This window comes from Bradyrhizobium sp. WU425 (assembly GCF_021052305.1).
Taxonomy (GTDB): Bacteria; Pseudomonadota; Alphaproteobacteria; order Rhizobiales; family Xanthobacteraceae; genus Bradyrhizobium; species Bradyrhizobium canariense_D.
Genome location: NZ_CP088089.1, coordinates 1,230,001 through 1,676,211, shown reverse-complemented (window position 1 = coordinate 1,676,211; position 446,211 = coordinate 1,230,001). Strand labels below are relative to the sequence as shown.

Annotated in this window: 432 protein-coding genes, 3 tRNA genes, 6 pseudogenes and 1 riboswitch (2 of these 442 cut by a window edge); of the genes and pseudogenes, 214 read left to right on the top strand and 227 right to left on the bottom strand. The window is 64.3% G+C overall.

Annotated features, from left to right (window positions below; genetic code table 11):
• Positions 1 to 183, top strand: partial view of a cytochrome P450 gene (locus BcanWU425_RS08060; protein ID WP_018453687.1) — the 3' end only. Its footprint begins 1,092 nt before the window's first position; only the last 183 of its 1,275 coding nucleotides appear in the window; the start codon falls outside the window, past its left edge; its stop codon occupies positions 181 to 183.
• Positions 184 to 411: 228 nt separating this feature from the next.
• Here BcanWU425_RS08060 and BcanWU425_RS08055 read toward each other — a convergent pair whose 3' ends face one another.
• Positions 412 to 1,332 (bottom strand): LysR substrate-binding domain-containing protein, encoded by a 921-nt coding sequence (locus BcanWU425_RS08055; protein ID WP_085349559.1) that lies wholly within the window; start codon positions 1,330 to 1,332, stop codon positions 412 to 414.
• A 124-nt stretch (positions 1,333 to 1,456) separates the two neighbouring features.
• On the opposite strand from BcanWU425_RS08055, the gene BcanWU425_RS08050 reads away from it, so the two are divergent.
• From BcanWU425_RS08050 to mdlC, 4 genes are all read left to right on the top strand, one after another.
• The gene (locus BcanWU425_RS08050; protein WP_204512286.1) at positions 1,457 to 2,626 is read left to right on the top strand and encodes an acyl-CoA dehydrogenase family protein; all 1,170 of its coding nucleotides are present in this window, start codon (positions 1,457 to 1,459) and stop codon (positions 2,624 to 2,626) included.
• Between the two features lie 10 nt (positions 2,627 to 2,636).
• A complete protein-coding gene (locus BcanWU425_RS08045) occupies positions 2,637 to 3,740 on the top strand; it encodes a CaiB/BaiF CoA transferase family protein (RefSeq protein WP_204512287.1) in 1,104 nt (367 codons plus the stop codon).
• A gap of 18 nt (positions 3,741 to 3,758) precedes the next feature.
• Entirely contained in the window at positions 3,759 to 4,607 is an 849-nt protein-coding gene (locus tag BcanWU425_RS08040) for an FAS1-like dehydratase domain-containing protein (RefSeq protein WP_204512288.1), read from the top strand.
• A gap of 139 nt (positions 4,608 to 4,746) precedes the next feature.
• Positions 4,747 to 6,369, top strand: a complete 1,623-nt coding sequence (mdlC, locus tag BcanWU425_RS08035) for a benzoylformate decarboxylase (protein ID WP_204512289.1) — start codon at positions 4,747 to 4,749, stop codon at positions 6,367 to 6,369.
• Positions 6,370 to 6,429: 60 nt separating this feature from the next.
• Here the strand turns inward: mdlC and BcanWU425_RS08030 are convergent, their stop codons facing one another.
• Both BcanWU425_RS08030 and trhA read right to left on the bottom strand, forming a co-directional pair.
• The gene (locus BcanWU425_RS08030; protein WP_204512290.1) at positions 6,430 to 7,224 is read right to left on the bottom strand and encodes an SDR family oxidoreductase; all 795 of its coding nucleotides are present in this window, start codon (positions 7,222 to 7,224) and stop codon (positions 6,430 to 6,432) included.
• A 56-nt stretch (positions 7,225 to 7,280) separates the two neighbouring features.
• Positions 7,281 to 7,976 (bottom strand): PAQR family membrane homeostasis protein TrhA, encoded by a 696-nt coding sequence (gene trhA / locus BcanWU425_RS08025; RefSeq protein WP_018453680.1) that lies wholly within the window; start codon positions 7,974 to 7,976, stop codon positions 7,281 to 7,283.
• Between the two features lie 184 nt (positions 7,977 to 8,160).
• Between trhA and BcanWU425_RS08020 the strand changes: the two genes are divergently transcribed.
• Together BcanWU425_RS08020 and BcanWU425_RS08015 are read left to right on the top strand one after the other, a co-directional pair.
• Positions 8,161 to 9,630, top strand: a complete 1,470-nt coding sequence (locus tag BcanWU425_RS08020) for a YcjX family GTP-binding protein (protein ID WP_204512291.1) — start codon at positions 8,161 to 8,163, stop codon at positions 9,628 to 9,630.
• Positions 9,627 to 10,655: a YcjF family protein gene (locus BcanWU425_RS08015; protein ID WP_018453678.1), complete on the top strand. Its 1,029-nt coding sequence runs from the start codon at positions 9,627 to 9,629 to the stop codon at positions 10,653 to 10,655. The genes BcanWU425_RS08020 and BcanWU425_RS08015 overlap by 4 nt, the downstream gene beginning before the upstream one ends.
• Positions 10,656 to 10,848: 193 nt before the next feature.
• Here BcanWU425_RS08015 and BcanWU425_RS08010 read toward each other — a convergent pair whose 3' ends face one another.
• Complete coding sequence (locus BcanWU425_RS08010) at positions 10,849 to 12,414, bottom strand: glycosyltransferase family 39 protein (RefSeq protein ID WP_204514002.1); 1,566 nt, start codon at positions 12,412 to 12,414, stop codon at positions 10,849 to 10,851.
• A 225-nt stretch (positions 12,415 to 12,639) separates the two neighbouring features.
• Here BcanWU425_RS08010 and BcanWU425_RS08005 point away from each other — a divergent pair, with 225 nt between their 5' ends.
• The 4 genes from BcanWU425_RS08005 (at position 12,640) to BcanWU425_RS07990 (ending at position 16,437) form a co-directional block, all read left to right on the top strand.
• Positions 12,640 to 14,373 (top strand): adenylate/guanylate cyclase domain-containing protein, encoded by a 1,734-nt coding sequence (locus BcanWU425_RS08005; protein WP_018453676.1) that lies wholly within the window; start codon positions 12,640 to 12,642, stop codon positions 14,371 to 14,373.
• Between the two features lie 135 nt (positions 14,374 to 14,508).
• Positions 14,509 to 15,708 carry a SorA family sulfite dehydrogenase catalytic subunit gene (gene sorA / locus BcanWU425_RS08000; protein ID WP_018453675.1) on the top strand — a complete coding sequence of 400 codons (1,200 nt, stop codon included), beginning with the start codon at positions 14,509 to 14,511 and terminating at the stop codon, positions 15,706 to 15,708.
• An 11-nt stretch (positions 15,709 to 15,719) separates the two neighbouring features.
• Positions 15,720 to 16,028 carry a SorB family sulfite dehydrogenase c-type cytochrome subunit gene (gene sorB / locus BcanWU425_RS07995; protein WP_026232570.1) on the top strand — a complete coding sequence of 103 codons (309 nt, stop codon included), beginning with the start codon at positions 15,720 to 15,722 and terminating at the stop codon, positions 16,026 to 16,028.
• Positions 16,029 to 16,236: 208 nt separating this feature from the next.
• Entirely contained in the window at positions 16,237 to 16,437 is a 201-nt protein-coding gene (locus BcanWU425_RS07990; protein WP_007596519.1) for a cold-shock protein, read from the top strand.
• Between the two features lie 168 nt (positions 16,438 to 16,605).
• On the opposite strand, the gene BcanWU425_RS07985 is transcribed toward BcanWU425_RS07990, so the two are convergent.
• A complete protein-coding gene (locus BcanWU425_RS07985; RefSeq protein WP_231190284.1) occupies positions 16,606 to 17,067 on the bottom strand; it encodes an Lrp/AsnC ligand binding domain-containing protein in 462 nt (153 codons plus the stop codon).
• Between the two features lie 114 nt (positions 17,068 to 17,181).
• Between BcanWU425_RS07985 and putA the strand changes: the two genes are divergently transcribed.
• The 3 genes from putA (at position 17,182) to BcanWU425_RS07970 (ending at position 22,340) form a co-directional block, all read left to right on the top strand.
• Positions 17,182 to 20,181, top strand: coding sequence for a bifunctional proline dehydrogenase/L-glutamate gamma-semialdehyde dehydrogenase PutA (gene putA, locus BcanWU425_RS07980; protein ID WP_018453672.1), 3,000 nt, complete (start codon positions 17,182 to 17,184; stop codon positions 20,179 to 20,181).
• A 113-nt stretch (positions 20,182 to 20,294) separates the two neighbouring features.
• Positions 20,295 to 21,500 (top strand): CaiB/BaiF CoA transferase family protein, encoded by a 1,206-nt coding sequence (locus tag BcanWU425_RS07975; RefSeq protein WP_018453671.1) that lies wholly within the window; start codon positions 20,295 to 20,297, stop codon positions 21,498 to 21,500.
• Between the two features lie 192 nt (positions 21,501 to 21,692).
• Positions 21,693 to 22,340: a glutathione S-transferase family protein gene (locus BcanWU425_RS07970; protein ID WP_204512292.1), complete on the top strand. Its 648-nt coding sequence runs from the start codon at positions 21,693 to 21,695 to the stop codon at positions 22,338 to 22,340.
• 9 nt (positions 22,341 to 22,349) lie between these two features.
• Here the strand turns inward: BcanWU425_RS07970 and BcanWU425_RS07965 are convergent, their stop codons facing one another.
• From BcanWU425_RS07965 to BcanWU425_RS07940, 6 genes are all read right to left on the bottom strand, one after another.
• The gene (locus tag BcanWU425_RS07965; protein WP_204512293.1) at positions 22,350 to 22,514 is read right to left on the bottom strand and encodes a hypothetical protein; all 165 of its coding nucleotides are present in this window, start codon (positions 22,512 to 22,514) and stop codon (positions 22,350 to 22,352) included.
• 27 nt (positions 22,515 to 22,541) lie between these two features.
• Positions 22,542 to 24,089 (bottom strand): hypothetical protein, encoded by a 1,548-nt coding sequence (locus BcanWU425_RS07960; protein WP_204512294.1) that lies wholly within the window; start codon positions 24,087 to 24,089, stop codon positions 22,542 to 22,544.
• 93 nt (positions 24,090 to 24,182) lie between these two features.
• Complete coding sequence (locus tag BcanWU425_RS07955; protein WP_204512295.1) at positions 24,183 to 25,157, bottom strand: hypothetical protein; 975 nt, start codon at positions 25,155 to 25,157, stop codon at positions 24,183 to 24,185.
• A 269-nt stretch (positions 25,158 to 25,426) separates the two neighbouring features.
• Positions 25,427 to 25,924: a TPM domain-containing protein gene (locus BcanWU425_RS07950; RefSeq protein WP_085349574.1), complete on the bottom strand. Its 498-nt coding sequence runs from the start codon at positions 25,922 to 25,924 to the stop codon at positions 25,427 to 25,429.
• Positions 25,925 to 25,927: 3 nt separating this feature from the next.
• Positions 25,928 to 26,815 (bottom strand): TPM domain-containing protein, encoded by an 888-nt coding sequence (locus BcanWU425_RS07945; RefSeq protein WP_204512296.1) that lies wholly within the window; start codon positions 26,813 to 26,815, stop codon positions 25,928 to 25,930.
• Between the two features lie 132 nt (positions 26,816 to 26,947).
• Positions 26,948 to 27,556, bottom strand: a complete 609-nt coding sequence (locus BcanWU425_RS07940; protein ID WP_018453665.1) for a LemA family protein — start codon at positions 27,554 to 27,556, stop codon at positions 26,948 to 26,950.
• 184 nt (positions 27,557 to 27,740) lie between these two features.
• On the opposite strand from BcanWU425_RS07940, the gene BcanWU425_RS07935 reads away from it, so the two are divergent.
• From BcanWU425_RS07935 to BcanWU425_RS07925, 3 genes are read left to right on the top strand one after another with little or no spacing between them, the layout of a single operon-like run.
• Positions 27,741 to 28,595 carry an enoyl-CoA hydratase gene (locus BcanWU425_RS07935; protein WP_204512297.1) on the top strand — a complete coding sequence of 285 codons (855 nt, stop codon included), beginning with the start codon at positions 27,741 to 27,743 and terminating at the stop codon, positions 28,593 to 28,595.
• A gap of 4 nt (positions 28,596 to 28,599) precedes the next feature.
• On the top strand, positions 28,600 to 29,748 hold the full coding sequence (locus BcanWU425_RS07930; RefSeq protein WP_085360485.1) for an acyl-CoA dehydrogenase family protein: 1,149 nt from the start codon (positions 28,600 to 28,602) through the stop codon (positions 29,746 to 29,748).
• Between the two features lie 15 nt (positions 29,749 to 29,763).
• Positions 29,764 to 30,960 (top strand): acyl-CoA dehydrogenase family protein, encoded by a 1,197-nt coding sequence (locus tag BcanWU425_RS07925; protein ID WP_204512298.1) that lies wholly within the window; start codon positions 29,764 to 29,766, stop codon positions 30,958 to 30,960.
• 107 nt (positions 30,961 to 31,067) lie between these two features.
• Here the strand turns inward: BcanWU425_RS07925 and BcanWU425_RS07920 are convergent, their stop codons facing one another.
• The 4 genes from BcanWU425_RS07920 to BcanWU425_RS07905 form a co-directional block, all read right to left on the bottom strand.
• Complete coding sequence (locus BcanWU425_RS07920; RefSeq protein WP_204512299.1) at positions 31,068 to 33,392, bottom strand: xanthine dehydrogenase family protein molybdopterin-binding subunit; 2,325 nt, start codon at positions 33,390 to 33,392, stop codon at positions 31,068 to 31,070.
• Between the two features lie 124 nt (positions 33,393 to 33,516).
• Entirely contained in the window at positions 33,517 to 34,602 is a 1,086-nt protein-coding gene (locus BcanWU425_RS07915; protein WP_018453660.1) for a S1C family serine protease, read from the bottom strand.
• A gap of 168 nt (positions 34,603 to 34,770) precedes the next feature.
• A complete protein-coding gene (locus BcanWU425_RS07910; RefSeq protein WP_018453659.1) occupies positions 34,771 to 35,646 on the bottom strand; it encodes a dihydrodipicolinate synthase family protein in 876 nt (291 codons plus the stop codon).
• 63 nt (positions 35,647 to 35,709) lie between these two features.
• Positions 35,710 to 36,675, bottom strand: a complete 966-nt coding sequence (locus BcanWU425_RS07905; protein ID WP_204512300.1) for a VOC family protein — start codon at positions 36,673 to 36,675, stop codon at positions 35,710 to 35,712.
• A gap of 202 nt (positions 36,676 to 36,877) precedes the next feature.
• Here BcanWU425_RS07905 and BcanWU425_RS07900 point away from each other — a divergent pair, with 202 nt between their 5' ends.
• Positions 36,878 to 37,744, top strand: coding sequence for a S1C family serine protease (locus BcanWU425_RS07900; RefSeq protein ID WP_018453657.1), 867 nt, complete (start codon positions 36,878 to 36,880; stop codon positions 37,742 to 37,744).
• Complete coding sequence (locus BcanWU425_RS07895; protein ID WP_007614569.1) at positions 37,741 to 38,112, top strand: response regulator transcription factor; 372 nt, start codon at positions 37,741 to 37,743, stop codon at positions 38,110 to 38,112. Before BcanWU425_RS07900 ends, BcanWU425_RS07895 begins: the two co-directional genes overlap by 4 nt.
• Here the strand turns inward: BcanWU425_RS07895 and BcanWU425_RS07890 are convergent.
• The 4 genes from BcanWU425_RS07890 to BcanWU425_RS07875 all read right to left on the bottom strand — a co-directional run bounded on the left by BcanWU425_RS07890 (position 38,109) and on the right by BcanWU425_RS07875 (position 42,953).
• Positions 38,109 to 39,182 carry a sensor histidine kinase gene (locus BcanWU425_RS07890; protein WP_018453655.1) on the bottom strand — a complete coding sequence of 358 codons (1,074 nt, stop codon included), beginning with the start codon at positions 39,180 to 39,182 and terminating at the stop codon, positions 38,109 to 38,111. The genes BcanWU425_RS07895 and BcanWU425_RS07890 overlap by 4 nt on opposite strands.
• Positions 39,169 to 39,861, bottom strand: a complete 693-nt coding sequence (locus tag BcanWU425_RS07885) for a response regulator transcription factor (RefSeq protein ID WP_018453654.1) — start codon at positions 39,859 to 39,861, stop codon at positions 39,169 to 39,171. Before BcanWU425_RS07885 ends, BcanWU425_RS07890 begins: the two co-directional genes overlap by 14 nt.
• Positions 39,862 to 39,958: 97 nt before the next feature.
• Positions 39,959 to 40,426, bottom strand: a complete 468-nt coding sequence (locus BcanWU425_RS07880) for a hypothetical protein (RefSeq protein WP_204512301.1) — start codon at positions 40,424 to 40,426, stop codon at positions 39,959 to 39,961.
• 190 nt (positions 40,427 to 40,616) lie between these two features.
• Positions 40,617 to 42,953 carry a Tex family protein gene (locus BcanWU425_RS07875; RefSeq protein WP_204512302.1) on the bottom strand — a complete coding sequence of 779 codons (2,337 nt, stop codon included), beginning with the start codon at positions 42,951 to 42,953 and terminating at the stop codon, positions 40,617 to 40,619.
• A gap of 298 nt (positions 42,954 to 43,251) precedes the next feature.
• On the opposite strand from BcanWU425_RS07875, the gene BcanWU425_RS07870 reads away from it, so the two are divergent.
• Positions 43,252 to 44,364, top strand: a complete 1,113-nt coding sequence (locus BcanWU425_RS07870; RefSeq protein ID WP_085349583.1) for a ring-opening amidohydrolase — start codon at positions 43,252 to 43,254, stop codon at positions 44,362 to 44,364.
• Between the two features lie 124 nt (positions 44,365 to 44,488).
• Positions 44,489 to 45,958 carry an amidase gene (locus BcanWU425_RS07865; RefSeq protein WP_085384401.1) on the top strand — a complete coding sequence of 490 codons (1,470 nt, stop codon included), beginning with the start codon at positions 44,489 to 44,491 and terminating at the stop codon, positions 45,956 to 45,958.
• 38 nt (positions 45,959 to 45,996) lie between these two features.
• On the opposite strand, the gene BcanWU425_RS07860 is transcribed toward BcanWU425_RS07865, so the two are convergent.
• Positions 45,997 to 46,317, bottom strand: coding sequence for a hypothetical protein (locus BcanWU425_RS07860; RefSeq protein WP_204512303.1), 321 nt, complete (start codon positions 46,315 to 46,317; stop codon positions 45,997 to 45,999).
• 148 nt (positions 46,318 to 46,465) lie between these two features.
• Between BcanWU425_RS07860 and BcanWU425_RS07855 the strand changes: the two genes are divergently transcribed.
• Complete coding sequence (locus BcanWU425_RS07855) at positions 46,466 to 47,374, top strand: PaaI family thioesterase (protein ID WP_204512304.1); 909 nt, start codon at positions 46,466 to 46,468, stop codon at positions 47,372 to 47,374.
• A gap of 69 nt (positions 47,375 to 47,443) precedes the next feature.
• Positions 47,444 to 47,809, top strand: coding sequence for a hypothetical protein (locus BcanWU425_RS07850; protein WP_166517536.1), 366 nt, complete (start codon positions 47,444 to 47,446; stop codon positions 47,807 to 47,809).
• Here the strand turns inward: BcanWU425_RS07850 and poxB are convergent.
• The 3 genes from poxB to BcanWU425_RS07835 all read right to left on the bottom strand — a co-directional run bounded on the left by poxB (position 47,806) and on the right by BcanWU425_RS07835 (position 51,183).
• Positions 47,806 to 49,542: a ubiquinone-dependent pyruvate dehydrogenase gene (poxB, locus tag BcanWU425_RS07845; protein ID WP_204512305.1), complete on the bottom strand. Its 1,737-nt coding sequence runs from the start codon at positions 49,540 to 49,542 to the stop codon at positions 47,806 to 47,808. The two genes, BcanWU425_RS07850 and poxB, sit on opposite strands and share 4 nt — an antisense overlap.
• 80 nt (positions 49,543 to 49,622) lie before the next feature.
• Positions 49,623 to 50,255, bottom strand: a complete 633-nt coding sequence (locus tag BcanWU425_RS07840) for a 2-dehydro-3-deoxy-6-phosphogalactonate aldolase (RefSeq protein WP_204512306.1) — start codon at positions 50,253 to 50,255, stop codon at positions 49,623 to 49,625.
• A 13-nt stretch (positions 50,256 to 50,268) separates the two neighbouring features.
• Positions 50,269 to 51,183: a 2-dehydro-3-deoxygalactonokinase gene (locus tag BcanWU425_RS07835; protein ID WP_204512307.1), complete on the bottom strand. Its 915-nt coding sequence runs from the start codon at positions 51,181 to 51,183 to the stop codon at positions 50,269 to 50,271.
• A gap of 239 nt (positions 51,184 to 51,422) precedes the next feature.
• On the opposite strand from BcanWU425_RS07835, the gene BcanWU425_RS07830 reads away from it, so the two are divergent.
• Positions 51,423 to 52,520, top strand: a complete 1,098-nt coding sequence (locus BcanWU425_RS07830) for an LLM class flavin-dependent oxidoreductase (RefSeq protein ID WP_018453642.1) — start codon at positions 51,423 to 51,425, stop codon at positions 52,518 to 52,520.
• 57 nt (positions 52,521 to 52,577) lie between these two features.
• Positions 52,578 to 53,147 (top strand): flavin reductase family protein, encoded by a 570-nt coding sequence (locus BcanWU425_RS07825; protein WP_204512308.1) that lies wholly within the window; start codon positions 52,578 to 52,580, stop codon positions 53,145 to 53,147.
• Between the two features lie 64 nt (positions 53,148 to 53,211).
• Here BcanWU425_RS07825 and BcanWU425_RS07820 read toward each other — a convergent pair whose 3' ends face one another.
• From BcanWU425_RS07820 to BcanWU425_RS07805, 4 genes are all read right to left on the bottom strand, one after another.
• Positions 53,212 to 55,092, bottom strand: a complete 1,881-nt coding sequence (locus BcanWU425_RS07820; RefSeq protein ID WP_204512309.1) for a sigma-54-dependent Fis family transcriptional regulator — start codon at positions 55,090 to 55,092, stop codon at positions 53,212 to 53,214.
• Positions 55,093 to 55,201: 109 nt separating this feature from the next.
• A complete protein-coding gene (locus BcanWU425_RS07815) occupies positions 55,202 to 58,501 on the bottom strand; it encodes an acetyl-CoA carboxylase family protein (protein ID WP_204512310.1) in 3,300 nt (1,099 codons plus the stop codon).
• 122 nt (positions 58,502 to 58,623) lie between these two features.
• On the bottom strand, positions 58,624 to 59,289 hold the full coding sequence (locus BcanWU425_RS07810; RefSeq protein WP_204512311.1) for an aspartate/glutamate racemase family protein: 666 nt from the start codon (positions 59,287 to 59,289) through the stop codon (positions 58,624 to 58,626).
• 12 nt (positions 59,290 to 59,301) lie between these two features.
• On the bottom strand, positions 59,302 to 60,984 hold the full coding sequence (locus BcanWU425_RS07805) for a methyl-accepting chemotaxis protein (RefSeq protein WP_204512312.1): 1,683 nt from the start codon (positions 60,982 to 60,984) through the stop codon (positions 59,302 to 59,304).
• A 441-nt stretch (positions 60,985 to 61,425) separates the two neighbouring features.
• Here BcanWU425_RS07805 and BcanWU425_RS07800 point away from each other — a divergent pair, with 441 nt between their 5' ends.
• Together BcanWU425_RS07800 and BcanWU425_RS07795 are read left to right on the top strand one after the other, a co-directional pair.
• Positions 61,426 to 61,776 carry a hypothetical protein gene (locus tag BcanWU425_RS07800; protein WP_231190281.1) on the top strand — a complete coding sequence of 117 codons (351 nt, stop codon included), beginning with the start codon at positions 61,426 to 61,428 and terminating at the stop codon, positions 61,774 to 61,776.
• A 12-nt stretch (positions 61,777 to 61,788) separates the two neighbouring features.
• Positions 61,789 to 62,262, top strand: coding sequence for a hypothetical protein (locus tag BcanWU425_RS07795; RefSeq protein ID WP_204512314.1), 474 nt, complete (start codon positions 61,789 to 61,791; stop codon positions 62,260 to 62,262).
• Between the two features lie 3 nt (positions 62,263 to 62,265).
• Here BcanWU425_RS07795 and BcanWU425_RS07790 read toward each other — a convergent pair whose 3' ends face one another.
• On the bottom strand, positions 62,266 to 62,865 hold the full coding sequence (locus BcanWU425_RS07790; RefSeq protein ID WP_094183489.1) for a TetR/AcrR family transcriptional regulator: 600 nt from the start codon (positions 62,863 to 62,865) through the stop codon (positions 62,266 to 62,268).
• A 110-nt stretch (positions 62,866 to 62,975) separates the two neighbouring features.
• Here BcanWU425_RS07790 and BcanWU425_RS07785 point away from each other — a divergent pair, with 110 nt between their 5' ends.
• Positions 62,976 to 63,353: a tautomerase family protein gene (locus BcanWU425_RS07785; protein ID WP_026232569.1), complete on the top strand. Its 378-nt coding sequence runs from the start codon at positions 62,976 to 62,978 to the stop codon at positions 63,351 to 63,353.
• A 10-nt stretch (positions 63,354 to 63,363) separates the two neighbouring features.
• Here BcanWU425_RS07785 and BcanWU425_RS07780 read toward each other — a convergent pair whose 3' ends face one another.
• Together BcanWU425_RS07780 and BcanWU425_RS07775 are read right to left on the bottom strand one after the other, a co-directional pair.
• A complete protein-coding gene (locus tag BcanWU425_RS07780) occupies positions 63,364 to 64,293 on the bottom strand; it encodes a CobW family GTP-binding protein (protein WP_026232568.1) in 930 nt (309 codons plus the stop codon).
• Between the two features lie 3 nt (positions 64,294 to 64,296).
• Positions 64,297 to 65,787 (bottom strand): amidohydrolase family protein, encoded by a 1,491-nt coding sequence (locus tag BcanWU425_RS07775; protein ID WP_231190278.1) that lies wholly within the window; start codon positions 65,785 to 65,787, stop codon positions 64,297 to 64,299.
• A 997-nt stretch (positions 65,788 to 66,784) separates the two neighbouring features.
• Between BcanWU425_RS07775 and BcanWU425_RS07770 the strand changes: the two genes are divergently transcribed.
• Positions 66,785 to 67,738 (top strand): alpha/beta hydrolase, encoded by a 954-nt coding sequence (locus BcanWU425_RS07770; protein WP_210350914.1) that lies wholly within the window; start codon positions 66,785 to 66,787, stop codon positions 67,736 to 67,738.
• Here the strand turns inward: BcanWU425_RS07770 and BcanWU425_RS07765 are convergent.
• The 3 genes from BcanWU425_RS07765 to BcanWU425_RS07755 all read right to left on the bottom strand — a co-directional run bounded on the left by BcanWU425_RS07765 (position 67,735) and on the right by BcanWU425_RS07755 (position 69,311).
• Positions 67,735 to 68,160, bottom strand: a complete 426-nt coding sequence (locus tag BcanWU425_RS07765) for a hypothetical protein (RefSeq protein WP_204512317.1) — start codon at positions 68,158 to 68,160, stop codon at positions 67,735 to 67,737. The two genes, BcanWU425_RS07770 and BcanWU425_RS07765, sit on opposite strands and share 4 nt — an antisense overlap.
• Positions 68,161 to 68,664: 504 nt before the next feature.
• Positions 68,665 to 68,739 (bottom strand) — tRNA-Glu (locus BcanWU425_RS07760).
• Positions 68,740 to 68,966: 227 nt separating this feature from the next.
• Positions 68,967 to 69,311, bottom strand: a complete 345-nt coding sequence (locus BcanWU425_RS07755) for a hypothetical protein (protein WP_018453628.1) — start codon at positions 69,309 to 69,311, stop codon at positions 68,967 to 68,969.
• Here BcanWU425_RS07755 and BcanWU425_RS07750 point away from each other — a divergent pair.
• The 3 genes from BcanWU425_RS07750 (at position 69,310) to BcanWU425_RS07740 (ending at position 71,965) form a co-directional block, all read left to right on the top strand.
• Positions 69,310 to 70,317, top strand: coding sequence for an RluA family pseudouridine synthase (locus tag BcanWU425_RS07750; protein ID WP_026232566.1), 1,008 nt, complete (start codon positions 69,310 to 69,312; stop codon positions 70,315 to 70,317). The genes BcanWU425_RS07755 and BcanWU425_RS07750 overlap by 2 nt on opposite strands.
• Positions 70,318 to 70,534: 217 nt before the next feature.
• On the top strand, positions 70,535 to 71,434 hold the full coding sequence (gene rpoH, locus BcanWU425_RS07745) for an RNA polymerase sigma factor RpoH (protein WP_007596598.1): 900 nt from the start codon (positions 70,535 to 70,537) through the stop codon (positions 71,432 to 71,434).
• A 189-nt stretch (positions 71,435 to 71,623) separates the two neighbouring features.
• Positions 71,624 to 71,965, top strand: a complete 342-nt coding sequence (locus BcanWU425_RS07740; RefSeq protein WP_018453625.1) for a hypothetical protein — start codon at positions 71,624 to 71,626, stop codon at positions 71,963 to 71,965.
• A 184-nt stretch (positions 71,966 to 72,149) separates the two neighbouring features.
• On the opposite strand, the gene BcanWU425_RS07735 is transcribed toward BcanWU425_RS07740, so the two are convergent.
• From BcanWU425_RS07735 to BcanWU425_RS07720, 4 genes are all read right to left on the bottom strand, one after another.
• Entirely contained in the window at positions 72,150 to 72,776 is a 627-nt protein-coding gene (locus tag BcanWU425_RS07735; RefSeq protein ID WP_085349601.1) for a peptidoglycan recognition protein family protein, read from the bottom strand.
• Positions 72,777 to 72,810: 34 nt separating this feature from the next.
• Positions 72,811 to 74,022 carry a GGDEF domain-containing protein gene (locus BcanWU425_RS07730; protein WP_204512319.1) on the bottom strand — a complete coding sequence of 404 codons (1,212 nt, stop codon included), beginning with the start codon at positions 74,020 to 74,022 and terminating at the stop codon, positions 72,811 to 72,813.
• Between the two features lie 565 nt (positions 74,023 to 74,587).
• The gene (locus BcanWU425_RS07725) at positions 74,588 to 75,199 is read right to left on the bottom strand and encodes a LysE family translocator (protein ID WP_204512320.1); all 612 of its coding nucleotides are present in this window, start codon (positions 75,197 to 75,199) and stop codon (positions 74,588 to 74,590) included.
• A gap of 56 nt (positions 75,200 to 75,255) precedes the next feature.
• The gene (locus BcanWU425_RS07720; RefSeq protein WP_018453620.1) at positions 75,256 to 75,630 is read right to left on the bottom strand and encodes a response regulator; all 375 of its coding nucleotides are present in this window, start codon (positions 75,628 to 75,630) and stop codon (positions 75,256 to 75,258) included.
• 130 nt (positions 75,631 to 75,760) lie between these two features.
• Here BcanWU425_RS07720 and BcanWU425_RS07715 point away from each other — a divergent pair, with 130 nt between their 5' ends.
• Positions 75,761 to 76,594 carry an SDR family NAD(P)-dependent oxidoreductase gene (locus BcanWU425_RS07715; protein WP_204512321.1) on the top strand — a complete coding sequence of 278 codons (834 nt, stop codon included), beginning with the start codon at positions 75,761 to 75,763 and terminating at the stop codon, positions 76,592 to 76,594.
• Between the two features lie 195 nt (positions 76,595 to 76,789).
• Here the strand turns inward: BcanWU425_RS07715 and BcanWU425_RS07710 are convergent, their stop codons facing one another.
• Positions 76,790 to 77,596 carry a lytic murein transglycosylase gene (locus tag BcanWU425_RS07710; protein ID WP_085360517.1) on the bottom strand — a complete coding sequence of 269 codons (807 nt, stop codon included), beginning with the start codon at positions 77,594 to 77,596 and terminating at the stop codon, positions 76,790 to 76,792.
• Positions 77,597 to 78,099: 503 nt separating this feature from the next.
• On the opposite strand from BcanWU425_RS07710, the gene BcanWU425_RS07705 reads away from it, so the two are divergent.
• Complete coding sequence (locus BcanWU425_RS07705) at positions 78,100 to 78,336, top strand: hypothetical protein (protein ID WP_007614643.1); 237 nt, start codon at positions 78,100 to 78,102, stop codon at positions 78,334 to 78,336.
• Positions 78,337 to 78,354: 18 nt separating this feature from the next.
• Here the strand turns inward: BcanWU425_RS07705 and BcanWU425_RS07700 are convergent, their stop codons facing one another.
• From BcanWU425_RS07700 to dnaG, 3 genes are all read right to left on the bottom strand, one after another.
• Complete coding sequence (locus BcanWU425_RS07700) at positions 78,355 to 78,735, bottom strand: thiol-disulfide oxidoreductase DCC family protein (RefSeq protein ID WP_377792036.1); 381 nt, start codon at positions 78,733 to 78,735, stop codon at positions 78,355 to 78,357.
• A 211-nt stretch (positions 78,736 to 78,946) separates the two neighbouring features.
• A complete protein-coding gene (rpoD, locus tag BcanWU425_RS07695) occupies positions 78,947 to 81,097 on the bottom strand; it encodes an RNA polymerase sigma factor RpoD (RefSeq protein ID WP_204512322.1) in 2,151 nt (716 codons plus the stop codon).
• 377 nt (positions 81,098 to 81,474) lie between these two features.
• Positions 81,475 to 83,487: a DNA primase gene (gene dnaG / locus BcanWU425_RS07690; RefSeq protein ID WP_204512323.1), complete on the bottom strand. Its 2,013-nt coding sequence runs from the start codon at positions 83,485 to 83,487 to the stop codon at positions 81,475 to 81,477.
• A gap of 161 nt (positions 83,488 to 83,648) precedes the next feature.
• On the opposite strand from dnaG, the gene BcanWU425_RS07685 reads away from it, so the two are divergent.
• Entirely contained in the window at positions 83,649 to 84,212 is a 564-nt protein-coding gene (locus tag BcanWU425_RS07685) for a chlorite dismutase family protein (protein WP_204512324.1), read from the top strand.
• On the opposite strand, the gene BcanWU425_RS07680 is transcribed toward BcanWU425_RS07685, so the two are convergent.
• Together BcanWU425_RS07680 and BcanWU425_RS07675 are read right to left on the bottom strand one after the other, a co-directional pair.
• Complete coding sequence (locus tag BcanWU425_RS07680) at positions 84,209 to 84,607, bottom strand: gamma-glutamylcyclotransferase family protein (RefSeq protein WP_018453612.1); 399 nt, start codon at positions 84,605 to 84,607, stop codon at positions 84,209 to 84,211. The two genes, BcanWU425_RS07685 and BcanWU425_RS07680, sit on opposite strands and share 4 nt — an antisense overlap.
• 45 nt (positions 84,608 to 84,652) lie before the next feature.
• A complete protein-coding gene (locus BcanWU425_RS07675) occupies positions 84,653 to 85,564 on the bottom strand; it encodes a transglutaminase family protein (RefSeq protein WP_204512325.1) in 912 nt (303 codons plus the stop codon).
• 91 nt (positions 85,565 to 85,655) lie between these two features.
• Between BcanWU425_RS07675 and BcanWU425_RS07670 the strand changes: the two genes are divergently transcribed.
• Entirely contained in the window at positions 85,656 to 86,462 is an 807-nt protein-coding gene (locus BcanWU425_RS07670; RefSeq protein WP_204512326.1) for an N-formylglutamate amidohydrolase, read from the top strand.
• 11 nt (positions 86,463 to 86,473) lie between these two features.
• Here the strand turns inward: BcanWU425_RS07670 and BcanWU425_RS07665 are convergent, their stop codons facing one another.
• Positions 86,474 to 87,094, bottom strand: coding sequence for a LysE family translocator (locus BcanWU425_RS07665; RefSeq protein WP_085384410.1), 621 nt, complete (start codon positions 87,092 to 87,094; stop codon positions 86,474 to 86,476).
• A gap of 111 nt (positions 87,095 to 87,205) precedes the next feature.
• Between BcanWU425_RS07665 and BcanWU425_RS07660 the strand changes: the two genes are divergently transcribed.
• The 3 genes from BcanWU425_RS07660 to BcanWU425_RS07650 are packed head-to-tail and all read left to right on the top strand — an operon-like array spanning position 87,206 to position 88,492.
• On the top strand, positions 87,206 to 87,520 hold the full coding sequence (locus tag BcanWU425_RS07660) for an ArsR/SmtB family transcription factor (RefSeq protein WP_007614659.1): 315 nt from the start codon (positions 87,206 to 87,208) through the stop codon (positions 87,518 to 87,520).
• On the top strand, positions 87,513 to 87,983 hold the full coding sequence (locus BcanWU425_RS07655; protein WP_204512327.1) for an SRPBCC family protein: 471 nt from the start codon (positions 87,513 to 87,515) through the stop codon (positions 87,981 to 87,983). The genes BcanWU425_RS07660 and BcanWU425_RS07655 overlap by 8 nt, the downstream gene beginning before the upstream one ends.
• A complete protein-coding gene (locus tag BcanWU425_RS07650) occupies positions 87,980 to 88,492 on the top strand; it encodes an SRPBCC family protein (protein ID WP_204512328.1) in 513 nt (170 codons plus the stop codon). The genes BcanWU425_RS07655 and BcanWU425_RS07650 overlap by 4 nt, the downstream gene beginning before the upstream one ends.
• Before the next feature lie 18 nt (positions 88,493 to 88,510).
• Here BcanWU425_RS07650 and BcanWU425_RS07645 read toward each other — a convergent pair whose 3' ends face one another.
• Positions 88,511 to 88,735 carry a hypothetical protein gene (locus BcanWU425_RS07645; protein WP_007614662.1) on the bottom strand — a complete coding sequence of 75 codons (225 nt, stop codon included), beginning with the start codon at positions 88,733 to 88,735 and terminating at the stop codon, positions 88,511 to 88,513.
• Between the two features lie 360 nt (positions 88,736 to 89,095).
• Between BcanWU425_RS07645 and BcanWU425_RS07640 the strand changes: the two genes are divergently transcribed.
• Together BcanWU425_RS07640 and BcanWU425_RS07635 are read left to right on the top strand one after the other, a co-directional pair.
• Complete coding sequence (locus BcanWU425_RS07640) at positions 89,096 to 89,902, top strand: transglutaminase-like domain-containing protein (protein ID WP_018453605.1); 807 nt, start codon at positions 89,096 to 89,098, stop codon at positions 89,900 to 89,902.
• Positions 89,902 to 90,093, top strand: a complete 192-nt coding sequence (locus BcanWU425_RS07635; protein ID WP_018453604.1) for a hypothetical protein — start codon at positions 89,902 to 89,904, stop codon at positions 90,091 to 90,093. The genes BcanWU425_RS07640 and BcanWU425_RS07635 overlap by 1 nt, the downstream gene beginning before the upstream one ends.
• Before the next feature lie 27 nt (positions 90,094 to 90,120).
• Here BcanWU425_RS07635 and BcanWU425_RS07630 read toward each other — a convergent pair whose 3' ends face one another.
• The gene (locus tag BcanWU425_RS07630) at positions 90,121 to 90,894 is read right to left on the bottom strand and encodes a DUF2189 domain-containing protein (RefSeq protein WP_018453603.1); all 774 of its coding nucleotides are present in this window, start codon (positions 90,892 to 90,894) and stop codon (positions 90,121 to 90,123) included.
• A 310-nt stretch (positions 90,895 to 91,204) separates the two neighbouring features.
• On the opposite strand from BcanWU425_RS07630, the gene BcanWU425_RS07625 reads away from it, so the two are divergent.
• On the top strand, positions 91,205 to 93,433 hold the full coding sequence (locus tag BcanWU425_RS07625; protein ID WP_204512329.1) for an ATP-binding protein: 2,229 nt from the start codon (positions 91,205 to 91,207) through the stop codon (positions 93,431 to 93,433).
• Here the strand turns inward: BcanWU425_RS07625 and BcanWU425_RS07620 are convergent, their stop codons facing one another.
• From BcanWU425_RS07620 to BcanWU425_RS07595, 6 genes are all read right to left on the bottom strand, one after another.
• A complete protein-coding gene (locus BcanWU425_RS07620) occupies positions 93,434 to 93,877 on the bottom strand; it encodes a hypothetical protein (protein WP_018453601.1) in 444 nt (147 codons plus the stop codon). It lies immediately after the preceding gene.
• Positions 93,878 to 93,958: 81 nt separating this feature from the next.
• Positions 93,959 to 94,426 carry a MarR family winged helix-turn-helix transcriptional regulator gene (locus BcanWU425_RS07615; protein WP_018453600.1) on the bottom strand — a complete coding sequence of 156 codons (468 nt, stop codon included), beginning with the start codon at positions 94,424 to 94,426 and terminating at the stop codon, positions 93,959 to 93,961.
• Positions 94,427 to 94,435: 9 nt separating this feature from the next.
• Complete coding sequence (locus BcanWU425_RS07610; protein ID WP_204512330.1) at positions 94,436 to 96,046, bottom strand: acyl-CoA synthetase; 1,611 nt, start codon at positions 96,044 to 96,046, stop codon at positions 94,436 to 94,438.
• A 118-nt stretch (positions 96,047 to 96,164) separates the two neighbouring features.
• Positions 96,165 to 97,301 carry an epoxide hydrolase family protein gene (locus tag BcanWU425_RS07605; RefSeq protein WP_204514003.1) on the bottom strand — a complete coding sequence of 379 codons (1,137 nt, stop codon included), beginning with the start codon at positions 97,299 to 97,301 and terminating at the stop codon, positions 96,165 to 96,167.
• A 160-nt stretch (positions 97,302 to 97,461) separates the two neighbouring features.
• The gene (locus BcanWU425_RS07600) at positions 97,462 to 97,917 is read right to left on the bottom strand and encodes a GatB/YqeY domain-containing protein (RefSeq protein WP_018453597.1); all 456 of its coding nucleotides are present in this window, start codon (positions 97,915 to 97,917) and stop codon (positions 97,462 to 97,464) included.
• A 33-nt stretch (positions 97,918 to 97,950) separates the two neighbouring features.
• On the bottom strand, positions 97,951 to 98,679 hold the full coding sequence (locus tag BcanWU425_RS07595) for an alpha/beta fold hydrolase (RefSeq protein WP_204512331.1): 729 nt from the start codon (positions 98,677 to 98,679) through the stop codon (positions 97,951 to 97,953).
• Between the two features lie 146 nt (positions 98,680 to 98,825).
• On the opposite strand from BcanWU425_RS07595, the gene carA reads away from it, so the two are divergent.
• On the top strand, positions 98,826 to 100,016 hold the full coding sequence (carA, locus tag BcanWU425_RS07590; RefSeq protein WP_026232561.1) for a glutamine-hydrolyzing carbamoyl-phosphate synthase small subunit: 1,191 nt from the start codon (positions 98,826 to 98,828) through the stop codon (positions 100,014 to 100,016).
• A gap of 165 nt (positions 100,017 to 100,181) precedes the next feature.
• Positions 100,182 to 100,703, top strand: coding sequence for a hypothetical protein (locus BcanWU425_RS07585; protein ID WP_085349617.1), 522 nt, complete (start codon positions 100,182 to 100,184; stop codon positions 100,701 to 100,703).
• 123 nt (positions 100,704 to 100,826) lie between these two features.
• On the opposite strand, the gene BcanWU425_RS07580 is transcribed toward BcanWU425_RS07585, so the two are convergent.
• Positions 100,827 to 101,351: a Dps family protein gene (locus BcanWU425_RS07580; RefSeq protein WP_007596666.1), complete on the bottom strand. Its 525-nt coding sequence runs from the start codon at positions 101,349 to 101,351 to the stop codon at positions 100,827 to 100,829.
• A gap of 113 nt (positions 101,352 to 101,464) precedes the next feature.
• Here BcanWU425_RS07580 and BcanWU425_RS07575 point away from each other — a divergent pair, with 113 nt between their 5' ends.
• Positions 101,465 to 102,166, top strand: a complete 702-nt coding sequence (locus tag BcanWU425_RS07575; RefSeq protein WP_085360537.1) for a class I SAM-dependent methyltransferase — start codon at positions 101,465 to 101,467, stop codon at positions 102,164 to 102,166.
• A gap of 263 nt (positions 102,167 to 102,429) precedes the next feature.
• Here the strand turns inward: BcanWU425_RS07575 and BcanWU425_RS07570 are convergent, their stop codons facing one another.
• On the bottom strand, positions 102,430 to 102,801 hold the full coding sequence (locus BcanWU425_RS07570; RefSeq protein ID WP_018453591.1) for an ArsR/SmtB family transcription factor: 372 nt from the start codon (positions 102,799 to 102,801) through the stop codon (positions 102,430 to 102,432).
• A 113-nt stretch (positions 102,802 to 102,914) separates the two neighbouring features.
• On the opposite strand from BcanWU425_RS07570, the gene BcanWU425_RS07565 reads away from it, so the two are divergent.
• From BcanWU425_RS07565 to greA, 3 genes are all read left to right on the top strand, one after another.
• Positions 102,915 to 104,084 carry an MFS transporter gene (locus tag BcanWU425_RS07565; protein ID WP_204512332.1) on the top strand — a complete coding sequence of 390 codons (1,170 nt, stop codon included), beginning with the start codon at positions 102,915 to 102,917 and terminating at the stop codon, positions 104,082 to 104,084.
• A gap of 145 nt (positions 104,085 to 104,229) precedes the next feature.
• Positions 104,230 to 107,694 carry a carbamoyl-phosphate synthase large subunit gene (gene carB / locus BcanWU425_RS07560; protein ID WP_204512333.1) on the top strand — a complete coding sequence of 1,155 codons (3,465 nt, stop codon included), beginning with the start codon at positions 104,230 to 104,232 and terminating at the stop codon, positions 107,692 to 107,694.
• A gap of 212 nt (positions 107,695 to 107,906) precedes the next feature.
• A complete protein-coding gene (greA, locus tag BcanWU425_RS07555) occupies positions 107,907 to 108,380 on the top strand; it encodes a transcription elongation factor GreA (protein WP_007596674.1) in 474 nt (157 codons plus the stop codon).
• A 116-nt stretch (positions 108,381 to 108,496) separates the two neighbouring features.
• On the opposite strand, the gene BcanWU425_RS07550 is transcribed toward greA, so the two are convergent.
• Entirely contained in the window at positions 108,497 to 108,976 is a 480-nt protein-coding gene (locus BcanWU425_RS07550) for an Lrp/AsnC family transcriptional regulator (protein WP_007596676.1), read from the bottom strand.
• A 264-nt stretch (positions 108,977 to 109,240) separates the two neighbouring features.
• Between BcanWU425_RS07550 and trxB the strand changes: the two genes are divergently transcribed.
• From trxB to BcanWU425_RS07525, 5 genes are all read left to right on the top strand, one after another.
• Entirely contained in the window at positions 109,241 to 110,206 is a 966-nt protein-coding gene (gene trxB / locus BcanWU425_RS07545; RefSeq protein ID WP_018453588.1) for a thioredoxin-disulfide reductase, read from the top strand.
• 5 nt (positions 110,207 to 110,211) lie between these two features.
• Positions 110,212 to 111,135 (top strand): LysR family transcriptional regulator, encoded by a 924-nt coding sequence (locus BcanWU425_RS07540; RefSeq protein WP_007614700.1) that lies wholly within the window; start codon positions 110,212 to 110,214, stop codon positions 111,133 to 111,135.
• Between the two features lie 462 nt (positions 111,136 to 111,597).
• Entirely contained in the window at positions 111,598 to 112,506 is a 909-nt protein-coding gene (locus tag BcanWU425_RS07535) for a 4-hydroxy-tetrahydrodipicolinate synthase family protein (RefSeq protein WP_204512334.1), read from the top strand.
• Positions 112,507 to 112,684: 178 nt separating this feature from the next.
• The gene (locus tag BcanWU425_RS07530) at positions 112,685 to 112,831 is read left to right on the top strand and encodes a hypothetical protein (protein WP_166517545.1); all 147 of its coding nucleotides are present in this window, start codon (positions 112,685 to 112,687) and stop codon (positions 112,829 to 112,831) included.
• A gap of 96 nt (positions 112,832 to 112,927) precedes the next feature.
• Positions 112,928 to 113,107 carry a hypothetical protein gene (locus tag BcanWU425_RS07525; RefSeq protein WP_204512335.1) on the top strand — a complete coding sequence of 60 codons (180 nt, stop codon included), beginning with the start codon at positions 112,928 to 112,930 and terminating at the stop codon, positions 113,105 to 113,107.
• Between the two features lie 129 nt (positions 113,108 to 113,236).
• On the opposite strand, the gene BcanWU425_RS07520 is transcribed toward BcanWU425_RS07525, so the two are convergent.
• Positions 113,237 to 113,914, bottom strand: coding sequence for a ParA family protein (locus BcanWU425_RS07520; protein WP_007596685.1), 678 nt, complete (start codon positions 113,912 to 113,914; stop codon positions 113,237 to 113,239).
• A gap of 437 nt (positions 113,915 to 114,351) precedes the next feature.
• Positions 114,352 to 114,714: a hypothetical protein gene (locus tag BcanWU425_RS07515; RefSeq protein ID WP_018453584.1), complete on the bottom strand. Its 363-nt coding sequence runs from the start codon at positions 114,712 to 114,714 to the stop codon at positions 114,352 to 114,354.
• A gap of 323 nt (positions 114,715 to 115,037) precedes the next feature.
• Here BcanWU425_RS07515 and BcanWU425_RS07510 point away from each other — a divergent pair, with 323 nt between their 5' ends.
• From BcanWU425_RS07510 to BcanWU425_RS07490, 5 genes are all read left to right on the top strand, one after another.
• On the top strand, positions 115,038 to 116,204 hold the full coding sequence (locus BcanWU425_RS07510) for a CaiB/BaiF CoA transferase family protein (protein ID WP_204512336.1): 1,167 nt from the start codon (positions 115,038 to 115,040) through the stop codon (positions 116,202 to 116,204).
• A gap of 2 nt (positions 116,205 to 116,206) precedes the next feature.
• The gene (locus tag BcanWU425_RS07505; RefSeq protein ID WP_204514004.1) at positions 116,207 to 117,130 is read left to right on the top strand and encodes an HpcH/HpaI aldolase/citrate lyase family protein; all 924 of its coding nucleotides are present in this window, start codon (positions 116,207 to 116,209) and stop codon (positions 117,128 to 117,130) included.
• Positions 117,131 to 117,136: 6 nt separating this feature from the next.
• Positions 117,137 to 118,075 carry an AEC family transporter gene (locus BcanWU425_RS07500; protein WP_204512337.1) on the top strand — a complete coding sequence of 313 codons (939 nt, stop codon included), beginning with the start codon at positions 117,137 to 117,139 and terminating at the stop codon, positions 118,073 to 118,075.
• Positions 118,076 to 118,315: 240 nt separating this feature from the next.
• Positions 118,316 to 119,386 carry a hypothetical protein gene (locus BcanWU425_RS07495; RefSeq protein ID WP_204512338.1) on the top strand — a complete coding sequence of 357 codons (1,071 nt, stop codon included), beginning with the start codon at positions 118,316 to 118,318 and terminating at the stop codon, positions 119,384 to 119,386.
• Between the two features lie 577 nt (positions 119,387 to 119,963).
• Positions 119,964 to 120,368, top strand: a complete 405-nt coding sequence (locus BcanWU425_RS07490; RefSeq protein WP_204512339.1) for a nuclear transport factor 2 family protein — start codon at positions 119,964 to 119,966, stop codon at positions 120,366 to 120,368.
• Between the two features lie 108 nt (positions 120,369 to 120,476).
• On the opposite strand, the gene tenA is transcribed toward BcanWU425_RS07490, so the two are convergent.
• Positions 120,477 to 121,151: a thiaminase II gene (gene tenA, locus BcanWU425_RS07485; RefSeq protein WP_204512340.1), complete on the bottom strand. Its 675-nt coding sequence runs from the start codon at positions 121,149 to 121,151 to the stop codon at positions 120,477 to 120,479.
• Between the two features lie 206 nt (positions 121,152 to 121,357).
• Entirely contained in the window at positions 121,358 to 122,320 is a 963-nt protein-coding gene (locus BcanWU425_RS07480; RefSeq protein WP_204512341.1) for a DUF4238 domain-containing protein, read from the bottom strand.
• Positions 122,321 to 122,830: 510 nt separating this feature from the next.
• Between BcanWU425_RS07480 and BcanWU425_RS07475 the strand changes: the two genes are divergently transcribed.
• Complete coding sequence (locus tag BcanWU425_RS07475) at positions 122,831 to 123,994, top strand: Shedu immune nuclease family protein (protein ID WP_204512342.1); 1,164 nt, start codon at positions 122,831 to 122,833, stop codon at positions 123,992 to 123,994.
• A 282-nt stretch (positions 123,995 to 124,276) separates the two neighbouring features.
• On the opposite strand, the gene BcanWU425_RS07470 is transcribed toward BcanWU425_RS07475, so the two are convergent.
• A tRNA-His gene (locus tag BcanWU425_RS07470) sits at positions 124,277 to 124,353 on the bottom strand.
• A 193-nt stretch (positions 124,354 to 124,546) separates the two neighbouring features.
• Positions 124,547 to 124,978 (bottom strand): phasin, encoded by a 432-nt coding sequence (locus tag BcanWU425_RS07465; protein WP_018453573.1) that lies wholly within the window; start codon positions 124,976 to 124,978, stop codon positions 124,547 to 124,549.
• A gap of 528 nt (positions 124,979 to 125,506) precedes the next feature.
• Between BcanWU425_RS07465 and BcanWU425_RS07460 the strand changes: the two genes are divergently transcribed.
• Positions 125,507 to 128,911, top strand: coding sequence for a PAS domain-containing sensor histidine kinase (locus tag BcanWU425_RS07460; RefSeq protein WP_231190274.1), 3,405 nt, complete (start codon positions 125,507 to 125,509; stop codon positions 128,909 to 128,911).
• A gap of 316 nt (positions 128,912 to 129,227) precedes the next feature.
• Complete coding sequence (locus BcanWU425_RS07455; protein ID WP_231190271.1) at positions 129,228 to 130,271, top strand: AI-2E family transporter; 1,044 nt, start codon at positions 129,228 to 129,230, stop codon at positions 130,269 to 130,271.
• Between the two features lie 90 nt (positions 130,272 to 130,361).
• Here the strand turns inward: BcanWU425_RS07455 and BcanWU425_RS07450 are convergent.
• Positions 130,362 to 130,508: pseudogene (locus BcanWU425_RS07450) on the bottom strand (acetyl-CoA C-acyltransferase); the annotation flags it as partial.
• 221 nt (positions 130,509 to 130,729) lie between these two features.
• On the opposite strand from BcanWU425_RS07450, the gene BcanWU425_RS07445 reads away from it, so the two are divergent.
• The gene (locus BcanWU425_RS07445) at positions 130,730 to 131,092 is read left to right on the top strand and encodes an MAPEG family protein (RefSeq protein WP_231190268.1); all 363 of its coding nucleotides are present in this window, start codon (positions 130,730 to 130,732) and stop codon (positions 131,090 to 131,092) included.
• A gap of 46 nt (positions 131,093 to 131,138) precedes the next feature.
• On the opposite strand, the gene BcanWU425_RS07440 is transcribed toward BcanWU425_RS07445, so the two are convergent.
• Entirely contained in the window at positions 131,139 to 133,100 is a 1,962-nt protein-coding gene (locus tag BcanWU425_RS07440; RefSeq protein ID WP_231190266.1) for a BTAD domain-containing putative transcriptional regulator, read from the bottom strand.
• Between the two features lie 151 nt (positions 133,101 to 133,251).
• Here BcanWU425_RS07440 and BcanWU425_RS07435 point away from each other — a divergent pair, with 151 nt between their 5' ends.
• The 3 genes from BcanWU425_RS07435 (at position 133,252) to BcanWU425_RS07425 (ending at position 135,186) form a co-directional block, all read left to right on the top strand.
• Positions 133,252 to 133,440, top strand: coding sequence for a hypothetical protein (locus BcanWU425_RS07435; RefSeq protein ID WP_018453567.1), 189 nt, complete (start codon positions 133,252 to 133,254; stop codon positions 133,438 to 133,440).
• A 42-nt stretch (positions 133,441 to 133,482) separates the two neighbouring features.
• A complete protein-coding gene (locus BcanWU425_RS07430; RefSeq protein ID WP_085348786.1) occupies positions 133,483 to 133,710 on the top strand; it encodes a hypothetical protein in 228 nt (75 codons plus the stop codon).
• 570 nt (positions 133,711 to 134,280) lie between these two features.
• Positions 134,281 to 135,186, top strand: coding sequence for a hypothetical protein (locus BcanWU425_RS07425; protein ID WP_018453563.1), 906 nt, complete (start codon positions 134,281 to 134,283; stop codon positions 135,184 to 135,186).
• A gap of 87 nt (positions 135,187 to 135,273) precedes the next feature.
• On the opposite strand, the gene BcanWU425_RS07420 is transcribed toward BcanWU425_RS07425, so the two are convergent.
• The 11 genes from BcanWU425_RS07420 to BcanWU425_RS07370 form a co-directional block, all read right to left on the bottom strand.
• The gene (locus BcanWU425_RS07420; protein ID WP_007596708.1) at positions 135,274 to 136,446 is read right to left on the bottom strand and encodes a thiolase family protein; all 1,173 of its coding nucleotides are present in this window, start codon (positions 136,444 to 136,446) and stop codon (positions 135,274 to 135,276) included.
• Positions 136,447 to 136,597: 151 nt separating this feature from the next.
• A complete protein-coding gene (gene serA / locus BcanWU425_RS07415) occupies positions 136,598 to 138,187 on the bottom strand; it encodes a phosphoglycerate dehydrogenase (protein WP_204512347.1) in 1,590 nt (529 codons plus the stop codon).
• 212 nt (positions 138,188 to 138,399) lie between these two features.
• Positions 138,400 to 139,572, bottom strand: a complete 1,173-nt coding sequence (locus BcanWU425_RS07410) for a phosphoserine transaminase (protein WP_085348790.1) — start codon at positions 139,570 to 139,572, stop codon at positions 138,400 to 138,402.
• Between the two features lie 79 nt (positions 139,573 to 139,651).
• Positions 139,652 to 139,843: a hypothetical protein gene (locus tag BcanWU425_RS07405; protein ID WP_231190264.1), complete on the bottom strand. Its 192-nt coding sequence runs from the start codon at positions 139,841 to 139,843 to the stop codon at positions 139,652 to 139,654.
• A 171-nt stretch (positions 139,844 to 140,014) separates the two neighbouring features.
• Positions 140,015 to 140,479 carry a GNAT family N-acetyltransferase gene (locus BcanWU425_RS07400; protein WP_204512348.1) on the bottom strand — a complete coding sequence of 155 codons (465 nt, stop codon included), beginning with the start codon at positions 140,477 to 140,479 and terminating at the stop codon, positions 140,015 to 140,017.
• A gap of 25 nt (positions 140,480 to 140,504) precedes the next feature.
• Positions 140,505 to 141,095 (bottom strand): glutathione S-transferase family protein, encoded by a 591-nt coding sequence (locus tag BcanWU425_RS07395; protein WP_231190261.1) that lies wholly within the window; start codon positions 141,093 to 141,095, stop codon positions 140,505 to 140,507.
• A 68-nt stretch (positions 141,096 to 141,163) separates the two neighbouring features.
• Positions 141,164 to 142,042, bottom strand: coding sequence for an outer membrane protein (locus BcanWU425_RS07390; RefSeq protein ID WP_231190258.1), 879 nt, complete (start codon positions 142,040 to 142,042; stop codon positions 141,164 to 141,166).
• 167 nt (positions 142,043 to 142,209) lie between these two features.
• Complete coding sequence (locus BcanWU425_RS07385; protein ID WP_204512350.1) at positions 142,210 to 143,049, bottom strand: outer membrane protein; 840 nt, start codon at positions 143,047 to 143,049, stop codon at positions 142,210 to 142,212.
• A gap of 235 nt (positions 143,050 to 143,284) precedes the next feature.
• Positions 143,285 to 144,535: an MFS transporter gene (locus tag BcanWU425_RS07380; protein WP_204512351.1), complete on the bottom strand. Its 1,251-nt coding sequence runs from the start codon at positions 144,533 to 144,535 to the stop codon at positions 143,285 to 143,287.
• Positions 144,536 to 144,784: 249 nt separating this feature from the next.
• Positions 144,785 to 146,128 (bottom strand): phosphoglucosamine mutase, encoded by a 1,344-nt coding sequence (glmM, locus tag BcanWU425_RS07375; protein ID WP_018453554.1) that lies wholly within the window; start codon positions 146,126 to 146,128, stop codon positions 144,785 to 144,787.
• A 220-nt stretch (positions 146,129 to 146,348) separates the two neighbouring features.
• Positions 146,349 to 146,516 (bottom strand): hypothetical protein, encoded by a 168-nt coding sequence (locus BcanWU425_RS07370; RefSeq protein WP_231190255.1) that lies wholly within the window; start codon positions 146,514 to 146,516, stop codon positions 146,349 to 146,351.
• 134 nt (positions 146,517 to 146,650) lie between these two features.
• Between BcanWU425_RS07370 and BcanWU425_RS07365 the strand changes: the two genes are divergently transcribed.
• Positions 146,651 to 147,787 (top strand): alpha-hydroxy acid oxidase, encoded by a 1,137-nt coding sequence (locus BcanWU425_RS07365; protein ID WP_204512352.1) that lies wholly within the window; start codon positions 146,651 to 146,653, stop codon positions 147,785 to 147,787.
• 116 nt (positions 147,788 to 147,903) lie between these two features.
• On the opposite strand, the gene BcanWU425_RS07360 is transcribed toward BcanWU425_RS07365, so the two are convergent.
• From BcanWU425_RS07360 to BcanWU425_RS07325, 8 genes are all read right to left on the bottom strand, one after another.
• Positions 147,904 to 148,527, bottom strand: a complete 624-nt coding sequence (locus BcanWU425_RS07360; protein ID WP_204512353.1) for a hypothetical protein — start codon at positions 148,525 to 148,527, stop codon at positions 147,904 to 147,906.
• Between the two features lie 15 nt (positions 148,528 to 148,542).
• A complete protein-coding gene (locus BcanWU425_RS07355) occupies positions 148,543 to 149,169 on the bottom strand; it encodes a hypothetical protein (RefSeq protein ID WP_018453550.1) in 627 nt (208 codons plus the stop codon).
• 66 nt (positions 149,170 to 149,235) lie between these two features.
• Positions 149,236 to 150,069 (bottom strand): shikimate dehydrogenase, encoded by an 834-nt coding sequence (locus BcanWU425_RS07350; protein WP_204512354.1) that lies wholly within the window; start codon positions 150,067 to 150,069, stop codon positions 149,236 to 149,238.
• Between the two features lie 93 nt (positions 150,070 to 150,162).
• Positions 150,163 to 151,917, bottom strand: coding sequence for a SulP family inorganic anion transporter (locus tag BcanWU425_RS07345; RefSeq protein WP_018453548.1), 1,755 nt, complete (start codon positions 151,915 to 151,917; stop codon positions 150,163 to 150,165).
• A 108-nt stretch (positions 151,918 to 152,025) separates the two neighbouring features.
• Positions 152,026 to 152,298 carry a helix-turn-helix domain-containing protein gene (locus BcanWU425_RS07340; RefSeq protein WP_007614761.1) on the bottom strand — a complete coding sequence of 91 codons (273 nt, stop codon included), beginning with the start codon at positions 152,296 to 152,298 and terminating at the stop codon, positions 152,026 to 152,028.
• Positions 152,299 to 152,656: 358 nt separating this feature from the next.
• Positions 152,657 to 154,705: an elongation factor G gene (locus BcanWU425_RS07335; protein WP_204512355.1), complete on the bottom strand. Its 2,049-nt coding sequence runs from the start codon at positions 154,703 to 154,705 to the stop codon at positions 152,657 to 152,659.
• Between the two features lie 168 nt (positions 154,706 to 154,873).
• On the bottom strand, positions 154,874 to 155,353 hold the full coding sequence (locus BcanWU425_RS07330) for a DUF992 domain-containing protein (RefSeq protein ID WP_026232551.1): 480 nt from the start codon (positions 155,351 to 155,353) through the stop codon (positions 154,874 to 154,876).
• A 160-nt stretch (positions 155,354 to 155,513) separates the two neighbouring features.
• Positions 155,514 to 156,716 carry a pyridoxal phosphate-dependent aminotransferase gene (locus BcanWU425_RS07325; protein ID WP_007596745.1) on the bottom strand — a complete coding sequence of 401 codons (1,203 nt, stop codon included), beginning with the start codon at positions 156,714 to 156,716 and terminating at the stop codon, positions 155,514 to 155,516.
• Positions 156,717 to 157,351: 635 nt separating this feature from the next.
• Between BcanWU425_RS07325 and BcanWU425_RS07320 the strand changes: the two genes are divergently transcribed.
• From BcanWU425_RS07320 to BcanWU425_RS07295, 6 genes are all read left to right on the top strand, one after another.
• On the top strand, positions 157,352 to 158,002 hold the full coding sequence (locus tag BcanWU425_RS07320) for a glutathione S-transferase family protein (RefSeq protein ID WP_018453545.1): 651 nt from the start codon (positions 157,352 to 157,354) through the stop codon (positions 158,000 to 158,002).
• A gap of 155 nt (positions 158,003 to 158,157) precedes the next feature.
• Positions 158,158 to 158,334, top strand: a complete 177-nt coding sequence (locus tag BcanWU425_RS07315) for a hypothetical protein (RefSeq protein ID WP_007614766.1) — start codon at positions 158,158 to 158,160, stop codon at positions 158,332 to 158,334.
• Between the two features lie 37 nt (positions 158,335 to 158,371).
• Positions 158,372 to 158,566: a hypothetical protein gene (locus BcanWU425_RS07310; protein ID WP_018453544.1), complete on the top strand. Its 195-nt coding sequence runs from the start codon at positions 158,372 to 158,374 to the stop codon at positions 158,564 to 158,566.
• 128 nt (positions 158,567 to 158,694) lie between these two features.
• A complete protein-coding gene (locus BcanWU425_RS07305) occupies positions 158,695 to 159,507 on the top strand; it encodes a PAS-domain containing protein (protein WP_085360574.1) in 813 nt (270 codons plus the stop codon).
• A gap of 66 nt (positions 159,508 to 159,573) precedes the next feature.
• Entirely contained in the window at positions 159,574 to 160,029 is a 456-nt protein-coding gene (locus BcanWU425_RS07300; RefSeq protein WP_018453542.1) for a GNAT family N-acetyltransferase, read from the top strand.
• 274 nt (positions 160,030 to 160,303) lie between these two features.
• Positions 160,304 to 161,245 (top strand): aldo/keto reductase, encoded by a 942-nt coding sequence (locus tag BcanWU425_RS07295; protein ID WP_018453541.1) that lies wholly within the window; start codon positions 160,304 to 160,306, stop codon positions 161,243 to 161,245.
• An 18-nt stretch (positions 161,246 to 161,263) separates the two neighbouring features.
• Here BcanWU425_RS07295 and BcanWU425_RS07290 read toward each other — a convergent pair whose 3' ends face one another.
• From BcanWU425_RS07290 to BcanWU425_RS07280, 3 genes are all read right to left on the bottom strand, one after another.
• Positions 161,264 to 161,587: an antibiotic biosynthesis monooxygenase family protein gene (locus BcanWU425_RS07290; protein ID WP_007596764.1), complete on the bottom strand. Its 324-nt coding sequence runs from the start codon at positions 161,585 to 161,587 to the stop codon at positions 161,264 to 161,266.
• Positions 161,588 to 161,667: 80 nt separating this feature from the next.
• A complete protein-coding gene (locus tag BcanWU425_RS07285) occupies positions 161,668 to 162,885 on the bottom strand; it encodes a DUF1501 domain-containing protein (RefSeq protein ID WP_026232550.1) in 1,218 nt (405 codons plus the stop codon).
• A gap of 2 nt (positions 162,886 to 162,887) precedes the next feature.
• Positions 162,888 to 164,477: a DUF1800 domain-containing protein gene (locus BcanWU425_RS07280; RefSeq protein ID WP_231190252.1), complete on the bottom strand. Its 1,590-nt coding sequence runs from the start codon at positions 164,475 to 164,477 to the stop codon at positions 162,888 to 162,890.
• Between the two features lie 114 nt (positions 164,478 to 164,591).
• Between BcanWU425_RS07280 and BcanWU425_RS07275 the strand changes: the two genes are divergently transcribed.
• Positions 164,592 to 164,783, top strand: a complete 192-nt coding sequence (locus BcanWU425_RS07275) for a cysteine-rich CWC family protein (protein ID WP_083926324.1) — start codon at positions 164,592 to 164,594, stop codon at positions 164,781 to 164,783.
• A 69-nt stretch (positions 164,784 to 164,852) separates the two neighbouring features.
• On the opposite strand, the gene BcanWU425_RS07270 is transcribed toward BcanWU425_RS07275, so the two are convergent.
• The 3 genes from BcanWU425_RS07270 to BcanWU425_RS07260 form a co-directional block, all read right to left on the bottom strand.
• Positions 164,853 to 165,551, bottom strand: coding sequence for a glutathione S-transferase family protein (locus BcanWU425_RS07270; protein WP_018453538.1), 699 nt, complete (start codon positions 165,549 to 165,551; stop codon positions 164,853 to 164,855).
• Positions 165,552 to 165,664: 113 nt separating this feature from the next.
• Complete coding sequence (locus tag BcanWU425_RS07265) at positions 165,665 to 165,895, bottom strand: hypothetical protein (protein ID WP_018453537.1); 231 nt, start codon at positions 165,893 to 165,895, stop codon at positions 165,665 to 165,667.
• Positions 165,892 to 166,671: a sulfite exporter TauE/SafE family protein gene (locus BcanWU425_RS07260; RefSeq protein WP_204512358.1), complete on the bottom strand. Its 780-nt coding sequence runs from the start codon at positions 166,669 to 166,671 to the stop codon at positions 165,892 to 165,894. Before BcanWU425_RS07260 ends, BcanWU425_RS07265 begins: the two co-directional genes overlap by 4 nt.
• Positions 166,672 to 166,797: 126 nt before the next feature.
• Here BcanWU425_RS07260 and BcanWU425_RS07255 point away from each other — a divergent pair, with 126 nt between their 5' ends.
• From BcanWU425_RS07255 to uvrB, 4 genes are all read left to right on the top strand, one after another.
• Positions 166,798 to 167,715, top strand: a complete 918-nt coding sequence (locus BcanWU425_RS07255) for a LysR substrate-binding domain-containing protein (RefSeq protein ID WP_018453535.1) — start codon at positions 166,798 to 166,800, stop codon at positions 167,713 to 167,715.
• Between the two features lie 123 nt (positions 167,716 to 167,838).
• The gene (locus tag BcanWU425_RS07250) at positions 167,839 to 168,066 is read left to right on the top strand and encodes a hypothetical protein (protein WP_007596778.1); all 228 of its coding nucleotides are present in this window, start codon (positions 167,839 to 167,841) and stop codon (positions 168,064 to 168,066) included.
• A 58-nt stretch (positions 168,067 to 168,124) separates the two neighbouring features.
• Entirely contained in the window at positions 168,125 to 168,355 is a 231-nt protein-coding gene (locus BcanWU425_RS07245; protein WP_018453534.1) for a hypothetical protein, read from the top strand.
• Positions 168,356 to 168,456: 101 nt separating this feature from the next.
• Positions 168,457 to 171,429 carry an excinuclease ABC subunit UvrB gene (uvrB, locus tag BcanWU425_RS07240; RefSeq protein ID WP_204512359.1) on the top strand — a complete coding sequence of 991 codons (2,973 nt, stop codon included), beginning with the start codon at positions 168,457 to 168,459 and terminating at the stop codon, positions 171,427 to 171,429.
• 250 nt (positions 171,430 to 171,679) lie between these two features.
• Here the strand turns inward: uvrB and BcanWU425_RS07235 are convergent, their stop codons facing one another.
• Complete coding sequence (locus BcanWU425_RS07235) at positions 171,680 to 171,883, bottom strand: hypothetical protein (RefSeq protein ID WP_231190249.1); 204 nt, start codon at positions 171,881 to 171,883, stop codon at positions 171,680 to 171,682.
• A 120-nt stretch (positions 171,884 to 172,003) separates the two neighbouring features.
• Positions 172,004 to 172,243: a hypothetical protein gene (locus BcanWU425_RS07230; protein WP_018453532.1), complete on the bottom strand. Its 240-nt coding sequence runs from the start codon at positions 172,241 to 172,243 to the stop codon at positions 172,004 to 172,006.
• A 266-nt stretch (positions 172,244 to 172,509) separates the two neighbouring features.
• Here BcanWU425_RS07230 and BcanWU425_RS07225 point away from each other — a divergent pair, with 266 nt between their 5' ends.
• From BcanWU425_RS07225 to BcanWU425_RS07205, 5 genes are all read left to right on the top strand, one after another.
• Positions 172,510 to 172,962, top strand: coding sequence for a nuclear transport factor 2 family protein (locus BcanWU425_RS07225; RefSeq protein WP_204512360.1), 453 nt, complete (start codon positions 172,510 to 172,512; stop codon positions 172,960 to 172,962).
• A 214-nt stretch (positions 172,963 to 173,176) separates the two neighbouring features.
• The gene (locus BcanWU425_RS07220; protein WP_018453530.1) at positions 173,177 to 173,617 is read left to right on the top strand and encodes a nuclear transport factor 2 family protein; all 441 of its coding nucleotides are present in this window, start codon (positions 173,177 to 173,179) and stop codon (positions 173,615 to 173,617) included.
• 213 nt (positions 173,618 to 173,830) lie between these two features.
• A complete protein-coding gene (locus BcanWU425_RS07215) occupies positions 173,831 to 174,748 on the top strand; it encodes a hypothetical protein (RefSeq protein WP_026232548.1) in 918 nt (305 codons plus the stop codon).
• A gap of 239 nt (positions 174,749 to 174,987) precedes the next feature.
• Positions 174,988 to 175,410, top strand: coding sequence for a hypothetical protein (locus BcanWU425_RS07210; RefSeq protein ID WP_018453528.1), 423 nt, complete (start codon positions 174,988 to 174,990; stop codon positions 175,408 to 175,410).
• Between the two features lie 282 nt (positions 175,411 to 175,692).
• Positions 175,693 to 175,830: a hypothetical protein gene (locus tag BcanWU425_RS07205; RefSeq protein ID WP_007614812.1), complete on the top strand. Its 138-nt coding sequence runs from the start codon at positions 175,693 to 175,695 to the stop codon at positions 175,828 to 175,830.
• A 27-nt stretch (positions 175,831 to 175,857) separates the two neighbouring features.
• Here the strand turns inward: BcanWU425_RS07205 and BcanWU425_RS07200 are convergent, their stop codons facing one another.
• From BcanWU425_RS07200 to BcanWU425_RS07190, 3 genes are all read right to left on the bottom strand, one after another.
• Positions 175,858 to 176,004 carry a hypothetical protein gene (locus BcanWU425_RS07200; protein ID WP_007596790.1) on the bottom strand — a complete coding sequence of 49 codons (147 nt, stop codon included), beginning with the start codon at positions 176,002 to 176,004 and terminating at the stop codon, positions 175,858 to 175,860.
• A gap of 198 nt (positions 176,005 to 176,202) precedes the next feature.
• On the bottom strand, positions 176,203 to 176,685 hold the full coding sequence (locus BcanWU425_RS07195) for a MaoC family dehydratase (protein WP_018453526.1): 483 nt from the start codon (positions 176,683 to 176,685) through the stop codon (positions 176,203 to 176,205).
• Positions 176,685 to 177,137, bottom strand: a complete 453-nt coding sequence (locus BcanWU425_RS07190; protein ID WP_018453525.1) for a MaoC family dehydratase — start codon at positions 177,135 to 177,137, stop codon at positions 176,685 to 176,687. Before BcanWU425_RS07190 ends, BcanWU425_RS07195 begins: the two co-directional genes overlap by 1 nt.
• Before the next feature lie 178 nt (positions 177,138 to 177,315).
• On the opposite strand from BcanWU425_RS07190, the gene BcanWU425_RS07185 reads away from it, so the two are divergent.
• Positions 177,316 to 177,612, top strand: coding sequence for a DUF4282 domain-containing protein (locus BcanWU425_RS07185; RefSeq protein ID WP_018453524.1), 297 nt, complete (start codon positions 177,316 to 177,318; stop codon positions 177,610 to 177,612).
• A gap of 29 nt (positions 177,613 to 177,641) precedes the next feature.
• Here BcanWU425_RS07185 and ychF read toward each other — a convergent pair whose 3' ends face one another.
• The 4 genes from ychF to BcanWU425_RS07165 form a co-directional block, all read right to left on the bottom strand.
• A complete protein-coding gene (gene ychF, locus BcanWU425_RS07180) occupies positions 177,642 to 178,739 on the bottom strand; it encodes a redox-regulated ATPase YchF (protein ID WP_204512361.1) in 1,098 nt (365 codons plus the stop codon).
• Between the two features lie 5 nt (positions 178,740 to 178,744).
• A complete protein-coding gene (gene pth, locus BcanWU425_RS07175; RefSeq protein WP_204512362.1) occupies positions 178,745 to 179,350 on the bottom strand; it encodes an aminoacyl-tRNA hydrolase in 606 nt (201 codons plus the stop codon).
• A 58-nt stretch (positions 179,351 to 179,408) separates the two neighbouring features.
• The gene (locus tag BcanWU425_RS07170; protein WP_085358102.1) at positions 179,409 to 180,128 is read right to left on the bottom strand and encodes a 50S ribosomal protein L25/general stress protein Ctc; all 720 of its coding nucleotides are present in this window, start codon (positions 180,126 to 180,128) and stop codon (positions 179,409 to 179,411) included.
• A 183-nt stretch (positions 180,129 to 180,311) separates the two neighbouring features.
• Complete coding sequence (locus BcanWU425_RS07165; protein ID WP_007596812.1) at positions 180,312 to 180,563, bottom strand: accessory factor UbiK family protein; 252 nt, start codon at positions 180,561 to 180,563, stop codon at positions 180,312 to 180,314.
• A 169-nt stretch (positions 180,564 to 180,732) separates the two neighbouring features.
• On the opposite strand from BcanWU425_RS07165, the gene BcanWU425_RS07160 reads away from it, so the two are divergent.
• The 8 genes from BcanWU425_RS07160 (at position 180,733) to BcanWU425_RS07125 (ending at position 188,402) form a co-directional block, all read left to right on the top strand.
• Positions 180,733 to 181,470: a dienelactone hydrolase family protein gene (locus tag BcanWU425_RS07160; protein WP_204512363.1), complete on the top strand. Its 738-nt coding sequence runs from the start codon at positions 180,733 to 180,735 to the stop codon at positions 181,468 to 181,470.
• Between the two features lie 8 nt (positions 181,471 to 181,478).
• Positions 181,479 to 182,324 carry a prolipoprotein diacylglyceryl transferase gene (lgt, locus tag BcanWU425_RS07155; protein ID WP_204512364.1) on the top strand — a complete coding sequence of 282 codons (846 nt, stop codon included), beginning with the start codon at positions 181,479 to 181,481 and terminating at the stop codon, positions 182,322 to 182,324.
• Between the two features lie 21 nt (positions 182,325 to 182,345).
• On the top strand, positions 182,346 to 183,464 hold the full coding sequence (locus BcanWU425_RS07150) for a class I SAM-dependent methyltransferase (RefSeq protein WP_018453517.1): 1,119 nt from the start codon (positions 182,346 to 182,348) through the stop codon (positions 183,462 to 183,464).
• Positions 183,461 to 184,228 carry a peptidoglycan editing factor PgeF gene (gene pgeF, locus BcanWU425_RS07145; RefSeq protein WP_018453516.1) on the top strand — a complete coding sequence of 256 codons (768 nt, stop codon included), beginning with the start codon at positions 183,461 to 183,463 and terminating at the stop codon, positions 184,226 to 184,228. The genes BcanWU425_RS07150 and pgeF overlap by 4 nt, the downstream gene beginning before the upstream one ends.
• A gap of 113 nt (positions 184,229 to 184,341) precedes the next feature.
• Positions 184,342 to 184,956, top strand: a complete 615-nt coding sequence (locus BcanWU425_RS07140) for a hypothetical protein (protein ID WP_085358098.1) — start codon at positions 184,342 to 184,344, stop codon at positions 184,954 to 184,956.
• Between the two features lie 193 nt (positions 184,957 to 185,149).
• Positions 185,150 to 186,103, top strand: coding sequence for a ribose-phosphate pyrophosphokinase (locus tag BcanWU425_RS07135; protein ID WP_007614838.1), 954 nt, complete (start codon positions 185,150 to 185,152; stop codon positions 186,101 to 186,103).
• A 239-nt stretch (positions 186,104 to 186,342) separates the two neighbouring features.
• Positions 186,343 to 187,371: a putative zinc-binding metallopeptidase gene (locus BcanWU425_RS07130; RefSeq protein ID WP_204512365.1), complete on the top strand. Its 1,029-nt coding sequence runs from the start codon at positions 186,343 to 186,345 to the stop codon at positions 187,369 to 187,371.
• Positions 187,368 to 188,402, top strand: coding sequence for a D-alanine--D-alanine ligase family protein (locus BcanWU425_RS07125; protein ID WP_007596826.1), 1,035 nt, complete (start codon positions 187,368 to 187,370; stop codon positions 188,400 to 188,402). Before BcanWU425_RS07130 ends, BcanWU425_RS07125 begins: the two co-directional genes overlap by 4 nt.
• An 81-nt stretch (positions 188,403 to 188,483) precedes the next feature.
• Here the strand turns inward: BcanWU425_RS07125 and BcanWU425_RS07120 are convergent, their stop codons facing one another.
• Entirely contained in the window at positions 188,484 to 189,047 is a 564-nt protein-coding gene (locus tag BcanWU425_RS07120; protein WP_026232546.1) for a 6,7-dimethyl-8-ribityllumazine synthase, read from the bottom strand.
• Positions 189,048 to 189,123: 76 nt separating this feature from the next.
• A riboswitch (FMN riboswitch) is annotated at positions 189,124 to 189,283 on the bottom strand.
• 387 nt (positions 189,284 to 189,670) lie between these two features.
• Between BcanWU425_RS07120 and BcanWU425_RS07115 the strand changes: the two genes are divergently transcribed.
• Positions 189,671 to 190,171 carry a type III secretion system chaperone family protein gene (locus BcanWU425_RS07115; RefSeq protein ID WP_204512366.1) on the top strand — a complete coding sequence of 167 codons (501 nt, stop codon included), beginning with the start codon at positions 189,671 to 189,673 and terminating at the stop codon, positions 190,169 to 190,171.
• Positions 190,172 to 190,372: 201 nt separating this feature from the next.
• Positions 190,373 to 191,197 (top strand): pyrroline-5-carboxylate reductase, encoded by an 825-nt coding sequence (gene proC / locus BcanWU425_RS07110; protein ID WP_204512367.1) that lies wholly within the window; start codon positions 190,373 to 190,375, stop codon positions 191,195 to 191,197.
• 122 nt (positions 191,198 to 191,319) lie between these two features.
• Here the strand turns inward: proC and BcanWU425_RS07105 are convergent, their stop codons facing one another.
• The 5 genes and pseudogenes from BcanWU425_RS07105 to BcanWU425_RS07085 form a co-directional block, all read right to left on the bottom strand.
• Positions 191,320 to 191,715, bottom strand: coding sequence for a thioesterase family protein (locus BcanWU425_RS07105; protein ID WP_204512368.1), 396 nt, complete (start codon positions 191,713 to 191,715; stop codon positions 191,320 to 191,322).
• A gap of 182 nt (positions 191,716 to 191,897) precedes the next feature.
• Entirely contained in the window at positions 191,898 to 192,101 is a 204-nt protein-coding gene (locus BcanWU425_RS07100) for a tautomerase family protein (protein ID WP_008144861.1), read from the bottom strand.
• A 253-nt stretch (positions 192,102 to 192,354) separates the two neighbouring features.
• Positions 192,355 to 193,774 (bottom strand): annotated as a pseudogene (gene hisS / locus BcanWU425_RS07095) (histidine--tRNA ligase); the annotation flags it as partial.
• 50 nt (positions 193,775 to 193,824) lie between these two features.
• Positions 193,825 to 194,349 carry a YegJ family protein gene (locus BcanWU425_RS07090; protein WP_204512370.1) on the bottom strand — a complete coding sequence of 175 codons (525 nt, stop codon included), beginning with the start codon at positions 194,347 to 194,349 and terminating at the stop codon, positions 193,825 to 193,827.
• Positions 194,350 to 194,617: 268 nt separating this feature from the next.
• Positions 194,618 to 195,700 (bottom strand): branched-chain amino acid aminotransferase, encoded by a 1,083-nt coding sequence (locus BcanWU425_RS07085; RefSeq protein ID WP_204512371.1) that lies wholly within the window; start codon positions 195,698 to 195,700, stop codon positions 194,618 to 194,620.
• A 340-nt stretch (positions 195,701 to 196,040) separates the two neighbouring features.
• Between BcanWU425_RS07085 and BcanWU425_RS07080 the strand changes: the two genes are divergently transcribed.
• The 3 genes from BcanWU425_RS07080 to BcanWU425_RS07070 are packed head-to-tail and all read left to right on the top strand — an operon-like array spanning position 196,041 to position 198,714.
• Complete coding sequence (locus BcanWU425_RS07080; RefSeq protein ID WP_007596846.1) at positions 196,041 to 196,580, top strand: MarR family winged helix-turn-helix transcriptional regulator; 540 nt, start codon at positions 196,041 to 196,043, stop codon at positions 196,578 to 196,580.
• Positions 196,577 to 197,308 carry a response regulator gene (locus tag BcanWU425_RS07075; RefSeq protein ID WP_204512372.1) on the top strand — a complete coding sequence of 244 codons (732 nt, stop codon included), beginning with the start codon at positions 196,577 to 196,579 and terminating at the stop codon, positions 197,306 to 197,308. The genes BcanWU425_RS07080 and BcanWU425_RS07075 overlap by 4 nt, the downstream gene beginning before the upstream one ends.
• A gap of 17 nt (positions 197,309 to 197,325) precedes the next feature.
• The gene (locus BcanWU425_RS07070) at positions 197,326 to 198,714 is read left to right on the top strand and encodes an ATP-binding protein (protein WP_018453501.1); all 1,389 of its coding nucleotides are present in this window, start codon (positions 197,326 to 197,328) and stop codon (positions 198,712 to 198,714) included.
• 169 nt (positions 198,715 to 198,883) lie between these two features.
• Here the strand turns inward: BcanWU425_RS07070 and BcanWU425_RS07065 are convergent, their stop codons facing one another.
• A complete protein-coding gene (locus BcanWU425_RS07065; RefSeq protein ID WP_018453500.1) occupies positions 198,884 to 199,414 on the bottom strand; it encodes a DUF3617 domain-containing protein in 531 nt (176 codons plus the stop codon).
• 43 nt (positions 199,415 to 199,457) lie between these two features.
• Entirely contained in the window at positions 199,458 to 199,751 is a 294-nt protein-coding gene (locus BcanWU425_RS07060) for a hypothetical protein (protein ID WP_026232542.1), read from the bottom strand.
• A gap of 182 nt (positions 199,752 to 199,933) precedes the next feature.
• On the opposite strand from BcanWU425_RS07060, the gene BcanWU425_RS07055 reads away from it, so the two are divergent.
• The 4 genes from BcanWU425_RS07055 (at position 199,934) to BcanWU425_RS07040 (ending at position 202,589) form a co-directional block, all read left to right on the top strand.
• Complete coding sequence (locus tag BcanWU425_RS07055) at positions 199,934 to 200,398, top strand: hypothetical protein (RefSeq protein ID WP_018453498.1); 465 nt, start codon at positions 199,934 to 199,936, stop codon at positions 200,396 to 200,398.
• A gap of 119 nt (positions 200,399 to 200,517) precedes the next feature.
• Positions 200,518 to 201,210 carry a ribonuclease T2 family protein gene (locus tag BcanWU425_RS07050; RefSeq protein ID WP_085350075.1) on the top strand — a complete coding sequence of 231 codons (693 nt, stop codon included), beginning with the start codon at positions 200,518 to 200,520 and terminating at the stop codon, positions 201,208 to 201,210.
• A 52-nt stretch (positions 201,211 to 201,262) separates the two neighbouring features.
• A complete protein-coding gene (locus BcanWU425_RS07045) occupies positions 201,263 to 202,123 on the top strand; it encodes a 23S rRNA (adenine(2030)-N(6))-methyltransferase RlmJ (RefSeq protein ID WP_204512373.1) in 861 nt (286 codons plus the stop codon).
• A 250-nt stretch (positions 202,124 to 202,373) separates the two neighbouring features.
• On the top strand, positions 202,374 to 202,589 hold the full coding sequence (locus BcanWU425_RS07040) for a cold-shock protein (RefSeq protein ID WP_007614865.1): 216 nt from the start codon (positions 202,374 to 202,376) through the stop codon (positions 202,587 to 202,589).
• 71 nt (positions 202,590 to 202,660) lie between these two features.
• Here the strand turns inward: BcanWU425_RS07040 and BcanWU425_RS07035 are convergent, their stop codons facing one another.
• Complete coding sequence (locus tag BcanWU425_RS07035) at positions 202,661 to 203,284, bottom strand: outer membrane protein (RefSeq protein ID WP_085383808.1); 624 nt, start codon at positions 203,282 to 203,284, stop codon at positions 202,661 to 202,663.
• Positions 203,285 to 203,533: 249 nt separating this feature from the next.
• Between BcanWU425_RS07035 and uvrC the strand changes: the two genes are divergently transcribed.
• From uvrC to BcanWU425_RS06990, 9 genes are all read left to right on the top strand, one after another.
• Positions 203,534 to 205,603: an excinuclease ABC subunit UvrC gene (uvrC, locus tag BcanWU425_RS07030; RefSeq protein WP_204512374.1), complete on the top strand. Its 2,070-nt coding sequence runs from the start codon at positions 203,534 to 203,536 to the stop codon at positions 205,601 to 205,603.
• A 99-nt stretch (positions 205,604 to 205,702) separates the two neighbouring features.
• A complete protein-coding gene (pgsA, locus tag BcanWU425_RS07025) occupies positions 205,703 to 206,320 on the top strand; it encodes a CDP-diacylglycerol--glycerol-3-phosphate 3-phosphatidyltransferase (protein WP_007596859.1) in 618 nt (205 codons plus the stop codon).
• The gene (moaD, locus tag BcanWU425_RS07020) at positions 206,317 to 206,568 is read left to right on the top strand and encodes a molybdopterin converting factor subunit 1 (protein WP_018453492.1); all 252 of its coding nucleotides are present in this window, start codon (positions 206,317 to 206,319) and stop codon (positions 206,566 to 206,568) included. Before pgsA ends, moaD begins: the two co-directional genes overlap by 4 nt.
• Before the next feature lie 3 nt (positions 206,569 to 206,571).
• Positions 206,572 to 207,048, top strand: coding sequence for a molybdenum cofactor biosynthesis protein MoaE (locus tag BcanWU425_RS07015; protein WP_204512375.1), 477 nt, complete (start codon positions 206,572 to 206,574; stop codon positions 207,046 to 207,048).
• Positions 207,048 to 208,007 (top strand): 50S ribosomal protein L3 N(5)-glutamine methyltransferase, encoded by a 960-nt coding sequence (prmB, locus tag BcanWU425_RS07010; protein ID WP_204512376.1) that lies wholly within the window; start codon positions 207,048 to 207,050, stop codon positions 208,005 to 208,007. The genes BcanWU425_RS07015 and prmB overlap by 1 nt, the downstream gene beginning before the upstream one ends.
• 90 nt (positions 208,008 to 208,097) lie before the next feature.
• Positions 208,098 to 208,697: a hypothetical protein gene (locus BcanWU425_RS07005; protein ID WP_018453489.1), complete on the top strand. Its 600-nt coding sequence runs from the start codon at positions 208,098 to 208,100 to the stop codon at positions 208,695 to 208,697.
• A gap of 2 nt (positions 208,698 to 208,699) precedes the next feature.
• Complete coding sequence (locus BcanWU425_RS07000; RefSeq protein ID WP_204512378.1) at positions 208,700 to 209,830, top strand: YihY/virulence factor BrkB family protein; 1,131 nt, start codon at positions 208,700 to 208,702, stop codon at positions 209,828 to 209,830.
• A gap of 142 nt (positions 209,831 to 209,972) precedes the next feature.
• On the top strand, positions 209,973 to 211,445 hold the full coding sequence (locus BcanWU425_RS06995) for an EAL domain-containing protein (RefSeq protein WP_018453487.1): 1,473 nt from the start codon (positions 209,973 to 209,975) through the stop codon (positions 211,443 to 211,445).
• 15 nt (positions 211,446 to 211,460) lie between these two features.
• Positions 211,461 to 212,315 carry a TIGR01459 family HAD-type hydrolase gene (locus BcanWU425_RS06990; RefSeq protein ID WP_018453486.1) on the top strand — a complete coding sequence of 285 codons (855 nt, stop codon included), beginning with the start codon at positions 211,461 to 211,463 and terminating at the stop codon, positions 212,313 to 212,315.
• Positions 212,316 to 212,435: 120 nt separating this feature from the next.
• On the opposite strand, the gene BcanWU425_RS06985 is transcribed toward BcanWU425_RS06990, so the two are convergent.
• The gene (locus BcanWU425_RS06985; RefSeq protein ID WP_007596883.1) at positions 212,436 to 212,831 is read right to left on the bottom strand and encodes a response regulator; all 396 of its coding nucleotides are present in this window, start codon (positions 212,829 to 212,831) and stop codon (positions 212,436 to 212,438) included.
• Between the two features lie 228 nt (positions 212,832 to 213,059).
• Between BcanWU425_RS06985 and BcanWU425_RS06980 the strand changes: the two genes are divergently transcribed.
• The 7 genes from BcanWU425_RS06980 (at position 213,060) to arfB (ending at position 222,203) form a co-directional block, all read left to right on the top strand.
• Positions 213,060 to 214,031: a bifunctional riboflavin kinase/FAD synthetase gene (locus tag BcanWU425_RS06980; RefSeq protein WP_204512379.1), complete on the top strand. Its 972-nt coding sequence runs from the start codon at positions 213,060 to 213,062 to the stop codon at positions 214,029 to 214,031.
• A gap of 202 nt (positions 214,032 to 214,233) precedes the next feature.
• Positions 214,234 to 217,242: an isoleucine--tRNA ligase gene (gene ileS, locus BcanWU425_RS06975; RefSeq protein ID WP_085350081.1), complete on the top strand. Its 3,009-nt coding sequence runs from the start codon at positions 214,234 to 214,236 to the stop codon at positions 217,240 to 217,242.
• 156 nt (positions 217,243 to 217,398) lie between these two features.
• Positions 217,399 to 217,893 carry a signal peptidase II gene (gene lspA / locus BcanWU425_RS06970; protein WP_204512380.1) on the top strand — a complete coding sequence of 165 codons (495 nt, stop codon included), beginning with the start codon at positions 217,399 to 217,401 and terminating at the stop codon, positions 217,891 to 217,893.
• 97 nt (positions 217,894 to 217,990) lie between these two features.
• On the top strand, positions 217,991 to 218,716 hold the full coding sequence (locus BcanWU425_RS06965; RefSeq protein ID WP_085383811.1) for a hypothetical protein: 726 nt from the start codon (positions 217,991 to 217,993) through the stop codon (positions 218,714 to 218,716).
• A 198-nt stretch (positions 218,717 to 218,914) separates the two neighbouring features.
• On the top strand, positions 218,915 to 220,309 hold the full coding sequence (locus tag BcanWU425_RS06960; RefSeq protein WP_198957602.1) for a M16 family metallopeptidase: 1,395 nt from the start codon (positions 218,915 to 218,917) through the stop codon (positions 220,307 to 220,309).
• On the top strand, positions 220,306 to 221,673 hold the full coding sequence (locus BcanWU425_RS06955; RefSeq protein ID WP_085383812.1) for a M16 family metallopeptidase: 1,368 nt from the start codon (positions 220,306 to 220,308) through the stop codon (positions 221,671 to 221,673). Before BcanWU425_RS06960 ends, BcanWU425_RS06955 begins: the two co-directional genes overlap by 4 nt.
• 113 nt (positions 221,674 to 221,786) lie before the next feature.
• Positions 221,787 to 222,203, top strand: coding sequence for an alternative ribosome rescue aminoacyl-tRNA hydrolase ArfB (gene arfB / locus BcanWU425_RS06950; RefSeq protein WP_018453479.1), 417 nt, complete (start codon positions 221,787 to 221,789; stop codon positions 222,201 to 222,203).
• A 62-nt stretch (positions 222,204 to 222,265) separates the two neighbouring features.
• Here arfB and BcanWU425_RS06945 read toward each other — a convergent pair whose 3' ends face one another.
• Positions 222,266 to 222,574: a hypothetical protein gene (locus BcanWU425_RS06945; RefSeq protein WP_085358069.1), complete on the bottom strand. Its 309-nt coding sequence runs from the start codon at positions 222,572 to 222,574 to the stop codon at positions 222,266 to 222,268.
• 305 nt (positions 222,575 to 222,879) lie between these two features.
• Here BcanWU425_RS06945 and BcanWU425_RS06940 point away from each other — a divergent pair, with 305 nt between their 5' ends.
• The 4 genes from BcanWU425_RS06940 to BcanWU425_RS06925 are packed head-to-tail and all read left to right on the top strand — an operon-like array spanning position 222,880 to position 225,853.
• Positions 222,880 to 223,266, top strand: coding sequence for a c-type cytochrome (locus BcanWU425_RS06940; protein ID WP_018453476.1), 387 nt, complete (start codon positions 222,880 to 222,882; stop codon positions 223,264 to 223,266).
• Entirely contained in the window at positions 223,267 to 223,662 is a 396-nt protein-coding gene (locus BcanWU425_RS06935; RefSeq protein ID WP_018453475.1) for a VOC family protein, read from the top strand.
• A 44-nt stretch (positions 223,663 to 223,706) separates the two neighbouring features.
• A complete protein-coding gene (locus BcanWU425_RS06930) occupies positions 223,707 to 224,255 on the top strand; it encodes a gluconate 2-dehydrogenase subunit 3 family protein (protein ID WP_204512381.1) in 549 nt (182 codons plus the stop codon).
• A gap of 29 nt (positions 224,256 to 224,284) precedes the next feature.
• Entirely contained in the window at positions 224,285 to 225,853 is a 1,569-nt protein-coding gene (locus BcanWU425_RS06925) for a GMC family oxidoreductase (RefSeq protein WP_085350087.1), read from the top strand.
• 147 nt (positions 225,854 to 226,000) lie between these two features.
• Here BcanWU425_RS06925 and BcanWU425_RS06920 read toward each other — a convergent pair whose 3' ends face one another.
• Entirely contained in the window at positions 226,001 to 226,318 is a 318-nt protein-coding gene (locus tag BcanWU425_RS06920) for a ribbon-helix-helix domain-containing protein (RefSeq protein WP_018453472.1), read from the bottom strand.
• A 264-nt stretch (positions 226,319 to 226,582) separates the two neighbouring features.
• Between BcanWU425_RS06920 and mutL the strand changes: the two genes are divergently transcribed.
• Positions 226,583 to 228,394 (top strand): DNA mismatch repair endonuclease MutL, encoded by a 1,812-nt coding sequence (gene mutL / locus BcanWU425_RS06915; RefSeq protein ID WP_204512382.1) that lies wholly within the window; start codon positions 226,583 to 226,585, stop codon positions 228,392 to 228,394.
• Between the two features lie 9 nt (positions 228,395 to 228,403).
• Here the strand turns inward: mutL and rsmD are convergent, their stop codons facing one another.
• Together rsmD and BcanWU425_RS06905 are read right to left on the bottom strand one after the other, a co-directional pair.
• Complete coding sequence (gene rsmD / locus BcanWU425_RS06910; protein ID WP_018453470.1) at positions 228,404 to 228,958, bottom strand: 16S rRNA (guanine(966)-N(2))-methyltransferase RsmD; 555 nt, start codon at positions 228,956 to 228,958, stop codon at positions 228,404 to 228,406.
• A 2-nt stretch (positions 228,959 to 228,960) separates the two neighbouring features.
• Positions 228,961 to 231,120, bottom strand: coding sequence for a pseudouridine synthase (locus BcanWU425_RS06905; RefSeq protein WP_204512383.1), 2,160 nt, complete (start codon positions 231,118 to 231,120; stop codon positions 228,961 to 228,963).
• A gap of 120 nt (positions 231,121 to 231,240) precedes the next feature.
• Here BcanWU425_RS06905 and BcanWU425_RS06900 point away from each other — a divergent pair, with 120 nt between their 5' ends.
• Complete coding sequence (locus tag BcanWU425_RS06900) at positions 231,241 to 231,699, top strand: nucleoside deaminase (RefSeq protein WP_204512384.1); 459 nt, start codon at positions 231,241 to 231,243, stop codon at positions 231,697 to 231,699.
• Here the strand turns inward: BcanWU425_RS06900 and BcanWU425_RS06895 are convergent.
• Together BcanWU425_RS06895 and purD are read right to left on the bottom strand one after the other, a co-directional pair.
• Positions 231,696 to 232,601 (bottom strand): alpha/beta fold hydrolase, encoded by a 906-nt coding sequence (locus tag BcanWU425_RS06895; protein WP_085350169.1) that lies wholly within the window; start codon positions 232,599 to 232,601, stop codon positions 231,696 to 231,698. The two genes, BcanWU425_RS06900 and BcanWU425_RS06895, sit on opposite strands and share 4 nt — an antisense overlap.
• A gap of 171 nt (positions 232,602 to 232,772) precedes the next feature.
• A complete protein-coding gene (gene purD, locus BcanWU425_RS06890) occupies positions 232,773 to 234,056 on the bottom strand; it encodes a phosphoribosylamine--glycine ligase (RefSeq protein ID WP_204512385.1) in 1,284 nt (427 codons plus the stop codon).
• Positions 234,057 to 234,208: 152 nt separating this feature from the next.
• Here purD and BcanWU425_RS06885 point away from each other — a divergent pair, with 152 nt between their 5' ends.
• Both BcanWU425_RS06885 and BcanWU425_RS06880 read left to right on the top strand, forming a co-directional pair.
• On the top strand, positions 234,209 to 234,805 hold the full coding sequence (locus BcanWU425_RS06885) for a hypothetical protein (RefSeq protein ID WP_204512386.1): 597 nt from the start codon (positions 234,209 to 234,211) through the stop codon (positions 234,803 to 234,805).
• A 98-nt stretch (positions 234,806 to 234,903) separates the two neighbouring features.
• Positions 234,904 to 235,440 carry an REP-associated tyrosine transposase gene (locus BcanWU425_RS06880; protein ID WP_204512387.1) on the top strand — a complete coding sequence of 179 codons (537 nt, stop codon included), beginning with the start codon at positions 234,904 to 234,906 and terminating at the stop codon, positions 235,438 to 235,440.
• 167 nt (positions 235,441 to 235,607) lie between these two features.
• On the opposite strand, the gene BcanWU425_RS06875 is transcribed toward BcanWU425_RS06880, so the two are convergent.
• The 6 genes from BcanWU425_RS06875 to BcanWU425_RS06850 all read right to left on the bottom strand — a co-directional run bounded on the left by BcanWU425_RS06875 (position 235,608) and on the right by BcanWU425_RS06850 (position 240,762).
• Complete coding sequence (locus tag BcanWU425_RS06875; protein WP_018453464.1) at positions 235,608 to 235,973, bottom strand: response regulator; 366 nt, start codon at positions 235,971 to 235,973, stop codon at positions 235,608 to 235,610.
• On the bottom strand, positions 235,966 to 238,146 hold the full coding sequence (locus BcanWU425_RS06870; protein WP_018453463.1) for a PAS domain-containing sensor histidine kinase: 2,181 nt from the start codon (positions 238,144 to 238,146) through the stop codon (positions 235,966 to 235,968). Before BcanWU425_RS06870 ends, BcanWU425_RS06875 begins: the two co-directional genes overlap by 8 nt.
• A gap of 257 nt (positions 238,147 to 238,403) precedes the next feature.
• Complete coding sequence (locus BcanWU425_RS06865) at positions 238,404 to 238,583, bottom strand: hypothetical protein (protein ID WP_018453462.1); 180 nt, start codon at positions 238,581 to 238,583, stop codon at positions 238,404 to 238,406.
• 318 nt (positions 238,584 to 238,901) lie between these two features.
• On the bottom strand, positions 238,902 to 239,201 hold the full coding sequence (locus BcanWU425_RS06860) for a winged helix-turn-helix domain-containing protein (RefSeq protein WP_204512389.1): 300 nt from the start codon (positions 239,199 to 239,201) through the stop codon (positions 238,902 to 238,904).
• Positions 239,201 to 239,755, bottom strand: coding sequence for a hypothetical protein (locus tag BcanWU425_RS06855; RefSeq protein ID WP_204512390.1), 555 nt, complete (start codon positions 239,753 to 239,755; stop codon positions 239,201 to 239,203). Before BcanWU425_RS06855 ends, BcanWU425_RS06860 begins: the two co-directional genes overlap by 1 nt.
• Entirely contained in the window at positions 239,752 to 240,762 is a 1,011-nt protein-coding gene (locus BcanWU425_RS06850) for an alpha/beta hydrolase (protein ID WP_204512391.1), read from the bottom strand. The genes BcanWU425_RS06855 and BcanWU425_RS06850 overlap by 4 nt, the downstream gene beginning before the upstream one ends.
• Positions 240,763 to 240,881: 119 nt before the next feature.
• On the opposite strand from BcanWU425_RS06850, the gene xseA reads away from it, so the two are divergent.
• Positions 240,882 to 242,522, top strand: a complete 1,641-nt coding sequence (gene xseA / locus BcanWU425_RS06845; RefSeq protein WP_204512392.1) for an exodeoxyribonuclease VII large subunit — start codon at positions 240,882 to 240,884, stop codon at positions 242,520 to 242,522.
• A 264-nt stretch (positions 242,523 to 242,786) separates the two neighbouring features.
• On the opposite strand, the gene BcanWU425_RS06840 is transcribed toward xseA, so the two are convergent.
• On the bottom strand, positions 242,787 to 242,957 hold the full coding sequence (locus BcanWU425_RS06840; protein ID WP_166517608.1) for a hypothetical protein: 171 nt from the start codon (positions 242,955 to 242,957) through the stop codon (positions 242,787 to 242,789).
• 259 nt (positions 242,958 to 243,216) lie between these two features.
• A complete protein-coding gene (locus BcanWU425_RS06835; protein ID WP_204512393.1) occupies positions 243,217 to 244,041 on the bottom strand; it encodes a dienelactone hydrolase family protein in 825 nt (274 codons plus the stop codon).
• 175 nt (positions 244,042 to 244,216) lie between these two features.
• Between BcanWU425_RS06835 and BcanWU425_RS06830 the strand changes: the two genes are divergently transcribed.
• The gene (locus tag BcanWU425_RS06830) at positions 244,217 to 244,444 is read left to right on the top strand and encodes a DUF2093 domain-containing protein (protein ID WP_007596922.1); all 228 of its coding nucleotides are present in this window, start codon (positions 244,217 to 244,219) and stop codon (positions 244,442 to 244,444) included.
• Between the two features lie 16 nt (positions 244,445 to 244,460).
• Here BcanWU425_RS06830 and BcanWU425_RS06825 read toward each other — a convergent pair whose 3' ends face one another.
• On the bottom strand, positions 244,461 to 244,766 hold the full coding sequence (locus tag BcanWU425_RS06825) for a hypothetical protein (protein ID WP_204512394.1): 306 nt from the start codon (positions 244,764 to 244,766) through the stop codon (positions 244,461 to 244,463).
• Between the two features lie 405 nt (positions 244,767 to 245,171).
• On the opposite strand from BcanWU425_RS06825, the gene BcanWU425_RS06820 reads away from it, so the two are divergent.
• Positions 245,172 to 245,453 carry a hypothetical protein gene (locus BcanWU425_RS06820; RefSeq protein WP_231190246.1) on the top strand — a complete coding sequence of 94 codons (282 nt, stop codon included), beginning with the start codon at positions 245,172 to 245,174 and terminating at the stop codon, positions 245,451 to 245,453.
• A gap of 327 nt (positions 245,454 to 245,780) precedes the next feature.
• On the opposite strand, the gene BcanWU425_RS06815 is transcribed toward BcanWU425_RS06820, so the two are convergent.
• The 7 genes from BcanWU425_RS06815 to BcanWU425_RS06785 form a co-directional block, all read right to left on the bottom strand.
• Positions 245,781 to 246,122 carry a GYD domain-containing protein gene (locus BcanWU425_RS06815; protein ID WP_231190242.1) on the bottom strand — a complete coding sequence of 114 codons (342 nt, stop codon included), beginning with the start codon at positions 246,120 to 246,122 and terminating at the stop codon, positions 245,781 to 245,783.
• Between the two features lie 241 nt (positions 246,123 to 246,363).
• On the bottom strand, positions 246,364 to 247,380 hold the full coding sequence (gene lpxK, locus BcanWU425_RS06810) for a tetraacyldisaccharide 4'-kinase (protein WP_204512395.1): 1,017 nt from the start codon (positions 247,378 to 247,380) through the stop codon (positions 246,364 to 246,366).
• Positions 247,373 to 248,719, bottom strand: coding sequence for a 3-deoxy-D-manno-octulosonic acid transferase (locus BcanWU425_RS06805; protein WP_018453450.1), 1,347 nt, complete (start codon positions 248,717 to 248,719; stop codon positions 247,373 to 247,375). Before BcanWU425_RS06805 ends, lpxK begins: the two co-directional genes overlap by 8 nt.
• On the bottom strand, positions 248,682 to 249,395 hold the full coding sequence (locus BcanWU425_RS06800; RefSeq protein ID WP_018453449.1) for a lysophospholipid acyltransferase family protein: 714 nt from the start codon (positions 249,393 to 249,395) through the stop codon (positions 248,682 to 248,684). The genes BcanWU425_RS06805 and BcanWU425_RS06800 overlap by 38 nt, the downstream gene beginning before the upstream one ends.
• Entirely contained in the window at positions 249,392 to 249,634 is a 243-nt protein-coding gene (locus BcanWU425_RS06795) for a DUF4170 domain-containing protein (RefSeq protein ID WP_007596929.1), read from the bottom strand. The genes BcanWU425_RS06800 and BcanWU425_RS06795 overlap by 4 nt, the downstream gene beginning before the upstream one ends.
• A 60-nt stretch (positions 249,635 to 249,694) precedes the next feature.
• A complete protein-coding gene (locus BcanWU425_RS06790; RefSeq protein ID WP_018453448.1) occupies positions 249,695 to 250,513 on the bottom strand; it encodes an inositol monophosphatase family protein in 819 nt (272 codons plus the stop codon).
• On the bottom strand, positions 250,500 to 251,903 hold the full coding sequence (locus BcanWU425_RS06785; RefSeq protein ID WP_018453447.1) for a TldD/PmbA family protein: 1,404 nt from the start codon (positions 251,901 to 251,903) through the stop codon (positions 250,500 to 250,502). The genes BcanWU425_RS06790 and BcanWU425_RS06785 overlap by 14 nt, the downstream gene beginning before the upstream one ends.
• 264 nt (positions 251,904 to 252,167) lie before the next feature.
• On the opposite strand from BcanWU425_RS06785, the gene BcanWU425_RS06780 reads away from it, so the two are divergent.
• The gene (locus BcanWU425_RS06780) at positions 252,168 to 252,686 is read left to right on the top strand and encodes a DUF6101 family protein (RefSeq protein ID WP_018453446.1); all 519 of its coding nucleotides are present in this window, start codon (positions 252,168 to 252,170) and stop codon (positions 252,684 to 252,686) included.
• On the opposite strand, the gene ubiA is transcribed toward BcanWU425_RS06780, so the two are convergent.
• Together ubiA and BcanWU425_RS06770 are read right to left on the bottom strand one after the other, a co-directional pair.
• The gene (gene ubiA, locus BcanWU425_RS06775; protein WP_018453445.1) at positions 252,683 to 253,615 is read right to left on the bottom strand and encodes a 4-hydroxybenzoate octaprenyltransferase; all 933 of its coding nucleotides are present in this window, start codon (positions 253,613 to 253,615) and stop codon (positions 252,683 to 252,685) included. The genes BcanWU425_RS06780 and ubiA overlap by 4 nt on opposite strands.
• Entirely contained in the window at positions 253,612 to 254,271 is a 660-nt protein-coding gene (locus BcanWU425_RS06770; protein WP_204512396.1) for a hypothetical protein, read from the bottom strand. The genes ubiA and BcanWU425_RS06770 overlap by 4 nt, the downstream gene beginning before the upstream one ends.
• Before the next feature lie 209 nt (positions 254,272 to 254,480).
• On the opposite strand from BcanWU425_RS06770, the gene BcanWU425_RS06765 reads away from it, so the two are divergent.
• Positions 254,481 to 255,230 (top strand): 16S rRNA (uracil(1498)-N(3))-methyltransferase, encoded by a 750-nt coding sequence (locus tag BcanWU425_RS06765; RefSeq protein WP_204512397.1) that lies wholly within the window; start codon positions 254,481 to 254,483, stop codon positions 255,228 to 255,230.
• A gap of 9 nt (positions 255,231 to 255,239) precedes the next feature.
• On the opposite strand, the gene BcanWU425_RS06760 is transcribed toward BcanWU425_RS06765, so the two are convergent.
• Positions 255,240 to 256,184, bottom strand: coding sequence for a helix-turn-helix domain-containing protein (locus BcanWU425_RS06760; protein ID WP_231190239.1), 945 nt, complete (start codon positions 256,182 to 256,184; stop codon positions 255,240 to 255,242).
• A gap of 738 nt (positions 256,185 to 256,922) precedes the next feature.
• Between BcanWU425_RS06760 and BcanWU425_RS06755 the strand changes: the two genes are divergently transcribed.
• The 5 genes from BcanWU425_RS06755 (at position 256,923) to BcanWU425_RS06735 (ending at position 262,006) form a co-directional block, all read left to right on the top strand.
• Positions 256,923 to 258,074: an ATP phosphoribosyltransferase regulatory subunit gene (locus BcanWU425_RS06755; protein WP_204512398.1), complete on the top strand. Its 1,152-nt coding sequence runs from the start codon at positions 256,923 to 256,925 to the stop codon at positions 258,072 to 258,074.
• A 3-nt stretch (positions 258,075 to 258,077) separates the two neighbouring features.
• Complete coding sequence (hisG, locus tag BcanWU425_RS06750; RefSeq protein ID WP_018453440.1) at positions 258,078 to 259,055, top strand: ATP phosphoribosyltransferase; 978 nt, start codon at positions 258,078 to 258,080, stop codon at positions 259,053 to 259,055.
• A gap of 100 nt (positions 259,056 to 259,155) precedes the next feature.
• Entirely contained in the window at positions 259,156 to 260,217 is a 1,062-nt protein-coding gene (locus BcanWU425_RS06745; protein WP_204512399.1) for a glycosyltransferase family 2 protein, read from the top strand.
• Complete coding sequence (locus BcanWU425_RS06740) at positions 260,214 to 261,059, top strand: ChbG/HpnK family deacetylase (RefSeq protein WP_204512400.1); 846 nt, start codon at positions 260,214 to 260,216, stop codon at positions 261,057 to 261,059. Before BcanWU425_RS06745 ends, BcanWU425_RS06740 begins: the two co-directional genes overlap by 4 nt.
• Positions 261,060 to 261,193: 134 nt before the next feature.
• Positions 261,194 to 262,006 carry a DUF2076 domain-containing protein gene (locus BcanWU425_RS06735; RefSeq protein WP_204512401.1) on the top strand — a complete coding sequence of 271 codons (813 nt, stop codon included), beginning with the start codon at positions 261,194 to 261,196 and terminating at the stop codon, positions 262,004 to 262,006.
• 73 nt (positions 262,007 to 262,079) lie between these two features.
• On the opposite strand, the gene BcanWU425_RS06730 is transcribed toward BcanWU425_RS06735, so the two are convergent.
• Complete coding sequence (locus tag BcanWU425_RS06730) at positions 262,080 to 262,874, bottom strand: L,D-transpeptidase (RefSeq protein ID WP_085385433.1); 795 nt, start codon at positions 262,872 to 262,874, stop codon at positions 262,080 to 262,082.
• A 314-nt stretch (positions 262,875 to 263,188) separates the two neighbouring features.
• On the opposite strand from BcanWU425_RS06730, the gene BcanWU425_RS06725 reads away from it, so the two are divergent.
• The gene (locus tag BcanWU425_RS06725; RefSeq protein ID WP_018453435.1) at positions 263,189 to 263,968 is read left to right on the top strand and encodes a protein phosphatase CheZ; all 780 of its coding nucleotides are present in this window, start codon (positions 263,189 to 263,191) and stop codon (positions 263,966 to 263,968) included.
• A 249-nt stretch (positions 263,969 to 264,217) separates the two neighbouring features.
• On the opposite strand, the gene BcanWU425_RS06720 is transcribed toward BcanWU425_RS06725, so the two are convergent.
• On the bottom strand, positions 264,218 to 264,739 hold the full coding sequence (locus BcanWU425_RS06720) for a hypothetical protein (RefSeq protein WP_007596953.1): 522 nt from the start codon (positions 264,737 to 264,739) through the stop codon (positions 264,218 to 264,220).
• Between the two features lie 313 nt (positions 264,740 to 265,052).
• Between BcanWU425_RS06720 and BcanWU425_RS06715 the strand changes: the two genes are divergently transcribed.
• From BcanWU425_RS06715 to BcanWU425_RS06705, 3 genes are all read left to right on the top strand, one after another.
• Positions 265,053 to 265,349, top strand: coding sequence for a co-chaperone GroES (locus BcanWU425_RS06715; protein WP_007596954.1), 297 nt, complete (start codon positions 265,053 to 265,055; stop codon positions 265,347 to 265,349).
• Between the two features lie 142 nt (positions 265,350 to 265,491).
• Positions 265,492 to 267,123 (top strand): chaperonin GroEL, encoded by a 1,632-nt coding sequence (gene groL, locus BcanWU425_RS06710; protein WP_085350111.1) that lies wholly within the window; start codon positions 265,492 to 265,494, stop codon positions 267,121 to 267,123.
• A 199-nt stretch (positions 267,124 to 267,322) separates the two neighbouring features.
• Positions 267,323 to 268,534, top strand: coding sequence for a hypothetical protein (locus BcanWU425_RS06705; RefSeq protein WP_204512402.1), 1,212 nt, complete (start codon positions 267,323 to 267,325; stop codon positions 268,532 to 268,534).
• 178 nt (positions 268,535 to 268,712) lie between these two features.
• Here the strand turns inward: BcanWU425_RS06705 and BcanWU425_RS06700 are convergent, their stop codons facing one another.
• On the bottom strand, positions 268,713 to 269,111 hold the full coding sequence (locus tag BcanWU425_RS06700; RefSeq protein ID WP_204512403.1) for an META domain-containing protein: 399 nt from the start codon (positions 269,109 to 269,111) through the stop codon (positions 268,713 to 268,715).
• A gap of 138 nt (positions 269,112 to 269,249) precedes the next feature.
• Positions 269,250 to 270,914 (bottom strand): L-lactate permease, encoded by a 1,665-nt coding sequence (locus tag BcanWU425_RS06695; RefSeq protein WP_026232530.1) that lies wholly within the window; start codon positions 270,912 to 270,914, stop codon positions 269,250 to 269,252.
• Positions 270,915 to 271,226: 312 nt separating this feature from the next.
• Here BcanWU425_RS06695 and BcanWU425_RS06690 point away from each other — a divergent pair, with 312 nt between their 5' ends.
• A complete protein-coding gene (locus BcanWU425_RS06690) occupies positions 271,227 to 272,990 on the top strand; it encodes an ABC transporter ATP-binding protein/permease (RefSeq protein ID WP_204512404.1) in 1,764 nt (587 codons plus the stop codon).
• A gap of 245 nt (positions 272,991 to 273,235) precedes the next feature.
• On the opposite strand, the gene BcanWU425_RS06685 is transcribed toward BcanWU425_RS06690, so the two are convergent.
• The 4 genes from BcanWU425_RS06685 to BcanWU425_RS06670 all read right to left on the bottom strand — a co-directional run bounded on the left by BcanWU425_RS06685 (position 273,236) and on the right by BcanWU425_RS06670 (position 277,666).
• Positions 273,236 to 274,240, bottom strand: a complete 1,005-nt coding sequence (locus BcanWU425_RS06685) for a TorF family putative porin (RefSeq protein WP_026232529.1) — start codon at positions 274,238 to 274,240, stop codon at positions 273,236 to 273,238.
• 415 nt (positions 274,241 to 274,655) lie between these two features.
• Entirely contained in the window at positions 274,656 to 275,009 is a 354-nt protein-coding gene (locus BcanWU425_RS06680; protein ID WP_083926345.1) for a histone, read from the bottom strand.
• A gap of 99 nt (positions 275,010 to 275,108) precedes the next feature.
• The gene (gene glcF / locus BcanWU425_RS06675) at positions 275,109 to 276,431 is read right to left on the bottom strand and encodes a glycolate oxidase subunit GlcF (RefSeq protein ID WP_018453426.1); all 1,323 of its coding nucleotides are present in this window, start codon (positions 276,429 to 276,431) and stop codon (positions 275,109 to 275,111) included.
• A complete protein-coding gene (locus BcanWU425_RS06670) occupies positions 276,428 to 277,666 on the bottom strand; it encodes an FAD-binding protein (protein WP_204512405.1) in 1,239 nt (412 codons plus the stop codon). The genes glcF and BcanWU425_RS06670 overlap by 4 nt, the downstream gene beginning before the upstream one ends.
• 214 nt (positions 277,667 to 277,880) lie before the next feature.
• On the opposite strand from BcanWU425_RS06670, the gene BcanWU425_RS06665 reads away from it, so the two are divergent.
• A complete protein-coding gene (locus BcanWU425_RS06665) occupies positions 277,881 to 278,216 on the top strand; it encodes a putative quinol monooxygenase (protein WP_026232528.1) in 336 nt (111 codons plus the stop codon).
• Positions 278,217 to 278,269: 53 nt separating this feature from the next.
• Here the strand turns inward: BcanWU425_RS06665 and BcanWU425_RS06660 are convergent, their stop codons facing one another.
• On the bottom strand, positions 278,270 to 279,763 hold the full coding sequence (locus BcanWU425_RS06660; RefSeq protein WP_204512406.1) for an FAD-linked oxidase C-terminal domain-containing protein: 1,494 nt from the start codon (positions 279,761 to 279,763) through the stop codon (positions 278,270 to 278,272).
• 273 nt (positions 279,764 to 280,036) lie between these two features.
• On the opposite strand from BcanWU425_RS06660, the gene cycA reads away from it, so the two are divergent.
• Positions 280,037 to 280,432 (top strand): cytochrome c-550 CycA, encoded by a 396-nt coding sequence (gene cycA / locus BcanWU425_RS06655; protein WP_018453422.1) that lies wholly within the window; start codon positions 280,037 to 280,039, stop codon positions 280,430 to 280,432.
• 108 nt (positions 280,433 to 280,540) lie between these two features.
• Here cycA and BcanWU425_RS06650 read toward each other — a convergent pair whose 3' ends face one another.
• A complete protein-coding gene (locus BcanWU425_RS06650; protein ID WP_018453421.1) occupies positions 280,541 to 281,497 on the bottom strand; it encodes an alpha/beta fold hydrolase in 957 nt (318 codons plus the stop codon).
• A gap of 325 nt (positions 281,498 to 281,822) precedes the next feature.
• On the opposite strand from BcanWU425_RS06650, the gene BcanWU425_RS06645 reads away from it, so the two are divergent.
• On the top strand, positions 281,823 to 282,005 hold the full coding sequence (locus BcanWU425_RS06645; RefSeq protein ID WP_007596968.1) for a hypothetical protein: 183 nt from the start codon (positions 281,823 to 281,825) through the stop codon (positions 282,003 to 282,005).
• Positions 282,006 to 282,017: 12 nt separating this feature from the next.
• Here the strand turns inward: BcanWU425_RS06645 and BcanWU425_RS06640 are convergent, their stop codons facing one another.
• From BcanWU425_RS06640 to ykgO, 3 genes are all read right to left on the bottom strand, one after another.
• On the bottom strand, positions 282,018 to 282,278 hold the full coding sequence (locus BcanWU425_RS06640; RefSeq protein ID WP_007596971.1) for a hypothetical protein: 261 nt from the start codon (positions 282,276 to 282,278) through the stop codon (positions 282,018 to 282,020).
• Positions 282,279 to 282,402: 124 nt separating this feature from the next.
• Positions 282,403 to 283,041, bottom strand: a complete 639-nt coding sequence (locus BcanWU425_RS06635) for a tetratricopeptide repeat protein (RefSeq protein WP_026232527.1) — start codon at positions 283,039 to 283,041, stop codon at positions 282,403 to 282,405.
• A gap of 117 nt (positions 283,042 to 283,158) precedes the next feature.
• Positions 283,159 to 283,284 carry a type B 50S ribosomal protein L36 gene (gene ykgO / locus BcanWU425_RS06630; protein WP_006611362.1) on the bottom strand — a complete coding sequence of 42 codons (126 nt, stop codon included), beginning with the start codon at positions 283,282 to 283,284 and terminating at the stop codon, positions 283,159 to 283,161.
• Between the two features lie 323 nt (positions 283,285 to 283,607).
• Between ykgO and BcanWU425_RS06625 the strand changes: the two genes are divergently transcribed.
• The gene (locus BcanWU425_RS06625) at positions 283,608 to 284,492 is read left to right on the top strand and encodes an amidohydrolase family protein (RefSeq protein ID WP_204512407.1); all 885 of its coding nucleotides are present in this window, start codon (positions 283,608 to 283,610) and stop codon (positions 284,490 to 284,492) included.
• Positions 284,493 to 284,604: 112 nt separating this feature from the next.
• On the opposite strand, the gene BcanWU425_RS06620 is transcribed toward BcanWU425_RS06625, so the two are convergent.
• Complete coding sequence (locus tag BcanWU425_RS06620) at positions 284,605 to 284,952, bottom strand: MerR family transcriptional regulator (protein ID WP_204512408.1); 348 nt, start codon at positions 284,950 to 284,952, stop codon at positions 284,605 to 284,607.
• Positions 284,953 to 285,036: 84 nt separating this feature from the next.
• Here BcanWU425_RS06620 and BcanWU425_RS06615 point away from each other — a divergent pair, with 84 nt between their 5' ends.
• The 4 genes from BcanWU425_RS06615 (at position 285,037) to BcanWU425_RS06600 (ending at position 288,275) form a co-directional block, all read left to right on the top strand.
• Positions 285,037 to 286,047, top strand: a complete 1,011-nt coding sequence (locus BcanWU425_RS06615) for a zinc-dependent alcohol dehydrogenase family protein (protein WP_204512409.1) — start codon at positions 285,037 to 285,039, stop codon at positions 286,045 to 286,047.
• A 94-nt stretch (positions 286,048 to 286,141) separates the two neighbouring features.
• Positions 286,142 to 286,891, top strand: coding sequence for a haloacid dehalogenase type II (locus BcanWU425_RS06610; RefSeq protein WP_204512410.1), 750 nt, complete (start codon positions 286,142 to 286,144; stop codon positions 286,889 to 286,891).
• A gap of 21 nt (positions 286,892 to 286,912) precedes the next feature.
• Entirely contained in the window at positions 286,913 to 287,380 is a 468-nt protein-coding gene (locus BcanWU425_RS06605) for a YbaK/EbsC family protein (RefSeq protein ID WP_204512411.1), read from the top strand.
• A gap of 55 nt (positions 287,381 to 287,435) precedes the next feature.
• Positions 287,436 to 288,275: an adenylate/guanylate cyclase domain-containing protein gene (locus BcanWU425_RS06600; protein WP_204512412.1), complete on the top strand. Its 840-nt coding sequence runs from the start codon at positions 287,436 to 287,438 to the stop codon at positions 288,273 to 288,275.
• Positions 288,276 to 288,343: 68 nt separating this feature from the next.
• Here the strand turns inward: BcanWU425_RS06600 and BcanWU425_RS06595 are convergent, their stop codons facing one another.
• Both BcanWU425_RS06595 and BcanWU425_RS06590 read right to left on the bottom strand, forming a co-directional pair.
• Positions 288,344 to 288,700, bottom strand: coding sequence for a hypothetical protein (locus BcanWU425_RS06595; RefSeq protein WP_085361258.1), 357 nt, complete (start codon positions 288,698 to 288,700; stop codon positions 288,344 to 288,346).
• Positions 288,701 to 288,795: 95 nt separating this feature from the next.
• A complete protein-coding gene (locus BcanWU425_RS06590; protein WP_085361257.1) occupies positions 288,796 to 289,779 on the bottom strand; it encodes a tripartite tricarboxylate transporter substrate binding protein in 984 nt (327 codons plus the stop codon).
• 154 nt (positions 289,780 to 289,933) lie between these two features.
• On the opposite strand from BcanWU425_RS06590, the gene BcanWU425_RS06585 reads away from it, so the two are divergent.
• Positions 289,934 to 290,191 carry a hypothetical protein gene (locus BcanWU425_RS06585; RefSeq protein WP_026232525.1) on the top strand — a complete coding sequence of 86 codons (258 nt, stop codon included), beginning with the start codon at positions 289,934 to 289,936 and terminating at the stop codon, positions 290,189 to 290,191.
• Positions 290,192 to 290,320: 129 nt separating this feature from the next.
• Here BcanWU425_RS06585 and BcanWU425_RS06580 read toward each other — a convergent pair whose 3' ends face one another.
• A complete protein-coding gene (locus BcanWU425_RS06580) occupies positions 290,321 to 291,256 on the bottom strand; it encodes a LysR family transcriptional regulator (protein WP_085350126.1) in 936 nt (311 codons plus the stop codon).
• A 117-nt stretch (positions 291,257 to 291,373) separates the two neighbouring features.
• Between BcanWU425_RS06580 and BcanWU425_RS06575 the strand changes: the two genes are divergently transcribed.
• The 4 genes from BcanWU425_RS06575 to BcanWU425_RS06560 all read left to right on the top strand — a co-directional run bounded on the left by BcanWU425_RS06575 (position 291,374) and on the right by BcanWU425_RS06560 (position 293,855).
• Positions 291,374 to 292,126: an SDR family NAD(P)-dependent oxidoreductase gene (locus BcanWU425_RS06575; RefSeq protein WP_204512413.1), complete on the top strand. Its 753-nt coding sequence runs from the start codon at positions 291,374 to 291,376 to the stop codon at positions 292,124 to 292,126.
• Between the two features lie 36 nt (positions 292,127 to 292,162).
• Positions 292,163 to 292,861: a pirin family protein gene (locus BcanWU425_RS06570; protein WP_018453407.1), complete on the top strand. Its 699-nt coding sequence runs from the start codon at positions 292,163 to 292,165 to the stop codon at positions 292,859 to 292,861.
• 135 nt (positions 292,862 to 292,996) lie between these two features.
• Positions 292,997 to 293,596 (top strand): NAD(P)H:quinone oxidoreductase, encoded by a 600-nt coding sequence (gene wrbA / locus BcanWU425_RS06565; RefSeq protein WP_204512414.1) that lies wholly within the window; start codon positions 292,997 to 292,999, stop codon positions 293,594 to 293,596.
• 31 nt (positions 293,597 to 293,627) lie between these two features.
• Positions 293,628 to 293,855: a hypothetical protein gene (locus BcanWU425_RS06560; RefSeq protein WP_157642889.1), complete on the top strand. Its 228-nt coding sequence runs from the start codon at positions 293,628 to 293,630 to the stop codon at positions 293,853 to 293,855.
• A gap of 3 nt (positions 293,856 to 293,858) precedes the next feature.
• Here BcanWU425_RS06560 and BcanWU425_RS06555 read toward each other — a convergent pair.
• From BcanWU425_RS06555 to BcanWU425_RS06540, 4 genes and pseudogenes are all read right to left on the bottom strand, one after another.
• Positions 293,859 to 294,742: pseudogene (locus BcanWU425_RS06555) on the bottom strand (protein-L-isoaspartate O-methyltransferase family protein).
• A gap of 74 nt (positions 294,743 to 294,816) precedes the next feature.
• Positions 294,817 to 295,962: a GNAT family N-acetyltransferase gene (locus tag BcanWU425_RS06550; RefSeq protein WP_204512415.1), complete on the bottom strand. Its 1,146-nt coding sequence runs from the start codon at positions 295,960 to 295,962 to the stop codon at positions 294,817 to 294,819.
• Positions 295,963 to 296,026: 64 nt separating this feature from the next.
• A complete protein-coding gene (locus BcanWU425_RS06545) occupies positions 296,027 to 297,433 on the bottom strand; it encodes an O-antigen ligase family protein (protein WP_204512416.1) in 1,407 nt (468 codons plus the stop codon).
• Positions 297,434 to 297,474: 41 nt separating this feature from the next.
• A complete protein-coding gene (locus BcanWU425_RS06540; RefSeq protein WP_018453402.1) occupies positions 297,475 to 298,542 on the bottom strand; it encodes a glycosyltransferase in 1,068 nt (355 codons plus the stop codon).
• Positions 298,543 to 298,788: 246 nt separating this feature from the next.
• Between BcanWU425_RS06540 and BcanWU425_RS06535 the strand changes: the two genes are divergently transcribed.
• A complete protein-coding gene (locus BcanWU425_RS06535) occupies positions 298,789 to 299,775 on the top strand; it encodes a glycosyltransferase (RefSeq protein WP_018453401.1) in 987 nt (328 codons plus the stop codon).
• A gap of 15 nt (positions 299,776 to 299,790) precedes the next feature.
• On the opposite strand, the gene BcanWU425_RS06530 is transcribed toward BcanWU425_RS06535, so the two are convergent.
• A complete protein-coding gene (locus BcanWU425_RS06530) occupies positions 299,791 to 300,819 on the bottom strand; it encodes a glycosyltransferase family 2 protein (protein WP_018453400.1) in 1,029 nt (342 codons plus the stop codon).
• A 394-nt stretch (positions 300,820 to 301,213) separates the two neighbouring features.
• Between BcanWU425_RS06530 and BcanWU425_RS06525 the strand changes: the two genes are divergently transcribed.
• The 4 genes from BcanWU425_RS06525 to BcanWU425_RS06510 all read left to right on the top strand — a co-directional run bounded on the left by BcanWU425_RS06525 (position 301,214) and on the right by BcanWU425_RS06510 (position 306,108).
• Complete coding sequence (locus BcanWU425_RS06525) at positions 301,214 to 302,014, top strand: class I SAM-dependent methyltransferase (RefSeq protein ID WP_204512417.1); 801 nt, start codon at positions 301,214 to 301,216, stop codon at positions 302,012 to 302,014.
• A 291-nt stretch (positions 302,015 to 302,305) separates the two neighbouring features.
• Positions 302,306 to 304,681, top strand: a complete 2,376-nt coding sequence (locus BcanWU425_RS06520) for an exopolysaccharide transport family protein (protein WP_204512418.1) — start codon at positions 302,306 to 302,308, stop codon at positions 304,679 to 304,681.
• Entirely contained in the window at positions 304,674 to 305,483 is an 810-nt protein-coding gene (locus BcanWU425_RS06515; protein ID WP_085361247.1) for a WecB/TagA/CpsF family glycosyltransferase, read from the top strand. Before BcanWU425_RS06520 ends, BcanWU425_RS06515 begins: the two co-directional genes overlap by 8 nt.
• Positions 305,484 to 305,766: 283 nt before the next feature.
• Entirely contained in the window at positions 305,767 to 306,108 is a 342-nt protein-coding gene (locus BcanWU425_RS06510; protein ID WP_085361246.1) for a hypothetical protein, read from the top strand.
• Here the strand turns inward: BcanWU425_RS06510 and BcanWU425_RS06505 are convergent.
• Positions 306,082 to 310,197, bottom strand: coding sequence for a sensor domain-containing phosphodiesterase (locus tag BcanWU425_RS06505; protein ID WP_204512419.1), 4,116 nt, complete (start codon positions 310,195 to 310,197; stop codon positions 306,082 to 306,084). The genes BcanWU425_RS06510 and BcanWU425_RS06505 overlap by 27 nt on opposite strands.
• Before the next feature lie 46 nt (positions 310,198 to 310,243).
• Between BcanWU425_RS06505 and BcanWU425_RS06500 the strand changes: the two genes are divergently transcribed.
• The 4 genes from BcanWU425_RS06500 to BcanWU425_RS06485 all read left to right on the top strand — a co-directional run bounded on the left by BcanWU425_RS06500 (position 310,244) and on the right by BcanWU425_RS06485 (position 313,750).
• Complete coding sequence (locus BcanWU425_RS06500; protein WP_158091731.1) at positions 310,244 to 310,420, top strand: hypothetical protein; 177 nt, start codon at positions 310,244 to 310,246, stop codon at positions 310,418 to 310,420.
• A 72-nt stretch (positions 310,421 to 310,492) separates the two neighbouring features.
• Complete coding sequence (locus BcanWU425_RS06495; RefSeq protein ID WP_204512420.1) at positions 310,493 to 311,545, top strand: Ldh family oxidoreductase; 1,053 nt, start codon at positions 310,493 to 310,495, stop codon at positions 311,543 to 311,545.
• 36 nt (positions 311,546 to 311,581) lie between these two features.
• Positions 311,582 to 312,949, top strand: coding sequence for an LLM class flavin-dependent oxidoreductase (locus BcanWU425_RS06490; RefSeq protein ID WP_085361243.1), 1,368 nt, complete (start codon positions 311,582 to 311,584; stop codon positions 312,947 to 312,949).
• Between the two features lie 15 nt (positions 312,950 to 312,964).
• Positions 312,965 to 313,750 (top strand): fumarylacetoacetate hydrolase family protein, encoded by a 786-nt coding sequence (locus tag BcanWU425_RS06485; RefSeq protein ID WP_204512421.1) that lies wholly within the window; start codon positions 312,965 to 312,967, stop codon positions 313,748 to 313,750.
• 105 nt (positions 313,751 to 313,855) lie between these two features.
• Here the strand turns inward: BcanWU425_RS06485 and BcanWU425_RS06480 are convergent, their stop codons facing one another.
• Complete coding sequence (locus BcanWU425_RS06480; protein WP_018453391.1) at positions 313,856 to 314,311, bottom strand: Lrp/AsnC family transcriptional regulator; 456 nt, start codon at positions 314,309 to 314,311, stop codon at positions 313,856 to 313,858.
• A gap of 153 nt (positions 314,312 to 314,464) precedes the next feature.
• Between BcanWU425_RS06480 and BcanWU425_RS06475 the strand changes: the two genes are divergently transcribed.
• Positions 314,465 to 317,914 carry an indolepyruvate ferredoxin oxidoreductase family protein gene (locus BcanWU425_RS06475; protein ID WP_204512422.1) on the top strand — a complete coding sequence of 1,150 codons (3,450 nt, stop codon included), beginning with the start codon at positions 314,465 to 314,467 and terminating at the stop codon, positions 317,912 to 317,914.
• Positions 317,915 to 317,989: 75 nt separating this feature from the next.
• Positions 317,990 to 319,414, top strand: a complete 1,425-nt coding sequence (gene iaaH / locus BcanWU425_RS06470; protein ID WP_231190236.1) for an indoleacetamide hydrolase — start codon at positions 317,990 to 317,992, stop codon at positions 319,412 to 319,414.
• Here iaaH and BcanWU425_RS06465 read toward each other — a convergent pair.
• Complete coding sequence (locus BcanWU425_RS06465) at positions 319,409 to 320,320, bottom strand: LysR family transcriptional regulator (protein WP_204512424.1); 912 nt, start codon at positions 320,318 to 320,320, stop codon at positions 319,409 to 319,411. The genes iaaH and BcanWU425_RS06465 overlap by 6 nt on opposite strands.
• Before the next feature lie 275 nt (positions 320,321 to 320,595).
• Between BcanWU425_RS06465 and BcanWU425_RS06460 the strand changes: the two genes are divergently transcribed.
• The 3 genes from BcanWU425_RS06460 (at position 320,596) to BcanWU425_RS06450 (ending at position 323,999) form a co-directional block, all read left to right on the top strand.
• Positions 320,596 to 321,777, top strand: a complete 1,182-nt coding sequence (locus BcanWU425_RS06460) for an HlyD family secretion protein (RefSeq protein WP_204512425.1) — start codon at positions 320,596 to 320,598, stop codon at positions 321,775 to 321,777.
• Positions 321,778 to 321,894: 117 nt separating this feature from the next.
• The gene (locus BcanWU425_RS06455) at positions 321,895 to 323,508 is read left to right on the top strand and encodes an MDR family MFS transporter (protein WP_204512426.1); all 1,614 of its coding nucleotides are present in this window, start codon (positions 321,895 to 321,897) and stop codon (positions 323,506 to 323,508) included.
• A 29-nt stretch (positions 323,509 to 323,537) separates the two neighbouring features.
• On the top strand, positions 323,538 to 323,999 hold the full coding sequence (locus BcanWU425_RS06450; protein WP_231190233.1) for a carboxymuconolactone decarboxylase family protein: 462 nt from the start codon (positions 323,538 to 323,540) through the stop codon (positions 323,997 to 323,999).
• Positions 324,000 to 324,156: 157 nt separating this feature from the next.
• Here the strand turns inward: BcanWU425_RS06450 and BcanWU425_RS06445 are convergent, their stop codons facing one another.
• The 6 genes from BcanWU425_RS06445 to BcanWU425_RS06420 form a co-directional block, all read right to left on the bottom strand.
• The gene (locus BcanWU425_RS06445) at positions 324,157 to 325,017 is read right to left on the bottom strand and encodes a D-amino-acid transaminase (protein ID WP_018453384.1); all 861 of its coding nucleotides are present in this window, start codon (positions 325,015 to 325,017) and stop codon (positions 324,157 to 324,159) included.
• A 122-nt stretch (positions 325,018 to 325,139) separates the two neighbouring features.
• Entirely contained in the window at positions 325,140 to 325,871 is a 732-nt protein-coding gene (locus BcanWU425_RS06440; RefSeq protein WP_018453383.1) for an amino acid ABC transporter ATP-binding protein, read from the bottom strand.
• 8 nt (positions 325,872 to 325,879) lie between these two features.
• The gene (locus BcanWU425_RS06435) at positions 325,880 to 326,572 is read right to left on the bottom strand and encodes an amino acid ABC transporter permease (protein ID WP_018453382.1); all 693 of its coding nucleotides are present in this window, start codon (positions 326,570 to 326,572) and stop codon (positions 325,880 to 325,882) included.
• Between the two features lie 4 nt (positions 326,573 to 326,576).
• Positions 326,577 to 327,308: an amino acid ABC transporter permease gene (locus tag BcanWU425_RS06430; protein ID WP_204512428.1), complete on the bottom strand. Its 732-nt coding sequence runs from the start codon at positions 327,306 to 327,308 to the stop codon at positions 326,577 to 326,579.
• Between the two features lie 115 nt (positions 327,309 to 327,423).
• Entirely contained in the window at positions 327,424 to 328,335 is a 912-nt protein-coding gene (locus BcanWU425_RS06425) for an amino acid ABC transporter substrate-binding protein (RefSeq protein WP_026232521.1), read from the bottom strand.
• 91 nt (positions 328,336 to 328,426) lie between these two features.
• Positions 328,427 to 329,848, bottom strand: a complete 1,422-nt coding sequence (locus BcanWU425_RS06420; protein ID WP_085350151.1) for a M20 family metallopeptidase — start codon at positions 329,846 to 329,848, stop codon at positions 328,427 to 328,429.
• 241 nt (positions 329,849 to 330,089) lie between these two features.
• Between BcanWU425_RS06420 and BcanWU425_RS06415 the strand changes: the two genes are divergently transcribed.
• Complete coding sequence (locus BcanWU425_RS06415; protein WP_204512429.1) at positions 330,090 to 331,469, top strand: LLM class flavin-dependent oxidoreductase; 1,380 nt, start codon at positions 330,090 to 330,092, stop codon at positions 331,467 to 331,469.
• Between the two features lie 160 nt (positions 331,470 to 331,629).
• On the opposite strand, the gene BcanWU425_RS06410 is transcribed toward BcanWU425_RS06415, so the two are convergent.
• The 4 genes from BcanWU425_RS06410 to BcanWU425_RS06395 all read right to left on the bottom strand — a co-directional run bounded on the left by BcanWU425_RS06410 (position 331,630) and on the right by BcanWU425_RS06395 (position 336,861).
• A complete protein-coding gene (locus BcanWU425_RS06410; protein ID WP_018453377.1) occupies positions 331,630 to 333,291 on the bottom strand; it encodes a thiamine pyrophosphate-binding protein in 1,662 nt (553 codons plus the stop codon).
• Between the two features lie 105 nt (positions 333,292 to 333,396).
• Positions 333,397 to 333,900, bottom strand: a complete 504-nt coding sequence (locus BcanWU425_RS06405) for a GFA family protein (RefSeq protein WP_018453376.1) — start codon at positions 333,898 to 333,900, stop codon at positions 333,397 to 333,399.
• 217 nt (positions 333,901 to 334,117) lie between these two features.
• Complete coding sequence (locus BcanWU425_RS06400) at positions 334,118 to 335,245, bottom strand: alkene reductase (protein WP_204512430.1); 1,128 nt, start codon at positions 335,243 to 335,245, stop codon at positions 334,118 to 334,120.
• Between the two features lie 119 nt (positions 335,246 to 335,364).
• Positions 335,365 to 336,861 (bottom strand): aldehyde dehydrogenase family protein, encoded by a 1,497-nt coding sequence (locus BcanWU425_RS06395; protein ID WP_085361236.1) that lies wholly within the window; start codon positions 336,859 to 336,861, stop codon positions 335,365 to 335,367.
• 194 nt (positions 336,862 to 337,055) lie between these two features.
• Between BcanWU425_RS06395 and BcanWU425_RS06390 the strand changes: the two genes are divergently transcribed.
• Positions 337,056 to 337,901, top strand: a complete 846-nt coding sequence (locus BcanWU425_RS06390) for an SDR family NAD(P)-dependent oxidoreductase (RefSeq protein ID WP_204512431.1) — start codon at positions 337,056 to 337,058, stop codon at positions 337,899 to 337,901.
• 164 nt (positions 337,902 to 338,065) lie between these two features.
• Here the strand turns inward: BcanWU425_RS06390 and BcanWU425_RS06385 are convergent, their stop codons facing one another.
• The 6 genes from BcanWU425_RS06385 to BcanWU425_RS06360 all read right to left on the bottom strand — a co-directional run bounded on the left by BcanWU425_RS06385 (position 338,066) and on the right by BcanWU425_RS06360 (position 342,195).
• Entirely contained in the window at positions 338,066 to 338,272 is a 207-nt protein-coding gene (locus BcanWU425_RS06385) for a hypothetical protein (protein WP_007615092.1), read from the bottom strand.
• A 71-nt stretch (positions 338,273 to 338,343) separates the two neighbouring features.
• Entirely contained in the window at positions 338,344 to 338,757 is a 414-nt protein-coding gene (locus BcanWU425_RS06380) for a Rieske (2Fe-2S) protein (RefSeq protein WP_027565497.1), read from the bottom strand.
• A 14-nt stretch (positions 338,758 to 338,771) separates the two neighbouring features.
• Positions 338,772 to 339,884 (bottom strand): amidohydrolase family protein, encoded by a 1,113-nt coding sequence (locus BcanWU425_RS06375; protein ID WP_204512432.1) that lies wholly within the window; start codon positions 339,882 to 339,884, stop codon positions 338,772 to 338,774.
• Positions 339,885 to 339,897: 13 nt separating this feature from the next.
• Positions 339,898 to 340,962 (bottom strand): amidohydrolase family protein, encoded by a 1,065-nt coding sequence (locus BcanWU425_RS06370; RefSeq protein WP_204512433.1) that lies wholly within the window; start codon positions 340,960 to 340,962, stop codon positions 339,898 to 339,900.
• A gap of 225 nt (positions 340,963 to 341,187) precedes the next feature.
• Complete coding sequence (locus tag BcanWU425_RS06365; protein WP_085361234.1) at positions 341,188 to 341,463, bottom strand: YiaA/YiaB family inner membrane protein; 276 nt, start codon at positions 341,461 to 341,463, stop codon at positions 341,188 to 341,190.
• A gap of 36 nt (positions 341,464 to 341,499) precedes the next feature.
• Complete coding sequence (locus BcanWU425_RS06360) at positions 341,500 to 342,195, bottom strand: PspA/IM30 family protein (protein ID WP_204512434.1); 696 nt, start codon at positions 342,193 to 342,195, stop codon at positions 341,500 to 341,502.
• Between the two features lie 104 nt (positions 342,196 to 342,299).
• Here BcanWU425_RS06360 and BcanWU425_RS06355 point away from each other — a divergent pair, with 104 nt between their 5' ends.
• The 3 genes and pseudogenes from BcanWU425_RS06355 to BcanWU425_RS06345 form a co-directional block, all read left to right on the top strand.
• Entirely contained in the window at positions 342,300 to 342,908 is a 609-nt protein-coding gene (locus BcanWU425_RS06355; protein WP_204514005.1) for a TetR/AcrR family transcriptional regulator, read from the top strand.
• 112 nt (positions 342,909 to 343,020) lie between these two features.
• Positions 343,021 to 344,475, top strand: a complete 1,455-nt coding sequence (hydA, locus tag BcanWU425_RS06350; RefSeq protein ID WP_204512435.1) for a dihydropyrimidinase — start codon at positions 343,021 to 343,023, stop codon at positions 344,473 to 344,475.
• Positions 344,476 to 344,566: 91 nt separating this feature from the next.
• Positions 344,567 to 345,121 (top strand): annotated as a pseudogene (locus BcanWU425_RS06345) (sensor histidine kinase); the annotation flags it as partial.
• On the opposite strand, the gene BcanWU425_RS06340 reads toward BcanWU425_RS06345, so the two are convergent.
• A complete protein-coding gene (locus tag BcanWU425_RS06340) occupies positions 345,118 to 345,258 on the bottom strand; it encodes a hypothetical protein (RefSeq protein WP_007597071.1) in 141 nt (46 codons plus the stop codon). The pseudogene BcanWU425_RS06345 and the gene BcanWU425_RS06340 sit on opposite strands and share 4 nt — an antisense overlap.
• A gap of 79 nt (positions 345,259 to 345,337) precedes the next feature.
• Here BcanWU425_RS06340 and BcanWU425_RS06335 point away from each other — a divergent pair, with 79 nt between their 5' ends.
• From BcanWU425_RS06335 to BcanWU425_RS06300, 8 genes are all read left to right on the top strand, one after another.
• On the top strand, positions 345,338 to 345,907 hold the full coding sequence (locus BcanWU425_RS06335; protein WP_204512436.1) for an alpha-ketoglutarate-dependent dioxygenase AlkB: 570 nt from the start codon (positions 345,338 to 345,340) through the stop codon (positions 345,905 to 345,907).
• A gap of 230 nt (positions 345,908 to 346,137) precedes the next feature.
• Complete coding sequence (locus BcanWU425_RS06330) at positions 346,138 to 346,632, top strand: hypothetical protein (protein ID WP_018453364.1); 495 nt, start codon at positions 346,138 to 346,140, stop codon at positions 346,630 to 346,632.
• 134 nt (positions 346,633 to 346,766) lie between these two features.
• Positions 346,767 to 347,696 (top strand): alpha/beta hydrolase, encoded by a 930-nt coding sequence (locus BcanWU425_RS06325; protein ID WP_085350161.1) that lies wholly within the window; start codon positions 346,767 to 346,769, stop codon positions 347,694 to 347,696.
• Between the two features lie 247 nt (positions 347,697 to 347,943).
• Entirely contained in the window at positions 347,944 to 348,948 is a 1,005-nt protein-coding gene (locus BcanWU425_RS06320) for a TRAP transporter substrate-binding protein (protein WP_231190230.1), read from the top strand.
• A 5-nt stretch (positions 348,949 to 348,953) separates the two neighbouring features.
• On the top strand, positions 348,954 to 350,945 hold the full coding sequence (locus BcanWU425_RS06315) for a putative bifunctional diguanylate cyclase/phosphodiesterase (protein ID WP_204512438.1): 1,992 nt from the start codon (positions 348,954 to 348,956) through the stop codon (positions 350,943 to 350,945).
• Positions 350,946 to 351,102: 157 nt separating this feature from the next.
• The gene (locus BcanWU425_RS06310) at positions 351,103 to 352,485 is read left to right on the top strand and encodes an HlyD family efflux transporter periplasmic adaptor subunit (RefSeq protein WP_445818653.1); all 1,383 of its coding nucleotides are present in this window, start codon (positions 351,103 to 351,105) and stop codon (positions 352,483 to 352,485) included.
• Positions 352,482 to 354,425: a glycosyltransferase gene (locus tag BcanWU425_RS06305; protein ID WP_204512439.1), complete on the top strand. Its 1,944-nt coding sequence runs from the start codon at positions 352,482 to 352,484 to the stop codon at positions 354,423 to 354,425. The genes BcanWU425_RS06310 and BcanWU425_RS06305 overlap by 4 nt, the downstream gene beginning before the upstream one ends.
• 777 nt (positions 354,426 to 355,202) lie before the next feature.
• Positions 355,203 to 356,426, top strand: a complete 1,224-nt coding sequence (locus BcanWU425_RS06300) for an ABC transporter substrate-binding protein (protein WP_085354376.1) — start codon at positions 355,203 to 355,205, stop codon at positions 356,424 to 356,426.
• A 231-nt stretch (positions 356,427 to 356,657) separates the two neighbouring features.
• Here BcanWU425_RS06300 and BcanWU425_RS06295 read toward each other — a convergent pair whose 3' ends face one another.
• The gene (locus BcanWU425_RS06295; protein WP_085350683.1) at positions 356,658 to 358,220 is read right to left on the bottom strand and encodes an adenylate/guanylate cyclase domain-containing protein; all 1,563 of its coding nucleotides are present in this window, start codon (positions 358,218 to 358,220) and stop codon (positions 356,658 to 356,660) included.
• A 178-nt stretch (positions 358,221 to 358,398) separates the two neighbouring features.
• Here BcanWU425_RS06295 and BcanWU425_RS06290 point away from each other — a divergent pair, with 178 nt between their 5' ends.
• On the top strand, positions 358,399 to 359,490 hold the full coding sequence (locus tag BcanWU425_RS06290; protein ID WP_085350815.1) for an enolase C-terminal domain-like protein: 1,092 nt from the start codon (positions 358,399 to 358,401) through the stop codon (positions 359,488 to 359,490).
• A 68-nt stretch (positions 359,491 to 359,558) separates the two neighbouring features.
• On the opposite strand, the gene BcanWU425_RS06285 is transcribed toward BcanWU425_RS06290, so the two are convergent.
• The 4 genes from BcanWU425_RS06285 to BcanWU425_RS06270 form a co-directional block, all read right to left on the bottom strand.
• Complete coding sequence (locus BcanWU425_RS06285) at positions 359,559 to 359,981, bottom strand: RidA family protein (protein ID WP_085361225.1); 423 nt, start codon at positions 359,979 to 359,981, stop codon at positions 359,559 to 359,561.
• 67 nt (positions 359,982 to 360,048) lie between these two features.
• On the bottom strand, positions 360,049 to 360,282 hold the full coding sequence (locus tag BcanWU425_RS06280) for a hypothetical protein (protein WP_162496402.1): 234 nt from the start codon (positions 360,280 to 360,282) through the stop codon (positions 360,049 to 360,051).
• A 94-nt stretch (positions 360,283 to 360,376) separates the two neighbouring features.
• Positions 360,377 to 360,637, bottom strand: a complete 261-nt coding sequence (locus BcanWU425_RS06275; protein WP_018453352.1) for a hypothetical protein — start codon at positions 360,635 to 360,637, stop codon at positions 360,377 to 360,379.
• Positions 360,634 to 361,119 (bottom strand): L-2-amino-thiazoline-4-carboxylic acid hydrolase, encoded by a 486-nt coding sequence (locus tag BcanWU425_RS06270; protein ID WP_018453351.1) that lies wholly within the window; start codon positions 361,117 to 361,119, stop codon positions 360,634 to 360,636. The genes BcanWU425_RS06275 and BcanWU425_RS06270 overlap by 4 nt, the downstream gene beginning before the upstream one ends.
• Before the next feature lie 216 nt (positions 361,120 to 361,335).
• On the opposite strand from BcanWU425_RS06270, the gene BcanWU425_RS06265 reads away from it, so the two are divergent.
• Positions 361,336 to 361,860: a nuclear transport factor 2 family protein gene (locus BcanWU425_RS06265; RefSeq protein ID WP_204512440.1), complete on the top strand. Its 525-nt coding sequence runs from the start codon at positions 361,336 to 361,338 to the stop codon at positions 361,858 to 361,860.
• A 188-nt stretch (positions 361,861 to 362,048) separates the two neighbouring features.
• Here BcanWU425_RS06265 and BcanWU425_RS06260 read toward each other — a convergent pair.
• Together BcanWU425_RS06260 and cpdR are read right to left on the bottom strand one after the other, a co-directional pair.
• Positions 362,049 to 362,123: transfer RNA gene (locus tag BcanWU425_RS06260), tRNA-Val, on the bottom strand.
• Positions 362,124 to 362,197: 74 nt separating this feature from the next.
• A complete protein-coding gene (gene cpdR / locus BcanWU425_RS06255; protein WP_007597092.1) occupies positions 362,198 to 362,557 on the bottom strand; it encodes a cell cycle two-component system response regulator CpdR in 360 nt (119 codons plus the stop codon).
• 363 nt (positions 362,558 to 362,920) lie between these two features.
• On the opposite strand from cpdR, the gene BcanWU425_RS06250 reads away from it, so the two are divergent.
• The 3 genes from BcanWU425_RS06250 to BcanWU425_RS06240 all read left to right on the top strand — a co-directional run bounded on the left by BcanWU425_RS06250 (position 362,921) and on the right by BcanWU425_RS06240 (position 366,116).
• Positions 362,921 to 363,811, top strand: coding sequence for an N-formylglutamate amidohydrolase (locus BcanWU425_RS06250; protein WP_018453348.1), 891 nt, complete (start codon positions 362,921 to 362,923; stop codon positions 363,809 to 363,811).
• Between the two features lie 539 nt (positions 363,812 to 364,350).
• The gene (hisN, locus tag BcanWU425_RS06245; RefSeq protein WP_018453346.1) at positions 364,351 to 365,133 is read left to right on the top strand and encodes a histidinol-phosphatase; all 783 of its coding nucleotides are present in this window, start codon (positions 364,351 to 364,353) and stop codon (positions 365,131 to 365,133) included.
• A 17-nt stretch (positions 365,134 to 365,150) separates the two neighbouring features.
• Entirely contained in the window at positions 365,151 to 366,116 is a 966-nt protein-coding gene (locus BcanWU425_RS06240) for a Bug family tripartite tricarboxylate transporter substrate binding protein (protein WP_018453345.1), read from the top strand.
• Between the two features lie 42 nt (positions 366,117 to 366,158).
• On the opposite strand, the gene BcanWU425_RS06235 is transcribed toward BcanWU425_RS06240, so the two are convergent.
• Complete coding sequence (locus BcanWU425_RS06235) at positions 366,159 to 367,049, bottom strand: LysR substrate-binding domain-containing protein (RefSeq protein ID WP_018453344.1); 891 nt, start codon at positions 367,047 to 367,049, stop codon at positions 366,159 to 366,161.
• A gap of 89 nt (positions 367,050 to 367,138) precedes the next feature.
• On the opposite strand from BcanWU425_RS06235, the gene BcanWU425_RS06230 reads away from it, so the two are divergent.
• On the top strand, positions 367,139 to 367,891 hold the full coding sequence (locus BcanWU425_RS06230) for a sulfite exporter TauE/SafE family protein (protein WP_018453343.1): 753 nt from the start codon (positions 367,139 to 367,141) through the stop codon (positions 367,889 to 367,891).
• 6 nt (positions 367,892 to 367,897) lie between these two features.
• On the opposite strand, the gene BcanWU425_RS06225 is transcribed toward BcanWU425_RS06230, so the two are convergent.
• On the bottom strand, positions 367,898 to 368,530 hold the full coding sequence (locus BcanWU425_RS06225; protein ID WP_018453342.1) for a LysE family translocator: 633 nt from the start codon (positions 368,528 to 368,530) through the stop codon (positions 367,898 to 367,900).
• A 245-nt stretch (positions 368,531 to 368,775) separates the two neighbouring features.
• On the opposite strand from BcanWU425_RS06225, the gene BcanWU425_RS06220 reads away from it, so the two are divergent.
• Positions 368,776 to 370,572, top strand: coding sequence for an adenylate/guanylate cyclase domain-containing protein (locus tag BcanWU425_RS06220; RefSeq protein WP_162496403.1), 1,797 nt, complete (start codon positions 368,776 to 368,778; stop codon positions 370,570 to 370,572).
• Between the two features lie 174 nt (positions 370,573 to 370,746).
• Positions 370,747 to 373,512, top strand: coding sequence for a di-heme-cytochrome C peroxidase (locus BcanWU425_RS06215; RefSeq protein ID WP_085350689.1), 2,766 nt, complete (start codon positions 370,747 to 370,749; stop codon positions 373,510 to 373,512).
• A gap of 79 nt (positions 373,513 to 373,591) precedes the next feature.
• Here BcanWU425_RS06215 and BcanWU425_RS06210 read toward each other — a convergent pair whose 3' ends face one another.
• Positions 373,592 to 374,539 carry an alpha/beta fold hydrolase gene (locus BcanWU425_RS06210; protein ID WP_018453339.1) on the bottom strand — a complete coding sequence of 316 codons (948 nt, stop codon included), beginning with the start codon at positions 374,537 to 374,539 and terminating at the stop codon, positions 373,592 to 373,594.
• A gap of 219 nt (positions 374,540 to 374,758) precedes the next feature.
• On the opposite strand from BcanWU425_RS06210, the gene BcanWU425_RS06205 reads away from it, so the two are divergent.
• Both BcanWU425_RS06205 and BcanWU425_RS06200 read left to right on the top strand, forming a co-directional pair.
• Positions 374,759 to 375,220 carry an Hsp20 family protein gene (locus BcanWU425_RS06205; protein ID WP_026232515.1) on the top strand — a complete coding sequence of 154 codons (462 nt, stop codon included), beginning with the start codon at positions 374,759 to 374,761 and terminating at the stop codon, positions 375,218 to 375,220.
• Positions 375,221 to 375,536: 316 nt separating this feature from the next.
• A complete protein-coding gene (locus BcanWU425_RS06200; RefSeq protein WP_018453337.1) occupies positions 375,537 to 376,307 on the top strand; it encodes an alpha/beta fold hydrolase in 771 nt (256 codons plus the stop codon).
• A gap of 241 nt (positions 376,308 to 376,548) precedes the next feature.
• Here the strand turns inward: BcanWU425_RS06200 and BcanWU425_RS06195 are convergent, their stop codons facing one another.
• Positions 376,549 to 377,298, bottom strand: a complete 750-nt coding sequence (locus tag BcanWU425_RS06195) for a hypothetical protein (RefSeq protein WP_018453336.1) — start codon at positions 377,296 to 377,298, stop codon at positions 376,549 to 376,551.
• Positions 377,299 to 377,790: 492 nt separating this feature from the next.
• Between BcanWU425_RS06195 and gltB the strand changes: the two genes are divergently transcribed.
• Positions 377,791 to 382,524: a glutamate synthase large subunit gene (gltB, locus tag BcanWU425_RS06190; RefSeq protein ID WP_026232514.1), complete on the top strand. Its 4,734-nt coding sequence runs from the start codon at positions 377,791 to 377,793 to the stop codon at positions 382,522 to 382,524.
• Between the two features lie 145 nt (positions 382,525 to 382,669).
• The gene (locus tag BcanWU425_RS06185; protein WP_085350692.1) at positions 382,670 to 384,121 is read left to right on the top strand and encodes a glutamate synthase subunit beta; all 1,452 of its coding nucleotides are present in this window, start codon (positions 382,670 to 382,672) and stop codon (positions 384,119 to 384,121) included.
• A gap of 208 nt (positions 384,122 to 384,329) precedes the next feature.
• Here BcanWU425_RS06185 and BcanWU425_RS06180 read toward each other — a convergent pair whose 3' ends face one another.
• Entirely contained in the window at positions 384,330 to 386,099 is a 1,770-nt protein-coding gene (locus tag BcanWU425_RS06180; RefSeq protein WP_204512441.1) for an outer membrane beta-barrel protein, read from the bottom strand.
• A gap of 190 nt (positions 386,100 to 386,289) precedes the next feature.
• Between BcanWU425_RS06180 and BcanWU425_RS06175 the strand changes: the two genes are divergently transcribed.
• The gene (locus BcanWU425_RS06175) at positions 386,290 to 387,297 is read left to right on the top strand and encodes a KpsF/GutQ family sugar-phosphate isomerase (protein ID WP_085385456.1); all 1,008 of its coding nucleotides are present in this window, start codon (positions 386,290 to 386,292) and stop codon (positions 387,295 to 387,297) included.
• A 95-nt stretch (positions 387,298 to 387,392) separates the two neighbouring features.
• On the opposite strand, the gene BcanWU425_RS06170 is transcribed toward BcanWU425_RS06175, so the two are convergent.
• Positions 387,393 to 387,950 carry a carboxymuconolactone decarboxylase family protein gene (locus BcanWU425_RS06170; RefSeq protein WP_018453330.1) on the bottom strand — a complete coding sequence of 186 codons (558 nt, stop codon included), beginning with the start codon at positions 387,948 to 387,950 and terminating at the stop codon, positions 387,393 to 387,395.
• A 72-nt stretch (positions 387,951 to 388,022) separates the two neighbouring features.
• Here BcanWU425_RS06170 and BcanWU425_RS06165 point away from each other — a divergent pair, with 72 nt between their 5' ends.
• Positions 388,023 to 388,361 carry a winged helix-turn-helix transcriptional regulator gene (locus tag BcanWU425_RS06165; protein WP_204512442.1) on the top strand — a complete coding sequence of 113 codons (339 nt, stop codon included), beginning with the start codon at positions 388,023 to 388,025 and terminating at the stop codon, positions 388,359 to 388,361.
• A gap of 117 nt (positions 388,362 to 388,478) precedes the next feature.
• Here BcanWU425_RS06165 and BcanWU425_RS06160 read toward each other — a convergent pair whose 3' ends face one another.
• The 4 genes from BcanWU425_RS06160 to hemH all read right to left on the bottom strand — a co-directional run bounded on the left by BcanWU425_RS06160 (position 388,479) and on the right by hemH (position 392,309).
• Complete coding sequence (locus BcanWU425_RS06160) at positions 388,479 to 388,925, bottom strand: NfeD family protein (protein WP_204512443.1); 447 nt, start codon at positions 388,923 to 388,925, stop codon at positions 388,479 to 388,481.
• Positions 388,926 to 388,995: 70 nt separating this feature from the next.
• Positions 388,996 to 389,997, bottom strand: a complete 1,002-nt coding sequence (locus BcanWU425_RS06155) for an SPFH domain-containing protein (RefSeq protein ID WP_007615156.1) — start codon at positions 389,995 to 389,997, stop codon at positions 388,996 to 388,998.
• 274 nt (positions 389,998 to 390,271) lie between these two features.
• The gene (locus BcanWU425_RS06150; protein WP_018453328.1) at positions 390,272 to 391,246 is read right to left on the bottom strand and encodes an ABC transporter substrate-binding protein; all 975 of its coding nucleotides are present in this window, start codon (positions 391,244 to 391,246) and stop codon (positions 390,272 to 390,274) included.
• Between the two features lie 25 nt (positions 391,247 to 391,271).
• The gene (gene hemH, locus BcanWU425_RS06145; protein WP_018453327.1) at positions 391,272 to 392,309 is read right to left on the bottom strand and encodes a ferrochelatase; all 1,038 of its coding nucleotides are present in this window, start codon (positions 392,307 to 392,309) and stop codon (positions 391,272 to 391,274) included.
• Between the two features lie 82 nt (positions 392,310 to 392,391).
• On the opposite strand from hemH, the gene BcanWU425_RS06140 reads away from it, so the two are divergent.
• Positions 392,392 to 392,790, top strand: a complete 399-nt coding sequence (locus BcanWU425_RS06140) for an MAPEG family protein (protein ID WP_085361220.1) — start codon at positions 392,392 to 392,394, stop codon at positions 392,788 to 392,790.
• Between the two features lie 127 nt (positions 392,791 to 392,917).
• Here the strand turns inward: BcanWU425_RS06140 and BcanWU425_RS06135 are convergent, their stop codons facing one another.
• The 3 genes from BcanWU425_RS06135 to BcanWU425_RS06125 are packed head-to-tail and all read right to left on the bottom strand — an operon-like array spanning position 392,918 to position 396,734.
• Positions 392,918 to 394,018, bottom strand: coding sequence for a nickel/cobalt transporter (locus BcanWU425_RS06135; RefSeq protein ID WP_204512444.1), 1,101 nt, complete (start codon positions 394,016 to 394,018; stop codon positions 392,918 to 392,920).
• Entirely contained in the window at positions 394,015 to 394,653 is a 639-nt protein-coding gene (locus BcanWU425_RS06130) for a DUF1007 family protein (protein WP_085350701.1), read from the bottom strand. Before BcanWU425_RS06130 ends, BcanWU425_RS06135 begins: the two co-directional genes overlap by 4 nt.
• Positions 394,653 to 396,734, bottom strand: coding sequence for a M3 family metallopeptidase (locus tag BcanWU425_RS06125; protein ID WP_018453323.1), 2,082 nt, complete (start codon positions 396,732 to 396,734; stop codon positions 394,653 to 394,655). Before BcanWU425_RS06125 ends, BcanWU425_RS06130 begins: the two co-directional genes overlap by 1 nt.
• Positions 396,735 to 396,869: 135 nt before the next feature.
• Between BcanWU425_RS06125 and BcanWU425_RS06120 the strand changes: the two genes are divergently transcribed.
• The 5 genes from BcanWU425_RS06120 to BcanWU425_RS06100 all read left to right on the top strand — a co-directional run bounded on the left by BcanWU425_RS06120 (position 396,870) and on the right by BcanWU425_RS06100 (position 401,683).
• Complete coding sequence (locus tag BcanWU425_RS06120; protein ID WP_018453322.1) at positions 396,870 to 397,124, top strand: hypothetical protein; 255 nt, start codon at positions 396,870 to 396,872, stop codon at positions 397,122 to 397,124.
• Between the two features lie 672 nt (positions 397,125 to 397,796).
• The gene (locus BcanWU425_RS06115; RefSeq protein ID WP_018453321.1) at positions 397,797 to 398,939 is read left to right on the top strand and encodes a type III PLP-dependent enzyme; all 1,143 of its coding nucleotides are present in this window, start codon (positions 397,797 to 397,799) and stop codon (positions 398,937 to 398,939) included.
• 132 nt (positions 398,940 to 399,071) lie between these two features.
• On the top strand, positions 399,072 to 399,659 hold the full coding sequence (locus BcanWU425_RS06110) for a GNAT family N-acetyltransferase (RefSeq protein ID WP_026232510.1): 588 nt from the start codon (positions 399,072 to 399,074) through the stop codon (positions 399,657 to 399,659).
• A 144-nt stretch (positions 399,660 to 399,803) separates the two neighbouring features.
• Entirely contained in the window at positions 399,804 to 400,193 is a 390-nt protein-coding gene (locus BcanWU425_RS06105; RefSeq protein ID WP_085350702.1) for a RidA family protein, read from the top strand.
• Between the two features lie 47 nt (positions 400,194 to 400,240).
• The gene (locus BcanWU425_RS06100; RefSeq protein WP_007615186.1) at positions 400,241 to 401,683 is read left to right on the top strand and encodes a homospermidine synthase; all 1,443 of its coding nucleotides are present in this window, start codon (positions 400,241 to 400,243) and stop codon (positions 401,681 to 401,683) included.
• Between the two features lie 207 nt (positions 401,684 to 401,890).
• On the opposite strand, the gene BcanWU425_RS06095 is transcribed toward BcanWU425_RS06100, so the two are convergent.
• From BcanWU425_RS06095 to BcanWU425_RS06050, 10 genes are all read right to left on the bottom strand, one after another.
• Positions 401,891 to 402,226, bottom strand: coding sequence for a hypothetical protein (locus tag BcanWU425_RS06095; protein ID WP_026232509.1), 336 nt, complete (start codon positions 402,224 to 402,226; stop codon positions 401,891 to 401,893).
• Between the two features lie 122 nt (positions 402,227 to 402,348).
• Positions 402,349 to 403,368: a WD40 repeat domain-containing protein gene (locus BcanWU425_RS06090; protein ID WP_204514006.1), complete on the bottom strand. Its 1,020-nt coding sequence runs from the start codon at positions 403,366 to 403,368 to the stop codon at positions 402,349 to 402,351.
• Positions 403,368 to 404,408, bottom strand: coding sequence for a CobW family GTP-binding protein (locus tag BcanWU425_RS06085; protein ID WP_085350704.1), 1,041 nt, complete (start codon positions 404,406 to 404,408; stop codon positions 403,368 to 403,370). The genes BcanWU425_RS06090 and BcanWU425_RS06085 overlap by 1 nt, the downstream gene beginning before the upstream one ends.
• Positions 404,409 to 404,462: 54 nt before the next feature.
• Complete coding sequence (locus tag BcanWU425_RS06080; protein ID WP_085385465.1) at positions 404,463 to 405,326, bottom strand: metal ABC transporter substrate-binding protein; 864 nt, start codon at positions 405,324 to 405,326, stop codon at positions 404,463 to 404,465.
• A 5-nt stretch (positions 405,327 to 405,331) separates the two neighbouring features.
• Positions 405,332 to 406,201 (bottom strand): metal ABC transporter permease, encoded by an 870-nt coding sequence (locus tag BcanWU425_RS06075; RefSeq protein WP_007597190.1) that lies wholly within the window; start codon positions 406,199 to 406,201, stop codon positions 405,332 to 405,334.
• 6 nt (positions 406,202 to 406,207) lie between these two features.
• A complete protein-coding gene (locus tag BcanWU425_RS06070) occupies positions 406,208 to 406,963 on the bottom strand; it encodes a metal ABC transporter ATP-binding protein (protein WP_018453313.1) in 756 nt (251 codons plus the stop codon).
• A 2-nt stretch (positions 406,964 to 406,965) separates the two neighbouring features.
• Positions 406,966 to 407,202 carry a hypothetical protein gene (locus tag BcanWU425_RS06065; RefSeq protein ID WP_231190225.1) on the bottom strand — a complete coding sequence of 79 codons (237 nt, stop codon included), beginning with the start codon at positions 407,200 to 407,202 and terminating at the stop codon, positions 406,966 to 406,968.
• A gap of 43 nt (positions 407,203 to 407,245) precedes the next feature.
• Positions 407,246 to 407,746 carry a hypothetical protein gene (locus BcanWU425_RS06060; protein WP_204512445.1) on the bottom strand — a complete coding sequence of 167 codons (501 nt, stop codon included), beginning with the start codon at positions 407,744 to 407,746 and terminating at the stop codon, positions 407,246 to 407,248.
• Complete coding sequence (locus BcanWU425_RS06055) at positions 407,743 to 408,354, bottom strand: permease (protein WP_204512446.1); 612 nt, start codon at positions 408,352 to 408,354, stop codon at positions 407,743 to 407,745. The genes BcanWU425_RS06060 and BcanWU425_RS06055 overlap by 4 nt, the downstream gene beginning before the upstream one ends.
• 228 nt (positions 408,355 to 408,582) lie before the next feature.
• A complete protein-coding gene (locus BcanWU425_RS06050) occupies positions 408,583 to 409,179 on the bottom strand; it encodes a superoxide dismutase (RefSeq protein WP_007615200.1) in 597 nt (198 codons plus the stop codon).
• Positions 409,180 to 409,417: 238 nt separating this feature from the next.
• Between BcanWU425_RS06050 and BcanWU425_RS06045 the strand changes: the two genes are divergently transcribed.
• The 3 genes and pseudogenes from BcanWU425_RS06045 to BcanWU425_RS06035 all read left to right on the top strand — a co-directional run.
• Entirely contained in the window at positions 409,418 to 409,945 is a 528-nt protein-coding gene (locus BcanWU425_RS06045; protein WP_085350708.1) for a GNAT family N-acetyltransferase, read from the top strand.
• Positions 409,946 to 410,027: 82 nt separating this feature from the next.
• On the top strand, positions 410,028 to 411,413 hold the full coding sequence (locus tag BcanWU425_RS06040; protein WP_085350709.1) for an MATE family efflux transporter: 1,386 nt from the start codon (positions 410,028 to 410,030) through the stop codon (positions 411,411 to 411,413).
• 51 nt (positions 411,414 to 411,464) lie between these two features.
• Positions 411,465 to 411,536 (top strand): annotated as a pseudogene (locus BcanWU425_RS06035) (DUF2147 domain-containing protein); the annotation flags it as partial.
• Positions 411,537 to 411,540: 4 nt separating this feature from the next.
• Here the strand turns inward: BcanWU425_RS06035 and BcanWU425_RS06030 are convergent.
• Positions 411,541 to 412,680 carry a DUF3095 domain-containing protein gene (locus BcanWU425_RS06030; protein ID WP_085350710.1) on the bottom strand — a complete coding sequence of 380 codons (1,140 nt, stop codon included), beginning with the start codon at positions 412,678 to 412,680 and terminating at the stop codon, positions 411,541 to 411,543.
• Positions 412,681 to 412,846: 166 nt separating this feature from the next.
• Here BcanWU425_RS06030 and BcanWU425_RS06025 point away from each other — a divergent pair.
• Positions 412,847 to 413,272: pseudogene (locus BcanWU425_RS06025) on the top strand (hypothetical protein).
• Positions 413,273 to 413,276: 4 nt separating this feature from the next.
• Here BcanWU425_RS06025 and BcanWU425_RS06020 read toward each other — a convergent pair.
• The 5 genes from BcanWU425_RS06020 to BcanWU425_RS06000 all read right to left on the bottom strand — a co-directional run bounded on the left by BcanWU425_RS06020 (position 413,277) and on the right by BcanWU425_RS06000 (position 417,903).
• Positions 413,277 to 413,492, bottom strand: coding sequence for a hypothetical protein (locus tag BcanWU425_RS06020; protein WP_204512447.1), 216 nt, complete (start codon positions 413,490 to 413,492; stop codon positions 413,277 to 413,279).
• A gap of 125 nt (positions 413,493 to 413,617) precedes the next feature.
• Positions 413,618 to 414,340: an SDR family NAD(P)-dependent oxidoreductase gene (locus tag BcanWU425_RS06015; protein WP_085350711.1), complete on the bottom strand. Its 723-nt coding sequence runs from the start codon at positions 414,338 to 414,340 to the stop codon at positions 413,618 to 413,620.
• Entirely contained in the window at positions 414,333 to 415,715 is a 1,383-nt protein-coding gene (locus BcanWU425_RS06010) for a class I adenylate-forming enzyme family protein (RefSeq protein ID WP_204512448.1), read from the bottom strand. Before BcanWU425_RS06010 ends, BcanWU425_RS06015 begins: the two co-directional genes overlap by 8 nt.
• Entirely contained in the window at positions 415,702 to 415,947 is a 246-nt protein-coding gene (locus tag BcanWU425_RS06005) for an acyl carrier protein (protein WP_018453301.1), read from the bottom strand. Before BcanWU425_RS06005 ends, BcanWU425_RS06010 begins: the two co-directional genes overlap by 14 nt.
• Before the next feature lie 141 nt (positions 415,948 to 416,088).
• Positions 416,089 to 417,903 (bottom strand): long-chain-acyl-CoA synthetase, encoded by a 1,815-nt coding sequence (locus BcanWU425_RS06000; RefSeq protein ID WP_204512449.1) that lies wholly within the window; start codon positions 417,901 to 417,903, stop codon positions 416,089 to 416,091.
• Positions 417,904 to 418,160: 257 nt separating this feature from the next.
• Here BcanWU425_RS06000 and BcanWU425_RS05995 point away from each other — a divergent pair, with 257 nt between their 5' ends.
• Complete coding sequence (locus BcanWU425_RS05995) at positions 418,161 to 418,874, top strand: SGNH/GDSL hydrolase family protein (RefSeq protein WP_204512450.1); 714 nt, start codon at positions 418,161 to 418,163, stop codon at positions 418,872 to 418,874.
• 44 nt (positions 418,875 to 418,918) lie between these two features.
• On the opposite strand, the gene BcanWU425_RS05990 is transcribed toward BcanWU425_RS05995, so the two are convergent.
• The 6 genes from BcanWU425_RS05990 to BcanWU425_RS05965 all read right to left on the bottom strand — a co-directional run bounded on the left by BcanWU425_RS05990 (position 418,919) and on the right by BcanWU425_RS05965 (position 423,874).
• A complete protein-coding gene (locus tag BcanWU425_RS05990; RefSeq protein WP_007597230.1) occupies positions 418,919 to 419,188 on the bottom strand; it encodes a DUF3551 domain-containing protein in 270 nt (89 codons plus the stop codon).
• A 31-nt stretch (positions 419,189 to 419,219) separates the two neighbouring features.
• Positions 419,220 to 419,501, bottom strand: a complete 282-nt coding sequence (locus BcanWU425_RS05985; protein ID WP_018453298.1) for a DUF3551 domain-containing protein — start codon at positions 419,499 to 419,501, stop codon at positions 419,220 to 419,222.
• 128 nt (positions 419,502 to 419,629) lie between these two features.
• Positions 419,630 to 421,507 carry a molecular chaperone HtpG gene (htpG, locus tag BcanWU425_RS05980; protein ID WP_204512451.1) on the bottom strand — a complete coding sequence of 626 codons (1,878 nt, stop codon included), beginning with the start codon at positions 421,505 to 421,507 and terminating at the stop codon, positions 419,630 to 419,632.
• Between the two features lie 122 nt (positions 421,508 to 421,629).
• Positions 421,630 to 422,043, bottom strand: coding sequence for a hypothetical protein (locus BcanWU425_RS05975; protein WP_018453296.1), 414 nt, complete (start codon positions 422,041 to 422,043; stop codon positions 421,630 to 421,632).
• Between the two features lie 262 nt (positions 422,044 to 422,305).
• On the bottom strand, positions 422,306 to 422,905 hold the full coding sequence (locus BcanWU425_RS05970) for a nuclear transport factor 2 family protein (RefSeq protein WP_026232506.1): 600 nt from the start codon (positions 422,903 to 422,905) through the stop codon (positions 422,306 to 422,308).
• 162 nt (positions 422,906 to 423,067) lie between these two features.
• Positions 423,068 to 423,874, bottom strand: a complete 807-nt coding sequence (locus tag BcanWU425_RS05965; RefSeq protein ID WP_204512452.1) for a response regulator — start codon at positions 423,872 to 423,874, stop codon at positions 423,068 to 423,070.
• A 221-nt stretch (positions 423,875 to 424,095) separates the two neighbouring features.
• Between BcanWU425_RS05965 and BcanWU425_RS05960 the strand changes: the two genes are divergently transcribed.
• Together BcanWU425_RS05960 and BcanWU425_RS05955 are read left to right on the top strand one after the other, a co-directional pair.
• Positions 424,096 to 424,326 carry a NepR family anti-sigma factor gene (locus BcanWU425_RS05960; protein WP_026232505.1) on the top strand — a complete coding sequence of 77 codons (231 nt, stop codon included), beginning with the start codon at positions 424,096 to 424,098 and terminating at the stop codon, positions 424,324 to 424,326.
• Positions 424,326 to 424,874 (top strand): sigma-70 family RNA polymerase sigma factor, encoded by a 549-nt coding sequence (locus BcanWU425_RS05955; RefSeq protein ID WP_007597240.1) that lies wholly within the window; start codon positions 424,326 to 424,328, stop codon positions 424,872 to 424,874. Before BcanWU425_RS05960 ends, BcanWU425_RS05955 begins: the two co-directional genes overlap by 1 nt.
• Positions 424,875 to 424,979: 105 nt before the next feature.
• Here BcanWU425_RS05955 and BcanWU425_RS05950 read toward each other — a convergent pair whose 3' ends face one another.
• From BcanWU425_RS05950 to BcanWU425_RS05915, 8 genes are all read right to left on the bottom strand, one after another.
• On the bottom strand, positions 424,980 to 425,678 hold the full coding sequence (locus BcanWU425_RS05950; RefSeq protein ID WP_204512453.1) for a nitroreductase: 699 nt from the start codon (positions 425,676 to 425,678) through the stop codon (positions 424,980 to 424,982).
• 134 nt (positions 425,679 to 425,812) lie between these two features.
• A complete protein-coding gene (locus BcanWU425_RS05945) occupies positions 425,813 to 427,057 on the bottom strand; it encodes an acyl-CoA dehydrogenase (protein WP_231190222.1) in 1,245 nt (414 codons plus the stop codon).
• 136 nt (positions 427,058 to 427,193) lie between these two features.
• On the bottom strand, positions 427,194 to 428,441 hold the full coding sequence (locus BcanWU425_RS05940; protein ID WP_018453290.1) for an acyl-CoA dehydrogenase: 1,248 nt from the start codon (positions 428,439 to 428,441) through the stop codon (positions 427,194 to 427,196).
• Positions 428,442 to 428,456: 15 nt separating this feature from the next.
• The gene (locus BcanWU425_RS05935; protein ID WP_204512454.1) at positions 428,457 to 429,584 is read right to left on the bottom strand and encodes an acyl-CoA dehydrogenase family protein; all 1,128 of its coding nucleotides are present in this window, start codon (positions 429,582 to 429,584) and stop codon (positions 428,457 to 428,459) included.
• Positions 429,585 to 429,611: 27 nt separating this feature from the next.
• The gene (locus BcanWU425_RS05930) at positions 429,612 to 431,483 is read right to left on the bottom strand and encodes an AMP-binding protein (protein ID WP_085350717.1); all 1,872 of its coding nucleotides are present in this window, start codon (positions 431,481 to 431,483) and stop codon (positions 429,612 to 429,614) included.
• A 43-nt stretch (positions 431,484 to 431,526) separates the two neighbouring features.
• Positions 431,527 to 432,333 (bottom strand): enoyl-CoA hydratase/isomerase family protein, encoded by an 807-nt coding sequence (locus BcanWU425_RS05925; protein WP_204512455.1) that lies wholly within the window; start codon positions 432,331 to 432,333, stop codon positions 431,527 to 431,529.
• A 201-nt stretch (positions 432,334 to 432,534) separates the two neighbouring features.
• Positions 432,535 to 433,293 carry an SDR family NAD(P)-dependent oxidoreductase gene (locus BcanWU425_RS05920; RefSeq protein WP_018453286.1) on the bottom strand — a complete coding sequence of 253 codons (759 nt, stop codon included), beginning with the start codon at positions 433,291 to 433,293 and terminating at the stop codon, positions 432,535 to 432,537.
• Between the two features lie 67 nt (positions 433,294 to 433,360).
• Entirely contained in the window at positions 433,361 to 433,963 is a 603-nt protein-coding gene (locus BcanWU425_RS05915; protein ID WP_018453285.1) for a TetR family transcriptional regulator, read from the bottom strand.
• Between the two features lie 210 nt (positions 433,964 to 434,173).
• Between BcanWU425_RS05915 and BcanWU425_RS05910 the strand changes: the two genes are divergently transcribed.
• Both BcanWU425_RS05910 and BcanWU425_RS05905 read left to right on the top strand, forming a co-directional pair.
• Positions 434,174 to 435,346, top strand: coding sequence for an acetyl-CoA C-acetyltransferase (locus tag BcanWU425_RS05910; RefSeq protein ID WP_018453284.1), 1,173 nt, complete (start codon positions 434,174 to 434,176; stop codon positions 435,344 to 435,346).
• A 120-nt stretch (positions 435,347 to 435,466) separates the two neighbouring features.
• Positions 435,467 to 437,011: an acyl-CoA synthetase gene (locus BcanWU425_RS05905; RefSeq protein ID WP_204512456.1), complete on the top strand. Its 1,545-nt coding sequence runs from the start codon at positions 435,467 to 435,469 to the stop codon at positions 437,009 to 437,011.
• A gap of 17 nt (positions 437,012 to 437,028) precedes the next feature.
• Here BcanWU425_RS05905 and BcanWU425_RS05900 read toward each other — a convergent pair whose 3' ends face one another.
• Positions 437,029 to 437,571, bottom strand: coding sequence for a methylated-DNA--[protein]-cysteine S-methyltransferase (locus BcanWU425_RS05900; protein WP_018453282.1), 543 nt, complete (start codon positions 437,569 to 437,571; stop codon positions 437,029 to 437,031).
• A gap of 139 nt (positions 437,572 to 437,710) precedes the next feature.
• Between BcanWU425_RS05900 and BcanWU425_RS05895 the strand changes: the two genes are divergently transcribed.
• The 5 genes from BcanWU425_RS05895 to BcanWU425_RS05875 all read left to right on the top strand — a co-directional run bounded on the left by BcanWU425_RS05895 (position 437,711) and on the right by BcanWU425_RS05875 (position 442,586).
• Complete coding sequence (locus tag BcanWU425_RS05895) at positions 437,711 to 438,529, top strand: alpha/beta fold hydrolase (RefSeq protein WP_204512457.1); 819 nt, start codon at positions 437,711 to 437,713, stop codon at positions 438,527 to 438,529.
• Positions 438,530 to 438,531: 2 nt separating this feature from the next.
• Entirely contained in the window at positions 438,532 to 439,344 is an 813-nt protein-coding gene (locus BcanWU425_RS05890) for an alpha/beta fold hydrolase (RefSeq protein ID WP_204512458.1), read from the top strand.
• A 189-nt stretch (positions 439,345 to 439,533) separates the two neighbouring features.
• Positions 439,534 to 440,211, top strand: a complete 678-nt coding sequence (locus tag BcanWU425_RS05885; protein ID WP_085350721.1) for a GntR family transcriptional regulator — start codon at positions 439,534 to 439,536, stop codon at positions 440,209 to 440,211.
• Between the two features lie 71 nt (positions 440,212 to 440,282).
• Positions 440,283 to 441,083 (top strand): phytanoyl-CoA dioxygenase family protein, encoded by an 801-nt coding sequence (locus tag BcanWU425_RS05880; RefSeq protein WP_204512459.1) that lies wholly within the window; start codon positions 440,283 to 440,285, stop codon positions 441,081 to 441,083.
• 189 nt (positions 441,084 to 441,272) lie between these two features.
• Positions 441,273 to 442,586 (top strand): NAD(P)H-dependent oxidoreductase, encoded by a 1,314-nt coding sequence (locus BcanWU425_RS05875; protein WP_204512460.1) that lies wholly within the window; start codon positions 441,273 to 441,275, stop codon positions 442,584 to 442,586.
• A 151-nt stretch (positions 442,587 to 442,737) separates the two neighbouring features.
• On the opposite strand, the gene BcanWU425_RS05870 is transcribed toward BcanWU425_RS05875, so the two are convergent.
• Positions 442,738 to 443,823, bottom strand: coding sequence for an NAD-dependent epimerase/dehydratase family protein (locus BcanWU425_RS05870; protein ID WP_204512461.1), 1,086 nt, complete (start codon positions 443,821 to 443,823; stop codon positions 442,738 to 442,740).
• Positions 443,824 to 444,109: 286 nt separating this feature from the next.
• Here BcanWU425_RS05870 and BcanWU425_RS05865 point away from each other — a divergent pair, with 286 nt between their 5' ends.
• Positions 444,110 to 445,198 carry a TRAP transporter substrate-binding protein gene (locus BcanWU425_RS05865; RefSeq protein ID WP_231190219.1) on the top strand — a complete coding sequence of 363 codons (1,089 nt, stop codon included), beginning with the start codon at positions 444,110 to 444,112 and terminating at the stop codon, positions 445,196 to 445,198.
• A gap of 566 nt (positions 445,199 to 445,764) precedes the next feature.
• Here the strand turns inward: BcanWU425_RS05865 and BcanWU425_RS05860 are convergent.
• Positions 445,765 to 446,211: the 3' portion of a hypothetical protein gene (locus BcanWU425_RS05860; RefSeq protein WP_204512462.1), read on the bottom strand. 144 nt of this gene lie beyond the right edge of the window; only the last 447 of its 591 coding nucleotides appear in the window; its start codon lies off the right edge, out of view; its stop codon occupies positions 445,765 to 445,767.

Here is a 446,211-nt window from a genome sequence, read left to right as displayed (position 1 = left end):
CTCTCCTTCGGCTTCGGCATCCACCGCTGCGTCGGCATGCGCCTCGCCGAACTCCAGCTCAAGATCGTCTGGGAGGAGATGCTGAAGCGCTTCGACCGCATCGAGGTGGTCGGCGAGCCCAAGCGGATCTATTCGAGCTTCATCAAGGGGTACGAGTCGCTGCCGGTGAGGATACCGGGGTAGGCCCCACTGTCATGCCCCGCGAAAGCGGGGCGTCCAGTACGCCGCGGCTTCTCGGCTCAAGCACTGCGGGCTCTGGAATACTGGATTTGCCCGCCTTCGCGGGCAATGACACGCGGGGGTGGATTGAGAGCGGGCGACTCCACCCCAGCTATAAAATTCCGGCATGACAGCTCGCGCAACATGCGATGGGTCGCATACGGCCTTCTGTCCTAAACCGCACCGCCACATCTAACTCAACTTGATGTCCCACACGCCGTCCTTGCGGCAGGCGGCGACTTCCTCGCGCAGGAGGGCGGTGACGGCAAGCGAGGCCGTCGAGACCGGACGGTCGATCGGAGAGGCGAATATGAGTTCGCGCGTCATCGGCTTCGAGACGACAGCCGTTTCCAGCCGCCCGTCCGCGACCTCGCCGTGGACCGACGAGGGCGGCAGCAGCGCGAAGCCGAGGCCTTCCTCGACGAGGCTCGTGAGCACGCGGAACGAATCCGCCTCGAGCTGGACGTTGAGCTTGATCTTGCGCTGGGCCGCCGCATGCTCGATCAGCGCACGGAGACCGTGGGAATGACTGGGCAGCACCAGCCGTTGCCGCAGCAGCCAGCCGACATCGACGCTCTTCTTGCGCGCGAGGCCACAACCGCGCGGACCAACCGCGACGATGTTGTCGCGCCCCAAGCTCTCCACGTTGAGATGCAGATCGGCGGAGCGGCCGTAGAGGATGGCGAGATCCATCTCGCCGCGATGCAGCCATTCGACGAGATGGCCGCTGTAGCTCTCGACGATGCGCAGCGAAATGCCGGGAAATTTTTCGACGCAGCGCCGCGCGAAGCGCGCCGACAGCACGCAGCTCACGGTCGGGACCAGGCCGAGCACGACCTGGCCCGATGGCGGCCCCTTGGACGACTGGATGTCGTCGCGGATCTGGTCGATCTGCCGCACGATGCCGGAGGTGCGCGCCAGCAAGAGGCGGCCGGCATCCGTGAGCACCATGCCGCGGCCGTTGCGGGTGAACAATTCCGTGCGCAGCTCGTGTTCCAGGAGCTTGATCTGCCTGGAGAGCGCCGGCTGCGCCACGCGCAACGTATCGGACGCCTTGGAGAGGCTGCCGAGCTCCGCCACGCAACTGAAGGTCCTGAGCTGACGGAAATCCATGCTTGCCAATCCTGGAAGGCTACTCCATACGCTATAGCAAATGAGCATAGGGGGCTGGCAGTGTTTTCACAACGCCAGAGGATCGGCCGGCGTTATCTTAACTGCCGCACATACGGGAAACCCCATGAGTGAAGAACACCAAACCGAAGATCACGCCGACATCCGCGAAGCGGTCGCAAAGCTGTGCGCGCAGTTTCCCGGCGAATACTGGCGCAAGCTCGACCGTGAGATGGCCTACCCCAAGGCCTTCGTCGACGCGCTGACCGAGGCCGGTTATCTCTCGGTGCTGATCCCCGAGGAATATGGCGGCGCGGGCTTGAAGCTTTCAGCGGCCGCGGCCATCCTCGAAGAGATCCAGCGCGCGGGCTGCAACGGCGGCGGCTGCCACGCCCAGATGTACACGATGGGCACCGTGCTGCGGCACGGCAATGACGAGCAGAAGGCAAAATATCTGCCGAAGGTCGCGAGCGGCGAATTGCGGCTGCAGGCCTTCGGCGTCACCGAGCCGACCAGCGGCACCGACACCACTTCGCTGAAGACCTTTGCGCGCAAGGACGGCAATGCCGGTTACGTGGTCAACGGCCAGAAGATCTGGACCAGCCGCGCCGAACATTCCGACCTGATGCTCCTGCTGGCGCGGACCACGCCGAAGGACCAGGTCAAGAAGCGCACCGACGGCCTTTCGGTGTTCATCGTCGACATGCGCGAGGCCAAGAACAACGGCCTCGAGATTCGCCCGATCCGCACCATGATGAACCACGCCACCACCGAAGTGTTCTTCACCGACATGAAGGTGCCGGCAGAGAATTTGATCGGCGAGGAAGGCAAGGGCTTTCGCTACATCCTCTCCGGCATGAATGCCGAGCGCATTTTGATTGCTGCCGAATGCGTCGGCGACGCCAAATGGTTCATCGCCAAGGCCACCAGCTACGCCAAGGAGCGCAGCGTTTTCGGCCGGCCGATCGGCCAGAACCAAGGCATCCAGTTCCCGATCGCCAAGGCCTACGCCGCGATGCGCGCGGCCGAACTGATGGTGAAGGAAGCGACGCGCAAATACGAGGCCGGGCTCGATTGCGGCGCGGAGGCCAACATGGCCAAGATGCTCGCGGCCGATGCGTCCTGGGAAGCGGCGAATGCCTGCGTCCAGACCCATGGCGGCTTCGGCTTCGCCGAGGAGTACGACGTCGAGCGCAAATTCCGTGAGACGCGGCTCTATCAGGTCGCGCCGATCTCGACCAATCTCGTGCTGTCCTTCATCGCCGAGCACGTCCTCGGCATGCCCCGCTCGTACTGAGGCAGCCATCATGGGAGCACTTGACGGGATCAGGGTGATTGCGGTCGAGCAGGCGGTGGCGGCACCGTTCTGCTCGTCGCGGCTGGCGGATGCCGGCGCGGAAGTCATCAAGATCGAGCGGCCTGAAGGCGATTTCGCCCGCGGCTATGACGCGGCGGCCAAGGGCCAGAGCAGCTACTTCGTGTGGCTCAACCGAGGCAAGCAATCCGCGGTGGTCGATCTCGCCACCAAGGAAGGTTGCGCCGAACTGGAGCGACTGATCGCGAGCGCCGACGTGCTGATCCAGAACCTCAAGCCGGGCTCGATGGACAAGCTCGGCTTTTCGCGGGAGCGGCTCTTGAAGGATTATCCCAGGCTGATTTCGTGCACGATCACCGGCTATGGCGACGACGGCCCCTATGCGCACCGCAAGGCCTATGATCTCCTGATCCAGGCCGAGAGCGGCCTTGCCTCAATCACCGGCAATCCCGACGGCGCCTCGCGCGTCGGCATGTCCATCGTCGACGTCGCGACCGGCGCCACCGCGCATGCGGCGATCCTGGAGGCGCTGATCGGGCGCGGACGCACCGGCAAGGGCGCCGACATCCGCATCTCCATGTTCGACGTGATGGCGGACTGGTGCACCGTGCCGCTGCTCAATTCCGAAGCCGGCAATCCGCCCAAGCGCATGGGGCTGCGCCATCCCTCGATCGCGCCCTATGGCGTGTTCACGTCCAGCGACGGCAAGGACATTCTGATTTCGATCCAAAGCGAGCGCGAGTGGAAGACGCTTTGCGCAAAAGTGCTGGACCAGCCCGATCTGCCCGCCGATCCGCGCGTGGCCAACATGGTCGAGCGCGTGCGCAACCGCGACTTCACCGACAAGACGGTCGCGGATGCCTTCGGCAAGATGACGCGCGACGAGTTGCTGAAGCGGCTGTCCGACGCCGACATCGCCTTTGCCGAGGTCAACACCATGGCGGACCTCACCAAGCATCCGCATCTGCGCCGCATCGAGGTCGACACGCCGCAGGGGCCAGTCAGCTATCCCGCGCCGGCGCCGATCATCATCGGCGAGACGCGCAGCTATGGCGCGGTGCCGGCGATCGGCGAACGACCGGCCAAGAAATCGTAACAACAAGCGCGAGGCGTCATGACCGAGAAGCTCGACATCGACCATCTCAGGCAATGGATCGGCCGCAGCGAAGAGGCAACCGACACCGTCACCGCGCAGCTCGTGAAGGGCCTGCGCGCGACGCTGTTCCAGGAGGTCGGCGCGCCCAAGCCGGGCGACGCGGCGCCGTTCACGGTGCATTGGTGCCTGGCGCAGCCGGTGTTTCCGATGTCGATGCTCGGCCCCGACGGCCACCCCACCCGCGGCGGCTTCCTGCCGCCGGTGCCGCTGCCGCGCCGGATGTGGGCCGGCGGCGAGATCGAGTTCCTGCAGCCGCTGCGCGTCGGCGACGAATCGACGCGGAGCTCGCGCATCGCGGACGTACAGGTGAAGACCGGCTCGACCGGCACGCTGTGCTTCGTCTCGGTCGAGCACAGCATCTCCTCGCCGCGCGGCATCGCCATCCGCGAGCGGCAGGACATCGTCTATCGCGAGATGACGACGGCGTCCGCGCCGGCAAAGGCGCCGCCTCCGCCGCCGAAGGCGCAGCATCGCCAGACGCATGTCTCCGATCCCGTGCTGCTGTTTCGTTATTCCGCGCTGACCTTCAACGGCCACCGCATCCATTACGACCGCGACTACGTCACCAAGGTCGAGGGATATCCGGGCCTGATCTTCCACGGGCCGCTGCAGGCAACGTTCATCATCGAGATGGCGGCGAAGCTGCACGGCGGCAAGCCGCCGAAGAGGTTTACTTATCGCGGGGTGCAACCGCTGTTCGAGGGCAGCGAGTTTTCCATCAACGCCAACGAGACCGCTGATGGCATGGAGCTGTGGACCGCGAACGCGGAGGGGCAGCCGACGATGAAGGGGACCGCGGTGTGGTGATACACTGCTGCTAGACCCTCACCCTGAGGAGCGCGCCCTTTGCGCGCGTCTCGAAGGGCGAGGCCACCAGCCGGGCCTTCATCCTTCGAGACGCGCGAAGACGCGCTCCTCAGGATGAGGAATTAGAGGAACGGAAACCATGGCGAAGAACGGCAAGACCGGCAGCAAATCCGTCACCGTCAAGCAGGCGACGCTCGACCTGCTGCGCTCCTTCGGCATCAAGAAGGTATTCGGCAATCCCGGCTCGACCGAGCTGCCGTTCCTGAGCGACTGGCCCGACGACATCGACTACGTGCTCGCGCTTCAGGAAGCCTCCGCCGTCGGCATGGCCGACGGCTATGCGCAGGCGACGCGCAATGCCGGCTTCGTCAATCTGCATTCGGCCGCCGGCGTCGGCAACGCGCTGGGCAACATCTATACCGCGCATCGCAACCAGACGCCGCTGGTGATCACCGCGGGCCAGCAGGCACGCTCGATCCTCCCCTTGCAGGCGTTCCTGTATGCGGAGCGTGCGTCCGAATTCCCGAGGCCTTATGTGAAGTACAGCGTGGAGCCGGCGCGGCCCGAGGACGTTCCGGCCGCCATCGCGCGCGCCTATTACACCGCGATGCAGCCGCCATGCGGGCCGACCTTCGTCTCGATCCCGGTCGACGACTGGGCGCATGCGACGGCTCCCGTCGAAGCCCGCAACGTCAGCCGCGAGATCGGGCCTGAGATTGACGCGATGAAGGCGCTGGTCACCGCGCTCGGCTCGGCCAAGCACCCTGCCGTCGTCGTCGGCCCCGGCGTCGATCGCGCCGGCGCGGTCGACCTGATGGTGCGCGTCGCCGAGAAGGCCAGGGCCAGCGTCTGGGTCAGCCCGTTTTCGGCGCGCTGCTCGTTCCCGGAACGTCATCCCCAGTTCGCGGGTTTCCTGCATGCCTCGCCGGCGCAATTGTCGGACGCGCTGCGCGAGCACGACCTCGTCGTCGTGATCGGCGCGCCGGTGTTCACCTTCCACGTCGAAGGCCATGCCGCGATCTTCGACGGCGGCGCGACGATCTTCCAGATCACCGATGACCCGGATGCCGCGGCGGTGACGCCGGTCGGCACCAGCATCATCGCGACGATGAAGCCGGCGCTCGCAATGCTGCTCGACCTCTTGCCGGAGAGCAAGCGCGCGGCACCGAAGGGGCGAACGCTGCCGCCGGCCCCGCTAGCCGGCGATCCGTTGCCGGTCGAATTCCTGCTGCATTCGCTGTCGCAGGCGATGCCGGACGGCGCGTCGCTGGTCGAGGAAATCCCCTCGCACCGGCCGGCCATGCAAAAGTTCATGCCGATGCGCGGCCAGGACAGTTTTTACACCATGGCGAGCGGAGGCCTCGGCTACTCGCTGCCGGCCGCGGTCGGCATGGCGCTCGGCAAGCCGACGAGCCGCACGGTGTGCCTGATCGGTGACGGCTCGGCGATGTATTCGATCCAGGCGCTGTGGACCGCCGCGCAGCGCAAGCTGCCGCTCACGATCATCGTCATCAACAATTCCGGCTACGGCGCGATGCGCTCGTTCAGCCAGGTGATGCAGGTGAGGAACGTGCCGGGACTCGAGTTGCCGGGGATCGATTTCGTGCGGCTGGCCGAGGGCATGGGCTGCCATGCGGTGCGGGTGAGCAAGGCGGCCGAACTGGGCGAGGCGCTCAAGCGCGGGATGGCATTCGAAGGGACGAGCCTGGTGGAGGTGGTCGTGGATTCGGCGGTGCCGGTGCTGTACGGGCAGAAGCATTGAGGGCCGACCGTCGTCCTGGCGAAAGCCAGGACGACACCGGAGGTCGTGGCAGGCCCCTTCCTACGTCCCGAAATCTTCCCGCATCTTAGCCTGGATCTTGGCCATGCCGCCGATCCAACGGTCGTAATTCTCGGTCTTCTTGCGCATGTAGCCGAGCACCTGCGGGTGCGGCAGGATCAGGAACGTCTCCTGATCGAGACCGGCGAGCACGTCCTTGGCGACGTGCTCGGGCGAGAGGTCGCCGTCACCGGATTGCGGGCCCTTGGGAATCGAACGCAGCATGTTGGTGTCGACACCCTGCGGACAAAGGATCGAGACACGGATGTTGTGCGCCTTGTGCGAGATTGCGAGATTTTCGGCAAAGCCGACCGCAGCATGCTTGGTGGTTGAGTAAGCCGGACTGCCGACCTGCGACAGCAGGCCCGCGGCCGAGATCGTGTTAAGGAAATAGCCGCCGCCGCGCGCCTTCATGCGCGGGATCAGATGCCGCGCCGCATAGACATGCGCCATGACGTGGATCGCCCAGCTGCGCTGCCAGGGCTCATCCGAGGCGCCGCCGGCATTGACCGACATCGGGTCGAAGCCGCCGCCGATGCCGGCATTGGAGCAGAACAATTCGATCGGGCCGAACTGACGCTCGGTCTCCTCGATGACGTGGGAAATATCCTTTTCCTGCGCGACATCGCATTTGAAGGCCGCGCCATCCACCGTGGCCGCGACCGCCCGCGCGTTGTCCGCGTCCATGTCGGCGACGACGACCTTGGCCGCACCCGCCTTGTGAAAGGCTTCGCACAGCGCCTTGCCGATGCCGTTGGCGCCGCCCGTGACGACCACGACCTTGCCGGTCACCTGCATGCGACGTCTCCTCTTGTCTTATACCGTTTTGGCTTATTGCGCTTCGCGGAGCTTGCTCAGCTCAACACGAGGTCGAGCACCGCGGTATAATGGCACGCCGCGCCGGCCAAGACAAAGCCGTGCCAGATCGCATTCTGGAAGCGCAGCCGCCGCCAGGCATGAAAGATCACGCCGAAGCTGTAGAGCAGTCCACCCGCAAGGACGAAGCCCAGCACCAGCGCAGGCAGCGCCTTGACCACGGAATCGTAGAGCATGATGCCGCTCCAGCCCATCGCTAGGTAGATCCCGACCGCAACGCGGTCGAACCGGCCGGGGTAGAGAAGTTTCAGCACGATGCCGAGGAGCGCCACGCACCAGACGCCGGCGAGCAGCACCAGCGCGAACCCACTGTCCTTCACCTCCAGGATGAACGGCGTGTAGGTCGCCGCGATCAGGAGATAGATCGCCGAATGGTCGAAGCGCCGCAGCAGCCATTTGGCCGGCGAGACTGGCCACAGATTATAGGTCGCCGACAACACCAGCATCGAAAGCAGGCCGGCGACGTAGATCGAGACGCCGACGATGTCGGTCGCGTCGGCAAAGAGCACCGTCAGCACCACCAGCACGGTCGCGGCAATGATGCCGCAGAGCACGCCGATCGCGTGGATCACGCCGTCGGCGATCAACTCGGCGCGGTCGTAATGCCAGCCGACCGCGTCGGCGGCTGCGTGGACGGAGGAGGATGCGAGCTGTTTCAATTGGAAGACGGTCATGGCAATCCGCAAGGTGAGTTAATACCCTCTTGTATGGGTGTTTCGGGATCGGCGCGTCGTTCAAACGGCTGATTTGCCGACAAAGACGGTGGAAGTATGAAGCTTGATTTTCCTCAGGCAGTTGCCACTTTTGTGATTAGTCCTTTTTGCCTATCCGCCCTCGCCCGGGATTCCCAACGTTCATATGGCATTTAGTTTCCAGGATATGATCGAGGAGGCGCGCCTGTCGGCTCGGGCGCTGATCGACTACGGCGAGCATTTCTTCAATCCGACGGTACGATTGGGGGTTACCGGCCTGTCCCGGGCCGGCAAGACGGTGTTCATTACCGCGCTGATCCACGGCCTCACCCGTGGCGGCCGGTTTCCGGTGTTCGAGGCCTATTCATCCGGGCGGATCGCGCGGGCGCATCTGGCGCCGCAGCCGGACGACGCGGTGCCGCGCTTTGCCTATGAGAGCCATCTGCGCGCGCTGATCGAGGAGCGGCGCTGGCCGAACTCGACTGTCGACATCAGCGAGCTCAGGCTCCTCATCGACTACCAGCGCCAGAACGGCGCCGACCGCACGCTGACGCTCGACATCGTCGACTATCCCGGCGAGTGGCTGCTCGACCTGCCGCTGCTTCAGAAGAGTTTTGAGCAATGGTCGGCCGAAAGTCTCGCCTTGTCACGCGAGGCGCCGCGCGTCCATCTTGCCGCGGATTGGCACGCGCATCTCGCAACGCTCAAGCCCGAGGCGCGCGAGGACGAGCAGGCGACGCTGACGGCCGCAAAGCTCTTCAGGGGCTATTTGCAAGGCTGCCGCGATGAGCGGTTTGCGATGAGCCTGCTGCCGCCCGGCCGCTTCCTGATGCCGGGCAATCTCGCCGACACACCGGCGCTGACCTTTGCGCCGCTCGACGTACCCGCGGGTGGCCAGGCGCCGGAGGGATCGCTGTGGGCGATGATGGTGCGCCGCTATGAGGCCTACAAGGACGTCGTGGTGCGGCCGTTCTTCCGCGATCATTTTGCCCGGCTCGATCGCCAGATCGTACTGGCCGACGCGCTCGCCGCGTTCAACGCCGGCCCCGAAGCGCTGCACGATCTCGAAGCCGCACTCGCGGGCATTCTCGACTGCTTCAACATCGGCCGCAGCACATTCCTCTCCGGCCTGTTCCGGCCGCGGATCGACCGCGTGCTGTTCGCGGCGACCAAGGCGGATCATCTGCATCATTCCAGCCATGACCGGCTCGAGGCCGTGCTGCGCCGCGCGGTCACCCGCGCCGTTGCGCGCGCGGAAAATACCGGTGCGGCGATCGACGTCGTCGCGCTCGCCGCCGTCCGCGCCACGCGCGAGGCGCAGGTCGCGCATGGCCGTGACAAATTGCCGTCGATCTTGGGAACGCCCGCCGCGGGAGAAAGCGCCGGCGGCGAATTCTTCGACGGCAGCACCGAGGTGGCAACCTTTCCGGGCGACCTGCCCTTGGATCCCGAGCCGTTGTTCAACGGCACCGACGCATTCCGCGGCCTCTCGACCGAGGCCGCCGGGAAGAGCGATTTTCGCTTCCTGCGCTTCCGTCCGCCGAAGCTCGAACGTGAGGGGGCCGACCACCCGGCGCTGCCTCACATCCGCCTCGACCGTGCCTTGCAGTTCCTGATCGGAGACAAATTGTCATGAACGACCGATCGAAGCCACGGCGACCGGCGACGTTCCGGCTCGACGACCCCGGCGTCGTCGTCACCGAGGCCGACGAGACGACCCGGCTCGGCCGTACCACCATCCAGATCACGCCGGAGCCCGATCCGGCGAATTTGCCGGTGCCAATCGCAGCGACGCTTCCGGCGCGGCGCGGCTTTCCCTGGGGCCCAATGTTCTGGTCCGGCGTTGCCGGGCTGACGCTGCTCGGGGTCGGACTCGGCGTCGTCCGTCTGATCGAGGATCTGTTTGCGCGCAGCGACAGCCTCGGCTTCGTCGGAGTGGCCCTTGCCTTCATCACCGCGCTTGCGCTCGCGGTGGTGACCGGACGCGAGGCTTTCGGGCTGGCGCGGCTAGCAACCATCGAAAAGCTGCATCAGCGCGCAGCCGCTGTTCTTGCCAGCGACGATCGCAAGGAGAGCCGCATCATCGTGCAGGATCTGCTCAAGATAGCGCATCAGAACCCGCAGCTCGCGCGCGCCCGTGCCGCCCTGGAGAGCCACGCCGGCGAGATCATCGACGGCGCCGACATGATCCGGCTCGCCGAGCGCGAATTGATGTCGCCGCTGGACATCGAGGCGCGGCGGCTGGTGTCGTCAGCCGCGCAAAAAGTCTCAATCGTCACGGCGGTGAGCCCGCGAGCGGCGATCGACGTGATGTTTGTGTTCATCGTGTCGCTGCGCCTGATCCGCCAGCTCGCTTTCCTCTATGGCGGCCGGCCTGGCGCGCTGGGCATGATCCGCCTGCTCCGCCATGTCATCGCCCATCTCGCCATCACCGGCGGCATGGCGGCGAGCGACAGCCTGGTGCAGCAGATGCTCGGCCACGGCATTGCGGCGAAGCTGTCGCAGCGGCTGGGCGAAGGCATGCTGAATGGATTACTGACGGCGCGGCTCGGCCTCGCCGCAATCGACGTCACACGGCCGTTGCCGTTCGCCGCACTGCCGCCGCCGAAGCTGTCGGACCTCGCGACGGATCTGCTGCGGAAGAAGGACGAGGAAGAGTAGAACGCCATCTTGCGCGGCGGACTCGTTTTCCCCTCTCCCCTTGCGGGAGAGGGTGGCTCGCCGCAGAGCGGCGAGACGGGTGAGGGGTTCTCTCCGCGCGCGCCTCTCGCAGTCGTCTTAGCGGATAGAGACCCCTCATCCGGCGCTTCGCGCCACCTTCTCCCGCAAGGGGAGAAGGAAGAAGGCCGCCTTGCTAGGCGAGCGTACGCCGCTCAAACTCGCCCGCCAGCACGCGCCACCGGAACAGCGGCGAGTCTTTCGGCGGCGACAGCTCTGGGGTCCAGCCGGTGATCTTTTCCAGCGTGTACGTGTCCATCACGAGACCGCGCCAGCGGCGCTCGACCTGACCGAGCGGCTCGCGCTTGGCGGGGATGTTCTCCCACAGTGATGAGCGATTGTCCGGCTCGCGCCCGACATAGATGCCGACGTGGCCCTTGATCCGGTCCATGCCCGGATCGCGAAAGTCCTGGAAGCGGCCGCGCTCGTTGATCTCGATCACCGGCACCCGGCCCCTGAACAGCCAGCGCATCATGGCATAGGTGCGGTAGTCCGTGGTGGCGATCCAGGTCGCGCCAGTCTCGTCCAATGCGGCCTGTGCGCGCGCGGCGACCTGCTCGTAACCGGACTCGGCACCGATCGGATCGATCTTGCCAAGTAAATTCCAGGGCGCGGCGACGTAGTAGAGGAACACGATGACGACAAAGGCGGTGCCGGAGACCACCGCCGTGTTGACCCAGAACAGCGACGATCTGATCATCCGCGCCGACCATTTTTCACGCGACAGCATGGTGAGGTTGACAGCGGCGGCGGCGAAACCGACCGGCCACATGAACATCGGCCAGGTGTCGCCGACGCGGAGGGTCAGCGATTTCGCCAGGAAATAGAGAAACGGCACCAGGACCGCGGTCGACAGCAAAATCGCGACCGGCTCGCGCGTGCTATAGCCGCGCCACGCCGTCAGCACCACCCCCGTCAGTACCACCGGCAGCATGACGAAGCCGACCAGTCCGAATTGCAGGCCGATGTAGTCGCCGAATGTGCGGAGCGAGATGCCGTAGCTGGTGGTGGCGCGCACACCCTGGAAGCGAATCGCGGCCCAGTCGTGCTGCACGTTCCAGATCAGGACCGGCGAGAACACGGCGATTGCGATCAGGACCGCGAGATAAGGATAGGGGCTGCGCAACCAGCGCCAGCGCCAATCCGGCACCAGCAGAAAGGCGGCAACCGCCGGTGCGAACATGATCACGGTAAATTTCGACAGCATCGCGAGCCCGGCGAACAGGCCGGCCGCGAGCCACCAGCGGCCGTCGCCGCCCTGCGCGAGCCGCACCAGGCACCACATCATTGCCACCGCAAACGGGATCATGGCGACATCGGGCGCGACCTTGGCCATCAGCAGTCCGTAATAGAGCGCGGCCTCCGGCATCAGCACCGCGAGCACGACGGCGCGCACATCATGAGTGAGGCGGCGGACGATGTCCGCGAGCAGGAGCTGCGTCACCAGCATCGCGACGATGCCGCCGAAGCGCACACCGAGTGTGGTGTCGCCGAAGATCGCAGTACCGAACCGGATCAGCCAGGCGATGCCGGGGGGATGATCCAGGAAGCTGAGCGCCGTCTCCTGCGACCAGGTCCAGTAATAGGCCTCGTCCGTGCGCAGCTCGATGACCGAGGCGTAGACGATGCGCAGCAGCGTCATCGCGGCGATGATCGCCGCGGCCATGACGAGCGGCCGGCGCGCCGCGCCGGCGGGGAGCATCGTGATGTCGGGAGCTGTCCTCACGGCGGCGCTTTTCGCCAACCTGGGAGGGGGAGTCAATGTTGGGTACCGTCGTCCCGGATCCGCGTGCGCCCCCGGGGGTGCTTGTCCAGGACGACACGGAGATTGCGGCCGCTTGCCGCGCATGTGATCGGGCGCGCTATCCACCCCCGGAATTAAACGCGACGCTGGCTGTTCTCCTTCATGAACTGATACAACAGAATCATGGCCGCAACCGCATCCACACGATTTTCCGATCTTTCCCGCGCCATCAGCGTACGCCAGGTGCGGCTGGTTTGCGGTGTCATCCTGTTCGCCTATGTGGTCAGCCATTTCCTCAACCATGCGCTCGGCAACATCTCGGTCGATGCCATGGAGATCGGGGTCTACTACCACATGCTGTTCTGGCAGTTCCTGCCGGTTGCGATCGTGTTCTACACGGCGGCGCTCACGCATATGGGGCTCGGCATCTACGCGTTGTATCAGCGCCGGCAGTTCCGTTGGCGGACGGTCGAGCCGCTGCAGCTCGTGCTGGGCTTGAGCATCCCCGCGCTGGTCATGGCGCATGTGATCGGGGTGCGGCTCGGTCAGACGCTTTACGGACACCAAAAACTCTATCCGCAGGAACTCTATCTGTTCTTCGTCGCGTCGAACCGTATCTGGACCATGACGATCCTGCTTCTCATCGCCTGGGTGCACGGCTGCATCGGCATCTATTTCTGGCTTCGCCTCAAACCGTTCTTCACGCGCGCGGCGCCCTATCTGCTCGCGGCTGCCGTGCTGATCCCGACGCTGTCGCTGCTGGGTGTCTACCAGGGTGGCCGCAGCGTCGAGGTCGAGGCCGACGACGGGGAATGGCGGACGCACAATCTCACGCGCCGCCAGCTGGGCACCACGGCAGAGGCCGCGATGCTCGACCGCATCACCGGCGGCCTCACCGCCGGCTATCTCGGACTGCTCGCTTTGGCGCTGCTGGCGCGTGGCGCGCGCGCCCTGTGCGAGCGGCGCGGCGGCATGATCGCGCTGTCCTACGGCAACGGCAAGACGGTGCGCGTCCCCAAGGGCCTCTCCGTGCTGGAAGCGAGCCTGCGCCACAATGTGCCGCATGCCAGCGTCTGCGGCGGCCGCGCCCGCTGCTCGACCTGCCGCATCCGCATCATCGGCGATCATGGCGCCCTGCCCGAGCCGTCGCAGCGCGAGGCGTTCGTGCTCACCCGTGTCGGCACCAGTGACCCCTCGATCAGGCTGGCCTGCCAGCTGCGGCCGACGTCGGATCTCTCCTTCTTCCAGCTCTTCACCGCGCATACGCTTTCGGCGAACACACAGGCCTCGACGCCTGCCAGAATCGGCCAGGAGCGCTATCTCGTCAGCCTGTTCGTGGATATGCGCGGCTCGACGCAGCTGGCCGAGAAGCGGCTGCCGTTCGACACCGTGTTCATCGTCAACCGCTTCCTCGGCGCCGTCTCGCAGGCTGTGATCGAGAATGGCGGCCAGCCGAACCAATTTGTCGGCGACGGCATGCTGGCGCTGTTCGGACTGAGCGCCGATCCGCAAACCGCCTGCCGGCAGGCGCTGAAGGCCGCCGCCGGCATCGCCAGGCATATCGATGAGCTCAACGAGCTCCTGTCCCACGATCTACGCCAGCCGATCCGCTTCGGCATCGGCATCCATGGCGGCGAGGTCATCATCGGTGACATCGGGTATCGCGATCACATCGTCTTCACGGCGCTGGGCGATGCTGTCAACGTCGCGGCCCGCCTCCAGGACATGACCAAGACGCTGGCCTGCGAAGCGATCGTCTCGGAGGAAGTCCGCCGGACCGCCGGCCTTGCCGACGATGCGCTGCCGCAGCAGGAGGTCGCGATCCGCGGCCGCGACGAACCGATGGCCGTGCGTGTGGTTGCGGACGCGAGGGAGCTGTCGGCGCTCGTCGATCCCGGCGAACGCGTCGCGGCGTAACACCGGCTTGCTGCAACGCAGCGGCATGGGCCTGCTGCGAAAGCACGAATTGACTTCATCTGAGTCGTTGCGACAGATGAGTGAGAGATCGCGGTGATGACCGTGATCCAACGAAAAGCTCCGGGAGGAGACCACATGTTCGATCGACGCGACCTGCTCAAAGGAGCGGGCCTTGCCGCTGTTGCGACTGCACTGAACTCGACCAAAGCGCTGGCACTCGACACCGTCGCCCTGCCCTTTGCCAATGGCGAACGGCCTTTGGTGAAATATCCGCAGAAGCGGCCGATGATCGGCCTGACCAGCCGCCCGCCGCAGCTCGAGACGCCGTTCGCGGTGTTCAACGACGGCCCGATCACGCCGAATAACGCGTTCTTCGTGCGCTATCACCTTTCCGACCTGCCCTACAGTCTCGACCCCGACAAGTTCACGCTCGAGGTCAAGGGCAAGGTCGACAAGCCGCTCAAGCTGTCGCTGAAGGATATAAGGAAGATGAAGGCGACCGAGATCGTCGCCGTCAACCAGTGCTCCGGCAACAGCCGCGGCTTCCTGGATCCGCGCGTGGCCGGCGGTCAGCTCGCCAACGGCGCGATGGGCAATGCGCGCTGGCGCGGCGTGCCGCTGAAGGCCGTGCTGGCGATGGCGGGCGTGCAGAGCGGCGCCAAGCAGGTCACCTTCAACGGCATGGACGGTCCGGTCAGCGACAAAACGCCCGATTTCGTCAAGGCGCTCGATATCGATCACGCCAACGACGGTGAGGTGATGCTGGCCTATGGCATGAACGGCGAAGACCTGCCGTTCCTCAACGGCTTTCCGCTGCGCCTGATCGTGCCCGGCTATTTCGGCACCTATTGGGTCAAGCACCTCAACGAGATCACCGTCGTCGACAATGTCTATGACGGGTTCTGGATGAAGTCGGCCTATCGCATTCCGGACACGCCGAACAATGCGGTCGAGCCGGGCACCGCGCCGAAGGCGACGATCCCGATCAACCGCTTCACCATCCGTTCCTTCATCACCAGCGTCCCGGACGGAGCCAAGCTGAAAGCAGGCGGCACGACGCTGCGCGGCATCGCCTTCGACGGCGGCAAGGGTATCAAGGAGGTCGCGGTCTCCACCGACGGCGGGAAGACCTGGACCAACGCCAGGCTCGGCAAGGATCTCGGCAAATACTCATTCCGTGAATGGACGCTGCCGGTGAAGCTCGCGGCGGGCTCCCACGAGCTCAAGGTGCGCGCCACCGGCAATGGCGGCGAAACCCAGCCGGATACGCCGCGCTGGAATCCGGCGGGTTACTTGCGCAACGTCGTCGAAACCGTCCGCGTTACCGTGGCTTGAGGGGAATGATCATGCAGCGCACCGTTTTCCTCGCCATCACGCTCGCCCTCGCCGCCGTGGTGGGTTCGGCACTTGCAGCACCGGTCAATTACAAGACCCCCGATGAGGTCGCGGCGTTCAAGCTCGGGCCCAATCTCGAAGTCGTGCAGGGCAATTGCAGCGCCTGCCACTCCGCCGACTACATCAACACGCAGCCGCCGATGAAGGACAAGAAAGGTTTCTGGCAGGCCGAGGTGACCAAGATGATCAAGGTCTATGGCGCCCCCATCGACGATGCCGATGTCAGCAAGATCGTCGATTATCTGGCCGCGACTTATTGACGGATGGCGCGCGGCGCGCCGACCAAGTGACCGCGAAAAGGGCAAATCCGGCAAAAACGCCGCGAAGTTGAGCGGAATTCGCCGAAATGCCGATGTGGTTTGAGCTACCAAGCCAGCCACATTCCGCGTATCGTATTAGGACCGAACCGGCCGGTTGGCGGGGACTGGCGGTTCGAGATCTCGGAGGAAGACCCGCGGAGAAGTCGTGATGGCTAAAGGTACGGTCAAGTGGTTCAACCCGACGAAGGGTTATGGATTTATCCAGCCTGCGTCGGGCGGCAAGGATGTGTTCGTGCATATCTCGGCAGTGCAGAAAGCCGGTCTGTCGTCCCTGAACGAAGGACAGACGGTTGAATATGAAGAGATCGCAAACCGAGGCAAAAGCTCCGCAGAGAACCTCAAAGTATAAGCCCGCCGGCTTTTGCTAACTCCCGGATCGATCCGGGAGCCGGGCCAAGAAATTTTAGAAACGGTCAGTGCACTCGACGACAGGCGTTGCGATTGCACAGGGAGAACTATTTGCCCGCGAAGACCGCCCATTGGACGCCACAGCAATGACAATCGCGACGGCACTTCGTTAGTCCACCGGCAATGGTGCGTCGCGCTTGATCTCCTCCATCACCGCATAGGTTCGCGTTTCGCGCACGCCGGGCATCGACAGCAAGGTCTCGCCGAGGAAGCGCCGATACGCAGCCATGTCTGCCAGCCGCGCCTTCACAAGATAGTCGAAGCCGCCGGCGACCATGTGACACTCCAGCACCTCGGGCGCCAGCTTCACCGCGCGGGCAAAACGCTCGAAATTGTCGGGCGGGGTCTTGTCGAGCAGCACTTCGACAAACACCAGGAGGCCGAGGCCGAGCCGGTGCGGGTTTAGCCGCGCGCCATAGCCCTCGATAAAGCCCTCTCGCTGCAAACGCTTCAGCCGTTCGCCGATCGAGGTCGGCGACAGCCCAATGCGCTCCGCGAGCTCGACATTGGCGATTCGCCCGTCCTGCTGCAAAATCGAGAGGATCTTCCGGTCGGTTCGATCTAATTCCATATTCCGTAAGGTCAAATGACTGGGCGACTTCATTTTCTAAGCCGAATGAGCTAAATTGTCTATCGAGCTAAGGTAGCGTGGGCATTATCCTGAATTGAAGCCACAGGACACGCCATGCCGAACATTCCGCCTCCCTTCTCCGCCGCCTACGCGCCCGATGACGCCGATATCGCCGCGCGCCTTTTGCCATCTGTGCATCTCGGCCCGCCGCAGGAGGCGCGGATCGATCGCACCGCGACGCGGCTGATCGAAGCCATCCGCAAGCGCGACGACCGGCTTGGTGGAGTCGAGGATATGCTGCGGGAATTTGCGCTCTCGACCAAGGAAGGGCTGGCCTTGATGGTGCTGGCCGAGGCCCTGTTGCGCGTGCCGGACGCGCGCACCGCCGACCAGTTCATCGAGGACAAGCTCGGCGAGGGCGACTTCATCCACCACGAGACCAAGTCCACCGCCTTCCTGGTCAACGCCTCGGCCTGGGCATTGGGCCTCTCGGCGCGGGTGATCCAGCCCGGCGAGACGCCCGATGGCACCATCGGCCGGCTGGTGAAGCGGCTGGGCGCACCCGCCGTGCGCACCGCCACGCGCCAGGCGATGCGGCTGATGGGAAATCATTTCGTGCTGGGGGAGACCATCGCGCAGGCCTTGGAGCGGGCCCGGCCGCGCTCCGGCGAGAGGCAGCGCTATTCCTTCGACATGCTCGGCGAAGGCGCCCGCACCGCCACCGACGCAAGGCGATATTTCGACGCCTATGCCAGCGCGATTCTGACTATCGGCAAGGCGGCGGGCAGCCATCCCCTGCCCGATCGGCCCGGCATCTCCGTCAAGCTGTCGGCGCTGCATCCGCGCTTCGAGGCAATCAGCCGCGACGGTGTGATGGCCGAGCTGGTGCCGCAACTGCTGGACCTGGCGCAGCGCGCCAAGGTCCATGATCTCAACTTCACCGTCGACGCCGAGGAAGCCGACCGGCTGGAATTGTCCCTCGACGTGATTGCGGCAACGCTCGCCGATCCCTCGCTTGCCGGTTGGGACGGATTTGGCCTCGCGATCCAGGCCTATCAGAAGCGCGCCGGCGACGTGATCGACTATGTCGATGCGCTCGCCCGGGCGCACGACCGCAAGCTGATGGTGCGGCTGGTCAAGGGCGCCTATTGGGACACCGAGATCAAGCGCGCGCAGGAGCGCGGGCTCGACGGCTATCCCGTGTTCACCCGCAAGGCGATGACGGATCTGAACTACGTCGCCTGCGCTCAAAAGCTGTTGAGTCTGCGGCCACGCATCTTCCCGCAATTCGCCACCCATAACGCGCTGAGCGTCGCGACCGTGCTGGAGCTTGCCGGTGCGAACGGCGGCTTCGAATTCCAGCGCCTGCACGGCATGGGCGAGGCGCTCTACGAGCAGCTCGCCAAGGATCACCCGGACATCGCCTACCGCACCTACGCCCCGGTCGGCAGCCATCGCGACCTGCTCGCCTATCTGGTGCGGCGACTGTTGGAGAACGGCGCCAACTCCTCCTTCGTGGCGCAAGCGTCCGATTATCGCGTGCCGGTTACGGCGCTGTTGCAGCGCCCGGCGGATGCCATCGTCCGGCCGCAGCACGCGGCCCATCCCAAGATTCCGTTGCCGGGCGACCTGTTCGCGCCCGAGCGGCGCAATTCGCGCGGCGTCGAATTCGGCGCGCGCGCCGCGCTCGACCGGTTGCTGACGGAGGTCAAAGCCGAGACGATCGACCTCAAGCCGATCGCGGACGCAACGCCGGATCAGGCCAATGCGGCAGTGGCTGCGGCGCGCGCCGGCTTTGCCGCCTGGAGCCGGACACCCGCAGCCACGCGCGCGGCGGCGCTGGAGCAGGCCGCGCATCTTCTGGAGAACCGCGCGCCCCATTTCATAGCGCTGCTGCAACGCGAGGGCGGCAAGACGCTCGACGATGCGCTGTCGGAGCTGCGCGAGGCCACCGACTTCTGCCGCTATTATGCCGCGCAGGGTCGCAAGCTGTTCGGCAACGATGTGGCGATGCCGGGCCCGACCGGCGAGAGCAATGCGCTGGCCATGCGCGGCCGCGGCGTCTTCGTGGCAATCTCGCCATGGAATTTTCCGCTGGCGATCTTCCTCGGCCAGGTCACGGCGGCGCTGATGGCCGGCAACAGCGTGGTGGCCAAGCCCGCAGAGCAGACCCCGCGCATCGCGGTCGAGGCGGTGCGGCTGCTGCACGAGGCCGGCATCCCCGCAAGCGCATTGCACCTCGTCACTGGCGACGGCCGCATCGGCGCCGCACTGGCCGCGCACCCCGATATCGGTGGAATCGTCTTCACCGGATCGACCGAGGTCGCGCGCAGCATCAACCGGGCGCTGGCAGCCAAGGACGGGCCGATCGTGCCGCTGATCGCGGAGACCGGCGGCATCAACACCATGATCGCGGATGCGACCGCGTTGCCAGAGCAGGTCGCGGACGACGTCGTCACCTCGGCGTTTCGTTCCGCCGGCCAGCGCTGCTCGGCGCTGCGGCTGCTGTTCGTGCAGGAGGACGTAGCCGACCGCATGATCGAGATGATCGCGGGCGCGGCGCGCGAGTTGAAGATCGGCGATCCAAGCGACGTCGCGACCCATATCGGGCCGGTGATCGATGTCGAGGCCAAGCAGCGCCTCGATGCGCACATCGCACGCATGAAGAGAGAGGCGCGGCTGCACTTTGCCGGCACCGCGCCGGAGGGCTGCTTCGTGGCGCCGCACATCTTCGAGCTTGGGGATGCCGGCCAGCTCACCGAGGAGGTGTTCGGCCCGATCCTCCACGTCGTGCGCTATCGTGCGGAAAATCTCGAACGCGTCCTGCAAGCGATCGAGCGCACCGGCTACGGGCTGACGCTCGGCATCCACTCCCGCATTGACGATACGATCGAGGCGATCGTCGACCGCGTCCAGATCGGCAACATCTACGTCAACCGCAACATGATCGGTGCCGTGGTTGGCGTGCAGCCGTTCGGCGGCAACGGCCTGTCCGGAACCGGCCCGAAAGCCGGCGGCCCGCACTACCTCGCGCGCTTTGCGACCGAGCAGACCGTGACGATCAACACCGCAGCAGCCGGCGGCAATGCTGCCCTGCTCGCAGGGGATGAGTGAGGCGCGGCGAGGAGCGTTGCATCCCGCCGAAACATCGGTCTAATGCTGCCGTGACGTGGCCCTCGCCAATTCCAGCGCGCGGGATACAACACGAGTGAGGGAGCAACGCCGCAATGGAAAAGGGCATTTTTGCAGGGCTCAAGGTGCTGGATTGCGCGAGTTTCATCGCAGCACCAGCGGCCGCGACCGTGCTGTCGGATTTCGGCGCCGAAGTCGTCAAGATCGAGCCGCCCGGCGCCGGCGATCCCTACCGCAATCTGCCCAACATTCCGGGCTATCCGACCAGCGAGCACAATTTCGCCTGGCTGCTGGAGGCCCGCAACAAGAAGAGCATCGCGCTCGACCTCGCAAAGCCCGAGGCGCAGGCCGTGCTCTACAAGCTGGTCGAAGAGGCCGACGTCTTCATCACCAACATGCCGCCGCCGGTGCGCACCAAGCTCGGCATCACCTATGACCATCTCGCCCATCTCAATGATCGCCTGATCTACGCCTCGTTCACCGGTTATGGCGAGAAAGGCGAAGAGGCCAACAAGCCCGGCTTCGACAGCAACGCCTATTGGGCGCGCTCCGGCCTGATGGACCTCGTCCGCGCCGACACCGACACGACGCCAGCCCGCTCGGTCGCCGGCATGGGCGACCATCCCTGCGCCATGGCATTCTACGGCGCGATCGTCACCGCGCTGTACCAGCGCGAGAAGACCGGCAAGGGCTCGCACGTCGCCTCCAATCTGATGGCGAACGGCGTGTGGGCTGCGAGCGTGCTGGCGCAGGCAAAGCTCTGCGGCGCCAAGTTCGCCGAGCGGCGGCCGCGCGAACGCGCGTTGAACGCGGTCGCCAACCACTACCAGTGCAAGGACGGCCGCTGGCTGATCCTGTCACTGCTGAGCGAAGAGAAACAGTTTCCGACGCTGGCCAGGTGTCTCGGCCGCGAAGATCTCATCACCGACCCGCGCTTTGCCACCAAGCCCGACCGCCACGCCCGCTCCGTCGAGCTGATCAAGATCTTTGACGAGACCTTTGCGACCAAGGATCTCGCCGAATGGCGCAAGATCCTCGACGGCAACGGTCTCGTGTTCGGCATCGTCGGCATCCTGGACGACATCCCGAACGACAAGCAGATGCTTGACAACGAAGTTCTAGTGCCATTCGAAAACGACACCATGCTCACCATCTCCAGCCCGATCTGGATCGACGGCGCCAAGAAAGTGCAGCCGCGCAAGCCGCCCGACGTCGGCGAGCACAGTGACGAAATTTTGCGCGGCGCGGGATACGATGACGCCGCGATCAAGCAGCTGCGGTCGCAGGGGGCTGTGGGGTAAGGAGCCGACAGCGGTCATACATCCACGCTGTCGTCCCGGCGAAGGCCGGGACCCATATCCCAGAGAGGAAGAGGTCGAACGAAGCTGATAACTCCAAATCTTCGCCAAACTGCGTTCGGTGGTTATGGGTCCCGGCCTTCGCCGGGACGACGACGTAGATCGCTTCAACAATCACAGTCATCGCGAGGTCCCATGCCCAGCTACCGCCTGCACTACTTCCCCGAATCCGGCAACAGCTACAAGCTGGCGCTGATGCTGACACTTTGCGGCGAGAGATTCGAGCCGGTCTGGACCGACTTTGTCGGCGGCGTCACGCGCACGCCGGAATGGCGCAAGAGCGTGAACGAGATGGGCGAGATTCCCGTGCTCGAAATCGACGGTGTGAAGATGACGCAGACCGCGCCGCTCCTGCTCAAGCTTGCCGAGCAGTTCGGGCGTTTCGGTGCCGAGACCGAGGAGGAAAAGTTCGAGCTGCTGCGCTGGCTGTTCTGGGACAACCACAAGCTCACCGGCTACATGGCGGCCTACCGCTTCATGCGCGCCTTCACACAAAACAACGATCCGCAGGTGCTGAAACATTTTCGCCGGCGCCTCGAGGATTTTCTCGGCATTCTCGACGGTCATCTCCAGCACAATCAATTCGCGATCGGAACCAGGCCGACCGTCGCCGATATCTCGATGATGGCCTATCTGCACTATCCGAGCGACGAGCACGGCTTTGATTTCGCGGAAAGCTATCCCGCCATTCACGCCTGGCTTGGCCGCATGGCCGCGCTGCCCGGCTGGAGGCCGGCCTACGAGCTGCTGCCCGGCAAGCGGATGACGAATTACGCGAAGTGAGGGCGCCGACTACTTCAGCGCCAGCCAGCCGAGCGTGAACAGGATTCCGCCGATGATGACGACGACCGCGACCGCCCAGGTGCTGACGCGGATGCTGCCGGTAACCTGCTTGGCCTCTTCATTCTTCGCGATCTCGCGATTGCGCTCCTTGTTGGCTTCGCTGGAGTCCGTCATGGGTCATCCAAACCGGTTCGAGACAGCCTAACGCGTCTTGATGAAGCACATGCCGATGCGGCGCGAAGCCGCGGCAGCCTGACAGGTCAATCCTTTAGCACAGCTCCATGACGTAAAACTCCTGTCGGTCGATCGCGATCCCGCATTTTCCAGGGAACAATGCGCGCCCCAGCCGTCCTGATATTCGGTCCCCGCCAGCTCAGTGCTGCCGCGGGTCTGCGGCCGGCTGGCAAATCCACGTGAGAAATCAGGACGTTTGCCTGCGGCCATCGCGGTCAGGATGTCACGGCGGCGGACCTGGTCGCCAAGAAAATGCGGCGAGGCCGGCACGATGGTCGAGTTGGACGGCTTGTCCGCAAGCCAATCGACGCCCGGGAAGTGAAAGCCGCCGATGCCGCGGGTCTGGTGGCAGCCGGCGCAGGTGACGTCATTGAGGCGGCGCTGGAAGCCCGCGACCGAGCGGACGTTCTGCATGTCCCCGCGCGCGGCAGCTTGCTTCAACGCACCAACCACGTCGTTGTCGGAGAAGACCGGCTCGCCCTGTCCCTCTCCGTTGCCCTCCCCTTGCACCATCCCGAACTCCGGCTGCAACGGAGAAGCATCGAGGCCGGCTGGCGTCGGCACGATTGCAGCCTTGGCCAGGAATTTCTCGGGGATCAGCACCGTACCGCGATCGAAGTCGCGAAGATGATCGGGCGCGAGCAGCCAATCCCTGAAGTCGCGCCGGAGATCATTGTCAGCGAGAATGCGGTCGCGGTCGATCTGGTTCTCCAGCGTCGATTCCTCGAACGTCTTCGAGGCGGCGTCGTACTTGAACACCTTGAGCAGATAGTCGGAGCGGAAATCGTGCAGCGCCGATTTCGCCGCAACTGAGATCTGAATGTTGGTCTCGATGCGATCGAGCATCGCATCGTAAGGGAAGAAGTCGCTGCCGATCAGCCCCTGCCAGTCGCCATTGCCGAGCCAGCGTCGCGCGACCTCGGCGCAGGTGATCGGCTTGCCGTTCCCGTCCATCTGGCGCACGTCGCGCGCCTTCATCACCAGATTGAGCGTCATCGGCAGCCGCGTGGCTGTCCTGCCGCCATCCGGTTTGGTCTCGAAACGCACAAGACGATAGATCAGCCTGATCTCGCCGCAGGAGTCTTCCGAGACATAGGCCCGGTCCATGCGGTTGACGATGCCGGCCAGCACGAAACGGGTGTCGCGGGATTTCAGATTGGCGCGATCGAACAATTGTACGTCGAAGCCCTCGCCGACGCCGATGGTCTCGGTCGGATATGCCGCCTTCTGCTGGGCGACGTAGCGATCGATCTCCGCCTCGATCGCGGGAGGAATCTCCTTGAGCTGCGACAACCACGAAAACATCAGATCGGTCGTCAGCGGAAAGTTCGCGTTCCGCTCCGGCCACAACAGGCGCGAGATCGTGAGCGCATCGTGCTGGTCGAGCTCGCGCAGGAGATCGGGATCGGTGATCGCCGTGCCGCGTGCCAGTTGCGCGTTCTCCGCGGCCAACAACGACACGATGCCGCCGAAAAATACGGCGGCGGCAACGAGAATTCGCAAGGCGCGGCTCATGCCTCAGGTAACACCGCGCAGGGACGGCTATTCAAGCAAAAAGGCGCTTCACATCGTGGTGAAGCGCCTTTTCGGAAATCGGATATGGGCCGCTCAGCGCGCGACGATCAGCCCCTTGCTGGTGACGACCACCCAGCGGCCGTCCTGACGGCGGATCGCATCGACACGGCCAACCCCTGGGATGGGGTCACCGGCATACACCTCGTAGAGGCCACCGCGGCCCTCGACCAGTGCGCCGCCGTTGGAGACGTCGCGCAGCACCCAGCCTTCGACCGTCGGCAACCGGCCGACCTCGGTCTTGGGTGCGACGGGAGCCGGCGCAGCTGCGGCGGTTGCAACCTGGGTCGGTGCGATCGAACCAGTGGTCTCCTTGGCGGGCACGGCGGCTGCGGCCTGGACGGGCGCCGCGGGCGGGGTGGCGCGGAGCTTGTCGACCGTCTCGGACAGCTTTGCGATCTTGGCCATTGGCTCGGCCTGCGCCTTCTCGAGCTTGTCGAGGCGGTCGTTGGTCCGGTTGAACTGGCCGAGGCCGGTCTTGGAGGTATGCTCGACGTTGGCTTTGAGCGCGACGACATCGGCATCAATCCGGGCGACCGAGGATTCCAGCGCGCTGGTGTCGGCAACCTGTGCCGGCGCGGAGCTTGCGAAGTGCATCATCCCTGCGGTCGCGAGCGCGCCGCTGATGGCGCCGACACTGGCTGCAATCGCCACTACCGCGGCCATCGCCGACAGGCGGCGCGCGCCGCTGCTCTCGCGCGGCTCGTCCGCCTTCACATGCGGCGCAAACTCCTCACGGTCCCAGGACCGCTCTGCGGGTGCCATGACGATGAGCTTGCCGGGCTTTGGCTCGGACTTGGTCTCGGCTTTGGGCTCAACCTGGGCCTCGAACTTCGGCACCTCGATCCGCGGCGGCTCAATCTCGATCGGATCAGGCTTGGGCGGCGCCTCGTGGTCAGGGGCAATCGAAGGGGCCTCGATTCCCGCAGACTCGACGGCCTGCGGCGCGGTCGCGGCGGCTTCGACGACGCTCGTCTGCTCACCGGTCGTTTGGGCAGCCTGCTCAGCCATTGGTTCGCTCACAGCTCAAATACTCCACTCTGGATTGACCTTTTGGTAACTTTCATTGCTTGCGAAATCCTTACTTCGGGACCCGCTTACCGAAATTTTAGGGAGTCATCCGGGGCCGAATTGGGCCGGGAACGTGGAACCGGTGTGGCGGGTATGAAGCAATTTGTAACCGGGCGAAGATGAACGGCCGCGCAACGGACAGGGTCTGCCGCCCCCACGTGGTCAACGACGGGCGTGGATGACGCCCGCTCTGTCCACATCACTGTCCGTCACATCAGCACCGGTGCATCCGGCAGCTCGTTGGGGTGCGGGCCGCTTGACGGAAAGTGCTTTGTCAGCTCCCGGGACACCGCCTCGATGCCGCCGATCACGCCGCGCTCGAACTGCCCCGACCTGAACTCGACTTCCATGGCGCGGCAGATGCTCTCCCAACGCTCGCCACCAACCTTCGCATCGATACCGCGGTCGGCGATGATCTCGACATCGCGGTCGGCGAGCAGGAGATAGATCAGGACACCATTGTTGTGCGCGGTGTCCCAGATGCGCAGTTGCGAGAACACGTCGAGCGCGCGCTCGCGCGCCGGCTGGTTGCGAAACAGCGGGCCGCCGTCGAGCGCGCCTTCCACCACGAAGCGGAGCTGGCCGGAATGGCTGGCTTCGCCGCGCTTGATCGCCTGCTCGATGCGGTCGAGCACGCCCTTCGGGAACACCTGCTTGGCACGCCAATGGTGCTGGAGCAGATGCCGGGTGATGCGCCTGATGCTCATGACCTACCAGCTCCCCGAGGCGCCGCCGCCGCCAAAACTGCCGCCACCACCGCTGAAGCCGCCGCTCGACGACGACCCGCTGCTCCAGCCGCCGGATGACGAGCCGCTCGACCACGAGCCACGACGCGAGGACCCCGTGCCCGATCCCGCCCCAAACAGATCGGCGATAAACGTCAGGACAGCGCCGAGCACACCGACGCCCAGTCCGATGACCGCTGAGCCGATCACGAACCAGGCGAGGACACCAACGATCGCTCCCGTTATTCCCGAACCGAACAGCCGCCCGAACATGGAGCGCAGGATGCCTCCGATGACCAGCGGGCCGAACAGCAGGAAGTAGAAAAGCGGCTCGACGTCGTTCCAATCGCCGAAATTCACGCTGCGCGAGGGCGTCGGCAGCGGCTCGCCGTCGATGACGCGGATCATGCGGTCGACGCCCGCCGTGATGCCGCCGGCGAAATCGCCGCTCCTGAATTTCGGCGTGATGGCTTCATCGATGATGCGCCGCGACGTGACGTCGGTGAGCGCGCCCTCGAGGCCGTAACCGACCTCGATGCGCAAATGCCGGTCGTTCTTGGCCACAACGAGGATGGCGCCGTCGTCGACCTTCTTGCGTCCGATCTTCCAGGCCTCCGCGACGCGGATCGCGAATTGCTCGATGGTCTCCGGGTCCGTCGTCGGCACGATCAGGACGGCGATCTGGCTGCCCTTGCGCATCTCGAAGTCCTGCAGCTTTTGCGACAGCGCGGCGATGTCGCCGCTGGAGAGCGTGCCGGTCTGATCGACGACGCGGCCGGTGAGCTGGGGTATGGCGACATCGGCTGAGGCGGGGAATACTGAGCCAAGCAATAGCGAGAATAGGACGATCGTGCGCCACAACCTCGCTGTCATCGCCCGGCTCGACCGGGCGATCCAGTATTCCAGAGACGCCAGCCGGAACCGGTGAAGCCGCGGCGTACTGGATTCCCCGCTTTCGCGGGGAATGACAGTGGTGGGTGGGGCATGCATCGGGGTCGAAGGCACTTACTTCGACGGCGCGGGCGCCGGATTGAAATCGACCTTCGGCGCGGTCGAGATTTCCTTCTCGTTCGCGACCGTGAAGTTCGGCTTTTCCTTGTAGCCGAACATCATCGCCGTGACGTTGCTCGGGAACGAACGGATGGTGACGTTATAGTCCTGCACCGCCTTGATGTAGCGGTTGCGCGCCACCGTGATGCGGTTCTCGGTGCCTTCGAGCTGCGACATCAAATCCTTGAACAGCGCATCCGACTTGAGCTGGGGGTAGTTCTCGGTGACCACGAGCAGCCGCGACAGCGCGCCGGAGAGTTCGCCCTGGGCGGCCTGGAATTTCTGGAATGCGGCGGGATCGTTCAGCACCTCGGGCGTCGCCTGGATGCTGCCGACCTTGGCGCGGGCATTGGTGACGCCGAGCAGCACGTCCTTCTCCTGCTGCGCAAAACCCTTCACCGAGTTGACGAGGTTGGGCACGAGATCGGCGCGACGCTGATACTGGTTCACGACCTCGGACCAATTGGCCTTGATCTGCTCGTCCTCGCTCTGGATCGCGTTATAGCCGCAATTGGTGAGGCTCAACGAGGCCAGCGCCGCCAGCACGGTCAGGATCTTGCGCATCAAATTTCTCCCGGTGGAATCGGGCGCAAGCTACCAGATTGCGCGCGCGAGATGCCAGACATCTTGCGTCCCGGCCGTGGCCTGTGAAAAGCAGCCGATGTACGCAAGCCTCTTGCTTAATCCTGGCTGTAATAGTCAACTTGAGGGAACAATAATGCCAGGTCGGGAACGCCAGGGGAACGCGATGAGCTCGTTCGAGACCATCCTCGTGGAGAGGCCGGAGCCGGCGATTGCCCGGGTCGTGATGAACCGGCCCGACGCGCGCAACGCGCAGAACCTGCAAATGACCTACGATCTCAACGCCGCCTTCGACGAGGCGGTGCAGGACGACGCGGTCAAGGTGATCATTCTCGCCGGCAATGGTCCGCACTTCTCCTCAGGCCATGACCTGCGACCCGGCAGCAAGAATGAAGCGGGCGTGGATTTTCCGCCGATCGGAAATTGGGGCGGCTTCGCCGAAGCAAACGCCCATGGCCGCTTCGCGCGCGAGCAGGAGATCTATCTCCAGATCACCCGGCGCTGGCGCAACCTCGCCAAGCCGACCATTGCAGAGGTTCACGGCAAGTGCATCGCCGGCGGCCTGATGCTGGCCTGGGCCTGCGATCTCATCATCGCGAGTGGCGATGCGCAGTTCTGCGATCCCGTGGTCACCATGGGTGTCTGCGGCGTCGAATGGTTCGTGCATCCCTGGGAGCTCGGCCCGCGCAAGGCCAAGGAATTTCTGTTCACGGCCGACGCATGGAGCGCGCAGGAGGCGCATCAACTCGGGATGGTCAACCGGGTCGTGCCGCGCGCAGAGCTGTCATCCGCCGTGCTGGCGCTGGCGCGCAAAATCGCGTCAAAACCGTCCTTTGCGCTGAAGCTGACCAAGGAAGCCGTGAATCGTTCGGTTGACGTGATGGGCCAACCGGCTGCAATCGACCAGGCCTTTGCGCTGCATCAGCTCTGTCACGCGCATAATCTTCAGGAATTCGGCATGATCGTCGATCCATCGGGCCTACACCCCTCCGTCCGCAAGCCGCCGGCCGCCGCGGAGTAGACGGATGGATCTCAATCTCAGCGACGAGCAACGCCTGCTGCGCGAAAGCGCGGAGCGCTTCGTGGCCGAAAGCTACGATGCCGATCACCGCCGCAAGATGGCGAACGATCCGCTCGGCTTCAGTCCGGCGGTGTGGAAACAATTCGCAGAACTGGGCTGGCTGGCGCTGCCGATCGCGGAGGAGTGTGGCGGGCTCGGCGGCAGCGCGGTCGAGATCGGCATTTTGATGGAAGCCTTCGGCCGCGGGCTTGTGTCGGAGCCGTATATCGCGTCGGTCGTGCTTGGCGCCGCGTTGATCGAGCGATGCGGCAGCATGGCGCAGAAGCAGGCCATCCTGCCGAAGATCGCGGACGGATCGTTGAAGCTCGCGCTCGCGCATTCCGAGCGCGCGGCGCGGTTCGATCTTGCCAAGGTCGCAACCACCGCCCACAGCACGGCGCAAGGCTGGCGCCTGGCCGGTCGCAAGATTGCCGTGCTCGATGGCCACGCCGCCGACGAGATCATCGTCTCCGCGCATATCCATGATCATCAGGGCTCCTCCGGCCGCATCGGCCTGTTCCTGGTGCAGGCGACAACTCCGAGTGTTGCGATCTCCGACTACGAGCGCCTCGGCGGCGGGCGGGCCTGCAACATCGAGCTGTCGGACGTGCAACTGCCGGAGGATGCCTTGCTCGGCAACGGGCATGACGCGCTGCCGGCAATCGAATGGGCTGTTGATCGCGCCATGGCTGCGCTTGGCGCCGAGGCCGTCGGCATCATGCAGGTACTGCTGGATACTACGCTGGAGTACACAAAAATCCGGAAGCAATTCGGCCGGCCGCTCGCCGCCAACCAGGTGATCCGCCACCGCCTTGCCGACATGGCGGTGCAGGTCGACGAAGCGCGCTCGATGGCGTTGCGCGCCGCGCTGAAGCTCGACGCCGATCCGGTCGAGCGCGCGCGGGCCGCGTCGGGCGCGAAGGCGAAGATCGGCAGATCTGCGCGCTTCGTCGGCGAGCAGTCGATCCAGCTTCACGGCGGCATGGGCGTCACCGAGGAGCTCGAGGTCGGCGCCTATTTCAAGCGGCTGGTCGCGTTCGACACGCTGTTCGGCGGCAGCGCCCACCATTATGGCCGCCACGCCCGGCTTGGCCGCGCCAGCGTGCCGGCCTGATACAAGGAGCGCATCATGGACCTGTCGTTCAATGCCGAGGAGCGCGCCTTCCAGGACGAGGTGCGCGGCTTCATTGCCAGAAACCTCACCGAGGAGATGAAGCGCGCGACGGCGCTGACGCCGTCGGTGTTCTCCGATCCCGATATCGGCATGGCCTGGCAGCGCACGCTGCACAAGCAAGGCTGGGGCGCGCCGGGCTGGCCGGTCGAGCATGGCGGGCCGGATTGGACCCCGGCGCAGCGCTGGATCTTCGAGACTGAAAGCGCGCGGGCCGGCGTGCCCAATGTCAATGTGATGGGCGTGAAGATGGTCGGGCCCGTCATCATCGGCTTCGGCTCGGCGGAGCAGAAGAACTTCTACCTGCCGCGCATTCTGTCCGGTGAGGATTATTGGTGCCAAGGCTATTCCGAGCCGGGCTCCGGCTCCGATCTCTCCTCGCTGAAGACGCGCGCGGTGCGCGATGGCGACGACTACGTCATCAACGGCACCAAGATCTGGACCACGCATGCCCACCACGCCAATCGCATGTTCGCGCTGGTGCGCACCAGCGACGGGCCACGGCAGCAGGACGGCATCAGCTTCATCCTGATCGACATGAAGACACCGGGCATCACGACGCGTCCTATCCTCACCATCGGCGGCGACCACGAGGTTAACCAGGTATTCTTCGACGACGTGCGCGTTCCCGTGGCGAACCGCGTCGGCGAGGAAGGCAAGGGCTGGACCTACGGCAAGTATCTGCTCGAGTTCGAGCGCGGCTCCGGCATCGCCTCGGCGAAGCTGCGCGAGGGGCTGAAGGCGATCGCGGAGCTTGCCGAGTCCGATCTGACGGGCCGCGCGATCGACAGTCCCGACATCGCGACGCGCATCTCCGAAGTCGAGGTCGACATCGACGCGCTGGAGATGACCGAGCTGCGCGTGCTGTCGGCGCTGCAGACCGGACAGAATCCCGGTGCGGTGTCGTCGATCCTGAAGCTGCGCAACAGCGAGATCCGCCAGGCCGTGACCCGGCTCGGCGCCGACGTGATCGGCCATGACGCCCTCGCGGTCGAGCCGATGCGCCCGCTCTACAAGCTCAACCACGAGCCGGCGATGCCGGAGGAGATGCTGACGGTGATGCCGGAATATCTCAACGGCCGCGCCTATACGATCTTCGGCGGCACCTCGGAGATCCAGCGCGATATTATTGCGAAGATGATGTTGGGGATCTGAGGGGCACTGGCGCTACATTCTCACTGTCGTCTCGGTCTCACTGTCGTCCCGGCGAAGGCCGGGACGACGAGTTGGATTTGTGGCGACAGCCAGCACGACAATGGCCGCTAACCGCCCACCTTCGCATCCCGGATCGCCTGCCAGATCTTCTGCGGCGTCAGGGGCGTGTTGAGCTGGGTGATGCCGAGCTCGGCGAGCGCATCCATCACGCCGTTGGTGACGCAAGGGGGGCCACCGATGGCGCCGGATTCGCCGCAGCCCTTGGCGCCGAGCGGATTGGTGCGACAGGGCGCGGAATCGTCGAGCGTCACCACGATCGGCGGAACGTCGTCGGCGCGCGGGATGCAATAGTCCTGGTAGCTCGCGGTGAGCAGCTGGCCGTCGGCATCATAGGACACCCCCTCATACAGCGCCTGGCCGATACCCTGCGCCACACCGCCATGGATCTGTCCCGTCACCAGCATCGGGTTCACCGCGACACCGACGTCGTCGACCGTGGTGTAGCGCACGACCTTGGAGACGCCGGTCTCGGGATCGATTTCGACCTCGCAGATATGGGTGCCGTTCGGCCAGCTCGGACCGTCCACCTCGCCTTCGGAATCGACGCTGAGCTTTGCGCCGCCTTCTTTCTCGGCAATGTCGAACAGGCTGATGCGGCGGTCGGTGCCGACCACGGTGAGCATGCCGCCCTGATATTCAATGTCCTCGATCGAGGTCTCCAGCACGTTCGCCGCCTTCTCGCGCGCCTTCTGGATCAGATCGTTGGATGAGACCGCGACCGCCGTGCCGCCGACGAACAGCGAACGCGAGCCGACGCTGCCGAAGCCCGTCGCCAGATCGGTGTCGCCCTGGACCACGTCGATCTTGTCCATGGGGATGCCGAGCGTGTCGGAGATCATCTGGGTGTAGGTGGTCTGCAACCCCTGCCCCATCGCCATGGTGCCGGAATGCAGGACGACGCGGCCCTGCGCGGTCGCATGCAGGCTGACCTTCTCGGTGTGGGCGCGGCCGCCGGTCCATTCGATATAGGAGGTGAGCCCGCGGCCGTAGAGCAGGCCCTTCTTCTTCGCCGCCTTCTTGCGCGCGGCAAAGCCGTCCCAATCCGCAAGCTTCACGGCACGATCGAGCATGTGCGCGAAGGCGCCGGAATCGTAAACCTGCCCTGCAGCGTTGGTGTAGGGCAGTTGCGCCGGCTTGATGTAGTTGGCTTTCCGGATCGCGCGCGGGTCCATGCCGATTTTTCGCGCGGCCGCGTCGAACAGGCGCTCGACGATGAACACGGCCTCCGGGCGGCCCGCACCGCGATAAGCGCCGACCGGCGCGGTGTGGGTCATCACCGACTTCACCTCGAAATGTACCAGCGGCAAATCGTAGACGCCGGTCTGCACGAACGGCCCCAGCACCAGCGGGATGATGTTGGCCGCGCCTGAGGAATATGCGCCGGTGCAGCCGATCGAGCTGACGCGGTAGGCCAGCACCTTGCCCTTCTCGTCGAGCGCGAAGGAAGCTGTCGAGGTAAGATCGCGGCCGTGGGTGCCACCGACGAATTCGTCGGTGCGGTCGCCGCGCCAGCGGATCTTCCTGTTCAGCTTGGTTGCGGCATAGGCGACGATGCCGTCCTCGGGATAGAGGTTGGTCTTCTGGCCAAAGCCGCCGCCGATATCGCCGACCAGCACGCGAACGCTGTCCTTCGGACGCTTCAGCACGGCCTCGGCCAGCACGTCGCGGGTCGAGGCAGGCGTCTGCGACTGCACATGCAGCAGGAGGCGGCCGGACGTCTTGTCGATCTCGGCAATGGTCGAGCGCGGCTCCATCGCCGACGGCACCAGGCGCTGGCTGACGAGATCGAGCTCGACGGTATGCGCCGCCCTGGCAAAAGCCTCGTCCACCTTGGCGGCATCGCCGTAAGCCATCGCGCCGACGATGTTGTCGGGGGCCTCCGGCCACACCACGGGCGCGCCGGGCCTGACCGCCTCGACCGGATCGACCACCGCCGGCTGCACGTCATATTCGACCACGATCGCTTCGGCCGCGCCCTGCGCGTCGGCACGCGAGGAGGCCACCACGGCGGCCACGGCCTCGCCGGCATAGCGCACGACTTCGTGCGCCAGCAGGCGGCGTGGCGGCACCGTCATCGGCTTGCCGTCGGGGCGCTTGAAGATGCTCAAGGTCGGGATGACGCCGATGTCGTCCTTGACGAGGTCGGCGCCGGTATAGACCGCGGTCACGCCGGGCATCGCCGTGGCGGCGCTGGCGTCGATCGAGACGATCTTCGCATGGGCATGCGGCGAGCGCAGCAGGTACAACCACAGCGCGCCATCTTCCGGCTTGTCGTCGATGAACTGCCCCTTCCCGGTGAGCAGTCGCTGGTCTTCCAAACGCTTGACGGGCTGCCCCGCTCCGAAACGCAAATTGCCGGGAAGAATGTTCATTCCACCATGTCCTTGAAACCCAGAAAACGACCGCGGGGGTTTTAGCCGATTTTGCGGTCGATACAACCGAGCCGCGGCACATCTGCATTGCGTGTCACGCCCGCTTTGGCCGCAGATTGCCGGGTCAGGAGCGCTCTATGTCGATGATGCCCACATTGATATCACGGGTGTCCGAATCCCGCTTTACCGTGAGGCGAACGGTCTTACCGGCACCGGCCTGCTCGAGCGCATCAGTCAGGTCGGAGAGCCGCCGCACCGGCTTGCCTTCCACCGCGGTGATGATGTCTCCGACCGTTCCAGTCGACAAGTTGACACCGCGAATCCCCGCCTGTTCCGCAGGGCTGCCGGGGGCTGTCCGGACCACGATCACCCCTTGGACGCCAAGCCGCGTCGACACATCCTCGCTGGCGGCGACGATGCCGATGCCGGGCGTCGGCACGCGGCCATTGCGAATGAGCTCGGGGACAATCCGGTTCACGACGTCCACCGGCACCGCGAAACCGATGCCTGCATTCGAGCCGGACGGCGATATGATCGCAGTCGTGACGCCGATCAGCCGGCCGGCGGAGTCCAGCAGCGGCCCGCCTGAATTGCCCGGGTTGATTGCGGCATCCGTCTGGATGACATTGGCAATCTCCCGGCCGCCATGGGTCGGAAGCCTCCGCTTGAGGGCACTGATGATGCCGCTCGTCATCGACTGATCTAGCCCGAAAGGATTGCCGATCGCAAACGCGGATTGCCCGACTTTCAGGTCGGTCGAGCTGCCGAGAGCCACCTGCGGTGGAAGCTCGCGCACGCTGCGGATCCGCAGGACCGCAAGATCGTAATTGGGGGCGGTGCCGATCAGATCAACCCGAGCCACCTCTCCCGACGCAAAGCGCACCGCGATCTCGCCGCCATTGGCCACGACATGGTTGTTCGTGACGAGATGCCCGTCGCGGTCCCAGACAAATCCCGTGCCGGAAGCGCCGCCCTGCCCCTCCTCTCCCATGACAGGAGTAGCGGCCGATCTCACCGCAACCTGGACAACCGAGGGCGACACTCGTTCGAAGATGTCGATGGTGGCCCTTTCGGCCTCGGACAGCGGACCACGTTGCTCGACGGCGCGCGCGGAGGGGGTTGTCCATGGCGCATGCTGGACCTTCACGGCAGTTACCACGAGCAGCAGGGCGGCAAAAGCCGCCGCAATGATTGCGTAGCGACGATTCATCAGTGATCACCGTGTCGTATGCTGAAGACGATCTCTCGAATGCACATGCCGGGAGGTGACAGAGCCAGCTCACGCAGCAACGTCGAAAATGAATGGAAGTTTCTCGAATCGGGCAGCTAAGGACGGTTCCGCTGCCCGTGCCGGGGCCCATTGCCGCGTGACAAACCGCTACGCCAGCTCCCGCAATGCCGCTTCTACGACCTTGCGCGCATCGGCGGTGAGAGCGGCCTGCGGCGGGACAGGATCGCCGACGTCGTACCCCTGGATGGCCAAGCCGGCCTTGATGCAGGCCGCCAGGTTGAAGCGGGCAAAAGCTTCGTTGATGCGCCACAGCCTGCGCTGGAGCGCCATCGCCTCGTCCCAGCGGCCGGCCTTGCAGAGGTCGTAGAGCGCGACGCTCTGGCGCGGAATGATGCAGGCGGGGCCCGCCATCCAGCCGAGGCCGCCGATCAGCATCACCGCGGCCGGGATATGGGCGGAGGCGGAGAACACCCGCAAGGCATCGCCGCAGCGGTTCATGATCGAGAGCAGCCGGCCGGTGTTGGTCGAGGCGTCCTTGATGTAGCCGATGCGCGGATGTTCGGCGAGGCGCGCGATGATTTCGAGGGTGAGATCGGAGCGCTGGAATTGCGGATTGGTATAGATGACGACGGGGATGTCCACGGCATCCGCGATGGCGCGGAAATAGGATTCGATCTGGGCGTCGGCGAGCGGGAAATACGCTTCCAGGATCGCCAGAATGCCGTCGGCGCCGAGCTTCTGATACGCCTTCGCCTGCGCCACCGCATCTGCCGTCGAGGTGGAGGCGACGCCCGCGACAACAGGCACACGTCCCCTTGCCGCCTCGATCGTGGTCTGCACGACCGCGGTGCGTTGGGCGGCGTTGAGATAGGCGAACTCGCCGGTCGAGCCGAGCGGGGTCAGACCGTGGACGCCCGCGCCGATCAGATCGTCGCAGAGCTTTGCGAGGACGTTCGTCCGCACCGCGCCATCGGCAGCGACGGGAGAGACGAGATAAGGGAAGACGCCGCGAAAATCGGACATGTCAGGTGTGAATCCCGGAAACTGGCTAGCGCCTGACGGTCTTACCAACGCTCGTGCCGGCGATCAAATCCTGATCAGCCGCACCCGCGTGCCCCAGGGATCGATCGCCTCAACGCCGTCCGCTAGCGCCGTGACTTTCGCGCCGCCCTTGCGCAGGCGCTCTTCCTGTGCGGCGAGCAGATCCTGCTTAGCTGTCACCAGCGAGAACCAGGCGAGCCCCGTTGTCTGATCGTCGCGTTGGCCGGCGCCCTCGCTCTGCCACACGTTTATGCCGAGATGATGATGGTAGCGTCCCGACGACAGGAACGCGGCGCCGTTGCGGCTGCGGGTCGGGTCGAGTCCGATCGTGCCGTGGTAGAAATTCTGCGCCTGCGCGAGGTCGCCGACGCGCAGATGCATGTGGCCGATGCGCATTCCGTCCGGTGCCTTGGCATAATCAGGCACGCGCGTATTGGTCAGCGACAGCAGGTCGGGAATGTCGAGCTCGTCGGCCGCCATCTTCACGTTGCCTTCGCTCCACTGCCATTGCGAGGGATCGCGGTCGGCATAGACCTCGATGCCGTTGCCTTCGGGATCGTCGAGATAGACGGATTCGCTGACGAGATGATCGGCAAAGCCCGACAGCGGCACGCGATGCGAAGCGGCTGCTACCAGCCAGCGGGCCAAGTCCTTGCGGGTCGGCATCAGGAAGGCGGTGTGATAGAGGCCGGCGGCGTTGCGCGGCTCGATCTCGGCATCAGGACGGGCCTCCAGCACCAGCAGCGCGATGCCGGCCGTGCCGAGCTTGGCGGCGCGCGCCGAGCGTTCCATCACGGTGAGCCCGATCACGTCGCGGTAGTAGTCCGCAACCTTGTCGAGATTTTTCACCCGGAGCGTCACCATGCCGACCCGCATCGGCGTGCGGCTGGCATAGGTCGGCCCGCCGCCCTGCGGTGTCCCCTCGGCGCGCGCCGCGCCCGCAGCCGCCATTGCGAGCGAGCTGGCGCCGGCGAGTTTAAGCAGGGTGCGGCGGGTAAGGTCGATGGTCATCAATCAGGGCTCGCAAAAAAGGCTTGAGGCCGTACGGCACAAAGTTGAGCCGATTGCTACACGTTCCCGTGAGCGGCTCCAATCACATGTTCGTCGGCCGTGCTCTTACGGACCAGCTTCCCTGCTTATTTCCTGGCCATGCGGCCAGTTACGCGATCGCCCGCGACATCCCAGATTGAGGACAGCTTTACAGGAGCCTGCCATGACCGACTCAACTCCCCTGACTTCGCTGTCGTCCGCGCTCGCGGATATGGTGTCCCGCACCGCGCCGTCCGTCGTCGCCGTCCATTCGCATCGTTCCCGCGCCACCGGCTTCGTCTGGAAACCCGGCCTGATCGTCACCGCCGACGAGGCGCTGGCCGACGAGGGCGACGTCGAGATCGGCCTCCCCGACGGCAGCACCGCGGCCGCCACGATCGCCGGCCGCGACCATACGACGGATATCGCACTGCTGCGCGCCGATACGGCGATTGCCCCGGTCAAGCTGGCCACAATTGTGCCGCCCCTTGGCGCGTTGTCGGTCGTCGTCGCCACCAACCGCGATACGCCGAGCGCCGCGCTCGCGATGGTGTCGCAGTCCGGCAAGAGCTGGCGCTCCCTGCGCGGCGGCGACATCGACGCGCGGATCGAGCTCGACGTCCGCTTGCGCTCCAGCCAGCAGGGCGGCCTCGCGCTCGACGCATCGGGCGAAGCCTTCGGCATGGCCGTGCTCGGCCCGAGGCGTGTGCTGGTGATCCCGACAGCGACGATCGAGCGGGTCGCGGCCCAGTTAGAGGCGCGCGGCCGCATCGCACGCGGATATCTCGGCCTCGGGCTGCAGCCGGTCCGGCTCGACGACGGCGTCGGCGCGATGGTGATGAATGTCGACAAGGCCGGCCCTTCGGCGGCGGCCGGCATCCGCCAGGGCGACGTCATCGTCGCGGTCAACGACCAGAAGTTGTCCGGCGTGCGCGCGCTGTCGCGGACGCTGGGTCCGGCGAGCGTGGGCGCGGTGGTCGATATCGCGGCGCGCCGCGGCGGCGAGCCGGTCAGCTTCAAGGTCACGATCGGCGAGAGGCCGGCGGCGTGAGCGAGGACATCGCGCCCGAGATCGTGTTGGCTTTGGAGATCGACGATCCCGCCCTCGCCGATCGCCTGGCTGCTCTGCTCGGCAATATCGCCGGGCTTCGCCTCGCCGAACCCGGCGAGAAAGCCGCCGCGACGATTGTCACTCGCGATCCGCGCATCATGCCTGAGGACATTGCGCTGACGCAGCGTGAGCTCGACGTGCTGGCGTTGATGGCGGAAGGCGGCTCCAACAAGATGATCGCGCGTCAGCTCGGCATTTCCGTCCACACGGTGAAATTCCATGTCGGCTCGCTGCTCGACAAGCTCGACGCTACCGGCCGCACCGATGCGGTGGCACATGCGGCCCGCCGCGGCGTGATCGAGCTCTAGGTCGGGTGCGGCGGGAAGCTGAGCTGGACCGTCAGGCCCGGCGCGTTGTCGTGCAGGGCAATCTCGGCACCATGGAGGCGAGCGACCGCGGCGACCAGGCTTAAGCCAAGGCCGTTACCCGGGGTGTAGCGGCTCTGCTCGAGCCGGTAGAAGCGTTTGAACACGTGATCGCGCTGATCCGCCGGAATGCCCGGGCCGTCGTCGGCGATCGCGATCGTCGCACCGCCGTCGGTGCTGCTGCAGGTGACGGTCACCTGCCCGCCTTTGCAGCCGTGCTTGATCGCGTTGTCGACGAGATTGGCGATAGCGTCGAACAGCAGGTCGCGATCGCCAATAATCGCCACCTCGCGATCGCCGCCGAGGCTGAGCCGCGTCGCAACCTGTTCGGCGGCGGCATCGTAGAGCTCGACGACCTCGCCGGCGATTTCGGCGAGATTGAGGGTGCGAAACGCACTACGGCGGGCGCGGGTCTCGATCTCCGAGATGCGCGTGATGGAGGCGAACATGCCGAGCACGGCGTCGAGATCGGCGATGGTGTCACCGATCAGCGCCGCGTCGGCCTCGCCATTGCGCGAGGCGTGATAAGCCTTTTCCAGCCGACCCCGCATGCGCGTCAGCGGCGTACGCAAATCATGGGCGACGTTGTCGCTGACCTGCTTGACCTCTCCCATCAAAGTCTCGATGCGGTCGAGCATCTGGTTGAGGTTTTCGGCGACCCGGTCCCATTCGTCGTGACTGCCGCGCAAGGGAATGCGCTGGTCGAGGCCCGACATCATGATGGCGCGGCTGGTGGCGTTGATCTCCTCGATCCGCCCGACCGTGCGGCGCGTCACCAGCACCGCGGCGAGCCCGGCGAGCACCAGCATCAGCACGGCGACAGCGGCCATTGCGAGCTCGATCATCGCGGTGAAGCCGCTGTGGTCGCCGGCATCGCCGACACGGCTCTGCACATAGGCGATCGTGCCGAAATAGACATAGGCCATGATCGCCGCGACGATCAGCCCGAACGCCGCGATCGCGATCAGCGCAAGGCGGAAGGTCGAGGAGCGGAGCGTTTTAGCCAGGAGCACGGAGACAATATCCGATGCCGCGGATGGTGTGGATCAGCGGATAGGCCTGGGCATCATCGACCTTGCGACGGACGCGTCCGACATAGACGTCGATGATGTTGGTGGAGGGATCGAAATGCAGATCCCAGACATGCTGGAGCAGCATCGCACGCGAGACGACGCGGCCCTCGTTGCGGACCAGATATTCGAGTAATTGGAATTCCCGCGGCAACAGCGGAATCTTCCGGCCGCGGCGGCTCGCGCTGCGTGCGATCAGGTCGATGGCGAGATCGCCGACCCGCAGGATCGTCTCCTTGGCGACGGTGTCGCTGCGCCGGCCGAGTGCCTCCAGCCGCGCCAGCAATTCGGTGAAGGAGAACGGCTTGACGAGATAATCGTCGCCGCCGGCCCGCAAGCCGCGCACGCGGTCGTCGACCTCGCCAAGTGCGGAAATGATTAGGAACGGCGCGGCGATGCCGTCGTCGCGCAACTGGCGCATCACGCTGATGCCGTCGATATCGGGCAGCATGCGGTCGATGGTGATCACGGCATAGTCGCGCGCGGCGCCATGGCTGAGCGCTTCGCGCCCGGTGGCGGCGAGATCGACGTCGTAGCCGGAAGTCGTCAGCTCCTCGACGAGCTGGCCTGCGGTTTCCGCGTCGTCCTCGACGACCAGAATGCGGCGGTGAGCTCCGGTCATGACAAACTCCGCGCGACGATCGCCACCAGACTATCCCGTTCCGGGGCTGAGCGGAACCGTCCGATGACGATCGCGACAATGGTGCGGTACGGCGATGCTAGTACCAAGAGTCTCCGCACACATTGACCCATTGCCACCCATAGGGCGTCAAGCTCCTGCGCCAGCAGCCGTCATAGTAGCCGGCATAGATGAAAGGTGCTCCGAAGAAGAAGCGATGGTGTTGCCGGAAGAAGGCATGGCGGCCGATGAAGGGCCTGCCGTGCCAGCCGGAGCCAGCGAAGCGCGGCCCGATCGCCGCATGCGCGAAACGTGCACCGCCAAAGCCCGGGCCGCCGAAACGGGCGCCGCCCATGCCGCCGACGCGCATACCACCGGAGCCACCGGTGTGCATGCCGCCGCCGAAACCTCCCGTGTGCATGCCGCCGCCACCGAAATGCCCACCACCGCCGAATCCGCCATGACCGCCACCGCCACCGCCACCGCCTCTGGCAAGCACCGGTGAAGCGAGCGCCATCACCGCTGCGATCGTCACCGCGGTGAGGCCTTTGAGAATCCTGTTGTCCATCGAAGCATCCTCCGTGCTGCGCGACAATATTCTGCCGCGCGAGGAGGATCAGATGAGAGGAAGGGACAGGCGCCTTCAACTTACAAACGCGCCAGATTCTGACGCGGAAGTTAGGGAGACGCTGCTCTCTCACTCGCTCGCCCCGTTCTTGCGGGGAGAGGGTGGGGTGAGAGCGGGGAGAGGTTAGAAGCTACGCCCGCTTGCCGCCGTTTTTCTCGGCCGCGCGGCGCAGCGCTTCGGCGAGCGCACCGCCGCCGGAAGACTCCTGCTGGCGCGGGGCCGACGACGTCATGCGGGACGGGTTACGTGAGCTGTTATCCCGCTGCATGCCGGGCGCGTCCTTCTTGGCGCCGACCTCGTCGTCGAGCCGTAGTGTCAACGAGATACGCTTGCGCGCGACCTCGAAGTCTAGCACCTTCACTTTGACGATGTCGCCGGGCTTCACCACTTCACGCGGATCCTTGATGTAGGTCTTGGACATCGCCGAGATGTGCACGAGGCCGTCCTGGTGCACGCCGATATCGACGAAGGCGCCGAACGCCGCGACGTTGGTTACGGTGCCCTCGAGGATCATGCCCTTCTTGAGGTGCTTGATCTCCTCGACGCCGTCCATGAACACAGCTGCCTTGAAGGCCGGACGCGGGTCGCGACCGGGCTTCTCGAGCTCGCGCAGGATGTCGGTGACGGTCGGCAGACCAAACGTCTCGTCCACGAAGTCTTTCGGCTTCAGCGTGCGAACGATGTCGCTGCTGCCGATCAGCGCCTTGATGTCGCTCTTGGTGGCGCTGAGAATCCGGCGCACCACCGGATAGGCTTCCGGATGCACACCGGAGGCGTCGAGCGGGTCCTCGCCGCCGAGGATGCGCAGGAAGCCCGCGCACTGCTCGAACGCCTTGGGGCCGAGCCGCGGCACGTCCTTCAACGCCTTGCGCGACTTGAACGGCCCGTTGGCGTCGCGGTGTGCCACGATGCTCGAGGCGAGGCCGGAGCCGACGCCCGACACGCGCGCGAGCAGCGGAGCGGACGCGGTGTTGACGTCGACGCCGACGGCGTTCACGCAGTCTTCGACCACGGCGTCGAGGGATTTGGCGAGCTTGGCCTGGCCTAGGTCGTGCTGGTACTGGCCGACGCCGATCGCCTTGGGTTCGATCTTGACGAGCTCGGCGAGAGGATCCTGGAGCCGCCGCGCGATTGACACCGCGCCGCGCAGGGTGACGTCGAGGCCCGGCAACTCCTCCGAGGCGAACGCCGAGGCCGAATAAACCGACGCGCCGGCTTCCGACACCACGATCTTGGTCATCTTCAAGTCGGGCAGGCCCTTGACGAGGTCGGCCGCGAGCTTGTCGGTCTCGCGCGAGGCGGTGCCGTTGCCGATCGCGATCAGCTCGACACGATGTTTCAGCGCGAGCTTGCCGAGGATCGCAAGCGCCTCGTTCCACTGCCGCTGCGGCTCGTGCGGATAGATCACGGCGGTATCCACCACCTTGCCGGTCGCGTCGGTGACGGCGACCTTGACCCCGGTGCGGAAGCCGGGATCGAGACCCATGGTGACGCGGGTGCCGGCGGGCGCCGCGAGCAGCAAGTCGCGCAGATTCGAGGCGAACACGCGCACGGCCTCTGTCTCGGCCGCATTCCACAGCCGCATGCGCAGGTCGATGTTGAGATGCACCTGGATCTTGGTGCGCCAGGCCCAGCGCACGGTATCGATCATCCAGCGGTCGCCGGCGCGCTTAAGGTCGGCGATGCCGAACCGCTTCATGATCTTCAGTTCATAGACGCTCGGCACGCCGGGCGGCGATGGTTCGGCCTCGGCCTGGATCTGGAGATCGAGGATTTCTTCTTTCTCGCCGCGGAACATTGCGAGGATTCGGTGCGAGGGCAGCCTGGTCAGCGGCTCGGAGAACTCGAAATAGTCGGCAAACTTTTCGCCCTCGGTTTTCTTGCCGTCGCGCACCTTGGAGGTCATGCGCGCATTAGTCCACACCTCCTCGCGAAGCGCGCCGATCAGGTCGGCGTCTTCGTCGAAGCGCTCGACCAGGATGGCGCGGGCGCCATCGAGTGCCGCAGCGGCATCGGCAACGCCCTTCTCGGGATTGACGAAGGCTTCAGCGACCACCTTCGGATCGTTGTTGGGCTGGGCCATGAGCTGAAAGGCGAGCGGCTCGAGCCCGGCTTCCTTGGCGATCTCGGCCTTGGTGCGGCGCTTCGGCTTAAACGGCAGATAGATGTCTTCGAGGCGCGCCTTGCTGTCGGCAGCGAGAATGGAGGCCTCCAGCGCGGCATCGAGCTTGCCCTGCTCGCGGACCGATTCGAGGATGGCCTTGCGGCGGTCCTCGAGCTCGCGCAGGTAACCCAGGCGCTCCTCCAGCGTGCGCAATTGCGCGTCGTCGAGCGCACCGGTCGCTTCCTTGCGGTAGCGGGCGATGAAGGGAACCGTGGCGCCGCCGTCGAGCAGCGCCACTGTCGCCTCGACCTGCTCCGCCCGAACCCCAAGCTCCTGCGCAATTTTCTGGTTGATATTTGCCACGCGAGAACCCCTCTATCCAAGCACGCATCGCGGAGGCGAACCACCGGCTGCGGGACGCCGCTTATGGACCAATCAGGGTTGATTCATCAAGGTGCGGCGGACGACCGTCGACAAGGGATTTTTTGTCGAAGCGATGCGATCTCGCCACAATCGTGGGTGCTACGCAGACGGCGCACGTCCTGCTGTCGTCCTGGCTTTCGCCAGGACGACAATGGGGATTGCCTCGACACCTTGACAGGCGCCCCGGTTCAGCGGCTGTTTTGTCTGCCGGACTCCTGAACTTCATGTGAGGATTATAATGCGGACGACATCGGTCGGCGTCTTCAAGGTCGCCACCAGAGGCCCCGGCGACGTCTCCGGATTGATGAGCATGATCGGCTCCGGCGCGATCGATCCGGCATCCATCCTGGCGATCCTCGGCAAGACCGAAGGCAATGGCGGCGTCAATGACTTTACCCGGGAATATGCCGTTGCCGCGCTGTGCACGGCGCTGGCGCCGCAGCTCGGGCTGTCGCCGCAGGAGGTCGAGCAACGCATCGCTTTCGTGATGTCGGGCGGCACCGAGGGCGTGCTCAGCCCGCACATCACGGTGTTCACGCGCCAGGACATTCTACAGCGCCCGGCAGGCCTCTCCGGCAAGCGCCTGAGCATCGGCATGGCGCACACGCGGGATTTTCTCCCTGAAGAGCTCGGCCGCTCCGCTCAGATCACGGAGACAGCCAAGGCCGTGAAGGCCGCGATGGCGGATGCCGGGATCGCCGATCCCGCCGACGTCCATTTCGTGCAGATCAAATGCCCGCTGCTCACCAGCGAGCGCGTCGAAGCGGCGAATGCGCGCGGTCACAAGACAGCGACGACCAGCGCCTACAGTTCGATGGCCTATTCGCGCGGCGCTTCCGCGCTCGGCGTTGCGGTCGCGCTCGGCGAGATCGCAACCGGCGTTCGTGATGAGGACGTGCTGCGACGCTACGATCTGTTCTCGAACGTCGCCTCGACCTCGTCCGGGATCGAGCTCATGTATAACGTCGTCATCGTGCTCGGCAATTCGATGTCCTCGACGAGCGAATTCGAGATCGGGCATGCCGTGATGAGCGATGCGATCGACGCCGCCGCGGTGCTTGCGGCGCTGGAGAGCGTTGGGCTCCGTGCCGGGCAACAGACGCCGACCGGCAGCAAGCTTGTCAACATCTTCGCTAAGGCCGAGGCCTCCCCTGATGGCAGCGTGCGCGGCTTCCGCCACACCATGCTCGAAGATACCGATATCAGCTCGACACGCCACGCCCGGGCTGCCGTTGGCGGATTGATTGCCGGCCTCGCCGGCACTGGTGCGGTCTACGTCTCCGGCGGCGCCGAGCATCAGGGCCCAGCCGGCGGCGGGCCGGTCGCGGTGATCGCAAAGTTCTCCAATTGATGCGCGCGCATGCAATTCGGGATTACCTCTCCATCCGGCGCAACCCTGCCCTTCGCGCCGCTCAGTTGATTAAAGTGTTCCTGTGCGAAACTAAGATGGCGGCGCACGAAGAGGTTTGGATCGCATGACTTTCCCGATGAGCTGGAACGAATGGGCGCAGCACGATGGCGTGGGGCTGGCCGCGCGCGTCCGCAAGGGCGAGCTCACGGCAAAGGAGTTGGCGCGCCAGGCCGCCGCGGGCGTCGCCAAGGTCAACCCGGCACTGTCGGGCGTGGTCGAGCTATTCGATGACGTGATCGCCGATCCGGCCAAGGACGGCGCCAATCTCGCCGGCCCGTTCGCAGGCCTGCCCTTCCTGATGAAGGACCTCGGCCCGACCATGAAGGGCCGGCTCCAGGAGATGGGCTCGCTGTTAATGCGCGGCAATCGCGCCAGCGCCGACACGTTCCTGACCGGCAAATTCCGCCAGGCCGGACTGAACCTGATCGGACGCACCACGACACCGGAGTTCGGCGTCTGCAGCTCGGCCGACAATCCGGCCGTCTATGTCACGCGCAATCCCTGGGACACCGACTACACCACCTGCGGCTCGTCGGCCGGGAGCGCCGCAATGGTCGCGGCCGGCGTGGTGCCGATCGCACACGCGACTGATGGCGGCGGCTCGATCCGCATTCCCGCCGGCGTCAACGGCAATATCGGCTTGAAAGTCTCGCGCGGCGTGTTCTCGCTCGCACCGCACATGTCCGATCTCACCGGCCTCGTCTCGATCCAGGGCTGCCAGTCGCGCTCGGTGCGCGACACCGCCGCCTTCGTCGATCATGCAAGGGGAGCGGCGCCCGGCGAATTCATGCCGTTCTGGACCACAGCGCAGCCCTATTCCGAGATGATCAAGCGCGATCCGTCAAAGCTTCGTATCGCGCTGTCGCACACCTGGGGCGACTACACCGCGACGCCCGAGATCGCGGCCGAGCTGGCGAAGGCCGGCCGCTTCCTCGAAGGCCTCGGCCATCACGTCGACTACGCCCTGCCCGAACTCGACTTCCGCGCCGCGTTCGAGGCGCAGACCACCTGCTACATCTCGAATTTTGCCGTGGTGATCTCCAACATGCTCGCCGCGCGCGGACTGGAACGGCCGCCGGAAGATCTCATCGAACCCATGAATATCCGGATCTGGGAAGCCGGCCGGCATACGAGCTTCGCCGAGCGGGCGAAGATGCAAGGCGTGTTCAACACGACCTCGCGCGCCTTCGGCGCCTTCTTCGAGCAGTGGGACGTGATCCTGACCCCGATCACGGCGCTGCCGACGCCGAAGGTCGGCACCCGGGAATATCTCACCATCTCCGACAACCCCGACGTGCTCGACTGGTTCGGCAATCTTTGGCGCTTCTTCGCCTTCACGCCGCTCGCCAATCTCTGCGGCATGCCGGCGATCTCGATGCCGATGGCCACGCAGGACCACGGCCTGCCGCTGGGCATCCAGGCGATTGCGAAGCAGGCCAATGACGGCCTCCTGCTGCAACTCGCCGCCCAGATCGAGCGCGCGCTCGACGGCAAGTGGAACGACGGCAGGAAGCCGAAGGTGCATGTGAGCTGAGCGAGTTGATCGCATTAACTTGCGATCCGCGAACGGCCTCAGTTCTTCACCGAGGGAATTTCCTCCGGCCGGGGCTGCTGCTGGCCCTGCTGGTACATTGCCAGCGCCTTTTCGAGCGCTTCGCGCAGAGCCAGCGCCGCGGCCACGCTGCAACGCAGATGCGCGGTCTGGACCACATCAACCCTGACGGCGGCGCCGACCGGCATCAGAAGGTTCGCCGCAAGCTCGATTTGAATCGCGCCGTTGTGGTGGCCGAAGCAGGATGCACCGTCGAAATAGATGATCGGCGCCCGCTCCGAGCTCGATGTCGAAATGATGACGGGCCCCTGGCTGGTGACGGGCGTTTCGGGATCGGCCATGGGCACTCCTTACGGCTGGTCGAACGAACGAGGCGCCCACCATCGTTGCTTCGGCCCGCCCTGTCGAGGCCAAACCGCCCCCGGCACCCACCGTGGGACGCGCATTCGGGGTTTTGCGCCGCGCCCGCCACTGGTCTAGAACGTCCTCATGTCCAGCTCACCGACCACACTTTCGTTCGAGGACCTCGCCGAGGCGATCAAGGGTCGCCGCTCCGATTACGGCCAGATCAGCGGGCTCCAGCTCGACCGCTTCGCACCGCGCGAAGCCTGGTCCAGCCTGCCCTACCGGCCGGTCTTTGTCGGTGACACCGAGACCGGCGTCCTGCATGGCGGGGTCGTCACCGCGATGCTGGACGAGAGTTGCGGCATGGCGGTGCAACTCGCGCTGGACGGCACAAGCGCGATCGCGACGCTCGATCTGCGCATCGACTATCAGAAGCCGGCAACGCCGGGCCTCGACATCAAGGCGCATTCGGTCTGCTACCGCACCACGCGTTCGATTGCCTTCGTGCGCTCCACCGCCTATCAGGAGTCCGAGGACGATCCGGTCGCGACCGCGACCGCCTGTTTCATGATCGGCGCCAACCGCACCAACATGCTCGCGGATCGCAGGATGGATTCGCCCGGCATCCCGAGGCTGGAGGCGCCGGACGATCCGGAAGGCCCGTTCGCCAACAGCCCGTTCGCACGCTGCCTCGGCATTCGCGTCAACGACGACGGCACACTGACGATGCCGTTCTCGCCAAAGATCATCGGCAATCCGATTCTGCCTGCGATCCATGGCGGCATGACCGGCGCCTTCCTCGAAACCACCGCGATCTTCGGAGTGGCCCGTGAACTCGGCGCCACCGCACTGCCCAAGCCGATCGGACTGACCGTCAACTATCTGCGCTCCGGCCGCGCGCTCGACACGTTCGCCAACGTCTCGATCGTGAAACAGGGCCGGCGCATCGTCGCCTTCGAGGCACGGGCCTGGCAGGACGATGCGAACAAGCCGATCGCCACAGCCTTCGGCCATTTCATGCTGCGGCCGACGCCCGGAAACGACGAGGAATAGGCGCATTTTCCCTTGACGGCCAAGGTCTGGGCCACAACGATAGCGCGTCCCCTCACGAGAGGTATTGGCTTGCGGCATCCGCTCGACATCATCGCCATGTTCGCCGCGCTCTGGCTGCTGGCAGCGATGGTGCTCGACGCGCTGACGCCGAAGGAGCTGACGACGGTGATGATCGGCATCGCCATCGGACCCGCCGTCGTCATCACCGCCGTGTTCTACTATCTGCGCTGCCCGCGCACCGATTTCGCGGTGATGTTCGCCGCGCTTTGGCTGATCTCCGACATCGGCATCGCGTTCATCTCGCCAACGCAGCTGCCCCACTTTCTGATCGCGCTCGGCTTCGTGCCGGCGCTGCTGATCGGGATCGTGCTGCACTGGCAACGCTTCCAGCGCCGCCATGAGCGGCTGCCCGTGCCATCGGTCAAGCGCGGCTAGCGCGGCAGCAAATTGGTCTTGGCGAGATCGACGACCTCGTCGCCGCGGCCGTTCATCACGGCGCGCAAGACCCAGAGGCTGAAGCCCTTGATCTGTTCGGGCGTGATGGTCGGCGGCATCGACAGCTCCTGCTTGGCGGTGACCACATCGAGCAGCGCCGGTCCGTGGTGGGCCAGCATCTCCTTCATCGCACCTGGAAGCTCGCCGGGATCCTCGACCCGCCTTGCGAAGATACCCATCGCGCGCGCCATCGCCGCGAAGTCCGGATTCTCCAGATCGACATTGGTGTCGACGAAACCGGCCGCCTTCATCTCCAGTGCGACGAAGCCGAGCACGCCGTTGTTGAAGATGACCACCTTCACCGGCAGCTTCATCTGCGTCAGCGTGATCAGATCGCCCATCAGCATGGTGAAGCCCCCGTCGCCGGAGAGCGAGATCACCTGCCGGCCGGGCTGCGCGGCCTGCGCGCCGATCGCCTGCGGCATGGCGTTGGCCATCGAGCCGTGCACGAACGAGCCGATCAGCCGGCGGCGTCCGTTCATCTCGAGATAGCGCGCGGCCCACACCGTCGGCGTGCCGACATCGGCGGTGAACACCGCATCATCGCTCGCATGGTCGCTGATGACCTTTGCCAGGTATTGCGGATGGATTGGTTTGCTGCCCGGCGTGCCCTTGGCGAGCGAGTCGAGGCCTTCGCGCGCCTTCTTGTAATGCGCGATCGCATCGTCGAGGTGCTTGCGCTGCGTCTTGGATTTCAGAAGCGGCAGCAGCGCCTCGAGGGTGAGCTTGACGTCGCCGACCAGGCCGAGGTCGATCTTGCAGCGGCGCCCGAGATTTTCCGGACGGATGTCGATCTGCGCGATCTTGGCATCGGTCGGGAAGAACTGCTTGTAGGGAAAATCGGTCCCGAGCATCACCAGCGCGTCGCAGGCGTGCATGGCGGCATAGCCGGAGGAGAAGCCGATGAAGCCGGTCATGCCGACATCGTAGGGATTGTCGTATTCGACATGCTCCTTTCCGCCCAGCGCATGCACGATCGGGCTCTTCAAGGCTTCCGCAAGCTGCATCAGCGGCGCATGCGCGCCGGCGCAGCCGCGACCGCAGAACAGGGTGATGCGTTCGGCGCCGTTCAGGAGATCCGCAAGCGCCTTCAACTCATCCGCCTGCGGCACAACCTTCGGCGCCGACAGCGCAAGGCCACGCGCCGTCGACAGCGCGCGCTTGGGTGGGCTGCGGAAGGCGACGTCGCCCGGCATGGCGACAACGGCGACGCCGCGCATGCCGACTGCCGCGCGGATCGCGTTTTCCAGCACGTAGGGAAGCTGACTCGGATCGGAGACCAGCTCGCAATAATGGCTGCACTCGCGGAACAGGTTTTGCGGATGCGTCTCCTGGAAATAGCCGCTGCCGATCTCGGCGGTCGGAATTTGCGCGGCGATCGCCAGCACGGGAACGCGGCTGCGATGGGCGTCGAACAGGCCGTTGATCAGATGCAGATTGCCGGGACCACACGAGCCCGCGCACACCGCAAGGCTGCCCGTCATTTCCGCTTCCCCGGCGGCGGCGAAGGCCGCGACCTCCTCGTGCCGGACATGGATCCATTCGATCGTGCCGCGCCGCCGCAGCGCTTCGGTCAGCGCATTCAGGCTGTCGCCGACGATGCCGTAGATGCGCTTGACGCCAGCCTGTTCGAGCGTTGCCACGAACAGATCGGCCACGTTGTTGATTGCCATGTCGGTCTCCTGATCTCGCCTCTGCGGCAAGATAGGATAACGCGCAACCGTGACGACATCACGGCTTGTTTATTGCCGCTTCAGTCTTTCGCAATCGCCCGATCGTAGGCCGCGATCGTCAATTTTGCGCGAGCGGCAACGTCCGTTACCGTCATGCCGGGCTTGTAGAGGTTGGAGCCCAGCCCGAACGCCGTCACGCCACCCTCGATGTACTCCGCGAAATTCTGGTCGGAGACGCCGCCGACGGCGGCGATCATCACGCCGGCCGGCAGCACGGCGCGGATCGCGGCGATGCCGGACGCGCCGAGCACGCTTGCCGGAAAGAACTTCAGGCCAGAGGCGCCGGAGCGCGCGGCCAGCAGCGCCTCGGTCGGCGAAAACACGCCGGGCAACGTCACCATGGCGTACTGATGGGCACGCGTGAGCACCTGCGTATCGACATTCGGCGAGACCATCAGCTTGCCGCCGACATCGTTGAGCCGATCGACATCCGCTGTGGTCAGCACCGTGCCGGCGCCGATCAGCACGCCGGCCGGCGCGAGCTTGACGGCGGTGGCGATGGAGCGGAACGGATCGGGCGAGTTTAGCGGGATCTCGATCGCGGTCATGCCGGCCTCGATCAGCACGCCGACGATGGCCTGCGTTTCCTCGGGCTTCACGCCGCGCAGGATCGCAAGCAGTGGCCGCTTCATCGCCGGAAAGGGAACGCTCATTTGAACAGTCCTCTCATTTCGTCCAGATCGCGGCAGCCGCCATCGACAGACCGCGGCGGACCGCTTCATCGGCATCGACGGGGTTCACGGTGACCGACAACGCATCGAAAGCCAAGGTGTACAGCATCGCGAGCCGCCCCGAGGCAATCAACGTAATGCCTGCTTTCGGCACGGCGCCGGAGAGCCCGGCGGCCAGCTCGATGCCGATCAAAGTGCCCGACAGCGTTTCGCGCGCCGCGGCCGGTGTGCTCCCGAACAGAAGCTGACGCGAGCGCGCGCTGAACAGAAAATTGGCCGCGAACGACGGCGCCTCATACGCAGCTCTCACCGCCGCCTTGAAGCTCGCGACGTCCTCGGCTTCTTCGGCGCCTGCGACCGCAAGCGACAAGATCGTCTCGCGCGACACAACGCTGAAGAGCTCGCCGGTCATGAAGGTGGAGAAATGCGCGATCGTATCGTCCTTCAGGCGTACCCATTTCGAATGCGTGCCGGGCATGCAGACCAGCGCCTCACCTGCGGCATCGAGACCAAGCGCGCCGAGCAGCTGCGTCTCCTCGCCGCGCATCACGTCCGGCGCTCTTGTATCGCGCTGCGCGATACCCGGCAGGATGCGGATATCGCGTGCTTCGCCCGGCACGTGCGCGGCCTGCTCCAGGACGGCCGCGAGCGGCGCGGGTGTATCGACATATCCGGCTTCGACCCAGCCCGTCTTGGCGCCGGCCATGCCGCAGACCAGAACCGGCAGATGAGCTGGTGCTTCGACGGCGGCAAGATGCGATTGCAGCACGGCCGCGAAGCCGGTCTTTGCCGCCGCCAGCATGCCCTCGCCGCTGCGGCGTTCGGCCAGCACCACGCCGGTACGATCGATCAACCAGAGCCGGAAGCTGCTGGTGCCCCAGTCCACCGCGACGTAAGCGGGTTCGGTCATCTCGGTTCTCGTCCTCGTCTCACCGGCAAGACGCCGTCTCGCGACAATGAGACGACGGCCCGCAAATTCGCCCCGGGATATCGGCTATTGCCGCTGCAAACCAGCGTTTTCTCACGGGACTGAGCCGCTGTAGCGCTGGCACAGCGCTTGCGGAGTGGTGGCACACCGCTTGCTCAAGCAACCCTGCTCACGTCCGTGAACCGCGCAACAAGACGCGTCAACATCAGATGAGGAAACCCATGGAGATCGGCTATTTCACGATGCCTTCGCACCCGCCGGAGTGCGGCCTGAAGGAAGGAAACGACTGGGACCTGCAAGTCATGCGCTGGCTCGACGAGCTTGGCTATCAGGAGGCCTGGGTCGGCGAGCACCACACCGCGCCCTGGGAACCCAATCCGACTCCGGATCTTCTGATCGCGCAGGCGCTGATGCAGACCAAGAATATCCGTATCGGGCCGGGCGGCTTCCTGCTGCCCTATCACCACCCGGCCGAACTCGCCAACCGCGTCGCCATGCTCGATCACCTCTCGGGAGGTCGGCTCAATTTCGGCGTCGCGGCGAGCGGCCTGCCGAGCGACTGGGCCATGTTCAACGTCGACGGCATGAGCGGACAGAACCGCGACATGACGCGCGAGGCGCTGGAGATCATTCTGAAGATGTGGAGCGATCCCGCGCCCTGGACCTACAAGGGCAAATTCTGGACGGTGACCAAGCCGGACACGATGTTCGACTTCTTGAAACCCCACATCAAGCCGTTGCAGACGCCGCACCCGCCGATCGGCGTCGCTGGGCTCTCGAAGAACTCGGACACGCTGAAGCTCGCCGGCGAGCGCGGCTTCATTCCAATGAGCCTCAACCTGAACCCGGCCTATGTCGGCAGTCATTGGGATTCGGTTGTAGCCGGTGCCGCCAAGACCGGGCGCAAGCCGGACCGGGCCGATTGGCGGCTGGTGCGCGAAGTGTTCGTCGCCGATACCGACGAGGAAGCGTGGCGGCTCTCGACCGGCGACATGATGGGCCGGATGATGGGCGAGTACTTCCTGCCGCTGCTCGGCCATTTCGGCTTCAAGGACTATCTGAAGCACGCGCCCGATGTGCCCGATAGCGACGTCACCGTCGAATATTGCGCCAAGCGGAACTGGATCGTCGGCTCGCCCGCGACCGTCGCCGAGAAAATCGAGAAGATCTACGAGGAGGTCGGCGGCTTCGGCGTGCTGCTGGTGTTCGGCTTCGACTACAAGCACAAGGCTGAAGCCTGGCATCACTCGCTGTCGCTGCTGAAGAACGAGGTGATGCCGCGCCTGAAGCATCTCGGCTCCGCGAAGAAGGCGGCTTGACCCGACGCGGGTGCGGCGCGATCGTGCCGCACCCACATCCATTTCGGAGATTTCCGCGTGACGGTGGACGCCAGTGCTTTCGACGCTAAGAATTTCAAGCAGGCGATGCGCCAGTGCGCCGGCGCGGTCGCGCTGGTGACGGTCGGCGCCGAGCACGGCAAGCGCACGGGGCTGACGGTGACCTCGGCCTGCTCACTGTCGGACTCGCCACCATCCCTGATCGTGTGCGTCAACCGCAACGCCAGTGCGCACGCGCGCATCCGCGAGGAAGGCGCGTTCGCGATCAACTTCCTGCACGAGGACCACGCCCTCCTGGCGCTTACCTTCAGTGGCCAGAAGGGCGTCAATGGCGACGACCGTTTTGCGTTCGGGGAGTGGACGCGCGGGGTGACCGGCGCGCCGGTGCTGAGCGATGCGGTCGCCGCATTCGACTGCGTGCTGGCGCAGGAATTCGAGACCAAGACGCATTCGATCTTCGTCGGCGAGGTGCGCGGCGCATCGCATTCCGACGGGGCGGCGCCGCTCGTGTATCTGCGCAGCAGCTTCCACGCCCCGCGCGAAATCCGCGGCACCGTAACAGTCGGAGATCTCGATTCCCGGCATCTGAGCTGGAGCGATTTTTCCTAAGGCAGCGGCGCCAAGCGCACCGCCGTTCCCTTCTCCCCTTGCGGGAGAGGGCAGAAAGGAAGCGCTACTGCGCCGTCTCGATCTTCATCGCTTTGATCTTGCGATACAGCGTGGCGCGGCTCAGCCTCAGCGCGCGCGCTGTTTCCGTCACGCGGCCGCCATGCTTGCGCAGCGCCTCCACGATCGTAGCGCGCTCCGCCGCTGCCAAATCCGGCTCCGCCGCCCTTCCACCAAACGGCGGCAGATCGAGGTCGGCATCGGTGATGACGCCGTCCTCCGCCGTGCAGCCGGCGAGCCGCAGCACATGCCGGAGCTGGCGCATGTTGCCGGGATAGGGATAGGCCGCCAGTTGCACCCAGGCATCGTCCGAGAGCGAGCAGTTCGGCGCTTCCTCGCGCGCGATCTGGCGGATGACGTCGTCGCGGTCGGCGCGCTCGCGCAAGGCCGGCAGCCGCACCTCCATGCCGCGCAGACGGAAATAGAGGTCGGTGCGGAAGGCGCCCTCCTCGGCCATGCGACCGAGATCGCGATGGGTGGCGCTGATCAGGCGAATGTCGACCGGCACGGGCTTCAGCGCGCCGAGCGGCCAGACTTCGCGGTTCTCCAGCACCCGTAGCAGCCGCGTCTGCAGCGCGATCGGCATGTCGCCGATCTCGTCGAGGAACAGCGTGCCGCCGTCGGCCTGCACGATCAGGCCCTTCGAGCCGTCGCGGCGCGCGCCGGTGAAGGCGCCGGCCTCGTAACCGAACAGCTCGGCATCGATCAGGCTTTCCGGCATCGCCGCGCAGTTCAGCGCGACATAGTTGTGGCGTGCGCGATTGCCGGCTGCGTGAATGGCACGGGCGAACACATCCTTGCCGACGCCGGTCTCGCCATGCAGCAGCACCGGCAGATTGCGATCGCCGATGCTTCTAAGTCGCTTCACGCTCCTGATCAGGCTGGGATCGCGTCCGGCGAGCCGCTGCAGCGCATCGAAGCGATCGACCGGTGCATCGCGGCGCGGCGCGAGCGGACGGGTCGAGGCCCTCGCCCGCAGCGGCGGCGCGACATGGCCGTGCCCTAGTGAACTGCCATCGGCCCGGCGCAGCTCGACGAGATCGTCTGCGTCGCGCGCGGCGGGATGGTCGAATTTGACATAGCGCGACAGATCGATGCCGGCTGCGATCAAGCCGTCGGTGAGACCCAGCAGTGCGCGCGCCGAACGGCAGGCGCCGACGATGCGGCGATCGTCGTCATAGGCGAGCAGGCCGCTGCCGCCGTCGCCCGGCACGGTCGCGATCCAGGCGTTGCGGAAATGACTGCGGAAGATCGCGCCCTCCATGCGCCGCGTTGCCTCCATCGTCACCGCGAGCGCAAGCTGATGCGCGGTGCGTTCGAGGTCCTCGCGGCAGGAGGTGATGTTCACGGCGCCTGCGAGCCGTCCCGCCTGGTCAAACAGCGGCGTCACGGCGCAGGAAAACATGTGCCACTGCGCGCGAAAATGCTCGTCGCGATGCACCAGGATCGGCTTCTGCTCGGCGAGCGCGGTGCCGAGCCCATTGGTGCCTTCGGAGGCCTCGGAAAAATTCGAGCCTGTGTAGATCTTCCAGTCCATGAATAGTCGTGCGTCGGCCTCGCCGGGCAGGCGGCTGAACAGCATGGTTGCGTTCACGTCTGCCAGGTTGACGCAATAACCGGCACCGCGCAGTACCCGGGCGAGGTCGTCGAGCTCCGGTGTTGCAAGCCGGATCGTCTCCTCCATGGGTTCGGCGACGTGACGGATCTCGGCTTCGGTGAGCGTCTGCGGCGGCCCCTGACGGCCGGGATCGAGCTTGTGGCTGATCAGGCAGCGCCGCCAGGAATTGGCAATGCGCGAAGAGGCATCGACGTCGGCCAAGCGGTCTGTAACCTGATTGGCGACGGACAAGACACGGGCGACATGGTTCGAGGCCGAAAGGCTGGCCATCGCGGACGTCTCCACCCTGCATTATTGTGCAAAGTCTGGCACCGCAGGCGGGGATGTCAATCGGGAACCGGGAACGCGGCGAAGCGCAATCAGAATTGCTGCACCGCCCTCACCACGTATCAATACAGGGCCGCTTCTTCCCAGTCCGCGCCGGCGGCTTCGGCACCGAGCGCAGGCCCGCCATGATCCAGCGCCTGGTCTCGGCGGGGTCGATGACGTTGTCGATCTCGAACACGGAGGCGATCGAGACCGCCTTGCCGTTGGCATAGAGCTCGGCGACCTTATTGCGATAGTAAGTCTCGCGCTCGACGGGGTCGGCGATCGCCTCCATCTCCTTGCGGAAGCCGAGGCGGACGTAACCCTCCAGGCCCATGCCGCCGAACTCGCCGGTCGGCCAGGCCGCGGTGAAGAATGAGGCGTGGAAGCCACCGCCAATCATCGACTGTGCACCCAGCCCATAGCCCTTGCGCAGCACGATGCCGAACAACGGCACAGTCAGGCTCGCGCCTGTCACGAACATGCGCGAGACGTGGCGCACGATTGCCGTCTTCTCGGCTTCCGGACCGACCATGAAGCCGGGCGTGTCGCACAGCGAGACGATCGGCAGATCGAAGGCGTCGCAGAGCTGGAGGAAGCGCGCGGCCTTGTCGCCGGCATCGGCGTCGATCGCACCGCCGAGATGCCGCGGATTGTTGGCGATCAGGCCGAACGGCTTGCCCTCGACACGGATCAACGCCGTGATCATGCCGACACCGTAGTCGCGGCGCAGCTCCAGCACGGACTCCTTATCCGCGACGAGGTCGATCACGCTGCGGATGTCGTAGACGCGCAGGCGGTTCTCGGGGATCGCGCGGCGCAGCAGGCGCTGGTCGGCGGCCTGCCAGTCCGTCACCGCACCCTGGAAATAGGACAGATATTTTTGCGCAACGGATGTTGCCTCTTCTTCGTCCTCGACGAGGATGTCGATCACGCCGTTCGGCGACTGGAACGTAACAGGACCGACCTCGGCCGGGTGATAGACACCGAGCCCGCCGCCTTCGATCATCGCGGGGCCCCCCATGCCGATCGAGGCGTTTTTGGTTGCGATGATGACATCGCAGCAGCCGAGCATCGCGGCGTTGCCGGCGAAGCAATAGCCGGAGACGATGCCGATAACCGGCACCAGACCCGAGAGCCTTGCGAACTGCACGAAGGACGGACCATCAAGCCCGGTCATGCCGAGCCGGTCGGTATCGCCGGGCCGGCCGCCGCCGCCTTCGGCATAGAACACCAGCGGCACACGCCAGTCTTCCGCGAGCGTCAGCATGCGGTCGATCTTCTTGTGGTTCATGTGGCCTTGCGTGCCCGCGAGCACGGTGTAGTCGTAGGCCACGACGATGCAGCGCCCGCCTTCGGGACCGAATTTCCCGGCGTTGACGGTCGCGACGCCCATGACGAGGCCGTCGGCCGGCGTGTTCTTGACGAGATCGTCGAGCTTGCGCCGGCGCCGCTGCGCCGCGATCGCAAGGCTGCCGTACTCCATGAACGAGCCGTCGTCGACGAGCTGCGCGACATTCTCGCGCGCGGTGCGCTGATTGGTGTTGCGGCGGCGCTCGACCGAGGCTGGGCGATTTTCGTCGAGCGTGTTGGCCTGGCGCGCGATCAGTTCGGCGAGATCGGGTCGGATGTGGTCGAGATCGACATCGGTTTCCGTTGCCGACGCGTCCGCCGCAACGTCGAGCGGCTCCAGATACATGATCGGCTCGCCATGCATCAGCGTGACACCGTCGCCGGCGAGTAGCTTCGTGACGCGGCCGCCCTGCTCGGCCATGACCAGATGCTCCATCTTCATGGATTCGATCACGGCGAGCTGCTGGCCCGGGCGCACGATCTCGCCTTCCTTCACCTGAACAGTGACGATGGTACCTTGCAGGGGTGCTGCGACCATTACCGTGCCTTCGGGCACGATTTGTGCAGCATGCGCCTCGGTGCCACCGGTTCGCTCCGTCGCCGCGAAATAGAGTGGTTTGGCCGCGCCATCCGCGGCTTCGACGAGCTTGCCGATTTTGCGATCGATGAAGTCGGTTGCGATGCGGTTGGCCCTGAAATCGGGATGCGCCAGCACGGCCTGGAGGAAGGCGATGTTGGTGACGACGCCGTCGATCCGAAACTCGCGCAAGGCGCGGGAAGCCTTGGCGACGACGTCGTGCCAGGCTTCTCCGGGCGTATGCACGATGACCTTTGCCAGCAGCGAGTCGAAGGCGGCGCTGGTCTTGTAGCCGGCATAACCGAAACTATCGACGCGGACGCCGGGGCCCGACGGCGGTTCGAACACGGCGAGCACGCCGCCGGTCGGGTGCGTCGCGCCTAGCTCGTCCGGTGTCTCCATGTTGACGCGGAGCTGCATGGCATAGCCGCGCGGTTTCGGGATCGAGCCTTGCGCCAGGCCGAGCAAGGCAAGCGAGGCACCGGCGGCGACCGCGAGCTGGGCGCGGACGAGATCGAGGCCGAGCACCTCTTCCGTCACGGTGTGCTCGACCTGAAGCCGTGGGTTGGCCTCGATGAAGGCAAAACTGTCTTCGGCGGCACCGTCGACCAGGAACTCGAACGTGCCGAGATTGTCGTACGACGCGGCCACGGCGAGTTGCTTCGCCGCCGCGATGATACGGCCACGCAAGCCGTCGCTGAGCGACGGGCTCGGCGCCACCTCGATCAGCTTCTGGTGTCGGCGCTGAATGGTGCATTCGCGCTCCCAGAGGTGGGAGATCGCGCCGTCGCGATCGCCGATGATCTGCACCTCGATATGGCGCGCCTGCCGGATCAACCGCTCGGCATAGACGCCGTCGAAGCCGAACGCGGCCTTGGCCTCGGACTGGCAGCGCGCATAGGCCTCCGCGAGATCGGCAGCGCGCTCGACCACGCGCATGCCGCGCCCGCCGCCGCCGGCCATTGCCTTGATCACGATTGCCGCGTTGCTGCCGAGCGAGGTGAAGAACGCCGCGATGTCCTCCAGCGAGGACGGCCCGCTGGTGCCGGCGATGATCGGGACGCCGCAGCGCTTTGCCAGTTGCCGTGCCGCCACCTTGTCGCCGAACAACTCGAGCGCCGCGGCCTGGGGCCCGACGAAGGCGATGCCTGCATCGGCGCAGGCCTTCGCGAACGCAGCGTTCTCGCTGAGGAAGCCGTAGCCGGGATGCACGGCGTCGCAGCCTGCGCTCTTCGCCGCCTTGACCACGGCCTCGATGTCGAGATAGGCCCGCGCGCCGCGACCGGGGATTTCGACGGCCTCGTCGGCAACCCGCACATGCAGCGACAGCGCATCGTCCGCGGGATGGATCGCGACCGTTGCGAGGCCGGAATCGGCTGCGGCGCGCGCGATGCGGATGGCGATCTCGCCGCGATTGGCGATCAGGAGCTTCTTGAACGACATGCAGCGTCTCCATGCCCGCGTGCCCAAGCGCGGGTCGGCAGGTCCTTCTGCTTCGTCACTTTAACCGAGGCCGTCAAGGGCAAGAACGCCGGTTGCGACGACCGTTCCCGCGGGCCGGAATTTCAATCGGTCGCGCGCGCCGTGATGAGGCGAATAATCCGCGCCACGGCAGACGGGATCGGCGCGATGATCGGCACGGTGAACATCGGCTGAAGCTCGCGCGCGGCTTCGCCCAGCGGACCGCCACCAATGACGACCGCCTCCGCGCCATCCTGCGCGATGCAAGCCTCGACCGCGCCGGCGAGTGCTGCGCGCAATCGCGCCGGATCGCGCATCAGGTCTTGCGGATCGCCTTTGGCGAAGCGGGCGCCGGTATAACGCGATCGCAACCCCAGCGCTTCCGGCAAGGCGTCGATCTTCCCTTCCAACAGCGGCGTCGTGGTCGCCACGCCGAAGCGGCGGCTGTTCTCGGCAGCTGCGAGCATCGAGGACTCGCCGATGCCGACCGCCGGCAGTTTCATCGCGGCCTTGATCCCGGCCAACCCAGGATCGCCGAACGCCGCGACGATGATACCGTCGCATGCATGCCGGTGTGACTGCGCGATCTCCAGAACTTCGGTGGAAGCTGCATCCAGCGCATCCGGCGTCACGATCATTTGCGGCGCGCGCGTTGCGGTCGCGCCGTCGATGTCGAAGCCGTCCACGGCGGCTGACCTCGCGATGGCGACCATCATCGCTGTGGTCGCCACAGAACTGTTCGGATTGATCAGAAGGATGCGCGCGCTCATCCTTCTGCTATACTAGGCCGCCCGTACCCCCGCAACGAAAGCGCTGACTTCGTTTTCCAGCGATTGCAGCTTCTGCGACAGCCGGCCGCTCGATTGCAGCACGAGGCCGGCGGCCTGGCCGGTCTCCGCCGTCGCGTCGGTCACACCCGAGATGTTCTGCGAAACCTGGTCGGTGCCGGAGGCGGCCTCCCGTACGCTGTGCGCGATCGCCGCCGTCGCGGCGCCCTGCTCCTCGACGGCTGCGGCGATCGACGAGGAAATTTCGTTGACCTCCATGATGGTCTTGCGAATGCTGTCGATGTTGCCGACCACCTGGTTGGTCTCGGCCTGGATCGCCGATATCTGCGCGCCGATTTCGTCGGTCGCCTTCGCGGTCTGGCTCGCCAGCGACTTCACTTCGCTTGCCACCACCGCAAAACCCTTGCCGGCCTCGCCGGCGCGCGCCGCCTCGATGGTGGCGTTGAGCGCGAGCAGATTGGTCTGCGAGGCGATCTGGTTGATGAGGTCGATGACCTCGCCGATCTTGTGCGCGGCTGCAGCAAGTCCCTGCACGGTGTCGTTGGTGCGTTGACCGTCGGCGGCGGCCTTGTCGGCCACGCTTGCAGCCTGCGCGACGCGCTGGCTGATCTCGGCGATCGAGGACGACAGCTGCCCGGCGGCGGAGGCCACCGTCTGCACGTTGCTCGATGCCTGCTGGCAGGCGGTGGCGACGAGGCTCGCACGGTCGGTCGCCTTGTCGGCGGTCTCGGACATGCCCTGCGCGGCCTGCTGCATCGCGCGCGCCTCCTTGAACACGTCGCGGACGACGGCTTGAACGTTGGCCTCGAACTTGCCGGCGAGGTCGGTCATCGTCTTGCGCTTCTCCTCGTCGGCCTTCTGCTTCGTCTCCTGCTGTTCGGCGTGCATCCGGCCGACCGCCGACGCATTGTCCTTGAACACGGCGAGCGCCTTGGCGAGCCCGCCGATCTCGTCGCGACGGTCGGTATGGGGCACGTCGAACGCGCTGTCGCCGGAGGCGAGGCGCTCGGTGAGCGCGGTGATCTTCGCCAGCGGCCGGGTCACGCTGCGGCCGATCACGAAGGAGGCGCCGAGCACGAGCACGAACACGACCAGGCACACCAGGGCGAAGGTCATCGCATTCTGGCGGAATACGGCGTCGACGTCGTCGAGATAGATACCGGTGCCGATGATCCAGCCCCAGGGCGCAAAGCCCTTCACATAGGAGATTTTCCCGACCGGCTGGTCGAAGCCGGGCTTCGGCCAGAGGTAGCTGTAGAAGCCCGCGCCCTGCTTTTTGACGACGTCGACGAAGCCGACGAACAGCGCGTTGCCGGATGGATCCTTCATCCCGGAGAGATCCTTGCCGTCGAGTTCGGGCTTGATCGGATGCATGACCATCTTGGGGGTCATGTCGTTCAGCCAGAAATACTCGACCTTGTCGTAGCGCAGGCTCTTGATCTCCGCGATCGCGCCGGCCTGGGCCTGCTCGCGCGGGAGTTTTCCTTCGCTCTCGAGCTTCTGGTAGTGCGCCAGGATGCCGTAGCCGACGTCGACCAAGTGCTGCGTCTTGGCCTGACGATCGGCGATCATCTGCGCGCGCAAGGTCGAAAGCGCGATCGGCGCCAGCGCGATCATGCCAAGGAGGCTGATGCCGACAATCAGGACCAGCTTGAAACTGATGCGGGAGAAAAACATCGGTGCTCGCAAGATTTGGAAGGCTGATATGCCAGTTTATCCCGCGCCCCTTAGCAAAGCTTTAAGCATTCGGGTTCCCCCACCCCGCAAAACTCCATGCATCCTACCGGCATGCCGCAGACGGCTCGCAGGCTCGCGAGGCTGGCTGCATCCGAGATGCGAACTCTTCAAAACTAGAAGACCTCGACATCGCCCCTCCGAGCGTTGACTTGCAGCGGGCTCTGACGGAACGATCGGCGCAGATCATCGGCGCCTGCCGGGACGTGGGCGCAGCCAGAGACCAGAGGCTCAATGCATCGATCGACAGCCACAGTCTCTCTCGACCTTCCGGCGCTAAGCGCAGCGGAACGGCTCTTCATTTGGGGATTTCGGGCCAAGGCACGCAGCGGAAGCGCCGTTCCGACCGCGGCCGACATCCAGCAAGTGTACGACCATTTTGGCGTGGGCGACGCCGTGCCTTCGCTGGAATCCATCATCGAGATCTTTGCCTGCACGGCGCATACGGCGATCGCGGTGCACTGCCCGACCTGCCCGCGCATGTCCGACAGCGAGCACGGCATGTTGCGGGCGATCGCCGCCGCGCAGAAAGAGCGTGACGATATCGCGCGCGAGCAATTCGAATGCTGGTTGCCGCCGGTCGGCGCCGATTGGGCTCTCGCGCCCGTGCGGGGGCTTGCAACGGTCTTCCGCATGGCGGGCCTCATCCTGCCCGACCGGCACGTTCCATCTTTGGACCATGACCAGACGATGGCGATGAAGAGCTGGCTGGTCGGAAGCCCCACGTTGCACTGACCGGGATCGCGCATGATGCAGGATAGTTGCGGCTCTGTGCCTGTCACGGAAGCCGGCCAGGCGCGGCTCTGTCCGCTTCAGGCCGCGCTTGCGACGCGGCCTGACGTCGAGAGTTACGATGATTTTGGCCGCGTCACGCTCTCGCTGTTCCGGTTCATCACTGCCGCCTATGAGACCGGCGCGTCCGATTGCTGGGAGGCGGCCTATCGCTTTGCCGACGAGGCGCCTGGCATCACCGACAGTCCGCTGCTGGTCGCACGCGTTGCCGCGCTGGTCAGAATCCTGCGCAGCGGCCGGCCTTGCCAATTGTGCTTCATGCCGCCATCGTGCCGGCGCCTGTCGAAGGACGAGGCGGAATTGATGCGGCTGCTGGCGGTCGCACGCGGCAAGCAGCCGGGCGAGCTCCAAACTGTCGTCTGCCAGTTCGTCGGCAACGAGAACGAGACCGTGACGACGCGGGCGGTCAACGCGCTCGCGGTCTGCTGACCCCTAGCCGCCCTTCCTGCCGAGCACGAGATCGATGGTGTGGGACGCGATCTTGCGCAGCTGGGGCTCGTCGCCGAAGGCACGTTCGAGCACGGCGAGGCCGCGCGTCACCGTGATGATGTGCAGCGCTGCGGACGCGGAATTGCCGTTGAATTCACCGCGCGCCGCACCCGCCGACAACGTCTCCTGAACCAGAACGGTGATGCGCGAGATGAGGTTCGCGAAGGCCTGCCGAGCCTCCTCGTCGAGCCCCTCGCCTTCGGCCGCGCCGAGCTCCATCAGCCCGCGCGTCGTCGGACATCCGCGCGGGGGCGTGCCGGCGCGGAAGTTGCTGATGGTCAGGTCGAAGAACGCGGTGAGGCGTTTTCGCAATGAGCCCGCACCCAGCGCCTTTTGCAGGGCGACGAGATAATCGCCCGCGTAGCGCTCGTAGGCCTGGAGGAACAGCGCCTCCTTGCTGCCGAAGGCGTTGTAGAGGCTACCGCGCTGGACACCGGCGTCGCGCGCGATATCCGACAGCGAGGTGCCGCGGACGCCCTTGCGCCAGAACTGGTCGAAGGCGATACGCAGGACATCGTCGTGGTCGAACTCGCGCGGCCTCAAGCTTTGCTCCTAGCAAGCATATTTGACACGATGTCAAAAACATGATTTCTTGACGCCGCGTCAAAAACAAACTGGGGCCGATGCGCCCTTTCGTCAATGAGGATTTCGCGATGCCTCTCCTCCACATTTCGATGCGCGCCGGAAAGCCGGAAGTCTACCGGCAGGCGATCCTCGACGGCCTCTACCGCGCCATGCGCGAAGCGCTGAACGTCCCTGAAGGCGACGAGTTCATGACCATCAGCGAGCTTTCGCCCGCGAACTTCCGCTGCGGCAATGCCTACGGCGTCACGCGCAGCGACGATGCCGTGCTGATCCAGATCACCGTGTTCGCCTCGCGCACCCCCGAGCAGAAGAAGGCCCTGTACCGGCGGATCGCGGACCTGCTCGGCGAAAAACCGGGCCTCCGCCCCGAGGACGTGTTCGTCAACGTCCTCGATGCGCCCGCGGAGAATTGGTCCGTTGGAAACGGCATCGCACAATTTGCCTGAAGCGGCAGCTTCAACGATCCGCAACGCAGGTCTCCATGATCCCGTCGAGCTCCGCCTTCGAGAGCACGCCTAGCTCGACGATGAAGACAATCCGCGCGCACGGCACGCCCGGCGTCGGCGCTTCGCCTGGGGCCAGCGTGGCGCGGCCGGCGGCGAATTGAAACACCATCTGGCGCCCCGGCTGCTCGACGGTCTCGAACAGGCCTTTTGCCCGCGCGAGTTTTGGCGCCAGTCGGCCGATCGCCTGCTGCAGGCGGGCCAGCGAAAGTGGCTGGTTCGAGGTCCAGCTCAGCGTTTCGAAGCGTTGCTCTGCCGGACGTTTCGGTCCGGATTTGCGCGGCGCGGGCGCACGATCGACGGTCGCGGGAAACAGCAGCGCGGACGGAATCTCGCCGTGCTGCGCGTCGACCACCACGGCAGGAACGCGCTGCGCGCGGATGGCCTCGCGGATACGCGCGCCCGCACCCTCATCCGCCAGATCCAGCTTGCTCAGCGCCACGATGTCGGCGACGCGCAGCTGCGAACGGTGCAGCGCGTCGTCGAGAGCGGCCGGCGGTGTCGCCGTGTCCATCACGCAGAGCACCGTTTCCAACGGCGCTTCGCGCAGGATCACGGGATCCATCAAATTGCGGACGATCTCGGCGGGATCGGCGACGCCGCTGGTCTCGATGACGATGTATTCCGGCTTCGGATCACGCCGCAGCAGCGTCGCAAGCGTGCGCAGCAGGTCGCCTTCGAGCGAGCAGCAGATGCAGCCATTGGCGAGGCTGACCACGCCGTCGCTCGCGCCCGCAATCAGCTCGGCATCGATGTTGATCGCACCGAAATCGTTGACCACAGCGGCGATCCGCCGCCCCTCCGCATGCGCCAGCAGATGGTTCACGACAGTGGTCTTGCCGGCCCCCAGAAAGCCCGTCACCAGGAGAATGGGGACCGGCATGTCTCAGCTCCCGACGACGGGACGGCGCACGGGACGGCCGGGCCGCACCGCGACGTCCAGCACACCATCTGTGATTAACGGCTGGCCGCTGACGATCAGATGCCGCACGCCTTCGGAGGGACGGTTCATCGCCGTGAAGGTCGCGCGGTCCGAGAGCTTCTCGTAGTCGAACACGACGATGTCGGCATCGGCATCCTTCGCGAGCCGACCTTTTGCGCGCATCGCGGGCGTGCTCTGCGACAGGATCTCCGCCGGGATCAGCGCGCATTTGCGCACGCCTTCGAGCAGCGACGCGGTCTTGCGCTCGCGCACCCATTCGCAGATGAATTTCGTGAAGCAGCCCGCCGAGCGCGGATGCGAGGTGGCGTCATCCGGCAGCGGCCAGGCATCGCCGGTGTAGGTCTTGCCGTCCGACGTCGTCCACGGCATCGCGTCGGAGGCGATCGCGCCGCCGGGATAGAGCACCGACATGTCGAGGAGGTCGCGGTGATGCGCATTGTTCTCGGTGTCGAGGATGTGCCACAGCACCAGCGAGGACGGCTCTTCCGCCTGCGCCTTCAGGAGCTCCTCGCGATCGCTGAAGCGATGGCCGTCGGTGACCCGCTGCACGGAATCGTAACCGGTGCCGTTGCGCTCGACGAATTCGGGGTCGCTGAAGAAGGCGGCCGCCAGCACGGTCGAGCCGGTGCCGTAGGGATAGGCCTCGACCGTGATGGGCAGGCCCTGCGCCTGCGCTTTCGCGATCAGCACGCGGCAGCGCTCGACGTCGGTCTTGCTCGACGAGTTGAAATGGCAGATGTGCATGTGCGCGCCGGTGGCTCCGGCATAGCCGATCAGGCGGATATAGGCTTCCGCCGCGCTCTCGGGATCGATGCGCGACATGTAGGCGACATGGGTGAAGGTCGGCACGTCCTGCGCGGCCGCGAGCTGGCAGACCGCGGTCAGCTCCTGCACGCCGGCGCCCGGCGCATAGGCGTTCAAGATCCCGATGCCGATGCCGCCCTCGTTCAGTCCGCGCGAAAGGCGCTCGAGGATGCCGGCAACCTCCGCATCGCTCGCCACGTTGTCCATCCAGCGGCGATCGCGCATGGCGTTGCCGAACGCCTCCAGCGAGCTCTCCGCATTGGAGCCCGTCATCGCGCCAATACGCGCGAAAGCCCAATTGGTGGCCGCGCCGTAGTTCAACACGCGCCCCTTCCGCGCCTGGCGCTCATACCAGGACCCGACCGGCAGCACGCCCGCTTCGAGATCGAGCGTCGTCGTGACGCCGTCGAACGCCTGCATGCGATCGGCGGGGAGCGACTGGCCATGCGCGTGCAGGTCGATGAAGCCGGGGGCGACCACTAGCCCCGTCGCGTCGATCGTCCGCTCGGCGCTGCCGAGCGAAGCGCCAACCGCGGCGACCTTGCCGTCCACCACCGCCACATCCCCAACCGCGTCCATTCCGCTGGCGGGATCCACCACCCGGCCGCCAGAGATCACCAAGCCGCTCATGTCAAAATTCCTCCGCGCTGAATTCGCATCAAGGCAGATTCCGGGAGGGACGACCACCTCCACCGATGCTGACGCATCATGCTCGCAAGGAAGGCTCGAAAGGGAGGCTCGAAAGGGAGGTCAGTTTGCATGCGGGTTGCGGACACGCGCTCACAGCCTCGCGGCATGTTTTGCCCGAGCTATGCTTCTCGCTTCACCCCCTCGAAAAGAAAGGGCGCAGGGAAGACCGGGCGCAGGCTGGCACCCATAAAAACCCCCATGCGAACTGATTGCACACGCAATGCATAGGGGAGACACAGGGCAGCCGAGACCAGGCCTTCCCTGCGCGATGGTTTGACGGCCTATGCCGCGCTCTCCCCGGAGACGAGTTCCTTTTTGTCTCCGTCACCCCCGCGAAATGCACGGCACCGCGCCGGTTGACGCGCTGACGCCTTCGCAAAGGCTTGACCGTAGCAACGACGGCCAGGACCACACGGTTTCGCCGTACGCAGGCTGACCCTGCTTCGCCCAAGCTTCGCAGGACATGGCCCTGCTTCGCCAGAGGCTTCGCGAGGTTTGAGCGCCGTCCGTCGATGCGGTTCGTGCCATGCTCACGAGGTTCATCTCGCCCTGCACGCACAAGCCCGCCTTTAACGCCGCCCGCGTCCACCGCCACTCCCAACCCGCGTTCGTGACGACGTACGACCGCCCCTTTTGTGGGCTGGGATGGCCGACACATACGATATTTCCGAATTTCGGTAAGCTGGAATATTTTTGCGGAGAGGGATTGACTTGCGTTTGCGCCTGTTTCGCCCGACCCTCGGAGACGACGGACGTCACGACCATACAAGGGACCCGCGAAGCTGCTTCGCCGTCTTCTTGCCCCCATTGTCATTCAGGAAGTTAGATGGGGCGCTACGGTGGACAAAGTTCCCAAAGGTTTCGTGTGATCGCTCGACCTCTTCTGCAACGCGACCCCTGTCATTCTATTTCGCGCCGCGCTCTCCTCGGCGGATTTATGTCGGCGGGGACCGCCCTCGCGCTTGGCGGATGCGCCGGCTTGGGTGCGACCGGGGCGCGTTTCGACGCGTCATCGCTATCCCTTGACCCCACATTGCTCGTCGCTACTACGCGCAAGCCCGTCAACGGTGGTCGCACGAAACCCTGGTTCGGGCCGGAGCGCGCAACCAACATGACGGTCGCGCGGGCGAAGCTGGTAGCGCCGGACGAGAGCCGACTTTCTCTCGCCTCGGTCGGATTTGGCGATTGGCGCCTTGATCGGCTCGAACCGGTATCGGCAGACGTTGGCGATCTGGTTGCGCAGGCCGGCGGAGGAGACGTGCTGATCTATGTGCACGGCTTCAAGCAGACGTTCGAGACGGCGGTGCTGGATGGCGCCCATCTCTCCGATGGGATCAAGTTCCGCGGCCGGACCATGGTGTTCTCCTGGCCCTCCAAGGCAGGACTGTTCGACTATGCCTATGACCGCGACAGTGCGATGTGGTCCCGCGACGAGTTCGAGCGCGTGCTCTCCACACTCGTGTCGGCGCCAGGCACCGGCCGCGTGAACATCGTTGCGCACAGCATGGGAACCATGCTGTCGCTCGAAAGCCTGCGTCAGCTCTATGCGCGATACGGCGACACAGTGACGAGCAAGATCGGCGCCGTGGTGTTTGCCGCGCCCGATATCGACATGGACGTGTTCTCGTCAGCGATCCAGCGCATCGGTCCGCTTGCGGGCAAAATCACCGTGATCGCCGCGACGAACGATCGCGCACTGGCGTTGTCGGGACAGATCGCAGGTGGAATGACCAGGGTCGGCGCCGCCGAAAAAGCCGTCATCGCGCGCCTCGGCGTACGCGTGGTCGATGCGTCAGCGGAAGGCTGGGGCATCATCAACCACGATCTTTTTCTGTCGAATGCCGAAGTGCAGCGGGTGATCCGCCGCTCGATCGACGGCACGATCGCTTAGGAGAGCGCCTGCGCCAGGTCGCTAGAAGCTTGCTCGTGCGCACGAAACGGTTTGGTTTTGCAGTGTCGCACGCGAATGGCGCGCCCTGGTTGGTTTATATCGGCTGTGCGGCAGCCCACATGGTACGGTAGCTGTCCAATTTTAGAATCGGCCGCCTCTGACTCGAATCGCGTTACGGAGGCCGGCGCCCGTTCCGCCAAATGAGCGAACGACTGAGTGACTATCCAAACTTCTTTGTCGTCAACAATGATCAGGCGATCATGCAGTTGGCGAGGCGAAGTTAAACGCGCCTCCAGTGGCCGATTTTGAAACTGGCTTTGCCAGCGCTCGACGGCGGGCTTAAGGGACGATTTCACATAAAACGGATCGACCAGAATCTTAAGCAGAACATTTTCCGCCGCGAGCGGTGCAAAATCACGCAACAGCTTCTCATCAGAATAGGGATCGACAATGAATAGCTCAGTGTCGCTAAGCTGAAAACTCGAGCGATAGCGGCGAGTGCATCAAACGAGTTGCCGGCGGGAATATAGGCGCCTTGCAAGTTGGGAGTCGATTGTGACTCTACACGCGCAAACGTTCGAAAGAGAATGCTAGCCGCTTTAGAGACCGCTTGCCCATGCCTATAGGAGTTCGATTCCCCGATGACGGCGTCCATCGCGAGTACGAACCCCGCTGCATCGAGCGACGATCCGCCGGCTTCGACCATAGCCGCGGCACGACCGAGCCACATTCGCCCTTCCGGGGTGTTGGATGCCGAATTGTGAAAGTTTGGCATCGTATCGATGAGGTTGCGTAGCTCGAAAAGTACTCGCTCGATTTCCACTCGGCAAAATCCGGCAGGGGATGAACGGAGAACATACGCGATCCCACTCTATCGGGAGTGGGACGATTGCCTGAAAAAAAATCGAAGGAAATCAACCGAAACTTGGCGCTCCCTAGGGGAATCGAACCCCTGTTTCAGCCTTGAGAGGGCCGCGTCCTAACCGCTAGACGAAGGGAGCGTTGAGCGAGAGGACATAGCCTCGAATTTTGCCGGCGGCAAGCGGGGATCGAGGGGTTTCGGATGCTCGCTCTCCGCTGTCGTCCTGGCGAATGCCAGGACCCATTACCCCGTATGCGGATGGTTAAGGCATATCTGAACGACGATCTCGTTCGTGCAACCGGATTCGGTGGTTATGGGTCCTGGCCTTCGCCAAGACGACGATGGCGGCGAGTTCCGAGGCCGTACTCACGGCTCATTGGCGAATTTCAGCTTTCCAGCCGGCTTCAACGTGTGGGCATCGAAGGTGCGGATCTCGGTGACGCCGCCGATGTCGAGCGTGATCACGAGCCGGTCGCCGGCGACGCCGCTCGAGACGATTTTGGCGCCCTTCGGGAGAGTCGCGGTGACGTCGCCTGCCGGCTCGGGCGCCCTTCCCTCGGACTTGAAAAGGCGGTAGCCCACCGCGATCAGCACGGCGCAGATTGCCAGCGCCGTGGTCAACCCCGCGATCAGCATCATCCGCCGCACCCGCGCGAACAGCGCGGCCTGCTCGGGGCTCGGTTCGGGAACAACGGTATCAGACGTCGTCATGGAAAATTCTGGCTCTGCGCAAAGGTTGGAGGTTGTCGTCGAAGGCTCCGAGGGCTCGACCCGGCTCGACCGCGTGCTGGCGCTGCACCTTGCCGAGCTATCGCGATCGAGGCTGAAAGCCCTGATTCTGGGGGGCGCGGTGAGCCTCAGGGACGCCGCGATCCGGGACCCCGCTTATCACGTCGCCTCCGGCGATACGATCACAATCGACGTGCCGGAAGCGGCCGCGCCGGAGCCGAAAGGCGAGGATATCGCCCTCGACATCGTGTTCGAGGACGACGACATCGTCGTCCTCAACAAGCCGAAGGGGCTGGTGGTGCATCCCGCGGCGGGCCACGAGACCGGTACGCTGGTCAATGCGCTGATCGCCCATTGCGGCGGCTCGCTCTCCGGCATCGGCGGGGTGCGCCGGCCCGGCATCGTGCACCGGCTGGACAAGGACACCACCGGGTTGATGGTGGTCGCTAAGAACGACCTCGCGCATGCCTCGCTCACCGCGCAATTCGCCGATCACGGCCGTACCGGGCCGATGCGGCGCGGCTACATGGCCTTCGCCTGGGGGCTGCCGGGCCGCCATCGCGGCACCGTGGACGCGCCGATCGACCGTCACCCGCATGCGCGCGAGAAAATGGCGGTGCGCCAGGGCGGCCGCGAGGCCGTGACGCATTGGGAGCTTCTGGAGAGTTTTGCCGGACGCGACGGCAAGCCGATCGCGACGCTGCTCGCCTGCGAACTCGAGACCGGACGCACCCATCAGATCCGCGTCCACCTCGCCCATATCGGCCACCCCCTGATGGGCGACGCCGTCTACGGCCCGCATTTCAAGACCAAGGCGAACCAGCTGGGCCCCGAGTCGCAGGCCGCCCTCGCCGCGCTAGGGCGGCAGGCGCTGCACGCCTACCTGCTGGTATTGGAGCACCCGAGGACTGGAGAATTACTTCACTGGGAGACGCCTCTGCCGGAGGATTTGCTTCTCCTTCAGGGGGCCCTCAAGGCGGCGCTATGACGCAGGCCGCTTCAGAAATGCTTTACATTACAAAAAGTTATAGCTGCCACACGGGGACGTGACGTCAGCAATCCTTCCCTTTTTGCCTTCCGATGGAGTATATTGCGCTTGCGTTGAAGACCAACGCGGAACATCGCAGCACCGATCGGCTTTAACCAAGCGGTCGTCTGCCTGGCCCGCCGCTATCGGGGGCCTGAACCTGTTTGGAGGGCGCACTATGGCCCGTACAGCTACCCTGCCGGTCCTTAATGGCGAATCCGGCCTTTCCCGTTACCTCGGCGAAATCCGCAAGTTTCCGATGCTGGAACCCCAGCAGGAATACATGCTCGCCAAGCGTTGGCGCGAGCACGATGATCGCGACGCCGCGCACCAACTCGTCACCAGCCATCTCCGTCTCGTGGCCAAGATCGCCATGGGCTATCGCGGCTACGGCCTGCCGATCTCCGAGGTCGTCTCGGAAGGCAATGTCGGCCTGATGCAGGCGGTGAAGCGGTTCGAGCCCGAGAAGGGCTTCCGTCTCGCAACCTACGCGATGTGGTGGATCAAGGCGTCGATTCAAGAGTACATCCTGCGTTCGTGGTCGCTCGTGAAGATGGGCACCACCGCGAACCAGAAGAAGCTGTTCTTCAACCTGCGCAAGGCGAAGAGCAAGATTTCCGCTCTGGACGAAGGCGATCTTCGCCCCGACCAGGTGGCCATAATCGCAAAGCGTCTCGGCGTCACGGCTCAGGACGTGGTCGACATGAACCGCCGCCTCGGTGGCGACGCGTCGCTCAACGCTCCGATCCGCGACGACGGCGAAGCCGGCGAATGGCAGGACTGGCTGGTCGACAATTCGCCCAACCAGGAAGCCATGCTGGCCGAGCACGAGGAGTATGATCACCGTCGTGACGCCCTGAACGGCGCCATGGGCGTGCTCAACCCGCGCGAACGCCGCATCTTCGAGGCCCGCCGCCTCGCCGACGAGCCGATGACCCTGGAAGACCTTGCCGCCGAGTTCGGCGTGTCGCGCGAGCGCGTCCGCCAGATCGAGGTCCGCGCCTTCGAGAAGGTGCAGTCTGCGGTCAAGGGCACGATCGCAAAGGCCGAACAGGCCGCGCTGGAAGCCGCGCTCTAAGCGCGAGGTTTTGGCGCCAGAGATTGGCGGATCGACAAGAGACAGAAAGCCGGCGGCGACGCCGGCTTTTTGTTTGCGTGTGAGGCGCAGCATGTTCGCGGGGACGCGGACCAGGCATCTTGAACCCGCGCTGCCGGTTGACCGACCAAAGGGATCGGGCCGACAGCATCAAGAGAACGGACACGCGCCGTGTCGATCATCCTGCAATCCACCGTGGGCGGCTTCTCCGCCCAGTTCATGCGCAAGCTGCCGCTGGTCGAGCAGGCGATGCGCGAGCACGGGCTCGAGCCGTCGGAGTTCGTGATCTCGAAGGACTATGCCTCGACCGCGACGATCCCGCTCATGGGCCCGTTCTTCTTCAATTACAGCGTCTATTTCGGCGAGGAGACATTCACCGTCACCGAGCCGAACGACATGGTGTTCCTGGACTACTTCTTCAAGCGCGTGCTGGCCGCGGACGGCCCGCCGGAACTGCCGCGGCGACCGGGCTTGATCCGGCGGCTGTTCGGGTGGATGTCGGAGCCGGTGTGATTGATCTTCCCCTCTCCCCTTGCGGGAGAGGGTGGCTCGCCGCGATAGCGGCGAGACGGGTGAGGGGTTGTCTCCGCGAGCACGTCTCTCACATCGTCATTCGCGGAGACAACCCCTCATCCGGCGCTTCGCGCCACCTTCTCCCGCAAGGGGAGAAGGGAAGAGCGCATCGTCGGCGCTTCGCTCACTCCTCCCATGTCCGCGCCAGCGTCGCGAGCCAGCAGCCTTCGCAATAGCGGGCGTCCTTGTAGTCGATCCAGTTGTGCGCATAGACGCGGTCGAGCGGGATGCCGTAGCGCGCGCGCAGGATCTGGACGAGGATCTTCCACGCCGCGACCTGCGCCGCGGTCGGGCCCGTCGTGACGTCGGGATAGTTGCCGGCGAACTCGACGCCGATCGAATTGTCGCGCACCACCTGGCGATAGGTCGGCTTGTTGTCGATGTACTTGTTGTCGTTGCGGTTGGCACCATCGCCGTGGGTCGGCACCAGGTTTTCCGCGACCGCCCAATAGACGGTGCCGTCGGTCTCGACCCACAATGTGACGCCGCGACGCGTGGGGTTCTTCGCTTGCACCTCGGCACCGCCCCGCGCCGAGCCGGCCGGTCCCTCGGTCTGGTGCACGATGATGTTGCGCCACGGTTTTGCGTTGCCGACGTCACCCCATGGCGCCAGCCACACCATCTTCAGGCCGGGAATGTCGGGCGTGCCGGAGGCGCGCGCGAGCTTTGCGAGCTCGGCGTCGGTCGCAGCGGCAGGTGCGATCAGAGTGAGAGCGGCGAGAACGGCCGCGAGCAGGCGAGAGATCATCATGTGGGTCCAATGCGGACCTGACGTTAGCACGCCCTTACGCGAATTTGCGCAAGGCCTCGCCTGGACCGATCGGGTCAGGCATGAGCGGCGGCGCCGGATCGTGGACGGCAAAGTCGTTCTTGCCGTTCTTCTTGGCCGCATAGAGCGCGTGGTCGGCATGCGCGATCAGGCGGTCCGGAAAATGGCCGACGCCGCGGTCCCACTGCGCTACCCCGATCGAGATCGCGATCGGAATGTCGACGCCGGTGCAGGTGACGGCATCCTGGCGGCAGACCTCGAGCACGCGGCGGGCGATCGCAGCCGCCTCGCGCAAGGTCGACGAGGGCAGCACGACGCAGAATTCGTCGCCGCCGGTGCGGGCGAGCATGTCGCCGGGCCTCAAGCGCGTCTGCGCCATCAGGGTGAAGTGCTGGAGGCAGGCATCGCCCGCGGCATGGCCATGGGTGTCGTTGATGGTCTTGAAGCCGTCGAGATCGATGACCAGCAGCGAGAACGGCTCGCTGCTGCGCTCCGAGCGGGCGCATTCTTCGCTCAGCCGCTGCAACAGATGCCGCCGGTTGGCGACGCCGGTGAGATCGTCGAGTAGCGCGAGGTCGGCGACCTCGTTGCGCAAGCTGTCCATCGCCATCAGCAGGAAGCCGAAATTGAGCGTCATGGACAGGAACAGGAGACCCAGCACCATGACGCCATGAGCCTGGCCGCCGGCGCTTGCCGAGAAATCGCCGCCGAGCAGATTGCCCACCGTGCGGACGACGAGGATCGCGATAATGGCGAGGATGACGATGCCGGACAGCCGGGCGCCCGGACTGACGCGGCCTTCCGGCGGCGACAGCAACAGACGCAGCGCCAGCACCAGCGGCACGGCCTGACCGAACGTGTAGCAGAGCATGCGCAGCTGCATGTTGTCGAAGCCGACCACGAAGAACACGACGCCGGCGAGGCTTAAGCCTGCTGTTGCGATCATGACGCGCCATGAGACGGGCCGGTGATAGAAGCGTTGAATGCCCATGGCGGCAAGGCAGCTCGCCGCGATGACGCCGGCGGCGCCAAGCAGGAGCGGCAACGGAGACGCGACGAACAGGCGCAGCAGGGCCGTCATCGCGCCGGTCGCGCCGATAAAGGACGATGCCATCCAGAACCGCGCGGCCGCGAATTTCGGATAGGTGCGCATCACGTAGGCCCAGATCAGGCCGAGCGCCAGGAAGTTGACGACGAACACGGTCCAGAGTGTCGGCACGTTCAGCATGGCGCACGCGGCGCGCGCAGCGTCGCGCCCTCCGTCCCTGCCAGCTGACCGTCCATGATCCCGTCCCCGTTTTCTTGGGGGGACAATGCCGCCGCCGCGCTTAACGGAGTCTCACTGCGATCCGCGAAAGCATGACTTTGGTTTTGGATTCATGAACGGCTGGCGCATTGTCGGATCGTTAGGCATGCCGGCGACGCGGATTCGTGAGCCAAAATCACCCGAAAATGCATCTGAGCTGTGGATAACGCGATGACACGGATGTGACAGCGCGGGGCAGAAGCGCGCGAATCTGCTGAGCTTGTCATCGAGGATGTTGCGAGGCTGGCCCTCCGCCGAGCATCCCTCGTGTCGCGTTTCACCATTAACCCTGAAGAGGATCCTATGGCTAAGAAAGCGAAGAAGGCGAAGAAGGCGACGAAGAAGAAGGCCAAGAAGGCAGCGAAGAAGAAGTAGCGAGGCTTCTTATTCTTTGCCCGGGTGGAGCACGCTCCGCCCGGGCGTCGGGTGGGAGTTCTGAGTTGGAAGATGGCGGGCGCAAGGCCCGCTTTTTTATTGGCTGGAGAAGCTATCGCTCCGCGAACGCCAGCTTGGCGCCGAGCGCGGCGAAGCCGGCGGCAAAACTCCGGCGCAGCCAGGCCATGACAGGCGGGCGGGAGATGACGCGCTCGCGCACCGATGCCGCACAGAGGCCGTAGACCACGAACACCGCAAACGTCATTGCCATGAAGGCGCCGCTCAATTCCAGCATTCGCGCCAGCACATGGGCTTCGTCCGCGGCGATGAACTGCGGCAGGAAAGCCAGGAAGAAGATCGACAGTTTCGGATTGAGGATGTTGATCAGGAAGCCGGTCACGATCACCCGACCGACCGAACGCTCGCGGATCTCGCCGTCGACTGCCAGCGCCCCGGTCTCGCGCAGCGCCTGCCAGGACATGTAGAGCAGATAGGCGACACCGCACCATTTCAGCGCGGCGAAGGCGAGCGCGCTGGTGTGGAGCACGGCGGCGAGCCCCAGCATCGCGCCCGTCATGTGCGGCACGATTCCGAGGGTGCAGCCGAAGGCAGCGGCGATGCTCGCGCGCGAGCCGCGGGTCAGCGCGGCCGCCAGCGTGTAGAGCACGCCGGTGCCGGGCGAGGCGACGACGATCAGCGAGGTGAGCAGGAAGGACAAGGTCATGGACCGACCTTATCACCGCGCCGCGGACCACGAAAGCCGGCCTGCCGGATCGACCCTCAGGACAGCTGCGCGATCTCGGCCTCGCGGAGCACGTCGAGCGGCGCCCATGGCTTGGCCCAGAACTTCGCGCCGTTCGGCAAGGCCTGCATCAAGGGCCGGCCGGAGGTGACGACGACGTCGAGCTTCGGGTTGCGGTCCTTGGCGACATGCGCGAGCTCGACGCCGTTCATGCGGCCGGCAAGCTGAACGTCGGTCATCATCAGGCAGAGCGCGCCGGCGCTCTTCTCCAGCACAAGCTCGGCCGCCTCGGCGCTCTCGCATTGAATGACGTCGTAGCCGCTTTCTTCGAGAAGAAGACTGAGCATCTCCCTCTGCATGAGGTCGTCTTCCACGATCAGTGCGGTGGCTCGAAACGGCTTTGCTTGTCCCATCGGCGGCTCCCAATGCTGCCTGTCTTCATCAAGTAACGTAGGTTAAGGAGGGAACCGCCATGCGGTTCGGTTCCAATATGAAAAAATGTAAATCATAGTTCCGCTCAAGTGGCTCGACGGGTGGATCATCATGACTGCAATCCGCGGCGCCGCCGCTATCACCGGAGCGGCAAGCGGCATCGGCCGCGCACTGGCGATCGAGCTTGCACGGCGCGGCTGCGATCTCGCGCTCGCCGATCGCGACGAGCCCGGGCTGAAGACGCTCGCGGCCGAGATCGGCGCCGCAAGCAAGCTCAGCCTGCATCGCGTCGATGTCAGCGAGCCCGACGACATCGCGCAATTCGCGCGTGAGGCGGCCACCGCGCATCCCGCACTTGGCATCGTCGTCAACAATGCCGGCGTTGCACTGATGGGATCGTTCGAGGAGATCGACCAGGCGCAGATGGACTGGCTGTTCGACATCAATTTCTGGGGCGTGGTGCACGGCACGCGCGCCTTCCTGCCGCATCTGAGGACGAGGCCAGAGGCGCACATCGTCAATTTGTCCTCGATCTTCGGCATCATCGCCCCGCCGGGACAGTCGGCCTATGCCGCGGCGAAATTCGCGGTGCGCGGCTTTTCCGAGAGCGTGCGGCACGAGCTGGCCATGGCGGGCAGCCCTGTCAGGCTGTCGGTCGTGCATCCTGGCGGCGTCGCCACCGCCATCGCCCGCAACTCGCGCACCGGGGTCGGCGTCACCGACAACGCACGCCGGTCGCAATCGATCGAGCGGTTCGAGAACGCGGCAAGGACCACGCCCCGGGACGCCGCGCTGCGCATCATCAAGGGCATCGAGAGAAACGAGCCGCGCATCCTGATCGGCAACGACGCCCGCTTCATGGATCTCCTGCAGCGCTTCCGCCCGGCAACGTACTGGGCGCCGTTGCAGCGCAAGCTGGAGAGGATGGCGAAGGGGACGGAGTGAGGGGCGCCGTCGAATTAAACCGTCGTCCTGGCGAGCGTTCACGGACCTCTCCGTTGTCATTCCCCGCGAAGGCGGGGAATCCAGTACGCCGCAGCCTCTCCGTATTCTCGCGCGGTCTCTGGAATACTGGATCGCCCGCCTTCGCGGGCGATGACACCAAGTATGTGCGCGAGTGCTCCGTCTCTTTGGCTCCCCTCACTGCCCCGCCAGCCGATCGGCAAAATACCCGATCGTCTTGCGATAGATCACCGCCCTGTTCCATTCGCGCATGGCCTCGAAATTGGCGGTGCCTTCGCCGTAGGGCTGGCCCATCTTGAAGCCGCTGGTGTGGAGCAGGTTCGCGGTCGAGGCGAGCACGTCGGGGACGCTGTGGCGGAGATCGACGTGGCCGTCGCCGTCGAAATCGACGCCGTACTTGATGTAGGAGGACGGCAGGAACTGGGTCTGGCCGATCTCGCCGGCATAGGCGCCGATCAGGTCGCGCAGCGGCAGGTCACCGCGCTGCACGATCTTCAGCGCCGCGAGCAGCTCGCCCTGGAATAGCTCGGTGCGGCGGCAGTCATGCGCGAGCGTCGCCAGCGTGCGGACCACCGGCAGCTTGCCGATGTCGCCCTTGCCGAAATCGCTCTCCAGCCCCCAGATCGCAACCAGGATATAGCGGGGCACGCCGAACTGCTGCTCGATGCGTGAGAGCAGCGCGGCATGGCGCTGCAACAGCGCCTTGCCGCCATTGATGCGGCCGGGGCCGACGCGGGTCGAGACATACTGCTCGAAGCTCTTGTTGAAGGTGTAGCGCTGGCGCCGGTCGAAGGCGAGCACCGCGCCGTCCTGCTGCACGCCGCTGAGCGCCGCGCTGGTCACGCTCGCCGAGACGCCGGCGGCCTGCGCTTCCGAGGCCATGCTGGCGACAAAGCTGTTGAAGTCGCCGCCGCAGCGCGCGGCTTGCGCCGATCCGCCGGCCAGACAGGCGATGAAGGCGATGGCCAAGGCGTATTTCGACATTCGGATGAATCCTACAGGGAATGGGCGGGAGAGCGGCGCGCGATCATGCCCGGGAACCAGATTCGCGTCAAAGCGGCAAATCCTCACCAGAACCAATCGCATCCTGGCTCGACGAATGAAGTCCGATGTCGCGACCACTGCATATCTCATGCGCTCGCTGCGGCATCGCAGCGCCAGCGATTTGCCTTGCCATGGCATGGCGCCGGTTATAACATTCTATTCTAGGTTGTCGCCCCGCCAGCCCCGGGCGACGCTGAAGACCAAAATAAACGGCGGGCTTCGCGGCCCGCCGTTTGTTGAGGCAAGGGTGAGGCAAGGATCTCCTAAGGAGCGCATCGGGTTTTACGAAGCGTTGGACTCTTCCGCCCGACATCGAGGCGCCTCGTAAATGGGTTCGTCGATCGATCGCGCAGCTGGTTCTGCCGCTGCAGGGTCCGCGCCCAGCCACCGGAAACCTGCCAAAGTCATTTGACTATGGCCCCCTGATCGACGAAAAGCCGGCCATGGCCAAAAAACCCGGAACCAATCCCAAGGGCGAATTCGCCTTTTTCAACGTCTTCTATGAAGACGGCTCACAACGCTCCAACCGGCGCGTGCCCGCCGAATTGCTCGGCGGCCTCGACGGCGACGAGCCGGCCCGCGCCTATATCATGGAGCAGGACCGCGAGATCGCCGAAAAATCTGGCCGCCCGGCGCTTGAGATCAAGAACCTCGAGCGGGTCGGCGCGAAGAAGAAATAGGTCGACCCAGGCAGGCGCTCACCAGCGCCCGCTCCGCCTGTTCCAGGCAAACAGCAGATCGGCAAACCGATCATAGAAGAACCGGGTGAACGGCAGCGCCACGCGATTGCCGAACAACCCCGCAAGCCATCCCTCCCCCGGGGTCAGCGTCCACAGCGCAATCGCGACATCCGCACCGACGATGAGTTGGCCGGTCTCGTCGGTCGCATGCAAGCGACGTCTGATGTCGTCGAGCGTGGCGCCAAAGTGCCCCAGCGCATCGGGCTGCTCGTTGATATCCCTGAATTCGATCGTGCCCGCGCGCACCAGCGCCAACAGCTTGTTACGCTGCCAGTCGATGCCGGCATCGCAGACAGGGCAACGGGTGTTGTACCAGACGGTGAGGTGAGCCGGCATCATCGAAGCATAGATGTCGATCCTTGCGACGTCGAGGTTGGAGCCATCCACCCGGAATTCCAGAATCGATGCGCCTCTCTGGTCGGGTGTATATTCGATTGGCAAAGCATGAGCCTCTATTGGGCTGAACGCTGTCGAAGTAGGCGTGAACGAAAACGGCAGGCTTTCGCCCGCCGTTCTTGTTTCAACAGACCACCAAGTGGCGGCGTTTGAACTAGTTATCCAGGAACGACCGCAGCTTCCGCGACCTTGACGGGTGCTTCAACTTCCGCAGCGCCTTCGCTTCGATCTGACGAATACGCTCTCTCGTCACCGAGAACTGCTGGCCGACTTCTTCCAGCGTATGGTCGGTGTTCATGCCGATGCCGAAGCGCATGCGCAGCACGCGCTCTTCGCGCGGGGTGAGCGAGGCCAGCACGCGCGTGGTGGTTTCGCGCAGGTTGGACTGGATCGCGGCGTCGATCGGCAGGATCGCGTTCTTGTCCTCGATGAAATCGCCGAGGTGTGAATCCTCTTCGTCACCGACGGGCGTCTCCAGCGACAACGGCTCCTTGGCGATCTTGAGGACTTTTCGCACTTTCTCCAGCGGCATGCCGAGCTTTTCGGCCAATTCCTCAGGAGTGGGCTCGCGGCCGATCTCGTTGAGCATCTGCCGCGAGGTGCGCACGATCTTGTTGATCGTCTCGATCATGTGCACGGGGATGCGGATGGTGCGCGCCTGGTCGGCGATCGAGCGGGTGATCGCCTGCCGGATCCACCACGTGGCGTAGGTCGAGAACTTGTAGCCGCGGCGATACTCGAACTTGTCGACCGCCTTCATCAGACCGATGTTGCCTTCCTGGATCAGGTCGAGGAACTGCAGGCCGCGGTTGGTGTATTTCTTGGCGATCGAGATCACGAGACGGAGGTTGGCTTCCACCATCTCCTTCTTGGCCTGGCGGGCTTCGCGCTCGCCCTTCTGCACCGAGTGCACGATCTTGCGGAACTCGATGATCTCCAAGCCGGTCAGCGCCGCGAGCTGATGCACCTCGTGGCGGAGGTCCTTGATGCGGTCCTTCTCGTGATGGACGAAGTTCTTCCAGCCCTTGGCCGACAGCTTCGAGACACGGTTGAGCCAGCGCGGATCGAGCTCCGAGCCGGTGTAGTTGCGCAGGAAGTCCTCGCGCGCGACGCCGTGGCTGTCGGCAAGGCGCATCAGGCGGCCCTCATGGGAGACGAGGCGCTTGTTGATGTCGTAGAGCTGCTCGACCAGTGAGTCGATACGCGCCTGGTTCAGGCGCAGCGACTTCACCTCGACGATGATCTCGTCCTTGAGCTTGCGGTATTTGCGCTCCTGGTGCGGCGAGAGCGAGGGGCCGTGCGAGGTGCTCTCGAGCTGGTTCTGGATGTCCTGCTCTTGCAGCTTGCGCAGCTTCTTGTAGCTGTCGGCGATCTTGTCGAAGATCTCGACGACCTTCGGCTTGAGCTCGGCCTCGATCGCCGCAAGCGACATCTGGTTCTCGAACTCGTCGTCCTCGTCCATGTCGGCTTCGGCGGCGGATTCCGCCGGATCCTTCGCGGCGTCGCCGACATTTCCGGGCGCAGGCGCGGCGCGGAACGGGGTCGGCGCCGGCGGTGCGGCCGGCGGCGCGACATGCGCGGGCGCGGCGCCGGTGGCCTGGCCGCCTTCGGCCGTCGCTTCACCGGTCTCGCCGTTCGGACCGGCGATCATCGCATTGTTCATGCCGGCCTTGGCATCGGGCCCGGCATAGGTGGCTTCGAGATCGATGATGTCACGAAGGAAGATTTTTCCTTCGTTGAGCTCGTCGCGCCAGATGATGATGGCCTGGAAGGTCAGCGGGCTTTCGCACAGACCTGCGATCATCGCCTCGCGGCCGGCCTCGATGCGCTTCGCAATCGCGATTTCGCCTTCGCGCGACAGCAGCTCGACGGTGCCCATCTCGCGCAGATACATGCGCACGGGATCGTCGGTGCGCTCGCCCGGCTCGCTCTTCTTGACCTCGGTGACGGCCTTCTGGGTGACTTCGACCAGTTCGTTGTCGGTCTCGTCCTCGCCGCTCTCGTCCTTGTCCTCCTCGCCTTCGCTATCGTCGGCTTCGGTGACGTTGATGCCCATGTCCGAGAGCATGGACATGATGTCCTCGATCTGCTCGGGAGAGGTCTGGTCGGACGGCAAAACTTCGTTGAGCTGATCGAAGGTCACGAAGCCGCGCTTCTTGGCCTGCTTGATCATCTTCTTCACGGCCGCGTCGGACAGATCGAGCAACGGCGAGGGCGCGTCCTGGGAGTCCTTCTCCGGCGCGTCCGCTGCCTTGTCGTCTTTTTCCTTGTCCTTCGCCTGCAGCGTCTTTGCCTTGGTGGCCATCCATTGCTCCTAAACGCGTTTCACACAGACGTTCGCCGCGCCCGCGTGAAATCACTTGAACCTGTTGCTCGATGCTCTCGCTTCGTCAGATCTCGACACGGAAAGGGCGGCGCGGACCTCTTGTCGCCACCCCCGACCTTTCACTCGCCGGATTTGCCTAACGCTTCGTAGAGCCTCTTTGTCGCAGCGGATGCAGGTGTAGTGCCAACAGCAATTGCGCGGATTCATTCCTGACGCGTCTGTTCTGCCTGCGGCCGCCTGGTGGCCAAAGTGCTACAAGACCGTTAAGCCTCGATTAACCCTGTTTTTGCCGCCAAACCTCGGATTTGGCGAGTCTTTTAGCGGTTCCGGTCCCGGCCGTCCGCATGATTCTTTCATCACACGCTCTTCTGGAACCGGCCCGACAGCTCGCCAAAACCCTCGATCAGGGCCTCGGTGCCGTCGACTTCGCCTATCCGAGCCTTGACGTCGCGCAGCCACGCCATGTTGGCCTCGCTGGGATCTTCCCCCAAGGCCAGCTCGGCGTCTTTCAGCTCTCTAAGTAGTGAATGGTACTGCCGATGCAAGGCGACCAGCTGATGCCAGGTGGAGAGAACGTCGTCCCGTGCGGCGCCCTCGCGGGCGCCCCACACCGCCGCGGTCGTGATGCCGCCCTCAACCCTTTGAAGGGCCTGAGAAAATCCACCCTTCTCGAGGTCGCTGCGCATCTTCTCGGCGAGCTCGCCGGGGTCCGGCGAATGGTGATGGTCGTTGGCGAAGGCGGCGATGATGCCGGCCCGGAGCTTATGGACCTCGGGATGGGCCAGCTCCAGGGCCGCGACTTCCTCGAGATGATCGTGGAGGAGCCAGGGGTGGTTGATCAGGATTTGCAGGATCAGGGCCTCCCGGCGGGAGATGGCGCTGCGTTGGCCGCGCATGATCGGGCTTGCCGCCAGCTGCGCGCTCGCCGCCTGGTAGGGTCCGGAGGGCAGCTGGATGGGCCCGGGTGGGCCGCGGCGGCCTCCAAATCCCTGACCGCCGAATCGATTCGCGCCTCCCCCACCGCGGGGCTGGAACTGACGGCCGGCCGAGCCGGGGCGGAAATTGCCACGGCCGCCGCCGAAGCCGCCGCGTGCGCCTTCGGGGGCAAAGGCGCGCTGAAGCCGCTCGGCAAGATCCTGCCGGTAATAGCGCCGCACCACCTCGTCGCGGATGCCGTTGGAGAGCTCCTTGATGCGCGCCTCCAGCGCGGCGCGGCGCTCGGGCGTGGCGAAATTGCCGCCTTCGAGCTCGCGCGACCAGATCATCTCGGCGAGCGGACGCGCCGCCGCGATCACCTCCTCGATCGCGCCACGACCGCCGGAGCGCACGAGATCGTCGGGGTCCTGCCCTTCCGGCAGCAGGGCGAAGCGCAGACTCTTGCCGGGCGCGAGGAAGGGTAAGGCGAGATCCGCGGCACGATAAGCGGCTTTCTGGCCGGCGCGGTCGCCGTCGAAACAGAGGATCGGCTCGTCCGCCATTTTCCAGAGCAGCGCGAGCTGGTTTTCAGTGAGCGCGGTGCCGAGCGGCGCCACGCTGCCGGCAAAGCCCGCGGTGACCATGGCGATGACGTCGACATAGCCTTCGACCACGATGAGGGGGCTGCCGTCATGGGTGGCTTTGCGCGCGGTCTGGTGGTTGTACAGATTGTCGCCCTTGTGGAAGAGCGGCGTCTCCGGCGAGTTCAGGTACTTGGCCGGAACGTCCTTCTCCAGCGCGCGCCCGCCGAAGGCGATGACGCGGCCGCGCAGATCCGTGATCGGAAACATCACGCGATCGCGGAAGCGATCATAGGGCACCGGGATGTCGTTGCCGGCCACCAGCATGCCGGTTTCGACCATGTCGTCGACGGAGACGCCGAGCTTGCCGAGATGCTCTTTCAGCGCAAAGCGATCAGGTGGCGCATAGCCCAGCCGAAACTGCAATTGCGTCGCCGGCGAGATCGCGCGGTCGGCGAGATAGCCGCGCGCCTTGGCGCCGACGCGAGAGGCCAGCGTCTCGGCAAAGAACTTGGCGGCGAGATCCATGACGTCATGCAGCGAGCGGCGCCGCTGCTCCTGACGCGCCGCATCCGGTGTCACCGCTGGCAGCGGTAGGCCCGCCATATTGGCGAGCCGCTCCACGGCCTCCGCGAACGGCAGGCCGTCGGTCTCCATCATGAAGCTGATGATGTCGCCGTGCTTGCCGGAGGAGAAGTCGTGGTAAAAGCCCTTCTGGTCGTTGACGTAGAAGGACGGCGTCTTTTCCTGCTGGAACGGCGACAGCCCCTTCCACTCTCGCCCCGCCTTCTTCAGTTTGACGCGCTTGCCCACGACTTCGGAGACCGAAAGCCGGGCCCGAAGCTCGTCGAGGAATTGGGGCGTGAAGCGCATCAGGTTGATTTCTGGGGTGAGTCGGGCGTTTTGCCAACGAATAGGCATATAAGGATGCCCCCGGGAAATACGATGCACTTGGGGCTTCTCCCGGCTATTCACAGGTCGAAGATTCGACGGAAAGCTTGAACCCGCCCCGGTTCCACGCTTCCATGGGGGCCATGTTCAGGACCTTCCGAGGCGGCCAGAGCGGGGGTTGGCGCATCACCTCGATTTCGCCGGTGACGGGCGAGCCCCTCGCCTTCATGCCAACGCTGTCGGTCACCGACAGCGAGGCCATCGCGTTGCCGCTGGTGCCCTCGCGCAATGCCTGGCGCCTGGTCGGTATCGCGAGCAGCTTGCGCTACACCGAGCGCCCGGAGAAGCAGCAACTCACTGCCGTGCAGGCCGGCCTCGGCCGGCTGGAAGCAACCAGTGCGGCGCTGATCCCGATCCGCAAGTCGCAGGCCTGGTGGGATCTGACCCAGGAAGAGCGCCGCAGGATCTTCGAGGACAAGTCGCATCACATCGCGAATAGCCTGCGCTTCCTGCCTGCGATTGCGCGGCAGCTCTATCATTGCCGCGACCTCGGCGGGCCCTTCGACTTCCTGACCTGGTTCGAATTCGCGCCTGCGCACGCCTCGCTGTTCGAGGAGCTGGTCGCAATGCTCAGGCGAACCGAGGAGTGGAGCTATGTCGAGCGCGAGGTCGACGTGCGCGCAGTGAAGGAAGTGCTGTCGGGCTAGAGCCCAAGAAAGCGGCCGGATTCGATGCGCGGCAGATCGGTGACGGGCCAGTTGTAGATGTAAGTCCAGGCCGGTGCCGTCACCCCGTCTGCACCTGTCACGTCGACCAGCTGGCGCAGATATTCGGTCGGCTCCGGAAAGCCCTCGCCGCAGGCCTCGTACATGTCGAGCTCGCGCAAGAGTTCGTCGGGCACGCGCAGGTGAAAGAGTTCGCCGTGGACGCGGTCGGACGGCACATCGGAGAGCAGCAGCCCCGGATAATGCTTCACCAGAACGAGCCGGCCGCGGCAGGTCGCTTCACCCAGAAAATCCGCGTGGCCCGCAAGCAACCGCGCCATCGGATGGTCGAAGCCGCGCATCAGCGTGCCGTAGACGAAGAGACGATTGGAGGTCATGGCCTTCTATAACCATCAATCGGCAGCGTGCAAATCGCAGCGGATCTACAAAACCTCCGCCTCGAGTGTCACGCCGCTGCATTGCTCGTCCGACACCACCCTGATGGTCACGTCCATGGCGTCGAACGCGCCGGCAGGGCCGATATAGACGCCGTGCAGCGGGATTGCCTGGCGCGGATCGCGGGCGACCGCGACGCGGATGAGGTCGCGGGTGCCGACGATGCCGTTGGTCGGATCGAACTCGATCCAGCCCGCGCTGGGCAGGTAGACCTGGACCCAGGCATGCGTCGAACCGCCGCCGACATGGCGCTGCTCGATGTCCTCCGGCAGGAAGATGTAGCCGGAGACGAATCGTGCGGCGATGCCGAGATGACGCAGCGCCTCGATCATGAACAGCGCGTAGTCGCGGCAGGTTCCGCTACCGGACTGCAAGGTGTCGAGCGGATGCTGCGTGCCCAGCTCGTGGCGCTTGCGGTACTTGAACCGCTCGCGGATACCGTGGGTCATGCCGCTCAGGATCTTGAAGGTCGGCGTCGGCGCGTCCTCGTCGAGAAAGCCGCGCGCCCATTCCGCGATCTCGCCATCGGGATCGGTATATTGCGGCGTGATGTAGTGGACGAGGTCGGGAAACTCCTCATCGTCATACGCGAAAGGATAGAAATAGGCCGAGTCGTCCGGCGTCAGCGCGAACTCCTCGACCGGATTGTGCTCGACGGTGACGTGCCAGTCGAAGATCAGCGCGTCCGCGCGCTCGTCGAAATTCGCGATCGCGACGGAATTGCCGAACACGTCGTGGATCCAGTGCAGCGACATCGGCTCGGGCGATATCTCGAGCCTGGAGTCGAGCACGCGCAGATCATGCCCGTCGCGCGGCCGCAGCATGATCCTGTGTTCGCCGAACGCCACGGGGCGGGTGTAGCGATATTCGGTCTTGTGATGAATCGTCAGCAACGGCATCGTCAGGCAATCATGGTGATGTCGGGCGGACCAATCTATAGCAATCCCGCCCGATTCTTCGGGGTGACTGCTGTTTCATTAGGCAATCAGGATGGCTTTAGACACAATCGGGGCGACCAATCAACTCCTCAGCGAGGGTGACGTCCCCCCGGTGCACGAGGTGAATGCGCAAGGGACATCGCCTTTTTTGCTCACCTCGGACCACTACGGAAGGGTCCTGCCGGCTGCGCTTGGCGATCTTGGCGTCGCCGAGAACGAGCTGACGCGGCATATCGCCTGGGACATCGGCATTGGGGGCGTCGCCGACCGGCTGGCAGAGATGCTGGGCGCACATCTGATCGCCCAGCGCTATTCGCGGCTGGTGATCGACTGCAACCGCCCGCCCGCCGCCGTGAGCTCGATTCCCCTGATTTCCGAAGCAACCGCGATCCCGCGCAACGAGGGAATTTCGGAGCAGGAGCGCAAAGCGCGCCGCCGCGAGATTTTCGAGCCCTATCACCGGCATATCCATGCCGCGATCGACCGCCGCGTGCACGACAAGCGGCCGACGGTGCTGGTGTCGCTGCACAGCTTCACGCCCGTTTACGCCGGCGTCGCGCGTCCCTGGCACATCGGCGCGCTCTACAATCGCGACACCGTGCTGCCGCAGCTGCTGCTCTGGCATCTCCGCAGCGAGAGCGATCTCGTCGTGGGCGACAACGAGCCCTATGCGGTGAACGACCTCACCGACTACACCATCCCCGTGCACGGCGAAGCTCGCGGCCTCGTCAATACCGGCATTGAGATCCGCCAGGATCTGATCGCCGACCAGTCTGGCCAGCAACAATGGGCCGAGCGGCTGGCGCGGATTTTTGCAGAGATCGAGGTTGAACTGCGGGCGGAAAGGCTGGTCGATTAGCCCGACGGCGGTTATTTCGCCCTGGTCAGCGCCAGCCAGATGCCGCCGCCGATCATGAAGCCGCCGGAGATGCGCGACATCATGCGGGTGCGGCGAGCCGAGAAGAACTTCCGGGCCCGCCCCGCGGCGATGGCGTAGAGCGCGTCCGTCATCACCGCAGTGACCATGAAGGTGGCTCCCAGCAGCGCGACCTGCGGGAAGTGGTCGCGGTTCATGTCCATGAACTGCGGGATGAAGGCGCCGAAGAACACCAGCACCTTCGGGTTCGACAGCAGCACCAGGAAACCTTGCAGGAAGAATCCGCCGCGCGGCGGCGCCGGCGGCTCATCCACATTGACGCCCTCGACCGGCGCCCAGATCAGCTTGATGCCGAGCCAGACCAGATAGGCGGCGCCGGCAAAGCGCACCCAGTCGAACCAATACCCCATGGTCGCCATCAGCGAGGTCAGTCCGACCGCGACGATGCCGATGACGATGGCGAGGCCGGCCTGCGCACCGGCCACATTGGTCAGCGCCGCGCGCGTGCCGTGGCGCAGCCCGTTGGCGATAACGAGGGTGACGATCGGCCCCGGCAACAGCGCGAGCGCGATGCAGGCGGCAAGGAAGGCGAGATAGGCTTGCAGAGACATCATGGGGAGGACTCGCTGGGAGCGGTTTGCGGCATTAATGCATGGCGAGGGCGGGAACGGAAGTCACGACCTTGCGCTTGACGTGCAATCATTTGGTTGCCTATTATCGCCGCCATGGATGAGGTCTTCAAAGCGCTCGCCGATGCGTCACGACGGTCGCTGCTCGACAGACTTCACGCCAGGAACGGCCAGACGCTGAACGAACTCTGTGAAGGCCTCGCGATGACGCGCCAGGCCGTGACCAAGCACCTTGCCATTCTGGAAGAGGCCAATCTGGTCACGACCATCAGGCACGGCCGCGAGAAGCTGCACTATCTCAATCCGGTTCCGATCCATCAGATCGGCGAACGCTGGATCAAGAAATTCGAGCGCGGCAAGCTCGCCGCACTCGGCGAGTTGAAACGCCAGTTGGAGAAGCGTGATGAGTAAGCCGCAATTCGTCTATGTCACCTACATCGAGACAACGCCAACGAGGCTGTGGGAGGCGCTGACATCGAGCGAATTCACCAAGCAATACTGGTTCGGCGCCGAGGTCAGGTCCGACTGGAAAATCGGCTCCCCTTTCGCGCTGCTGCTGGACGGCGAGACCACCGATTCCGGCGAGATCCTCGAAGCCGATCCGCCGCGGCGGCTGTCTTACAGCTTCAAGCACCAAAAATACGAGGAGCTGCGCGGTGAGCCGATCTCGCGGGTGGTCTTTACCATCGAACCGTTCGGCTCGCTCGTGCGTTTGACGGTGCTGCATGACGGCTTCGTCGAAGGCGGCAAATATTTCGGCGCCGTTTCCAACGGGTGGCCGGCGATCCTGTCCGGGCTCAAGAGCCTGCTGGAAAGCGGCAAGGTGCTGGCCATTCCGCACGCAGCCCTCAACAAGGGATTCGATGCAAGATGAACCTCGATCGGTTCAAGCCGCTCACCGTCTACACGATTTACATCGCCGCGACGCCGGACCAGGTGTGGGAGGCGCTGACCTCCGCCGAGTTCAGCCGCCAATATTTTTCCGGCTTTGCGGTCGAGATGGAGCCAAGACTCGGCGGCAAATTCGTCGTGCGCGCGCCTGATGGCTCGGAACACATTTCGGGCGATGTGTTCGAATACGATCCGCCGAACAAGCTGACGGTGACGTGGAACGTCAACTGGCCCGACCTCGTCGCAAAGCTCGGCGCGACGCTTGTCACTTACGAGATTGAACAAGCCGGCGAGGCCGTCCGCCTCACCATGAGCGAACACCACGACCGCCCGCTCAGCGACGACATCCTTTCCGGCGGCCGCACCGGCTGGCCCGCAATCCTGTCGGGGCTGAAGAGCCTGCTGGAAACGGGCAAGGCGCCGCAGATCAAGATGGCGCCGCCGGCGCAGATGCTGGAAGCGTTGAAGGCGATGGGTATCAAGACGCCGTAGCGGGCGAACTCCGTGTCGTCATCGCTTCTTCTTCACCGGAGGCGGATTGATTTCGTCGATCTTGCGACTGCAATCCGCTTCCGAGTCGTGCGGGCCCGAGACAAAGGTCCCACTGACCTTGATCGCGTACCAGCCCGACTCGACGCCGAGCCGGAGCGCTTCTTCTGTCTTGACGTGCCGTGGCGAGAGAGCTTGCATCGGTTGAGTTTGCATCGGGTGCTTTCGGTTGGCGTTCGATCTCATGATCGATCGCGGTGAAACCTTCAGGTGTCCGCGGCACGCGCCTGCCGCGTCCAACTCACCGCTGGAGTGGGCAATATGCGCGACGACCGCTGTTACGACGTCGCTACGAGTCGGCTCCGCCGCTGCGAGGGAATGAGGCGCTTCACGTCGCGCGAATAGTCGTGGCGCTGCATAGGCGCAGAAACGACAGATCTTTCGACATTCCCGCACCGTGCGCGCAATCGCCGCAATTAGCTATCATTTTCTCGCCCGTGCCGCACTTTTGAGGCGCCAATTGCCGCCCGCGACCGAATAAGCCGTCAAAGCCTTGTGATCGGCCGCTTCGTAGCCATGTTACGAGCTTAGCCAAGGGAAAATCGTATGAAGCTCCGCGTCGGGTTTGAGATGCTGTACGAATTCCCGCAGCCCACGCCTATGATCATGGTGCTGGGCACGCACTTCACCCGCGCCTCCGATGTCATCGTGCCCGACCTGCTGACCACCAGACCCTCGGTGCCGATCACTCCCTATCGCGACCTCTTCGGCAATTGGTGCAGCCGCATCGTGGCGCCGGCTGGCGCCTTTCGCCTTGCCGGCGACGGCGTCGTGAGCGACAGCGGCCTGCCCGATCCAGTGTTCCCGAACGCGGCTCAGCACGCCGTCGAGGCGCTGCCGACCGACACGCTCGTCTATCTGCTCGGCAGTCGCTACTGCGAGACCGATCGCCTGTCGGATATCGCATGGAAGTTGTTCGAGCACACGCCGCCCGGCTGGGCGCGGGTCCAGGCCATCTGCGATTTCGTTCATCGTCACATCGCCTTCGGCTATGAGCACGCGCGCGCGACCAAGACGGCGCGGGAAGCCTACGACGAAGGCAAGGGCGTGTGCCGCGACTATGCTCATCTTGCCATCGCGTTCTGCCGCTGCATGAACATCCCGGCGCGTTACTGCACCGGTTATCTCAGCGACATCGGCACGCCGAAGCCCTGGGCCGTGGGAGATTTCGCCGGCTGGTTTGAGGCTTATCTCGGCGGAAGCTGGCACATGTTCGATCCGCGCAACAACACGCCGCGGATCGGTCGCGTGTTGATCGCACAAGGACGCGATGCCGCGGACGTCCCGATCACCCAAACCTTCGGTCCGAATACCCTTGTCAATTTCAAGGTATGGACCGACGAGGTTGCCTGATGACAGACAGCAGCGTTGCACTCAGCGCCGATGAATTTGCGTCCTTGGCCGAGATCGGCAAGGGCAAGGCGCAAGGCGAAATCCCGCAAGCGCACGGCGAGCGCCTGACCAACCTCGGTTATGCAATCAGGCGCCTCGGCGAACTCGAACTGACCTCATCCGGCGAACGCCGGCTGGCAACCGGCGAATAGCTCGCTGCCGTTGCGTCCGGCTTCCCGCTACGCCACCGGCACCACGATCCGCCGATAAAGATGCCAGGTCGCGTGCCCGAGCACGGGCAGCGTCACCACCAGCCCCAGAAAATACGGCAGCGCCGAGACGATCAGGACCATCACGATCACCGCGGCCCAGCCAATCATCGGCAGCGGGCTGGCCACGACCGCGCGCACGCTTGTCACCATCGCCGTGACGAAATCGACCTCGCGGTCGAGCAGCAGCGGAAACGACACGACCGTCAGCGAAAACAGGATCAGCGACAGCACCGCGCCGACCGCGTTGCCGATGCCGAGGAACAGCAGGCCCTCGTTCGTGGTCAGCACCACCGTCATGAACTCCTGCAGGCTCGAGAACGAGGCATGCAGGCCAAGCAGCAGCGCGATCAGAAGCCGCACCTGATACATCCAGACCACGAACACGAACAGCGTGACGAAGGCCATCCAGCCGATCTCGCTGCGCGCGCGCACAGCCGACCAGATCGCGCCGAGCGAGACGGGCTCGCCGCGCTCGCGACGGCGGCTGACTTCATAGAGCCCGATCGCCACGAATGGCCCGAGCAGCGCGAAGCCGGCGGCCAGCGGATAGACCAGATAGACCATGCCGAACGCAGTGAAGCACAGCATGATGGCGATGCCGCCGGCGGCGTAGAGCGTACCGAAGCAGAGGCCGTAAAGCGGCAGCGCCTGGAAATCCCGCAGGCCTTCGACCAGCGCCTCGGCGATGTCGGTCGCCGCGACGGGACGCACCACCGGGTCGACCTTGCCCGAAATGGACATCAGCTTCCTCCTCGTTCGCCGGCGCGATCTCCGTCGCACGCGGATTGACTCGATCTTAGCGTCCCCGCGGCAGGTGCGCACGCGCGAGTTGTTGGCTGGACGACAGTATCCCGAAGCCGCCGGCGCAGACCCGGGAAAACCACCGCGCCGACGGCGCGCGTCCTTCGGGAAGCTCATCCGTCCTGCCCGCGGCTCGAAATCTTTCCCCGTCGGGGACTTTTTCGACCCGATGCCTATGGACTGAGCGGCGGGTGGTGCCGCAAATTGAGTCTTTGAACGAGCGCGATGACTCGAATGGACCGTCCGACCGATGAGCTTGCGTACCCGACTACTGATACTCGTCATCGCGGCCATGCTGGTGCCGGCGAGCCTCGTCGGGCTGCGTTTCGTGCAGAACCGGAGCAGTGAAGTCAACGCCGCCCTGGCCAATCTGTCGGCCTCGGCCGACGACATTGCGAGCGATCTGGGTGGGAAGATTCAGGGCACCGCTCAGCTTCACTATGGTCTGGCCCGCGCGCGCGACCTCGACACGCGCGACAAGGCGACGTGCTCGGCGTTTCTGTCGGACGTGCGCGAGGAATACCCTCAGTTCACGGGAATCCTGACCATCGATCCGGACGGCAGCCTGTTCTGCGACTCGCTGCGGACCAACCGCACCCTCGATCTGAGGGATCGCGCCTATTTCAAGCAGGCCCTGGTCTCGCGCAACGTCGTGGTTGAGCCGGTATTCGGCCGGCTGACCGGAATATCGGTGCTCCAGATCGCATATCCGGTGCGATCGGAGGCGGGCGCGCTGAAGCTGGTGCTGCTTGCCTCGTTCAACCTGCGCAAATTCGCCGAGTATCACCACAAGCGGCTGCTCGCCGAGAAGGATATTCTGCTCATCGACGGCAAGGGCACCGTTCTCGTCGCTCCCTCGGGAGCCGGCTGGACCGCGCCCGTGGGCGCGTCGATCGCGGGATCCGACCTGCTCGGCTTCGCGACGGCTCCCGATCAAAAGGCATTTCAGGAAGTGACCGATCGCGACGGCCGCACGCAGGTCTGGGCCGTCGCCCACTCACCTTCGATCCGTGATGCCGGCCTCTACATCCTGGTCGGACGGTCCAAGGACGGATTGGTCGCGGCGGCGAATCGCCGGCTCTATGAGGATATGGCGATCCTCGCGGTGGCCTTGCTGCTGCTGCTGGCCGGCGTATGGATCCTCGCGACCGTGAGCGTCGGGCGCCAGGTCGGGCGGCTCGCCAACATGGCGAAGAGACTCGGGCTCGGCGATCTCAACGCGCGAATTCCTCCTCCCCATCCGCGCGGCGAGCTGGGCGGATTGATGACCCTGCTCAACGACACTGCCGAATCGCTTGAGCAGCAACGGGCGGCCATCGCGGACCTCAACCAGAAGCTCAGCCAATCCCAGAAGATGGAGGCCATGGGTCAGCTCACCGGCGGTGTGGCGCATGACTTCAACAATCTCCTCACCGTCATTCTCGGCAATTCGGAGCACCTTGCCGACAGGCTGGCGGGGAACAAGGAGTTGCACCGGATCGCCGGCGACATCGCGACAGCTGCCGAACGCGGCTCCGACCTGACGCGGAGCCTGCTCGCCTTCGCGCGCAAGCAGCCCCTGAGGCCGCGAGACATCGACATCGGCGAAAAGATTAAGGAGGTGGAGCACTTGTTGCGCCGCCCCTTGGGCGAGCACATCGAATGCACCTTCGCGCTCGCACCGGACCTGTGGTTGATCAGCGTCGATCCCGGCCAGCTCACGACTGCGCTGCTCAATCTCGTGCTCAACGCGCGCGATGTCATGCAGTTGGGCGGCAGGCTGACCATCGAGGCGCGCAACGTCTCGCTCGGTGAATCCGACTTGGACATCAATGGCGAACCGCGACCAGGCGACTATGTCATGGTGGCCGTGATCGACACCGGCAGCGGCATGACCGCCGAGGTGGCGAGCCGGGCGTTCGAGCCGTTCTTCACCACCAAGGAGGTCGGCAAGGGGACCGGGCTCGGCCTGAGCATGGTCTACGGTTTTGTGCGGCAGTCCGGCGGGCTGGTGCAGATGCAGTCCGCACCGAGACAAGGCAGCACCGTCAGGCTGTTCTTTCCCCGCCTGGCAACACCGCCAAACGAGGACGCCTCACCCGCCGAAGGGATCGTCACGCGCGAAGGAAGCGAGACCATTCTCGTCGTCGAAGACAACGACATGGTTCGGACTTATGTCGAAAGCGAGCTGAAGACGCTCGGCTATCGCGTCATCACGGCCGCGAGCGGCCCGGCGGCGCTCGACTTGTTGCGCCAGTCCGGGGATATCGACCTGCTGTTCACCGACGTCGTGATGCCCGGCGGCATGTTCGGGCCGGAGCTTGCCCGGCAAGCAATCCAGCTGCGACCCGGGCTCAAGGTGCTCTTCACCTCCGGCTACAGCCAAAATCCGGTCTCGGCGCCCGACGCAATCGGCGATGCCCGCATCCTGACCAAGCCGTTCCGGCGGCGAGACCTCGCCGCCATGCTGCGATCTGCGCTGTCGACGCCGTCGCGGTAGTCAGGAGCGCGACGCGAGGAGAAGCGCCGCACCCAGATTGGCCACGAACAAGGCCGCGTCGATGACGAAGATCCTGAGCATCGGGCCTTTCAACACGGGCCAATAAGCGACCCCGACGCGTCCTCCGCGCAGCAGGACCGGAAGGTTGTAGGCGAACTGGCTGAAATGGCAGGCGGCAAAGAACAGGAACAGCACCAGCTGCGCTTCGACCGGCTGGAAGAAGACCGGACGGGCTGCCAGAAGGTAGAGCGACAGAAGGCCGATCGGCAGATTGATGCCGCCAAGGAATGCCACGCTGGCCGACAATGTCGGCGCGATCGGATTGGTGCGCTCTTCCCGCGGCAGGAGAATCTTCAGTGTATTGGCTTGCGCAATGCTGAACTGGATGAAGGCGCCGCCGAACCAGAGCGCGTTGAGGAGCAGCACGATATCCGAAAGACGCATGGCGGAGCCCTCCCACGGCTCGTTGGCCAGGAAAGTGGCAAAGCCCGCTCCTCATGTCAACCATGTTGACTTCAGGAATCGTCAGTTGGTGTCGGCGATCGCCTCCATCACGCCCATCCACGCAGCCGCACCTGTCGCTCCGACGCGATCGAACGCCTCGCGCAGCACCTTGCGCTCGTGGTCCGATGCGCGCTGCTCGATGCGCTGCCCCGCGGCCGTCAGGCGCAGCAGCTTCGAGCGATGCTGCTCGGGCGAGCGTTTTGAGGTCAGGAGCTTGCGCTCAAGCAACAAATTGAGCGGCCGGTTCAGGGCCTGCTTGGAAATGCCGAGGATCTCGATCAGCGAGCCGATCGCGATATCGGGCCGGCGCGCCACCACGTAGAGGATGCGATGGTGCGGGCGCGACAGTCCTTGCTTGGCGAGATATGCGTCGGCTTCGAGTGTCATGCCGCGCCAGCCGTAATACATGAGCTCCAGCGCCGCATCGAGTTCGCTCAGCTTCGCAAGTGAAGCGCGGTGAAGCCCCGCGGCTTGAGACGTCTTTGCCATTGCAGGAAGCTAACCCCTCGTCCGCAGCTCGCGCCGCAGCACCTTTCCGGTGGCGGTCATTGGAAGTGTCTCCGCGAACTCCACGAACCGTGGGTATTCGTGGGCGGCGAGTTGCACCTTGACGAACTCCTGGATCTCGCGCGCGAGTGCGTCGCTGGCGGCAAAGCCCGGGCGCAGCACGATCCAGGCCTTGATCGATTCAGTGCGGATCGGATCGGGAATGCCGACCACCGCCGCCATCGCCACCGCCGGGTGCTTCATCAGCGTGTGCTCGATTTCGGACGGGCCGACACGATAGCCGGCGGTGGTGATGACGTCGTCCTCGCGGCTGACGTACCAGAAGTAACCGTCCTCGTCCTGCACCCCGAGATCGCCGGTGAGCAGGAACTCGCCGGCATATTTCTTCGACGTTGCCTCCGGATTGCGCCAGTATTCGAGCATCGTGCAAGGACAGGGTTGGCGCACCCCGATGATGCCGCGCTGGCCACGTGGCTGCTCCTCGCCTCTGTCATTGACGATGCGGACGTCGAAACCCGGCGTCGCCTTGCCCATCGAACCGGGGCGGATCGGAAACAGATTCGCGTTGCTGCCGATCACGAGATTGCATTCGGTCTGGCCAAACACCTCGTGCGCGTCGACGCCGAAGGTCTCGCGCACCCAGCCGAGCAGCTCGCCGCCGAGGGACTCGCCGCCGGTAAAGATGCTGCGCAGCTTGATGCCGGAATGCGTCACGCCGGCCTGCCGCATCAGCTTCAGCGCGGTCGGCGGCAGGAACACATTACGCACGCCGAGATCGGCCATCATCTGCATCGCCGCTTGCGGCTCGAACTTTCGCGCGCGGTGACCGACCAGGGGAATGCCGTGGTACCAGAACGCGAACAGGCCGTTGATGAGGCCGCCGATCCAGGCCCAGTCCGCCGGCGTCCACATCAGATCGCCGGGGCGCGGCAGGAAGTTGTGGCACATCTCGACATTGGGGAGATGTCCGAGCACGACGCGGTGGGCGTGCAGCGCGCCCTTCGGATTGCCCGTCGTGCCCGAGGTGTAGATGATCAGCGCGGGATCGTCAGCAGACGTGTCCACCAGCCTGAAGTCGGGCGATGCAGCCTTGACCGAATTCCAGAACGATGTCGTACCCGCCGGCGTTCGTTCGCCAACGATGTAGACCTTCTTCAGCTCCGGCAGACGGTCGCGAATCTTCGAAAGCTTCTCCCAGCCACCCTCGTCGGTGACGATCGCCCTCGCTTGCGAGTTCGACAGGCGGAATTCCAGCGCGTCTTCGCCGAACAATGCGAACAGCGGAATGGAGATCATCGCCGAACGGAACGCGGCCATGTGCGCGATCGGCAGCTCCAGCGACTGCGACAGGAACACCGCGACGCGGTCGCCGCGGACAAGGCCATCCGCCCTCAGCACATTGGCGAAGCGGCGCGACATCTCCGCGACATCGTCGAAGGATGTGCGCGTGATGGCGCCGTTCTCATCGAGATAGACCAGCGCCAGCCGGCCGGTGCCGTCGGCGTGGCGATCGCAGCAGGCCTCCGCCAGGTTGAAGCGCGCCGGGATCTCCCAGCGGAAATTGCCGTAGAGTTCGTCATAGGTGCTGGCTTCGGTGAGCATGGTCGTTTCCCGGCAGCGTCGTCTGACCGGACTTGTCCCGGCCATCCACGTTCTTGTTTGACCTGAGTTTAAGGGCGCGGATGCCCGGGACAAGTCCGGGCCTGACGGAGAATGCGTCTCAGCGCACCGTCCGGAAGAACTTTCTGACCTCGCCGACATACAGCTCCGGCTGCTCGAATGCGGCGAAATGGCCGCCCTTCTCCATCTCGCTCCAATGCGTGATGTTGCGGAAGTTCGGCTCCATCCAGCGCCGCACCGGCGTGATGATCTCCCTGGGAAAGACAGCCACGCCCGTCGGCACCTTGACGACCGGCGTGGTCCGGCGCTTGCCAAAGCTTTCCCAATAGAGCCGCGCCGACGAGGTCGCGGTCTCCGTCGCCCAGTAGAGCATGACGTTGTCGAGCAGCTCGTCCTTGGTGAAGATGTTCTCGGGATGACCGTTGCAATCGGTCCAGGCCCAGAATTTTTCCAGAATCCAGGCCGCCTGCCCGCTCGCCGAATCCGTCAAGCCGTAGCCGAGTGTCTGCGGCCGCGTCGATTGCTGCTTCGAATAGCCGGAGTCGAGGTCGACGTAATGCTGGAGGCCGGCGAGCGCGCGCTTCTCTTCCGGCGTCGGTTCGCCCTCGACTTTCGGCGCGGCGTTGAAGGCGAGCGTGATGTGGATGCCGGCGCAATGCTCGGCGTCCTGCATGCCAAGCGAGGTCGTCACTGCCGAGCCCCAGTCGCCGCCCTGCGCGCCGTACCTGATATAGCCGAGCCGGTCCATCAGCTGGGCCCAGGTCGCGGCGATACGATCGACGCCCCAGCCGGTGGTCTTGGGTTTGCCGGAAAAGCCAAAGCCCGGCAGCGACGGGCAGACAACGTGGAAGGCATCGGCAGGATTGCCGCCATGCGCGACAGGATCGACCAAGGGCGCGATCACCTTCTGGAATTCGACGATCGAGCCGGGCCAGCCATGGGTGATGATCAGCGGCAGTGCCGACGGCTCCTTCGAGCGCGCATGCAGGAAGTGGATGTCGAGCCCGTCGATCTCGGTGGTGAACTGCTCGAAGCAGTTGAGTTTCGCTTCGCGCGCGCGCCAGTCGTAGCCATCAGCCCAATAGGTGCAGATTTCCTGGATCCATGCCAGCGGCGCGCCCTGGCTCCAATCATCGACCAGCTCCGCCTCCGGCCAGCGCGTGCGGGCGAGGCGCGACTTGAGGTCGGTGACGACGTCGTCGCTGATGGCGATGCGGAACGGCTTGATGGCGGTCATGGGAGAGGCCCTGCTCATCGGAGGTTCTCGTCATGGCCGGGCTCGTCCCGGCCATCCACGTTCTTTCTCTCCATTTTGAAGAACGTGGATGCCCGGCACAAGGCCGGGCGTGACCAGGATGATAGTCTGTCAGCTCCTGGCAAACCTTCGGCGCGGCCGCCTAGCCCGTCAGAGCAGCCTTCACCAAACCAGAGGCCTTGCCGAAATCCATCTGGCCGGCGTACTTGGTCTTCAACACGGCGATCACCTTGCCCATGTCCTTCATGCCGGCGGCGCCGGTCTCGGCGATCGCGTCCGAGATCACCTTCTTGACGTCGTCATCCGACATCTGCTTCGGCAAGTACGCGGAGATCACCGCGATCTCGTCGCGCTCCTGCGCGGCGAGTTCGGCACGGCCGCCCTTCTCGTAGAGCTCAACCGATTCCTGGCGCTGCTTGATCATCTTCTGAAACACGCCGAGCAAGTCCGCGTCCGAGAGCGGCGGCTTGCCGTTGCCGCGCGCCTCGATGTCGGCGTTCTTGATGGTCGAGTTGACCATGCGCAGCGTGGACAGCTTGCGCTCTTCCTTGGCCTTCATGGCCTCCTTGACCGCATTGTTGATGTCGTCGCGCAGCATGATCGTGATCCCCTAGACTATCCGACGCCTGATCTAGGCCGTTCGCAGCCCGGAGACAACCGGGGTTCCCAGCCATTCGACCAGCGCCCGCACCGTCGCCGCAGGCTGCTCCGGTTGCGGCAGGTGTCCGCAATTCTCCAGAACGACGAGCCTTGCGCCGGCAATGCCCTCCGCCATCTCCTTCGAGAATGCGTTGGGAATCGTGTTGTCCTGATCGCCCGTCAGCACCAATGTCGGGCATTTGATCGTCGCAAGCGTCGGCCGTGAATCCACCCGCGCGATGATCGCGGTCTGCTGCCGCAGATAGCCTTCGACGCCGACGTCATCGCCCTGCTCGTGTACGAGCTGGCGAATGCCTGCATCGTCGCGGCGCGACGGATGCACCAGTTCGGGAAACATCTCCTCGCGCGCGGCACGCAGCTCCCCGCGCCGGGCCAGCTCCATCAGGCCGCGGCGGCGTGCGGTCGCCTCCTCCGTGTCGGGCCGCGCCTGAGTGTTGATCAGCGCGAGCCTGGCCACCCGCTCGGGCGCCTGGCGCATGATCTCGAGGGCGATGTAGCCGCCCATGGAATGGCCGGCGAGCGCGAAGCGCGGCGGCGCCTCGCTCAGCACCCGCCGGGCGATCGCCGCCATGCTGTCATCGCGAATATGGTTGGCGACCATCACCGGGCCGAACTGCCACAGCGACGGGATCACCGGTGCATAGATCCGGGCCGAGGAGGCTAATCCCGGAACCAGCAGAATCGGCGTCGTCTGGTCCATTATTGCCTCCCGAGCCCCGGAATTTGCCGGAAATTATGCTGCGGAGCTTAGGGGCCCAAGCCGACCTGTCAAATATGCAAAAACGCATGTGAATCGGCGCATCTCCGCTTTGACGGCAGCGCCCGCGGGGACTATGAACCGGGCTCATGACACAACATGATAACGATCACGCTTGGCCGGACCACAAACCGACCGCGCTGTTGGTGCTTGCCGACGGCACGGTGCTCGAAGGCTTTGGCCTCGGCGCCGAAGGCCAAGCCGTCGGCGAGGTCTGCTTCAACACCGCGATGACCGGCTATGAGGAGATCCTCACCGATCCCTCTTATGCCGGCCAGCTCATCACCTTCACCTTCCCGCATATCGGCAATGTCGGCACTAACGACGACGACATCGAGACGGTGAACATGGCCGCGACGCCCGGCGCGCGCGGCGTGATCCTGCGCACCGCGATCACCGATCCCTCGAACTATCGCGCCACCAAGCACCTCGACCAGTGGCTGAAGGCGCGCGGCATCATCGGCCTCTCCGGCATCGACACCCGCGCGCTGACCGCGCTGATCCGCAACAAGGGCATGCCCAACGCCGTAATCGCGCACGCCAGGGACGGCGAGTTCGACCTGCACGGCTTGAAGGAAGAAGCGCGCGAATGGCCCGGCCTCGAGGGCATGGACCTGGTGCCAATGGTCACCTCAGGCCAGCGCTTCACCTGGGACGAGACGCCCTGGCTCTGGGACAAGGGCTTTGGCCGCCAGGACAAGCCTGAGTTCAACGTGGTCGCCATCGATTACGGCATCAAGCGCAACATTCTGCGCCTGCTCGCCGGCGTCGGCTGCAAGGTAACGGTGGTGCCGGCAACGACGTCGTCCGAGGATATCCTGGCGATGAAGCCGGATGGCGTGTTCCTGTCGAACGGTCCCGGCGATCCGGCCGCGACCGGCAAATATGCCGTGCCCGTGATCCAGGACGTGATCAAGTCGGGCACGCCGACATTCGGAATTTGCCTTGGCCATCAGATGCTCGGCCTCGCCGTCGGCGCCAAGACCAAGAAGATGCACCAGGGCCATCACGGCGCCAATCATCCCGTGAAGGACGAGACCACAGGCAAGGTCGAGATCACCTCGATGAACCACGGCTTTGCCGTCGACGAGAGCACCCTGCCGACGGGCGCGACGCAGACCCACATCTCGCTGTTCGACGGCTCCAATTGCGGCATCCAGCTCGACGGCAAGCCGGTGTTCTCGGTGCAGTACCACCCCGAGGCCTCACCGGGTCCGCGCGACTCGCACTATCTGTTCCAGCGCTTTGCCGATCTGATGCGGCAGAACAAGAGCGTGTAGGGCGCGCGCTCTCCTGCAACTGCTTTGACGACATCGAGCCCGGGCCTTCGCCCGGGCTCTTGTCGTTCCGGGCGCAGCGCAGCGCGAACCCGGAATGACAGCGGAACGAGGAACGCCGCTTAACTCCCTTCGTTGATCACTGCTACGCTCACGCAGGAGCCTCTTATGTCTGTCGTCCGCGACAATGCCGAGCCGCTCGCCATCGTATTTGAGGATGATGGGCTCGTGCCGAACAATATCCTCCCCTTCCTGGTCTACCAGGCCGCGGTGAAGCTTGATTCCAGACAGCCGGAAGAGACGATCGAACGCTTGTTCGAAGCGAACGGTTGGGGCGGCACGTGGCGCAATGGGGTCTTCGACTATCTGCATTATCACGCAACGGTGCACGAGGTGCTCGGCGTTGCGCGTGGCAGCGCGCGCGTTCGCTTCGGCGGCGACCACGGCCAGGAGCTGGAGATCAAGGCCGGCGACGTCGCGATCCTGCCCGCCGGCACAGGTCACCAACGCATCAAGGCCAGCGCGGATTTCTGCGTGATCGGCGCCTATCCGCCGGGCGTGAAGATGGAGGTCACCCGCGCAACACCGGAGAACCACGCCAAGGCGCTGAAGACGATTCCAAACGTCGCGCGGCCGCCGGCCGATCCGGTGACGGGCAAGAACGGGGCGTTGATGCGGTTGTGGCGGTAGCTACAAAGACGGTGCAGTAGGGTGGGCAAAGCGAAGCCTGCCCACCAAACAGTTTGAACTGCGGAGAGATAGTGAGCACGGCGCGCGAAGAGCGCGCCTTTGGCCACCTACGACAGTGTGCCCCTACGCCTCGTTCGCGCCTTCCTGTCTTGTGGCTTCGAACAGGAACCAGGTGCGGCGCTCGGTCTCGTCGATGAAGTTCTCGAGGATGCTGGCGCTGGCGACGTCGCCGGCGTCGTCGCAGACCTCGTGCGCCTTGCGCATTGCGGCGGCGACATGCTTGTTGTCCTGCATCAGCTCGCGCAGCATCTCGCGCGGCGGGACATAGTCTTCGTTGTTGTCCTTGATGGTCTGGAGCTTGGCGATCTGCCCGATCGATTTCAGCGTGGTGCCGCCGATCTTGCGGACGCGCTCGGCGAGCTGGTCGGTGGTGGCGAAGATCTGGTCGGACTGCTCGTCGAGCAGCAGATGATAGTCGCGGAAATGCCGGCCGCTGATGTGCCAGTGGAAATTCTTGGTCTTCAGATACAGCGCGAACGCGTCGGCCAGAAGCACGTTGAGTGCCTCCGAAACCTTGTTGACCGCCTGGGACGACAGATCGGTGGGCGTGTCGAGGTCGGGCGAGACCTTTTGTGGAGCTTTGCTCACGGGAAACCTTCCTGTTAGGACGCAGACATTGACGGCGCGCCGCCGCACCCCTAACGCAGGCGGGCAGCGCCGGTTCCTGCAACGGAACCGTTTGGCCGGGGCCCTCGACGACCATGGACGATTGGATCGATTATTACGACTCGACGCACACGATCTATGTCAGCAAGCTGCATCGCGACTTGCACTTCCAGATCATCGCGCGGGACATCATCGGCTACATCTCTTCGCCCGAGGCGACCGTGCTCGACTATGCCTGCGGCGAGGCGCTGTCGGCGAGCCAGGTCGCGGCGGCCTGCGGCAAGCTGATCCTCGCCGAGCCTGCGCCCGGCGTGCGCGGCCGGTTGATCGCGCGGTTTGCCCCGAACACGAAAATTCGCGTCCGCTCGCTCGACGATGTGCGCAAGATGCAGGAGCAGTCGATCGATCTCGTCGTAATGAACTCGGTCGCGCAATACATGACGCCGGACGAGCTCGACGCCGCGCTCCTCAACTTCTCCCGTATCCTGAAGCCCTCGGGCAAGCTCGTGCTGGGCGATATCCTCCAGCCCAATGTCGGCATGTTCAGGGACGTTACGGCGCTGCTCAGCTTCGGCCTGCGTCACGGCTTTTTGAAAGATGCACTGATCGGGCTGATCAGCACCGCACTGTCGGATTACCGTCAGCTGCGAACGCGCATCGGGTTACAGCGCTACAGTGAGGAGGAGATCACCGCCAAGCTCAAGGCAGCCGGCTTCGCGGTCCAGCGCGCTCACCGCAATATCGGCCACAATAGCTGGCGCATGACGTTCGTCGCGCGGCCGCCGCTGGTCCGTTGAGCTTGGTGGATCCGTTAAGCATAACGTCTGCCTGAGGTGGCTTGTCGCACCCCGATCGGTAATGATCGCCGCGGCCCGGTGGCGGAAGTGTCTACGCGAGGGCGATGCATCGCTCTTTATCCTGGTTCAAATCCAGGCCGGGTCTCCACGCTTCGCCCCTCACGGGGCTACGCGTGGCGCAGCCACGCAAGACCCGCAGGGGCGAAGCGTGTCCGGCGTAGCTGGAGCGAAGCGCAAGCGTAGAGGGACTGGCCGCCCAATCCTCAATCAGCCTCAACCACTTCACATTCCGACACAAGCCGCAGCCGGTCTGCATCCTTTGCCGCAGAGATGATGACGGCATCGAGCAGGCCCGGAAAGCGTGCGTCCAGATCCTCACGGCGCAGGCGCACGAATCGGTTGGTGCCGGCGACGCGGGTCTGCATCAGGCCGCATTCGCGAAGCTTGGCGAAGTGATAGGCAAGATTCGACTTGCCGCTGAGCCCGTTGAAATCCCCACAGCACAGCTCGCCGCTGACACGTTCCTGCTGCGCGAGCTGGTACACGATCGCCAATCTGATCGGATCGCTGAGGCAATCCAAAACCATCGGCAGCTCGATCTGCTCGCGGGTGGGGTGGGGTGGGGTGCGGCTCATGGTCCGAAGATCATAGCGAAATGGCCCTAGATGTTCAATAGTTCTTGAACCAATTGACTCCTGACGTGGTCCCATCAATAGTTCAATAAACGTTGAACATAGGGATTTCTCGGATGAGCGTATTCTGGTTGGCCTTGGTAGCCTTTGCGATCGGCACGGAAGGCTTTGTCATTGCTGGGCTTTTGCCGTCGATCGCCACGGACCTGGCGATTTCCGTCCCCGCCGCCGGACAGTTGGTGACGGCCTACGCCCTCACCTATGCGGTCGGCTCGCCGATCCTGGCGGTCACACTGAACAATATCGACCGCCGCACCGTGCTGGCCTTGGCGCTATCGACCTTCATCGCCGGAAACCTCGCGGCGATGGTGGCGTCGAATTACGCCCTGCTGCTGGCCTCGCGCATGCTGATGGCGCTGGGCTCAGGGCTGTGCATGCCGACCGCGCTGGCCGTATCCGTGGCCGTCGCCGCGCCGGAGCGACGCGGCCGCGCGGTGGCGCTGGTTACCTCGGGCCTCACGGTTGCGACCGTCATCGGCGTTCCCCTCGGCAATCTCGTCGGCAGCCTGCTCGGCTGGCGCGCGACCTTTGCCATGGTCGCCCTAATCGGTGCCGTTGCGCTCGCCGGCCTCCTGCTCGGTCTGCCCCGCGGCCTGCCACGCAACACGGCCTCGCTCAGCGATCGGCTGGCAGTGGCGCGTCACCGCAATGTCCTGACGGCGCTTCTGATCACGATTTTATGGGCGCTCGGTGGCTTCACCGTCTTCACCTATTTCGCGGTCCCGCTGCGCGGCCTTGGATTCGATGCGTCGCAGATCAGCCTGGCGCTGCTGGTGTTCGGCGGCGCCGCCGCGATCGGGAACATGCTCGGTGGCGTCCTGGCCGACCGGCTCGGCACGCTCGCCACAGCAGGTCTCGGACTTGCCGGCATGGCCAGCGCGCTGATCCTGCATTCGCTGGTCCTGAAGCTGATGCCGGGACAGACGCATTACGCGGTGCTGGGTGCGATCTTCCTCTGGGGCATCTCGGGATGGGCGTTCTACCCGGCCCAGGTTGCCAGCATCATCCGGATCGAGCCGCACGCCTCGATGATCGCGCTCTCACTCAACGCCTCGGCCATGTATCTCGGCTTTGCGATCGGCGGAGCCTTGGGCGGCGCCGTGCTTGCGGCGTGGAGCCCCGCCGATCTCGGCTGGGTCGGCGGATTGAGCGTTTCGGCCGCTCTTCTGGTCCATCTCGCCCGCGGTTGGCAGGCCCGGCCAAAACCGATCAAAATTGCCGGTTGATGGGCGTTTTTCGGGGTTTCGCCGCCCCGAAAACTGGTCTAAGACCCACCCCGCGCGCGAGGGGGGACCACCGCGCTCTCGGCCAAAGGGACGCGCAGCAGGCGCGCCCTTTTTTTGTGCCCAGATTCCACTTCGGCGAGAGTTGATGCCCAAACGTACAGACATCACCACCATCCTGATCATCGGCGCCGGTCCCATCGTGATCGGCCAAGCCTGCGAGTTCGACTATTCGGGCACCCAGGCGGTGAAGACGCTGAAGGAAGAGGGCTATCGCATCGTCCTCGTCAATTCCAATCCGGCCACCATCATGACCGACCCCGAATTGGCCGATGCGACCTATATCGAGCCGATCACGCCCGAGATCGTCGCGAAAATCATCGAGAAGGAACGTCACGTCATTCCGGGCGGCTTCGCGCTGCTGCCGACCATGGGCGGACAGACCGCGCTGAACTGCGCGCTCTCGCTGCGCCAGCAAGGCACGCTGGAAAAGTATGACGTCGAGATGATCGGCGCCACCGCGGACGCGATCGACAAGGCCGAGGACCGCCAGCTGTTCCGCGAGGCCATGACCAAGATCGGGCTCGAGACGCCGAAGTCGCGGCTCGCCAACGCCTCCGCCCTGAAGAAGTCCTTCCGCGACAAGTACCAGGCCGAACGCGCCAAGGCATCGGGCGCTGCACTCGAAGAGCTCGAGCGGCAATGGGCACTCGGCGAAAGCGACCGCCGCAAGCGCTACCAGGAATATGCGCTTGGCCAGGCGCTGATGGCGCTGTCCGAGATCGGCCTGCCCGCGATCATCCGCCCCTCCTTCACCATGGGCGGCACCGGCGGCGGCATTGCCTACAACAAGGAAGAGTTCCTCGACATCATCGAGCGCGGCCTGGATGCGTCTCCCACCAACGAAGTGCTGATCGAAGAATCCGTGCTCGGCTGGAAAGAGTACGAGATGGAGGTGGTGCGCGACAAGAACGACAATTGCATCATCGTGTGCTCGATCGAGAACCTCGATCCGATGGGCGTGCACACCGGCGATTCCATCACGGTGGCGCCGGCGCTGACGCTGACCGACAAGGAATACCAGATCATGCGCGACGCCTCGCTGGCGGTGCTGCGCGAGATCGGCGTCGAGACCGGCGGCTCCAACGTGCAGTTCGGCGTCAACCCGGAAGACGGCCGCATGGTCGTCATCGAGATGAACCCGCGCGTGTCGCGCTCTTCCGCACTGGCTTCGAAAGCTACCGGCTTTCCGATCGCAAAGGTCGCCGCCAAGCTTGCGGTCGGCTACACGCTCGACGAAATCGCCAACGACATCACCGGCGGCGCCACGCCGGCCTCGTTCGAGCCGACGATCGACTATGTCGTCACCAAGGTGCCGCGTTTCGCTTTCGAGAAATTCCCCGGTGCCTCCACCACGCTGACTACGTCGATGAAGTCGGTCGGCGAAGTCATGGCGATCGGCCGCACCTTCCAGGAAAGCCTTCAGAAAGCATTGCGCGGGCTCGAGACCGGCCTCACCGGACTTGACGAGATCGAGATCGAAGGCCTCGGCCGCGACGACGACAAGAATGCGATCCGCGCTGCGCTGGGCACGCCGACACCGAACCGGCTGCTCCAGGTCGCGCAGGCGATGCGGCTCGGCTGGTCGGACGAGGAGATCTTCAATTCCTGCAAGATCGATCCGTGGTTCCTCAGCGAGATGCGCGGCATCGTCGAGATGGAAGCGAAGGTCCGCAAGAACGGCCTGCCGGGCAACGCCTTCGGCATGCGCACGCTCAAGGCCATGGGCTTCTCCGATGCCCGGCTCGCGGTGATCGCGGAGACGACGGAGGCCGAGGTCACGGCGAAGCGCCACGCGCTCGGCGTTCGCCCGGTCTACAAGCGCATCGATACCTGCGCGGCCGAGTTCGCTTCGCCCACCGCCTACATGTACTCGACCTATGAGGCGCCATTCGCGGGCACGCCTGCGGACGAGAGCTCGCCGTCCGACAGGAAGAAGGTCATCATCCTCGGCGGCGGACCGAACCGCATCGGCCAGGGCATCGAGTTCGACTATTGCTGCTGTCACGCCTGCTTCGCGCTGCACGACGCCGGCTACGAATCCATCATGGTCAACTGCAACCCGGAGACGGTGTCGACCGACTACGACACCGCCGATCGGCTCTATTTCGAGCCGCTCACCGCCGAGGACGTGCTGGAGATCATCGCGAAGGAACGCACCAACGGCACGCTGCACGGCGTCATCGTGCAGTTCGGCGGCCAGACCCCGCTCAAGCTCGCGCGTGCGCTGGAAGCCGCCGAAGTGCCGATCCTCGGCACCTCGCCCGACGCCATCGACCTTGCGGAAGACCGCGACCGCTTCAAGCGGGTGCTCGACAAGCTGCGGCTGAAGCAGCCCAAGAACGGCATCGCCTATTCGGTGGAGCAAGCGCGCCTGGTCGCAACCGATCTCGGGCTGCCCCTGGTGGTGCGCCCGTCCTACGTGCTCGGCGGCCGCGCGATGCAAATCGTCCGCGAGGAAAACCAGCTCAGCGATTACCTGCTCGGCACGCTGCCGGAGCTGGTGCCGGGCGACGTCAAGGCGCGCTACCCGAACGACAAGACCGGCCAGATCAACACCGTGCTCGGCAAGAATCCGCTGCTGTTCGACCGCTATCTGTCCGATGCGACCGAGATCGACGTCGACTGCCTCTGCGACGGCAAGGACACCTTCATCGTCGGCATCATGGAGCACATCGAGGAAGCCGGCATCCATTCCGGCGACAGCGCCTGCTCGCTGCCGCCGCACTCGCTGGACGACAAGATGATCGAGGAGCTGGAGCGGCAGACCCGCGAGCTGGCCCTCGGCCTCGACGTCGTCGGCCTGATGAATGTGCAATACGCCATCAAGGACGGCGAGATCTACGTGCTCGAAGTCAATCCGCGGGCCTCGCGCACGGTGCCCTTTGTCGCCAAGGTGGTCGGTACGCCTGTCGCGAAGATCGCGGCGCGCGTCATGGCCGGCGAGAAGCTTGCCGATTTCAAGCTGAAGAAGGCGAACCTCGATCATGTCGGCGTGAAGGAATCGGTGTTTCCGTTCGCCCGCTTCCCCGGGGTCGATACCGTGCTCGGCCCCGAGATGCGCTCGACCGGCGAGGTCATGGGCATCGACCGCTCCTTTGCGGTGGCGTTCGCCAAGAGCCAGCTCGGCGGCGGCACGCGGGTGCCGCGCAAGGGCACGGTGTTCGTTTCGGTTCGCGAGAGCGACAAGACGCGCATCACCGAGGCCGTTCGCGAGCTGCATTCGCTCGGCTTCAAGGTGCTGGCGACGTCGGGCACGGCCCGCTTCCTGACCGACCAGGGGATCCCGACCGAGAAGGTGAACAAGGTGCTGGAGGGCCGGCCGCACATCGTCGATGCCATCACCAATGGCGACGTCCAGCTCGTCTTCAACACCACCGAAGGCCCGCAGGCGCTCGCCGACAGCCGTTCTCTGCGGCGCGCGGCCCTCTTGCATAAAGTGCCGTATTACACCACTCTTTCCGGGGCCGTGGCGGCCGCGCAGGGCATCCGCGCCTATCTGGGCGGGGACCTTGAGGTTCGGACCCTGCAGAGCTACTTTTCGGAAACCTGATCGCGAGCGGAAGGCCCAACCTTCTGTTAAGTGATTGGCGGTGAAGCCACTATGGCCGGAGGAACTGTCCGGCCATATGGTTGTTCTGTTCCGGTGCCAAGCCCATATGAACGTTCGGCGGCACGCGCGTTGAGCCCCCGGACAGACTGACGAATCAAGTTGCGTGCGCGCTGACTTTTCAGGGCGCGCGCGACCGAAGGACGAGAGAAGAGATGGAAAAGGTACCGATGACAGCGGGCGGCTTTGCCGCGCTCGGGGAAGAACTGAAGAAGCGCCAGTCGGAGGACCGTCCGCGGATCATCGAGCATATCGCCGAGGCGCGCTCGCACGGAGACCTTTCGGAGAACGCGGAATACCACGCCGCGAAGGAAGAGCAGTCCCACAATGAAGGCCGCATCGCCGAGCTCGAGGACAAGCTGGCGCGCGCCGACATCATCGACATCTCGAAGCTGTCCGGCGACACCATCAAGTTCGGCGCGACCGTGACACTGGTCGACGAGGACACCGAAAAGAAGACGGTGTGGCAGATCGTCGGCGAGGTCGAGGCCGACGCCAAGAAGGGCCGCATCTCCATCACCTCGCCGCTCGCGCGCGCGCTGATCGGCAAGAAGAAGGGCTCAACAGTCGAGGTCAACGCACCCGGCGGCGCCAAGGCTTATGAGATCACCAAGGTGGAGTGGCGATAACGATTTGCCGTCGCGCGTGATTTGAAAAGGCCGCGCGATGCGCGGCCTTTTGTATCTAGTGTTGCCGAGGGGGTGCGGCTTACTCCACCTCGCTCCGCCTGCGGGGAGAGGACGAACTACCTTCTTCCTCTCACGTCGAGCGGCACGGCCGCCTCGTATTTCGAATTGTGCAGCACCAGCGAGGTCCGCACGTTGCGGACGTGCGGGGCGGCGGTCAGGTGGGTGACGAAATCCTGGAAGGTGGCCATGTCGGGTGCGACGCATTTCAGGATGAAATCGACTTCGCCCGACAGCATCCAGCACTCGCGCACCAGCGGCTCGGCGCGGACGAACTCCTCGAAGGCGCGCAAATCGGCCTCCGCCTGGCTGGAGAGGTGCACTGCGGCAAACACCGTGACGTCGAAGCCGAGCTTGCGTGCATCCAGAAGCCCGCGATAGCCGTGGATATACCCCTCCTCCTCCAGCGCCCGCACGCGGCGCAGGCAGGGCGGGGGCGAAATGCCGACGCGCTTGGCCAGCTCGACATTCGTGATTCGACCGTCGGCCTGAATCTCGGTGAGAATCTTCAGGTCGATCTCGTCTAGGTTCCGCGACACGTGATTGGAACTCCTGGTCTTGCGGCGGTATCGGTGGCTTTGTCGCAATCCTCATAGCCCAGACCGCACGACCGGCGCAATTTTATTGCGCGTGCAGCGCAATCGACTTTTGTTCCCTGTTGGAAAAATCCGCCGATAGGGAATGCAATTCTTGCATAGCTCACCAGAAGGCTTAGATTACCTCTGATATTTCAGCGCCTCCGCGAGGCCTCCCGGCACGTTCCGCGCCCGCGCTGCAGTCCCCCGTGAAAGGCATCTGTCGAAATGTCCGCCGCTGTCCATGCAAAGGTCGTCATCATCGGCTCCGGCCCCGCAGGCTACACGGCGGCGATCTACGCCGCGCGCGCGATGCTCGAGCCGATCCTGATCCAGGGCATCCAGGCAGGCGGCCAGCTCACCATCACCACCGACGTCGAGAACTATCCCGGCTTCGCCGACGTGATCCAGGGCCCCTGGCTGATGGAGCAGATGGAGAAGCAGGCGCTGCATGTGGGCACCCAGATCAAGACCGATCTGGTGACGAAGCTCGACACCTCGCAGCGACCCTTTCGCCTCACCTGCGATAGCGGTGACGTCTATCTCGCCGACACCGTGATCCTCGCCACCGGCGCCCAGGCGCGCTGGCTCGGGCTGCCGTCCGAAGCGAAATTCCAGGGCGGCGGCGTGTCGGCCTGTGCCACCTGTGACGGCTTCTTCTACCGCAACAAGCAAGTCGTGGTGGTCGGCGGCGGCAATACCGCGGTCGAAGAAGCCCTGTATCTCACCAACCATGCCTCGCAGGTCACCATCGTGCATCGTCGCGATCACTTCCGCGCCGAACGCATCCTGCAGGAGCGTCTGTTCAAGCACCCGAAGATCAAGGTGGTCTGGGACTCAGCCGTCGACGAGATCTGCGGCACCGAGAACCCGAACAAGGTCACCCATGTGCGACTGAAGAACGTCAAGTCCGGCGCGTTGACCGATGTGCCGACCGACGGCGTCTTCATCGCCATCGGGCATGCCCCGGCGACCGAGCTCGTGGCTGGGCAGGTCAAGCTGAAACCGTCGGGCTATGTCGAGGTCGCCCCGAACTCGACCGCGACCTCGGTCCCCGGCCTGTTCGCCGCCGGCGACGTCGCCGACGAGACCTATCGTCAGGCGGTCACGGCGGCCGGCCTCGGCTGCATGGCGGCGCTCGAGGCGGAACGATTTTTGGCCCTGCGCGCCAGCGAGCGCGCGGCAGCGGAATAGACATCATGGCAAGAACACGCGACGGATTTACGGATATGGACTGGGACAAGCTGAAGGTGTTTCACGCCGCGGCGGAAGCGGGCAGCTTCACGCACGCGGGCGAGCAGCTCGGCCTGTCGCAATCGGCGGTGTCACGCCAGGTCTCGGCACTGGAGCAGGAGCTCTCGGTCTCGCTGTTCCACCGCCACGCCCGCGGCCTGATCCTCACCGAACAGGGCGACCTCCTGTTCCGCACCGCCCATGACGTCTTCATGCAGCTGCAGGCGGCGCGCGCGAAACTGACCGACAGCCGCGAGCGGCCGAGTGGCGATCTCAAGATCACCACCACGCCCGGCGTCGGCATCAACTGGCTGATCCCCAGGCTCGGCGAATTCACCGCGCTCTATCCGGAAATCCGGATCTCGCTGATCGTCACCGACGAGGAGCTCGACCTGTCGATGCGGGAGGCCGACGTCGCGATCCGCACCCGCAAGCCGACGCAGCCGGATCTCATTCAGCGCAAGCTGTTCGCGATGGGCTTCCACGCCTATTGCTCGCCTGATTACATCAAGCGCTTCGGCACGCCGCGCACGCTGGAGGAGCTCGACTCCCACCGCATCATCACGCTCTCTGACGGCAACTTCGCCCCGCATCTTCAGAACCGCAACTGGCTGGTCGAAGCGGGGCGCAACGGCTCGGGTCCGCGCGAAGCCTATTTCAGGGTCAACAACATTCTCGGCCTCGTCCGCGCCTGTCAGCAGGGCCTCGGCATCGCGGCGCTGCCGGACTATCTGATCGAAGAACAGAGCCGCCTCGTGCAGCTGTTCGGCGAATCGGATTCGATCCAGCTCGATACGTATTTTGTTTATCCGGAAGAGCTGAAGACGGTCGCGCGCGTGCAAGTGTTCCGCGACTTCGTGGTGAGCAAAGCGCAGCGCTGGCCGTCCTGATTTCCGCATGTCTGACATGCGGCTTGGACGCTTGATGCATGGCGCGAGGCTAGCCCATAATGTTTCTACGCTGAGCCTTCGCGTTGCGCATTTGTCCCCCTCCTCCAGTGGCGCGGGAGTTCAGTAATCCCTCTTGGAAGGTGATTGTGTCGGCCTCACGTGGCCAATACCTTAAGCCGGGCTCGATCGAGCCCGGCTTTTTTTTGGCAAATCCGGCCATCGCCCTCCGCGTGTATTGACAGTTCCATGCTTACCCCGCATCATTTGCGAATGATCACGAAGTCGTGCGCAATCTCCTCGCAGGCAGTCGCCTCGAAAAAAGGCCCCCATCTGGGGACCTCGGATTTTTGCGCGCGCTAACAGCCTTCGTCATCGCGAGCCGAAACTTCGAAAACCCCGCCGCCTGGACGGGGTTTTTTCATGTGCCCCGTCTCAGGATTTTTCCCGAGAAGGAGATGGAACATGACCGGACTACAGGAACAATTGCACGGGCTCTGGCTGCCGCTGATAACGCCGTTTCGCGACGGCGCTCTCGACGAGAGGTCGCTGCGCCGGCTGACACGGCATTACAGCGGGCAGGCCGTCGACGGCTTCATCCTGGGGGCGACCTCCGGTGAAGGCATGACGCTGCGCGAAGCCGAACTCGAACGCCTCGTCGCCATCGTGCGCGACGAGCTGACCACCGGCCACAGCAAGCTTCCGATCTGCCTCGGACTTTCAGGCGCGGACACCTCGCGGCTGAAGGAGCGTCTCGACGAGACCGCGGACTGGCCGATCGACGGTTATCTGATCGCGAGCCCGTATTATGTGCGGCCCTCGCAGCGCGGCCTTCTGGCGCATTTCGAGGCGCTCGCCGATCACGCCGCCTGGCCGCTCGCGCTCTACAACATCCCCTATCGCACCTCGGTCAACATCACCAACCAGACGCTGCTGCGGCTTGCCGGGCATCCGAACATCATCGGCCTGAAGGATTGCGGCGCAAGCCGCGAGCAATCCATCGCGCTGCTGCGCGACAGGCCTGCGGACTTTCGCGTGCTGACCGGCGAGGATGCGAATTATTTCGAGGCGCTCAGCGACGGCGCCGATGGCGGCATCGTGCTGTCAGCCCATCTCGAGACCGCGACGTTCGCGGCTGTCCATGCCGAGCTGAAGCGCGGCAATCACGATGCAGCGCTGGCGCGCTGGCAGGAGGTCGCGGACCTGACGCGCCTGTTGTTCACCGAGCCCAGTCCCGCGCCGGCAAAATACTGGCTGTGGCGCACGGGTTTGATCGACAGCCCCGAAGTGCGCCTGCCGATGGTCGAGATCGGCAGCGAACTCGCAGTCCAGCTCGACCGCGAGATCGAACGGCGGATGCAAGTCGCGGCGTAGCTGATAGCCCCTCACCCCACCCTCTCCCCGCAAGAACGGGGAGAGGGTGTGATAGAGCGTGCGCGTGGTTAACCCCGCCCCAACGGCCTTCGCTGCTGCCGCATGGCGCATCCACGGCTCGTTTACGCAATCGCGCCTATCGTCTTCATTCAAAGTCTTTTCAAATGGGGGAATGATCATGGGGCAACGCATCCGCCCGACGGCGGCAGACATGTTCGCGTCGGCTGATTTCTTGCGGGGAATTGTGGTGGTGTCGTCGTTCGGCTTCTGGGCGGTGATGCTCGGCCTGATGCCGGTGCTGGTGTTTCGAGTCTGGCTGGCGTGATGCCAGCGCGTCGCGATGGTTAACTCGTGGTAGCAGCTGTGTTCAAAAGCGCGCGAAACTGCGACCCGGAATTTTAAAATATCCCGTGTAGCGTTCATGCCCATAAGCGAAGAAATCGCGGGGGCGTTTGTGAATAGTCATAACGAAATGGCGTCGCATTACGACGCTGGAAAGCAGGGCTTCACCACCGAGGACATTCTCTGGGCCGCCGGCATCTGGTCGGTGATCCTCACTCTGTCGCCGGTGATCGTGTTCTACATGCTGATGGTGGCATAACTTTCATCCACTTTCTTGAGCACGATCTTATCGGAAAACCGCTTCACACTTTTCCGGATCGTGCTCGCCCGAAAACGCAAAACGCGCGGATATCCGCGCGTTTTTCGTCGGGGGAATGATTTATGAAGATTACGCCGCCTGCTTGTGCATTGCGCCGGACGCCGACGCCGTGCCGCGAATAGCCTTCACCGAACGTTCGATCGCCGCCCACAGCCTTGCGATTTCCTGCGCCGCGCGGCTCTCGGCCTGATATTCCCGCGCGCCCTCGCCGTGGCTCAGCGCCATCAGCAGATCCGAACGGTTGGTGATCTGGCCGCCCCACACCGGAGCACGGAACTTCGCCAGCGCCTCGCGGGCGATGGTGACGATCGGGCTTTCGGACTCGTCGCGGCGCGCCGGCGCACCGTTGAGCACGACCGCGTAGGGCTTGCGCGCCGCACGGCACATCTGGATGGTTTCCTGCACCGCGTTGACGTCGAACACGCCGGGACGGGCAGGAATCACCACCATGGTGGCATTGCGGATGGCGTCGTCGACGACGGCCGACAGGTTTGGCGGCGTGTCGATCAACACCCATTCATAACCGTCGCGCTTGGCCGCGGAGACGATGCCGCTGACCGAGTTCACCGCGGACTTGATCGGCGGCTCGTTGGTGCCACGCAGCTTGTGCCACAGCGTGAGCGAGCCTTGCGGATCGGCATCGACGAGCAGGATCGGCTTGGTCGCCTTGATCTGCGCGGCGAGATGCGCGGCCAGGGTACTCTTGCCTGAGCCACCTTTACGCGATGCAAAAACAATAACGTTCATACCTCTGCCTCCAGATTGACCCCAGGCGGCGAAAATGAATCACCGCGGTGATTCGGGAAAGAAAAATTTATCATAAGTTATGCTGGCGCCATGAAATAACAAAGCGCGTTGGCTTTTGAGTCACACTGCTGCGCGCTACGACGCTTCACGCCAAGCAATCGTGCGTTTTTTGAGCAGTCCGGCGGGAAAAAATGGAATGCAACCTCGCCGCGCAAACCGTTCCGGGGCTGTTTCCCTCTCTGAGTGGTCGCAAGCGTCTGCGCGCGGAGGCGAACAAAAGGAGTCCGGGGGGCTGGTGTGGGGCTGATGCCTGGGTCAGTTTGACTCAGAAGACAGCGAGCGAGGAGTCGGACACGCAAATGCCCGGGACATCAAACGCACTGCGCGCTGTGGCCCGGGCATGATCGAGTTTCAAAAAGGGAACGCGGCGCCCGCGTTCAGCCTTCGCTGGCTTTCTTCTTCTTGGCCGGCTTGGTGCTCTTCTTCGCCGTCCGGGCCGAGCTCCTGGGCGCGATGCTGGTCGGCTTTCCGGCGCGGGGCGCGGCCGCCATGCCCGGCTCCGGTCCAGGCCGGAAGAACGCGCGGCACTGCGGCGAGAGCTGCGACTTCTTCTGGATCATGCAGGCGGTGATGGCGTCGACGTTCGGAACGAACTCGCCGCACAGCCGCATCGCATCCGGCGTGCAGGCCTGCTGCTCCTCCTGGGAGTAGGCAAAGGCTTCACCCGGCTGGATCAGGACGGCCAGGGCGATCCCCGTGATCGCGGCAGCCAAGGTTTTCTTGAAACGGAACGCCGGCATCGATCCCCCCAAATGTCGAGTCGGAGACGATAGTGGGTGAACGGGGGTTCGTTGGCAACCGAGGGGAGATGCGAAAGGCGGGACGTGTGCGGTCTCGGCAACAGGGACCCCCAAAACAAAAAACGCGAAAACAACCCCATGCACAGTAGCCAAGTCCATGTGGCGATTGAACTTTGCGGATCGCATTTTTGCGGATTTTACGAAATCGCGTTTGACTCGTCGGGCAAAACAGGAGCATGATGCCATCATCACAGAACGTGCGTGGGGTGGTCGGCTTGTCTCCTGCGCTGGACAAAAGCGTGAGCAGGAGCGGAGACGATTGCATGGAGCGACATGAGGCGGAGCTGCCGCTGTCGGGCGTGACGGTGGTCTCGCTCGAGCAGGCGATCGCGGCTCCTCTGGCCAGCCGGCATCTTGCGGACTGGGGCGCCCGCGTCATCAAGATCGAGCGGCCGGGCGACGGCGATTTCTGCCGCGACTACGATCACGTGATGAACGGGATGTCGAGCCAGTTCGTCTGGACCAACAGGTCGAAGGAAAGCCTCGCCATCGACATCAAGAGCCCTGATGGCCAGAAGGTGCTCGAGGCCCTGCTGCCGCAGGCCGACGTCTTCATCCAGAACCTGGCGCCCGGTGCGGCGGAGCGGCTGGGCCTCGATGCCGCTTCGCTGCTGCGGAAGTTTCCCCGGATCATCGCCTGCGACGTGTCGGGCTATGGCGCGGGCGGTCCCTACAGCGACAAGAAGGCTTACGATCTCCTCGTGCAGTGCGAGGCCGGCGTTCTCGCCATCAACGGCACCGAGGCGGAGCCCGCCAAGGTTGGGCTGTCGGTGGTCGATATCGCCACCGGCATGTACATCCTCAACGGCGTGCTGATGGCGCTATATCGCCGCGAGCGCACCGGCAAGGGCACCGCCTTCCAGGCCTCGCTGTTCGATTCCATCACGGACTGGATGAGCTATCCCGCCTTCTACACGCAGAGCACGGGCCGGCCGCTGCCGCGAACCGGGGCAAGGCACGCAACGATAGCGCCGTATGGCCCGTTCCGCGTCGGAGACGGCAACACGATTTTCTTCGGCATCCAGAACGACCGGGAATGGCGATCGCTGTGCGCCGTCGTGCTTGGCGAGGCGGCCCTTGCCGACCACCCCCGCTTCCGCAGCAATCCGCTGCGCATGCAGAACAGGGACGATCTGCAGGTCCATATCGAGCAGCGTTTTACAGCGATGACCAGTGACGAGGTGCTGCGGCTGCTCGACGAGGCCTCGATCGCCAACGCGCATCTGAATTCGGTCGAGGCCTTCCTGGAGCACGAGCAGCTCCGCGCCCGCTCAAGGGTGCAAACGGTGGGATCTCCGAGCGGACCGGTGATGAGCTTCCTGCCGGCTCTCACCATTCCAGGGCTGTCGCCCCGGATGGATCCCGTGCCCGACGTCGGGCAGCACAACCAATCCATCCTCAGCGAGCTCGGTCTCGCAAAGGAGACATGACGATGGCGCCTCAGCGGCCGACGCGGGTCTATCTGGCCGTTCCCGCGCATCGCTCCCGTCTCGTCGCCAAGGCCGCTGCCTCGGCCGCGGATGCGGTGTTCATGGATCTCGAGGACGCGGTGCCGCCGTCCGAGAAGAGCACGGCATTGGAAGAAGCTGCGCGGGCGCTGTCCTCGCTGGATTGGGGCAACAAGGTCGTCGCGGTCAGGATCAATGCGGTCGACAGCCCCTTCATCGCGCAGGAAATCGGCACGCTCGCTGCGCTTCCCAGATTGGATTCGGTGATCGTGCCGAAGGCGGAGCGGGCGAGCGACATCGCCGCCATTGCCGATCAGCTGCGTGCGGCCGCGCCCGATCGCCCCTCGCCTGTTGCGCTCGAACTGCTGATCGAGACCGCGCTGGGTCTCGTCAATGTCGACGCGCTCGCCGCCGCGCACGACAGCGTCGCGGCCCTTCATCTCGGTGTCGGCGATTTCGCGGCGTCGATCGGCGCCCGCTCCTCGGAAATCGGCGCGTCGCCGGACGGCTACCGCCACGTGGGCTCCGCCCAGAGCGGCTATGCCTCGGCGCAGCTCGATCTGTTCGCCTATCCGATGATGCGCCTGCTGGTGGCCGCGCGCGCGTTCGGGCTACGCGCGATCGACGGTCCGTGCGGCGCGTTCCGGGACGGCAAACTGACGGAAAGCAGCGCGCTCAAGGCGGCTGCGATGGGTTTCGACGGCAAGCAGGTGATCCATCCCGACCAGATCGAGCCGACGCTGCGGGCGTTCGTCCCGTCCGACACCGAGCTCGCGCACGCGCGGCGGGTGGTCGCGGCCATGGAGCACGCCGAGGCGCAGGGCCAGGGCGCGGTGACGCTCGACGGCAAGATGATCGACTATGCCAATGTGCGGATGGCGCGCAGGATCATCGAGATGGGGTCGTAGCGGCGCATGACCACGGTGCTGATCGTCGCGCCGGTGTTCGCGCTGATCGCGGCCGGCTATGCCGCGGTGCTGTTTCGTTTCGTCTCGGAGACCGCGCACAAGGGTATCTCCGAATTCGCCTTCAGCATCGCGATCCCTGCGCTGCTGTTCCGCACCATCGTCGTCTCGGAATTTTCCGGCGTCAGCCCGTGGCGGATGTGGGGCGCCTATTATGGCGCGCTCGCGCTGACCTGGATCGCGGCGCTGACGCTGTCGGCGCTGCTGCGGCAACGGCGCGAGGACCGCGAGGACGGCGTCGTGTTCGCGATCGGCTCGGTCTACGGCAACATCGTGATGCTCGGCATTCCCCTGACGCTCTCGGCGCTCGGCAATGAGGCGGCAGGCCCGATGGCGCTGATCCTGTCGGTGAACACGCCGCTGCTCTGGCTCTGCGGCACGCTGCAGATGGAGCTGGTCGACCGCAAGCAGACCGCCTCGGCCGCGTCGCTGATCGTGCCGGTGCTGCGCGATCTCGCCCGCAACCCGATCATGCTGGCGATCGGCTTCGGCCTCGTCTGGCGCCTCACCGGCCTCGGCCTGCATCCCGTCGTCGACCGGACCGTCGAGCTATTGGCGCAGGCGGGATCACCGGCGGCGCTGATCGCGCTCGGCATCAATCTGTTCAGGTTCGAGGTCAAGGGCGAGATGTTGAGCGTGGTCGTGATGAGCGCGCTTAAACTGCTGGCGATGCCGGCGGCCGCCTTCGTGCTGGCAAAACTGCTCGACCTGCCGCCGCTCGCAGCCGGCGTGGTCGTGCTGTTCGCGGCGATGCCGACCGGCGCGAATGCGTACATCTTCGCGGTTCAGTATCAGCGGCTGGTGAACCCGGTGTCGGGCGCGGTGGCGCTGGGCACGCTGCTGGCGGCGGTGACGTTGCCGGTGGTGGTGTGGGTGGTGGCGAGGTGAGGCAGGCTGTGCGCGATAACTCGCTTTGGAGCAAAAACTTCTTTGATGTCGTCCAGCTGTTTAGCACCGAACGCAATCCGCACATCAGCGTTCGTGGCGACACCTTGTCGTCGCTGTCCAAAGCTGTGTGATCTGCGTGGAACCCCTGACAGCACACGCGTGATAAATCCATTTCGGCGCATTGAACCGGTCGAAACGCTCAACTGACCAAAAAGAGACCTGCAATATAGGAGCAGTTCCATGGGCATTCCCAAAGATGGGACGGTTTCGGTCCGCATCACATGCGTTGGTCACGCCAGCCGACGCTGGAGAGGTGCCCGCACGAAGGCGGCGGCATCCGCACTGAACCAACGCCTATCGGAATTCAGGGCGAAAACGATCTTCGACCAGGTCGATCCCATCGTCAAAATGCAGCTGCCGGGATTGCCCGTCGCGCTTGGCCAAAAGGCAGTCGGGAGCACGGAACCGTTTCCGACGGCCGGCGAAGATAACGCCGCCATCGATCGCAGTGTCGTCCTCATGGTCGACCTAGTTTGGACAGGTACGGGCGGTTACAAGAAGGTGCACCGTCCGCCTCGGCTTGTTTATGCGCCGAGCACCTTCTGGGAGATGAAAATCGCAGCGCTCTTTGGCGCCTCGGGTATCGGCGTCAAATCGAGCTTGCTCCGCGTGAAGATCAAGAACTTGAGTACAGGGCGCGAACTTTCGCTTTTTGGGCCGATTATCGGCGGTGATCTGACCATCGGTGCCGGCATGTTCAAGAAGGTGCCCAAGGTGTCGCCCGTGAGCTTCGACAAGTTCGATCCCAAACAATTGCGGGATGCGCAAGTGGGCAAGCCGGTCGTGTTCACGACGCCGCTCATGGACTTCGAAGACTGGATCAACGGATCGGAAGGCCAGCTCGTGCGGGTCGTTCACGGTCATCTTAAAACCGGCGTGACCAAGTCGCAGACCAGCTTTCTCCAGTTCGTCAGCGTCGATACTCATCCCGGCTCATTGGTCTTCGATCTGAAGGCGCTCGGTTTCTCGTTGGGTATTCCCGAGGTATCCAATCAGGTGCAATCCGGAACACTCAAAGCCGAAAATCATCCGTCAGACCAGTATCTCGTCGACACACCTGATGACGTTGTTCCTGTCCAAGTCGCACAGCACCGCAGCGAAGGCCTTCTGATCAGCTTCCCAACTGAAAAACATCACTGGACGGATTTGAGTTCGAGCCAGCAAGAGGAAGTGAAGCGATTTGTGTTGAACAGAACGGCAGCCATTCGCGCTTTGTCTGACTTCAAGGATGTGGTCGCCCCGACGCCGTGATGGGGCGGGTAGCTGGCAGACTGATTTCCCGACGGAGCTGTGGCTTCGTGCTTCGTGAGGGCGAGAAGCCGAGCATCCCGGTGGTATGCGCGCTCGAGCCACTGCAGGTGACCGACCTGCGCGAATACGTACATCTTCGCGGCGGCGGGTGAACCCGGTGTCAGTTGCGGTGGCGCCGGGCACGCTGCTGGCCGGCTGTGACGTTGCCGGTGGTGGTGATGGTGGTAGCGAGGTGAGGTATCCGAGCTTGGCGAGTGCGCCGCACCACCTCCCAAATACAATCAGCGCAGGCCCAGGAACGAGAGCACCACACCAATCACGACGACGAGTCCGACCAGATAGATAAGTCCGTTCATGTCTGAGCTCCTCAGCGTTGTCAGTCCTGCCGCAAAACAAACACCCAAGGTCGTGAAAAGGTTCGGCGTTGCCCAACGCCGATTTCTCCCGAAATGGGGGAACGAAAGCGACCGATCCTGCTTCGTGGCGTGCTGAGCCTTCGCCCCCCTCAACTCGATGATTTTGCGTTTACACGCAAAGGTCGCTAGGCTGACTTGATACGTCCTGCAGGGAGGGTGATATGGGACAGCATGAAGAGAGACTGGCAGTGATCAGAAGCGCTTACGCAGCACGCGACGGCGGTAATGCCGAGGGCTTGGTGACGGCCTTTCATCCCGAGGGCTTGTTCACGTTGATGGGCGACAAGAGCGCGCTCGAACTGACAGGGACTATGCAGGGACATCAGACCCTGCGTGGAGCTTTCAGTAGATTGATTGATGAATTCGGCTTCGAAGGTCGCGAAATCCTGGCTGAGCTGGTCGACGGAGATCGCGTCGCCGTCCATTCCCGCCTCGTCGTTCGATACCGCCCGACCGGGCAGGCTTCAAGCACCGAGATCCTGGATCTGTTCAGATTTAAGGACGGCAAGATCATCGAGCTGATCGAGTTTGCGGACACTGCGCAGATCAAGGCGATGATTGCGTGACGCGTGGTGAGGTTCTGTTAGTGTCGCCTGACGTTGGTGAGTTTGGTGCACTGTCATAGTAATTCGAATTGTATGACGTTCAGGTTGTGAACCTGACTGCCGAAAGAGTTATTGAACACGCTGGCCCGCGCGCCAGGCCATCTGCCAGAAGTCCGCCTCGAGTCGGGTGGCTTCCTTGAAGATCGCAATCAGCTCTGCCTCGCGGGCCGGTGTGGCGTAGAGATCGGCGAGATGCTCCATGTGCGCCTGCGCTTTGGCAGCGACCTCCTGGTACGGCGCGCCGGCATACTCGGCGATCCAGACGCGGTAGGCGTTCGTCGCAGCGTCCGCGAGGGGGAGCGAGGCGAGCCGCGTTGCGATCTCCGCGTACCCGATCACGCAGGGGGCAAGCGCCACCTTGAGTGCCAGCAGGTCGCCGCGCATTCCCGCGTCGAGCACGTAGCGTGTATAGGCCAGCATCTCGGCCGCCGGAGGGGCCTGCTCAAGGTCGGTTGGCGATAGACCCCAGTCAGCACAGAGCTTCACATGCAGGTTCATCTCGACATCGAGGATGGCCGACAGGCCGGCCGCGGCTTCACGCATGTCGGCGAGCTTGGGCGACTTGTAGACTGCGAGCGCGTAGGCGCGAGCGAAGTCGATGAGGAACAGATAGTCCTGAACGAGATAGTGACGAAACGCCGCTTCGGGGAGCGAGCCGTCCGCCAATCCGTTCGGGAAGGGATGCTCGGTGTAGGCCCGCCACTCAACGGATGCTTCTGTCTTGAGACGCTCGAAGAAACTCACGATGTTTTTCGCCTGGCTTGCTTGTGCATGAATGTCTTTAGCAAGCTACCGATAGCGCATTGCGGACCGGGGAGCTACGGTGACGGCGTCACAAAACTGGCTTTGAGCAGCGTTGCGGACAGGGCACTCCCCGCGTCGACAGTTTTGTGCAGTGTCACTGTAATCCTGCATGATAGAATTCAGTGCACTGTCATCGTAGTTTGAGCTCAATCGCCGTCTTTGATGGATTTGACCCGAATGGTTGAGATCAAGGCATATCCCGTAGGCGTCTTGAGTTCGGTGGTTACGGGTTCAACGCGAAAGGACCGATGCTTATTTAGGAAGCGTTCGACCCATTCGTGATGGTCGCGAAAAAAGATGAGTTCTTCTCCGCATCTGGCAATGGCTTGATTTATAGCGCGGACTTCGTTCCGGGAAGGCGTCAGCAGACGGCAACGAAAAGCCTTGAATGTTGCGTCCATATTTAGATCGCGCGCATCAAGATCGGGGCGAATACGTAAAGCAATGTCGGGAGCTAGCGGCACCAGCCTGTTGATGATTCTTGGATCGTTAGACGTCTCAATTCCACTTGCGAAATCGCTCGTAAAGAAGGGGCTATCCTTGGCGTATTCGTTTACAACGATATCCCAGGCGGAATTCCCCCAGATGTTCACCCGCTCCATGATTCCACTGATGCCAAGGGCTTGAGGGTACTTCTCGTCGATCGCTGTTTTGATGACCCCACTCTCGATCAACTCGGTATAGCTCTTGCCTCCGAGAGCTTCCGGCGCTCTCGGAATCTCTCCCGATGCGTCGAGGATCTTGCCCGTGGCTTCAACCGTGCTCCTCAAAGGTCCCGAATGTAGCCGCATGGCTGCCGGCGAGCAGCTCGTTACGTAGGCTGCGAAGCCGGCAACCACGTGGACAGTATCACGACTCGGTTTTCCAGTTCGCAATTCTGCGATTGCGGGATTGTAGTTGGGTTCGACTGTTTTCAAGAAATCTTCGATCGCTCGATCGTTCAGTAGATATTCGTTCGTGCTGCCGTTTTGCACGCGGCAGACATCTTTTGAACTGCATGGGAAAACACGGCCATCGCGCTTGCGAAAGCCGTACATCTGCTTTCCGTCAAGTTCAGGCGAATAGAACTGCCGCAGATGAACCTGCGAAACGTAATGATCGAGAGGCATGGCAGGTTTATTAGAGAATTTCAGAGGGCGCGGCCTCAAACCAATTAGGCGACTCAACCGGACTATGATTTAAGCATACCTGCTTGCTTAACGAATAAAAGCTCGGGTTGAGAGCGGCGCTTTTGGTTAAACCGCGATGGTCGTTATCGTCGTCATATTCTCGACGACGTAGCGAAGCCGCTCAGCAACGAGTGCTTCTTCCCCAGCCCCTTGCGACTGCCCAGCTATGGTTCATGTGGAGTTTCGACACTCTCACCGCGCTTCCGAGCGGTTATCTGCCGTCTCGATATTGCCTACGATCTCGACCTCTGTCCGAAAGTCTCCCGCGAACAAGGGACGTGAGCGGGAGAAGGAACGGGGAAATTGTGTATATATCACAAGCCGCCCCGTTCAGGTCGGGTCGGGCTCGCAAAAGAATACGGCTTCGCGATCGGCTCCAAGGTTAAACGAAACGGTCCATCGCTAGCTTGGCCGTGTTGAGCACCGGCCGCGTGTGCAAAGGGGCGGAATATGAACGGCCAAGACGACTACAACTTCTTTAAGCTTCGGAGGCAAGCCAAGACGTACATTACTAAGGTTTTCCGTTTCAACGCTTGGAATACAGAGTGCGTTCGCCAAGTTAGGATGGTCATCGAAGGAAACGACCGGGTGCATCTCGGCGAGATAGACGGCGTAATGTGCCTTCGCTTGACCGGCGCTGTCCGAAAGACCCAGGTTTCCGCCCTCGTCACCCAAGATGATAAGAAAATAAAACGATTGACCCTGCAAACCTTCAAAACACGCGCTGGCGATTGGATCGAAGCTGTTGAAAAGGAGGAATTCAGCTTCCGCACAGACGAATTCAACCGGCTCCTGAGCTTTCTTCATAAAATTGAGTTTATCGACCTCTCAAACAGCGAAAATTTTCAGATCGAAGATATTTCAACTAAGGCAGGCCCCAAAGCCATCATCGATGCCTCAGATCGCGAGATCGTCAGCCGAATTAAGACAATGACTGAGGCGCAGCGAAACAGCCTCCTTCAAACGCTCCAACAGTCGCTGACACCGGAGGAAATCAATATCCTTCTCGGTCGCAAGCAGGGAATTCAGGAGTACGAAGAGCATATGCAGCTCTTGGATTGGAGCGAGGTACAATGGCAGGACTTTTTTGATCGCGAGCAGTGGGTATTTGGTTATGGTCTCGACTATAGGATGATGCGCCAGTTTGACCGAGAGATGACTGTTGGAGCTGGAGGATCGGACAACAGGAACAAGCCGGTCATCGATTTCCTGATGAGCTTCACCGATTACACAGTCCTCGTTGAGATCAAAACTCCGAGTACGCCAATTTTCGCAACAGGCCGCCGTGGGCGTGCGGGCACCTGGGAGTTCAGTAGAGATTTCATGAGCGCCGTCTCGCAAATTATCGAGCAGAAGGCTGAATGGCTTTCTTTCGCGCAAACGGGGGAGCACTACAACAGGTCCGGGACCGAGCATCTGACTGCGCGCACCCGAAACGCCAAAACCATCTTAGTCATTGGATCGAGGGATGAGTTCTCGAAAACAGCCGGGCTAAGGGAAGCCAACATAATGCGCGACACCTTCGAGCTCTTTCGCCGCGAAAGCCGTAGCATCGACATTGTTACATTTGATGAACTACTCGAACGCGCACGCTTCATTACCCGGAATCAGTAGCACGCCCCGCGCCGGCACAGAGCGCGCTGGACTTGATGTCCTGTCCCTACACGTCCGACATCGGAACGGGCGGTACAGACGCTCTAATCGAGCCCCTATCCTCTTCGTCACACCGGAGCCCTAAGCAGCATTGCAAAAGCGCTGGGCTTGAAAAGTCGCACTCTTTGCGAAAGCGCTGTGCGAAAACTTTTGATAGACGACCCGGACGCTTTGAATGTTGTGAGGGGATTTTTCGACGATCTTCCGAACAAACCGTGAGCGATGCTAAATAGTTGATTTGATTGGTACAGTTGGGTGGGCTCGAACCACCGACCTCCTGTTCCACAGACAGGCGCTCTAACCAACTGAGCTACAACTGCATCCTTGCGAGCCGCCCGAGGGGCGCCCTTGATAGGGCCGGTCACCGAGGGGGCTGGACGGGGCGGAAACTAGGTGCAACGGGCGTTTTTGGCAAGGCCGCAACACCCTCAAAACGTCCCGCAAGCGAGGTTATTTCCAAAGCAAAACCCGGGCTCTAGGCCCGGGTTTCTTAATTGAGACGGCCGCGCCAGATCAAGCGGCGGGGTAGAGCTTCGCGGCGGAAGCCTTGATCGGCTCGGCGGCGGCAGTGGCCGCGCGCTGGGTGATCTCGGCGAGCTCCCGGGCCTGGGCCTGGAAGGTTTCGAGCTGCGTCTTGGAATGGTTGGTCCACAGCGCGAACGCATCCTGCGGCGCCTTCACGCTGAACAGCTCCTGGGTGAAGTCCAGATGGGCCTTGGTGTTGGCCTTCGCGAACTCCATCAGCTTGGCGGTGTATTCGCTTACGCCCTTGTGGGCGGACGCGAACACGGCCTCGACGGTGCCGTTGTGGGTTTCGGCGGCGTCCTTGAACTTGGCGTAGTTCTCGCGGGCCTGCGACACGCCCTTTTCGGCGAACGCACGCATCTGCTCCGGAACCTCGAACGGAATGACGGAGGCGGAGAATGGATCAGTCGTACCTGTCATGCTTTTGTCCCTCACACTAATGAAAAAACGGAGTGAGCCTTCAGGCGCGCCCGCCGGCCAACCGGGTGACGGGTGCGAAGACTGGAAACACAAAACGAATGATGGCTCGCCCAGCGCGGAGACCATGCCTGCCTAAGATGTCAACATTGTGCAACGCAACGGGTTTTGGGGTGCATTGCGCAAATTTAATCGCGGGGAGGATGAGGTTCCCGGGATGGGGAACCGGTGGTTGAGGTAATCAGGTGGCGCCTGAGCGCGCGCCTCGTCCTTCGAGACGACCGCTGCGCGGTCTCCTCAGGATGAGGCTGGGGCGGCATGGGTATCTGCGGACGCGGGGATCTCGAAGGATGGGGATGCGAACGGGCTACGGCTTGCGGGGTCGGGGACATTAAGGTTATCGCGGCTTTAGGCCTTGGCGCATAGGCTGGGGCCGTGGACCTGCCCGCGCACGCGGGCGATACTAACCCTTTCTTAAGGCTGTCATTCCCGGCAGCCTGATGCGCACAAGCGGGACGCGAAGCCGGTCGGATGACGAGTTCGGATTTCCAGTTGCGAGGCGTGGGCGATCCCCGGCTGGCCGTGCACGCGACCTCGCCGCTGCCCGTCTGGCTCTGGTCGATCGACGGCACGCGCGTGCTCTGGGCCAATCCGGTCGGCGCAAGACTGTTCGGCGCGGCCCATGCCACGGCGCTGGCGGACAAGACCTTTGGCCCCGCCGACAGCCACCGCCGCCAGATCATCCGGCTTGCCGGCCGGCTGCCTGCGAACGGAGCGATCCGGCTCGAACGGCTGCGCGGCTTCGGCGCGCGGCTCGGCATGCTGATGACCTGCGCCTGTGCCCGGCTCGACTTCGCCGATGGCGGACGCGCCGTGCTGGTCACCGCGATGGACCCCGGCTTGCGCACCATGCCGCTGGTCGAGCGGCTGCTTCGTCTTGTCGACGGCGCCAACACGCCGATGGCGGCGTTCGCGCCCGACGGCCTGTTCGTCGGCGCCAGCGAAACGGCCCGCACCCTGCTCGGCTTCCGCGATCTCACCGAGGGCGGCCTCGAACAAGCGCGCAGCGATGCGCTCAGCCTTGGCCGCGCCGAGACGCCGATCGGCATCGGGCAGATGGTGCTGCAGCGGGTCGGCAGCGGGGCCGATGTCGGCCTGGTCGCGCTGATCGAGCCTGCCGTGCAGCAGGCGGCGGCTGCGACTGATGAGGTCGAACCCGAGGCCGCTGAAGAGGTCGCGCGCGAAGAGATCGCCCGAGAAGACATCGCTCGGCATGAGGCTGCGCCGCCCGCTGCTCCAGCCGCCGTGCCGCAGGATGTGCAAGCCGCGCCGTCGCACGAGGCGCCATCAGAGATCGCGCTGTTCGACGCCTTTGCCGAGCCGGTCGACGCGCCGCAAGCAACGATCGCGCACGAACCGCCCGCAAGCGAGCCGGCGACCGAGATCGTCTCGATCCAGCAAGCCGTCGAGCAAGCGGGCGAAGCCGCGCCAGAAACTCCGGTTGAAAACTCGGCCGAAGCCATGGTGTCGCCGCAGGCAGCGCCGACCGTGACCGGCATGGACGAGCCGCCGTCGGGCCACGAAGAGCCGCCCGCACCGCGTCAGCATCCGCTGCGCTTCCTCTGGAAGGCGGATGCAGAGGGCCGCTTTGTGCTTCTGTCTGACGAATTCATCCACCTGATCGGCCCGCGCACGGCCGCCGGCTTCGACCGCCCCTGGCGCGAGATCGCCGACGCCTTCGCGCTCGATCCTGAGAGCCGCGTGGCGCAGGCGCTTGCGAGCAAGGATACCTGGGCCGGGATCACCGTGAACTGGCCCGCCGATGGCGGCGAGCATCTGCCGGTCGAGCTTGCCGGGCTTCCGGTTTATGACGGCGACCGCAATTTCGCGGGCTTCAGGGGTTTTGGCGTCTGCCGCGATCTCGACGGCCTCAACCGGCTCGATGCGCTCAGGCGCTTTGAGCTTTTGGCGGAACCGGCGGCGCCGCAAAGCCTGTCCGCCAATGTGGTCGAACCCGAGCCAGAGCCCGAGCCGCCGCCTCCGCCGATCGAGCCGCCCGCGCCTGAGCCCGAGCCTGAAGCCGAACTGACCGACCCCACAACCGACGCGAATTCACATCCAACCGATCCGGAAACGCCAGTGGAAACGCCTCCCAATGTCCTGCCGTTCCGAGCGCCCGGCGACACGCGATCGCCGACGCTGACGCCGGTCGAGAACAGCGCGTTCAACGAGCTCGCCCGCCAATTGTCCGAGCGCCTCGAACGCGACAAGGAAACCATCGCGGCATCGTCCGAGCCGCCGGATGCCGAGATCACGCCTGAGGCGCCGACGCCGGAGCCCGAGCCTGAGACGCCGCACGCGCCGGCCGAATGGCTGACCGCGCCCGCGCCGCCCGCGCACGGCCACAGCCCGCGCGACCGCGCGCTGCTCGACCTGCTGCCGACCGGCATCCTGATCTATCGGCTCGACCGCCTGCTCTACGCCAACCCCGCGTTTCTCGCGCGCATGGGCTATGCCAGCCTGAGCGCACTTGAGAACGCCGGCGGGCTGGATGCACTCTATGTCGAGCCCGGCGTGTCCGCGACCAGCAGCACATCGCAAGCCGGCACGCCTGTCACGATCAGCGCGACGCTCGCCAATGGCGAAGCGCCGCTGCCGACCACCGAGGCGCATCTGCACGCGATCGACTGGGACGGCGAGAGCGCGCATGCGCTGATCTGCGCGCTGCCGCAGGCAGCGCCCGTTGCGCCCGTCGTCGCCGAGACCATCACCGCCGAGACCATTGTCCCCGAGACCTTCCCCACCGCGCCGGAGCCCGACGCCGGCGAGGCGGCCGCGGAAGATCTCGCCGCGATCCTCGACACCACGGCCGAAGGCATCGTCATGTTCGACGCCGAAGGCAACATCCACGCCTGCAACCGCAGCGCCGAGGCGCTGTTCGGCTATGACGGCGAGACGCTCATGCAGCAGAATCTGGTGACGCTGTTCGCGCCGGAGAGCCAGCATGTGGTCATCGACTATCTGGAAAACCTCAAGAGCCAGGACATCGCGAGCCTGCTCGACCACGGCCGCGAGGTGCTGGGACGCGAGAAGAAAGGCGGCGTCATTCCGCTCGCCATGATCATGGGCCGCACCCGGCCCGACGGCCCGAACTTCTTCGCCGTGTTCCGCGACCTCTCGCACAGCAAGCAGGGCGAGAGCGAGCTGACGCAGGCGCGACGCCTGGTCGAAGGCACGGCGAACGCCAAGGCCGACATGCTGGCGCGGATCAGCCACGAGATCCGCACGCCGCTGAACGCCATCATCGGCTTTTCGGAGGTGATGATCTCGGAGCGCTTCGGCACGCTCGGCAACGAGCGCTACGGCGAGTACATGAAGGACATCCGCGCCTCCGGCGAGCGCGTCATCGCCATCATCGACGACCTGCTCGAGCTGTCGCGGATCGAGACCGGCAAGCTCGACCTCAACTTCGCCAACCTCAACCTCAACGATCTCGTCGAGGCCTGCGTGGTGGTGATGCAGCCGCAGGCCAATCGCGAGCGCATCATCATCCGCACCTCGCTCGGCCATGCCCTGCCGCAGGTGAGCGCGGATGCGCGCGCGATGCGGCAGATCACCATGAACCTGATCTCGAACTCGATCCGGCTCGCCAGCGCCGGCGGCCAGGTCATCGTCTCGACCGCGCTCACCGACCGCGGCGAGGTCGCACTTCGCATCCGCGACACCGGTCACGGCCTCAGCGAGCGCGAAGTCGCCGCCGCGATGGAGCCGTTCCGCACGCCGCCGCCCGGCGACGCCGAAGACAGTTCGGCGCTGAGCTTGTCGCTGACCAAGGCCCTGGTCGAAGCCAACCGCGCCCGCTTCAACATCAAGAGCGCGGCGAACTCCGGCTCGCTGATCGAGGTGGTGTTCGCACCGGCACTGGCGCAGGCGTAAGCGGCGAACGCGATTTCCTGCCCGCGGTGCACGGGCGGCTTCGGCCGAGCCGCGCCCCGCGAAGGGCGCCAGCTCATTGCGACTTCTTCCCGAGCGGAACCGAAGCCCCTCGTTGCGGCTTGAAGCCTGGACCCAGCGTTTCTCCTGCTGATCAGTTCGACACTGCAGCTCCGCACTCCAGCGACTTCAAATGACCGAACGAGCGAAATCCGTGGCATCGAAGCAGCGTCCGCCCAAGCGGAGCGAGGCGGTGCGGAGCGACAGAGGCCCGACCACGACTGAGCGAAAGCCGCTGCCTACCGGCGCAGGCGCGCGCATGAACGCCCGAGTCGTGCTTGCCCTTGCGCTGGTCGCACTCGCGTTGTGGACGGCGGCGGGCTTTCTGCCCGCGGTGATCTGGGCCGCGATACTCGCAACCAGCCTGTGGCCGCTCTACACCAAGTTTGCGGCACGCGTGACCTCCGGCCGCTCCAGCCTGGCCCCGCTGGTCTTCACGCTCGTCGTCGCCCTCATCCTGTTTACGCCGATGTCGCTTGCCGTCTATCAGATCGCGCAGCAAGGCGATCTGCTCGTGGGCTGGATGAAACAGGCCGGAGAGAGCGGGATCGAAGTGCCTGATTGGCTCGCCCGCCTTCCGATCGCCGCAGAGAGCATCGAGCAGTGGTGGCGCAGCAATCTTTCCGATCCCAAAGCCGCGACCGCATGGCTGAAAAGCGTCAACGCAGACAACGCATCGGAACTGTTTCGAACGTTCGGCGGACAGCTGCTTCATCGCCTGTTTCTTCTGTTCTTTTCGCTGATCGCCTTGTTCGTCTTGCTGCGCAACGGCCGGTCGATCTCGGACCGCGTGCTGGAAACCTGCGATCGGCTTTTCGGTGAGGCGGGAGAGGGTCTCGCCGAGCAAATGGTCGATGCGATCCGCGGCACCGTGAACGGTACGGTGCTGGTCGCCGCAGGCGAGGGATTATTGATCGGCGTGGCCTATTTCGTCGCGGGCGTGCCGCATGCCATCGTATTCACAATATTGACCACGGCCTTCGCCATGCTTCCGTTCGGCGCCTGGCTCGCTTTCACCGCTGCGGCGGTGGTGCTGGTCTCTGGCGGAGGCAGCGGCTTCGCAGCCGCGGGCGTCTTCTTCTGGGGCGCGATCGTCATGTTGGCCGGCGATCATTTCGTCTGGCCGACCCTGGTCGGCGACTCGGCGCGGCTGCCGTTTCTGTTCGCGTTTGTCGGGATCTTCGGAGGCTTGGCTGCCTTCGGCCTTCTGGGCTTGTTTCTCGGCCCGGTGATCATGTCGGCGTTGCTGGTGGTCTGGCGCGAGTGGGTGTTCCGACCTGTCGCGCTCGAGAAGAACGGTTGAGTTGCCGCGGGCGTATCCCCAAGCACACGCCAGAAAGCAAAAGGCACGGCGCTTGCGACGCCGTGCCTTCCGCATTCATGAGGCTCGATCTCAGCTGTAGATTTCGAACAGTCCCGCGCCGCCCTGCCCGCCGCCGATGCACATCGTCACGACGCCCCACTTCGCCTTGCGGCGCTTGCCTTCCTGGAGGATGTGGCCGGTGAGCCGCGCGCCGGTCATGCCGAACGGATGGCCGATCGGCGCTGGCGAAGGCATAAGGCGAGATCAGGCTGGGACTGGACTGGCGGCTGCCTTTACGTAGTGGCGCAACCCGCTCGGACATGTAGTATGGCCCTGCCGGAGCGGGGTACCAAATTGGACGGAATCAATCTTCACGATCCCCTCTTCGCCACCTATGTCGTTGCCGCCAGCTTGATCATCCTCAAGGCCGTGGCGATGCGTGGCTCACCGTGGTCCGGATGGTGAGGGCCCAGGGCGGCTACCGTTCGCCGGAGGACATCAAGAAGACACCACTGAATCCCGCACCCGATCCGGCGCAGCTTCTTCCCAACGAAGATGTGGAGCGGATCCGCCGGATCCAGATGAACGATCTCGAGAGCCTGCCGTATTTCCTGGCCGCGGGCTTTCTTTATGTTCTCACAAAGCCGTCGCTGCTTCTCGCGCAATGCCTGCTCTACGGCTACGTTGCCTCACGCCTGCTGCATTTTCTCGCCTATCTCACCGGGCAAATTCACGACATTCGCGCAATGCTGTGGACCGTCGGCTCGGTCATCCTGGTCTTCATGACCGTGCGCACGCTGCTCGTTGCACTCGGCGCTTGAGGCTCAGTCGGCCACGCCGGCGATCTGCTGGGCCGAAAGGTAGCGTTCAAGCGCCTCGTGCTGCTTGAAAAAGCGCATGGCGCGCAGATCGCGGATCGTCGTTTTTTTGTGCCGCATCGCGAACCCGGGTGACCTCGCGGGCTTCCTCCAGCCGGCCGACCCCGACCAGGTTGGCCGCGAGCATGCGATGTCCGGTGCCGTTGCTCGGATTGTGCCGGACCGACTTGCGCGCCCAGGCAACGCCCTCCTCGTACTGCCCGAGGGCAAAGTAGGACGCGGTCAATCCCGTCATCCACATATGGAGCATGCTGTCCTCGGGGCTGAGGACGAGAGACCGATGCAGGCATGCGAGTGCGTTGGCATAATCGCCTCCCATGCTGTCGATCATTCCGAGTACACCCCATGCGAAAGCCGAACTCGGATTGAGCCTTGCGGCTTCGCTGGCGTGAATGCGCCCCTGATCGTTGTCGCCGGCGGGCCCAAACAGCGTGAAGCCATAGACAGCGTGGGCGAAAGCGTCCCCACTATCCTGCTCGACGGCGCGGCGCGCCAGACCGACCGCCTCGGACGCGGCATCCGCAGACATGTTGGCGCCGAGCGGCGGAGCCATCACGAGTCCCCAAGCCAGCGCCGCCAGCGTCGCCGTTCGCTCCTGATCGAGGCTCAGAGACCGCCGAAGCAGATCGATGGCCTTGACGATACCTTCGCGGGTGCCGCCCCATAAATGGTGAAGGCCGCGCAAATACAGATCATAGGCCGAAAGATCAGTTGGCGGCTTGCGGCGTGCGCGTTCGATCTCGGCGCTACGAACGGCGGGATCGACGACTGCGGCAACACTGCTGCTGACGTCGTCCTGCAGGTCGAAGATGTCGACCAGGGGGCGGTCGTAGCGATTGGACCAGACCTGGGCCTCGCTTCCGGTATGAGTGAGCTCGGCCGAGACGCGAATGCGGTTGCCCGCCTTGCGAATATGACCGCTCAGGACGTATTGCGCACCGAGTTGCTGCGCAATCTGCCGGCTGGTCATTCCCTTGTCCCGAAGGGCAAAGCTCGATCCGGCCGCGATCACCACCAGCTCGCGAAAGCGCGATAGAGCGGTGATGATGTCTGCAGTGACGCCATCGGCGAAGTAGTCCTGTTCGGTTTCATCACCCATGTTGCGGAACGGAAGCACCGCCACGGAGGGCCTGTCGTTGCCGAACACGTGCTCCGCCTGGTGCGAAAGGTCTGCCGTCGGCTCCGCTGCCGGCAGAACGATCTTATGCTCCTGGACCTTGCGCAATTCCGCAGCCAGCGCGCTGGTTGTGGCATCGGGCGCGGTGCCGAGCTCTTGCTTCAGCAAGGCAACGACGGCCTGATAATATTTGAGCGCCTCGGCGTTGCGGCCGGCCGCGGACAACGCGCGCATGATCAGGCGGTGCGCATCCTCGCGCATGCTGTTGAGTGCATTGGCGCGCTGGCCGGCGAGCAGGGCATCGCCGGCACGTCCGTCGGACAGTTCCTGGTCGCCGAGCGCTACCATCGCGCCGACAGCCAGCTCCGATAACCGCTCGCGTTCGCCGGCCAGCCACTCGCTCCAGCCCTCAGCGTTGACCGCGATGTCATCGACGAGGCGCCCGCGATAGAGATCTGCCGCCGCGGTCAGCGCGTCACGGCTGCCCTTTCTGACAAGCCGCTCGAATTGCGGCACATCGCAGGTGATCACAACGGCATTCAACGAAATGAATTCGCCGTCACTCCTGAGAGCACTCTGACCAAGAACTTGACGCAGCTTGAACAGCGCCTGTCGCAGGTTTTGCTTCGCCTGCGCTTCGAAGTGCGATCCCCACAGCAAGGTCGAGAGTTTTTCACGGTGCTGAGGCTGAGGTGCCGTGCAGGCCAGATAGGCCAGCAATCCCGCGAGCTTCTTGTTCGGTAAGCTGACGGCACCGTCCGGCCCGATCAGTTCAAAACGTCCAAGAAGTGCGAGAGTAAAACTTGGGCTGGGAGCGGGTGCAGTTTCGGTCATTCCGCCTCAAAAATAAGCAGATGCGCTCACGGATATACATCCTACACGAATTGCCGCCTTAGCGAACAATATTAACGCTGCAGTGACGGCCGAGTGACGCCGGCGACGACGACAGTGGGTTCAGATCGCATCGCGACGAGATGCCGGTTGGTTGATCGACGCGGAGCAATTTCATCCGGAAGTCAGCGTGCGCGCGCATCACCTCATCATGATCGTCGTTGGCTTGTTCGTGGTCCTCGCCGGATTCGACGCAGCGTTGACGACCTTTGCACACCCGACACTCAGGGCCGCTTCGCAGTCGGCGCCGCCCGTCGCACCGCTCCTTTTCGGAGGCGACTGATCGCACGCCGGCATCACAACAGCCATCAAACAGGAGGTCGCATTGACCGACATCGCACAGCAGGGAAGACAATCGCAGAGGTTTCTCGCGTCCGATCAAGAACAGCGATTGGTTGCGATGTGGAGACTTGGAGTGGTCGCCTTCTATGGCTCGCTCCTGGCGCTGGTGATTGCCTTCGCGGCAATGAGCAAGGCGCCCCGAGAGCGCCAAGCCAACCTGGCCTCCGACGATTTCGTTACCCACTACATTTCGAACCCGCCGGCGCCGTAGGCGATCGGGACGAGCGACAGCAAAGCATATGAGGACAATCGTGAACAATCACAACCGTGCTGCGTCTCCAATTCGGGCCAGATCTCCGGCATCGCACGACAGAAAGCGAACAGGCGGCGAGACGCGCCTGATGTTTCTCGTTCTGCTGGGATTCGGCCTCGTTCACGTGATCGGCGCGATCCTGATTCAGCGCGCGTCGACCGAGCGAGGTGATCCGCCCCTGATCCTCGCTTCGCACACCGACTGACGGCCGCCACATGCAGCCGGTTCATGGGATTTGAAAAACCAGGAGGCAACATGCCAGCAATCATACGCACGATTTCCCGCACGGTCCTCTCGGTCATCGGTGCCGAATTGGCGAAGCACGCCCTCCTGTTATGCGCAGCGTGCGCCTTTGTGTTCGTGCTCTCACGAACCTACGGCCTGGATTTGAGCGCCGGATTCTTCTGACGTTCGCAATGGTGGCCGACATGACTGAAATCTGAAGACGCATCGTCGTCGATGCGCAAGTCCTGAGGAGCTGAGATGTACGTTGGCCGGATATTGTCCACGCTTGGCGGACAAGGACCCATGCTCCTGGTGATCTCGCTTTGCGCAGGGCTGGTGATCACTCCCTTCGCTCATCTCGGCTACGATCTTTTGCCTTTTTCGGCATTTCTTCTGACGCTGGGCTCGTTTCTTACGGCGGGTCTTGCCCCCTCTGAAGCCAGCATTCGTCCGCTCCTGATGGGCGTGGTGCTTGCCTGGGTTGGCCTGGTGCTGCCATTCGCTGCTGCGATTCTGCTGTCCTTTGCTCCGCTTGATCCTGCGCTGCGGGCCGGCGTTCTGCTTTCATTGCTGGCGCCGCCGGTCGGAAGCGCCGCTGCGATCGCCGGAATGCTCGGTTTGCGACCACGTCTCGCACTGCTCGTTTCTATCGCACTGACCTTGCTCACGCCGATCTCGATTCCGAGTTTTGCCACGGTGCTCGGACTTGGAATTGCATTCGACATGGGCAGGCTGGCGATCCGGCTCTTCAGCATTATCGGCGCTGCAGGCCTGGTGGCCTTCTTAGCCATGAGGTTTCGTCGTCATGTGATTCCTGTTCTGCCCGATCAAAGCGCCGCCACCGGGATCGCCGTTGTCGGGCTCATGATCGTGGGGCTTGCCACCTCGCAAGGCATACGGGCGCAATGGACCAGCAACGCCCTGCGTTTCGACGTGATGCTCGCCGCGGCGATCGTGTTCAATTTCGGTCTGTGCGTCCTCGCTGCCATGACGTTCGCGAGACTGGGGTGGCAAACCGCCGGTACCATCGGTCTCGTGAGCGGAAACCGCAACGTCACGCTCGTGTGGGCAGCGGCGAGCTTCGGTCTGCCGTCGCTGGCGGAAGGTTATGTCGCTGCGTGCGTCATCCCGGTCCTCGCGCTTCCCCTCATCATCAAGCTTTGTCTTAGACTACCATCCTTCAGCCGCTTCATCCCACAAAACCGATGACCCAAAGAGTACACGCCTGACCTGGTGCTCAAACAACAAGGCACGGCGCTTGCGACGCCGTGCCTTCCGCATTCATGAGGCTCGATCTCAGCTGTAGATTTCGAACAGTCCCGCGCCGCCCTGGCCGCCGCCGATGCACATCGTCACGACGCCCCACTTCGCCTTGCGGCGCTTGCCTTCCTGGAGGATGTGGCCGGTGAGCCGCGCGCCGGTCATGCCGAACGGATGGCCGATCGCGATCGAGCCGCCGTTGACATTGTACTTGGCGGGATCGATGCCGAGCTTGTCGCGCGAATAGAGACACTGGCTGGCGAAGGCTTCGTTGAGCTCCCAGAGATCGATGTCGTCGATCTTCAGACCGTGACGCTTCAACAGCTTCGGCACGGCAAAGATCGGGCCGATGCCCATCTCGTCCGGTTCGCAACCCGCCGCCGCCCAGGCGACGAAGCGGCCCATGGGATTGAGGCCGCGCTTCTCCGCGTCCTTGGCTTCCATCAGCACCACGGCCGCGGCGCCGTCCGACAGCTGGCTGGCGTTGCCGGCCGTGACGAACTTGCCGGGACCCCTGACGGGCTCGAGCTTGGCAAGACCTTCCAGCGTGGTCTCGGGCCGGTTGCACTCGTCGCGATCGACGACGTAATCGACGATCGACTCGGCCTTGGTCGCCTTGTCGACCACCTTCATCTTGGTCTTCATCGGGACGATCTCGTCCTTGAACTTGCCGGCCTGCTGCGCGGCGGCCATGCGGCGCTGCGACTCCAGCGAATACTCGTCCTGATATTCACGGCTGAGATTGTAGCGCTCGGCGACGATATCGGCGGTGTCGATCATCGCCATGAAGATCGCCGGTGCCGTCTTGAGCAGTTCGGGATCGATCGATTCCTTCGGCGTGCCGCCGCCCGGCATCGAGATGCTCTCGACGCCGCCGGCGACGATGCAGTCGGAACCGTCCGAGCGGATCGAGTTGGCGGCCATCGCGATGGTCTGGAGACCGGACGAGCAGAACCGGTTCACCGAGACGCCCCCGGTCGATTTCGGCATTCCTGCCAGCAGCGCGGCCTGGCGGCCGATGTTCGGCGCGCCATGGGCGCAATTGCCGAGATAGCAATCCTCGACATAGTCCTTCTCGACGCCGGCGCGGTCGACCGCATGGTGGATGGCATGGGCCGCGAGCGACATCGGCGGGGTGATGTTGAACCCGCCGCGGCCGGATTTCGCGAGGCCCGTGCGTGCATAGGAAACGATGACGGCTTCACGCATTGTTTTCTCCCTTTCGAACGATTTTGACCGGAGCATCGGTCGAGGTTTCTCGGCGCCATTGGTACACAATGTCCGGCGGTCGCGGGAGAAATAAAAACGCCGCCCTCGCGAGAGGGCGGCGTTGTTCCGCGGGTCGGAATATGTCGGCGTATCAGAACGTCAGCGCCTTGACCTGCTTGACCTGCGGCAGGGCCTGCACCTTGGCGAGCAGATCGGCCGGCACCGCGCCGTCGACCTCGATCAGCGCGATGGCATCGGAGCCCGGCGCGACGCGGCCAAGATGGAAGGTCGCGATGTTGATCTTGGCATCGCCGAGCAGGCTCGCGAACTTGCCGATGAAGCCCGGCTTGTCCTCGTTGGTCACGTAGATCATCGACTTGCCAAATTCAGCGTCGACGCGGATGCCCTTGATGTCGACCAGGCGCGGCTTGCCGTCGGCATAGACCGTGCCCGAGACCGACCGCTCCTGCCGCTCGGTGGTGACGGTGACAGTGATCAGGCTTTCATAGTCGCTCTGGGCGGCGCGGACGATCTCGTCGACCACCATGCCGCGCTCCTTGGCGACGACGGGCGCGGAGACGACGTTGACCTCGCCCAGCATCGGCCGCAGCAGGCCCGACAGCACGGCGGAGGTGATCGCCTTGATCTTCATCTCGGCGACGTGGCCCTCATAGGTGATCTCGACCTTGAGGATGCCGCTCTCGGTGAGCTGTCCCGCGAACGAACCGAGCTTTTCAGCGAGCGCGATGAACGGCTTCAGCTTCGGCGCCTCTTCCGCCGTGATCGAGGGGAAGTTGACGGCATTCGAGATCGCGCCGGTGAGCAGGTAATCCGACATCTGCTCGGCAACCTGGAGCGCGACGTTCTCCTGCGCCTCGGTGGTGGACGCGCCGAGATGCGGCGTGCAGATCACGTTGGGATGGCCGAACAGCACGTTCGCGGTGGCGGGCTCCTCGACAAAGACGTCGAATGCGGCGCCGGCAATGTGCTTGGAATTCAAAGCGTCGACCACGGCCTGCTCGTCGACGAGGCCGCCGCGGGCGCAGTTGATCAGGCGCACGCCCTTCTTCATCTTGGCGATCGCGGATGCGTCGATGATGTTCTTGGTCTTCTCGGTCAGCGGGGTGTGCAGGGTGATGAAGTCGGCGCGCTTGAGCAGGTCGTCGAGCTCGACCTTCTCGACGCCGATGTCCCTGGCGCGCTCCGGCGACAGGAACGGATCGAACGCGATCACCTTCATGCGCAGGCCGAGCGCACGGTCGGCGACGATCGAGCCGATGTTGCCGCAGCCGACGACGCCGAGCACCTTGCCGGTGATCTCGACGCCCATGAAGCGGTTCTTCTCCCATTTGCCGGCTTGGGTCGAAGCGTCCGCCTGCGGAATCTCGCGCGCCAGCGCCAGCATCAGGGTGATGGCGTGCTCGGCGGTCGTGATCGAATTGCCGAACGGCGTGTTCATCACGATGATGCCCTTGGCCGTGGCGGCGGGAATCTCGACGTTGTCGACGCCGATGCCGGCGCGGCCGATCACCTTGAGGTTGGTCGCCTTCTCGAGGATCTTCGCGGTCGCCTTGGTTGCGGAGCGGATCGCGAGGCCGTCGTAATTGCCGATGATCTCGGCGAGCTTGTCCTTGTCCTTGCCGAGATTGGGCTGGAAGTCGACCTCGACGCCGCGGTCTTTGAATATCTGCACGGCAGCGGGAGAGAGCGCGTCGGAAATGAGAACTTTGGGTTTGGTCATGGAGATGTGTCCTTCGCCGTCCCTAGAGGGAGATCGGCCTGAGGGCCGGAATGGGGAATTGCTCGGAAGCTCTTTGCTCTCCCTCTCCCCGTTCTTACGGGGAGAGGGTCGGGGTGAGGGGCAGCCACAGGCGGGGTGCTCGCGGAGAGAGCCCCTCACCCGGATCGCTGCGCGACCCGACCTCTCCCCGTAAGAACGGGGAGAGGTAAAAACTACGCCGCCTTGGCGAGCGCGGCCTTGGTCTCGGCGAAGGCCCAGTCGATCCACTGGGTCAGCAGCGCGACATCACTGGCCTCGACGGTGGCGCCGCACCAGATACGCAGGCCGGCGGGCGCATCGCGATAGTAGGCGAAGTCGTAGCCCGCGCCCTCTTTCTCGACCAGCGCCACCAGCTTCTTGCTGAACTCGGCCTGCGCGTCCTCGGAGAGTGAGGTGATCGCGGGATCGGTGAACTTCAGGCACACCGAAGTGTTGGAGCGGATTGCGGCGTCCTTGGCGAGGAAGTCGATCCAAGGCGTCTTAGCCTTCCAGTCGGCGAGCACCTTGGTGTTGGCGTCGGCGCGCGCGATCAACGCCTTCAGACCGCCGATCGACTTGGCCCAGTTCAGTGCGTCGAGATAATCCTCGACGCAGAGCATCGACGGCGTGTTGATGGTCTCGCCGACGAAAATGCCTTCGTTGATCTTGCCGCCCTTGGTCATGCGGAAAATCTTCGGCAGCGGCCAGGCCGGCTTGTAGGTTTCGAGCCGCTCCACCGCGCGGGGCGACAGGATCAGCATGCCATGCGCGGCTTCGCCGCCGAGCGCCTTCTGCCAGGAGAAGGTGACGACGTCGAGCTTGGCCCAGTCGAGGGGTTGCGCGAACGCGGCCGAGGTGGCGTCGCAGATGGTCAGGCCTTCGCGGGTCGCGCTGATCCAGTCGGCGTTCGGCACGCGCACGCCCGAGGTGGTGCCGTTCCAGGTGAAGACGACGTCGGACTTCGGATCGACCTTGGAGAGGTCGGGGATCTCACCGTAAGCCGCGTTGAGCTTGGTGACGTCCTTGAGCTTCAATTCCTTGACGATGTCGCTGACCCAGCCCTCGCCAAAGGATTCCCAGGCGAGCGTGGTGACGGGCCGCGCACCCAGCATCGACCACAGCGCCATCTCGACCGCGCCGGTATCGGAGGCCGGCACGATGCCGATGCGATAATCAGCGGGCACTTCGAGCACTTCGCGCGTCAAATCGATCGCGAGCTTGAGCTTGGTCTTGCCGACCTTCGCGCGATGCGAACGGCCGAGCGCTGCGTCCTTGAGATTTTGGGCATTCCATCCGGGGCGCTTGGCGCAGGGGCCGGAGGAAAAATGCGGCACGTTCGGCCGCGAAGCGGGCTTCGCTACAGTCATCGTCTACCCTTCCAGATAGTAAGCCTCCCGTTGGGGGGAGGTGTCCCGCCGCGGCTGATACGGGAAACGGGAAGAGTCGTCAAGGAAGTTCCGGCGGTTCACGCGCGGGTGATGGCGCCTCCGGTGCGATCTTGGGGGAATCGACCACCGCCAGCGCGTTCAGCAAGCCCGTGGCATCGCTGATCAATTGCGCGGCGCGGCGGCGGCTGCCGACTTTCAAAATGCATTTGTCATTGGCCTGCACGACGTAGTCGTTGCCGACCTTGATCATCGAATAGCTTGTCATCGAAATCCCCGAACCGATCGAGCCCGGTTTCGACGTCCCGTAGCACCGTTCGTTCCTTCACCAACGTGAACGCCGTGACGGTGGTTTATCAGCTCTTAATATGAACGTACGCGCGATCCGATTTCGCTGATCGCGCAAGGCTCATAGCGTGCTGCGTCAAAAGCGGACAGTCATGCCGACGTGACTCGCCGTGAACCCAAGCCGCTTGTAGAAGCGCTGCGCATCTGTTCGCGTCTGATGCGTCAGCAGTTCGACGAGATTGCAACCGCGCGCTTTCGCTTCCGTCACCGCCCATTGCACCAATTGCTCGCCGATGCCGCGGCTGCGGCAATCGGAAGCGACGCGGACGTCTTCGAGCAGACCGCGCAAGCCGCCTTGCGAGCTGAGACCCGGCAGGATCGCGAGCTGCAGGCAGCCGACCACCCTGCCCTCACTCTCGACAACCACAAGCTGGATATTTTGATCGCGCTCGATCCGCGCGAATGCCTCGTAATAGGACGCATGCAACGGGTCTTCCACGCGCTCGCGTGCGCTCCCGAGATGATCGTCGGCGAGCATCGTCACGATCGCAGCAACATCTTCGCGGCGCGCGGGACGAATGGAGACAGATTGGGCGTTCATAAAGTTACTCCTGCCTCAAGCGCGCCTAACGCACCTTGGGTAGCCCGAGAAAGGTCTCGGCTTCGCCGATCCAGCGGCGGATGGCGGCATAGCGACCGAGATCGAAGCCGCCTTCATGCGCGACGCGCGTATAGGCAAGCAGCGAGACGTCGGCAAGCGAAACGTCATCACCGGCGAAGAAGCGGTTTGCCGCCAGATGCTGCTCCATGCGATCGAGCGCCGCGTAGCCGCGCTTGACCTTTTCAGGATCGAGCTCGGAGGCGTCCTTGCCGAGATAGACGAGCTGGAAGCGGCACACCGCGATATAGGGCTCGTGGCTGTATTGTTCCCAGAACAGCCATTCGTCCATCTTGGCGGCAGTGAAGGCGTCGCCCGGAATGAGCGCACTGTCGCGCGCGACATAGCGGATGATGGCATTGGACTGCGCCAGCGTGCGACCGTCGTCGAAAGCGACGGTGGGCACCTGGCCGGCACCGTTCATCTGGAGGAATTGCGGCGTACGGGTCTCGCCCTTGCGGGTGTCGATCTCGATCCACTCGTAGAGCACCGCGAGCTTGTCGCAGACCCACTTCACCTTCAGACAATTGCCGGAATTGCTATCGCCGTAGATCCGCATCGGTGCCCCCGCGCATTCGGCGACAGAGCATCAGGACAGAAGGAACCTGTCAACAGAAAGCGGGCGACTCAGAACTGGTAGCCAATGCCGACGCGGAAGTTATTCAGGCCGACAGTGATGTCCTTCACGTCCGAGAAGCCGACATGCTCCCATTCGCCGCGAACCAGGATGTTGTTGCAGATCGCGTACTCGACACCGATACCGGCCGTCCATCCATACATGAAGCTGTTGGTGCGCAGCTCAGTCTTGTTAAACGTACCCGTGTCAATCGTGACCTGTCGATGGATCGTCGCCGTAACACCGCCCAGGACAATCGACTCGTCATAGTCGTCATGCTTGATGTAGGACACGGTCGCGAATCGCGAAACTTCAGCGCGCCCAATCGCCAGACCGGCGAAGGCATAGGGCATGAAGTCGCCGCCGTCCCAACCGACCCGACCGCGGAAGGTGGCGTAATCCTTCAGCTTTAGCGCAGCACCACCACCGAGTGAAGTGACGTAGGTATAGGTATGGCCCGTTGGCGCCGTCTCACCGTCGAGAATGCGTGTCATGGAATCACTTGCCGAGCTCGATATATTCTTCATGTAGCTGTAATTGGCCTCGACGCCGAACACTGCATCGTAGAGCTGCCAATTGCGGCCGACATAGGCGCCAAACCCGGTCGACTGCACGTGGTTACTCGGCAGCAGCGACCAGCCGCCGACTGGCGCCTCAAGGATGCTGTTGCGAAGCATGAAGTCGGTCATCGTCTTCGGAGCATGACTGAAATCAACATCGGTCGTGGCAAACCCGAACTGGCCGCCAACATAAAAACCGTCCCAATTGTGGGACGTCTTTGACAGCCCGTCGGTGAAGCTACCTCGGAGGATGGGAAGATCGGAGAGATCGGCCGCGTGCGCCGCGGAGACCGTCCCCAACATCGCCGCCGCCAACAAAAGCCTACGCATCGAACGCTCCATCGAACTCGAACTTTCACTCGTGATCATGGCTCGTTAACCTTAACCAATGGTTGCGTAGGAGGCTTTCGTCGCCGCCCGCCATGAAAAATACGCAAAGCAAAACGGCGCGGGATGATCCCGCGCCGTTAAGAAGTCCTAACCGATCAGGCTGACGATCAGCCCTTGGTGACGAGCGGCGGCATGTAGGCCGGCGGGCTGTTGAGATCCCAGCGCACGCCGAGCTTGACGTCATGCGAGGTGAGCTCCTTGATCTTGATTGTGGACGGACCCGAGGCGCTGTTGTCGAACAAGCGGTAGTTGCCGGGCGCAGCATCGCCGAGGTTCATGTAGCTGTAGGCCAGTTCGACCGTGAAGCCGGGGTTGACCTTGTAAGCGAGACCGGCGTGTGCGGCCCAAGCCAGGTTCCACTTTCCGCTGTCGGCGAAGTAGGCGACGCTGGCGCTCGGGGTCGGGGTCAGCGCGGCGAGATATGCAACGCCGTCGTCACGGAAACCGCTAATTTTGTTGTAGGAGCCGCCGACACCGGCGCCGATGAACGGCGTGATGCACCACCAGGTGCCGAGATCGACATAGGCGTTGGCCATGACGACCCACTCCGACTTGCTGCCGCTATAATTGTCCGAGCCAACGAAGCCCGGCCCAATGACGTTATCAGCACCGTGCAGGTTGGCCTTGCCCCGGTATTGGCCGATCACGTCGGTGCGAAACCAGTTGTTGAAGCGATAGCCGACGCCGAGGTCGAACAGCGGTGACGAGTCGAAGCCAAGCCCCTCCGTCGTTTTAGTAAACCCAGGCGCTACCGCGCCGTCGATGCGCTTGGCGCTCTGGTTGGTCATGCCGACGTCGCCGCGCAGGTACCAGCCACCGAAGTCGGCGGGCGGAGCCGGGGGCGCGTACATCGGAGGGGGCGCCGCGATCGGCATGTCGGCGGCGAACGCCATCGAGGAGATCAGGGTTGCCGCACCCGCGGCAAGGAGAGACTTAACGCTACGCATTGGCTTCGTCCTTTTGGCCGGTGAGGCAATACGGCGCCTCACGTTCTGGAAACTCACGGCCCGGACGATGCCAGCAAATGCTTAAGCGCCACTTAACCCTAATTTTTAAGGTTGATTTTTTCTCAACTCGCACGCGCGGGCGTCGCGAGCGTTGCAAAAATGCAGCGCCAAATGCGACGCCGTCGCCGCATTTCCTAACGATGTATGAAGCCGCGTTGCAGCAAGTCAGGATATGTTAACGCGCGTGCCGCGGCAGCTTGGGCAGGAATACCGCAAGCAGGCCGATCGCCGGCAGATAGGCGCAGACCTGATAGACGAACGCGATCGAGGTGTGGTCGGCGAGCTTGCCGAGCACGGCGGCGCCCAGGCCGCCGATGCCGAAGGCGACACCGAAGAACACGCCGGAGATCATGCCGAAGCGGTGCGGGACCAGCTCCTGCGCGAACACGATGATCGACGACGTCGTCGAGGAGATGATCAGGCCGATGATCACGGACAGCACCGCGCTCGCATAGAGCCCGGCATAGGGCAGCGCCAGCGTGAACGGCAGCGCCCCCAGGATCGAGATCCAGATCACGATCTTGCGGCCGAAGCGATCGCCCAGGGGACCACCGAGAAAAGCGCCGACCGCGTTCGCTGCGAGGAAAATGAAGAGATACATCTGCGCGGCTTGCGTCGACACGCCGAAGCGGTCGATCAGATAGAAGATGTAGTAGCTCGACAGGCTCGAGACGTAGAGCTGCTTCGAGAACAGCAGCGCGACCAGCACGAGGAGCGCAACGACGACGCGACGCGAATTCGGCGCGTCGGGATGGGCTTGATCCACCGCCGTCTTCTTCGCCTTGATCTGCGGTTCGTACCAGCGGCCGATGCGCCAGAGGATGAGGATCGCAAGGAAGGCGATCGAGGAGAACCAGGCGATGCTGCCCTGCCCGAACGGCACGACGATGAGCGCGGCGAGCACCGGTCCCATCGAGGTGCCAAAACTGCCGCCGAGCTGGAACACCGATTGCGCAAAACCGTAGCGGCCGCCCGAGGCGAGCCGCGCGATGCGCGCCGACTCCGGGTGAAACACCGCCGAGCCGAGGCCGACCAGAGCGGCGGCGACGAGGATGACGAGATATTGGTGGGCGGCGCTGAGCAGCAACAGACCGAAGAAGGTCGAGGCCATGCCGATCGACAGCGAATAGGGCTGCGCCTTCTTGTCGGTGTAGTGGCCGACCACCGGCTGGAGCAGCGAGGCCGTGAACTGGAAGGCCAGCGTGATCATGCCGATCTGCGCGAAGTCGAGCGCGTAGGTGTCCTTCAGGATCGGATACACCGAAGCGATCAGCGACTGCATGGTGTCGTTGAGGAAGTGCGAGAAGCTGATGCCGGCCAGCACGACATAGGCCGGCCCCGCGGCACTTTTGGCGCCGGGTGCGACGTCGCTGACGAGGACGGGCTCCGTCAGTGTTTCCTCTGAGACGACGACAGGCTTGTTCACTGGAGCATCCCGACGGGCGCGGCAGATTGCCGCGACAAGCTAGTTACGATGCGCGCGGCGACCGATCCACCGCCAAACGCCCATGGCTGGAATGCGCTTCGCCAGATTTCGCGGCCAAACTGCGGCCTGCATGGTTCGAGACGCCCGCCTGTGGCGGGCTCCTCACCCTGAGGGTACGTCTTCACCTGGAAACAAAACCTCATCCTGAGGAGCCCGCGACAGCGGGCATCTCGAAGGATGGCTGCGAGTTCAGGCCGCGGCGTTCCCGAGCGCCGAGACGATGGTATCGACGACGTCCTCGACCAGGATGCGATCCTCGCCCTCGCCCATGACGCGGATCACCGGCTCGGTGCCGGAGGAGCGGATCAGCAGGCGGCCATGGCCGTTGAGCCGCTGCTCGCCGTCGGAGATCGCCGATTTGACGTCGGAATTGTCGAGCGGCTTGCCGCCCTTGTGACGGACGTTCTTCAGGATCTGCGGCAGCGGATCGAAGCGGTGGCAGACTTCCGACACCGGCCGGCGCAGCTTCTGCACGACGGCAAGCACCTGCAATGCGGCAACGAAGCCGTCGCCGGTGGTGGCGTAGTCGGACAGGATGATGTGGCCGGACTGCTCGCCACCGAGATTGTAGCCGCCGTTCAGCATCTGCTCGAGCACGTAGCGATCGCCGACCGGCGTGCGCACGAGATCGAGCCCCTGCGCATTAAGGAAGCGCTCGAGCCCGAGGTTCGACATCACGGTGGCGACGATGCCCGATCGCGACAGCCGGCCGTCTTCCTTCCAGCTCTGCGCGATCACCGCGAGCAGCTGGTCGCCGTCGACGATGTGGCCGCGCTCGTCGACCAGGATGACGCGATCGGCGTCACCGTCGAGCGCGATACCGATGTCGGCGCGCATCTCGCGCACCTTCTTCGACAGCGCTTCCGGCGAGGTGGAGCCGCATTCCTTGTTGATGTTGAAACCGTCGGGCTCGACCCCGATCGGGATCACGTCGGCGCCCAGCTCCCATAGCGCTTCCGGCACCACCTTGTAGGCGGCGCCATTGGCGCAATCGACCACGACGCGCAGGCCGTCGAGCGACAGATCGCGCGGCAGCGTGCGCTTGGCGAATTCGATGTAGCGGTCATGCACGCCGTCGATGCGGCGGGCGCGGCCGAGACTGGCGCTCTGGGCGAGACGCTTGTCGATGGGCTCATCGAGCAGCTGCTCGATCTGCTTCTCGACGTCGTCGGAGAGCTTGAAGCCCTGCGGCCCGAACAGCTTGATGCCGTTGTCCTCGAACAGATTATGCGAGGCGGAGATCATCACGCCGAGATCGGCGCGCATCGACTTGGTCAGCATCGCGACCGCGGGCGTCGGCATCGGGCCGACCAGCAGCACGTCCATGCCGACCGAAGTGAAGCCCGCGACCATCGCGTATTCGATCATGTAGCCGGACAGGCGGGTGTCCTTGCCGATCACGACCCTGTGGCGGTGGTCACCGCGCTGAAACGCCAGGCCTGCGGCCTGGCCGACCTTGAGCGCGAGCTCCGGCGTGATCAGTCCGTTGGCGCGGCCCCGGATCCCGTCCGTCCCGAAATATTTGCGGCTCATATCGTCCCCCACGCAACAACCAGGGATCCCCAGCGCAACCTCCGGGTGCCCAAGCGGGACCCGCATCCCTGATTTGCTGAGGTCTTATAGAGCCATCACGGCTAACTTGGCTTCAAAAAATATGATGAATCATTACGGAACCGGGCGGCTCCCGGCCCCGATAACGTCTTGTTAACATTATATTTCCGTTGAAGATACTGGAACAGGGCGGAACCGGCACCTAGTCCGAACGCTTCACATGGCCGTCCGCGCGGCTCGGCGCCGGCTGGGTGACACTGACGGGATCGGAGCCCGGAAAGGTCTCTTGCAGACCCTCCTCCAGCGCTTCCTCGAGATCATGCTTCTCCTTGATCTCCTCCGGCGTCGGTCCGGTGTGCGGCCTGGTCATGGCGCCCTCCTCTCCACAAAGGATTTGCAAACGATTTGGCTGTGCATCCAACCATGCTAGATGACCCCTCGATCTTCCGATGCAAGAGTCTTCCCATACAAGACTCTTCCGACAAGACGGGCCGGGAAACGTTCATGAAGCACATCACCTGTATCGACGATCTTCGCACACTGCATCAGCGCCGCGTGCCGAAGGCGTTCTTCGATTATTGCGACCGCGGCTCCTACGCCGAGGAAACGCTGCGAGCCAACCGCGAAGACATGCAGGCGATCAAGTTCCGCCAGCGCATTCTGGTCGACGTCTCCAAACGCGACACCGCGACCACGATCCTCGGCGAGCCCTCGACCATGCCGCTAATCCTCGCGCCGGTGGGCCTGCTCGGCATGCAGCATGGCGATGGCGAGATCCATGCCTGCCGTGCCGCGCAAGCGGCCGGTATCCCGTTCACGCAGTCGACGATGTCGATCTGCTCGATCGAGGACATCGCGGCCAATGTCGAGAAGCCGTTCTGGTTCCAGCTCTACGTGATGAAGGACCGCGGCTTCATCAAGGAGTTGATCCAGCGCGCGATCGCGGCGAAATGCTCCGCGCTGGTGCTGACCGTCGATCTCCAGGTCATCGGCCAGCGCCACCAGGACATCAAGAACGGCATGACGATCCCCCCCGAGTGGACGATGTCTAAATTTCTGGATTTCGCCACAAAGCCCGCGTGGGTCTCCGGCGTGCTGCGGGGCAAGCGCCGTACCTTCGGCAACATCGCCGGCCACGTGAAGAACACCGAGGACCTCAATCGCCTCGCCGAATGGACCGCCTCGCAGTTCGACACGTCGTTGAACTGGAAGGACGTCGAGTGGGTCCGCAGCATCTGGCCGGGCAAGCTGATCATCAAGGGCATTCTGGACGTCGAGGACGCCGAGGAAGCCGCCAAGACCGGCGCGCAGGCTCTCGTCGTCTCGAACCATGGCGGCCGTCAGCTCGACGGCGCGCCGTCATCGATCGAGGTGCTGCCCGAGATCGCCGAGGCGGTCAGTGACAGGATGGAGATCATGTTCGACGGCGGCATCCGCTCCGGCCAGGACGTGATGCGCGCGCTCGCGCTCGGCGCGAAGTCCTGCATGATCGGCCGCGCCTACGCCTATGGCCTTGGTGCCGGCGGCCAGGCCGGCGTCGCCAAGGCGATCGACATCATCCAGAAGGAGCTGCTCACCACCATGGGCCTGTGCGGCGTCAACCGGATTGACGAAATCGACGAACATATCATCGCGATGTGAACCGCAGCGGCAGTGCCGTAGGGCGGGCAAAGCGAAGCGTGCCCACCAATTCGCAAATCTTAGGGTGGGCACGGCGCTTCGCGCCTTTGCCCACCCTAAGATTTCAGCGTTCGCCCTCACATCGGCGGCGTCACCCCATCGCGGCCGACATTCACCCGGTTGGCCTCAAGCGAACCATCGTCCTTCTTCACCGCGCCGAAAATGATCAGCTTGGCGCCGGGCTTGAGCTCGGATTTGTCGCTGGCGACGAAGGTGACGATCGGCGTGTCCGGCGGCACCACGACTTTCTTCTCGCCGTCCTTGTACTTGACCGTGATGTTCTGGCCGTCGGTGCCCTTCACCGTCTGCGCCACGGTGGCGTTGGTCATGGTCGAGTTGGCGCGCGCGTCCCAGGGACGAAAACCCTCGGCCGCGCCGCGCTGGTTTTCGGGGAAGATGTGCACCGCGATCGCCTTCTGGGTGCCGTCGGGCTCGGGCAGGCCGGTGACGCCGATATAGGAGCCGTCCTTGATCTCCGACAACGACGTCTTCACCACCGCGAAGACGGCGACGTTGTCGGTCATGCGCACCTTCACGTCGGTTCCTTCGCGGGTCTTGATGCCGAGCGTGTTGCCGTCGACGCTCTCGATGGTGCCGCGGATGCGGACCGTCGGCGTCTGCTGCGCCAGGGCGGATGACGTGACGATGCAGGCGGCGAACGCGGCCACGCCGAGGCGTGATATCCAGATTCTCTTCGACATGTTGCTATTCTCCATTTACATCGGCGGCGTCAGGCCGTCGCGGCCGACGCTGACGCGGTTGGTTTCGAATGAGCCGTCCGGCAGCTGCTTCATGAAGGCGATCACCTTGGCGCCGGCCTTCAGATCGGATCTGTCGCCGGGGACAAAGGTCACCACCGGCGTATTGTCGGCGACGAACACCTTCTTCTCGCCGTCCTTGTACTTGACCAGCAGCGTATGACCGTCATTGCCGACCACGCTCTCCGACACGGTCGCATTGGTCATGCTGGAATTGGGCTTGAGGTCATAGGGTCGCGAGCCCTCGCCGGTGCCGCGCATGCTCTCCGGAAACACGTGCACCTCGACCGCGTTCGCGCCGCCGTCCGGTCCCGGCACGGTGGTGGCGCCGACGAAGGAGCCGGGCTTGATGTCGGCAAGTGAAATCTTCGTAATGCCCGACACGTTCACGTCGGAGGCGATGTGCAGCTTGACATCCTCGCCGCTGCGCGCCTTGACCTGCATCGTGTCGCCATTGACGCTTTCAATCGTGCCTCGCACGCGCGTCGGCACCGGCGCCCTTTGCGCAAGGGCCGAGAGGGTCGAGACGGCCACCATCGCGACGGCGATGAGCGGACGTGTGAAAGTTGCACGTTGAACAGACATGATGGTCTCCGATTGCGCCCTATTGTCCCCACGGACATAGAACTCCGGAGATTACGCGCTATTCTCTCAAGTCTTTGTGAGATCGGCCTCGACCAGCGCACGCAGCTCGGCCGTGACCTGCGGCCGCTGGCCGAACCACAGCTCGAAGCCGCGGACCGCCTGATGCAGCAGCATGCCGAGCCCGTCGGCGGTCTTCAGCCCGCGCGCCTGTGCGGCCGCCAGCAGCGGCGTCACCAGCGGGACATAGACGAGATCGGCAATCACGGCGCCATCCGGCAGGCGCGCCACTTCAAGGTCGAGTGAAGGCTGACCGTGCATGCCGAGCGAGGTCGTGTTCACGAGAAGTTTTGCACGCGGCAGAATGTGGTCGATGCCATCCCACGCAACAGGATGCACCTTCGGCCCGAACTGCCTTGCAAGCATCTCGGCCCGGCCGACGGTGCGATTGGCGAGATGGACGCGCTTGATGCCGCGTTCAAGCAACCCGAACACGATGGCGCGCGAGGAGCCGCCGGCGCCGAGCACCAGCGCCTCTTCGGCTGCGTCCCAGCCGGGCGCGCTGGCATCGAGATTGCCGATAAAGCCCTCGACGTCGGTGTTGGTCGAGCGCAGCTCGCCGTCTGCAAACCAAAGCGTGTTGGCCGCACCGACCGCTCGCGCGCGGGCATCGGGCGTCGACAGCTCGAGCACGCCTTCCTTGTGCGGGATGGTGACGTTGGCGCCGACGAAGCCGCGCAGCGACAGCCGCAGGACGAAGTCACGCAAATTATCGGGTGGAACCGCCTCGATGACATAGCCGCCCTCGATCCCGAGCGTGCGCAGCCAATAACGATGGATCAGCGGCGAGCGCGAATGCGCGGCCGGCCATCCGATCAGGCAGGCTGCGGGAGCCTTGGTCACGGTCGTCCTCCCCTGGGGTCGTTTCGGAGGCGATCCATTTCGTGTCCCGCAGGCGCTGTCAAGCGCGCGGGGCGTCTCGGGAGAGGCTCGACGTCAGGTCGTGCCCGCCTCACCACCCGCGGGCAGCGCCGCGCCGCCCTTGATGTCGGCGACCGCACGCGCGATGGTCTCGCGATAGCGCGCGCGTGGCGGCGTGACGCCATGGGTGAGCAGCGCACGGCGGACCGCAGGCGACGCCCCTGTGATGAACAGCCGGATGCCCTGGCGGTGGGCCTTGGCGGCGACGCGGCCGAGCACGTTGGCCGCGGTCGAATCCAGGAACGGCACGTCGGCGAAATCGACCACAAAACCCTTGCGCTTGTCGGCGATGCCGTCGAGCACACTGCCGATCGCCGAGGCCGCGCCGAAGAAGAACGCGCCGGTGATGCGATAGACCAGCACGTCGCGATCGACCGCGAGTGCGGGGTCGTAAGGCACGCGCCCGCCATTATCGTCATCGGGACGATCGGCGGCCACCAGTGGCGATCGTTCCTCGATGCCCGTCATTTCCGCCATGCGATGGATGAACAGGACCGCGCCAAGCGCGAAGCCAACCAGAATGCCCTCGGTCAGATCGCGGAAGATGGTGAGCAGGAAGGTTGCGAGCAGCACGACGGCATCGCCCCATGACGAGCGAAGGAGCGTCGCGAATTCGTGCTTCTCCGCCATGGTCCAGGCCACCACGACGAGCACGGCGGCGAGCGCGGCCAGCGGGATGTAGCTCGCGAGCGGCGCTGCGATCAGCATGAACAGCAGCAGGAAAACCGAATGCAGCATGCCCGCGAGCGGCCCCCGCGCGCCGGCGCGGATGTTGGTCGCCGTGCGCGCGATCAGCCCCGTGACACAGATGCCGCCGAACACCGCCGCGCCGACATTGGCGGCACCTTGCGCCACCAGCTCGCAATTGGAGCGGTGACGGCGTCCGGTCATGCCGTCGGCCACCACCGCCGACAGCAGCGATTCGATGGCGGCGAGCAGTGCGAAGGAGATCGCATCGGGCAGCACGGCGGTCGCCTTCGCGAGCGAGAATGCAGGCAAGGCTGGCGAGGGCAGTTCCCGCGGAATGCCGCCGAAGCGCGATCCGACGGTCTCGACCGGCAGCGACAGCACGGCACATGCGACCGCCGCGAGCACGACCGCGATCAGGATACCGGGCCAGGACGGCAGCCAGCGTCGCAGGCCGGCGATGATGGCAATGCTGACGATCGCAACCGCGACGGCCGACGGATTGACGGTGTGCAGGCCCCCGGCAAGCGCGACGAGTTTCGGGACGAATTCGCTGGGCTCCTTCGCGAGGAGCGTGATCCCGCCGAGATCGCGCAGCTGGCTGGCGAAGATGATGACGGCGATGCCGGCCGTGAAGCCAACCGTCACAGGATATGGAATGAACTTGATATAGGTGCCGATCCGCAGGAAGCCCGCAGCGATCAGGAACAGGCCCGCCATCAGCGTGGCCAGGACCACGCCGTCAACCCCGTGACGGTCGGCGGTCGCCGCAACCAGCACAATGAAGGCGCCGGCCGGACCGCCGATCTGGAATCGGCTGCCGCCGAGCAGTGACGCAATGAAGCCGCCGACAACAGCGGTGTAGAGTCCGCGGTCCGGCGTCACGCCCGAGGCGATCGCGATCGCCATCGACAACGGCAGCGCGACGATCGCGACCGTGAGGCCCGCGAACACATCGGCACGGAAATCCGATAAGCCATAGCCCTCGCGCCATACGGTGACGAGCTTTGGCAGATAGAGTTCGGTAAAGGTCGGCCGACGAGGCTGGTGCAGCTTGCCTGCGTGTTCGCCTGTGATGCTCATTTCAGCAAAATGCTCCGCTGCCCACAACGCTCCGATGCATCGTGCGGCGCGTATCGGGGCGCGACGGTGCGTTAGTTAAGACTGCTCCCGAGCATGATCATTGCGGGATCATGCTCCCACCCGACGCGGCGGCCCCGGCTCCTTGAGCCGAACGCCACGTCCGCCGCCTTCGCTGCGCGCCTGTTCGCCGATCAGCTCGACGCCGGCGCGATCAAAGGCTTCGACCACTTTCATCAAGGTCTCGACCACGCCGCGGACATTGCCGGTGCTCGCCTCCATCCGCTGAATGGTCGGCAGCGAAACGCCTGCGAGCTCCGCCAAGGCCCTCTGGTCAATGCCGAGCAGCGCACGCGCTGCCCGCATCTGGAACGACGTGATCACCTTGGCCTCACGTATGAAAGATTATAAATGATGTCTGGAGCATGCACAATGATGTAAAATACATCATAAATGACCGAACGCAAGGGGAAGCTCGCCATGCGAGCCATCCGTCTCCACCGTCATTGCGAGGAGCGAAGCGACGAAGCAATCCAGAATTCCTCCGCGGAAAGACTGGATTGCTTCCGCCTTCGCTAAAGCTTCGGCGGACAAGTCGCTGCGCTCACAATGACGGTTGGGAGGAGCAGCGTGAGTCCAACCTTCGCCACGCCCATTGTGAAGCCCGTCACCCCACCCCTCTCCCCGTAAGAACGGCGAGAGGGAGTGAGACGGTGATGCGTCCCTTACTTCGGCAGACCGATCACGCCGCGTGCTGATGCGCTGCGATGATCTGGTCGGCGGCGCGCCCCGTGACTTCGGCCATGTGGTCGAACTGGCGGGTGAAGCTGCCGGCGCCTGCCGTGGCCGAGCGCAACTCAACGATCAATTCGCCGATCTCGGCTTCCGGCATCATGGCGCGGACGCAGTCCCATCCGCTCCAGCCGTCGCGGGTGTCGAAGCCGAGGATCTGGCCGCGCCGTGCCGACAGAATCGCATTGATCTTGGCGGTGGCGTCGGTCGGGCAGACGATCTCGACCACATGGATCGGCTCCAGCAGCACCGACTGGCATTGCGGCAGGCCCTCGGTGAGCCCGACCCGCGCCGCCGTGCGGAAGGCGAGGTCGGAGGAATCCACACTATGATAGGAGCCGTCGGTCAGCGTCACCTGCAAATCGGTGACCGGGAAACCGAGCGGGCCGCGGGCGAGCCCGTCGATGACCCCCTCTTCCACCGCGCCGATGTAGTTGCGCGGGACCGCGCCGCCGACCACCTTCTCGGCGAACTTGAAGCCCTCGCCGCGCGGCAGCGGCCTGATGTCGAGCACGACATCGCCGAACTGGCCATGCCCGCCAGACTGTTTCTTGTGGCGGCCGCGCTGGACGATCGGCTTGCGGATGGTTTCCTGATAGCCGATCGCGGGGGGATGCGAAGCGACCTTGACGCCGAAACGATCGCGCAGCCGCTCGCTCGCGACGCGCAAGTGCATCTCGCCCTGACCCCACAGCACGGTGTCGTGGGTCTGCGCGTTCATCACGAAGACGAGCGAGGGGTCCTCCTCGTGCAGCCGCATCAGCGCCTGGCCGAGCTTGACGTCGTCCTTGCGGTCGGTGGCCGCAACCGAGATCGCGAGCACCGGCGGAGTGGGTTCTACGGCGGTGAGCGCTGCCGGCTGGATCTTGCCGCTCGACACCGTGTCGCCGGTCTTGATCGGGTCGAGCTTGGCGAGCGCCACCGTATCGCCGGCTTCCGCCGCGGTACGCTTGGTGTCGTAGGCCCCGGTGACGGCGAGGATGCCGGAGATGCGGCTGGCCCCTCCGGAGGAGGCTTGCAGCGTGGCACCGTCGTCGAGATGGCCAGCGAGCATGCGCGTCAGCGACAGCTTGCCGCCGTGCTGCGAATGCAACGTCTTGAAGACGAAGCCGAGGGCGTCCCTCGTTTCGGGAACGCCGAGACGTTTTGCCGTTTCCGCGATACCGGGCGCCTCGTGGCGCAACGCTTTCATCAAACGCAGCACGCCGTTTTCGCGTGCGGCGGCGCCCAGCAGCACGGGGCAGATCAGCCCGTCGCGCAATTCGCGGGCGAGATCGTCGAACACGGCATCGCGCGGCGGCTGGATGTCCTCGAGCAGCTGCTCCATCAGCGCATCGTCGTGATCGGCGAGCTTCTCCAGCATCGAAAAGCGGGCCTCCTTCTCGCGATCGAGATCGCCGCCTTGGAGCGCGACCACTTCGGAGGCCTTGTGCTCGCGGTAAATGAACGCACGCTCCAGCGCGAGATCGACGAAGCCCTCGATCAACTCGTCCTTCCAGATCGGGATCTGGCGCAGCACCAGCGGTACGCGCGAGGCGGGCTGGAGCATCTCGAGCGTCTCGCGGATGCGCTTGTTGGCGCGGTCGATCTTGTTGAGGAACAGGAAACGCGGGATCTTCAGCTCCTCCAGCTCGCGCAGGATGATCTGAAGCTGCGGCAGCTTCTTCTCGTCGGCTTCGCAGACCACGATTGCGGCATCGACCGCGGGCAGCGCGGCGCGCATGTCGTGGGCAAATTCGACGGAACCGGGACAATCGAGGAAGGTGTAGCTGTCGCCCATGAAACTCGTGGTGACGGCAGTCAGCCCGACGGTCATCTTGTGATGACGGGCCTCTGGCGTGGCGTCGCCGACGGAGGTTCCGGCATCGACGCTGCCGGCGCGCGGGATTGCGCCCGTTCGCGCCAGGATGGCTTCGAGAAGTGTGGTTTTACCGCTTTGGAAAGGGCCCACCAGCGCGATGCACCGTGGACCTCGGGGACTTCTGACGTCTTGTCCCATTCGCCGCCTCCTTGGTGTGGAGCTCGGCCCATGATTGGGTCGGCAAACGCTGATGCTCTGCCCGTCCCCGAGATTTGGCAAGCATCAAAAATCGCTGCGGTGCGTCGTCGGTATTTCCTCCTCTCCCGGAGAGAGGTTGAGGAGGAGCGCTTCGGCTGGCGCCGAGTCTCAACGTCCCGGGCGGAGTTCCAGGCTCTCGAGGCCGGCGGCGACGTTGAGGCCGACCTGGCCCTGCACGCTGAGCGGCTGGAGCGCGATCGAATTGTTGGAGCCGCCGACCAGCACGTTGCCGCCGAGACCGACACCGACCGAGGCGCTGCCCTGCGCACCGGCGTAGTTGCCGGCGAGGTCGCCCGGGCCGAGCCGGTTCACCGGCGCGAACACGCCCCACGCCAAAGCCGTCTCCTGTGTGATGCCGATATCCAGACCGACCTTGCGGATCGTCGCAACGTAACGGTCGTCCGGCAAACCATCGACGCGCAGCACGCAACCGAGATGGGTCACCGATCCCACGATGAAGCCCACGCTGGCGCCGCCGCGGCATTCGAGCACGCCCACCTGCACCATCCGCGATTGCGCGCTGGCGCCCGTAACGGAGGCGACGAGGCTCGCAACGGCAAGCCCGGCGAGGAGGAGTGAACGGCGCATGAATATCTCCGGCGATGAATGTGATGCGAGCATGGAGGCGCGGCACACGCCGCGCGATGGTCTATGCCACAACAGTTCCGGTGGCGCCAGATCGTGCAGACTTGAAAGAAAAAGGGCCCGCATTGCGCGGGCCCTTTGATGTCACTTCATGTCTGTGAGTTCAGCGCAGATTGCCGCAGAAGCGCTGGATGCGCTTGCAGGCGTCTTCGAGGTCCGAGGTCTTGGTCGCGTAGGAGATGCGGAACGCGGGGCCGAGGCCGAAGGCCGAACCCTGCACCACGGCGACGCCTTCGGTCTCCAGCAGTTCGGTGACGAACGTCTCGTCATTGTCGATCACCTTGCCCGACGGCGCGGTCTTGCCGATGGTGCCGGCGCAGGACGGATAGACGTAGAAGGCGCCCTCGGGCCGCGGGCACTCGATGCCCTTGGCCTGGTTCAGCATGGAGACGACGAGATCGCGGCGCTCCTTGAAGACCTTGTTGTTGGCGGGGATGAAGTCCTGCGGACCGTTCAGCGCCTCAACCGCGGCCCATTGCGCGATCGACGACGGGTTCGAGGTCGACTGCGACTGGATCGTCGACATCGCCTTGATGAGCTGCGCCGGACCGCCGGCATAGCCGATGCGCCAGCCGGTCATGCAATAGGCCTTCGACACGCCGTTCACGGTGAGCGTGCGGTCGTAGAGTTTCGGCTCGACCTGCGCGACCGTGGTGAACTGGAAGTCGTCATAGACGAGGTGCTCGTACATGTCGTCGGTCATCACCCACACATGCGGATGCTTGACCAGCACGTCGGTGAGCGCCTTCAGCTCGGTCCTGGTGTAGGCAGCTCCCGTCGGGTTCGACGGCGAGCACAGGATCACCCATTTGGTCTTCGGCGTGATCGCGCGCTCGAGTGCCTCGGCCTGGAGCTTGAAGCCGGTCGCGGCGGTGCAGACCACCGGCACCGGCTCGCCGCCGGCGAGCGCCACCATCTCGGGATAGCTGACCCAGTACGGCGCGGGGATGATCACCTCGTCGCCCGGATTGATGGTTGCCATCAGCGCGTTGTAGAGCACCTGCTTGCCGCCGGTGCCGACGATGATCTGGTTCGCCTTGTAGACGACGCCGTTCTCGCGCTGAAACTTGGCGATAATGGCTTCCTTCAACTCGGGAATGCCGTCGACCGCGGTGTACTTGGTCTTACCGGCTTCGATGGCGTGGATCGCGGCCAGCTTGATGTTCGCGGGCGTGTCGAAGTCGGGCTCGCCGGCGCCGAGACCGATGACGTTGCGGCCCGCCGCTTTCAGCGCACGTGCTTTATCCGTGACCGCGATGGTCGCGGACGGCTTCACACGGTCGAGCGCAGCGGCAAGGAAGGACATCGTCATCTCCTGACAAGCGTCGTGAACCCTTTGGCTTCACGACTCCGATTGTGGGAATGAACCACCCTAAAACGAGTGCCGTTGCACCGCAAGAAACTTCGGTCCGATCCCGCAAAAGTTTACGTGTCTGGCGTTTCGAGCCGCGATTTCCCGCAATATTCCGTAACTTTGCCGCGCAAACCCCTCATATCCGACAACGCGTGTCCTCGGAGCAATTTTGCGGCCTTCGCGGGCTATGAAACGAGAACGTCGTCATGCCCGGGCCTGTCTCGCCTGCGCGGCCGAAGCCGCTTCGGCGAGGCGAAGGCCCGGGGCATCCACGTTCTTCGTGCCGTGTGCAGCGCGTAGATGGCCGGGACAAGCCGGGCCATGACGATGCGGAAGCTTCAGTGCCCAAAACGCGACCGCGGTGCTCGCACACGATCGCGTCGAGCAACGCACTTGCGCGTTGACGCAAGCGTGAACTGAGTTGGATGGTCGCACGGAAATGATCTTCCGCCGCATTGCAATGCGGTAGGGTTTTCGAGTTTTTCTATTGGCCGGGTCTTGCGGCGGATTCGCATCGGCATCATTGTTTAGCCGCGTTGCGGGGCAACAAGCGCCGCGCCCTCCCGTCGTCCGGAATCATCCCCAGAATGTACAAGCTCTATTCGATGCAGCGCTCGGGCAACAGCTACAAGGTCCGCCTTGCGCTGGCGCTGCTGAACTTGCCTTACGAAGCGGTCGAGGTGGACATTCTGCGCGGCGAGAGCCGCACCCCGGACTTCCTGGCCAAGAACCCATCCGGCCAGGTGCCGCTGCTCGAGGTCGGCGACGACCGCTATCTCGCCGAGTCCAACGCCATTCTCTGGTACGTCGCCGTCGGCACGCCGCTCGCGCCGGAGAACCGCATCGATCGCGCCGACGCGCTGCAATGGATGTTCTTCGAGCAGCACGCGCTGGAGCCGAACATCGGCGCGGCCTATTTCTGGCTGTCGCTGGTGAGGGGCGGCCGCGACCTCCAGACTCATTCGCTGGAGGACTGGATGGAGCGCGGCTATGGCGCGCTCCAGGTGATGGAGAATCATCTCAGGACCAACGCCTATTTCGCCGCCCGCCAGCTCACGGTCGCCGACATCGCGCTGTACGGCTATACCCACCTCGCCGACCGCTGCGACTTCGACCTCTCGACCTTCCCGGCGATCCGGGACTGGCTGAAGCGCGTGGAAGCGGCCCCCGGCTACGTCGCAATGGACTGGCGGCCGGCCGACATCGAGGACCCCGCCAGCATCGCTGCTGGTGCCTGAGGGGCGATCACGCTCTGGCAAATAGCGGGCATAAAGGTCACCATTGCCGCAATCTCGCCATTTTCGCTCGATTGGCCGCCGCAATATTGCCGATTGCAACAGTGAAATTGTTCGATGTCGCGGGTGATTCGCTCGCGCGTTGAAGGATTTAGACCATGATTCGGGCGTCCGGCACGGCAGGCTTTCAGGGCCCACCCGCTACCGTTTCGTCTTCCCGGCTGACCAACGCGGTCGCGGCCTCGCTCGCCGTCGCCGCGCTCTCGCTGTGCCTGATCGTCACCCTGACGGTGCTGTCGACCAAGGCGACCATGGCGATGGGTCTGCCGGTCTGATTCCCGCTTCATCCTGGACCCGCCTTCAAGGCGCCGCATGGCCCGCGCCGACCGGCATCGCGACAGGACGTCGATGAAATCACCTGTGGTCATCGTTGCAATCACCCTGACCGCGGCCATCCTGGTCGCGGCATCGCTGTTGATCTTCGTCGGCACGCGCAAGGGCCAGGGGACATCGAAGCTGAATGCGCCCGCGCTGCAACAACGTCTCAAGCACGCGCACTTGGTCTAAAATCATCCGAAAGCTTTGCGCGAGACCCAAAGCGCACCTTAAGCACACCGCGCGAACCGCATCGCAATGGCGCAATATTCGGTCAGTGTTGCCGCCTTACCTCGTTCACGAAGGAGCGAGACAGGCCCATGCGGTTGGGATGGCGTGCGATCTCCGGTCCGGCGCTGACGGCAGCGACTTTGCTGCTGACGATGTTTTTCGATCGCTTCGTCCCCGCTTCCTCCCCCGCGCCGCTGCTCGTCTGCATCGTGGCGCTCGCCGGCGCGCTCTCGGGTCCCGCTTCCGCCGTCGCCAGCGCAGCCATCGCCGTCATCGGCGCGGCACTGCTGCTCCTCAGCCGGCACGGCGTTGCAGGCCTTACCACGGCGGATATGATCCAGCTCGGCCTCCTGGCCGCGACGGCCGCGGGCACCGCAGGCATCACCGGCCTGATGCGCCAGCGGCTGCTCGGCACGTTTGCCGCCGAGCGTCGGAGTCACGCCATCGCCGCGCGGCTGTCGGCCGCGCTCGACCAGGTCGATATCGGCATCGTGCTGCTCGATGCCGAGACGCGCGCCGAATTCATCAACCGCGCGTTCCGCGATTATTTTGCGGTGCCGGACGACATCGCCGACGGCAAGCCGCCGTTCGTCGCGCTGATGTATCACGGCCGCGACACCGGCGCGTTCGAATTGCCCGAGGACGAACTCGGCACCTTCATCGCTCAGCGCATGGAGATGGTCCGGATCGGCGATGCCACGCCGATCAACATCGCCTTGCGCAATGGCGAGGTGTTGCGCTTCGTCTGTGCCGCGCTGCCCGACGGCGGCCGCATGCTGAGCTACACGCCGGTGACCGACCTCGTGCGCCACACCGATGCGCCGTCCCGCGCCGACTACTACCGCTCGCTGCGCGATCCCGCGGGCCGCAAGCTGATCCGGTATCTGCGCGTCGCGGAGTGATGCGCGATTGATCAGCACGTCCATCATCACGTATGAAGGACGCCTCATCGATCGCGGGAATTTCATATGTCGCTCACCATTCGCCCCGTCACCAGGCAGGACTACGATCAATGGCTGCCGCTGTGGGACGGCTACAACGCCTTCTACGGCCGCTCCGGTCCGACCGCGCTCTCGCCCGAAATCACGCGCGTGACATGGCAGCGCTTTTTCGATGCCTATGAGCCGGTGCACGGATTGGTCGCCGAGAGTGACGGCCGCCTGCTCGGGATGACGAATTACCTGTTTCACCGCAGCACCACCGCGATCGAGCCGTCCTGCTATCTGCAGGACCTGTTCACGACCGAGGCCGCGCGCGGCAAGGGCGTCGGCTCGGCACTGATCCACGGCGTCTACGAGCGCGCAAAGCTCATGGGATCGCCGCGCGTGTACTGGCAGACGCACGAGACCAACGTGACGGCGCAGCGCCTGTACGACAAGGTCGCCGAGCGTTCCGGGTTCATCGTCTATCGCAAGATCTTCTGATCCTCGCGATCGCGCCGCCTGTGGATAACTCTGTCTGTCACCTGCGCGTAACATAGCGGGACTAGGCTGCAGCTGCGTCTGGTCAGCCCCCCGTCACCGATCAAGCGCCCCAAAGCGGTCCCCGTCAGTCGCCGCGTCTGACAGGGGCCGCATTTTTTTGTCGGCAGTCCTTGTCGGCAGCCTTGTCAGCATGGCAGCAACGCGGCGCACGGCTTGCTGCGGCGGGGCACCGCGGTCACAATGCGCCCCTGCCCATCTCCGACGGGGATCTCCCATGGAAATTCGCAATCTCGGCGCCTCCGGCCTGCGCGTGTCTGCGGTCGGGCTTGGCTGCAACAATTTCGGCCAGCGCACGGACCTGGAGACCTCGCGCAAGGTGATCCACGGCGCGCTCGATCTCGGCATCACGCTGTTCGACACCGCCGACATCTATGCCGGCATGGGCGGTTCGGAAACGGTGCTCGGCACCGTGCTCGGCGACCGCCGCAAGGAGATCGTGCTCGCCACCAAATTCTCCAAGCCGATGGCGGCCGACGGAACCAAGCAGGGCGCTTCGCGCCGCTACATCATGAACGCAGTCGAGGCGAGCCTGACGCGGCTCAAGACCGACTACATCGATCTCTATCAGCAGCACGATTACGACCCGCTGACTCCGATGGAGGAGACGCTGCGCGCGCTCGACGATCTCGTCCGTCAAGGCAAGGTGCGCTACATCGGCAATTCCAATTTTCCGGCCTGGCGCCTAGCGGAGGCCGAGTTCACCGCGCGCGCGATGAATGTCAGCCGCTTCGTCTCTTGCCAGGACGAATACAGCCTGCTGGTGCGCGACATCGAAAAGGATCTGCTGCCGGCGGCACAAGAGTACAAGCTCGGCCTGCTGCCGTTCTTCCCGCTCGCAAGCGGGCTGCTCACCGGCAAGTACCAGCGCGGCGCGGCCGCCCCGACCGATACGCGCTTCGGCAAGGTACCGGCATTACGCGACCGCTATGTCACGCCGCGCAACGAGGACATCGTCGAGAAGCTCACGGCATTTGCGAAAGCGCGCGGGCACAGCATGCTCGAGCTCGCCTTCTCCTGGCTCGCCGCGCGCCCGCAAGTGTCGAGCGTGATTGCCGGCGCCACCCGCGTCGCGCAGGTCGAGGAGAACGTGAAGGCGATTGCGTGGAAACTCGGTGCGGAGGAGATGGCGGAGATCGACAAGATCACGCTGGGCTGATCTTTGCGGCGGCGCGCGCTACTTGGCGCCGCGCCCCACCGTCTGCATCACCTCGAAGCCCTCGAACTGGGGATGGCCGAGATAGGTCGGCTTGGTGTCGCCGGCCCGCGCGTGCGCGGCACGAAAGGCATCCGATTTGGTCCAGGCCTCGAACGCCGCATGGTTCGCCCACACCGTGTGCGAGGCGTACAGCGTGTGATCCTCGAGCTCGGGGCCACGCAGCAGATGAAACTCGACGAAGCCCGGCACCTTGTCCAAATGAGTATCGCGCGAAAGCCAGACCTGTTCGAAAGCAGCCTCGGAGCCCTTGGCGACGCGGAAGCGGTTCATGGCGATGTACATGGGTGATGGTCTCCTGACGTTCGGCCGATCATGTCGTCATTCCGGGACGCGCCGCAAGGTGCGGGCCCCGGAATCGTAGGTTAAGCAACCAACCCCTTCATCGGACGTGCGCTTGCGCTATCTGGAAACACCGTCTCGGCCAGCACGCGATCCGACAGGCCGAACTGGCCCTGCAGCACGCCCTTGATCACGGAGCGCAGATCGGTGGTGGGCTTGAGGTCGCGGGCCTCGAAAAGGTTGGCGGGCTTGAGGCCGGGCCAGTCGGCGATGACGCGGCCGCCCTTCACCGCGCCGCCGGCGAGCAGCGCGATCGTTCCCGTGCCGTGATCGGTGCCGTCTGTGCCGTTGATGCGCGCGGTGCGGCCGAATTCGGTGGCGACCACGACGACGGTGTCGCGCCAGCGTTCCCCTAAGCCGCTTTCGAACTCGGCGAGCGCACCGTCGAGCCCGCCGAGCAGGAATGCGAGGCGACCGACAGGGCCGCCTTCATTGGCGTGCGTGTCCCAGCCATCGAACGCGAGCGCCGCGATGCGCGGGCCGTCGTCGGACGCCATCAGTTTTGCGGCGCCGCGCGCGACCTGCCGCATCTGCGCGACCGCGTTGCCCGGCTTCGGCTTCATGTCGTCGCCGCTCGCGGCCTTTTCCAGCGCAAGGCCCTGCGACAGCACAGCCGCCAGCGCGGGATCGCGGTGACGATAGAGCTCGACCAGACGCATTGCGGTGTCGTCATCGGCTTGCGGCAGCGCCACCGGCGCCCAGCCGACGGTCGGCGCATTGCCGCGCAGCACCAGCGGCGTGGTCGGGCCGACGGCAAGAGCACTCGACACCCGCTCGCCGCGCGGCAGCGCTTCCAGCGCGCGGTTGAGCCAACCGGATTGCACGCGCCCCGGGCCGGCATAGCCGCTTTCGAGCACGTCCTGGCCGTCGAAATGCGAGCGGTCGCGATAGGGCGTCGCGACCGCGTGGATCACCGCGGCGTGCCTGTCGCGATACATGCGTGCGAACTCAGGCATCGCCGGATGCAGCGCAAAGAAAGTATCGAGCATGATCGCGGGATGCGCACCGTCCGCCGTGAGCGCGATCGCCCCGTGCAGGCCGGCATAATCGGGATCGCCGACGGGCGCGACGGTCGAAAGCCCATCAAGCGCGCCGCGCAGGATCACCACGATCAGGCGAGGATCGCGGCCATCCGCGGCGCGCGCGAATTTCGGCAAGTAAGCCCAGGCCGCGAACGAGGCGCCGCCAAGCAGGAGGCCGCGCCGCGAGGTGAGGAGCCGGTTCTCGACGCAGTCGATCATCATCATCTCCTCTGCATTTCGGGCGACATCAACAGCAGCGCCAGCGCCTGCTGCCGCGACTCCGCGCGCTCGATGGTCCGCCGCGTTTCGATCGAGGCCGCATCCGCGGCGGCAAATTCCAACAAATCGAGCGGGTCGATGTTGGGCCCAAGCCGCGCGCCCATTTGCGCGGCAATGTCGAGCCGGAGCTTGATGCCTTCCGGCGCAGCCCAGGCGGCATTGGTGTCGGCGAAACCATTCGGGCCGGCCGGCGACCACAGCGGCTGGCCCAGCAGATTGAGGTTGTTGAGATAGGCGCCGGGATCCTCCGGCACGCGCGCGAGCAGCCGGCCGCTCGCGACCAGGAAATCATAAGGGCTGCGCATCTTCGTCAGTGGCGCCTTCCACGCCTCGTCGGAATCGACCAGTGCGGTTGCCAGCGCTTTGAGATCCCCGTCGGTCTTGATGAAGACATCGCGCAGTCGCGCCACCAGCGCCGGCGGCGGATCGTCGGCGACGAAGTGGCGGACGAATTTGGTGGCGATGAAGCTCGCGGTCGAGGGATGGCGTGCGATGTCCGCGAGGGCGGCTTCGCCTTGCGCAAGGCCGGTCGGCTCGTAGGTCTTGCCGAGCAGCATTTGCGGCCCGGGCTGGTGCGCATTGACGTTGAACACGAACGAACCGGGCGCTCCCAGCTGTCCCTGCCGGCCAGCAAAGGTCCAGCCGGTGATGATGCGCGCGAGCGAGGTGACGTCGTCCTGCGTATAGCCGCCGCCGACGCCGAGCGTATGCAGCTCCATGATCTCGCGCGCGAGATTTTCGTTCAGCCCGCGCTTGCGGTTCTGGCCCGCGCGCGAGTCCGGTCCGAGCGATTGCTGGTTGTCGAGGAAGAACAGCATCGCCGGATGCTGCTCCACCGCTTTCAGCATGTCGGCGAAACGTCCGAGCACATGCGGCCTGATCGCCTCGCGCTCGAACGCACCGGCCCAGATCCGCGCCAGCTCGCCCTTGCTGGCGGAGATGCAGAAATGGTTGGACCAGAACACGACCAGCCGTTCGGTGAAGCCGCACTCGACCAGCGTCGCGCGCTGCAACCGCGCCAGTACCTCGGCGCGAAAGGTTTTTTGGATGACGTTGAGCGGCTGCGGGGCGGGTTTTGCGGCAGGCGGCGCGGCCGCGTTGGGCTGCATGGTGTCCGGCTTGGCCATATTGTCCGCCGGCTTGTTGTCAGCCGGCTTATTGTTACCGGGCTTGGCCTCGGCCATCTGGCCGGCGATCTCGGTTGCCACGGCGTTCAGCGAGAGATTGCGGCGCGGTCCGGGCCTCTGATCGGCCGGCGCTTGCAACGGCGCTTCAGTCGGCGCGCCGGCCTTCGCGGCGGCCTCGCGCGCCTGCTTGACCTGATCCTGATAGGCGAACACGGCCTGCCCGAGCTGCGGCGCGGATTGCAGGCCCGGCGCCTCCAGCAGCACACCGTTGGGACGAGTGAGTTCCGCCTTCACAAAGCCGCGAGGATCGGAGGCCGCGTTGATGAGATCGCCGGATGCGCCGCCGCGGGCGCCGAAGCCGAAACGGTTGAGCGCGACGAGCGCGGCTTGCGAATCGCGGGCCATCGATATGTCCTTCGCGCGCTGCCAACCGCTTTCCCGATACGTGCGCGAGGCCTAATATACCGCAGCGGGAGATGAACCCGGCATGAAAACGACAGCCCGGCTTTTGCGCAAATCATGACAAATCGGCAAGACATTCCGGCGCAGCAACCCCGCCGCCTCGCCTGCTCTCGTTGCGGCGCCGAGTTCGGCTGCGACCTCTCCGGCACCTGCTGGTGCGCGGAAGAAACGGCGCGGCTGCCGATGCCGGTCAAGGGCGAGGATTGCTTGTGCCGGGCGTGCTTGCGTGCGGCGGCGGAGGCAACATAACCCTCCGCTTCCGCGGTATGGGTCCTAGCTTTCGCCAGGACGACGTTGAGGAGAGACGGCTCGCGACAACTACACTGGATGCCCCGGGGACTTCCGTGCCATGCCGTCGAACGCATCCAGCAGCTTTTCGCGCCAGGCGTAAACCGGGTCGTCCGCTTCCAGCAGCTTGAACGGGCTCGTCGCGCGCGCCCACTGAAAACCGCCGAACACGATGTAGTCGGCATAGTTCGGTGCGGCGCCGCCGATGAAGGGCTGCTTCTTGAGGGTCTGCCGCATCACCTCGAGCGATTTGCGGAAGGCGACCACGCCGGCATCGCGGCTGGCCATGATCTCTTCCAGCCTCTTGCCGCCGAAACGGGCCTCGCGCGACTGGCGGAAATAGGCGGCGTCCACCTCGTCCAGATTGTTCGGAATGTCGGCGATGATCAATGGAAAGATGCCGCCGACGATGGCGATGTCGCCCCAGACATTGAGCATGCGTGCCATGGCGCGCCCGCCCTCGCCGCCAAACAGCGACGGACGATCCGGAAACTTGTCTTCGAGATAGATCGCGATCGTCCAGGAATCGACCACCGGCTGGTCGTGATGCAGCAGCACCGGAACCTTCTCCGAGCCATGTGGCGCGATCGCGCTCTTCTCGGTGAAGCGCCAGGGCAACGTTTCCGCCGAAAGGCCCTTGTGCGCCAGCGCCATTCGCGTGCGCCAGCAGAACGGGCTGAACGGTCGCGAGGCGTCTGTGCCGACGAGTTCGAAGAGTTTGAGCGACATGAAAGGGTCTCCCGGTATTCCGTCATTGCACGCGAAGCGAAGCAATCCAGGACTGCCGCCGCGGAAGCATTCTGGATTGCTTCGCTTGCGCTCGCAACGACGGATGTGGAGAGCTAGCGCCCGTTCGTGCGCAGCAGCCTCTCGCCGTCCTCCGTCACCGCGATCACCAGCCCCATTCCGGGCAGCGTCTCGCGCGCGACATAGCCGCGGTCGGCGGCGTCTTCCCAGATGGTGAGGCGCGGGCACGACGTCTTCCAGGTCGCGATCACCTCGGCATAGGCGCGGGGCTCGCGCGCAACCCACTCGACGAAGTCCAGCACCAGCGGGTCGGCAGTCTCGCTCATTGCAGACCTCCCTTGTCGAAGGCTGCCAGCACCGGCGTGCGGACCAGCAGCCAGCTGCCATAGGCGATATAGTAGCAGGCGATGGTGGTGATCAGCTTCATCGACCAGGCCACGAATTGCTGGTCGGTCATGGCTTCGAGGATGCGCCGCGCCAGCGTGGTGCCGAGCATGGATGCTGCGATCGCGACGGCCGCGAGCACGGGATCGAGCGTCGCCGCCTGGTCGATCACGCCGCCGAAATAGATCAGCTTGCTGAAATGGCTGACGAGCTGGCACATCGCCTTGGTCGCCACCTTCTCGCGCCGGCCGAAATCGCCGCCGAGGAAGAAGGTGTCGAGCAGCGGCCCCGACACGCCGGTCATCAGCATGAGGCCCATGCAGATCGTGCCGTAGACGGTGCCCTGCCAAAGACGGTCGGGATCCGGCTTGATGTTGGCGGGCAGCAGCCGCGCCATGAACGGCGTGATCCCGAGCAGCAGCAGCGCGACCGGCTTGTCCGGTACGTAGCGCGTGAGCGACCACGCCGCGAGCGCGACGGCCGCGCCGACCATATAGTTCGCGACCGGCCGCCAGCGGATATGCGCGCGCCAGAGAAAGGCCCGCCAGCCATTCGAGGCCATCTGCGTGATCGCATGCAGCACCATCGCAGTCGGCAGCGGCATCAAGGCCAGCAGCACGCCGATCAGGATCAGCCCGCCCGCCATGCCGAACAGCCCCGACAGGAACGCGCTGCCGACCATCAGCAATCCAAGGGCAGCGATCATGATGGGCGTCACGTGAAAATCTCCGATTGGCCTTCTCCCCGCGCGCGGGCAGAGGCGAAGGGAAACGTGCCCCGCTTGCCTCGTCTACGCAAACTGAGTTATCTTGGCCTGGCATCAGCTTTCCTGAGGGTCGGTCATTTGCGGCGCTTGCTGTTTCTCAACGGCATCAAGGCATTCGAGGCCGCGGCGCGGGCCGGCAGCTTTGCCGCGGCCGGCCTCGAGCTGAGCGTATCGGCAGCCGCCGTCAGCCGCATGGTGCACATCCTGGAAGAACGGCTCGGCGTCGCGCTGTTCGAGCGCAAGGCCAACAAGCTGCTGCTGACGCAGGCGGGCCGCGCCTATCAGAGCGGGCTGACGCCGATCTTCGATGCGCTCGCAAGCCTCACCGCGCAGGTGACGGCGCCCTCGAGCGTCCGCGTGCTCACCATCGGCATCGGCCACACCTTTGCGATGCGCTGGCTGATCCCGCGCCTGTCGGAGTTTCGCAGCGAAGAGCCCGACATCGAGGTGCGCTTCACCACCGGCGGCGCGTCGGTGCCGTTCGGCGAGGACTGGAGCTGCGGCATCCAGCTCGGCACCGGCGACTGGCCGGGGCTGGTGGCCGAGCCGCTGTTCGCCGGCGACCTCACGCCGGTCTGCGTGCCCCGCCTCGCCTCCTCGCTGAAGCGCCCGGCCGATCTCAAGGCACCGAGCCTGATCCGCGTCGCGCATTCGCCCGAGGACTGGCCGATCTGGCTCAAGGCCGCAAACCTCGCGCGCGTCAACGCGCGGGGACCGGAGTTCCAGTTCTACGGCCAGGCGCTTCAGGCTGCCGCCGACGGGCTCGGAATCGCCATGGGCATCCGACCCTATATCGACGACGACCTCGCCGCCGGCCGGCTGGTGGCGCCATTCGAGCTCTCGGTGCCCAAGGGCATGCGCTGGTACCTGCTCTATCGCAGCTTCCAGACCGAGCAGCGCGACTTTGCCGCGTTCCGCCGGTGGATCATGCGCGCGGCGTCGGAACCCGCCGCCCGTCCCGTCCGGCGGCCCGGCCGCACCAGCGCGCGGAACTGACGCTGCTATCGGACTTTGGCAAAAAAGCCCGCCGCTTGTGAACGGCTTCACATCCTGAAATCCGCAAACGTGGTCCCCTGACCCTCCAACAAGGCGCTCGAATAAAACATTTTGGGGACTGCAATGACGACCCTTTACGACGGCTTTGACATCGAATCCTTCGAAGCTGGCCAGGGACTGTGGCACGCCCGGATCCGGCGTGCCGATTTCAGCCCGGTTGCCATCGACGGCGTGCTGTTTCCGGCCATGGAAGTCGGCTTCGCCTGGCCTGATCCCGATGCCGCGATTGCCCATGCCAAGCATCACATCGATCGGTTCCGCCGGCGGGCCGACGACAGCGACGACGAATAAGCGAGCGGGACTGCAGGCGAACCAAGGAACGGCGCAGGGTCAAAGGGGGAAATCGGTCATGTCAGTCATCGAATTCGAAGACACGCCGCGGCCGAGGATTTACACCCGCAATGTGTTGTCCAGCTGCCCGGAATGCGAGGGCGATCTCACGGTGCTCCGCGTGATCGGCGGCCGTGCCGGATGCGAGTATTGGACCATGCGCTGCACCGATTGCGGCGGCATCCATCTCGACATCCTCGAGCCGCGTCAGGCAGCCGGGGACGATGAGGGACCGCTGCCGGCGGCCTGATCGCAAGATCCCAAGGCCTGCTGCCAACCTGCTGTCAGCAGTCTGAGCATTGCCGGGCATTCGCTCTTTATTGCGAGGCGGACTCGCCCCATATTCGGAGCATGGCGAAGAAACCTGCATCCTCCGAAAAGTCCGGCAAATCCCCCAAGGCCAAGGCTCCGAACGCCGCGCCGAATTCCAAGGCGTCTCGCCCCGACGTGCAGCCGATCGGGCCGGCGTTGGCCGAGTTGCTCAATCCCGCGATCAATCGCGGCGATGCCGGGCTCGGATCGGGCACCGGACTGCAGCCGCCGCCGGACAATTCGCGCGACCGCCGCTCCGGAGGCGAGGCCGCCGCGCATCGCGCGCGGGCCTCGACGCCGAAAGAGTTTCCGCAGGACAATACGAGGCCAATGCCGCTGCGGCCCAATCCGCAGCCGCCCGGCGCCCGCGACGCGGGCTTCGACGAGGCGCCGCAGGCCAATTACGGAACCGCGGCCACGATACCGACGCTCGATCCGGAACTGGCGCGTCAGCTCGGCCTCCCGACGGAAGAGGACGATGCCGAAGCCCTGGCTCGTCCGCCGCGCAGCAAGATGGAGGCGCTCGGCGTCAAGGCCACCGCCGACGCGCTGGAATCGCTGATCCGCGAGGGCCGGCCGGAGTTCCGCAAGGACGACGGCTCCACCAGGGTGTGGACCCCGCATCGGCCGCCGCGCCCGGAAAAGTCCGAAGGCGGCGTGCGCTTCGAGATCAAGTCGCATTATGAGCCGCGCGGCGACCAGCCAACCGCAATCGCCGAGCTGGTCGAGGGCATCAACCGCAACGACCGCTCGCAGGTGCTGCTCGGCGTCACCGGCTCCGGCAAGACCTACACCATGGCCAAGGTGATCGAGGCGACGCAGCGGCCCGCCATCATCCTGGCACCGAACAAGACGCTCGCCGCCCAGCTCTATGGCGAGTTCAAGAGCTTCTTCCCCGACAACGCGGTCGAGTATTTCGTCAGCTATTACGACTATTACCAGCCGGAAGCGTATGTCCCTCGCACCGACACCTACATAGAAAAGGACTCCTCGATCAACGAGCAGATCGACCGCATGCGCCACTCGGCGACGCGCGCGCTGCTCGAACGCGACGACGTCATCATCGTTGCCTCGGTGTCCTGCATCTACGGTATCGGCTCGGTCGAAACCTACACCGCGATGACCTTTGCCCTGAAGAAGGGCGAGCGCATCGACCAGCGCCAGCTGATCGCCGACCTCGTCGCGCTGCAGTACAAGCGCACCCAGGCCGATTTTACCCGCGGCACATTTCGCGTGCGCGGCGATGTCATCGACATCTTCCCGGCGCACTATGAAGACCGTGCCTGGCGCGTGAACCTGTTCGGCGACACCGTCGAGACCATCGAGGAGTTCGACCCGCTCACCGGCCACAAGCAGGACGAGCTCGAATTCATCAAGATCTACGCCAACTCGCACTATGTGACGCCGCGCCCGACGCTGGTGCAGGCGATCAAGTCGATCAAATCCGAATTGAAGATGCGGCTGGACCAGCTCCACGACCAGGGCCGCCTGCTGGAAGCGCAAAGACTGGAGCAACGCACCACCTTCGACCTCGAGATGATGGAGGCAACCGGAAGCTGCGCCGGCATCGAGAACTATTCGCGCTATCTCACCGGGCGCCTGCCCGGCGAGCCGCCGCCGACGCTGTTCGAATATGTGCCCGACAACGCGCTGGTGTTCGCCGACGAGAGCCACGTCACCGTTCCCCAGATCGGCGGCATGTTCCGCGGCGACTTCCGCCGCAAGGCGACGCTCGCCGAATATGGCTTCCGGCTGCCCTCTTGCATGGACAACCGCCCGCTGCGCTTCGAGGAATGGGACATGATGCGGCCGCAGACCATCGCGGTCTCCGCGACGCCCAGCGCCTGGGAGATCAACGAGAGCGGCGGCGTGTTCGTCGAGCAGGTGATTCGCCCGACCGGTCTGATTGATCCGCCGGTCCACATCCGCCCGGCCCGCACCCAAGTCGACGATCTCGTCGGCGAGGTCCGGGCCACGGCGCAGGCCGGCTATCGCTCGCTGATTACGGTGCTGACAAAGCGCATGGCGGAGGATCTCACCGAATATCTGCATGAGCAGGGCATTCGCGTTCGCTACATGCACAGCGATATCGACACCATCGAACGCATCGAGATCATTCGCGATCTGCGGCTCGGCGCGTTCGACGCGCTGGTCGGCATCAATTTGCTGCGCGAAGGCCTCGACATTCCCGAATGCGCGCTGGTCGCGATCCTCGACGCCGACAAGGAAGGCTTCCTGCGCAGCGAAACCTCGCTGATCCAGACCATCGGCCGCGCCGCGCGCAACGTCGACGGCAAGGTGATCCTCTATGCCGACCAGATGACGGGCTCGATGGAGCGCGCCATCGCCGAAACCGACCGCCGCCGCGAGAAGCAGGTCGAGTACAACACGGCGCATGGCATCACGCCGGAGAGCATCAAGAAGTCGATCGGCGACATCATGAACAGCGTCTACGAGCGCGATCATGTGCTGGTCGAGATCGGCGGCCACGACATGACCGACGACGTCATCTCGATCGGCCACAATTTTGAAGCCGTGCTCGGCGATCTCGAGACGAGGATGCGCGAGGCCGCCGCCGATCTGAACTTCGAGGAAGCCGCGCGCCTGCGCGACGAGGTCAAGCGCCTGCGCGCCACCGAGCTCGCGGTGGTCGACGATCCCACCGTCAAGCAGCGCACGGTGCAGGGCAAGGCCGGAGCCTATGCGGGCGCGAAGAAATACGGCGACGCCGCCAATTTGCCGGTCAGCGCGCTGAAGAACAAGAGCGCCGCCACAGCGCTCAAGGCCAGCGGCAGCAAGGGCTCGCGAATCCACAAGCCGCATCTCGACGAGATGCACGGCCCGGAATCGTTGCCATATCGGGGCGACCGCGCGCTGCCGTCGAAGCCGTTCGGTGGCGAGAGCCGCATCATCCAGCCGACGGATTCAAGGCAGTCAGGGCCGGAGTTCGGGCCATCGCCGAGGTCGAGCGGTGGGGCGCCGGGGCATAGGGGTGGGTGGAAGAAGAGGTAAGGGGGCGCGGAGCGCCGGCGCCGCCCATGGTTGTTCATGGCGGCGTCGGAGAATCATGAGAACGCGAACTCACCCCAGGCTCGCCGTCACCACCGCCATCATCGACAGCAGCAGCACGGTTGTCATCAGTTGCAGCGAGGCGACCGCCTGGGTGCGCCATGCCGTGATCTTGTCGGCGAGCGACAGATGGGCCTCGAAGACTTCGGTTCGTAGACGGTCTTGAACAAATGCGGGAAGCTCGGCCCGAAGCTCACTGCAAGCAGCGCATGGGCGAGCGAGACGATGACGACGAAGATGGCGACGCCGGGATCGCCGACCAGGTCGTGATGCCGACCAGCTTGAGCAGGAAGGCGGCGGCGGCGAAGGTCGGGAAGCTCTGCAGCGTCGCGGTCAGTGCGAGGCCTTCGAGCGCGTTGTGCATGCTGGACTTTCTGACTCTGGCGACGGCGGCCATGGCACGTCTCCCTGAGGACATGCAGATGAATCTAGCCGTCATCAGGGTGACCTGATGTGAGATGCGTCACGCCCATTTCCTCTGCGGGAACAAGGCGCGCGCGCCCCGCATGACCAGGGGTTACAGCTTGCCCTGCCCGTTCACCTGGCTCTGCTGTTGCCGCTGTCTCTCCTGCTCTTGCTGTTCCTTGGCATGGTGGCGGCCGTAGAGGCAGCCGGCGGCGGCGCCGAGGACGCCGTGATGGCCGGCATAGTGGCCGGCGACGCCGCCGACGACGGCGCCCTTGATGCAGCCCTTGGCGTTGGCGGCGGACGTCGCGCCACAGATGAGAAGTACGGCGATGGCGGCGAGGGATTTCATGGATCGATGTCTCCGGATGCGGTGTCGCACTCTCAACAGGCACGGGCCCGTCCCGGTTCCCGCGCGCGCACGCGATGCTTCGCTAGACCATGCAGCCGAACGCCTGCACGAATTCGTGAAGGCTCGCGCTCGCTCAACCATAAAAACCTGGCATTGCGCTGGCGCGTCATACGTCAGCAATATCCCCTGTGGTTTGCGGATTGCCGGTGTCCGAGGCAGCGCGTTAGCCTTGCGCGAACTCCACACGGCCGATGAGGGCGGGCGGAATGACGGTCGAGAAGCTCAATCGCCAGCGCGTGCTGCATCTGCTCGACGCCATCTCGCGCAGCGATCTCGCTGCCGCGCTGTCGTGCTGCACCGACGACGTCGACTTCCTCACCCACGCGCCGATCGATGTGCTGCCGCACATGGGCCCCTGTCACGGCAAGCAGGAGCTCGGCGAATTCTGGCGCACCGTGCAGGAGCGATACGCCGAGATCCGCTACGAGGTGCCGCAGATCGTCGCCGAGGGCGACGCGGTCGCGGCCTATCTGCGCGTGTTCTTCAGGAAGCGCAGCAACGACCGCATCATTCAGGTCGACATGGCCGTGTTCTACACTTTTCGCCACGGCCAGGTGGCGCAGATCCGGGAGATCATCGATTCCTACGATCTGGTGCAGCAGGTGCTGGAGCGTGAGATCGGCCCCCTGATCGTGGGCGAGCGGGTGGACGGGGGTTAGCTCTCTCCCAAACCGGCCCGGACCGGGAAAAATGCGGGGTTTTATTGTAAATCTCACCGGGATCAATTGTGCATTGCGAAAACGTGAATTGCGTTTTGGCCGAATTGACGTATTTTGTTCGCATACAAATGAGTTGAGCGACCCCGCGGCACCTTTCCTGTGCGCTTGGGGTTGTTTTTCGCTTTTTCGAAAGCCAGCTTCAGGACTGCCCAAGATGACAGAGCACAGCCTCTGGCGTTTCTCGCGTGCGTTGCACCGCGCGATCAACGACCGGCATTTCGAGGACATCGAGGCCCTGATCGACGAGGACGTCGAGTGGGCGCTCTATGGGCCGATCGACATGTTTCCGTTCCTCGGCGCGCGCCAGGGCAAGGACGCCGTGCTCGACGTCATCCGCCAATTCGCCGACAATTTCCAGGTCCGCCGCTTCGACCGCGAGAGCATCATGCTCGGTGTCGATTCCGCCGCCTCGATGCTGCGCTATTCGCTGACCGCACTGGATTCCAGCAAGCCGATCAGCTTGCGGGTGGCGCAGTTTGCCCAGTTCAGGGCGGGCAAGCTCACCAGCATGCGCGTGCTGATCGACACGTTTGATCTGGTCGAGCAGGCACTTGGCCGCGCCATTCATCTGCCGAAGATGACCAGCGTCGGCTGAACGGAACACCAACGGGCCCCGCACTTCGGGACCGATGGCTGAGCACCCCACGACGCGTCCTGGCCTCCAGCCCCGCCGGATGCAATCGTGGAGAAGCTCGTCATCGGGCGCGCGCCTTTCGCGCGGCCCGTTGGTTCGCGTCTGATGGAACCGCCACAATTTCGCAATGATGGTTCCGCATCCTCGGCGGGAACTGGGCTGACGGGCAGGACGATGGAATTCGCGACAGGGTTTGGCTGGACCAGGCTGCCGATGCTGGCGGCCGCTTTGATCTTGGGATCGGTGCTGACGGTTTCGGCGCAGATCATTCCGCCCTTCTCCCCCGGCCCGGCCGCAGCGCCCGACGACGACGCCGAAGCGGCGGAGGCCCCCGACGTCAACGACCCCGACGTGCTGAGCGGCATCGACGTTGACAAGCTCGACTGGGGCCAGCTCGCGATCGACGCCGGCACGCTCAACGACATCATCGCCGCCAAGAAGCGCGCGCAGGCCGCCGCCAAGGACGGGCTGAACTGGGCGACGAACGCCAACGCCAACGGCTCCTCGGCGGTGACGGTGAAGCAGTCGGTATCCTCATTCTGGGACGCCCGCATCGGCGCCGACATGACGGTGACGAGCGAGCCGCGGACGATGTCCGAGCTGCTGGCACAGAAGGCCAGCAATGGCGGCAGCGTGCCTCAATCGTCCGGCAGCGCCTGGGCGGCCGCGACCGCGCCGGGCGCCGGCGCGATCTGGGACAAGACCGCGGTGGAGGCTCGCGTCGATCCCGGCGCGGAGCAGAGCAAGCTCGGGGCCTCGCTGATCAAGTCGGTGCCGCTGTCGGGCGACACGTCGCTGACGCTGCAGAACGGCTACAGCGTCAACCAGCAGGGCACCACGGCGCTCCCCGGCGTCGGCGGTCACGTCACGCGCAATTACGAGACCGAGCAGTCGGCCAAGGTCACTCTCACCGATACCGGCACCAGCATCACCGCGGGCCAGTCGCTGTCGACCACGGACGACAAATGGCTGCGCAAGGTCGGCGCGGAACAGAAGCTGTTCGACAACGTCACCGTCTCCGGTTCGGTCGGCGAAACCTCGCAAGGGGCGATCAACAAGAGCCTGACGGCGGGTTTCAAGAAGAGCTGGTAGCTGTTTTCGCCTCTCCCCCTGCGGGGCGAGGGAGTCGAGCACCGACCGGCCGCGCATTCACTTCGGCGCGGCGGCCGCGTTCAGACTCCGGTAACCATACGCCACGGCAAAGCCCCCGAATGGACCGCCCTTGCCGCACCTCGGCCAAGTTGCGGCCAAAATCCGGCGCCCTAGTCCCAGACCGACGTCGTCGTGCGGGGGACACTCGCGCTGCGCTCAACGCGAACAGGGGAATAACGATGAACGCCATGCGTCCGGAAAAGACCGAAGCCACCGAGACCGAGACCATCGACACCAACCTTGCCGCAGTGACGGAAGTCGAAGCCGGCATCCGTGACTTCGTCCGCAACGACATCGCCTATCTGCGCCGTCCGGCAGCGACCGCCGCGGACGCGCCGCCGCTCGATCCGAGCGCGGAGGCCACCGTCACCAACGTCAACTCGCTGATCCAGCGCGTCGCCGGCACCTCCCTCGCCGAGATCGAGAATTTGATCTCCGAGCTCGAGAGCCTGCGCGACCTGCTCCACGCCGAAGGCCAGCGCGTCCAGCGCGAGATCTCCGGCTACGCCCAGCTCAGCCAGGCCGCGATGAAGTCGACCCGCATGATCGCCGACAACGTCTCGCAGTGGAAGCGCGCCGCCGACGGCCTGCGCAACAGTTGATCGCTGCATCCCGCATCACCAGCCGCCGCGTTCCGAAAGGGGCGCGGCGGTTTTGATTCGTGGGGTGTGTGACGGTGCGCACGCGCCCCACGAAAAGTGTCATCACCCGCGAAAGCGGGTGATCCAGTATTCCAGAGGCAGCGAGGCTAGAACTGTGACGCGCGGCGTACCGGATGCCCCGCTTTGGCGGGGCATAACAGCGGAGGGGTTTGAACTTCCCGCATCCATCCGGCGACTAACGCCAAGCGCTCTTGCCATCGCGGCCGGGCCTGGGGACATTTCATGGAAAGCATTCGGCCCGACACCACCGACCCGATACCGCTGCGACCCGCGCCGAACCAGTTCGGCACGATCATGCTGCGTTTTGTCGGATTGCTGGCGGTTGCGATCGCGATATTGGCGTTCGTCTATAGCCGCTGAGGCGGAGGCCGCGGAGTTAACGAAATCTTACCGGGCGGCTTCCACGGTCGAAGCTTCCAGGGTGTAGGCGCCGTCGGCATAGCCCTTCACCACCATGCCGGCCACCAGCATCACGGCCAGCGTCGCGGTAGCAAAGATGAATCCGACCAGCTTGAGTGCGCCGCGGTCTGCCATGGTCCTCGTCCCCTGTACTCTGCCCAGTTCGTTCAAATAGACAGCGACAGGTTCATAATTGGTTAGCAACTCGATGGTTCCGCGCATTGCTTCGCGGGAAAACCATGTTGCGCAGGCTTATGGCAGCCACCCGGAATCGCGTCCATAGCGCGGGGGCAACACTCGCGCGCTGTTTTCGCCGTTCATCCTGGAACGAATCTAACCGCCGTTCACACGCATCGGCACGAAGGCGGTTGCGGTGATGGCGTAGACGTCCTCGCCGCGCTGGTTGGTGCCGGTGGTGCGCGCGGTCAGGATGCCCCAACCGGGTCGCGAGGCGGAGCTGCGCTTGTCGATGACGACGTTGACGTAGGTGACGATGTCGCCGGCGAGCACTGGCCTGATCCAGCGCAGGTCGCGAAAGCCCGGCGACGGGCCCCACACCGCGACCTCCTCGCCGCGCGAAGCGGCTTCCCGCGCCAGGCGCTGGCCGTCGGCGACAAGCAGGCTCATGCAGGCCGACCCGACGTGCCAGCCCGAGGCCGCGAGCCCGCCAAACAAGGAGTTCTTGCCCTCCTCCTCGTCGAGGTGAAAACGCTGCGGATCGAACTTTGCGGCGAATGTCTTGATCGACTCGGCCGTGAACGTATAGGCGCCGATCTCACGGCGATGCCCAATCTCGATCTCCTCGAAAAACGGCATCAGACCGCCCCTTCGCGCCGCTTGATCAGGATCGGCGACGTCATCTCGCACAGCGCATCACCCCCGGCGTTGCGCACGGTGCATTTGAATTTGACGATGCCGAGCTCCGGGCGGCTCTTCGAGGTGCGGGCCTCCACGACGTCGACTTCGAGCATGAGATCGTCGCCGGGTCTGAGCGGCGACAGCCACCGCACTTCGTCGACGCCGGGAGATCCCAGCGAAGCGGCGCGGGTGATGAAACCGTCCGCCATCATCCGCATCATCAGCGAACAGAGATGCCAGCCCGAGCCGGACAGGCCGCGCAGCATGCTTTTGCTGGCGGCGTCCTCGTCGAGGTGCATCGGCTGCGGATCGAACTCGGCGGCAAAGGCCACGATCTCGTCGCGCGTGACATGGCGCGGGCCGAATGTTCCGAACCGGCCGGGCGGGAAATCTTCGAAGGTCAGGGTCATCTTGGGAAAGGTTTGAGGGAACGACAGATTGTGGCCGCACTTTGCGGCAATCTCAACCCGCCGGCCCGCATGGCTCGTGCTACATTCGGCGCGCCGGCGTCGGTCTTGAGTCGGATCGAGCAGGGGCCACGATCCATTTGCAAGGCCCGACAACACCTGAATTGCCCTGGGGAGAGCAATGTTTTCATTCAGCGACCTGTTTCAATGGGACCGCTTTATCACGCCGACGATCATCAAGACCTTCTACTGGCTGGTGATCGCGCTGATCTGCCTGTTCGGCCTCTCCGGCATCTTCTCCGGCCTCGCAATGATGGCGATCAGCCCGTTCGGCGGCTTCCTGATGCTGCTGTCGTCGATCGCGAGCGTCGTCGTCGGAATCGTGTTCTCGCGCATTCTCGCCGAGCTGATCCTGATCATCTTCCGCATCAACGAGCATCTTGGCGCGATCAGGGATCAGGGCGGCGGGGTGCGGTAGGGCGTTTCCGGGGCACGAACTCCAGCGTCTTACGTGTTGAACCTGAAATGCATCACGTCGCCGTCGGCGACGACGTATTCCTTGCCTTCGAGGCGGAGCTTGCCGGCATCGCGGGCGCCGGCTTCGCCGCCGAGCGCGACGTAGTCCTCATACGCGATGGTCTCGGCGCGGATAAAACCCTTTTCGAAATCGGTGTGGATCACACCGGCGGCGCCCGGCGCCTTGGTGCCGCGATAGATGGTCCAGGCGCGCGCTTCCTTCGGGCCCACCGTGAAATAGGTGATGAGGTCGAGCAGCGTGTAGCCGGCGCGGATCAGGCGATCGAGGCCGGCCTCTTCGAGACCCAGCGTCTCCAGGAAGTCGGCGCGTTCGTCGCGCGAAATGGTGGCGATCTCGGATTCGATTTTTGCCGAGATGACGACCGCAATGGCGCCTTCCTTGGCAGCCTGGTCCTGCACCGCCTTCGAGAACGAATTGCCTGATGCGGCCGAGCCTTCCTCGACGTTGCAGACGTAGAGCACGGGCTTGGACGACAGCAGGCCGAGCATCCCGAAGGCGCGCTCCTCCTCCACCTTGCGCTCGACGAGGCGCGCGGGCTTGCCTTCGCGCAGCAGCACCAGCGTGCGATTGACGAGGTCGAGCTGCTCCTTGGCGTCCTTGTCGTTGCCCTTGGCCTTCTTGGACAAATTGTCGACGCGCTTCTCGAGGCTGTCGAGATCGGCGAGCATCAGCTCGGTCTCGATGGTCTCGATATCGGCGAGCGGGGCGATCTTGCCTTCGACATGGGTAATGTCGGAGTCCTCGAAGCAGCGCACGACATGCGCGATGGCGTCGACCTCACGGATGTTGGCGAGGAACTGGTTGCCGAGGCCTTCCCCCTTGGACGCGCCGCGCACGAGGCCGGCGATGTCAACGAAGGTCAGCCGGGTCGGGATGATCTGGCCCGACTTGGCGATCGCTGCGAGCTTATCGAGCCGCGGATCCGGCACCGCGACCTCGCCGACATTCGGCTCGATCGTGCAGAACGGATAGTTCGCCGCCTGCGCCGCGGCCGTCTCGGTCAGCGCGTTGAACAAGGTCGACTTGCCGACATTGGGCAACCCGACGATCCCGCATTTAAATCCCACGAGCGTTATTCCTTGCCGTTGTCGTCCTTGGTCAAAAATCCCTTCGCCTGCATGGCGAGGTGCACCCTGTTGGCGAAGGTCGCGTCCGTGCCTTTGGCAACCAATGCCGCGTGCTCGGCCACCGCTTCGCAGAGCGTCGCCACCCACTCGTTGTCCGCTTTGGCGAAGTCCGACAGCACATGGCCGTGCACCAATTCCTTGACGCCGGGATGACCGATGCCGAGCCGCACCCGGCGGTACTCGTTGCCGATATGGGCGGAGATCGAGCGCAGGCCGTTGTGGCCGGCGATGCCGCCGCCGATCTTCACCCGCACCTTGCCCGGCGGCAGTTCGAGTTCGTCATGGAATACGGTGACGTCGCCCGGCGCGATCTTGAAGAAGCTTGCCGCTTCCTGAACGCTGCGGCCGGAATCATTCATGTAGGTCATCGGCTTGAGCAGGATCACGCGCTCAGTGCCGAGCGTGCCTTCCGAGGTCTCGCCCTGAAACCTGCGGCGCCAGGGTGCGAAACCATGACGCCGCGCGATCTCGTCGACGGCCATGAAGCCGACATTGTGCCGGTTACGTGCGAATTTCGGGCCGGGATTGCCGAGCCCAACAAACAGTCGCATGACGCGGCGCGCCCCTCGCTCGGCGCGCGGTCAGGGACCGCGCGCCAGCTTTGAGAGATTACTTCTTCTTGTCGCCGCCGGCGGGAGCCTTGGCAGCCGGGGCCTTGGCAGCCGCTGCCGGAGCAGCACCCGCAGCAGGAGCGGCAGTACCAGCCGCCGGAGCAGCAGCACCTGCAGCCGGAGCAGCAGCCGCGGCCTTCAGCTCTTCGGCGTAGCCGGACGGCGGCACGATGGTGACGAGGGTCGCGTCCTCGGCGGTCAGCGCCTTTACGCCTGCCGGCAGCTTGATGTCAGAGAGATGCAGCGAGTGGCCGATTTCGAGCGAACCGACGTCAGCCTCGATGAACTGCGGGATGTTCTCCACGCCGCACTCGAGCTCGATCGCGTGCGCAACGATGTTCACGGCGCCGCCGCGCTTCACGCCGGGCGAACCTTCAGCCTTCACCACGTGCAAGGGAACGCTGATGCGGATGGTGGCGCCTTCGCCGAGCCGCATGAAGTCGACGTGGATCGGGAAATCCTTGACCGGATCGAGGTGGTAGTCGCGCGGAATCACGCGGTGCTTGTTGCCTTCGAGGTCGATGTCGACCAGCGTGGTCAGGAACCGGCCGGCGAGGATGCGCGAGCGCAGTTCGCGATCGTCAACCGAGATGGTCAGCGGGGGCTGGTTGTTGCCGTAGATCACTCCGGGCACTCTCCCGGCGCGACGCTCAGCCCGGGCGGCCCCCTTGCCGCTCTTCGGACGTGCGGTCGCCTTCAATTCCTTGACGGTCGCCATAACGTTAAGTCCTTGTTTTTGCAAAAGTTAATGGGCCGCAACGCGGCCCATGGCATACGCCGCAGCAAGCCTCCAGGGGTGCGGGGGCTGCGGACGTGGCGGGCTTTTACCCGGAAGACGCGGAAATAACAAGGAGAATGGGCGGCCGGAAGGAACCGGATCGCCCGGACGGAGCCGGCGGAGTTACCCGCCGAGCTTGGCCTCCAGCGCCGCGATGCGCGCCTTCAGAGCCTCGTTCTCCTCGCGCGCCAGGCGCGCCATATCCTTGACCGCCTCGAACTCCTCGCGCTTGACCAGGTCCATGTCGCGCAGGAATTTTTCGGCTTGGGTGCGCATCACCGTGTCGAACTCGCGCTTGACGCCCTGCGCGGCGCCGGCGGCATCGTTCATCAGGCGGCCGATCTCGTCGAAAAACCGGTTGTTGGTCTGGGTCATGTCGGTCTCCTGGCGGCTTTCGATGAACTCTGCGCGAACGCGCGGGGAGACAATGGCAATCCGATTGGGCAGGTTCAAGGGCCGATCGGCGGTATCCTTGTCATGCCCCGGTTTCCTTGCAATCGTATTCAACGTCCCTGCATAAGAAGAATCACAAAAGGCGCTCGAGATGATCGATCAGCAGATCGCGATCCCCACCAAGGACGGTCACACCGCAACCTTCATCAGCCATCCCGAACGCGGCGGGCCGTTTCCGGTCATCCTGTTCTACATGGACGCGCCGGCGATCCGCGAAGAGCTGCGCGACATGGCGCGCCGGCTCGCAACATCGGGCTATTACGTGATGCTGCCGAACCTCTATTACCGCTCCGGCGTGATGGAGCTCGGCGCGCTGCCGGCCGATCCGAACGCCCCGGAACGCAAGCGCATGTTCGCGCTGATGGGATCGCTCACGATCGCCATGATCATGGACGACACGCGGGCGTTGCTCACCTATGCCGAGGGCCAGGCGGCCGCGAACACCAAACTGATCGGTACAGTCGGCTACTGCATGAGCGGCCGCTACGCCGTCAACGCCGCCACGCATTTCCCTGATCGCGTCAAGGCCGCCGCCTCGGTCTACGGCACGCAGCTCGCAACCGACCAGGACGACAGCCCGCATCTCGCGGCAGCCAAGACCAAGGCCGAACTCTACTTCGCCTGCGCCGAGACCGACATCTACGCGCCCGCCGAGATCATCGAGAAGGTGAAGCAGGGCATGAGCGGCGCCAAAGCCGAAGTCGAGATCTATCCCGGCACCCATCACGGCTTCGCCTTCCCCAAGCGTCCGGTCTATCACCGCGACGCCGCCGAGCGGCATTGGGAGCGTCTGCTGGCGCTCTATCGCCGCAATCTCGTCCAGACATAGAAGGCGCGATGCAACTTCTGCTCATCGACTTTCCCGCCTTCAAGCCGATCGCGATCGAGATCGGCCCGTTCGCGATCCGCTGGTATGCCCTGGCCTATATCTGCGGCATCGTGTTCGGCTGGTTCTATGCGCGCTCGCTCCTGAAAAGGGAGCGGCTGTGGGGCGGCCCGGCGCCGATGTCGCTGGTGCAGATCGACGACTTCATTCTGTGGGTCACGCTCGGCATCATCCTCGGCGGCCGCACCGGTTATGTGCTGTTCTACAACCTGCCCTTCTTCATCGACCATCCCGCCGCGATTTTCAGGCTGTGGGAAGGCGGCATGTCCTTCCACGGCGGCTTCCTCGGCTGCGTCGTCGCGGTGATGTGGTTCGCCTATCGCAACCGCATCTCGATCCTGTCGCTCGGCGACATCACCACCGCCGTCGCTCCGGTCGGGCTGCTGCTCGGCCGCATCGCCAATTTCATCAACGGCGAATTGTGGGGCCGCGCCGCCGACCCGGAGCTGCCCTGGGCGATGATCTTCCCCAATGATCCCACCCAGCTGCCACGCCATCCGAGCCAGCTCTACGAGGCCGGCATGGAGGGCATTTTGCTGTTTGCCGCCCTCGCGATCATGATCCGCTTCGGCGCCCTGAAACGGCCGGGCATGATCCTCGGCGCCTTCATCCTGATCTATGGTTTGAGCCGGATCGCCGGCGAGCATTTCCGCGAACCGGACGTCCAGCTCGGCTTCCTCTGGGGCGGATTAACCATGGGCATGCTGTTGTCGATCCCGATGCTTATTGTAGGCCTCATACTTATTGTATTGGCAGTGAGGCGCGGTGCGCCCGAGCCCGTAGGGGCTATTCGTTAATTCCTTTTGAGAAGATAGGCCGTGACCGACCAGCCGTTACTCGACGAGATCAAGGCGCTGATCAAATCCTCGGGCCCCATGCCGGTCTGGCGGTACATGGAACTGTGCCTGATGCATCCGCGCTATGGCTACTACGTCTCGCGCGATCCGTTGGGACGAGAAGGCGACTTCACCACTGCGCCGGAGGTCAGCCAGATGTTCGGCGAGCTCTTGGGCCTGTGGACCGCCTCGGTGTGGAAGCAGATGGGCTCGCCGCAATTCCTGCGGCTGATCGAGCTCGGCCCCGGCCGCGGCACCATGATGGCCGACGCCCTGCGCGCGCTCCGCGTGCTGCCGCCGCTCTACCAGGCGCTCCACATCCACATGGTCGAGGTCAATCCCGTCCTCCGCGAGCGGCAGAGTGCGACGCTGTCGGGCGTGCGCAACATCGCCTGGCACGACAGCATCGACGACGTGCCCGAGGGACCGAGCATCATCCTCGCCAACGAATATTTCGACGTGCTGCCGATCCACCAGATGGTCCGACACGAGAACGGCTGGCACGAGCGCGTGATCGAGGTCGACGCCAACGGAAAACTTCAATTCGGCGCGGCGGCCGAGCCGACGCCGCGCTTCGAGGTGTTGCTGCCGCCTCTGGTGCGCGCCGCGCCCGTCGGGGCCGTGTTCGAATGGCGGCCCGATGCCGAGATCATGAAGCTCGCCAGCCGCGTGCGCGACCAGGACGGCGCGGCGCTGATCATCGATTACGGTCATCTGCGCAGCGATGCCGGCGACACCTTCCAGGCGATCGCGCGCCACACCTTCACCGATCCCCTGAAGGCGCCGGGCCAGGCCGACGTCACAGCCCATGTCGACTTCCAGGCGCTCGCGCGCGGGGCGGAGGACGTCGGCGCCCGCGTGCACGGGCCGGTGACGCAGGGCGATTTCCTCAAACGCGTCGGCATCGAGACCCGTGCAGCCGCCTTGATGCAGAAGGCGGCGCCTGACGTCGCCACCGACATTTCGATCGCGCTCAAGCGCCTGACCGAAACCGGGCGCAGCGGCATGGGTTCGATGTTCAAGGTGCTCGGCATCTCCGAGCCGCGGCTGACGGGCCTTGCGGGACTCAGCGATCTCGAACGCGCCGGAGACGATTCATGACGCTTGCCTCCTCGCTGCTGTCCGCGGTGCCCGGCCTGCGCCACGCCTTCTTCACCCGCGAGGGCGGCGTCTCGGGCGGCATCTATTCCGCGCTGAACGGCGGGCTCGGCTCCAATGACGACCAGGCCCTTGTTGCGGAGAACCGCCGCCGCATGGCCGAGCATGTCGGCGTCGCACCCGAACGCTTTCTCAGCCTGCACCAGATCCATTCGCCCGACGTGCTCGTGGCCGAAGCTCGGTGGCCGAGCGGGCCGCGGCCGAAGGGCGATGCGCTGGTGACGAAGGTGCCCGGCATCGCGCTCGGCGTCTCCACCGCCGATTGCGGACCGGTGCTGTTCGTCGATCCCAATGCGGGCGTGATCGGCGGCGCGCATGCCGGCTGGAAGGGTGCGCTCACCGGCGTGCTGGAGCAGACCATTTCGGCGATGGAAAAACTCGGCGCCTCGCGGAGCCGCATCATCGCCGCGATCGGCCCGCTGATCCGCCAGGACAGTTATGAAGTCGGCAACGAGTTCGTGGCGCGCTTCATCGAGGCGGATGGAGACAACGCCATGTTCTTCATCCCGTCGGTGCGCGAGGGACACGCGATGTTCGACCTCGCCGGCTTCATCCGCAAGCGTCTGGAAGCCGCGGGCATCCTGATGATCGACGATCTCGGTCTGGACACCTACGCCGACGAACGCTTCTTCAGCTACCGCCGCTCGGTACATCGCAAGGAGCCGGATTACGGCCGCCACGTTCACGCGATCGCGCTCGAAGCGTGAACACAAAGGCAACCCCGTGTCATTCCGGGGCGATGCCTGCGCGCGATGATAGTGGCCTGTGGCGCCCCCGCCCTAGACGTTAATGCGTTTTAACGATATCGCTGCCCTCCATAATGAGGGACGCGTCATTCATCTTGCGCCGCGCGGGTTCGCGCGTGCTCGCGGTCATGCTGCTGACGGCGGCGGCCGCGCTTGGCGGCTGTGCCGGTGGCGGTGGCGCCGCGAACTCCTATGCGATGGCGCCGAGCGCCGGCTCGGGGGCGACAGTCGCGTTCGAATCGATCGATGGGCCGCCGCCGCAAGTGTTCGACCGCATGGTCGGCGTGCTCGACAGCGAATCCAAGCTGCGCAGCCTGTCCGTGGTCTCCCGCGAGGGGACGGCTGCCTACCGCGTGCGCAGCTACCTCTCCGCCCAGATCGTTCGTGGCAAGACCGTGATCGCCTGGGTCTGGGACGTCTACGACGCCAACCAGCAGCGGGCGCTGCGCCTTTCAGGCGAGGAACCGACCGCGGCCAAGGGCGGCCGGGATCCTTGGGGCGCGGCCGACGACCTCGTGCTGCGGAAGATCGCCCAGGCCGGATTCAGCGGACTTTCCAACATGATCAACGGCACGCCGGATGCGCCGAACTCGGCTCCCGGCTTGCGCGGGCCGGCCGTGGCGAGCGTGATCCCGGAGGCTCCATTGGCCGACATGCCGGCCTCGGCGCTCGGCTATGCCGAGCGCTAACCCCCGCGAAACCACGGCCCCGTTTTCCGGCCAAACCGTTGGCCGGACTCGGGATTTCGCAGGGAAAACGTAGTGCCCCGGGTTGCCATTGCAGCCCCCGGCCTGATATTTCCTCGCCCGTCGTAACCGTGCTTCCAGTGGGTATTGTTTGATGTTGAACATCGTGTCCAGCAAAGCGCGGGAGGAAGCGTCCATGTCGGCCAAGAACGGCTCCATCAAGCTCGTCGCCGGCAACTCCAATCCGGCTCTCGCTCAGGCCATCGCGCAAGGTCTCGACCTGCCGCTGACCAAGGCGGTGGTACGGCGCTTCGCCGACATGGAGATCTTCGTCGAGATCCAGGAGAACGTGCGCGGCTCGGATGCCTTCGTCATCCAGTCGACCTCGTTTCCGGCGAACGACCATCTGATGGAATTGCTGATCATCACCGACGCACTGCGCCGCTCCTCGGCGCGCCGCATCACCGCGGTGTTGCCCTATTTCGGCTACGCCCGGCAGGACCGCAAATCGGGTTCGCGCACGCCGATCTCGGCAAAACTCGTCGCCAATTTGATCACCCAGGCTGGCGTCGACCGCGTCATGACGCTCGACCTGCATGCCGGCCAGATCCAGGGCTTCTTCGACATCCCGACCGACAATCTCTACGCAGCGCCGCTGATGGTGCGCGACATCAAGGACAAGTTCGACCTCTCCAGGACCATGGTGATCTCGCCCGACGTCGGCGGCGTGGCGCGCGCACGCGGCCTCGCCAAGCGCATCAACACCCCGCTCGCGATCGTCGACAAGCGCCGCGAGAGGGCGGGTGAATCCGAGGTCATGAACGTGATCGGCGACGTCGCCGGCTACACTTGTATCTTGATCGACGACATCGTGGACTCCGGCGGCACGCTGGTGAACGCCGCTGACGCGCTGATCGCCAAGGGCGCCAAGGACGTCTACGCCTACATCACCCACGGCGTGCTCTCCGGCGGCGCGGCGGCCCGGATCACGAACTCCAGGCTGAAGGAGCTGGTGATCACCGACTCGATCCTGCCGACGGATGCGGTGAGCAAGGCCCCGAACATCCGCACGCTGCCGATCGCCAGCCTGATCTCCGACGCGATCGCGCGCACCGCGGCGGAAGAGTCGGTGTCGAGCCTGTTTGACTGAGGTTTTCGCCTCTGGCCGCTTGCGGAAAATCGTAGGGTGGGCAAATGCGCAACGCGCCGTGCCCACCTTTTTTGTGGCCATGAAGACGGTGAGCACGCTTCCGCCTTCGCTCGTCGAGCTCCGGCGGACAAGTCGCTTTGCCCCCTACGGCCTCACGCGCCGCCGCCCCCCGGGTTGTTGCCAACGAGCGCCCATGACATCATCCGAATCCCGAGTCATCTCTGCCCTCTGGATGCCCGATGCCACGCCGGAAATTTGCCTGGGAGAAGCTGTCGGATGATGAGTTGCTCAAGCAACGCCTCTCCAGCCTGAGGGTTACGGTCGAAGGCACCTGGCTCGAGGACTGCGTCAGAACGCTCTACGAGGAACTCGAGGAGCGCGGCATCCGGCTGCGGCCGCACACCTGGATGTCGAGCGAATGGTTCAGTCCGGGCGGCGTTCCCGGCATCGCCATTCCGTTCTATCTCGCTCATCCCCGCCTGATGAAGCTCGAGAAGAAGATGATGTTCGACGTCGAGGGCGGAACCTGGCGTGAATGCATGGCCATCCTTCGTCACGAAGCGGGCCATGCGATCCAGCACGGCTACCAGTTGCAGCGCCGCCGGCGCTGGCAGCAACTGTTCGGCCCGTCGTCGAAACATTATCCGCGCTATTACCGGCCCAATCCGGCCAGCCGGCGTTACGTCCAGCATCTGCGGCTGTGGTACGCGCAGAGCCATCCGGACGAGGATTTCGCCGAGACCTTTGCGGTGTGGCTGCGGCCGCGCTCGAACTGGCGAACGCGATATGCGGGCTGGCCGGCACTGAAGAAGCTTGAATATGTCGACGAGCTGATGGGCGAGATCGCGGGCAAGCGACCGCTGATCACGACGCGGGAGCGTGTCGATACGCTGGGTCGGCTCAGCCAGACGCTCGAAGAGCACTACAAGAAGAAGCAGGCGTTCTACGCCTTCACGCCCCCCAAGACCTACGACCGCGATCTCTCCCGGCTGTTTTCAGCCGATCCAAGGCACCACCGCTCAAAGCCGGCTTCAGCCCTGATCAGGCGCCACCGCTCCCAGATCAGGCAATTGGTCTCGCGATGGACCGGCGAGAATCAGCTTACACTCGATGCCGTGCTTGACGAGATGATCTCTCGTTGTCGCGAGCTCGATCTGCGTGCCGTCGGCCCTGAACAGAAGCTTGTTCTCGACTTCATCGTCCTCGTGACCGCCAAGACGATGCACACGATGTTTGGCCCGTCTCGACGAAAATGGATCGCGCTATGAGACGTCTACGCATTCTGGTGCTCATGCATCCGGACTTCGTGCCGCCGGACTCCAGCGACGGGCACACCGCGCAGGAAATCAACGCGTGGAAAACGGAATACGACGTGGTGAGTACCTTGCGCGCGGCGGGCCATGAGGTTCGCCCACTCGGCGCGCAGGAGGAAATCAAGCCGGTGCGCGAAGCTATCGAGGAATTCAAGCCGCACGTGGTGTTCACGCTGCTGGAGGAATTCCACAACAACGTCGCCTTCGACCAGCACATCGCGAGCTATCTCGAGCTGATGAAGGTCCCTTATACCGGGTGCAATCCGCGCGGCCTGACCCTCGCCCGCGGCAAGGATTTGTCCAAGACGCTGGTGCATCACCGCCGGATCGCCGCGCCGGCCTTTGCGGTCTTCCCGATGCGCCGCAAGGTGAAACGCCCGACACGCCTTGCGCTGCCGCTGATCGTCAAGAGCCTGAACATGGATGGCTCGTTCGGCATCTCGCAAGCATCGATCGTCGACACCGATGAGAAGCTGGCGGAGCGGGTTGCCTTCATCCACGAGCGGGTCGAATCCGCCGCCATTGCCGAGCAGTTCATCGAGGGGCGAGAGCTTTACGTCGGCGTGCTCGGCAACAACCGCTTGCGCGTTCTGCCGGTCTGGGAGCTGAAATTCGGCAGCATGGGCGGCCGCAGCTCACGGCACATCGCCACCGAGAAGGCCAAGCACGACACCGACTATCAGGAGAAGGTCGGCATCGTCGACGGACCTGCGAAGGATCTGGCGCCGGAAGTGACCGCCAGGATCCAGCGGGCCGCGAAACGCATCTACCGGGTGCTCGGCCTCGACGGCTATGCGCGCATCGATTTTCGTCTCACTGCCGACGGCACGCCATATTTCATCGAAGCCAATCCCAATCCCGAGATCGCCAAAAGCCAGGAGTTCGCCACGGCCGCTCTACATGACGGACTCAAATATCCGGCTCTCCTGCAGCGCATCCTGGCCCTCGGGATCAGCCGCGCCAAAGCGGGAGTCTCACTCGGCTGAGACGAACACGGCTGCGATCGCCCCTCATCCTTCGAGACGCGCTTTGCGCCGCTCGGGATGAGGGATGGTCGTTGCGCTGCGTTACACGATTCCCGCGGCGACCTGGCCGCGCAGGCGTTCGAGCCCGAGCAGTGTCTCCGCGCAGGCGGCTGCCACTTCGACGCCCTTGATGGCAAAATGCTTGCGGAAGAAATCGTAGTGCACCTCGGTCTCGTGGAATTGCTGCGGCGTCAGCACCGCGGAGAACACGGGCACCTCGGTGCGCAGCTGCACGTCCATCAACGCCTTGATCACGGTATCGGCGACGAACTCATGGCGGTAGATGCCGCCGTCGACGACGAGGCCGGCCGCGACGATCGCGGTGTAGCGTCGTGTCTTGGCCAGGATCTGCGCATGCAGCGGGATCTCGAACGAGCCCGGCACCTCGAACACGTCGACATGATTGAGGTGGCGCGCTTCTGCCTCCTTCGCGAAGGCGATGCGGGCCTCCTCGACCACGTCGCGGTGCCAGCAGGCCTGCACGAAGGCCACCCGCTGCGGTTTCGCGAAGCGCGGATGGTCGGGCACCGGATCTTGCGGAACCGGCGGTGGCGTTTGAGTTGGTTGGGACGTTTCGGCTTGGGGATCTTGCAACATCTGATTCATGGCTTTCCTCAGTTAAGGACCAGAATCAGGGCACACGGAACGACAAACAGCCGCATCCTGCGATGCGTCTGCCACCGACCGTTCTCTTTCATCCGGACTTTAACCGTCGGCTTCGGAGTTGCACCGAATCTGCTGACCCTTCCCCTCAGCAACAGACTTTGAGGAAGGCGCTCGCGGGCTTAGGCCTTACGGCCCTTACCGCCGGTGGGGACTTTCACCCCGCCCTGAGAACATCGGCCGCCCGGGATGAACGGCCTGACTGCAAATATGACGCCGGTTCGGGGCCGCGGCAAGCGGGTTCCGCATGGGAAAACCGCATGGTCCCATGCCGCCATGGCGGTCCAGGGGGCACGCGACGGAATTAGCGATTGGCAGGCCATCAAATCCGATTCCGATTTGTTCTTCCCGTTAATAATTGTGGCGGAGATGAGCTGTGGACGAACGAGTCCTGACTTGTGGACGGACTCGGCAGCCAGTTGCGCAGATTCCGCAAATCACATCAGTTGATCCGCGACAAGCCCGCGCTGATCCGAACGGATCGCCTTAGCAAGATTTAAGGGAGCGCGCGCCGGACCAACCGCGTGCGTATCAAAGACAACAAAAAGGCAAGAGGTCGAGACGGCATGTCCCTGCTCGAAGGCACTATCGATTCCAAAAACCATCCGCTCGCGGTGGTCGAGGATATCGCTGCCAGCAACAACTGGCCGTTCGAACGCTCCGGCGAAGACGAGCTCACGATTGTCTCCAAGGGGCAATGGACCGACTACCAGATCTCCTTCACCTGGATGGGCGAGATCGAGGCGCTGCATCTGGCCTGCGCATTCGACATGAAGATTCCGGTTGCGCGACGACCGGAGGTCCAGCGGCTCGTGGCCGCGGTCAACGAGCAGTTGTGGGTCGGGCACTTCGACCTGTGGACCACCACCGGCATGATCATGCACCGGCAGGCCCTGGTGCTGCCGGGCGGGCTCATCGCCTCCACAGGCCAATGCGAAGCCATGCTCGCCGGCGCCATCCACGCCTGCGAACGCTATTTCCCGGCATTTCAGTTCGTGGTGTGGGCCGGCAAGTCCACGGCGGAGGCCATGGACGCGGCCATGTTCGACACCGTGGGCGAGGCGTAAGCGCACTCTCGAGGCGGCGAGTGAGCCCGGCTTTCTCCCATCGTCGTCCTGGCGAAAGCCAGGACCCCTACCGCGAGGTCTTTGCGTAGCTCGCGATGCTTGTTGCCCTGCCATCCTTCGACTAGAACCAGCCGTGGTAATGGGTCCTGGCCCCCGTGCGCAATTGCGCACTAGGCCAGGACGACGGCGGTGGCGACAGCGATGGCGAACAGCACTCTCGAGAACATCACCGGCACCATCCTGCTCGCCGGCGCCGGCAAGATGGGCGGCGCGATGCTGACCGGATGGCTTTCGGGCGGGCTCGATCCGCGCCGCGTCGCGGTGATCGATCCGCACATCTCGGCCGAGATCACCGCACTTGCCGCCAAGGGCATCGCGCTCAATCCTGATGCGACGACGGCAGGCCAGGTCGAGACGCTGATCGTCGCGGTGAAGCCGCAAATGTTCCGCGAGGCCGGCGCCAAGCTGAAGCCGTTCGTCTCCGACAAGACCGCGGTGGTGTCGATCATGGCGGGAACCACGATCGCCTCGTTGGAAGAGGTCTGCGGGGGGGCGGTGGTGCGCGCGATGCCGAATACGCCGGCGGCGATCGGTCGCGGCATCACGGTGGCTGTCGCCGCGAACAATGTCAGCGCGCAGCAACGCGCGGTGGCCGATGCGCTGCTACGCGCTACCGGCTCGGTCGAATGGGTTGAGAATGAGAGCCTGATGGACGCGGTGACAGCAGTGTCCGGCTCTGGCCCGGCCTATGTGTTTTTGCTGGCCGAAGAGCTCGCGCGCGCCGGTGTCGAGGCGGGATTGCCCGAGGCGCTCGCGACAAAACTCGCGCGCGAAACCGTCGCCGGCTCGGGTGAACTTCTCCACCAGTCGGAGCTTGCCTCCGGCACGCTGCGCCAGAACGTCACCTCGCCCGGCGGCACCACGGCCGCGGCACTCGGCGTGCTGATGGGCGAGCCCGGCCTGCGCGAGCTGATGATCCGCGCGATCGCGGCGGCGACGCAGCGGTCGAAGGAATTGGCGAAGTGATCCTCATGGTGAGGAGGCGCGAAGCGCCGTCTCGAACCATGCAGGCCCGGCTGTCGCCTGTGGCCATCCTTCGAGACGACCGCTGCGCGGTCTCCTCAGGATGAGGGCAAAGCAAGCGGCTCCTATGTCGCGCCCAGCCGCTTGTTGAACATCGCCACATTGACGAGCCCGCGCGCGTGGCGCCCTTCGCCGAGTTTTCGCGGGCCCTCGAAGGCCTCGACCTCGAAGCGGATGACGCGGCGCTCGACTGCGAAAACCTTGGCGGTGGTCCGCACCGTCGTACCGACGAGAGCTGCTGCAAGATGGCGGATATCGACCTCGGTGCCGACGGTGACCCAGCCGGGCTGAAGGACGCTGCGGATCGCATCGCCCGACGTCATTTCCATTTCCAGGATCATCATCGGCGTCGCATAGACCATCGGCATGCCGGGCACGAAATGCCCGACCGTGCGCTCCACCGGCACCACGAGCGTGCGCTCGGCGCTCATGCCGACCTTGATGTAGTCGCGTGCGTCCATGGGGCCTCCCCCCGTCGTCCTGGACAAGCGCAGCGAAGCGGAGCGCCGATCCAGGACCCATTACCCCGACTCAACATTGTCATGCGCGGTCTAAACCACGACCTGCTGCGACAACTGCCCCTTGGGGGAATGGGTCTTGGCTTTCGCCAGGACGACATTTGTGGTTGCCGAACCAGCGGCAGCTACTTCTTCGCAGCCGCCGCGCGCTCCACAAACGTCTTGCCGCCCTTCATCTTGTGGCGGAGCGGGGCCTCGTTGATCTGGATGACGACGGCGTCGGCATCGACGCCGAGATTCTTCACCAGCGCCTGGGTGATATCGCGCATCATGCCGGCCTTTTGTTCGTCGGTGCGGCCTTCGGCCATGCTGACAGTGATCTCAGGCATTTTTCTCTCCCTTGGGCCGAACACCGGCCATTGACGGGCGTTATCAAACAAGACGTGGATGTCCGGGACAAGCCCCAAACATGATAGTCTGCGTTGTCACGTCAGGTAGGCCCTGGACCAAGCGGATCGATGTCGTGCCATCTTAGCGTCTTTCTCACTTCTTCAACGAGACTAGACACCGGCACCTTCTGTTGAACCAATTTCTGCGTTTGCAAATAACGATCTCGGTCCTTCTCCACATCCGCTGTTGTAGAGCCGACCCAGAGATCCTTGATTATGACTTGAGGCCCATCGGGATCGTTCAGCTCGTCGGCTCCCTGAATTACTACGCAGGGCGAGTTCCGCCGATCAGCATATTTGAGCTGGTTGCCCATGTTCTTGGGATTGCCGAGATAGAGCTCGGCGCGAATGCCGGCGGTGCGCAGGCTTGCAACCATCTTCTGGTAGTCGGCGACGCGGTCGCGATCGAACACAGTAACGACAACGGGGCCGGGCTCCGGTTTTGTGTCGAGTTTGCCGAGGAGCGTCAGCGCCGCCTGCAGCCGGGATACGCCGATTGAGAAGCCGGTCGCCGGCACCGTCTCGCCGCGGAAGCGGGAGACGAGACCATCGTAACGCCCGCCGCCACCTACCGAACCGAAGCGCACGGGGCGGCCTTTTTCATCTTTAGTATCGAGCAGGAGTTCAACTTCAAAGACAGGGCCAGTGTAGTACTCCAACCCACGCACCACCGAAGGATCGATGCGAATACGCCCATCGTCGTAACCCGCAGCGGCTACAAGGGGAGCAAACACCTCAAGCATCTCATTCAAGGCATCTTCATACGGTAGGCGGCCCAGCCCGCCACTGGCGTCTGGCACTCCCTTCGTGTCCATTGTTATTTGATCAAGCGCGTGCTTGAGACTGTTGAGATCTTTGGCCACGACCACAGACAACACAGAAGCAATCTGTTTTTCGTTCAGCCCGGCTCCTTTTGTAAAGTCGCCGCTTTCGTCCTTGCGTCCCTCGCCAAGCAGCTTCTTTACTTCGTCGATCGGAAACTTGTCGGCCTTGTCGATCGCGCGTAGCACCGTAAGCCGTCGGCCAGCGTCGCTATCGCCATGGAGTCCAATCGCCTCCATCACCCCATCGAGAATCTTTCGGTTGTTCACCTTCACGACGTATTGGCCCCGCGCAATGCCCAGCGCCTCCATCGTGTCGGCCGCCATCATGCAGATCTCCGCGTCAGCCGCTGGCGTCGCCGAACCGACCGTGTCCGCATCGAACTGCATGAACTGGCGGAATCGGCCGGGGCCAGGCTTCTCGTTGCGGAAGACGTAGCCGACGCGATAGCTGCGGTAGGGCAGGACCAGACCGTCGGTCCCGTAGCGCTCGCCGACATAGCGCGCGAGCGGCGCGGTCAGATCGTAACGCAAGCTGATCCACTGCTCATCGTCGTCCTGGAACGAGAACACGCCCTCGTTCGGACGATCCTGATCCGGCAGGAACTTGCCGAGCGCGTCGGTGTATTCCATCGCCGGCGTTTCCACCGGCTCGAATCCGTAGAGCTCGTAGACAGCGCGGATCTTGTCCACCATCTCGCGCGTCGCCCGGATCGCGGCTGGATCGCGATCCTCAAGCCCGCGCGGCAGGCGCGCCTTCAGTTTCTGGGGTTTTTTAGGTTTTTCGGCCATGCGCGGCATTTACCAGCCGACGCGCGACGCGGCAACTGCCGGGTAGGCTCTTACGGCTGCTCCATCCGCGCCCGGAGCGCGTCGGCATCCGCTTTCGGCAGCGACTTCAGCGTTGGCTTGATGGTTTCGCCGCCGACGATCTTGCCGTTGCGCATGAACATCCAGTCCGAGATGTCGGCTTCAGTGAATTCGACCTTGTCGCCTGCCCGCTTGCCGGGCAGATCGCGTGGCTCGTTGGCGAAGAGGCCGGAATAGGCCCCGTTGGGTATCTTCTTCACCTCGGCCATCCAGATGTGCTCACCGCCTTTGCGGGTCGAAAAGTGCACCTTCAGGGCATGCCCTGTCTCCGATGGCTTCGGCGCCTCATAGGAGGCCCAGAAGGTCGGCAGCGTGCCGCGGGCGCGCGCGATCGCGGTGTTCATCTCCGGATCGGTGGTGCGCACGTCGACGACGGGCGAACGGCCCTCAGCGGAGACGTCCGGCTTGGGGCCGATGGTCAGAATGCCGAATACGGTGATGCCGGTGACCGCGGCAAGAACGACCCATTTCAGGGACTGGGGAAGAGTGGATGTCATGATCGCGATGTCCGGATGACTCGATGTCTGGGTATGCGAGGTCTTGGACTTTGTCGCACGATCATGGTGTCGCGTTCATGGCGAGAAAAGCCAACCAGCGATGCCCTTTTCCCCTCTCCCCTTGTGGGAGAGGGTGGCTCGCCGCGTAGCGGCGAGACGGGTGAGGGGTTCTATCCGCGAGTCCAACTGACCCTTGAACTCGCGGATAGAACCCCTCATCCGGCGCTTCGCGCCACCTTCTCCCACAAGGGGAGAAGGAAGAAGGGCCTCAATCCACCTTCCGGATCCAGTTGTGCGGATCGTTGGTGCGGCCGTACTGGATGTCGACGAGCTGCTTGCGCAGGCCCATGGCGATGGGGCCGGCGGCGCCGCCGCTGATCTCGAAATCGCCGCTCACCGAGCGCACCGTGCCGATCGGCGAGATCACGGCGGCCGTGCCGCAGGCAAACGCCTCCTTCAGCTTGCCGCTTGCCGCATCCTTGCGCCACTGGTCGAGCGAATACGGCTCCTCGCGCACGGTTTTGCCGGCGTCTTTGGCCAGCGCAATGATGGAGTCGCGGGTGATGCCGGGCAGGATGGTGCCGAGCGGCGGCGTCGAGAGCGAGCCGTCCTCGAACACGAAGAACACGTTCATGCCGCCGAGCTCTTCGATATAGCGGCGCTCGATCGCATCGAGAAAGACGACCTGATCGCAGCCGTGCTGGATCGCTTCGGCCTGCGCACGCAGGCTCGCGGCATAGTTGCCCCCGCATTTGACGGCGCCGGTGCCGCCGACCGCGGCGCGCGTGTAGTTCTCGGACACCCAGATCGAGACTGGCGCGGGGCCGCCCTTGAAGTAGGAGCCGACCGGCGAGGCGATCACCGCGAAAATGTATTCGGATGATGGCTTGACGCCGAGGAAGGTCTCGCTCGCGATCATGAAGGGGCGCAGGTAAAGGCTGCCTTCGCCGCCGGGCATCCAGGCGCGGTCGATGCGCACGACCTGCTCGACCGCCTCGATGAAGACGTCTTCAGGAAGCTGCGCCATCGCCATGCGGTCGGCCGAGTCCTTGAAGCGCCGTGCATTGGCGTCGGGGCGAAACAGGTTCACGCCGCCGTCATCGCGCTTGTAGGCCTTGAGGCCTTCAAAAATTTCCTGGGCGTAGTGCAGGACGGCGCCGGCCGGATCGAGCTGGAAATTGGCGCGGGCCTCGACGCGCGCCTCGTACCAGCCGCCCTTGGCCTGGTTGTAGCGGACCACTGCCATGTGGTCGGTGAAGACCCGCCCGAAACCGGGGTCGACCAGCTTGGCGACCCGATCCTTCTCGGAGGTCGGATTGGATGCGGGCTGGATGTCGAATTTCATGCTCATGTCCTTGCCTCCCGCTGCCGGTAGCGGCGCCGTTGTGGCACCCGCCTGCCCCGATTTGGGCCCGGCTGGCTCGATTGGTTTCTGGCCGGACCGCCGCCAGCCTTGTTACGGCCGGTTTCCGTGGCCAGCATGTCACCGAGGACATGCTTTTGCGGAAGACGGAAGTCCAGTATGTTTTGCCGAAATGCCGTTCGACAATCGCACGGTAGATCTGCTCCGGCCGTCTCCGCCTGTCCGGCCCACTGCGGCCGCCTTGCTTCGAATGCCCACCCGACGCGAAACGATCTAAAATTTCGTGCGGGCTGATCGTTTTGTAACATTGAGACCAAGATACGTCAATATGCCTGACATAAATTTCGCGACTCCTTCTCAAGACGCAGCCGGGCCGCGGCCGGCCGCAGACGACGGAGGCAATTTGCGCTGGGATATCATCGAACTGCTGTTCTTCGCCTATCGCGATTTTGTCGGCGATCCCGACCAGGAGCTGGAGGCGTTCGGCTTCGGCCGGGCCCATCACCGCGTCATGCACTTTGTCTATCGTTATCCCGGCCTCAAGGTCGCCGACCTCCTCGACGTCCTGCGCATCACCAAGCAATCGCTCGGCCGGGTGCTCAAGCAGCTCCTGGACGAGGGCTATATCGTGCAGAAGACCGGCGACAATGATCGCCGCCAACGCCTGCTGTTTGCGACACCGAAGGGCGAGGCGCTGGTGCAGAAGCTCGCCGGCCTCCAGACCACGCGCATCACCAAGGCGCTTGCCGAGATGGCGCCGCAGGATGCCGAGACCGTCAAGCGCTTCCTGCGCGCGATGATCGACCGCGACGATCCGGACAAGGTGCTCGAGACGATCTTTGCCACCGTCAATCAGGACAAGGAGTGACCGTGCCGCTCGCTGCCACGCTCGCACGCCCGCCGGCACGTCCCGCAGACGATGCCCCGCATCTCCTGCTGGTCGATGACGACCGCCGCATCCGCGATCTGCTCTCGCGCTTCCTTGCCGGCGAAGGCTATCGCGTCTCGACCGCCGCGAGCGCTAGCGATGCCCGTTCCAAGCTTTTGGGCCTGCACTTCGACCTCTTGATCCTGGATGTCATGATGCCCGGCGAGACCGGCTTCGATCTCGCCCGTTTCATCCGGACCTCGTCCTCGGTGCCGATCGTGATGCTGACGGCGCGGCATGAAGCCGAAGCGCGCATCGAGGGCCTGCAGATCGGTGCCGACGATTACGTCGCAAAGCCGTTCGAGCCGCGCGAGCTTGCGCTGCGCATCAACAACATCCTCAAGCGCGCCGCGCCGCCGCCACAGGCCACTGCGGTCGAGAAGATCGCGTTTGGCCCGTACATCTATCACCTCGACCGCGGCGAATTGCGCCAGGGCGAAGACGTCATTCACCTCACCGACCGCGAGCGCGAGATGCTGCGGATTTTGTCGGAGACACCGGGCGAGACCGTGCCGCGCAGCGCGCTGACCGGCAATGGCAGCGTCAACGAGCGCGCCGTCGACGTGCAGATCAACCGCCTGCGGCGCAAGATCGAGACCGATCCCGCCAATCCGCTGTTCCTCCAGGCCGTGCGCGGCATCGGCTACCGGCTGGTAGCCTCGCCATAAAGAGTGAACCGCCACCGATGAGCACGATCGATACCGGCCTGACGCTTTTGAAGAGCGCCGCCGGCCGCGTCTCCGCCGCCAATGGCTGGATGGGCAATGCGTTCAAGGGCTGGATGCCGACCGGCCTCTACGCGCGTGCGCTGCTGATCATGATCGTGCCGATGGTGATCCTGCAATCGGTGGTCGCCTTCGTGTTCATGGAGCGGCACTGGAACACGGTGACACGCCGCCTGTCGGCCGCGGTGGTGCAGGACATCGCCGCGCTGATCGACGTCTACAAGGGCTACCCGCAAGACAAGGATCGCGACCAGATCCGCCGCATCGCGCAGCAGCGCCTCGGCCTCGTCGTCGATTTCCTCCCGGCCGGCGACATGCCGCCGCCGGGACCAAAGCCGTTCTTCTCGCTGCTCGACCAGACGCTGTCGGTGCAGCTCGGCCGCCAGATCGGGCGCTCCTTCTGGATCGACACGGTCGGCCGCTCCAACCTCGTCGAGATCCGGATCCAGCTCGACGATGCCGTGATGCGCGTGTTCGCGCAGCGCAGCGCCGCCTATGCCTCGAACTCGGAGATCTTCCTGTTCTGGATGGTCGGCACGTCCTCGATCCTGCTGATCGTCGCGGTGCTATTCCTGCGCAACCAGATCAAGCCGATCCTGCGACTTGCCGACGCCGCCGAAAGTTTTGGCAAGGGCCGCGAGGCGCCGAATTTCCGCCCGCGTGGCGCGCGCGAGGTGCGGCGCGCGTCGGTCGCCTTCCTCGAAATGAAGTCGCGCATCGAGCGAACGATGGAGCAACGCACCGCGATGCTCGCCGGCGTCAGCCATGATCTGCGCACGATCCTGACGCGGTTCAAGCTCGAGCTGGCGTTGATCGGCGACAGCCCCGAAATGGAGGGCATGCGCAAGGACGTCGACGAGATGTCGATGATGCTCGAGGACTACCTCGCGTTTGCCCGCGGCGATTCCGGCGAGCAGTCGCAGCCGACCGACATGGCCCAGGCGCTCGAGGAGCTGCGCAGCGACGCCGAGCGCCACGGCCACACGGCGACCGTTGCGTTCAACGGGCTGCCCGTGGTCACGGTGAAGCCGGCCTCATTCAAGCGCTGCCTCGCCAACCTCGTCACCAACGCCGCCCGCTACGGCAAGAGCATCGCCATCACCGGCCAGCGCGATCACCGTTATTTGACCGTGACGGTGGACGATGACGGGCCGGGCATTCCCGCCCATCTGCGCGAAGAGGTGTTCAAGCCGTTCCTGCGGCTCGACAACGCCCGCAACCAGGACGAAGGCGGCACAGGTCTTGGCCTCGCGATCGCCCGCGACATCGCCCGCTCGCACGGCGGCGACATCACGCTTGGCGACAGTCCGATGGGCGGATTAAGGGCGAGCGTGCGGATACCGGTGTAGCTGCCTCTTCCCTTCTCCCCCTGTGGGAGAAGGTGGCGCGAAGCGCCGGATGAGGGGTCTCTCTCCGCGAATTCAAAGCGAAAAGAGTCACACGCGGAGACAAACCCCTCACCCGTCTCGCCGCTGCGCGGCGAGCCACCCTCTCCCACAAGGGGAGAGGGGAAGAGCCTTACTTCGGCAGCAGCGCCTTCAGCTTGTCCATGTCACGCACGTTCATCTTGAAGCCGCCGGGCATCACGATGTCGCCGGGCTTCTGGTCCGGCTTGCAGGCTCCCAGCCATTTCGCTTCGAGCTGCACGGTCGTGTCGCGGCCTGCCGCGCCGGCGGCGCCGCCTTGCGCGTGCGACGACGTCTTCACCGTATAGGCCGAATTGAAATCGCCGGTGATCTCAGCATGCGAAGTCGTGCTGATGCCGGCGACATTGCACTCGGAATCGCTGACATAGCCGGTCGCGGTCTTCTTGATGTCCTGCTTGGCGCAGATCTGCTTGGCCATCGGCGAGACGTTGTTGTTCATTTCCTTGTCGACGGTCTCGTCGGTGCAGTGCTGCATGGTCATCTCGGGCACCGGCGTGCCGGTCCGGACCATCTTCAATTCCCACAGCCCTGCCTTACGCACCGGCAGGTCGTCAGCGCGAGCGCTGCCTGCCGACAACACGAGGCAAAGGGCGGAGCCGAGCAAAGCGAGTTTGCGCGTCATGTGGGAAGTTCCCGGCTGAGAGGTAGCGGCGTGCGAAAGCGCCTCAGTAGAGCGTGCGGATCGGCTGGTCGGCGGCGCCATAGGGCACCCAGCGGCAGGAGAACGAGATGTAGCCGCCCTCATAGGCCTGCACCGCCAGGAATTTGGCGACTTTGCCATAGCGCGCGCAGTGATCGACCGCGACCTGCCGCGCATCGACCTGGGTTGCCATCGAATAGGCGATGATGCCGCCGGTGTCGTTGCCCTTGAACGGAGGCACCGGAAGCAGATCGGCATGCGCCGACTGGCTCGCCATCATACCCAAGGCAAGTAGGCCCGCGGCCGCAATGATTCGCATTCCCGTCACTCCGATTGGTTGGCGGCAGTTTACGGTGTCGGCGCGGCGGTGGAAAGAACGGATGGCCGGTCCAACGCAGCATTGCGGTCAACTCGTCGGCAAGTGTTGCCGCGCTGCACTTGACCTCCCCCGGCCTTCACGGCACCGTCCGACCCTTGCAGATCATGCTGTCTGGATCATCCATGCGCGCCTCGACCTTCCTGAAATCGCTCCGCTTTGCCGCCGTGCTCGGCCTCCTGTTCGGGGCGCTGTCGCTCGGCGAGGCCAGGGCCGCCAATCCGCTGGAGCTGAATTTCTGGCTGAGCGGGCCGCGCTATGACGGCAACGTCTCCGAGTGCGACAGGGCGCTGCCGACGATCGCGACCCAGTTCTGGGAGAAAGAAAGCGCGTTCTGGAATTCTTCGTTGAAGATCACCGGCTTCGCCGCAGTTCACGAGACCGCGTTCCGGCCTTGGGCATCCGACAACATCCCGCGCCGCTATTGCACCGGCGAGGCCATGCTCACGGACGGCAAGATGCGCAAGGTGCATTTCTCGATCGTGGAGGATGGCGGCTTCGCCGGCTACGGCCAAGGCGTCGAATGGTGCGTGGTCGGGCTCGACCGCAACTGGGCCTACAACCCGGCCTGCCGCGCCGCCAAACAGTAATTGAAACGTTCTGATCCGGACCGATCAGGCGGCCGAACGACGGTCACCCGCATTTTGTTCTTGAAATGTTCTTATCGCCTGCTAGGCTTGCCTGCACAGTCTAGTTGAGGGGCGTCGCCATGTTTCATTCCAGATTGCATTCGTTCTCCCGCCTGATGATCTCGCTAACGCTTGCGGCCGGGCTGGCTGCGCTGGCCCATGGCGCAAAGGCCCAGGACAAGCGGCAGAACACGCCCGGCGAATTCGATTTTTATGTGCTGTCACTGTCTTGGTCGCCCTCTTTCTGCGAGGAGGCGGCGGAGCGCGGCGGCCGCTCGCAGACCCAGTGCAGCGGACGGCCCTACGCTTTCGTGGTGCATGGTTTGTGGCCGCAATATGAGAGCGGATTTCCGGAATATTGCCAGCGGCCCTCGCCGCGGCTGAACCGCAGCATCGTCTCCTCCATGCTCGATCTGATGCCGGCGCCGGGGCTGATCTTCAATGAGTGGGACAAGCACGGCACCTGCTCGGGGCTCGCTGACCGCAGCTATTTCGAGACGATCCGCAAGGCGCGCGCCGCGATCAAGATTCCAGCCGAATATCTCGATCTATCGCAGGCCAAGACCGTGGCGCCGGCGGAGGTGGAGGAAGCCTTCATCAAGGCCAATCCGGGCCTCAGCAATGCCGCCGTCTCGATCACCTGCAACCGGACGCGGCTATCGGAAGTCCGCATCTGCCTCAGCAAGGACCTGCAATTCCGCGCCTGCGAGGAGATCGACCGCCGCGCCTGCCGCCGCGACCAGGTGACGATGCCGCCGATCCGGGGTGGCTAGCCCAGGCGTCGTGCCTCTTTGCTCGGGCCGTCACGTGGCGTAGTGCTCTTGCATGAATTACCGCCACGCCTTCCATGCCGGCAACTTCGCCGATGTCATCAAGCACATCGTGCTGACGCGCATCATCACCTATCTCCAGGACAAGCCGGGTGCGTTCCGCGTCATCGACACCCATGCCGGCGCTGGCCTCTACGATCTCGAAAGCGACGAAGCGCGCCGGGGCGGCGAGTGGCTGACGGGCATTGCGCGGCTGATGCAGGCGCGGTTGTCGAACGACGCCATGGCGCTGACCAAGCCCTATCTCGACATCGTCCGCGCCTTCAATCCGAAGGGCGAGCTCAAGGCCTATCCGGGCTCGCCGCTGATCGCACGCGGCCTCCTGAGGCCGCAGGACCGCCTCTTGCTCTGCGAGTTCGAGCCGAAGGCGCGCAAGGCGCTGATCGGCGTACTGCGCCGCGACGAACAGGCCCGCGTGGTCGACCTCGACGGCTGGATGGCGCTGCCGGCTTTCGTGCCGCCGAAGGAACGGCGTGGGCTCGTTCTGATCGACCCGCCCTTCGAGGCAAAGGACGAGTTCGAAAAGCTCGCAGAGGCCTTCTCGGCGGCTTTCGCGAAATGGCCGACCGGTATCTATGTAATCTGGTATCCCGCCAAGAGCCGACGCGCCACCGACACGCTGGTGCAATCAGTGGCGCGGCTCGCAGCCGCAGCAAAGCCGCCGGGAAAATGCCTGCGCCTCGAATTCAGCGTGGCGCCGCAAGCCGACGGCGCAGCCCTCACCTCCAGCGGGCTCTTGATCGTCAATCCGCCTTACACGCTGCACGGCGAACTCAAGACGATCCTGCCGGAGCTGGAAATGCCGCTCGGCCAGGGTGGCGCTGCCAGATTCCGATTGGAGGTGCCGAGACCGTAACACTCCGGCATTCTTGGGAAAAATATGCAGGAGCGGTAGTCAATCTGCAGAGAACCGTATTATGCTGTTGCGGTGACTGGCTTTACGTTCCGCTTCCGCGAATGGTTGCGGCGGAGTGAAGGCCTAAGAAAGATCCAGTCGGACCGAATGGTCTGCCGAAGGATGGCCAGCTCCCGGGCTTCGTAAGGCCCGGTCATGTCGTGACGCGCGTCTGCGTCACGACGGAGGAGCAATGAGGGGGAGTTTCCCGATGGCCATGACGGGAACGGTCAAGTTTTTCAACGGTGAGCGCGGCTACGGATTCATCAAACCGGACGACGGGGGCCGCGACGTCTTCGTACATATTACTGCTGTGGAGCGGGCCGGACTGAAGGACCTTGCCGAAGGACAGCGTATTACTTTCGAAGTCGAACCGGACAAGAAGGGCAAGGGGCCGAAGGCGGTCGATTTGGTCATCCTTCCCTAGCGAGCCAAGCGTCAAAAAAATCCCGGCCGCAAGCGGCCGGGAGGTTGGTCCGGTATTTTCTTCTTTAGCTATCAGAAGTGATAGTTCACGCCTGCGCGCACAACGCTGGCGCTATAGCCGTTTGACACGCCCGTAATCGCGAACTGACTCGTCGACAGATCGATATAGAGATATTCGAGCTTGGCGCTCCAGTTCGGCGCGAACATAACTTCCGCGCCGGCACCGATGGTCCAGCCGGCGCTGGTGTGCGACTCGGTCCAGCCGAACGTCTGCGCGCGCAGCTCGCCGAAGGCGAGGCCCGCCGTGCCGTAGAACAGCACGTTGCTGAAGGCGTAGCCGGCGCGGCCGCGCAAGGTGCCGAACCACGGATTGGAGAACTTCCACGGCGCGAAGGTGTCGTCGGCACCGGCGGCCTGGATGTCGCCCTCGACGCCGAACACCCATGGGCCGTTCTGGAAATTGTAGCCGGCCTGAACGCCGCCGACGAAGCCCGACGGTTTTGCGGGATTGTTGCTCACCGAACCCCATTCGTAGCCGAGATTGCCACCGAGATACGGACCGGCCCAGCTATAAGCATTGAGCGGCTGATTGACCGTGTAGGGCGCACGCTGCCCGTAATTGAGATCGGCGGCCTCTGCCGAAGCCGTCCAGCCGACCGCAGCCAACGCGGCTGCGCCCACAACGAGCCTCTTCATCACACACTCCAACGCAACTCCCGTCACCGCTGCGATGCCCGCGCCGCCGCGCGAGGCAAAACCGCATGGTTACGGAACCACCATTTTTCGCATAAGATTTATCGAGAGTTTTAAGTTAAAGGCCTGTTAAGCCGGGTTACCGAGCTGTTAACAGGCTTAAGCAAGCGTTACCGGGAACTGCGCCGCCATCCTGTGCGTGCCGCTCGGCCGGAACTTCAAATCGACACCCGCAGCGCTTAAATTCGCACCATGGTTCACGATTCCCCCGACAATCCGGACGACGCACGCGTACGCAAACCCGTGCGCGGCAAAGCACCCGACGTCCCGCCCCAGGAAACGGAAGCCGCGCCGCCGGACCTCGATCCCGCCACTGCGAATGGCGACGACGAGGACGATGCGCGGCTGCCGGACATCCTGGAAGAGAGCGGCACCGTCGGCGAAGAGCCGCTGGCGACCGGCCACGAGGCGATCGAACGCGCGGTGCGCCTCGCCCCCACCTCGCCCGGCGTCTACCGCATGCTCAATGCGAATGCCGACGTGCTCTATGTCGGCAAGGCCAAGAACGTCAAAAAGCGCCTGTCGAACTATGCGCGCCAGAGTGCGCCGCAGCCGGCGCGCATCCTGCGCATGATCGCCGCCACGGTGACCGTGGAAATCATCTCGACCCACACCGAGACCGAAGCCCTGCTGCTGGAGGCCAACCTCATCAAGCAGCTTCGGCCGCGCTTCAACGTGCAGCTGCGCGACGACAAGTCGTTTCCCTATATCCTGATCACGGGCGACCATTGGGCGCCGCAGATCCTGAAGCATCGCGGCGCGCAGACGCGGCCGGGTCGCTATTTCGGCCCGTTCGCCTCCGCCGGCGCCGTCAACCGCACCATCACCGCACTTCAGCGCGCGTTCCTGATCCGCTCCTGCACGGATTCCTTCTTCGAGAGTCGCTCGCGGCCCTGCCTGCTCTACCAGATCCGCCGTTGCGCCGGCCCCTGCACCCGCGAGATCGACTTCCCCGGCTACACGACCCTGGTGCGCGAGGCGAGCGACTTCCTGTCCGGCAGGAGCCATGCGGTGAAGCAGGAGCTTGCCGCGGAGATGGAGAAGGCCTCCGGCGAGCTCGAATTCGAGAGCGCCGCGCTCTACCGCGACCGCCTCGCTGCGCTGTCCGCGATCCAGTCGCAGCAGGGCATCAATCCGCGCACGGTGGAAGAAGCCGACGTGTTCGCCATCCACCAGGAGGGCGGCTTCTCCTGCGTCGAAGTGTTCTTCTTCCGCACCGGGCAGAACTGGGGCAACCGCGCCTATTTCCCGCGCGCGGAGAAGACATATACGCCGGAAGAGGTGCTCGGCTCCTTCCTCGCCCAGTTCTATGACGACAAGCCGCCGCCGAGGAATATCCTGCTCTCGCACGAGATCGAGGAGAGCGAGCTGCTTGCCAACGCGCTGTCGATCAAGGCGGGCCGCAAGGTCGAAGTGTCCATGCCGAAGCGCGGCGAGAAGAAGGAGCTCGTCACCCACGCGCTCACCAACGCGCGCGAGGCCCTGGGCCGCAAGCTCGCGGACACCGCGACGCAGAGCCGCCTGTTGGACGCCATGGCCACGACCCTGAGCCTGACGCATGCGCCGAAGCGGATCGAGGTCTACGACAACAGCCACATCCAGGGCACCAACGCAGTCGGCGCCATGATCGTCGCCGGCCCGGACGGTTTTGTGAAAAACCAGTATCGCAAGTTCAACATCAAGTCGGAGGGCCTGACGCCCGGCGACGATTACGGGATGATGCGCGAGGTGCTCGAACGCCGTTTCAAGCGCTTGATCAATCCACCCGAGGACAACGCGGCCAAAGCCAAGGACGACGACTTCCCGCAATGGCCCGATCTCGTGATCATCGATGGCGGCCGCGGCCAGCTCAACGCGGTCCGGGACATCTTTGCAAATCTCGGCCTGACCCAGGTGGCGCTGATGTCGGTGGCCAAGGGGCCGGACCGGGATGCCGGCCGCGAGACCCTGTTCATGCCGGAGCGCGAGGCGATCAAGCTGGAGCCGCGCGACCCCGTGCTCTATTTCATCCAGCGGCTGCGGGACGAGGCGCACCGTTTCGTCATCGGCTCGCACCGCAAGCTGCGCAAGAAGGACATCCGCGAGGCCGGCTTGCAGGAGATTCCTGGCATCGGTCCGTCACGCAAACGTGCCTTGCTGCATCATTTCGGAACCCTGAAGGAGATCGAACGGGCCTCGATCACCGATCTCGGTAAGGTTCCGGGGGTGAGCGCCGAGAGCGCCCGCAGGATTTTCGAGTATTTCCATCCCCAGCCGGGGTGAAATAAAAGGGGGGCCGCGGTCATATGGTCGTCGCATCCCGCACCCCATTTGGGGAGCGGAACGGTTGACCTTCAGGCTGCAGCGGTATTGGTAGGACGGATGAACATCGCCACGACACGAGGGACGACCAGCCGCGCGATGTCCCTCCCGAACATCCTGACCTACGGCCGGATCGCCGCGATCCCGGTCGTGGTCGGGTGCATCTACGCACAGTCGATCATGGACGGCCCGCTGTGGCTGCGCTGGGTCGCCGTCGCCATTTTTATCGCGGCTGCGGTCACCGATTACCTCGACGGCTATTACGCACGGATCTGGAATCAGCAATCGGCGTTCGGCCGCATGCTCGATCCGATCGCCGACAAGCTTCTGGTCGCCTCGTGCCTGCTGATGCTGGCCGCCGACGGCATCATTCACGGCTGGTCGCTGTGGGCCGCCATCGTGATCCTGTGCCGCGAGATCCTGGTCTCGGGCCTGCGCGAATATCTTGCCGCGCTGCGTGTCAGCGTGCCCGTGACCAAGCTTGCGAAGTGGAAGACGACGGTTCAGCTCATCGCCATCGGCTTCCTGCTGGCTGGTCCGGCCGGCGATGAGGTCGTGCCCATGGTCTCGATGATCGGGCTGGCGCTGCTCTGGGCCTCGGCGATCCTCACCATGTACACCGGCTACGACTATTTCGGCGCCGGCATCCATCACCTCATCAAGGAGGATGAGGGATGAAGGTGAAGTACTTCGCCTGGGTGCGCGAGCGCATCGGCAAGGCCGAGGAGACGATCGAGCCGCCTGCGACCGTGCGCACCGTGGAAGAGCTGATCGCCTGGCTGTCCGGCCAAGGCGAAGCCTACGCCTATGCGTTCGAGAAGCCGAAGGTGATCCGCACCGCGATCGACCATGCCCACGTCAAGTCGGACGCCGCGATCGCGGGCGCTCGCGAGATCGCGTTCTTCCCGCCGATGACCGGCGGCTAGGCCATGCCCGTCACCACCTGCCCCGTCACCATCCGTATCCAGCAAGACGATTTCGACATCGCACGCGAGATCGCGGTGCTGACCGGGAACCGCACCGACATCGGTGCGGTCGTGAGTTTTTCCGGCATCTGCCGCAGCGACGAAGACAGCGCGAAGATCGCCGCGCTCTCGCTGGAGCATTATCCCGGCATGGCCGAGGAAGAGATCAGGCGCCATGCCGACGAGGCCATCTCGCGCTGGCCTCTCAGCGGCGTCACGGTGATCCATCGCGTTGGCCGTTTCATGCCCGGCCAGAACATCGTGCTGGTGCTGACCGCCTCGCAGCACCGCCAGGCAGCGTTCCAGGCAGCCGAGTTCCTGATGGATTATCTCAAGACCAACGCGCCGTTCTGGAAGAAGGAAGAGAGCGCCACCGGCACCGACTGGGTCGAGGCCCAGGCCCGCGACGACGAAGCCGCCGCACGCTGGACCCGATCCTGATGGCAACAACATCCAAAAAGGCCGTGCGCGGCCGCGCCGCGCCAAAGCTCGCGAAAGTGGGCCCCGGCGAGCTTCTCACGCTGATCGATTTCGTCCGCTATGCGGTGAGCCGCTTCAATGAGGCCAAGCTCGCCTTTGCCCATGGCACGCCCGATCCGGTCGCGGAAGCGGCTTTCCTGGTCTGTGAAGCCCTGCATCTGCATCCCGAGCAGTTCGAGATTTTTGCCAACGCGCGCGTCACGACCGCCGAGGGCAGGACCATCATCGATCTCGTTCATCAGCGCGTCACCACGCGCAAACCGGCCGCGTATCTCGTCAACAAGATCTACATGCGCGGCCTGCCGTTTTATGTCGACGAGCGCGTCATCGTTCCGCGCTCCTTCATCGGTGAACTCTTGGAGTCGCATTTCGGCGGCGACGGCGAAGCCGGCTCGCTGATCGACGATTCCAGCGCCGTCGAGCGCGTGCTCGATCTCTGCACGGGATCGGGATGCCTCGCGATCCTCGCCGCGCATCATTTCCCGAACGCCACGATCGATGCCGTCGATATCTCGAAGGGCGCGATCGACGTCGCCAGACGAAATGTCGGCGAATACGGGCTCGATGGCCGGATCAGCCTGCATCGCGGCGACCTGTTCGCCCCACTCGGTAACACCAAATACGACCTGATCATCACCAACCCGCCTTATGTCGACGCCGAAGGCATGGCGGCGCTGCCGCCCGAGTGCCGGGCCGAGCCGAAGCTCGCCTTCGACGGCGGCGCCGACGGTCTCGATGTGGTGCGCCGGATCCTGCGCGATGCGCCCGGCCATTTGACGCCGCATGGCGGGCTGATCTGCGAGATCGGCCGCGGCCGCGAATTGGTTGACGAGGCCTTTCCTGAATTGCCGCTGCTCTGGCTCGACACCGAGGACTCCGAGGGCGAAGTGTTCTGGATCGCGGCAGCCGATCTCGGCTGATCCATCACGGCGGGCAGACCTCGTCGGAACAAGTCAAATACCGCCACGTTCATCCCCCGACGAATTTTCTCGCACTCGGAGGATAACTGCATGCTTGCGCCATCGGGCGAATTGCTGCGCGCCGGCGTCGCGCTCAAGCTCAACCATCTCAAGCGCGCCGCCCAGTCCTATGCCCGCGACCGGAGCAACCAGGCCACAGGGCGCATGACGTCGTACGCGGCTGCGGCCGGACTGCTCGCGGTTGCGGGCTTGTTCGTCGTCGCAGCCTTCTTCGTCGGCCTGATCGCCCTGTACCGCTGGATTGCAATCCATTACGGGCAATTCTGGGGGTTCGGCGCCGTCGGCGCTGTGCTCCTGGTCCTGGCCGCCGCCTGCGCCGGCGTGGCCATGGCCCAGATGAAGCGCAAGACCAAGCCGATCGTGCCGCTCGCCAGCCGCCTACGGGTGGCTATCGCCACCCCGCGCATCCCGCGCGGAACGGTGAAGGAGGCGGTGAAAGAGGTCGCGACGACAATTCCCCTGGCGCCGCTCGCGCCGGGCGAACGAGGACATGAGTCAGGACATGGCGGCAGCACGTGGCCGGCTCGGTCCAACCGGCCCGTGCAACTCGGGCTGATGCTCGCGGCCGTTGGGCTGGTCGGGATCACGGCCGCGCGCAGGCGGCGTCACGGCCACGGAGCGGATACCTGAAAATGCGTATGCGGCGCGCCGAGCAATTCGACAGCTGGCTGTTAGTCGCAGCCACGACCGTGTTCGTGCTCACCGCGGAACGGTATTTCCAGGATTCTGGCCTGATCCGGCCGGGACCTCCGCAAGACCACCGCAACGGCGAGGCGAATTCGCCGGAAACGAGCCCGACGGGCGCAGCCTCGCAGCCCGGCCGCGGCCGCCGCGCGAAAAGCCCGTTCGCGATCCCGTGGGCAGGCTGGAAGGACATCCTCTGGCGCACCTATCAGCGCATCGACGAGGATCGCCTGCTCGCGACCGCCGGCGGCGTCGTCTTTTTCGGACTGCTCGCGATCTTTCCCGCCATCACGGCGCTGGTTTCATTCTATGGCCTGTTCGCCGATCCCTCGACGATCAGTTCCAACCTGCAATCGCTCGCGATGATGCTGCCGGAGGGCGCGTTCCAGATCGTCGAGGACCAGGTGGCGCGCGTCGTGTCGAACGGCGGCGCGACCCTTGGTTTCACTTTCCTGTTTGGACTCGTGCTCGCGATCTGGAGCGCCAATGCCGGCGTCAAAGCCATCTTCGACGCCCTCAACGTCGCCTATGAGGAGCGTGAAAAGCGCAGCTTCATCCGGCTGAACACGGTCTCGCTGGCTTTCACGGTCGGTGGCATCGTTGCCCTGCTGCTGATGGTGGGCGCCGTCGTCGCCTTCCCGCTCGCGCTCAACCACCTCGGCATGGCGCCCGAAAGCAAGCTGATCGTGGCGCTGGCGCGATGGCCGGTGCTGTTCGTCATTCTCCTTGCGGCGCTCGCCGTCCTCTACCGCTTCGCGCCCAGCCGCGACGCCCCGCGCTGGCAATGGCTGAGCCCCGGTGCTGTGACGGCCGCGATCCTCTGGATCGGCGGCTCGGCGCTGCTGTCCTGGTATCTGTCCGAATTCGCAAATTACAACGCGACCTACGGCTCGCTCGGCGCTGCGATCGGCTTGATGATGTGGATGTGGATGTCGGCCATCGTCATCATGTTCGGGGCTGAGCTGAATTCGGAGATCGAACGGCAGACCTTGCGCGACACGACCACCGGGCCGCCCAAGCCGCTAGGCACCCGCGAGGCCGTCTCGGCCGACACGGTCGGCGCCGCGGCGCCGTCCTGACTCTGCGATTGGGCCGCTATCCCCTCGAATCAACAATGATGTTAAGGTCATGCCGCTTGGGGGGGCATGCGGCGTGACGGGTTCGAAACGCCACCCGTGTTTTCCCGGTCAGGCAGTCAGCTCTTGAGGCGTAACGCGCGGCATGATTCGTATTTCGACGATCTTCATCGCGATCTGCATGGTTCTGGTCGCCGCCTCGCTCGGGCTCCTGCTCTACGCGGTCGCCGGCATCAGCGGAACCGAATCCGCGATCGTGGCGCTGACGGCGCTGACCTTCCTGATCCTCTACAATGCAGTGTCGATGCGACTGCGCGACCGCAGCGACGTCGGCGGCCAGATCGCCGATCTTTCGCGCGGCACCGCCGACCTCGCCCGTCAGGTCGCCGAATTCGGCCGCCGGCTCGCCACGATCGAAGCACGCATCGCCTCTTCCAATTCGGCCAACTCCGACCGCATCCAGTCGGTGGTCGGCGAGATCAACGAACTCGGCGGACTGGTCAGGCAACTCGCCACCACCGTGTCGGCCCATGAGGATCTGATGGCCGGCAACGCGCCAGTGTCGGCCCCCGCGCCGGTCGCAAGGCAGGAGCCGGACGCGCCGCTCGACCTGATGGCCACGTTCGAGGAGGAACGGCCGGCTGCCCCGGCGCCCGCGCCGCCGCCAATGCGGCCGGCAGCACCGGCGATCCAGACCCAGACCGCCAATCCGGTTCAGACCGCCAACGGCCGCAACCAGACCCAATTGCTGGCGACGCTCCGCAACGCGATCGACGAGAACCGCATCGACATCTTCCTCCAGCCGATGGTGTCGCTGCCGCAGCGCAAGGTCCGGTTCTACGAGGCCGTGACGCGCCTGCGCGACGAGCGTGACCAGCTGGTCGCGGCCGAGGAGTTCATCAGCATCGCGGAGGCCTCCGGGTTGATCGGGCGCATCGACAACATGGTCATGCTGCGCTGCGTGCAGGTGCTGCGGCGCCTGATGGTACGCAACAAGGAAGTCGGCGTGTTCTGCAACGTCGCGGCTTCCACGCTCGGCAATTCCACGACCTTCGCGCAATACCTCGATTTCCTCGAAGCCAATCGGGCGCTGGCGCCCTCGCTGGTGCTGGAATTCAAGCAATCCACCTTCCGCAATCTCGGCCCGGCCGAAACCGAGAATCTCGCGGCGCTCGCCCAGCGCGGCTTCCGTTTCTCGATCGACCATGTCACCGATTTGCGCATCGAACCGCGCGAGCTCGCCGATCGCGGCGTGCGCTTCATCAAGGTGCCGGCCTCGCTCCTGCTCGACCCCAGGCAGGCTTCGGCCTCGGACATCCACCCGTCCGATCTCTCCGACCTGCTCGGCCGCTTCGGCATCGATCTGATCGCCGAGCGAATCGAGGGCGAGCGCGCCGTGATCGACCTGCTCGATTATGACGTGCGGTTCGGCCAGGGGTTCCTGTTCGCGCCGCCCCGGCCATTGCGGCCGGAGGGGTCATCTGCTACCGCCGCGCCGAACCAGGCACAGGACATTCAGGGATCCAATGGCTCCGGCATATCCAGCTCAGGCGCGACGTCGGCTGCGTCTGCGCCACAGCGCGTCACCGGCAACGCCGCGCTCGCGCGACGTATCTGATCGGCCGCACGCATCATGACCACACTGCATTTCGCCGAAAGCCTGCGTGAACTCGTGGCGGGCGTGGACGTCGTGCTCAGCGACATCTGGGGCGTGGTCCATAACGGTCTCGAATCCTTCCCCGAAGCCTGCGAGGCGCTGCACACCTACCGCAGCCGCGGCGGTACGGTCATCCTGATCACCAACGCGCCGCGCCCGGCCGACTCCGTGCAGCGGCAATTGCGCAAGCTCGGCGTCGCCGACGAGACCTATGACGCGATCGTGTCTTCAGGCGACCTGACGCGGCTCTATGTCGCCGACCATCCCGGCCGCAAGATGTTCTGGCTCGGCCCCGAGCGCGACAACTCGATCTATCGCGGCCTCGATGCGGTGACCGCGCCGCTGGAAGAGGCGGATTACATCGTCTGCACCGGCCTCTATGACGACGAGACCGAGACGGCGGAAGACTATCGCGGCATGATGCTGAAGGCGCGCGAGCGCAAGCTGACGCTGGTTTGTGCCAACCCCGACATCGTGGTGGAACGCGGCGACCGCCTGATCTATTGCGCCGGCGCGATCGCGGAGCTCTATCGCGAGCTCGGCGGCGAGGTGATCTTCTACGGCAAGCCGCACCGGCCGATCTACGAGCGCGCGATGGCGCTCGCCGGCGAACGCCAGGGCCACCAGATCGACCGCAAAAAGGTGCTCGCGATCGGCGATTCCGTCCGGACCGACCTCACCGGCGCGCGCGAGTTCGGCATCGATTGCCTGTTCGTGACCCGCGGCATCCATGCCGAGGAGTTCGAGGGTCTCGACCAGCTCGACCCGGCGTCGGTGCTGGAATTGTTCGGCCATCCCCCGAAGGCGCTGATGCGCGAACTGAAGTGGTAGCGAGTTGATCGTCATTCCCGGTTGATGTGGGGCGTCGATTCCGGAACGACGAACCCGACGCAGAAAGCCCGGGACAATCGCCCGGGCTTTCCGAATTCAACTGATGGCTTCGATCGCGCCTTACGCGCTCGCCATGTCCGGGAAGACCGCCTCGATCTTGGTCTTCAGCGTCGCCGCGTTGAACGGCTTGACGATGTAGTTGTTCACGCCGGCCTTCTTGGCCGCGATCACGTTCTCGGTCTTTGATTCGGCCGTGATCATGATGAAGGGCGTGGTGGCGAGGTTCGGATCCGCGCGCACTTCGCGCAGCAGGTCGTAACCCGTCATCGGCTCCATGTTCCAGTCGGAAATCACGAGCCCGTACTTCTTGCCACGCATCTTGTTCAGCGCTGCCGAACCGTCGCTTGCATCATCGATATTCTCGAAGCCAAGCTGCTTCAGGAGGTTCCTGATGATACGGATCATGGTGCTGTAGTCGTCAACCACCAGAACCGACATCGACAAATCAACCGCCATCTCGACTCCCCCAACGCAAACCCAGGAAATATTACGATCGGACCTGCCGGGCCGGAGCCCCGCGGTTCCACGCCCAAGGACTAGCACCAAGGCGTTAAACAGCGCGTTAACTGGGAACGCCCCCGGTGGACTGAAATCGCACTCGATGCGGCCGCCCCCTCCCGCTTGACTTCATCCGGCCCGTCGCGCCACGGTCCCGGCCGGTCCCGCCGGTTCGAGATTCCCCTGATGGCCCCGCATTTTACCGTTATCCGCGACACCACGCCGGACTCCGCCATTGCAAGGGGTGCCGTGGTCGCCATGGGCAATTTCGACGGCGTTCATCTCGGCCATCGCGCCGTAATCGCTGCGGCCCTGGAAATGGGCCGGCTACATGGCCGCCCTGCGCTGGCATTGACCTTCGAGCCGCATCCGCGCCGGTTTTTCAGCCCCAACACCCCGCAATTCCGCCTGACGGACGAGCGTGCCAAGCTGCGGCTTCTGGCCGGCACCGGACTTGACGGCGCCGTGGTCATGACCTTCGACAAGTCCCGCGCCGGGACCAGCGCGCAAGACTTCATTCACCACGACCTGATCGGGCGCCTGGGCATCGGCGGAATCGCCGTCGGCTACGACTTCCACTTCGGCAAGGGTCGGGTCGGCTCGCCGAGCCTCCTCGTCAACGAGGCGCCCCGGCTCGGCATCGAGGTCGACGTGCAGCCGCATGTCGATATCGACGAGCGGCCGGTCTCCTCCAGCGCGATCCGGATCGCGCTCGCCGAAGGCCAACTCGACGAGGCCACGGCCATGCTCGGCGCGCCCTGGTTCATCACCGGCGAGGTCATCCACGGCGAGAAGCGCGGCCGCGACCTCGGTTATCCCACCGCCAATATCCGCCTTGATGCCAATTGCGGCCTCAAGCACGGCATCTATGCGGTGCGGGTCGGCCGCGGCGTGGAGCGGCTGGACGGGGTGGCAAGCTTCGGCCGCCGCCCGACGTTCGATAATGGTGCGCCGCTGCTGGAAATCTTTCTGTTCGACTTCAAGGGGGATCTCTACGGGCAGACGCTCGACTGCGCCTTTATCGGCTTCATCCGCGAGGAGCTGAAATTCGAGGGCCTGGATGCCCTGATCCGCCAGATGGACAACGATTCCGCCCGCGCCCGCGCCATGCTCGCCGCCGCCCCGGACGCGTTTCCGCGGCTTGGCGTCATCGATTGAGGCCGGAAACCGGCCCGCCGAACCTTTTGCGCTTCCCCCGCCCCCCTGCTATGGAGAGCCCATGTTTGCGCGGCGCATCATAGGGATTAGCGGCCCGGCTTCCGCCTGAGCTTTCGGCTCGGCGCAAGACCGGGATGTCGTCGTTTCACCCGCGATTCCGCATCGCCATCCGTTCCCGCGCCCTTCCGAGCCAGTCAGCCTCATGTCCGACAAGCCACAAAAGTCCCAAAAATCCGAAGCCAAAGACTATTCGAAAACCCTGTTCCTGCCGCAGACCGAATTCCCGATGCGGGCCGGCCTGCCGCAGCGCGAGCCGGAGCTGCTGAAATACTGGAACGACATCGGCCTTTACGACAAGCTCCGCCAGGAAGCCCAGGGCCGCGCCAAATTCGTGCTGCATGACGGCCCGCCCTACGCCAATGGCAACATCCATATCGGGCACGCGCTGAACAAGATCCTCAAGGACGTCGTGACCAAGAGCCAGCAGATGCTCGGCTTCGACTCCAACTACGTGCCCGGTTGGGACTGCCACGGCCTGCCGATCGAATGGAAGATCGAGGAAGAGAACTACCGTTCCAAGGGCAAGCAGAAGCCCGACTTCCGCGACTCCGCTGCGATGGTGGCGTTCCGCAAGGAATGCCGCGCCTATGCGACACACTGGATCAACGTGCAGCGCGAGGAATTCAAGCGGCTCGGCATCATCGGCGACTGGGATCATCCCTATCAGACGATGAGCTATCCCGCCGAGGCGCAGATCGCCCGCGAGCTGATGAAGTTCGCCGCCAACGGCACCCTGTATCGCGGCTCCAAGCCGGTGATGTGGAGCGTGGTCGAGAAGACCGCACTCGCCGAGGCCGAGGTCGAGTACGAGGACTACACCTCCGACATGGTGTGGGTGAAGTTTCCCGTCACGTCCCCGGCACATGGTGCGCTCGCCAATGCATCGGTCGTGATCTGGACCACCACGCCCTGGACGCTGCCCGGCAACCGCGCGATCTCGTTCTCACCGAAGATCGCCTACGGCCTCTACAAGGTGACGGATGCGGCCGCGGACAATTGGGCAAAGACCGGCGATCTCCTGATCCTGGCCGATGCGCTTGCAGCAGAGGTGTTCAAGCAGGCGCGCGTCACGGCCTATGAGAAGCTGCGCGACATTCCCGGCGATACGCTGGACGCCGTGGAGTGCGCCCATCCCTTGCGCGGCCTCGATGGCGGTTACGCGTTTATCGTGCCGCTGCTCGCCGGCGAGCATGTCACCGACGATACCGGCACCGGTTTCGTGCACACCGCGCCGAGCCACGGCCGCGAGGATTTCGACGTCTGGATGGCCAATACCCGCGAGCTCGATGAGCGCGGCATCTCGACCGCGATCCCCTACACTGTCGACGAGAACGGCGCCTATACCGCGCAGGCCCCCGGCTTCACCGGCAAGCGCGTGCTCAACGACAAGGGCGAGAAGGGCGATGCCAATGAAGCCGTGATCAAGGCGTTGGTCGAGGCCGGCAAGCTGCTCGCGCGCGGCCGCCTCAAGCACCAGTACCCGCATTCCTGGCGATCGAAGAAGCCGGTGATCTTCCGCAACACGCCGCAATGGTTCATCGCGATGGACAAGGACATCAGCGAAGATGGCCACGCCAGGAAGGGCGATACGCTGCGGGCTCGCGCGCTGCATGCGATCTCGGTCACGCAATGGGTGCCGCCGTCGGGTGAGAACCGCATCAACGGCATGATCGCCAACCGTCCGGACTGGGTGATCTCGCGCCAGCGCGCCTGGGGCGTGCCGATCGCCGTGTTCGTGCGCGAGAACAGCGACGGTTCGGCCGAGATCCTGCAGGACGAGATCGTCAATCAGCGCATCACCGAGGCCTTCATGGAGGAAGGCGCCGACGCCTGGTACATGGACGGCGCCCGCGAGCGCTTCCTTGGATCCCGCGCGAAGGAAGACTGGAAGAAGATCGACGACATCTGCGACGTCTGGTTCGATTCCGGCTCCACACATGCCTTCGTGCTCGAGGATCGCCAGAACTTCCCGCAGCTCGGCAACATCGTTCGCAAGGTCGACGGCGGCGACGACACCGTGATGTATCTCGAAGGCAGCGATCAGCATCGCGGCTGGTTTCATTCGTCGCTGCTGGAAAGCGCGGGCACGCGGGGCCGCGCGCCCTATGACATCGTGCTCACCCACGGCTTCACGCTCGACGAGAACGGCCGCAAGATGTCGAAGTCGATCGGCAACACCGTCGAGCCTCAGAAGGTGATCAAGGATTCGGGCGCGGATATCCTGCGCCTCTGGGTCTGCGCCACCGACTATGCCGACGACCAGCGCATCGGCCCGGAGATCCTGAAGAACACCATCGAGACCTATCGCAAGCTGCGCAACACCGTGCGCTGGATGCTGGGAACGCTGGATCACTACAAGCCGGCCGACGCAGTCGCGCCCGCCGACATGCCCGAACTCGAACGGCTGATGCTGCACGAGCTCGCGGTCCGTGCTGCCGTCGTCCGCAAAGCCTATCAGGAGTTCGACTACAAGACCGTGGTCGCAACCTTGTCCGCGTTCCTGAACAGTGAGCTCTCCGCGTTCTATTTCGACATCCGCAAGGACACGCTGTATTGCGATCCGCCGTCCTCGCTGACGCGCAAGGCGGCGCTGACCACGATCGACCTGTTGTGCAGCTCGATCCTGAAATGGCTGGCGCCGATCCTCAGCTTCACCGCGGAGGAAGCCTGGCGCATGTACAGGCCCGACGCCGAGCCCTCGGTGCACCTGACGCAGTTTCCCGACGACCTCGAAAGCCTGCGCGACGACAAGCTCGCCGCGAAGTGGGAAGCGATCCGCAACGTCCGCCGTGTCGTCACCGGTGCGCTGGAGCTCGAACGCGCCGCCAAGAACATCGGCTCGTCGCTGGAGGCATCGCCGGTCATCTATGTCGCCGACCGCGACATGCTTGCGACGTTGTTCGACACCGACCTCGCCGAGATCTGCATCACCTCGAATTACGAGGTGCGCGAGGGCGAGGCGCCGGCTTCCGCATTCCGTCTCGATGCCGTTCCAGGCGTCGCTGTCGTGGTGGAGAAGGCGGTCGGCACCAAATGCGCCCGTTCCTGGAAGATTTCGCCGGCGGTGGGTGAGGACCCCGAATACCCCGACGTCACCCCGCGAGATGCCCAGGCGCTGCGCGAATGGAAGGCGCTGGGGGTCAGCATCTAGGTCTCACCGTCGTCCTCGCGAAAGCCAGGACCCATTCCACGGCCGCCAATTGCGACGAAGGCTGATGACCACAAGTCTTTCAAACAACGACCGCCTCGGAGTGTGGGTCCTGGCTTTCGCCAGGACGACGACGGAGCGTGTTGTGGCGGACTGCCCATGACCCCGCTCCGCGCCGGCATCCTCGCGGCCCTGCTCACGCTCGTGGCCGACCAGGCTTCAAAGCTCTGGCTGCTGAACGTGTTCGACCTCGCCCGTCGCGGCGCGGTCGAGGTGACCCCGTTCTTCGACCTGGTGCTGGCCTGGAACATCGGCATCAGCTTCGGCTGGCTCCAGAATGACGGTCAGGCGGCGCAAATGGCGCTGATGGCCGTCAAGGTCCTCGCGGTGGTTGCGCTGGCGATCTGGATGGCCCGCTCCCACACCCTGCTGGCAACCATCGCGCTCGGCCTGATCATTGGCGGCGCCATCGGCAACGGCATCGACCGCCTGGCCTATGGCGCGGTGGTCGATTTCGTCCTGTTTCACGTCGAGATCGGCGGAAATACCTATAATTGGTACGTGTTCAACCTCGCGGACGTGGCCATCGTTGCTGGCGTGGCGGCGCTATTGTATGATTCCTTCCTGGGGGTACCCGCCGCAAAAGCGCCCTGATCCCGGCCGATACGGACCGGCAGGCGGAACCTTGCTTTTGCGAGGGATTATGCCGCGCGAGAGCGGCAAACTGCCACATTTTGGAACAGGTACAGTGATGCGCAGCTCGAAGACCAGCGGTTCGATGGTTGAAGACCCCCGGCAGGGGCTCTGGCGCGCGTTGAAATTGTCCGCTGTCGCGCTCGGCATCGGTCTCGTCATGTCGGCTGGCGCCGCCCGCGCCGGTGACGACGGCGAGGACGACGACGACATGACCTTCGAAGAGAAGCTCATCGACAATCTGATGTCGGGCATCGGCGCCAAGAGCATGGAGAAGAAGGGTATCGAATACCGCGAGCGGTCGCCGCTGGTGGTGCCGCCCAAGCTCGACCTGCCGCCGCCCGCCGGCGTTGAAGCCAAGAACGCGCCGAACTGGCCGAAGGACCCTGACGAGAGACGCCGCAAGGAGGCCATCGCGCAGCGGAAGAAGGCCGTCAAGGCCACGGAGAGCTGGCAGGCAGGCCGGGCGTTGTCGCCCGCCGAGATGGAGGTCGGCAGGACAGCCGCACCCGAGCGCACGAGCAATGATCCTATTCAGCCGGGCACCAACGGCAATCCGTCGCTCAGCCCGGCCCAGCTCGGTTTCACCGGCGGTCTGTGGGGCATGATGTCGAACAACAAAGGCGAGGCCAAGCAATTCACGACCGAGCCGCCGCGCCAGTCACTGGTCGAGCCGCCGCCCGGCTACCAGACGCCGTCTCCGAGCTACGCCTATGGCGCCGGAGAGGACAAGACACGGCGGACCTATTTCGACATCATGTCCGGCAAGGACAAGGAACAATAGCCTCCTGTCCCTTTGCGACATCCCGACAGACGCGGTCCCGCGCCGGCGGCTCGTGCGCGCCGGACGCGGTCTTTAATTGCTTATCAGTAACTTGCGCCCGAGTTGAGTTCTCTGCTTCGTGACGCGAAGCGTTTGCCGCACGGTGTACCATGCCGTGCCTCCGAGCCGGACATCCGGGCTCGGCCTTTCATAAGGATCATGATGTCCTCTTACCGATCGGCTGCCCGCCTCCTTGCCGCGCTGCTTTCGACGAGTGTCCTCACGGCCGGCGCATCCCTTGCGCAGACCACGGTGACATCGGCTCCGCCCGCCAGCTTCACGCTCGGAAACGGCATGCAGGTCGTGGTGATTCCGGACCATCGCACGCCCGTCGTCACTGAAATGATCTGGTACAAGGTCGGCTCGGCGGACGAGACGCCGGGCAAGTCCGGGCTCGCGCACTTCCTCGAGCACCTGATGTTCAAGGGCACATCGAAGCATCCGGTCGGCGAATTCTCCCAGACCGTGCTCCGCGTCGGCGGCAACGAGAACGCCTCGACCTCGGTGGACTACACCAATTATTACCAGCGGGTGCCGAAAGAGCAGCTGCCGAAGATGATGGAGTTCGAGGCCGACCGCATGACCGGCCTGATCCTCAAGGACGAGAACGTGCTGCCGGAGCGTGACGTCGTGCTCGAAGAGTACAACATGCGCGTCGCCAACAATCCGGACGCGCGGCTGAACGAGCAGATCATGGCCGCGCTCTATCTCAACCATCCCTACGGCCGGCCGGTGATCGGCTGGCACCAGGAGATCGAGAAACTCGATCGCGAGGATGCGCTCGCCTTCTACCGCCGCTTCTATGCGCCGAACAACGCGACCCTCGTGATCGCCGGCGACGTCGAGCCCGCCGACATCCGCCCGCTGGTCGAGCGCAATTTCGGGTCCATCCCGGCCCAGCCCGCAATCCCGGCGCGGCGCGTCCGCCCGCAGGAGCCGGAGCCCGCGGCGCCGCGCACCGTGACCCTCGCCGATCCGCGCGTCGAGCAACCCGGCCTGCGACGCTATTACCTGGTGCCCTCGGCGACCACGGCTGCGGCCGGCGAAAGCGCGGCCCTCGACGTGCTGGCGCAGCTGATGGGCAGCGGCAGCAATTCCTATCTCTACCGTGCGCTCGTGGTCGACAAGCCGCTCGCGGTCTCCGCCAGCGCCAGCTATTCGAGCATCTCGCTCGACCCGACCCAGTTCGCGATCTCGGCTTCGCCCAAATCCGGCGTCAGCTTCGCCGAGGTCGAGCAGGTGGTCGATGGCGTCATCGCCGATATCGCGCAGAATCCGATCCGCGCCGAGGATCTCGAGCGGGTCAAGACCCAGCTCATCGCCGAGGCTATCTACGCCCAGGACAATCAGGCGGTGCTGGCGCGCTGGTATGGCGGGGCATTGACCACGGGCCTGTCGATCGAGGACATCCGGAGCTGGCCCGATCGCATCCGCGCGGTCACCGCCGAGCAGGTCCGCACCGTCGCGCAGAAATGGCTCGAGAAGAAGCGCTCGGTGACGGGCTATCTGATCAAGGACACCGGCGCCGCCAAGCGCGAGGAGAAGCGTTCGTGACCTATCCCTTCCTTCGACGTGTCACATTCTCCCTGGTCACCGGCGCGGCACTCGCGCTCGCGACCGTTTCGCCGTCGCAGGCGGCAGCAAAGATCCAGCATTTGACCTCGCCGGGCGGCATCGAGGCCTGGTTTGTGCAGGATGCGACCGTGCCGCTGATCGCCATGGAATATTCCTTTGCCGGCGGCTCGGCACAGGATCCCAAGGACAAGTCGGGCGTCGCCAATCTGGTCGGCGATCTCCTCGACGAAGGCTCCGGCGATCTCGATTCCAAGACCTTCCATGAGCGGCTCGACCGCCGCGCCATCGAGCTCTCCTTCAGCGCCACCCGCGACACCTTCCGCGGCAGCCTGCGCATGCTGCGCGACAACAAGGACGAGGCCTTCGACCTGCTGCGGAGCGCGCTGACCTCGCCGCATTTCGAAACGGCCGATGTCGAGCGCATCCGCTCGCAGGTGATCTCGGGCCTGCGCCGCGAGACCACCAACCCGACCTCGCTGGCGAGCCGCAAATTCCTGGAGGTCGCCTTCGGCGATCATCCCTACGGCCGGCAGTCCAACGGCAACCTCGACAGCGTTCCGACCATCACGGTTGCCGACATGAAGGATTATGTCGGCCGCGTGCTCGCCAAGGATACGCTCAAGATCGCAGTGGTTGGCGATGTCGATCCAGCCACGCTCGGCAAGCTGCTCGATCACACTTTTGGTGGCCTGCCCGCCAAGGCCAATCTCGCGCCCGTCCCCGACGTCGAGGCCGCCAAGCCGCCGCAACGCGCGTTCGTGACGCTCGATGTGCCCCAGACCGTGATCACCTTCGGCGGCCCCGGAGTGAAGCGCAGCGATCCGAACTTCATGGCTGCCTATGTTGTCAACCACATCCTCGGCGGCGGCGGGTTGTCCTCGCGGCTCTATCGCGAGGTGCGCGAGAAGCGCGGGCTGGCCTATTCGGTGTTCGAATCGCTGCTCTGGATGGAGCATTCGGCGGTCTTCATCGGCAATACCGGCACCCGCGCCGACCGTGCCGGCGACACCATCGACGCCATCGACAAGGAAGTGCGCCGGATCGCCGAGGAAGGCCCGACGCAGAAGGAGCTCGACGAGGCCAAGTCCTACCTCAAGGGCTCGCAGATGCTGGCGCTCGACACCTCCTCGAAGCTCGCGCAGGCGCTGCTGCAATATCAACAGGACAAGCTGCCGATCGACTATATCGAGAAGCGCAACGCCGTCGTGGATGCGGTCACCATGGACGACGCCAAGGCGGCCGCAAAGCGCCTCTGGGGCCAGGGCCTCCTGACCGTCGTCGTCGGCCGCGCTCCGCAGGCCGCGGCGCAACCGGCAGCCGCACCGGCGACGAAGTCGAACTGACGTCTTCCATACCCTTCTGAAATGGCCGGGCTCGCCCGGCCATTTGCATTTGGGGGCGCCATTGCCGAACTTGGGCGTCCGGGATATGTCCGGGCATCACGAATGGTGCCACCATGCTGCGGATATCCCGCGATCTTGTCATCGACGAGGACGACATCGAGATCGGCTTTGTCCGCGCCTCCGGCCCGGGCGGGCAGAACGTCAACAAGGTCGCGACCTCGGCGCAATTGCGCTTCGACACCCGGAAGCTGACGCTTCCGGAGGATGCCGCGTTGCGCCTCGCCCGGCTCGCAGGGCAGCGCATGACCAAGGACGGCGTCATCGTGATCCAGGCCCAACGCTTCCGCACCCAGGAGCGCAACCGCCAGGACGCCATCGACCGCCTTACGGAGATGCTCGGCGAAGCCATGATCCGGCCGAAGCCGCGGCGCGCGACAAAGCCGACCTTTGGCTCCAAGCAGCGCCGGCTCGAGGGCAAGAAACACCGCAGCGACATCAAGTCGAAGCGCGGGCGCGGTTTCGACGACTAGCAGAGACTGCAAAAGAACTCCGGCCGCAGGGCGACCGGAGTTCTGCCGTCTCACTCCATTGGCTAGTAGCGCTTGCCCGTGGCTGCACCGCCCGTCGCGGAATCGTCGGCGGTCCCTTTGTGTGCAGCACTGCCCGTGGTGCCAACCGTGCCCCTGGTGCCCTTCGTCGGCTTCATGCCCGTCGACTCGCCCGCCGCGCCCGGCTGGGCGCTCATCTCCTCGTCGCCGCTGCCCATTGTGCTGCCTTGCATCGGTTTGCTTTGCACGGTGCCGCTAGGCCTCGCGCCAGACGACGTACCTTGCGCGAGAACCGGTGTCACAATGAGAGCCGAGACGGCGCATGCGATTGCGGAGGTCTTCACCAACTTCATCCATTTCTCCTGGATTTTCGCGATGATCGGTTCGGCGGCTTGATGCGCCGTCCGTCTGAGCCGAACCAGTCCATCGCGTTACGAGCTCGAACGGCGCGACCGCAATGCAACCTGTCTCGTGTGGTGATCGTTTAGGGATTTGACGGCGGTTTCGCGGAATTGTCCTCCGCATATACGGCAGCGCGGAACAACGCACCCGCGTGCACCTCCGCACGCAGCGAAACAGCCCGCTACTACCACCGCATGTTTTGCCGCGCCTAGAGTTTGCGCACGCTGAATTGACGTCGACGGGCGGACTTTTGACGATGCGCGCGATCGTGCTGGGATTGTGCACCGCGGTGGTGCTGGTGGTGCGGGTGGCCGAGGCGCAGATGCCCTTGCCGGCTGCAAAGCCGCCGGATGGCGCAACACTGTTCAAGCAGCAATGCGCGGTGTGCCACACCACGAACCTGTCAGAACCGGTGCGGCAGGGTCCGCCGCTGGTCGGGATCGTCGGGCGGCCCGCCGGCAAGGTCGAAGGCTTTCACTATTCAGAGCCCCTCGCAAAAGCAGCCTTCGCCTGGGACGAGACGAAGCTCGACGCATGGCTGACCAATCCGCAAGCCGTGATTCCCGGCGTGGTCATGGTCTACCGGCAGGCGAAGCCGGAGACGCGCGCCGCCATCATCGCCTTTCTTAAGGAGCAGAACTGAGTGGCAAAGCCGGTCCATTCCATGATCCGCGCACTCGACGAGGCGCGCTCGCTCGACTTCTACAGACGGGCCTTTGGCCTGGAAGTCACCGACCGTCTGAAGTTCGCAGACTTTGCCCTGATCTATCTGCGTCACCCCTCCTCACCCTTCGAGTTGGAGCTGACGGTCAATTTCGATCGCAAGGAGTCGTATGCGCTCGGCGACGGCTACGGACATCTCGCCGTGGTGGTCGAGGATCTCGATGCCGAACATGCCCGCTTCGAGCGTGAGAAGCTCGCACCGGGTCCGCTGCGCGACTTCAAGCACGACGGCAAAACGCTGGCGCGCTTCTTCTTCGTCAGCGATCCCGACGGCTACAAGATCGAGGTGATCCAGCGCGGCGGACGTTTCAACTGATCGAACCACAAAATCAAAATCATAATAATCAAAGGAGGAATGCCATGAGAGAAGTCGATCGTCGAAGCAGGCACAGCCGCCGCATCTTTCTCAAGGGCGCCGCGGCCGCCGTGCCGGTCGCGGCAGTCGCGACCAGCATCGCCGTCAGCATCGAGGGCGCCTGGGCCGACGAGGCAAGCGCGCTTTCGCCCGCGACGATGAAGACGCTGCTGAAAGTCGCGCGCGATATCTATCCACACGACGTCCTCGGCGACAGCTACTACATCACCGCGATCAAGCCGTGGGACGGAAAGGCCGCCAAGGACCCCGCCGTCAAGGCGCTAATCAGCGACGGCATCACCAGGCTCGATCAGAACGCGCGTGATCGCCACAAGGCGCCCTATGTCGAAGTGCCCTGGGAAGCCGACCGCGTGGTGCTTTTGAAGGAGATCGAGCAGAGCGACTTCTTCCAGAAGGTGCGCGGCGACCTCGTCGTCTCTCTCTACAACCAGAAAGACGTCTGGCCGCGGTTCGGCTACGAGGGCTCCTCCGCCGAACACGGCGGCTACATCAACCGCGGCTTCGCCGACATCGACTGGCTGCCGAAGGCTTAAGGCTCACCCAACGGTTCAGGAGAACGCATATGGCAAAATTCGATCTGAACGACTCCAGCGTTGTGGTGATCGTCGGCTCCGGTGCCGGCGGCGGCACGCTGGGCAACGAGCTCGCACAGAAGGGCGTCAAGGTCGTGATTCTCGAAGCAGGTCCCCGCATCGAGAATCAGGACTTCGTCAATGACGAGTGGGAGAGTTTCTCGCAGCTCGCCTGGACCGATGCGCGCACCACATCGGGATCATGGCGCGTCGCAAAAGACTTCTCGGGTCTTCCCGCCTGGATCGTCAAGGCGGTCGGCGGCTCGACCACACACTGGGCTGGCGCGTCGCTGCGGTTCGACGAGCACGAGTTCAAGGTGAAGAGCACCTACGGCAACATTCCCGGCGCCAACCTGCTGGACTGGCCGGTCACGCTCGCGGAGATGGAGCCGTGGTACGCCAAGGCCGAGAACAAGATGGGCGTGACCCGCACCAACGGCATTCCCGGACTTCCCGGCAACAATAACTTCAGAGTGATGGAGGCCGGCGCAAAGAAGCTCGGCTACAAGACGGTGCACACCGGCAACATGGCGATCAACAGCCAGCCGCGCGACGGACGCGGCGCCTGTCAGCAGATCGGCTTCTGCTTCCAGGGCTGCAAGTCCGGCGCGAAATGGTCGACGCTCTACACCGAGATACCCAAGGGCGAGGCGACCGGCAATCTCGAGGTTCGCCCCGCCAGCATGGCGGTCAAGATCGAGCACGATGCCGCCGGCAAAGTCACCGGCGTGGTTTACGCCGACGAGAGCGGTGCAATGCAGCGCCAGAAGGCACGCATCGTTGCGGTCGCCGGCAATTCGATTGAAAGCCCACGGCTGCTGTTGAACAGCGCATCCACGATGTTCCCCGACGGCCTCGGCAACTCAAGCGGTCAGGTCGGCCGCAATTACATGCGCCACATGACCGGTAGCGTCTATGCCGTGTTCGAGAAGTCGGTGCACATGTATCGCGGCACCACCATGGCCGGCATCATCCGCGACGAGGCCGCCAACAATCCGAAGCGCGGCTTCGTCGGCGGCTACGAGATGGAGACGCTGTCGCTCGGACTGCCCTTCATGGCGGCGTTCCTCAACCCCGGCGCCTGGGGACGTCCGTTCACCGCCGCGCTCGACGGTTATCCCAGGATGGCCGGGATGTGGCTGGTCGGCGAGGACATGGCGCAGGAAACCAACCGCATCACGCTCGATCCTGTCGTGAAGGACAAGTTCGGCCAGCCGGTCGCAAGCGTGCACTTCGACGATCATCCCAACGATCTCGCGATGCGCGCGCACGCCTACAAGCAGGGCGCTGCGGTCTACGACGCCGTCGGCGCCACCGTGAGCTATCCGACACCGCCCTATCCGAGCACGCACAATCTCGGCACCAACCGGATGAGCGAGAAGCCCAGGGATGGTGTGGTCAACAAGTTCGGGCAAAGCCACGACGTCAAGAACCTGTTCGTCTCCGACGGCAGCCAGTTCACCAGCGGCGCAGCCTGCAATCCGACGCTGACCATCGTCTCGCTGGCGATCCGGCAGGCGGATTACATTGCGGGTGCGATGCAGAAGAAGGAAATTTGATCCAATCTCGTTCGTCGTCCTGGCGAAAGCCAGGACCCATTGCCCCGGGAAGGAGTTCGGCGAAGGCTTGTTGTTCGGGACTCATACCGCCCATCGCTGATGGATTCCGCGGTATGGGTCCTGGCCTTCGCCAGGACGACATCAGGGCTATTCCGCTGCATCGAGGATGGGCGCAACCGTCGTCTTGAACGCCTGCACCGGCGCTGCCGTCTTGGAGCGGTAGATCAGGCAGGAGCAGCGCAGCAACGAAGCGAAATTGTTGACCTCGCCGTGATGGTCGAGCACCTCGGTGTAGAGCGTCGTCAGGAACTTGCCGACGCTCATGTTCTCCTTGGCCGCGATCTCCTCCAGCGTGTCCCAGAATGCCATTTCCAGCCGGATCGAGGTGCAATGCCCACCGATCCGCAACGAGCGGGTCTGGGATTCGTAGTCGCCTTGGGGCTGATGCGCGAAGAGATGGCACATGGCGTCCTCCCGTCCTGTTGCCATTTTTTCGCGATGCTACACCGCAGCCCGGTACCCCACAATCGGGACGGCAGCCGGAGATCGATCCATCCCGGTTGCGCGATTTTCTCGAACGTCCAATCCCATCAATGCGATAGATAGCCCTTTTCCCCAGCCCGCCACGTTCCTGTTGCCCAACACATGCTTTTGACGCAACACGGCCTAGAATGGCGTTCTCCGCGAATCCAGATCGAAGCCCAAGATCAAAGCCGAAAATCGAGTTTCATGCCCGTCCGCCAATTACCCGAACAGGTCGTCAACCGCATCGCCGCCGGCGAAGTGGTCGAGCGTCCCGCGAGCGTGGTCAAGGAACTGGTCGAGAACGCCATCGACGCCGGCGCGAGCCGGATCGACGTCTTTACCGATGGCGGCGGACGCCGGCGGATCGGCATCACCGACGACGGCGGCGGCATGACCGCCAGGGACCTGTCGCTGGCGGTCGAGCGTCACGCCACCTCCAAGCTCGACGACGAGGACTTGCTGCAGATCCGCACGCTCGGATTCCGCGGCGAGGCGCTGCCCTCGATCGGCTCCGTGGCGCGGCTTGCCATCACCACGCGGCATGCCAGCGAGCCGCACGCCTGGGCGCTCAATGTCGAGGGCGGCGAGAAATCCGAGATCATGCCGGCCGCGCTCGCGCATGGCACGCGGGTCGAGGTCAACGACCTCTTCTACGCGACGCCGGCGCGGCTGAAGTTCTTGAAGACCGACCGGACCGAGGCGGAAGCGATCCGTGAGGTGGTGCGGCGCCTCGCGATGGCGCGGCCCGAAATCGCCTTCACACTGGCGGGCGAAGAGCGCGCCCCGGTGACCTGGGCTGCGGCGCTGCCCGGCGTCGCCGGTCGCCTGACGCGCCTCGGCGACATCCTGGGGGCGGAGTTCCGCAGCCATGCCATCGAGGTCCATGCCGAGCGCGAGGGCGTGGTCGTCGCCGGCTATGCCGCAGCGCCCGCGCTGACCAAGGCCAACGCCCTCGGGCAATATCTGTTCGTCAACGGCCGCCCGGTGCGCGACAAGCTGATCCTAGGGGCGGTACGCGGGGCCTATGCCGACTATCTGCCGCGCGACCGTCATCCGGTGCTGGCGCTGTTCGTCACGCTCGATCCGCGCGAGGTCGACGCCAACGTGCATCCGGCCAAGACCGAGGTGCGGTTTCGCAACGCCGGCCTCGTCCGCGCGCTGATCGTGCACGGATTGAAGGACGGGCTTGCACGGGAGGGCCGGCGTACGGCCGCCAACAGCGGCGAAAGCGCGCTGTCTTCGTTCCGCCCCGCATTCACGCCGCGCCCGGCAAGCTGGGACTGGCGCCAGTCGCCATCCGCCCCGGTCGCGCCGATGCCGTCATTCGACGGTGCGGCCGCGCCCGCCTTCGCCGAGCGCGCGCAGGCTGCGTTCGATGTCGGCGCGCCCAGTGCAGACGTGCGGATCGAGAGCCAGCCCGTCGGCGATCTCGTCGACCGCCCGCTCGGGGCGGCGCGCACCCAGATCCACGAGACCTATATCGTCTCGCAGACCCGCGACGGCCTGATCATCGTCGACCAGCACGCCGCGCATGAACGCATTGTCTACGAGCGGCTGAAGGCTTCGCTGGCGGAGAACGGCGTGCAGCGGCAGATCCTGCTGATCCCCGAGATCGTCGAGATGGACGAGGCCACGGTGGAGCGCCTGCTCGAGCGCAGCGAGGAGCTGGCGTCGTTTGGCCTCGCGATCGAACCCTTCGGCCCCGGCGCGGTTGCGGTGCGCGAGACGCCGTCGCTGCTCGGCAAGACCAACGCCGGCGGCCTGTTGCGCGATCTTTCCGAGCACATGGCCGAGTGGGACGAGGCGCTGCCTCTGGAGCGCCGCCTGATGCACGTCGCCGCCACCATGGCCTGCCACGGCTCGGTGCGCGCCGGCCGCAGGCTGCGACCGGAGGAGATGAATGCCCTGCTCCGCGAGATGGAGGACACCCCGAACTCCGGCCAGTGCAATCACGGCCGGCCGACCTATGTCGAGCTGAAGCTGTCGGATGTCGAGAAGCTGTTCGGGCGACGGTAACGTTCGAAATTACGGCCGCTTCAAAAACACGAACTCCGTGTCGTCATAAGCGCGCCGCTCCAATTCCTCGAAGCCTTCCGGCGTGACGAACTGCGCAGCCTTCGCCTCTTCCACCACGAGCAGCGCGCCCGGCGTGAGCCAGCCCCCGTCGCGCAAGCTCGCAAGCGCCTTCTCCGCAAACCCTTTGCCATAGGGCGGATCGAGGAACACCAGCGAGAACGGCTCGACCGGATGCGCAGGACCAAGATCGGTCGCATCGCGGCGATAGACTTTTGTCACGCCACCTAAGCCCAGCGTCTCGACATTATTCCGCAGCAGGGCGCGCGCTTCCGCGCCGTTGTCGACGAACAGCGTGAACTTCGCGCCGCGTGACGACGCTTCGATGCCGAGCGCGCCGGTGCCGGCGAAAAGATCGAGCACGCGCGCGTCCGCAATCGGATCGTCATAGGCGTGCACGAGGATGTTGAACACGGACTCACGCAGGCGGTCCGCCGTGGGGCGGATGTCGCGCGAGGACGGTGAGGCCAGATTGCGCCCCTTCAATCGACCGCCGACGACGCGCAACGTCAGTCCTCCTTCGGCGCCAGATCGCGCTTGCCGTGATAGCCGCGCTTGGGACGGCGCGGCGGGCCGTAGCCGCTCGCCTCAGCCTCGTTGCGCTCGCGCGCTTCCTCGCTGCCGGTGCGTTGCACCAGCACGCGGCGGCCCTTGCGGTCGTTGATCACGCCGCGCTTGGTCGCCGGCTTCTTCTCGCGCGGCACGTCGTCGCCCTCATGCGAGGCAGATTTCTGCGGCACGTCGAACTGCGCGCCCGATTTCTCGATGATCTTTTCGCCGAGCTGGTCGCGCAGCACGCGGGACTTGATCTCCTCGACCTGGCCCTCGGGGACCTCGCCGAGCTGGAACGGGCCGTAGGAGACCCGGATCAGCCGGTTTACCTCGAGCCCGAGATGAGCGCAGACGTTGCGCACTTCGCGGTTCTTGCCCTCGCGGATCGCGAAAACCAGCCAGACATTGGCGCCCTGGTCACGCTCCAGCGTGGCGTCGATCGGACCGTACTTGACGCCCTCGATCTCGATGCCGTTCTTCAGCTCGTCGAGCTGCGCCTGCGTGACGTCGCCATGGGCGCGGACACGGTAGCGGCGCAGCCAGCCGGTGTCCGGCAGCTCGAGCGTGCGCGCGAGCCCGCCATCATTGGTGAGCAGCAGCAGGCCCTCGGTGTTGAAGTCGAGCCGGCCGACGCTGATCAGCCGCGGCAGACCTTCGGGCAGATTGTCGAACACGGTCGGACGGCCCTCGGGATCGTCATGCGTCGTCATGAGGCCGCGGGGCTTGTGATAGAGGAACAGCCGCGTGCGCTCGCGCTCCGGCAACGGCTTGCCGTCGACAGTGACGACATCGTTCGAGGTGATGTCGAGCGCCGGCGAATTGATGACACGGCCGTTGACGCTGACGCGGCCCTGCGTGACCATCTCCTCGGCATCGCGGCGCGAGGCGAGGCCCGCGCGCGACAGCACCTTGGCGATACGCTCGCCGGCCTTCTTCGGCTTGGTCTCTTCCTCGCGGCGTGGCCGCCGCTCGGAATCACGATCGCGCTCGCGATAGGCGCCGCGACCGCCGAAGGCCGGACGCTTCTCGAAGATCCTGCTCTCGTCCTCGTTTTCGCGGCGTGGACGATCGCCGGAACGCGCTTCGCTGCGGGGATGCTCGTGCCAGTCGGAACGGCCCTCGGAACGCTCGCGCGGACGATCGAATTTCGGGCGATCGCCGCCGCGATCGAACCTCGGACGATCATCGCGTGGACGATCGAATTTAGGACGATCGAATTTGGGGCGCTCGCGGAACGGACGATCACCCGATGGACGATCGTCGCGCGAACGGGAAAAGCGCGGACGGTCTTCGCCACCGCCATGCCGATCGTCGCGCTTCTGCCAGGGCTTGTCCCCACCGCGGTCGCTGCCGCCAAAATCCTTGCGCGGACCCTTGCTGAAGTCCTTGCGCGGCGGCCGGTCGCCGCGAGGCGCCGCATCGCGCTTCTGCCAGGGTTTTGAATCGCTGCGCTCGCTGCGATTGCGGTCCGGTGCGCCGCGCGAAAACTTCCGCTCGCCGTCGAACTTGCGTTCCGGACGGTCGCCACGCGGCGCATAAGGTCGCTTGTCGCCAAACTTCGCGTCACCGGTTCGGCCGGCCGGACGGGAATCGTCGCGATCCCTGCGCGGCGGACGGTCATCACGCCCATAGGACGGGCGATCACCGCGCGGCTTGAACGGCCGCTTGTCGCCATCGCGCGAGGGGCGATCAGAAAATGGGCGGTCACCACGGGGCTTGAACGGGCGCTTCTCGCCGTCGCGCGACGGACGATCGGAAAACGGACGGTCTTCACGCGGCTTGAAGGGACGATCGCCACGCGGCTTGAAGCTGCGCTCGCCACGATCCTCGCCGCGCGGCCGGTCTTCACGCGGCCGGTCTTGGCGATTGAATTTCGGGCGGTCGCTGAAGTCGCGGCGCGGGGCATCGCCCTCCTCGCGGCGGCGGAATGATGGACGGCTGTCGCGGTCGCCGCGGGGCAGGCGGGCGTCGCCCTTGTCCCCGGGAGGGCCGCGCTTGGCGAACTTCTTGTCGGGCCCGCGTGGTTTGCCGGACCGGCCCTTGGCCGGGCCTCCCTTGGCCGGGCCGCGATCACGCCGGCCGCGGGAATCGTTGTCTTTGTCGCTGTCGCGAGGCATGAATAATCTCACTCAGGGGATGGCCAGAAAGCATTGTGCGCGCTCGTCTCGAGCCGCATGCTCAGGCAAATTCGGTCAAGCACTTCTGCTGAAGGCGCAGCTACTAGCAGGTTTCTCGCGATGATACGAGGCTTGAAAGCCCCCTCTTTCATGGATTTGGCGCTCAAAACGGCCGAAAACGCCGGAAAGGCGGGCGAAGTTCCGATCGGATGTGTCGTGGTCCGCAATTACGAGGTCATCGCCACCGCGGCGAACCGGACGCTGACCGACTACGACCCCACGGCGCATGCCGAGATCGTGGCGCTGCGCGAGGCGGCCAAAAAGATCGGCAGCGAGCGTCTGGTCGACTGCGACCTCTACGTGACGCTGGAGCCGTGCACCATGTGTGCGGGCGCGATCTCGTTTGCAAGGGTGAGGCGGCTCTATTACGGCGCCGCCGACCCCAAGGGCGGCGCGGTTGAATCAGGTGTGCGGTTCTTCACGCAGCCGACCTGCCATCACGTCCCGGATGTCTATTCCGGGGTCGGCGAAAGCGAGGCGGCGCGGCTGCTCAAGGACTTCTTTCGGGAGCGGCGCTAAGGCGCGGCAAAGAACTCGCGCAGCGCCTTTGCGGTGACGTCAGGGTTCTCCTCGGTGAGGAAGTGCCCCGAATCCACCGGCATGCCTTCGACGTTCGTCGCCCATTGCTTCCAGATGTCGAGCGGGGTGGCGGTGGCTTGCGCCACGCCGGCATTGCCCCACAGCGCCAGCATCGGAATGGTGATCTTCTTGCCGGCCTCGAAATCGGCCTTGTCGAGATCGTAGTCGAAATAGGCGCCGGCGCGATAATCCTCGCACATCGCGTGGACGCGGGCGGGATCGCGGAACGGGGCGATGTAGTGTTCGAGCGCGCGCTTGTCGATCGCATCGAGCGTCTTCGATTTGGTCTGGCTCGCCATCTTGAAGCGCAGGAAGAACTCGCCATTGCTCGCGACCAGCGTCTCCGGCAGCGGATAGGGCTGCGCCAGAAAAGTCCAGTGATAGATCTTCAGCGCATAGGCGCGGTTCATCCGCTCCCAGTAATTGTAGGTCGGCAGGATATCGAGCACCGCAAGCTTCGACAGCCGGCCGGGATGATCGAGCGCCAGCCGATACGAGACGCGGCCGCCGCGATCATGGCCGGCGAGCGCGAAGTGCACGTGGCCGAGGCGCTCCATCGCCTCGACCATGGCCTTGGCCATCGCGCGCTTGCTGTAGGGCATGTGCAGCGCGTCGCTCTCGGGCATGTCGGACCAGCCATAGCCGGGCAGATCGGCGATGATCAGCGTGAACCGGTCGGCCAGCTGCGGCGCCACGCGGTGCCACATCACGTTGGTCTCGGAGAAGCCGTGCAGCAGCAACAGCGGCGGTCCCTTGCCGCCGACGCGGGCGAAGATGCGGCCGAAGGAGGTGTTGATCCATTCGGAGGCGAAGCCGGGATAGAGGTCGGCGAGATCGGACATCTTCTGCATCCTTATCTGTCAGCGTGGGATCTGCTCGGTCTTGAGAATGCCCCAAAACAAAAAAGTCGAAAAACAACCCCATGCACAGTAGCTAAGTCCAACAGCCGCCTACACAAATTCGGAGTGCCGACGGGCACGGCGGAAATTGCGCGCGCGTGCGAAAAAAGCGTGTCAGCCCTTGGACTTCTCGGCGTCCACGGCCTGCCAGCCGATGTCGCGGCGGCAGAAGCCTTCCGGCCAATTGATGCGGTCGACGGCCTGGTAGGCGCGCACCTGCGCTTCCGTCACGGTCTTGCCGAGCGCGCAGACATTGAGGACGCGGCCGCCATTGGCGAGGATGGCGCCGTCCTTCTCGACCGTGCCGGCGTGGAAGATCTCGGCGGTCTCGACCTTGGCGGCGTCATCGAGCCCCTCGATCCGCGTGCCTTTCTGGTAATCGCCGGGATATCCCTTTGCCGCCATCACCACCGTGAGCGCGGCCTCCGGATGCCAGCGCAGGTCAAAGTTCTTCAGCTGCCCGTCGCAGGCGGCGAGGAAGGCCGGCACGATGTCCGACATCATCCTGAGCATCAGCACCTGGCACTCGGGATCGCCGAAGCGGACGTTGAACTCGAACAGTTTTGGCCCTTGCGTCGTCAGCATGATCCCGGCGTAGAGAATGCCGCGAAACGGCGTGCCGCGCTGCTTCATGCCTGATACCGTCGGCAGAATGATCTTGGCCATGATCGCGTCATGGATCGCCGGCGTGACCAGCGGCGTCGGCGAATAGGCGCCCATGCCGCCGGTGTTCGGGCCGACGTCATGGTCGAACACGCGCTTGTGGTCCTGCGCGGAGGCCAGCGGAATGGCGGTCTCGCCGTCGCACAGCGCGAAGAAGCTGATCTCGCGGCCCGGCAAGAACTCCTCGATCACGACCTCGGCGCCGGCCTCGCCAAAGGTGCCGTCGAACATCATGGCGATGGCGTCCTCCGCCTCGCGCACCGACTTGGCGACGACGACGCCCTTGCCGGCGGCAAGACCGTCGGCCTTGACCACGATCGGCGCGCCCTGGCTCTGGACGTAGGCACGCGCATCGGCGGCGTTGGTGAATCGCTTGTAGGCGCCGGTCGGAATGCCGAATTCGGTGCACAGCGCCTTGGTGAAGCCCTTCGAGCTTTCGAGCTGGGCGGGGATCCTGTCCGGCCCGAACGCCTTGATGCCGGCGGCGGTGAGGTCATCGACGATGCCGGCCGCCAGCGGCGTCTCCGGGCCGACCACGACGAGCGCGACCGCGTTCGCCTTGCAGAACTCGATCACGGCGGCATGGTCGGCGATGTCGAGCGCCACGCATTCCGCCTCGCGCGCGATCCCGGCATTGCCCGGCGCGCACCAGAATTTGGTCACCAGGGGAGAGGCCGCGATCTTCCACGCCAGGGCATGTTCGCGACCGCCGGAACCAAGCAGGAGAATGTGCATCGAGGGCTCAGAAATGAGGGATTTGCTGGGGGCGGAGGTCGCACGAATCGGGGCCGGGCTCAAGGGGGCGGCGCCCGAACTCCCCGTCATTCCGGCGCTCGCCGCTGAGGCGCGAGCCCGAATTCATCGGGACCATACGCAGACGACCAGCGATGGGATTGACCGGCTCTCCTGCTCTCAAGCTCAACTTGCTTACCCAAATCCTTCAAGATGGCCATCTCGTAGATGACGCGTCCCTTGTCGAAATCGCCAGTGCCATTGTGGCGGCACGTTTGCCGGACAATAGTTGGGTACGTGGACACATCAAACAAACGCTAAGTGGTCTCGGTTCTTCGTCTATATGGAGCTTGTATGCCCAAATCTGGCTTGCTTCGAAGTACTCATCGAACGATGAACTCATGGCAATAATTGACACGAAGGCCTCCATGTGGGGAAGCAACGAGCATCTCACTCGATTAGTCGCAGGAATGTTTTCCAGATTTGTTGGCTCTCCGCTTCAATCAAAGTTTGAGGCAATACTTCGCAAGGCAGGGGGCTTTGCTACCTCAAGTGTAACGCAGTTTCACCGCGAGCTTGCTAATACCGTTGCTGGCTTCACAGCCATCAGAAAGTTCATCGTTGCTCACAACACTTCACTTCCAAATCGCATTTCGCACGCAAAGTTTTTGATGCTCCTCTCGCTCCTTCGGAACGCGGGCATTGCGCCGGTGGCAGTAACCCAGTTGAAAACCATCACGCAGTCGCTCTAACGGACCCATTTTACGCTCACCTTGTACCGTAAGCAGCCCGTAGGATGGGTTGAGCCCTTGCGAAACCCATCGCACTTGTTTCGTGGTAACGTCCCGTCATGACCGCGTACCGCCGCAACTTTCTTCCGGGTGGGTGCTTCTTCTTCACGGTCAACCTGGCGGAGCGGAGGCTAGCGTTGCTGACGGATCATATCGGGTTGTTGCGCACGGTGTTTCGTGAAACGCACCGACGCCATCCATTCACGATCGATGCCATCGTGGTGCTCCCTGATCACCTTCACACGGTGTGGACGTTACCAGAAGGTGATGCCGATTTTGCAATGCGCTGGCAGTTGATCAAATCCACCTTTTCCCGCGGTCTGGCGCGCAACGAGAGGATATCCCCAAGCCGCGCGGCCAAAGGTGAACGGGGCATCTGGCAACGCAGATATTGGGAGCATACCATTCGCGACGAAACCGATTTCGCGCGGCATGTAGACTATGTTCATATTAATCCGGTCAAGCACGGGCTCGTCGACAGAGTCCGTGACTGGGCGCCCTCCTCGTTTCATCGCCACATAAAGCTCGGCAATTACCCGGCCGATTGGGCCGGCGATCAGTCGGATGACGGCCGCGATTTCGGAGAACGGGGATAGAGAAGCGATGGGTTCGCAAGGGCTCAACCCATCCTACGAGCTTTGTACCAGTAAAGCAGCGTTGGCCCCTTGATGCCTTGGACCCCGGAGAATCGTACTCGCTTTCGGCACCTGCACACGGCGCCCGGATCGGCATCCGACGCAAGGGAACGCGCGAAGCCGTCCTGCTATGGGAGCGCCAGAATCGCCCGCAATTTCTCGTTCAACTGATCGATAGAAAACGGCTTGCCTATCGCGGGCGAACTGTTGAACTCCTCCTCGAGCGGAGGTCCGCCGTAACCCGTGCTGAACAGGAAGGGAATCCTTCGCTCCCGCAAGATGCGAGCTACCGGGAAAACAAGTTCGCCAGCCAGGTTCACATCAAGGAGCGCCAAATCGAACGATGCCGTCGTCGCGAGTTCGCACGCCTTTTGTACGTGGGCTGCTGAGGCAACGACCTTCAAGCCCAGTTCCTCAAGCATATCTTCGAGCATGAGGGCCACAAGGCCCTCATCTTCGACCAGGAGAACCTTGGCGCCGGACAGCTCAACCATTGGACGCTGCAGGCATAATGGGAAACACCATGCGGCAGCGAGTGCCCTCCGGCTCGAATACCAGATCGAACTCACCTGCGAGATCATGCTCGACGCAACGTTCCATCAACCGCGTGCCGAAGCCGCGCCGCTTTGGAGGCGTAACAGGTGGTCCGCCACGTTCGTGCCATTCGCAATCCAGCACGGCTTGCGAGCGCTCGCCGGCGCTGATCCGCCAAGTGAGCGAAACTGATCCATTCGGCACTGAGAGTGCGCCGTACTTCGCCGCATTGGTCAGAAGCTCGTTGAGCACCATGGTGATGCTCAGTGCCATGCGGGCGTCTAGCTCAACGTGCGGCCCGCTAGTCAGCACCCGTCCGCCCGACATCGGAGCGACGATATCGTGGACGAGCTTTTCGAAAGGCGTATCCTGCCAGTTTCGCTTCGTCAGCAGGTCATGTCCGCGGGCGAGCGCAAGCAGCCGTCCCGTGAAGGTCGGCAGAAATTCCTGCAGATCGGCGGCGTGACGGGCGGTCTGGTTCGCCAGAGATTGCACCGTGGCCAGGGTGTTTTTCACACGGTGGTTTAGTTCGTCGATGAGAGCCTTTTGAGCGTTCTCGGCGTTCTTCCGCTCGCTAATGTCGACGAGCATGTTGATGGCGCCGACCAGATTGCCGTCCGCGTCGCGCAGCGGCGTTGGAAAAGGAATAAACGGCACGCGTCTGCCGTCTGGACGTTCGGCCACCGCTTCGGCACCGCGAACCGGCCGGTTTTCGCGCAGCGCAACAGCCATCGGGCATTCATTGTGCGGCAGCGGCGAGCCGTCGGGCCAATAGAGCTTCCAGGTCACACACCATTCGTCGCCTGGCTGCGGCGTTCTGCCCGCCATCTCGACGGCAGCCCGATTGAAGAAATTAATGCGCCCCTTGGCGTCCGTCGTGTAGATGGCTGCTGGCAACGCCTCGAGGAGATCGCGCATGCGCTGCTCGCCTTCACGCAAGCGATCCTCCAGTTGCTTGGTGGTGGTGACATCCTGAGCGACCCGCACGCCATAAAGGAAGCAGCCTTCCGAATCCCGCACCGACGAACTGAAGATATCCAGATGGCGAACGGACCCGTCAGGCCGTAGTACACGCTTGCGAACCGTGTAGTTCTCGATGTCGCCGCGGACTTGCCGCGCGTACAGTTCGGCATCTTCGGTCTGATCGTTGGAATCGGTGTAGTCGAGGAAGGTCATCCCCAACAGTTCGTCGCGTTTGCGCGCGGTGATGCGGCAGAGGGAATCATTCACCCGCAAGAAGCGACCGTTCTCGTCGGTCTCCGAAATGCCGACGCTGGCGGCCTCATAAGTCGCCGCAAGCCGCGCCTCACTTGCTTGCCGTGCCTCTTCGGCAGCATGCAGTTCGGTGACGTCGGTCGTGAAGCAGCGCGTGTTGACAAACTTGCCGTCCACAATGCGGCTGTTCGAGGTAATCAGGACATGCTTGATCGTGCCGTCGCGGGCGCGCAGCCGGGCAGGGTAGCGCTGCAGCGGCTCACCGCACGAAAGACGCTGGAGAATATCGCCAATCACGGGAGCGTCGGCGTGGAACTCGGCGACATGACGCCCGATATACTCCTCGGGCCGGTACCCAAGCAGATCCAATTCGGCCTTATTGGCGCGAATGATAATTCCCTCGCCACTGACGATGTGAAGGCCCACCGCGCCATTGTCGAAAAAGTCCTGCAGATCCTGCGTCGTGCGGCGGACTTCCTCCTCGACCTGCTTGCGTCCGGTGATGTCCTGGAAGCAATTGATGGCGCCCTGGATGCGACCAGAAAAGTCGCGCAACGCCCGGATGTTGACCATGGCCGTGAAGCGAGAGCCATCCGGCCGCGCCATTATCACTTCGGCATTGCGCGTCGGCGTTCCCGCGCGAACGGCGGTGGCCATGGGGCAGTCGGCATGCGCGAGGGGAGTTCCATCCAGCAGGTAGAGCTGGTGTGAACCGCAGAAGCGCTCCCTCCCGACATCAGGTGTGCGCCCCCACAGCACCACAGCCTCCGCGTTATAGGCGACCAGCAGCCCCTCCGCGTCACAGAGATAGACTGCGCCCGGAATGGCATCGAGCGCGGCAGCGCCGGCCGCAACCAGGGCCTCGAACTCCGTGGGGCGGTGCCGGGCGGAGAGTGGGAATTCTTCTACGTTCGACATGCGGGTGCCCGGCTCTCGGGGGCGAGAGGAACGACGACCCGATACGAGCGTCGTTCGTGCAATAAACATGGGCGGACGCCCCTCCGGCCCGCCGAACTGCTCTTAACGCATCACGGGCCCCTTGGTTCCCCCCGTAGGTACGGGTTCGCGAGGGTCCGCTAATGGCGGTTATCGGCGTCAGGACAAGCTGATGAGCATGTCCGCTAAGCGCCGCCTGACCGGGGACATTGCATGGCCGCGACCGCCACTGAGCGGCGTTACTGTCTTGTGTGGTGCTTGAGAACAGTGACGCGCCGATCTCTGTGCCACACTTCTAAATCGTGGCCGTCGAGCAGCTGTCTCGCTTTGGCTGTGGCCTCGTCGTCGTTGGCGCAATCGATCTCATGAACGCCGCTGATCCGCCCGTCCTCGCCCATGATATAAGCGCGGTAGTCCATCGCACGCCTTCCCCGTTGGGAACATTTTACCTCCCAGTTACGGGCGCGGCCTTAACATAGATTAATCGATGTCGTGGGTGCCTCAATCGTCGCAATGAGCTTCTGGCACTTGAAGATGCGGACATTTTGAAGGAGCGTGTATCGAGATAGCTTTGGACCCGCAGCAATCGGCCATCGCAATGCCGGCAATCCCAAATTGATATGGACTATCGTTGTACGGGCGAGCCTCGCAGGTCAGCTTCGGGTCACAAGCCATCGATCATGCCCGAGGTGGGAGACTCCGCTTTGCGTTAGTAAGCCGACGTTTATGAGTACGTCCTACCCCTGCTTCCCCGCAATAATCTCCTGCAGCGTCGCCACATGCCGCGCGAACGCTCCGCGCCCCGCAGCGGTCGCGGTCACCGTGGTCTGCGGCTTCTTGCCGACGAAGGCCTTCTCCACCGACACGTAGCCTGCCTTGGCCAGCGTCTCGATGTGCGCGCCGAGATTGCCGTCGGTCGCGCCGGTGAGCTTCTTCAATCGCGAAAACTCCAGGCCGCCGGTGCCCGGCAGCGCATTCAGCGCCGCCATGATCTTCAGCCGCAACGGCTGGTGGATGATGTCGTCGAGCTCGGCCATCAGATCCGCCGCATCCAGAGGCCGCCGAGGATCAGGCCTCCGCCATTGACGAAGGCCATCCAGAGCGGAAACGCCTCGCCGATGTAGAAATAACCGATCAGCGTCAGCGCGGAGATGCCGAGACCGATCGCCATGAAGGCATAGCCGAACCAGAGACCCGCCAGCGAATAGAACAGCATGAAGTAGAGCGGCCAGAACGTGCCCAGCTGGCGCGGACCGAAATGACCGAGCACGTTGGTGCAGAGATAACCGAAGGCGAAGAACAGCACGAACACCAGAAGCAGTCTGACGTTGAAAGCGGTGCCATGGGAGTGATGCGGCGGATTGAAAATGCGCAGCACCACCAGACCGCCGGCGCCCAAAACGTCCACGGCAACCCAGGCGTAGCCCGCATAGACCGGCCAAAGCCAGGTCACGAGATTGCCCGCGAACACCAATGCGCCCCACCAGACGGCGGCGTGGCTCGCCAGCTCATAGAGCTGCGATTGCTTCACGCGCTGGACGATGTCGTCGATATCGGCCAGCGCCGCGGAGGCTTCCTTGCTGTCGATCATGACTGCCCTGTCCCGCGCGTCGTCACATCGTCGGCGATGACCGAGATCGCCTTCGGGTTGGTGACGATGCCCATGTGGTTGATGCCGTCGATGATCTTGACGTCGACCGATGGCTTCACCGCCTGCACGGTTTCTGCATATTTATCCGAGATCATCATCTCGTCCTCGGCGCCGCCGAAGATCGTGACCGGACGTGTCGCCGCCGGAAGATCGAGGCGATAGCCGCGCGTCGCGAAATTGCGCGTCAGGCGGTCCGAATAGGTGGCGACGAGATATTTTGCCGAACTCGCGGGCACGGCGAGCGCGAGCACCGGAAGCTGCGAACAGCAGTCGATGCCGATCTTGCGCAGCGTGGCCAGCGCGAAGAAGCGCGGCAGGTCGACATTGGCCCAGCCGCCGGCATGCGGCTTGTTGGTCGGCGCGTCATAGCCGAGATAGGGTGCGAGCAGCACGGTGCGCACGAACATGTCCTGCATGATCGGCGTCGCGGCGACGCGCAGCGAGAAGCCGGCGCCGGCGGAATGGCCGATCAAGGTGAGCGGCAGCTCCGGTGCGGTCTTGCGGATTTGAGCGACGAAGTCGACGAGGTCGTCCTCGAGCTGGCCGACATAGCCGATATCGCCGCGCGTGCCGGATCCACCATGGCCGCGGATGTCGAGCGCCCAGGTCTCCACGCCCCGCGCGGCGATGGCATGGGTCAGGGCATGATTGACGGTGCCGCTGGAGCCGGACGAGCCGTGGATGAAGATCGCGCCACGGCCGGTTGCAAGACCATTGGCAGCGTAGTGGCGGAAGCCGATCCAGGTGCCGTCGCGGGCCTGGAAACGCTCGAGCGGAGGCAGTGTGGACCAATCGATGCCCTTGGCGGAGTCGGAGACCGATCGCATCTCCGGCGGCCGCTCCAGCGGCGTTGCGATCATCACGGCCAGGATCAGCGCCACACCGCCGACCGCACACAGAGCCCATTTCAGTCCGTTCAAAACGCCGCGCAGCACTCGAATTGCCATGATCCACTCCCCTTAAACCGATCAACTATAGAGGACTCTATACTGCAGAGTACTCTTTTGGTCAATACGCGGATTGGCGCGGCGCTGCAAAAATCCTTAACGTCGGGTCTGATCCCCACATGCCGAATCGTTTGCCGATGCCGTCAGCGGAACCCCTGCTCAACACTCCCGAATTCACCGTCTCGGAGCTCTCCCAGTCCCTGAAACGGACGGTCGAGGACACCTATGGCCATGTCCGGGTCCGCGGCGAGATCTCCGGCTTCCGCGGCGCGCATTCGTCGGGCCATTGCTATTTCGCGCTCAAGGACGAGAGCGCCAAGATCGAGGCGGTGATCTGGAAGGGCGTGCACGGCCGCATGCGCTTCAAGCCCCAGGAGGGGCTCGAGGTCATCGCCACCGGCAAGCTCACGACCTATCCGGGCTCCTCGAAATACCAGATCGTGATCGAGGCGCTGGAGCCGGCCGGCATCGGCGCGCTGATGGCGCTGATGGAGGAGCGCAAGAGGAAGCTCGCCGCCGAAGGCCTGTTCGACGAGGCGCGCAAGCAGCTTTTGCCGTGGCTGCCGGAGGTGATCGGCGTGGTGACCTCGCCGACCGGCGCCGTAATCCGCGACATCCTGCATCGGCTGGAGGACCGCTTTCCCCGCCACGTGCTGGTGTGGCCGGTGAAAGTTCAGGGCGAAGGCTCGGCCGAGCAGGTCGCGGCCGCGATCCGCGGCTTCAACGCACTGCCGGAGGGCGGCAAGGTTCCGCGCCCCGACGTGCTGATCGTCGCGCGCGGCGGCGGCTCGCTGGAGGATCTCTGGTCGTTCAACGAGGAGATCGTGGTCCGTGCCGCGGCCGAGAGCATGATCCCGCTGATCTCGGCCGTGGGGCATGAGACCGACATCACGCTGATCGATTTCGTCGCCGACAAGCGCGCGCCGACGCCGACGGCGGCGGCCGAGATGGCGGTGCCGGTGCGCAGCGATCTCTTCGTCGAGGTCGGCGATCTCGGGCGACGCACCCGGTCCTGCTGGCAACGCGGCCATGAGAGCCGCCGCAGCGAGCTGCGTGCCGCCGCGCGCGCGCTGCCGGCCGCCGGCGATTTGCTGGCGATCCCGCGGCAGCGGCTGGATTCGGCGGGTGCGTCCCTGCCCCGCTGCCTCAAGGCCAACACCCACGCGCATTTCCGAAGGTTCACCGCCGCAGGCGCCAAGCTGACGCTGCGGGTGCTGCACGGCCAGATCGCGCAGGCTGATCATCGCCTCACCGTGTGCGGCGAACGGCTCGGCCTATCCGCACGCTCGCTCTTGCGGCGGCGGCGCGACCGCTTTGCCGGGCTGGAGGTGCGCTTGCGTGCCTCAAAACTGTCCAATGCGCAGGCGCAGCGCAACGCGATTCACCGCCAGCGCGAGCGCACGCATCGCCTGGCCGAGCGCGCGGGCCGCGCGCTGGTGACGCTGTTGCAGCGGCTGGATGCCCGCATCGAGAACAGCGGCAAGCTGCTCTCCGCCTTGTCCTATCGCGGCGTGCTCGCGCGCGGCTTTGCCCTGGTGCGGGACGAGGCCGGCCATCCGCTGCATTCGGCGAATGAGATCGGTCCCGGCGCACGGGTCGAGATCGAGTTTGCGGATGGCCGTGTCGGTGCGACCGCGGATGCGGATCGGCCCGCGGCTGCAGCGAAGCGCGCGCCGGCGCCGGCGAAGCCAGCCGCGCAGGACGCCAAGCCTGCGCCGAAGCGCGTGGGCAAGCCGGTGGATCAGGGGAATTTGTTTTAGGCGGAGGGCGGCGTTCCACCCTCGGTGTCATTCCCCGCCTTGTGCGCAATTGCGCACAGGAGCGGGGAATCCAGTACGCCGCGGCGTCTCGATCCATCACAGCCGCCTCGGCCTACTGGATCGCCCGGTCAAGCCGGGCGATGACAGCGAGTGTGTGGGACGCGTGTCACGAACTCGCTGTCGTAGCCCGCATGAGCGTAGCGACATGCGGGAGCAGCGGCCCCGGATATCGCTACGCTCATCCGGGCTACAAGACTGCGCGTCTCAGCGGCAGGACAATCCCGCGTCGATCGTGGTCCAGAAGCCGCAATGTTCCGGCGCGAGTTGCGGCGCGCCGGCATGGGCTTCAAACAGGAAGACCGCGACGGTGAAGACGATCAGGGCGGAGGAGAACAGGACGAAGCGGTTGCGCATGGGATTGCGTTTAATCGACATCGTGGTCGAATGATGGCGTCGTTACGAAATGAAACCATCACGGCGCGCGATCCGTAGAGTCACGGTCGGCCATTTTCCGTGCAGGGCGGTGGTCGATGCGGGGCTGTCCGCTGTTGTTCCCTCGGGCGGCCCCGCCTTCGCTTCTCACGAGCTACGGCGCGGCGAGCCCGCTCGCCACATGTAGCTTGCATGAGCGCAGCGACATGCGGGACAGGCCTACCCGGATATCGCTACGCTCATCCGGGCTACGGCACTGCCATCACCGTGCCAGCCACTCTGCGACTTCCTTCTGCGACGCCGCGCGCGCTGCCGCATCGGTGCCGAGATGGCCGTGCTCGGGCGCGGCGGCGTCGGTGCTGCCGCTCGCTGCGTGCAGCGGCGTGTTGGCGCGGTCGAAGTCGTGATAGGCGCCGGGATAGACCACGATGCGCGCGAGCGCGCTGCGGCCATGCGCACCATCGACCATCTGGCGGCAGGCCGGCGGCGACGAGACGTCGTCATTGCCACCGATCAGCACCAGCGTCGGCACCCGTGTGCTCCACCCGAGGCCGGCGGAAATCCTGCAGTCCGGATAGAACGCGATCGCGGCGCGGAAATCCGGACCCGTCTCGCGCGCAAGGTTTTGCGGACGCACGGCCCAGAGCAGCGCGCTGGCGCCGTTGGCCCACCCCATCAGGCTGACGCGGTCGCGCGCAACCCAGCTCTGCTTCATCAGCCACGCGCGCGACGCCGCGATGTCGCTGACGCGTTCGCGCCGCGCCTTGACGTGGATCTCCTTGACGCGGCATTGCGGCCCGAGCTCGCGCGAGCCGTAGCTGTCAGGGAGCAGGACGGCGTTGCCGGACTTGAGCAGCCGCTCGGCCCATTCGCGGTAGCGCGGCAGCACGGAATCGGAATGGCCACCGAGGCCCCCGCAGCCGTGGAGCGCGATCACGGTCGGAAACGGCCCGGTGCCCTCGGGCTTGTAGAGCTGCGCATGCAGCACGCCGGACGCCAGCGGAATCTCGACCGGCTGCGGTGCCGGCGAGCCGTGCGCGGCCGAGAGCAGGAAGGTCAGGAACAGGGCGGTGAACGGAAGGCGCATCGAACTTTGCCGTTGGATCCTTCGCTCAAGCACTATCACGCGGAAACGCCGCCAAAACATCACAAACCGGTGGGTTTACCGGGCGGACAAGCCACCCTATCTGTGCTACATCCCGTCGAACACATCGTGCCCTCCCATGTGATCCCGGAGCGGCCTTCCACGGAGACTTTCGACCGTGCTGAACAAGTTCGGCCCTTCGGGCCATGGCGAAGCGCAGGTGCAGTATCTCGACGGCGATTTCCGCGTGATCTCGCCGGGGACCTTCGTGCGCTGCGCGATCACCGATACGCGCATTCCGCTCGACGAGTTGAAATACTGGAGCGTGGACCTGCAGGAAGCCTACGCCACGCCCGCCGCCGTGCTCGAGCGGCATTACCCGGGCGCGCCCAAGCCGCAGGCGTGAGGCCGCAGCCGCGCGTCTATCGCTGCTCCGCGCCATCCGCGCCCACGCAGGTCTTGATGAAACTCTTCCTGGTCTCGCCGACGATCTTCTGATCGATCGCCTGCTTGAGGCAATCGAGCCGCGCCTGCGCCATGCAGAGCTGCATCTGGTCGCGCTTATCCTGTCCCTTCAGGCTCGCCGTCGCGGAAAGACACGTCACGCGCTTGGTCGCGGGAACCGGCACTGTGGCGGTGGACGCCGCCGGCGGTGCCGTCTGTGCAAACACCGGCGCCACGACCAGACCCACAAGACTGGCGGCAACGGCGGCGGACGGCAACTTCATCGCATTCTCCTGAGCGTCTGAAAACGATAGGAGCTTGCGATGAATGGCGCCTGAATGGCAGGCTGCTGTCGATGGGCAAAGCGCAGCTGCCCTGCCGGCATAGCACGAGCGGTGCAGCTTTTTCACGAGGCATGTTCGGACGCATCGGAAATGCTGCTCTCACAGCCGAGATGATTTCCGTTATGCCAATCCGCGTTGCATCGAAGAGTGCTTGCACTCCATGGTTAGTTATTTCGCGTTGTGGTTGGATTCTTTGTTGCGATTGGCGCTCTTAGGTTGTTTGACGAAGTCTTGGTGAAACAAAGCGCCGCTATGCTTCATCTTAGGTAACTGGCCCTGCTCTTTTTATCGCACAGACAATCAAGTCAGCCAAGCGGCCACTGAGCTCTGGAATTGGCGCAGTCTGTGAACGGGCTCATATCGAAGAGCCATCTGTCGGGCTACGATCACCTCGAAAATTTGCGGTGGAATATCTGTAATCGAAAATCAACGATGGGGGTGATCATGCCCACCATATTAGACCTGCTCTATCGTGAATATTGCCGCGCCCGCCTCGCTGAAATGCGGAAACAGCTTCTGATCGCAGCTGAACGCTTTGAAGCTCTCGACGCGCATCATCATCCGGATCAGGGTGATGATGAGAGGACGGACGCACAACGCAAGACCGGTCGCCGCGCGCCGAATTGAAGCGGCCCGAGACCGGCGATCTCTCCCCGTAGCAGTGACCAAGCAGTTGGCAACAGTTTGGGAGGCAGCAATGAATACACCCGAGTACTATACCGCCATGGTGGCCTGCGTCTCGTGCCTGACCATTATCGGATTGATGGCCGTTGGGGCGTGGTGAGCATGATTGACTGCTGAACGCCGCGGACGCAGCACGCACCGGACAGCATGGTTCGTCAACGCAGGCTGGAAGGCCTTCGCCTTGCCTCGGTTGCAGACGTGCTTCTTGCTGTGAGGTGAGCGTTGCCGCCGCTTCCTTCGACTGCGGCGGCTTCGCTTTAGATCCGGATGTCAGCTTCCGGGCGGAGTATACGAAGAACGCAGCTTCGCCGCGTTCTGGCGGACCTGCTTGATCTCGTCCTGCGTGAACAGCCGCGTCAGTTTCACGTTCTGCAGGGTGCCCGCCGTGACGGTCAGGCCGGAGATGGCCGGAGCCGCACCCGGATCAGGCACATCGAAAATCACCAACACGCCTGGGCCGTCGGCCGCAACGCTGAACATCGAAATCAGCTTTCCGCCGGCCGCTTCGATGAGTTTTCTTGCCGCCTCCTGACGATCGGTCTTGGGGTTCTCCAAAATTGGCATTGAGAGCGCGGGGTGTGTATTGTCCGGTGAGGCAAAAATGCATGGCATGTTCTCCTCTGGGTTTTTGGCAATGACTTTCCCTGCCGTTCCGAACTCGTCGTTACGGCCGCTGCATCTGAAATGATGAAGGTACTGCCCGCCGTGGGCATAAACGCCGTCGATGATTTCCGGGAGTTCGGCACGTCCCGATGACGGCTCTCATGCGAGGCTACATCAACTCCCGAACGTGCGGAAGGAAATTCATCAGTGCGACATGTCGTCCCGATCAGATCTCGCCCACCTTACGAGATCATCGCCTGGAAAACCGCCGCTCGCGCGCCTTGTAGAGATGATCGCTGATCAATTGCCGAAGCGCAACCGGGTCATCGAACTCGAGCTGCACCGCGAAAGGCACGATGTCATCCGGCACGCCTTCGCGGCCGTGCAGGCGAGCGATATCCTTTTCGGTCGTCACCAGTGTTTGCTGCTCGCGCCGCGCCTCCGCAGCGACGGCTGCGATCTCCTCGTTCGAAAACATGTGGTGATCGGCGAAGGCGCGCGTGCGCGCGAGCTCGATGCCGCCAGCGCGCAACGTACGGAAGAACCGTTCGGGATCGCCGATGCCGGCGAACGCGAACACCGGCTTGCCCAACAGTCTTGCGACCGCCTCGGCGTCGGGTTTGAGCCGCGCGCGGAGTTCCGGCTTGTTGCGCCTGGCTAGCTCGGCGGCGACACCATCGGCGGCGCGGCCGCCGCCGATCACGACCAGCGCGTCGGTGCGCGCGAGCTGCGCCTTCAGCGGCGCACGCAGCGGACCGGCCGGAAACACCTTGCCATTGCCGAGGCCGCGCTCGCTGTCGATCACGATCAACGAGGTGTCCTTCAAGAGACGCGGGTTCTGGAAACCGTCGTCCATCAGGATCACGGTGGCGCCTTGCGACTTCGCCAGCACGACGCCGTCGAGGCGGTCGCGCGCGACCGTGACGGGAACGTCGCGCGCCATCATCAGCGGCTCGTCGCCGACGTCGGACGCGGTGTGACGCATGCGGTCGACCATTACCGGGCCCCTGAGGCTACCGCCATAGCCGCGGCTGAGCACCACCGGCGTCTCGCCGAGCTCGCGCAGGAGCTTCGTCAGCGCCAGCACGGTCGGCGTCTTGCCGGCGCCGCCGACATGGTAGTTGCCGACGCAGATCACGGGGATGCCGGCGTCGACGCCCGCGCGCAGCATCCGCCGTTCGGTGATCGCGCCGTAGAGCGCACCCAGCGGCCCCAATGCGTACGATTCGAGCGAACGTGGCCGGTACCAGAAGGCCGGCTCACGCATTGGCGGCCCCCATCTCGATCCGCAACTGCAGAAGATAAGGCTCGAGCGCGGTCATGGTGCGGTTGAGCGCGCCGCCGAGATCCTCGACCACGCCGGCGCCCGATTGCTGGATCTTGTGACGCACGGCAGGATCGGCGAGCAGCTGGCCGAGCTGCTTGATCAGCAGCTCCTGCGTGTCGGCCTGGCGCGCACCGCCGCTGTGATCGAGCGCCTCGTAGACGTCGGCGAAATTGAAGACGTGCGGACCATGGACGATGGCCGCGCCGAGCTTGATCGCTTCGATCGGATTCTGGCCACCATGGCGGATCAGCGATCCGCCCATGAACACGATGTCCGAGAGGCGATAGAACAGGCCGAGCTCGCCCATGGTGTCGGCGATATAAACGTCGGTGGTCGCCGTCGGCAGCTCGTCGCGCGAGCGCAGAGCCGGCTTCAGGCCGGACGCCGTGATCAGGCCTGTGATCGAGGAGCCGCGATCCGGATGGCGCGGCACGATCACGGTCAGGAGCTGCGGGAAGAAACCGCTGAGGCTGCGATGCGCCGCCACCAGCATCTCCTCCTCGCCCGGATGGGTCGAGGCCGCGACGATGATCGGACGCCCGCGCGTCATCGCCATCAGCCGTTCGAGCTTGGCAGGATCGGCCGGCGGCGCCGGCACGTCGAGCTTGAGATTGCCCGTGGTGACGACGTCCCGGCCGCCGAGCGCCGAGAAGCGCTCGGCATCGGTCTTCGACTGCGCCAGACAAATGTCGAAACGCGACAGCAGCGCCGAGATGGTGCCCTGCATGCGGCGCCAGCGCGGGAAGGAGCGCGGCGACATCCGCCCGTTGATCAGCACCATCGGCACGCGACGCGCAGCGCCTGCCAGGATCAGGTTCGGCCAGAGATCGGATTCGATGAACAGCGCCAGCGACGGCTTCCAATGGTCGAGGAAGCGCGCGACGTAGCGCGGGGAATCATACGGCACGTATTGATGGATGACGTCGGGCGGAAAGCGCTTTGCGACAATAGCAGCCGACGTGACGGTGCCCGAGGTGAGCAGAATGCGCAGGTTCAGATCGCGCAAGCGCTCGATCAGGGCCGCCGCGGCGAGGACCTCGCCGACGCTGGCGCCGTGAATCCAGACCAGCGGACCGTGCGGTCGCACGTCCCGGGACAGGCCCCGCCGTTCGCCGACGCGCGCGGGATCTTCCTTGCCCTGCTTCAGGCGCCGCTTGATCAGCACAGGCGCGAGCGGCACCAGGCCGCGCGCCAGGCGCCGGTACATCCGCAGCGTCAACGGCAGCGAGCCCGGTAGCGATTTAGGCATCTGCAGGTCCCGGCCGGCCGAGTTGCGCATAGGCGCGGCGGGTCGCCTCGTTCAAGGTCTCCTCCAGCTCGAGCCGCAGCGCTTCCATGGTGGCGGCGTCCGCATCCGGCGGAACGTGGATTTCCTTGATGCCGACCAACGCGCCCCGCCCGAACGGCAGGTTGATGGTGGTGCGGTCCCAGTTCTTGAGCCGGACGAAGCGGCTGGTCGCCATCGCAAAAGGCATGATCGGCCGCCCCGATTCCCGTGCCAGCATGATGATGCCGAGCCCAGCCACGCGCGAGCGCTTGGGGACGTCAGCGGTCAGCGCGACATTACAACCGTCCTCGAGCGTCCGCACCATTTCCTTGAAGGCACCGACCCCGCCTTTGCGGTGAAACGCGCCGCCATGGTCGCCGGAGCCGCGGATGGTGCCGATGCCGAGCCGCTCGGCGGCAATCGCGTTGAACTCGCCGTCGCGGTGACGGGAGATCAGGACCCTGGCCTTGTACCAGTCCTTGTTCTTGATGAAGGGGGTGAGGAAATGCTGGCCGTGCCAAAAGGCGAAGATCGCCGGGATCTGCGGTTCGACGCGGTCATAGACGTCAGGCGGATCGAACGTGAATGTGTTCGTCCGCCAGACCAGACGCAGATATTCGGCCGCCAGGATTCCGACGGCACGCTGAACGAAGCTGCTCCTCAGCGTATTGCGAAGCAGCTTTTTCAACGCGCCGGTTCTTGATTCGGGTCGAGCAGCCGGTGGAGATGGACGATGAAATAGCGCATCTGCGCGTTGTCGACCGTGCTCTGCGCCTTGGCGCGCCAGGCGGCGTGCGCGGTCGCATAGTTCGGATAGAGGCCAACGATCTCAACGTCGTCGAGGTTCTTGAAGGTGTTGTGCTCGAGATCGACGAGCTCGCCGCCGACGACGAGGTGGAGCAGTTGTTGCGGGGCACTATCTGGCATCGGTTCTGTTCCTAACGGGCTGCCCGGCAAAGCAGTGTTCGACAAGCACGAGAAAGCGCTTCACGGCAAGGGGCGGTTTCGAAAATGCGAGACAATGTTCGCATGACGATCGCGACCCGCTGCCACCAGCACCCCATGCGTGACTTGCCGGCGGTTATAGAGGATGGGATCTCCGGAGAGATCGCTCATCCTACCATCGGCTTCCTGCACGATCAAATCCGCCGCCGCAAGGTCCCAATCATGACTGTTGCCGCCCGCAAAAGCCGCATCCAGCGCGCCATGAGCGACCCGGCACAGACGCAGCGCGAGCGAACCGATTCGCGGATGCAGCTTGATCTCGCCCAGTGACGGCTTCAGGCGCTCGACCAGGGGCTTCGGACCCGCGACCCGCGAGAAGTCAAGCTCGGATCCCGACGTCGCCCGCACCGGCACCTCGTTGAGGGTCGTGCCCTGGCCGCGGGCGGCGAAAAAGAACTCTTCGCTCGTCGGCGCGAACACCGCGGCCAGCACTGGCGAGGCATCCTCGACCAGCGCCACGCTGACGCACCATTCGTCATGGCCATTGAGATAGTTGCGGGTGCCGTCGATGGGATCGACGATCCAGGTCATCCGCCGCGACAGCCGCACCTCGTCGTCGGCGCTCTCCTCCGACAGCCAGCCATAGTCGGGCGTCGCCGCGCGCAGGCGCGCTTCCAGGAGATCGTTGACGGCAATGTCGGCTTCCGAGACCGGCGAGGACGCGCCCTTGGTCCACTTCTTCAGCTCGGTGCGGAACATCGACTGCGCGAGTGCGCCCGCCTCCCGCACCGTCTCTTGCAGCAGCGCCGCGTCGCGCGTCAGGATGGCTTCACCGGTTGCGTTCGCGTCAACGTCCGCCAAGCGTCAAACCCTCGATGCGCACCGTCGGCGCATTGACGCCGTAGCGGAACTCGAGATTGTTCGCCGGCTGCATCGACCTGAAGATCTCGAACAGATGGCCGGCGATCGTCACCTCGCTCACGGGATAAGTGAGTTCGCCGTTCTCAATCCAGAAGCCGGAGGCGCCGCGGCTGTAATCGCCGGTGACGCCGTTGACGCCCGAGCCGATCAAATCGGTGACGTAGAACCCCTGCTTGATGTCGGAGATCAGCTCGGCCGGCGTCGGCGTGCCGGGTTCAAGATGCAGATTGTACGGGCCGGGTGACGGCGAGGAGGACACGCCGCGGTGGGCATGGCCGGTGGTGGTGAGGCCGAGCTCACGCGCGGTCGCGCAATCGAGCAGCCAGGTCGTCAGCACGCCTTCGTCGATCAGCGCGATCTTCTTCACGGCGACGCCTTCGGCGTCGAACGTCTGCGAGCGCAGGCCGCGTTTGCGCAGCGGATCGTCGATGATGCGGATGTTGTTGGCGAACAGCTGCTGGCCGAGCGTGTCCTTCAGGAAGCTGGTCTTGCGCGCGATCGAAGCGCCATTGATGGCGCCGACGACGTGACCGACCAGCGAGCCCGCGACGCGCGGATCGAACACCACAGGCACCTTGCAGGTCTCGACCTTGCGCGGATTGAAGCGCGCCACGGTGCGCTCGCCCGCGGAACGGCCGACGATCTCCGGTGACAAGAGGTCTACACCATGCGGCGCCGAGGTGAAGTCGTAGTCGCGCTCCATGCCGGTGCCGTCACCGACAATGGCGGTGGCGGAGATGCCCTGGCTGGACCGCAGATAAGAACCGTGGAAGCCGGTGCTGGTGACGAGCACCATGCCGCCCATGCCGGCGGAGGCCGAGGCGCCGCCGGATTTGGTCACGCCCTTCACACCAAGCGCCGCAGCCTCGGCTTCGAGCGCGCGACGCTCGAGTTCCGAGGTCGCGGGCACGTCAGGGTCGAGCAGATCGAGATCGGGGAAGTCGCGCGCGAGCAGTGCCGGATCGGCAAGGCCGACATATTTGTCGTCGGGCGCGACGCGCGCCATCGCAACCGCTCGCTCGGCAAGCTTGGTCACGGCATCGCCGCTGGTATCATTGGTCGAGACCACCGCCTGACGGCGGCCGACCAGCACGCGCAGGCCGACATCGTCGCCCTCGGACCGTTCGGATTCCTCGACGCGGCCGTCGCGGACCTCGACGCCTTGCGAGACGCCACGCACGGCGACTGCATCGGCCGCATCCGCGCCGGCGCGCCTTGCAGCCTCCACCAGCCGCTGCGCGAGATCGGAGAGCGCAGACTGGTCGAACAGGTCGCGGCTGGCTGTGGACGAATCCTTGGGCGAAAGCGTCGAGCTTGGTGAAGGGTTCACAAACGAAATCCTGTTGGGGCGGGCTGCGGGACCGGAACCCACAGATGTGCCCTGATCGCGCGGACTTCAAGCATTTTCAGCCCACCAAAAGCTCAGATTCGCACCTTGCGCGCAACGTCTCGTCAATCATGCGCGCCAAGGTCTTGTCAATCATGCGCGGCGGTGAGGTTGGATTAACCAGCCTTTTTAAGCGGTTTCGGAAAGGCTCGCGCTAAGGTCCTCGCATCGACCGGGAACATAATCCTGGCGGGGAGAACTAAAGCCGTGAGGCGTCAAACAGCAACAAGCGGGATCGCTCCCGCCGGGTCGAGCCGCTCCCTGCGGCTCGACCCCCTTTCCCTTCCGGTCCGCTTCGATGCGCATGATCCGCGCGCCGACGGATATGTACGGCAGATCGAGCTTCATCGCGAACGTGTCGTGCTGCACCGTGCCGTCCGCGGCATGCGGATGGCAATCAATGTTCGCGTCAGCGACTTCACCGGCGTCGCGCTGCGCGGCAACGACGAGGCCCAGACCCTCGTCCTCGTTCATCGCGATCCCTCGCTCTCCATTCCGCTGCTGGTCAGCGCCGACGGCGACGAACTCGTTGAGGCCTGGGCAATCTGGAGCGAGCTGTTCGCACTTCCGCAGCTCGACGAAGGCGCACGCCAGCCCGCGCCGCGCCGTCGCCGCGCCAACCCGATTCGCGACCGCCGTCCGAAATTTCTGATGCGCCGCCGCACCGGTGTCGCACGGGAGTTGTCGGTGCATCGCGATGAGCGCGAGATCATCGCCCGGAGTTAAGCCGTCCGCATCACCGCGTCGGCCAGCAAACCCGCAAACAACAACAGCCCAGCGTCGCGGTTCGAGTAGAACAGGCGCTTGCAGAGATCGCCATCGCTGATATTCAGCCGCCCGATCTGCGAGGCCAGATGCACGGCGAAGGCCCCAAGTCCGAGCCAGGCCGGCCAGCGCGCATCGCCCGACGCCAGCGCCACGCCGATCAGCAGCACCGCGAGGCCGTAGAACAGTATCAGCGCCTGGTGCGTATGCGCACCGAACAGGCGCGCGGTGGACTTGATGCCGATCAGCGCATCGTCCTCGGCGTCCTGATGCGCGTAGATCGTGTCGTAGCCGATCACCCAGGAGATCGCGCCGGCATAGAGCACGAGCGCGGTGACATCGATCCGCCCGAAGGTGACGGCAAATCCCATCAGGGCGCCCCAGGAGAACGCGAGCCCGAGCACGATCTGCGGCCACCAGGTGATGCGCTTCATGAACGGGTAGATCGCGACGATCAGCAGCGAGGCAATGCCGGTCAGGATCGCGAAGCGGTTGAACTGCAGCAACACCACGAGCCCGATCAGCGCCTGCGCGACCATGAACGCCAGCGCCTGCTTCGCGCTCACCTGGCCGGAGGGCAGCGGCCGCGAGCGGGTGCGCTCGACCTTGTCGTCGAGGTCACGGTCGGTGATGTCGTTCCAGGTACAGCCTGCCCCCCGCATGACGAAGGCGCCGATGAAGAACAGGACGATGGTGAGCGGCAGGCCGCGGACGTCATGGGCCATGCCGGCGGCGAGCGCCGCCGACCACCAGCACGGCATCAACAGGAGCCAGGAGCCGATCGGACGATCGAAGCGGGACAAGCGCAGATAAGGCCGCGCCCATTGCGGCGCACGCGTATCGACCCAGTTGCCGGTGGAATCGGCAACTCGGGCTGACGTGTCGCTCATCGCGTCAGGACGTTGCCGTTGAGTGTGTCGAAGGTGCTGCCGCCCTTCTTACCGGCATTGGCCTCGGGCAGCGAGCCCGAACCCAGCACTTCGCTCAGCGACGGACCGGCCGGTCCGCGCGGCTGGTTCTGCATCTGCTGCGCAACATTGCAGACCTTCGCCGCCATGGCCTCGGTGTTCTTGTGGCCGTCCTTCATCTGCGCGCCGACCTGCGCCGGAATCCCGCACTTCGAGGCGTTGGCCTCGATGTACTTGATCATCTTGGTCTCAGCCTGGCTGAAGTTGCGGATCAGCTTGCAGGCCTCGTCAGGCGGGGCGTGACGGTCGCTCGCGGCCTTGATCAGCTTGCCGCGTTTTTCGGCATCTTCGCGCAGAGGCATGAACGCCTTCATGCAGTCCTCGCCGGGACCGGCTTGCGTCGGCGGGGCCGCGCTGAAGGCGCCGGCGCCACCGACAGGAGCGGCGCCATTCACGGGGAAGGAGGATTGCGGCGCGCCGCCGACGGAGGCGACGGGCGCCGAGCCATTGACGGGCGGGAAGGCGGAACTGGTTGGGGCTTGGCCCGGCAGCGGCGCGGGGAAGCCCTGCGCATAGGCACCAACGGCGCCCATCGTGACCATGGCGGCAGTGATCGGAACCATCAAATGACGGATCATCAAGGCAGTCTCTCCGGCAGGAGCTTGCGGGGTTCGGCGTCTTCCCAATTGAAGCGCAACCACCGTGCTCGCGATTTTACGATTCCCGCCGGCCCTTAACAACCCGTTGAATAGGGCGGGAGCGCGGCGCGCCGACGCACCATTTTGGCAAAATTTACCCCGAAAGGACTGCTTTCGGTTAAGAACGGCGGCAAATCGGACCTTTGACGATGCCTTCCCACGATTTCCGCGGCCCCCGCCTGTTCGTCGACGCCCCGCTTGCCCAGGACGGCAGGGTCGAGCTCGACCGCGACCAGAGCAATTATCTCGGCAATGTGCTGCGGCTTGCCGCCGGGGCCGAGGTTTTGGCGTTCAACGGCCGCGACGGCGAGTGGCAGGCCGCCATTGAAGGCCGCAAGCGGCCGGACGGTCTCGTCATCCTCCAGCAGACCCGGCCGCAGGACCGGCTGCCCGACCTCGCCTACATCTTCGCTCCGCTCAAGCATGCCCGGCTCGACTACATGGTGCAGAAGGCCATCGAGATGGGCGCCGCCAGCCTGCAGCCGGTTCTGACCCGATTCACCCAGGCCTCACGCGTCAATACCGAGCGGATGCGCGCCAATGTCGTCGAGGCGGCCGAGCAATGCGGCATTCTCAGCATCGCCACCGTTGCCGAGCCGGTGCCGCTGGAGCGCTTCTTGACCCAGCGCGCCGCTGGCAGGCTGCTGATCTTCTGCGACGAGGCGGCGGAGCTCGAAAACCCCATTCGGAGCTTGCAAGCCGCACGCGCCGGGGGAATCGACGTGCTGATCGGACCCGAAGGCGGCTTTGCCGAGGAAGAGCGGGTCCTGCTGCTGCGGCAGCCGAAAATCCTGCGGCTGGCGCTCGGACCCCGCATCATGCGGGCCGACACCGCCGCGGTGGCCGCGCTGGCGCTGGTGCAGGCGGTGCTGGGCGACTGGGGTGGCGAACGCGGCTAAGGCACGTTGCTATTCGCCTCGTAGCGATCGGTTCAGGGTCTCCGAAGGCAACTCTCCGAAAGCCTCTCTGTAGCTCGCTGCGAATTCGCTGAGATGCCAGAAACCATGCGCAAGCGCGCAGGACTTCACACTCCGGCCTGCTCGGCCGGTGCGCAGTTGCTTGCGTACCGACCAGAGGCGCAAGACCCGGCTATAGCGATGTGGGCTCATGCCGCAGATGGCCCGTGTCGCACTCTGGAGAGTCCGGACCGACACGCCCGCCTGTTCCGCCAGTTCGGTGGTCTTGTGCCAGATCATCAGATCGCGCCGAATCAGTTTTTCCATATCAGCCACGATCCGCCGATAATGCTCGGTGGTGGACGACGCAGGTGCGCTTGCGACACTGGACCAGATCGCCGCATCCATCGTGCTGAGCAGTGATCGTTCGACAATCGTTTGCGAAGCCGGCTCGTTCAGGAAGTCCGGGTCATTTGCCGCGGTTTCAAGCGAGATCGAGATCAGACGGCGCAGCGAGGCAAGCACGTCCGGCGCCGGATTCAGCAAATGGCATCCATCGCTCAATTCAGGCAATGGCTCCCGCCCGGATGGACTGAAGTAGACCACCGCCAGCAGACGCCCCTCCGGCTCATGCACCAAGCAATCTGAACCGCCTTTTAGAATGACAACAGAACCGCCGATCGATTGCCCGTTGATGCGGGCAGAGGTCACGTGATCCATCGGTACCACCACTGCGGCAGCATTGGTGAGCTGATAGCCGCGAATGATCCGGGGGAAGGTTTTCAACAGCGACAGGGTCAGGGTCGGCAAGGTGAGCCGGGCACGCATGATCGCGGTCGTCCCGACAGACAACGGCATGCTCGATGCGCCGGCGTATTTCTCGGTCTCACCGAAATGATCGATGTCATACGATTTGAGCTCGAGCGCCGAGGATGGCTTGAGATCCTGGAACGACATCAAGCGATCCGCCGCTATCTTTTGCATTGCCTCGCGAGCAGGGACTAGACGGCTTTGATCCATGTTCTGCTGCTTACCTGACCTTCTTCGTAGAGACGGCGACTTTAGCGCGACGCAAACCACCCGGCCCTCTGGCCCCGGCGCGCCGCAGGTCGCGGGGCATTGAGAATGGCACGAACGATCAGAAGGTCGAGTGGATCTAAGTCGTAGTGCCGGAACATCTCGCTAATCAAAACAGCATATAGGCCAGCGTGTGTCGCGCGACCGTTCGGATTACATCTGTGCGTTGTCGCATGAATCGGAAACCAACTTTCGCATGGTAAACCAAGGCTCTGCGAACGGATCGTCCGCCCTACCCAAATTGAGCATGAGACCAGTGGACATCCTCAACCGGGCCAAGCAGTTCGCGGATGAGGTTACATGCGAGGGCCGAGCTTTCCGCCCAGGCGGCCCATTCCTTCGTCAAAGCGGCCCGGAGACCTGCCTGGCCGAAATGAATGAGGGTGAGGCGTCCAACCTAACTGGGTCGGCCGCAGCGCGATCGATCGGTATTATATTACCTAGCTTGGCGACGATACCTGATTTGGGCTTCGCATCCTCTGCTGACGGCGCGTCGCTCCGGCGCTGTTAAGCGATTGATCCTTTGGAGGTCGAAACCGCTTTCGGGCCATGCTAAGGCCTGCGGCAATTCGTTCCCTGCTTGCCCTGCCCGGTTCCACCGGGACGATGGACCCCGAGATGACCGCGACTGCCACCTCAAACGCTGCCGGCTCCGCCGCCTGGGCGGACACGCTGCTGCTGTCGTTCGGCCAGGCCGGCTATGTCAGGGCCGAGCCCGCCATCCTGCAGCCGGCCGAACCGTTCCTGGATCTCTCCGGCGAGGACATCCGCAAGAGCCTGTACCTGACCACGGACCTCTCCGGCGATGAGCTCTGCCTGCGCCCGGACCTGACCATACCGGTGGCCCGCGATTACCTCAGCTCTGGCCGTGCCGGCCAGCCGGCCGGGTTCAGTTATCTCGGCCCGGTGTTCCGCTACCGCAACGGCCAGAGCAGCGAATTCCTGCAGGCCGGCATCGAGTCGTTCGGCCGCCAGGACCGCGCCGCGGCCGATGCCGAGATGCTGGCGCTGGCGCTGGAGGCGACCGCCGCCTTCGGCGTTCGCGACGTCGAGATCCGCACCGGCGACGTGGCGCTGTTCAACGCGCTGCTCGACGCGCTCGACCTCTATCCGGTCTGGCGCCGCCGCTTGGTCAAGGATTTCAACCGCAAGATCAGCCTGGAGCAGGATCTGGAACGGCTGGCGGCCGCGACCACAGCGACCCGCAGCGAATATGAGGGCGTGCTCGCGGCGCTCGCCGGCTCCGACCGCAAGGCAGCACTCGCTTTCGTCACCGATCTGATGTCGATCGCCGGCACCACCAATGTCGGCGGCCGCACCACGGCCGAGATTGCCGACCGCTTCCTCGAGCAGTCGACGCTGAAGGGCGGCGCGCTGCCGCGCGAAGCCATCGCCGTGCTCAAGCGTTTCCTGTCGATATCGGGTAACCCCGATGACGCCGTGGCCGAGCTGCGCGCGCTCACCAATGATGCGAAGCTCGACCTCAGTGCTGCGATCGACCAGTTTGAAAGCCGGGTCGGCTTCATGGCGGCGCGCGGCATCGATGTGAAGGGGACGCGGTTTTCGACCGCGTTCGGGCGCGGGCTCGACTACTACACCGGCTTCGAATTCGAGCTGCATCACCGCGGCAACGGCGCCGAGCCGCTGGTTGCCGGCGGCCGCTATGACGGGCTGATGACCCAGCTTGGATCGGCCGAGCCGATCCCCGCGGTCGGTTTCTCGGTCTGGGTGGATGCGCTGACCCGGATCGGCCGCAAGGTGGGAGCTTAAGTCATGAGCGCGCCATTCGTTCTGGCCGTTCCCTCCAAGGGTCGCCTTCAGGAAAACACCGAGGCCTTCTTCGCCCGCGCCGGGCTCAAGCTGTCGAAGGCGGGCGGCGCCCGCGACTATCGCGGCACGCTCGCGGGCCTCGACAATGTCGAGGTCGCCTATCTCTCGGCGAGCGAGATCGCCTCGCAACTGTCCCGCGGCTCGGCGCATCTCGGCGTCACCGGCGAGGATCTGGTGCGCGAGACCATCGCGGACGCCGACAAGCGCGTCTCCCTGATCGAAGGCCTCGGCTTCGGTTATGCCGACGTCGTCGTCGCGGTGCCGCAGGCGTGGATCGACGTCCGCACCATGGCCGACCTCGACGACGTCACCACCGGCTTCCGCGAGCAGCATCACATGCGGATGCGGGTCGCGACCAAGTTCATCAATCTCACCCGCGCCTTCTTCCAGAGCCAAGGCATCACCGATTACCGCATCGTCGAAAGCACGGGCGCGACCGAAGGCGCACCGGCCGCCGGCAGCGCCGAGTTGATCGTCGATATCACCACGACCGGCGCGACGCTCGCCGCCAACGGATTGCGGGTGCTCGACGACGGCGTGATCCTGCGCAGCCAGGCCAATCTGGTCGCCTCAAGGGACGCCGATTGGTCGCCGCAAGCGCGGGAGACCGCGCGAATCATCCTCGATCACATCGCGGCGCGGGCGCGGGCCAACAAATACCGCGAAGTCCGCACCCGCTTCCGCCAGTGCGACGCGGCCATGCTCACCGAGGCCCACGAGCGCTTCGGCGTCGAAGCCCCGTTCGGCGGACCGACCTCGTCAGGCATGCTCACGCTGCACTGCCCGCCGGGCCAGCTCTATGCACTCGCGAGCTTCCTGCGCGGGCATGGCGCCGAGACCGTCTCGGTGGTTTCGCTGGATTACGTGTTCGACCGGGAGAACCCGCTGTTCGCCAGGCTCGAGGCGTTCCTGCGGCAGTGAGCCCAAAGTTTGTTGAGCAATTCCGTTCAGCGTAGCGACAGCAAACGGCAGCTACCATATGCTGTTGAGATGACCTTGAACGCCTCTGGAACCTTGATCGATGACGCTGGGCTCTGACGTTTCCGGCATGACGACCAACGCGGCAAGCGCCGCCGCGAAGGGGCTGTCGATTGTCGTCCCGCTCTACAACGAAGCCGCGGGCCTCGCCGCCCTGCACCAGCGCATCTGCGATCTCGCAAAGACCTTGCGGGAGCGCTATCGCTTGGCTTGCGAGGTCGTCTATGTCGATGACGGCAGCGCGGACGCGACGCTGTCGATCGCCCGCTCGCTGCCGGCCGACGCGGTCGACGTCCAGGTGGTGTCGCTGTCGCGCAATTTCGGCAAGGAGGCCGCGCTGATGGCCGGCCTCGACCATGCCCGGCTCGGCGCGGTGCTGTTCATGGACGGCGACGGCCAGCATCCGCCGTCGCTGGTCGAGCGACTGGTGCGGCACTGGATCGAGGACGGCTACGACGTCGTCTATACCGCCAAGGCGCATCGCGACAACGAGCCCTTCCTGCGGCGGCTCGCCGGACGCGGCTTCTATGCGCTGATCAATTGGGGCGCGCGCCAGAAGATTCCCGAAGACGCCGGCGACTTCCGCCTGCTGTCGCCGCGCGCGGTCGCAGCACTGAGGCAGCTGCCCGAGCGCAACCGCTTCTTCAAGGGCCTCGCGAGCTGGATCGGCTTCCGCCAGATCCGCGTCGATTACGAGCCCGCGCCGCGCACCCATGGCGTGACGACCTTCAGCGCCGCGCGTTTGCTTGGACTTTCGATCGAAGGCGTCACCTCGTTCTCGGTGGCGCCGCTGCGCTTCGCCAGCCTGCTCGGCGTGATCCTCGCCGGCGGAGCGTTCCTGTTCGGTCTGTCGATCCTGTGGGAGGTCTTGACCACCGGCAAGCAGGTGCCCGGCTATCCCTCACTCGTGATCGGCCTGATGACGATCGGCGGCGTGCAGCTCATCATGATCGGCATCGTCGGCGAATATATCGGCAAGATCCTCTCCGAGCTGAAGGCGCGCCCGATCTACTTCGTCGCCGAGCACAGTGAAAAGCATTTCGAAACCGAGAAGGCCCAGGACGCTTCAAGCTTGGACGCCGCGAAGAGGACGGCGGCCGAATGAGCGCGGCCGCGCCGCTGCGGCGGATCTGGCTCTGCGCCGACGATTACGGCATCAGCCCGGGCGTCAATCGCGCCATCCGCGACCTGATCGAACGCGGCCGTCTCAACGCTACCTCGGTGATGATGGTGGGACCTGCGGTCGAGCGCAGCGAGATCGAGGCGCTCCAGGCGGCAGCGCAAGCGAGCCCACGCTGCGCGATCGGATTGCACGTGACGTTGTCGGCACCGTTCCGGCCGCTCACCATGCATTTCCGTCCGCTCGACGGCGACATGTTTCTCCCGTTTCCGAAGCTGCTGCGCGCGGGTCTTGCCCGAAGGCTCGACCGCGAGTTCTTTCGCAACGAGGTCAAGGCGCAGCTGGCAGCCTTCGCGAAAGCGTTCGGACGCGCGCCTGACTTCGTCGACGGCCATCAGCATGTGCAGCTCTACCCGCAGGTGCGCGACGGCTTTATCGATGCGGTGAGCGAAGTCGCGCCAAAAGCCTGGGTGCGCCAGGGCGGCCGCGACCTGCCGCTGATGCAGCGGCTGGCCTCACCGAAAGCCATGGTGCTCGACATTCTCAGCGCGCAATTCCGCCGCCGTGCCGGCAGCGCGGGCCTCAGCTTCAATCCCGGTTTCGCCGGCGCCTATGATTTCACGCGGGCGGCCGATTTCGGCGAGCTGATGCGGCAATTTCTCGGAGGCCTGCCGGATGGCGGCCTCATCATGTGTCATCCCGGCTTCGTCGACGAAATTCTCACCGGGCTCGACCCGATGACGGATGTCCGCGAACGCGAGCACGCCTATCTCGCCGGCGATGCCTTTGCACGCCTGCTGACGGACAGCGGCGTCACGCTGCGGTAAAACCGGCCAAGTTTGCGAGAAAGCCGCCCGCGGGCAGCTTGTCGCATACCGAAATTTAATCCAGCCGGCACTGTTGGGGCCACAATGGAACCCTACATCTGCCTCGCGCTTGTTTTGCGCGAGGGAGACTGACCATGACGCCGCAGGAACGCCAGCTCGTCGACGAGCTTTTCGACCGGCTTTCGAAACTGGAAAATGCACCGCGCGATCCCGACGCGATCGCCGCGATCTCCGACGGCCTGCGCAAGGCGCCCGGCGCCATCTATGCGCTGGTGCAGACCGTGCTGTTGCAGGACGAGGCGTTGAAGCGTGCTCACAATCGCATCCAGGAGCTGGAGGCGGCGCAGGCGCCCGAGCAGGCGCAGTCCGGCGGTTTCCTGGACACCATGCGCGACACGCTATTCGGCGGGGGTCCGTCGCGCGGCTCGGTTCCGAACGTACCGCCGCGTGACTCGCGGCCGGTCTGGAACAGCGGCCAGGCGATGCAGCAGCCACAGCCGGGCTATGGCCAACCACCGTACGGACAGGCCTACGGCCAAGGACCGGGTCAGGGCTATGGTGCGCCGCCGATCGGCGGTGGCGGTGGCTCGTTCCTCGGCACGGCGGCGGCCGCCGCGGCCGGCGTCGTCGGCGGCTCGCTGCTGCTCTCCAGCATCCGCGGCATGATGGGCGGATCGCATCAGCAGGCCTTCGGCGACACCAATGCTCTGGGCGATCGCAGCCCCTGGACCGGCAGCGATCAGTCCGGCGGCTCGCTCGCGCGCGATGCCGGCCTCGATGACATCGGCTCGAACCGCGGTGATGCTTCCCGGCAGGGCTTCGCCGACCACGCTTCGAACGACGACCAGAATTACAACGATCAGAACGACAATGGCATCGATAATGTCGACCTCGCCGACGACAGCGATTTCGGCGGCGGCGACGATGGCGGCAGCGATTACGCCTGACGCTTCTTATCCTTGCTCCAAACGAGAACGGCCGCCGATGAGGCGGCCGTTTTTGGTTCCGAGCGCTATGCGCCTACATCACCACGACCTTGGTGCCGACGTTGACGCGGCCGTAGAGATCGATGACGTCCTCGTTGCGCATGCGAATGCAGCCCGAGGAGACGTTGGTACCGATGGTCCAAGGCTCGTTGGAGCCGTGGATACGGTAGAGCGTCGAGCCGAGATACATCGCGCGCGCACCGAGCGGATTTTCGGGGCCGCCTTCCATATGCCTCGGCAGGTCAGGACGGCGCGCGATCATTTCCGCCGGCGGCGTCCAGGCCGGCCATTCGCGCTTGGCCGTGATCGACTTCACGCCCGACCAGGTGAAGCCGGGGCGGCCGACGCCGATACCGTAGCGCATCGCGCGGCCGTTGCCCTCGACGAGGTAGAGGAATTTGTTCGGCGTATCGACCACGATCGTGCCGGCGCTTTCGTTGCCGCTATAGTCAACGAGTTGTTTCTCGAATCTCGGGTCAAACTGACGCTGCCGCGGATCGACCGCCTCCTGCTGGAGACTTGCGCCCTGCATCTGCGGTTCGCCCATCGGCGGCAGGCGGCGCTGGTCATAATAACCTGGCTGCTGCTGATACACCGGCTGCTGCGGAGCGTAGGCCGGACCGCGACCGGGCCCGTCGCCAAATATGAACTCGATGAAGCCACCGCCCATGTTGGAGGCGACGCGCACGGGCGCAGGCGGCACCTGCGGCTGGTACAGCACCGCGGGCGGATCGTTCGGCACGCTATTGTCGAAGGCGCTGGCGCTGTTGACGCCGGCAATGAAGGTGCAAGCGCTGCCAAGCAGCGCAACAGACATTTTCTTGAACATCGACGTACTCTGTACTGTTTCGTCTAGATCACATGCGTCGTGGCGAGGTGATGGCTGATCCGCATCCGCGACGTGGTCAATAAAGAGCAAAAGCTGTTTTGTTTGGTAAACGGAAACGCCATTTCGATTCACCACATCGTCGGCAACGGCGCAATTTGGCGATCAGCGTTTATTTTCGATGAACGCCGTGCACGCATGGTTAATCGCCCGTTTGCACGCCGTCGCGCGCAGCCGCACGACAGTTCCGGCTGTGAACTTCGTGTTAAATCGCTTCTGCCTACAAAGACGCGTGAGTGAGGTGGGGGGAGTTCTTGATGGCTATTCACCGCAAACGTTTTCGTGTCGAGGAGGCTATTGTCGGCGAGATGCCCAGCCCCGAAATGATTGAGGAGGCTGCGCCGATGCATAGCGAGATCATGGCCGAGCTGCGTGCGATCCGCACGCAGATGGCGAAGGGCACCGCGCCGTTGTCCGGCAGCGCCGCCATGGCGGCGATCGACGCCTCCACCGCCCACGAGCTCTCCGAAGCCCGTACCATGCTCGATACTTACCGGGCGCAGATCGAGCAGTGCGAGAAGCTGAAGGTCGAGCTCGACCTCATCCACGACGCCATCGACCGCACCAAGCGCGAGATCGCGACACTGCATGGCAAGAGCTTCGACGGCGGCGAAATGGCCAAGGTCAATGGCGAGCTCGGCGCGGTCGTCGGCGGCACCGAACAGGCGACCCAGCAGATCCTCGAAGCCGCCGAGTCGATCGACCAGGCGGCCAGCGCGATGGCCAAGGTGCAATCGGCCGATCAGCAGAAGCGGCTCGCCGACGATATCCAGGAACGCGTCATCTCGATCTTCGAAGCCTGCAACTTCCAGGACCTGACCGGCCAGCGCATCAGCAAGGTCATGAGCACGATGAAGTTCATCGAGCAGCACATCAATTCCATGATGGAAATCTGGGGCGGTGTCGACGCGATCAAGTCTCACGTCGTGCCGCAGGTCGACACTCGCAGCGATGACGACAAGCTTCTCAACGGCCCGAAGCTCGCCGGCGACGTCGGCCACGCCTCGCAGGACGACATCGACGCGCTGTTCGACTGAACGGACGCGACGCTCTGAATAACGAACGCCGGCGCAAGCCGGCGTTTTTTTGTTGTCTATCGTCCCCTGCTGTCATCGTCCGCGCAGGCGGACGATCCAGTATTCCAGAGACGGCAATGATTGAGCCGAGAAGCTGCGGCGTACTGGATGCCCCGCCTGCCGCCTACGCTAAAGCTTCGGCGCCCCTGGACCTCAACCCCGGCGAAGCCTTGGCGTAGCCGGGTCGCGGGGCATGACGAAGGATAGAGACTACGCCCTCGGCGCGCAGCGGACGTAGACCATGTTGCCGTAGCGGGTGGCGGCGTCCTTGTCGATGAAGCGGGTGATGAGGACGCGGCCGTCGAAGGAGACGATTTCGCGGTCCTGCTCGCCGGGCGTCGGACCCGCCGGCCCAATATAATTCTTGCCGCTGGGCGAACCCTTCAGCCGCAGTTCCTGCGGTGTTGCCTGGTCCGCCAGATGCATGATCACGCCGCCGGAGGAGCCGGCGGTGATCACGTAAGGATTTTTGCATTGGGCCCGGGCGGCAGCCTCGGTGCGGGCGCGGTCGGCCGGGTTCTGGAATGAGGCGAGGCCCCAGCGCCCGACGATCTCGTCGGCGCGGATCGACGCGGGCATTTCCGGACCGGTGCCGGGCTCGGCCTCGGGGGGCGGTGAGGACGAAGAAAAGGACGGCAGGCTCATGCCGCCGCCGCAGGCACCAAGCAGCAGCGCCAGGCAAGAAGCCGCCGCCAGATTGGCGACCGTGCGCGCGTGAGCTGAACTGATCATGGCATTCCCCCGGACAAAACCATGGCCGCACCCCTTACGCAGCCAAGCGCAAAACCGCTGCCGGAGCAATGACGTCCTTTAATACGCCGGCACCCCGAACAAGTTTCCAATGTCACCATCCTATATCCGTCTCACCAATCGCTTAACCACCTTTGCTTGACAGGATCGCGGCCAAGCCATATTCCCGGGCGCACCATTAGCACTCTGAAAGATGGATTGCTAACGCGCGCCGATCGATCCTCGGGAAGGGTGGACGGAAGCGCCGCCCGCCCACTTCCTCTCCTTCCGAAGCGAGCCTCCAAAGGGAAACGTCATGACTAAATCCAAATTTCGTCCGCTGCATGACCGTGTCGTGGTCAAACGTATCGACGCCGAGTCAAAGACCAAGGGCGGCATCATCATTCCGGACACGGCCAAGGAAAAGCCGTCCCAGGGCGAAGTCGTCGCCGTCGGCCCCGGTGGCCGCGACGAGGCCGGCAAGCTGATCCCGATCGACCTCAAGGTCGGCGACCGTGTGCTGTTTGGCAAGTGGTCGGGCACCGAGGTCAAGATCGACAACGATGAGCTCCTGATCATGAAGGAGTCGGACATTATGGGCGTGATGGCCTAAGGCCAGACGCCTGAACGGCCGCTGAATGCATGCCCGGGTCACTCGATCCGGGCATGCATCATTCCGCCGGGTTCGATCGCGGACCCCGGAATGAGGCGACCCAATAAGCAAGACACATCACGAAGAAGAGGAATTGCAGACCATGGCTGCCAAAGACGTCAAGTTTTCCGGAGACGCGCGCGAACGCATGCTGCGCGGCGTCGATATTCTCGCCAACGCCGTCAAGGTGACGCTCGGCCCGAAAGGCCGCAACGTGCTCATCGAGAAGTCGTTCGGCGCGCCCCGCATCACCAAGGACGGCGTCACCGTCGCCAAGGAGATCGAGCTAGAGGACAAGTTCGAGAACATGGGCGCCCAGATGGTGCGTGAGGTCGCCTCCAAGACCAACGACCTCGCCGGCGACGGCACCACCACCGCGACCGTGCTGGCCCAGTCCATCGTCCGCGAAGGCGCCAAGTCGGTTGCCGCCGGCATGAACCCGATGGACCTCAAGCGCGGCATCGACATCGCGGTCGCGGCCGTCGTCAAGGACATCGAGAAGCGCGCCAAGCCGGTCGCCGCCTCCTCCGAGGTCGCCCAGGTCGGCACCATCTCGGCCAACGGCGATGCCGCCATCGGCAAGATGATCGCGCAGGCGATGCAGAAGGTCGGCAACGAGGGCGTCATCACCGTCGAGGAGAACAAGTCACTCGATACCGAGGTGGACATCGTCGAGGGCATGAAGTTCGACCGCGGCTATCTCAGCCCCTACTTCGTCACCAACCCCGAGAAGATGACGGCCGAGCTCGAGGACGCTTACATCCTCCTGCACGAGAAGAAGCTGTCCGGCCTGCAGGCCATGCTGCCCGTGCTGGAAGCCGTGGTGCAGTCGGGCAAGCCGCTCGTCATCATCGCCGAGGACGTCGAGGGCGAGGCGCTGGCCACCCTGGTCGTCAACCGCCTCCGTGGCGGCCTGAAGGTCGCCGCCGTCAAGGCGCCGGGCTTCGGCGACCGCCGCAAGGCCATGCTCGAGGACCTCGCGATCCTCACCGGCGGCCAGCTGATCTCCGAAGACCTCGGCATGAAGCTCGAGAGCGTGACGGTGAAGATGCTTGGGCGCGCGGGCAAGGTTGTGATCGACAAGGAGAACACCACGATCGTCAAGGGCGCCGGCAAGAAGCCCGAGATCGAGGCCCGCGTCGGCCAGATCAAGGCCCAGATCGAGGAAACCACCTCGGATTACGACCGTGAGAAGCTCCAGGAGCGCCTCGCCAAGCTCGCAGGCGGCGTCGCGGTGATCCGCGTCGGCGGTGCCACCGAGATCGAGGTCAAGGAGAAGAAGGACCGCGTCGAGGATGCGCTCAACGCCACTCGCGCCGCGGTGCAGGAAGGCATCGTCCCCGGCGGCGGCGTCGCGCTGCTCCGCGCCAAGAAGGCGGTCGGCCGTCTGACCAACGCCAATGCCGACGTCCAGGCCGGCATCAACATCGTGCTGAAGGCACTGGAAGCCCCGATCCGCCAAATCTCCGAGAACGCGGGCGTGGAAGGCTCGATCGTCGTCGGCAAGATCCTGGAGAACAGGTCCGAGACCTTCGGCTTCGACGCCCAGACCGAGGAGTATGTCGACATGGTCGAGAAGGGCATCATCGACCCCGCCAAGGTGGTGCGCACCGCACTCCAGGACGCCGCCTCGATCGCCGGCCTGCTGGTGACCACCGAGGCCATGGTCGCGGAGTCGCCGAAGAAGGAAGCCGCTTCCGGCATGCCGGCCGGTGGCGGTATGGGCGGCTTCTAAGCCGTCCGTTCCATTGCAGTGTTGCGAAGGCCGCCTCCGGGCGGCCTTCTTTTTTGCCGATCATGACCCGTGCTTTCCAATTCAACCGGCAGCCAAAACCCACTACGGTGACGCCGATTCGAATTGTTTGGGCCTGATCTCAACGGAAAACCGCTTCACACTTTCCGAGTCATGCCCCATTGCCTCAGGGATTTCGTCGATGCGCGCGCTTGTGTTTTGCTCCACGGCCGTTCTGGCGGCTCTGCTTGCAGTTTCGCCTGAGGTCGCGTCCGCCCAGATGAAGCTGGCGCCGAAGGCCACGGCGCCCGGCGGCGTCGAGACGCGCTATTTCACCTCGATCGACGGGCTGATGGACGGCAATGCCGACGTGATCCTGAAGGAGACACGCCAGGGCAAGGCCGTCACCGCAGCCGTGCTCGACGTTTGTTATCCCGTCGCGAAGAATTCCGACCGCAAGGACCGCTTCGTCGTCAATCTCCAGGTCGCGGGCCAGAACCTGACGGGTACGACGCAGAGCCTCGGCGCGAAGGCGCCGGTCACAGTCAAGCTGCTGCGCAAAGAGGCCGGAGACACGTTCGAATTCCGCGGCCAGATCAGCATTGGCCAGACCGTGACCGAGGTCACCTCGCCCGACAATTCCGATCTCAGCGAGAAGGAATTCCTCGACAACCAGACCTCCGACGACGGCATCACGCCCCAACCAAAGGATTTCACCGACGTCTCGCCGGAAGCGATCGCGGTCAAGGTCAAGCTGGATGCCGCGACCGAGTTCCTGAAGAGCCTGAAGGGCCAGGACGTCGAGGTGACGCTGGCGAGTCTCACCGTCGGCTGCGACGCGCTACGCGCGGGCGAGCAGACCATCAATATGTCGGTCGATCCGGAGCGCGCCGGCGCGCTGCTGGCGAAATTCAAGGCGACGCCCGGCGTGACCGCCGCGGGCTGGACCGCGGGCATGACCGAGATGGACCGCACCATCCGCATTCCCGCCGCCGATTGGCGCGACGGCGACAAGATCAACCGCGACAAGCTCGCGGCCGCGGTGGCTGGCGTGCTGAGCAGGACGCTCGCGGCAAAGCCGGTCTCGCAAAGCTTCAACCCGGCGACCGGCAAGCTCAAGCTGGTGTTCAAGCGGCCGAACCAGGACTTTCCCGCGCTCGAGCTCACCGACACGATCGAGGTTGCAGGTCTCGTCTCGCCGGACAAGCCCGGCACGACCGACAAGCTCATGCTCTGGATCGGGAGTCCCGCGACCACGACCACTGACGAGAGCAGCGGCGCCAAGCTCAATCTCTCGGACGAAGCGACCGCGGACGAGGAAGGCGATCAGCCCGACGACAACGGTTCGGTCGAGGCGCTCGCCAAGGAGCTGAAAGGCCAGCGCTGGGACGCCGACAAGTCTGTGTGGAAGTGATGTAGCCCGCGCATCAACTCTCGGTCATCGCCCGGCTTGACCGGGCGATCCAGATGAATCGAGAAGCCGCGGCGTACTGGATACCCCGCCTGCCGCCTGTGCTAAAGCTTCGGCGCCCCTGGACCTCAACCCCGGCGAAGCCTTGGCGTAGCCGGGTCGCGGGGAATGACAGCAGGGGCTAATTGCCGTTGACGCGAAAGCGCAGCGGCTTGGGGCCGACGAGCGTGAGCACGTCACCCTGGCGCTTCCAGGTCTCGACACTGCCCAGGGCTGCAACGAGATCGTCGTCGGCCTGGGCCCTTGCCGGCGGGCAGGAGCGGTCCTGGATCTGGCCGGGGACGAAGATCACGGTGTTGCCAGCAACCGAGAACTGGCCCTTGCCGCCCTTGCACCAGAGCTCCAGCACGACCTCGCCATTGTCGCCGATCTCGATGTTCGGAATCCGCTTCGAGCCCGGCTGCGGCAGCGCCTCCAGCGTCATCTCGGTGCCGAACGGAAAACCGTCCTCCGCGCGCGCGAGCGTGGACATCGCGAGCATTGCAACCGCCGCACACACCGTCTGGCTGAACGAAACCATGAGACCTCTCGACCGACCTGATTTGCGGCACCTTCTATAAGACGGCGGCGCCGTTGAGAAGGTTCGTCCATGCGCGGCGCAAAAATCCCCGCGAGGAGCAACCTCGCGGGGATTTGGGTTGAAGCCGGGCGTGGCCTGCTACTTCAGGACCATCGCCGTGAACGGCCAGACATAGGCCTGCAACGTCACGAACACGCCGACCAACGAGGCCAGCACGATCGAGTGCCAGAACACGAAGCGCAGGATCGTGCCCTCGTGCCCGTACCAATTCGTCGCGGTGGACGCGACCACGATCGACTGGGCGTCGATCATCTTGCCCATCACGCCGCCGGACGAGTTCGCCGCAGCCATCAGGATCGGCGATAGACCAAGCTGCTCGGAGGTGATCTTCTGAAGATTTCCGAACAGAACGTTGGAAGCGGTATCCGATCCCGTTAGCGCCACGCCCAACCAACCGAGCAGCGTGCCGAAGAAGGGATAGAGCACGCCGGTTGCAGCAAAGGCGAGGCCGAGCGTCGCGTCCACGCCGGAGAGCCGCGTCAGCGTGCCAATCGCGAGCATCGCCGAGATCGTGATCAGCGAGATCGCGCAAAGCCGGATGGTGCGCCCGTATTCCGTCAAGAGCCGGCCAGGACCGACGCCCATCAGGAAGCCTGAGATGATCGCCGCAATCAGCATGCCGGTGCCGGTGAACGAGAGATAGGTGAAGCCGAACACCGCGCTCTCTTTCGTCGGCCCCGGCGCGACCGGCGGCATCTTGTTGATCATCTGATGCAGCTCGGGAACGGGATAGTTCCAGGTGAAGATCGAGTTCGCCCAGGTCTTGAATCCACCATTGCCCCAGATCAGCATCACGATGCAGACGATGATCCACGGCAGCAGCGCGCTGAACAGCTCGCTCTGCGTCAGCGGCGTCTTGTCCATCGGTTTTGCCGCGGCCATGGTGGCGGCCGATTCATCGCGGCCGCGCAGCGCCGGCGACAGCCAGAGCTGCCTGGGCTGCCAGACCTTCAGGAACAGGATCAGCGCCCCCATCGAGATCAGCGACGCCCCGATGTCGACGATCCAGGGATTGACGTAGTTCGAGATCACGAATTGCGGGACAGCGAACGACACGCCGGTGACCAGGATCGCCGGCCAGACGTCCTTCATGCCCTTCCAGCCCGCGAACGCCCACACCACCCAGAACGGCACGATCAGCGAGAAGAACGGCAATTGCCGGCCGACCATCGCGCCGAGGATGTAGGGATCAAGCCCGGTCACCGAGGCAAGGCCCTGGATCGGCGTGCCCAGCGCCCCATAAGCGACCGGCGCGGTGTTGGCGATCAGCGACAGGCCGCTTGCTGCAAGCGGCGAGAAGCCGAGGCCGATCAGGACGGCGCCCGTGATCGCGACCGGCGTGCCGAAGCCCGAGGCGCCTTCGAAGAAGGCGCCGAACGAGAACGCGATCAGCAGCAATTGCAGCCGCCGGTCCTCGGTGACGCCGCCGACCGCGCGCTTGAGCAATTCGAAGCGCCCGGTGCTCACCGTCACCTGGTAGAGGAAGATGACGTTGAGAACGATCCAGCCGATCGGGAAGAACCCGGTGACGATGCCCAGCACCGAGGCGCGGATCGACATGTTCGCCGGCATGGTGAAGACGAAGATCGTGATCAAATTGGCCACGATCACGGCGATGACCGCCGCGATATGAGCCTGGACCCGTCCGCTCGCGATCAGGACCAGCAATGTGACGACAGGGACTGCCGCGGCGATCGTCGACAGCACGGGGCTGTGCAACGGGTCATAAACTTGATTCCACATGATCTTCCTCCCCCACGCATGTGTGCTGCAGGCGGCCCGCGTGGACAGCCGATCCTGCTTGACGCTGAAGCGATAACCCCCGAGCCGGACGCGAATTCCTCGCGAATGCAGCGGTTCCCGTCCGCTCACAAGCTCGCGAAATCCCGAAGGCCCCCACCCCGCGCCGTCGAGCCCCATGCTAGGGTTGCAAGCTGCGACAAGCCAACGCAAATTGCAGGACTTGCGACTTTAGTCTAAGCGCGCCGATTTCCGCCGTCGTCCCAAGTCTTTGGCCCGGGCAGTTGTGCACATCCCCTCAGGAGACTCAGCTCTGTGAAGAACATCAGCGCCACGCTCGCGATCGTCTGGCGAATCGCCGCCCCGTATTTCCGGTCGGAGGACAAATGGGCCGGCCGCGGCCTGCTTGCCGCAGTCATCGCGATGGAGCTGGCGCTGGTCGCGATCGACGTCCTGGTCAATCAATGGCAGAACCGGTTCTACAGCTCACTGCAGGCAAGTGACTGGGATAGCTTCGTCAGGGAGATCTGGATCTTCATCGGCCTCGCCTCCGCCTTCATCGCGCTGGCGGTCTACAAGCTGTACTTGAACCAGTGGCTCCAGATCCGCTGGCGGCAATGGCTGACCCGGCACTATTTGGGCGAATGGCTGCAGGGCGCTACCCACTACCGCATGCAGCTCAAGGGCGATGCGGCCGACAACCCGGACCAGCGCATCACCGAGGACGTCAAGAACTTCGTCGAGCAGACCCTGACCATCGGGCTCGGCCTGCTCTCATCGATCGTGACGCTGTTCTCCTTCGTGATCATCCTCTGGGGGCTTTCCAACGCCGCGCCGTTGCACCTGTTCGGCGCCGATCTCATGATCCCCGGCTATCTGTGCTGGGGCGCGCTGGTCTACGCGATCTTCGGCACCGCGCTGACGCACTGGATCGGTGCCCCGCTGGTCAATCTCAATTTCGAGCAGCAGCGCTTCGAGGCCGACTTCCGCTTCAACCTCGTCCGCGTCCGCGAGAATTCCGAGCAGATCGCGCTGCTCAAGGGCGAAGGCGCCGAGCGCGGCCGGCTGCTGGACCGCTTCGGCTTCGTGATCGGCAATTGGTACGCCATCATGAGCCGCACCAAGCGCCTCACCGCGTTCAGCGCGAGCTACCAGCAGGCTGCCGTGATCTTTCCCTATGTGCTGGTGGCGCCGGCCTTCTTCGCCAAGAAGATCCAGCTTGGCGACATGATGCAGACCGCCTCCGCCTTCTCGAGCGTACAGGGCGCATTGTCGTTCTTCGTCACGGCGTACCGATCGCTGGCGGAATGGCGCTCGATCGTCGCCCGCCTCGACGGCTTCGAGATGTCGGTCGATGCGGCCGCGCACCTGCCGCCGCACGAGCCTGCGATCGCCCTCAAGGCCGCCGGCGGCAATCGCAATATCACCCTCGAACAGCTCTGCGTGAACCTGCCGAGCGGCACGCCGCTGGTCGCCACCGACGCCTTCTCCGTCCAGATGCCGGAGCGCGTGCTGGTGACCGGACCGTCGGGCTCCGGCAAGTCGACGCTGTTCCGCGCCATCGCCGGCATCTGGCCGTTCGGCACCGGGACCATCTTCGTCCCGGAAAAAGCGAAGCTGATGATGCTGCCCCAGCGCCCCTATTTCCCGGTCGGCGTGTTGCGCGACGCGGTGGTCTATCCGGCCGCGCCGGGCGCATTCGAAACTGCACGCGTCAGGGACGCGCTGATCGCGGTCGGCCTGCCCGACCTCGCCGAGCGGCTTGAGGAGGACGGTCATTGGAACCGGATGCTGTCGCTGGGCGAGCAGCAGCGCCTCGGGCTCGCCCGCGCGCTGCTGCACGCGCCGGACTATCTGTTCCTGGACGAGGCCACGGCCTCGCTGGACGAGCCGTCCGAGGCCCGCCTGTACCGGCTGCTGGCGGAGAAGCTGCCACAGGCCACCCTCGTCTCGATCGGCCACCGGTCGACGCTGGAAGCCTTCCATACCCGCAAGGTGACGATGGTGAAGCACGGCGCGATCCACGTCCTCGGTGACGGTGGTGTGCCGGTCGAGAAGGAGCCGAGCGCGGCACGCTGAGACGGCCCGACGAAGCCCTGAGGCTATGGCCGTTCGTTGCGGCCATTCTTCGAGACGCCCGCCTTTGGCGGGCCTTCAGGATGAGGTCTGTCCTCGCGGTGAGATCTGTGACCCCCTCATGGTGAGGAGCCCGCCGGAGGCTTGCGTCTCGAACCATGCGGGCCCCTGGCCTACGCCCCAAAGCCCCAAAGCAAAAGGGCGGCAGGTTGCCCTGCCGCCCTCATCAAGTCGCTTCGGGAAGAAGCTTACTTCAGGTTGCTCATGGCCGTCAGGTCGAACGACAGCTTGGCAATGCCGGCCGCGCCGCACCAGTTGGAGCCAGCGCCGCCCGGATTGATCGCGGTGACGTTGGTGGTGCCGGTGGCGTTGAAGGCGCTGGTGAAGGCGTTGCAATCACCCTTGTTCAGGTCGGTGTCGGAGTAACGCAGGTCCAGCGTGAACACTTTGTAGGTGAAGCCGATGCCGATGTTCCAGGTGTTGTAGTCCTTGTAGGGGATACCGTTGGCGAAAACGGTGCCGACGCCGGTGCCGTAGAAGGCGTCCGAAGTACCAAACCACTGCCGGCCGAACTCACCCGAGACGTACATGCCCATGCCGGAAGCACCGAAGGCCGTGCTGGGCGCCGTGTACTTGGCGGTCAACGAAGCGTAGTTGCCCCAGGCACCCGAGTTCAGGAAGTTCGGCGAGTAGTACTCGGTCGCGCCGACCGTGAAGCTGTCGTTGATGGTGTAGTTCACCTTGCCGTAGACTTCGACGAAGCTGACGTCCTTCTTCATGACGTTGCCGTCGGCGAGGAAGATAGTGGTCGTGCTGACGCCGCAGACGTTGCCGCCCGGAATGCCGCCGGTGAGCACGTTGTCGGCGCAGCTGCCGCCCGGATACAGGTAGCCCCAGACACCGATATCGAAGGCGAAGGCGCCGAAGGTCGGGCGGATACCGCCGTAGATGTCGACTTCAGCAGCAGCGCGATTGGCGAAGGAGATGCTCTCGGCGGACACGCCGACGTAGAGCTGGAGGTCCTTGTTGACGTTGTAGCGCGGCTCGAAATAGGCCGCGACCGACGGCTTGTGGTTCGACTGCGTGACGCCGCGGAAGATGTAGTCGCTCATGATGGCGCCGCCGAAGGCGATATCCCAGGGATCAAACGCGACCACCGGCGGGGCCTTCAGTGCCTTCACTCGCATGTCTGCCGCGAAAGCCGAGCCCGTCACCATTGCCAGCGCCGTTGCCAACAAAGCCACTTTTTTCATTTCGATCCCCATCACCAGTTCTAAGACCCCAGCCGGATCCCGGAAGCCCCCGGAACGCTCGACCTGATTGCAAATTTCGTAACTGCGGCAATCTGGATGGGGTGAGGCAAACCGTGAAGCAAAAAACGCGGGCATCTGCCGACTTTTTGGGCGTTCTGACGATTCCACGAAAGGTTGTCAGCCCGTGTGTCTTCTCGATCACATTATTTGCATTCCAAAGTGCACTGGGAGGCCCGCGTTAGTACGGGTCCGGCGGTACCGTGCTGCCCGTGCCACGAATCAGGCTGCTTCCCGACGAGATCATCCCCGCGCGCCGACGCGCCGATGCAAAAAGGCCGCAGCATCGCCGGCTGCGGCCTTCCTGTTGCCGATCATGGTCGTCGGATTGGATCCAGCCTTTGGCCTGACCTTGGGCCTAACCTTGTCCTTCGGCCGGTGTCGTGTCCGCAGAAGACGAAGGCATCGCCCAGCTTGTCTCGGCGGCAGGCTCGGGAGCCGGAGCTGCCGGCGTTGACGGCTTCGGAGCTGCCTTCGCCTTCTTCGGCGCCGCTTTCTTCGCAGCCTTCTTGGCGGCCTTCTTAGGCGCAGCCTTCTTAGCGGCCTTCTTTGGCGCGGCCTTCTTCGCAGATTTCTTTGGAGCCTTCTTGGCAGACTTCTTCGCGGATTTCTTCGCGGACTTCTTGGCTGCCTTCTTTGAGGTCTTCTTCGCCGCTACTGCCTTCTTGGCCTTTTTGGCCTTCTTGCTTTTTTTCTTCTTCGCTTTCGCCATCGTGATCCTCCTGTTGCCGCCGAACAATGGTCGATCGGGTGTCTTCAGCCGTTATCTCCGGACGAAAGCTCAGCCTTCGAAAGCTTAGTCTTCGAAAGCTCAGTCTTGCGCGTTCAATGCCGGCTGCGACCCGCCCGTAGCCCAATCGAGAAGCTCAATCGTGTGTACGACCGGAACTGACGTGCCACTGGCAATCTGCACCATGCAGCCGATATTGCCTGCGGCAATCATGTCCGGCTTGACGCTCGCGATGTTGGCGACCTTGCGATCGCGCAACCGGCCCGCAAGCTCGGGCTGGAGAATGTTGTAAGTCCCCGCCGAACCGCAACACAAATGGCTCTCCGGCACATCTTTCACCACGAATCCGTTATTGGAAAGCAATTCTTTCGGAAGGCCCGTGATTTTCTGCCCGTGCTGCAACGAACACGCAGAGTGATAAGCGACGACGATGTTGTCCTGTCGCGTCGTGGCCGCGAGTCCAAGGCCGGCGACGTATTCAGTGATGTCCTTGGCGAGCGCAGAGACCTTCGCCGCATCGGCGGCAAACGCAGCGTCTTCGCGCAGAAGATAGCCGTAGTCCTTGATCACGGTGCCGCAGCCTGACGCCGTCACCAGGATGGCGTCGAGCCCCTCGCCGGCCGCTTCCGCGCGCCACGCCGCGACATTGGCGCGAGCCCGTGCCAATGCGTCCTGATCGTCGCCGAGGTGATGGGTCAGGGCGCCGCAGCACTGCTCGTCCCTGACAAGGACGACCTCGATGCCGTGGCGCGTGAGGAGACTGATGGCGGCCTGGTTGATTCGCGGCGCCAGCACCTGCTGGGCGCAGCCCTGGAGCAGCGCGACCCGGCCGCGCTTCTTGCCGAGTGCCGCGAACACACTGCCGGCGGCGGGCCCGGGCGGCGGCAGCCGGTCCGGCGCCAGCGCCAGCATCGCCTTGAGGCGCAGAACCAGGCCGGGCGTCGCCGACGGCCGCGGCGTCGGCAGGAACGCGGCCAGCGGGCGGGCCAGCCGCGCCAGCCACATGCTGGCGCGGAAACGCTGCGGGTGCGGCAGGACGAAGGCCAGCACTCGGCGCAGCAGCCGCTCGGCGAGCGGCCGCTCGTAACGCTGCTCGATCCTGACCCGGGCCTGATCGACCAGATGCATGTAATTCACGCCCGAGGGGCAGGTCGTCATGCAGGCCAGGCACGACAGGCAGCGGTCGACATGTTTGACCACTTCGGCCGTCGGCGTCTGGTCCTTCTCCAGCATCTCCTTGATCAGATAGATGCGGCCGCGCGGGCTATCGAGCTCGTCGCCAAGCAGCACATAGGTCGGACAGGTTGCGGTGCAGAAGCCGCAATGGACGCAGGCGCGCAGGATCTTGTCGGCTTCCGCGATGTCGGGATCGGCGAGCTGCGCGAGTGAGAATTCGGTCTTCATGCGGCAGTGCCTCGCGTCAGCCGCCCCCGGTTGAGGATGATCTTCGGATCGAAACTGGCGCGGACCCGCTCGCTCAAGGCGGCAAGGCCAGGGGCTTGCGGGTGGAATACATCGATCGCGCGCCTGATGTCCTCGGCCGCCCGGATCAGCGTGGCGTGCCCGCCGGCGGCATTCGTACGTTCGCGCACGGCCCGAGCATGCGCGTCCGGCTTCGGTGGCACCGCCGCCCAGATCAGTCCACCACCCCAATCGTAGATCACGTCGCCACCGGTCTCGCGCGCCAGCAGGGTCCCGAGCGCCGCGCCCGACGCCGGCGGGCAGACGATCCGCCAGACCGGCCAGGCCCCCAGCGCGCCACTGGCCGCGAACGGCAGGACGTCGCGGATCGTGGTCCACAGCGCCGCTGACGCCGTGTCCTCGACGAGAATTGCGGTTCCGAACGGCGCCAGCAATTCGCGCAGCGAGCCGGCACGGTGGGCGGCCGAGACGGTAATGCCCTCGAGCCGCAGCGCGGTCAGCGCCTCGCCCTGGCCTGCGATATCGCCGAGACCTTCGATCTCGGTCCGGAACGCCGATGTCGGCAGATGCGCGGCCCCGGAGACATCGAAAGGCGAGCCGAGCGCCGCCGTCATTGCCTTGTTGGCGGCGGCATCGTCGAGCCCGCGCAGCAACAGCGTCCGCTCGGCCTCCGGCTTGGGCATCACTTTCAGCGTGACCTCGGTCATGACCGACAGCGTGCCCCAGGAACCGGCGAGAAGCTTGCAGAGGTCGTAGCCGGTGACGTTCTTCACCACCTTGCCGCCGGTCTTGAAGCTGTCGCCGAAACCGGAGACGGCATGCGCCCCGAGCAGATGGTCGCGCGCGCCGCCCGCCTTGATCCGGCGCGGACCGGCCAGGCCAGCCGCGATCATGCCGCCGATGGTGCCGAGCGCGGGCGTGCCGAGCAGCGGCGCGGTGTTCATCGGCTCGAAGGCGAATTGCTGGTTCTTGGCATCGATCAGCGACAGCACGTCGGCCAGCGGCGCCCCGGCCTGGAGCGTGACAATGAGTTCGTTGGGCTCGTAGGCGGTGATGGCATTCAGCGCGGAGACGTCGAGCACGGCGTTGGTCGCCATCGCGTGGCCGATGCCGCGCTTGGAGCCATGGCCGATGATCTCGAGCGGCTGCTCATTGGCAATCGCCGCGCGCACCACCTCTTCGACGTCTTTGGCGTCTCGTACCTTGAGCGTATCCACGGGCAAAGGCGGTAGCGAAATTCGCCGCCAAAATCAAATGCAGCGTGACGACAGCGGCCATTGCCGCGCGATCCGGCTCGACCTCGGAGCCACGGCCAACATTCGATCCTCATCGAAGCATTCACGACATCGACACTTCGATCACCGGCGAACCAAAGCCGACAGCCGATCGCTACAAATCTGCACCGAGAGACCAACCGATGGAGACGACATCATGAACCACTATGCCACGCAGAAATCGCTCAGCGACGCCGTCGACGGCGGCGGCCTGCTCGTCGTCGCGCAATGGGAAGCGAAGCCGGGCGAGGCCGACAAGATCGCCGCGATCCTCGACCGCTTCCTGCCGGAGGCCCAGCGCGAGGACGGCGTCAAGCTGTTCTTGATCTCGCGCGCAAAGGACAATCCGGCCCAGTTCCTGTTCTACGAACTGTTCCGCGACGAGGCGGCATTCAAGGCGCACCAGGAGAGCGCGCATTTCAAGACCTGGATCGCTGGCGAAGCCCTACCGCTGCTGGCGAAGCGCGAGCGGGCGCAATACGGACTGCTGTAGGCATTGCCGAGGAAAGAGGCGTGCATCGCAAGCCCTTCCATCGGCGCAAGCGCCTAGAACCGGGGGATGTCCGGGAATGCCAGCTTCCCGGCATGGACGTGCATGCGGCCGAGCTCAGCGCAGCGGTGCAGGGTCGGAAACACCTTTCCGGGATTGAGCAGGCCCTGCGCGTCGAAGGCGCATTTCAGACGCTGCTGCTGGTTGAGGTCGATCTCGCTGAACATTTCCGGCATCAGATCGCGCTTCTCGATGCCGACGCCGTGCTCGCCGGTGAGCACGCCGCCGAACTCGACGCAGGCGCGCAGGATGTCGGCGCCGAAGGCTTCGGCGCGCTCGATCTCGCCGGGCTTGTTGGCGTCATAGAGGATCAGCGGATGCAGATTGCCGTCGCCGGCATGGAACACGTTGGCGCAACCGAGCTGGTACTTTTCCGAGAGCTCGCGGATGCGCGCCAGCGCCTTCGGCAGCGCACCGCGCGGGATGGTGCCGTCCATGCAGAGATAGTCCGGGGAGATGCGGCCGACGGCGGGGAAGGCGGCTTTCCGGCCGGCCCAGAACAGATTGCGCTCGGCTTCCGAGGTCGAGATCTGGCAGGTGGTCGAGCCGCAAGCGTTCGCAATCGTCTCGACCCGCGTGATCAGCTCGTCGACCTCGATCTTGGGACCGTCGAGCTCGATAATAAGGAGGGCCTCGACATTGAGCGGATAGCCGGCATGGACGAAGGCCTCCGCGGCGTGGATCGCGGGCTTGTCCATCATCTCCATGCCGCCGGGAATGATGCCGGCGCCGATGATGCGCGCCACGCATTCGCCGGCCGCCTCGACTTGCGCGAAGCCGACCATCAGCGCGCGCGCCGTCTCCGGCTTTTGCAGGATGCGCACCGTGATCTCGGTGATGACGCCGAGCAGGCCTTCCGAGCCGGTGATGACGCCCATCAAATCGTAGCCGGAGTTCTCCGCCGATTTACCGCCGATGCGCAGGATCTCGCCGCTCATCAGCACGATCTCGCAGCCGAGCACGTTGTTGGTGGTCATGCCGTATTTCAGGCAGTGCACGCCGCCCGAATTCTCCGCGACATTGCCGCCGATCGAGCAGGCGATCTGCGAGGACGGATCCGGCGCGTAGTAGAACCCAGCATGGGCGACGGCCTGGCTGATCGCGAGGTTGGTGACGCCGGGTTCGGTGACGACGGCGCGGTTGTCGAAATCGATCTCGCGGATGCGCTTGAACTTGCCGAGGCCCAGAAGCACGCCGTCTTCCAGCGGCAGCGCGCCGCCGGACAGCGAGGTGCCGGAGCCGCGGGGCACCACCTTGATGCCCTGCCCTGCACAATATTTCAGGACCAGCGAAACCTGCTCGGTCGTGTCGGGCAGCACAACGACCATCGGCGGCTGCCGATAGGCCGTCAACCCATCGGATTCATAGGCCCGCATCTCGGCGGCGCTGTCGATCACGCCTTCGCCCGGCACGATTGCGCGCAATGCAGCCACGATCTCGGCGCGGCGCGCGAGCACGGCCTGGTCGCTCGCGGGCATCATGATGGCCATAACATTTCCTTCATGGCATATCCTTCCGGCCAAGGCCGCATGATCGATTTGTCGCGGTAAATCAACCACGTCCGCGGTGGTTTGGGTAGGCCGTCCGAAAGTCGGATCGACGATCCTGCGCGAGTTCGCTCTGGGACAAGTAGGAAATCGTGAAACCTGCCATGGTTTGGCGGCTTGTCCAATCCGAGCAGGCCTGCCAAAACCGGCAGGTCCGACCGTTGCCGATCAGGCATGCAACTGACCAGCCCCCAGGGAAGAGACGAAGAGCACCCGATGACAAAACTGATTTTTGGCGCATTGACCATCCTCACCGCGATTGCCACCGCACCCGCCGCGATGGCGCAGGACGTCGCGGCCGGCAAGTCGTCGTTCAACAAATGCCTGGCCTGTCACGCGATCGGCGAAGGCGCCAAGAACAAGGTCGGCCCCGAGCTCAACGGCCTCGACGGCCGCAAGTCCGGCACCGCGCCGGACTACAATTACTCCGACGCCAACAAGAATTCCGGCATCACCTGGAACGAGGCCGTGTTCAAGGAATACATCAAGGACCCCAAGGCCAAGATCCCCGGCACCAAGATGGCGTTCGCCGGCATCAAGAACGAGACCGAGATCAACAATCTCTGGGCCTACGTGTCGCAGTTCGACAAAGACGGAAAGATCAAGCAGTAAGCGCGCGAACGGCGGCCGCTGGAGCTTCGGTTCTGAACCGAAGCTCCAGCTTCTCGTTTTGACGCGTTTTCTTCACGCGAACCGGCATCCACTTCGCTCGAAAACGCTCTAATCGGCGGTCGCCTGCGCCGGGACGATTTTCCCGATCATCGTCTCGATCTCTGTCTTCACGAGATCGGGCACCGCGTTCTGCACCATGTGGCCGAGATCAGGCAGCACGATCAGCTTGGCATTCTGCACGGTGGCGGCGAACGGGCGGGCGTGAATGGCGGTCTTTACCGTCTTGTCGGGTTCGCCGGCGATGATCGTGACCGGCGCCGTTATCTCGCCGTAGCGCGGAGCTTGCGCAGCCACCGCCTGCTTCAGCGACACCAGATCATAGGCATTGGCGATGAACTCGCGCGGGCGCAGCAGCAACGGCGTCGCGGAGTCCTGCACGAAACCGTCCGGCATCGTTTGCGGCAGGAAGACGTTGCGCGCGCCGGACTCGCTCAGGAAATAGCCCAGCGGGAGGGTTATGGTGTAGGCGAGCAGCGGGCCGATTACGGGCGTTGCGATGATCTCGTTGTAGCGGCCGACGCCGCCGCGCCAAGGATGGGTGACGGGCGCGAGCATCACAAGGCCCGCGACGCGGCCGGGATGATCGAGCGCCAGCCGCGCGCCGAGCGCGCCGCTCCAGGAATGCACCACGAACACCGCGCGATCGATCCCGAGCTTGCCTAGCGCCTCATCGATCATTCGCGCCTGGACCTCCGGCGTCGAATCCTGCCGCCGCGCCCGCGTGCTCCAGCCGTGGCCGGGACGGTCGATCAGGATGACGCGATGGTTCCTGGCGAGGAGATCGCCGAGCGGCCGCCGCATTGCCTCGAGGTTGGAGCTCGCGCCGTGCAGCATCACGATCGGCAGGCCCGAATCGCGCGGGCCGATATCGACGAGGTGAAGCACGGCACCCTCGACCTCGATCATCCGGCCCTGCGGTGGAAAGGCGCGTTGCACGGCGAGGACGCCGGCCTGCGTGACCAGCGCCAGCACAACCAGCGCGGTCACGACTGACATCACGATCATGGACGGAATCCGGGCGACCCAAGGCACAGGGCAGTTACGTGGCTTGCGGCCGGCAGTTTCGCCCGGGGAGCCCCCGCGCTCCACTTGAAATGCCGGGGCTGTGGATATGTGCATAATTCAAGCGAGAAAAACGCAATGAAATCAATACCGCTCCCCGGAGCACGTAGGCTTCGAAACAGCTTCATGCACTCGTCATCGCGGCTTCCTTATAATCGCCATGGTCGGTTCCGCCATTTAGACGCAGGTGGGCGCCGATCGTGCTCGCAACCCTCAGGGATGCGGGAAGACCGGCAGGATTTATCCTGATTTGAACCGGAGAATTTCGATGAGCCTGAGATCCAAAGATACTGCGATCGACGAGATCGTGGCAAGCTGCCACGGTGACCTGCGCGGTGCCGTGCGCGCGCTGCTGCTGATCAACGAGCACCTCGAGACGGAGCTTGCAAAGGCCTACGCCGCAGCGGTCGATCGCGGACTCGCCGAGCGCGAGGGCAGCGTTTTGCACTAGATTGCTGTCGACCTAGTTCGTGCTGTCCTCGTCCTTTTCCTCGTCAGGCGTGGGTGCGGGACAGGCGCGGATGGTCGAGCGGGCAAGCTTGGCGTCGGCCTTCGATTTGTAAGGACCGTCACCGAACCAGACGTCGCCGATGATCACGGGATTGCTGGTCACGATGTTGCATTTTCCGGTGGCGCGATTGCCGACCACCCAGAACAGTCCGTCGGCGAGGCTCGCCGTGCCCGACGCCAACAGCAACGTACCTGCAAAGATCAAACGCTTCATGGCTGTGCTCCCGCCATGAAGGTAGGTCTGCGGCGGTGCCAGCCACACCCCTTGTAACGCGGCGCGTGTCATCGTGGTTAATCCCCCTGCGCCGCATTCGCTCGAGCAATGATCGACTTGTCCGCTAAATATCGCGGCCTTCGACCTTCTCGGTCAGCGCCTTGACCTGGTCGGGGATCTTCTCGAGGTGCGGATTGACGGCGAGCGCCTTGCGGTAGGCTTCGAGCGCGCGCTTTTCGTCGCCGACCTCCTGCATGATCATGCCGAGGCCTGCGAGCGCGCCGAAATGACGAGGCTCGCGGATCAACACCTCGCGAATGTCGGCGAGCGAACGGCCATAATCGTTCTGCATGTAGTAGAGCGTCGCGCGACGATTCCAGGCCTCGATGTAGTCGGGCCTGAGCTTGACGACCGAATCCAGCAGCTTGATCGCAACCTCGATCTTCTTTGCGTCGACGGCGGTCTTGGCCCGCGCCATCAAAAGCGCCGCGGTGTCGCTCGGGGTCTGGATCCAGATCGCCCAGATCCGCGCCTCGACATGCTTGGCGCTGGCTTCGTCGGGCGCAGCTTTCAGCGCGCCGAACAGGAAATCGAGATTCTTGGTGCGGTCGACCTTGGGCAGCTTGGCCGGCGCTTCCGGAAGTTTCTTCTGCTTGCCGGGCGGAGCCGGCGGATCAGCCTGCGCCAGCGCCGGAGCGAGGCCGGCGGCTCCCAGCACAAGAGCCAGACACAGGGTGCGCGCGAAGAGGAATCTCACTGCCATGGTCGAAGTCTAAACGCGCAAAGCCGCCCTTGCAAAGCAGGGGCGGCGTCAAACTCGTGTGAGACCGTGGTCTTGCGGGCGCGCGAGCGTCAGACAGGGCGAAATCAGCCGCCCAAATCAGCCCTGGCGAGCCTTGAAGCGGCGCTGCACCTTGTTGATCACATAGACCCGGCCCTTGCGGCGGACCAGGCGGTTGGCGCGATGGCGACCGCGCAGCGATTTCAGCGAGTTACGGACCTTCATGGCAGAATCCTGAACGTTCGAAAGGCCGTGTTCGGCACTACCGTTTCGGCACGCGCGAATGAGGCAAAATGAGATTTTCCCGCTGGCGGACCGACCGCCCGGGACGGGGCGGTTCTTAAGGCATGGGAGGACCGGATGTCAATGTTAACTGGCCCGATCCCACCCAGCAAATTCAGGAAAACAACCCCATGCAAAGTAGAAGCGGCCGGATCGGCCCAATCAGCATCTCGGACGAAGCCCGCCCCACAACGCCTTGTCCCACAATGCCTTGCCAAGTTCGTTATATCATATAATCAATTCGGCAACCCGTCGGGAGGAAACCCATGCCGAAGCTGAAGCTGCCGAACATCGACGACGTCGTTGCCATCGACATCCACACCCACGCCGAGGAGCCCTGCGGCACCCATCCCGACGACGGCTATGACGACTTCCAGGCGCAGATGGCGGACTATTTCAAGTCGCCGCACAAGCATCCGCCGACCGTGCCGGAGACCGCCGCCTACTATCGGTCCAAGAACATCGCCGCGGTGATCTTCCCCGTCGACGCCGAGCGCGAGACCGGCTTCCGCCGCTACAAGAATGAGGAGATGCTGGAGATCGCCTCCGACCATCTCGACGTTCTCATCCCCTTCGTCTCGATCGACCCGCACAAGGGCAAGCTCGGTGTGCGCGAGGCGCGCAAGCTGATCGAGGAATACGGGGTGCGCGGCTTCAAATTCCACCCAACCATGCAGGGCTTCTACGCCAACGACCGCATGGCCTATCCGCTCTATGAAGAGATCAACAATGGCGGCGCGATCGCGCTGTTCCACACCGGCCAGACCGGCGTCGGCTCGGGCATGCCCGGTGGCATGGGCATGCGGCTGAAATATTCCAACCCGATGTACATGGACGACGTCGCGGCCGATTTCCCCGACCTCAAGATCATTCTCGCCCATCCCTCCTTCCCCTGGCAGGAAGAGGCGCTGTCGGTCGCGACCCACAAGCCCAACGTCTACATCGACCTCTCGGGCTGGTCGCCGAAATATTTCCCGCCGATCCTGGTGCGCTACATCAACTCGATCCTGCAGGACAAGATGCTGTTCGGTTCGGACTGGCCGGTGATCACGCCCGACCGCTGGCTGTCGGACTTCGCCAAGATCGAGATCCGCGACGAGGTCCGGCCGAAGGTGCTCAAGGCCAACGCGCGAAAGCTGCTGGGGATCTAGGCGCATACTCATCAGCGCATCGAGGGTTTCGACGCTGCTATCGAAGCCCTCACGCTCCGGCCCTGAGGGCCGAAGACTTTGGCGCGGTGAATCTGATGGCTATGTTATGCGATCAGTTCACGCTTGCGAGGAAGCCGGCCAGGATTGTCCGGCTCTGGCTGAGCGTCTCGATACGTTCGTCGATCAGACCGACCTGCTGCGTGAGTATTTTTCGCAACTCGTTGCACGGCGTGAAAGCCGGATCGTTGTTCCGCACGCAAGGGAGCAACCGCTTGATGGTTTCGAGCGTCATCCCGGCGCCGCCGAGCATCTTGATGCGCCGTACGGTTTCCTCTTCGGCCTGGCCGTAGTCGCGATAGCCGGAGTTCGTCCGCAGCGGCGCGAGCAGTCCTTCGCCTTCGTAGTAGCGCAGCATTCGGACGCTGACCCCCGTCCGCCGGGAGAGTTCGCCGATCTTCATCTGAAGCCTCTTGACCCTGACAGCACTGTCAGACCCTAAAGACTTTGCTCGTCCAAGTGAATGCCACTTGTGAAGGGAGCAACGATGAAAGCCTACCATTTGAATGGCCATGCTGGTGCTGGCCGCCTTGCGTGCGTCGACGTCGGCAAACCCGAACCCTCCGATGGCGAGGTCCGCATTCGGGTCGAAGCGGCAAGTCTGAATTACCGCGACCTCCTGATCCTCGACCGTGCAGGCCAAGGCGAGATCAACGGCCGCGTGCCACTCTCCGACGGTGCGGGTGTCGTTGACGCCATCGGCGCCCGCGTCGCGCAATGGCGACTCGGAGACCGCGTCGCTGCGTCGTTCTTCCGCGATTGGATCTCGGGGCCGTTCAAGTCCAGCTATATTCCGTCATCCCTCGGTGGCAACACGATGGATGGAATGCTGGCTGAGTATGTCGTGCTGCCGGCGACCGCGCTGGTCTCAGTGCCGGCCCATCTGTCCGCGGTGGAGGCAGCGACCCTGCCCTGTGCCGGCGTCACGGCTTTCCATGGCCTCATCGCACGCGGCGGGATGCGCAAAGGCGACACGCTGCTGGTCCAGGGAACAGGCGGCGTCGCGCTGTTCGGGCTTCAATTCGCAGTGGCGCTGGGGGCGCGTGCGATCGTGATATCCTCCTCCGACGAAAAACTCGCCCGCGCCAAGGCGCTGGGCGGCTCGATTCTTATCAACTACCGCGACACGCCCGACTGGGATGTCGCGCTGATGAACGCAACGGATGGCAGAGGTGCCAGTCACATCCTCGAACTCGGCGGTCCCGGCACCTACGACCGATCGCTGCGATCGGTCGCTTCGGGTGGCAAGATCGTCCAGATCGGTGTCTTGACGGGGTTCGGTCCCAAGCCGGACCTCGCGCGCCTTCAGTGGGAGAATGCCGACATCATCGGTGTCACCGTCGGATCGGTCGAACACTTTGCCGCGATGAATCGCTTCCTGACCGAACACGCGATCCACCCGATCGTGGATCGGGTCTACGACTTCGACGACGTTCCCGAAGCGTATGCGCACCTGCGGACCGGCTCACACTTCGGCAAGATCGTGATCAGGCTTTAGAAGCGAGGGGCTCAGTTCGCGTTTCCGTGTTGGATCGATACCGCGGCGCCTTGTATAGTCCGTGGGACCGCAACGATCCCGGAGGACAGGTCAATTGAGTCTCAAAGCCGTTGTCTTCGATGCCTACGGAACGCTTTACGATATCCAGTCGGTCGCCGAGACCACCGAGGATGCGTTTCCGGGCTACGGTGAGATCATCACGCAGATCTGGCGAATCAAGCAGCTCGAATACACCTGGTTGCGCTCGCTGATGCGGCGCTACCAGGACTTTGCAGCCATCACGCGCGACTCGCTTGCCTATACGCTGCGCGTGCTCGGGCTCGCTTACGAGAATGAGGCATTCGAGCGCGTCGTCGAGAAGTACCTTCATCTCGATCTCTATCCGGATGCGACGGCGGCGCTCACGGCTCTGAAACCGCGAAAGCTCGCCATCCTCTCCAACGGCAGTCCGGACATGCTGAATGCGCTCGTGCGCAACTCCGGCCTCGACGCCCTGCTCGACGCCACGATCAGCGTCGACGCGAAGAAGATCTTCAAGCCGAGCCCGGAGGCCTATGAGCTGATCGGCGAAGTGCTCGGCACCGCGCCTGACGAGGTGCTGTTCGTCTCCTCCAATCCCTGGGATGTCGCGGGCGCGAAAGCATTCGGACTGAACGTTGCCTGGATCGAACGGGTGACGCCGGAAGCGATGGCGCTGGCTTGCGTCGAGAACGAACTCGTGGCACCGCTGACGATGTTCAAGGCGATCCGCACCCAGATGGACGAGCTCGGCTTTGCGCCGGATCATCGCATCCGGGCGCTCTCGGAGCTGCCAAGTTGCTTAGGCATCGCCGCCCAACCGTAAGTCTGGAATGAGCCGACCTGAATGACCCTGGAATCCGTTCGCGCCTTCTTCGCCGAGAAAGCCCCCGACATATCAGTTATCGAATCCCCGATCAGCTCCGCGACAGTGCCGCTGGCCGCCGAGGCTTATGGCGTCGAGCCCGGACGGATTGCCAAGACGCTGTCGTTGCGGATCGGCGAGCGCGTGATCCTGATCGTCGCGGCCGGCACTTCGCGCATGGACAACAAGAAGGTGAAGGCGGCGTTCGGCGGCAAGCCGAAAATGCTGGGACTGGAAGAGGTCGCCGAGATCACCGGCCACGAGGTCGGCGGCGTCTGCCCGTTCGGATTAAAGGCGCCGCTGCCGGTCTATTGCGACGTCTCGCTGAAAGCGTTCGACGTGGTGGTGCCGGCCGCCGGCTCGACCCACAGCGCCGTGCGCATCACGCCGGAGCGGATGGCGGAGCTGACCCGGGCTGAATGGGTCGATGTCTGCGAAGTCAGGCCGTAAGGCAGCTGGGGGATGCCTGATGCATTTGCCGGTCAGGGAGGCTAATGTACGGACCATGCCCGATGATAAGGTCAAACGGCGGCTGACCACCGTGCTATGCGCTGATGTGCACGGCTATTCTCGTCTCATGGAAGCAGACGAGGCGGGAACGCTGGAGACACTCCGCCGCTATCGCACGGCCATCGCGCGATTGGTGGAGCGCCATGACGGCCGGATCGTGAATACCTGGGGCGATGCCGTCATCGCCGAATTCGCCAGCGTCGTGGAAGCCGTGCAGTGTGCGGTCGAGATTCAGCAGGAAATTTCCAACCAGGATTCGGGCCCACCTCCCCCGATGCGGTTTCGCATCGGCATCAATCTCGGCGATGTGATGGTGGATGGTTCCGACCTCTATGGAGACGGGGTCAATATCGCGGCGCGTCTGCAAGAACTTGCCGAACCCGGTGGTATCGTGATCTCCAGCTCCGCCTATGATCAGGTGCACAACAAATTATCTGTTGGCTTCGACTGCCTCGGCCAGCGTCCAATGAAAAACATTGCTCCCGTGACCAGCTATCGTGTGACCATGAGCGGCCAAACCGCTCAAGCACGGAGCTTTCCGCCTGGCGAACGCCTGACATCTCAGACCGCAAGTGCGGGCTCGCAAACTGACGCCGCGCACCGCGACAGATCCGAGTCATCCAATTGGATGGGCTTCGTTTCAGACGGACTGGCGAAGCTGCCCCGCCCGGTTGCGGCGGCCCTCACGGTGTCGGCCTTTCTGATTCTGATCAATATTTTCACCGGCATGCACAAGATCTGGTTCCATTGGCCGGTGGCAGCTTTGCTCTTCGGCGCCATCATGCGGACGGCGCTCCGGGATCGACCTGAGTCGGACGGCAAGGGCGAGCGCTGAACGAGGCGGCACAACCGCGCTTCGCGCCCACTGCTGCGCGCGCGCGCCCCGATCATGCTTGGGCAGCACTAATCGTCGCTATCGTCATAAGGCCGCGGCTGCGCCTGCGGAGGTGGTGGCGGCACATTGTTGTATCGCGGCGCCGGCGCGGCGCGATTGCCCGGAACCTGCTGCTGCGGCGGCATCTGGTTGTTGGACTGGAACACCGCGCGACAGCCGCTGGAGAGCTGGGGCGTATTCTGCCGCAAGCAGGCCGTAATGCGGCTCACATCAGGGATCTGATCGCTGCACAGCCGCCACACATCCGGCGTGCAGGCCATCTGCTGCTCCATGGTTCCGCGATACTCTTCAGCGGATGCAGCGCCTTGCGCGACGATGCCGCCGATTGCAAGCGCCACACCCAGCGCGATCCGCTCTGTTCGCATGTCCGATTCCTTCGCGAGTCTCTCGAATTCTGTTCAATCAATGAGACGCGGAGAGGTTCTGGACCAACAAAAAATTGTGAAAACGGGCCAGGAACCTATTCGACCTTGCCGATCTTCTTCACCGCAGCAATCAGCCGCGCGCTGTCGACCGCCACGAACTCGGCAAACGCCGGCGCGTCCTGATAGGCAACGAAACTGCCCGACGTTTCGAAGGCCTTGAGCACGTCGGGGCTCGTCATCACCTGCGCCATCGCCTCGCGCAGGCGAGTCGCGATCGGCGCGGGAAGAGCACTCTGTGCAAAGAGTCCGGCCCAGATGTACATCTCGACGTCCTTGTAACCGAGCTCCTGGAAGGTCGGCACATCGGGGAAGCTTGCGACGCGCTTGGCGCCGCAATTGCCGAGCACGCGCAGCTTGCCGTCCTCCACTTGCGGCTTCAGCGTTCCCGGTGCGGCGGCGATCGCCTGCACGGTGCCGCTGAGCAGCGCGGTGAGCGCCGGTCCGGCGCCGCGAAACGGCACATGCAGCAGCTTGATGTCGGCGCTGCTCGCAAACATCTCCATCGCCACGTGCAGCGTGCCGTAAGGCCCCGATGAGCCGTAGGTGATCTGGCCGGGACGCTTCCTGGCATCCTCGACGAAATCCTGCGCGGTCTTCCATGGCGCCGAGGCGGGCACCGCGAGCAGCGTGGGATCGGCCAGCACCCGCGCGATCGGCATGAACTGCGAGAGCTCGTAGGCGACCGGACGGTCGAACAGCCGGTCGGCCTCGGGCAGCACCGCGAGAGAGGACAGCGTCATCAGCAGCGTGTAGCCGTCGGGCTCGGCGCGCGCCGCCGCGGCATTGCCGACGGATCCACCGCCACCGCCGGCGCGGTTGTCGACGATGACCGCCTTGCCGAGGATTCGCTCCAGCGCCTGTGCGACGGGGCGCGCCGCAAGATCCGCCTGGCCGCCGGCCGGAAACGGCACGATCATGGTGACGTTGCGAGAGGGATAGGCTTGCGCGAAAGCCGCGCTCGACAACACAGGCAACAACGGCAATGCGGCAGCCGCGCGCAGGACATCGCGTCGATCCATGGCAGATTTCCCCCTGTTTTCTTATTTCGCTGCCAGCCTAGCGTGACCGTCCGCAAGAACAAGCCGCGCGGCGGGATTAACGAAGCATTATCCATGTTCCGCCCGGTCAGGAACGCCCCCCTGGGCTCACCGTTGCCTCCCAGGGAGTGGAGCGATGAATAGACTTCAGACCATTGACGTGGCGCTGGACGAGATGCTGGTGAATCTCGCCGCCATCGTCTTGCGGCTTTCAAAGCCGGACGTGACGCGAACGCCGGAAGCGCGACGCGCCTTGGCGCAATCCGTGCACCAATACGCGGTCTGCGCGAAGCGTTCGCGCGATCCGCGTGTTCATGATTTGAAGTCGCAACTGGAGGAGACGTTGAAGCCGAGCTTGCGAATTGTGGTGCGCAATGGTGAGAAGGTGTCTTAGTCCAACCCGTCATTGCGAGCGCAGCGAAGCAATCCAGAATACCTCCGCGGAGACATTCTGGATTGCTTCGTCGCTTCACTCCTCGCAATGACGGAGGTCGATGAAGCCGCTCGCTCTACGACGGCTTTTCTAAGACGGCTTTGCCTTTCCGCGCACTCGCCGCTTGCACGTCCCCGGCAGCTTCGCCGCGAGAAAATCACCGAGCGCCTCGACGCGCGCGGGGCGCGGGCCGCCAGGTGGCGTCACCAGATGCACGGCGCCTTCGACCTGCTTCCAGTCCTTCAGGATCACTTCGACCTCGCCGGAGGAGATGGCGTCACCGACGATGAATTCCGGAAGGTCGGCGATGCCGAGGCCGGCGATCAGCGCCGGCATCACCGCTTCGCCGTTGTTGACGCGGAGCTGTCCGCCCGGACGTACGCTGGCCTGCTCGCCGGCCGAGTTGGTGTAGTGCCAGACGTTGGGCGTGGAGAGATAGGCGTAGCTGAAGCATTTGTGCTCGGCCAGATGCATCGGATGCGTTGGCCGCCCGTGTTGCTCGAGATATGACGGCGCGGCCACCGTGAAACGCGGCATGGTGAAGAGCCGGCGGGCGATCAGCGAGGAATCCGGCAGCCGCGCGATCCGCACCGCCATGTCAAAGCCCTCGCCAATCAAATCGATGGTCGCATCGCTCAAGTGCAGATCGACCGAGACCTCCGGATACGCCTCGAAGAACTCCGGCAGCAGCGGCGCCACCGCCTTGATCCCGAATGTCATGGGCACGGCGAGCCGCACTAGGCCGCGCGGTGCGACCGATTGCGCCAGCGCCTCGTTCTCCGCCGCCTCGCCGTCGGACAGCAGGCGCGTCGCACGCTCGGCGAGCTTATGCCCGGCATCGGTCAGCGCGAGCCGGCGTGAGGTGCGGTTGAACAGCCGGGCGCCGAGCCGCTCTTCGAGGCGCGTGACCGCCTTGGACACCGTCGCCTTGGACATCGCGAGCTCACCAGCGGCCCCCGCAAACGACCGTAATTCCACGACTTTTGCGAAAATCGCGAGCGCCTCGAAATCGGGGAGTTTGGCCATGAAAGCGGATCCAATTGGGATGTTTAAGGAAACAATGTGTTTCGACAGTTTCTATTTCTATACCACAAACAGAGGCTTATCCAAGGGTCATCAGAAATTCAGGAATGGAGAAATCCAATGACCAAGAAGCTCTCAGGCAAGGTTGCCCTCGTCACTGGTGGCTCGCGCGGTATCGGCGCGGCCTCTGCTCGCGCCCTCGCCGATGAAGGCGCGGATGTCGCGATCAGCTACGTTGCCTCTCCCGAAAAGGCGGAATCCGTCGTCACCGAGTTGAAGGCCCGAGGCGTCAATGCCCGCGCCTTCAAGGCGGACCAGGCCTCGGCCAAGGACGTGACGCAGCTCGTCAACGACGTCGCGAAGGAGTTCGGCCATCTCGACATCCTCGTCAACAATGCCGGCGTCGCGAGCGGCGGTGCGATCGATGACGCCAATGCCGACACCGAAGCGCTCGCCCGCCAGGATGCCATCAACGTGCATGGCGTGATCGCTGCGATCCGCGCCGCTTCGCAATTGATGGGCGAAGGCGGCCGCATCGTCACCGTCGGCTCGATGCTCGCCGATCGCGCCTCGTTCCCGGGTCTTGCGGACTACGTCGCCACCAAGGCCGCCGTGGTCGGTTACACCAAGGGCGCAGCGCGCGACCTCGGCCCACGCGGCATCACCGTGAATGTGGTGCAGCCCGGCTCGATCGACACTGACATGAACCCGAAGGACGGCGGCGAGTTCGCCGAGACCCAGCGCAAGCAGCACGCGTTGCAGCGCTTCGGCCGCCCCGAGGAAGTCGCGGCTGGCGTCGTGTTCCTCGCAAGTCCGGAAGCCTCCTTCGTCACCGGCACGGTGCTCAATGTCGACGGCGGTTTTGGCGCCTGATCAAGGCGCCATCCGCCAAAACAAGGAATTACGCAGATGATCGAACTCAGACCCTTCGCAAAGCTCGGCGGCGCCGATCACGGCTGGCTCAATGCCAAGCATCATTTCTCCTTCGCAAGCCATTACGACCCCGACAACATGGGTCACGGCGCCTTGCGGGTCTGGAACGACGACGAGATCGCGCCGAACACCGGCTTTCCCGCCCATCCCCACGCCAACATGGAAATCATCACCTATGTGCGCGAGGGCGCGATCACCCATCAGGACAGCCTCGGCAACGAAGGCCGCACCGAAGCGGGCGACGTGCAGGTGATGAGCGCCGGCAGCGGCATCCGCCACTCCGAGTACAATCTCGAGTCGACCAAGACACGCATCTTCCAGATCTGGATCGAGCCGACCGCGCGCGGCGGGCAGCCGACCTGGGGCTCGAAGCCGTTTCCGAAAGGAGACCGCTCGGGCAAGCTCGTCACCATCGCGAGCGGCTTCGAGCATGACACGGACGCGCTGCCGATCCGCGCCGATGCGCGGGTGCTCGCCACCACGCTGAAGGCCGGTGAGAGCGCCGAGTACGTGCCGCACAAGTCGCGGCACCTTTATCTGGTGCCCGCGGCGGGGTCAGTCCAAATTAACGGCGTGCGCGTCAACGCCCGCGACGGCGCCGCGATCCGCGACGAGGACAGGCTGAAAATCACGGCACTCGAAGATTCCGAGATCGTGCTCGTCGACGCGGCGTAACGGCTCTCTCTGTCATGGCCGGGCTTGTCCCGGCCATCCACGCCCCGCGACGAGCGAACAAGAACGTGGATGCCCGGGACGAGCCCGGGCATGACGACCCAAAAAAAGCACTCACTCAATCCCATCGGAGACATCATGACCAAAGTTCTCGTCCTGTATTATTCCGCCTATGGCCACATCGAAACGATTGCCAATGCCGTTGCCGAAGGCGCGCGCGAAGCCGGTGCCACCGTCGACATCAAGCGCGTACCCGAGCTGGTGCCGGCCGAGGTCGCCAAGGCGTCCTATTACAAGCTCGACCAGGCCGCCCCCGTCGCCACGATCGACGACCTCGCCAATTACGACGCGATCATTGTCGGCACCGGCACCCGCTTCGGCCGCATGGCCTCGCAGATGGCGAACTTCCTCGACCAGGCCGGCGGTCTCTGGGCCAAGGGCGCGCTGCACGGCAAAGTCGGCGGCGCCTTCACGGCGACCGCGACCCAGCATGGTGGTCAGGAGACGACGCTGTTCTCGATCATCACCAACCTGTTGCATTTCGGCATGGTCGTGGTCGGCCTGAATTACGGCTTTGCCGGCCAGATGAAGCTCGACGAGGTCACCGGCGGCGCGCCTTACGGCGCCACCACGATCACCGGAGGCGACGGCAGCCGGCAGCCCAGCGCCAACGAGCTCGCCGGCGCACGCTATCAGGGCCGCCAGATCGCGGAGACAGCCCGGAAGCTGCACGGCTGAGCGCGGTTAAGCTTTACGTCCGAACCACTGCATGGCAGGTGCGATCTGGGCGGCATTCTCTTCTGGAGATGCCGCCCCATCTCTGTGGCCAGGATATTTCACCAAAAGCGATACGAATGGCTTTCGAACTCTTGTTGATCGCGCAGATGATCCGCAGGCCCGCTCAGGCGCTGGCGCGGCGCTGGTATTGCCGGAGCCTGTTCAAGGCCTCACGCGGCCGCTTTCACTGTGCCGGCTGCGCGAAGTCATGATGCTCTAGCCACTAGGCCTGCGTGATGTCCGCGTTGGGCTTAATGGGCGCAGTCGCGACAGGCGCCGGCGCTGTCGACAGCCACCAGCCCTCACCGGCGAACCAGCAGGTCTCGTCGGGAGCGCCCTCTCTCCGCAACGACTGCACGCCCTCCCACCCCCTTGCGAACGCCTCGGCCAGTCGCCGGGCGGCATCCGCGTTCTGCAATCCCGCGCAGCCGATGAATTGGGCACGCCCGAGGAATTTGGCGGGCCAGACCGCCCCCTCGTCGGGGCGCGTGATCATCAACATGCCGCCGATCATGCCTTCGGGCGCGAGTGGAAACACCAGCCGCCCACCGGGCAGCAAGGCATCGAGCCATTCGGTGGCCGGCTGCGCCGCACCCGCGCAGACATAGATCACGTCGGCTTTGGGAAGATCGGACGCGATGCCCGATCGATCCCGCACGTCCGTATGGGCGATGTCCTTCAGATTCTCGCGCGCGAGGCCTGCCAGACGTTCGTCGATCTCGTAGGCATGGACGCGGCCGCCGGGGCCGACGAGATGCGCGAGGATTGCGGTGTAATAGCCGCTCCCCGCGCCGATCTGGATCACAGTCTCGCCTTCCTTCACCGCGCAACCGCTGAGCCAATAGGCGTGCGCGCCGGGCATCCCGATATTGAGACCCGCGCGCTGTCGAGCGCGAGCAGCGTGTTCTGATAGAGGAAAGCGGGATCATCATCGGGTGTGACAACATAGGGGTGGCCGCCAACCGAGATCGACCACGGCCCGGGTCCGGCGAACGTCTCGCGCCTGACGGTGCGAAACGCTTCTTCGATACGGGGGTCCGCGGCCCTCGCCGCGGCGCTGATCAACTGTGCATAGAATGCGCGATATTTTGCCGAACTATCTTCCATGTCGCCTCCGGAAACAGGCGACGATAACACAACGATTGCGATAATCGAGTGACCCTACAATCCAGGGCGGCGCGTCAGCGCGTCCTCTTGCCCATCGCCTGCGCCGCAAAGGCGGCAAGCCTGGGGTGACGACGCAGGCCCTGCGCGGCGTGGTCGCGCCACGCGAAGGGCATGCCGCGCCAGGACAGCGCGACGCTGACATCCGTCAGCGGCACCGGCTCGGCGCCGAAGCGGCGCTTGTAGTCCTGGTTGCCGATGCTGAGGTCGAAACGGCGCACGCCTTCCGCATGCAGCGCCGCCATAGTGCGCTCGGTCACGAGCAGCCCCGGCGAGCAGTTCGACCAGGAATCGCCGGTGTGGCTGATGCGCAGCAGGAAATAGGTCTCACCGAACCTGACGCCGAGCGCGGTGGCGACAATGGCCTCGTCGCAAACCAGCGCCGAGATGACGGCATAACCGTTCGCGACGCCCCGACGCGCGACCTCGCGATAAAACTGCGCATGGGTTTCGTCGTTGAGGACGAAGCGCGAGCCGAGCTTTCGCATGCGCGCCTGCTGCTGGGCATCCATCACGTCCAGCAGCTCGCGCGCACGCGCGACATCGGTGGCGATCTCGAATCGCGCGCCGGCGTGACGGTTGAAGACGCGCCAGCAGCGTGGCATCTGCATGCGCTTGATCGAGGCCTGGTAATCTTCATAGTCGTCGCCGGTCAGCACGAGGTTGCCGTTGAGCGAGCAGGATCCGATCCGGCCGAGCGACACCAGCGGGTTCGGGCTTCCGCCGATCTGGGCTGGCATCTTCTTCAGGCGCAGCAGATCGAAGCGGTCCGGCAATGCGCGCAATGCGCCGATCAGCGCCTTGCCGATCGCATCCATCGCCGCCGCGTCCAATGCGGCATCAAGCGCAAGGATCGGCGCGTTGTTGTCGCAGACGCCGAAATCGGCGAATTCGACGATGCGGATGCCGCGCCTGAGGTGGCTGATCATCGGCACCATTGCGATGTCCCTGCCGGTCGTGGCATCGGAGATCAATGCAATCAGCGGCGAGAGATCGTGGAACGCCTCGTACCAGGCGCCGAGCCAGTAGCCATGCTGGAATGCAGTGCGATGGCCTGCGTTCAGGCGCGATGCGGCCAGCGGCCACTCACGCACGAAATCGACCGCGATTCCCGACGTGCTGGACACAAGACCATCTGGTTGCTCGACGCTGAGGATCGTCATCCGCGGGACATACGATTACTGGTGTTTCCAGATAGATTATGTTTTGTCGCCGCCACAAGTGAGCTCACGGCTTATCGTTAAGCTGATGCCACTGCACCTGCATCGGCTGCGACAAGTCGTCGGGGTCCGGTTCCATTTCCGCGACGCATTGGAACCTGGCCAGGAAGTGCAGGCCGGCCACGGCAACAGTGAACATGAACCAGATCGGATTTTGCCGTTCGAGCAGGAAGGTCTCGGTGGCTCCGTAGTACAGGCCGAACAGCCATACGGTCAGGAACAGCTTTGCCAAGGCACCGCTGCGGTTGTGAGTTCGGGCCGTCTGGAAATTGCCGAGCGGCGCGAGCACGAAGACGAGGATCACCAGCAACAGCCCCGGCAGGCCGATGGTGACCGCGAGGTCGAGATAGCTGTTGTGGCTGTGCGCCGCGCTCGTCGCCCATTCGGCGCCCTGGGCGGTCTGCCGCGCGGCCACGTCGTCCCAGAACGCGGCGTAGCCGTGACCGATGATCGGCTTCTCCGCGACAGCTGCGAGCGCGAACTCCCAGATGGCGGAACGGCCGGTGAAGGTGGGATCGAGCGGAAGCAGCCGCGTCATCGCTCCGAGCGCCGGGCTCATGACGCTGCCGACCGTCAGCAGGTTCATCACGATCAGCGGCACGAAGCAGATGATCCGCTTCAGCCACAGGCCCGGCGTCACGCAGACCAGCGAGGCGAGCGCATAAGTCGCAAGGCACAGTACCGACGACGTCTTGCCGCCGGTGAAGATCAGGAAGATTCCAGCCAGCGCGGCGATGGCCGGCCCCATCAAGAACGAACCAATGGCAGACAGGTAAATGCCGACATAAATCAGGATGGTCATCACCGGCGAAGCGATGTTCTTGTGACCAAAGCTGCCGCGCCAGTCGCCGGCCAACTGCGGCTCGGTGACGTCGAGTGCGGTGTGGATCGAGTATTGCGGCGCCACGAAGACGCCGAGATAGCAGAGCGCAAGCAGTACGAGGGCGGCGCCGCCGAGGCACAGGTTGAAGCTGCGCTGCGTCGGCGGCAGCAACGGCAACAGCACCGCGAGCGACATCACGCTGGCTGCGAGCATGAAGCGCTGCATCGAGACTCCGCGATTCTCGGAGAAGACGATGCTGATCAACAGCCAGCCGACCAGGCAGAGATGCAGCGGCGTCACCAGCGTCTTCAGCGCGGGCGCATCCGTTGCGGCGACCAACAGGACTGCGAGCGCGGCCAGCAGGCCCCAGGCGACATAAGTGAGCGCCATTCGTCCGCCGACGACGGTGGTGACATCCTCGCTGCGCAGGTCGGGAAACGGATCGAGCGTCACCAGCACGAGGAGCAGCGCTGCGACTGCGACGAGGCAGCGCGCCGCCCGCACGGCGTCGACCCCTGCAAGCCCACCGCGCAGGACGCCGCCGAACGATCGGGCCTCGACGTCGGTCATGTCAGTGGCGCTGCGATCCATGGCTCAAGGCTGGTGGTGAAGCCCGGGGGAAGCTCGAAGTCTTAGCCGATCCCTGTTAAGCATCCGTCAACCAGTCCAGCGGGGCGCTGCGGCACCGCCTGCTGCCGCACGATGCTCCGCGCGATCTCGTAATATTGAAGCGCGCGCTGTTCCAGCGTCAGGTTGTCCAGCACGAAACCGCGGGGATCGAACGTATCGGCGGCGCACCCGGCCCAGAAATCATCCCAGCCCGCCTCAAACCCGGCGATGTCGACGAACTTGGCGCCGCAACGATCGTCCCAGTACGGCACCGACGACACCGGCGCGAATTGGACCCGATGCGGATAGTAGTCGGGGTCTCGCCACGGCCCGCCTGGATCCCAGGCCAGCACCGGCACGCCGCAAGACAATGCCTGCTGATAGGCGATGCCCTGGCTCTCGTTCTGGCAGAGGAAGATCATCGCACGCGATTGCGCGAGCGCGGCCCGATAGTCTTCTTCCTTGTAGCTGCCGTAACGCAGCTCGGCGAACGAGCGGCCTTCCCTCGTGAGCCGGGCGCGGACGGGTTCGATCAGCTCCGCCGCGTAGCGATCGCGGTCCCAGTGCACCTTGTCGTAGATCAGGACGTCGACGCTCTTCTGCGACGTCGCCGGCGGTGCCCAGAGATCCGTGTCGATGCCGATCGGCCAGGCCTCCGTGTCGGGCCAATGCGGCCGATACATGTCGGCGTACCACGGGCCGGGCACCACGACCTTCTTCACCGGCAGGCGCTTGAACAGGTCGGGATCGTCGAGCGGATGATTGTGGGCGGCGACGCCGAGCAGGATCGGATTTTTCCAGGCGAACTTGTCGAGCAAGAAGGTGCGGCCGATGATGCAGGCGAGTTCGCCCGGATGTCGCGCGATGTAGCCATAGTCGTTGACGCGATAGCGGATACCGAGCCGATCGAGCCCCGCACAGAGATTGAGGAACACGCGCAGCTGCCCGCTCATGCGCGGCTCGCCAAGCAGCATGCGACGCGCCATGCGCCGCAGATGCCGGTCGCCGGGAAACCAGCGATCGTCCTTGTCCTCGTAGAACAGGTTGAGGACCATATCGTCGGGATCGTAGTCGAATGTCTTTGCGGGCACTGGTGTCCATCCGCGGCGGCCTGATGCGCATTCTCGCATGGGACCGGCTGTCGCACTCTTCCTAATTTGCCACAGGCTTAATGCCGGCGGCTTAACGCTAATTGACGAAACCAACGCTGCGGCAGCCTTCGTGGCGACGCTTTTTTCCCGATGCGAGTATCATCGAGGGCGGCCAGGGTTGCGATCGATCGCATTGCCAAGCGCAGATGCGCCCTGGTTAACAGACCGTTAAAGGCGAGCCGTATCTTGATCACCGCGGAAGACATTCTCGAATTGCCTGCCACATCGCGCGTCGTTCCAGCGGCGCGCGTCCCGCTGCAGGTCGGCTCAACCACGTCGGTGTCCGTCGTCATTCCGGCCAAGAATGTTGCGGCTTATGTCGGCGAAACCCTCGCCAGCGCACTGGCACAAACCGAGGTCACCGAAGTGATCGTCGTGGACGACGGCTCGACCGACGACACCCCCGCCATCGTCCGCGCCATTCGTGACCCTCGACTGCGCCTGATGACCAACGGCGCCGCCGGCGTATCGGCAGCGCGCAATCTCGGCGCGCAGCATGCGAACGGCCAATGGCTGCTCTTCCTCGATGCCGACGATCGCCTGCGGCCCGGCGCGGTCGCGGCGCTGCTGGCGGCTGCGCGTGGCGCGCCGCGAGCGGTTCTGGTCTACGGCGACTACAATACGATCGACAGCGAGGGACGGCAGATCGGCCGTCGGGATCTGCTCAAGGGCCGCCGCAAACCGTCCGGCGACGTGCTGGCGCGGCTCGCCGCCGGCAACTTCATCGTCAATGGCGGCATTGCGCTCGCACGTGCAGAGGCCTTCCGCGCCATCGGCGGGTTCGACGTCTCGCTCAGATATTGCGAGGACTGGCACTGCTGGTGCCGCCTTGCCGCGATCGGCGAATTCGAATTTGCGCCGAACCTTCTGCTCGACTACCGCCTTCACACGGCCAACACCATGAACGCGGCGGTGCGGACGCCACAGGATTTCTTTCCGGCGATCGCGCGGGTGTTCGACGACGGGCTGATCATGGCGCGATTGCCCGCGGGCATGGCGGCCGGGCTGCGCCAGGCCGCCGAGGTTCATCTCGTCACGTATTCGGCAATGCAAGCGGTCCGCTTCGGTAGATATCGCCAGGCCTTCGCCTATCTCGGGATAGTCGGGCGCCGCTCGCTCAAATCGCTGCCGCGTTCCGCGGTCAGGGTCGCCCTCGCCTGCTTCGGTATTTAGCCCGCCGCCTCGGCGTCAGGACACGATCTTCGAGGCCTCATAGGGCTTCGGCTCGATGCCGAACGCGGCGAGCGCCGAGCCGAGCGCGACCATCACGGGATGCATCGCGACGACGGCTTTCGACGATTTCAGCAGAGCGGCCGCGCGCAACAGCGACAGCGGCAACCTCCCGAGCATCTGCGCAAACACCCACACTCGCGCCGCAGCGCCCTGCGCGGCCTTGGACTGCACACGATAATTGATCGCGCCGATGCGCAGGCCTCGCTTCACGATCCAGCCGAAACTGGTGCGGCTTTGCGGCACGGTCTCGGTGATGACTGCTTCCGCCGTCCAGTGGAAGGTCATGCCGGCGTCGCGGCAGCGCACGAAGAAATCGCAGTCGCCGCCCCCGAGGAAGTTGAAGCGCGGGTCGAAGGCGGGACGGGCAAAGCTCTCGAACGCCGCACGCGTGATCAGGCAATTGCCGCAGCCGTAGATCAAGGGCACAGCGCCGCTGTAATCATAGGCGGGACAGAAAACGGGGTGGCGCGAAAGCCAGGGCATGCGGTGGTCCTCGAAGACCGGCAGCACCGGCCCGCCGACCACATCGGCGCCGGTCGCCTCCGCGGTGCGGACCATCAGCTCGAGCCAATCGGGCGAGGCAATCTCGTCGTCGTCGATCATCAGGAACCGGGTCGCGGCGGGAAACAGCGCCAGCGCCGTCTCGAAGGCGGCGTTGATCGCCTGGACGTTGCCTTGCCGTTTCTCGACCAGGCAGACACCCTGAAGTCTGCCATCGGCGAGATACTCCGCGGCCACCGGCGCGCTTTCGCGCCGGACCGCATCGTTCTCGGCCATGACGACGGCGAAAGAGCGCGGGGTGCGCTGGCTGGCGAGCGAGTCCAGTGTCAACCGCAGATGCTGCGGGCGGCGGAAGCAGGGGATGCAGACGACGATACCAACCGACAGGTCGATGATCCGGGAGCTGGCCGCGATCTCCCGGTTGGGATCGCGCACGGCATGCGAGATACGCGTGGCGGACAGGTCTGTCGGGATCAATGTCATGACGTTCTAGATGTCCGAGATAGATTGAAAAAGCCCTGCTTCGATCCCGGGATCAGCGCCGTCCCGCGACGGCACATCGCCCCGGGACGGATGCGTCCCAAAATGAACGGCCGGTTTGAGCCTGACGACGGCGCCAAGGCCGCCGATGTTCCGCCATCCATGCACTTAACCGCTTTCGGGTGTTTCTGCCGCGAAACCTTGCGCGCGTGATACTGCAATTCGCGGTCCACCGTGCCGACGGCGGCTGACGCGGACGATGCCGTAGTTAACGCACATGCTCATTAACCTGATCGTAAGCACCGCGGCGGGTGAAGCGTCGCGGCATCGGATTTGCTCTACGGGCACACGAGATTTTTCCTGTAAATTTAAGTCGAACAAGCGCGGTCCGAAAAAAATGAACAAGCCAGCCACGATCGATTTCGCGACAGCCACGGCGGTCCAAATTCCCGCGGCCATTGCACACACTCAGGCGCTGCACGATCTCGTCCCCGGTGAAGCCCGCGACAGCCTGCTCGCCGTTCACGACGTACTGCGCCGCGAACTGCCACGGGGCCAGCTCGCCACCTACGAAGCCGGAGGCGGCTCGTGCAGCGTCCTGCCACCGGAATTGCTGAACCGCAGCAAGGTCACCGTCGTCGACATCGACGAGGACCAGGTTCGCAACAACAGCTACGCGGACGAAGCGATCCTCGGCGACGTCCAGACCTACCGCTTCGGGCGCGAGACCTTCGATCTGGTGATCTGCTACAACGTGATCGAACATCTTCCCAAGGTCGACGCCGCACTCTTGAATTTCCGCGATGCGCTCAAGCGCGGCGGGATGATTCTGATCGGCGCGCCCAATCCGCGCTCATTGTCCGGGGTCGTCACCAAATACTCGCCGCACTGGTTCCACGTCTGGTTCTACCGGCACATTCGAGGCATCAAGGATGCCGGCCTGCCGGGCGAGCCGCCGTTCCCGACCTTCTTCCATCCCCTGGTGTCGCTGCCGAGGCTCGAAGCGTTCGCCGCCGCCAATGGCCTCGAGATGATCTACCGCCGTGAGGTCGAGAGCCCGCGCTATCCCGAGATGCGCCGGCGCAAGCCGCTGTTCGCAGCCCTGGTCGACGCCGGCGCCGCCGTTCTCAACGCCGTGCTCCCGCGCGGGACCGACGTCCGCCGCGGCGATTATCACGTCATCCTGCGGAAAAGCTGACGGCCATGGTGCGCGCGCGGCCGATCGCAAGACCAGCGAAGCCTCGCGGCCACGCCGCACGGGGTAACGAACCGTTAATCTCTGAAGGACCGCGCCATCGCACGCGTCACGACGACGCGTCGAAGAGAGGCACGCGCTTAAACGCTTTGTTTGCCATTTCGGTGAATAGTCCCTCAATGAGTATGGTTAATTTTCCCTGTTGCGTTGAGTGGGCACCTATATCTGAGGTGCGTGGCGTAGAGCGAAGAGTACCCCCTCAGCTCGCGGCACTTGGAATGAAAGCTGGGGATCATGCTTGACTATAACCAGCCGATAGATCGGGCCAGACCGGAGGCCCCGCAGCACCGGCCTCAGGCCAGCTTCAACGTGCTGGAGCTGGTCAATCTGCTCTGGCGGCGGAAGATCGCGATTGCCGTTGCCGCGCTGCTCGGTGCGACGCTTGCCGTCACCGTGGGCAAGAGCCTGACGCCCCGCTACACCGCCACCGCCCAGCTCTATGTCGACCCGCGCGAGCTTCAGCTCGTCGACCGCGAGCTAACGCCCCGCGCGCAGGACGTCTCCGGCATGTCGATGGTGGTCGAGAGCCAGGCGCGCCTGATCACCTCCAACAGCGTGCTGCTCCAGGTGATCCAGCAGGCTGATCTGGACAAGGATCCCGAATTCGGCGGCGGCGCCGACGGCAAAGGCGTGATGTCGTCGCTGCTCGGCCTGATCGGCCTTCAGCCCCACGCGCCCTCCGCCGCGGAGAAAAAGGAAGTGCAGCTCGCCGCCCTCGAGGCGCTGAACCGGCACATCACGATCCGCAAGACCGAGAAGAGCTTCATCGTCGATATCGAAGTCTGGTCGACCGATCCGGCGAAAGCGGCAATGCTCGCCAACACGCTGACCAGCGCCTACCTCGCGGAGTCCCGCAACTCGCAGGCGTCAGCCGCGCGGCGCGCCACCAACGATCTCTCCGGCCGCCTGAAGGAACTGCGCGAGCGGCTGCGCAACGCCGAGACCGTGCTCGCGACCTACAAGGCCCAGAACAATTTCGTCGGCACCCAGGACGCGCTGATCAGCGACCAGCAGCTTTCCGCCAGCAACCAGCGGCTTTCCGCCGCCCGCGCCGCGACGATGGACGCGCAGGCGCGCCTCGACCAGATCGAGGCGAGCCGGCGCACGACGGCAGATGCAGGCGCGAACTCCGAGGCGCTGCAATCGCCAACCATCGCCAACCTGCGCGCGCAATATGCCGACGCGCGCAAGAAATATGCGGAGCAGGCCGGCGAACTCGGCCCGCGTCATCCAGCGCTGCGCCAGACCGAAAAGCAGGTCGAGGATCTCAAGCGCACCATCAACGAAGAGATCGACCGCTTCGCCCAGTCCGCCAAGAACGATTTGACGCGCGCCCGCGACTTTGAAGCCTCGCTCAGCCGGGCGCTGGAGGCACAGAAGCGGCAGAGCGTCCAGCTCAGCCAGGCCGCCGTGCGCCTGCGCGAACTCGAGCGCGAAGCCGATGCCAGCCGTGACGTCTATCAATCCTTCCTCAAGCGCTCGCGCGAGACCGAGGAGCAGGAGACGCTGAACACCTCGGCGGCGCGAATCATCGGCGAAGCGACGGTGCCGCAGCGGCGCTCGTTCCCGCCGGCGATGAGCCTGTTCGCCATGATCGGCTTCATCTTCGGCGCAATCGCTGCATCGAGCTGGTTCGTCGCGGCAGAGCTGCTGTTGGCCGGTGCGTTCGCGCCGGCACCGGCGCCGGCCCGTCCCAATCGCACTCCGTTGCCGCAAGCTCCGCGAGCTCCAGAGCCTTCGCGGGCGCCGGAGACTGCCCGGTCCCAGCCGGTCTCGCGAGCCCCGGAAGTCGCGGAGGCACTGCCGGAACTCGCCGCCCCGCCGCTGCAACCTTCGATGGTCGAGAAGCCCCTGATCGAAAAGCCGCTGATCGCGCGCCTCCAGGAGGCCGACGTCATCCACACGCTCGGTGCCATTCTCGCCACCGGCGGCGGCATCGACCTCACCCGGCTCGGCTGGCCAACGCTGCGCCCCGGCTTTCCACTGACGACGCTGCTCAACGCCTGGCGCGACATGCGCGCTACGGCGGCCCGGCGCGCCGGCGGAAAGACAATGCCGGTCATCGCGCTCGTCGGTGCCGGTGAGACCACCGGGCGCAGCGTGACCGCGCTGAATTTCGCGCTCGCGGCCGCGCGCGACGGCGCCCGGGTCCTGATGATCGATGCCGACCATCAGGCGCACCCGCTCTCGAACAAGGTCAGCCGTCCCGGCAAGAGCGAGCCGAGCAAGGTCGGATGGCTTTCGATCGGCAGCAAGGCCGCGTGCGAGATCAAGACACTCAACGGCATCTCGATATTGCCGGCCGCCGAACGCGACGCCGGCAAGGCCACTGACGCCATCCGCAAGGCCATCGAGCAGGCGCGCTCCGCCGGCGGCTATGACCTTGTGATCCTTGACGGCCCCGCGGCGCCACTCACGGCCGGCAGCCGTAAGCTGCTCGATGATGCCGACGCGCTGGTGGCGGTGCTGCCGACCAGCCTCGACATCAACGACGGCCTGGAGGAGATCTTGAGCACACTCGGCCGCGCGGAGCGCAAGCTCGTCGGCGTCGTGCTCGACGAACTCACCCCTATGGCCCAAGCTCGCCAACGAGGCAGACAATATGCTTGAGCGCCGCATCAATCTCGATGGCCGGGCCGCAACCGCCGACGTGCCGCGGATCACCATCGGCGGCCTTCGCATGGCCGCACTCGATCTGGAAGCGACCGCAAATTTCATGATCGAGGCGACCGATCCGCGCCATCGCATCGGCCGTCCGCTGCACCTGACCTCGGCCAATGGCGAGGTGCTGGCGCGGTGCTCGACCGAACCCGAGACCGAGCGCCTGTTCCGCAGCGCTGACCTGATCAACGCCGATGGCCAGCCGCTGGTGGCGGCGTCCAGGCTACAATCCTGGTTTCCGTTGCCCGAGCGGGTCGCCACGACGGACCTGTTTCACGTCGTCGCGCGCAAGGCTGAAGCGGTCGGCCGCACCTTCTACATGTTCGGCGCCAGCGAGGACGAGAACGCCCTTGCGGTCGAGAACGTCCGAAAGATGTATCCAAACCTCAAGATCGTTGGCTACAGCCACGGTTATCTCCGTGGCGACGCGCTGCGCGCGAAGGTCGACGAGATCAACGCGCTTGCGCCGGATTATCTCTGGGTTGCGCTGGGCGTGCCAAACGAGCAGGCGTTCGTCGAGGAATTCACCCCGCATCTCACCAATGTCGGCGTCATCAAGACATCCGGCGGCCTGTTCAACTTCTTGTCGGGAAGCCGCGCCCGCGCGCCGCGATGGATGCAGAAGATCGGGCTGGAATGGGCCTGGCGCACCTTGCTCGAGCCCCGCCGCCTGTTCTGGCGCTATTTAACCACCAACCCACGCGCAATCTATCTGCTGTTCAGCCGCAATCGGCCCTTTAATAATCGCTGAGTAGACGACGACATGATCGCCGCCGGTTGCCAGCCCCACCTGCGCTATTTCAACGCCAGCGGCGCCGGTATTGCGCCTTGCGGGCCGGGCTCATAAGCGGCTAAAGAGACTGTCACAGTCGGTGTCGGCAACTTTCCCGGCCGCCGCGTGTTTTGTATGGCCGCCGACACAAGCGGCACAGTCGGCTCAGCCAATAGTGCGAGCCAGCTTTTCACAGCGAAGGCCACGATCGAGTCCGCGCATCGGCCTGCTTTCAGGCGCGACCCAAGGGAGCACGGAACGAATGCATCAGGCCGCAAGCCTGCAATTCGAGCGCATGATGGGCGAGCTCGTCCTCTGGCATGCCGTGCCGGAGCACGAACGATCGCCGGCGCCGGCCTGGTGGTGGGGTCCGGCGATGGCCGTGCTCGACACGCACGAGCCGATGCCACACGCGTGGTGTTCTGAACTCGGTCTGAGCCACGACTCGAGCTTTGCCGAAGGCGCGCACGCCCTGCTCGCCCTGTTCGCCAAGCAAACCTCGCCGACCTGGCCGGATGATTTTCCGCGCAAGGCGGAAATCAAGGAAGACGACGCCCGCGAGCTGCACCCGCAGCCGTCAGACGACAGCGCTTTTCAACCGTAGCGCCGCGGCCGCGGTGGCGGCATGGTCCGGCTCCGGCTGGAGCGGCGGCGCGTAGGGCAGCTCCATGGGCTGCAGCAGCTCGGCCATCTGCCGCGCCGGCAGCGGCTTGGAGATCAGGAAGCCCTGCATCTCGTCGCAGCCATGGGCGCGCAGGAATGCCTCCTGTTCGGCATTCTCGACGCCTTCCGCCACCACGGTCATGCCGAGCGCCTTGCCCATGCTGATGATCGCCTGCGCGATCGCCTGGTCTTCCAGATCCTGTGGCAAATCGCGCACGAAGGAGCGGTCGATCTTGATGGTGTCGATCGGAAAATGCTTCATCAGCGACATCGACGAATAGCCGGTGCCGAAGTCGTCGATGGCAAGGCGGATGCCGCGGCTCTGGATCGCGTCGAGCACCTTGAGCGCACGCCCGACGTTGCGCATCATCATGCTCTCAGTGACCTCCAACTGGAGCAGCACGGGCGACATGCCGCTGGCGGCCAGCGCCTCGTCGACGTCCTGCAACAGATGCTCGTCGACAAACTGCCGCGGTGACAGGTTGACCGCCATCGACACCGGCAACAGGCCGCGGCGCTGCCAGGCCATGGCCTGCGCGCAGGCCTCCTTTACCACCCAGCGGCCGATCGGCACGATCAATCCGGTCTCCTCCGCGAGCGGAATGAACTGCGCCGGCGAGATGCTGCCCAGATCGGGGTGCGTCCAGCGCAGCAGGGCTTCCACGCCCGTGATCTGGCCGGTCTCCATGTCCACCTTGGGCTGGTAGTTCAAAGTGAACTGATTCCGCTCCAGCGCCCGGCGCAGCGCACTCTCCAACGACAGCCGCTCGATCGACTGCGTCTTCACTTCCTTGGAGAAGAAGCGATAGCCGTTCTTGCCGTCTTCCTTGGCGAGATACATCGCCATGTCGGCGTTCTTGGTCAGCGTCTGCACGTCGGAGCCGTTGGTCGGATACATCGCGATACCGATCGAGGCCGTGGTGTGGCACTCGTGCCCCGCTAGCTCCATGGGCTCCGCAAGCGCCGTCAACAGCCCGGTCGCGATGCGCTGGACGTCATCGATCTCGCCGCATTGATCGAGGATCACCACGAACTCGTCGCCGCCGAGCCGCGCCACGACGTCGGTTGCGCGCAGCGCACCACGCAGCCGGTTGGCCACTTCGAGCAGGAGCAGATCGCCGGCCTCGTGGCCCAGCGAATCATTGATGACCTTGAAACGATCGAGGTCGATGAACAGCACCGCAAAGCGCTGATCGTGGCGCTGCGCCTCGTCGATCGCCTCATGCAGCAACCCGTTGAAGGTCTCGCGGTTCGGCAGGTCGGTCAGGCTGTCGTGCGAAGCGAGGTATTCGATTCGCTCGTCGGCCTGGTTTTTCTCGTCGGCCCGGTCGAAATTCTCCATCGCGAAGGAGACGTTGTCGGCGAGGCGCTGCAACAGCTCGACGAACTCGGCCGTGAAGGTGCCGGGCTCGGTCGACATGTAGATCATGACGCCGACGGCCCGATCGTGTGCGACGAGGGGAAAAGCCGCGCCCGACCGCGCGCCGTCGTTGCGGACAATGGAATGAAAGGCGCGAACGCGATCGTCATTGAGATAGTCGTTGCTGATGCAGGGCTGGCGAGTGCGGAACGCCGTGCCGCTCATTCCGCGCCCCTCGGGGCGCTCGGGGTCGATTGATAGGCGGACATTGCGCGTGGTGTCAGACGACGGTCCGGCGCTCGACACGATCTCCAGCTGATCGCTATCGACCCTCGCCAGCGCAATGGTGGTCGAGGTGAACTTGGCGCCGTTCGATGCGGCGAGACAGACGAGGTCGAACAGTTCGGCGCGCGACTTCGCCCGCATGATCGCCTCGTTGGTCGCGCTCAGCGCCGCGAACATGCGAGCCAAACGCTCCGTCCGCGCCTCGTTGCGGGCCTTTTCCTCGGCGCGATCGAAATTATCGAGTGCAAATGACACGTTCTCGGCGAGGCGCCCGAGCAACTCGACCATATCGGGTGTGAACGTATTCTCTTCCGGCGCGAGGAAAAGCAGAATGCCGATCGGCTCCTGGCCGGCGCGCAGCAGCGGGAAGCTGGCAGCCGCTCGCGTTCCATCTTCGATCGCCTTAGAGTGCCAATGCGCCGCTCGGAGGTCGTGGAGATAGTCGTTGATGACGCTGGGCCCGCGGGTCCGCAGCGACATCCCTATGATTCCGCGACCCTCAGGATGGTCGGCGGAAACAAAGCAGGTGCGTCCCACCATCCGCTCCTGGAGGCGCCCCTTCACGGCAACCACGCGAACGAGTTCACGCTGGTCGTCCATAATGCCGATTGTCGCCGAGGCGAATACGCCGCCGAGCACGGCTGCCTGGCACGCCCCTTCGAACAGCTCCTCGCGCGTCTTGGCGCGCATGATGGCCTCGTTCGTCGCGCTCAGCGCCTCGAACATGCCGCTCAACCTGTCACGCTGCCTGTCGGCCTTCGCCTTCTCGTCGGCACGGTCGAAGTTCTCCAACGCGAAGGCGACATTGGCCTGGAGCTTGCGCAATAGCTCGACGAATTCGTCCGTGAAAGTGCCGCACTCGGGCGAATTGAACAGGAATACGCCTTCGACGCTGTCGCCGTTGAATAGCGGCATCGCGGTTGAGGACCTAATGCCATTGCGACGCGCGCTGGCGTGCCAAGGCTTGAGGCGGGCGTCTGCCAGGACGTCGTTGCTGATACAGGGCCGCCGCGTCCGGAACGCGGTGCCGGTCAGCCCTCGTCCTTCCGGCTCCTTGTCGCTGACCGACAGCCTGAAGGAACGCACTTCCTCGGCGTTCGGTCCGAAGGACGCAACAACACGAAGCAGTCCCGCATCGCGGTCAAGCAATGCAATGGAGGTCGAGGCGAACTTGGCGCCGTGCACCGTGGCTTCGCAAACCAGATCCAACAGTTCGCTGCGCGACCTTGCCCGCAGAATGGCTTCGTTCGTCGCGCTTAGCGCTGCGTACATACGCGCCAGCCGATCCTCCTCCAAGGCGATCTGGGCCTTCTCCTTGTCGCGGTCGAAGTTCTCGAGCGCAAAGCACACGTTTTCGGTCATGCGCAGCAACAATGCGACGATGCCTTCGTCTTTCGCCCAGGCTTTGCTCACGAAGAAAAACAGCACGCCGATGCTGGTGCCACGCTTGATCAAGGGAGCAGCCACGCAGGCGACGGCGCCGGCATTGACGTTGGCCTGCTCCCAGGTGGTCCCCTTGGTGCGATTGACGAGGTCGTCCTCGACGATCGCTTGCTGGGTCCGGAACACCTCGCCGGAGATGCCCTTGCCGTAGGGACTCTCCGGATCAATCGAGTAGCGCGACTGTCTGATCAGATCCAGATTATGTCCGGTCGCTGCCACCGGCGTCAGCCATTCGGAATCCGGCTCGTGCAGCAGAACGAAAGTGGCAAGCGATTTGCCGCTATAAACAGCGGCGTCGCAGACCCGCTGGTACAAGTCCAGCTCAGTGCTGGCTTGCAGAATTGCTTCGTTCGTCGCACTGAGCGCGCCGAACATGCGGTTGAGCCGCCGCACTGCCCGCTCGCCATCCAGGCGGGCTCCCTCGGTCGCGAAGCTCTCCAGCGCGTGAGAGATATTGGCCGACATCCGCTCGAACAACGAGACCATCGCCTCGTCGAGCGAGCCGGCGCCCGACCGCGTAACATACAACACCCCAATACTGCGTCCCATGCAGACCAGGGGTAGCGCCGCGGCCGCGCCGACACCCGCCGCCACCGCGCCGTTGCGCCATGCCAGCGAACGCGGATCGTTCAGGAAATCGTTGCTGATGCAGAGCTTCTGGCTGCGGAACGCCTCGCCGCCCACGCCCAAGCCTTCCGGCGTGCCAGCCTGCGTGGTGATCTCGATCGCGCTCAGCCGCGCCACGTCATCGCCGCGACCAGCGGCAAAGCGAAGCTTATGGCCATCCGGCTCCACAAGGAACACGGCCACGGCCATGAAGTCTCCACTCGCAAACCCGGCGTCGCAGACCTTCTGGTACAGCTCATCCGGCGATTTCGCGTAGAGGATCGCTTCGTTGATGGCGCTCAACGCCGCAAAGGTGCGCGCGAGTGTCGTCGGCACGATCTCAGCTCCCGGGCATTTCTGCCTTTTTTTCCCGGATGACGTTATGACCGGCGATCGCCTAAGTGGTCGTTATTGCGCGCTGCAAACCGTCGATCAAAGTGAACGAGCTGCGAACGACCTGCGCCAATCTGTCGAAAATGCCACCGCGCGGGACGAATCTTCGCCCGACGGCCCTGCTCGCTGCGAATTTGCAGCCCTGTATTGGTTTACAGGAGATTGATATCGCAGCCGCGCTTTGAGACCATGGCGCCCAACAAGCAGCCTGTTAAGGGCACCATGCCGGGGAAGCGCCATGCCGATCGTCCATGCCGACCGCCTCACGCGCATCAGCGCAGCGCTGCTTCGGGTTGCCGGGGCTTCCGAGGAAGAGGCCGACGCGGTCGCAAACGGCTGCGTCAACGCCAATCTCGCCGGCCACGATTCCCACGGCGTGATCGCCATTCCCACCTATGTTGACCGGATCAAGGCCGGCCACATCGTGCCCGGCGCCAGATGGACCATCGTGCAGGAATCGCCGACGACGACCGTGATCGACGGCCAGTGGGGTTTTGGCTTCCACATCAACGCCAAGGCGATGGCGCTGACGATCGAGAAAGCGAAGACGGCGAATGTCGCCGCCTGCACCGTGTTCCGGCAAAGCCATGTCGGCCGCCTCGCCGCCTATCCGCTGATGGCAATGCGCGAAGGCATGATCGGGATCGCAACGGCGGATTCCGGCCGTTCGCCGAAGCATGTGGCGCCATTCGGCGGCAAGGAGGCACGGCTCGGCACCAATCCGATCTCGATCGCGGTGCCGTCCGACCTCGATGCGCCGTTCTACCTGGACATGGCGACCTCTGCGGTCGCGGCCGGCAAGATCCAGCTCGCGGTCGCCCGCGGCGAGGAAATCCCGCCGGGGTGGATCATCGATGCCGAGGGACGGCACACTACCGATCCAACCCAGTATCGCAAGGGCGGCGCGCTGCTGCCGCTCGGCGGCACCGAGGGCTACAAGGGCAGCGGCCTCGCCGCAATGGTCGAGGTCCTGTGCGGCCTGCTCACCGGCCTCGGTTTCGGCGTCGAGCCCACGGGCCGGCACAATGACGGCTGCTTCATGGCCGTGTTCAACGTCGCCGCGTTTCGCCCGCTGCAGGATTTCAAGCGCGAGGTCGCCGAGTTCGCACACTATCTCAAATCGACCCCGCCCTCCGAGGGCAGCAAGGGCGTGTTCTATCCCGGTGAGATCGAGGGCTTGCGTGAGCAGCAGCGCCTGCGCGACGGCATCGAGATCGAGGATGCGACCTGGGAAAAACTGCGCGCGCTGGCGCGCGAGTACAGGCTCGACACGGTCCTCGACCTGGCCTGACGGATTTCGGCCTGACGCAATTCGGAGAACAGCAGCATGACGCGGCAGATGGTACTGGTCGGCTTCCTTCAGGCCCAGAACTGCACGAATTTGCCGAGCTCGTGGCGACATCCGGACTCGCGCGACGATTCGATGTCGGCGGACTATTATCAGGAGATCGCCAAAATCCTCGAAGCCGGCAAGTTCCACATGGCCTTCTTCGACGACCGGCTGGCGATGCCGGACCGCTACGGCAACGATCACGCCCACACCGTCGAATACGGCATCCGCTGCGTGAAGATGGATCCGCTGATCGTGCTGACGACGATGGGCATGGTGACGGAGAAGCTCGGGTTGGGTGCGACCGGCTCGACGACTTATTTCGAGCCCTTCGACATCGCCCGCCGCTTCGCAACGCTCGACCTGATGTCGGGCGGACGCGCCGGATGGAACGTCGTGACCTCGCTCAATGACGGCGAGGCCTTCAACATGGGCCGGGATTCTCATCCCGAGCACGACGCCCGCTATGACCGCGCCGACGAATTCATGGAGATCGTTCTCGGCCATTGGGACACCTGGGAAGACGGCGCGCTCATCATGGACAAGACGAGCGGCCGCTTTGCCGATCCGGCCAAGGTGAAGCGGCTCGATCACAAGGGCCCATTCTACAAGTCCCGCGGTCCCTTCACGGTGCCCCGCTCCGACCAGGGCCATCCCGTGATCATCCAGGCCGGCGCGTCCGGCCGCGGCCAGCGCTTTGCAGGACGATGGGGTGAGGTGATCTTCACCGCTGCACGCAATCTCGCCGCCGCCAAGGAAGGCTATGCGGCGGTGCGTAACGAGGCCGCGAAAGCCGGTCGGGATCCGGAGGCGATGTTCCTCTGCAACCTGACGACACCAGTCTGCGCCGCGACCAAAGCCGAGGCCGAAGACAAGATGGCGTTGATCAACAAGCTGCCGCTGCAGATCGATGCGCTGTCGCTGCTGGCCGAAGCGCTCAACTACGACTTCGCCTCCAAGGATCTCGACGAGCCGCTGACGACTGAGGAGTTGAAGAGCATGCAGGGCATTCTGGGCATCCGCGACGGCGTGCTCAAGAACTCCGGCAAAAGCAATCCGAGCGCGCGCGACTTCGTCACCTTCTCTGGCCGCGGTCAGGTCCAGGATGCGATGGTCGGCGGTCCCAAGGAGATCGCGGACAAGCTCGAAGAAATGTTCGTCGAGCGCGGCTGCGACGGTTTTGTCATCGCCGCGACCTATGTGCCCGGCTCCTATGCCGATTTCGTGCAACATATCGTCCCGGAATTGCAGCGGCGCGGATTGTTCCAGAAGGAGTATCGCGGCAAGACGCTGCGGGAAAATCTCGGGCTCAAGCGCCCGGCAGCCGGCGACTGGAAAGTGCAGCCGCGCGATGCCGCGGAATAACAAGGGAGACACGGCATGCGCTGGCTGAAATTCACCGCCGCGGACAAGACGTCCTGGGGGATCGTCGAGGGTGACCAGGTCATCGCGATCGAGGGCGATCCCTTCGGAGAATGGCAACGCACCTCGCGCACGTATCAGCTCTCGCAGGTCAAGATCGAACTGCCGCTGATTCCGCGCACTTTCTACTGCGTCGGCTTGAACTATCTGAAGCACCTGAAGGAGGCCGCCGACAAGCGCGGCGAAGTGCCTGCTGTCCCCGACCGCCCCGAGATCGGCTATCGCGCGCAAAACGCGCTGATTGCGCATGACGAGGACGTCGCGATCCCGTCCTTTGCGACGGACAAGATCCACTACGAAGGCGAACTCGTTGTCGTCATCGGCAAGAAGGTCAAGCATCTCACCAATCAGAATGCGATGGATTGCGTGTTCGGCTACACCATCGGCAACGACGTCAGCGAACGAAGCTGGCAGAAGGCCGACCGCAGCCTGTGGCGCTCGAAGAACGCCGACACGTTCAAGCCGATGGGCCCGTGGATCGAGACCGAGGCCGACCTCGACAAGATGGAAACGATCGTCCGGGTCAACGGCAAGGAGACCAACCGCTTCCACACCAACGACATGATCTTTGGCGTGGTGCCGTTCCTAGTCGAGCTGACCAAGTATTTTACGCTATGGCCGGGCGATGTGATCTGGATGGGCACGGATGGTGCCTCGCCTGATATCAAGCACGGCGACGTCGTGGAGATCGACATCACCGGTGTCGGCACGCTGCGGAACAGGTTCGTGCGGGAAGAGCGGTGATCCTCATCCTGAGGAGCTTGCGAAGCAAGCGTCTCGAAGGATGAAGGCGCCCGGTTGTGGCGTCGCGCTTCGAGACGGCCGCTACGCGGCCTCCTCAGCACAAGCTCAAAACGGCAGGGCCACGCCCGTCTTGATCTCTTTCAGCACCACGTTGCTTCTCACATAGCGAATGCCGGGAATGCGGAACATGAAGTCGTCGAGGAATCTGTTGTAGGCCGCCATGTCCTGCACGACGACGCGCAAATGGTAATCGGCATCGCCCGTGGTCGCAAAGCACTCCAGCACCTCACGCCGCGTGGTCACCCGCGCGACGAACTCGTCGACGAATTTTGCGTCGTGCCGTTCCAGCGAGACGTGGAGGATCGCGGACATCGCAAAGCCGGCCTGCTCGCGCGCGACCAGGGCCGCATAGCCCCGGATGGCACCGCTCTCCTCCAGCGCGCGCACCCGGCGCCAGCATGCCGAAGTCGACATGCCGACTGCGTCGGCGAGCTGCTGGTTGGTGGCGCGGCCGTCCTTCTGAAGATAGGCGAGAATCCGCGCGTCCTGGTCTTCGATCATGGAAACCACCAAAATGGATTAATCTACCTTCCCGTACATCGTTTTGGATAACTCTACCATAATAGGTACGCTATTCGGAAAGAAAGGTAAGACCTACCAGTTGCCCAGGCTTACCCTTCTCCCATCCGGCAAGGATGCCGTGGGGAGGTCCGCATGGCCGCCATTTCGTCTCTCGATTCTTACGAGCTTTCCGACCGCTACGATCGCGAACGGGGCCGCGTCTTCCTCACCGGCACGCAGGCCATCGTCCGCATCGCGCTCGACCAGGTGCGGCGCGACCGTGCCGCGGGGCTGAACACGGCGGGCTTCATCTCAGGCTATCGCGGCTCGCCACTCGGCGGGATCGACCTCGAGCTGTGGCGCATCCACGAGCGACTGAAGCGGGACCGCATCGAATTCCTCCCCGCAGTGAACGAAGATCTTGCCGCGACCGCCGTGCTCGGCTCACAACAGGTCGAGACGCAAGCCGACCGCGAGGTCGATGGCGTGTTCGCTCTCTGGTACGGCAAGGGCCCCGGCGTCGATCGCTCCGGCGATGCGCTGAAACACGGCAACGCCTACGGCTCCTCACCGCATGGCGGCGTTCTGGTGGTCGCCGGCGACGACCATGGCTGCGTCTCGTCCTCGATGCCGCACCAGTCCGACGTCGCCTTCATGAGCTGGTTCATGCCGACGCTCCACCCCGCAAGCGTCAGCGAATATCTCGAATTCGGTGAATATGGCTACGCGCTGAGCCGCTTCACCGGCATGTGGGTCGGCTTCAAGGCGATCTCTGAGATCGTGGAATCCGGCGCGTCCGTCGCGCTGCGCCCACCGCGGGCCTTCCACGCGCCAGACTTCACGCCGCCACCCGGCGGCCTGCACTATCGCTGGCCCGATCTGCCCGGCCCGCAGATCGAGGAGCGGCTGGAGGCGAAGAAGCACGCGGTCTACGCCTTCGCAAAGGCTAATCCGATCGATCGTCACATCTACGACATCCCGGACGCCACCTACGGCATCGTCACCACGGGCAAGGCCCATCTCGATCTGATGGAAGCGCTGCGGCTGATGGGTCTCGACGAAGCGGACTGCCGCAGCATCGGCATCGACATCTACAAGGTCGGCATGGTCTGGCCGCTGGCGCTGCATGACGCGATGGCGTTCGTGAGGGGCAAGCGCGAGATCCTTGTCGTCGAGGAGAAGCGCGGCATCATCGAAAGCCAGTTCAAGGAATATTTTTACGATTATCCGGGCGAAAAACCCGAGCGCATGGTCGGTAAGCATGACGAGCAAGGGGCGCGGCTGATCTCCTGGATCGGCGAATTGTCACCGCGTGCGCTCGCTGGGGTGCTCGCACGCCGTCTCGATCCGATGTTCCCAGGCCTCAATCTCGCCGCACGCGCAACCGGCTTGATGCCTGAGGCCTCGCGCACGATCAACGTCAGCGGTGCGACGCGTACGCCCTATTTCTGCTCGGGCTGCCCGCACAATACATCGACGAAAGTGCCCGAGGGTTCGAAGGCGCTGGCCGGCATCGGCTGTCATTTCATGGCCAGCTGGATGGACCGCGAGACATCGTCCCTGATCCAGATGGGAGGCGAAGGCGTGAATTGGGCCGCCTCGTCACGCTTCACCGGCAACAAGCACGTGTTCCAGAATCTGGGCGAAGGCACCTATTATCATTCGGGTTCGATGGCGATCCGGCAGGCGATCGCCGCCAAGGCCAACATCACCTACAAGATCCTGTTCAACGATGCCGTGGCGATGACCGGCGGCCAACCCGTCGACGGCCCAATCAGCGTCCACGCTATCGCGCACAGCGTCCGCGCCGAGGGCGTTGCGCGCATCGCGCTGGTGTCGGACGATCCGGCGCAATTTCCGCCAGGCGATCTTCCGGTCGGCGTGTCCCTCCATCCGCGCGAGAAGATGGACAGCGTGCAGCGCGAGCTGCGCGATATTCCCGGCGTCTCGGTGCTGATCTATCAGCAGACCTGCGCGACAGAGAAACGGCGTCGCCGCAAGCGTGGACAGATGATCGATCCCAAACGCTTCGCCTATATCAACGATCTCGTCTGCGAAGGCTGCGGCGACTGCTCGGTCGAATCCAACTGCCTCAGCGTCGAGCCCAAGGAGACGCCGTTCGGCCGGAAGCGCCGGATCAACCTCTCATCCTGCAACAAGGACTTTTCCTGCCTCAACGGGTTCTGCCCGAGCTTCGTCACCGTCGAGGGCGCGAGGCGCCGGAAGAAGGGCGCGAGCCGGATCGACGCGGTCGGCCACGCGGCCACGCTTCCCCTGCCCGGGCCCGCAACGCTCGACCGTCCCTATGATCTGCTCGTCACCGGCGTCGGCGGCACCGGCGTGATCACGGTCGGCGCGCTGATCGGCATGGCGGCCCACCTCGAAGGAAACGGTGTCTCGGTGCTGGATTTTACCGGCTTTGCGCAGAAATTCGGGCCGGTGCTGAGCTACATCCGGTTGGCCGCATCTCCCGACGCATTGCACCAGGTCCGTATCGACCAGGGCGCGGCCGATGCGCTGATCGGCTGCGACCTCGTCGTCAGCTCCTCGCCGAAGGCGTCCGGCACCTATCGAAAAGGTACGCGCGCCGCGGTCAACACCGCGGAGATGCCGACCGGCGACGTCGTCCGCTTCCGTGACGCCGATCTCGCCTCACCCGCCCGCCTGCGTGCGATCGGCCAGGTGATCGGCGACGGCAATCTCGACACCATCAACGCCAATGCGCTGGCCGAGCGCCTGCTCGGCGATGCCGTCTATGCCAATATCGTCATGCTGGGCTTTGCCTGGCAGCGCGGGCTGCTGCCGGTCTCGCTGTCGGCGCTGTTGCGCGCGATCGAGCTCAACGGCGTCGGGGTCGAAAGCAACAAGCAGGCTTTCGCCTGGGGCCGGATTGCAGCCGCCGATCCCGACTTCTTGCCGAAGGTGGACGAAGCGCCGAAGGCCGAGACGCTCGACCAGCTGATCGACCGCCGCGCCGACTTCCTCACGGCTTATCAGAACGATGCCTACGCAGCGCGCTATCGAGAGCGCGTTGCAAGTGTTCGCCATGCCGAAGCCAGCCTGAATAGCGAGGCATTGACCGAGGCGGTCGCGCACGCCCTGTTCAAGCTGATGGCCTACAAGGATGAGTACGAGGTGGCGCGCCTGCACATGCAGACCGGCTTCCTCGACGAGTTGAAAGGCGAATTCGAAGGCGAATTCAGCATCCAATATCACCTTGCCCCGCCGTTCCTGCCGTCGAAGCGCGATGCCCGCGGACGTCCGCGCAAGCACGCCTTCGGACAGTGGATCCAAATGCCGCTCGCCATGCTGGCGCGAGTGAAGGGATTGCGCGGGACGCCGTTCGATCCGTTCGGCTACACGGCGGAGCGGCGCGCCGAGCGGGAACTCATCACCTGGTACGATGGCGTCATCAAACGGCTGCTCGGCGGACTCGACGCGGCGCATCTGCCAAGCCTGGTCGCCATTGCAAAAGCGCCGATGGATATCCGGGGCTACGGGCCGGTTAAGGACGCCGCGATCGGGAAGGTGAAGGCCGAGGTTGAACGGCTGTTCGCCGAGCTCGATGCGCCATCACCTGCAAGGATGCGCGCCTACGGTTGACGGAGCGCCGACGAGGCTTCAGCCTCTGGAGCCGAGGGGCGCCCTGATGGCGCACCTGCAACCGGGTGACGCCTCATGGATTTCGACCAGTTGACCCTGACCCAGGCTGTGGCCGACCTCCGCGCCGGAAAAGTCACGAGCACCGCGCTCACGACGGAAGCTCTCGCCCGCGCCAAGGCCAATGCCGATCTGAATGCCTTCGTCACCCTGGACGAGCCCGGCGCTCTGAAGGCTGCGGCCGCATTCGACGCGAACGACAACAAGGACAAGCCGCTCGGCGGTGTTCCCATCGTGATCAAGGACAATATCGAGGTCACGGGGCTCCCCTGCAGCGCAGGAACGCCGGCGCTGAAGCATTACGTTCCGAGGGCCGACGCGCCGGTGGTCGCAAAATTGCGCGCGGCGGGCGCGGTCATCATCGGCAAGACCAGCATGCACGAGCTCGCCTTCGGCATCTCCGGCTACAACACCGCATTCAAGACCGGCGCGGAGTTCGGCGTGCGCAACGCCTATGACCGCACCCTGATCGCGGGCGGCTCCTCCTCAGGAACGGGCGTCGCGATCGGCGCGCGGATCGTCGCGGGCGGGCTCGGCACCGACACTGGCGGATCGGTCAGGGTCCCCGCCGCACTGAATGGATGTGCCTCGCTGCGTCCGACGGTCGGACGCTATCCGCAAGCTGGCATCGCGCCGATCTCGCACACCCGCGACACCGCGGGCCCGATGGCGGCGACCGCGGCGGATGTCGAACTCCTCGACCGCGTCATAGCAGGTGGCAAAGCCGTTCAGGCGGCCGATCTGAAGCAGATGCGAATCGGCATCGTGAGGTCGATGCTGACAAATCTCGACGCTGACACCGACGCCGCTTTCCAGGCAGCAGTGGCGAAGATGAAAGCGCAGGGTGTCACGATGGTCGAGATCGAAATGCCGCAACTGGCCGAGTTCAATGGCCAGGTCAGCTTTCCGGTCGCGCTGTACGAAGCCTATGACGATCTGGTCGCCTATCTCGACCACACCGGCACGGGCCTCAGCATCGAGGCGCTGGCAAGGGACATCTCCAGCGCCGACGTCAAGGGCACCTATGATGGCCTGGTGATCCCGCGCAAACTGCCTGCCCCCGATGGCGCGCTGGTTGACGCCAAGCCGATCTATGACGCCGCGATCAATAGTGCACGCCCCGCGCTCCAGGTGCTTTACAGCAGGACTTTCGCCGACAACCGGCTCGATGCCATCGCCTTCCCGACCACGCCGCGCGTCGCCATTGCCTCCAATCCGGATTCCAGCAGCCTCGAGAATTTCGGGTTGTTCATCCAGAACACCGATCCCGGCAGCAATGCCGGCATTCCCGGCATCCAGATCCCGATTGCGCTCGGCGCGGTCAGCAAACTTCCGATCGGACTCGAGCTGGATGGCCCTGCAGGCAGCGACCGCCGCCTGCTTGCGCTCGGCATGGCGCTTGAAAAAGTGTTCGGACGGCTGCCGGCGCCACCCCGCTCATGAATAGGGATTGATCAGCTTCTGCTGCTCTGCGCTGTGATGCACGAGCATGTCGATAAAGGTCCTGACCTTCGCCGACAGATGATGCCGGTGCGGATAGACCGCGTTCATCGACATCTCGACGGGACGATATTCGGGCAGAAGGCGAACAAGATGACCGGCTTCGAGATCGCCCTGGACGAGAAAACCGGCCATCAGGCAGACGGCAGCGCCTTCCAGCGCCACCTTTCGCAAGGCCTCACCGCTGTTGGTGATGAAGCTGCCGGAGATGCGCACCGATGCCGGCGTGCCCTTGCGATCGAAGAAGCGCCAATCTTCGCCGAACGGATAATTCAAGTGACGGGCGCAATTGTGCGCGGTGAGCTCACCGAGTTTCTGCACGCGACCGTGCCTTTCGAGATAGTCGTGCGAGCAGCACAGCACGTGGCGCCAAGTTGCGAGGCTGCGAACGATCAGGCTCGAATCCGGCGGCGCGGTCATGCGCAGAGCAACGTCATAGCCTTCTTCGATGAGGTCGATTTCGGCCTCGCCCATCCGCAGATCGATCTTGAGCTCCGGATAGGTCGACAGGAGCTTCGCCACCACGGGCGCAACGAACGGCACCATGTGCGTGGCGACGTGGATCCGTAGCGTGCCGCGGGGCACCGACTGCAATTCGCTCGCGATATCGTCGGCCTGTTTGATTTCGGCGAGTATCTGGATGCAGCGGTCGTAATAGGCCTTGCCGATGTCGGTGAGGCTGACCTTGCGCGTGGTGCGCTGAAGCAGCCTCACGCCGAGCCGGTCTTCCAGCCCCTGGACGTGATTGCTCACCATGGTGGTCGACATGTTGAGCTTGCGGGCTGCTGCAGAGAAGCCGCCGGTCTCGACCACCCGGCTGAAGACTTCGAGACTGGTCAATCGGTCCATGCCGACTGATTATCCGCTCTTGAGAGATAATCGCAAGGAATTCCGTCCGATTATCCATCAAACCGCTCCTGCGGGCAGCGCGGATGCGTTAGCCGCAATCCCTCGACAGGCCCGGCAATCGCTCTGGGGCAGTCGTACCTCCGGCTCGATAGATCATACGGGCCCAGGCGAGATCCCGGGACTATCCACTGTCAGCGGATAATCCTTTCGGCATTTCGCTGATTATCGATCGGACGAGGAAGACCGATAATCTGGGTCAGCCGAAGGAGACCGCCATGTCCGAGATGCCCCGCACCGAAAACTTTCAGCAAGCGACTGAAATACCGCAAGCTACCCCGACGGCGCCGGTGCGTGGTCCCGACCGGAATATGGTCCGGCGGGCGGCGCTGGCGCTCGCGTTCCTTGCGGGCACGGCTGCGGTTGTCCATTACGGACACGACTACTGGGTCAACGGCCGTTATCTCGAGACAACCGACGACGCCTATGTGAAGGCCGACTCCACGATCATCGCGCCAAAGGTCTCGGGCTACATCGCCAAGGTGCTGGTCAGCGACAACGAAAAGGTCAAAGCGGGCCAGCTGCTGGCGAAGATCGACGACCGCGACTTCAAGGCGGCGCTCAATCAGGCCCGCGCCGATGTCGCTGCGGCGGAAGCGGCAATGCGGAACCTCGACGCCCAGCTCGAACTCCAGCAGCCGATCATCGAGCAGAGCACAGCCGATGTCGCTGCTGCGGACGCGAATCTGAAATTTGCGCAGGAGGAGCGCGCCCGCTACGACGACCTGATGAAGTCGGGCTCCGGCACGATTCAGCGCGCGCAACAGACTGACGCCGCGTTGCGCGCCAGCAACGCGCAACTGCAACATGCCAGGTCGGGCCTCGTGGCCGCGCAACGCAAGGTCGACGTGCTCACGACCCAGCGCGCGCAGGCTACTGCCCAGCTCGAACATGCGCGTGCGGTCGCGGAGCAGGCGACGCTCAATCTCTCCTACACCGAGATTACCGCGCCGGTCGACGGAACGGTCGGCGCCCGCTCACTGCGCGTGGGACAGTTCGTGCAGGCCGGCACGCAATTGATGGCGGTGGTGCCGCTCGATGCGGTCTATGTCGTGGCGAATTTCAAGGAGACGCAGCTCACACATGTCCGCGCCGGCCAGCCGGTCGAGCTGCACGTCGACAGTTTCCGCAACCAGACCCTGCGCGGCCATGTCGACAGCCTGTCGCCGGCGAGCGGCCTTGAATTCGCATTGCTGCCGCCCGACAACGCCACCGGCAATTTCACCAAGATCGTGCAACGGGTGCCGGTGAAGATCGTGCTCGACGACCACAGCCTGACCGGCCTGCTGCGCCCCGGCATGTCCGCGGTGCCGACCGTCGACACCAAGCAGACCGTGCTGGCCGAGCGTGAGACGGCGAAGCATCTCGCCGACAACGCGGCCCGTCCGAACGGCGGTTGAAGCCGGAAAGGTCCGGCGGGACTATCAAGTCCTGCCGGATGATCCTTCCCAAACTTGGTCGATTATCGAAACGAACTGCCTGATCCATCCTGTCTCCGTAACCGAGACGAGGCTTCCATGAGCACGCTCCAACCGACCGTTAATACCACGGCCGATATCCCCGCTCCCGTCGCGGCCCCCGCAACGCCCGCCGTCTCGACCAAGACCTGGATCGCCGTGATCGGCGCGACGCTCGGCGCCTTCATGGCGGTGCTGAACATCCAGATCGTCAATGCCTCACTCGCCGATATCCAGGGCGCGATCGGCGCCGGCATTGATGACGGCGGCTGGATCTCGACCTCCTATCTGATCGCGGAGATCGTGGTGATCCCGCTGTCCGGCTGGCTGGCGCAGGTGTTCTCGATCCGCATCTATCTCCTCACCAATGCGGTCCTGTTCCTGGTCCTGTCAGCCGCCTGTGCGTTGGCGCAAGACCTGCCGCAGATGATCGTGCTGCGGGCGGTGCAAGGGTTTACCGGCGGCGTGCTGATTCCGATGGCGTTCACACTCATCATCACATTGCTGCCGCGCGCCAAGCAACCCGTGGGCCTTGCGCTGTTCGCGCTGTCGGCGACGTTCGCGCCCGCGATCGGCCCGACCATCGGCGGCTATCTCACCGAGAATTTTGGCTGGCAGTACATCTTCTATGTCAACGTTGTCCCCGGCACGATCATGGTCGGCATGCTCTGGTACGCGCTCGATGCAAAGCCCATGAAGCTGTCGTTGCTGCGCGACGGCGACTGGGCCGGCATCATCACCATGGCGATCGGATTGTCGGCGCTGCAGACCGTGCTCGAGGAAGGCAACAAAGACGACTGGTTCGGCTCGCCCTTCATCGTCAAGCTGTCCGTCATCGCGGCCGTGGCGCTGAGCGCCTTCCTGATCATCGAGCTCACCGTGAAGAAGCCGCTCCTGAACCTGCGTCTGCTGGTCCGCCGCAATTTCGGCTTCGGCATGCTCGCGAATTTCCTGCTGGGAATCGCGCTCTACGGCTCGGTGTTCATCCTGCCGCAATATCTGGCCCGCATCCAGGGCTACAATGCCGAGCAGATCGGCATGGTGCTGGCTTGGACCGGCCTGCCGCAGCTGGTGCTGATCCCGCTGGTCCCGCGGTTGATGCAGAAGCTCGATGCGCGGCTCATCATCGGCGTCGGCTTCGTCCTGTTCGCGGCCTCCAACTTTATGAACATCTACATGACCGGCAACTATGCCGCCGATCAATTGCTCTGGCCCAATGTGGTTCGTGCGATCGGCCAGGCGCTGGTAATGGCGCCGCTGTCTGCGGTGGCGACCTCAGGCATCGAACCGGAGAACGCGGGCTCGGCCTCCGGCCTGTTCAACATGATGCGCAACCTCGGCGGCGCCGTCGGCATCGCGCTGTTGCAGACCCTGCTGACCAAGCGCGAGCAGTATCACTCCAACGTGCTGATGCAGTCAGTCTCGTTGTTCGAGCAGGCGACGCGGACGCGGCTGGAACAGCTCACCCAATACTTCGTCAATCACGGCATTCTCGATCGGGCGGACGCGTTGCATCGCGCCTATGTTGCGATCGGCCATATCGTGCAGAAGCAGGCCTATATCCTCGCCTTCAGCGACACCTTCTATCTGCTCGGCGTGGCACTGATCGTCGCGCTGATCGCCACCCTCTTCCTGAAGAAGGCCGGCCCCGCCTCGGCCGGCGGCGCCCACTGACATCACCCCAGCAAGCAAGGAGAACGACCATGAAACCCCGCATGAATTTCTACCAGGCCGCACCCGACACGATGAAGGCGCTGATGGCACTGGAAGAGCAGATCCAGTCGACGGGCCTCGAGAAATCGCTGATCGAGCTCGTCAAGATCCGCGCGTCGCAGATCAACGGCTGCGCCTTCTGCATCAACATGCACACCGAGGACGCCCGCAAGCGCGGCGAGACCGAGCAGCGCATCTATCTGCTCAACGCTTGGCGCGAATCGCCGCTCTACACCGACCGCGAGCGCGCCGCGCTGGCCTGGACGGAATCAGTGACGCTGATCGCCGAGACGCACGCGCCTGATGACGTCTACGAGCAGGTCCGCGCGCAATTCTCCGATGCGGAGACGGTGAACCTGACCATGCTGATCGGCGCCATCAATGCCTGGAACAGGCTAGCGATCGCGTTCCGTGCGGTTCACCCGGTAAAGGTGAAGGCGTCGGTGGCGTGAGGTGCTGACGCATGAGGCCAAACTGCCTCAATACATTCGCCTGTCATGCCCCGGCTTAACCGGGGCATCCAGTACGCCGCGGCTTCTCGAGTCCAGCACTCCCGTCACGGAGTACTGGATCGCCCGGTCAAGCCGGGCGATGACGGCGGTGGGTAGCTTAAACCGCCGTCGCCTTCGCGAACTCCACGTAGATCTCGCGCAGCCGCATGGCGATCGGGCCGGGCTTGCCGTCGCCGACCTTCTTGCCGTCGATCGCAACCACCGGCTGGACGAACAGCGACGCCGAGGTGGCGAAGGCTTCCTTGGCGGCGAGCGCCTCGGCGACCGTGAAGGAACGCTCTTCGACGCGGAGCTGACGCTCTTCCGCCAGCGCCACCACCGCCTTGCGGGTGCAGCCCGGCAGGATCGCGTTGGAGTTCTTGCGGGTCACGATGACGTCGTCCTGGGTCAGGATGAACGCTGAAGACGAACCGCCTTCGGTGACGTAACCGTCTTCCAGCATCCAGGCTTCGCCCGCACCGGCTTCGGCCGCGGCCTGCTTTGCCAGCACTTGCGCCAGCAATGCTACGCTCTTGATGTCACGCCGCTCCCAGCGGATGTCGGGCACGGTGATCACATTGATGCCGGTCTTGGCCGAGGCGGCGTTGATGATGTCCTTCTCCGACGTGAACATCACCAGGCTCGACTTGACGTCGCCCTTGGGGAAGGCGAAGTCGCGGCCCTTGTCGGCGCCGCGGGTGACCTGGAGATAGACGAGGCCGTTCTCGACCTTGTTGCGTGCAATCAGCTCCTGCTGGATCTCGGTGATGCGCTCGACCGTCTCCGGGAGCCTCAGCTTGATCTCGCCGACCGAGCGCTCCAGCCGCGCCAGATGCGAGGCATTGTCGACCAACTTGCCGTCGAGCACGGCCGAGACCTCATAGATGCCGTCGGCGAACAGGAAGCCGCGATCGAGGACCGAAATTTTGGCGTCCGAAAGCGGGACGAATGAGCCGTTGACATAGGCGATCGGATCCAAGGCAGGTCTCCTGGCGGGAATAGGGATTACCCGCTGGTATAAGGGATTTGTCGGTGCCACGAAACCCTCAACCCGTCATTCCCGACCGGCGCCAGGAGGCACGTCGCGGAATGACAGTGGGATCAATGCGACAGAATCTTCGACAAGAACTTCTGCGCGCGGTCGCTGCGGGGCTTGCCGAAGAAATCGTCCTTCGGGGCGTCCTCGACGATCTCGCCGCGGTCCATGAAGATCACGCGGTTGGCGACCTTGCGGGCAAAGCCCATCTCGTGCGTCACGACCATCATGGTCATGCCCTCATGGGCGAGGTCTACCATGACGTCGAGCACCTCGCTCACCATTTCGGGGTCGAGCGCCGAGGTCGGCTCGTCGAACAGCATGACGATGGGATCCATCGCGAGCGCGCGGGCGATCGCCACGCGCTGCTGCTGGCCGCCGGACAGGTTCGCGGGAAATTTTTGCGCCTGTTCCTTCAGGCCGACCCGCTCCAGCAGCTGCATGCCTTTCGCCACCGCCTTGTCGCGCGACCGGTCGAGCACCTTCTGCTGCGCGAGGCAGAGATTATCAATGATCTTCAGATGCGGAAACAGCTCGAAGTGCTGAAAAACCATGCCGACACGCGCGCGCAGCTTGGGCAGATTGGTCCTGGGGTCGTTGACCTTAGTGCCATCGACGCTGATGTCGCCTTTCTGGAATGGCTCCAGCGCGTTGACGCATTTGATCAGCGTCGACTTGCCTGATCCCGACGGACCGCAGACCACGACCACCTCGCCCTTGGCGACGCTGGTGGTGCAGTCGGTCAGCACCTGGAAGGCCGGGCTGTACCATTTGTCGACGTGGCTGATCTCGATCATGGCAAACTCTATCGAATGATGGCGATGCGCGCCTGCAGGCGGCGAACGCCGAAGGACGCGATACAGGAGATGGTGAAGTAGACGATCGCTGCGAATAGATACATTTCGACCAGACGGCCGTCGCGCTGCGCGACCTTGCTAGCCGCACCGAGGAAATCGGTGATCGACAGCACATAGACCAGTGAGGTGTCCTGGAACAGCACGATGGTCTGCGTGATCAGGACCGGCAGCATGTTGCGGAAGGCCTGCGGCAGAACGACGTAGCGCATGGTCTGGGCGTAGGTCAGGCCGAGCGCGTTGGCTGCGGCCGGCTGGCCGCGCGAGATCGACTGGATGCCGGCACGCATGATCTCGGAGAAGTACGCGGCCTCGAACATGATGAAGGTGATGAGCGAGGACGCGAACGCGCCGACACTGATCGGACGCGACGCGCCAGTTACCCATTGCCCGATATAGGGCACCAGGAAGTAGAACCAGAAGATCACCAGCACCAGCGGCAGCGAGCGCATGAAGTCGACATAGACGCCCGCGATGCGGCCCAGCACCTTGTAGCCGGACAGCCGCATCAGCGCGATCGCCGTGCCGAAGACGAGGCCGCCGAGTGCAGCAAGCCCGGTCAGCATCAGCGTGAACGTCATGCCCTCATAGAATAGATAGGGCAGCGTGCGGATGATGACCCCGAAATCAAAATTGCTGAACATGGCGCTACTTCCCCGTGATGTAGCCGGGGATCGCGACCCAGCGCTCGAGGAAGCGCATCGCGGTCACGACGACGGCGTTGACGAGGAGATAGAGGATGGTCGCAGCGGTGAAGGCCTCGAACACCTGGAACGAGAATTCCTGCATCGAGCGCGCCTGGCCGGTCAGTTCGAGCAAACCAATGGTGATGGCCACAGCCGTGTTCTTGATGGTGTTGAGGAACTCGGACGTCAGCGGCGGCAGGATGATGCGAAAAGCCATCGGCAGCAGGATGTAGCGATAAGCCTGCAGGGTCGTGAGGCCGAGTGCGGTCGCCGCCATCTTCTGCCCGCGCGGCAGCGATCCGATGCCGGCGTGCAACTGCACGGCGACGCGCGCCGACATGAAGAACCCGATGCCAATCGCGGCCGTCCAGAACGGCGCGTTCGGCAGTTGTTTCAGCCACAATCCCGCGGACCTTGGCAACACTTCCGGCAGCACGAAAAACCACAGGAAGAGCTGCACCAGCAGCGGCATATTGCGGAAGAATTCAACATAGGCAAAGCCGAACCAGTACGCTCCCTTCGACGGCAGTGTGCGCATCACGCCGACGATCGATCCGGTGATCAGCGCGATGATCCAGGCGAGCGCACCCGTCTTGAGGGTCAGCACCAGGCCCGACAACAGCATGTCGAGATAGGTGCCGGTCCCCATCGGGTTCGGCTGGAAAAAGATTCCCCAGTTCCAGTTGTAGTTCACGTGTCCCCCGCGCGAACGCGCCAGTCATCGATGTCCTGGCGCCTATGCAAATGTCCGGCCATCCTGGAGTCAAGATGGCCGGACACGATCCCGATCGAAAGATCGAGGTTATAGCTTACTTATAATCGTCCGGGTTTGGCGAGTCCGTCGGCTTGGCAAACTCGTTCTTCAGCTCGGCCGAGATCGGCGTGTTGAGATTGAGGCCCTTCGGCGGGATCTTCTGCGTGAACCACTTGTCGTAGATCTTCTGGCCCTCGCCGGAGGTGTAGAGCGCAGCGGTCGCCGCGTCGACGACCTTCTTGAAGGCCGCGTCGTCCTTGCGCAGCATGATGCCGTAGGGCTCAGGCTTGGAGAACGCGTCCTTGGAGATGACGTAGTCATCGGGCGACTTCGAGCCGGCAACGAGGCTCGCGAGCAGGATATCATCCATCACGAAGGCGACCGCACGGTCGGTCTCGACCATCAGGAAGGCCTCGGCGTGGTCCTTGGCCGGAATGATGTTTGCGCCGAGGCTTTTTGCAACATTGGCCTCGGTGAGCTGTTTGATGTTGGTGGTGCCGGCAGTGGAAACCACCGATTTTCCCTTGAGGTCGTCAATCGCCTTCAGGCCACTCGACTTCTTGAAGACGTAGCGGCTGGCCGTCAAATAATGGGTGTTGGTGAAGGCAACCTGCTTCTGGCGCTCGGCATTGTTGGTGGTCGAGCCGCATTCGAGATCGATGGTGCCGTTCGCCATCAGCGGGATCCGGGTCGCCGAGGTCACCGGATTGAGCTTGACCTCGAGCTTGTCGAGCTTGAGCTCCTTCTTCACGGCGTCGACGATCTTGTAGCAGATGTCCATCGCGTAGCCGATGGGCTTCTGGTTGTCGTCGAGATAAGAGAACGGGATCGAGGAGTCGCGGAAGCCGAGCGTAATGGCGCCGGTGTCCTTGATGTTCTTGAGCGTGCCGGTCAGCTCCTCGGCCCCGGCCTGGCCGACGGCGAAGGTCGCGGCGAGCGCGAGGCCGATGCTACGGAAATGTTTCACGTTTTGGTCCCCTTTCAGGATGATGCCGGCGGGATGCAAGCACAAATTGGGTTGGAATAGAATGTGACTTTTGGCTGGATCGCGGCTCCGGTTAACGGCTCAGGCCGGCGGGCGGGCGCGTTAGCGGGCTTGTTAGCGGGCTTGGCAATTCCCCGAGATCCCAGAACAGGCCGGCCATCACCGTCAAGGCCTCTTCGGTCAATGGCAGCAGGATGTGCTCATTGGGCGCATGCTGGGAGCAGCCGGGATAGGAGTGCGGCACCCAGATCGTCGGCAGGCCCAATATCTCGGAAAACACGTCATTGGGCAGCGAGCCGCCGAAATTCGGCAGCACCGCCGGCACTTTGCCGGTGGTCTCCTTCACCGAATTCGCCGCCCATGCGATCCAGGGGCTGTCGAAATCGGTGCGCGATGCCGCGAAGCTCTGTGCGGCCCGCACTTCGACCATCGGAAAACCCCTTTCGACCAGATGCGCACGGACGGCTTCGATCAGGCCGTCGACCTTGGTGCCGACCACGAAGCGCAGTTGCAGCACGGCATTGGCGTGGCCGGGAATGGCGTTGGCCGGCTTCTCGATGTTTCCCGACGACATCGCCAGCACTTCGAGCGTGTTCCAGGCATAGAGCCGCTCGGCCGCCGAAAGACCCTCCTCGCCCCAGTTCTCGGCCAACGCCGGCTCGTCCTCGGTCGGCACCACCTGCACGTCCGCAAGATAGCTTCGGATCTGGTTGGTGAGGCGCGGCGGCTTCAGCGCGTCCAGCTGAAGGCGGCCGTGGCCGTCGACCAGCGTCGAGATCGCGTTGACCAGAATGGTCGCGGGGTTGGCGAGCACACCGCCCCAATTGCCCGAGTGATGACCGCCGTCGCGAACGTTCACATCGAGATGAATGCGGATGCCGCCACGGCAGCCGAGGAATAGGGTCGGACGGTCGGCGGACAGGCGCGGCCCGTCGGAGGCCACGAACAGATCGGCCTTGAGTGCATCGCGATTGAGATCGCAGACCTTGCCGAGATCCGGCGAGCCGATCTCCTCGCCCATCTCGAGGATGAACTTGGCGTTGAAGCCGAGCTTGCCGCCGCGGGCCTCGCGCACCGCGCGGAGTGCCGCCATGTTGATGCTGTGCTGGCCCTTGTTGTCGGCGGTGCCGCGACCGTAGAGACGCGTGCCCGAAACCGTGGTGCGCCAGGGATCGCGGCCGTCGCGCCACTCGCCTTCCATCCCGTCGACGACGTCGCCATGGCCGTAGATCAGCACGGTCGGCGCCGCCTCACTTTCGTGATGTTCGGCGAACAGGAACGGCGCCTTGCCGCTGGGAGATTCGATCATCCGGCTTTCGAAATCGAGCGCGGCAAAAGCGGGCACCATCTCCTGTTCCAGATAGGCGCGCAGCTCGACGCTCCGGTTCGGATTCTGGCTCTCGGTCTGGTAGGCGACGCGGCGGTCGAGTTCGGCGAGGAACGCGCCCGATTGAAAATCGTCACGGGCGCGGGCGATGGCATCGGCTCTGGTCATTATTTTCTTTTTTAGGTTGCGAGGCGAAGGAGCATACCCGATACGGGCAGGCCTCCGAAAGTGGCGGGGACTTCGATAGTCTTGGGATTTCGTTCTTGCTCTCTTGAGATTGGCTTGCCAAGCGCGGCAGCGCCGCTGATTTTGGCCTTGCCAACGTCGCGCTATATGCAAGAACTTCGCCAAGTTCGGGCGCAGCTCTATCATTCGAAGAGCGCCCGGTACAGGGCGCCGGGGGACCATCATGGCCAAGCAGATCAGGCTCAATGCATTTGCGATGAATTGCGTCGCGCACCAATCACCGGGCTTGTGGACCCATCCGCGCGACCGCACTGCCGAATATAACCGCCTGCCCTATTGGATCGATCTTGCCAGAACGCTGGAGCGCGGCCGTTTCGACGGACTGTTCCTGGCCGACGTGCTCGGCGTCTATGACGTCTACGGCAACAGTCCTGACGCAGCCTTGCGCAACGCAGCCCAGTCGCCCTCGAACGATCCGCTGCTGCTGCTGTCGGCAATGGCCGCCGTGACGCAGAATCTCGGCTTCGGCGTCACCAGCAATCTCTCCTTCGAGCCGCCTTATCCGTTCGCGCGGCGGATGTCGACGCTCGATCATCTCACCGAGGGGCGTATCGGCTGGAACGTCGTCACCGGCTATCTCGACAGCGCCGCGCGCGGCGCCGGCAAGGACAAGCAGATCGGGCACGACGACCGCTACGAGATCGCGGACGAATATATGGAGGTCGTCTACAAGCTCTGGGAAGGGAGTTGGGAGGAAGACGCCGTGCTGCGCGACCGCACGCGCGGCATCTTCACCGATCCCACAAAGGTCCATCGCGTCAACCACGAGGGCGCGAACTACCGCATCAACAACACCATCCACCTGAGCGAACCGTCGCCGCAGCGGACGCCCGTGCTGTATCAGGCCGGCACCTCGCCGCGCGGACGGCAGTTCGCGGCACGGCACGCCGAATGCGTGTTCATGTCGGGGCCGTCAGCCAAGGTGATCGCGCCGCGCGTATCGGCGATCCGTCAGGAGGCCGCCGCGTTCGGCCGCAATCCGGCGGAAATCCTGATGTTCTCGATGATGACGATCATCCTCGGGCGGACGGAAGCCGAAGCGAACGAAAAATATGCCGACTATCGCCGCCACATCAGCCCGGAAGGCGCGCTGGCGCTGATGTCGGGATGGACCGGAATCGACTTCTCCGGCTACGAGCTCGATCAGCAGGTGCGCCATGTTCAGAACGATGCCGGCCGCAGCGCACTCGATAACGTCACCCGCGCCGATCCCGATCGCGTCTGGACCGTGCGCGACGTCATCGAGCATGTCGGCGTCGGCGGCGCAGGTCCCGTCGTGGTCGGCACGCCGGAAATGGTCGCGGACAAGATCGAGGCGTGGTTCGAGGCGACCGATGTCGACGGCCTCAACGTCGCCTTCGCGATCTCACCCGGCGATTTCGAGGACATCGCCGACATGCTGGTGCCGGAGCTGACGCGACGCGGGCGGTACAAGGCGGAGTACGCGCAGGGCACGCTACGCGAGAAGCTGTTCGGCGAGGGGCGGGCGCGGCTAGGTGCGCCGCATCCGGCGGCAGGGTTCAGAGTGGGGAGAAAGGGGTAGCGCCGCTAGGTACGCTGTCATGCCCCGGCTTGACCGGGGCATCCAGTACGCCGCAACGTCTCGACTCAATCACCGCCGCCTCTGGAATACTGGATCACCCGCCTTCGCGGGTGATCACGACTGATAATGTGGCGGCACCAATGCCGCAGGTGACGCTGCCCTACAGCTTCCCGTCCACCATCACCTCGATCAGTTTCGTCCCCGGCCGGCCAAACGCCGACGCCAGCGTCGCCTTCAACTCTCGGGGATCGCTGACTTTGATTGCCTCACATCCCAGCGCCTTAGCCACGCCCGCGAAATCCACCGGCGGATCGACAAAATCCATGCCGACGTAATTGTCGTCGCCGTGGAAGGCGAGCAGGCGCTGCTTGATGATGCGGTAGCCGCCATTGTTGGCAATGACCACATTGAGCGGCAGCTTGTGATGCGCCGCTGTCCACAGCGACTGGATCGAATACATCGCGCTGCCGTCGCCGGAGAAGCAGACCACCGGGCGATCGGGATTGGCGATGCTGGCGCCGACGGAGGCCGGCAGGCCCCAGCCGATGCCGCCGGAGGCAAGGCCGTGATAGCCGAAGCGATCGCGGTGCGCACGCAAGGCCGTGATCTGGCGGCTCGAGGTGAGGCCTTCGTCCACGAGGATGGCATTAGCGGGCATGGCCTCGACCATTTGCAGCACCAGCCAGTCCGGATCGATGGGGCTGCGGTCCGCGGCCTTGCCGATCTGCTCGACCAGCGCGGTGCGCCGCGCGGTCCAGTTCCTCGGCGCGAGTTCGGTCAGCCGTTGCTTCGCGCGGCTCGCCAGGGCAGCGCCGCCCATCTCCTTCAACACCGGGATCAGCGCGCGCAGCGTTTCCTTCAAATCCGCCTTCAGCGCGATCTCAGCCCCGTAGTTCTTGGCGATCTCCCAATCGCCGAGGCCGATCTGCACGATGCCAAGGCCCTCCGGCAGCGCGTCGACCTCGCTGTAGACCGACATCCGCAAGGGATCGCCGCCGAGCGCGATCAAGAGGTCAAAGGGCGCAAGCGTGTCGCGCGCGACTTTCTGGACACGTGCCAGCGTGCCGACGAAGCTCGGGCTCTCCGAGAGGAAGTGCGAGCCATAGGGCGTCGAGGATTGGTAGGCAGCCGCGCCGAGTAGTTCTGCGAGTTCGGCGGCCTCCATCAGCGCATCGCTCTTGACCACTTCGTCCATGGTGACGATCACGGGACGCTCGGCCCTGAGCAGTCGGGCGGCGAACGCCTTCAGTGCCTCATCCGATGGCCTTGTGCGAGCGTCAATGCGGGTGGAGCGACCGAGATCGATCCCTGCCTCGCTGTTGAGGATATCGCCGGGCAATGAAATGAACACCGGCCCGGTCGGCGGGGTGGTTGCGACTTTTGCGGCGCGGCGCACGATGCGCGGCAGATCCTCGAGCCGCGTCACCTCGACCGCCCATTTCACCAGCGGCTCGGCCATGCGCACCAGCGGCCCATACAGCACCGGCTCCATCAGTCCGTGGCCCTGCTCCTGCTGGCCCGCGGTCAGGATCATCGGCGTGCCCGTGAACTGGGCGTTGTAGAGCGAGCCCATCGCGTTGCCGAGGCCGGGCGCGACATGGACGTTGCAGGCGACCAGCTTTCCGGAGGCGCGGCTATAGCCATCCGCGATCGCCACCACCAGGCTCTCCTGCATCGCCATCACATAGGCGAGGTCAGGGTGATCCTTCAGCGCATGCATGATCGGCAGCTCGGTGGTGCCGGGATTGCCGAACAGATGCGTGATGCCCTCGTCCTTGAGCAACGCGAGAAAGGCGGAGCGGCCGGTGATCTTGTTCTTCATGTTTCCTCCAGAGGCGGACGTTGCCGCAAGGCAAAAAGCATGATGGCCGAAATCGCGGGAGGCGCGCAAGGAAGCGCGGTCATGGCTGCGTTGCGTGGGACAGCGCTACATCTCCTCGCGCCCCAACTCGAACGGATCCTCGCCGCTCGCCCGCTTCTTTTTTTTCGAGCGCTGCCAGACCACACCGGGAAAGCCTTTCAGCGGCACCAGCGGCTCGCCGGTATAGGTCCATTCCTGCAGCTCTTCGATCGCGATGTGATAGAGCGGCTGGCGGCCGGTGCGTTCCCTAAACAGCGCACGGGGGATGTTGACCATATGCGGCCCGCGCGGGCGCTCATATGCGATCGGCGTGCCGCAATGCGCGCAGAAGCTGCGCGCGGTCTTCGTTGCCTTGTCCTCGTAGCGCGTCAGCGCCGTCTTACCTGCGGTGATGCGAAACCGCTTCTTCCAGCTTCCGACATAGGTTGCATAGGCGGCGCCGTGGGCGCGACGGCTGGCGGCGGAGTGATCGTGCCAGGCCCAGCGTGCGGGAACGTCGATCTCGAAGGTAACCCTGCCGCAGAGGCACTGGCCGGTGGCTATACCTGCGGCGGCTGCGGCTTTGGCCATTGTCTCTCCTCTCGTCATTGCGAGCGCAGCGAAGCAATTCAGAGTCTTTCCGCCGAGGCAGTCTGGATTGCTTCGCTGCGCTCGCAATGACGGAGTTCGTGGTGTCAGTCGGGGCAACACAATAACTCTGTAGCCCGGATGAGCGAAGCGACATCCGGGAAGACCAGAGCTTGAGTGAACCCCGGATATCGCTTTGCTCATCCGGGCTACAGCAGTGTCAGACCGGCGTCAGTTCGTCGTACGCGGGATAATCCGTATAACCCTTCTCCTCGCCACCGTAAAACGTCGCACGGTTATACGGCGTGAGAGGGTAATCCTGCTGCAGGCGGAGCGGCAGATCGGGGTTGGAGATGAAGATGCGGCCGAAGGCGATGATGTCAGCATGCCCCTCCGCAATGGCGGCGTTCGCGGTCTCGCCGGTAAATCCGCCGGCGGTCATCAGCACGCCGCTGTAGAGCGGGCGGAACAGCAGCATCGCCGACGGCACGTTCTGCCAGTTGACTTCGGCGCGCCCCGAGCCGCTGGAGCGCGGTTCGATGAAATGCAGATAGGCAAGACCGAGCTTGTCGAGCGCGTTGACCACGTGCGTGTAGAGCGGCATCGGATCGGGCTCGCCGGAATCATTGGCGATGCCGTGGGGCGACAGCCGCACGCCGACGCGGCCCGCGCCCCAGACGTCGATCGCGGCCTCGGTCACTTCGAGCAGAAGCCGCGCGCGGTTCTCGATCGAACCGCCATATTGATCGGTGCGCTGGTTGCTGCGTGATTGCAGGAATTGCTCGAGCAGATAGCCGTTGGCGCCGTGGATCTCGACCCCGTCGAAGCCGGCGGCCAGCGCGTTCTTCGCACCCTGCCTGAAGGCCTCGACGATGCCCTTGACTTCATCCGTGTCCAGCGCGCGCGGCGTCTCATAGTTGGAGATCTTGCCGTCGGCAGTCATCGCCTTCATGCCTTCGGCCTTGATCGGGATCGCGGAGGCCGAGACCGGCAGCTCCCCGCCGTGGAAGGAGGAATGCGAGACGCGGCCGACGTGCCAGAGCTGGAGAAAGATGATGCCGCCCTTGGCGTGCACGGCGTCGACCACCTTGCGCCAGCCCGCGATCTGCGTCTCCGAATAGATGCCGGGCGTCGCTGGATTACCGCGGCCGTGCGAGAGCACGGGCGAGGCCTCGGCGATGAGCAGGCCGCCTTGGGTGGCGCGCTGGCCGTAATATTCGGCGTTGAGCGGCCGCGGCGAAAAGCTCTCGCGCTCGGCCCTCATGCGCGTCAACGGCGCCATCGCGACGCGATGCGCGAGCGTGTAGGGACCGACCTGCAACGGTTGAAACAACGCCTCGAATTTCATGCTGGCCTCGAATGGCGAAGGAAGGATGCGCATCATATAGCGAGGGGCGGCTACCGAGAGAAGGCGCCGCCCCTGCAAAAGCAGATATTCCCTCCCGCGGAACGCGGGAAAGACCAGTGTTACGCCGTCTTGATCCACACCGCCTTCACGTTGAGATATTCCTCGACGTGCTGCTTGCCGGATTCGCGGCCGTAGCCGCTCATCTTGTAGCCGCCGAAGGGCACGGCCGGGTCCATCGCCTGGTAGCAGTTCACCCACACCGAACCGGCACGGAGCCTCTTCGCGACCGCATGCGCCTTGCTGACGTCCCGCGTCCACAGGCCCGAGCCGAGACCGAACGTGGTGGCGTTGGCGCGCTTGACCAGCTCGTCCATGTCCTTGAACGCGATCGCCGAAATGACGGGACCAAAGATCTCCTCCTGCGCGATGCGCATATTGTCCTGGACGCCCGCGAACACTGTCGGCGATACGAAGAAGCCTTTTGCAAGCGCGCCTTCGGTGACGCGGCCACCGCCGGCAAGCGCCCGCGCGCCTTCCTTTTGGCCGATGTCGAGATAGCTGGTGACGCGCTCGAGCTGTTGCTCGGACACCAGCGGTCCGATCTGGGTGTTGGGATCGAGGCCGTTGCCGACCTGCAGTTTCTTGCCGAACTCGGCCACGCGGCCGACGAACTCCTCATAGATCGACTGCTCGACGAAAAGCCGGGTGCCGGCGCTGCAGATCTGTCCCGAATTGGCGAACACCGCCATCGCAGCGCCCGGCACGGCCGCATCGAGATCGGCATCCGCGAACACGATGTCCGGCGACTTGCCGCCGAGCTCGAGCGAGACGCGCTTGAGGTTGCCGGCCGAGGCGCGGATGATCGACTGGCCCGTGACATGCGAGCCGGTGAAGGCAACCTTGTCGACGTCGTGGTGTGCGGCAAGCGCCGCGCCCGCAGTCTCGCCATAGCCAGGCACGACGTTGATGACGCCGGGCGGAACGCCCGCTTCCATCGCGAGCTCGGCGATGCGCAGCGAGGTCAGCGGCGCTTCTTCGGCCGGTTTGAGCACGACGGTGCAGCCGGTCGCGATCGCCGGACCGATCTTCCAGATCGTCGCAGTCAAGGGACCGTTCCAGGGAATGATGGCGCCGACGACGCCGATCGGCTCCTTCAGCGTGTAGGAGAAGATTTCGCCGGGCAGCGAGTTCTCGATGGTCTCGCCATGGATCGCGGTGGACTGGCCGGCATAATAGCGCAGCATGCCGACGGCGCGCAGGCGATAGGCACGGGTACGGCTGAGCGGCGCGCCCATGTCGAGCGTGTCGAGCTGCGACAATTCGTCGAAATTCTTCTCGACGAGGTCGGCAAGCTTCAGGAGCAGATTCTGCCGCTCGAACGGCTTGACCTTGCTCCAGGGCCCTTCGAAGGCGCGGCGAGCGGCAGCAACTGCGCGATCGATATCTTCCTTGTCGCCCTCGGCCACTGTTGCGAGCAGTTCGCCGGTCGCGGGGTTGTGGGTCTCGAAGCGCTTGCCTGAGGCAGCATCGACCCACTTCCCGTCGATCAGCATCTGCTTGTAGGATCCGTTGGCGAATGGATGGCGCGTGATCGGAATAGCCTGCGACACCGCCATGGCTGAACTCCCTGTCAATGATTGATTGGTTCGATCTGGGTGGGATCGTTGATCGATAGAATACTGCGATGCCGGACAGGCGTAAAGTAGAGGCGTAGAGTCGGCGCGGAACGAACACCTCCCATGCCGACTTGTGCGGGGTCGCGCGAGTGCCATGTTATAGCACGACCGAGCCCCTCCCCGGAGACCGATCCATGCCACATCCCGCGATCATCAAAGACAATGTTGCCGTGATCACCGGTGGCGCGTCCGGCATCGGATTCGCCGCCGCCGCAGCCTTCGCGCGAAACGGCGTGAAGGTGTGTATCGCCGATGTGGATCAGGCGCGGCTGGCGGACGCCGCGACAGGACTCTCATCCCTCACGTCCGCCGCACATGTGATGACCTTCGCGATTGACGTCAGCAAGGCCGAGAGCGTGATGGAACTGGAGCGCGCCGTCCACGAGCGCTTCGGCGGCACCGACATCCTCATGAACAATGCGGGCATCCAGCCCGGCAGCACGCTGTTCGGCGAACCCGACAACTGGCAGCGCATCATCGGCGTCAACATGTGGGGCATCATCAACGGCTCGCGCATCTTCGCGCCCAACATGATCGCGCGCGGCAGGGCGGGGCTCATCATCAACACCGGGTCGAAGCAGGGCATCACCACCCCGCCCGGCGATCCCGCCTACAACGTCTCCAAGGCAGGCGTGAAAGCTTTTACGGAAGCGCTCCAGCACGAGCTGCGCAACACTGCGGGTTGCCGCATCACCGCGCATCTGCTGATTCCCGGCTTCGTCTTTACCGGCCTTACCGCGAAGGGCCGGACGGAGAAGCCGGCCGGGGCGTGGACGGCCGAGCAGACCGTGCATTTCATGCTGACGCGGCTGGAGGCCGGCGATTTCTACATTCTGTGCCCGGACAACGACGTCCCGCGCGCGCTCGACGAAAAGCGCATGCTGTGGGCCGCGGGCGATATCGTGGAGAACCGCCCGCCGCTGTCACGCTGGCACCCGGACCATGCGGATGCATTCGCGAAATTCGTGAAGGGGGATTAGGCGTTTTTCCTTCTCCCCTTGTGGGAGAAGGTGGCGCGAAGCGCCGGATGAGGGGTTGCATCCGCAAATTCAGGAGCAGTGTCTCTCGCAGAGAGAAACCCCTCGCCCGTCTCGCCGCTATGCGGCGAGCCACCCTCTCCCACAGGGGGAGAGGGCGAAGAAACCTACAGCGTCTCTTGCTGATGCCCGCAATTCTTGCAGGCGAACTTGATGCGGGTCTGGCCCTTTGGCGCCTGCACACGGTTCGGGGCGCCGCATTTACCACAGACGGCCTCGATGCGAGTATCGCCCTGCTTGACGACGACGGTTTTCTTTTCCATCGATTCGCGGATCAGGCGCTCGGCCTCCTCACGCAGGGATTGTTTCGACAAAGCTCGTCTCCGCCATAAATGCGGGCGAGGCTTATCCCACCTGCGGCGAAATCACAATCCGAAACGGCTGCTCAGACCTCGACAATCACGTAGCTGTCCTCGACATGCACCGGAAAGGTCTCGGCAACATACGGGCCTTTCTGGAGTTCCTCGCCTCGCTCCACCGCGACCGGATATGACCTAATCTTGACGCGCTTCGGGTCGAACCAGGACTGGCCGTTGCGCATGTCGAACTCCCAGCCATGCCAGGGACAGCGCAGCATCTCGCCGACGCGCGAGCGCTGATAGATGCCGGGCTCGGGCGAGGTCAGTCGCGCGACACAGGCCGCTTTCTCCAGCGGCGCGCCTTCGTGCGGGCAGCGGTTCAGCAAAGCGAAGAACTCGCCATTGACGTGGAACACGACAATGTCGCGGCCGGCGACATCGACGACCTTGTTGCCACCGGGTGGTATCTCCGAGGTGGACGCGACGATGTGACGGGCCATCAGTGCAGACCTTCTCAGAACTTGTAGACCGCGCGGGCATTGGTGCTGAAGATCTTCCTTCGCTCGGCGTCCGTCAGTGGCGTCTTGAACGCAAAGCGCGGATCGTCGAAATCCCAGTGCGGATAGTCCGACGAGAACAGGAGACGGTCGATGCCGACCCATTCGATCAACGAGCGCAGGTGCCGGGCTTCGTCAGGTTCGTCGATCGGTTGCGTCGTGAACCAGAAATGCTCGCGCACGTATTCCGACGGCTTGCGCTTGAGATGCGGCACCTCGCTGCGGAAGCGCTCGAAATGCTGGTCCATCCGCCACACCGCGGACGGGATCCAGCCGAAGCCGCCCTCGATGAAGACAAACTTCAATTTCGGAAAGCGCTCCGGCACGCCCTCGATCACGAGACTGGCAAGCTGCGCCGCAATGGTGTGCGCGTTGGACTGGTGCTCCTCGACATAATAAGACGGCCAGCCGCCACCGGTCGGCGCGTGCCCGCCATAGCCGCCGACATGGATGCCGAGCGGCAGGTCCAGTTCTTGGGCACGCTCGTAGATCGGCCAGTAGCGGCGGCGGCCCAGCGGCTCGTTGGCGCGCGGCGAGACGTTGATCTGGACGTATTCGCCGATTTTCGCGCAGCGTTCGATCTCGGCAATGGCGAGATCGACGCCGTCCTGGCCGACCAGGATCGAAGCCTTCAGACGCGGGTCGCGATGCGACCATAACGCCAGTTGCCAGTCGTTGATGGCGCGCTGGATCGCGGCGCCGAATTCGAGGTTCTGCTGCGAGAAGATGAAGAGATCGAGCACCTGCAAAATCCCGAACTCGACGTCGAGCGGATCGAGATGCTGCTTCTGCATGAAGGCGAGATCCGACCCGGGAGGTCCGCCGGTTGGCGGCCAGGCATCGCGGCGCGCGATCAGTGGCGAGGAGCGCGGATAGGGCGTGGTGAACAGATAGGGCGTGCGCAAATGGCTGCCATATTCCTTCAGATGCTGCTGCCAGCGCTTTGGCAGAAACTCGTTGAGATCGTCGAACGAATGCAGGCTCGGATGAACGTCGCAATCGACGATGCGCAGCCGCGAAGCGGCAGGCTTTTCGTCTTCTCGTAGTGGGCGGTCGATGACCTCACTCATGCGAAACTCCGGTCTAGTTGGCGAGCGACAGCCGCGGAAACGTCTCCAGCGGGTTGTCGACGCACATCTTCGAGATGATGCTGTTCGGCAGGTCCGGCGGGATCGGATCGTCGCCGTCGAACTGCCAGTGCGGATAGTCGGACGCGAACAGGAACATCTTTTCGGATCCGATCTGGTCGATGATCTCCTCGACGCTTCTGGCGTCGCCCGGCGCATCAAACGGCTGCATGGTGACGCGGAAATTGTCGCGAATGATCGCAGCCGGCTCGCGCTCGACCCAGGGCACCTCGACGCGCACCCCGCGCCAGGTCTTGTTGGCGCGCCACATGAAAGCCGGGAGCCAGCTCACGCCGGATTCCATCAGCACGACCTTGAGGTCCGGAAACTTGCCGAACACGCCCTCATAGATCAGGCTCAGGATCTGCGCCTGAAATGCCTGCGCCTCGACGAAGTAATATTCGTAGCGGTGCGACGGCCATCCGGCCGAGCTCGGCGCCTGCCGATATTGCGTGCCGGCGTGGATCGCGAGCGGCAGCTTGTATTTCTCGGCGAGCCGATAGACCGGCCAGAAATGCCGCCGTCCCAAGAGCGTCTCGCCCTGCGCCAGCACGAGGATCGAGACGAAGCGGTGATCGCCGGCGCGGCGCTCGATCTCCTCGATCGCTAGCTCCGGGTCCTGCATCGGCACCACGATCGAGGCACGCAAGCGCGGATCGCGCGACAGCCACTCAGTGGCGATCCAGTCGTTGATCGCCTTGCAGAAGTCGGCCGCCATGTAGGGGTCGAACACAGCCTGCGCGCCATAGAGCACGTTGAGGATCGCGTGACTGGCACCCAACTGCTCAAATGCGCCCTTCTGCACCATCGCAAGATCGGAACCGGGCTTTGTGCCGTTCGCCGGACGCCAGTCGGCGCGGCCGCTTAGCGGCATGCCGGGCGGATAGGAGGTGAGATCGAGCCCGTCGATGGCGCGGCTCACGACCTGCTCTTTCCAGTGATCGCTGAGATAGGGCAGTAGCGTCGTGCGCGTGCCACCAACCGCCGGGTGGATGTCGCAGTCGATCCGCGTCGCTGCCATGAGGTTCCTCGCCGAGATCTTGTAAGCACATCTTTTTGGCGGCATTCTTTGTGTGCCGCTCGTGCAGAGTGCTCCGGCCGCTGCCGGTGCGCAAGAGCGCACGCCCGCGCGATCCGTCATGGCTCGGTTGCATTTCGCTGGCGCGATAAGGTTTGACGGAATGCATCCGGCGCGAAGCAGCGGAACAAATTGCTCCGCTGCTTTCCTTGCGTATTGTCATGCCTCTCAGGCCGCCTTGGAGACTTCCATCAGCAGACGTTCCGCCCTGGCATCCTCGATGCGGTTCACCATCCGGCTACTTTCATGGTTGTCCCGGACCGTCTTGGTCAGGGTGATGCAAGTCTGGATCAACATGACGATGCCCATGGTGAGATAACCCTTCATCCAGAGGTCGATCGGCAGGAAGAAGATGCCGATGGCGATGAGGAAGGCGGAGGCTGCGAAGGACACGTAAGTGAAAGTCACCCAGGCGCCGCTGTGGGGCTGGCCATTCTGGTTCATGATGGTCTCCTGTTGGTTCGAATGATGGGGTTGGGATCAGCCAGTCAGCATGCTCTTGGACTTCAACCGCGCCAGCACGTCGTCCGCGGTCGTCTTGAGCCTGGGGCCAAAACCCTGCTCGGCGAGTTTTTCGGCGGTGGCGAGCGGACCGGTGGCCGCATCGAGCTCGACCAGCGCGTCGTCGGCGGCCTGGGCTTCCATCTGCCGCTCACGAAGACGCCTCAAAGTGCTCTCCGCCTCCGGCAGCGTGGATTCGTTGGGGCGTGCCGCCTCGATGCCGCTGCGGCGAAGCGAGCGCACCGCTTCCGAGGCACGGGCGACGCGGCGGCCGCGGTCGAGCTCGGTGATGCGGGCCTGCGCGCTTGCGACGTGCCGCTTCAGCCGCGCGATTTCGGTTGCGAACAGTGCGCGGGCCGTCAGCGCCGCATCGCGATCGGCCTCCAGGCCCGCGATGGCTTCGGCAGCATCGTTGGCGAGATCCTCGCGGTCCCCGTCGAGCGCCGCGACCGCGCGCATCTCGAGATCAGCGATGCGGGCGACGGTCGCCTCGAGCTTGCGAGCTTCCTGCTGGTCCTGCGCAATCGCCAGCGCAAGGGTCCGTTTGCTGCGCTCGACGGCCGCGGCCGCGTCGCGCATCTGTTGATCGAGGATCAGAAGGGCCGTCCGGTCTTCCAGCTCCTCGCTGGCGGCGGCCACGCTGCCGCGGAAAAGTGTCACTACGGTCTTGAACATCTGAAGCTCCCTGTTATGAGCGTTGCTCACGGATGGTTTGTAGCAAGAAACTTGAACATCGTTCAAAGAAATATTTGAGCGACGCTCAAGAATTTGGTTTCCAGATGACTAAGCCATTGGAACGCCGAGAGAAACTTCGATCCGATTTGAGCCTAGCGGCGGAACGAATGATCGCCGACAGGGGATTGGCGGGTTTAAAGACCCGCGATCTCGCCCGCGAGATCGGCTGCGCCAACGGCGCGGTCTACAATCTCGTCGCCGATGTCGATGAACTGATCCTACGCGTGGGCTCGCGCACTTTGCTTCGGCTCGACCGGGCCCTGAGCGCGGCGGAAAGCGCGCGCGAGCCGTCGCCGCAGGAGACCCTGGTCCGCATTGCTCTCGCCTATTGCGATTTCGCCGCGGAGAATCTCGAGCTGTGGCGCGCTCTGTTCGAGCACCGCATGGCAGCCGACAAGCCCCTCCCCGACTGGTCCATCGACGACCAGCTGCAGCTGTTTCGCCACGTCTACCAGCCGCTGGCCGCGCTATTTCCAAAACGCAGTCGGGAGGAGCTCGGCATCACCGCGCGCAGCCTGTTCTCGGCGGTGCATGGCATGGTGGCGCTGGGACTGGAGCAGAAACTGGTCGCGGTGCCGCTGCCGGCGCTCCGGAAGGAAATCGCGGGCCTGGTGCGCGCGATGATTGACGGGCTGATCGCGCGGGCGGCGTAGAGGCCGAGAGAGCACGGCTCAACTGTCGGCGTGCCTGACTAAAATTTCACCTGTCGCGTCGTGTGCCGCGCGCTTAGCTTCGCGAGGTCCACTTCCCTCTCCGGAGCATCCAATGCCCCTCCTCATCCGCGGCGGCACCGTCGTCAATCATGATCATTCGCGCCGCGCGGACGTGCTGATCGACGGCGCGACCGTCGTCGCGATCGGGCGGTCGCTCGATGCGCCGACGGGGTGCGAGATCATCGATGCGGGCGGCGCTTACGTCATCCCGGGCGGCATCGATCCGCACACCCATCTCGAAATGCCGTTCATGGGCACGGTCACCGCCGATGATTTCGAATCGGGGACCAAGGCGGCGCTGGCCGGCGGCACCACCATGGTGGTGGATTTCTGTCTGCCCGATCCAGGCCAGTCGATGCTCGCGGCCTATCAGGAGTGGCGGCACAAATCCGAGAAGGCGGCCTCCGATTACGGCTTCCACATGGCGGTAACGTCGTGGTCGAAGCAAATCCATGACGAGATGGAGACCGTGGTCAAAACCTACGGCATCAACACCTTCAAGCACTTCATGGCCTACAAAGGCGCGCTGATGGTGAACGACGACGAGCTCTACAACTCGTTCGCCCGCTGCGCCCATCTCGGCGCCATGCCGGTCGTGCATGCGGAGAACGGCGACGTCGTCGCCCTGATGCAGGAGGCGCTGATCGCGCGCGGCATCACCGGGCCCGAGGGACACGCTTATTCACGGCCGCCGGAGGTGGAGGGTGAAGCCACCAACCGCGCCATCATGATCGCCGACATGACGGGGACGCCGGTCTACATCGTGCACACGAGCTGCCGCGAAGCGCATGAGGCGATCGCGCGCGCACGTGCGGCGGGCAAGCGCGTCTATGGCGAGCCGTTGATCCAGCACTTGTTGCTGGACGCCGGTGAATATCAGAACAAGGACTGGGATCATGCCGCGCAGCGCGTGATGTCGCCGCCGTTCCGCGACAGGTCGCATCAGGATAGTCTTTGGGCCGGTCTGCAAGCCGGCTCGCTGCAGGTGGTCGCGACCGACCACTGCGCCTTCACCACCGAGCAGAAGCGGTTCGGGTTCGGCGATTTCAGAAAGATCCCGAACGGCACCGGCGGCCTCGAAGATCGCCTCGCCCTGCTGTGGACCGCGGGCGTCGCCACGGGACGGTTGACGAAGGAAGAATTCGTCGCAGTCACCTCGGCGAATATCGCCCGCATCCTCAACATCTATCCGCGCAAGGGCGCGGTCGCCGTCGGCTCGGATGCAGATATCGTGGTTTGGGATCCCAAGGCGAGCAAGACCATCAGCGCGAAGCGGCAGATGAGCCGGATCGATTACAACGTGTTCGAGGGGTTTTCCTGCACCGGCGGACCGGCGGCGACGCTGTCGCGCGGCCGAATCGTCTGGAAAGACGGCGATCTGCGCGCCGAGGCCGGCGACGGCCGTTATGTCGAGCGCCCGGCGTTCTCGCCCGTGCATGTCGCCAATTCGACGTGGAAGGAGCTGACCGCCCCACGCGCCGTGCCCCGCGGAGCGGTGACGCCGTAGAATTGATGGCCGCGGCCTCGGCGTCCACGTGTTTTAGGCAATGCCTGTCATCGTCAACAACCACGTCGGGGGGGTGATCTACACGACGCGGACGCTTCAGGGCAAAGCGGGCAGCCTGACGCCGGCCGAGCAGGAGACGTTCATCGCCAACATCCTGTCCGACACAAAGCGGCTGGAAGCGATGGCGCAGCGGCTGCGCGAACTCGCGCGTGCCGAAAGCCTGCCGCAAAACGAGCGCACGGAATTGGCGCCGGTGATTGCCGACCTCAGGAGCCGATTTCCGGCGAGCTCGATAGAGGCCAGCGGCAGCCTCGACCTGATGATCGGCATGTCGGCCGAGAAGGCGCTGATCGTGCTGTCGCATCTCGCCGATAATGCGATGCGACACAAGGCTGGGACAATCAGGCTGAAAGCGATCGACGAGCGTACGACCCTGCGTGTGACGGTAAGCAATGACGGCGAGCCGATCTCGGCGCCGAACCGCGACAGGATCTTCGACGCGTTCTTCACCACGCGCCGCGACCAGGGCGGCACCGGGATGGGGCTCGCGATCGCGCGCGCGGTGATGGCGAGCCATGGCGGCTCGATCAGGCTCACGCCGACCGATCAGGGCGCGGCGTTCGAGCTGCAGTTTCCAATGGGCTAGATCGCGAACACCCAGGCGGCGACGATGGTGCCGATGGTGACCAGACCGGCGATGGTCCAGCCGGCGGCGTATTCCAGCTCAGGATGACCGGTCGCCCGCATGATCTCTGCCGGATCGGCGGTATGCTTCTCTGCCATGACAGCCTCGCACGTTACTTTCCGCGTCATATGTAAGTCGCATCAGCCACCATTAGGTTCCATCACGGAAATGCGAGGAATGACGCAGCTTGGTTTGTTCGCCGATCCGCACGTAGGGCCCGCCGGCCTTCGCTATGCCGATGACTTCGTCGAGACCGCCGTCGAGCAGGCGCTCATCGGCCGCATCGCAGCATTGCCGCTCCAGCGCTTCCAGTTCGGCGCCTTTGAGGGCAACCGCCGGGTGGCGTCCTTCGGCTATCGCTATGACTATTCGCTGCAGCGGCTGGCCGAGGCCGAGCCGATCCCGGACTGGGTCCTGCCCGTCGCGCGGCAGGTCGAGGCATGGGCTGGGCTTGCCGGCGGCAGCGTGCGGCAGGTGCTCTGCACCGAATACGAGGCCGGCGTCGGCATCGGCTGGCATCGCGACAAGCCGCATTTCGACAAAATCCTCGGCGTGTCGCTGGGCTCCTCCTGCAAATTCCGTTTCCGCCGCCGTAGCGGCGACAAATGGGAGCGCCACACGCTCGAAGCCCGGCCGCGCTCGCTTTACATGATGGACGGCGAGGCGCGGTCGCAATGGGAGCACAGCATCCCGCCGGTCGAGGCGCGCCGCTATTCCATCACCTTCCGGACGATGAAGCAGGCCTGACAGGTCGGCCAAACAAAAAAACGCGAAAACAACCCCATGCACAGTAGAACGGCCGTCTCGGCGCGGGGCTCGGCCCCGCGGCGTAACCGTTTGACACCTCGGAGCAAAACAGCCGTAGCGCGCGAAGGCGCGAGGCGAGGCGAACTTGCCTTCCAATTCGGATTTACATGCTAATCTGGTTCCGCGCGCTTCTCGGAGGGAAGCCGCGATTGCAGGTCCAGGGAGGGAAGATGAAAGCCGGTCGATTGATCTTCGCCTGCACCCTCGTCCTCGCAGCCGCCTCCGGCGTCGCGGGAGCCTCCGACGCGACGCCCGCAAAAGTCTCGGGCGCGACGGCGCTGGCGCTCGCGGGGGTGATCGCGCCGCTGTCGTCGGTCCTGTCTGGCGCCGAGAAGAAGGCAATGGCGATGCTGTTCGCCGCCAACAGCGACATTCCCTACAAGAAGCCGATCATGGTGACCGCCGATCGAATCGTCTGTCGCGCCGGCAATGTCGACATCACCGTCCGGAACTGCGAGGTCACCTTCGGCAAGAAGACCCGGACGGTGAATGGCTCCACGGCCAACGAGATCTTCGCCACCGAAGCTCTGGCCGGCATTCCGGCCGACGGCGCCGCGGGATCGAATTTCGAGAGCCTGACCAAGCTGAGCTGCACGATCGACCCCAATGCCATCCGCCGGAAGGACGGCAGCGGGGCGGATTGCACGTTCCAGCCGGGGAATTGAACCACGCGTGGAGGACGAGCCGAGAGAACCATGGGTGCCGCGAAATCGCCTCATGACCAACTAACTAATAAGGCGAATTGAAAAGACGGGCCAAACGCGCGAGCCCATATCGGGCACGCAGGGCCACCACCGACATGAAGAATTTTCTCGCATTTTTTCTGATTCTGGGCCTGACGGCAGCCTCCGCGCACGGCCCCTTGCCGCCGCGGCCGGCTGCGCGGTCCGATCTTGTCCAGGTCGGCCTCACAGATAGCGACACCACCGCAGGCGGCACCGCGCGGCTATGCGAGCAGGTCACCTTCTCGCGCGGCCTGCGCTACGGCGAGAGCGAAGCCAATGTGCTCGATGTCGCCACCGCCACGACCAAGGCGGATACGCCGCGGCCGGTGCTGCTGTTCGTGACCGGCGACACCTTCACTGGCGACCGCGCCGCGCCGGAGCTGTCGCGCCAGATCCAGGACCAGGCCATGTGCTTTGCCGCGCGCAACGACATGATCGGCGTGCGCGTCAACTACCGGCTGGCGCCCTCGGCGACGTGGCCGGCGGGTGCGAGCGACGTGGCGGCGGCGCTGTCCTGGGTCTACGGCAATATCGACCTATTCAACGGCGATGCCCGCGAGATCGTCGCAGTCGGCTACGGCGCCGGCGCCTTCCACGTCGCCACCCTGCTGGCCCATCCCGAACTCCAGACCGACCGCGCCGATGTCGCGGCGGTCGTGCTGGTGTCCGGGATCTACCGCGCCGGCAAGGACGCCAGCGACAGCGAGAAGGCCTATCTCGGCAGGGACGCCAGCCAGTACAACAAGCGCTCGGTCTTCCCCGGCATCCTCAATGTGGACGTCCCGATCGTGCTGGCCTGGGCCGCGGATGATTCCGCCGGCATCACGGCGCAGGGCGAAACCCTGAAGAAGACGCTCTGCGGCGCCGGCCATTGTCCGCGTAGCGCGCTGCTGCGCAGCCGCGACGGCATCGCGAGCGCCTTCGGCCTCGACGGCTCCGGCGACAGCCTCGCCGAGCCGACACTGCTGCTGGTGCATCAGCTCGAGGCGCGCGGTCTGCCGTAGCGGCGTGTTGCCGGCAGCGCGCTGATAACGTCCACCTTTAGCTGGGTTGCCCTCTCGCGGCCGCGCGCTCTCAGACAATTGTCTCGCCGGCGTTAGCACGCTTCAAACTACGATTCGCGATCTGGTCGCCGCCCGGATCGCCGCGTGCTATCTAGGAGAGTTCTCTGAAGCATTTCTATCTATGGGGGTTCGTTAGGGACCGAGCAAATCGGCGTTTCGACGCGCCGCCGCCACGATCGGAAAACCGATGCTTAGTTTGCTTGCACGATGCGCGGTGATCTCTTTTGCGTTGATTTCGGCCTCCGCCGCCGAACCGGTCAAGCTCAAATTGGCCTTCCCCAGTTCCGACCGCTCGACGAGTTATCTCGCTGCGGTCAAGCCATTCGTCGACGCGGTCAACGCCGAGGCAAGAGGCCAGATCGAAATCGAGACCTATTTCAGCGGCGTGCTTGGAAAGGATCCGGCTGAGCAACCCCAGCTCGTGCTCGATGGTACGGCCGACATCGCCTACGTCGTGACGGGACTGACTCGCAACCGGTTCGCAGACAATGCAATCATCGAGATGCCCGGCCTGTTTACGAACATGCGGGAGTCCGTTGCGGTGTTCAACCGGCTTATGGCCGCCAGCGCGCTGCAAGGATACGACGACTACGTGGTGATCGGCGCCTATGTCACCGAGCCCGAGACGATCCACAGCAACATTCCGATCACGTCGCTGAATGATCTGAAGGACAAGAGAATTCGCGTCAACAATCCGGGCGAAGCCGCAGCGCTCGAAAAGCTCGGAGCGCGGCCCGTATTTCTGCCGGTCACCAAGATCTCCGAAGCCATCGGCAGCGGCAGCATCGATGGCGCCCTGGTACCACCATCTCCATTGGTCGATTACGGCATCAAACGCGTTGCGACCTATCATTACCTTCTTGGCATCAGCGGCGCACCGCTGATGGTTTTGATGAACCGGAAAATATTCAACCGGCTGCCGAAACCTGCACAGGCGACCATCCTCAAATACAGCGGTGCGTGGTCTGCCGGACGTTTCATGGATACCTACGAAGCCGTTGAAAACAGCATTATGGGGGAGCTGAAGTCCGATCCCAAACGCCAGGTGACCATACCCACGCCGTCGGACCTCGATGCGGCCAATGCCGTGTTCGCGGCCGTTGCCGACGATTGGGCTTCGAAAAGTGAGCGCAATGCCGAACTGCTAAAAACGGTTCGGGCCGAGCTCACGAAAATGCGATCGACCCGGTAGCACTGATGCCGTCACTCGCCAGTATCTGGCCTCAGCGAAACATCGTCACCATCGTCGCCGCGCTTGCCATTCTGTTGCTGGGCGCCGGGACGACCCTGAAGATCACGACCGATCATCTTCTCCGTCAAGATGCGACGTCGACCGCTCGTAGCTGGGCGAGGTTCCTGGCGGCCAGTGTCACCGATCTCGAGCAGATCGCCGGCGGCGAGCAGCCTTCCGCCGCGAGCATGGCGTTCTTCCTGTCGGCGCGAAATTCCGGCGAGGTCTTTCACTACGAAATATTCAACCGTAATGGCTACTCCCAGTTCGTTTCGACCCGCGAAAAGATCGCGCTCGTCGACTTGTCTGAATATAGCCCCGATGCGGCGCGATCAGCGGTTGACGGTCTCCCGATCGTCGACGTCAGGGAGGGAAATTCGCCCGACCGGCCGGCATTCTTCGCCCGCGCCTATGTCCCGGTCCAGACCGACGGTCGCCTCACCGCTGTCGTTGCGGCCTACGTGGATGAAACCGAGCAACGCAAGAATGTCCACAATACGTTCCTGACCGCGGCCGTGTTCCTTTGCCTGCTGTCAGGTCTCGCCTTCTCCATTCCCGCAATTGCCTGGTATCGGGAAACAAAGGTGAAGCACGCTGACCGGCGCATCCGGTTTCTCGCCCATCATGACGCGTTGACCGGGCTGACCAATCGCCCGCAGCTGATCGAAAAACTGGAGAGCGCCATCGCTCGCCTGCCGATGCGGGGCGGCAGCCTTGCCGTACACTTCATCGACATCGACCGTTTCAAGGAGGTCAACGATTCGCTTGGTCACGACGGTGGCGATTTTCTGCTCAAGTCCATCGCCAAGCGTCTTCGCGCCGCGGCCAGGATCGACGACGTGGTGGCGCGGCTCGGCGGCGACGAATTCGTGGTCGTGCAGAGCGGGATCGCCGGCAAAGCTCAGGCCGATTCGTTTGCGAGCCATCTCGCCGCCGCGGTAAATGCGACCGTGAAATTCAAGCAGCACGAGATCCTCACCACCGCTAGCATCGGCGTGGCGCTGGCGACGGGGGAAGACACCACCGCCGAGCGGTTGCTCAAGAGTGCCGACCTCGCGCTCTACGCGGCCAAGGCAGCCGGCCGCAACTGCATCCGGTTTTTCCTGCCTGAAATGGACACTGAGCTACAAGCGCGCATCGAGCTCGAGAGGGCGATTCGCGACGCGGTACTGAATGATCGCTTCGAATTGCATTATCAGCCGCTCTTCGAAATATCCAAGCGCCGCCTTGCCGGCTTCGAAGCGCTGATCCGGATGCCCGCGGCGGACGGAACCCTCATTCCGCCATTGACCTTCATTCCGGTCGCCGAGGACTTGCGGCTTATCGACAAGATCGGGGCGTGGGTGTTGCGGGAGGCATGCCGCACGGCCGCGACCTGGCCGGCGCACCTGACCGTTGCAGTGAACCTGTCACCCGTGCAGTTCGTGGCGGGCAACATCGGTGACATCGTCGCCGCCGCACTAAAAGACGCCGGACTCGCGGCGCACCGACTCGAACTGGAGATCACCGAAAGCCTGCTGCTCGGCAACACCGAAACGATCATGGCTCAGCTCCGGACGCTCAAGACGATGGGCGTTGCCATCGTGATGGACGATTTCGGGGCTGGCTATTCGAGCCTCAGCTATCTGTGGCGCTTTCCGTTCGACAAGATCAAGATCGATCGAGCCTTCATGCAGAGCCTCGACGGCCCTCATTGTCAGGTCGGGACAGTAGTAAAAGCGATCATCGCGCTCGGACGGGAACTGCGCATGCGGGTGACGGTCGAAGGCGTCGAGACCGCCAACCAGGCAGCTTTCCTCGACGCGGCCAACGGTGATCAGGTCCAGGGCTTCTTCTTCGGCCGGCCGATCCCCGCCTCAGAGCTCGGCGCCAGCATTCTCGCGGAGTTTGAGAAAGCAATGCCGCGGGCTTCGCCCGCGACCAAGCTGCACCTCGTCAACACATCGGCTGAACGGTAGCACGGACCCGTGCCTCTATCGGCCCAATGCGACTCTTGGCGATCCGCTATCGCAGACAATTCTCATGTTTCAGTTAGCCTTTGCAACACCAACATCGCATTTGGATTCGGCCGGCCGTATCTCGCGCGGAGGTTGCGCGTTGACTCTCAGGTGTATGATGCAAAACAAAACGCGTTTCGATTCGACATTCGAAGGCGGCGGCGGTCCAGATATCGCAAAACCTCTCGCGGTGGACGGAAACCATGACGCGCACGGTTTGCAACGCGCGTTGGATGCGCGTCTCAGTCCCGGCAATGCCGATGCCCCCGCAACCGGCGGCGATGCCGCCGCGGATGTAGCGCAATCCAAGCCGAGCCGGACGCTTCTCCGATTTGTGAAGGCCGCGGCGGGCATCGCCATCGTCGCAGTATTCGGCTGGCTGCCGCTCAGAGCGCTTTTCCAGACGTCAAGCGTCGAAGCCGTCGTCAATTCGAGGCTCGTGACGTTGAGGTCGCCGATTGACGGGAAGATTTCAGCCGGGGCCAGTCTGTCAGGCGATTTAGGCACCGTCGGTGAGGGCACTTTCATCCTCCGTGTCGTCAATCCGCGCGGCGACCGCGTGCGGCTCGATGACCTGCGCAGTCAGATGTCTCGCCTCGAAAACGAAAGGCCGAGCCTCGTTTGGAAGATAGCTTCAGCCCAGGCGGGGCAGAAGGATCTGGCGCGTCAGGCGGCCCTGTTCACAGCGGGGCGCATTCGTCAGCTCGAGGCGCGCATCGCAGAAATCCAAACATCAATCGAAGCGGCCGCAGCGCGTCGTGAAGAGGCGGCAGCCGCGGTGGAACGAGCATCATCGCTCATCAAATCGGGCAGCGTTTCGTCTGTCGAGCTTGGGCGCCTGACGCGGGATCAAACCATTGCTCAGCAGACCGAAATCGGCGCGCGACGCCGTCTGGATGCAACCCAGGTCGAGCTCACCGCCGCGCGCGAGGGCACTTTCCTCGGCGACAGCTACAACGATCGTCCGAGCTCGGTGCAGCGTGAGGAGGAAATGCGGCAGCGGGCTGAAGGCCTCACCGCGGACGTAGCGCACGCCGATGCGCAAATCTCGTGGCTCGTCGGCGAGATAGAATCAGAGCGATCTCGTTACATCGGCCGCTCCGAGGCGGACATCAAGTTCCCCGTCGCCGGCCGAATATGGGAGGTCATGACGGCACCTGGAGAGGACGTCCGGGCCGGACAACCGCTCATTCGTCTACTCGATTGTTCCGGCGCCGTAGTGACGGCGAACGTCACTGAGAGCGTGTATAACGGGCTGCAACTGGGATCTCTCGCACATTTCCGGCCGAGCGCCGGCGGCCCCGAATTGACTGGCACCGTCGTCAATCTCACCGGCTCCGCAGGGGTCGCAGCGAACCTCGCCATTAATCCCGATGCGCTGAGCAAGGAACCGTATCGTGCGACGATTTCGGTCCCCGACCTCAACGATGGCTCCAACGATTGTCCAGTCGGGCGAACCGGACGCGTCATCTTCTCGCCAGACACTGCGAGAAAGCCATGATCGCCGCGCTGACACCGGGCCTTATTGCGCTCGGGTTCTGCGTTGCCGTCCTTCCCTGGTTGCGGCACGAGAACTCCACGGCGCGCTCGCTGATGATCTCAATCGCATTGCTGCTCATGATCCGCTATTTTGGATGGCGCATGACAGCCACGGTGCCGCCCGTCGGCTGGACCGCCGACTTCGCCGTGGGATCCGTGTTCCTCTTCGTCGAGGCTGTATCGCTTGCGGCGGGTGCACTGACACTGGTGTTTCTCAGCCGCTCGACCAATCGAACGCCGCAAGTCGAAGTCAACAGGCGGTGGCTTGCCGGACGGCAAGCTCCGCTGATCGACGTATTCATTTGCACCTACAACGAGGAAACGTCGATTCTGGAGCGCACAATCATCGGCGCCACGGGAATGAACTATCCCAACTACCGCGTCTGGGTTCTGGACGACGGACGGCGTGACTGGCTCGAAAAGCTTGCCGGCCAGCTCGGCTGCCGGTATCTGGCGCGCCCGGACAACAAGGACGCCAAGGCCGGCAACATCAATCACGCCCTGTGGCATGTGGCGGAGCTCGCCGATCCCCCAGATTTCATTTCGATTCTCGACGCCGATTTCGTGCCTATGCCCGAATTTCTCAGCCGCGCGACGTGCCTGTTCCGCGACCAGGGCGTAGGCGTGGTACAGACACCTCAGCATTTCATCAATGCGGATCCGATCCAAACCAATTTGGCCGCGACCAAGGTCTGGCCGGACGAGCAGCGCTTTTTCTTCGATATCCTGATGCCATCGAAGGACGCTTGGGGCGTGGCGTTTTGTTGCGGCACGTCGTCGGTCATCCGATTCTCGTCCCTCGTGAAGATCGGCGGCTTTCCGACCGATTCCGTGACGGAGGACTACTTGCTGACGCTGCGGCTGACGGAAATTGGATCACGCACGGTGTACCTGAACGAGCGTCTGACCTTGGGGCTGGCCCCGGAGGGACTCAAGGAGTACATCACTCAGCGCAGCCGATGGTGTCTTGGCTTCATGCAAATCTTTCGGGGGCGCAGTGGTCCCTTTTCCCGAAGATCGCAGCTGGACGTTGTCGACAGGCTTTCTCTCATCGAAGCATTCATGAGTTGGACCTCGACCTATGTCGTCAAGGTCTTCGGTCTCGTCGTTCCAAGCCTTTATCTTCTCTTCGGCATCAAAGCGGTCCAGGCCGATCTTTTCGAACTCCTCGGATATTTCCTGCCTTTTTATGTCTGGTATTCGCTCACCATGGCCTGGATTTCCCGCGGACGCTCCATGGCGGTGATGTCGGATGTCGCTCAATACATTGCACTGCCGGCGGTTCTCAAGGCCGTGGCGGCGGGACTGCTCCAGACGCAGGGACACACATTCAAGGTCACGGCGAAGGGCGGGGATCGCGACCAACGCTTCGTCGAATGGCCACTGCTCAGGATATACGGCACCGCATTGGCGATTACGCTCGCGGGTATCGTCTATGCCTTCGTGCTTCATGTGCAAGGTGACATGATCGCCTATGGCGGTCTGGCGCTCGCCTGGAGTTTGTACAACGCCATCATTCTGTTGATCGTCTGCCTGGTGTCCATCGAGCAGCCGCGGCGACGGAAGGCCGAGCGGTTCGAGCGAGATGAGCCTGTCCTTTTCAATATCGGTTCCCGGCAGTGCATCTACCGTTTGGCAGACATGTCGATCACGGGCGCTCGCTTCGTGAGCGACAATCCACCACCTGTCGGGACCGCGGTTCGCTGCACCCTCCAGGAGAGAAACGTCGCGGCCCTGGTCGTGCGACGCACGGGGAATGGCTTTGCAATCCGGTTTGATGAAACCCTCAACACCCGCATCGCTCTCATTCGCGCTTTCTATTCCGGTGACTACGTCAGCGCATTCACCGGCATCCACGCCGCCCCGATCGGCAAAGCATTAATGATGCGGATTTTCGGGTGACTACCTCTGCTGATGAAGCGCAGCACCAAGCTCGCTGAACGTCACCGTCGTTGCCAAGCCGAGCGCTGCAACCGGTTCTTCTCGACCAATGCCTACGTCCAGGCCTTCGGCGCTCGTTCGTTCCAGGTAGCGCGCGCCCTATGTAGGCGCCCGCAATTCGCCCTGAAACCAAGCCAAGGTATCAGACGATCTCATTGGGTCGACCAGCACGACCGCGATCTGGTCGACGAAATCGCAAGCGGGACATTCGAAGGTCCAAATCTCAGAACCGGCGGAGCTTGGCGTGATGCGCGCCAGCGTCGTTGTTATCCGGCATGTAGGACAAGGTGGTCGCTGAATGGCCATGAGGCTCGCCTGAATCCGGCGGGAGCGCGATACTCTCAGTCACCGATGGGCGCCGATGCGGGCGGTGATGGACCATCATGGAACCGAGAGCTCTGCCGCCACCGGTCAATATTGACCACCATCCAAATTACGGCCCGCTATCCCAAACATGATCTTTCACAGATCGGTTCATTTTTCATCGGACGAGTGCGGAACAGCGAGCGCACCCGCGCTATATCGCCCGATTTCACGACCGCCGGGTCGAGATGGAGTCCAATGTCCGCGGGCTGCCCTAGCGGCGCGCCACACTCGGCGCGTCAGCACGCCTGCCGTTTCGTCCGGCCCTCCAGCTGCGCACCGCGCCACAGCTTTGACAAACGCTTGACCTAGATCAAGCAGCCTTGGTGCGGATTGAGCCGACCTCGATGAGGGGCCAACGTCAAGGTATCGGGCATGCGCGTCTCCGGCAGGATGCTGTTCGTGTTGATGGTTGCCCTGGCATCGCTCGGGGCGATGTCGCAGGAGCGCGCCGATCAACCCACCGCCGACAACGAAATCCGTATCGGCAATGTCATGCCGTATTCGGGACCGCTGTCCGAATTCGGCGCCATCGGCCAGGCGGAAGCGGCCTATTTCGACATGGTCAACGCGCGCGGCGGCATCAACGGCCGCAAGATCCGCTTCATCACGCGCGATGACAATTCCGATCCGACGACCGCGCTGGAGCTGACGCGCAATCTGGTCGAGACGGACGACGTGCATTTGATGTTCGGATCGTTCGGCACGCCCGGTAATCTCGCCACGCGCTGGTATCTGAACGCGAAGAAGATCCCACAACTGTTCGTCGCCTCCGGCGACGAGGAGCTGAGCCAGGCCAAGGCGTTTCCCTGGACCATGGGCTGGCAGCCGTCGTTCCGGTCGGAGGGGCGCATCTACGCCAACTATCTCCAGGCCTATTATCCCAGGAAGAAGATCGTGGTGCTCTGGCAGAACGACCAGTTCGGGCGTGCGCTTCTCAAGGGCATGGAGGAAGGTCTTGGCGATCTGAACCGTCTCGTCCTCGTCGACATCGCCTTCGACATTGCCGATGAGCATCTCGACGGACACGTCTCGATCCTCAAGCGCGCCGGCGCCGATATCTTCGTCTTTCTCGGTGTACCGTCGACGGCGTCCAAGGTGATCAAGCTGGCGGCGGCAATGAAATGGCGCCCGGTCTTCATCGTCAACGACGCCTCCGCCTCGATCGCCAATGCGATGGCGCCCGCAGGCCTGGAGAATTCCTCTGGCGTGATCTCGGCGGCTTTCCTCAAGGATCCGAGCGATCCCGCCTGGAAAGACGATCCCGCCATGAAGGACTGGTTCACTTTCATGGACAAATACCATCACGACGAAAGCACCAACAGCAGCGCCGCGCTCTATGGCTACGCCGCGGCAGAGGCGCTGACGCAGGTGCTGAAGCAATGCGGCGACGACCTCTCGCGCGAGAACATCATGCGTCAGGCGGCTTCGCTGAGGAATTATCAGCCTTCGGTCGCCCTGCCCAACATCAGGATGAACACCTCGCCGAACAGCTACCTGCCGATCCGGCAGATGCGGCTGGTCCAGTTCGACGGCCGCTCCTGGCAACCCTTCGGCGACGTGATCGAAACCGCCTTCACGGAAGGCGCGGCGCGGTGAGTTGACTCGGGCCCACCTATTGCTGGGCTACCCCTCTCCCCCGCCCTCCCCCACAAGGGGGAGGGAGCCGAGCGGAGAACGGAGCAGCGTCGCACCATGATCGACTTTCCGCGAAGTTGGACAAAGTCGCCACGTTAAAGATGTGTTTCCCTCCCTCCTTGTGGGGGAGGGCTAGGGAGGGGGTGCCACACGGCACACTCTCTCAATGAGAGACGGCAACGCGCGTGCTCCTCACGCCGGGTTCAGAGAGGCCAGCGCATTCTCCAGCAGCGAGCGCACCCGCGCCGCGTCGCCGGATTTGACCACGGCGGGGTCGAGATACAGCTCCAGCCCCGGCGCTCGCTCGGTGATGATCCCGCTCCTTTCGGCGGCCGCGTCGTTCAGCGCGTCGACCGAATAGGGAATGATTTCGCGGCTGATGCCCTTCATCGTGATCGCGGGCAGCGCGTGGGCGCGGACGATGTCGCTGACCAGCGCGAAGGTCTCGTAGCTCAGCACGATGCCGCCGGGCTCGGCGATCGATTGCAGGCGCGCGGCGAGGTTCGCCTCCGCGCCGATGATGGTGTAGTCCATGCGATCGCTGCTGCCGAAATTGCCGACATTGCAATAGCCGGAATTGATGCCCATGCGGGCCTTGAACGGCAGCTCGATGCCGGAGGCGCGCCATTTCGCATTGAGCTCGGTGAGCCGGTGCTGCATGCGCCAGGCCATCTGGAGACAGGCCTGCGCGTCGGCGCGGTCGCCTTTGGTCTCGGGGTCGCCGAAGAAGATCAGCATGGCATCCCCGATGAACTTGTCGATGGTGCCGCCAAATTCGTGGGCGACCGCCGACATCTCGGTGAAATATTCGTTGAGGAGCTGGGTCAGCAACTCCGGCTGCAGCCGCTCCGCCGTCGCGGTGAAATTCTGGATGTCGGAGAAGAAGATGGTGAGCTTCTTGCGCTCGGTGTGGATGGTAACGTCCTTCTGGCCGGAGAAGATGCTCTTGTAGACCTGCGGCGGGATGTAGCGCGAGATTTTCATCGATAGCGAAGCCAGGAAGTCGTTGGTGGATTCGAGCTCCTTGTTCATGCCCTTGATGCGGCTCGCCTGGCGGCGCTGCAGCGAGAGGAACGACAGGCCGCTGCCGGCGGCGATCAGGAAATAGGCCAACAGGAACTTGAACGAGAAGATGTTGGCGGCGATCGGCTGGGCGATGATCACCTCCTGGATGCCTCTGACGTCACCGACCTTCCAGTCCTTCTTCGGGCTCTCGGGGTGACTGTTGTGGCAGCTGACGCAGGCCGGGCCCATCGTCACCGGAGCGATCAGCCGGACCTTGTCGTTGAACAGCGAGGTCTCGGTCTCGACGATCTTCTGCTCGGGATCGTTGCGAAGCGATTCGAGCGCGGCCTTCTCGAACTTGTCGAGCTGGTGCGGGGCGCGGTTCTGGAACGGGAAGTCCGAGACGAAACGGTAGGTGATGTTTTCCTGCTGCGCCCCGATCACCCGCCCTAGCTCCAGCGACAATGTCGCCGGGATCGGGATCGCGCCGGGGATGGATTCGTAGTTGTGAATCACCCTGGTCGTACCGTTCGGATTGGCGATGATGCGCCCGACCACGTTGGTCGCGTAGTAGCTGCGCACGCTCGTGATCACCGAATTCAGGTCGATCGCCTGCCGGCGCAGCGCGGTCTTGCTGAGTTCGGTCAGGTCCAGCCACACCGCGAGCGGCAGGGCGAGCAGCAGGAAGGCGATCGCGGCACCGGTCAGGATGCCGCTCTTGCGCTGTTCTTCGGAGATCTCTTGCTTCACTCGTTGGCTCCGTGATGAGCGTTCTTGTCTCGAACTCGGGGGATTTGCGGAACAGAGCCAATAAACGCGCTCCCGCGCAACCCCATTTTATGGTGGTCGCGCCAAGCGGCTTTTCGTTTCATGGCGAATGTTTAAGATCGGCATTAATCTGCATTCACTCCGCCAGGAGATCCACCAAATGACCGAGACCATCTGCATCAAGCGCTTCAATGCGCGCTCCGTCATCGTGCCGATGAACCTCCCGCTCCAGACCTCGACCGGGGCTGTCGCAAAGGCACCGCTGGTGCTGATCGACTGCGAGACCGACCAGGGCGTCCAGGGGCACGCCTATCTGTTCTCGATCACGCCATCGGCCTTGAAGCCGTTGACGGCGATGGTCGCGGAAATGTCGGAGCTGCTTGCGGGCGACGAGCTGCTACCGTTCGAGATCGAGCGCAAGCTGACCCAGCGCTTCACCCTGCTGGGGCTCGCCGGCCTGCAGCGGCTGGCACAATCCGGCATCGACATGGCGGCATGGGACGCACTGGCGCGCGCACGCGGCCTGCCGCTAGCGCGGCTGCTCGGCGGCGCGCCGAGACCGGTCAGGGCCTACAATTCGAAGGGGCTCGGCATCATGCCGGCGGGTGCCGCGGTGGAGGAAGCCCACAAGCTGCTGGCCGAGGGCTTTCAGGCCGCAAAGATCCGCGTCGGCCGTCCCGATGCACGGGAAGACCTGAAGGTGGTGCGCGCGGTGCGCAAGGCCGTCGGCGACGACGTGACCTTGATGTGCGACTATAACCAGGCGCTGACGGCCACCGAGGCGATCCGCCGTGGCGAGATGCTCGACGATGAGGGCCTGACCTGGATCGAGGAGCCGATCCGTCACGACGATTATGAGGGTAACGCCCGCATCGCGGATGCGCTGCGCACGCCGGTCCAGATCGGCGAGAATTTCGACAGCGCCTTCGCGATGCAGACCGCGCTCTCAGCGGAAGCCTGCGACTACGTGATGCCCGACGTGCAGCGCATCGGCGGCGTCACCGGCTGGCTGCGCGCCGCCGCGCTGGCGCATGCCGCCGGGATCGAGATGTCGACGCATCTGTTCTCGGAAGTCAGCGCGCATCTTTTGTGCGTGACGCCGACCGCGCATTGGCTCGAATATGTCGACTGGGCCGACGCAGTGCTTTCAACGCGGCTGATCATCAAGGACGGCTTTGCCCTGCCGAACGAGGAGCCCGGCAACGGGATCGCGTGGGACGAGGCTGCGGTGAAGAAGTATCTGGTCGAATAGACCGCGTGTCGTCGCGACGTATCGAAGTGCGAACGTCGAAGCTGACGATCAGCGAACGGCATGCCTTCCTACGACCGAACAGCGGCAATCATACTCAGCTCGACCGGTGCACCCCGCGGCAACTCGGCGACGCCGACAGATGTACGCGTGTGACGACCGCGATCGCCTAGGCGCTCGATCAACCGGTCGGAAGCGCCGTTCATGACTTGCGATTGCTGAGTGAATCCAGGGGCCGAGGCGATGTATCCAACGAGCTGCAAGACGTGGACGATCTTGTCCTCTCCACCTGTTGCGTGATTGATGGCCGAAATGCAGAGATCTGCGCAGAGGGCTGCCGCCCCCTGTGCGGCGGCGACATCGACACCTGCGCCGACCTTGCCTGAGTACAGCAGCTCTTCGCCGCGACGCGGCAACTGACCACTGACATACGCAATTCCACTATGGATGATGACGGGCAAGTAGTTGCCGCCTGGTTTGTTCACGCTGCTCATCTCGATAACCTGCCTTCATTTCTCGCTGGCGTGGGTGGGCGGACAATGGCAGGCGGGGAGTCGCGGATCAAGCTGCGCATTGCACCGAGGTGGTGCACGATAACGATCCCTCATGACCACATGGCGCCTTCATTCGCACATCCGCGTCGTCGCGATCGGCGGCGAGGATCGAGTTCGGCGAGAGCTGGCAGGCCGCGCTGGTGCGTAAGTTCCACGAGGAGCTCGGTATCGGAATCTCCATCGTGAAGGCGATGAGCTGAACACGTTGCTGCTTCCACATCGTCATTGCGAGCGCGGCCAAGCAATCCAGAATCCCTCCGCGGAAACAGTCTGGATTGCTTCGTTGCGCTCGCAATGACGGAGTGTGAGACAGCAGCGCTGCATGACTAGCTACGCTACCAAACCTCCGCGCCGGGAATCTTCCTGCGCACCGCGATGCGCTGGATCCAGATGCAGCGGCGGATGGATCTGTTGGAGCGGCCGACGGCCGAGATGCCCTCGCCGGCCTGAAGCAGCGGCGCCACGCTTTCGCGCAATGCGCGGCAGCGCTGCAGTTCGGCCTGCCAGTCGATGACCGCAGCAGCGGCGCGCGACGACATCAGCGCCAGCACCATCAGGGCAACATAGCTCGCCCGCATCACCCGCATTCCCTTCATTTTGATCCGCGCTCGTCGCGCCAGTAGCGGAAATCGCAATGGGACGCGCCTTGCATGATGGTTTGCGTGCGCGTGAGCCTGACGTCGGCGCCAAATCCATCAGCGGTCGCGAAGTCGGCGGTGCAGACCAGCAGGAAACCGAGCTCCGGCTCGCCCAGCGCCTTGTAGAACTCGGCATAGGCGCATCGCGTCACGTCGAACGCAAAGGCGTCCTGGGTCTGCTCGATGATGTCATAGGCGAGCGCGTCGTCTCGGGCATAGGTCTTGAACGCCGACGCGACGGCCTTGCCGAGATCGGCTTCGTTGTTCGTGCTGTTCTTTGCCTTCCAGAATTCCTCGCCGAAGCCGCGATAGAGGTCGCCAAGCGCCTTGCGCACCAATGCATTGGCGCGCGCCTCGCCGAGTTCGGCCTGCAACGCCTTAACCAGGGGCACCAGCACCTGCGCCTGGATCTTTGCCTGCTCGATGACGGACACGCTCATGGGCAACCTTCATCCGGGTTACTTCACACCACAAGACGATAACTCAACTCGCTGCTCGCGGCGAGGGTTTGCTTGCCTGGTCCCGTGGCATCCGGAAGTCTACGTTTCCGTGATGTCGGGGTCATCGCCGATCGTGCAATCCTGAAAACATCGACCTGGCCACAATGGTATGACGCTCACCATTCAAATTCCGCCGGCAAATGACCAGAGGTGACCATGATCCGACCCAAAATGCCTTCAGGCAATTTCACGCCACGAGTGTTTTCACGGCGCCCTCAAGTTGCGGCGTTTGCCGCAGCGCTGTTTCTCGCCGCAACGTTCTGGCCGGCCGGAGGCGCGCAGGCTGCCGCAAATGATGCCGAAGCACGAACCATCTTCGAGAAATTCATCGCGGCGCAGAATGCGCATGATGCGGACGCCATGAAGGCCATGCTCCTGAATTCACCCGGAACGCTGTTGTTTGCCAGAAACATCGAGACGCGCGGTCGCGATGAGGTCGCCGAACGCTTCAAGACCTATTACGAGGGCACCTGGCACCTCGAACCCGACATGTCGAAATTCCGCGTTGCCGTGATCTCGAACGAGATCATGCAGATCCTCGTGCCGATCGTCTTTACGCGCGGCCTTCCGGGCAAGCCGCCACAACAAAATACGTTTCTGATCAGCCAGACCTACGTTCAGGATGCGGACGGCTGGCACGTCGCCTCCATCCTTCCGGTCGCGAATACGGAACTGAAATAGGGGATTTAGTGGCTGTGTGTCGGCGCAGGAGGCTGCCGCTCCAGTCCGTGTCCGCTCTTCGAGCTACGCCGGACACGCTTCGCCAAAATGAGATTGGTGGCTTCCGAGCCGAAGCTCGCGGCGGCAGCCCGCCTGCGCCCGTTGGGCTTCGGCGTGGCATCCTTCACTCGGCTATCGCGAGCGAAGGATGGTGGGCGCGACAGGGATCGAACCTGTGACCCCTACCATGTCAAGGTAGTGCTCTCCCGCTGAGCTACGCGCCCTAGATGTCGTCTAGATCGGGTCGGGTCCCTATAACGGCTCACGGGAGCCGGTGCAAGGACGGAAGGGGCCCGATTTAGGCCGCCAGCATCTTGTTCACTTCGCTGACCAATTCTCTCAAATGCACGGGCTTGGACAGCACCTTGGCGTTCTTGGGCGCATCCGAATCGGAGTTCAGGGCGACCGCGGCGAAGCCCGTGATGAACATGATCTTGATGTCGGGGTCGAGTTCCGAGGCCCGGCGGGCGAGCTCGATGCCGTCCATCTCCGGCATCACGATGTCGGTGAGCAGCATCTCGAACGGCTCTTCCCGCAGCCGCTGATAGGCGGCCATGCCGTTATCGTGGGACGAGACCTGAAAACCGGCGTTTTCCAGCGCCTTGACCAGGAAACGGCGCATGTCGTTGTCGTCTTCGGCGAGCAGGATCTTTGGCATGGCGGAAATGTCGAATCCCCAGAGGATATCAGCGGAGGTCACTAAGCCCGACGGAGGGTAAATTTGGGGTGAAAATCTTTACCCTCCGCAGCTCGCGCTGCCGGACTCTTGTGAACCGGAATACGGCACGAAGCAATCGAGCCGTACCTGCCGGTCCCCACCTCGCTGCCCGCAGGGTTAAGACATGTTCCAGCGCAGATCTCATCTTTTCGCTTGGCAGGATGGTTGCGATTCCGGACAATGACGACACATAAGAGCCGCCCGATCGGCCGAATCAATGCGCCAAGGGCGAAGCCTGATACCGAGAGGCGGAGCCTGATTGCCAAGGGCGAAGCCTGACACCAAGGGACGAAGCCTGAGAAGATGACCCGGTTTGACGGCGACAAGTCGCCAGCCTTCGAGATCGTTGAGCCCGCGCAATGGCGCGCGCCGGTTATCTTCAACTCGCCCCATTCCGGCTCGACCTATCCGGACGAATTCCTCAGCGCCTCCAGGATCGACCTGCCGACGCTGCGGCGTTCCGAAGATTCCTTCATGGACGAGTTGATCGGCCATCTCAGCGAGCGCGGCTTTCCGACCGTGCGGGTCAACTTTCCCCGCTCCTATGTCGACGTCAATCGCGAGCCCTACGAGCTCGATCCCCGGATGTTCACCGGGCGCCTGCCGAGCTTTGCCAACACCCGCTCAATGCGGGTCGCCGGCGGACTTGGCACCATTCCGCGCGTGGTCGGCGACGGCCAGGAGATCTATCGCGAGCGCATCCTGGTCGACGACGCACTGGGGCGGATCGAGACGCTGTACAAGCCCTATCATCGCGCGCTGCGCCGGCTGATCAACAAGGTGCACCAGATGTTCGGCACCGTCGTGCTGGTCGACTGCCATTCGATGCCCTCGGTCGGCGTCTCCCGCGACGAGCCGCGCCGGCCCGACATCGTCATCGGCGACCGCTACGGCACGAGCTGCACGCCGCTATTGCCCGACCGGGTCGAGGAGACCATGGCCGGCCTCGGCTATTCGATCGGCCGCAACAAGCCCTACGCCGGCGGCTTCATCACCGAGCATTACGGTAACCCGGCCAGTGGCCTGCATGCCGTGCAGCTCGAGCTCAACCGCGCAATCTACATGGACGAGCGGCGGCGCGAGCGCAGTCCGCGCTTTGCACAAGTGGCGTCGGACTTCGGCGTGCTCGCAGACGTGCTGGCGACCACGGTCCCGTTCGGCGATCTCGGCCCGTTCCAGGCCGCGGCTGAATAGGCGCGACGTTTTCTTCGAACAATTGTGTTTGGGTGCGATCAGCGCGAATGCGTTTCGCGGCGAGCATCGAAATGAAAGCCGATGCCGAGAGAAAGCAGAGGCTGAAAGAAAAAAGGGCCGCTTCTAATGAAGAAGCGGCCCAAGTCTAGGGAGGAAACGCCCAAGGAGGGCAGCAGTAACGCGAGAAGCGCTACCGCACCGCAACAATATGCGGCCGCGACGCACAAAGTGCAAGGGCTTTCGAGCGGTTTCCCATGCAATGAGGACATAGCTCGGTTGCTTCTAGAGAAACCCAGATTCAGTTCCTTTGATAAGGAAATTCAATGGGTTGATAGTCATTTGCATACGAACGAGGCAGATCCGGAACTAAGGTTTCAACTCAATGATCGATTTTTGGCCGGCCTAGTTCTTTGAAGGGGGGGACGCATCCGGCATCCAAAATACCAGGGTGCAAAAGCAAGACAGCGCTGCACGATTCTTCCGATTTGAGCTAGGCAGGAGTGAGCTTCACCCGACTTTCGCTTTTTTGAGGATACGCCGTGACGGTGATCGATTTCTCCGCCTTCATCGGACGGCTCGCCACCGCCTCCGGCGAAACCATCCTACCGTTCTTCCGCACCTCGCTGTCGATCGAGGACAAGAGCAAGACCAAGGATTTCGACCCCGTGACCGAGGCCGATCGCGCCGCGGAGGCGGTGATGCGGCGTCTGATCAAGGCCAACTTTCCCCAGCACGGCATCGTCGGCGAGGAATTCGGCAACGAGCGCGAGGATTCGGATTATGTCTGGGTGCTCGACCCCATCGACGGCACCAAATCCTTCATCGGCGGCTTTCCGATCTGGGGCACGCTGATCGCGCTCCTGCACAAGGGCACGCCGGTCTACGGCATGATGCACCAGCCCTTCATCGGCGAACGCTTTTCCGGCGACAGCGGCTCGGCTCATTATAAAGGCCCGTCCGGCGAGCGCCGGCTCCAGGTCCGGCGCTGCGCCTTGCTGTCGGAGGCGACGACCTACACCACCAGCCCGCTGCTGATGAGCGAGCGCGACCGCGCCATCTTCGGCCGCATCGAAACGGGCGCGCGGCTGTCGCGCTATGGCGGCGACTGCTACTCCTATTGCATGCTGGCGGCAGGTCACGTCGATCTCGTGGTCGAGACCGAGCTGAAGCCTTACGACATCGCAGCCCTGATCCCGATCGTGACCGGTGCCGGCGGCGTCGTCACCACCTGGGAAGGCAAGCCGGCCCAGGGCGGCGGCCGCATCGTCGCGGCCGGCGACGCCAGGGTTCACGAAGAAGCACTGAAACTGCTCAACGGCTAGGCGATCTAGGAGCCTGCATGACCAACCGGCGTACGCTCCTTCTCGCGGCCTTGCTTCTTTTTCCGACGCTCGCCTCCGCCCAGAATTTCCCGGCCAAGCCGATCAAGCTGATCGTGCCGTTTCCGGCCGGCGGCCCCAACGATATCATCGCGCGGGTGATCGGCCAGCGCATGTCGGAACTGTCAGGGCAGCCGGTGCTGATCGACAATCGCGGCGGCCAGGGTGGCGTGCTCGGCACCGATGCCGTCTCCAAGGCTGCACCTGACGGCTACACCATCGCGATCTCCAGCGCCGGCGCGCTGGCGATCAGCCCGAGCATGGAAAGGGTCGCCTACGATACGCTCAACGACCTCACGCCCGTGACGTTGGTCGCAACCGTGCCGGAAATGTTGGTGGTCGCCACCAACGTCCCCGCAAAGGACATCGCGGAATTGATCGCGCTCGCCAAGGCGCAGCCGGGAAAACTCAACTTCGCCTCCTCCGGACCCGGCAGCCTGCCGCATCTCGCCGGTGAATTGTTCAAGCTGACGGCCAAGATCGACATCGTGCACGTGCCCTATCGCGGCGCGGCGCCCGCCGTGAACGATCTGCTGGGCCAGCAGGTGCAGATGACGTTCCTGGACCTCCCCGTGCTGCTGCCGCAGGTCAAGGCGGGCGCCCTGCGACCGATCGCGGTCGGCTCCGCCGAGCGTTCGCCGACGGCGCCTGACGTGCCGACCACCGCGGAAGCGGGCTTTGCGGATCTGCGCATCGAGAACTGGTACGGCATGGTCGCGCCGAAGGGCACGCCGAAGGAGATCGTCACCGCGCTACATGATCTGGCCACGAAGGCGATGGCGGATCCGGCGGTGAAGGAAAAGCTCGCTGCCCAGGGCGCGACGCTGGTCGGCGATGAGCCGGAGCATTTTCGCACATTCATCGCGGACGAGACGAAGAAATGGGCGAAGGTGATCAAGGACGCTGGCGTGGAGACGGCGAAGTAGCTGCGTCTTAACCTCTTCTAAAGGGAGGGGAAATCCCAGAACTCACACCGCCGCAGACCGCAAATGCTCCACCAGCATCTTCGCCGGGCGCGGTAGTGTCTTGAAGCTTCGCGCGCAGATCACGAGTTTGCGGTTGGCCCAGCTATCGCGCAGGCGGACCATGGCGAGCGGCATCAGTTTTGCGCAGCGGCGGGCCGCGGCTTCGGGCACCAGCGCGACGCCGACATCGGCGGCGACCATCTGGCAGATCGCATCGAAGTCGCGCAAGCGTGCGCGGTAATGCGGCCGCATGCCGAGCCGGGCGGCGTGCTTCGAAATATGCACCTGAAGCGCGGTGGCGCTGGTCAGCCCGACGAAGTCGCAAGCGCCCGCCTCCTGGAAATCGATCGCGCGGCGGCCGGCGAACGGGCCGCGCCTAGACGTCACCAGCGTCAGGCGATCCTCGCTGAAGGCGAATCGCTCGATATGATCGGGCAGCGCGTGCTCGGCGGCGAAGCCGAGATCGGCCGCGCCCGCAGTGATCGCGGCCGCGATGTCGGTGCTCTCGCGCTCCTCGATGTCGATGGCAACGTCGCGATGCTCGCGCAGGAAGCCGGCGAGCGCCTTCGGCAGATGCTCCGAAAGCCCCGAGGTATTGGCGAGGAAGTGCACGCTGGCGCGCACGCCGCTGGCAAAGCCGGCGAGATCGCCGCGCATGGCGTCGATCTGGTGAATGACGAGACGGGCGTGATCGAGCAGGCTCTCGCCGGCCGAGGTCAACTCAACGCCGCGGCGCCCGCGCTTGAGCAGCGCGACGCCGAGCGCATCCTCCAGCCCCTTGATGCGCGCGCTGGCTGAGGCCAGCGCCAGATGCGACCGCTCCGCGCCGCGGGTGATGCTGCGCTGGTCGGCGACCGCGATGAACAGCTGGAGGTCGACGAGGTCGAAGCGCATCGGGGGTCCCTTCAGCCTTCGTTCCAAACGAAGGCTTTCTCCGTAAGCTACAGATTGTGCCGGCGCGCTGCATCGGTCAATGTGCAGATATGATCGACCCGCTCCTCATTCTCATCGCCGCCGTTTTCCTGATCGCCGGATTCGTCAAGGGCGTGGTCGGGCTCGGCCTGCCGACTGTCTCCATGGGCCTGCTCGCGGTGAGCATGGCGCCGAGCCGCGCGATCGCCATCGTGATCGTCCCCGCCATCGTCACCAACATCTGGCAGACCTTCGTCGGCCCCCATTTGCGCGATATCCTGAGGCGGCTGTGGCCGCTGATGATCGGCACCGTGATCGGGTGCTGGCTCAATGCCGGCGCGCTCACCGGCCCGCATGCGCGCTACGGCACGATCGTGCTCGGCGTGCTCCTGGTCATCTACGCGATCATCGGGCTGAACAAATTCCAGTTTCATGTTGCGCCAAAGAACGAGAAATGGGTCGGCGGCGTGGTCGGCGTGGTCACCGGCGTGATCTCGGCCTCGACCGGCGTGCAGGTGATCCCCTCGATGCCGTTCATGCAGGCGATCGGCATGGAGAAGGACGAGCTGGTGCAGGCGCTCGGCGTGTTTTTCACGACAGCGACACTGGCGCTCGCCTTCAATCTCACCGCGGGGGGATTGCTGACGCCGGCCAACGCGGTGCCGGGCGCCGTGGGCATGGCCTGCGCGTTTGCCGGCATGTATATCGGCCAAACGGTGCGGGCGCGGATGCCGGCGGAAGCGTTTCGCCGCTGGTTCCTGATCGCGATGATCCTGCTCGGCCTCTATCTCGCCGGCAGCGCGCTGCTGAAGGAATTCGCGTAAAGGACGTTACCGCGTCTCCAGCATGGCGACGCGGATGCCGAGATAGATGAAGAGGCCGCCGAGGGTACGGTTGACCCAGGCGACCGCGCCTTCGGAGCTCCGCAAGCGGTGGGCGGCCCTTGCCGCGAACGCCGCCAGCACCAGGCACCACAGCGTTCCCGTGCAGATGAAGATCAGGCCCAGCATCAGGAAGGCGAGCGGCTTGTGCGCCGAGTCCGCTGCGACGAATTGCGGCAGGAAGGCAAGGAAGAACAGCGCGACCTTGGGATTGAGCGCGTTGGTGAAGACGCCCTGGAGGAAAACCCGCCGCAGCGAGCTCTGCACAGGCTCGTCGATGGCCGAGGCCAGCACCGGGCGCGACCACAGCATCTGAAGCCCGGTCACGACGAGATAGGCCGCTCCGACCAGCTTCAGGATCGAGAACGCGGTCGATGAGGCCATCAGCAGGGCCGAAAGGCCGATTGCCGCGCCCGCGACATGGAAAAAGCAGCCGCAACTGATGCCCAGCGCGGCCGCGGCGCCACCTCGCCAGCCCAGCTGCATGCTGCGGCCGATCACATAGACCGTATCAGGCCCCGGCGTGATGTTGAGCAGCACGCCCGACAGGACGAAGAGCCAGATTTCGTGAATGCCCAGCATGTGTGACGTGCCTCCGCCGCCCAACCGTAGCCCAAGAGGTCGGCTTAGTGCGTTCGCTCGTCCCCGTCCACTGCCGGATTGCCGAGGATTTACCTCGAATTTGCAATGCGGATCATACTTTCGCTCGGCCTCATCTGCTCTATAAGGAACGGGTTCTTTGAATGCGGGATTCGAGGCGACTGCCACGCCGTGGCCGGTCCTCGATCTCTTCCAAGTCTCTTGCAAGTCTCTTGGAGCTCCGGAATATGGAAAGACGTCTGGCTGCCATTGTCTGCGCCGATGTCGCCGGCTATTCGCGCATGATGGGCACCGATGAGGCCGGCACCCATGCCGCCTTCAAGGCCCATCGCAGCGCGATCCATCCCATCATCCTCAATCACGGCGGCCGCGTCGTCAAAAACACCGGCGACGGCTTCCTGCTGGAATTCCCCTCGATCGTCGGCGCCACCGAGGCCGCGATCGCGATGCAGACCCTGATGGCGGAGCGCAATCACCATCTGCCCGCCGATCGCGCCATGCAGTTCCGCCTCGGGATCCATATGGGTGACGTCATCGCCGACGAGGACGAGGTCTTCGGTGACGATGTCAACATTGCCGTCCGCCTCGAAGCCGTGGCGAGCCCCGGCGGCTTCGCCATCTCGGCCAAGGCCTACAAGGAGGCCAGCAAGCATCTCACCGTGCCGCTGGTCGATGCCGGCAACCACCGCTTCAAGAACATCAAGGATCCGATCGGGGTCTGGACCTGGACGCCTGAAGGTGCACCGGCGCTTGCGCCCGCGCTGAGGGAGGCATCCGCCCTCTCGCAGCAGTATCGCACCGCGATCGTCGGCGTGCTCCCTTTCGCCAATCTCAGCGACGCACAGGACGAGTATTTCTCCGACGGCCTGACCGAGGATCTGATCCACGCGCTGTCGCTGCAATCCTTCTATCGCGTGCTGAGCCGCAACTCGACGTTCGTGTTCAAGGGCAACAACGCCAGCACCCGCCTGATCGCGCGGGAGATCGACGCCACCTATCTGATCCAGGGTTCGGTGCGGCGTGCCGGAGCCAAGATCCGCGTGACCGCAGAGCTGATCGCGCCGGAGACCGGCGAGCAGCTCTGGACTGGCCGCTACGACCGCGACATCGGCGATCTCTTCGCGATGCAGGACGAGATCACCACCAACCTGTCCGCCGCCATCGCCACCGAGATCGTCCGGGCCGAAGCCTCGGCGCCGGCGCGGCTCTCGACCGACGTCACCGCCTGGGACCGCTTCCTCAAAGGACTGTCGCACTATTATCGGCAAACCAAGGAAGACCTGGCCATCGCCGTCGACCTGTTCCGGGAGGCCATCAGGCTCGAGCCCAAGCTGTCGATTGCGCACGCCTATCTCGCCACGATTCAGATCCAGAGCATCCAGTTCGGCTGGGTCAAGGGCACGCGCGAGATGTGGGCCGAGGCGATGAAGCTTGCCGAAACCAGCGTTCGGCTCGATCCGCGCTCGTCATTTGCGTTCTCGATCCTGTCCTGGACCCACGCGCTGGAGGGGCATTACGAGGCCGCGATGGACGCCGCCAAGCGCGCCGTCGCGCTCAACCCCTACGACAACGGCGCGCGCGGCGTGCTCGGCATCTGCCATTTCGTCATCGGCGAGCACCGCGAGGCGATCGAGCTGTTCTCGATGGCCGCACAGCGCGACAACAGCGATCCGCGCTACCAATGGGCCGCACTGAACGCCTTCAGCCATTATCTGCTGGGCCAATATGACGCGACTCTGTCATGGGCTCGAGAACAGCTCTACATCAACCCGAACCATTTGCAGGCGCTGGCAATCCGCGCCGCGGCGCTGGCGCAATTGGGACGCGGCGACGAGGCGGTCGAGGCGACCCGCGTGCTCATGGCTAACTACCCGACTCTCAATGTCGACCGCCATTTGCGCAATTTCCACTGGAAGCGGCCCGAGGACCTCGCCCATTACCGCGCCGGACTCTTGAATGCGGGCGTCCCGCTCGGCAAACTGACCCTGGTTTCGAGCGACGTCAAACGCGTCGCCGAATCCTGAGAGCCAGCCGCGGCCACGCGGCAATGTCCCCTCCGCCTTTATTGACACGACAGTGAATTCAGCCACACTCGGCTACACGCTGAAGTAGTATAACGTGTTGTCGGTTTGTCAGGACTTTCCGCGCTCTATCGCCGCGTCTGTATTTCACGATTCGCCGTTTTCAGGATTTGGGCCATGCATGACTCCGCTCCGAAGCCCTCCTTAGACCCTTCGATCCAGGTCTCCCCGAACAATCCCTGTCCATTCCTCCGCGGCCTCGTCGGCGAGGGGTTTGTTGACGGCAGAACCGTTCCGCTCGGCACGCTGTCGCAAACGATCGCGAATGCGAGCGGCGAGACCGGGCTGAAGAAGGTCTCGGCCCGCATCCAGGTCCGCGGCGTTGCGCTTATCGCCAACGGGCTCGGTCACATCCTGAAGAGCATATTTTCGGGCGCACAGCTCGACGCGTTGCGTGGCGGCCCTCTCGACAAGCGCGGTGCCGGCTCGCGCGTCCTCGGCGTCGACGGCAAGGTCGATGAGGACGAGCTTGCGCGGTTTGCGAGCTTCGGCCGGGACTACCGGGATCCGAACGGCGGCGGCTCTGAGCCCGGTCTCAACGCCTCGGAAATCGGCGTCTTCATGCGCGACAACCTCAAGCGCGCCGGCAGCGCCGCGCGCTGGTACTACCCCCTGCTGATGAAGTTCGAGTGGCCGATCCTCCTGAAGATCATGGGCAAGGGCGCGGGTGAGGACCGCTATCTCAGCGTGGCCGACGTGCGCACTCTGTTCAACGAGCGGCAATTCCCTGCTCGCATCAACCAGCGGCTGGTATCGCAGCCGGTGCTGTCCACCTGCCAGCGTGTGGTGCGGGGCGCCCTCAAGGTTGCGGCCCTGCTGCTCGCCCTCGGTCTCGCCTTGCTCGTTGCGGTCGCCGAATTTCCCGACCAGGTGCGCGCCATGCTGCCGCAAAAGGGAATTCTCGTGAATCTCCTGCCGCCACCCTTGCCCACGGTCCCGGAGACGAAGGCGGCCTTTTGGCTCGAACAGAATTGGTCGCTGAAGGACAGGCACTGGTTTCACCATGCCAGCCAGGGCACAGCGACCTTCCCGGTGCCCTATGAATGGTTCATGGCCCTGGAGCAGCCGCGCCTGCATCTGTTCTCGGCGCCGGGCATGATGACGGACGGCACCTATCTCGAGCGCTTCGGGTTCATCCCGAGCCCGCAGTCGATCCAGACTGACGCGACGTCACTGCGCCGCTTCGGCTATGCCAATGTCTACGAGACGACACAGGTGCCGGACTGGTCGACCAGGTGGACGCCGGCGGAGAACGTCGACGGCCTGCCGGTCGGCTTCGCACGGATGACCGGTGTCGTCGATCCCGCGACCGGCCGTCGCGAAGAGGACAAGATCGGGCTGACCTGCGCGGCCTGCCATACCGGCCAGATCCACTACCAGGGCGTGGACGTGCGTTTCGACGGCGGCCCGGCCATGACCGACCTGAAGAAGCTCGAGGTCTCCACCGGCCTGTCGATCGCCTACACGCTTTACGTGCCGTTCCGCTTCCAGCGCTTCGCCGATCGCGTGCTCGGCCCCGATGCCAGCAAGGCTGACCGCGCCGCGCTCAAGCAGAAGCTCAGCGCGATCGGCAACTTCCTGATCGACTGGGCGCAAACCCAGCAAAAGACGATTGAAGGCAAGAAGACCTGGAACGGCAGGCAGCAGCAGGACACCGAGGAAGGGTTCGGTCGCCTCGACGCTCTCAATCGCATCGGCAATCAAGTTTTTTCGCAGGATCTCGCGCTGAGCGGGATCAAGGGATTCGAGAAGAACCTGCACGCCCAGGACGCGCCGGTCAGCTATCCCCCGATCTGGACCGTGCCCTGGTTCAAGTTCGCCCAGTACGACGCCTCGATCGAGCAGCCGCTGATCCGCAACGCCGGCGAAGCCCTCGGCGTGACGGCGCTGCTCAACCTGTCCGACGCCTACCCGGAGGACAGGCTGTGGCGCTCCTCGGTTCATATCAACACGCTCGGCTGGATCGAGGACATGCTCAGGGGGCCAGACCCGTTCAAGACGGCAGATCCCTCCACCGGCCCGAAGTTCGGCGGCCTGCTGGCGCCGAAATGGCCCTCGCAGATCCTTGGCGACAATTGGAGGCTCGATCAAAAGAAGGTCGACAATGGCCGCAAGATCTACGCCGAGATGTGCTCCGGATGCCATCTGCCGGCGATCGACACCCCGGCTTTCTGGTCGTCGGGACATTGGGAGCCGAGCGGCGACAGCAAGGTGCTGAACGCGGTGACGATCCCCCTCGACGAGATCAAGACGGATCCCGAACAGTCGCTCGTGCTCAGCAACAGGATCGTCGATCTGCCCGGCTTCCTGAAGGTGAATACGGCCGACCTCCAGAAATGGTGGCAATGCGACGTCTCGACCGCAAGCTCGCCGACCGAGATGGTTTATGCGCTCGGGTTGATGACGGTGGTGGATCTCGTCGCCCGCAAATGGATGGACGACGAGAAGACTCCGGACGCCGAGCGGTCGAAATTGTGGAATCTCGCGCGCAAGAACTGCCTCAATCCGGTGGGGGGAGCACGCTATCGGGCACGGCCGCTGAACGGCGTCTGGGCCACGGCACCCTATCTGCACAACGGTTCGGTGCCCTCTCTCTACTGGTTGCTGAAGCCTGCAAGCGAGCGCCCGCAAAAATTCTGCATGGGCCGCCGCGACTATGATCCCGTGACCGTCGGCTTTGCGGTCACCGCCAACGAGAAGTGCAAGACGGGTGAAACCGAGTTCTCGGCCGGGTCGGACAAGGATCCGATCCAGGGCAACAGCGTGCTCGGCCATTCCTTCGAGCGCAAGCCGGGCGAGGAAAAACGTCCCGGTGTCATCGGCCGCGTGTTCAAGGACGACAACGAGCGCTACGATCTGATCGAGTATCTGAAGACGCTGTAGTGGGTGATGCTACTTCCTCGTCATGGCCGGGCTTGTCCCGGCATGCCGGCGTGTGGTCGCAGGGCAGCATCGCCTCCCCTCACTTGAACAGCGGCGTGCCTGGCACGAAGGCGTCGAAGGCTGCCCAGAATTGGGAACGGTAGCGGTCCTGCTCCTGGAGAATCTCGTGCTTGGCACCGGCGATCACGAGATGGGAGCCTGCGCGCAAATGATAGGCGAACTCCTCGATCGCCGCGATCGAGACCACGGTGTCGCTGGAGGCCGCCAGCATCAGGATCGGCTGACGGATCTCGGACGGGTAGTTTTTGCCCTTGAAGGTGTTCATCGCGCGGAAGGCGGTATCGGCCCAGGCGACCGTCGGTGACGCGAGCCCGAGGGTCGGATCCTCCTCCAGGATTGCGGCATTGCGCGCATAGCGCACGGGGTCGCTGGTCAGCGGATTGTTGATGAAGGGATTGAGCCCGGTGATCTGGTCGCTGCCGCCGGGGACATAACGGCCGCCCATCCCCAGCACGCGCATCGTCTTCAGCAGAGCCCGCGCCGGAAACGAGGTGGCGCGGCCGGGGAGGTCGATCATCGGCGCAGACAGCACCATGCGGTCGAACCAGCGCTTGCCCGCATGCGCCACCCGCAGCATCACGGTGCCGCCCATGGAGTGGGCGAGCGCGAAGAAGGGCGGCGGGCAATCCGGCAGCACCACCTGCTGCACGAAGGTCTCGACGTCGATCTCGAAATCAGCGAAGTCGCGGACATAGCCCTTGCGCGGATCGCGCAGGCGGCGCGAGGAGTGGCCCTGCCCGCGCCAGTCGATCATCGCCACCGCAAAACCGCGGTCGCGCAGGTCGCGCACGGTCTCGAAATACTTCTCGATCTGCTCGCTGCGTCCGGTGAAGACGCAGACCGTGCCCTTGCGGTTCGCCGGCGGTGCCCAGCGCGCAAAGCGCAGCTCGACGCCATCAGGGGTCTTGATGGTGCCGCTGACGACGTCTTCGGGAACGGGATTGGACGGTATCGAGACCAGCGTCATGATGGGGAGGGCTTGGGCACGAAGAGCTGCAAATCAGGGGCGGGAGCGCCGAAAAGGCTGAGTATCCGCCCTCTTGAACGCCGTTCCCCTGAACCCATATCACCTTGGTGCAGGCCGCTACCAGTGTTTCGGAACCGGAACATCAGGCTGCACACAGACGAAAGCCCGGCCCGATTGGCGGGCGGGTTACTCAACAGTCGCTCAATGGAGGACTTGACCATGCGTACCTACGACCTGACCCCCTTCTACCGTTCCACCGTCGGCTTCGACCGTCTCTTCAACCTGCTCGACCAGGCCGGTTCGGACGGCAGCCCCGGTTATCCCCCCTACAATATCGAGCGTACCGGTGAGAACGACTACCGCATCACCGTTGCGGTTTCGGGCTTTGCCAAGGATGAGCTCTCCATCGTCGCGAAGGAAAACACGTTGACGATTAAGGGCGAGAAAGTCGCCAACGAGAACTCGAAGGCCGAAGTGCTGTACCGTGGCATCGCCGCGCGTGCCTTCGAGCGCGCCTTCCAGCTTGCCGACTTCGTGCAGGTGAAGAACGCCTCGCTCGAGAACGGGCTGCTTCACGTCGACCTCGTCCGTGAGATTCCCGAAGCGAAGAAGCCCCGCCACATCGCGATCAACACCGGTGCGCAAGGCGCACAGGTGATCGAGAACTCGGTAGCCGCGTAAATCACGTCGGCCGCTTCCAGGTTGCGAAAACGCCCCGGTGCCCCGGGGCGTTTTTTTGTTGGGCTCTCCTCGTCCCGGCGAGAGCCGGGGAATCCTGCCGCGAGATCGATCAATCGTGCACGGAAGAAATACCGAACGACGGATCTGCCATACCTTACCAGAGAGGATGGTCTCGGTCGTCGCCGGGACGTCACCGATTGCTGAACGGCCGTGCTGGACTGTTGCGCCGCATCACAGAGCGGTGAAATGGCGTAACACCGCCGCCCCGCGCATCGTCTTTTGGATATCGAACCCAAAAACAAGACGGAGAACAATCATGACTTTCTGGCGCAGCCTTTTCGTCGCCGCGAGCCTGCTGGCGGCCCCTCTCAGCCTCGCTCACGCGCAGACGCCGCAGACCGTAAAGGCCAAGAACGTTGTGCTGGTGCACGGCGCCTGGGCCGACGGCTCAAGCTGGTCGGAAGTGATCCCGATCCTCCAGGCCGCAGGGCTCAACGTAACTGCCGTGCAAAATCCGTTGTCGTCGCTTGCGGATTCCGTCGAGGCGACCAAGCGCGTGCTGGCCGAACAGGATGGTCCGACCGTGCTGGTCGCGCATTCCTGGGGCGGCACCGTGATCAGCCAGGTCGGCACCGACCCGAAGGTCACCGGCCTCGTCTATGTCGCCGCCCGTGCGCCCGATGCCAACGAGGATTTTGTCGCGCTGTCGAAGCAGTTTCCGGCGGGACCGGCACGCGCCGGCGTCGTCGAGCGCGACGGCTACACCAAGCTGTCAGAAGACGCCTTCCTGAAGTACTTCGCCAATGGCGTTAAGCCGGAGCAGGCCAAGGAGCTCTACGCCGTGCAATGGCCGACGGCCGCCTCGATCTTCGCCGGTCGCACCACGGAGGCGGCATGGCATTCCAAGCCGAGCTGGTACGCGGTGTCGAAGAACGACTACACCATCAATCCCGATCTCGAACGCTTCCTCGCCAAGCGCATGAACGCAACCACGATCGAGCTCGACGCCGGCCATCTCTCGCTGGTGTCGCATCCGAAGGAGGTGGCGAATTTGATCCTGGAAGCGGCGGGGTATGGCCGGAGCTGAGCCGCGCTCGTCATGGTTCAGAAGGCGCCTGAGTGCTGAGACGCCTTCTGTTTGCGCTAACTCTCTCCCCAACCTCGTCCTGGCGAAGGCCAGGACCCATCACCACAGGGAGGAGTTTGGCGAAGATTCGGAGTTCGGTACTCCCGCGTCACTCATATGATGCACCTCGCGGTATGGGTCCTGGCCTTCGCCAGGACGACACCGTTGGGGTGATGCGGGCCATCGCCTCAAACGCCCGCGCTTAGTCCAGCCCCTGTGCCGCCGGCATCTCCTGCGTAGGCAGGATAGTCGCGGCAGGCTTGACCTGACCTACGGTTGGCGCGGCGGCTTGCGGTGCGACCTCAGCGGGCTTGGACGGCACGGCGGCCGCGGTCTGCGTCACAGGTTGTGCCTGCGGCACCTGGGCCTGCGGCGTCGCAGGCTCGGCCGGCTTGGCGGGGACGCCCGGGGCCTCGCGCGGCGGAGCCGCCTTGGGCAGCGGCACGGAACGGCTGGCGACATGCGGGATCGGGGCCGGAGGGCGGGGCGGACCACTGCGGACCATGGTCGGCGGCGGCAGCGCGCTTTGCGGGCGGTAAGGTGCAACCGCCGGCTGCTCGTAGCCGGGTGCCATGCCGTAGGCGTCGGCAGCCGGCATGAAGCGCAAAATCCTTCCGTCGCGGGCATCGATCACGAGCCGGCCGTCCTCCCCCCGGCGGTCAATCACCGCGATGGTGTAGACGCCGCCGCGCAGGCGCGGGATGCCCAGTGGAGAGAAGCCGTTCTCGCGCAGCACCGCGTAGACCTCGGTCGATGGCAGCAGCACCGGGGCCGGCCCGCGTTCTTCGTAGCCATAGCCGTAGCGCGGCGGCGGCGCGGCCTCCGACGGCGCATAGGGGGCGTCGAAATCCGAGACCGCGATCATCGCCCCTCGCGCTGGAACCTGCGCTTGAGCCGCGGTCGCGGCCAGCGCCAGCGTGGCGGCGGCCACACATCCTGTGAAAAACTTCATGGTCGAGACGCTCCTGTCAGGCCCCCGGATGGATCGCGCTCTTTCGCTTCTTGCGGCGTGGCGGGTCTTCCAAAGGGTTGATCCGAAGCTTCATTGGGGATTCCGGCGTCGGCAGGGCCGGATCAGGGCGCGTTTGCTTCAAAACCGGGGCCGCGCAACTTTTGGAAAGCGATTGATTGACATATGGGGAATCGGGACTTGCGCGCGCTTGTGTGATAGACAAAAATTTGGCAAGGTGATGGTTAGGACAGGAAGACTGTCTCAATTTTGCTTGCGGTTCCGGCATAGGGATTGCAACGAAAGTCGGTGCTTTCGAGCGCCAAGAAGGCAACAGGCAAAGCCGTTCTCGGGGACGAAGAACGCCTTGGCCTGAATTTAAGAAAATGCGGCTCGCGAGCGGACGAGCGGTGACCCAGAAGCGGGTGCCGCGGGACGCCCAAGGTGCGCCGAAGATGGCGGTGAGGCAGCTTGCCGCATGGAGAGGACGAGAACATGAACGGGTCGCAAGTCGAGCGCGGAAACATCGTGGCAGAACAACTGTCGGCGACGGTCGCCTCGAAAACGACCGATCCGATTCAGGAACACAATTCACGGCCGCCGGCCGTAGGCCTGTACGATCCGAGCCTGGAAAAAGATTCCTGCGGCGTCGGCTTCATCGCCAACATCAAGGGCCAGAAGTCGCACGAGATCGTCGCGGACGCGCTCAGCATCCTCTGTAACCTCGAGCACCGCGGCGCCGTCGGCGCCGACCCGCGCGCCGGTGACGGCGCCGGCATTCTGGTGCAGATCCCGCATGCTTTCTTCAGCCGCAAGGCGAAGGAGCTCGGCTTCGTGCTGCCCAATCCGGGCGAATACGCCATCGGCGCGTTGTTCATGCCGCGCGACACTGCCTGGCGCAACGTCATCAAGAGCATCATCGCCGACCAGATCAAGGAAGAGGGCCTGACGCTGCTCGGCTGGCGCGACGTGCCAACCGACAATTCCTCGCTCGGCGTCACCGTAAAGCCGACCGAGCCCGCCTGCATGCAGGTGTTCATTGGCCGCAACGGCACCGCCAAGACCGAGGACGATTTCGAGCGCCGGCTTTACATCCTGCGCAAGTCGATCTCGCAAGCGATCTATCAGCGCCGCGACCGCGGCCTCGCCGGCTACTATCCGTGCTCGATGTCCTGCCGCACCGTGATCTACAAGGGCATGTTCCTCGCCGACCAGCTCGGCAAGTACTATCCCGATTTGCACGAGAAGGATTTCGAGAGCGCGCTGGCGCTCGTGCACCAGCGTTTCTCGACCAACACCTTCCCGGCGTGGTCGCTGGCGCATCCCTACCGCATGATCGCGCATAATGGCGAGATCAACACGCTGCGCGGCAACGTCAACTGGATGGCGGCGCGCCAGGCCTCGGTGAGCTCCGAGCTGTACGGCAAGGACATCAACCGGCTCTGGCCGATCTCCTACGAAGGCCAGTCGGACACCGCCTGCTTCGACAACGCGCTCGAATTCCTGGTGCAGGGCGGCTACTCGCTGCCGCACGCCGTCATGATGATGATTCCGGAGGCGTGGGCCGGCAATCCCTTGATGGATGAGAAGCGCCGCGCCTTCTACGAATATCATGCAGCCCTGATGGAGCCGTGGGACGGCCCCGCCGCGATCGCCTTCACCGACGGCCGCCAGATCGGTGCCACGCTGGACCGCAACGGCCTTCGGCCGGCGCGCTATCTCGTCACCAAGGACGACCGCATCGTGATGGCGTCCGAGATGGGCGTGCTGACGATTCCCGAGGACCAGATCATCACCAAGTGGCGCTTGCAGCCCGGCAAGATGCTGCTGGTCGACCTCGAGCAGGGCCGCCTCATCCCCGACGACGAGATCAAGGCCGAGCTCGCAAGGAGCCATCCCTACACGGAGTGGCTGGAGCGGACCCAGATCGTGCTGGAAGAGCTGCCGAAGGTGCCGACCACCGGCGTGCGCTCCAACCTGTCGCTGCTCGATCGCCAGCAGGCGTTCGGCTACAGCCAGGAAGACATCACCATCCTGATGACGCCGATGGCCTCCACCGGCGAGGAAGCCGCAGGCTCAATGGGCAACGACACGCCGATCTCGGCGCTGTCGGCCAAGGCCAAGCCGCTGTTCACCTACTTCAAGCAGAACTTTGCGCAGGTCACCAATCCGCCGATCGATCCGATCCGCGAGGAGCTGGTGATGAGCCTCGTCTCCATCATCGGACCGCGGCCGAACCTGTTCGACCTGCAAGGCCTAGCCACTACCAAGCGCCTCGAAGCGCGCCAGCCGATCCTGACCGACGCGGACCTCGAAAAGATCCGCTCAATCTCCGAGGTCGCCGAGTCGCACTTCAAGTCGCGCACGCTGGACACCACCTTCCACGCCGGCCTCGGCGCGGCCGGCATGGACCAGGTGCTGGACGAGCTCTGCGCGCGCGCCGAGAGCGCGGTGCGCGAGGGCGTCAACATCATCATCCTGTCCGACCGCATGGTCGGCACCGACCGGGTTCCGATCCCGTCGCTGCTGGCCTGCGCCGCCGTGCATCATCATCTGATCCGCACCGGATTGCGCACTTCGGTCGGCCTCGTCGTCGAATCCGGCGAGCCGCGCGAAGTGCATCACTTCGCCTGTCTCGCCGGCTACGGCGCGGAAGCGATCAATCCGTATCTGGCGTTCGAGACCATCATCGCGATGAAGGACCGCCTGCCCGGCTCGCTCGACGACTACGAGATCGTCAAGCGCTACATCAAGTCGATCGGCAAGGGCCTGCTCAAGGTGATGTCCAAGATGGGCATCTCGACCTACCAGTCCTATTGCGGCGCGCAGATCTTTGACGCCATTGGCCTGAAGGCGGAATTCGTCGGAAAATTCTTCGCCGGCACGCACACCCGCGTCGAGGGCGTCGGTCTTGGCGAGATCGCCGAAGAGGCGGTGCGCCGTCATGCCGACGCGTTCGGCGACGCGCTCGTGTACAAGACCTCGCTCGATGTCGGCGGCGAATATGCCTATCGCAGCCGCGGCGAGGACCATGCATGGACCGCCGAGTCGGTGGGGCTGCTCCAGCACGCCGCGCGCGGCAATTCGCTGGAACGCTACCGCGCCTTCGCGAAGATCCTCAACGAGCAGTCGGAGCGTCTCCTGACGCTGCGCGGCCTGTTCCGGATCAAGAATGCGGACGAAGAGAAGCGCAAGCCGGTACCGCTCGACCAGGTCGAGCCGGCCAAGGACATCGTCAAGCGTTTCGCCACCGGCGCGATGAGCTTCGGCTCGATCTCGCGCGAGGCGCACACCACGCTCGCGATCGCCATGAACCGGATCGGCGGCAAGTCGAACACCGGCGAAGGCGGCGAGGAAGCCGACCGCTTCAAGCCGATGCCGAACGGTGACAGCATGCGCTCGGCAATCAAGCAGGTCGCCTCGGGCCGCTTCGGCGTCACCACGGAGTATCTCGTCAACTCCGACATGATGCAGATCAAGATGGCGCAGGGTGCAAAACCCGGCGAAGGCGGCCAGTTGCCCGGCCACAAGGTCGATGCCACCATCGCAAAGGTCCGGCATTCGACGCCGGGCGTCGGCCTGATCTCGCCGCCACCGCACCACGACATCTACTCGATCGAGGATCTGGCGCAGCTCATCTACGACCTCAAGAACGTCAACCCGGACGGCGCGGTCTCGGTCAAGCTCGTCTCGGAGATCGGCGTCGGCACCGTAGCCGCGGGCGTCGCCAAGGCGCGCGCCGACCATGTCACCATCGCGGGCTTCGAGGGCGGCACCGGCGCTTCGCCGCTGACCTCGATCAAGCACGCCGGCTCGCCGTGGGAGATCGGCCTCGCCGAAACCCACCAGACGCTGGTGCGCGAGCGGCTGCGCAGCCGCATCGTGGTCCAGGTCGACGGCGGTTTCCGCACCGGCCGCGACGTCGTGATCGGCGCGCTGCTCGGCGCCGACGAGTTCGGCTTCGCCACCGCGCCCCTGATCGCGGCCGGCTGCATCATGATGCGCAAGTGCCATCTCAACACCTGCCCGGTCGGCGTCGCGACCCAGGACCCCGTCCTGCGCAAGCGCTTCACCGGCCAGCCCGAGCATGTGATCAACTACTTCTTCTTCGTCGCCGAGGAGGTCCGCGAGATCATGGCCTCGCTCGGCTTCCGCAGCTTCAACGAGATGATCGGCCAGGTGCAGCTGCTCGACCAGACCAAGCTGGTCGCGCACTGGAAGGCCAAGGGGCTCGATTTCTCCAAGCTCTTCGTCAAGCAGAAGGAAGAGAAGGGCCAGAAGATCTATCACTCCGAGCGCCAGAACCATCATCTGGAAGCGGTGCTCGACCGCACGCTGATCGAGCAGGCGACGCCTGCGCTCGACCGCGGTGCGCCGGTGAAGATCGAGGCCAAGATCAACAGCACCAACCGCTCCGCGGGCGCGATGCTGTCGGGTGCGGTCGCCAAGATCTACGGCCATGCCGGCCTGCCGCATGAGACCATCCATGTCAGCCTCAAGGGCACCGCCGGCCAGGCCTTCGGCGCCTGGCTGGCGCAAGGCGTCACCTTCGAGCTCGAAGGCGAAGCCAACGACTATGTCGGCAAGGGCCTCTCGGGCGGCAAGATCATCGTCAAGCCGCCGGCCAACAGCGGCATCGTGCCGGAAGAGAGCATCATCGTCGGCAACACCGTGATGTACGGCGCCATTCAAGGCGAGTGCTACTTCCGAGGCATCGCCGGCGAGCGTTTTGCCGTGCGCAATTCCGGCGCCGTGGCGGTGGTCGAGGGCGCCGGCGACCATTGCTGCGAATACATGACCGGCGGCATCGTGGTCGTGCTCGGCAAGACCGGACGCAACTTCGCGGCCGGCATGTCCGGCGGCATCGCCTATGTGCTGGACGAGACCGGCGACTTCGACAGGCTGTGCAACATGGCGATGGTCGAGCTCGAGCCGGTGCTGTCGGAAGAGCTGATCAACGCCGGCACCTATCACCACTCCGGTGACCTCGAAGCGCACGGCCGGGTCGACGTGTTCAAGGACCTGCTCGCCTCCGACGTCGAGCGGCTGCACGTCCTGATCACGCGCCATGCGAAGGCGACCGGCTCCAGGCGTGCCGCCGACATCCTGGCGAACTGGAAGGACTGGCTGCCCAAATTCCGCAAGGTGATGCCGGTCGAATACCGGCGCGCTCTGCGCGAAATGGCTGCCAACGCGGACGCCGAGCCGAAAATCGCGATCGGGGCCTGAGCATCACACCCCGTCATTGCGAGCGTAGCGAAGCAATCCAGACTTTCTCCTCCGATGCGGACTGGATTGCTTCGAAGCTCACGCTCCTCGCAATGACGACGAGAGAGAAACACAACGAATTTAAGCGGCAGGGACTTCGGGTTTAATGGGCAAGATCACGGGTTTTCTCGAAATCGAACGGCATGACCGCAAGTACACCCCGGTCGCCGAGCGCGTGAAGCATTTCCACGAGTTCGTCGTTCCCCTCTCCGAGAAGGAAACGCGCGACCAGGCCGCGCGCTGCATGAATTGCGGCATTCCCTATTGCCACGGCACCGGCTCGGTCTCGCCCGGCACGCCGGGCTGCCCGGTCAACAACCAGATCCCGGACTGGAACGACCTCGTCTATCAGGGCAACTGGGAAGAAGCCTCGCGCAATCTGCACTCGACCAACAATTTCCCGGAGTTCACGGGGCGCATCTGCCCGGCGCCGTGTGAAGCCTCCTGCACGCTCAACATCGACGACAACCCCGTCACCATCAAAACCATCGAATGCGCGATCGTTGATCGCGCCTGGGACAATGGCTGGCTGAAGCCCGAAATCGCCGCCCACAAGACCGGCAAGAAGGTCGCGGTGATCGGCTCGGGTCCGGCCGGCATGGCCTGCGCGCAGCAGCTCGCGCGCGCCGGTCACGACGTGCATCTGTTCGAGAAGTTCGCCAAGGCCGGCGGCCTGCTGCGCTACGGCATCCCCGACTTCAAGATGGAGAAGGGCATCATCGACCGCCGCGTCGCGCAGATGGAAGGCGAAGGCGTCACCTTCCACTACAACAGCCATGTCGGCGCCGACGGCAATGTCGACCCGCGCGAGATGCTCAACGAGTACGATGCCGTGGCGCTGACCGGCGGCGCCGAAGCCCCGCGCGACCTGCCAATCCCCGGCCGCGACCTCGCCGGCATCCACTACGCCATGGACTTCCTGCCGCAGCAGAACCGCCGCGTCTCCGAGGAACCGCTGGGCGGCGTCCAGGAGATCTTGGCCGGCGGCAAGCATGTCGTCGTCATCGGCGGCGGCGACACCGGATCCGACTGCATCGGCACTTCGCTGCGCCAGGGCGCGCTCTCCGTGACCCAGCTCGAGATCATGCCCGCACCGCCAGAGCACGAGAACAAGGGCCTGACCTGGCCGAACTGGCCGCTGAAGATGCGAACGTCCTCGAGCCAGGCCGAAGGCGCGATCCGCGAATTCGCGGTGCTGACGCAGAAGTTTTCGGGCGAGAACGGCAAGGTCAAGAAGCTGCACTGCGTGCGCGTCGACGACAAGTTCAAGCCGATCGCCGGCACCGAGTTCGAACTCGACGCCGACCTCGTCCTGCTCGCGATGGGCTTCGTCCATCCCGTGCACGAGGGCCTGCTCAAGATGCTCTCGGTCGAGCTTGACCCTCGCGGCAACGTCAAGGCCAACACGCTCGACTACCAGACCTCGCGCCCGAACGTGTTCACCGCCGGCGACATGCGCCGCGGCCAATCGCTGGTGGTCTGGGCCATCCGCGAGGGCCGGCTGTGCGCCAGGTCGATCGATACGTTCCTGATGGGGAAGACGGATCTGCCGCGGTAGGCTCGACTGGACAAGCTTTGCCGCCTAATTTTCACACAGTGTCATCGCCCGCGAAAGCGGGCGATCCAGTATTCCAGAGACCGCAGTGATTGGGCCGAAACGCCGCGGCGTACTGGATGCCCCGGTCAAGCCGGGCATGACAGCTGAGTGAGTGGTCCGAGCGGAGTCAACTAAGCCACGTACGCTCAAAAAGCGGCCGTCGCCCCCTCTAATTCTGCAACCTCACCCCGACCATCACGACCGTCGCCTGCGAGCTTGACCCGGGCTGGTTCGAATCCAGGATGTCGTGTCGGAGCGTGCCCTTGATCCAGATGTTGCGGTTGAGCTTGTAGATCAGATTGCTTTCGAACGAGTAGGTCTTGTCGTTGCGATTCTGGCCCTGGTAGTCGTAGGTGCCGTAGGTGAATTTGCCCACTGCCGTAAGCCAGCGGCGGAAATCGTGATCGACTTCGGCGGCGTAGGTGTGCACCAGCACGCCGGAGGAGCCGGGGACGGTGGTCTCGGCGATCTGCGTGTCGGTGGCGAATTTCACGGTGGTGAGGCCGCTTGCGTTCCAGATCAGCGAGCCCGAGGTGAGGAAGCCCGCGAGCTGGCTGAGGCGCGGATCGACGTAATTGCGCGCGGAATAGCCGACCGAGACCTCGCCGGTGAGGATACGCGAGAACTCGAAGGACGTGCCGACCTTGGCGTAGCCGCCGTCCGAATCGCGGAAGTAGCCGTTGCGGTCGGCGGCCCGGTCGTGCACGCGGGTGTCGCCCTGGATCTCGACGAACGGCTTCAGACCCGGCTTGAGATCGTAGGAGAAGCGTCCGACGCCGCCATACTGGTTGAAGTCGCGATCGTCGTTGCTGAAGGTGGCGCCGTCGGTGAGCTTGGAGTTGGTGTAGGCGGTGCGATCGACAGTGGCGCCGGCCGCGACCTGGAAGCGGTTGAAGCTCTGGTCGAAGCCGACGGTCGTGCCATAGGCGGCATAAACAGGATATTTTTGCAGGCCGGCCTGCACGTTCGGGCTGCCGGGATTATCGGTGGCGAGCCGCAGGCGCAGCTGCGTGGTCAGCTTGAGATCGCGATTGACGTCGAGGCGGCCGTCGACATGGCCGTTGAAGTCGGGGCGGTCGACCTCGACCGGCGAAGGCGAGGCAAAGCCGTCGATCGTCGCCGGCATGTTGTTGGTGTAGCCCGAGAACGAGCCGCGCAGATCCGCGACCAGCGCGTGGCGCTCCCAATCGGACGCCACGAGGAGATCGGGTGCAACCACATAGGCCGGCGAGCCGACCGGCTTGTTCAGACGCGCCGGATTGGTGTCGTAACCGGTGGAGAGCTCGAGCCCGCCCTTGATCAGGAAACTGCTGGCATAGTCGCCGACCGCGCCGAACGCATCGTCATCGGCCTTGAGGCGGCGGCGCAGCGGCTGGCCGGGCACGGTGCCCGCCATCGCCGCCGGCACGGGCGCCTTGTTGGCGGAGGCGGACGGGGGCGGCGCGATCTTCGGCGGACCGAGCGTGGATGGCGGCGGCGTAGTGGTCGGCGCCCGCGAGCCGGGACCAGCAGGGCGCTTCGGCTTGGGCTGACCCGGATAGAACTTCGGCTGCTGCCGCTTGCGGTTCAGCGAGTCGTAGCCGGAGCTGCTCGCACCGTTGGCGGCAGGCAGGCCATAGGTCGGGACCTGGCTGGTCGCGTTTTGGTTCGTCGGGTTCTGCCCTGGGCGCGCCGGCGCCTGCTGGCGCTTGCGAAAGTCGGAGTTGGGATCGGGCAGCGCCGGCAGCGCATCCGACGGTGCCTGCGGAACGCCCGCGGTGCGGCGCGTCGGCAGCGTGTCGGGCGAGGCGAAGCCACCGCGGTTGGGACTGAACAGGTCGGGGGTGAGGCTCTGGGCGGCCACGGGGGCGCTTCCGAGGACCGTCAGCGCAAAGCACGGCAAAGCCGCGCGCAGGAAATGCGCGCGTTTGCTCCGGCTCGTGCCTGGAGACGACCCCACGATGGAAGAACTCCAACGAAATCAAACACTTTCGCGATTGTCCCCACCGATCGGCGGGAACTATCGTTAATGGAGTTAAAACAATTATGGTTAACGACCGGTTGAGGGTCGGGTCGGGCTCGTCGCCTCGAAGGCCGCGGCGTGTTAAGCAGGCGCCAACGGGCGAAGGCCCCTCCTCCTGGACCAGAACATGCCGAGTTCGAAACCGCTGATGACCCAATCATCCGGCCCCATTCCCGACAGCGTCGAATCCGCACTCCGCACGCTGGAAACGGAGAGCGGCGGTATCAACGCTCTCGCCGCCGCCCTGCGCGGCCCGCTTGGCGCGAGCTTCGCCCAGGCGGTCGATCTGATCCGCAACGCGAAGGGCCGCGTCATCGTCACCGGGCTCGGCAAGTCGGGCCATATGGGCCGCAAGATCGCGGCAACGTTGGCCTCGACCGGCACGCCCGCCTTCTTCGTGCACACCGCCGAAGCCGCCCATGGCGACCTCGGCATGATTACCACCGACGACGTCATCATGGCGCTGTCCTGGTCCGGCGAGCAGCCGGAGATGAAGACTCTCGTGAACTATTCCGCAAGGTTCGCAATCCCGATGATCGCGGTGACGTCGAACGCGGCATCCTCGCTGGGACAAGCGGCCGACGTCGTGATCGAGCTGCCGAAGGCGCGCGAGGCCTGCCCGCACAATCTGGCGCCGACCACCTCGACCCTGATGCAGGCCGCGATAGGCGATGCGCTTGCGATCGCGCTGCTCGAAGGCCGCGGCTTCACCGCGCTGGAGTTCGCGCATTTCCACCCCGGCGGTAAGTTAGGGGCGATGCTGAAATTCGTCCGCGACTACATGCGCACCGGTGCGGAAATCCCGGTCAAGCCGCTCGGCACCAAGATGTCGGACGCGGTGATGGAGATGTCCGCCAAGGGTCTGGGGTGCGTCTGCATCGTCAACGAGGCGAACGAGGCTCTCGGCATCATCACCGACGGCGATCTGCGCCGCCACATGCGGCCCGACCTGCTGACGGCGTCGGTCGACGACATCATGACCAGGCAGCCGAAAACCGTACCGCCCTCGATGCTGGCCACCGAGATGATCGAGGTGCTCAACACCCGCAAGATCACGACGCTGGTCGTGACCGAGGCGGACAAGGTGGTGGGCATCGTGCACCTGCACGATCTGCTGCGGGCAGGCGTGGCGTAGGGAGCCACTCACCGTCATTGAGAGCGCAGCGAAACATCCAGAGTGCCACCGCGGAAAGACTCTGGATTGCTTCGCTACGCTCGCAACGACGGCGGCTAGAGCGGCGCAGGAAATCTTGCCGCCGTCTCCTCCAGCGGCAACCGCAGTCCGTTCGCCAGATACGAGACCGTGCGGTAGAAGCCGCACAGCAGCATGATCTCCAGGATCTGCGCCTCGTCGTAATGCGCCGACAGCGCAGCGAACTCAGCGTCGTCAAACGTCGCGCTGTGATGCAGCGCGTCGACGGCGGCGATCAGCGTCTGCTCGGCCGGGGACCAGCACGACGACGCCGCATCACCCTGCACGGTGGCGCGCACTTCCTCCTCGGTAAGTTTCGCCGGCCCGGCAAAGACCGCGACATGCACGCCCCATTCATATTCGCATTTGTTCAGCGCGCAGGTGCGGTCGATCACGATCTCGCGCTGGCGCAGCGACAGCGGTCCGGGATCGAGCAAGCCGCCGGCGCGAAACTTGTCCCAGGCGCGGGTGTGGCCCGCCATGACCCGGAACAGCAGCAGTGGCGGCGCGCCGCGCATGATGCGGTCGAACTGGGCCTGGATCTCCGGGGGATAAGGCGGGGTGAGCGGGGCAATGCGCGCTGTGACCGGGGACATTGGCCGCCTCTCTTGCTACATTTAACGTAGCATGAAGCTACACTATTTGTAGCACCACGCAAGAGGGCGACGATGGCGAAACAGACCACTTCGAGATCGCGCGGCGTCCGTGGCCCGCGCAGCGGGCGGCCGATCATGGTGCTGCTCGACCTCCTCGGACGACGCTGGAGCCTGCGAATCCTGTGGGAGCTGCGCGACGCCCCCCTCACCTCGCGCGCATTGCGCACCGCCTGCGACGAGGCCTCGCCGACGGTGCTGCAGGCGCGGCTGGACGATTTGCGCGAGGCCGGGTTCGTGGAGCTCGGCGAAGCCGGCGGTTACGCGCTGACGGCGCTCGGGCGGGACTTATGCGAGACGTTCATGCCGCTGCATAGGTTTGCGGAGCGGTGGCGCAGCAAGAGCGGCGCGTAAGTCTGGCGATGCCGTCCCGACTAGCTCGTCATTGCGAGCGAAGCGAAGCAATCCAGAATCTTTCCACCGGCATCAGTCTGGATTGCTTCGCTTCGCTGCGCTCGCAATGACGGTGGACTAAGCCGCCGCCACCGTCAGATTCGCACCGTCCACTTGCACCACCTTCACACGCGTGCCCGCCGGCGTATCGGGACCTGCGACGCGCCAGACGGTGTCGCCGATGCGCATGGTGCCGTTGCCGTCGACGATCGGCTTCTCCAGCGTGAACTCGCGGCCGAGCAGCGCATCCGCGCGCTTGTTGAGGAAGGGGCTGGCGGCAATTGCATCCGGCTTCGGCCAAGCGAGCCGACGCCAAACCGGCACGGCGGCGGCGGCGAAGATCGCGAACATCACGAGCTGGATCTGCCAGGATATCGCCACTCCGAACGAGATCAGCCCGACCAGCAGCGCGGCGAGCCCGAGCCAGAACAGGAAGACTCCCGGCGCCAGCACCTCCAGCGCCATCAGGATGAAGCCGAAGATCAGCCAGTTCCAGGTGCCGAGCGATACGAACATGTCGGTCATGACACGACCTCTTTGAAATGGCGCATGCCCTTGTCGGAAAACCGGTGTCCACTTTTCCGGGGCATGCGCTTTACCCCTGCCGCGGCGGCACCGCCGGGGGCGTGCTCCCAGTCGTCGGCACCGAACCGCGACGAGCGGCGGCAGCGGCGGATGCAGCACTCTCGCCGAACGTCGCCTTGGCGATCTCGCCGATGCCGGCGAGCGAGCCGAGCATGCTGGTGGCCTCGATCGGCAGCATGATGATCTTCTGGTTCGGCGAGTCCGCAAACTGCCCGAACGCCTTGATATATTTGTCGGCGATAAAGTAGTTCAGCGCCGCGACGTCGCCCTTGGCAATGGCTTCACTGACCATCTGCGTCGCCTTGGCCTCAGCTTCCGCCGACCGCTCGCGTGCTTCGGCGTCGCGGAAGGCGGCCTCGCGGCGACCTTCCGCCTGGAGGATCTGGCCCTGCTTGGCACCCTCTGCGCGCAGGATCTCGGACTGGCGTGCACCTTCGGCCTGAAGGATGTCGGCGCGTTTGACGCGCTCGGCCTTCATCTGTCGGCCCATGGCTTCGACGAGGTCCGCCGGCGGCACAATGTCCTTGATCTCGATACGATTGACCTTGAGGCCCCAGGGCGAGACGGCGGCATCGACTACACGCAGCAGGCGCTCGTTGATTTCGTCGCGGTGCGACAACACCTGGTCGAGATCCATCGAGCCCATCACCGAACGGATGTTGGTCATGGTCAGCACGGTGACGGCTTGGGTCAGGTTAGAGACCTCGTAGCTCGCCTTGGCGGCATCGAACACCTGAAAGAAGGCGACGCCGTCGACCGTCACGGTGGCGTTGTCCTTGGTGATCACCTCCTGCTCGGGAATGTCGATCACCTGCTCCATCATGTTGATCTTGCGTCCGACGCGATCGAAATAGGGCACGATCAGATTGAGCCCGGGGCTCAGCGTCTGGGTGTATTTGCCGAACCGCTCGATGGTCCAGTCATAGCCCTGCGGCACCGTCTTCACGCCGGCCACCAGCGTGACGATGACGAGCAAGACCAGAACAATCGCGAAAATGTCGAAACCGCTCATATTTCCTCCAAGGCGGAAAAGATTGGCGGGAAAAGGCCTTTTCCGCGCTGTCATTGGTCGGGATCACGACCCCAAGGGTTCAGTAAAGTATTCAGTAAAGAGTTCAGAAGGATTCAAGGCTCAGCGGTCGTGCCTGATTTCGGCATCGGTAGGATTCTACACAAGACACCGGGAGAGGGAATGGTCGCGATTATGTATTTGCGAGGCGCTCTTGAAAGCGTGCTGGCGCACACCTAGCGACGACGTTAACGAATCCGGCGGTCGCAGCCAAATCCTACTCGATGACCTCGTTCGCGGTTGCGAGCAGGCTTGGCGGAAGCGTGACGCCGATCGCCTTGGCCGTCTTCAAGTTGATCGCCAGCTCGAACGTGGTCGGATTCTGGACCGGCAAGTCGGCCGCTCGCGCACCCTTCAGGATGCGATCGATATAGGTGGCGGCGCGGCGGAGCTGCTCGGCGCTGTCGGTGCTGTAGGACATCAAGCCACCCTCGTCGACGAAGGTCCGGCTCCAGAACACCGCCGGCACGCGCGCTTCATTGATGGCTGCCAGGAGAAGCGCACGGTTGGACATGGTGAAGAAATCCGGCAGCACCAGCAGGCCGCCGTCTTTCCGCAAGGCCAGGGCGGCGATCGAGGCCGTGTCATGGACCGGCGCGGGCACCACCGTCACATCGAGCGCGCGGCCGGCGTCTTCGATCGTCCGCAGCATCAGCGGCGCGAACGGCGCGGTGGCGGGATTGTAGACGACGGAAACGCGTGACGGCTTTGGCACGACCTGCGTAAGCATCTCCAGCCATTTGCCGGCCAGCGGGCCGTCGTAATCGGTGAAGCCGGTGATATTGCCGCCGGGATGGGCGAGATTCTGGACAAAGCCCTGGCTGACAGGATCGGTGACGACGGCGAAAACGATCGGGATCGTCGTCGTGCGCTGGCGCAGCTCCTCCACTGAGGGCGTGCCGACCGCAAGCAGGATGTCGGGCTTGAGCGCCACGAGTTCGTCGGCGAGTTGCGCGATCCGCGCGCGGTCGCCGCCGCCGTTGCGCCAATCGATCTCAAGGCTGCCGTCCTCCTTCCAGCCATGGCCGGCAAGCGCCTCGACCAGGACCGCGCTACGCGTCTGCCCGATCGCATCGTCCGCCGCAGTGACCGAGAGCACGCCGAGCCGGCGCGTCGCATTCGCTTGCGCCAGCACCGAGGCCGGCAGCATCGTGGTCACCCCAAGAAGCGCCAGAACCTCGCGGCGGTTCATGGGGCGCTCCTCGGATCCAGGCTCACTATATCCAGCCCTGGAGCTCGCGCAGCACCAGCGTTCGGATCACATCCATGCCGGGGTCGCTGTCGTTGAGGCAGGGGATCGCGGAAAACTGCTCCCCGCCATTGTGCTTGAAGATCTCGGCATTCTCCTGCGCGATCTCCTCCAGCGTCTCCAGGCAGTCGGCGGAAAAACCCGGCGTGATCACCGCGATACGGCGCACGCCCTCTTTCGCCAGACGCTCCATGGTCTTGTCAGTGTAGGGCTGCAGCCACTCGTCGAATCCGAAGCGCGACTGGAAGGTCAGCAGCAGCTTTGTCTCGTCCATGCCGAGCCGGCGCCGCAGCGCCTCGGTGGTCGCCACACATTGGTCCTGATAGGGGTCGCCCTTGTCGACATAGGCCTTCGGCATGCCGTGGAAGGAGGCGACGATCAGCTCTGGCTTGAACGACAGGCTCACCAGATGCGTCTCGATCGAGGTGGCGAGCGCCTCGATATAGGCTTCGTCCTCGTAGTAAGACGGCGTCACCCGCAGCGTCGGCTGCGCGCGCAGCCGCGCAAGCACGCGAAACACCTCATCGCAGACGGTGGCCGACGTCGCGGCGGAATATTGCGGATAGAGGGGGACGGCAAGAATGCGATCGCAGCCCTTCGCAATCAGCGCATCGACGCCCGACTTGATCGAGGGATTGCCGTAGCGCATAGCCCATTCCACCGTGACCTGGTCGCGGTCCGACAGCATGGCTCCGAGCTTGTCGCTCTGCGAGCGCGTGATGGTCTTGAGCGGCGACTCGTTCTTCTCGGTGTTCCAGATCTTGAGATAATCGCGCGCCTTGGCGCGGGGGCGGGTGCGCAGGATGATGCCGTTCAGCACCAGCTTCCAGATCAAGCCCTGATCCTCGATGACGCGGGCGTCCGAGAGGAACTCCTTCAGATAGACCCGCACGCCGCGCGCGTCGGCGGTATCGGGCGTGCCGAGATTGACCAGGAGTACGCCGACGCGCGGCTGGCCGGACTGAGGCAGCGGCTTCGTGGTCTTGAGAGGGGCTAGGGTTGTCATGCCTCGTTGGGTCGCGCGTTGTCCCGAGCTTGTCAAGATCAGGCCGGTTTCGCTAGGGTCGCACCGAGGCGGGGGAGGAAAGATGACACTCGCGGAATGGTGCGTCTTCGGAGCGTTGCTGCTCTATTTGGTGACGATCGTCTCGGTCAAATGGATCAGGTTTCGCGGGTTCGACAATTCACGCCCGCGCGATCCCGCCTTCTACGAAGAGGCCATCGCGCAGCGCGCGCTCGGCGCCCACCAGAATGGTATCGAGACCTTTCCGTTCTTCGCCTTCGCGGTGCTGCTGGCCGAATTCCGGGACTCGCCGCAGCGGATGATCGACGAGCTCGCGGTGCTGTTCCTGATCGTACGGATCGCCTATGTGCTGACCTATCTCGGGAACCGCCCGACGCTGCGCTCCATCCTCTGGAGCATCGGCTTTGCGATCAATCTCGGGATCTTCTTCATGCCGGCGTTGAAGCAGTTCTTGCCGGTGTGACTCTCCCTTTGTGGGAGAAGGTGGCGCGAAGCGCCGGATGAGGGGTTCTATCGGCGAACGCAGCTGCAAGAGGATCCTGGCCGCTACGCGGCGAGCCACCCTCGCCCACAAGGGGAGAGGGAAAAACTCAGAAACACGTCGTCCGTTCGGCCGCGATGTAACCCAACAACAGGCCTGCACCGAACAGCAGCACGAGGCCGGCGGCGGCGAATTCGATGCCGCGCATGAACAGCGCGCCGTTGCCGTCGCGTCCGGCGCTCAGGCGGGCGGCGATGTCCTTGGCGGAGACGGCGACCACGGCAATGACCGCGACGGTGATCGCGGTGCCGAGCCCCATCAGCAGAGTTGCGGCGATGCCGGCCCAGAACAGGCCTTGGGCCAACGCGAACACCAGCACCAGGATCGCGCCCGAACAGGGACGGATGCCGACGGTCAGGATCGCGGTAAAGCCGCGTCCCCAGCCTCCGAGGCCGGCGAGCTCGCTCGGCATGGGGCCGTGGGAATGGCCGCAATGCTCGTCATGGACGTGGTGATGCGCGTGGTGATGATGGGCGTGCGCATGATCGTGACGATGATGATCATGCGCATCATGATGGTGGTGACCGTGATCATGATGGTCATGCGGCACGCCCGCGATCGCCGACACCGGCTGAACCGCCTGCAGCGCACGGATGAAGGTGCGGCCCTTGACCCAGACCAGGCGCAGGCCGAAAAGCGCGATCAGGGCGTAGCTTGCGATCTCGATCGCGCCTTCCGCCTTGCACATGGTCCTGGCGGTCGCATTCAGCACCCAGGCCGAGATACCGACGATCAGGATCGCCACCAGCGACTGCATCAACGCGGATGCAAACGACAGCACGATGCCGCGCCTGACAGTCTCGCGATTGGCGACGAGATAGGAGGCGATCACCGCCTTGCCGTGGCCGGGCCCTGCGGCGTGGAAGATGCCGTAGGCAAAGGAGATGACGAGCAGCGTCCACACCGCCGAGCCGTCGGACTTGGCGGCGCGAATGGTCGCCGACATCTGGCGATAAAATTCCGATTGTTTTGCCAAGAGCCAGCCGATGAGGCCACTGGCCTCAGGCTCAGCCGCCCGCGCGGGTCTTGGTGCGCCAAACGGGTTCTGCGCGACGAGTTCGTGGAGGGCCGCGTCGGCCACGCCCGCAATCAGCAGAACGGCGGCACAGGTGAGCAGCCCACGTGCGAGCGGGGAGAGTTTCGACTTCAAGGGCAATCCACCGTGATCTTGTTGGCGAACATCATGCCGAAATTGGAGTTCTCGCCGTTCATGAAGGTCTGCTCGTTGAGCTTCTGCGCACTCGCGGTGCCGTCGCTCGGCCGCTCAAGTTTCATCTGGCAGCCGGCGGGCGCGCCGACCAGCTTGATCGGGTTGTCCTTGGCCATCTGGAAGTCAATGAAGAAGGAGCGGTCGAACACTTCGAGCATCAATTGCTTGGGCTTGACCGGATTCTTCAGCGGCAGCGTGAAGTGCAGGGTCAGGACCGTATCCTTGTAGTCGAGGAAGTAGTCGACCGGCTCCTGGAATCGCTCCTTCTTGCCGTCGGCTCGCGCGAAGGTGAAGTAGGCATATTCCTTCAGCGACTCGACATTGGTCTGCGCCAGCGGTCCGAGCTCCTCGCGGGTATAGACGCCCTTGGTCTTGCTCTCGAGCCCCTGCACGGCATAGGCCGAGAACATGTCGTCAAACGTCCAGGCGTGGCGCACGCCGGTGATGGTGCCGTCCGCGGCATAGAGCAACTCGCTGGTCGCGGTGATCCAGACATGCGGGTGCGCCTGCGCCGCCCCGGCCACAAAGGTGAGGCCAGCGGCGAGCAGCAGCCCGAGCAGGGCGCGCACGCCCATCAGGCCGCCTTCGGGGCGTCAAGCAGACCTCGGCGACGCAGCAGCGCATCGGGCTCCGGCGGGCGGCCGCGGAAGGCCTCATAGGCGGCTTCCGGATCGACCGATCCGCCGCTCGAGTAGATGTCGTCGTGCAGGCGTTTTGCGACGGCGGGATCGAAGATGTCGCCGGCTTCCTCGAATGCGCCGAAGGCGTCGGCGTCCATCACCTCCGACCACATGTAGCTGTAATAGCCGGCGGCATAATGATCGCCGGTGAAGATGTGACCGAATTGCGTCGGACGGTGACGCAGCGAGATCTCCTCGGGCATGCCGATCTTCTCCAGCTCGCGTCTCTCGAAGGCGCGGACGTCCTGCGCGGCGGAGGCCGGCTGGGTGTGGAATTCGAGATCGATCAGCGCCGAGGAGACGAACTCGACCGTGGCGAAACCCTGGTTGAATTTTCGCGCGGCCAGGAACCGTTGCAGCAGATCGTCCGGCAGCGGCTCGCCGGTCTGGTAGTGGCGGGCAAACTTTTGCAGCACCTCGGGCCGCTCCTGCCAATGCTCGTACAGCTGGGAGGGCAATTCGACGAAGTCGGTGAACACGGAGGTGCCCGACAGCGACGGATAGGTCACGTTGGAGAGCATGCCGTGCAGGCCATGGCCGAACTCGTGGAACAGGGTGCGGGCATCGTCGGGCGACAGCAGCGAGGGTTCCCCGTCCGCGCCCTTGGAGAAGTTGCAGATGTTGAGGATCAGCGGCGCGACCTCGCCGTCGAGCTTCTGCTGGTCGCGCAGCGAGGTCATCCAGGCGCCGGAGCGCTTCGACGGCCGGGCGAAGTAGTCGCCATAGAACAGCGCCTTGTGCTTGCCGTCCCGCCCCTTCATCTCCCAGACCCGGACGTCCGGATGCCAGACCGGCACGTTCTTGCGCTCCTCGAAAGTGACGCCGAACAGGCGCGTGGCACAGTCGAAGGCGGCGGCGATCATGTGATCGAGCGCGAGATACGGCTTGATCGCGGCGTCGTCGAAATTGGCGCGCTGAAGGCGCAGCTTTTCGGCATAGAAGCGCCAGTCCCAGGGGGCGAGCTTGAAATTGCCGCCCTCCTCCGTGATCAGCGCCTGCATGTCGTCGCGGTCGGCGAGCGCCCGCGCCCGGGCCGGCTTCCAGACCCGCTCCAGAAGGCCGCGCACCGCTTCCGGCGTCTTGGCCATGGAATCCTCGAGCCGGTAGGCCGCGAAGGTCGGATAACCCAGGAGATTGGCGCTCTCCTCGCGCAGCTTCAGGACCTCGACGATGGTCGCGTTGTTGTCGTTGGCATTGCCGTTGTCGCCCCGCGCGGTGAAGGCCTTGTAGACCTTCTCGCGCAGGTCACGCCGGGCCGAGCTCTTCAGGAACTGTTCGACCGAGGAGCGCGACAGGGTGACGATGGCCTTGCCGGCCATGCCGCGTTCTTCCGCCGCAGCCTTGGCGCTGGCGACAAAACTCTCCGGCAGGCCCTGGCGGTCGGCTTCGCCGAGCTCCATGAACCATTCCTGCTCGTCGCCGAGCAGATGATGACTGAAGCTGGTGCCGAGCTGGGCGAGTCTCTCGTTGATCTCCGCCATCCGCGTCTTGGCCTCTTCGGAGAGGCCGGCGCCGGAGCGGTGGAAGCGGGTGTAGGTGCGCTCGAGCAGGCGGAGCTGTTCCGGTGTCAGACCGAGATTGGCGCGGTTCTCGTGTAGCTGGGCAATGCGGCCAAACAGCACGGCGTTCATCATGATCGGATTCCAGTGCCGCGCCATCCGCAAGGAAACCTCCTTGTCGATCTCCAGAATGGCCGGGTTGGAATGCGCCGAGACGAGGTCGTAGAAGACCGACGCGACCTTGCTGAGCAGCTTGCCCGAGCGCTCCAGCGCCGTGATGGTGTTGGCGAAGTCGGGCGCGGTCGGGTCGTTGGTGATCGCTGCGATCTCGGCGGAGTGGTCGGCGAAGGCCTGCTCGAAGGCCGGGAGGAAGTGCTCCGGCTTGATTTCGTCGAAGGGCGGGGTCGCAAACGGCGTCACCCACGCCTTCAGCAGCGGGTTGGTCTCGGAGTCCGTAGTTTGGCGGGGTTCTGACATTACAAGTCCCGATTTGTGGCTCGATTGTTGCGGCCAGCTATAGCACGCGATAGGGCTTTTTTGGGCCGTTTGCCCTTGCTCCCGGCTGCCTTTTCGGTGAGATTGCGGCCCTCCAAGCCTAGGACCCCTGAGCTCATGAACGCGACCTCCTCGTCTTCCCGTCGGATCGTCTGGCCGAGCGTCATCACCGTCGTCAGCGCCGCCATCCTGATCGGCGCCGAGGTGTTCGGCGCGGCGTTTGCCGGCGGCTGGGCGCTCGCGATCCTGTTCGGGCTGGGCGAGCAAGGCACGCACATCCTTCAGGCCACGCTGTTTGCGCTCGGCGTGCTCGTGATGACGGCCTTCATCCGCGCCGCTCAACGCGTCGAGCCGTTCACGAAGCGCGGCTGAAGCGCGGACGCTCGCGAGTGACGCGCGCCGCGCAGAAAACTTAACGCGCGTTCATCTTTCGCGTCGCGCGCGCAACACTGCGCAAGCAGATGTTAGGCAATTCTGTTCGCAGCCTAAAAAATCTCTTGCGAAGCAGAGTCAAAACACTTATGTGCGGATTGCCCAATTTCGCACGTGCCTGTGGTCGTGTGTCAGTCGGTAGGTATCCGGACAAGAGGCCGGACAGCCGCCAAGGGGTGAAGAAGCCGAGGGGCTCTTCGGAAGTGTGGAAGTCGGAAGGCTCATCGCCGGAAGACGAAAGCAAACCCGGAGCGTCCAGCATCTCTCTCAAAGAGATGCCTTGTCGAAGGTGACTTTGCTCTTTGCAACCGTGACTGGCAGCCGGAGGCGAACCGGCGCACCCCGCTCTCAACGGGGGACGCGACTTAAAGCAACGACGGATCGGGCTTTTTTGGTCTCTACCGGCAGTCCAACGCCGGCGCGGGCTACTGAAAAGGCTTGTCCTTCATTGCCAGGTGTGCGGGCGGGAACATTCCCAACCAATCCACGGCAGCACAGTCTGATGTGAGTCTTTGGCTCGTCGCGCCTCCATCGCGCGATCTGGCCGGAGCGCTCTTATCCGACGTCATTTTTTGAACGGATCCCCGTCGCTGGGCCGTTTGGGAGAGTGCTATGACCGACCGTATCCAGGAATTCCTGCGCAACCGCCGCAGCGAGGGCCTCGACACCGAGCCGTGCCTCGTCGTCGACCTCGAAGTCGTGCGCGACAATTACCAGACCTTTGCCAAGGCGCTGCCCGACAGCCGCGTGTTCTATGCCGTCAAGGCGAACCCGGCGCCGGAAGTGCTGGCTTTGCTCGCCTCCATGGGCTCCTGCTTCGACACCGCGACGGTCGCCGAGATCGAGATGGCGCTGGCCGCCGGTGCGACGCCCGACCGCATCTCCTTCGGCAACACGATCAAGAAGGAGCGCGACATCGCGCGCGCCTTCGCGCTCGGCATTCGGCTGTTCGCGGTCGATTGCGCCGCCGAAGTCGAGAAGGTCGCCCGTGCCGCGCCCGGCGCAAAGGTGTTCTGCCGCATCCTCTATGACTGCGCCGGCGCCGAATGGCCGCTGTCGCGCAAGTTCGGCTGCGACCCGGAGATGGCCGTCGACGTGCTCGACGTTGCCAAGCGTCTGGGCCTGGAGCCGTGCGGCATCTCCTTCCATGTCGGCTCGCAGCAGCGCAAGGTGAAGGCGTGGGACCGTGCGCTGGCAATGGCCTCGCAGGTGTTCCGCGACTGCGCCGAGCGCGGCATCAACCTGACCATGGTCAACATGGGCGGCGGTTTCCCGACCAAGTACCTGAAGGACGTACCGCCGGTGGTGACCTACGGGCGCTCGATCTTCCGCGCGCTGCGCAAGCACTTCGGCAACCAGATTCCGGAGACCATCATCGAGCCGGGCCGCGGCATGGTGGGCAACGCCGGCATCATCGAGTCCGAAGTCGTGCTCATCTCGAAGAAGAGCGACGAGGACGAGGTGCGCTGGGTTTATCTGGACATCGGCAAGTTCGGCGGTCTCGCCGAGACCATGGACGAGTCGATCCGTTACGCCATCCGCACCCCGCATGACGGCGCGGACATGACGCCGTGCGTGCTCGCGGGCCCGACCTGTGACAGCGCCGACGTGCTGTACGAGAAGAACCCGTATCCGCTTCCGGTGACGCTCGAGATCGGCGACAAGCTGCTGATCGAAGGCACCGGGGCCTATACGTCGACCTACTCGGCGGTGGCTTTCAACGGCATCCCGCCGCTGAAAACCTACCACATCTGATCCGCCTCGCGTCTGAGGCCTGACGAACCCGGGAGCCGGCTTGCCGGCTCCCTCCCTGACATTTCGATTTCTGACGACGCCTTGAACCGGCGTGCTTTGCGCACGTCAGTTTCAAGCGGGGACTGACGCGCCATGACTGCTCTTCGGAAGACACAAATTGACCCCACTTCGAAAGCCGCTCCGTTCGCGATCCGTGCGGAGCGTGCTGTCGACGTTGCGATGCGTGAAGCGCTGCTCGATGCGTCCTTTGGCGAGAACCGCCATGGCCGTACCTGTCAGCGCCTGCGTGACGGACGCGCACCCGCTGCCGGCCTTGCGCTGGCCGCGATGCGCGAGGGGAAGCTCGTGGGAACCGTGCGGCTGTGGCACGTCAGCGCCGGAGGCAGGCCCGCTCTGGTCCTCGGACCGCTGGCAGTGGACCCTGCCTGCCGCGAGCTCGGGATCGGCGCCGCGCTGATGCAACAAGCGCTGGCTGCCGCCCGGGCGCGCGGGCATGCCGCCGTGATCCTGCTCGGCGATGCCCCCTATTACGCCCGCTTCGGCTTCTCGGCCGCCAACACCGGCGAGCTGTCGCTGCCCGGTCCGTTCGAGCGCGACCGCCTGCTGGCGATCGAATTCACAACAGGCGCGCTGGACGGCGCCGCCGGGATGATCGTCCCGACTGGTGCGGCCCTGCCCAAACGAAGGGTAGTTCGCGCCCTCCAGGCGCGCGCGGCTTAAGGGATCGCCATGATGGCGACGACCTAGCCGCGTTAAGCGGCAACGCCCGGCTGTGCCTGCGTTAAGCTCCATTCCTTTGGGGTTGCGCAGGCCGGCAAATTGCGTAAACCCCACGAAATTCCTCTTCAGTCGAGGCCTACGACCATGTCCCGCCGCCTGATTTCCACCGGCTCCCCGTTCGAGAAGACCGCCGGCTACAGCCGCGCCGTGATCGACGGCGAGTTCGCCTTCGTCGCGGGAACCACCGGTTACGACTACACCACCATGACGATGCCGGCCGATGTCACGAGCCAGTCACGCAACTGCTTCAAGACCATCGAAGCTGCCCTGAAGGAGGGTGGCTTCGAGATGGCCGACATCGTCCGCGTGACCTACTACCTCACCAACATCAAGGATGCGGACGCGCATTTCGCGGTCTGCGGCGAAGTCCTCGGCGAGATCCGCCCGGCCGCCACGCTTCTCGTCGTCTCGGCGCTCTACAAGCCCGAGATGAAGGTCGAAATCGAAGCCACCGCCAAGCGCCGCAGCGCCTGAGCCATCCCTCACCATTTGTTCGCCAGCACGTTCCGGAGAAACCATCCATGAGCCCCGCCTCGCAGATCTACGCGAAGATCACTGGTCCCATCGTCATGGTCGGCTTCGGCTCCATCGGCAAAGGCACGTTGCCGCTGATCGAGCGGCATCTCGATTACGACAAGTCGCGCGTTACCGTGATCGACCCAAAGGACGAGGGTCGCAAGGCTCATTGCGAGAAGCACAATGTGCGCTTCATCCAGAAGGGCGTGACCAAGGACAATTATCGGGAGTTGCTGACCCCGCTGCTCACTGAGGGCGGCGGCCAAGGCTTTTGCGTCAATCTCTCGGTCGACACCGGCTCCACCGACATCATGGAGCTCTGCAACGAGCTCGGCGCTCTCTATATCGACACCGTCAACGAGCCCTGGCTCGGCTTCTATTTCGACTCCTCGAAAGGCCCGGAAGCGCGCTCCAACTACGCCCTTCGCGAAGCGACGCTGGCCGCCAAGAAGGCGCGCCCTGCGGGGTCGACGACGGCCGTCTCCTGCTGTGGTGCCAATCCCGGCATGGTCTCGTTTTTCGTCAAGCAGGCGCTGCTCAACGTCGCCGCCGATCTGAAGCTCAATGCCCCCAAGCCGAAGACAAAAGCCGAATGGGCGGACTTGATGCGACAAGCCGGCATCAAGGGCATCCATATCGCCGAACGCGACACCCAGCGCTCCAAGAAGCCGAAAGAGCCCGATGTCTTCGTCAACACCTGGTCGGTGGAAGGTTTCCTGTCGGAAGGCGTGCAGCCCTCCGAGCTCGGCTGGGGCACCCACGAAAAATGGATGCCCGAGAATGCGCGGACTCACGAAGCCGGCTGCGGCGCTGCCATCTATCTGATGCAGCCCGGCGCCAACACGCGCGTGCGCACCTGGTGCCCGACCCGCGGCGCGCAGTATGGCTTCCTTGTAACCCACAACGAGTCGATCTCGATCGCTGACTATTTCACCGTGCGCGACGCATCGGGCACGGCGGTCTATCGGCCGACCTGCCACTATGCCTATCATCCGGCTGACGATGCCGTGCTGTCGCTGCATGAAATGTTCGGCCGCGCCGCGAAGATGCAGGAAAAGCACCACATCCTCGACGAGAACGAAATCGTCGACGGCATCGACGAACTCGGCGTGCTGCTGTTCGGCCATGACAACAATGCCTACTGGTACGGCTCGCAGCTCTCCATAGAAGAGACCCGCAAGCTCGCGCCCTATCAGAACGCCACCGGCCTGCAAGTGACCTCCGCCGTGCTCGGCGGCATGGTGTGGGCGCTGGAAAACCCGAACGAGGGCATCGTCGAAGCCGACGAGATGGATTTCGATCGTCTGCTGGAAATTCAGCTGCCGTATCTCGGCCCGGTGAAGGGTTTTTATACCGACTGGACGCCGCTGACGGACCGTCCGGGACTGTTCCCGGAGGACATCGACACTAGCGATCCCTGGCAGTTCCGGAATGTTCTGGTGCGGTGAGGCGGCGTCGCGCCACGGCCACTGCTGTCATGCGACCCGGCTACGCCAAGGCTTAGCCGAGGTTGAGGTCCAGGCGCGCCGAACTTTAGCGTAAGCGGCAGGCGGGGCATCCAGTACGCCGCAGCATCTCCGTATCCACGCACAGCCTCTGGAATACTGGATCGTCCGCCTTCGCGGACGATGACAGCACCCGCGTAGATGCAGAACCTACTTCCTCTCGATCGGCGGCGCGATCTTCTCGGCTGGGGCTGGCGGCAATGCTGGTTTCGCCGCGCCGGCAGCGCCCTGCGTCTGCGGTTCGGGCCGCGCGGGCTCTGGGGCGGGCGTGGTCGGCCGGTCGCCGCCGGGCTTGGCTTCCGCGGGCTTATTCTGATCGTCGGACGGCGTGCCCTGAAGGGGTTGCGTCGCTTGGGCTGTCTGCATCCGGGTCTCGGCGCGGATTTGCGCCAGCGACATGCCTGACACCACGACGCCTGCCGCGAACAGCGAGCAGGCGACCATCAAGTCGAGCTTCAGTCTGCGCTTGTCATATTGGCCGGGCATGTCGATCACCGCCTTTGTCTGCGGGATCAACGAAATTGCCGCTCTGCGGTTCCCGCCCGTGGCGGCCGGAACTCGACGGCTGCGCGCCACATGGCCCCATCCACGGTCGGAACGATGACAGATTAAAGCTCGAGCAGGCCGCCATCACCATTTTCGTCGGCGAACGCCAACAGCGTCCCCTTCGCGTTCCAGGCGAGCGCGGCGACTGCGGGCGTGCCGTTGCGGCGGACGAGGATCTCGGCGCCGTCCTCCAGACGGACCATCAGCACGGTGCCGTCGCTGTAGCCGGCGGCGAAGATGTCGTTCCTGGGGTGGCAGGCGACGACCGACACGCGCGCCTGCAGCGGCGCGAGCATCGCTGGCTCCTTGCCCATCGGGCCATCCTTGCTAGCGAACGGCCACAGGATCACCGTGTCGGCGCCCGAGGTCGCCAGCGCCTTGCCGCCCGCGCTCCACGACATCGAGCGGACGCGGCTGGGATAGCCGGTCATGCGCATGTGCCTGTTGTCGGCAAGCCGCCAGCCGTGCAGCGCCGATTCGTGCATCGTGGTGACCAGGAATTTGTTGTCCGGGCTGAAGGTGACGCCGAGATGCGAGCCGGCCCAAGGCAGGAATTCGGCCGACCCCGCCATGTTGGGAAACCACAGCGTCGCGCCGTTGTAATGGGCGATCGCGAGACGCTGGCCCTTCGGCGCAAACGCGAGGCCGCCGACGGTCGAGGGCACCTCGAGCGACTTCTCCTCGCTCTTGCCGCTCTTGAAGAAAGCAGTCTTGCCAGCCGACCAGGCGTAGGCACCGTCCGGATGCAGCGCCACCGCATCGATCCAGCGCCGTTTCGGGTCGGTCGCAAGCAGCGTCACTTCGCCTTTGGCCTCGAGCGACACGACTTTTCCATCGTCGCCGCCCATCACGAGGCGCTTGCCGTCGGAGGCGGCCGAGAGAATGCCGCCGCTGTGCACGGCGATCTTGCTGATCTCACCCTGGCTATCCACGAGCGCGACATTCTCCTCGCCGCCGACGAAGGCGGCGCGGTTGCCAAGGAAATGCACGGAGGTCACGACCATGCCGAGCGCGAGCGATTTGACGCGCTCGGTGACGGAGACGATCGAGGCGGAATCGGCGGGTGGCGTAAACTCTTTCATCACGAGACGATGCAGCTCTCAAAACCCTGGCGAATGAGGTCTTGCGGCAATTCGCGACCGATGAAGACGAGGCGGCTCTCGCGCGGCTCGCCGTCCTTCCATTTGCGCTGGTGGTTGCCCTCCAGCATCATGTGGACACCCTGAAAGACGTAGCGGTCATCATCGTCGTGGAAAGCAAGGATGCCCTTGGAGCGCAGGATCTTGCCGCCCTCCACCTGCACCAGGTTCTGAAGCCAGGGCATGAACACGTTCGGATCGAGCGGCTTGTCGGTCTTGAGTGACAGCGACTGCATGTCCTCGTCGTGATAGTGCTTCAGGCCGTGGCCGTGATCATGATCGTGATGGTCGTGACCGTGATGGTGATGATCATGGTCATGATCCTCGGCATTCAGGAAGTCCGGCTCGATGTCGAGGATGCGGTCGAGATCGAAGGCGCCGCGATCGAGCACGTCGGCCAAAGCCACCGAGCAGCGCTCGGTGCGATGCAGTTTCGCATAGGGATTGATGGCGCGGATGCGGGCCTCGACCTCGGCAAGTTCTCCCTTGGAAACGAGATCGATCTTGTTCAGCACGATGACGTCGGCAAAGGCGATCTGGTTCTTGGCCTCAGGTGCATCCTTGAGGCGGTCGGATAGCCATTTGGCGTCCGCAACCGTGACCACCGCATCGAGGCGCGCGTTCTTCTGCACGTCCTCGTCGACGAAGAAGGTCTGGGCGACGGGGGCCGGATCGGCAAGACCGGTGGTCTCGACGATGATGGCGTCGAACTTGCCCTTGCGCTTCATCAGGCCTTCCATGATGCGCACGAGATCGCCGCGCACGGTGCAGCAGATGCAGCCGTTGTTCATTTCGAACACTTCCTCATCGGCACCGATGATGAGGTCGTTGTCGATGCCGATCTCGCCGAATTCGTTGACGATGACGGCGTATTTCTTGCCGTGGTTTTCCGACAGGATGCGGTTCAACAGCGTGGTCTTGCCCGCACCGAGATAGCCGGTCAGGACGGTCACGGGAATTTTTGGGGCGGTCGCTTCAGACATAACAACTCCGGACTTCGGGCTTTTCGCGCGACGCGAGGCGGGGTGGCCCCTGCCCTAGTGGTCAAGCGCACTGGTCAGGGCCTTTATATTGTGCCTGACCATATCAATGTAAGTGGGTGCAGGCCCCTTTTCGCCGGTCAAACCGTCCGAAATCAGGGTCCCACCGACTTTTGAGCCGGTCTCCGCCGCGATCCGCCGGATCAGCCGGTCGTCGCTGATATTTTCCAGGAACACGGCGGGGATTTTTTGGGCCTTGATCTGGCCGATGATGGTGGCGATGTCCCGCGCGCTGGGCTCGGTTTCCGTGGAGACGCCCAAGGGCGCGATGAACTGGACGCCGTATTCGGCGGCGAAATAGCCGAAAGCGTCATGGGTCGAAATCACCTTGCGACGCTCCTGCGGGATCTTGGCCACGGCTTCGCGGACCTCGCGGTCGAGCGTTTCGAGCTTTTCCAAATAGGCCTTGGCCTGGGCGCGGAAGAACTCCGCATCGTCCGGGTCGACCGCGGCCAGCGCATTGGCGATGTCGGTGACGTAGATTTTGGCGTTGGGGACCGACTGCCAGCCATGCGGATCTGCGGCCGAGCCGAGCTTGAGCGGCGCGATGCCGGCGCTCACGATAACCACCTGCGCCTTGCTGCCCGAGGACTGCACGAGCCGTGGCAGCCAGCCCTCGAGACCAAGCCCGTTGACGATGACCAGCTTTGCGTCCGCGATCCGCTTCGCATCGCTTGGCGCGGGCGCGTAGACATGGACGTCGCTGTCGGCCCCGACCAACGTCGTCAGATTGATCCGGTCGCCGCCGACATTACGGACGAAGTCGGCCAGGATCGAGAAGCTCGCGACGACTTTCAGTTGCTCAGCGGCGTGCAGCGGCGAGGCGATCAGCATAAGCACACAAAGCAGGATGCGCCGCATCGCTATCACGCTTCCAAATGCCGGCCGGGAAACAGCTGCCTAACGACGCCGCCGACCCGGCCGAACAGGACGGAGACGGTGTAGAGCGCGCTTGCCACCAGAATGATCGCAGGACCCGACGGCACACGGGTCTGGAACGACAGCACGAGACCTGCATAGCCGGACACGGCGGCAGCGACGACCGCGATGCAGATCATGACGGTGAGATCGCGCGACCAGAACCGCGCGATGCCGGCCGGCAGGATCATCAGGCCGACCGCGAGCAGCGTGCCGAGCGCCTGAAAGCCGTTGACGAGGTTGATCACGACCAGCGCGAGGAAAGCGAGATGCGCAGGCCCGCCGGCCCGGCTGACGGTGCGCAAAAACAGCGGATCGACGCTTTCGATCACCAGCGGACGGTAGATCACGGCGAGCACCAGCAGCGTGACCGTGGCGTTGAATGCGACGACCAGCAGCGTCTGGTCGTCCATCGCGAGAATATTGCCGAACAGCACGTGCAGCAGGTCGATATTGGTGCCCTTGATCGAGACGATGGTGACGCCGAGCGCCAGCGAGGCCAGATAGAAGGTCGCGAGCGAGGCATCCTCCTTCAACCCGGTCGAGCGCGCGACGAGGCCTGCGAGGATTGCGACGGCAAAACCTGCGATCAGGCCTCCGGCCGTCATCGCGAACAGATTGAGGCCGGAGAGCAGGAAACCGACAGCGGCGCCGGGGAGAATTGCATGTGCCATGGCGTCGCCGACCAGGCTCATCCGCCGCAACATCAGGAACACGCCGATCGGCGCACCCGCGAGCGACAGCGCGATAACGGCCGCGAGCGCACGTCGCATGAACTCGAATTCGGTGAACGGGCCGATCAACGCGTCATAGAGCATCGGATATCAAGCCGCCCGTGAGCGGGCATCATCGGCCGAGCAGGTGGCGGCGCTGTCGTCGAAGGCTTCGCACATCCGCATTGCGACCAGCAGGTTTTCCGGCGTCAGCACCTCCGCCGTCGGCCCCCACACCACGGGACCGCGCGCCAGCACCAGCGTCTCGCTGAAATGGGTGCGCACCATCTCCATGTCGTGCAGTGCGGCGAGCACTGTGCGGCCCTCGCCATGCCAGTGCTTCACCAGCGTCAGCAGATCAGCCGTGGTCTTGCTGTCGATGGCGTTGAAGGGCTCGTCCAGCACGATCAGCCGCGCGTCCTGGAGCAGTACGCGCGCGAACAGCACGCGCTGCATCTGGCCGCCCGAGAGCGTGCCGATTGGGCGGTTTTCGAAACCGTTGAGGCCAACGGAAGCGATCGCGCGGAGGATCTTTTCGCGCGCCGCCTTGCCGATGCCGCCGAACAGGCCGGTCCCACGCCACAGCCCGGTGGCGACGAAGTCCAGCACCGAGATCGGGAAGCTGCGATCGATCTCCGCACTCTGCGGCAGATAGGCGATATCGCGGCTGTCGAGCCCGCCGAGATGGATGCTGCCGTCGAGCGGCCTGAGGATGCCGACGATGCCCCGCAGCAGCGTCGACTTGCCGGCGCCGTTCGGGCCGATCACGGCCAGCAGCGCACCCGGCGCGACCTCCCCATTGAGGTGGTGCACGGCGGGATGGCGGTCATAGCCGAGCGTAACGTTGTGGAAATGCAGCGCCGCCATGGTCACCTCATCGCCAGGAAGACCACGCCCCAAAGCACGGCGCAGACCGCGAGCGCGGCCGCGAGACGGGCGGCCATCGTCATGCGCAGGATCGACCAGTGCGCCGCCTGAGCCGGATGCGGAGAGGCCGCACCGTGGACATGTGCGTGGGTGTGATCGTGTCCATGCGAATGCCCGTCGTCATGGGAATGGCCATGAGCATGATCGCTATGATGGGCTTGGGACGCGGCGGGAACCATTCCTGGATGTTATATTATAACATTACAGCTGTCCATGCCGGGCTCAGGGTTTGCCGATCAGCATGGCGATGGCGGCGGCGACGAACGGGAACGGCACCGAAACCGCGCAGCGGAACCAGACGAAACGGGCCGGCATGAACGGAATTTCCCACAAAATCACCCGTTGGAAGGCAAATAGCGCCCAAGCGACGACATAGGCGACCACCTGCGGCACCCCACCACCCGATTTCAGGGCCACCGTCCCGATCGAGAACCCGATTACCGGGCCACCGGGCGTCGCGGCCCCGGCGACCACGGCAGTCGCGGCCCCCAGCCAGCCGCTGTCCGGGCCGAGCCAGCCGCTGATCACCTCCTGTGGGATGATAGCGGCGATGTAGCCGGAGCCGATCACCCCCAGCGCGATCCGCGGCACGATGTTGATGAAGTCCATCGAGCCTTCGCGCAGCGAGGCCTTGAACACCGGTGGGCCACGGCGAAAGGCGATCAGGCCAACGCCGAACACCGAACCCCACAACAGGATGTCGATCAGGAGCGCGGCGCTCATGTCTCGTCGTCCTTCATGCCCGGCTTCGGATAAAGCCGGACATAGACGAAGCGGCCGAGCGCGCCTGCGAGCACCGGCAACGGCAGCGAGATGAGGATGCGCCACAGCGTGAAGTCGGTGCCCATAATCGGGATTTCCCAGGCGACCGCCCGGCCATAGCCGATCAAGGTCCAACTCACGACCATGGCGATGGTGGCACCGAAATCGGCGCCGACCGCCAGCAGCGCACTCGCCACGGGATAGGCGGTGAAGGGACCGCCGGGCAGGATCGCGCCGAAGGCGGTGCCGATCAGAAGGCCTTTCAGGCCCGATTTCGGCCCGAGCGCGCGCGAGACTTTTTCGTGCGGCAGGATCTCGGAGATGAACGCACCGAGCAGGCAGCCGGCCAGCACGCGGGGCAGGATGCCGCCGAACAGCGAGAGATCGTGGGTCAGTATGTCGAGAACACCGTCGGCGCCGTCACGCCGCCAGACCAGACCCGCGCTCACCGCCACCAGCGCTGCGATGATGATGGTAGACCAGCCGATCGGCTTGCGCACGCGACCCGGCCGCGGCTCGGATTCCGCGTCCTCGGCGGGCGCAGGGTCTTTCGGGGAAAGTTCTGACAACGGGCGCGTTCGGCTCGAGGGTGATGCCCGTCCTGCTTAAGGGCGCCGCAGATGCGATGCAAACAGTACGATGACGGGAGCGATGCGCACCTCGCGCAGGGCCATGCGAGGCGAAGTGCGAATTCCGCACAACAAAAAGGCGGCCGCGCCTGCGACCGCCTTTCAATTCCGTCATTCCGGAGCGGCAAAGCCGGCCCCGGAATGCGTGAAGCCCAGGCCTCGTCGAACTCAGGCCTTGTCGAACAGCGACTCGACGTATTCCCAGTTCACGAGATTCTCGACAAACGCCTTCAGATAGTCGGGACGGCGGTTGCGATAGTCGATGTAGTAGGAGTGCTCCCAGACGTCGCAGCCGAGGATCGGGGTGGCGCCGTGCACCAGCGGATTCTCGCCGTTCGGGGTCTTGGCAATCTCGAGCTTGCCGTTCTTGACCTGGAGCCAGCACCAGCCCGAGCCGAACTGGCCGACGCCGGCCGCCTGGAAGTCCGTCTTGAACTTCTCGAAGCCGCCGAGGTCCTCGTTGATCTTCTTCTCGATCTTGCCCGGCAGCTTGGTGCCGCCGCCATTGGGCTTCATCCAGCTCCAGAAATGGATGTGGTTGTAGTGCTGGCCGGCATTGTTGAACACCGCGGGGTTCTTGCCGAACGAGCCCTTGACGATCTCCTCAAGGGACTTGCCTTCCCATTCGGTGCCCTTGAGCGCGTTGTTGCCGTTGGTGACATAGGCCTGATGATGCTTGTCGTGGTGGAATTCGAGCGTTTCCTTCGACATGAATTGTCCGAGGGCGTCATAGGCGTAGGGGAGTGGGGGCAGCGTAAAGGTCATGGGTGTTGTCCGCGACTGATGGGGGAACGAGACTTAACGGTCACCCCTTATAGAAGGTTCCGCGGCTGTTAAATACCGCGAATTTTCCAAAAGGCATGGTGCGGCGGCTTGGCCGGATTGCATAAAATCGTCGCAAGAATGTAGGGCGTTTGAACCAGGCCATAAAATATCATTGCCTTTGAGGTGCTTATGGCAGAACGACACGCACCGACGGCGCGGAGACGCGAAAGAGAGAGCCATGAGCATCGAGATCGACATTTTGAACGGCGACGCCTCTTGGCGGATCGCGGAGCCGCTGCACCAGGCGGTCTTCGGACCTGATATCGTCGGGAAGCAGCCCTGGGCCCACGTCAAATGGGCCAATGCCGACCTGCGCGTTCTGATCGAGACGCCCGAGGATGGTCTCGTCTGCCATGTCGGCATCTATTTTCGCACCGTCACCTGGAACGGGCAGAAGGTTCACATCGGCGGCATCGGCGGCGTCTGCACGCGGGAGGACCGGCGCGGCCGCGGCTATGCGACCATGGCGATCGATGCCGCGGTGCATACCATGCGCGCCAACGAGGCGGTCCGCTTCGCGCTGCTGTTCTGCGAGCCGCACAATGTCGCGTTCTACGAGGCCCGCAGCTGGCTCCCCTTCAAGGGCGAGGTCTATTGCGAGCAGCCGGAGGGGCGGATCCGCTTCACCCACATGGCGCCCTATGTCTGCAACATCGTCAGCGCGCCGACACTCGGCACTATCGACCTCTGCGGCCTGCCCTGGTGAGCCCTGCGTGAGGCGCGGCTGGTGCCGGCGCTGCGCGCCATATAATATGTCGATCATCATCCAATATTCCGCGCGGTGACACATGACGATCGACGCCTCGATAGACGCCATGCCGCCGCCTGCCCCGGTCGCCTCGCCCATCGCCAGCTTGCTGACGGCCCCGATCCTGCCGACGCTGCTGCGGCTCGCGATCCCCAACATGATCGCGATGGTCGGCAGCACGCTGGTCGCGGTCGCCGAGACCTCCTATATCGGCCGGCTCGGCACCATTCCGCTCGCAGCGATCGCGCTGGTGTTTCCATTCGCCATGCTGACGCAGATGATGAGCGCGGGCGCGATGGGCGGCGGCGTCTCGTCTGCGATCAGCCGCGCGCTCGGCGCAGGCGACCGGAACCGTGCGGCGACGCTGGCGCTGCATGCCGCCATCATCGGCCTCTGCGGCGGGCTTTTCTTCACGGTGACGATGCTCGTCTTCGGCCGCTCGTTCTTCGCGCTGCTGGGCGGGCGCGAGCGTGTGCTCGAGGAAGCCAGCGGCTATTCGCAAATGCTGTTCTCCGGCGCGGTCGCGATCTGGCTCGTCAACACGCTGGCCTCGGTGATCCGCGGCACCGGCGACATGCGTCTGCCCTCGATGGCGCTGATCGGGACGAGCGTGCTCCAGATCGCGCTCGGCGGCACGCTGGGGCTCGGCCTGTTCGGCGTGCCGCAATTCGGCATGCCCGGAGTGGCCGCCGGTCAGTTGATCGCATTCACCTGCGCTGCGATCTTCTTCCTCTGGTATCTCTGGTCCGGCCGCAGCCGGCTGCCGCTGGATTTCGGCGCCTTCCATTTCGATCGCGCGTTGTTCTTCGACATCCTCAAGGTCGGCGCGGTCGCCTGCCTGTCGCCGCTCCAGACCGTGCTCACCATTTTGATCTTCACCAAGATCCTGGCGACCTTCGGCACCGAGATGCTGGCCGGTTACGGCATCGGCTCGCGACTGGAATTCTTGCTGATCCCGATCACCTTCGCCTTCGGCATCGCATCGGTGCCGATGGTCGGCATGGCGATGGGCGCCGGACAGGTGAAGCGCGCGCGGCGCGTGGCCTGGACCGCGGCCGGGGCCTCGGGACTTACCGTCGGCCTGATCGGCCTCATCATCGCGCTCGATCCATCCCTGTGGGTTTCGCTCTTCACCAGGGATCCCGGCGTTGCCGCCGCCGCGCACAGCTACTTCCACTGGGCAGGCCCGACCTTCGTGTTCTTCGGCGTGGGCGTGTCGCTGTATTTCTCCTCGCAAGGCGCGGCGCGGGTCGGCGGTCCCGTGCTCGCCTCCACCGCGCGGCTGCTGATCGTCGCGATCGGCGGCGGCGGCCTCATGATGGCGCAGGCTCCGGCCTGGACCCTGTTCGCGCTGGTCGGCGGCGCCATGGCGGTATTCGGGCTGTCGACCGCGGCCTCGGTCGCCTTCGTGCGCTGGGTCAAATAAGCGCAGGTCATTGCACGCAGGCAAATAAACGCGGGAATGTGATTCCATCCGGATTCGCTGCGGGTCGAAGGCTGCGTCGGCGCGCTCTGCGGCGGCGAAACCTGGACGCGGGCGGGGCGCTAGCGCTTCACGCCGTCATCGCCTTCAGCGCCGTCGCCGCCGAGGCGTAGCCGCCCCGCGCGCCGTCGATAAAATGGACGTGATCGCTGCGCAACGCCGACGGGGTGAAGCAGGTCATCATCGCAGCGTCCTGCTGATAGAGGCCGTAACGCACGATGCCGTCGCGCGCGGCAATCGCGAGGCGATCGCTGAGGGCGCGTTCGAGCTCCGGCGTACAGTCGAGGATCATGCGCAGGCCGTCGTCATATTTTCGGAAGTCGGAGTTCTCCACGACCTGCCGTGTATAGAGCTTCGGCACGAAGCCGCCGACTTTGAGATCGAAGCGCATGATCAGATAGACGAAAAGGGTGTAGGCCAGCACGCTGGCGCGGCGTGCGAGCAACGGACCTCCGCGCTTGGTGCGCGCCTCATATTCCAGCCCTTGCGGCGGCCATGTCAGCGGCGGCCCTTGTGGCGGCACGGGACGACCGGCATCCGGGCTGCGCTCGACGAGATGGATGATGTCCTCGATCACGTTGCGGAATGCCGAGGGATCGGCGCCTTGGGCCGGCATGACCAGCACGGACAGGATCAGGCCGCGCGCAGCCGGAATCACCTCGAAGCGGCAGGACAGGCCGGAGAGATCGGGCTGCGTCCCCGCGGGCGCTTCGGTGATCGCAAACTCGCCGCGCTTCATCGCTGCGTCCGCCCAGGCGAGCCCGCCGCCAGAAAACATCGCATAGGACAAATTGGCCGACGGTCCGAAGCGCGCGACGCGCACGTCTAGGCCATGCGCGCGAATGACGCTCACCGGCACCAGCGCGACGCGCATCCGCAAGTCGAGATCTTCCCGCACCCAGGTCGCGGTCGCAGCCAAAGCCTCGCGGGCCAGTTCGAGATCATTAGGCGCGACCGCAAAACTCGCGCCGTCGCCGCCGAACACGAAGGGAAATTCGCGTCCCTCCAATGCATTCGTCACGGCCGCGATCACGGCGGCACCGGCCATGTTCACCGCCTTGTAGCGCTGCGCCGCGATGGCCTTGGTCGAATCCACGATGTCGGCAACGCCGACGCTCCAGTCGTCGGGCAGCGGCGAATACAAAGCGGGGTCCATCAGACTGGTGAAGCCGCGAAAGACCGGAATGCCGCTATAGAACGCTGATGTCATCGGATGATGCCGGATGGTTGGGACGCACGTCCAAAGGGACATACGTAGAAGAATCGATTCGGTTCGCCAGGCGCGCGCCCTTGCAACCATTGGCCGAAATGGACCCGGACAACAAGATGAGGGCGCACTGCAATGCCACAGAAGGTCATCAAACGGTTGACCGTAAATGGCGTCTAGTCTCGATGATCTGACATGGTTGCGCGGGAACATCGACGTGTCCGACTTCGACAGGAAGGACTCCATCGCTCCGGCAAGCCGGCGCACTGGGCGTGATCCGATCAGCGCGGTGAAGACGCCGGAAAGCCTGACCGCGGCCGTGGATAGCTGGGCCGAAACCCATCACCTGTAGCGCTCGGAAGCCATCCGTAAGCTGGTCGAGCTCGGCCTGAAGGTCGCGCCCCCGGCACTCCCGCCAGGGCACCCGCTCGCTTCGGATGCCACCAGGATCGAAGAGCTTGCGGTGCGTGAACTCGGGGGACTGCTCGATCCTGCGCTGTCTGAAGACGAACGCGAGCGCCGGATCCGCCGCCTGACCGAGGGCCCGCCGGAGTTCTCACACGAACGGATTGACCTGCCGAAGCATCGGACCTGAATGTCTAGTGCAGCTTCTCGCCCACGCGCTTGCGTAGCGCGGAGGCGGGAACGTCATGGCAGCCGACAAGACGCACGAATTTCTGCGGATACATTTCGTAACCGTGGTCACCGGAATTTTGGTGAGACATCGGCTCGCAGTGAACGGGCTCGCAGTGAACGTCGCTTTGCTGTGCGCAAGATGGCTTTACCGACGCCTTGTCCGGGCTCGAAGCGGTCATGGACTGCTCCCTATCGATTAGGGCAGATCGATTGACGTAACCCAATCGATTGCGCGGGATCTTACGACCAAATCCGGATGATGTCATTGCGCCGGATCAATGCAATTGTGGCGATGGAGTTCCGCCTACGCCGTGTTGCCCGCGTCGACCGTAAACACGGTACCCGTCACATTGCGACCGCCCTCTCCCAGCAAATACTCCACCATCCGCGCGACGTCGTCGGTCTCCGGCAGGCGGCGCAGCGCGCTACGGCCGGCGATGCGCTTGCGGCTGTCGTCGGACAGATTGTGCGTCAGCTCGGTGTCGATGAAACCGGGCGCGATCGCGTTCACGGTGATGCCGAGCTTGCCGACCTCCCGCGCGAGCGAACGGGTGAAGCCGGTGGCGGCGGCCTTGGTCGCACCGTAAACCGAGAGGCCGTTATAGCCGGTCGTCGCGATAATCGAGGAGATGTTGATGATGCGGCCGGCACCGTCGGCCATCATCTGCCGCGCGACATATTTGGTGAGAATGATCGGCGACAGCACGTTGAGCTGCACCAGCGCCTCGATCTCGGAATTGTGCATGGTCGCGAGCAGGCCTTCGGTGCCGAGGCCGGCATTGTTGACGAGGCCGTAGATCGGTCCGAATTCGTCGCGCACGAGTTTTGCATAGGCAGGGATCGCGTCGATCACGGCGAGGTCGCAGGCGCGGAAATGCAGGCGCCCCTCCGACCCGGCAATCGCCGCCTTGAGCTCGTCGCTCTCGCGCCGCGCCGCCGCGATCACGTTGTAGCCGCCATCAACAAGCCGCTGGCCGATCGCAAGGCCGATACCGCGGCTACCGCCGGTGACGAGAACATTATGCATCGGTGCGCGCCAGTTTGCCGGCCGGGGTGACGTCGAGCGCCTCGACGAAGCGGATCACCGCCGGCACCTTGTGGGAGGCGAGCTGAGCGCGGCACTGATCCAGAATCTGGTCGCGGATCTCTTTCGCGCGCGCCGGATCGGTGCCGTCGGCGAGGATCACGTCGGCGACGACGATGCCGCCGGTGATCGGGCTCTTGCGTGACTTCGCCCGCGACATCCGCACATCGAGATGACGGTTGATCACCGCCTCGATCTCTTCGGGGTGAACCTTCAGCCCACCGATATTGATGATGCCGCCGCGGCGTCCGACGAAATAGTAGCGGTCGCCGCGCAATTCGACGATATCGCCGCTATCGACATACCCGTCTGCGTCGGTGAGCGCAGCCGCGTCGCGGCCGATATAGGCGTGCGCCGTGCGCGTCGAACGGATACGTAGCGAGCCGTCGACGACCTTCATTTCGACGCCGTTGCGGTTGCCGAGATAGTCCGCCGGAAAGCCTTCCAGTCCGTCATTGACGGCAAAGCCGACGCCGGCCTCGGTTGATGCATAGGCATGGCCGACGGAGGAATTCGGGAACGCCGCTTTCAGGCCGTCCAGCACCGCCTGGTCGGCGATCTCGCCGGAGAGGCGGACATAGCGCGGCGCGAACTGCGCGGCCGAGCCGCTCATCAACAGCTTGCGCCAGTGCGAGGGCGTGCCGGAGATGTGGGAGACGCCCCGCGCGTTCAGCCGCGTGACCTGATCGGCGAGCGCCTCATGCGGATCGGACAGCACCATCGAGCCGCCCGAGAGGACGGCGCGGAGGAATATCTGCAGGCCGCCATAGCGGCGGATGTCGTAGAACGTCGCCCATACCGGCGCGGGTCCGCGCGCCGGGCCTTCGGCGACGATGGCGCCGGTGAGTGCTTTCAGCGTATGGCCGACGATTTTCGGCACGCCCGACGTGCCCGAGGTGAGCATCAGCCATTCCGTGGCGCGTTCGGTCCTGGCCGGCGCTGTGGCTTGAAGCGGCAGTTGTGCGGTGACGACCAGCGGCACGCCAGTCTCGGCCCAGCGATCGGGCTCGTCGGTGACAACGGCATCGATCCCGGCATCCGCCATCAGCGCGTCGAGATGCGCCGGGTTGAGATCCGGCGGGCACAGCAGCATGCGGCGGGCAATACCGTCGAGCTCGATCATGGCAAGACCCGATCGGAGCTGGTCGGACAATTTCAGCAGCACCGCGCGGCCGGACAGCTCGCCCAGGCGGCCACCCAGGACCGTCTGCGACAGGATATCCGTCAACGACACGACATCGTGCGCGTCCGACAGCGTGCGGCCGGTCAGCTCCGCGCCGAGATGGTCGCGGAGCGCAAAGATCTCACGCGGGGACATTTTCGTAGGCCCGCACGAAATCGCCCACGGTGGCGGGGAACGCTGCGTCCTCGGAAATGGTGAAAGGGTCGACGCCGGTCTCGTCCTCGAGGCGCGCCACCAGGATGGCGAAGGCGAGCGAGTCGAAGCCCGTCTCGTGCAGGGACAGCTCGTCCGAGAGTGCGGGAAGCGCGACGTGCTGCTCTTTGGCGATCTGCTGGATCGCTTCAATGACCTTAGACCGTACCGACATGGCTGGCTCGCTTCTGTTGTGGTTCGTGTTGCGGCGGTTCTTGATGACCGCCTCCCTTGCCCGTTTGTTTACCCGACAGAAGTAAATGGCTTCTTGGACAATTCGGATAAAATTGGACCTATCTGGCGGATTTTCGCGTGGCTAGAGCCGGATCGTACCCTCGTTGATTTGCGCATACGTCTCCGCATCCAGCGCGACATAGGCGCCGGTCTTCGGGTCCAGCATGAACAGCGGATCGGAGATCGCGCCCGGATCAAATCCCTCGCGCGCGAGCTCGCCCTTCTTCTGCTTGAAGGTCTCGGTCGCGTCGAGCTCGCGCGAGATGCGTATGAAGACGGGGCGAGCATAGGCCGGCAGGCGCTGTGCGAGATGGGCGGGCAGCGCCTCGACGGCGAAGCCCTCGTTCACCACGATCGCGCTCATGCCGGCGCGGCCGTCGGTGCCGGGAATGCCGACGCCGTAGGTGGTGGCGTCGATCACGCCGGTGAAATCGCGCACGGCGTCATTGACCTCCGAAGTCGCGACGTTCTCGCCCTTCCAGCGAAAGGTGTCGCCGATGCGGTCGACGAAGTGGAAGAAGCCCTTCTCGTCGAGCCGCATCAGGTCGCCGGTGCGGAACCAGGAATCGCCCTTGGCAAAGACATCGCGCAGGATCTTCTTCTGGGTCTCGCTCGCCTCGGTGTAGCCCTCGAAGCGACCGCCGCCCTCATCCGCAGTGCCGATGCGGCCTATGGCTTCGCCGGCCTCGCCGCGCGCGCAGGGGATACAAAACCCCTCCGCATTGCGCAGCGGCGCGCCGTTATCGGGCTCGAGCTTGACGAGACCTGCAGGGAAACGATGCGCAAGCAACGGTGGAACGCGGCCGATCGCGCCGGGCTGGCCCTCGACATTGAACAGCGAGAAATTGCCTTCCGTCGCCGCGTAGAATTCAAGGATGCGGGGAATGGCGAAACGCGCCTGAAAATCGTCCCAGATGTCACCGCGCAGGCCGTTGCCGCAGACGAGCCGGAGGCGATGCCGGTTCTCGTATTCCGACGGCGGCGCCTTGAGCAGATAGCGGCAGAGCTCGCCGATATACTGAAACAGCGTACAGTCGTGACGCACGAGGTCGGGCCAGAAATTCGAGGCCGAGAATTTTTCCGCGATCACCACGGAGCCGCCGGCAGCGAGCATGCTGCATGGCGCGACGATGCCGCCAACCGAGTGGAATAGCGGCAGGCAATCGTAGAGCCGATCCTGCGGCGTCGCGCCGGTGAGGCCGGCGAACCAAAAGCCCCAATTGAGGATGCGGCGATGGCTGATGCTTGCGGCTTTCGGCAGGCCGGTCGTCCCGGACGTGTAGATCAGCAGGGCCCGGTCGTCGATGGTGACGTCGCCACGCTCGTCCGGCGAAAGCGGCCGGTCATCGAGGGCGTCGAGCGCGACATCGATCGGACGCTCGCTGCGGGCATCGCCGTGGGTCCAGACCTTTGCTTCCGTCTTCAAGTGCGGCAACGCGCCGGCCAGCTCCGCTGCAAGCTCATGCGCAACAATGATGTGAGCGGGCTTTGCGACTCCGACGCAATGCGCGAGCGACTGCCCGACGAGCTTGGTGTTGATCAGCGCGACCACGCCGCCGACGCGGCTGATGCCGAGCCAGGCCGCGACATAATCGATGCCGTTCGGAATGATCAGCGCGACAGTGACGCCCTTGGCCACACCGGCCGAGCGTGCCCAGCGCGCATAACGATTGATGCATTTCGAAAGCCCCTCATAATCGAGGCTCGCGTCATTGGTGGCCAGCGCAATGCGATTGGGCTGGCGCTGCGCCCAATCGTCGACGACATCGGCGAACAGCCGGCCCGGCAACGTCTCGATCCGTGCGGTGAGCTCGATCGCCTTCAGCCAGATTTTCGAAGCCGAAGGTGCGCGCGCGGCTTTCGGTTGCTCGATGACGCCGGTTGTCATGCCGTTCATTCTTTCGGAACGTGTCTGCGGGTTTCCGGCAGCTTAGCTCGCACGCCCTGCCCAGATGTTAAGAGACAAGGTAAAACCGGGTTAGTGCACGATTAACTCTAGTGATCCTTTACCAAACCGGAGGCGATCGAGGTGCGCCGCCTGGCAGTTCTTGCAATAGCAAAGCCAGTTGTCGGGGCGTGAGGCTAGGCGGCTCCGGGCAAACGGGTTAGCCTTTTTGACCCTGCATTGTCCCGGTTGCGAAAGGGAGACGACCTGTGGCTCTCGGCTCGTCTGAATTTCCCGTCCAGGCCGCGCCGTTCGAGCAGCCGCTGACCAATTTTGCCAATGGCCTGAGGCGCGGACAGGTCAAGGTGGTCGCGATCGGCTCGTCGACCACGGCGGGCGAAGGAGGCATCGCGCCCTATCCGCAACGATTGCTGGCGGACCTTCGGAGCATATTTCCGAAGCCCGGGATCGATGTCATCAACCGGGGCGTCGGCGGCGAAGAGGCTCCCAAGGAGCTTTTGCGGTTCAAGCACGACGTCTTCGACCAGAAGCCGGATCTCGTGATCTGGCAGGTCGGCACCAATGCGGTGTGGCAATCCGCCGATCAGAATCCACCGACCTTCGACGAGACCAGGAGGGCCATCGCTGACGGCGTCGATCAGCTGCTTGTGGACGGAGGGATCGACGTCATCCTAATGGACCTGCAATATGTGCCGGCGGTGCTGACGCCGGCCAAGGCCGACAAGGCGAACGCGATGGTCGCAGCGATCAGCGAGATCGCGCATGCAAAGCGGGTCAACGTCTTTCGCCGCTTCGCGCTGATGAAGGGCTGGCACGATGTTGCAAGAATTTCGTTCGACCGCATCGTCGACCCGGGCGACGACAGCAGGCTGCACGCAAGCGACTGGACCACGGACAAGATGACCTGGCAGTTGACCGACGCGATCGTCACCGCGGCCAACGAGGCGCCCCACGGCAGCTAGCCCTGCATACTCCGTCTGATTGACGGCCGAACGGGCGGTGGGCCCTAGCCGCCTCGCTGATGGCGCAAGCGCTGCGGGGGTGCGTTGAACGGATAATACGGATTGAGATCGCAGCTGGCGGAGCGGCCGGAAGCCGTAGCTCGGCACTGCGGCACTGAGGTGAAGGAGCAATCGTACCACTCCCCGCCACCGCCGTTTGCACCGGAATAGACGTGCATGCAGACGGGATAGCGCGGATCGAAGGTCTGTGCATGCGACGGCGCGGCCGTGAGCAGGGCACCGACGGTCATGATCAGTCCGAACAAGCGATGCATGAAAATTCCCCCTGAAGGCCGTTGCGGACCGCTAGTGCACGTTCTTGTGGCGCCGGCGCGGCGGCGGCGGGGGTTGGTCGAACGCATAGTAGGGATTGACGTCGCAGCTTGCCGAGCGGCCCGAGGCCGTGGCGCGGCACTGCGGCAGCGAGGTGAAGGAGCAATCGAAATAATCGCCGCCGCCCCCACCAAAACTACCGGGCGTATAGACGTGCATGCACACCGGGTAACGCGGATCGTAGGTCTGGGCGCTGGCATCTGCCGCCACGAACAGCGTGGCAATTGCGGTCAGGGTCAGGATCGGCAAACGCATGGAGAAATCCTCGAATCTGTCATGTCGGCGGCCCGGATACCGGCTACCTCGTATGGCATAACACCATGGCAGAGGCGACCGTTCCTGCGCGCAGTTGACGGCAAGGTGAGTGCGGTGCACTGCGCCCGCTACGCGCCGAGCCCTTGCAACACCAGCCGGTTCAACCTTGCCGCAAACGCCGCAGGGTCCTCCGGCAGCTCGCCGTCCAGGATCTGCGCCTGTTCGAGCAGGAGCAGGCTGAGATCGTCAACCGTCTTGGAGCCGGCCTGAGCCTTCGTGATCGCCGTCACCAGCGGATGGCGCAGGTTGATCTCAAGGATCGGCTTGGTGCGCATGCCACGGTTCTGCTGAGACAGGATGCGCTCGAGCTCGCGGCTCGGGCCCTGGCTGTCGGCGACGAGGCAGGACGCGGAGCTGGTAAGACGCGTCGAGGCCTTGACGTCGCTGACGCGCTCGCCGAGCGCGGCCTTGATCACCGCGATGGTGGCGGCCTCGTCGGCGGGCGGCTCGTCCTTTTTCGCCTCGTCGGCTTCGTCGACGCGCGGGATCAGGTCGAGATTGAGATCGCCCTGGCTCAGCGACTTCAGCGGCTTGCCGTCGAATTCCGAGGGCATCGAGGTCCAGAAGGCGTCGACGGGATCGGACAGCAGCAGAACTTCGATGCCGCGCGCAGTCGCCGCCTCGAGCCGGGGGTTCGACTTCAGCCGGTCGATGCTGTCGCCGACGAGATAATAGATCTCGGTCTGGTTCGGCTTGAAACCGGCGACGACGTCCTTGAGCGAGCGCTTCTCGCCCGAGGTCGTGGTGAAACGCGACAGCGCGAGCAGCTTTTCTCGGCGTTCGAAATCCTCGTAGATACCTTCCTTCAGCACCGCGCCGAAGGCCTCCCAGATCTTCGCGAAGTTCTCCGGATCCTTCTCCGCCAGGCTTTCGAGCTCGGACAGCACGCGGGTCGCCACGGCCTTGCGGATCTGCGCGAGCTGCGGATTGTTCTGAAGCATCTCGCGGGAAATGTTGAGCGGGAGATCCTCGCTGTCGACGACGCCGCGGATGAAGCGGAGATAGCCCGGCAGCAGATCGGCATCGTCAGTGATGAACACGCGGCGGACATAGAGCTTGACGCGCCCCTTGCGGTTCGGTTCGAACAGGTCGAACGGCTTCGTCGAGGGCGCGAACAGCAGCACGGCGTAGGAGTAACGTCCCTCCGCGCGATAATGCAGCGTCATCGCGGGATCGTCGAAGGCGGAGGCGATCTGCTGATAGGACTTCTTGTAGTCTTCCGGCGTGAGCTCGGATTTCGAGCGCTGCCACAGCGCGCTCGCAGAATTGATCTGACGCGGTTCGCCCCCTTCAGGCACGAGCTCGATGGGGAAGAGGATGTTGTCGGAATAAGCGCCGACGATACGTTCGATCTCGTAAGCTTCGAGATATTTCTTCGCATCGTCCTTGAGATGCAGGACGATCTCGGTGCCGCGCTGCACGCGGCCCGCATCCTCCTCGCTGGCACGCGCGATCTCGAAGCCCGAGCCGCCCGAGGACGTCCAGGTCCAGACGTCGCTCTCGCCGGCGCGGCGGCTCACCACGACGATCTTGTCGGCTACCATGAAGGCGGAATAGAAGCCGACGCCGAACTGGCCGATCAGGCCGAGACCATCCTTGGCCTCCTTGAGCTTCGACACGAAGGCCTTGGTGCCCGAGCGGGCGATGGTGCCGAGGTGGTCGATCAGCTCCTGCCGCTCCATGCCAATGCCATTGTCGGCGATCGCAAGCGTTCCGGCCGTCTTGTTCGGAATGATCCGGATCTTGAGCGCGTCGCCTTCGCCCAGCAGCGCCGGATTCGCGATGGCCTCATAGCGCAGCTTGTCGCAGGCGTCAGAGGCATTGGAGACGAGCTCGCGCAGGAAGATATCGGTCTCGGAATAGACGGAATGCACCATCAGGTGCAGAAGCTCGGAAACCTCGGCCTGGAAGGGCTGCGTATGCACAGCCGTGTCTGACGTCGTCATGCGTTTACCCGGTCAATCCAAAGAGGAAGAAACCCGGGATATAACGCGAGGGGGCAGGGGATCAAGTAGACGTCAGCAATCGCCCTCCGGGCGGAGGGCGACTTGTCCGTGGCCAAAGCCGATCAAGTCACACAGCGGCCGGGTTGGAGCAGCTTTGCGACCTCGGTCAGGGAGCTGACCATCGGCTCGCAGGCGATCGTCGGCTTTTTGCGGCTCTGCTTCTGGTCCGGGAGCAACACCGGCGGCTTGGCGTTGCCGGTCTCGATCACCGCGGGGACCCGCAGCAGCACCGACGTGTCGGCCAGATCGTTCAGCCGCATCGACACGGTGCGGGTCGGAACCTCAGCCTGCTTGATGTCGGCCAGCCGGTCCGCTTTGCTGGAGCGATTGACGTTATGGCCCGGCTTGTCAGCGACCGCCTGCCAGCGGTCGGCCGGATCATGGCCGGAGGCCAGCTGCACGGCGCCGACCTGGACGGCGCCAAGCGTCGCGGCGATCGCGACGGCGCCTAAAAATACCTTTTGAATCTGTGACATGGCTGTCGGTCCCTCGCCCCATGGCGATCGCGGGAACAACGCGAGGAGAGGACCCAGAGTTCTCAGGCGTTAAGATCACTTAACCGTGTGCGAAAAGGCAGGGTGCGAAAAGGATGGCCCCACGAAAAATTTTGCAACCCCCTGGAACGACTTTCAGGGACGGGAGTCGTATCAACAGCCGGCTATTCCCCCCTGCCCCATAAGCCGGCGACGTAGGGCGCGACTGTGGTGATGCCAGTCGCGCCTTACTTTTGTCTGGCGTTCAGTTCGCCTTCCCCGCAAGCCACTCCCGCCCCTCCGCATAGAGCTTCTCAACCTCGGGCCCGGTGAGGCCTGGCATGTCGCGCTTGACCTTGTAGCCGATCAGCTCCTGCATGTAGGCGAGGTGGCGGTAGCCTTCGGGCAGCGCGGCAAGGGCTTTCTGGTCGAGCTGAAGCGTCGCGGAGGGATCAACCGGGTCGATCCGGTCCTTCTCGTAGATCGGCTGGCGGCGGACGATGCCCCATTTTCCCTGCCGCTTCTCCAGGAAATCGTAGAAGCGCCCGGTGCAGACGACGTCGCAGGGCACGTCGTGCACCGGTGCGCGCTGCGAGATGGTCATCTTGGTCTGCGCGATGGCGCGCGCCCCCTCGAGATCGATGCTGCAGCCACCGAGGAAATGCAGGATGCGCACGCCCTTGGCGAACCCCTCCTGGCTGACCCGCATGAAATCCCGCGCCGGCCCCTGAAACCAGGTGGCGGACATCCAGCCTTCCTCGTGCCAGACGGTGGCAAAGCGCTCCCAATCGCCGGCATCGCGCCACACCGCCCAGTTCTCGACGAGGTCGCGGATGGCGAGGCGATCGAGGAGTTGCTGGTCCATGAACACGTCTCCGATGGCACCGCGGCTGCAACGGCCGCTGCGCGAGGTATGAGCGGCGAATTCGATGGCCGTCAAGCGTGACAACCGGATCAACAAAAATCCGGCGCACCTTGCGGCACGCCGGATCGGATTTCGTCAAAATGCCGGGCGCTGGCGCCTTCGTTACGCCGCCGGTACCTTCGGCGCGCGGTTGCGGGAGTTGCGCTGGAAGAACAGCGCCTGGCTCGCCACCGCCGACACCATCGCCGGCTGGAACGGTTTCGAGATCAGGAAGGCCGGCTCCGGTCGCTCGCCGGTGAGGAAGCGCTCGGGGTATGCGGTGATGAACACCACCGGCACCTCGAAGGTGCGGAGCAGCTCGTTGACGGCGTCGAGGCCCGACGAGCCGTCGGCGAGCTGGATGTCGGCGAGGATCAGGCCCGGTCGCTTGTTCTTTGCCAGCGCGACCGCATCGGCGTGGGTGCGGGCGACGCCGACGACATTGTGGCCGAGGTTCTTCACCAGGCTCTCGAGATCCATGGCGATGAAGGTCTCATCCTCGATGATCAGCACGTCGGTGGCGATCTCGGCTGCCATCTCACGCCCTGCGGCATCCGCAAGCCGGCGCGTCTCACCGACGTCGGTGCCGAGAATGTAGCCGACCTCTTCTTCCGAAAATCCCTCGAGCGAGAGCAGCAGGAAGGCTTGCCGCGGCAAGGGCGTGATGTTGGACAGCCGCCGCTCCGGCGGCATCGGCAGGTTCGCCACCTCGGAATCGTCGTTGACGGAAACGGAATTCCAGATTTGGGTGAACAGCCGGAACAGGCCGGCGCGCGGCCCGTGGCTCTCGTCGAGCACCGACGGATCTCCCAGCATGGCTTCCAACATGGCTGCGACATAGGCGTCACCGGAGGACTGGCTGCCGGTCAGGGCGCGTGCGTACCGGCGCAACAACGGCAAGTGTTCAGCAACAAGCTGTGAACGGGACATCCCCACTCCATATCATCATCGGGCCGACCTTGACGTGCAGGCGTTAGGCGGGGGGCCCGGGTTCCCCTGCTGGGCTGATTACGCCTCAGCCTGAGAAAAGTTCCGCATGGGGGCGGAACTTTTTCTCGCAGCTCGCATTGAGCCTATCCAGGGAACGGCTCCCGGTTGAGAGAACTTCTCGATTTTACAGTTACTTAACTCGGGGAAACGTGGAACAGGTCATGAAAGATCTCAAGTCTCAAGCCAGCAAAAGCACGACCCCCGGCAAGGGAGGGCTCACTCCGGAGATCCAGTCCCGGATCGGGCACCAGCTGCGCGCCATGTACGACGACGTGGTGCGGCAGGGGGTTCCGGACCGGTTCGCGGAACTGATCAAGAAACTTGATGCGCCGGGAGCGACCCCCCAAGTGGAAAATGGTGGCGGCTCTAACGACAACAATGGGAGGGATTGATGCCTCTCACGGATTCCCTGCGTAACGACATCCTGGCGGCCGTGCCCAGTCTGCGCGCGTTTGCCATCTCGCTCAGCGGCAATGCGGACCGCGCCGACGATCTGGTCCAGGAGACGCTGTTGCGGGCGCTCGCCAACATCGACTCGTTCCAGCCCGGCTCCAATCTGCCGGCATGGCTGTTCACGATCCTGCGCAACCTGTTCCGCTCCGACTATCGCAAGCGGCGGCGGGAAGTCGAGGATGCCGAAGGCAATTATGCTAAGACGCTGAAGACGCAGCCCTCGCAGAACGCCCATCTTGAGTTCGAGGAATTCCGCACGGCGCTCGACAAGCTTCCGCAGGACCAGCGTGAAGCGCTGATCCTCGTCGGCGCCTCCGGCTTCTCCTATGAGGACGCGGCTTCGATCTGCGGCTGCGCAGTCGGCACGATCAAGAGCCGCGTCAACCGTGCGCGCTCCAAGCTCGCGGCGCTGCTCTATGTCGACGGCGCCGAGGATTTCGGGCCCGACGAGACCATTCGCGCCGTGATCGGCGGCAGCGGCGGCTGACGGCCGGCGTCAATCGAACTGAGACCGCGATGAAGGCGGCCGCATCCGCGGCCGTCTTTTCGCGCGAACGGGATCACGTCCAATACGGAGCGTGCATCGCCTCGATCACTCGTCCACGAAGGTCACGGTCTCGGCCAGGCTCGCACGCGACGTCCGGTAGCTGTTGACCTTGTGGGCATTGTCGGCATAGCCGAACGAGATACCGCAAACGATGCGGCGATCATCAGGCAAATTGAAATGGCGGCGGATCAGGCCGGAGTGGCGCGCGAGCGCCGCCTGCGGAATTGTGCCGAGCCCGAGCGCCTGCGCGGCCAGCATGAAGTTCGAGACATAGGCGCCGCAATCGATCGCACCGTAGATGCCGAGCGGCTCGTCGGTATGGATGACGGCCACATGCGGCGCGCCGAAGAAATTGTAGTTCTCCAGCGCCTGCTTGGCATAGGCCATCTTGTCTCCGCGCGCGATGCCGAGCGTATTGTAGAGCTGAAAACCGCTCTCGCGGCGGCGTTCGAGATAGGCGCCGAGATATTCGCGCGGCGGCGTGAAATCATAGTCGTCCCCGAGCCCGCCCGAAGCCTCCTTGTAGATCAGCTTGCGGAAACGCTCCTTGGCCTCGCCGCTGGCGATGACGACCTGCCAGGGCTGGCTGTTGCACCAGGACGCCGTGCGCTGCGCGGTGGTCAGCACGTGCTCGATCGTCGCGCGATCGACTTCCTTGGCCAGGAAGGCGCGCACCGAGTAGCGCTCGTTGAGCAGCTCTTCGAGCACGCCGATGCGGTTGTTATGATTGACTGCAGCGTCCATTGCTTAAGCTCGCTTTCGTGCCCCGGACGCGACGCAGCACGAAGTGATGCGGCGCTGAGGCGGGGCCCATTGTGGCCTGTCTGTTACGGCTCCTGGGTCCCGGCTCGCGCTTCGCGCGTCCGGGACACGAGATGTCAACGCCCCTTGGTCGGAATCTTGTTGTACGGCACGTCCTTGTCCACGCGGATGTCGCCCGGCAATCCCAGCACGCGCTCGGCGATGATGTTGCGCAAGATCTCGTCGGTGCCGCCCGCGATGCGCATCGAAGGCGAGGACAGCAGCATCTGCTGGAACTGGCCCTGCACGGTCTCCTCGTCCGTGCCGGTGAGAACGCCGGCCGCGCCCTGGAGGTCCATGGCATAGGTCGCGATGTCCTGTAGCATCATGCCGGAGACGAGCTTGCCGATCGAATTTTCCGGTCCCGGCCGCTCGCCCTTGGACAGCGCCGAGATCGCGCGGTAGCTGGTGTATTTCAGCCCGCTCGACTTCACCGCCCAGCTCGCGAGTTTTGAGCGCACGGCGGGATCGTCGATGGCGAGGCCATCCTCCAGCATCAGGTTGGAGCAGAACTCGAACATCTCCGGGACGCCGGTCGCAAGCCGCGAGCCGATCGACATGCGCTCGTTCATCAGCGTGGTCAGCGACACGCTCCAGCCCTCGCCGATGGCGCCAAGACGCTGGCTGTCGGGAATGACGACGTCGGTGAAATAGACCTCGTTGAACTCCTGCATGCCGTTGGCCTGCTTGATCGGGCGCACCTCGACGCCGGGGCTCTTCATGTCCAGGAAGAAAATGGTGAGACCTTTGTGCTTGGGCACATTGGGATCGGTGCGCGCGATCAAAAGTCCGTAGTCGGAATAGTGCGCACCCGAGGTCCAGATCTTCTGGCCGTTGACGACCCAATTGTCGCCCTTCTTCTCCGCGCGCGTGCGCAAGCCCGCGACGTCAGAGCCCGCTGATGGCTCGGAGAACAGCTGGCACCAGATCTCCTCGCCCGCGGCCAGCTTCGGCAAATGGCGCCGCTTGGCCTCCTCGCTGCCAAAAGCCATCACGGTTGGCCCGCACATGCCCTCGCCGATCTGGAACGGCTGCGTCAGCTTGCCATAGACGCCTTCCTCCTGCTGCCAGATCACGCGCTCGATCGGCGTCGCACCGCGGCCGCCATATTCCTTGGGCCAATGCAGGCAGGCCCAATTGCCTTCGGCCTTCTTCTTCTGCCAGGCCTTGCCGACATCGACGATGTCGTGGTTGGCCAGCCGGATGCGGCCGAGCGAGGATTTTGACAGCTCAGCCAAAAACTCCTTCGGCGCGTTGGCCTCGACCCATTTGCGCGCGGTCTCGCGGAAGGCGGCTTCCTGCGGGGTGTCGTCGAAATTCATGGCGGACCTCTTCGTTCTTGCTCTGTCTTAGTCCCTCATGGTGAGTGGCGCGCAGCGCCGTCTCGACCCACGAGGCCCCAGTTGGGCCTGCATCCTTCGAGACGCCGCGCTCCGCGGCTCCTCAGGATGAGGATCATCAGCCTCTTCCCTTCGTCAGGATCCTGTTGAACGGCACGTCCTTGTCGACACGGATGTCGCCGGGCAGGCCCAGCACCCGCTCGGCGATGATGTTGCGCATGATCTCGTCAGTGCCGCCTTCGACACGGGTTCCCGGCGCGCGCAGCAGCATCGCCTGGAAGCGGCCGGCGAGTTCGGAATCTTCGGCACCGCTGATCACACCGGCGGCGCCTTGCAGATCCAGCGCATAGGTCGCGACATCCTGGATCATGGAGCCCGCGACCAGCTTGCCAATGGAGTTCTCCGGTCCCGGACGCTCGCCCTTCGACAGCGCCGAGATCGCGCGCATGCTGGTGTATTTCAGTCCGCTCGCTTTCGCCGCCCAGCTCGCCAGCTTCGCGCGCACCGCGCGGTCCTCGATTGCCGGGCCATCGTCCAGCATCAGGCTGGAGCAATATTCGAACAGCTCGGGGAAGCCGGTCGAGACGGCCGCGCCGATCGCGCTGCGCTCGTTCATCAGCGTGGTCAGCGAGACGTTCCAGCCGTCACCGACCTCGCCGAGGCGCTGGTGATCGGGAATGCGGACGTTGGTGAAATAGACTTCGTTGAAGTCGGAAGCGCCGCTCGCCTGCTTGATCGGCCGCACCTCGACGCCAGGGCTCTTCATGTCCAGGAAGAACATGGTAAGGCCCTTGTGCTTGGGCACGGTCGGATCGGTGCGGGTGAGCAGAATGCCGTAATCGGAATAGTGCGCGCCCGACGTCCAGATCTTCTGGCCGTTGATCACCCAGTCATCGCCATCCTTCTCGGCGCGCGTGCGTAGGCCCGCAACGTCGGAGCCGCCGGCGGGCTCGGAGAACAGCTGGCACCAGACCTTTTCGCCGGAGGCGAGTGGCGGCAAATAGGCGCGCTTATGCTCCTCGCGCGCGAACGCCATCATGGTCGGCCCGCACATGCCGTGGCCGATGATGAACATGCGGGATAGCTGGCCGAACGGCCCTTCTTCCTGCTGCCAGATCACACGTTCGATCGGCGACGAACCGCGGCCACCATACTCCTTCGGCCAATGCAGGCAGGCCCAGCCGGCATCTGCCTTCTTCTTCTGCCAGGCCTTTGCCACTTCCAGAATGTTGGCGTTCTTCAATTGCGTGCGGCCGAGCGAGGACTTGCGAAGCTCCTCCTCGTACTGCTTGGGCGCATTTGCCGCGATCCAGGCGCGAGCCGTGGCGCGAAATTCGGCTTCTTGCAGAGTGTCGTCGAAGTTCATGACGTTGCCTTTCGCCTACGCCGCGTTCTTCTTGCGCATGCGGTCGATCAACTGGTCTTCCCAATAGGACAGGCTGCCGAGCCCGAGCGCCATCGCGTTGGCGCGGCGGTAGTACATGTGGCAGTCGAACTCCCAGGTGAAACCCATGCCGCCGTGAACCTGGATGTTGTTCTTGGCGCAGTGCTGGAACGCCTGCGTCGCGCTGATGCGGGCCGCGGCGGCGGCTTCCGGCAGCTCCGCGGCGTTGGTCGAGAGCGCCCAGGCGCCGTAATAGCTGTTGGAACGCGCCAGCGTCGCCGACACGTACATGTCCGCCAGCATGTGCTTGACGGCCTGGAACGAGCCGATCTGTCGCCCGAAGGCGATGCGGTCGAGCGCGTAGTCGCGGCCCATCTCCAGCGCGCGGTCGGAGCCGCCCACCTGCTCGAATGCGCAGAGCACCGCGGCGCGATCGAGCACTTGAGTCAAGATGCTCCAGCCTTCGCCGGCCGCGCCCAGCGGCTCGGCCTTGCAATCCCTGAAAGTGATCTCGGCCTGTCCGCGGGTCGGATCGAGATTGGTCAGGCTTTTCACCTCGACTCCGCCGGCCCTGAGATCGACAATGAACAAGGAGATGTCGCCGTCGCGCCCGCTCGATCCCGTGCGTGCCGCGACCACCGCGAAGTCCGCGATCGCGCCATCGGCGACCGGCTTCTTGACACCGTTGAGCATGCCATTCGCAGCCGTCAGCTTGATGGTCTTCGGTGACGGATTGCCTTTTCCCTCGAACAGCGCCAGCGTTCCGATCGCCTCGCCCGAGGCAATCGCCAGCAACCATTTCTTCTTCTGCGCGTCACTGCCGGCGATCAGCAGCGCCTCGGCAGCCAGATAGACGGTGGAGGAAAACGGCACCGGCGCGTTCGCCCGGCCCATTTCTTCGGCGATCACGCAAAGTTCGAGATGACCGGCGCCCGCGCCGCCGAATTCCTCCGGGATTGCGACACCGAGAAAACCCATCTCGGCGAGGCCTTTCCACAGGTCCTTGTCGTACGGCGCCTTGCCGTCGAGAACTGCGCGCACCGCCTTCGGTGGGCACTTCTCGGTGAGGAATTTGCGCGCCTGGTCGCGGAGCTGCTTCTGGTCGTCGGAGAAATCGAAGTTCATGGCGCGTACCCGTGTTGATGATGTCGATTACTTGAGAATGATGACGTCCCGATCAGGATTCTCCGCATAAAGGCGCTCCACCAGCCCGGCGCGGCGCTCCAGGCCGGCGCGCTGGTTGATGTAACCCTTGTCGGTGAGCTCGTTACCGTCGATCGATGGCGGTTCCGCCATCAGCATGGCGCGCGCGATGATACGGCTGCTGGCGCCTTCGCACTCCTTGTTGTGAGCCTCCAGCCCGCGCCTGAAGCAAGCGATCACCTCGGGATGCTTCACTGCATCCTCGAAGCTGAGATCGGGATTGCCGACGAGCTGGCGGCAGGCATGCAGGTTCGGCCACGCCAGCAGGCCGATGAAGGCACGATCCTGCCCCGCGACCAGCGCGTCATGCACGACGGGCGTCGCGGCGGCGATCGCATCCGTACGGAGCGAACCGACATGGACGAAGGTGCCGGTGGTCAGCTTGAAATCCTCGACGACGCGCCCGGCAAAGATGATGCCCTTCACCGGATCGGTGTCGTCGACGAAGATTCCGGCGTCGCCGATGCAATAAAAGCCTTCCTCGTCGAACATCTTCTTCGTCAGGTCAGGCTGGCCGAAATAGCCCGGCGTGACGTTGACGCCGCGCAGACGCAGCTCGTATTTCGAGCCGCAGGGCACCATCTTCAACTCGACGCCGGGGAACGGCAGGCCGATCAGGCCGACGCGTTCGGTGTCCCAATAGGTACCGGTCGATGTCGGCGCGGTCTCGGTCGAGCCCCACCCGGTGTAGAACACGATGCGCTCACCGGTGGTCTTCACGGCGAGGGCCTGCATGCGGTCGTAGAGATCATCCGGCAGTCGCGCGCCGCCATAAGCCATGATCGAGAGGTTCTTGAAGAAGGATCGGCACAGCGCGTCGTCCTTTTCCATGGCGGCGGCGAGCGCGGCATAGCCCGCGGGGACGTTGGCGTAATAGGTCGGCGAGATCTCGCGCAGATTGCGCAGCGTCTCATCGAACTGGCCCGGCATCGGCCGGCCGTCATCGATATAGAGCGTGCCGCCATCGACCAGGATCGGATGGAACGCCGCATTGCCGCCCATGGTGTGGTTCCAGGGCATCCAGTCCAGCATGGTCGAGATCGGACCGCCGGGATCGCGCGGCCGTACCTGCATCATCATCGCCGCATTGGCGCACATCATCGCTTGCGTGTTGATGACGGCCTTGGGCATGCCGGTCGAACCTGACGTGAACAGCAGTTTGCCGACGGTCTCAGGCGTGATCTTCGCGATCGACGCTTCGACATCGGCGGTCACGGCTGTCGCCGCGAGCTCGGCGAAGCTGACGCTCTCGATACCCTCGCAGGGCCGCGAGACGTGAACGACGGTGACGCCGGTGAGATCGAGCGCTTTCAGCGCCTTCTCGAAGGTTGGGCCGTCCTGCACCATCACCACGCCGGGCTTGATGAGGTCGAACAGGTATTTCAGCTTGACGTGATCATGGCTCATCAATGAGTAGGCCGGCGAGACCGGCGCGGCAGGGACGCGCGCCTGCATCGCGGCCTGCGTCATCAACGCGTGCTCGATCGAATTGCCGGAGAGGATCGCGACCGGGCGGCCATCGAGCGCGAGATTGAGCAGGCCCTGCGTCAGCGCATCCACGGTGCGCTTGGCTTCGCCATAGGACAATTTGCGCCATTCGCGGTTCGGGCCACCGCGCTGGGCAAGCCAGATCCGCTCTGGCGCTTCCTTCGCCCATTTTGCCAGCGAAGCCGGAATATGCTTCTCGTAGGTCTGCAGCGGGATGCGCGACTTCAGCACCACCGTGCCGTCGTCGCGGCGCTCGACGTCGATGTCGCGCGCAAGCCACTTGACCTTGCGAAAGGTGGGTTTCGTCATCACCGCCGCCGCGCTTCCACTCATAGTGCGTCTCCCGGAATTTCTCGTCCTTTACGGATCTTCATTGTCAGCGCCTGATATAGACAGGCTTTCGCTTCTCAAGGAAGGCCCTGATGCCTTCCGAAAATTCCTCGGAGCGGCTGCACAGGACCTGGTTGCGATCCTCCATCGCGATTACGGCTTCCAGCGATCCGGCATCGACGCTCATGTTGAGACATTCTTTGGACAGGCGTAGGCCCACGGGCGAGGCCGTGATCATCGCGTCGACATAGGGTTCGGCGGCCTCAGCGAGCTTGTCCTCGTCGACGACCTCGGAGACCAGCCCGACCGCGAGTGCGCGTTCGGCCCCGATGAAGCGTCCGGTGAGGATCAGCTCCGATGCCACGGAGACACCGACAAGGCGTGGCAGGAAATAGCTGGTGCCAATGTCGCAGCCGCCAAGGCCGAGCTTGATGAAGGCGCAGTTCATCCGCGCCGATCTCGTCGCGATGCGGATATCGGAGGCGAGCGCGAGTGCAAAGCCGCCGCCGGCGGCCGCGCCCTGTACCAGCGCGAGGATCGGCTGCGGACAGCGCCGCATCAGCATCACGATGTCGGCGATGCGTCGCTGCGAATCCAGCGACTCGGTGACATCAGGCGGCTCCTGCTGCCCGGCACGACGCTGCATTGCAGCCTTGAGGTCGAGGCCCGCACAGAAATTCTTGCCAGCGCCCTTCAGCACCACGACGCGCGTGTCGCGGTTGCGCTGGAGGCCCTGGAAGTAGACATTGAGCGCGTCGATCAGCGCAGGATCGAGCGCGTTGAGGTGTTCCGGACGATTGAGCGTCACGGTATCGACGCCGTCATTGTGCTCGATCAGCAGCGGTTGGGACATGCGCGCGACTTCCTTCATCCGCAACGATGGTGCCGATTACTGCGCCCTCTCCCCTTGTGGGAGAGGGCATGTACGTCACGCGCCGCGCATTCGCTCGGGTGAGGGGTCTGCCTCCACAGGTGAGATCGTGGAGAGAACCCCTCATCCGGCGCGCTCAGGAGCGCGCCACCTTCTCCCACAAGGAGAGAAGGAAAAAGAGCTCTACCGCGGCGCCATGCGGATCGCGCCGTCGAGGCGAATGGTTTCGCCATTGAGCATTGGGTTCTCGACGATGTGCACGGCCAGCGACCCGTATTCATTGGCGTCGCCGAGACGCGCGGGATGCGGCACCTGGGCACCGAGGCTCTTGCGGGCCTCTTCGTTCAAGCCCATCAGCAGCGGCGTCAGAAATAGCCCGGGGGCGATGGTGTTGACGCGGATCTTCTGGCTCGCGAGGTCGCGCGCGGCCGGCAGCGTGAGACCGACGACGCCGCCCTTCGACGCTGCATAGGCGATCTGGCCGATCTGGCCTTCGTAAGCCGCGACCGAAGCAGTGTTGACGATGACGCCGCGCTCTTCACCGACCGGCTCGATCGTGACCAAGCGCTCGGCGAACAGACGCAGGCAGTTGAACGTGCCGATCAAATTGACGTTGATGATGCGCGCGAACTTTTCCAGCGGGTAGACTCCATCGCGGCCGACGATGCGCTGCGAGCCGCCGATGCCGGCGCAGTTCATCAGCACGCGCGCGACGCCGTGCGCGGCTTCCGCATTGGCGATCGCCGCCTTGATCTGCTCCTCGCTGGTGACGTCGGCATGAAGCGCGATGCCCTTCACTTCGGCGGCGACCTTCTCGGCGTTTTCCTTGCTCTGGTCGATCACGCCGATCTTGGCGCCCTTGGCGGCCATGGCGCGGGCGGTCGCGGCACCAAGGCCCGACCCGCCGCCGGTGATGAGAACGGCTACGTCTTTCAACTGCATCGCTTGTACCTTTCCTCGAACCTTTTCCTTGGGCGTTTCTTCTCTAGACTTCTGCGTTCTGGCCGGATCATCCGGCCGCGGCGGCTTCCTCGATATTCGTGAGAATGCCGCCGCAGATCAGCGTTTCCATGTGCTTGATATATTGCCGGCAGACGTCGTCGGTGACCGGGCCGACGCCGGTCGCGCGTGACATCGCGTGCCGGCCGAAGAACAAATGATCGCAGGCGCCGATCAGGCTGGTGTAGAACAGCACGGGATCGGTGGCGCGGAATTCGCCCTGACTGACGCCTTCGGCGAGCAGGCGGCGATGGAAATCCAGCAGCGGTGCGACGAAGAATTTCGAGACTTCGTCCGCGGAGCCCGCGACGCTCTCGTGCAGCAGATAGTGAATCAACCGGTTCATGTAGGGAAACCGGTGATAGGCGCGGATGATGCCGCCGATGTGCAGCTTCAGCTTCGCGGTCGGCGTGATCGGCTGCGCCAGCAGATATTCCAGGTTGGACAGTTCCGTTCCTGCGTCGCGCTCGAGCAGCGCCAGCAGCAGGCCGTCCTTGTTGCCGAAGTGATATTTGACCAGCGCGGCGTTGGCGCCGGACTTCTGGGCGATGTCGCTCAGGGAAATCTCGATCGAGGAGCGTTCGATCATCAGCTCGCTCGCGGCCACGAGCAATTTCTCTGCCGTGGAATTCTTTCCGCTGGGGAGCCTGTTCGGTACGCTGGTAGTCACGGAGATCCCTGATTTTGGCGGAAGAGCGGCCGCAGATAAGCCCAAGCAGCGCCTCCCCACAAGAGTTAATTGATCGATTGACTAAACAACCGGTCGCCCCTTAAATCCCGCCCCGACAACCAACCGTTCAAAATAATCCAGGGAGAAACCGACATGGCCGAGGCTTATATCGTCGCCGCTGCGCGTACCGCCGGTGGGCGCAAGGGGGGCCGCCTCGCCGGATGGCATCCGGCCGATCTCGCCGCGAAGGTGCTGGACGAGTTGGTCGACCGCACCAAGGTCGATCCCGCGCTGGTCGAGGATGTGATCATGGGCTGCGTCATGCAGGTCGGCGAGCAGTCCAACAACGTGGCGCGCAACGCCATCATGGCCTCGAAACTGCCGGAGAGCGTGCCGGGCACCTCGATCGACCGCCAATGCGGCTCGTCGCAGCAGGCGCTGCATTTTGCTGCGCAGGCCGTTATGTCGGGCGCGATGGACGTGGTGATCGCCGCCGGCGTGGAATCGATGACGCGCGTGCCGATGGGCCTGTCGTCGCAGCTTCCCGCCAAGAACGGCTTTGGCAATTACAAGAGCCCGGGTATCGAGCAGCGTTATCCCAACATCGTGTTCAGCCAGTTCACCGGCGCCGAGATGATGGCCGAGAAGTACGGCCTCTCCAAGGATGAGCTCGACGAGTACTCCTACAACAGTCATCAGCGCGCGATCGCGGCGACGCAGGCCGGCCGTTTCAAGACGGAGATCGTGCCGCTTGAGATCACCCGCGCCGACGGCTCCAAGGACACCCACCACATCGACGAGGGCATCCGCTTCGACGCCACACTCGACGGCATCAAGGGCGTCAAGCTGATCGCCGAGAATGGCAAGCTCTCCGCGGCCAGCGCCAGCCAGATCTGCGACGGCGCTTCCGGCGTGATGGTGGTGAACGAGCGTGGCCTGAAGCAGCTCGGCGTGAAGCCGCTGGCGCGCGTCCACCACATGACCATGATGGGTGGCGATCCCGTGATCATGCTCGACGCACCGCTGCACGCCACCAAGCGCGCGCTGGAGAAGGCCGGCATGGCGATCGACGACATCGACCTGTTCGAGGTCAACGAGGCCTTTGCCTCGGTGCCGACCGCGTGGCTGAAGACCACCGGCGCCGATTCGGAACGTCTCAATGTCAATGGCGGCGCCATCGCGCTCGGCCATCCGCTCGGCGGCTCCGGCACCAAGCTGATGACGACGCTGGTGCATGCCTTGCATCAGCGCGGCAAACGCTATGGCCTGCAGACCATGTGCGAAGGCGGCGGCATGGCGAATGTGACGATCGTGGAGCGGCTGTAAGCCCTCTCGTGTCCCGGACGCGCTGCAGCGTGAAACGCTGCGGCGCAGAGCCGGGACCCATGCCTCACAATGGACCCCGGATATCCGGGGAACGTTACTCCCAGCCGCGTAAACAGAGACATGACACACCCCTCCATCCACGCCCGCGCCACACCCGACAAGATCGCCTATCAAATGGCCGGGGCCGGCAAGGCGATTACCTATCGCGAGCTCGACGAGCTCTCGAACCAGGGCGCGCACCTGTTCCGCTCGCTCGGGCTGAAGGCCGGCGACCACATCGCGCTGCTGATGGAGAACCGCCTCGCCTTTATGGAGATCTGCTGGGCTGCGCAACGCAGCGGGCTCTATTACACCGCGATCAGCCGCTATTTAAAGCAGGACGAGATCGACTACATCATCGCCGATTGCGGCGCCAAGGTCGTGATCACGACACCGAAATGTGCCGACCAGATCAAGACGCTGATCAAGGGTGCGCCCGGCGAGCCGGTCTTCTACATGATGGACGAGCCGCAAGCCGGCTTCCGCTCCTACGACAAGGAAGCCGCCGCACAGCCGACAACCCCGATTGCCGACGAGGTTGCCGGCTATGACATGCTGTATTCGTCGGGCACCACGGGCCGGCCCAAGGGTATCAAGAAGGCTTTCGAGGGCAAGCCGATCGACGAGCCGAACGCGTTTCTGCGCGTGCTCTGCGCCAGCATGTGCGGCATGAACGCCGAGACTATTTATCTCTCACCGGCACCGCTCTATCACGCCGCTCCCTTGCGCTTCAACATGATGGCGGTCCTGCTCGGCGGCACCTCCATCATCATGGAGCACTTTGACGCCGAAGATTTCCTGAAACTGGTCGAAAAGTACAAGGTGACCCAGGCGCAGCTGGTGCCGACCATGTTCGTGCGCATGCTGAAGCTGCCGAACGAGGTCCGTAACCGCTACGAAGTCTCGACACTGAAGGGCGCGATCCACGCCGCCGCCCCCTGCCCGGTCGAGGTCAAGGCCAAGATGATCGAATGGTGGGGGCCGATCCTGATCGAATATTACGCGGGCTCCGAAGGCAACGGCGTCACCGTCTGCAACTCGAAAGAATGGCTGGAGCACCGCGGCAGCGTCGGCCGCGCCGTGGTCGGCAAGATCAAGATTCTGGACGAGAACGACGAGGAGCTGCCGACGGGCGAGATCGGCACGGTCTATTTCGCCGATGCGCCGGTTTTCGCCTATCACAACGATCCCGAGAAGACGAAGAAGGCCTATAACGCAAAAGGCTGGTCGACGCTCGGCGACGTCGGCTATCTCGACAGGGATGGCTTTCTCTTTCTCACCGACCGCAAGTCCTACATGATCATCTCGGGCGGCGTGAACATTTACCCGCAGGAGACCGAGGACGTGCTCATCACCCACCCCGAGGTCGCCGACGTCGCCGTGTTCGGTGTGCCGAACGAGGAGATGGGCGAAGAGGTCAAGGCGGTGGTGCAGCCGCACGATCCCAAGCGCGCCGGCAAGGAGCTCGAGGCCGACCTGATCGCCTATTGCAGGAGCCGCCTCTCGACGATCAAATGCCCGCGCTCGATCGATTTCGAAGCCGAGCTGCCGCGCACGCCCACTGGGAAGCTGGTGAAGCGGCATTTGCGCGACAAATATTGGCCGATGGCGGCGGCGAAGATCTAGCCAGCGGCGTCATCGCCTCAATCAAACAAGCTCGGCGTGTGGTTCACCAGCGCGCCTTCGATCTCCAGCATCTTCAGCTTCGTCACCACGCCGCCATTCGCGGAGAAGCCGCCGGGCTTGTTGCCGGCCGCCAGCACGCGATGGCAGGGCACGACGATCGGGCACGGGTTGCGGCCGAGCGCCTGGCCCACGTCGCGCGACAGCTCGACACCGCCGAGTTGCTTGGCGATGTCGCCATAGGTGACGGTCTTGCCCGGCGGAATGGTGCGGGCGATCGCGTAGACCCCGCGGTTGAAGTCGGGCACGCCATCGAGATCGAGCGGGATGTCGGTGAGGTCATCCGGCTCGCCCGCGAGCAGTTTTGTGATGCGGTCGATCGCCTGCTGTACTTCGGCGGTCGGCGCGGCTTCGCTGGCATCGGCATGGCGCTGGCTGATGCGGGTGCGGATCTTCTGCTCACCGCCCATCGGCAGTTGCGTGCCGTTGATGCCGCGCGGACCCCAGGCAATGGCGCAAAGGCCGATCTTGCTGTCGAACAGGGCAAAATGCTGGTCGGTCATAACTTGGTCCTTGGCTTGCGTTCCCCTCGCATGCCCCAATGTGAACTGAGCTCAAATCTAGGCTTGGAAATAGTTGCGATCCACCCGGTTTCCGGGAATCTTGCACAGGAGTTCCGCCTTCCCTGTTTGCGAGCCCAGAATGCAAAGCCTCCACGTCAACGGATACGACATGCCCTATCTCGACGTGGGCGAAGACCGAGGCCGGCCGCCGCTGGTCTGCGTTCATGGCTCGCTCAACGACTTCCGTGTCTGGGGCTGCGTGATCGGGCCGCTATCGCAGCGGCACCGGCTGATCTGCGTCAGCCTGCGGCACTTCTTCCCGGCGCAATGGGATGGCGTCGGCGACACCTATTCGATCGCCCAGCATGTCGACGACGTCATCGCCTTCATCGAGGAACTCGACCTCGGCCCGGTTGATCTGATGGGCCATTCCCGCGGCGGGCACATCTGCTTCCGCGTGGCGCAGCGGCGGCCGGAGCTGCTCCGGCGGCTGGTGCTGGCCGAGCCCGGCGGGGAGCTCGACGCGAGCCTCGATCCAGACTATGCTGGCGGCCCCTCGCCGTTGCTGGCGCGGTTCACGGCGTCGGCTGAGAAGATCGCGGCCGGCGACATCGACGGCGGCCTTGCAGTCTTCGTCGACACGCTGGAAGGGCCCGGCACCTGGCCGCGGCTGCCGGCCCTGGTGAAGCAGAATCTGCGCGACAACGCCTTCACCCTGATCGGCCAGGTCCGCGACAACCGCCCGCCGTTCTCGAAGGCCGACGCGGAGTCCATCAGGATGCCGACGCTGTTCATCCTGGGCGCGCGGACCAAGGGCCTGCTGCCGAAAGTGCTGCATGCGCTCGCGGCGCATGTGCCGTATTCCAGGACGGCGGTCATCCCAAACGCAACGCACCCGATGTTCGAGCAGGCGCCGCAGAAATTCTCCGAACTGGTGCTGGATTTTCTGGCGGGCTGATCATGCAGACACTTCGCGTCAATGGTTACGACATGGCCTATCTCGAAGTGGGCGAGGGGCCGCCGCTGGTCTGCGTGCACGGCACGCTCGGCGATTTCCGCACCTGGTACTCCGTGCTCGGTCCGCTGTCGAAATCGCATCGCGTGATCTCGGTCAGCCTGCGGCATTTCTTTCCCGAACATTGGGATGCCGTCGGCGACGATTACAAGATGGCCCAGCACGTCGCTGACGTGATCGCTTTCATCGAGCAGGTCGAACCCGCGCCGGTCGATCTGATGGGCCATTCGCGCGGCGGTCACATCGCCTTTCGCGTGGCGCAGGCGCGGCCCGATCTGTTGCGAAAGCTGGTGCTTGCAGAACCCGGCGGCGATCTCGATGCGAGCCTGCCGGTGCCCGCAGGCACGCCCGCGCACCCGCCGCTGGCGGCGCGCACGGCGCGCTCGGTCGAGATGATCCGCGCCGGCGACATCGAGGGCGCGCTGCAGAACTTCTACGAAGGCATCGAAGGCGACGGCTCGTGGCGGCGCGTGCCGGCGCCGGCGAAGCAGCAATTGCGCGACAACGCGATCACCTTCCTCGGCCAGATCAACGAGCAGCGCAGGCCCTACACGCTCGCGGACGCGCAGGCGATCACGACCCCGACACTCCTGATCGGCGGCGGGGCGACGACAGGGAGCCTGTCGGTGATGTGGCGTGTGCTGGCCGAGCACATCACCGGGGCGAAGACAGCCGTGATCCCCAATGCCGGCCACTGGATGTTCGAGCAGGCACCGCTGCAGTTCGGCGAGGCCGTGAGCGCGTTTCTGGCTGAGTAAGGGCCTCACACCTCTTTTTCTCGAAAACAACCCCATGCACAGTAGCCGGCATTAGCAATATCAATGGCTTAGAGGAGCGCAAGAATGAGGCTAGTCGCCCCCTTGGCCGCGCTTGACGCCCTTCCCCTTCTCGCCGTATCTTCGAATACGGAATTCCGTATTCCCTCTCATGGTCACGGAGCTGCCGGCGTGATCCCTCTCGACCCGCTTCCGAACTTGATCGACCAGGTCTATGCGCGGATCCTGGAGGCGATCTCCGACCGCACGCTGCAGCCCGGCCAGCGCATCCGGCAGAACGAGCTCGCCGACAGGCTCGGCGTGTCGCGCCAGCCGGTGTCGCATGCGCTGCACCTGTTGCACCGGCAGGGACTCGTCGCCGAGAGCGGCCGGCGCGGCTTTGAAGTCACCCAGCTCGATCCCGCACGCATCCGCCAGCTCTACGAGGTGCGCGGCGCGATCGATGCGCTGGCGGCACGGCTTGCCGGCGAACGCGCCGCAAGCGATGCGGTGGGACGCGCGCGGCTGGAGGCGGTGCTCGCCGCCGGGCGCGGGATCGATGGCAAGACCACGCTCGCCGAGCTGATCGCGCTCGACGTCGCGTTTCATCGCGCGATCTATCGGCTCTCCGGCAATCCCGTGATCGAGGAGACGATCACGCCGCAATGGCCGCATATGCGCCGCTCGATGGCGACGGTGCTGTCGGAGCTCGATTACCGCGGCAGCGCCTGGGCCGAGCATGCCGACATCGCCGGACACATTCTCGCGGGCGATGCGAAGGCGGCGGAACGTGCGGCGCTTGCGCACGCGCAGACGGCGGGACGGATGACTGAGGAGAGATTGAGGGCGACGGAAGAGGCGGCGGCGTAGCGACCGCCACTGCCAAGACGTGGATGGCCGGCCAAGACGAGCGACAACAAATCAAAACAGGAGGACGCGCCGTGAAACTGTCCCAGGAGCAATTGGAGTTCTTCCACCACGACGGCTGGCTGTTCCTGCCCGAACTGTTCAGTCCGGAGGAGGTCGATCTCCTCGCGCGCGAGGCGGTCGGCATCTATGACACGAACCGGCCGGAAGTCTGGCGCGAGAAGAGCGGCGCGCCACGCACCGCCTTTGCCGCGCATCTCTACAACGAGGCGTTCGGCATTCTGGGTGCTCATCCGCGCATGATCGGCCCGGTCGAGCAGCTGTTCGGCGAGCAGGTCTACATGCACCAGTTCAAGATCAACGCGAAATCCGCCTTCACCGGCGATGTCTGGCAATGGCACCAGGATTACGGCACCTGGAAGCGCGACGACGGCATGCCCGAGCCGCGCGCGATGAACATCGCGATCTTCCTGGACGAGGTGATGCCGATCAACGGCCCGCTGATGCTGGTACCGCAGAGCCAGAACGCCGGCGACCTCAAGGCCTCGCATGACCTCGCGACGACCTCCTATCCGCTGTGGACGCTGGACGAGGAGACCGTGACGCGGCTGGTCAAGCAGGGCGGCATCGTTGCGCCGACGGGAAAGCCCGGCGGCATGCTGATGTTCCACGGCAATCTCGTGCACGGCTCGGCCGGCAACATCACGCCCTATCCGCGCAAGATCGTGTACCTGACGCTGAACGCGGTTTCGAATTACATCCGTACCCCGACGCGGCCGGAGTACATCGCGCATCGCGATTTTGCGCCGATCAAGACGGTGGAGGACGACGCACTGGTGCGGCTCGCCCGTGCGCCGCGGCAGGCGGCGGAGTAGGACACTCTCGTGCCCCGGACGCAGCGCAGCGCGAAGCGGTGCGCTGCAGAGCCGGGCCCATACCACACGGATAGTTTTCTTTCTGGGTGCCGGCTCTGCGGAGTAGCGCCATAGTGCGTCGAAGACGCGCGTGAACGCGCTTATGGCGCTGCACCGCGTCCGGACCACCATACTTGATCGGGTAACAACATGAACCTCTTCCGCCTCCTCCAGGCCCGCGCTGCCGCCGGCAAGCCCGTCCGTGTGGCGCTGATCGGCGCCGGCAAATTCGGCTCGATGTTCCTGGCGCAGGTGCCGCACACGACGGGGCTGGAGGTACCCATCATCGTCGACATCGATCGCGACCGCGCGCGCGAGGCCTGCCGCACGGTGGGCTGGAGCGCCGAGCGGATCGCCGCCACCGTCTTCACCGATGATGGCGCGCGCGCCATCGCCGGCGGCGCGATGGACGTGGTGGTGGAGGCGACCGGCAATCCCGCCGTCGGCATCAAACACGCCCGCGCGGCGATCGCGGCCGGCAAGCATATCGTGATGGTCAATGTCGAGGCCGACGTGCTTGCCGGTCCGCTGCTCGCCCAGGAAGCCCGCAAGGCCGGCGTGGTCTACTCGCTCGCCTATGGCGACCAGCCGGCGCTGACCGCGGAAATGGTGGATTGGGCGCGCGCCACCGGTTTTCACGTCGTTGCCGCCGGCAAAGGCACAAAATATCTGCCGGCCTATCACGACGTGACGCCCGACAGCGTCTGGCAGCATTACGGGTTGACCGCGGGCGAGGCGCAATCGGCCGGGATGAATCCGCAGATGTTCAACTCCTTCCTCGACGGTACCAAATCGGCGATCGAGATGGCCGCGATTGCGAACGCCTGCGGACTGGACGTGCCTGCGGAGAGCCTGCTGTTTCCACCCTGCGGCGTCGACGACCTGCCGCATATCATGCGGCCGCGCAGCAAGGGCGGCGTGCTGGAGCGATCGGGCGTCGTGGAGGTGGTCTCCTCGCTCGAGCGCGATGGAAGGCCGGTGTTTCGCGATCTGCGCTGGGGCGTCTACGTCGTGCTGGAGGCGCCGAACGACTACGCCGCCGACTGCTTCAGGCAATACGGCCTCAAGACCGACGGCAGCGGACGGTACGCGGCGATGTACAAGCCCTACCATTTGATCGGCCTCGAGCTGAACATCTCGGTGCTGTCGGCCGCGCTGCGGGGCGAGCCGACCGGGCAGCCCCATGGTTTCCGCGGCGACGTCGCCGCCGTGGCAAAACGCAATCTGCGCGCCGGCGAGATGTTGGACGGCGAAGGCGGCTACACGGTGTGGGGCAAGCTGGTGCCGGCGGCCGCGAGCCTCAAGGCCGGCGCGCTGCCTATCGGGCTGGCGCATCGCGTGAGGCTGAAGCACGACGTCGCCCATGGCGAGATCGTGCGCTGGAGCGATGTCGAGTTCGACGCGGGCAACGAGACGATCAGGACGCGGAAGGCCATGGAAGCGGCGTTCATTAGCGCAGAGTAGGCCCTGTACTCATAAAATCGAGATTTATTGGTGCGGACTGAGCGATGTCCGCTGGCCGCCACATGTGCGCGACAGAGGGGCGCCAGCGGACCGCTCCGGGTCACAGTCTGACCTGGGCAACGATCCCGGACATATCCGCTTTGGCTCTCGGTCAGGGAAGCAGTCGCTCTTGCTTTGCCTGCCTGAACCACTTCCGGAACATGTCTTCCGTGTCCATCATCTCGGTGAAGCCGGCGCGGTTGATCTTCACGGTCGAGACGATCGAGGGCGGACCGGATTCGGTCTGGCCGAAGCGCAGGCTATAATCGGCGTATTGAAGCGAGAGCCCGACAAATTCGGCCAACGCAGGCGACACAAGGTCGTGCTTGCGGCGCAGCGCATCCCAGGGGTCGACCCAGGATGGAAACGCCTTGGCGAGCGACAGCGGGACCGGCTTACCCGGCCTCATCTCCAGCGCATCCGCGACCGCAGGCCAGATGTTCTCCCAGGTGAAGACGTCGCCATTGGTCACGTTGAAGGCCTCGTTCCGCGCGGCCTCGGCCTCTCCCGACCAAGCGATGGCGCGGGCGAGCAGATCGACGTCGACGGCCTGCCCCACCCGCGGGGCGCCGCCGGGGTAATCGAGCGGCCTGCCCTGCTCGCGCAGCATCGCCGCGTAGACGCCGAGCGGTGGAATCAAATCCATGGCGCCCCCCATGGCGAGGCCGACGATCAGCACCGGCCGCAGGATGGTCCAATGCCAAGCCTTGCCGGCTTGGAGTTGGCGCAAGAAGTTTTCCTGCGCCCAGTAGAAGTTGGGCTGCTCGTACATTTCGGAGCGGCCTTCGCGGGCCGGCACGGTCAACGGGCGAACGTGGACGCCGTAGGCCTTGGTGCCCTGCAGCAGGGCGACGTGCCTGAGGCCGGGTGAGACAGGCTCGAGCGCACCCATCAAATTGCGCAGCATCAAATCGTTGGTCTTGATCTGCTGCGGGTCGCGCCAGCCGTCGACGAGCTGCGGCGCCTCGTAGAGCGCGGCGTAGATCAGATGCGTCGCGCCGCTCAGTTCCGAGGCGGCACGCTCGCAATCCGCTGCACTGGTCAGGTCGATCGGGACATGACGGGCGCCGTAGAGGTCGCGCGGCTTTCGCCGGGACAAGGCAATGACATCGCACCCGCCCGATATGCCGAAGTGTCGCAACGCGGCATTGCCGACGAGACCGCTCGCTCCGGCGACCACGATCTTCTTGCCCGTCATGCGCGAGCCTCCCTGGTTTTTGAATGACCGAATAGCAGATCGCTTGCAGGCCCGACTTGCGTCAGGCCGGCGTTCGCACCTGCGAGGCGCCCATGAGACTTGATTCCGGCGAAGCGCCCGGTCATCCTCGCCGCGGAACCGCACGATCGGAATTCCGTCTTCGAGTGCCCGCAAGGGCCGTTCGGAAACGCCACAACGTCTCAACAGACACGTCGAGCGTCGACGAAGACAAGACGACACCAAGATCGTTCCCTGGTCGAAGCATCGACTTAACGGAGGGAAGCGCATGGAACGTCGTAAATTCCTGACGGCAGGCGGATTGGGCCTAGCCGCAAGTGCCGTCGCTGCGCCGGCGATCGCGCAGTCGATGCCCGAGATCAAATGGCGATACGCCGCGAGCTGGCCGAAGGCGCTGGATACGCTCTACGGCGGCTGCGAGTATTTCGCCAAGCGCGTTGCCGAGATCACCGACAATCGTTTCCAGATCCAGCCATTCGCCGCCGGCGAGATCGTGCCGGGCCTGCAGGTGCTCGACGCCGTCGCCAACGGAACGGTGGAGATGGGCAACACCGCGCTGTATTATTATTGGGGCAAGAACCCTGCTTTTACGTTCGGTACGTCGCTGCCGTTCGGCCTGAACACGCGCCAGCATATTTCATGGCTGCAGTGGGGCGGCGGCCAGGACCTGATCAACAATCTGCTGAAGGAATACAACGCCATCGGCATTCCGACCGGATCCACCGGCGCGCAGATGGGTGGCTGGTTCCGGAAGGAGATCAAGTCGATCGACGATCTCAAAGGACTGAAATTCCGGGTCGGCGGCTTTGCCGGCACGATCATCGCCAAGGTCGGCGGCGTACCGCAGCAGATCGCGGCGGGCGACATCTATCCGGCGCTGGAGAAGGGCACGCTCGATGCCGCCGAATGGGTCGGGCCCTATGACGACGAGAAGCTCGGCTTCGTGAAGGTGGCGAAATACTATTACTATCCGGGCTGGTGGGAAGGCACCGCCCAAGGTCACAACATCATCAATCTCGACAAGTGGAATACGCTGCCGAAGCACTACCAGGCCGCGGTCGATGCCGCGTCGCGCGATACCTTCACCTGGGTGACCGGCAAATACGACTACGTCAACCCGCCGGCGCTGAAGCGTCTTCTGGTGGCCGGCGCGATCCTCAAGCCGTTCCCGCAGGAGGTGCTGGAGAGCTGCTATGGCGCGGCCAACGAGATCTACGCCGATCTCGCCAAGACCAACCCGCATTTCGGCAAGATGTATGCGAGCCTGACGGCTTTCCGCAGCGAATCGCTGGCCTGGATGCAGGTCGCCGAGCTGAGCTTCGACAGCTTCATGATGCGGATGCGGACACGGACGTGAGGCGCTGAGCGTCGCGTGACGTCGCAAACGACGGAAGCCCCGGAGATGTCTCCGGGGCTTTTCGTTGGGGCGCTGATGGAGGGTTAAGCGAAAGCCCGCGTCACCAAAGGTGTCATCGCCCGGCTTGACCGGGCTCCAGTATCCAGAGGCCCGCGTTATAGAGCTCGCTCTCATCGCATCCGCCGCGGCGTACTGGATGCCGCGGTCAAGCCGGGGCATGACAGCGGTGAGAGTAGAGGCTTAGTAGAGAATCGCTGGCCTGGATGCAGATTGCTGAGCTGAGCTTCGACAGTTTCATGATGCGGATCCGGACGCGGACGTGACGCGCTGAGCGAGGCGTGCGGCCGGAAACGACAAAAGCCCCGGAGATGTCTCCGGGGCTTTTTGTTGGGGCAATGAGGGCGGGGTTAAGCGAAAGCTCGCGTCACCAAAGATGTCATCGCCCGGCTTGGCCGGGCGATCCAGTATCCAGAGGCCCGCGTTACAGAGCTCGCTCTCATCGCATCCGCCGCGGCGTACTGGATGCCCCGGTCAAGCCGGGGCATGACAGCGGTGAGAGTAGAGGTTCAGTTCTGATCGTCACCCAGCGCGGCGACCAGCTTGTCATAGTACTTGCCGACGAGGTCGATGTTGGCCTTGTTCTCGATCTGCGGCGCCGGCGTCTTCAGCGCTTCGTTGAGCTCGTCGAGCGCTTCCTTCTTGTCCTTGGCCGGCATCTTCTTGTCGGCCTGGACCTGCGCGATCTGCGCCTTGATCACGGCTTCGGTGCCGACATATTTCTTGGTCGCGGGATCGAAGCCGCCGAGCACCAGGCTGATGTTGTCGACGACGTTGTTGTAATCATCGTAGCTGGCAAAGCCGTTCTTCTTGGCGACGGCGTCGAGCTGGCCGATCACCTTCTGGTCGGGCGCGGTATTCTCGGGCAATTTTTCCGTGATCGCATCCATGTCCTTCTGCGCGGCGAGCACGCCGTCGAGTTGCTTGTCGGTCAGCGCGATCTGCTTCAGCGCCGG

Bases quoted from the DNA above. Each gene is read 5' to 3' on its own strand.
- BcanWU425_RS08055 (WP_085349559.1), bottom strand. From the start codon at position 1,332: ATGGATTTCCGTCAGCTCAGGACCTTCAGTTGCGTGGCGGAGCTCGGC.
- BcanWU425_RS08050 (WP_204512286.1), top strand. From the start codon at position 1,457: ATGAGTGAAGAACACCAAACCGAAGATCACGCCGACATCCGCGAAGCG.
- BcanWU425_RS08045 (WP_204512287.1), top strand. From the start codon at position 2,637: ATGGGAGCACTTGACGGGATCAGGGTGATTGCGGTCGAGCAGGCGGTG.
- BcanWU425_RS08040 (WP_204512288.1), top strand. From the start codon at position 3,759: ATGACCGAGAAGCTCGACATCGACCATCTCAGGCAATGGATCGGCCGC.
- mdlC (WP_204512289.1), top strand. From the start codon at position 4,747: ATGGCGAAGAACGGCAAGACCGGCAGCAAATCCGTCACCGTCAAGCAG.
- BcanWU425_RS08030 (WP_204512290.1), bottom strand. From the start codon at position 7,224: ATGCAGGTGACCGGCAAGGTCGTGGTCGTCACGGGCGGCGCCAACGGC.
- trhA (WP_018453680.1), bottom strand. From the start codon at position 7,976: ATGACCGTCTTCCAATTGAAACAGCTCGCATCCTCCTCCGTCCACGCA.
- BcanWU425_RS08020 (WP_204512291.1), top strand. From the start codon at position 8,161: ATGGCATTTAGTTTCCAGGATATGATCGAGGAGGCGCGCCTGTCGGCT.
- BcanWU425_RS08015 (WP_018453678.1), top strand. From the start codon at position 9,627: ATGAACGACCGATCGAAGCCACGGCGACCGGCGACGTTCCGGCTCGAC.
- BcanWU425_RS08010 (WP_204514002.1), bottom strand. From the start codon at position 12,414: ATGCTCCCCGCCGGCGCGGCGCGCCGGCCGCTCGTCATGGCCGCGGCG.
- BcanWU425_RS08005 (WP_018453676.1), top strand. From the start codon at position 12,640: ATGGCCGCAACCGCATCCACACGATTTTCCGATCTTTCCCGCGCCATC.
- sorA (WP_018453675.1), top strand. From the start codon at position 14,509: ATGTTCGATCGACGCGACCTGCTCAAAGGAGCGGGCCTTGCCGCTGTT.
- sorB (WP_026232570.1), top strand. From the start codon at position 15,720: ATGCAGCGCACCGTTTTCCTCGCCATCACGCTCGCCCTCGCCGCCGTG.
- BcanWU425_RS07990 (WP_007596519.1), top strand. From the start codon at position 16,237: ATGGCTAAAGGTACGGTCAAGTGGTTCAACCCGACGAAGGGTTATGGA.
- BcanWU425_RS07985 (WP_231190284.1), bottom strand. From the start codon at position 17,067: ATGGAATTAGATCGAACCGACCGGAAGATCCTCTCGATTTTGCAGCAG.
- putA (WP_018453672.1), top strand. From the start codon at position 17,182: ATGCCGAACATTCCGCCTCCCTTCTCCGCCGCCTACGCGCCCGATGAC.
- BcanWU425_RS07975 (WP_018453671.1), top strand. From the start codon at position 20,295: ATGGAAAAGGGCATTTTTGCAGGGCTCAAGGTGCTGGATTGCGCGAGT.
- BcanWU425_RS07970 (WP_204512292.1), top strand. From the start codon at position 21,693: ATGCCCAGCTACCGCCTGCACTACTTCCCCGAATCCGGCAACAGCTAC.
- BcanWU425_RS07965 (WP_204512293.1), bottom strand. From the start codon at position 22,514: ATGACGGACTCCAGCGAAGCCAACAAGGAGCGCAATCGCGAGATCGCG.
- BcanWU425_RS07960 (WP_204512294.1), bottom strand. From the start codon at position 24,089: ATGAGCCGCGCCTTGCGAATTCTCGTTGCCGCCGCCGTATTTTTCGGC.
- BcanWU425_RS07955 (WP_204512295.1), bottom strand. From the start codon at position 25,157: ATGGCTGAGCAGGCTGCCCAAACGACCGGTGAGCAGACGAGCGTCGTC.
- BcanWU425_RS07950 (WP_085349574.1), bottom strand. From the start codon at position 25,924: ATGAGCATCAGGCGCATCACCCGGCATCTGCTCCAGCACCATTGGCGT.
- BcanWU425_RS07945 (WP_204512296.1), bottom strand. From the start codon at position 26,815: ATGACAGCGAGGTTGTGGCGCACGATCGTCCTATTCTCGCTATTGCTT.
- BcanWU425_RS07940 (WP_018453665.1), bottom strand. From the start codon at position 27,556: ATGCGCAAGATCCTGACCGTGCTGGCGGCGCTGGCCTCGTTGAGCCTC.
- BcanWU425_RS07935 (WP_204512297.1), top strand. From the start codon at position 27,741: ATGAGCTCGTTCGAGACCATCCTCGTGGAGAGGCCGGAGCCGGCGATT.
- BcanWU425_RS07930 (WP_085360485.1), top strand. From the start codon at position 28,600: ATGGATCTCAATCTCAGCGACGAGCAACGCCTGCTGCGCGAAAGCGCG.
- BcanWU425_RS07925 (WP_204512298.1), top strand. From the start codon at position 29,764: ATGGACCTGTCGTTCAATGCCGAGGAGCGCGCCTTCCAGGACGAGGTG.
- BcanWU425_RS07920 (WP_204512299.1), bottom strand. From the start codon at position 33,392: ATGAACATTCTTCCCGGCAATTTGCGTTTCGGAGCGGGGCAGCCCGTC.
- BcanWU425_RS07915 (WP_018453660.1), bottom strand. From the start codon at position 34,602: ATGAATCGTCGCTACGCAATCATTGCGGCGGCTTTTGCCGCCCTGCTG.
- BcanWU425_RS07910 (WP_018453659.1), bottom strand. From the start codon at position 35,646: ATGTCCGATTTTCGCGGCGTCTTCCCTTATCTCGTCTCTCCCGTCGCT.
- BcanWU425_RS07905 (WP_204512300.1), bottom strand. From the start codon at position 36,675: ATGACCATCGACCTTACCCGCCGCACCCTGCTTAAACTCGCCGGCGCC.
- BcanWU425_RS07900 (WP_018453657.1), top strand. From the start codon at position 36,878: ATGACCGACTCAACTCCCCTGACTTCGCTGTCGTCCGCGCTCGCGGAT.
- BcanWU425_RS07885 (WP_018453654.1), bottom strand. From the start codon at position 39,861: ATGACCGGAGCTCACCGCCGCATTCTGGTCGTCGAGGACGACGCGGAA.
- BcanWU425_RS07880 (WP_204512301.1), bottom strand. From the start codon at position 40,426: ATGGACAACAGGATTCTCAAAGGCCTCACCGCGGTGACGATCGCAGCG.
- BcanWU425_RS07870 (WP_085349583.1), top strand. From the start codon at position 43,252: ATGCGGACGACATCGGTCGGCGTCTTCAAGGTCGCCACCAGAGGCCCC.
- BcanWU425_RS07865 (WP_085384401.1), top strand. From the start codon at position 44,489: ATGACTTTCCCGATGAGCTGGAACGAATGGGCGCAGCACGATGGCGTG.
- BcanWU425_RS07860 (WP_204512303.1), bottom strand. From the start codon at position 46,317: ATGGCCGATCCCGAAACGCCCGTCACCAGCCAGGGGCCCGTCATCATT.
- BcanWU425_RS07855 (WP_204512304.1), top strand. From the start codon at position 46,466: ATGTCCAGCTCACCGACCACACTTTCGTTCGAGGACCTCGCCGAGGCG.
- poxB (WP_204512305.1), bottom strand. From the start codon at position 49,542: ATGGCAATCAACAACGTGGCCGATCTGTTCGTGGCAACGCTCGAACAG.
- BcanWU425_RS07840 (WP_204512306.1), bottom strand. From the start codon at position 50,255: ATGAGCGTTCCCTTTCCGGCGATGAAGCGGCCACTGCTTGCGATCCTG.
- BcanWU425_RS07835 (WP_204512307.1), bottom strand. From the start codon at position 51,183: ATGACCGAACCCGCTTACGTCGCGGTGGACTGGGGCACCAGCAGCTTC.
- BcanWU425_RS07830 (WP_018453642.1), top strand. From the start codon at position 51,423: ATGGAGATCGGCTATTTCACGATGCCTTCGCACCCGCCGGAGTGCGGC.
- BcanWU425_RS07820 (WP_204512309.1), bottom strand. From the start codon at position 55,092: ATGGCCAGCCTTTCGGCCTCGAACCATGTCGCCCGTGTCTTGTCCGTC.
- BcanWU425_RS07815 (WP_204512310.1), bottom strand. From the start codon at position 58,501: ATGTCGTTCAAGAAGCTCCTGATCGCCAATCGCGGCGAGATCGCCATC.
- BcanWU425_RS07810 (WP_204512311.1), bottom strand. From the start codon at position 59,289: ATGAGCGCGCGCATCCTTCTGATCAATCCGAACAGTTCTGTGGCGACC.
- BcanWU425_RS07805 (WP_204512312.1), bottom strand. From the start codon at position 60,984: ATGTTTTTCTCCCGCATCAGTTTCAAGCTGGTCCTGATTGTCGGCATC.
- BcanWU425_RS07795 (WP_204512314.1), top strand. From the start codon at position 61,789: ATGATGCAGGATAGTTGCGGCTCTGTGCCTGTCACGGAAGCCGGCCAG.
- BcanWU425_RS07785 (WP_026232569.1), top strand. From the start codon at position 62,976: ATGCCTCTCCTCCACATTTCGATGCGCGCCGGAAAGCCGGAAGTCTAC.
- BcanWU425_RS07780 (WP_026232568.1), bottom strand. From the start codon at position 64,293: ATGCCGGTCCCCATTCTCCTGGTGACGGGCTTTCTGGGGGCCGGCAAG.
- BcanWU425_RS07775 (WP_231190278.1), bottom strand. From the start codon at position 65,787: ATGAGCGGCTTGGTGATCTCTGGCGGCCGGGTGGTGGATCCCGCCAGC.
- BcanWU425_RS07770 (WP_210350914.1), top strand. From the start codon at position 66,785: ATGTCGGCGGGGACCGCCCTCGCGCTTGGCGGATGCGCCGGCTTGGGT.
- BcanWU425_RS07750 (WP_026232566.1), top strand. From the start codon at position 69,310: ATGGAAAATTCTGGCTCTGCGCAAAGGTTGGAGGTTGTCGTCGAAGGC.
- BcanWU425_RS07755 (WP_018453628.1), bottom strand. From the start codon at position 69,311: ATGACGACGTCTGATACCGTTGTTCCCGAACCGAGCCCCGAGCAGGCC.
- rpoH (WP_007596598.1), top strand. From the start codon at position 70,535: ATGGCCCGTACAGCTACCCTGCCGGTCCTTAATGGCGAATCCGGCCTT.
- BcanWU425_RS07735 (WP_085349601.1), bottom strand. From the start codon at position 72,776: ATGATGATCTCTCGCCTGCTCGCGGCCGTTCTCGCCGCTCTCACTCTG.
- BcanWU425_RS07730 (WP_204512319.1), bottom strand. From the start codon at position 74,022: ATGCTGAACGTGCCGACACTCTGGACCGTGTTCGTCGTCAACTTCCTG.
- BcanWU425_RS07725 (WP_204512320.1), bottom strand. From the start codon at position 75,199: ATGACCTTGTCCTTCCTGCTCACCTCGCTGATCGTCGTCGCCTCGCCC.
- BcanWU425_RS07720 (WP_018453620.1), bottom strand. From the start codon at position 75,630: ATGGGACAAGCAAAGCCGTTTCGAGCCACCGCACTGATCGTGGAAGAC.
- BcanWU425_RS07715 (WP_204512321.1), top strand. From the start codon at position 75,761: ATGACTGCAATCCGCGGCGCCGCCGCTATCACCGGAGCGGCAAGCGGC.
- BcanWU425_RS07710 (WP_085360517.1), bottom strand. From the start codon at position 77,596: ATGTCGAAATACGCCTTGGCCATCGCCTTCATCGCCTGTCTGGCCGGC.
- BcanWU425_RS07705 (WP_007614643.1), top strand. From the start codon at position 78,100: ATGGCCAAAAAACCCGGAACCAATCCCAAGGGCGAATTCGCCTTTTTC.
- BcanWU425_RS07700 (WP_377792036.1), bottom strand. From the start codon at position 78,735: ATGATGCCGGCTCACCTCACCGTCTGGTACAACACCCGTTGCCCTGTC.
- rpoD (WP_204512322.1), bottom strand. From the start codon at position 81,097: ATGGCCACCAAGGCAAAGACGCTGCAGGCGAAGGACAAGGAAAAAGAC.
- dnaG (WP_204512323.1), bottom strand. From the start codon at position 83,487: ATGCGCTTCACGCCCCAATTCCTCGACGAGCTTCGGGCCCGGCTTTCG.
- BcanWU425_RS07685 (WP_204512324.1), top strand. From the start codon at position 83,649: ATGTTCAGGACCTTCCGAGGCGGCCAGAGCGGGGGTTGGCGCATCACC.
- BcanWU425_RS07680 (WP_018453612.1), bottom strand. From the start codon at position 84,607: ATGACCTCCAATCGTCTCTTCGTCTACGGCACGCTGATGCGCGGCTTC.
- BcanWU425_RS07675 (WP_204512325.1), bottom strand. From the start codon at position 85,564: ATGCCGTTGCTGACGATTCATCACAAGACCGAATATCGCTACACCCGC.
- BcanWU425_RS07670 (WP_204512326.1), top strand. From the start codon at position 85,656: ATGGCTTTAGACACAATCGGGGCGACCAATCAACTCCTCAGCGAGGGT.
- BcanWU425_RS07665 (WP_085384410.1), bottom strand. From the start codon at position 87,094: ATGATGTCTCTGCAAGCCTATCTCGCCTTCCTTGCCGCCTGCATCGCG.
- BcanWU425_RS07660 (WP_007614659.1), top strand. From the start codon at position 87,206: ATGGATGAGGTCTTCAAAGCGCTCGCCGATGCGTCACGACGGTCGCTG.
- BcanWU425_RS07655 (WP_204512327.1), top strand. From the start codon at position 87,513: ATGAGTAAGCCGCAATTCGTCTATGTCACCTACATCGAGACAACGCCA.
- BcanWU425_RS07650 (WP_204512328.1), top strand. From the start codon at position 87,980: ATGAACCTCGATCGGTTCAAGCCGCTCACCGTCTACACGATTTACATC.
- BcanWU425_RS07645 (WP_007614662.1), bottom strand. From the start codon at position 88,735: ATGAGATCGAACGCCAACCGAAAGCACCCGATGCAAACTCAACCGATG.
- BcanWU425_RS07640 (WP_018453605.1), top strand. From the start codon at position 89,096: ATGAAGCTCCGCGTCGGGTTTGAGATGCTGTACGAATTCCCGCAGCCC.
- BcanWU425_RS07635 (WP_018453604.1), top strand. From the start codon at position 89,902: ATGACAGACAGCAGCGTTGCACTCAGCGCCGATGAATTTGCGTCCTTG.
- BcanWU425_RS07630 (WP_018453603.1), bottom strand. From the start codon at position 90,894: ATGTCCATTTCGGGCAAGGTCGACCCGGTGGTGCGTCCCGTCGCGGCG.
- BcanWU425_RS07625 (WP_204512329.1), top strand. From the start codon at position 91,205: ATGAGCTTGCGTACCCGACTACTGATACTCGTCATCGCGGCCATGCTG.
- BcanWU425_RS07620 (WP_018453601.1), bottom strand. From the start codon at position 93,877: ATGCGTCTTTCGGATATCGTGCTGCTCCTCAACGCGCTCTGGTTCGGC.
- BcanWU425_RS07615 (WP_018453600.1), bottom strand. From the start codon at position 94,426: ATGGCAAAGACGTCTCAAGCCGCGGGGCTTCACCGCGCTTCACTTGCG.
- BcanWU425_RS07610 (WP_204512330.1), bottom strand. From the start codon at position 96,046: ATGCTCACCGAAGCCAGCACCTATGACGAACTCTACGGCAATTTCCGC.
- BcanWU425_RS07605 (WP_204514003.1), bottom strand. From the start codon at position 97,301: ATGACCGCCATCAAGCCGTTCCGCATCGCCATCAGCGACGACGTCGTC.
- BcanWU425_RS07600 (WP_018453597.1), bottom strand. From the start codon at position 97,917: ATGCTGCGCGACGACATCAACAATGCGGTCAAGGAGGCCATGAAGGCC.
- BcanWU425_RS07595 (WP_204512331.1), bottom strand. From the start codon at position 98,679: ATGGACCAGACGACGCCGATTCTGCTGGTTCCGGGATTAGCCTCCTCG.
- carA (WP_026232561.1), top strand. From the start codon at position 98,826: ATGACACAACATGATAACGATCACGCTTGGCCGGACCACAAACCGACC.
- BcanWU425_RS07585 (WP_085349617.1), top strand. From the start codon at position 100,182: ATGTCTGTCGTCCGCGACAATGCCGAGCCGCTCGCCATCGTATTTGAG.
- BcanWU425_RS07575 (WP_085360537.1), top strand. From the start codon at position 101,465: ATGGACGATTGGATCGATTATTACGACTCGACGCACACGATCTATGTC.
- BcanWU425_RS07570 (WP_018453591.1), bottom strand. From the start codon at position 102,801: ATGAGCCGCACCCCACCCCACCCCACCCGCGAGCAGATCGAGCTGCCG.
- BcanWU425_RS07565 (WP_204512332.1), top strand. From the start codon at position 102,915: ATGAGCGTATTCTGGTTGGCCTTGGTAGCCTTTGCGATCGGCACGGAA.
- carB (WP_204512333.1), top strand. From the start codon at position 104,230: ATGCCCAAACGTACAGACATCACCACCATCCTGATCATCGGCGCCGGT.
- greA (WP_007596674.1), top strand. From the start codon at position 107,907: ATGGAAAAGGTACCGATGACAGCGGGCGGCTTTGCCGCGCTCGGGGAA.
- trxB (WP_018453588.1), top strand. From the start codon at position 109,241: ATGTCCGCCGCTGTCCATGCAAAGGTCGTCATCATCGGCTCCGGCCCC.
- BcanWU425_RS07540 (WP_007614700.1), top strand. From the start codon at position 110,212: ATGGCAAGAACACGCGACGGATTTACGGATATGGACTGGGACAAGCTG.
- BcanWU425_RS07535 (WP_204512334.1), top strand. From the start codon at position 111,598: ATGACCGGACTACAGGAACAATTGCACGGGCTCTGGCTGCCGCTGATA.
- BcanWU425_RS07530 (WP_166517545.1), top strand. From the start codon at position 112,685: ATGGGGCAACGCATCCGCCCGACGGCGGCAGACATGTTCGCGTCGGCT.
- BcanWU425_RS07525 (WP_204512335.1), top strand. From the start codon at position 112,928: ATGCCCATAAGCGAAGAAATCGCGGGGGCGTTTGTGAATAGTCATAAC.
- BcanWU425_RS07520 (WP_007596685.1), bottom strand. From the start codon at position 113,914: ATGAACGTTATTGTTTTTGCATCGCGTAAAGGTGGCTCAGGCAAGAGT.
- BcanWU425_RS07515 (WP_018453584.1), bottom strand. From the start codon at position 114,714: ATGCCGGCGTTCCGTTTCAAGAAAACCTTGGCTGCCGCGATCACGGGG.
- BcanWU425_RS07510 (WP_204512336.1), top strand. From the start codon at position 115,038: ATGGAGCGACATGAGGCGGAGCTGCCGCTGTCGGGCGTGACGGTGGTC.
- BcanWU425_RS07505 (WP_204514004.1), top strand. From the start codon at position 116,207: ATGGCGCCTCAGCGGCCGACGCGGGTCTATCTGGCCGTTCCCGCGCAT.
- BcanWU425_RS07500 (WP_204512337.1), top strand. From the start codon at position 117,137: ATGACCACGGTGCTGATCGTCGCGCCGGTGTTCGCGCTGATCGCGGCC.
- BcanWU425_RS07495 (WP_204512338.1), top strand. From the start codon at position 118,316: ATGGGCATTCCCAAAGATGGGACGGTTTCGGTCCGCATCACATGCGTT.
- BcanWU425_RS07490 (WP_204512339.1), top strand. From the start codon at position 119,964: ATGGGACAGCATGAAGAGAGACTGGCAGTGATCAGAAGCGCTTACGCA.
- BcanWU425_RS07480 (WP_204512341.1), bottom strand. From the start codon at position 122,320: ATGCCTCTCGATCATTACGTTTCGCAGGTTCATCTGCGGCAGTTCTAT.
- BcanWU425_RS07475 (WP_204512342.1), top strand. From the start codon at position 122,831: ATGAACGGCCAAGACGACTACAACTTCTTTAAGCTTCGGAGGCAAGCC.
- BcanWU425_RS07465 (WP_018453573.1), bottom strand. From the start codon at position 124,978: ATGACAGGTACGACTGATCCATTCTCCGCCTCCGTCATTCCGTTCGAG.
- BcanWU425_RS07460 (WP_231190274.1), top strand. From the start codon at position 125,507: ATGACGAGTTCGGATTTCCAGTTGCGAGGCGTGGGCGATCCCCGGCTG.
- BcanWU425_RS07455 (WP_231190271.1), top strand. From the start codon at position 129,228: ATGAACGCCCGAGTCGTGCTTGCCCTTGCGCTGGTCGCACTCGCGTTG.
- BcanWU425_RS07445 (WP_231190268.1), top strand. From the start codon at position 130,730: ATGGTGAGGGCCCAGGGCGGCTACCGTTCGCCGGAGGACATCAAGAAG.
- BcanWU425_RS07440 (WP_231190266.1), bottom strand. From the start codon at position 133,100: ATGACCGAAACTGCACCCGCTCCCAGCCCAAGTTTTACTCTCGCACTT.
- BcanWU425_RS07425 (WP_018453563.1), top strand. From the start codon at position 134,281: ATGCTCCTGGTGATCTCGCTTTGCGCAGGGCTGGTGATCACTCCCTTC.
- BcanWU425_RS07420 (WP_007596708.1), bottom strand. From the start codon at position 136,446: ATGCGTGAAGCCGTCATCGTTTCCTATGCACGCACGGGCCTCGCGAAA.
- serA (WP_204512347.1), bottom strand. From the start codon at position 138,187: ATGACCAAACCCAAAGTTCTCATTTCCGACGCGCTCTCTCCCGCTGCC.
- BcanWU425_RS07410 (WP_085348790.1), bottom strand. From the start codon at position 139,572: ATGACTGTAGCGAAGCCCGCTTCGCGGCCGAACGTGCCGCATTTTTCC.
- BcanWU425_RS07405 (WP_231190264.1), bottom strand. From the start codon at position 139,843: ATGATCAAGGTCGGCAACGACTACGTCGTGCAGGCCAATGACAAATGC.
- BcanWU425_RS07400 (WP_204512348.1), bottom strand. From the start codon at position 140,479: ATGAACGCCCAATCTGTCTCCATTCGTCCCGCGCGCCGCGAAGATGTT.
- BcanWU425_RS07395 (WP_231190261.1), bottom strand. From the start codon at position 141,095: ATGCGGATCTACGGCGATAGCAATTCCGGCAATTGTCTGAAGGTGAAG.
- BcanWU425_RS07390 (WP_231190258.1), bottom strand. From the start codon at position 142,042: ATGCGTAGGCTTTTGTTGGCGGCGGCGATGTTGGGGACGGTCTCCGCG.
- BcanWU425_RS07385 (WP_204512350.1), bottom strand. From the start codon at position 143,049: ATGCGTAGCGTTAAGTCTCTCCTTGCCGCGGGTGCGGCAACCCTGATC.
- glmM (WP_018453554.1), bottom strand. From the start codon at position 146,128: ATGAGCCGCAAATATTTCGGGACGGACGGGATCCGGGGCCGCGCCAAC.
- BcanWU425_RS07370 (WP_231190255.1), bottom strand. From the start codon at position 146,516: ATGACCAGGCCGCACACCGGACCGACGCCGGAGGAGATCAAGGAGAAG.
- BcanWU425_RS07365 (WP_204512352.1), top strand. From the start codon at position 146,651: ATGAAGCACATCACCTGTATCGACGATCTTCGCACACTGCATCAGCGC.
- BcanWU425_RS07360 (WP_204512353.1), bottom strand. From the start codon at position 148,527: ATGTCGAAGAGAATCTGGATATCACGCCTCGGCGTGGCCGCGTTCGCC.
- BcanWU425_RS07355 (WP_018453550.1), bottom strand. From the start codon at position 149,169: ATGTCTGTTCAACGTGCAACTTTCACACGTCCGCTCATCGCCGTCGCG.
- BcanWU425_RS07345 (WP_018453548.1), bottom strand. From the start codon at position 151,917: ATGAGCATCACAGGCGAACACGCAGGCAAGCTGCACCAGCCTCGTCGG.
- BcanWU425_RS07335 (WP_204512355.1), bottom strand. From the start codon at position 154,705: ATGGGACAAGACGTCAGAAGTCCCCGAGGTCCACGGTGCATCGCGCTG.
- BcanWU425_RS07330 (WP_026232551.1), bottom strand. From the start codon at position 155,353: ATGCGCCGTTCACTCCTCCTCGCCGGGCTTGCCGTTGCGAGCCTCGTC.
- BcanWU425_RS07325 (WP_007596745.1), bottom strand. From the start codon at position 156,716: ATGTCCTTCCTTGCCGCTGCGCTCGACCGTGTGAAGCCGTCCGCGACC.
- BcanWU425_RS07320 (WP_018453545.1), top strand. From the start codon at position 157,352: ATGTACAAGCTCTATTCGATGCAGCGCTCGGGCAACAGCTACAAGGTC.
- BcanWU425_RS07315 (WP_007614766.1), top strand. From the start codon at position 158,158: ATGATTCGGGCGTCCGGCACGGCAGGCTTTCAGGGCCCACCCGCTACC.
- BcanWU425_RS07310 (WP_018453544.1), top strand. From the start codon at position 158,372: ATGGCCCGCGCCGACCGGCATCGCGACAGGACGTCGATGAAATCACCT.
- BcanWU425_RS07305 (WP_085360574.1), top strand. From the start codon at position 158,695: ATGCGGTTGGGATGGCGTGCGATCTCCGGTCCGGCGCTGACGGCAGCG.
- BcanWU425_RS07300 (WP_018453542.1), top strand. From the start codon at position 159,574: ATGTCGCTCACCATTCGCCCCGTCACCAGGCAGGACTACGATCAATGG.
- BcanWU425_RS07295 (WP_018453541.1), top strand. From the start codon at position 160,304: ATGGAAATTCGCAATCTCGGCGCCTCCGGCCTGCGCGTGTCTGCGGTC.
- BcanWU425_RS07290 (WP_007596764.1), bottom strand. From the start codon at position 161,587: ATGTACATCGCCATGAACCGCTTCCGCGTCGCCAAGGGCTCCGAGGCT.
- BcanWU425_RS07285 (WP_026232550.1), bottom strand. From the start codon at position 162,885: ATGATCGACTGCGTCGAGAACCGGCTCCTCACCTCGCGGCGCGGCCTC.
- BcanWU425_RS07280 (WP_231190252.1), bottom strand. From the start codon at position 164,477: ATGGCCCGCGATTCGCAAGCCGCGCTCGTCGCGCTCAACCGTTTCGGC.
- BcanWU425_RS07275 (WP_083926324.1), top strand. From the start codon at position 164,592: ATGACAAATCGGCAAGACATTCCGGCGCAGCAACCCCGCCGCCTCGCC.
- BcanWU425_RS07270 (WP_018453538.1), bottom strand. From the start codon at position 165,551: ATGTCGCTCAAACTCTTCGAACTCGTCGGCACAGACGCCTCGCGACCG.
- BcanWU425_RS07265 (WP_018453537.1), bottom strand. From the start codon at position 165,895: ATGAGCGAGACTGCCGACCCGCTGGTGCTGGACTTCGTCGAGTGGGTT.
- BcanWU425_RS07250 (WP_007596778.1), top strand. From the start codon at position 167,839: ATGACGACCCTTTACGACGGCTTTGACATCGAATCCTTCGAAGCTGGC.
- BcanWU425_RS07245 (WP_018453534.1), top strand. From the start codon at position 168,125: ATGTCAGTCATCGAATTCGAAGACACGCCGCGGCCGAGGATTTACACC.
- uvrB (WP_204512359.1), top strand. From the start codon at position 168,457: ATGGCGAAGAAACCTGCATCCTCCGAAAAGTCCGGCAAATCCCCCAAG.
- BcanWU425_RS07235 (WP_231190249.1), bottom strand. From the start codon at position 171,883: ATGGCCGCCGTCGCCAGAGTCAGAAAGTCCAGCATGCACAACGCGCTC.
- BcanWU425_RS07230 (WP_018453532.1), bottom strand. From the start codon at position 172,243: ATGAAATCCCTCGCCGCCATCGCCGTACTTCTCATCTGTGGCGCGACG.
- BcanWU425_RS07225 (WP_204512360.1), top strand. From the start codon at position 172,510: ATGACGGTCGAGAAGCTCAATCGCCAGCGCGTGCTGCATCTGCTCGAC.
- BcanWU425_RS07220 (WP_018453530.1), top strand. From the start codon at position 173,177: ATGACAGAGCACAGCCTCTGGCGTTTCTCGCGTGCGTTGCACCGCGCG.
- BcanWU425_RS07215 (WP_026232548.1), top strand. From the start codon at position 173,831: ATGGAATTCGCGACAGGGTTTGGCTGGACCAGGCTGCCGATGCTGGCG.
- BcanWU425_RS07210 (WP_018453528.1), top strand. From the start codon at position 174,988: ATGAACGCCATGCGTCCGGAAAAGACCGAAGCCACCGAGACCGAGACC.
- BcanWU425_RS07205 (WP_007614812.1), top strand. From the start codon at position 175,693: ATGGAAAGCATTCGGCCCGACACCACCGACCCGATACCGCTGCGACCC.
- BcanWU425_RS07200 (WP_007596790.1), bottom strand. From the start codon at position 176,004: ATGGCAGACCGCGGCGCACTCAAGCTGGTCGGATTCATCTTTGCTACC.
- BcanWU425_RS07195 (WP_018453526.1), bottom strand. From the start codon at position 176,685: ATGCCGTTTTTCGAGGAGATCGAGATTGGGCATCGCCGTGAGATCGGC.
- BcanWU425_RS07190 (WP_018453525.1), bottom strand. From the start codon at position 177,137: ATGACCCTGACCTTCGAAGATTTCCCGCCCGGCCGGTTCGGAACATTC.
- BcanWU425_RS07185 (WP_018453524.1), top strand. From the start codon at position 177,316: ATGTTTTCATTCAGCGACCTGTTTCAATGGGACCGCTTTATCACGCCG.
- pth (WP_204512362.1), bottom strand. From the start codon at position 179,350: ATGCGACTGTTTGTTGGGCTCGGCAATCCCGGCCCGAAATTCGCACGT.
- BcanWU425_RS07170 (WP_085358102.1), bottom strand. From the start codon at position 180,128: ATGGCGACCGTCAAGGAATTGAAGGCGACCGCACGTCCGAAGAGCGGC.
- BcanWU425_RS07165 (WP_007596812.1), bottom strand. From the start codon at position 180,563: ATGACCCAGACCAACAACCGGTTTTTCGACGAGATCGGCCGCCTGATG.
- BcanWU425_RS07160 (WP_204512363.1), top strand. From the start codon at position 180,733: ATGATCGATCAGCAGATCGCGATCCCCACCAAGGACGGTCACACCGCA.
- lgt (WP_204512364.1), top strand. From the start codon at position 181,479: ATGCAACTTCTGCTCATCGACTTTCCCGCCTTCAAGCCGATCGCGATC.
- pgeF (WP_018453516.1), top strand. From the start codon at position 183,461: ATGACGCTTGCCTCCTCGCTGCTGTCCGCGGTGCCCGGCCTGCGCCAC.
- BcanWU425_RS07140 (WP_085358098.1), top strand. From the start codon at position 184,342: ATGAGGGACGCGTCATTCATCTTGCGCCGCGCGGGTTCGCGCGTGCTC.
- BcanWU425_RS07135 (WP_007614838.1), top strand. From the start codon at position 185,150: ATGTCGGCCAAGAACGGCTCCATCAAGCTCGTCGCCGGCAACTCCAAT.
- BcanWU425_RS07130 (WP_204512365.1), top strand. From the start codon at position 186,343: ATGCCACGCCGGAAATTTGCCTGGGAGAAGCTGTCGGATGATGAGTTG.
- BcanWU425_RS07125 (WP_007596826.1), top strand. From the start codon at position 187,368: ATGAGACGTCTACGCATTCTGGTGCTCATGCATCCGGACTTCGTGCCG.
- BcanWU425_RS07120 (WP_026232546.1), bottom strand. From the start codon at position 189,047: ATGAATCAGATGTTGCAAGATCCCCAAGCCGAAACGTCCCAACCAACT.
- BcanWU425_RS07115 (WP_204512366.1), top strand. From the start codon at position 189,671: ATGTCCCTGCTCGAAGGCACTATCGATTCCAAAAACCATCCGCTCGCG.
- proC (WP_204512367.1), top strand. From the start codon at position 190,373: ATGGCGAACAGCACTCTCGAGAACATCACCGGCACCATCCTGCTCGCC.
- BcanWU425_RS07105 (WP_204512368.1), bottom strand. From the start codon at position 191,715: ATGGACGCACGCGACTACATCAAGGTCGGCATGAGCGCCGAGCGCACG.
- BcanWU425_RS07100 (WP_008144861.1), bottom strand. From the start codon at position 192,101: ATGCCTGAGATCACTGTCAGCATGGCCGAAGGCCGCACCGACGAACAA.
- BcanWU425_RS07090 (WP_204512370.1), bottom strand. From the start codon at position 194,349: ATGACATCCACTCTTCCCCAGTCCCTGAAATGGGTCGTTCTTGCCGCG.
- BcanWU425_RS07085 (WP_204512371.1), bottom strand. From the start codon at position 195,700: ATGAGCATGAAATTCGACATCCAGCCCGCATCCAATCCGACCTCCGAG.
- BcanWU425_RS07080 (WP_007596846.1), top strand. From the start codon at position 196,041: ATGCCTGACATAAATTTCGCGACTCCTTCTCAAGACGCAGCCGGGCCG.
- BcanWU425_RS07070 (WP_018453501.1), top strand. From the start codon at position 197,326: ATGAGCACGATCGATACCGGCCTGACGCTTTTGAAGAGCGCCGCCGGC.
- BcanWU425_RS07065 (WP_018453500.1), bottom strand. From the start codon at position 199,414: ATGACGCGCAAACTCGCTTTGCTCGGCTCCGCCCTTTGCCTCGTGTTG.
- BcanWU425_RS07060 (WP_026232542.1), bottom strand. From the start codon at position 199,751: ATGCGAATCATTGCGGCCGCGGGCCTACTTGCCTTGGGTATGATGGCG.
- BcanWU425_RS07055 (WP_018453498.1), top strand. From the start codon at position 199,934: ATGCGCGCCTCGACCTTCCTGAAATCGCTCCGCTTTGCCGCCGTGCTC.
- BcanWU425_RS07050 (WP_085350075.1), top strand. From the start codon at position 200,518: ATGTTTCATTCCAGATTGCATTCGTTCTCCCGCCTGATGATCTCGCTA.
- BcanWU425_RS07045 (WP_204512373.1), top strand. From the start codon at position 201,263: ATGAATTACCGCCACGCCTTCCATGCCGGCAACTTCGCCGATGTCATC.
- BcanWU425_RS07040 (WP_007614865.1), top strand. From the start codon at position 202,374: ATGGCCATGACGGGAACGGTCAAGTTTTTCAACGGTGAGCGCGGCTAC.
- BcanWU425_RS07035 (WP_085383808.1), bottom strand. From the start codon at position 203,284: ATGAAGAGGCTCGTTGTGGGCGCAGCCGCGTTGGCTGCGGTCGGCTGG.
- uvrC (WP_204512374.1), top strand. From the start codon at position 203,534: ATGGTTCACGATTCCCCCGACAATCCGGACGACGCACGCGTACGCAAA.
- pgsA (WP_007596859.1), top strand. From the start codon at position 205,703: ATGAACATCGCCACGACACGAGGGACGACCAGCCGCGCGATGTCCCTC.
- moaD (WP_018453492.1), top strand. From the start codon at position 206,317: ATGAAGGTGAAGTACTTCGCCTGGGTGCGCGAGCGCATCGGCAAGGCC.
- BcanWU425_RS07015 (WP_204512375.1), top strand. From the start codon at position 206,572: ATGCCCGTCACCACCTGCCCCGTCACCATCCGTATCCAGCAAGACGAT.
- prmB (WP_204512376.1), top strand. From the start codon at position 207,048: ATGGCAACAACATCCAAAAAGGCCGTGCGCGGCCGCGCCGCGCCAAAG.
- BcanWU425_RS07005 (WP_018453489.1), top strand. From the start codon at position 208,098: ATGCTTGCGCCATCGGGCGAATTGCTGCGCGCCGGCGTCGCGCTCAAG.
- BcanWU425_RS07000 (WP_204512378.1), top strand. From the start codon at position 208,700: ATGCGTATGCGGCGCGCCGAGCAATTCGACAGCTGGCTGTTAGTCGCA.
- BcanWU425_RS06995 (WP_018453487.1), top strand. From the start codon at position 209,973: ATGATTCGTATTTCGACGATCTTCATCGCGATCTGCATGGTTCTGGTC.
- BcanWU425_RS06990 (WP_018453486.1), top strand. From the start codon at position 211,461: ATGACCACACTGCATTTCGCCGAAAGCCTGCGTGAACTCGTGGCGGGC.
- BcanWU425_RS06985 (WP_007596883.1), bottom strand. From the start codon at position 212,831: ATGGCGGTTGATTTGTCGATGTCGGTTCTGGTGGTTGACGACTACAGC.
- BcanWU425_RS06980 (WP_204512379.1), top strand. From the start codon at position 213,060: ATGGCCCCGCATTTTACCGTTATCCGCGACACCACGCCGGACTCCGCC.
- ileS (WP_085350081.1), top strand. From the start codon at position 214,234: ATGTCCGACAAGCCACAAAAGTCCCAAAAATCCGAAGCCAAAGACTAT.
- lspA (WP_204512380.1), top strand. From the start codon at position 217,399: ATGACCCCGCTCCGCGCCGGCATCCTCGCGGCCCTGCTCACGCTCGTG.
- BcanWU425_RS06965 (WP_085383811.1), top strand. From the start codon at position 217,991: ATGCGCAGCTCGAAGACCAGCGGTTCGATGGTTGAAGACCCCCGGCAG.
- BcanWU425_RS06960 (WP_198957602.1), top strand. From the start codon at position 218,915: ATGATGTCCTCTTACCGATCGGCTGCCCGCCTCCTTGCCGCGCTGCTT.
- arfB (WP_018453479.1), top strand. From the start codon at position 221,787: ATGCTGCGGATATCCCGCGATCTTGTCATCGACGAGGACGACATCGAG.
- BcanWU425_RS06945 (WP_085358069.1), bottom strand. From the start codon at position 222,574: ATGAAGTTGGTGAAGACCTCCGCAATCGCATGCGCCGTCTCGGCTCTC.
- BcanWU425_RS06940 (WP_018453476.1), top strand. From the start codon at position 222,880: ATGCGCGCGATCGTGCTGGGATTGTGCACCGCGGTGGTGCTGGTGGTG.
- BcanWU425_RS06930 (WP_204512381.1), top strand. From the start codon at position 223,707: ATGAGAGAAGTCGATCGTCGAAGCAGGCACAGCCGCCGCATCTTTCTC.
- BcanWU425_RS06925 (WP_085350087.1), top strand. From the start codon at position 224,285: ATGGCAAAATTCGATCTGAACGACTCCAGCGTTGTGGTGATCGTCGGC.
- BcanWU425_RS06920 (WP_018453472.1), bottom strand. From the start codon at position 226,318: ATGTGCCATCTCTTCGCGCATCAGCCCCAAGGCGACTACGAATCCCAG.
- mutL (WP_204512382.1), top strand. From the start codon at position 226,583: ATGCCCGTCCGCCAATTACCCGAACAGGTCGTCAACCGCATCGCCGCC.
- BcanWU425_RS06905 (WP_204512383.1), bottom strand. From the start codon at position 231,120: ATGCCTCGCGACAGCGACAAAGACAACGATTCCCGCGGCCGGCGTGAT.
- BcanWU425_RS06900 (WP_204512384.1), top strand. From the start codon at position 231,241: ATGATACGAGGCTTGAAAGCCCCCTCTTTCATGGATTTGGCGCTCAAA.
- BcanWU425_RS06895 (WP_085350169.1), bottom strand. From the start codon at position 232,601: ATGTCCGATCTCGCCGACCTCTATCCCGGCTTCGCCTCCGAATGGATC.
- purD (WP_204512385.1), bottom strand. From the start codon at position 234,056: ATGCACATTCTCCTGCTTGGTTCCGGCGGTCGCGAACATGCCCTGGCG.
- BcanWU425_RS06885 (WP_204512386.1), top strand. From the start codon at position 234,209: ATGGGATTGACCGGCTCTCCTGCTCTCAAGCTCAACTTGCTTACCCAA.
- BcanWU425_RS06880 (WP_204512387.1), top strand. From the start codon at position 234,904: ATGACCGCGTACCGCCGCAACTTTCTTCCGGGTGGGTGCTTCTTCTTC.
- BcanWU425_RS06875 (WP_018453464.1), bottom strand. From the start codon at position 235,973: ATGGTTGAGCTGTCCGGCGCCAAGGTTCTCCTGGTCGAAGATGAGGGC.
- BcanWU425_RS06870 (WP_018453463.1), bottom strand. From the start codon at position 238,146: ATGTCGAACGTAGAAGAATTCCCACTCTCCGCCCGGCACCGCCCCACG.
- BcanWU425_RS06865 (WP_018453462.1), bottom strand. From the start codon at position 238,583: ATGGACTACCGCGCTTATATCATGGGCGAGGACGGGCGGATCAGCGGC.
- BcanWU425_RS06860 (WP_204512389.1), bottom strand. From the start codon at position 239,201: ATGGCCGAGCTCGACGACATCATCCACCAGCCGTTGCGGCTGAAGATC.
- BcanWU425_RS06855 (WP_204512390.1), bottom strand. From the start codon at position 239,755: ATGATCGACAGCAAGGAAGCCTCCGCGGCGCTGGCCGATATCGACGAC.
- BcanWU425_RS06850 (WP_204512391.1), bottom strand. From the start codon at position 240,762: ATGGCAATTCGAGTGCTGCGCGGCGTTTTGAACGGACTGAAATGGGCT.
- xseA (WP_204512392.1), top strand. From the start codon at position 240,882: ATGCCGAATCGTTTGCCGATGCCGTCAGCGGAACCCCTGCTCAACACT.
- BcanWU425_RS06840 (WP_166517608.1), bottom strand. From the start codon at position 242,957: ATGTCGATTAAACGCAATCCCATGCGCAACCGCTTCGTCCTGTTCTCC.
- BcanWU425_RS06835 (WP_204512393.1), bottom strand. From the start codon at position 244,041: ATGCGCCTTCCGTTCACCGCCCTGTTCCTGACCTTCCTGCTCTCGGCC.
- BcanWU425_RS06825 (WP_204512394.1), bottom strand. From the start codon at position 244,766: ATGAAGTTGCCGTCCGCCGCCGTTGCCGCCAGTCTTGTGGGTCTGGTC.
- BcanWU425_RS06815 (WP_231190242.1), bottom strand. From the start codon at position 246,122: ATGCCATGCATTTTTGCCTCACCGGACAATACACACCCCGCGCTCTCA.
- lpxK (WP_204512395.1), bottom strand. From the start codon at position 247,380: ATGCGTGAGCCGGCCTTCTGGTACCGGCCACGTTCGCTCGAATCGTAC.
- BcanWU425_RS06805 (WP_018453450.1), bottom strand. From the start codon at position 248,719: ATGCGCAACTCGGCCGGCCGGGACCTGCAGATGCCTAAATCGCTACCG.
- BcanWU425_RS06795 (WP_007596929.1), bottom strand. From the start codon at position 249,634: ATGCCAGATAGTGCCCCGCAACAACTGCTCCACCTCGTCGTCGGCGGC.
- ubiA (WP_018453445.1), bottom strand. From the start codon at position 253,615: ATGAGCGACACGTCAGCCCGAGTTGCCGATTCCACCGGCAACTGGGTC.
- BcanWU425_RS06770 (WP_204512396.1), bottom strand. From the start codon at position 254,271: ATGATCCGTCATTTGATGGTTCCGATCACTGCCGCCATGGTCACGATG.
- BcanWU425_RS06765 (WP_204512397.1), top strand. From the start codon at position 254,481: ATGCCTTCCCACGATTTCCGCGGCCCCCGCCTGTTCGTCGACGCCCCG.
- BcanWU425_RS06760 (WP_231190239.1), bottom strand. From the start codon at position 256,184: ATGTCGTTCCAGGATCTCAAGCCATCCTCGGCGCTCGAGCTCAAATCG.
- BcanWU425_RS06755 (WP_204512398.1), top strand. From the start codon at position 256,923: ATGACCGCGACTGCCACCTCAAACGCTGCCGGCTCCGCCGCCTGGGCG.
- hisG (WP_018453440.1), top strand. From the start codon at position 258,078: ATGAGCGCGCCATTCGTTCTGGCCGTTCCCTCCAAGGGTCGCCTTCAG.
- BcanWU425_RS06745 (WP_204512399.1), top strand. From the start codon at position 259,156: ATGACGCTGGGCTCTGACGTTTCCGGCATGACGACCAACGCGGCAAGC.
- BcanWU425_RS06740 (WP_204512400.1), top strand. From the start codon at position 260,214: ATGAGCGCGGCCGCGCCGCTGCGGCGGATCTGGCTCTGCGCCGACGAT.
- BcanWU425_RS06735 (WP_204512401.1), top strand. From the start codon at position 261,194: ATGACGCCGCAGGAACGCCAGCTCGTCGACGAGCTTTTCGACCGGCTT.
- BcanWU425_RS06730 (WP_085385433.1), bottom strand. From the start codon at position 262,874: ATGTTCAAGAAAATGTCTGTTGCGCTGCTTGGCAGCGCTTGCACCTTC.
- BcanWU425_RS06725 (WP_018453435.1), top strand. From the start codon at position 263,189: ATGGCTATTCACCGCAAACGTTTTCGTGTCGAGGAGGCTATTGTCGGC.
- BcanWU425_RS06720 (WP_007596953.1), bottom strand. From the start codon at position 264,739: ATGATCAGTTCAGCTCACGCGCGCACGGTCGCCAATCTGGCGGCGGCT.
- BcanWU425_RS06715 (WP_007596954.1), top strand. From the start codon at position 265,053: ATGACTAAATCCAAATTTCGTCCGCTGCATGACCGTGTCGTGGTCAAA.
- groL (WP_085350111.1), top strand. From the start codon at position 265,492: ATGGCTGCCAAAGACGTCAAGTTTTCCGGAGACGCGCGCGAACGCATG.
- BcanWU425_RS06705 (WP_204512402.1), top strand. From the start codon at position 267,323: ATGCGCGCGCTTGTGTTTTGCTCCACGGCCGTTCTGGCGGCTCTGCTT.
- BcanWU425_RS06700 (WP_204512403.1), bottom strand. From the start codon at position 269,111: ATGGTTTCGTTCAGCCAGACGGTGTGTGCGGCGGTTGCAATGCTCGCG.
- BcanWU425_RS06695 (WP_026232530.1), bottom strand. From the start codon at position 270,914: ATGTGGAATCAAGTTTATGACCCGTTGCACAGCCCCGTGCTGTCGACG.
- BcanWU425_RS06685 (WP_026232529.1), bottom strand. From the start codon at position 274,240: ATGAAAAAAGTGGCTTTGTTGGCAACGGCGCTGGCAATGGTGACGGGC.
- BcanWU425_RS06680 (WP_083926345.1), bottom strand. From the start codon at position 275,009: ATGGCGAAAGCGAAGAAGAAAAAAAGCAAGAAGGCCAAAAAGGCCAAG.
- glcF (WP_018453426.1), bottom strand. From the start codon at position 276,431: ATGAAGACCGAATTCTCACTCGCGCAGCTCGCCGATCCCGACATCGCG.
- BcanWU425_RS06665 (WP_026232528.1), top strand. From the start codon at position 277,881: ATGAACCACTATGCCACGCAGAAATCGCTCAGCGACGCCGTCGACGGC.
- BcanWU425_RS06660 (WP_204512406.1), bottom strand. From the start codon at position 279,763: ATGGCCATCATGATGCCCGCGAGCGACCAGGCCGTGCTCGCGCGCCGC.
- cycA (WP_018453422.1), top strand. From the start codon at position 280,037: ATGACAAAACTGATTTTTGGCGCATTGACCATCCTCACCGCGATTGCC.
- BcanWU425_RS06650 (WP_018453421.1), bottom strand. From the start codon at position 281,497: ATGATCGTGATGTCAGTCGTGACCGCGCTGGTTGTGCTGGCGCTGGTC.
- BcanWU425_RS06645 (WP_007596968.1), top strand. From the start codon at position 281,823: ATGAGCCTGAGATCCAAAGATACTGCGATCGACGAGATCGTGGCAAGC.
- BcanWU425_RS06640 (WP_007596971.1), bottom strand. From the start codon at position 282,278: ATGAAGCGTTTGATCTTTGCAGGTACGTTGCTGTTGGCGTCGGGCACG.
- BcanWU425_RS06635 (WP_026232527.1), bottom strand. From the start codon at position 283,041: ATGGCAGTGAGATTCCTCTTCGCGCGCACCCTGTGTCTGGCTCTTGTG.
- ykgO (WP_006611362.1), bottom strand. From the start codon at position 283,284: ATGAAGGTCCGTAACTCGCTGAAATCGCTGCGCGGTCGCCATCGCGCC.
- BcanWU425_RS06625 (WP_204512407.1), top strand. From the start codon at position 283,608: ATGCCGAAGCTGAAGCTGCCGAACATCGACGACGTCGTTGCCATCGAC.
- BcanWU425_RS06620 (WP_204512408.1), bottom strand. From the start codon at position 284,952: ATGAAGATCGGCGAACTCTCCCGGCGGACGGGGGTCAGCGTCCGAATG.
- BcanWU425_RS06615 (WP_204512409.1), top strand. From the start codon at position 285,037: ATGAAAGCCTACCATTTGAATGGCCATGCTGGTGCTGGCCGCCTTGCG.
- BcanWU425_RS06605 (WP_204512411.1), top strand. From the start codon at position 286,913: ATGACCCTGGAATCCGTTCGCGCCTTCTTCGCCGAGAAAGCCCCCGAC.
- BcanWU425_RS06600 (WP_204512412.1), top strand. From the start codon at position 287,436: ATGCCCGATGATAAGGTCAAACGGCGGCTGACCACCGTGCTATGCGCT.
- BcanWU425_RS06595 (WP_085361258.1), bottom strand. From the start codon at position 288,700: ATGCGAACAGAGCGGATCGCGCTGGGTGTGGCGCTTGCAATCGGCGGC.
- BcanWU425_RS06590 (WP_085361257.1), bottom strand. From the start codon at position 289,779: ATGGATCGACGCGATGTCCTGCGCGCGGCTGCCGCATTGCCGTTGTTG.
- BcanWU425_RS06585 (WP_026232525.1), top strand. From the start codon at position 289,934: ATGAATAGACTTCAGACCATTGACGTGGCGCTGGACGAGATGCTGGTG.
- BcanWU425_RS06580 (WP_085350126.1), bottom strand. From the start codon at position 291,256: ATGGCCAAACTCCCCGATTTCGAGGCGCTCGCGATTTTCGCAAAAGTC.
- BcanWU425_RS06575 (WP_204512413.1), top strand. From the start codon at position 291,374: ATGACCAAGAAGCTCTCAGGCAAGGTTGCCCTCGTCACTGGTGGCTCG.
- BcanWU425_RS06570 (WP_018453407.1), top strand. From the start codon at position 292,163: ATGATCGAACTCAGACCCTTCGCAAAGCTCGGCGGCGCCGATCACGGC.
- wrbA (WP_204512414.1), top strand. From the start codon at position 292,997: ATGACCAAAGTTCTCGTCCTGTATTATTCCGCCTATGGCCACATCGAA.
- BcanWU425_RS06560 (WP_157642889.1), top strand. From the start codon at position 293,628: ATGGCAGGTGCGATCTGGGCGGCATTCTCTTCTGGAGATGCCGCCCCA.
- BcanWU425_RS06550 (WP_204512415.1), bottom strand. From the start codon at position 295,962: ATGACGATCCTCAGCGTCGAGCAACCAGATGGTCTTGTGTCCAGCACG.
- BcanWU425_RS06545 (WP_204512416.1), bottom strand. From the start codon at position 297,433: ATGGATCGCAGCGCCACTGACATGACCGACGTCGAGGCCCGATCGTTC.
- BcanWU425_RS06530 (WP_018453400.1), bottom strand. From the start codon at position 300,819: ATGACATTGATCCCGACAGACCTGTCCGCCACGCGTATCTCGCATGCC.
- BcanWU425_RS06525 (WP_204512417.1), top strand. From the start codon at position 301,214: ATGAACAAGCCAGCCACGATCGATTTCGCGACAGCCACGGCGGTCCAA.
- BcanWU425_RS06520 (WP_204512418.1), top strand. From the start codon at position 302,306: ATGCTTGACTATAACCAGCCGATAGATCGGGCCAGACCGGAGGCCCCG.
- BcanWU425_RS06515 (WP_085361247.1), top strand. From the start codon at position 304,674: ATGCTTGAGCGCCGCATCAATCTCGATGGCCGGGCCGCAACCGCCGAC.
- BcanWU425_RS06510 (WP_085361246.1), top strand. From the start codon at position 305,767: ATGCATCAGGCCGCAAGCCTGCAATTCGAGCGCATGATGGGCGAGCTC.
- BcanWU425_RS06500 (WP_158091731.1), top strand. From the start codon at position 310,244: ATGACCGGCGATCGCCTAAGTGGTCGTTATTGCGCGCTGCAAACCGTC.
- BcanWU425_RS06495 (WP_204512420.1), top strand. From the start codon at position 310,493: ATGCCGATCGTCCATGCCGACCGCCTCACGCGCATCAGCGCAGCGCTG.
- BcanWU425_RS06490 (WP_085361243.1), top strand. From the start codon at position 311,582: ATGACGCGGCAGATGGTACTGGTCGGCTTCCTTCAGGCCCAGAACTGC.
- BcanWU425_RS06485 (WP_204512421.1), top strand. From the start codon at position 312,965: ATGCGCTGGCTGAAATTCACCGCCGCGGACAAGACGTCCTGGGGGATC.
- BcanWU425_RS06480 (WP_018453391.1), bottom strand. From the start codon at position 314,311: ATGATCGAAGACCAGGACGCGCGGATTCTCGCCTATCTTCAGAAGGAC.
- BcanWU425_RS06475 (WP_204512422.1), top strand. From the start codon at position 314,465: ATGGCCGCCATTTCGTCTCTCGATTCTTACGAGCTTTCCGACCGCTAC.
- iaaH (WP_231190236.1), top strand. From the start codon at position 317,990: ATGGATTTCGACCAGTTGACCCTGACCCAGGCTGTGGCCGACCTCCGC.
- BcanWU425_RS06465 (WP_204512424.1), bottom strand. From the start codon at position 320,320: ATGGACCGATTGACCAGTCTCGAAGTCTTCAGCCGGGTGGTCGAGACC.
- BcanWU425_RS06460 (WP_204512425.1), top strand. From the start codon at position 320,596: ATGTCCGAGATGCCCCGCACCGAAAACTTTCAGCAAGCGACTGAAATA.
- BcanWU425_RS06455 (WP_204512426.1), top strand. From the start codon at position 321,895: ATGAGCACGCTCCAACCGACCGTTAATACCACGGCCGATATCCCCGCT.
- BcanWU425_RS06450 (WP_231190233.1), top strand. From the start codon at position 323,538: ATGAAACCCCGCATGAATTTCTACCAGGCCGCACCCGACACGATGAAG.
- BcanWU425_RS06440 (WP_018453383.1), bottom strand. From the start codon at position 325,871: ATGATCGAGATCAGCCACGTCGACAAATGGTACAGCCCGGCCTTCCAG.
- BcanWU425_RS06435 (WP_018453382.1), bottom strand. From the start codon at position 326,572: ATGTTCAGCAATTTTGATTTCGGGGTCATCATCCGCACGCTGCCCTAT.
- BcanWU425_RS06420 (WP_085350151.1), bottom strand. From the start codon at position 329,848: ATGACCAGAGCCGATGCCATCGCCCGCGCCCGTGACGATTTTCAATCG.
- BcanWU425_RS06415 (WP_204512429.1), top strand. From the start codon at position 330,090: ATGGCCAAGCAGATCAGGCTCAATGCATTTGCGATGAATTGCGTCGCG.
- BcanWU425_RS06410 (WP_018453377.1), bottom strand. From the start codon at position 333,291: ATGAAGAACAAGATCACCGGCCGCTCCGCCTTTCTCGCGTTGCTCAAG.
- BcanWU425_RS06405 (WP_018453376.1), bottom strand. From the start codon at position 333,900: ATGGCCAAAGCCGCAGCCGCCGCAGGTATAGCCACCGGCCAGTGCCTC.
- BcanWU425_RS06400 (WP_204512430.1), bottom strand. From the start codon at position 335,245: ATGAAATTCGAGGCGTTGTTTCAACCGTTGCAGGTCGGTCCCTACACG.
- BcanWU425_RS06395 (WP_085361236.1), bottom strand. From the start codon at position 336,861: ATGGCGGTGTCGCAGGCTATTCCGATCACGCGCCATCCATTCGCCAAC.
- BcanWU425_RS06390 (WP_204512431.1), top strand. From the start codon at position 337,056: ATGCCACATCCCGCGATCATCAAAGACAATGTTGCCGTGATCACCGGT.
- BcanWU425_RS06380 (WP_027565497.1), bottom strand. From the start codon at position 338,757: ATGGCCCGTCACATCGTCGCGTCCACCTCGGAGATACCACCCGGTGGC.
- BcanWU425_RS06375 (WP_204512432.1), bottom strand. From the start codon at position 339,884: ATGAGTGAGGTCATCGACCGCCCACTACGAGAAGACGAAAAGCCTGCC.
- BcanWU425_RS06370 (WP_204512433.1), bottom strand. From the start codon at position 340,962: ATGGCAGCGACGCGGATCGACTGCGACATCCACCCGGCGGTTGGTGGC.
- BcanWU425_RS06365 (WP_085361234.1), bottom strand. From the start codon at position 341,463: ATGAACCAGAATGGCCAGCCCCACAGCGGCGCCTGGGTGACTTTCACT.
- BcanWU425_RS06360 (WP_204512434.1), bottom strand. From the start codon at position 342,195: ATGTTCAAGACCGTAGTGACACTTTTCCGCGGCAGCGTGGCCGCCGCC.
- BcanWU425_RS06355 (WP_204514005.1), top strand. From the start codon at position 342,300: ATGACTAAGCCATTGGAACGCCGAGAGAAACTTCGATCCGATTTGAGC.
- hydA (WP_204512435.1), top strand. From the start codon at position 343,021: ATGCCCCTCCTCATCCGCGGCGGCACCGTCGTCAATCATGATCATTCG.
- BcanWU425_RS06340 (WP_007597071.1), bottom strand. From the start codon at position 345,258: ATGGCAGAGAAGCATACCGCCGATCCGGCAGAGATCATGCGGGCGACC.
- BcanWU425_RS06335 (WP_204512436.1), top strand. From the start codon at position 345,338: ATGACGCAGCTTGGTTTGTTCGCCGATCCGCACGTAGGGCCCGCCGGC.
- BcanWU425_RS06330 (WP_018453364.1), top strand. From the start codon at position 346,138: ATGAAAGCCGGTCGATTGATCTTCGCCTGCACCCTCGTCCTCGCAGCC.
- BcanWU425_RS06325 (WP_085350161.1), top strand. From the start codon at position 346,767: ATGAAGAATTTTCTCGCATTTTTTCTGATTCTGGGCCTGACGGCAGCC.
- BcanWU425_RS06320 (WP_231190230.1), top strand. From the start codon at position 347,944: ATGCTTAGTTTGCTTGCACGATGCGCGGTGATCTCTTTTGCGTTGATT.
- BcanWU425_RS06315 (WP_204512438.1), top strand. From the start codon at position 348,954: ATGCCGTCACTCGCCAGTATCTGGCCTCAGCGAAACATCGTCACCATC.
- BcanWU425_RS06310 (WP_445818653.1), top strand. From the start codon at position 351,103: ATGCAAAACAAAACGCGTTTCGATTCGACATTCGAAGGCGGCGGCGGT.
- BcanWU425_RS06305 (WP_204512439.1), top strand. From the start codon at position 352,482: ATGATCGCCGCGCTGACACCGGGCCTTATTGCGCTCGGGTTCTGCGTT.
- BcanWU425_RS06300 (WP_085354376.1), top strand. From the start codon at position 355,203: ATGCGCGTCTCCGGCAGGATGCTGTTCGTGTTGATGGTTGCCCTGGCA.
- BcanWU425_RS06290 (WP_085350815.1), top strand. From the start codon at position 358,399: ATGACCGAGACCATCTGCATCAAGCGCTTCAATGCGCGCTCCGTCATC.
- BcanWU425_RS06285 (WP_085361225.1), bottom strand. From the start codon at position 359,981: ATGAGCAGCGTGAACAAACCAGGCGGCAACTACTTGCCCGTCATCATC.
- BcanWU425_RS06275 (WP_018453352.1), bottom strand. From the start codon at position 360,637: ATGAAGGGAATGCGGGTGATGCGGGCGAGCTATGTTGCCCTGATGGTG.
- BcanWU425_RS06270 (WP_018453351.1), bottom strand. From the start codon at position 361,119: ATGAGCGTGTCCGTCATCGAGCAGGCAAAGATCCAGGCGCAGGTGCTG.
- BcanWU425_RS06265 (WP_204512440.1), top strand. From the start codon at position 361,336: ATGATCCGACCCAAAATGCCTTCAGGCAATTTCACGCCACGAGTGTTT.
- cpdR (WP_007597092.1), bottom strand. From the start codon at position 362,557: ATGCCAAAGATCCTGCTCGCCGAAGACGACAACGACATGCGCCGTTTC.
- BcanWU425_RS06250 (WP_018453348.1), top strand. From the start codon at position 362,921: ATGACCCGGTTTGACGGCGACAAGTCGCCAGCCTTCGAGATCGTTGAG.
- BcanWU425_RS06240 (WP_018453345.1), top strand. From the start codon at position 365,151: ATGACCAACCGGCGTACGCTCCTTCTCGCGGCCTTGCTTCTTTTTCCG.
- BcanWU425_RS06235 (WP_018453344.1), bottom strand. From the start codon at position 367,049: ATGCGCTTCGACCTCGTCGACCTCCAGCTGTTCATCGCGGTCGCCGAC.
- BcanWU425_RS06230 (WP_018453343.1), top strand. From the start codon at position 367,139: ATGATCGACCCGCTCCTCATTCTCATCGCCGCCGTTTTCCTGATCGCC.
- BcanWU425_RS06225 (WP_018453342.1), bottom strand. From the start codon at position 368,530: ATGCTGGGCATTCACGAAATCTGGCTCTTCGTCCTGTCGGGCGTGCTG.
- BcanWU425_RS06220 (WP_162496403.1), top strand. From the start codon at position 368,776: ATGGAAAGACGTCTGGCTGCCATTGTCTGCGCCGATGTCGCCGGCTAT.
- BcanWU425_RS06215 (WP_085350689.1), top strand. From the start codon at position 370,747: ATGCATGACTCCGCTCCGAAGCCCTCCTTAGACCCTTCGATCCAGGTC.
- BcanWU425_RS06210 (WP_018453339.1), bottom strand. From the start codon at position 374,539: ATGACGCTGGTCTCGATACCGTCCAATCCCGTTCCCGAAGACGTCGTC.
- BcanWU425_RS06205 (WP_026232515.1), top strand. From the start codon at position 374,759: ATGCGTACCTACGACCTGACCCCCTTCTACCGTTCCACCGTCGGCTTC.
- BcanWU425_RS06200 (WP_018453337.1), top strand. From the start codon at position 375,537: ATGACTTTCTGGCGCAGCCTTTTCGTCGCCGCGAGCCTGCTGGCGGCC.
- BcanWU425_RS06195 (WP_018453336.1), bottom strand. From the start codon at position 377,298: ATGAAGTTTTTCACAGGATGTGTGGCCGCCGCCACGCTGGCGCTGGCC.
- gltB (WP_026232514.1), top strand. From the start codon at position 377,791: ATGAACGGGTCGCAAGTCGAGCGCGGAAACATCGTGGCAGAACAACTG.
- BcanWU425_RS06185 (WP_085350692.1), top strand. From the start codon at position 382,670: ATGGGCAAGATCACGGGTTTTCTCGAAATCGAACGGCATGACCGCAAG.
- BcanWU425_RS06175 (WP_085385456.1), top strand. From the start codon at position 386,290: ATGCCGAGTTCGAAACCGCTGATGACCCAATCATCCGGCCCCATTCCC.
- BcanWU425_RS06170 (WP_018453330.1), bottom strand. From the start codon at position 387,950: ATGTCCCCGGTCACAGCGCGCATTGCCCCGCTCACCCCGCCTTATCCC.
- BcanWU425_RS06165 (WP_204512442.1), top strand. From the start codon at position 388,023: ATGGCGAAACAGACCACTTCGAGATCGCGCGGCGTCCGTGGCCCGCGC.
- BcanWU425_RS06160 (WP_204512443.1), bottom strand. From the start codon at position 388,925: ATGACCGACATGTTCGTATCGCTCGGCACCTGGAACTGGCTGATCTTC.
- BcanWU425_RS06155 (WP_007615156.1), bottom strand. From the start codon at position 389,997: ATGAGCGGTTTCGACATTTTCGCGATTGTTCTGGTCTTGCTCGTCATC.
- BcanWU425_RS06150 (WP_018453328.1), bottom strand. From the start codon at position 391,246: ATGAACCGCCGCGAGGTTCTGGCGCTTCTTGGGGTGACCACGATGCTG.
- hemH (WP_018453327.1), bottom strand. From the start codon at position 392,309: ATGACAACCCTAGCCCCTCTCAAGACCACGAAGCCGCTGCCTCAGTCC.
- BcanWU425_RS06140 (WP_085361220.1), top strand. From the start codon at position 392,392: ATGACACTCGCGGAATGGTGCGTCTTCGGAGCGTTGCTGCTCTATTTG.
- BcanWU425_RS06130 (WP_085350701.1), bottom strand. From the start codon at position 394,653: ATGGGCGTGCGCGCCCTGCTCGGGCTGCTGCTCGCCGCTGGCCTCACC.
- BcanWU425_RS06125 (WP_018453323.1), bottom strand. From the start codon at position 396,734: ATGTCAGAACCCCGCCAAACTACGGACTCCGAGACCAACCCGCTGCTG.
- BcanWU425_RS06120 (WP_018453322.1), top strand. From the start codon at position 396,870: ATGAACGCGACCTCCTCGTCTTCCCGTCGGATCGTCTGGCCGAGCGTC.
- BcanWU425_RS06115 (WP_018453321.1), top strand. From the start codon at position 397,797: ATGACCGACCGTATCCAGGAATTCCTGCGCAACCGCCGCAGCGAGGGC.
- BcanWU425_RS06110 (WP_026232510.1), top strand. From the start codon at position 399,072: ATGACTGCTCTTCGGAAGACACAAATTGACCCCACTTCGAAAGCCGCT.
- BcanWU425_RS06105 (WP_085350702.1), top strand. From the start codon at position 399,804: ATGTCCCGCCGCCTGATTTCCACCGGCTCCCCGTTCGAGAAGACCGCC.
- BcanWU425_RS06100 (WP_007615186.1), top strand. From the start codon at position 400,241: ATGAGCCCCGCCTCGCAGATCTACGCGAAGATCACTGGTCCCATCGTC.
- BcanWU425_RS06095 (WP_026232509.1), bottom strand. From the start codon at position 402,226: ATGCCCGGCCAATATGACAAGCGCAGACTGAAGCTCGACTTGATGGTC.
- BcanWU425_RS06090 (WP_204514006.1), bottom strand. From the start codon at position 403,368: ATGAAAGAGTTTACGCCACCCGCCGATTCCGCCTCGATCGTCTCCGTC.
- BcanWU425_RS06085 (WP_085350704.1), bottom strand. From the start codon at position 404,408: ATGTCTGAAGCGACCGCCCCAAAAATTCCCGTGACCGTCCTGACCGGC.
- BcanWU425_RS06080 (WP_085385465.1), bottom strand. From the start codon at position 405,326: ATGCGGCGCATCCTGCTTTGTGTGCTTATGCTGATCGCCTCGCCGCTG.
- BcanWU425_RS06075 (WP_007597190.1), bottom strand. From the start codon at position 406,201: ATGCTCTATGACGCGTTGATCGGCCCGTTCACCGAATTCGAGTTCATG.
- BcanWU425_RS06070 (WP_018453313.1), bottom strand. From the start codon at position 406,963: ATGGCGGCGCTGCATTTCCACAACGTTACGCTCGGCTATGACCGCCAT.
- BcanWU425_RS06065 (WP_231190225.1), bottom strand. From the start codon at position 407,202: ATGGTTCCCGCCGCGTCCCAAGCCCATCATAGCGATCATGCTCATGGC.
- BcanWU425_RS06060 (WP_204512445.1), bottom strand. From the start codon at position 407,746: ATGAGCGCCGCGCTCCTGATCGACATCCTGTTGTGGGGTTCGGTGTTC.
- BcanWU425_RS06050 (WP_007615200.1), bottom strand. From the start codon at position 409,179: ATGACCTTTACGCTGCCCCCACTCCCCTACGCCTATGACGCCCTCGGA.
- BcanWU425_RS06045 (WP_085350708.1), top strand. From the start codon at position 409,418: ATGAGCATCGAGATCGACATTTTGAACGGCGACGCCTCTTGGCGGATC.
- BcanWU425_RS06040 (WP_085350709.1), top strand. From the start codon at position 410,028: ATGACGATCGACGCCTCGATAGACGCCATGCCGCCGCCTGCCCCGGTC.
- BcanWU425_RS06030 (WP_085350710.1), bottom strand. From the start codon at position 412,680: ATGACATCAGCGTTCTATAGCGGCATTCCGGTCTTTCGCGGCTTCACC.
- BcanWU425_RS06020 (WP_204512447.1), bottom strand. From the start codon at position 413,492: ATGACCGCTTCGAGCCCGGACAAGGCGTCGGTAAAGCCATCTTGCGCA.
- BcanWU425_RS06015 (WP_085350711.1), bottom strand. From the start codon at position 414,340: ATGCATAATGTTCTCGTCACCGGCGGTAGCCGCGGTATCGGCCTTGCG.
- BcanWU425_RS06010 (WP_204512448.1), bottom strand. From the start codon at position 415,715: ATGTCCCCGCGTGAGATCTTTGCGCTCCGCGACCATCTCGGCGCGGAG.
- BcanWU425_RS06005 (WP_018453301.1), bottom strand. From the start codon at position 415,947: ATGTCGGTACGGTCTAAGGTCATTGAAGCGATCCAGCAGATCGCCAAA.
- BcanWU425_RS06000 (WP_204512449.1), bottom strand. From the start codon at position 417,903: ATGAACGGCATGACAACCGGCGTCATCGAGCAACCGAAAGCCGCGCGC.
- BcanWU425_RS05990 (WP_007597230.1), bottom strand. From the start codon at position 419,188: ATGCATCGCTTGTTCGGACTGATCATGACCGTCGGTGCCCTGCTCACG.
- BcanWU425_RS05985 (WP_018453298.1), bottom strand. From the start codon at position 419,501: ATGCGTTTGCCGATCCTGACCCTGACCGCAATTGCCACGCTGTTCGTG.
- htpG (WP_204512451.1), bottom strand. From the start codon at position 421,507: ATGACGACGTCAGACACGGCTGTGCATACGCAGCCCTTCCAGGCCGAG.
- BcanWU425_RS05975 (WP_018453296.1), bottom strand. From the start codon at position 422,043: ATGTCACAGATTCAAAAGGTATTTTTAGGCGCCGTCGCGATCGCCGCG.
- BcanWU425_RS05970 (WP_026232506.1), bottom strand. From the start codon at position 422,905: ATGGACCAGCAACTCCTCGATCGCCTCGCCATCCGCGACCTCGTCGAG.
- BcanWU425_RS05965 (WP_204512452.1), bottom strand. From the start codon at position 423,874: ATGTCCCGTTCACAGCTTGTTGCTGAACACTTGCCGTTGTTGCGCCGG.
- BcanWU425_RS05960 (WP_026232505.1), top strand. From the start codon at position 424,096: ATGAAAGATCTCAAGTCTCAAGCCAGCAAAAGCACGACCCCCGGCAAG.
- BcanWU425_RS05955 (WP_007597240.1), top strand. From the start codon at position 424,326: ATGCCTCTCACGGATTCCCTGCGTAACGACATCCTGGCGGCCGTGCCC.
- BcanWU425_RS05950 (WP_204512453.1), bottom strand. From the start codon at position 425,678: ATGGACGCTGCAGTCAATCATAACAACCGCATCGGCGTGCTCGAAGAG.
- BcanWU425_RS05945 (WP_231190222.1), bottom strand. From the start codon at position 427,057: ATGAATTTCGACGACACCCCGCAGGAAGCCGCCTTCCGCGAGACCGCG.
- BcanWU425_RS05940 (WP_018453290.1), bottom strand. From the start codon at position 428,441: ATGAACTTCGACGACACTCTGCAAGAAGCCGAATTTCGCGCCACGGCT.
- BcanWU425_RS05935 (WP_204512454.1), bottom strand. From the start codon at position 429,584: ATGAACTTCGATTTCTCCGACGACCAGAAGCAGCTCCGCGACCAGGCG.
- BcanWU425_RS05930 (WP_085350717.1), bottom strand. From the start codon at position 431,483: ATGAGTGGAAGCGCGGCGGCGGTGATGACGAAACCCACCTTTCGCAAG.
- BcanWU425_RS05925 (WP_204512455.1), bottom strand. From the start codon at position 432,333: ATGTCCCAACCGCTGCTGATCGAGCACAATGACGGCGTCGATACCGTG.
- BcanWU425_RS05920 (WP_018453286.1), bottom strand. From the start codon at position 433,293: ATGCAGTTGAAAGACGTAGCCGTTCTCATCACCGGCGGCGGGTCGGGC.
- BcanWU425_RS05910 (WP_018453284.1), top strand. From the start codon at position 434,174: ATGGCCGAGGCTTATATCGTCGCCGCTGCGCGTACCGCCGGTGGGCGC.
- BcanWU425_RS05905 (WP_204512456.1), top strand. From the start codon at position 435,467: ATGACACACCCCTCCATCCACGCCCGCGCCACACCCGACAAGATCGCC.
- BcanWU425_RS05900 (WP_018453282.1), bottom strand. From the start codon at position 437,571: ATGACCGACCAGCATTTTGCCCTGTTCGACAGCAAGATCGGCCTTTGC.
- BcanWU425_RS05895 (WP_204512457.1), top strand. From the start codon at position 437,711: ATGCAAAGCCTCCACGTCAACGGATACGACATGCCCTATCTCGACGTG.
- BcanWU425_RS05890 (WP_204512458.1), top strand. From the start codon at position 438,532: ATGCAGACACTTCGCGTCAATGGTTACGACATGGCCTATCTCGAAGTG.
- BcanWU425_RS05875 (WP_204512460.1), top strand. From the start codon at position 441,273: ATGAACCTCTTCCGCCTCCTCCAGGCCCGCGCTGCCGCCGGCAAGCCC.
- BcanWU425_RS05870 (WP_204512461.1), bottom strand. From the start codon at position 443,823: ATGACGGGCAAGAAGATCGTGGTCGCCGGAGCGAGCGGTCTCGTCGGC.
- BcanWU425_RS05865 (WP_231190219.1), top strand. From the start codon at position 444,110: ATGGAACGTCGTAAATTCCTGACGGCAGGCGGATTGGGCCTAGCCGCA.